Source organism: Neobacillus terrisolis, from assembly GCF_051233475.1.
Taxonomy (GTDB): Bacteria; Bacillota; Bacilli; order Bacillales; family Cytobacillaceae; genus Bacillus_BU.
In genome coordinates this window covers 1-330,830 of record NZ_JBKFGH010000002.1, presented here as the reverse complement: position 1 = coordinate 330,830, position 330,830 = coordinate 1, and the positions used below count along the sequence as shown (strand labels likewise).

The following is a 330,830-nucleotide window of genomic DNA, read 5'->3' as shown; positions in this document are numbered from 1 at the left end:
TATCAATAGAAAAGCTAAGCAAAAAGAAGGCAAACGCAGTTTGTCTTCTTTTTTTGCATGGCTGTAAAAAAGAACAATGTTAATTTTGAGCACTCTGTTGATTGAAGCGGAAGGTGCGAGACTCCTGCGGGAGAAGGTGTCACGGGAGACCCCGCAGGCGCTATGGCGCCGAGGAGGCTCCCGGACTCCCCCGCGGAAAGGGAGCACCTGTAGCGGAAATCAACAGCCAAATATAAAACAGTCTTTTGTAAAAACATAATTTTAGAATATAAAAAATCGTTGCAATATTTGTGAGACTGTTTGCGTAATGATAAAATAGGGGGTGAATTCAGCTAAAATATAGGAGGCGGTAAGATGGTACAACCATACAAACACGAGCCCTTTACAGATTTTTCAGTTGAAGATAACCGAAATGCATTCCTTCAAGGGCTGCAAACAGTTGAAAGCTATTTAGGTCAAGACTATTCCTTAAGGATTGGCGGGGAATCTATTTCAACTGAAGAAAAAATCGTATCGTATAATCCTTCTAACAAACAAGAGATCATTGGCCGTGTTTCAAAGGCAAATCGAGAGTTAGCCGAAAAAGCAATGCAAGCCGCAGTCGAAGCATTTAAATCTTGGCGTAAGGCAAAACCCGAAATGCGAGCGGATGTATTATTTAAAGCCGCAGCCATTTTACGCCGCCGCAAGCATGAATTCTCTGCACTTTTGACCAAGGAAGCAGGAAAGCCTTGGCGAGAGGCAGATGCAGACACAGCTGAAGCAATCGATTTTCTAGAATTTTATGCGCGTCAAATGCTGCGCATTAAAGATGGTGTTCCGGTGCAAAGCCGGCCGAACGAATATAACCGCTATGACTATATACCATTAGGTGTCGGAATCATTATCTCTCCGTGGAATTTCCCATTAGCAATCATGGCAGGAACCACGGTCGCAGCAATAGTCGCTGGTAATACAGTATTATTAAAACCTGCTTCGACTACACCTGTCGTAGCGGCAAAGTTTGTGGAAGTGTTAGAGCAAGCTGGACTTCCAAAGGGTGTAGTTAATTTTGTCCCGGGCAGCGGAGCGGAGGTCGGCGACTATTTAGTCGACCATAAAGACACACGGTTTATCAGCTTTACCGGCTCAAGGGATGTTGGTTTGCGGATAAATGAGCGGGCCTCCAAATTAAACGACGGACAAATTTGGCTTAAACGGGTTATTGCTGAAATGGGCGGGAAAGATACGATTGTTGTAGATCGTGAAGCGGACTTGGAACTGGCAGCTCAATCGATTGTGGCATCCTCATTTGGCTTTTCCGGTCAGAAATGTTCAGCCTGCTCTCGAGCAGTAGTTGTAGAAGATGTCTACGAGCAAGTATTGGATCGTGTTGTTGAGCTAACCAATCAACTTACGGTCGGAAATCCGGAAGAACAGGGCACGTTTATGGGACCTGTCATTGACCAGTCCGCTTTTAATAAAATAATCGAGTATATTGAAATCGGCAAACAGGAAGGTAGACTGGCTGCTGGGGGCAGTGGCGACAGTTCAAAAGGGTACTTTATTAACCCGACCGTTTTTGCTGATCTTGATCCAAAGTCCCGGTTAATGCAGGAAGAGATTTTTGGACCCGTTGTCGGCTTCTCAAAAGCAAGGGATTTTGATCATGCATTAGAAATTGCCAATAATACCGAATACGGCCTTACAGGCGCCGTGATTACTAAGAATCGCGAGCATATGGAAAAAGCGCGTGAGGAGTTCCATGTTGGAAACCTTTATTTTAATCGGGGCTGTACGGGGGCAATCGTTGGGTATCAGCCGTTTGGCGGTTTTAATATGTCAGGAACAGACTCTAAAGCCGGCGGACCCGATTATCTGCTTCTTCATATGCAGGCGAAAACCACGTCAGAAATGTATTAATAATAGAATGATAGCAAGAAGGCTCTATCTCTGTTGAGATGGGGTCTATTTTTTTGGGGAATGGACGAAAGGGACAAGTTAGAGCGCAAGAGAATGCGTAATCAGGATTCGGAAAATTTTGTCGAAAATAAATTCTGAAAAATCTAAAAAAGGTGGTTCCATTTTTAAAAAGTCTGTTATATAATACAAACAGAACGATGATTCACTGTGTTATAACATTTGAAAAGTTATTAATGAGTGCATTGATAATTCAAGGTTTTTTGCACAATGAATGATCAATCGCCTATGCTCTATGGGTGAGAATTGAGCGAGTGCTCGGAAGCAATATGTAATGGTAGAGCTTGTCGAAAACTCACTCTCGCTAAGTCTTGATTGATTTCATAGTTTTCACATATGGAATCTTAAGATTAATAGTTTACAAGGTTTTACAAAGGGGTATTTAAAAAACAAAGGAGGATTTTTTTCATGACAAATGAAAGAGCAAAACAATTACAAGAAAGCTGGGAACTAGACGCACGTTGGAAAGGTGTAACAAGACCTTACACTGCTGAGGATGTTCTTAAATTACGCGGTTCAATCGATATCGAGTACACTTTAGCTCGTCGTGGATCTGAAAAACTTTGGAAGCTAGTGAACGAAGAAGATTTCGTAAACGCTCTTGGAGCATTAACTGGTAACCAAGCTGTTCAACAAGTTAAAGCTGGTCTTAAAGCAATCTATTTGAGCGGATGGCAAGTAGCAGCGGATGCTAACCTTTCTGGTAATATGTATCCTGACCAAAGTTTATACCCTGCAAACAGTGTTCCAGCTGTAGTAAAGCGTATTAACCAAGCATTACAACGTGCTGACCAAATCACTCATGGCGAAGGCGACAACTCAATCGACTGGTTCGCTCCAATCGTTGCAGATGCTGAAGCTGGATTCGGTGGTCAATTAAACGTATTTGAATTAATGAAAGGCATGATCGAAGCTGGTGCTTCAGGCGTTCACTTCGAAGATCAACTTTCTTCTGAGAAAAAATGTGGTCACTTAGGTGGTAAAGTATTACTTCCAACTCAAACTGCTGTTAAAAATTTAATTGCTGCTCGTCTTGCTGCTGACGTAATGGGTGTTCCAACTGTATTAATCGCTCGTACTGATGCTAATGCAGCTGACCTTATCACTAGCGATGTTGACCAATATGATGGAGCTTTCATCACTGGCGAACGGACTCCAGAAGGATTCTTCCGCACTAAAGCTGGTATCGACCAAGCGATCGCTCGTGGTTTAGCTTACGCTCCATATGCTGATATGATCTGGTGCGAAACTTCTGAGCCAAATCTTGAAGAAGCTCGTCAATTTGCTGAAGCTATTCATGCTAAATTCCCTGGCAAATTACTTGCTTACAACTGCTCACCTTCATTCAACTGGAAAGCTAAGCTTGATGACGAAACAATCGCTAAATTCCAAGTTGAACTAGGCAAAATGGGCTACAAATTCCAATTCGTTACACTTGCAGGTTTCCATGCATTAAACCACAGCATGTTCAACCTTGCTTTAGGCTACAAAGATCGCGGTATGGCTGCATACTCTGAGCTTCAAGAAGCTGAGTTTGCTTCTGAGAAAGATGGCTACACAGCAACTCGTCACCAACGCGAAGTTGGAACTGGCTACTTTGACCAAGTTTCTATGATCGTTTCTGGTGGTACTTCTTCAACAACAGCTCTTAAAGGCTCAACTGAAGAAGAGCAATTCCAAGCAACTAAGTAATTTGGTAATTAGCAATCCGTTTTAAATTTAGCTTAATTTTTACCTTGTGATTTTTACTCCTATATTTCTCCTATATGTTCCCTTCTCTTCATCTTGAAGAGAAGGGTTTTTTTTTGCGTTAATACTGTGAAGTTGTGGGGGACAGTCCCCCACAACTTCACAGCGTTAAAGGGTTTATGGGTTATTTGCACGCTTTTATGGAATGCTACATACATAGTATTAGTCCTGTATGAGGGGAGGTTTCAACTTGTCAAATTCGAAAATGGATGAGTATTTGCAGCAGGGCATCCATGGGGCTAAAGAGACAAAGCCGGATGAGCGGCGAAGATTTTTAACGACGTTACGCGAGCGGGTTGTGGTAGCTTTAACGGTTGAACAAGTAATGGAAAAAGGTGTAGTGAAACAGGTCGAATTGTTGATAAAGGAAAATGCTTCAGCGCATTTGTTTCTAAATGGCCATTTAGATTATTCCAACCTCCAAAAATATATTTCGATCGCACAAAAGGTTAATTGCGAATTTACTATAGTTACAAATAAGGATTATCAATCAGACCTAGGCTTGGTTTTGGCTCAAGATCACGCTATCGATCAACAGGATATCTTTATTGGAAAGGAAGAGCCGGAACCTGTTCAGGAAGAAGGAAAGGGAAAAGAAAAGGAAAATGGCCTTCTCGCGAAGTTTCAAAATATCTTCAAAAAGTAACAAAGGCTAGCTGCCGTTCCATGAATCTAGACTGTTCCCACAATAGTGCTAACATTAGAATAAAAACTTCATTTGGCTGTAACCATTACGATCGGTAGAGCGTCATATGTAATAAAGAGGTGTTGTCTATGAGATGGCTTGTACATGTAATCTTCATTATTTTTTATTTGCTGGTAACCTTTTTCGGCCTCGGCCCTGTTTTATTTGCCGACGGAGTCGTACAGGAAAGAATATATACAGCATTAATCGTTTTTGCCATTTATGGAGTCCTCACATATTTTTACCTAAAATTTATTAGAATGAAAAAATAAACGCCAATCCATCAAGCACTGACCCGGGTTTACTTCTAAAGGGTTCCGTTTTGAGGTGCTTTTCTTAAAATACGTGCCGAAATGATAGTCGTATTGGCATCGTTATTGGTAAATAAAAAAGTAAAACTCGCCAATTGGCGAGTTTCTTTATTAAAAATACAAAACCTTATTTATATAAAACCACACTTATTTGTGATACGGTTCCTCGTGACGCATCAAAATGAGGTTCTCATCTCTATTCCTTTTGATTGATGAACCCAGCAAGGGAAAAATAAGCGGATATTTTCCGGCTAAATACAGCACGGAGCTCGTTTCGAGGTAAATAAGGGGAGATTTTCCGGTTATTCAAAGCAAAATACCACATTTTCACGTTTTTCGAGTCAATAAGCGGAATTTCTCCGTCTATTTGAGCTATTTTTTATAAAAACTACTGATTAAGCGGAATTCTTCCGTCTATTAATCAGACCGGGTCCTTAACCTGATCCCCTAATCGATAAGTGCGGATTCTCTTCGTTCCAGATGCGGGGATCAGCATCTTTTTTTCGACTAGTAGAGAAAGTACTTTTTTTACCGTCTTGTCACTTAGCTTTAAATACTTCTCGACTTCAGTTGGGGATATGTCTTCTCCTTTTCGAATCACTAGCCGAAGCACTTCCTTTTCAAGAAAGGACAGAGAAGTCTGGTCCAGCTCATCACCCAGCCATCGGCCTATCACTTGCTGAACAACCTGTTGGCATCTACGGGGATTCTCTTTCACTTGGTCAAAAGAAAAGCGGACCACGGTCCATCTATCAATCACCAGCTGGTTTTGACGTTCTAGATTGTCGGAAAATTGCCATCTGCTAATGTTCTTTAGGTGGGGGCCATATCCGTCGATCTCTAAGCAAATCCGTATGCCGGGACGAATATAAGCAAAATCCAAATACCTTTTGCCATCCTTGAAATCATCAACCTCATATTCAGGATGAAGATACTTGAATTGGTAAAATAATGGCCACCACACTTGCTTCAAAAACAACATTTCAGCCTGTTTGTGACCTTCTTGTAGGCGCCGCAACCGTTCACCGGTTCTTGCCTGTAAATGAGCATTCAAAAAGGCCTGGTATTCTTCTTCAAATCCCATACATCCCTCTCCTATCTTAAAAACATTCACAACATAGGCATTTTATAACATCCAATGAATCATCTCCATTATTGTTCATTTGGATTTTTAGACATTTTTTGGGAAACTCTGGAAATTAATGTGTGGTAGATGATAGTGAAAATAAGAGGATTAATATGACATCAACTGGAGGAGTGTAAACGGCAAATAAGTAAAGCGGAGTAGCAAAGATAAAAAGAAATTTTTAGAAAAACTCGCGGATAGAACTAATTTTAGTTTAATAGAATTCTTACAAATGTCAATCAAGTTACTTTAACATTCGGCAATAATTCCAATAATTTTCATTCTAGCCTCTCCCACCCCTAAGGAGAGGCATTTGGTTAAAACCTCATATACTTATGGTAAGGTTCACCGTATTACATCAAAAATGAGTTTCTCTTGGATTTTTGAGATAAAACTCACTCTCTTTTAAATAATATGTCTTGTCCATAATCAAGTAACTAGCAAAAGTATAATAAGCGGAGATTTTTCCGTTAGATGAAGAATGGAGCTCGTTTCGGGGTAAATAAGGGGAGATTTTCCGGTTATTCAAAGCAAAATACCACATTTTCACGTTTTTTGAGTAAATAAGCGGATTTTCTCCGTCTATTTGAGCTATTTTTTATAAAAACTACTGATTAAGCGGAATTCTTCCGTCTATTAATCAGACCGGGTCCTTAACCTGATCCACTACCGATAAGACCGGACCTTCTTGATTCTACATGCAGGAATCATTATTCAAACGTTTGATTAATAAGGAATATCCCATATATATCAAGGCTTGGGCTCTATTTAATCAAACGTTTGGTTAAAACAATTCAAAGTGTTTAATTTTTGTCTTTTTTGCCACGTTTCTCTGCTTTTTTCATGGTAAAATAGGCAAAGGATTACGATATCAAGATAGGTAAACATTGTTGCTTTAGTGCGGAAAAGTTTGTTATCATCTTAGTATTGTGTGACTGTTCGAACAAATTTGGAGGTGACAATTATGTCAAGGATTTCAGTAGACCAAGTAAAGCATGTCGCCCATTTAGCGAGACTTGCGATTACAGAAGAAGAGGCTGAAAAATTTACAAAGCAATTAGATGCGATTATTACTTTCGCTGAGCAATTAAACGAACTGGATACGGACAACGTGGAACCAACCTCTCACGTATTAGAATTGAAAAATGTCTTGCGTGAAGATATTCCACAAAAAGGTCTTCCTCGGGAAGAAGTATTGAAAAATGCACCTGAGCAACAGGACGGCCAAATTAAGGTGCCGGCTATTATTGAGTAAGGAGGGGAATACAATGAGTTTATTTGACCAAAAAATTGCTGATCTTCATGAACTACTACATAAAAAAGAAGTGTCTGTTTCTGATTTAGTGGATCAATCCTTCAAACGCATCAATGAAGTAGAAGATAAAGTTCAGGCGTTTTTAACATTAAATGAAGAAAATGCACGCGAAACTGCAAAAAAATTAGACGAAAAGCTTGGCACGGATGAAGCAAAAGGACTTTTATTCGGGATGCCAATCGGGATAAAGGATAATATCGTTACCAAAAATCTGCGCACAACATGTGCTAGTAAAATTCTCGATAATTTTGACCCGATCTATGATGCAACCGTAACCCAAAAGCTAAACCAAGCTGAAACGGTGACGATTGGGAAATTGAATATGGATGAGTTTGCGATGGGTTCCTCTACAGAAAACTCAGGCTTTCAGCAGACGAAAAATCCGTGGAACCTTGAAACAGTACCTGGGGGATCTTCAGGTGGATCTGCTGCGTCTGTCGCAGCTGGCGAAGTTCTGTTTTCATTAGGGTCTGACACTGGCGGTTCGATTCGTCAACCAGCGGCTTATTGCGGAGTGGTGGGCTTAAAACCAACATATGGCCGAGTGTCCCGGTTTGGTCTAGTAGCTTTTGCTTCATCATTAGACCAAATTGGACCAATCACAAGAACCGTTGAGGACAATGCTTATTTGCTCCAAGCTATTTCCGGTCATGATTCAATGGACTCAACTTCAGCTAATTTACCGGTTCCAAACTTTGTAGAAGCCTTAACAGGTGATATAAAAGGTTTGAAAATTGCCGTGCCAAAGGAATACTTAGGTGAAGGGGTTCAAGAAGAAGTTCGTCAATCTGTGTTGGCTTCATTAAAGGTACTAGAAAACCTTGGTGCAACTTGGGAAGAGGTTTCGCTTCCGCACTCTAAGTATGCGTTAGCAACCTATTATTTATTATCCTCATCTGAGGCGTCAGCAAACTTATCCCGTTTCGATGGAGTACGCTACGGATATCGTACGCCTAATGCTGAGAACTTAATTGATATGTATAAGAAAACTCGTGCTGAAGGATTTGGTGATGAGGTAAAACGCCGCATCATGCTTGGTACTTTTGCATTAAGCTCTGGTTATTATGATGCTTATTATAAAAAAGCACAGAAAGTCCGCACATTAATTAAACAGGATTTCGAGAATGTTTTTGAAAAATATGATGTAATTGTTGGACCAACTACACCAACACCTGCGTTTAAACTAGGTGAGAAAACAGCTGATCCATTAACGATGTATGCCAATGATATTTTAACCATCCCGGTGAATCTTGCTGGTGTACCAGGAATTTCAGTACCATGCGGATTCTCAAATGGTTTACCATTAGGATTACAAATTATCGGTAAACATTATGATGAATTGACTGTTTACCGTGTCGCACATGCGTTTGAACAGGCAACTGATTTTCATAAACAAAAACCTGAATTGTAAGGGGTGAGAAACAATGGAATTTGAAACAGTGATTGGACTAGAAGTCCATGTTGAGTTAAAAACAGATTCAAAAATATTTTCAGCCAGTCCGAACCATTTCGGGGCTGGGCCAAATATGAATACAACTGTCATTGACCTTGGTTATCCTGGCGTATTACCAGTATTGAATCGCAAAGTGGTTGATTTCGGGATGAAAGCATGCATGGCCTTAAACTGCGAAGTCGCAACCGAAACAAAATTTGACCGTAAAAACTATTTCTATCCGGATAATCCAAAAGCCTATCAAATCTCACAATTCGATAAGCCGATTGGTGAGCACGGCTATATCGACATTGAAGTAGATGGCTACAAGAAAAGAATCGGTATTACCCGCATTCATTTAGAAGAAGATGCCGGTAAGCTAAATCATGGCAAAGGCTATTCATTATGTGACTACAACCGTCAAGGAACGCCGCTAATCGAGATCGTTTCAGAGCCGGATATCCGCACTCCAAATGAGGCGTATGCCTATCTGGAAAAATTAAAATCGATTATCCAATATACCGGTGTTTCCGATTGTAAAATGGAAGAAGGTTCACTAAGATGTGATGCCAATATTTCGATTCGACCAGTTGGACAAGAAGAGTTTGGGACGAAAACGGAGTTGAAAAACCTTAACTCGTTTAACTTCGTTCGTAAAGGATTGGAATATGAAGAAAAACGTCAACGAGAAGTGGTTCTTGCCGGCGGAGTGATTGACCAGGAAACACGCCGTTTTGACGAGGCAACGGGTGCAACATTACTTATGCGTGTAAAAGAGGGCTCTGATGATTATCGCTATTTCCCTGAGCCGGATCTACCAGATATTTATATTGATGAAGAGTGGAAAGCCCGCATTCGTGCTGAAATACCTGAGCTTCCGGATGCCCGCATTAAGCGATATACTGATGAATTAGGATTGCCGGCCTATGACGCAACGGTATTAACCGTAACAAAGGAAATGTCCGATTTCTTTGATGAAACAGTTAACGCAGGTGCAGATGCCAAACAAGCGTCAAACTGGATTATGGGTGAGGTTTCTGCCTATTTAAAAGCAGAGCAAAAAGAACTTCATGCAGTGGCGTTAACACCTGAAGGACTGGCTGGGTTGATCAAGCTAATCGTGGATGGAACGATTTCTTCGAAGATTGCTAAGACGGTCTTTAAAGAGTTAATCGAGCAGGGTGGAAATGCCGAGCAAATCGTCAAGGACAAAGGTTTAGTGCAAATTTCTGATGAGGGTGCTCTGTTAAAAATCATTTCTGAGATTTTGGATGCTAATCCACAATCGATCGATGATTTTAAAAACGGAAAACAAAAGGCAGTTGGCTTCCTAGTTGGACAAATAATGAAAGCTACAAAAGGACAAGCTAATCCACAAATGGTCAACAAGCTGTTAGTTGAGGAAATCAATAAGCGCTAAAATAGACTAAGATTCTATTGCTAAACATAAAAAAAAGTTGATGGAGACATTCCATCAACTTTTTTTAAGCTAATTTATTCATTTTTTAAATTATGAACGGTATCAGCAAAGTCTTTTTCAATTTCATCGTTGTGCTTATGTGTCATTAAGCTGACAACAATAATGACGATAAAGTTTAAAACAAACCCTGGAACGATTTCATAAAGTATTTTCCCTAGACCAACGTTTTCCCAGATGATCACGGTTAGTGCTCCGCTGATCATTCCAAATAATGCTCCCCATTTGGTCATCTTTTTCCAATACAGGCTCATTAAAATAATTGGACCGAATGCTGCGCCAAATCCTGCCCATGCATAGGCGACGAGGTCTAGAATTGTATTGTTTGGATTTAATGCCAAAAGGGCTGCCACAATTGAAACCGCGAGAACGGCTACTCGTCCCCAAAAAATATAAGCTCTATCCGGGGCATTTTTGCGAATTAACGCTCTGTATAAATCTTCGACAATTGCGCTTGATGTTACGATTAGCTGAGACGAAATCGTACTCATGATCGCTGCCAATACTGCCGCTAACAAGAATCCGGAAAATAGAGGATGGAATAAAATTTGCCCTAGCTCGATAAAGATTGCTTCAGGATTAGCCAGCGTGTATTGTGGGTTTTTTTCAAAAAAGGCAATCCCAATTAAGGCCATAAGGATTGTACCGATTAAAGAAAAAATCATCCAGCTCATTCCAATGATCCGAGCACTTTTTGTTTCTTTAATCGTTTTAATAGCCATAAAGCGAACAATAATATGAGGCTGTCCAAAATAACCAAGCCCCCAAGCCATTGCCGAAATAATCCCAATCGTTGAGGTACCTTTAAACCAATCAAGTAAGTGCGGATCGACCATTTTAATCGTTTCAATCGTTTCGGCAGGTCCTCCCGTCTGGAGGATTGCGAGACCAGGGACTAAAAGAAGTGCGATCACCATCATGAGTCCTTGAATAAAATCAGTCCAGCTTACCGCTAGAAATCCACCAAATAATGTGTAGGCTACGACAACAGCTGAGACAATTAATAAGCCGACATGATAATCCACATCAAAGGAGTTTTCAAAAAATACTGCTCCTGACACCATTCCTGAGGAAACGTAAAAGGTAAAGAAGACAAGAATGACAATTCCCGAAACAATTCTCAGCATTCTGGAGTTGTCCTTAAAGCGATTTTCAAGGTAACCCGGAATTGTAATCGAGTCGTTGGCTACTTGTGTGTAAGACCGGAGTCTAGGTGCTACCAGACGCCAGTTTAAATAAGCGCCGATCGTTAGACCAACGGCAATCCAAGCATCCGCTAACCCGGAAACATAAATTCCGCCGGGTAATCCCATTAACAGCCAACCGCTCATATCTGCAGCACCAGCACTTAATGCCGTTACGGCAGGGCCTAAGGAGCGTCCGCCAAGCATATAATCGGTAAGGTTCTTTGTTTTATTGTAGGCGTACCAACCGATAAGGAGCATACCTACCATGTATATCGATATAGAAATAAGTTGAACAATTGCATTTGACAAGATTTTTCCGCCTTTCCTCCTATTAAAAAATAAACAATTTTTAAATAATATTTTATCATCTAAGAAAGCATCTGCTCAATCATTATTTTCTGGAAGCTCCATTGCCTTTTAATTTTTAGTCTTTCTTGAAAAATAGGAATGAAAAACTGTATTATGTTAAAATAGCTAAGTGGTCCATCCGCCACCAATTTCATATAGTTGTTTTGGAAAAACATTTCTGCTATTGAGTTGAAAAAAATAGGGTGGTTTAAAAGAAGCGTAAATTAGCAAGGTTCAAAAACATAAGTCTTGACGAAACTGAACGGACAGATTATGTTAAAAGATGGTAATGTTTCATCGAACGAAGAATTTGAATTATATTTAATAGGATGATGGATATGAAACGAGCAAGAGTCATTTATAATCCAACTTCTGGTCGGGAAATCTTCAAAAAGCATCTTCCAGAAGTATTACAAAAACTCGAAAACGCTGGCTATGAAACATCATGTCATGCGACATCAAGTGCTGGAGATGCTACCTATGCAGCACGCATTGCAGTGGAACGAAAATACGATTTGGTTATCGCTGCAGGAGGAGACGGAACGATTAATGAGGTAGTGAACGGGTTAGCTGAGCAAGAATACCGACCTAAACTGGGAATCATCCCTGTTGGTACGACCAATGATTTTGCTCGAGCACTTCACATTTCACGAGATATTTTGGGAGCGACTGATATCATCGTGAAGGGAGATACAATTCCAGTTGACATTGGGAGAATGAATGACCGTTATTTTATCAATATAGCTGGTGGTGGCCGCCTAACCGAGCTTACATATGAAGTACCAAGTAAGTTGAAAACAATGTTAGGGCAACTCGCGTACTATTTAAAAGGAATGGAAATGCTGCCGTCGATTCGTGCAACTGAAGTTAGCATTGAATATGATGGAAAGATTTTTGATGGAGAGGTTATGCTTTTCTTGGTCGGGTTAACCAACTCGGTTGGCGGATTTGAGAAGCTTGCTCCAGATTCCTCGATTAATGACGGCTTATTTACGTTATTAATTTTAAAGAAAGCAAACTTAGCTGATTTTATTCGGATTGCTACTTTAGCGATTCGTGGTGAACATGTAAATGATCCTAGTGTTATTTACACAAAGGCGAACCGAATTAAGGTTCATTCCAAAGAAATCGTTCAGTTGAACCTTGATGGAGAGTTTGGTGGGTTATTGCCTGCTGAGTTTGAAAATCTTTATCGCCATTTAGAGGTATTTGTTCCAATTGAAGAAATTCGTCCAGAGGACCGCCCTGATCGTTGGGAAAGTTCTGCTAGTGAGGAATAAATGAGGGTTCGCTCAAACCATTTGAGCGAGCTCTATTTTTGTTTGTACTTGTTTGTAAAAATAAGGAAGCGTTTCGCTTTTTTTATAGAGATAAACATAATGAATTAATACTAGGCAAGAAAGATTCGATAAGTTTCACGTTAATAGGTAATAATGATGAAAAAGCCGCTGAATCAGGGGGAAATGAGATGAAACGAATATACAAAGATGACAGTTTCACGTTGCATACAGACTTATATCAGATTAATATGGTTGAAACGTATTGGCGGGACGGTGTCCATAATCGAAAAGCCGTATTTGATTTGTATTTTCGAAAGCTGCCGTTTGGGAACGGGTATGCGGTATTTGCAGGACTTGAGCGGGCGATAAAATATGTGGAAGGCTTTAGGTTTACCGAAGAGGATTTGGACTATTTAAAGGAAGAGGTTGGCTATCAAGCTGATTTCGTTGAATACCTGAAAAACCTCCGCTTTACCGGAAAGATCCGAGCGATGCGAGAAGGAGAATTAGTGTTTGGAAATGAGCCGATTCTTCGGGTAGAGGCACCGCTTGCTGAGGCACAATTACTTGAAACAGCGCTCTTAAATATTATTAATTATCAAACTCTGATTGCAACAAAGGCTTCACGAATCAAGCAGGTGATTGGAGATGGCGTCGCGCTTGAGTTTGGTTCAAGACGGGCTCAAGAAATGGATGCGGCGATCTGGGGAACTAGAGCAGCCTATTTAGCAGGTTTCGATGCAACCAGCAATGTTCGAGCAGGGAAGCTGTTCGGTATTCCGGTGGCCGGAACGCATGCCCATTCAATGGTTCAAGCCTATCGGGATGAGTATACAGCCTTTCATAAATACGCAAGCTCTCATCGAGATTGTGTGTTTTTAGTTGATACATATGATACCCTTCGCTCCGGGGTTCCAAATGCAATTAAGGTAGCAAAGGAACTTGGCGACCAAATTCATTTTGCAGCGATTCGCCTCGACAGCGGTGACCTGGCATTTTTATCAAAGGAAGCTAGGAAAATGCTCGATGAAGCGGGCTATAAAGATACGAAAATCTTTGCTTCAAGTGACCTTGATGAATATACGATTTTGAATTTAAAGGCACAAGGGGCGAAAATTGATAGTTGGGGAGTTGGAACGAAACTGATTACAGCCTTCGATCAAGCCGCTCTTGGTGCCGTGTACAAAATTGTCTCCATTGAAGATGAGCACGGAAACATGACGGACACGATTAAGGTGTCCTCAAACCCTGAAAAGGTCACAACACCGGGGATAAAACGGGTATATCGAATTGTCAACAATATAAACCATCACGCTGAAGGTGATTATATCGTGATGGATGATGAAAAACATCCACAGGAGCAAAGGCGCCTGAAGATGTTCCACCCGACCCACACCTATATGAGTAAAGAGGTTACCAATTTTACGGCAAGGGAGCTCCATCACGATATTTTTGTAAAGGGCAAGCTTATCTATACGGTCCCTTGTCTTGTAGACGTTCGAGGATATGTACGGGAAAATCTATCGATGTTTTGGGAAGAGTATAAACGTCCAATGAATCCTGAGGAATACCCGGTCGATTTAAGCGAGAAATGTTGGAAAAACAAAATCCGCAATATTGAGCTTGTTCGCGAAAAGGTAAAGGCGATGAATCATCCGGAATAGTAAGCGGGTTTGGGTATGATTTTAACATGGGACGACTCGTTATAAATGCGGACATACAAAGAGGCTGACAGAACGAATAATTGTCAGCCTCTCATGTTGTTATTTTCTTTTAAAAAGGTCAAGGAAAGCATGATAAATTTCGATACCTTGAAAACATAACAAACTAGTTGCCGTTAAGGAAAATGAAGCAATCATTATATATCTCCACCACATGTTACATTCCTCCTTGAAATTAATGTAAGATGAACGTTTTCAAGGAAGGGTGATAAGGTAATTTGATTGATAGAATACAGGTGAGCCGGAGAATTTTTTATACATCTTATAGGTCAGAAGAAAGGAAACAAGAAAGATTATTACAGATGTAGTTTGAAGGATGTTGCTTGGAAGAATAACTGTTTGGCTTTTCTTCTTTTTTGGATCATCTTTGTACAGGATGGATTCATCGTTTATTTCAAGGGTAACAAGCTTGTTGCTGTTGTAAATTGGTTGTATTTTTACATCATCTTGGCTTTGAATGAGGACTAGAGTAAAGTAAGCTGAAACAATTAGGAAAAGAAGCATTCTGACTTTGTTCAAAACAACCCACTCCTATAAAAGAAAGATGCTAAGATCCAAAATAGATATTTATATATATCATCCGATCGGGTTAAAAAATGACGAAAAAATTTTGACAATCTTTTCTAAAATGGGTGGGGCTTGGCGAGCTTTTCGCAATCAGCGTGGCTTTGTGATACAATTTTGCTAGTTAATGACATGTAAAGGAAGAAATAAATGAGTAAAACATTTTCTGTACAAAAAAATGATTATATAGACGTTGAATTTGTCGATCTTACTCACGACGGTGCAGGAGTCGCAAAAATTGAAGGGTACCCGCTGTTTGTTGCAGGTGCTTTGCCCGGCGAAAAGGCAAAGGTGAAGGTAATTAAGGTAGGGAAGAGCTATGGGTTTGGGCGTTTAATCGAGCTATATGAAAAAAGTCCATACCGGATTGATGCCCCTTGTCCGATTTATAAGGAATGCGGCGGTTGTCAGCTTCAACACCTTAGCTATGACGGTCAAATGATTGCGAAGGAAAAGCAGGTTCGAGATGTATTAACACGAATTGGTAAGCTCGAAAATGTCCACGTCCATCCTGTTCTCGGGATGAAGGAGCCATGGCGGTATCGGAATAAGGCTCAAGTTCCAATCGGTGAGCATGAAGGCGGTTTAATCGGCGGCTTTTATCAGCAGCGCACTCATCAAATCATTGATATGGAAGCATGCTTGATCCAGCAGGAGAAAAACGATGAAGTCGTTCAGATTGTTAAAGAGATTTGCGGCCGTAACGGAGTTAGAGCTTATGATGAAACATCGCATAAAGGATCGTTAAGACATATTATGGTTCGTCATGGTCTTGTTACCGAAGAGGTCATGGTCGTCCTCGTGACTAGAACGAGCGAGCTGCCAAATCGGAAAAAGATTATCTCGGAAATTGTTGAGAGAATTAAGGGGTTAAAATCGTTAGTTCTAAATGTTAATTCCAAGAAGACGAATGTGATTATGGGAGATGAAACCCAGATTTTATGGGGCGAGGATGTAATCTACGATTATATTGGCGAAATTAAATTTGCAATCTCTTCTCGTTCTTTTTATCAAGTAAACCCTGAGCAAACGAAGGTCTTGTATGATAAAGCATTGGAATATGCGGATTTAAACGGGACTGAGACAGTGATTGATGCTTATTGCGGAATCGGGACGATCTCGTTATTTTTAGCAAAAAAGGCTCGTAAAGTTTATGGAGTGGAAATTGTTCCAGAAGCGATTGAAGATGCGAAACGGAATGCTGCCCTTAATGGAATCGACAATGTTGAGTTTGCGGTAGGGAAAGCAGAGATGGTGATTCCACGCTGGTATGAAAAAGGCGTAAAGGCTGATGTACTGGTGGTCGATCCACCGCGAAAAGGCTGTGATGAAGCGTTGCTGCAAACGATTGTGGCGATGAAACCGCGGAAGGTGGTTTATGTTTCGTGTAATCCGGCCACGTTAGCTCGGGACTTGCGAATTCTCGAGGATGGCGGGTATAAGGCGGTTGAGGTGCAGCCGGTGGATATGTTTCCGCAGACGATGCACGTTGAAGCTGTTGTGCAGCTTGTTTTAAAGATGTAACCAATCTATAAACCAAAAAAGGAGAAACATTTACTTGTTTTCTCCTTTTTTGTGTTTGGGACATTTTTGAGTTTTCCTTTTGCTAGTCAGCATCTAGGCTCGAGTTTCACCGTGGAAAATTCACCAACAAATATTTTTATGAAAATGTCTTTATATTGAACGGTGGTTACTAAAATTTTTAAACAAGAAAGAAAATGCTTCGGCCATTTTAATGGTTTATTCCATAATCGGGCCAGATTGTGGGTGCGAAATGTTCCTGACTCAAATGAAATGTGGTCACACAATTTCGGTAAAGGTTAGGCAGTTTTAGAAACTGAAGGGTTATACCGAGGAGTCGAATGAGGAGGTAACGCTCTGAAAGGCTTCCCCTGCGTCGAATTGCACTCTGTTTAGTAAGAGAAAGCGTGTTATAAGCTCGGCAAATAGGCGCGAGAATTTACCGTAACAGTTCCGGCTGACGAAACCCTACCCGATGGGGTGGTGTAAATCATGGTGCTTGGGTTGAACAGATATGGTGAGAATGCAATGGAATAGGCAACAAACTATATTGCTGACGAACTTCTGAATGTACGGGTCTAGACTGGCAATACATAGAAATGGCATGCTTTAGGAGCGTATTGGGATAATAAAGGGTATACAATTTCTGCGGCATTATTGAGACATTCCCTTCAAAATAATCCTGTTGATAAATATTATAAATCTGGAAGCACACCCGTAAATAAAATTAAAGCATCCTCTGACTTTAAGAATAAGATAAACAGTTTAATTAATGCCAATAAGTCAAGGGGCAGAATAAACTATAACGGAAGTATGGCTTTTAATAGCGGAGATTTATATTATGTAATTCATAATATGGAAATGAAAGTAACAGGAACATATTCTCGTGGCAAATGGAATCTTAGCATCTCTATGCATGAGTGGATGGTTCCTATTCAAATGTTCTATAGCTTGGTCAAGAGTCTTAAACACAAGATTATTATTATTGGAATGTCCTAAAACGTAGCTAACAATGGATCCATCATACAGATCAAGAATATCGCTTAAATAAGCTTTCTTTGAAGAACCAAATTTAATTTCAGTGACAACCGTTACCCATTTTTCATTGGCTTTTCTGCTGTGAACTCACGATTCAATACATTCTCCGCCACATGTTGAGGGGTAGAGCGCTTATAAGGTGTTTTCTTTCTGCGAATGACAGATTGTATTCTAGAAATTTTCATCAATCTATAAATACGCTTATGATTGAAATTCTGGCCAAATTTACGATTCATGTTCATCGTCATTCGACGGTATCCGAAGATGCCACCGACTTCCTCATAAAGTGCTTTTTATAATGGCTTTATTCTGAAGTTCTCGAGAAGAAGGTGTGCGATTAAGCCACTTATAGTACAAGTAAAGGAGACACTGTTAATATCTATCAACACCTGGAAATTTTAAATCAATATATGCCTTGGTCAAAAACGATCCAAGCTGAATGTGGATATAAAGTGAAATAACCGTACATCTGACAAAAAAAATCATGATTTACGGTTATTCGTCATGCTTGCCGAAAAGGTACGCTTATTTTAATAATTCGGGCTTACCATCTAACAAATTATACTTTTTCAACTTACGCCATAAAGTTGTTGTACTAATTCCTAATTCTTTAGCTGTCTTTTTCCGATTTCCTATATTGTGTAACAAAGATTTTCTTATCATTTCTTTTTCGTCAGTAATTGAAGCTGGTTTGCCAAAAACATAATTGATTTCAGATAACATTTCAGGAACTTGGTTATCAAATTCTTGTGCACATACATCCTTAACCGTATGGTAATAAATAGTAGAATGATTGGACATCACCACACAGCGTTCAATAAGATTAATCAATTGACGGATATTGCCAACATATTTGAAATTCTTAAAGTAATCCAAAGAATTATTATCAATATGAATATTGGGATAGTTCTGATATATATAGTTTGCGGCAATTAATGGAATATCTTCTTTTCTTTCGGAAAGAGAAGGTAATTTTAATTCTAAAATAGCTAAACGATAGAACAAATCACCTCTAAATTTTCCGCTAGTAGATAACTCTCGGAGATTTCGATTGGTTGCAGTAATAATACGTACATCCACCGGGATTACATTCTCCCCACCCACTCGAACAATTTCCTTCTCTTGTAAAACTCGCAATAATTTTGCTTGGACTTCCATGCTAATTTCGCCTATCTCGTCTAAGAAAACGGTACCATGATGGGCCAATTCAAAAATCCCCATTCTCCCCTCTGAATTGGCTCCAGTAAAGGCGCCTTTAGTATATCCAAATAATTCGCTCTCCAATACAGAAGAAGAAAGGGCCGCACAGTTGATTGCAATGAAAGGTCCATTTTTCCGAGAACTATAATTATGAATACTTTGGGCGAATAATTCCTTTCCAGTTCCTGATTCACCAGAAATTAGTACGGTGTTTTCAGAAAGGGCAATTTTTTTCGCCCATTCAATGACTTTCGTGAGTCTTTCACTAGTACCAATGATATGTCTGAATTCTTTGCGGGCTATGTGACCTTTCTTATTTAACTGTTTTCTGAGAGAGTTTTCCGAGGTGATAACTTCCGCAGCTGTTTTTAGATACACAACAGCGCCATGGACAGTTTTCTCATTTTTTAACGGCTTAATTTGCAAAATAAATTTTTCTTCACATATTTCAATTAACTTATCTCGAATATACTCACCATCTTTAAAAACTTTGCTATATGTATCATCAAAAATAAAACCATCCATATTGGTTAATGATAATCTGCTAATTATCTTTTTGGCTTTGGTATTAATATAATGAACTTTTCTATTTTGATCAAAACCAATTACTGCTTCCGATGTAGAGTCGAGTATGGTTTGAATTAACCGAAAATTTTTATCTCGTTCTGCTTGGATATCTAGGAGATGGAGGGCTTCATAAAGTGCAGATTCTATAGAAGACTTATCAATTTCTAACATAACATGGCGAACGCCCAATTCGTCACAAGCCTTTTTGGTACTAATACCTCCTATGAAAGTATCAATTCCGTTTTCTACTGCCTGATGAACTAAGTGGACAACGTTACTAACATCCTCAATTTCAATCGATAAAAAACATTCTTTAGAAATTCGTTTGAACCTTTTAATCATTTCAAAAACAGATCCATAACCTAAGATAGCTATTTTGTAAGAATTTACTCTAGCTTCTCGATATGCTAACAGTATCTCTTCATAGGTACAACGAACATTGACAATTGGGATATCATAGCGATTCTTTAGAATGTCATAGTTTTGTCCACGAGCAACAAAAACTTTGGTGCCGTTTTTATAATAAAAATCAGCGAGTTCTTCTGTTTCGTGTCCGGCTGATTCTGCAACAAAACAGGTGTCTTTCAGTTTTTTACTTTTAATCAATTTCGTTACTTCTTTGGTAAAGGCAGTTTGTCCAGAAAAAATGATAATTTCCATTATTTACTCCGTTCCATATCATTTTACTAGTTTAGTTGTTTGCAATATATTATTTCATTTTGAATTATAACACTATCAGAAAAAATTATTGTGAAAAATTTTTAATTCTTATTCTGACAGGGCTTTATTAGAAAAAAATATAATTAATTGACTATTAAACACAAACAATTCGGCAAACTTGTAAGTTTTTCATGGATTTTTTTGTTTTCAAATATTTTTATACACCAATTTAATTTTATGAGACTAAAATAACCCATCTTTTTCACAAATGACATTTCTTTTGATTTCACCATGAATTATTTCATTTCATTTTGAAACGCAAAATATAAAGCGCTATCATTGAAAACCTAGATTTTAAGCGTTTTCTTAAATTGGCACGATATTTGCATATATGTAAATGTAAGTCTTTACAATAAACGGAAGGAATGAGAAGAATGGGATTTAAAATTTTACTACCACAGGAAATTATGCCTGAAGCAAGAGAATACTTAGAGTCAAGAGGATATGAGTTAATTGATGGCTCTGGAAAAGAAGAAGAGGATTTAATTCGTGACATTCCTGGATGCGATGGTATTATTGTGCGATTGTCTAAAATGTCACGAGCAGTTTTTGAAGCTGCTGATAAGTTAAAGGTTGTTGTTCGTCATGGTGCAGGCTATGATACCGTGGATCTTGATGCTGCACGTGATCATAATGTAATGGTGTGCTATGCGCCAGTTGCAAATAGTATGTCCGTAGCAGAAACAGCTATTATGTATATGTTGAATAGCTCAAGAAACCTCAAAAAAGTTCAAAAACACTTTGTTGACGACTTCTATTATGCAAAACTAAAACTACATAAAGTAGAAATGGATAAAAAAACACTAGGCTTAGTTGGTGTAGGGAATATTGGCTCACGAGTAGCTATAAAAGCATTACATGGCTTTAACATGAAAGTTATTGCTTATGATCCATATAAAACACAAGCTGAAGTACCAGAGGGTGTTGAGTTAACAGATGATTTTGATCGAATCTTTAAAGAAAGTGATTTTGTTTCATTGCACTGTCCTGCTACTGAAGAAACAATAGGATTCGTAGGTAAGAAACAATTTGAAATGATGAAGCCATCTGCTTATTTCATTAATACCGCTCGTGGAAAATTAGTGAAGGAAGATGAGTTGTATGAAGTCATGAAAAATGAACGGATTGCCGGAGCAGCTTTAGATGTTATGCTCCAAGAACCAGTTGATCCTGCGAATCCTTTATTACATTTGGATAATGTTTTAGTAGCTCCCCATATTGGAGCAGCAACCGTTGAAGCCACAGAACGTGCCTCATTACACTGTGCAATTGGTATAGATGAAGTATTGAGTGGAAAAGAACCAACTTGGCCAATACCAGAAATGAAAAAAATAAAAATCAAGTAGGAGTGAGAAGAATGGGAGTAGGAAACAGAGTTTTTTTAGAAAGAGATTTACCTTCAAAGGAATTAATTGAAAAGTTTAGTAAATTACCTGCAGCCAATGTAGCAGATGTAATGGGTCGATCCTGTGCGATGCATAGTGAAATTAAGTTAATGTCTCAACCTTCAAAGTCAATTATGTGTGGTCCAGCTTTAACCGTAAAAGCAAGACCTGGTGATAACTTAATGATTCATGCTGCGTTAGATATGTCTCAACCTGGTGATATCATCGTTGTTTCAAACGAAGGCGATCGTTCTCAATCATTGATGGGACAAATTATGATGGAATATGCAGCAAGTTTCTTAAAATTGGGCGGAATTGTTTTAGATGGGCCAATCCGCGATATTGATAGTATTGGATTAATGGATTTCCCAGTTTATGCTACTGGAACAACACCTGGTGGTCCTTATAAAGAAGGACCTGGTGAAGTAAACGTACCCATTGCCTGCGGGAAAATTTCTGTAAATCCTGGTGACATTATTCTTGGTGATGAAGATGGTGTCATTGTTATTCCTCTAAAAGATGCTGAAGAAATATATGAAAAAGCAGCCGTATTATCTGCGAATGACCATGCGAAAGTTGAAGCTGCTAAAATTGGTAGTAACGATCGAAGTTGGGTTAATAAATTACTTGATGCAAAAAAAGTTGAGTTTATTGAAGGAAAGCATTCATAAAGAACGGATCCGCACAACCTTAAGAAATCAGGTTGTGCGGAAAAAATTGGAGGTCTATAAATGGGAATCGGAATACTTTCTCTATTGGTATTTATTGGCGTTATACTTTTATGGTTTCTTATTGTTAAACGACCTATTGGTGAAGCAATGCTGCTTGGTTTTATTGCAATTTGTGCAATGGGAGGCGGAAAAGCCTTCAATTATTTTATCGAAGGTTTAAAATATGGTGCTACATATGAAGTTTTATATGCTGCTTTAGCTTTCGTATTAATGGCATATATTTTTGACTTATCTGGTGTCCTAGGAGGACTTATCAATATTTTAAACTCTTTACTAGGACGAGTGCCTGGTGGAGCAGCATATATGGATGTAATTGCATCAGGAGCTTTAGGGTTGATTTCCGGTGCGACAACAGGGAATGTTGCCGCTCGAGGCGTGTTTACCATCCCTTGGATGAAAAAGACAGGTTTTGACAAAGATTTAGCAACAACCATTGCTTCTGGGAATGCAGGGATGGCAATTGCTTGGCCGCCTTGTGCTTCGATGTTTATCTTGCTCGGCTTGGCACCCATTGCTGCTAAAGTAACTGAAGGCCAACTTTATTTAGCAATGTTAGCAGCTGGGGCTTATCAAATTATCTGGAGGTTTATCGTTGTTGCCTTTCTTATCAAGAAACATAATATAAAAGCAGTTTCAGAAGGAGTTCGGCCAATAAGGGAAACATTTAGGGAAGGTTGGACATCTTTATTTGTTTTCCTAGGTGCAGCAATTCCAATTATTTTGACAATGAGTCCAATTGCAACTTATTTAAGTTCAGAAGGCGCTGTAGGCCCTGAAGGAATGGATACTGTCTCCTTAATTACTTGGATGCCAATCGTTATTAGTGCAATTTGTATCTTTTTAGGCCGGAAGAATTTCCCTAAAACATTTAAAGGATGGACTAAAATTGCATCTAATTCTATTTCTAAATTCTCTGAAATTGGTGCAGTTTTGCTATTTGCCTTTGCAGCTAGTTATGTTTTGGGCGTAGTTGGAATGGGTGAGGAATTGTCAGGGTTTTTAACTTCTCTTTCTATTTCTCCTTTCTTAATGGTAATAATTGTAGGTGCCATTGTTGTATTAGTTGCTTGTCCACTTTCAGCAACTGCCACTTTAACTGTTATTGGTTTAGTCGCTTTTTCAGCTTTAACTTCAGTAGGTGTTAATCCAGTTATAGCAGTTGCAACCATTTTAGCTTGGGCTTCAACTGAAGGAGAATCCATGCCTACTTCTGGAGGAATTTATGTAGCCGCCGGAATTGCCGAATCCAATCCAGCAAAATCATTTGTACCACTTTTTATTTACTATGTAATTCCAGTAATGATACTTGGTTGGATGATGGCTTGGGGTTGGCTACCAATACCCGTATAAAGAAAGTGAGGAAAAGAACATGAAAGAATTGATTAGAAAAGGTTTTACCATTTTTTTGATGCTATTTATGTTTGGGGGAACCTTGCTAGTTGTGGGCCAACTGCTTGGTATGATTATTCAAAATGGCGAGTTGATGATACAAACTAGTGAATATATAGGTAAACCAACCTTTATCTGTGCAGCAATTGCTGGTACATTAGGGTTCATTTATAGTTATTTTCCAAAAGAAGCAAAGTAATAGCAAAAGGTGGTAAGTGCAGTGGGAAATGCGACAATAGCGCTAATTGTGTACATGCTAGTAATAATTTTTTGGGCTGTGCTCATTAAACGTAATATGGCAGAAGGAATGATAGTGGGTTTTATTGTAGTCGCCTTATTCGGAGGTTCAGATGCCTTTCAGTTAATGGTGACAGGCATTCACTCTGCATTTACCAATGAAGTCCTTTTTGCTTCCTTAGCTTTTATATTGATGAGTTATCTTATAAAAGAATCAAACCTACTTAATGGGGTTCTTGAGATTTTTAATGCCTTATTGGGAAGATTGCCTGGAGGTCCAGCCTTCGTGAACATCGGATTATCAGCGACAATGGGTATGCTTTCAGGATCCAATTCTGCGAATACAGCTACATCAGGAACATTCACTGCTCAATGGATGGTCCGTACTGGTTGGCGAAAAGATTTAGCAGCAACATTAATAGCTGGCAATGGAGGTCTTGGGGCTGGCTTTCCTCCTAGTGCTTCGATGTTTATCATGTTAGGATTTGCACAAGTTAGTAATCTAATCTCAGAAGGTGAACTTTATTTAGGGTTGTTTGTCTCGGGTATATATCAAGTTATTTATCGAATTTTTTTGGTGATTTACTTAATCAAAAAACAAGGGATTCGACGGATTGAGCATTCTGAAAAAATATCATTGAAAAAAGTTATAGGATTAAATTGGAAAAGCTTATGTGTCTTTCTTGGTGCTATTATCCCTATTTTGGTTACTGTTGGACCAATTGGAGTTTTTCTAAAAAAGCTTGGGATGAGTGATGCTGTTTCCTCGATTTCATTACTTATTTGGATTCCTATCCTAATGATAACAATTATCCTGTTATTAGGATATAAAACTTTGATTAAGAATATTCATAGCAAAGAAGTATTAGTTAAAACACTTTTTCCCCAATATAAAAATATTGGAGGGGTGCTATTATTTGCTTTCGCAGCCAGTACGATTTTTTCTGAATTAGGTTTGTCTGATGAATTAATTCTGTTGTTTAGTAGTCTGAATTTTGGTAAGCCAATTATGGTGCTTTTAGTAGGGGTATTAGTTGTATTAGTCGCTGGACCGCTCTCGTCGACAGCAACACTAACATCAATTGGCTTAATCTCATTTACAGCTTTGTTAAGTGTAGGAGTGAGTCCATTACCGGCTGTGGTTTCAATCTTGGTTTTTGCTTCAACAGAGGGGGCATCTCCACCAGCCTCTGGATCAATATTTATTGCTTCAGGTTTAACAGAGACAAATCCAGAAAAAACATTTTATCCACTAATAAAATATTTTGTTGTACCAATCGCCATAATTGGTTGGTTTATTGCAATGGGGTATTTACCGCTGGCTGTCTAGGAGGAATATTATGATAAAAAAAATCGTTGAATCTTTAGCTATAATTGGATTCGTATTATTCGTTTTAGGTGGTCTAGCAATGGTAATTATCCAAATCTCTGGATTGGTATTATTTCGATCAGAATTAGTGATCTTTGCTAATAATAGTTTTAGTTGGATTTTTCCTGTTGCGGCACTAACAGGATTGTTGGCTTATTTATATTCCTATCTTGCAAACAAAGAGTGATAGGAAAAGGAGTTTTGAGTTTAAAAAGGTCGTTTGAATGAAGAGTTAGGCAAAAGCTATTCAATTTAGAAAACAAAGTAGGTATATTTGTTAAATTTATCACATAACTAGGAGATATAATTATGAAAAAGCTTCAAGGGGTTTTTGCCATTATGGCAACTCCTTTTAGTAAGGATGGGCAGCTAGATTTAGAATCTGTTAAAACATTAGTAGAATTTAATATAGATAAGGGAGTTCAGGGAATCACTATACTTGGTATTCTTGGGGAGGCACACAAGCTTACTGAGGTAGAGCGTGAACAAATTATTAAAGTAGTAATAGATCAAGTTTCTGGTCGAATTCCCGTAATAGTTGGAACAAGTGCGAGTGGAACTGATTTAGCTGTGTATTATAGCAAAAGAGCTGTTGAACTAGGTGCAGATGGTATTATGGTAGCACCACCAACAAATGTTAAAAATCTAAATGCGGTATATGAATACTACAGAAGAGTTTCCTCAGCAGTTGATGTTCCAGTGGTTGTTCAGGATGAACCTAATTTTAGCGGAGTCTTAATGCCTGCAGAGTTCCTTGCTAAAATAAGTAGTGAGCTTCCAAACTGTAAATATATCAAATTAGAAGAAGCACCAACCCCACAAAAACTGGCCCTCACTAAAAAAATAAATAGAGATGTTGGTATCTTTGGTGGTAATGGAGGAGTTTACTTTTTGGAAGAGTTGACACGTGGAGCTGAAGGAACAATGACCGGTTTTGCCTTTCCTGAAATACTCGTAGAAATTTATACTAACTATATAAGTGGTAATATAGATAGGGCGCGAGAAATTTTTTATAAAGCTGGACCGTTATTTCGCTATGAAGGCCAACTTGGCATTGGATTAGCAATCCGAAAGGAGATTTTAAGAAGACGCGGGGCAATTTCTAATGCATCACTTCGGCATCCTGGACTAATTCTTGATCAAGCTCATTTAGATGAGATAACCGACCTGTTAAAACAGTTTGATGTGTAAAGAATAATTGACTAATTCTTTTTTCGAATTATTGAGAGGAGAATAATAATGGGTCTAAATTTAAAAACAAAAGTGGCTTTGGTTAATGCTTCTAGTCAAGGACTAGGAAAAGCGATTGCTGAGAATTGGTCAAGGAAGGGGCCATGTCATGCTAACTAGTCGTGACATGGAAAAATTACAGGCTGTAAAGAAGAGCTTGAACAGCTTGGGTCAGGAAAAGTAGCTTTCTATCCAGCTGACATTACGAATTTAGAGGAAATAGGAGCCTCGTTCAAGTTACTCATGAAACGTTTGGTAAAGTTGATCTTCTGGTGAATAATGCTGGTGGACCTCCAGCAGGACTATTTGAGGAGTTCTCAGATGATGACTGGCAGAAGGCCTTTGAGCTTAATTCTATTAAGTTATATTCGTATCATCCGTGAAGTACTTCCAGACTTAAAGCAGGAAGGTGGGCGGATTATTAATCTAGCCTCTTCTTCTATTAAAGTACCAATACCCGGACTGAGACTGTCTAATACGATACGAACAGATATCGTGGGATTAACAAAATCATTAACGGAAGAATTAGCTCAGTATAATATTTTAATAAATACAGTTGCACCTGGTCGAATTGCTACTGATCGTGTAGCTTTCCTAGACGAAGTAAAAGCAAAAAAGACAGGAAAAACACGTGAAGAGGTAGAGATGCAGTCCAAACAAACAATTCCATTGGGGCGTTATGGGAAACCTGAAGAATTCGCCAAGGTTGTAACCTTCCTGCTATCAGATGCAAGTTCTTATGTCACAGGGAGTTCAATCTTGGTTGATGGTGGAATGATTAAATCAATCTAATGATTTAATGGATGACGTGGCAGGGAGCAGAATTGAATTGAGGGTGGTAAATGATGATTGAGAAAAATGTAACTGTGAAATTAAAAACAGGTTTACAATCTCGCCCAGCTGTACTTTTTGTACAAGAAGCTAGCAAATTTTCATCAAATATTTTTGTGCTTCAGGGAAACAAAAAGTTAAATGCCAAAAGTGTTATGGGTATCATGAGTTTAGGGCTAAAGTCAGGAGCACGGATTATTATAGCTGCTGAAGGCCCTGATGAACTTGAGGCAGTAGAACAATTAGACCAAATGTTAAGTTATTGATTTTCAAACAGTACTGCAGTTCTTTCATATATGGCCGAATAGGCTACCAAAGAAGCCGCCTCTATGGGGCGGCTCTTGAATTTTTTAACTTGAGGGAGCATAAATGTAACCGTTACCTTTTAAATATTAGTTTATTTTTTCTATCAACTCTTTATTTATGGTTATTAAATGCCGTTTTTCAGTTTTTATAAATAATACTAAGACAAAACCTACCAAAAGCATAATACTTAGGAAAATGACCACTTTGGAGACTCACCACAAAATATATCTAGTCTTCATAAACAAGCTTTAAAAAAAATTAGAAAATACTATGGCAAGGTAAGTGAATTGTGAAGAAAGCTTTTACGAAAGAAGAATTAATTGAGATACTAAATCATTTAGAGCCTAAAATAAAGAGTGTGTTAAGAAATACTCATTTTCAAGAAAGAGAAGATCTTGAACAAGAAATTAAACTAAAAATTATTGAATCATATAAAAAAGTCTCTGAACTAGATGCACCTAATTTTGAGGAATTCTTATTAGAGTACTTAAAAAAACAAATTTGAAAAGGAATTAGTGATTGCAAATTTTAAAAAATAAATAACTTAAACATATCGCCTGATTTAATTGGTAAGATGTTTAATCTTGAAAATGTGCTTAACGTTGTAAATCCAGTACCCTTTATGAAGTAAAAGAGAAGGATGAACTTTTTTTGCGTGAAGTAAAGAAACTATTTTTAATGAATCGGGTTCGTCTTAAGGCGGACTTTATTTCTTTAGAAATGACTGAAAAAAATTAAAGGAATTCTTTGGATGGACTGTACGGCTCACGTCTACAATCCGTAGGTTCCTGATCCATTTGCCTGCGGCCGTACCACACGAGCCGAAAACCTAAAAACAAAAGAGGAAAGCAGCCCTATGGGCTACTTCCTTTTTATTTTGCGTGCCCAGCAAGCCGTTAATTGCTAGTTGGTTGTTTCTGGCATTTAACTGATGTATGTTATGGCCGTATGTTTATTAATGTTTATGAATCATTTTTCAAAAACAAATTGTATAAACACTAATATTTATACATAAATTGTGAAGTTTGGTTATTGAACAAACGGGCCAGATTGTTGAGCAGCAAGTGTAAAGAAAAATGTAATATGTGAAGGTTTTCGCTTAAAGTAACGGGGCAGTTTAGTGGAATAAGGAAATTCTTTATTAATTGAGTTAAAATTATAATAAATATAAAGTATGTAGGGGATTTTGAAAGGGGCAATATGTTTGGATTTATTTGAAGAGATTGTTATAAATGACATTGAACAAGATCCAATAATTAAAATTAGAGAAAATAATGAACAGCCAAAGGTGGTATATGAGAAGTTAGAAATTGATGAATTTTCTGGACAGGAAATTCCATCAATTTCTCAATATTTATTAGCTCCCTTTATATTAGTTAGTTCAAATGGAATGTTGGAGATTCCGATAGATGATGATAAAACTCTCGATATAGCCACCAAAGAAATTGCTCCCCACTTTAACAAGGTTGTAAAAATTACAACCGATGAAAAACAAGTAGGTATTAGGTTGCAAAATGTTAGGGAAAGTTCAAAAATACATTTTATGAATCTAAAAGAAAATCGTAAAGTTAATGCAATTGTGAATGATATATATTCAGAAGGGACTTCAAGCTGGGGAGAAACATTCGCAGCAAAAGAATTTAGAGTTAATCTCGATCTTGTAAGAAAAACAACTAATCATGATATTTTATCAATGTGGGATTTTTTTGAACATACTTTTGTGCAGGCATATGGAGGGATGGCTATAATACCAAGTGGATGGTCATTTGATGAATCCTTTAAAGAAAGGGTAGCAGTTCAGTCTTTTGCAAGTGTTTGTAATGAAATGATCGTCACAGTTAATAGTGAAAATAATATGATTACTTCTGTTCTAATAAGTTAAAAAGTTTTCTTATTCAACTAAAGGGCGCGATTGTTGTAGAATTTTTATAGAAAATTAAAAAGGTAAACACCACTACATCAATATGTCTGCGACCAACACTCAAGCCATGTTGAGTCCGTAGCAATTTTAAAGTTGGAACAATAACGTATAATGCAAGGTATGTTGGTATTAACCACATACCTTGCTTTCTTTTCATGCTCCAAATAATTAATCCATTAGGAGAATTGCTCCACCAATCATTGGAAATAGAACCATGGAGGTTTTTAAAAAAGGTAATGGAACCCGTTTGGTAAATTTAGCTCCAATATAAGAGCCAATCATCGTACCGCTTACTACTTGAAGGAGAAGTTGAAAGTCCAGAAAGCCTATTTGATAATATCCTGCCCCTCCAGCTAGGGCAATTGGTAGAATAACGAGCATTGTAGTCCCGGCTGCCTGTTTAACGGGCATTTGTAAAAAAGCCATTAGCCCAATTTGTATGAATGGTGTTGAGCCGATACCAAACAAACCTGATAAACCCCCAGTGATAAGACCGATTCCCGTAGCGAAACAGAAAAATTTTGCCCCTTGAGTTATTTCTTTTTTTGCATTTTTATCCTGAGCGACAATAAACATGCGAAGCCATAGAATAAGTCCTGACAGGAATAATAAACCTGCGGTCATCCATTTCAGTTCATTAGAAGGTATATGTTCAGTGAATTTACTGCTAATTAATGCTCCGACCGCACCAAAGGCCCCAACGATGATGCCGGTTCGGAATGAGATATTCCCTTCACGATAATGACTGAAAGTCCCGGATAAAGATGAAAAGATCATTGCACCAAGAGCGGTCCCTAACGCCATATGGATAGGAACCCCAAAGAGAACGGTCAATAAAGAGATTATTACTCCCGATCCTCCTGCTCCTAAAAAACCTAATAACATGCCTACCCCTAACATTGTTAAAGTAATCCCCATTTTGTTCCCCACTTTTCAAAATGTAATTCTAATAGTATTAAAACACGAGAAATACATGACGTCTAATGCATTAATTATAAGAATTTGATGATATAATGTAATTAATTCGTTTCTAGAACGGGGTGAGAAGGTTGGAGTGGCAGCAGCTTGAATACTTTAAGACCGTTGCTGAGTTGGAGCATTTTCATCAAGCGGCAGAAATCCTTAATATCTCTCAATCAGCGTTAAGCAGATCGATTTCAAAATTGGAAAAAAGTCTGGGTCTACCTTTATTTGATAGAAATGGAAGAGGGGTTGTCCTTAATAGGTACGGTAAGATGTTTTATAAAAGGACCTGTAGAATATTGCAGGAAATGGCAGAGGCGAAACAGGAGATAAAAGAATTGTTTGATCCTGAAAATGGTGTAGTTTCTTTAGCTTTTCTAAAGTCTTTAGGGGTTTCTTATATCCCTAACATTTTGAACATTTTTCTAAGTGAACATCCAAACATTAATTTTCAACTTTTTCAAAGTTCTACGGCAGAGATGATTGAACAATTGGAAGAAGGAATAATAGATTTTTGTATAACGTCAGAAATACAAAACCAGAAGGGAATTAAGTGGATTGAATTGTGGAAAGAAGAATTATTTTTCTTTGTTCATAAAAATCATCGACTTGCAAATCGAAAAAACCTAACCCTTGCTGAATTGTGTAATGAAAAATTTATTGTTCTTAAAAAAGGCTATTCGATTCGAACTATATTCGATGAACTATGTCTAGATGCGAATCTAAAGCCAAATATAACATTTGAAAGTGATGAAATTGTAACGATTGTTGGGTTTGTAAGTGAAAATCTTGGAATTGCATTATTGCCAAAACTTCAAGGAGTGCATATGGACAATATCCAGGCACTGCAAATCTCTGAGTTTAATTGTGAGAGAGTAATCGGTTTTGCATTAAAAGAGGAGAGATTTCTTAGCCCGGTTGCGCATAAATTCTTAGCGTTTCTTGTTGAGCATTCTCAACAACATAATTAAAAGAAGCGATATATGATTCAATTACTTGTCTAAATCGACACAGAAATGTAAATATTTAAAATTGAATCTTGTGTTTGGCGATGATATATTTGATTTGTTAAAGTGAATGATCGAGATAGCGTGAATTGTAAAAGTGATTTTATTATTGTGATATAATATTTTTAATACTGTGACTGAGGGATAAGTAGGGCTATTAATGAGCCTTGTTTATCCTTTTTATTTTTTTAGGGTGTCAAAAAGTTGTAATAAAATTGATATTGAACCTATTTATAGTAGGTGATATATTGAACTTGTCAATGTGACTAAGAGTTGGAATTCGAGAGTGATTTACTGATTTAAAAGGAAAACATCTAAATATTGGTGATTAAGGGATAAATAAGGCGGAATAACTGCCTTTATTTATCCCTTTTTTTTTACAAAAAGAACTAATTGTTATTTATCTTATTGTTTTTTTCGTAATAGAAAGGAGGAAAAACATGAGTATTATTACATACACGCTATTTACATATGGGTTAACCGCAGTGTTATCTCTGTTAGTAATTGGTGTTGTCGTACTAACCAATAATGTTCTTAGTAGAAAAGAAAAATAAAGGAGGATTATCAACATGGAATTTTTTACACAACTATTTCCGGGGATTGGTAGTTTATTAGTTCAAGATCCGGTAATCGCATTTTCACGGATTGCATTTATTGCAATAGGTTTTGCTCTTGCATATTTAGGATTTAAGCGGACATTGGAGCCACTAATTATGGTTCCGATGGGATTAGGAATGATTGCAGTAAATGCAGGTGTTCTATTTTTAGACGGTGGTCAGATTGGGACTATTTTCCTTGATCCGATGGTAAGTGACCCAGGTGACCTAGTAAATATCATGCAAATCAACTTCTTGCAGCCGGTTTATAATTTATTGTTTAGTAACGGTCTAATTGCAGTTCTTGTTTTTATGGGGATCGGTGCAATGAGTGACATTGGGTTCATTCTTGCAAGACCTTGGGCAAGTATTATTGTGGCTATTTTTGCAGAGTTAGGTACGTTTGTTACTCTTGCATTAGGATTGTATCTTGGACTAGAGCCAGGCGAAGCGGCAGCAACAGCTACTATTGGTGGTGCTGATGGTCCAATGGTTTTATTCACATCACTGATGTTGGCGCCAGAACTATTTGTTCCAATTTCAATTATTGCCTACTTATATTTAAGCCTTACCTATGCGGGTTATCCTTATTTAATTAAATTGTTTGTTCCAAAGAAGTATAGAGGTATTGATGTTGAAATCGATATGCCAGCTGTATCGAAAAAGAGCAAGTTTATTTTTGTAATCGTTGTTTGTGGAGTGCTTTGTCTGCTACTTCCTGTTGCGGCTCCATTAATTTTAGGGTTTTTCCTCGGTGTGGCAATTCGTGAAGCTGAAATCAACCCTTATCAAGAACAACTTGAAAAAACTATTACTTATCTATCAACAATGTTTTTAGGGCTAGTACTAGGTGTTCTATGTGAAGCATCTACGTTATTAAATCCAAAAGTTGGTCTACTTGTTATTTTAGGAATTACTGCATTGGCAGTTTCTGCTTGCGGTGGTCTTATTGGTGGCTGGATCGTCTACTTATTTAACAAGAAAAAATATAGTCCTGTTATCGGGATTGCAGGTGTTTCATGTATGCCGACTACGGCAAAACTTGCTCAATATGCGGCACAGGAAGAGAATCCATACGCAATGATTATGCCACTTGCTTTAGGTGCAAATCTGAGTGGACTGATTACTTCTGCAATTGTAACAGGTGTATTTGTTGCTACGATTAATATGTTAGGTTAATAGCTAGAAAAAGTATGATCGTTTTAAACGATTCATACTTTTTCGTCTCTCAATGTGAGAGGATTACTAAATGGTAAATGAAGAGGAAATAAAAGGGAGTTTGGAATATAGCCACTTTGGATATATGACATTTTTTTGACAGAAGATTGTGAATAATTATTGTCATAAAAAATTGGGTATTGTTTTTTTGAAATAATATCACTATGATTTAAGCATACAGAATTTATATGTTGAAATGAGCGAATGTGAGTATGAGTGAAGCAGGAATTAATGAGTTGTTAAAGAACACCTTTTGGCCATCTACCGAAAGCAAAGTATCAACTGCCGCTATGTTATTATCGCTAACATCTACTTTATCAGGCGAAGAAAGAGTAAAATCTCTTTTAAGAGCTGAGGGACTAAAGTTTGCAGTTACAGAAGTTGGTGGAAAAACAGGTGGAGAGTTTCAGGACAAAGTATCAAGATCGATAATAGGTTGCTGTCTTAATAATAATATAATCCACAAAACCTCTAACGAAATCCACGCATTGCTACATGCAGTGGAAGAAGCGAAAAGGGGTATGATGGTTAATGTTGCGTCCAGTGTTAGTTTAGCAATTAAGGTGGCAGTGGTGAGGGACGATCATTGGATTGCAGTAGCTATGTATGGTCAATCTGCAATTCATCCAATTACTAACCACCATCGGTCTGGACTTGGAGTCATGCACTTATAACGGTTTGAATAACTTAATAATTCGAGAAAATGAGACAAATATGGGTTAACCAACCCTATATTTGTCTTTTTTTTATAAAAAAAAGGAAGGAGATGCGCTTAATGATTACTCAAGTAGAGCAAGAATGGGATTCGTTAAAAAAAGATTATCAAGAACGAATTCAAAGCGCAAAACAATATATCCAAACAGGTAAGATAGTAGATTCAAAAGATACGGTTTCCTTATTGGAAGCGGTGATCAAGTCGGGTGACAAAGTATCTCTTGAAGGAAATAACCAAAAGCAGGCTGATTTTTTAGCTGAAGCACTTTGTAAGGTTGATCCTGGGAAAATTCACGATTTGCACATGGTTCAGTCAGTAATAGCTTTGGATAGTCATTTGGATGTTTTTGAAAAGGGAATTGCAAAAAAATTAGATTTTTCTTTTTCCGGCCCACAAGCTGGCCGCCTTGCGAAATTTGTAAATGACGGCAAAGTTCAGATTGGTGCGATTCATACTTATTTAGAGTTGTTTGGACGCTTTTTTGTAGATTTAACACCAAGGGTAGCATTAATAGTAGCTTACCAAGCAGATAAAGATGGAAATTTATACACTGGGTTTAACACAGAAGATACACCTGCGATTGTGGAAGCAACCAAATTTAAACAAGGAATTGTTATCGCACAAGTCAATGAAGTAGTAGATAAACTACCACGTATCGATATTCCTGCCGATTGGGTTGATTTTGTAATTGAAGCACCAAAACCATTTTACATTGAACCGCTATTTACAAGGGATCCGGCTTTAATTACTGATGCGCAAGTATTAAGAGCGATGATGGCCATTAAAGGTATTTATGCTGAATATGGAGTACAGCGTGTCAATCATGGGGTAGGGTTTGATACAGCGGCAATTGAGTTGTTATTGCCAACCTATGGAGAAGAATTGGGATTAAAAGGGGAAATTTGTTCCTATTTTGTGTTAAATCCACATCCTGCATTAATTCCGGCAATTGAGTCAGGTTGGGTGAAATCGATCCATTCCTTTGGCGGAGAACTCGGTATGGAAAAATACGTTAGTGAAAGATCCGACGTTTTCTTTAACGGACCTGATGGATCAATGCGCTCTAACCGTGCTTTTGCTCAAGCTGCAGGACATTATGCATTAGATATGTTCATTGGTGGTACGTTGCAGATTGATAAGTATGGTAATAGTAGTACAGCTACAGCAAGCAGGGTTACTGGATTTGGCGGTGCTCCAAATATGGGCTGCGACGCAAAAGGAAGACGTCATGCAACGGATTCTTGGCTAAAGGCTGGGGAAGAGTATTCAACCAATGAACAGCTAATCGGTGATTTACCAAGAGGGAAAAAGCTAGTTGTTCAATTGCAAGAGACATTTAGAGAAAAATTAGCTCCTGGATTTGTAGAAAAACTTGATGCATGGAAACTGGCAGAAAATGCAGACTTGGCTATCCCTCCTGTCATGATTTATTCCGATGACGTGACCCATATTGTAACTGAAGAAGGGATCGCATACTTACACAAATGTTCGGATATGAACGAAAGAATGGCTGCAATTCGTGCCGTTGCAGGATATACGACTCTAGGTTTAGAGGAAGATAGTAATGAAACGTTAACATTACGACAAAAAGGAATCGTGAAAACGCCGGAAGATTTAGGCATTGATGTTAGCAGAGCGAACCGATCTCTTTTAGCAGCGAAAAATATGAAAGAATTGGTTGAATGGTCAAAAGGTCTCTATGAGCCACCTGCAAAATATAGAAACTGGTAATTGATAAGGAGGGAAATACAGTGGCATTACAAGAATTAACTTTTCATTTTAATGTAGAAAATCCAACCACGATACAAAAAGAATGGGTTCATTCCGGTGTAGTAGGATCAGGTGATTTGGAAATTTTAATGGAGAGACAAAACTCTAATGGGGCTGTTGATGTAAAAGTAGTCACACCAGTTAATGGTTTTAATCATGTTTGGCAAAAAGTATTAGAAAAATTTATAACTGAGAAACATTTGGGAGATGTAAAGATTGAGATAAATGATAATAACGCCACCCCAAGTGTTGTTTCGTTAAGACTAGCTCAAGCTTTCATTGAAGCAAATAAGCTTGAAAAGGAGGTAGGGTGAGGTGCAAAAATGGGGAGAATTGCAAAATAATAGTTTCCTAGAATCAACTGCACGGGAAAGAGCAATTGGCTTGGTTGACGAAGGTACATTTGTTGAATTGCTAAATCCAAAAGATAAAATGTCCAGTCCACATCTACCAGTACTTGGGGAGGCTATTTCCTTTGATGATGGAGTGGTTGTAGGGATTGGAAAAATTGGGAAACGGCCTATTTTCGTCATTTCTCAAGAGGGACGTTTCATTGGTGGTTCTGTAGGTGAAGTGTGTGGGGCTAAAATGGTTTACACCATCAAATTAGCAATTCGTACTTATGAGCAAATCAAAGAAAAATATCCGGATTCATGGGAAGAACGAAGACCGGCAGTAGTCATATCATTTGAAACTGGCGGTGTTAGATTGCATGAATCCAACGCTGGTCTTCTTGCACATGCAGAAGTAATGGATCAAATCCAAGATGCCCGTAAGAAAGTTCCGATTATAAGTGTAATTGGAAGTAAGGTTGGTTGCTTCGGAGGGATGGGATTTGTTGGAGCGGCAACAGACGTGATCATCATGAGTGAAGATGGAAGACTAGGTCTGACTGGACCTGAAGTTATCGAGCAAGAAATGGGCAAAGATGAGTTTGATTCATCCAACCGGGCTTTAGTATTCCGTACAACTGGCGGAAGACACAAATATATTATGGGTGACTGTAATTACTTAGTTCGTGAGACAATACAAGCCTTTAGAGAAAAGGTAAGTGAAGTCGTAGAATTACCAATGGAAGAAATTGAACAATTACGACGGATTGGTTCAAGTGAATTAGTTGAAAACCAGGTAAGGTTGGTTAATGAAGCTCTTTCCGTCGATCCTGCAGATTCAATGGATATGTGGAAATACTTTGGAAATGAACAACCAGAAGTACTTCTTGGGCTAACATATGATGAGTTTATGAAAACAGCTAAGCGCCGTAATGCGGTTAGTTAAGTGAGGGGGAAAATTAAGTGCTAGATATGGAAATGGAACTTTCTATGATGGGAAGAGGCAGAGACGCTATTGATATGATTATCGATGCTGATTCGATGCAAGAAAACTTAATCGAAGATTATATCTTTGCCTCAGATATGGGACCTGGTGCAGTAGTAGGAACAGCCAAAATAAGTGGTGAAAAGGTTACGATCATTGCAAGTGATGCAATGGAGATGAACATGAAGTTTAGAGTTGTTTATTCAGGGGTCATTGGTCTTGAAGAAGGATATAAAATGGCCATGGCGGTTTACCGTACGATTGCAAGTGATAAGAACAAGCCAGTCGAAGAAAAGAGACCGATTGTCCTTATCGTCGACACCCCAGGGAATGCGCCAGGAAAACTGGAAGAGATCGTTGGAATGAACAAAGCAACGGGAGCGTACCAACTTGCATTAGCTGAGGCTAGGAAAGAGGGACATCCAATTGTTGCAATGGTCATTGGAAGAGCAATTAGCGGTGCCTTTTTATGTCACGGATTGCAAGCAGATCGAATTTTATCTTTGTCTAAAAACTTTGGAACAATGATACATGTTATGCCGCTTACCAGCGTTTCACGGATTACTAAAATTGATATTGAAAGATTGGAAGAATTATCAAAAGAAAATCCAGTTTTCGCTGCTGGTCCAGAATTTTTCTATCAGCTTGGCGGAGTTGAAGAAATGGTTTATAAAGTGGAGGATATGCGCCAAACCATTAGTAAGCATATTTCAGAAATCCACAAATTAAAAGAAAATGGTCAATTTGATCAATTGGGACCATGGGGCCGAGGGGAACTTGGTTTTGAAAGAAATGGAAGAAAAGCAAGAAAACTAGCTATACAAAAAATGGAAGAAGAGTATCTGCAAGTAATCGATCGTTATATTTAAAAGGTGAAGGTGATAAGAGTGAAAGAATTCCTAGATAACTTGCATTCTATGGTAGAAGAATTCGGTACAGCTCCTAAATATGATGAAATGCCACGAAGAAGTTTAGCGGATAAAGGAATTGACGGTCCTACTGCCGCGCACTTGATTGATGAAATCCATTGTCCGTTCAATTTATCGTATTTAACCTTTACTACAGGTTCTTCTGCCTTTCAAAATATCGTAGGAGTTACTCATTCTGAAATTGCCACTCGGATTAAGGCGGCGCACCGGGCTTTTGAACTTGCAGGAGTAAAAAAAGGCAGTAAACTCTTGTTTACGTATCCTCCGCTCGTGAATGTGTTTTGCAAAAACTCCCTAGAGGAGTACGAATTAAAATGGTCTTTTCTGATCAGGTCCAACAGGGATGCATTTCTAGATGCATTATATCGTGAGCAACCAGACGTTATTATTGGTGAATCTTCATTTATTCGAGCTGCTTTGGAAGATGCTAAATTAATGGGGATTACAAAGTATTTACCAAAAAAGAGAATCTTTTTGGTTGCTGGGTCACCAATGGACTTAGATTTATTACCGGTTGTTGAAGAAATTGACGGAAGCGTTCATGATCTTTATGGCTGTCAAGAATTTGGTTGGCTTACCCTTGATGGGATCCCTTTAAGAGATGATATTTCTTTAATAAAGTCCACGCCAGTTGAAAGTTCAGTGATGGAACTGGTTGTCGGCGGTCTACCAATGGGTGATAGTTTTGTAATCTCGGAATCTGGGCATGTTCTTAACCCGGAAGGGAAAATCATTACATATCGCAGGGAACGTACGTATCCAGAATATGAAGTGTGGATTAAAGCCACTACTCTGGCATCCACAGATTCCATAAATCGAGTTGCGCGTACTATTTTAAGAATTAAATCAAGAGTAGTTAAAGTGGCACCTGAAGTAGTTACATCTGCGAAGCATACTGTATTGGAATTGAGACCAAGTATTGGTGAACTAAATGGCTCGCCAATTCTGATTGAGGGCGATGAAAAGACCATTTTATTTGATGAATTGGTTCAAGCCCAGCTCAATTATCAACAGTTAAGCAAAGTAGACCCAACTTGGATAAAGAGAAGGTAATATGATGGATATTAAACGTCATGTTTTGTTGGAGGTTTCCAACCTTGGCAGGGAACTTGCTTTTGAGTGGATGATGGATCAAACCTGCTGTAAAGGACGATTAGCGGAAATTAAGGAGTTAGTGGTAGCAGGTTTAAATGGGACAAAAATACCTGCTATTGTAAGGCGGAAGGCAGAAACCGTCCGAAAGGATGTCATAGCAGTTGGGTTTTCTTCCCCTCTCCTTAATGAAGGTAATAGATTAAGAATTCCTGGGTTTGTGCCAATAAAGGAGATTCAAAATACGGTTCATCCTTATGAAATCTTGGCAAAAGAATTCTCAGAACGGACAAATGCGTTAAAAGCATTAGCTAAAATCTATCAAAACGCTCAAGAGTATGATATAACTCTTGGAGTTTTTGGATCGGCCGCCCTTGAAGTCTATACTTCATTACCCTATACCCATAATGATTCTGATTTGGACTTAATTATTAGAGGGGCAGAAATAGAAAAGATAGAAAAATTCTATCGTTCTATATTAGAAATAGGCAAACAGTATGATTGTAAAGTTGATTTGGAATTAGAATGCCAAGATTATGAAATCAAGGTTGCAGAGTTGTTCACTGATACTGAGCACATTCTTGGAAAAGGCATGGACGGAGTAGAGCTTATTACAAGGGAAAAAGTAAATCAGTGGCTTCATTCTTAATTTTCTAAAGCAATAATTTAAGGAGGTGATATAATATCAGAGGTATTATTCGAAGATAACAATATATAAGCAAGTAAAATTTTTCCACAATTATATTTATAAAAGGAGACGTACACAATGGAAATCAAATCACGTATGCCAGGAGTATTACTAGAACTAAAGGTTGCAGTTGGTGATGCAATCAAAACTAAAGACATCGTTGCAGTAATGGAGGCAATGAAAATGAAGCAACCACTTCCATCACCGGTAGATGGAGTGGTAAAAGAGATCAAATTCCAAGGTGGAGACCGTGTTGATGCGGGCAGCATCATTATGGTAATTGAATAATTAGTAACAGTTAACCGCTCCAACCAAAAGGGTTAGAGCGGTCTCTTAAAGATAGTAAAATCGAAGTTTGAAATGGGCATTCAATAAGATTCTACTATGTTTAACTTATTATTAGGATAAAACAATATATGGGTATTTGTCAATTCATTACCCATATTAAATGCTGTACCGAATGAATACTAAATTCGAGGTGCTTTATATGGTGATTTATGGGATTACTGTATTATCATGTTGCTTTTTTGTAGGCATATTCTTAGGCGATGTTTTAGGAATGGCTCTTGGCATTGATTCTAACGTCGGTGGCGTTGGGATCGCGATGCTGTTACTTATATTGGTTGTAAACAATTTAATTAAAAAAGGTAAATTAAGTAAGCCATCTCAAGAAGGAATAGCGTTTTGGAGCTCAATGTACATTCCAATAGTAGTCGCAATGACTGCACAACAAAATGTGGTTTCGGCTTTGAGTGGCGGTACGATTGCAATTCTTGCGGGAGTACTTTCTGTAGTTGCTTGTTTTGCTCTAATTCCAGTACTAAGCAAAATTGGACAAAATAAAAAGACACAAGATTCCGGTATGAAGGGAGCAAAAAAGCATGCTTGATATTGCAAGTGCCATATTTGTAAAGAATGGTCTAGTAATGAGTTTTGCTATTGTCGGGATTACCATGTACTTTTCTTATTTTTTATCAAAAAATTTGACTAAGGGCAGAATACACGGTTCGGCTATTGCCATTATTTTTGGGCTAATCCTTGCCTATATTGGTGGAATTGTAACCGGTGGCGATAAGGGAATTTCCGATATTGCTATGTTTTCAGGGATGGGTCTTTTAGGTGGTTCGATGCTGCGTGATTTTGCGATTACGGCAACAGCATTTGGAGCTGATTTTGATGAAATTAAAAAGGCTGGTCTTCCAGGAATTTTATCTTTGTTTATTGGTGTAATTTTATCTTTTATAATCGGAGCAATTGTAGCATTAGCATTTGGTTATTCCGACGCTGCTAGTGTTGCTACAATTGGAGCAGGTGCAGTAACTTTCATTGTAGGACCTGTCACCGGGGCTGCGGTTGGAGCAAGTTCGGAAGTCATTGCATTAAGTATTGCTGCAGGGGTAGTTAAGTCTATTTTAGTAATGGTAGGAACACCGTTTGTGGCAAAATTTGTTGGATTAAATAACCCTAGATCTGCAATGGTTTTTGGCGGATTAATGGGAACAACAAGTGGCGTATCTGCAGGTCTTGCTGCAACAGATCCTAAACTAGTACCTTATGGGGCAATGACCGCAACGTTCTTTACAGGATTGGGATGTTTATTAGCACCTTCTGTCCTTTTCTTAGTTACAAAAGCTATTTTAGGATAATATATTTTTAAAGTCTATTAATCATTAAACATATGAAAGCCCTCATTTGAACATTTACTTCTTTTATCATTATCAAGTATGTATCAATGAGGGTTTTTTCTATCTAGGGAGACATCAACAATGGTATATCAGAAAATGGACATTAGTTCTGAAGCATGGAAGATTGGCGAGGCTTTTTTAAAAGCTATCCTTCTTGAAGTTAGTTCATACCCAAAACCCGGCTTAGTTACATCAAGATCAAATGGTGCCCATAACGACATGAACATTTTAACTTTTATGGTTGGCAGTGCTTCAGTCGCGCCTGCATTTTTCATGTGCGCTCAAGCTGGGATTGATCATAATGGGGAATTATCTGAACTTTTGAAGGCTATCCGTAATATTGGTGTTCAAGGTGAGGAGCAGTTACTTTTCGGAACAAAAGGGGTAAATACTCAAAGAGGAGTATTGTTTTCATCAGGTCTTTTTTGCGGTGCTGCAGGGTATTTATCAAGGACTACCCAAAAGTTAGAAGCGGAAAAAATATTTGATGTAGTCTCAGCTATGACAAGCGGAATTGTCCAGCGAGAACTTGAAAATATGGATGCGAAGAGCAGGAAATTAACCGCTGGTGAGCAATTATTTCTTAAATACAAAGCCAGAGGGATAAGGGGCGAGGTAGAAGATGGATTTCCTTCAGTCAGAAATGCCGGTTTACCCGCTTTTCGTGAAGCAATTGAGATGGGGATTGATTTAAATTTCTCCATTATCCATACGTTAATTTCCTTAATGACCTGCGTGGAAGATACAACAATTTTATGGAGAACAAACCAAGAAATGCTTAGAGAAGTTCAAAGTAAGTCAAAAGAAATACTGAATCTTGGAAGTGTATTTACAAAAGAGGGATTAGCTGCAATTAGTAGATTAGATAAAGAATTTATTCAATCTCGTATCAGTCCTGGAGGCTCTGCCGACTTAGTTTCCATTACGATAGGATCTTATTTAATCGAAGAAAATCAATTTCCTGTTTCTATACTATAGGAGTTTAAGAGTTATAAAATATACAATACAGAACAAAGAGGATTGGAGCCAGTATCCCATCCTTTTTTTACGTCTATCAGATCTTTTATATAGGTCAATTCTATTAAATGATTATAGTTAAAATGAATTAATTTTCGTGAACTTTGAAATATTTAGATGAACTTAATATTCTCTTTACCTTCCTTTGCAACAATATAACTTATAAATTTGAAAAGGTAGGTGGAGGTTTAATGAAAGAGCAATTGAAAAAACGGGGAAGAAAAATTACTCCAATTGTAATCACAAGTATGATCGCCCTCGGTATGGGCTCTGTCCCACAAATAGTGAGCACAACGGTTCATGCTAGTACGCAAGAAAGGGTTCTAATTGAAGAAAACTTTGATCAATTGAATGGACAAGCATTACCAAATGGATGGAAACTGATTGAAGGACAAGCTATGGCGAAGGAAGGGAAACTACTGTTGACCTCCCCTGCAACTTCAAAACCTAGCCGTGTCATTATTCCCTTAGAAGAAGGGGCTGGCGACTATGTTTTTGAGGCAGATATGACCTTTCTTTCTGCTGTCGAAGATACTCGTTGGGCTTCTATGATGTATCGTGTGCAATCCGAAAATTACCCCTATTATCAATTTGCAGTTAGAAGGGGGACAAATGCTTTAAATGGATTAGAATTTGCGATTCGTAATGAACGAAATCAATGGGAAGTGCCTGAAAAGACTTTTTATTTTGAGCCATTTCAGTTCAATAAAAGTTATCATTTGAAAATTATCACAAAAGAAAACCGTGTCCAGCAATTTGTTAATGGCCAACTGGTGGTAGATACGGATTTAGCTTCAAAATGGATAAAAGGAGATGTGGGATTTCAGGCTTCAGGTGCAACTGTACAATTTGATAATGTAAAAGTCACTACTAATTCGGAATTGTTGCCTCCTTTGGAGAATTCTAAAGCATTCCTTGCCAACCAACCTGAAACCAATATGGTTAATGCTCCGACTGTTATTTCTAATTTTGAAAATGTGGAAGAGATTAAGAGTAATAAAGGTATCTCTTCGATTATTTTACCAATTGAAGGAAATGTACAAGGCGAACTGTTTGTAAAGGGAACCACTCTTTCTGAAGTAATCGAAGCGGTTAGAGGAAAAATGATTCCGATTTTTCAAGTTGAAGATGAAAAACTCATCCCTGCTCTGGAATCATTAATAAAAAAACAGACTCTTCAAGATGTCCATATCCTTTCTTCAAATGCTGAGATGATCAAAATAATAAAAGAAAGTATACCAAGCGCTCGGGGGTCTGTTTTATACAAAAAGGAGTCTTTAAATAAACATGATCTAGAAGAATTGGCACTCTCCATTCATGGGAATAACGGTAAAGTTGCCGTCATCCCCCAAAAGCTTATTACACCGGAAATAGTTCATTATCTGCATAGTCGTACCATTTCTGTTTGGGGGATTGGTGGAGAAAATGAAAGTGATGCCCACGCTTTAATTCATTTAGGTGTTGATGGAATTATTGCCGGGGATGAGAATTCAACAATTAGTGCGTTTAAACAGTACCCGGAGAATACAATTGTTCAGCGTCCAATTGTTGCCGCACATCGAGGTATTCCATCATTAGCACCCGAAAATACGATGGCTGGATTCCAAAAGGCATATGATCTTGGTGCAGATTTACTTGAAACAGATGTCCAAAGAACAAAAGACGGCCATCTTGTGATTATGCATGATTACACAGTGGATCGTACCACAAACGGAACGGGTAAAGTATCAAGCCTAACCTTGGAACAAATCCGTCAGTTAGATGCTGGAATAAAATATGGTGCTGATTTTGCCGGAGAAAAGGTTCCGACATTCCGCGAGTATTTACAAGCTTTTAAAGGGAAAGATGTGGTATTGCTTGTTGAAATCAAAGAGGCCGGGATTGCCGAACAGGTTGTAAAAGAAATTGAAGAGGAAGGTATGACAAATCAAGTTCTCACTCAAAGCTTCCAAATAGGTGATGTTGTTAAATCACATGAAACAAATCCTCAAATTGGTGTTGGGTACCTGTATTCTTCAGGTGTTCCATCAACAACAGATGGAAAGCTAAAAGAAGCACAGAAATTACTTAACTACGCAACAATCGTTAATGCAACACTAAATGCAAGCTATGGGAGTTTATCGGAAGAGTTTATAACCTATATGCGTCAGCGTGGTATGATCAATCTCCATTGGACATTTAGAAATGAAGAACACTTAGGGGAGCAGCTTCAACAGGGCTTAATTGGACCCATTACAGATTATACACAATGGTTAACAGATGCACCAATCCGTCTTGAAACGCCAATTAAAAAACGGAACTTAAAAGTTGGGGAGTCAGCAACAATTCAGGCAAAGGCATTTTTACACTATCGAGAAGATAAGCAAGATAATATTGAAACGAAACTATTTGTATCAGGTGACCAAAATAGTGTTGCTGTGGAGGGAAATACTATCAAAGCACTTGAACCAGGAAAAGTAAATGTATTTGTAGCCCATACTTTCCAAATGCATGGCAAAGAGTGGAATCTAGTTTCGGAACCGGTTGAAGTAGAGATTCGATAATAGGAACATATAGTAGGAAAAATTGTTATTGGGACTATCTGATGCACCAAATGATCAGATAGTTTTTTGTTTGGATGATAGGATTAAATGATGAACTACTTTTATTTTTTCATGATTATTTATAATATAAACTTAGGTTATTTCTTTGAGTAAAACTAGTAAGGATTAGTTATAGATAGAAAGGATAGGAACCATGTACCTAACAATAAAAGAAACCGCGGAATATTTACATATGCCAGAAGCTCAGGTAAAAACCCTGATTCAGCAGAAAAAGATCCGCACGATTCACGACGGGGAGCAATTTTTAATTTATAAAGAGCAATTTAACACCCATCTTAAGCAAGTTGAAAAATATAAAAAACTGGTTGAAGAAATACTGAATGAACCGATTCCTGAGGATTTGGATATTAAGGATGAGGATTAGTAAATTCTTGTCTCGACATTTGGAATATTAGACAAAGAGCCGAATATATTCATACTGTAAGTCATAACCTTTCAGGAAGGGTGATTGCTGTATGGATTGGCTTTGGCTAATTGGTCGTGCAGTGTTTGGTCTTTATTTCACTTTTGCCGGACTAAATCATTTTCTTCAATTCAAAGGTATGAAGCAGTATGCATCTTATAAGGGGCTTCCTGCTGCTGGGCTGTCAGTTATTGTTACGGGTTTGATGCTTTTGGCTGGGGGATTAAGTATTCTTACCGCATACTGGGTTGAGTGGGGACTTTATTTATTAGTTGTATTCCTTGTTGTTTCTGCATTTACCATGCATAATTTCTGGAGCGTCGAAGATCAGACGGCAAAGGCAGGAGAGAAAAATCAATTCTTGAAAAACATTGCGTTAGCAGCCGCAGCGCTCATGTTATTATCCATCACCAATTGGACTTGGTAGAAATAAAGAGGTCCTGACATTGTTAAAATGTCAGGACCTTTTCTGCGTTAAAGCAGCGGGGGAAAGTCCCCCAGTGCGTTACTTCGTTAATGCGGTGGTGATTAGGTCGATGGTGCGTTCATTGGCGATTAGACCGTTAATGTTCCAATTGCTTGGGTCTTTCATTTCATAAACATTTCCAGCTTTTACAGCTGTAAGTCCTTGGTAGATCGTGCTTTGTTTTAATTTTTCAAGCCCTGGTTCAGTTGCCTTGCTGGCAAGGAAAAGATGGTTTGCATCAAGATCCGCTAATGATTCTAACGAAATAGGCTGCCAAGCGGCACCTTCAGCTTTTGGTAAGGCTTGAATCATTTTTGGCTGTGCTACTCCTAAATCATCATAAAGTACTTTTGCAGCAAAGCGGCCATTTTCTAAAAGGTAATATTGCTCACCGATCACCCAAATAATTGCCGCTGATTCATCTCCAATTGCTGCATTAATGTCAGATGAGGCTTGTTTTACTTTTTTATCGTATTCTGCTAATTTTGTCTTCGCGATATCTTCTTTTCCAACTAATTGTCCCATTACTTGAAGTTGTTTTCTCCAATCAGCCCCAACTTCATCTTTATAAACGTAAACAGGAGCAATCTTTTTGTATTCTTCATATTGTCCATTTTGGATTGCTGCCGCAGAGCCAAATACAATTAAGTCTGGGTTTGCTTCAATTGTTTGTTCTAATGGTAAATCCCAGCCAATCGTTGGAACATCTTTTAAATCTTCTTGTAAATAATCAAGGACAGTTGTTCCAATCGACCATTGTGCAGCAGGTTTAATACCGAGAGCGACAAGTGCATCTTCTGAATAAGGAGCAACAATGCGTTTAACGTCAGCAGGGATGGTTACTTTCCCCATAGCATCCGTTACCGTTACCTCTTTTGCTGCAGTTTTTTCTTCCTCTTTATTTGCATTATCGTTTCCACATGCCGTTAAAAATAAAGCAAACAGAATTCCAACAATAACAGTTAAATATTTATTTCGAAAAGTCATGATGAGGGTGCCTCCTAAAGGTTATAATTAATTCATCTAACGAAAATGATAATCATTATCACTATTGTAGTCAACTATTTCTATGAAAAAATATTGTCAAATTATCGACACTATATATAGTGAAAACACCTTGAAACATTCGGTTGTTACTTTTATACTCAAAATACAATGAAAATCATTCTCATTATATTGGTAAGGTTTTTTTAGAAAGGTTGATTATCGGTGGGTAAAAATCCTATCCAGCAAGAGGTTACACCATCAGGGCGTGGTGCCCGAACCGGGTTGATTTTAATAATCGGAGTCATCTTATTAATAGGTGCACTGGCTGCATCACTTATATATGGATCGACTGTTTTGAAAATAACGACTGTTTGGCAGGCCTTGTTTGAATTTAACGCAGAAGCTACCCAACATCAAATTGTTAATGAGATTCGTTTGCCGCGCGCGTTGACGGCAGCAATGGTGGGTGCCTTTCTCTCCCTTTCAGGAGCCATTATGCAGGCGGTTACTCGGAATCCGCTCGCTGAACCTTCTCTGCTTGGGGTATCCTATGGAGCAGCACTTGCGTTAGTGGTAACTTTAGTGTTTTTTCCAGGACTGACTTCGACTGGCTCGGTCATCGTTTCGATGATGGGGGCTGGATTAGCGGTTCTTTTAGTATTCTCTTTAGCGGCTATTTCTAAGGGTGGAAATGCACCAGTTAAATTAGCCTTAGCCGGTGTAGCAATTGGAATGTTTTTAAGTTCGCTGACCTCTGTTATTGCAATGCATTTTGATGTAGCCAAGGAGTTAAGCTTTTGGTATGCAGGCGGGTTAGGCGGTGCTGATTGGGCAGGAGTTAAAATGCTTGCCATTGTAGCTCTTGTTTCGATTCCGCTCGTTTTCATATTGGCTCGTCCGTTAACCTTATTAAATCTTGGTGTAGAGGTGACGAAAGGGTTAGGAATAAACATCCGCTTAATAAATGCGTTAAGTGTAATGACGGTGCTGTTATTAACAGGGAGTTCCGTTGCAATCTCCGGAACGGTTTCTTTTATTGGACTGGTTGTGCCTCACATTACAAGAATGATGGTTGGCCCGGATTATCGGTACTTGCTGCCTGTTTCCGCAGTACTGGGCAGTTTATTGCTTGTTTTGGCGGATGTTGGAGCGAGAATGATTAATCCTCCATATGAAACCCCGATTGGTGTCATTACTGCCGCTATTGGAGTTCCGTTTTTTCTATATTTGGTAAGAAGTGAAAGGAGTAGATTGGTATAGACAGCCAGCGTAGTAAATTCAAGTGGACAACCATTGTCCTGCTGTCGCTCCTTTTGCTTGCCTGTTTGGTTAGCTTGAATCTAGGGGTTGTTTCGATTTCACCGAACGAAGTGTTTCAAACCTTTATTGGGAGCGGCTCGGCAAAACTAGAATTAATTTTATTTCAAATTCGTCTCCCTGCGATCGTGTTGGCTATTTTAATAGGTGCAGGAATGGCCATTTCCGGAACGATTTTGCAGAGTATTACCCGAAATGAGTTGGCTGATCCCGGTATTCTTGGCATTAACGCCGGTTCGGGACTGGCTGTTGTCATTTATATTACTGTATTTCAGACTGCAACCGGTGGGCTAACGGCTCTTCATGCCTATATGTTGCCGTTGTTTGCGTTTTTGGGTGCTATCTTAACTGGTGGATTAATTATGGTGCTGTCCTGGAAACGGGGGATCCATTCCATTAGGTTGATTTTAGTAGGAATTGGAGTAAATGCAGGTTTGGGCGGCTTATTAATTGCATTGCAGTTAAGGCTTGATCCAATTGATTTTGTTAAGGCACTTGTCTGGTTATCGGGCGATCTTTGGGCAACCCAATGGCAATATATTTGGGCGCTTTTGCCATGGTTCCTTATCTTAATTCCGTATATTCTTTATAAAGCTCATATATTAAATGTGATGAATTTAGGAAGTCCTGTTGCAACGGCTCTCGGCATTAGTGCGAATCGTGAGCGGATTATTCTCCTGTTATTAGCCGTGGCCTTAGCGGGTCTTGGGGTGGCAGGCGGTGGAGGAATCGCCTTTCTAGGATTGATCTCCCCTCATATAGCCCGTCGTCTAGTTGGACCTAGACATCAACTGCTGGTACCAACAGCGGCCCTGGTCGGTTCCCTCATCTTGGTATTGGCCGATACGATCGGCAAGAATTTATTATCTCCAACTGAGATACCGGCAGGACTTGTCGTAGCTATTGTAAGTGTACCGTATTTTCTATATTTATTGATGAGAACGAAGTGAGGAGGGTGATGTGGAATGACAACTTTGATAGCGGAAAAATTAACGATTGGCTATGAAGAACGGACGATCGTCAAAGAGTTAAATCTAGAATTTGCAGCTGGGAAGATTACCTCCATCCTTGGTCCAAACGGTTGTGGGAAATCAACGATTTTGAAGACGGTCGCTCGGCTCCATCCAGCAACATCTGGTGTGGTTTACTTAGACGGGAAAATGATTCATGAAACGCCAACAAAGGAAATTGCCAAGAAACTGGCGATTTTACCTCAATCACCAGAAGCCCCTGGTGGGTTATCGGTATATGAATTAATTTCTTACGGACGAACTCCCTATCAATCCGGGTTTTCGCGCTTAAACAAGCATGATCGGGAAATGATTGATTGGGCGCTGGAGGTTACAGGTTTAGCAGAATTGAAGTATCAAGCAGTGGATACGCTATCTGGGGGGCAGAGACAGCGTGCTTGGATTGCGATGGCCATTGCTCAAGAAACGGATTTGCTGTTGTTGGACGAGCCAACAACTTACCTTGATTTGGCCCATCAATTAGAGGTTTTGCAGCTGCTCGAAGACTTAAATAAGCAGGACGGCAGAACCATTATTATGGTTATTCACGATTTAAACCATGCTTCAAGGTTTTCGCATCAGTTGGTGGCCCTTAAGCAAGGAAAGATTGTTAAGCAAGGTGAAGCCGATCAAGTGATGACTGCTGAAGTCATTAAACAAGTATTTAATATTGATACCACCATCGTCACTGACCCGCGGACCGGTAAACCGGCGATGATTTCGTATGACTTAATAAAGTGAGCATTAATTAAATAGTATAGGTGGCGGTTGGCTCGTGCTCGTGTTCGTGCTCGTGCGTCACCACATTAAAGCAGCGGGGGACAGTCCCCCGCTGCTTTAGTGCGTTGCAATGCGGGAGCTGTTACAAGGGGTTTGAAGTTGTTTAATCGCGTGTTCAGTGATGATCGATGCTGAGTGATCGGGGCTGATTTTAGCAGTGCCATCTCTTAGTGACGCGGATAATTCTTTACTTCGAGTTAGGTTATGGACAAGCTCAAATGTTTCTTTTGGAGAGTTTGAAACAAGTCCGGCTTCAATTTCTGTAAAATACTTGGCATTATCGACTTCATTTTCTAAAGCCGGATTAAATAGAATCAATGGTGTTTTTAAAGCAGCAGCCTCGGTTAAATGTACTCCGTTTGGTTTTGTAATGATACAGCTCGAAACAGCGAACAGTTCGTGAACGTCATCAACATGGTCAAACACTCGGAAATTATCAGGAAACCGTATAGCCAGTGGAAGGAGTCTTTCATACAGAGTTTCATTCTTTCCACAAATAGCGACAATCTGATGGGAAGGATTTTGCAATAAAAGACTGCATACATCCTTTGCTTGCTTGAGCAGACGACTTCCTCCGGCAAGCAGCGTAATAATTTTTTTATGGGGGGATATCAGGTATTTTTGAAAAATAAATGTTTTATCCACCGCTTTTTTAAATTGAGAACGAATCGGAACGCCGCTCACTGTAATGGTTGCCTTGTTAATTTTATGCTCCATTAATATTTTTTTTACGCGAAAAGAACTTACAAAATAATGGTCAAAGGTTCGATTGAGCCACTGCGAGTTAACACAATACTCGGTAATCACTGCATAGGTTGGTATTGAAAAGCTGCTGCCCCTTAGGTTCAATCCTTCTGGAATATGAGGGGTTGTTGAAATAATAAAAATGGGCCTATAAATAGCAATCAAATTCATCAGCCTTTTCCGCAGCAAATAACCGGAAAAATGATCCAGACCTTTCAAATTCAGTTTATTCGTTCCATAATAAAGCCACTTGTAAAAGGTGGGTCCTGTTAAAGGACTATTTTTCAATGAAACGTAAGATGATGTAGAAGGTGTTGAACAAATGTCCTCTACTATATTAAAAATTATTGGATTAAACCCTTTGCGCTGAAGATCATCGGCAATAACTTTAGCTGCAGGGTAGATACCATGCCCATGTTCTTCGGAAATTATTAATACGGAAGGACGTTCCAAGTGAAAGCCCCCTAAACGTTTTTTTTCAGAATAACATGAGTATTTTAATACGGTGTTAAAGGGATAATAGGATTTCGTAAAGTTAGCATAAAAAAGAAGCCTGTTTTGTTCTAACGGGTTCCGTTTCCTATCGCAAAACGTCAATTTGCACAGGAAAATGCAAACCAAATTGTCATCCTTTTTGCACTATAAAATGTCGTTTTTGTGTAGGTATGAGAATTCATAAGCGGAAAATTTCCGCCTAATGTATATAAAGTAGGCTAAAGAAGCGTATTTAAGCGGAGAATTTCCGGTTAACTGCTTTAAATAGGACAAAATTCAATGATTTGGACCATATAAGCGGAAAAACTCCGCTTATTATTCGGGAAATAGGGGTATTTCCCAATTTAAACGGAATTTTTCCGCTTATTTTTCGTTTCCAGTCAAGTCGATACTTAGTTACAACAGAGCCTGAACTTAATCTTTCTGTATACCAATTTGCAAGTAAATTGTAATGTATTTTGCTATGGTACACTGGCTATTGTACCCCCACATTTTAATATACAAATTGCCTAAAGATTCTCCCGAAATAATTTTCGAGATCCTATTATATCAACAAAATAGACCTCCAAATTATCATACAATTTGAAGGTCATTTTGTATTTCATATTTTATGTTTGCGATAGTTAATGGAACCCGTTAGTTTTGTTCAGGCTCCTTTTCTAGAGGACAAATAAATATATGGAAAGAAAGTGGGCAAGGGTACCCAGCATGATGAAAATATGGAATATTTCGTGGAATCCCATGAATTTAGATTGAAGGAATTTTGGTTTCGTTGCATAAATGACTCCGCCAATCGTATAGAATACTCCTCCAAGGATTAATAGTAGCAACCCGGCGGTAGCGATGCTTCCTGCAAGAGGAGAAATGACAAAGACAATCATCCAACCCATAATCAGATAAAGTGCAGTGGATAACCATCTTGGGCAATGGAACCATATCATTTTAAACACTACCCCGAGAACCGCCGCACTTGCAATTATTGCGAACAAAATCCAACCTGTTACCCCATTTAAGGTGATTAAGCAAAACGGAGTGTAGGTTCCAGCGATTAAGATAAAAATCATCGAGTGATCAAGACGTCTTAGGAAGGCGATAACCTTATCCTTGGCAATAACCATATGATATGTAGCTGATGCTGAATAAAGAAGGATCATACTAATACCAAAAATCGTGACTGCGGTAATTGCAAGTGGTGAACCTGTTTTCAGTGAGGCTTTAATAATTAAAGCCAACAATGCTACAAATGAAAAAATTGCCCCAGCTAAATGAGTAAGACCATTAATCGGCTCCCGAATATAAGTATTCATGAATTAAATCCTCCTTTTATCTCAACACGTAGTTTTTAATACTACATAAAATAATATACCTATTATAGGATGTAGTCAACGGTTAGTTTATGCTAAAATGAAACTATTAATGATTTTTAAAAAATAAGAAATAGAGGTACTTATATGGAGAACCTTAATGAGCTGGTTGAAAATTTGGGCCTTGAAAGAAAAATTGAATTGGAGGATATTCCTAATATTGATCTATATATGGATCAAGTCATCCAGTTCTTTGAAAATACATACAGCAGTACAAAGCGCAATAAAGATGACAAAATCTTAACGAAAACAATGATTAATAATTATGCAAAAGGAAAACTACTTTTTCCAATCAAAAATAAAAAGTATTCTAAAGAACATATCATCTTAATCGGTTTAATTTACCAATTAAAAGGTGCTTTATCTATAAATGATATTAAGCTGACGCTTGATGGAATTAACGAAAAAATTCTCAAAGAGGAAATAGAGCTAGGGGAATTTTATCAAAGCTATTTGAATCTTTTCGATCATAATGTAGGGAATATTAGAGATTCATTGCTGGTGCGGGCTGAGGAGGTAAAAGAAGAGATGAATCGTCTTGAAGATAAAGGTGACGATTATCTTGAAAAAGTTTTACTGATTTTATCATTAGTGAACATCAGCAATATGTACCGACGTGTAGCGGAAAAACTGGTAGATGAACTCGGGGAATAACCTAAGTTGATCCAAACAAGAGCCAAAAGCCAAAAGCCTTTCATTCCCCATAACAATAACGCATTACAGTGCTGGGGGACAGTCCCCCAGCACTGTAATGCGTTATTGTGGTTGAGGGCAGTGTTTTTATTGATTACCCCATTTTAGTGATACGGTCAGGGAGCAGCAGCTGTTAAAGTTATTAGGCTCTGGGGGCGTTTGCAGAGTGAACTTAATAGCAGATGGGGTATACTGTGTCGTTACGGGTACTCTTAAACCGATTGATTTAATTAACTTTTCGACTTCAGCCTGCTTACCTTGTTGGGCTGCAGTCATCATTTTTGTTTCAAACGAAGCCTCTCCTAGCTTGGCTAACAATATACTGCCTTGTTCCATCAGAATGCGAAATTTTTGAACGGAACTTGAGAACGTTTTTGTATCCACGGGTGGATAGGTTCTGGGGTAGGGATAATGATAATATCCGTGAAAGTAGCCAGGTACTGTAGGGTGGTTGTATGGGTAATTGTACATCATCATAGATCTCCTTTCAGAATAAACGAAAGCATTATAGAATATGGGGTTTGGGATAATTTGGTTCATGGAAAGGGATGAAAAGGTGCCAGTCCTTCGCTGCTTATGTTATTCAAGCAACGGGGGACTGGCACCTGTTTTATTCAAGACTAATATTTCCTATTCAAAAAATAGATAATTACTAATCTATCATATAGATAATATGAATTTATTTAAGAAAGTTATTTTACTATAATGAAAATAGAGATGTTTTTAAACATAATTTAGGGGGAAACACGTTGAGGATTATTAAAAGTAGTCTGCTGTTTTTTTTACTAAGCTGTATTTTAGTTTTGTCTGCTTGCACAAGCAATGAGAAGGCGAGTAAAAATGATGAGACGAATCAACAAAGCGAAACAAAAGTTGAAAAGATAAGTACTGATGAGCTTCAAAAGAATATCGATAAAGAGGACTGGATCCTTGTTGATACAAGAGCAAATGACGCTTTTAACGGATGGCCAATGGATGGAGTTGAAAGAGGAGGCCATATAGAAGGCGCTGTAGATTTTTCTGCAGCTTGGCTTAAAGCAGATCAAGAAAAATTGGATGAAAAACTACTGCAAATTTTGAAAAATAAAGAAATAACGAAGGACAAACACGTTGTCCTTTATGATGCCAACGGAAAAGATACTGTAGAAGTAGCAGGATTTTTAAAGGAAAACGGCTTTAAAAATATTTATCAATATGATGTGAAAGAATGGGCAGCAAATAGCGATTTAGCAATGGAAAGCTATCCAAATTATGAAATGCTTGTTCCGGTATCTTGGGTGAAAGATGTAATCGAAAAGGACAATGAAGGAAAACCATTTAAAATTTTTGAAGCAAGCTGGGGAGAAGAAGCAAAGGATTATAAAAAGGGCCATATTCCTGGAGCTGTCCATATTAATACGGACGAAGTTGAAGAAGGGCCAGTTTGGAATCGCTTAAAGGATAAAGATTTAGAACAGTTTGCTTTGAAAAATGGGATTACAACGGATACAACGGTCATTTTATATGGCAGCGACTCAATGCCTGCATTCCGGGTAGCTGTAATCTTGAAATATATGGGTGTAAAAGACGTTAGAGTCGTAAATGGCGGATATACTGCATGGTCTGGTGCAAAATATGACGTTGAAACGAAAGTGAATTCAAAACAAGCTGTTGATTCTTTTGGCGCTGTGGTACCAGTTAACCCAGATTATATTATCGATTTACCAGAAGCAAAGGAAATTCTTGCTGATAAAAATAAGACTAGTACTCTTGTAGATATTAGAAGCTGGGATGAATTTATCGGTAAAACTTCAGGCTATGATTATATTGATGCAAAAGGTCGCCCTGCTGGTGCTATTTGGGGACATGCAGGCTCTGATAATAGTAATCTTGAAGATTTTAGAAATGTAGATAACACCATGCGCAATGGGTTAGAAATTACCGAAATGTGGAAACAAGACGGGATAGATGTTGATAATAAGCTTGCTTTCTATTGTGGAACAGGCTGGAGGGCAGCTGAAGTGTTGTTCTATGCAGATGTAATTGGTTTGAAAAATGTAACCTTATATGATGGCGGATGGAATGAGTGGAGTATGGACTCTTCCAATCCTACAGAAACTGGCAAGCCTAATTAACGAAAGATCAATATAATAGAAAGAGAAAGGCAATATGAGTTTTTTGTATTGCCTTTTTCTATTTGTATGAGGGGAATGGTTAATGTGGTAAAAAATACAAAAGTATTTTTTGTTCATTTTGTACTGGCTATTGCTCAATTTTTCAGTATACTATTTGTAATCGTGTTGGAGTATCTTTCAACAGAAAAAATGGGCGTAGCAAGGTATTTGGTGTATAAAAAGCAAGTGTTTGATACGACGATCTTTGCTCCAATGTATGTAAATCTCTATTATTTCTTTTTTGTGGCTGGAGGTTTAATTTGTTTATTTTTACTATTGAACAAAGATAAAAGAGTGGGGAAAATAATATCCATTGTAGTTGCTATAATAGCTAATATAATAGGGGTTATTTTTTTACAATCTATGAATGAGCTAAATGCATACCACTTTTTCTTAATTGGGATTATGATTGTAATAGTAATTGAATATAGCAGGTTGTTATTCATTTACTTTATAAAAAGAAAATTGTCATCTAGGTTAACTAATATTTACCATGAAAAGAGGAAAGACAAATGGAAAAGGTAACAAAAAAATATTGTAAAGAATCTCTTGTTATTAAAACAAGTCGTGTATTCCCGATTGATACGAATAATCATAACACTCTATATGGCGGCAAGCTCATGTTCTATATTGACGACGTAGCTTCTATTTCTGCGGCAAGACATTCGCGTGCTGATACGGTCACTGCCTCTACAGACTCTGTTGATTTCTTAACACCAATTCGCACGCAGGATTCGGTTTGTTTAGAATCATACGTAACTTCCGTTGGCAAATCGTCTATGGAGGTATTTGTGAAAGTTGTAGCAGAGGATTTAAAAACAGGGGAACGCCGCTTGGCCGCTACTTCCTTCCTTACTTTTGTCGCACTTGATGGGAACGGAAAGCCCGTGCGTGTTCCTGAAGTTGTACCGGAGACAGAAGAAGAAAAGATGTTGTTTAATACAGCTAAGCAAAGAATCGCATTGCGGAAAGAACGTCGCAAGCATAGCGAAGAGTTTGCCAAAGATTTAAGTGTAAGACCTTTATATCAAATAAGAGATTAACGATTCGGGAGTTCGGGGGTAAAGTGAAATCCATCCCCAATGCAGAGCTTTACCACATTACAGTGCCGGGGGACAGTCCCCCGGCACTGTAATGCGTTAAAAGGGTGTTTCTTTTTTTAGGCTTTACAACGTAACAGTGTTATGTTACGCTTTGTTTCATAGAAAGGGGCCGTTCTTATGGATAATGAGCTTATTTCAAAAAAAGATTTATTAGATTTAACTGGGATTTCTTATGGGCAGTTGTATAGGTGGAAGCGGAAGGACCTTATTCCAGAGGAATGGTTCATTCGTAAATCGACCTTTACCGGCCAGGAAACATTCTTTCCAAAGGAAAAGATTTTAGAACGAATTGAAAAAATCCAAACGATGAAAGATCATCTCTCATTAGATGAACTAGCGGATATGTTGTCACCTTCTGCTATAGAATTTCATTTGACAAAAGAAGTGCTATTAAAACGTAACATTGTTTCGGATGGTGTGGTTAGTTTTTACCAGGAGCAGATGGGCGAAGTACAGGAATTTTCTTTTGAAAATATTCTTCATTTATTTATTTTAGAAAATCTTCTTCAATCCGGTGAAATAAACTTAGAAGAAGGTAAGATGTTGCTTCAACTGTTAGTAGATTACAGTGGTGAAAGGACTAAACAAAAAGAAAATGAATTGATTCTCTTTCGTAAATTTGGTATATCGTCATGTTTATTAGTAACGAGTGTTGAAGCAATTCAGTTTGAAAAGGGAACAAAAGTGGTAGTGCGATTATCACTTAATACTTGTATTGAGGAATTAAAAACGAAGCTAATGTAAGGGGGCTAAAACATGAGTTCTTTGAGTCTGGGTAACTTAATCATTAATGGTGTGGGAACTTCTAATGGCGGGATTTTTGATTCGGCCCTAATTAGTGGAAGAGGGACTGTGAACGGGGCATTGGATTGTAAATACTTAAAATGCAATGGAACTGGTACAGTTAATGGTGATGTAAAAAGTGATAAAACGAAAATTAGTGGAAGTGCAAAGATATTTGGGAACGTCGCTTGTGAGGATCTGTTTATAGAGGGGAAAGCAGTAATTAGCGGAGACACTAAGGTTAATAAGCTAATTGTAAGGGGAAAGGGCTATTTTGAAGGCCATGTAAAAGGTGAGAACTTAAAAGTAAGAGGCAGTTTCTTCGTTGGCGGGGACTGTGAAGCCGAATCCTTTCATTCAGAAGGGAATTTTAATGTTGGCGGCCTATTATCTGCAGAGAAAGTGGAAATCCATATCGGTGGTGAGTGCAGAGCAGTTGAAATTGGTGGCGAGAGAATTCGGGTCAAACAGAAACCTAATTTTTTACGTGATCTTTTTAAAATAGTTTTTCCAATAAGATTAGAAACGGACGTAATTGAAGGAGATCACATAGAACTAGAAAACACAAAGGCAAAAGTGGTCCGTGGGAATCATATAATCATAGGTGAGAACTGTGAAATTGACTTAGTGGAATTTAAGGAATCGTTTCGAGTAGAGAAGAATGGAAAGGTAAAGGAACACCATCAAATATAAATTAAGAAAGGGGGCAGTGAAGATGGGAGAAAACCACAATCTTATTATTAATGGCTCTGGGAGTTATGGCGGAGGTACTTATGAAAAAATCAAAATCAGAGGAGACGGGACGATTACATCTGATTTTGATTGTAATGTTTTTAAAGCCTATGGCTCAAGTAATATTTTAAAAAACGGAAATGCCAAACGATTTGATGTTCTAGGGGAAACAGAAATTTGCGGAGATTTAAATGCAGCTGAATTGAAAATTTTAGGGACTGCTTCTGTTGGTGGGACCGCAACGATCAAAAGGATGAAAGTATGGGGAACCCTTGATATTGGTACTAGAATATCAGGAGAGGATGCCAATATTAAAGGGAGTTTGTCGGTGAACGGAGACGCAGAGTTTGAAAATTTCTACTCAACTGGGGCGTTTGAAATTAAGGGGTTGTTAAACGCTGAAACGATCAAGATTTTTCCTCGATACGGCTCAAGCAGCGCGGAAGAAATTGGTGGAGAGAAGATTATTGTAAAAAGAAAGTCAACTTTGTTTTCTTTATTTTCTGGTGAGGGCATTTTGGAGGCTGGTGTTATTGAGGGGGATGAGGTTTACCTGGAAAATACAACGGCTAATATAGTAAGAGGAAAAAGAATTTCGATTGGTCCAGGATGTGAAATTGGGGTCGTGGAATATAATGAGGAATTATCGGTGGATCCTAACGCTTTAGTTAAGGAAAACCGTAAAATGTGTTAATTAGGGGATGGTGGAGAAATTGACAATGGAAAAACAGAAGTTAGGTTGGGTTGTTGCTGCGTTAATGCTTGGGATTCTAATGGCATCAATGGACAATACGATTGTTGTTACCGCGATGGGGACGATTGTGGGGGAGTTAGGCGGTCTGGAAAGCTTTGTTTGGGTAGTGTCCGCTTATATGGTTGCTGAAATGGCGGGTATGCCGATTTTTGGAAAGCTGTCAGATATGTATGGCAGAAAACGATTTTTTATATTTGGTTTAATTCTTTTTATGGCGGGATCTGCTCTTTGTGGCACCGCTGAAACTATTACACAGCTCAGCATATACCGAGCGATTCAAGGAATTGGCGGAGGGGCTCTTGTTCCGATTGCTTTTACGATTGTTTTTGATATTTTCCCGCTTGAGAAAAGAGGGAAAATGGGCGGACTTTTCGGAGCGGTGTTTGGATTATCAAGTATATTTGGTCCATTGCTTGGAGCTTACATAACGGATCATTTAAGCTGGCAATGGGTGTTTTATATTAATATGCCGCTTGGTGTGCTTGCCCTGTTATTCATTGTTCTATTTTATAAAGAGTCTCCAGTCCATCAAAAGCAGCGGATTGATTGGTGGGGAGCTGGTCTGTTGGTCGGAGCAGTGGTCTGCCTGATGTTTGCCCTTGAGCTAGGCGGGCAAAAGTATGATTGGGATTCGATTGTTATTTTAGGGTTATTTTCGGGGTTTGCAGTATTTTTAGTTCTTTTTCTATATGCGGAAACAAAGGCTCCAGACCCAATCATTTCGTTTAAAATGTTTTCCAATCGCTTATTTGCGGGTAGTGCACTTGTTGCTCTGTTTTATGGTGCAGCGTTTATGTCCGCTACTGTATATATTCCAATTTTTGTGCAAGGAGTTTATGGCGGAACAGCAACAAACTCTGGGTTGGTCCTACTGCCGATGATGGTGGGTTCTGTCGTGACTGCACAGTTAGGCGGGTTTTTGACTACGAAAATGAGTTACCGAAACATTATGTTTCTATCAGGTGTTATTTTAATTCTAGGATTTATTTTATTAAGTACTGTGAATCCGGACACTAGCAGAGGAATACTAACGGTTTATATGATGATAGTCGGATTTGGTGTCGGCTTTTCATTTTCTGTTTTGGGGATGTCGGCGATTCATCATTTTGACATAACCCAAAGAGGGTCGGCATCTTCCACTAGCAACTTCATTCGCTCGTTAGGGATGACCATTGGGATCACGGTGTTTGGGATGATCCAACGGAATGATTTTTCAAACCAACTTGAATCAGCTTTTGCTGGTATGGGAGCGGGGAAAATGCCCGTCGCAGGAAGCGGGAATGGAGATGCGAACGCGATATTATCCGAAGGGGTAAGAGGGCAAATTCCTCCTGAAATTTTATCTAAAATCATAAACGCACTTTCGGATTCCATTGTTCATACGTTTATGTGGGCTTTAGTTCCATCCGTTATGGCATTTCTATTTGTGTTTTTGATGGGGAACGAGCGGTTAATGATAACCAAGAGACCAAAACCAAAGACTCGTAATGTGGAAGTGAATCAGCATTAATTAACAGGGATGTAGTAAGTACGTGCGATCTTGTACTGTAAAGCTTTACCGCACTGGGGGACTGTCCCCCGGTACGGTAAAGGGGTAAAGGAAGGGTGACTTCTTGCTACTGCTTTTTGCAGTGGCTACAAGTCACCCTTTTTGTTTTTATTTTTCAGTTAGTTTCTGTTTCATACCGAACAGCCACCAGTTCCAATCGCCGAACAGCTTCATTAAGGATGGAACCAGAACCATCCTGATAATAGTAGCATCGATGAAAATCGCAAGTGCAATCCCAACACCCATTTGTTTAACCGGGGTTACTCCGGTAAACGCAAAGGCACCCGTTACAACAATCATAATGGCCGCTGCAGATGTAATGATTTTACTAGTCGATATCAATCCTACTAACGTAGCTCGATGGTTATCTTTCGTTTCTAAGTAAATCTCATGAATCCGAGAAATCAAAAATACTTCATAGTCCATGGAAAGGCCAAATACTAAGCTAAACACAAACACAGGCAGCATTAAGGTAATACTAACCGGATCGATTCCAAGATGCCCTTCTTGAAAGATCCAGACAACAATGCCAAATGTGGCGCTTAAGCTTAAGATATTCATAATGATTGCTTTGATCGGGATAAGTAAGGATCGGAACGCAATCATTAAAATAAGAAAAGTAGACACAAGAATCAAAGCCAAGCCTTTTGGGGTTTGCTTGAAGATCTCATCAAAAATCTCCTGTTCAAATTTGATGCTTCCGCCATAATAGGCTTTAACTCCAAGGTCTTTGTCCATCCATTTTCTTACCCATTCCCGTTTTTCTCCGGTGGAGAGACTATCCTTTAAGTAGACATTAACGAGCATTTTATTTCCTGAAATGAATTGAGTTGCCAGTGGCGCTAGAGGGCTATTTGGTTGAGATAAGCCCATTACAAACTGGTTCACATCTGAAATTCCGGATAAAGAGAAAACAGACTCAACTAATTCAACATCCTTGTTGTCCTTTATTTTTTCAAGAGCAACTTGGGCTTTTTTCAGGTTATTGGGTTCATCGAGCATGTTGTCATCTGTTTCAATAATTAAAGCTACTTTATTTTCGTTGCTCTTCTCTTTTTTAATAAATACATCCTCGTAGGTATCGTAAGCCAATCTAGCCTCATAAGTAGGTGGCAAAGCGTCAATTCCTGGGACGGTAACGTTCATATTTTTCACCGGAATTAGGGCGGTGATTAAAATGAAAAGCGCCAATCCTGCCATAATCACAGGTCGTTTCATCACAAGATGGGCAAATTTACTCCATATTCCCTGGTTATCACTTTTAAGCTTTAATACTTTAAGGGAATGGATTCGCCGGCCCAATAATGCAAGTAATGCTGGTAAAAACGTAATGGCTGAGAGTGCCGCGACAAATACGACTGTCATTCCTCCAAGTGCGACGTTTCGGAAGATATCAATCTCGATAAACATTAAGCCGAGCAACCCGATAAATACACAGGAAGCGGAGAAAATAATTGAACGCCCAGCAGTGGCTACCGTTGTTATGACAGCTTCTTCAACAGAGGAACGGTCAATCTCTTCTTTAAAACGGTTGATAAATAGCAAAGCGAAATCGATGCTTAAGGCAAGCCCAATCATTGGAACAATATTTAAAATAAAAATCGTCAGGTCAAACGAATAACTAAAGAAGTAGACAATTCCCATCGTGATGGTTATCGATAAGATTCCAACAATAATGGGAATACTCGCTGCAACTAAACTTCCAAACGCTAACACAAGTACGATAAGAGCGATGGGTAAGCCAATCATTTCGGCTTTAGCTAAATCTTCTTGGCTTGCTTGGTTTAGATCCTTTACAATCACCGGTTCACCTGTAATTAATACCTTCATTCCATCCTTATCTTTAAGGACCGAACGAAGCTTGTTGATGGTTTCGCCTAAGCTTCCAGATTCCTTTTCAAAGGTTAAAACTCCGTAGGCGTGGTTTTCTTTGCTCATACCTTGTTGTTCAAAAGGAGACACTACGCTTTCAACAGCTGGAATATCACCGGCCTTTTTCAATGAATCAGTGATAAATTTCTCCCAGTCTGCCTTGTTTACGTTCTTCTCTTTTTCAAATAAAACAATGATGGATGATTTTGGTTGCGCAAAATCATCGTCGAGAATTTGCCGGGTTTGTTTGTACTCGCCATTAAACTCAAATCCGTTCCCGCTTAGGACAGATGGAAGCTTAGTGGCATAAATTCCAAAAACAGCAATAATCGCAATCCAAATAATAATAACTGTCTTTTTAAAACGATACATTAATTTTCCGAACTTATTCATAGAGAAACCAACCTCCCTAAAACACTTCCACCTACCATTATGATGTTTCAAACTTCATTTGTTAAGTCATAACATAACAAACTGCAACGCATTAAAGCAATGGGGGACTGTCCCCCATTGCTTTAATGTGAGTTAGTGGTTGAGTGCTAATTATGGAAAGTTATGTCGAAAATGTGTAAAATTATACTAGATTATTAAACTATTTTTGAAAGGTGTTGCAGATGGAGAAATTAACGGCAGTTGCACTTTTAGATGTTATTGGTGAGTTATTTTCAGATGAAACCTCTATTGCCGTTTCAAACACCACAGACTATATCTACTATCGACCGAGTAAACGGATTGATTTAAAAATATGCCCCGGTGATCCCGTAAGAGAGGGAACCATCACCTACAAAGCATTAACTTCTCAACAAAAAGTTTCAGAATTTATTAATCGTGAAATATTTGGAGTTCCTTATTATGGAATGGCAGTTCCATTCTTTCATGAAGGAAAACTCGAGGGTTGTGTGACAGCCGTTTTTCCAGCCCTAAACGATGGAAAATCATTTGTGACGGTTAGAATCCATGAAGGCTGGATCCCGATTCCGTTTTCACAAGTCGTTTATTTAGAGGCTAAAGATCGCAAAACCCATGTGTTCACAGAACAACTTTCTGGTACTCATAAGTACTCATTACAAGAGTTTGAATATTTTTTACCGAAGGAATCGTTTATTCGTTGTCACCGCTCCTTCATTGTTAACGTTAATCACATTAAAGAAATATTTCCTGATACTCATTCGACCTTTGTTTTAAAAATGAGTAATGGAGATCGCATCCCAGTGAGTCAGTCTTATTCGAGCTATTTTAGAAAACTCCTAGTATTCTGATTTAGAAAATTACTAGTATTCTGAAAAATACTTCTGTTTTGTGTCGAAATTTAAGCGTTTTGTCACAAAATTGTCTAATTTCGTCCAAAAATCCCTATCTGTTGTAATACATCCAGTAAAATATCTTTAAAGATGTATAATAGGGGGATGGTATCGTGGAAAACAATTTAAGCCGTATTAAAGATGTTCGTTTACATGATAAGATCGTTACTGCTGAAGAAGCAGCTTCTTGGATTAAAGACGGTATGTCATTAGGATTAAGTGGATTTACAAAATCAGGAGATGCTACTGCAGTTCCTTTAGCATTAGTAAAGCGTGCGGAAGCAGGCGAAGAATTTAAAGTAAATGTTTATACCGGTGCTTCTTTAGCCGAGACAGATCAAATCATGGCTGAAGCTGGAATCATCAACAAACGTTTACCATTCCAAGCGGATGCTGTAATGAGAAAATCTATTAATAAAGCTGAAATGTTATACACTGATAATCATTTATCACATGTAGCTGAATTGGTAAGACAAGGTTGCATCGATGAAATCGATTACGCTATTTTGGATGCGGTTGCAATTCTTGAAGACGGGACAATTATTCCATCAACTTCTGTTGGAAACAATGTTGTTTTTGCCGAGTTTGCTAAAAAAGTGATTGTAGAATTAAACCTAGCTCACCCAGAGTCTTTAATCGGTGTTCATGATTGCTATTTACCTGCAAAGCAAGGGGAGCGCGGACCGATTCCTCTTACTAAAGTAGACGATCGCATTGGTGAAATTGGTATTAAAGTTGAGCCGGAAAAAATCGCTGGAATCGTTATTAAAAACCAAACTGAAACTCCATCAGCAATTGTTCCTCCAGATGAAGAAACAGTTGTTATGGCTAATCATCTGTTAGATTTCCTTCGTGAAGAAATCAAAGCTGGCCGCCTAACTAATAAATTAGCTCCACTTCAATCAGGTGTTGGTTCAATTGCAAACGCTGTCTTCCACGGTTTTGGAGATTCAGAATTTACTGATTTGGAAGTGTACTCTGAAGTACTTCAGGATTCAGTATTCGACTTAATGGATAAAGATAAAATTAAGTTTGCTTCTGGCTGTTCATTTACACTATCCGAAGGACGAATCTCATCACTTTACACTGATTTTGATAAATATCGCGATAAAATTATTTTACGCCCACAAGAAATTTCGAACCATCCGGAGCTTATCCGTCGTATGGGTCTAATTTCTATTAATACTGCTCTTGAAATTGATATTTACGGAAACGTAAACTCAACACATGTAATGGGTACAAACATGATGAACGGAATCGGCGGATCTGGAGATTTTGCTCGTAACGCTCGTCTTGGTATCTTCGTTACAAAATCAATCGCAAAAGGCGGAAAAATTTCTAGCATCGTACCTTTCGTGTCTCACGTTGACCACACTGAACATGATGTTGACGTTATTGTTACGGAACAAGGTTATGCTGATTTACGCGGTAAAGCTCCAAGAGAGCGCGTAGAGCTAATCATTGAAAATTGTGTACATCCAACGTACCGTGACCAATTAAGAGCATACTATAATGAAGCGCTTGAAAGAGGCGGACAAACTCCGCATGTGTTAGAGAAAGCTTTTTCATGGCATACAAACTTTAAAGAAACAGGAACAATGCTTCAACCAGTACATGAACTAGTTTAATAAACCTAAACGGTGCCTGATCCCAATGCGATAAACCCGCTTGGATTCAGACACCGTTTTTTCAATGCTTAAAAAAAGTTCCAGCCACCACTAAAGGAGGCTGGAATTATTAAATAGGGAGGTTTTTTTACCTGTTCCTATCATAACGAAGAAAAATGAATAAATAATGAACAAAACTGTAACGTTCTTTTAAAAATGTTAAAAAATCTGGGTTAGGCCCTGAGCCCATCATATTTTCCCAAGACATGACAAATACTACTCCAAAGTAGTCAAACTTGGGAGGAAACAGCATGGAAAAAGGGATGTCGGTTTTTCATCTAACAATGATGGGGCTTGGAACGGTAGTTGGGGGTTCATTTTTTTTAGGATTGACAGTCGCGCTTCACGCAGCGGGCCCATCTGTTATCCTATCCTATTTAATAGGTGGAGCCATCATATTTGTCATTCTTTTTTCGTTATCTGAAATGACGGTAGCAGACCCAACTCCCGGATCGTTCCGTACCTTTGCAGCTAGAGCCTATGGTTCGGGGTTAGGCTTTATTGTTGGCTGGGTATACTGGACTGGGCTTATTTTGGCAATGTCAAGTGAAGCGATAGCCGCCTCCATTTTAATACAAGGTTGGTATCCGGGAGTTTCGGTAGGTTTACTAGGAGCAGTAATTATTATTGGTGTAACATTACTAAATTTATTAGGGGCCGAACGACTTAGTAAGTTGGAAAGTGGACTTGCTGCAGTAAAATTACTTGCAATAGTCGGTTTTATTTTAATCGGCTTTGCTCTCATTGTTGGTTTATTTCCTGGTAATCCACAGGTTGGAGCGGGAGAACTGGCGAGAGAGCCCATCTTTACAGGGGGGATAGGCGGAATAGCAGGGAGTATGCTGATGGTCATGTTCACTTATGCGGGGTTTGAGATTATTGGCCTTGCAGCTTCAGAAACGAAAAATCCTCAAAAAATCGTTCCGCGGGCGATTATCTTAACGGTGATTGGACTGATTACCCTTTATGTTGGTGCTGTTTCTGTATTGCTACCGTTAATTCCAATTGACCAGCTCCCAGATGAGGTGAGCCCATTTGTTGCGGCATTAACCCGACAAGGCTTAGGGTGGGCCGCAAATATCATTAATTTTGTCCTAGTCTCGGCCATTCTATCGACCATGTTAGCTGCCACTTTTGGTCTGGGAAGAATGATCTCGTCCTTAGCAGATGAAGGTCATGCACCTTCATTAATTAAGGGAAAAGGTGGAATACCATATCCGGGAATCATTTTTTCTGGTGTAGCGATGCTCACGGGATTGGGACTTGGGTTGCTGCTTCCAGCGAATGTTTACACGTTTTTAGTAAGCTCAGGAGGTTTTTCACTTCTCTTTACTTATGTCGTCATTGTTTTATCCCATATTAAATTTAGAAAACAAAACGGCTGTCCCAATAATGGGAGGTGCCAATTGCCGGGCTATCCCTATTCATCTTGGTTTGCACTGATTAGTTTAATCGCAGTTATCGTCAGTATGCCGTTAGTGCGTGGACAGGGAGCAGGTTTAGCAGCGGGCTTATTATTATTAGGGGTCTATTCCGTATCGTATTTCTTTGTAAAATCAAGAAACAAACTTCATGAGCTTAAAGAAGCGAAACCAATTAGGGCTCAATGGAAAATAGACAAACTTAGGCCAATTCATGGAATGGAAGCAGCTGAAGAGTTTGAATCAACTGATCGAAAAAAAGAAGATTAACTTGAAGGAAAATCCACCTTTAAGCTGGTGGATTTTTTTGTATTGAAGTTAAAGGCGTATTAATTCTAAAAATAATGATTCTTTTTCTAGCTCATTGGGAATAATATGTTTTTATAAAATATTGTTAATGGATATTAACACATATGAACAAGTGCAATGGACTTGGCATTTTGGTTTGGTTGGTCTATAATTTTTATGAAAGTTACTTCGGAGGGGTAAAAAATGGAAGTTGACCTGGAACTGCAGGCGAAAGATTTATTTAAGGAAGTTATTTGGGACGGTAGTGTGGAGCAAATTGCCATATGGTTGGATGGGGACTGGTCAGTGACATCCTCAACACATTTTGATGAAAGAAAAAAGGCAGCAGAACCTGTCTATGTCTTGAATTTACGGGAGGTCTTCGCAAAGGTTGATTTTTCATTCGATACCATTGAAGAATTAATTAACAAAATTGAAGATATCATTAATGGTCGAGATTCGATCGATGTGTAAACTGTAATAATTCTTTATTGCAGTTTTTCTTATGTACGGTATAAGATAGATGTTGGGTTATAAATACATTAAATACAATTAGAACAGAAATGAAAGGAGTTGATATTTTTGAGTAGTCAAGGTTCTCCTGAACCCGAACCGAACAGTTCAAGGGAGGAAGTCGGATTTATCTTTTTCATAAACAGGAGTGATATTCAACGATATCAACCCTTTAAAAGGTATGTTTGCTTCCTCTAGTTAATGAGGAGGTTTTATTATGATCGAGTTTTTCGTGGCAAACGGAGAAAAAAAGATCGAAAAAATGGACGAAATTACTAAAGGCTGCTGGATTAATATGACTTCTCCAAGTGAGGATGAAATTAATTTAGTGGCTAATAAGCTCAATATCCCTGTTGATTTCTTTAAAGATGCGTTGGATGATGAGGAACGATCAAGAATTGAGCGGGAAGACAATAATGTTTTAATCATCGTTGACTTTCCATATATAACACATGATGATGCCGGTTTACCAATCTATGAAACGATTCCGATTGGGATGGTTATTAGCGAGGATTGCTTTATCACAGTTTCCCTTAAAGAGACGCCTATTTTGGGAGATTTCTATAATAATAAAATCAAGGGTTTTTTTACCAATAAAAAAACACGATTTGCCTTACAAATACTATTCTCCATATCTACGTATTATTTAAGATACTTAAAGCAAATTAATAAAAAGACCGATGAAATTGAAAGAGGGCTCCACCTCTCAATGAAAAACAAGGAGCTCTATGCATTATTAGCGTTGGAAAAAAGTTTAGTCTATTTCACTACTTCACTAAAGTCCAACAAAATTGTTTTGGAAAAATTACTGCGTTTAAATCATTTGAAAATGTATGAGGAAGATAAAGAATTATTGGAAGATGTGATTATCGAGACGCAACAGGCGATTGAAATGGCGGAAATTTATAGTACAATTTTAAGCGGCATGATGGATGCTTTTGCTTCCGTTATATCCAATAACTTAAATATGGTAATGAAATTTTTAACCTCGATCACGATTATCCTTGCATTGCCAACAATGGTTTCTAGTTTTTTTGGGATGAATGTCGATTTACCATTTCAGCATAAACCGTACGCATTCTCGTTAATCCTTTTATTAGTAGTATTTCTTTCAGGTCTTACAACCTTCATATTCTGGAAAAAGAAATTCTTTTAAATATAGGTGCCTGTCCCCCGTTACGTTACAGTGTTAACGCATCGGGGGACAGGCACCTTTTTTTCGACATTTTTTTGGTAATTTCTTAGCTGGGTGTTAGTTGGGAAATGTTGGTATTATAGGCTTTTGCAGGGGAAGTAGAGTAGGTGATGGTTGAAAATGAGGAACTTTGTCGAGAAAGAAGGGTTTACAAAGCCAAATTTAGTGACAATAATTTAAATTGTGTTAATATTCGAAAAAATAATCACCATTAAATAGAAACTTTTAAAACTTGCTCAAATGAAAGATCACTAAAATCAAAAAGATGGAGGAGAAAAAGGTGACGAATACAAATAGTAATCAAAATAAAAAATCATTAGACGATAACGAACAGCTTTCGACTTTAGAACTAATTTGGGAACATGCCAATCAAGAGATTGACTCGTGGGCTCAGCGTTCTGAATACTATGATCAGGAATTTTTGAAAGCTGCAAAAAAATATGTTGATAGTGTGAATCAAAACCGCGAAAAAATGAAACTCATAACCGACCAGTTTAACCAAGAGCTTCAGGAGTGGGAAGCGACCGCCCGTGAAGAGCTTCTTATGACGACAACGACCCTCCAACAACTTTTTCCAAAAAAATCCTATCATGAAATAAATCAAGTCATGGACAATATTCAAAATAAAATGACTACGCTTCTTATGACACCAATTAATGTATTAGCAAGCGCTAAAACGTTTGATAAATATTTAGAAGCTGTTGAGCAATATGTCTCACTTCGCAAGCAAAGCAGACAGCAGTATATCGAAAGTGTAAAGCAAACAGCGAGTGTTTTTTATAAAAATCAAAAAATGTTTATGAATCTCTTCGAAAATCAACTGAAAACAGCTGTTTTTCCATTTCAAAAATATATGAAAGAACATGTGAATTAACAAAAGTTTTTATTTTTAGTCTTTGTTAAATAACAATGTTGATTTTGAGCATGCTGTTGATTGGAGCGGAAGGCGCTTGACTCCTGCGGGAGCAGCGGGACAGGTGAGACCCCACAGGAGCTTTAGCTCCGAGGAGGCTCACCGCCCGCCCCGCGGAAAGCAAGCGCCTGGAGCGGAAATCAACAGTCAAGTTTAAACAGCCATTTTAAAAGGAGAGGAAGAGGATGACGAGCCCAAGTCTATATGATCCGTATGAACTATTAAATAAGCTTAACGAGCTCTGGGAAAAACAGATGAATATCTACTTTGCACTGTTTACTCATCAAGGGGAAGCGGACAAGCACCCTTCAGCAGTGATAGAAACCTATACCCGCAACTTGGATTTTTTTAGAAAAAATCAAGAAGTTATTGCCAATATCCTTAACATCCCAACGAAAAGGGATTTAACAGTATTGGCTAATCGCGATCAGCAAACAGAGGAAAAATTAGATTCTTTGGAAGAACAGCTATTTGGCCTTCAGGAAGGGATCAATGCTACAAATAAAGATATTGAGAGTCTAATCGGGGTATCGAAGGAAATCATAAAACTGACAAAGCAATTGAAAACAGAGTTAGTCAAAACAAAGAAAGAGCTTGCTGAAACGAAAAACTTTCAATCCGAGTTAATCGAAATGAAAAAAGAGTTAACCCAATTAAATACCTTTAAGGAAGAATTTGAAATGCTTAAAACGCTAATTGATAAAGGTGAACAAAAGGAACCAGCTGTTGCCGTTTCTACCGCTCCTTCGAAATAATGAGCATATTTATCGTGGACAAGCATTAAAATAAACAGGGAAGGAGCACATTATTCCTTCCCTTTTGTATGAATTTCTTTGTATGTTTCGACCTTGAGAAGTACGCAATGACTAGGACCGACCTTATCTACTTAGAGCTTGAAAAGTCCTTCTTAGCATGCCGGTTTTTGTTTTTGTTTGCCCAAAAACCCTCGAAGCGCATTGTTAAAAGCTTCTTTTGCCTCTATTTTTGAGGCGTGGCCGGCGTTTCTCATAATCACAAATTCTGATGTGTCAATCTGTTTATGCATCATAAATTGAATCCAAACAGGTGTAACAGCATCATATTGTCCGCCAATAATGAGTGTTGGAATTTTTATTTTTGGCAAAAGCGATAAATTATTAACCTTCATACAGGATTCAACCGATTTTATATAAGCTTCTTGGTCAGGTCTGTAAAAATCAAGAAAATGCTTATAATTTTCCTCACTCCATGAATACAAACAAACTCGGGCGGCAATTTCCTTTTGGGTTTCAATTGAGACAGACTTTGCTCGCGTTTTTCGCATTCGATAAAGCAAACGCCCAAGCTGTTTCGGAATAAAGTGAAACGTGCTAACGAGCATCAATGTGCGGCAAAATTTCGGGTTTTGGCGATATATTTCTTGGGCGACAAGCCCTCCCATTGATAGACCGCAAATGTGAGCGTTTTCAATATTAAGTTCTTTAAGTAAATGAATGATGTCACGTGCGAAATTGTGGATGGAGATCCCTTCTGTATTTTTGTGATCCCCATGTCCACGGAGATCCGGGATAATGAGATCATATTGGTCAGCTAGCTCGAACTGATTGTTCCAGCCTTCTTTCATTTCTCCTAAACCGTGAATAAGGATCAGAGGCTCACCGGCACCAAGGCGTAAAAAAGGAATTCCGGAACGACTAATCAGGAAATTTCCCACTTGTTTATCCCTCCAACTTGTTTTTAGTACACCTTATTCCCATCGCAGGTGAATCGTAATCAATTAGAAAAAATATTATTAATTTATATATATGCTTAATTGACACAAAATTACCCATAGGTGTAAAATACATATATAGACAAGTGGAGGTGGAAAGCACTTGACAAAGAATAATGAAACCCAATCCATTCAGCCTTCGAAAAACTTTGTAATGCCTTTTATTTTATTACTTCTCAGCAGGATGTCGCTTCACGGATACGAGATAAGCCAGAAGCTGCAAGCATTCGGCTTTCATACGATTGACCAAGGGAATTTATATCGACTATTGCGCCAACTTGAGAAAGAAAATTTAGTTCAATCAGAGTGGGATACAACAGGTGCGGGTCCTGCTAAAAGACGTTATACGATTACAGACGTGGGAGTTTCCTATTTAAAGGGGTATGCAAATCAATTGGAAAGCTACCAAACGATGCTAAATCAATTTTTTAACATGTATTCAAGTTTTCTCGAGCTCTATATCCCTTCTTTTATAAACGAAGGATCCAATAGAGAAAAAAAAGCGGACAAGGGGAGAAAGAATAATGAATCCGAAAAAGAGTGAACAAGTTGTATTAAAAGCAGCCCAAAAAAAGGTTGAGCCGAACGAAGATACAAATGTAGTTGATTTATTTGTTGATACAGTTTGGGATCAGTATGAACAAAGCCTAGAGCGTTCTAAACAATTTCGTGAAGAGCGTGAAGATGCCTTCTTAAATTCGCTAAAAGAGGTTATTAAATTAAATCAGGAATTCAGAAAATCACTTAACAGCTTATATCGCGAGTCTAAAAAGACGAATGATGAGATTGTAAAAGAAATTTCAAATAATTTCCCAGTTTCAAACGAAGCGGGTGGTGTCGAGTTTACCAATCAATTCAATGACGTATCTACTCGATTAGAAGAAATTGCGCTTACCCCAATTAAATCAACTTTTGATTTGTTTGACCGCTTTGAAAAGAGCATTGAAGAAAATAGTGAATCTTATGTTCATTATTCACGTGAAAGACTTAACGGATGGCAAAAGGTTACGAACGAATACTTTAAACTAGCCCGTGCAAGTCAAAAACAATTTGTGAACCGCTTTGAAGAAAGTGTTAAGGTGCTTATTAGCGCAAAATAAAAACAAGGTGTCTGACCCTCAGCACGTTAGCTTGGTAACGTGACCAGGGGCAGGCACCTATTTGTTTTAAAGGGTATTTGGTCTCCGAATCAACGGCACCTAGCTAATTATCTTTAAGCACTTAAATGCTTTTCTTTTCTAAGTTTGGATTTCTTCATCATTTCCTTCCAGATGTCTGAGCCGATGATGACGCCCGCGATGATGAGAATGAAGCCGATAATCTGTGTCGGAACGATTTCTTCTCCTAAAAAGATTACCGCACCAATCAATGCAAAAAAGGGATTTAAGTTGATAAAAATGGAAGTCTCCGCTGCCCCGATTTCTCCAACCGCAAAATTATATACCATGTGACCTACGGCTGTTGCAATAAATGCTGATGCAAAAAACACAACCCAGATGTTGAATGACCCTTGAGCCAAGCTTGTTAATCCGTCCGGTTCCACTATCAAGCTAATAATAAATAATATGACTGAGCCAAATAACAGCATGTATCCCGTCATTAATCTTGGGTCCAATGAACGGGCTATTTTACTTATAAAAATAAAGCTGATCGCCTGCGAAAGAATTGAAATAAATACATACAAATCTCCAAGTGAAACCGCACTAATATTTCCATTTTTCAACACTACAAATGCGACTCCTGAAAAACCAAGGACAATGCCCACCACTTGAGCCATCGTGACGGAACTGCCTAGAAATAGAATGGCTAGAATGGTAATTAATAAGGGTCCCATTCCAAGAATAAGGCCACCATTGGAAGCAGATGTATTTCTAAGTCCAATAGATAAAAAATAATGATGTCCTACCACATTAAAGAAGCCGCCGAGCAGAATAAACAGTAATTCTCGTTTTGTCGGGATTCGAATTTTTCTTGTAAAGAATAGGATGACGAATACACAAACTCCTGCAGTAAATATTCGAAAAGCAGTGATGGTTACTGGCATAAAGGTAGTGACAATTAGCTTCGTTGCAATAACATTCAATCCCCATGCCAACATGACGAGAGTTAAGGTGAGATAGATTAATTTTTTTTGACGAGCTGCCAATGCTTCCACTTCTTTCAATTTTATAAAAAGTAATACGTTTTATTGTAATACAAATAAAATTAATATGGTAATAAAATATCTGGAAATGATGTTCCAAATAAAATGAGAACGCTTTTTCTTGTAGTTAGATGGTAAATATTATTAGAAATACCAATGAAAGCGTTACAAAAACATTTGAAAAAAGTTCACAAGGTTAGTGTGAAAAGATGCGTTAAAATAGGTAAGGAAAAGATTTAGTTGTGACGAACTTCACATTTTACTATTTTTCTATTATTTTTGTTCGTCGAAAGGGAATGATCACCATGGCTTTTTTTAAGCCTGAACAAATTGCTAATATTACTGTTGAAACAGGAACAAAAAAAACAAAGTACTCATTACTTAAATCAATCATATTAGGTTTTCAAGCAGGGGCGTTTATTTCATTGGGCTATTTGCTGTTTATTCGTGTAACTGCACCGCTTACCGGAGACATTGCGGGAATCAGCACTATTTTAGGGGCATCACTGTTTCCAATTGGACTCGTGTTAACATTAATTGCTGGTGGCGAGCTATTAACGGGAAATATGATGGCCGTTCCACTTGCCTGGTTAGCTCGGAAAATAAGTTTTAAGCAGCTGATTGCCAATTGGTCGATTATTACGATTAGTAATTTTATTGGGGCAGTATTTGTAGCTTATGTATTCGGACATGTTGTAGGTTTAACAGAAACAGGACCTTTTCTTGAAAAAACGATTTTTATTGCTGAACATAAATTAGAAGCTACTTTCATACAAGCCTTCTTATCCGGAATTGGCTGCAACTGGTTGGTAGCACTTGCTGTGTGGTTATCTTATGGTTCAGAAGATATGACAGGGAAGATATTGGGCATTTGGTTTCCAACAATGACCTTTGTGGCAATCGGATTCCAACACGTTGTTGCGAATATGTTTGTTATTCCAGCAGCCATTTTTGCCGGCCACTTTACATGGCTTGAATACCTTCATAATTTTGTACCTGTATTCTTAGGAAATGCAGTGGGTGGCTCTGTTTTTGTCGCTCTTGCTTATTACCATGCTTATAAAAAAAATCTTGTGTTAACAGAAACTCCAGCTCATAAATCAAATGTTGCTATGATGAAAAGAGGCGGAATGTAGTGACGGAGATCTCAATTGGTGCCTTGTTAATAAGATTCCTTTTAGGTGGATCAGCTGTAGTTGCCGCCACTATTGTGGCAAGAAAGCTGGGCGAAAGAGCAGGGGGAATCTTTGCGGCATTTCCGGCAGTATACTTGGCAGCTTTACTAACATCACGGTTGGATTTTAATGGTGAAGAGTTAATAAGTCATTGGGTTATATTGTCAAAAGGCGCCATGATTGGGATGGGAGTTAATATTCTTGTGGCCATCATTGCAGGGTATTTATTACCGAAGCATGGCTGGAAATTAGGTCTAGTGCAAACGGTTATTTGTTGGTTTGCGGTATCAATCATCGTTGTTTTCGTTACATCCTATATATTTTAAAAGGTGGATAATATGAATAAGCAGGAATTATTGATTCGTTTTTTACTAGGCGGAACAGCGGTCATGTTAAGCTACTTAGTCACGGTATTATCACCTTGGGAATTACTTGCGGGGATCTTTGCTGCGTTTCCGGCTGTCATGCTAACAGCGGTGTTTATGGTCGGACTCGCATCGGGTTCAAAGAAAGCAGGTAAAATTGCAAACGGTTCGGTTTTTGGTATGATTGGTGGAGTTATTTGTGTGGCAACTGTTTTACTCGTTCTGCAAACAAGTCATGATTGGGTCATGAGCATTATTTTAGGCCTTCTGTTATGGCTTATAAGCTCGATTGCGGTTGCCTCTTTAAGGGAAAAAATAAAAACCCGGGAAATCAGAAGAGCTGTACAATAACTTCAACACAGCAAAGCGGCGGGGGACTGTCCCCCGCCGCTTTGCTGTGTTGAAGTGACATTTGTTATATTTTAATGTTGAAATATGAAGAAAATTAAGATAATATGTTTATTAGTTCTATGTGGAATGTGTAAATGTAAATAATAATTTAATATAGTAGTCAATTAAGGTGCCATGTGGCTTAATAGGGAATCAGGTGAAAAACCGGAACTGCCCCCGCAACTGTATGTGTGGACGAACCAGGAGAACCACTGTTTAACACTATCAAGAAATAGTGTTTACGGGAAGGTCCTGTAGTAGGAAGATACACGAGTCAGGAGACCAATCTTAATTGAAACTAGTTTCAGCTTCTTCGGGGATGGAGAACGTGAAACGGAAGCACCTAAAGAGTCTCTTTGATTGTTTTCGTTTATATTAATCCGTCCAGGCGTTGCTGGACGGATTTTTTTACGTTTTAACATGGTTCAACTGCGCTTTCACTTCTAATAGAACCGAAAATGACTAACAAAAACTACATATCGTTTAGGAAAAGGTGCGCAAAATTCATAGATTGCGTGAAAAGGGAAGAACGGTTAAATTCCGTCACGGTACCCGCCACTGTATTGGGGAGTTCCATTGCATTTGTCACTAAGAACAATTGGGAAGACGCATTGGAACAATGAACCATAGTCAGGAGACCTGCCTTAACCTAGACACTTCTAAAACCTACGGGCTTATGGGTGGGAAGTGCTGATAAAATGCTTTTTTGGCAACTTTGCCATGTATTTATTACGCACCCCTGCTGATCAGGGGTGTTTTTATTTGGATTTTTATTCACTTGTTGATTGGAGCGGAAATCAACTGGCAAGTCCAACACAGCGATTTGAAAACGACGTAAGCGAAAAGGGGAGGATTTTCATCGAATTATATACTTATTCACTATTAGCGATTTTGATTGGGATGCGCCATGGGATGGATGGGGATCATGTTGCAGCAATTGCTGATATGGTCGGCAGTGAAAAGAAGAAAAGAAAGCAGCTATCACTTGGGATGATGTATGCATTAGGGCATGGCACGATTGTCCTTACGATTGGATTTATTTCCATTTACCTTGGATTAGAGATGTCTGAACAAACCAGGCAAAAAATGGAACTATTGGTAGGGGTCACGCTTGTGATTCTAGGTGGATATATGATGTATTCACTCTTCCAACAAAAAGAAGGGTACGAGTATAAAAGCCGCTTGCAAATCATTTTTCTTTTTCTAGCAAAATGTGCTGAAAAAACAAACCTAAAAGGGATTGAAAAACGGTTAACCCCTTTGCACCTCGGAATCATTAGTGCTTTTATTATCGGTGTTATTCATGGAATAGGGGTTGAAAGTCCGACGCAAATTACGATCCTCACCAATGTTACCGGAGATCATACTTTTGCGGCAGCCACCGTTCAATTGATTTTGTTTGTGGTCGGGTTGTTAATTTCAACTGTTCTAATCGCCTTCCTGCTTACTTGGGGTTTTATGAAGGCTCGATTAAGAAAATCCTTATTTCTTTTACTTGGTTTAGTTACTGGAATTTACAGCTTAGTGCTTGGAATCACCATGCTCGTTGAAATATTGAAAGGTGGAATTTAGATGAAGGGGAAACTGCTCGTTATTGGATTTGGGCCGGGAAGTTTTGCGCATGTTACAGAAAGAGCTAGAGAGGCCATTCAAGAAAGTAATATGGTAATCGGTTATAAAACGTATGTTGACTTAATTGAAGGATTATTAACAGATCAAGAGATTATTAGTACCGGTATGACTGAAGAAGTGAGCCGGGCTCAAGAAGCTGTTAAGCAAGCGGAGCGAGGCAATAAGGTGGCGGTTATCTCGAGTGGTGATGCCGGTGTTTATGGGATGGCCGGTCTTATTTACGAGGTACTGATTGAGAAGGGCTGGAAAAAAGAAACCGGTGTTGAGGTAGAAATCATCCCTGGTATTTCCGCGATTAATTCTTGTGCGTCATTACTAGGGGCTCCAGTCATGCACGATGCTTGTACGATCAGCTTAAGTGACCATTTAACACCGTGGAATTTGATTGAAAGCCGAATTGACGCAGCAGCAAAAACAGATTTTGTCATTGCCCTTTATAATCCGAAAAGTGGCCGTAGAACACGGCAAATTGCTGAGGCTCAACAGATTCTGTTGAAGTATCGTTCACCTGACACCCCGGTTGGCTTAGTTAAAAGTGCCTACCGCGACCGTGAGCAGGTTGTCGTCACAAATTTAAAGGAAATGCTCAATCATGAGATCGGGATGTTAACGACCGTTATTATCGGGAACTCCTCTACGTTTCTATATGACGATTTAATGATTACCCCGCGAGGCTATCAACGGAAATATACGTTGAATCAAACTGAGCAACCGCTCAAGCTCCACCAGCGTTTGCAAAAGGAAGCCGAGCCGTGGGCACTTGAGCAAGTAAATCCAGCACCAGTATTGCAAGCGACCAATAACGAGGAGCTTTCCTTCCGGGAAATGGCCGAACTTGCTTTGAAAATGGTGAATGGCGAAAATGTGGAGCCGTTTCAACAGAACGTGTCGCCGCAAGACATGGAAACCATTTTTGAATTGGCCGTAAGCCCTGGTGTTGCCAATAAGAAATTTACTGCTAGACAAATGATAGTTTTGGCAGAGGTAGTTGGTGAGAACGGAATCATGGAGTACACGCAGGATCATCATTTAAAATTGCAAATTCCGACTTATAATCCGAACGAGGTAATTGAAAGATTGGCTGAAGCAGGATTTAGCTTAGCACCTGTCGGGGATGTCTTGACGATAAAGGCTTGTGATTTCTGTGATGGTGACAAGAAGGATAGTATTCCTTACGCGGAGGAACTTGAGAGCAGGCTTGGCGGGATGGAGCTTCCGAAGGAGCTTAAGCTTGGTTTTAACGGGTGTGGAATGGCATGTTATGGAGCGGTAAAAGAGGATATTGGCATTGTTTATCGCAAAGGTGCATTTGATTTATTTTTAGGCGGGAAAACAGTAGGCCGCAATGGTCATCCCGGGCAAATAGTAGCAGAAGGGATTGCACCGGAACAAATCGTCAGCATTGTCGAGAATATTATTCAAGATTATAAGGACTTGGGATATCCAAATGAGCGCTTCTACAAATTCTTTAAGCGTGTAAAACAAGTGCAGGGTTTCGTGTACCAGGATATTACACCAAAGCTGGAAGTCGAAGCAGCTGCATGTGGTGATTAAACGTTTACGAACAATCAGATATACATAAGGGGAGGAACTACAATGCAGTCAATTTTATTTGTTGGGCATGGAAGCAGGGATCAGGAAGGAAACGATCAGGTTCGACAGTTTATCGCGAAGATGAAGGAGCAGATGGACTCTTCATTACTAGTCGAAACATGTTTTTTAGAGTTTGAACTCCCGAATGTGAATCAGGGAATTGATAATTGTGTTGGAAAAGGGGCCAGCCACATTGTTGTGATTCCGATCATGCTTTTACCGGCAGGGCATTCAAAAATACACATCCCAGCAGCAATCGATGAGGCTCGTCAAAAATATCCTCATGTCGGATTCACGTACGGCAGACCGATTGGAATCCATGAAGAGAACATTTCCATTCTTACCACAAGGTTGGCGGAAATTGGGGAAGATGTGGACAGTCCCGGAGAGGATACGGCCATTTTATTATTGGGCCGAGGCGGGAGTGATCCGGATGCCAATAGCGATTTGTACAAAATGGCAAGGCTTTTATGGGAAAAAACAAAATATAACTTCGTAGAATCGGCTTTTATGGGTGTAACGAACCCGCTTGTCGATGAAGGGATTGATCGCTGCATCCGCCTGGGGGCAAAAAAAGTAGTGATCTTACCATATTTTTTGTTCACCGGTATCTTAATCAAGCGTCTTGAGAATATGATCTCTGACTTTGAAGGTAAATATCCTGGAATTGAATTCAAGCTGGCTGGTTATTTCGGCTTTCATCCAAAATTAGAAACGATTTTAATGGATCGAGTCGATGAGGCGCTTAAGGATGAAGTGAAAATGAACTGCGATACATGTCAATATCGTCTTGGCGTGATGGAGCACATACATCATCATCACCACGATCATGACCACGATCATGACCATGGGCATCATCATGGGCACGGGCACGAGCACGATCATGATCACGAACATCATCATGGCCAGGGGCACGATCATGGGCATCATCATGACCACGATCATCTCGATGGTCATGTCCATGCTCACCACGATCACAATCATACAGATGATCATCACGAGCATTCCCAAAAGGAAAAGGCAGGTCAGCCATCATGATTCTCGTTCTGGCTGGAACAAGTGATGCTCGGAATCTTGCATTAAAAATAAAAGAAGCGGGCTACCCGCTCATCGCCACGGTTGTAACAGAAAATGCAGCGAAGGAACTGCAACAGGTGGGAATCGATGTGCGAGTTGGTCGATTAACGGCAGTGGAAATGACTAGTTTCATAGAGGAAAAGGCAGTGCAGGCTGTCGTCGATGCCAGTCACCCGTTTGCGGAAGAAGCATCTCGAAATGCAATGAGCGCTGCGGAAAACGCTGGCGTTCCTTACATTCGTTATGAGCGTGAGTCCCAGGTCTATCAATATGAAAAACTAACAGTTGTAGAAAGCTACGAGGAAGCAGCAGAGGCTGCCGCTCGCAAAAAGGGTGTGATCATGCTGACAACCGGCAGTAAAACACTCCAAATTTTTACCGAAAAATTGTTAGGAATCCCGGATGTGAGGCTCATCGCACGGATGTTACCTAGAATTGATAATCTTGAAAAATGTGAAAGTCTGGGGCTTCCTCAAAAGAATATCATTGCCATCCAGGGGCCTTTTACGAAAGAGTTCGATAAGGCCCTATATAAGCAATATGGCGTTACTTTGATGGTTACAAAAGAGAGCGGACAAATTGGTTCGGTAGACGAGAAGATCGCAGCGGCACAGGAATTGGGGATTGAAACCATTCTGATTAGTCGGCCGGTGATAAATTATGGTCAGGTTTACCGTGATTTTTCAGGTGTGTTGATAGCTTTAAAAACTGCTTTATTATCCTGCACTTAATAGAAAAATTTTTGAACAGGGAGATGGGTATTAGTATGGATTTCCGTACAGAGTTTAAACCAGTAACAATTCAACCGCAACAAATCGAAACAGTAAGTTTTCAAATGATTGATGAAGAGGTGGGGGAACATCCGTTTACTCCTGAACAATACAAGGTTGCGCAACGGGTTATTCATGCTTCGGCCGATTTTGAATTAGGAAAAAGTTTATTATTTCATCGGGATGCAATTGAAGCAGGAATTAACGCGATTCGCAGTGGTAAACAAGTCGTTGCAGATGTGCAAATGATTCAAAGCGGCGTAAACAAAGCAAGAATCGAAAAATACGGCGGCGAAGTGAAGGTATATATATCAGACCCGGATGTTGTTGAGGAAGCGAAGCGTTTGAATACTACTCGCGCGATTATCTCGATGAGAAAAGCAATTCGTGAAGCAGACGGCGGAATTTTTGCAATCGGGAACGCGCCTACTGCTTTATTAGAATTAATTCGTCTTGTAAAAGAAGGTGAAGCAAAGCCAGGATTGGTCATTGGTCTTCCGGTTGGATTTGTTTCTGCGGCGGAATCAAAGGAAGAACTGGCCAAGCTTAATATTCCGTTCATCACCAATGTTGGACGAAAGGGTGGCAGCACGGTAACGGTTGCTGCGCTAAATGCGATAACACTGCTTGCTGAACAGGTGTAGTGGATTATTGGAGAAAGTTGGTTCTTATGCTTATGAGGGGTTGAACTGTTTGATTGTGCCCGTGGAGGCGGAAAAATGGGGAAGACGGGAACGATCAGCGCGTGAATGTGCCCGAGGAAGCGAAAAAATGAGGAAGACGGGAACGATCAGAGCGTGAATGTGCCCGTGGAGGCAGAAAAAGTGAGTAGTCGGGAACGATCAGCGCGTGAATGTGCCCGTGGAGGCGGAAAAAGTGAGTTAACGGGAACAATCAGCGCGTGAATGTGCCCGTGGAGGAAGAAAAAGTGAGTTGACCGGAACGATCAACGCGTGAATGTGCCCGAGGAAGCGAAAAAATGAGGAAGCCGGGAACGATCAGAGCGTGAATGTGCCCGTGAAGGCGAAAAAATGGGGAAGAAGGGAACAATCAGCGCGTGAATGTGCCCGTGGAGGCGGAAAAGTTGAGCTGACGGGAACGATCAGCGCGTGATCGTGCCCGAAAAGGCGCAAAAAGCAGGAAGACGGGAATGATCATCGCGTGGTCGTGCCCGAGAAGGCACAAAAATCAGGAAACTGGGAACGATCAGCACATGATCCTACCCCAGAATGCCTAAAGAAAAGTGGTAATGCTCACAGGTTTTTACATTGCACAGGCATTTAAATAAGAGTTGAAAAAAACGACATAGAACCAAGCGAGGAATCAAGGTAATCATGTCCGAAGAAGTCCATGACACTAATCAACAAAAAAAATTAAGACAAGGCTATACAACAGGAGCGTGCGCAACGGCTGCGGCAAAGGCCGCGCTCACTGCTTTGCTCACCGGAGAAAGACAAACGGAAGCAACGATTTTCCTTCCAGTGGGCCGGTTTGCTACTTTTCAAATTGAAAACTGTGAAGTATACGAAACAAAAGCACAAGCAACGGTAATCAAGGACGGTGGAGATGATCCGGACGCCACGCATGGAGCGGAAATAATCGCAACGGTGACATGGTCAGACCAACCCGGCACTACACTAGATGGCGGCGTTGGTGTCGGACGTGTCACGAAAGAAGGATTACCGGTCCCTGTGGGTGAAGCAGCAATTAATCCTGTCCCCCGAAAAATGATTACGGAGACTGCCGAGGAATTGCTAAAGGAATTCGGCACCAACAACGGTATCAGTATCGTGATTTCAGTTCCGGACGGAGAGGAAATCGCCAAAAAAACGTTAAATGGCCGCTTGGGAATTATCGGTGGTATTTCGATTTTAGGGACGCGCGGAATCGTGGTCCCATTTTCGACGTCTGCCTATAAAGCAAGTATCGTTCAAGCCTTAAACGTGGCTCGTGCCAGCGGCTGTGACCATGTCGTTATCACCACAGGCGGGCGCAGTGAAAAATATGGAATGAGACAATATCCTCAACTCCCAGAAGAGGCTTTTATTGAAATGGGGGATTTTGTTGGTTTTACCCTGAAGCAGTGCAAACGGCTTGGGGTGAAAAAAGTGTCCATGGTCGGGATGATGGGCAAGTTTTCAAAGGTGGCACAAGGGGTGATGATGGTCCACTCGAAAAGCGCGCCGGTCGATTTTTCTTTTTTGGCTAAAATTGCTGAAGAGGCTGGGGCTGCCAAGGAAGTCACCAAACAAATCCTCGAAGCGAATACGGCTTCACAGGTTGGCGATATGATGTTGGCAGCAGGATTGCAACCGTTTTTTGCAAACCTTTGTGATTATTGCTGTCTGGCTGCGCTCCGCGAGGTTGGCGGCGGCATCGAAGTAAGCACTTCTCTTTATACACTAAAGGGAGAGTTTTTAGGGGAGGCTGTCCGAAATGACGAAAGCAATTAAATTAATTGGGATGGGGGACGATGGCAGGTTAAGCCTGATCCCGCTGTATGAAAAGTGGATTGAGGAAAGTGAAGTTCTCATTGGAGGAAAGCGCCATCTCAGCTTTTTCCCGGAGTACACCGGTGAAAAAAGGATTATCGAAGGCGGGCTGACCACAATCGTTGAAAGTTTGAAAAATGAAACCAGAAATGTGGTCATCCTCGCATCTGGGGATCCGTTATTTTATGGTATCGGAAGTTACTTATCAGGAAAATTGCCGATCGAGATTTATCCGAATGTCAGCTCGATTCAGCTGGCGTTTGCGAGAATGGGCGAACGTTGGCAGGACGCCTATCTGACCAGTGTTCACGGCAGAAGCATGAAGGGGTTAGCTCAACGGATTGACGGCAAGGAAAAGGTTGCGATTTTAACCGATGCCGAAAATTCACCTAACAAACTGGCAAACTACTTACTATCGTTTGGCATGACAGAATACCAGGCATTCGTGGCTGAAAATCTTGGCGGGGAAACAGAACGATGCCGCTGGTATCAACTGGAAGAAATGATCGATGAACAGTTTTCGCCACTAAATGTTGTTGTTCTTAAAAAAGCAAAACAAGGCCCAACTTGGCCATTAGGGATAGACGATCAAGAATTTATTCAGCGCAAGCCGCTTAAGGGCTTAATTACGAAAAAAGAAATCAGAACATTAAGCTTAAGTGCACTTCGCTTAAAAGAAAACAGTGTCGTTTGGGATATTGGAACGTGTACGGGTTCAGTGGCGATTGAGGCTGGAAGAATTGCATGTGAGGGAAGCGTTTATGCGGTCGAAAAAAACGAAGCAGATCTCGAAAATTGCCGTGAAAATCTAGCTAAGTTCCGTGTCGATGCAACCGTCGTTCATGGTAAAGCGCCTGAAGGATTAGCGGAATTTCCGGATCCGGATGCTGTCTTTATTGGTGGTACTGGCGGAGGAATGGCAGCGATACTAGATGTGTGCTGCAGCCGCTTGAAGCCAAACGGACGGATTGTCTTGAACGCGGTGACAATTGAAAATTTGGCTGAAGCGATGTCGGCCTTTAAAGAACGGGGCTTTAAGACGGACATAACGTTAGTTCAAATTTCGAGAAGTCAGCCGATTTTAAATTTAACCCGATTTGACGCATTAAATCCAATCTACATTATTGCAGCAGAGCGAGAGGAAGGGGAAAAATAACATGTTAGGAACATTATATGGCTTAGGGGTTGGCCCAGGTGATCCGGAATTGATCACGGTTAAGGCATTCCGCAAATTAAAGGAGTCTCCGGTCATTGCCTATCCGAAAAAACAGCGAGGCAGTAAGAGTTATGCACAAAAAATCATCGATGCTTATTTCCGCCCGCAAGAAAAAGAACTAATCGGGCTCGTTTTTCCGATGACAAAGGACCAGGAAGTATTAGATAAAAAATGGAATGAAACGGTTGATAGTGTATGGGAAAAGCTTCAGCAGGGCAAGGATGTCGCGTTCGTAACGGAAGGTGATCCGTTATTATACAGTACGTTTATTCATATGATGCGGCTCATGCAGGAACGGTATCCGGAAGTGAACATTGAGGTGGTACCGGGCATTTCTTCGATCAATGGGGCGGCATCACGGCTTGGCTTGCCTTTGGCTGATGGAGATGAAAAGGTTGCGATTGTGCCGGCACGTGATGATTATGAAGCAATGAAAAAAGTATTGCAAGACCATGACTGCGTTATTTTTATCAAAGTAGCAAAAGTAATTGATTCGATGCTTGAAGTGCTGCGGGATTTAGATTTACTTCATAAAGCATCGGTTGTAACGAAGGTTACCTCTGATGAAGAAGTTATTTGGAGCGCAGCTGAGCTTGAAGGTGTGGAGCTTGAATATTTAACGTTAATGGTGGTGAGAAAATAACATGAAGCTTTACATAATAGGAGCGGGTCCCGGTGACCCGGATTTAATTACCGTTAAAGGCTTAAAGCTGCTCCAGGAAGCGGATGTTGTTCTGTATGCCGATTCCCTTGTCAGTGAAGAGCTTGTTCAAAAAGCAAAGCCGTCAGCAGAAGTATTAAAGACGGCGGGCATGCATTTAGAAGAGATGGTTGATGTGATGATCGACCGAATTCAGCAGGGCAAAATGGTGGTCCGCGTGCATACAGGAGATCCGGCGATGTATGGGGCGATTATGGAACAAATGGTTCTCATCAAGAAAGCCGGCATTGAAGTTGAGATTATTCCTGGTGTTAGTTCTGTGTTTGCAGCGGCGGCAGCGGCCGGGGCAGAGTTAACGATCCCTGATTTAACGCAAACCGTTATTCTTACTCGTGCAGAGGGCCGAACTCCTGTACCGGAACTGGAAAAGCTCCGCGATTTAGCGGAACATCAATGCACGATTGCCTTATTCTTAAGTGCAACACTAACTAAAAAGGTGATTAAAGAATTGCTTGATGCCGGGTGGAGCAAGGAGACTCCAGTTGTTGTTGTATATAAAGCGTCGTGGCCTGATCAAAAGATTATCAGAACAACGGTGGAAAATTTAGATGAGGCGATGCGAAGCAATGGGATTCGCAGCCAAGCGATGATTTTGGCCGGCTGGGCGTTAGATGAAAATATTCATAATAAGGATTATCGCTCCAAGCTTTATGATAAGCACTTTACCCATGGCTATCGCCGAAAGGTTGACGCATAATGATTACCCTGCAGGAGGAAGTCATTCCGAAAATCAGGCAGCAGGGAGATTATGCAGTTGTTGCGATTACGAAGCATGGGACAGATATTGCGAGAAGACTGGGAAAAGCGTTTCAAAATGCCGATGTCTATTATATGAGCAAGCATGCTAAAGGGGATGAACAAAGGCTCGGGATTCAAACCTTTACAGGAAGCGTCCGTCTTCTTTTCCCAGCTTTGTTTCAATCATATCAGGGGCTGATCATTATTATTTCGCTAGGTGCGGTGGTGCGGATGATTGCGCCTTTGTTAAAAGATAAAAAAACAGACCCTGCTGTCGTCGTGATTGACGATAAAGGGGAAAATGTCATCAGTGTTTTATCAGGACATCTCGGCGGGGCGAATGAGCTGACTCGAGAGGTAGCGGCAGTGCTCGCTGCAAGGCCGATCATCACCACTGCCTCTGACGTCCAGCAAACGATCCCAGTTGATTTGTTTGGGAAGCGGTTTGGCTGGGTTTGGGAATCAGCGGAAAAGTTAACACCGGTCAGCGCCGCGGTGGTGAATGAGGAAAGTATTGCGATTGTTCAAGAATCGGGAGAAAGGGAATGGTGGACATATGACCGGCCGCTCCCTGAACAATTTAGCCTGTATTCATCCGTTGAAGAAGCGTTGCAGAAACCGCATGGAGCTGCACTAGTAATATCCCATCGTATTTTATCAGAAACAGAAAACGAAATCTTAGCCAATGGAGTTTTATATCGTCCCAAAGTGCTGGCGCTAGGGATTGGCTGCAATCGCGGCACATCGGCAGCTGAAATTGACGCGGTCATCACCGAAACTTTAGCGGAACTGAAATTCGCAAAGAAAAGTGTGAAAGCGATTTGTACGATTGATTTGAAAAAGGATGAAATAGGCTTGCTTGAAGTGGTCGAGGCCAATGGCTGGGAGTTTGTCTATTATTCTCCTAATCAACTAAATACGATTCAGTGTCAGGAGCCGTCCGAGACGGTGTATAAATACACTGGTGCTTATGGAGTGAGTGAGCCGGCGGCCCTGTTATACAGCGGTGCCCAAAAGCTTGAACTCGTTAAGAAAAAGTCCGGAAATGTAACGATATCAGTTGCGGTTATTCCATTTGAATGACTGAAGGGAGGCGTAAAAAGCTATGTCGAATAGAAGATTGGTGATTGCCGGTACCGGCAGCGGGGTCGGGAAAACAACGATGACGATCGGTATCATGGCCGCATTAAGGAAGAAGGGCTATACGGTTCAAGGCTTTAAGTGTGGTCCCGATTATATTGATCCCACCTATCATACAGCAGTTACGGGCAGACCTTCAAGGAATGTAGACAGCTGGATGCTTTCGTCAGAGCTAGTGAAAGAGATTGTCGAGCGAGGCAGCAAAGGCGCGGATATTTCGATTATTGAGGGTGTCATGGGCCTCTATGATGGGAAGGATCCAACCAATAATGCCGGGACGACAGCTGAGATTAGTATGATTACGAAAAGTCCGGTTGTGCTAATCGTGAATTGTGCCAGCATGGCCCGAAGCGCCGCAGCGATTGTCAAAGGATTTCAACTGTTAGAGCCCGACACAAATATTGTTGCTGTGATTGCCAATCGGGTTGGCAGCGTTGGTCATTTTAACATCGTTAAAACGGCAATTGAACAGGAGTGCGGGATTCCAGTGGTCGGCTATTTAAAACGTGATGAAGAACTATCCATTCCAGAACGGCACCTCGGATTGGTTCCATCTGTCGAACGGGGTGAGCTTGATCCCTTTTTCGAAAAATTAGCCGCTGTGGTGGCAGAAACAGTGGATATTGACCGGCTTTATGAGCTGGCGGAGGCACCTCAATTGGAAATAAAAGAAAGTCAGTTTACAAGACAGAGCGAACCATCGGTAAGAATTGCTGTGGCAAGAGATGCGGCGTTTAATTTTTATTACGAAGAAAATTTGGAAATTCTCGAGGCTTATGGAGCTGAGCTCGTTCCGTTTTCCCCGTTAGCTGGAGAAACGGTTCCGCAAGATATTCATGGTCTATATATTGGCGGCGGGTTTCCGGAAGAGTTTGCCGAGGAGCTTGCGGATCAAAAGCTCGTTAAACAATCAATTAAAGCAGCAATCGAAGCAGGATTGCCAACCTTGGCTGAGTGTGGCGGCTTTATGTTTTTAACAGAAGCAATTGAAACATCGGACAACCAAACATATGAAATGGTCGGTCTGATCCCTGGTACGGTAAAAATGCAGACGAAGCTGGCTGCACTAGGCTATCGAGAAATTACCGGCTCGACAGGAAACTTTTTATTAGCGGGTAATCTTCAGGCGAAAGGGCATGAGTTCCACTATTCTACCTTCCATCCAAAAGATGAAATATCCCCTGCTTATCAAACAAAAGGAATGCGCGGGATAAAGGAAGAGGGGTACTTGAACGGTCAGTTAATTGCCGGATACACTCATTTTCATTTTGGATCCTGCCCGGCCATGGTAGAAAATTGGATTAACCAATGTAAGGAGATAAAAGCAAATGGCTAATGCTGTTCCGATTATGTTTCAAGGCACACATTCCGATGCCGGAAAGAGTGTAATTGTCACCGCCTTCTGCCGTATTTTTGCCCAAGACGGATGGAAAACGGTGCCGTTTAAATCGCAAAATATGGCGCTAAACTCCTATATAACGATTGATGGGAAAGAAATTGGTCGGGCTCAGGGTGTCCAAGCGGAAGCGGCAGGTGTGGTGGCAACTACTGATATGAATCCAATTCTGCTCAAGCCAAACCGCGGCAATCAAGCGCAAGTTGTCGTTCATGGGAAACCATTTCGAAACATGGAGGCAGGTGCTTACCGCCAGGATTTTTTTCAAACAGGTCTAAAGTTGATTGAAGAAGCGTTAGGTCGTCTTTCCGAGGCGAATGATCGAATTGTAATTGAGGGCGCCGGAAGTCCGGCGGAAGTTAATTTAAATGATCGCGAACTCGTCAACATGCGCGTAGCGCGGATGGCGAATGCACCGGTTATTTTAATAGGTGATATTGAAAAAGGAGGGGTGTTTGCGAGTTTAGTAGGCACCCTTCAGCTCATGGAACCGGAGGACCGCGACCGCGTTGTCGGAGTGATTATTAATAAATTTCGTGGTGACATTCGGTTATTAGAGTCAGGCTTGGAATGGTTTGAAAAATATACGGGAAAACCTGTGCTGGGGGTTATTCCATATTTACCAAACTTAAACATCGATGCCGAGGATTCGGTCATATTAAATCAATATACTTCCATGCAAAATAGCGACAAGGACATTGACATAGCCGTCATTCAATATCCGAAAATATCCAATTTCACCGATGTGGATCCTTTTTTTGTTGAATCGGATTGTCATGTTCGTTTTATAACGAATGGGGACCAGCTTAAGGAACCTGATTTAATTATTTTACCAGGAAGTAAAAATACGATTGAAGACTATCAGTTTTTACAAGAAAGCGGTCTGGCAAGAAAAATAATCGATTTACATACTAAGAAAAAAACGAAGATTTTTGGGATTTGCGGCGGTTATCAAATGATGGGGCGGTCGATTGCGGACCCGTTTGGGGTGGAGTCACCACTTCAATTAACCGATGGACTTGGACTGCTTCCAGTTGAAACAACAATTACAAAGGAAAAAAAGACTGTTCAATCAGAGGGCGAAATATCCTTTTGTGGTAAAATATTCAATGTTAAAGGGTACGAGATTCATATGGGTACTTCACTAGTCAGTCAAGATAGTGAAATACTTATTTCAACTAGATTAGGGCTGGATGGCTGTAAAAATAAAGACGAAACGGCTGCTGGCACGTATTTTCATGGTATTTTCCACAATGACGATTTTCGGGAGGCGCTTATTAATGGGATTCGGGTAAAAAAAGGACTAGGACCGATTAACGACCGCGTTTCCTTTAATCTATTACGAGAAGAAGCATTTGATCGATTAGCCGACCATGTAAGATCGCATGTAAAAATGGATATGATTGAGCAGAAAATGAATGAATTTAAAAAAAGGGGAATAGTAAAATGAACATTTCCGAAACCATTCAACCAGTAAATAAAGAAAATGGACAAAAGGTAGCCGAGTATATTGATACATTAACAAAACCGCTAGGGAGTCTCGGTAGATTAGAGGAAATTGCCATCCAGTTAGCTGAAATAACAGGGGAGGCATTCCCAACCGTAACGCCTCCGGGTGTAATCGTGTTTGCTGGAGACCATGGGGTTGTGCAAGAGGGCGTTTCTGCCTACCCTCAAGAAGTCACTTCGCAAATGGTGATGAACTTTGTTTATGGCGGGGCAGGAATTAATGTTTTTAGCCGTCAAATCGGAGCGAAATTTGAAATTGTCGATGTTGGTGTTGCTTCAGATTTGAACCAAGAAAGTGTAGTGAATAAAAAAGTGCGCTACGGTACGAGAAACTTCTGTGTAGAAGACGCGATGACTCGCGCTGAAGCAGAACAGGCGATAGCTGTTGGCTATGAGCGTGCAGAAGCAATGATCAAACAGCAAGGAATTAAATGCTTGATCGTTGGAGAGATGGGAATTGGCAACACAACGCCTAGCAGTGCTATTTTAGCCGTGTTAAGTGGAAAGGATATTACGGAGCTTGTTGGCGGTGGAACGGGATTAGCGAACGAACAAATCTCACACAAACAAGCTGTTATCAAGCGAGGAATCGAGGCGCGCAAGCCTGACCGGAATGATCCAATTGATGTGTTAGCGAAACTCGGTGGTCTTGAAATTGCGGCGATGACCGGGGCGATGCTTGCTGCTGCAGCATATCGAATTCCGATTCTGGTAGATGGATTTATTTGTACTGTGTCAGCTATCCTTGCTAAGGAGATTTCTAGTGATGCTGGCGATTATATGATTATGGGTCACCGTTCATTTGAAGTGGGCCATGAAACGGCTATTAATCTGTTAGGTAAAAAGCCGTTGCTTGATTTAGGATTCCGCCTTGGCGAAGGTACAGGGGCAGCAGTAGCCTTTCCAATTTTACAATCAGCGGTTTTAATGTTAAAAGAAATGGCGACATTTTCTTCCGCAGGAATTTCAGGAAAAGAATAAGAGAGGAGTGTCGCAAAAGATGACAGTTGGAAAGGTTTATTTAGTTGGAGCTGGACCGGGCGATCCAAAGCTCATTACGGTTTATGGAATGGAATGTATCCAAGAAGCGGATGTCATTCTTTATGACCGTTTAGTAAATGAAAAGCTATTATCCTATGCTAAGCCTGACGCAGAACTAATTTTTGTTGGAAAGCTTCCGGGCAAGCATGGCGTAATTCAAGATAGAATCCACGAATTATTAGTGGATCATGCTCAAAAGGGTAAGATTGTAACGCGATTGAAGGGTGGAGACCCATGCGTTTTTGGCCGGGTTGGTGAAGAGGCTGAAGTGTTGGCGGAGCACGGAATTCAATTTGAAATTATTCCAGGGATTACTTCTGGTATCGCTGCACCGGCCTATGCAGGTATTCCGATTACTCATCGTGATTTTGCATCATCTTTTGCGATGGTAACCGGTCATGGCCGTGCTGAAAAGAACGCCGATCATATTAATTGGTCTGCGCTTGCAACCGGAATTGATACGATTGCCTTTTATATGGGGATTGGCAATTTGAGTTATATTTGTCAGCAATTGATTGCCCATGGAAAAAGTGCTGAGACACCAGTGGCCGTCATTCAATGGGGAACAACAGACAGGCAAAAAACAGTAACGGGTTGTTTAGCGGATATTGAGGAAGTCGTACTGAAGGCAGAGATTACTCATCCGGCGATTGTTCTGGTTGGTGAGGTTGTTTCGTTAAGGGAGAAAATTAAGTGGTTTGAGGAGATTGAAGGGTAATTAATCTGTCTGCAAATAGAGTAAAGGGGAAGGTGGTGCTAACAATGAGCGAGAAAAAAGGATTGGTATTGGTCTACACCGGTGATGGGAAGGGTAAAACGACCGCGGCATTAGGGCTCGCGATTCGGGCAACCGGTCGAGGTCAGCGTGTGTTAATGATTCAATTTATTAAATCACCAAGCAGGACTTATGGTGAGAAAATCAGCTTTGAAAAACTTGGGATTGAAATGCATCAAGTTGGCATCGGATTTACGTGGACAAAAACACCGGAGGAGCATCGCGAAGCCTTAAGTAAGGCATGGGCATTTACGAAAGAAAAGGTGAATTCAGGGGAATATGATCTTGTCATCTTGGATGAATTAAACAATGCTTTAGCAATCCAAACCTTCCCAATCGATGACGTTCTACCCCTGCAAGAGGTCGTGCAGTTAATTGATAACCGCCCTTCTGACATGCATCTTGTTATTACTGGCCGTTCTGCCAAGGACGAGATTATCGCGGCTGCCGATTTAGTGACCGAAATGAAAGAAGTAAAGCATTATTACCAGGACGGGGTTCAAGCGGTGAAAGGAATTGAGTTTTAATGGCATGGATTGAAAAATATGGCCATGGTGGTGATCTCCTTACCGCACAAAAGCAGTTTGGATTGGTTTCACAGCCACTGTTGGATTTTAGTGCGAACATAAATCCACTGGGACCGCCGCCACGGGTGATGCAGGTGCTTCGTGATCAGCTTGAAACCATTGTTCATTATCCAGACCCGGCTCAACGCAAGTTAAAGGAGAAGCTCTCCAAAAGGTTAGGCATTGGCGAAGAACACTTAGTCATTGGCAACGGGGCTGCAGAGTGTATGGCTTTAATTATATTAGCGTTACAGCCTAAAACAGTTGGAGTTGTTTATCCTTGCTTTTCTGAGTATGAAAAATTGTCAATGGCTTTCGGGGCAGAAATAAAGGCTTGTTTTGGTAAAGTGGAGAAGCATTTTAAACCTGAGCTCGCTGATTTATTTGCTCTTTTCGATGATGTAGACCTTGCTTTTATTGGTCATCCCAATAATCCGACCGGCGTCACCTATAGCGAAGAAGAGTTGAGAGCGATTGCTGAACAGGCAGAAGCTTCAAATACATTTCTCGTTGTTGATGAAGCATTTATCGATTTTCTTCCGAAAAATAAACAAGTAACATTAATGCCTGACTTAGCAAACTATAAACATATCATTTTTGTTCGCTCGATGACTAAATTTTATGCTATTCCAGGATTACGTCTTGGCTATGCAGTGTCCGATCCGAAAATAATTGAAAGATTACAAGAAAAACAAGTAACTTGGAGTGTAAATCAGTTAGCGCTTGCCGCAGGAGAGATCTGTTTAGAGGAGCTCGATTATGAAGAAAAAACGATTACGCTAATCGAGGAACAACGAGAATATTTGAAGAATTTAATAGAAGACCGGTTAGGATGGTTTGTTTTCCCTGGACAAGCCAATTTTCTGTTGGTTCGCCTTCCTGGGTCGATTTTAGCAGAGGACTTACAATGGGAAATGGGCAAAAAGGGGGTTATGGTTCGCTCCTGTGCCATGTACCCCGGCTTAAGTTTACATGATTTTCGGATAGCTGTTCGAACAAAGCAGGAAAATGATGAACTCCTAGCCACACTACAAGAAGTTGTCGAAGAGAGGAAATGGAGAAAATGACGATAACCTATATAACAGGAGGAGTACGATCAGGAAAGAGTGAGTTTGCTGAAAAGCTTGCTGCCTCCTTTGATCAGTCTGTTCTATATGTTGCATTTGGTGTAAACACCGATGCTGAGATGCAAAGGCGGATTGAGCAGCATCAACAACGCCGCCCTAGTGATTGGGGGACTGTTGAAAAACCAAATGAGCTTGTTAGTTCATGCAACCGTTATTTAGATTATGAGGTGATCCTAGTTGATTGTTTTTCGACTTGGTTAACAAATCGAGTGATTCATATACCTGAAGAAGAGCTGTATCAGGAGAGACACAAGCAAGAAATTCGCAAAGAGGTATTGGAGTGGATTTCATGTATTAGCAAACTGCCCCAGAAAATTATTATCGTTTCCAGTGAGGTTGGTTTGGGGGGAGTAGCGATGTCTCGTTTAGGCCGTTTTTTCCATGATACCCTCGGAGAATGCAATCAATTTATTGCAAATGCAGCAGATGAAGCCTATGCAGTCTTTTCGGGTTTACCAGTGAGGTTAAAACCATGAGGGGATTCTTTGCGGCATTAATGTTTTTGACACGTATTCCACTTCCGAAATTAAATATTTCCCCAAACGACTGGCACAAAAGCGCGATGTATTTTCCGCTTGTTGGTCTGTTAATAGGCGGGGTGCTTTATCTTGCTTCTTTAGGATTAAACGACCTTTTTCCTGCAACCGTTTCTGCATTTCTGATTGTACTTATCTGGATCTGGATCACGGGTGGATTACATATTGACGGTTGGATGGATTTGGCTGATGGTTTTGGCAGCAATCGCAGCCGGGAACAAATGTTAGAAATTATGAAGGACAGTCGAGTTGGTGCAATGGGGGTCATCGCAGCCATTTGTTTAATCGGTGGGAAATGGGTCGCGGTGTATGAACTGCTGCGGCTGAAATTCGCAATTATTCTCCTTATTAGCCCCTTTGTGGCTCGTTTTTTATTAATCAGTGCGATTCGTTTTTTCCCTTACCGAAAGCAGGGCGGGATAGGTGAAGGGCTTCGTACCTATTTGACATTAATGGTTATTTTTTTGAATTTTACAACAACGGTTGTTTTGAGTTATTATTTATTAGGTGTAAATGGTCTCCTGCTTTTAAGTGGTACAACCTTAATGAGCGGGCTATTAGTCTTTAATATTTATAAAAAATTAGCAATGCTGACCGGAGATTGCTATGGAGCGCTGGTCGAGTGGAGTGAAGTGGTGTTCTTGTTTGTTTCGTTAGCCTTATGGAGGGTTATGTGATGAGGATTGTTTTCGTAAGACATGGGGAAACAAATGAAAATGCAGCCCATTGTTATCTGGGGCATTCGGATCCACCGTTAAACGACCATGGCGGGAAGCAGATCATCGACTCGTCTTTGCAATTATTACAGGACGATACCAATGAAAAGTTCACTTCTATATATTGCAGTGATCTAAGAAGAGCGCAAGAAACGGCGCAAATCATAGGTGATTTCTTAAATCTTATACCTGTACCGACCTTTTCACTTCGAGAATTAAATTTTGGAGATTGGGAAGGTTTGACTTACGAAGAGATTTTAGGACAGAATCCAGTCGAATTAAACGCTTGGATTACCGATCCATATACGGTTGCACCTCCAAAGGGTGAAACATTAGCCATTCTGGGGGCTCGATTTGATAAATGGTTTAATCAGGTTTTGGATCAAATAGACACTAATGAAAGAATCATCATTGTAAGTCATGGGGGGCCGATTCGTTGGTTTTGCAGTAAGTGGCTCCTTGGAGACGAGAAACAATTTTGGATCGTTGAAGGGGTTAAACACGGAGCAGGATTAGAGGTTCAATACGACAAGCACACTGGAGAGTTTACCAGAATTACGCCGAATAAATAGTAGTAAATGTGAGGGAATCGATCATGCAGCCTTTAAAAGATCAAAAATACTATCAATCTATGGTTTGGCCAGAGCTACAGATTGAAAAAAAGGAAGACCATTTGTTGTTCCGCCATCCAACAAAATTGGAAACGATCAGCAGTGCGGTCTATGGAGGCGGATGGAATCAAGTCAGCAAGTTTGTGAATTGGAAGGTTCCAATCGATTACTCCTCAACTGATCCGACTAAATTAATGGCGCAGAAATTAGCAGAATGGGGTTATCCTGTTGCTGATTCTCTAGGACTGCAAACGGCTGCCTTCCTTCATATTGCTTCGATTCAAGAAATGGTCGGCGATGAATTTCGGATCCTATGTTGTGTGACAGCAGGTGTGGGAAATGCTGCCAGGGCCGGAAAAAAACGAAAAACTTACTCTGCCTATCAGATTGGGACGATTAATACGTTTATCTTTATCGATAGTAGTCTCTCCCATTCTGCAATGGTAAATGGAATTATTACGGCAACCGAGGCAAAAGCGGCTGCTCTGCAGGACCTAAATATTTCCGATGAGGACGGAGATATTGCAACCGGAACGACCACGGATTCAGTCGTTTTAGCGGTCAGTCAAAATAACGTGAGGTATCCAACTCATCAATATGCAGGTGTGGCTACAACGATTGGAAATGCAATCGCAAGCCTCGTCTATGATGCGACTCATGAAGTTATCAGGAATTTATAGGATTAGGTGATTCGATGCTGGTTCATGCCATTTATATTTTTATAGCTTATATTATTGATAGAATCGTCGGCGATCCGCGAATTGTTATTCACCCAGTCGTGATCATGGGGAAAGCGATTACTATTTTAGAAAGAATGATTAGAAAGCTTGTAAAAAGCGAAAAATTTCTCAAAGCAGCTGGTTTGCTGTTCCCAATCGTCATTGTTGGCGGCACATATTTAATGGTTGCTTTTTTATTATACATAGCCGGCTTACTGCATGAATGGCTGGCGATTGGTTTGGAAATATGGTTCATTTCCACGACCATTGCCACTAAAGGTTTAGGTGATGCAGGAATGGAAGTGTACCATTATTTAAAAGAAAACAATCTTTCGCAAGCCCGTAAAAGCTTAGGGATGATTGTCGGAAGAGACACAGAGCATTTAGATGAAAGTGAAATTTCCCGAGGTGCGGTGGAAACCGTTGCGGAGAATATTGTGGATGCGATTACGTCCCCTTTGTTTTTTGCATTAATTGGAGGGGCGCCACTGGCAATGGCTTACCGAGCGGCGAATACTTTAGATTCGATGGTAGGGTACAAAAATGAAAAATATAAAAATCTAGGCTGGGCATCTGCCCGTTTGGATGATGTGTTAAATTATATACCGGCTCGACTAACGGCCTTGTTTCTTTTGGTTGCTTGTTGGGTGAAAAGGTTGGACGTACTAAATGCTTTGCGAATGATCAAGCGTGACGCTCGAAAACATCCAAGCCCAAATAGCGGAATAACGGAGGCAGGCGTAGCAGGTGCATTAGGAATCCAGCTTGGGGGAACCAATTTTTATCAAGGAATAGCTTCTCACCGTGCAAAAATGGGGGAACCAAACAGAAAAATTGAAGCAGATGATATCATTAAAACCGTACAGATTATGAGGCTGACACCACTTATTTTTTGTATTGTTTTAGTTGTTTTATCGACAGTGTTTTACTACATATAAAAAATGTAAAAAAGAGCAGGGGTATTAGTATGAAAATTGGACGAGGGACTTGCAACGGTACATTTGGAGAATTATTACAAGGCGTTCTGGATGAGCGTCCTTTTTTAGTTACGTTCCCAATAGAAGCCCTAAAAACCGAGGCAACTTTTATTCCTTCCCCTGCCAGTTTACATGTAGAAGGGCCTTCTTCAAAAGTAAAGGCAATTGAGGCTTGTAATAAATTGTTGAATTTATTTGATATAAAGTGTGGTGGAACACTTATGATTAATTCCAATATTTCACCTGGAAAAGGAATGGCGAGCAGTTCTGCAGACATCGTAGCAGCGATTAGTGCGGTAGCTGATAGTTTTGATTTAAAAATTACTGAAGAAATCATCTCGACCATAGCAAGTAGTATTGAACCAACCGATGCCGTTATGTATAAAGGCTCAGTTGCATATGACTACATAAACGGAGAACTCATTGAGAACCTAGGAAAAATCCCGTCTTTTTATTTGATCGGTATTGACCTTGGTGGGGTTGTTGATACTGTTGCATTTAATAAAATAACAAAACAGTATGATGAGACGGATCGAAACATGTTCCTCGATGCCTATGAATTAGTGAAAATGGGTATAAAAAACAAGGACTTATCCCCAATAATAAAAGCTAGTACGATAAGTGCAGCTATAAATCAAAAATTTTTACCAAAACCCTTTTTTTCGGAGCTTGAAAGGATTGCTAGTTCCTATGGCGGTGGGACTATTGTTGCGCATAGTGGGACAGTAATGGGAATTATGTTGGATCCAAAGTGCAAATATAATAGTGATTCCGAGATCTCAAGAGAAATTTCCCGAATAGTAGAAAATGATCATAATAAACTCTTTTATTATTTACACGAAGAAATTAACATATAGGCTATTAATTGGAAAGATAGCTTATTGAAATTGAACGGACACAGAGGCTCTTATTTTGTTAAAATAACCACTTTTCTTGGCTTAAGAGGACACAGGATCCCTTATTTCCATAAAAACCACTGAATAATGCCGATTTATGATCAAATAACGGATCTGTTGTCCGCTTAGCCTTTCAAAACACCCCTTTTTGTTAAAATAGCGGTTCCTATGTCCGCGACCAAATATTTTGAAAGATTGATATATCAATTAAAAAAGACTAACAAATTACCACGCAATTTGTTAGTCTTTTTTAATGTTTGCTATAGGCAACTGAATCCGTTACTCGAAGAACCTAATCCTTTTTTTTTTAACGTGCAGGGTTTAAATATTCTTAAACACATTAACCAAAAACAAAATCCCGCCTAAGACAATAGCCAAGGAAGAAACAATCACAACAACCATAAGTGATTCACTGTCCGTTAGGACCATATAAGCGAGCCCTCCCTGCATGAAAGGAACTCCGATATTATGGAGCCAAAAATGTGTTTTTGCGAGCTTTGTTTCTCCAGCTTGAGGATAAAAATGATAAATAGCGCCAAAGAGTGCCATAGACACCCAGCCAAGCAGATTTAAATGAGCGTGGACGGGGGTTAAATCAAAATTACCAATAATACCCATAACAATACCGAGAATGATAGCAATTACAAAATAAACCACCGAAATCTTGAAGTACTTAGCTCCCATACGTTTTCCTCCTTTTGGTGTGTTGAATGTACTACCAATACCATTTTATTATTGCGAACGTTGATGTATTACATATTCACTGTTTAAATGTTAAAAACAAACAGAGGGAAACATCTTGTTACGCATGTTTTCCTCATTAATTCTCATACTAAACAAAAACAGCGAAAGGAATGAATGTATGGAAAAGGAAAAGTTAAATGAAGAAGCTGCACCAAATAATAATTTATCCCCAAAAACAATCAAATCTTCAAAGCAATTTGAAGCAATCGATCATGAGTTCTCCGAGGAACTATCTGATGGAGGGGAACGAAACCAAATCATTAAGAACCAACGTCTTAACAAATAAAGCCGGAGCCCACCTATTTTTAAATTAGGTGGGCCATTTTATTAAGATTAAGGAAAGGAGCCTATGCATAAAATCATAAAAACATTTAAAATAATAATAGTTAAAGTTCCAGTGGGAGGAGAACTAGGATGGAAGTCATCGATTTACATTGTGATGCACTGCTAAAGCTTTGGGAGGGAAAGGGAACGAGACGGTTTGCGGATGCTCCCGAGCTTGATACAAATAAAGAGCGGCTAAAACAAGGACAGGTGAAGGTACAATGCTTCGCTATTTTTATTGAGCCTGAAATTAAGCAGGAACAAAAGTTCCAAGTTGTCTTGGAGCAAGTCGACTACTTTTATCAAGAAGTACTAGGAAAGAATCCTGATATGAAGCACATTAGAAAATGGACGGATTTTTATAAACTAAAACCAGGAGAAATTGGCGCGATGCTGACACTTGAGGGTGTCGATGCAATTGGTAATGATCTATCCAAACTTAGAATTCTATATCAGCTGGGAATTAAATCAGTTGGGCTGACCTGGAATACAGCAAATTTAGCTGCTGATGGGGCCGGGGAACCCCGTGGTGGGGGACTGACCTTGTTTGGAAAAGAAATCGTTCATCTGAACAATCAGCATCAAGTGTTTACAGATGTTTCTCATCTTAGCGAAAAAGGCTTTTGGGACGTAATGGAGCTAGCCCGCTATCCGATAGCCAGCCATTCTAATTCCAAGGTGCTGTGTAACCATCCTCGAAACTTGACGGATGAGCAAGCGATTGCGATGTTTAAAAATGGGGGGACAATCCACGTTGTGTATCATCCGCCTTTTATTAAAGAAGATGGTGAGGCAACGATCGCCGATCTCGTCAATCATATTGATCATTTTTGTTCCCTTGGTGGTGCAAAGCAGATTGGTTTAGGATCAGATTTTGATGGGATAAACCATTTCGTTAGGAATTTAGAAAATGCCTCCCAAACACAAAACTTAATCAATGAATTATTAAAGCACTACAAAGAGGAAGAAGTAAGAGGTTTTGCCTACCAAAATTTCCTTAACCACTTGCCTGTATGTAAATAAAAAACCAAATCTCGCCATTATTTGTACCTTAATAAATAATGGCGGGATTTTTTTAGTTTTTAACAATAAAAAACTGTAAAACACGGGCTAATCCTTTTCCCTCCTTTAATAAATTAGCTATAATTATCTTCAAGGTTATAAATTCCAAAAATTCGGTAAATTAAACAAACAGGTCCTACCCTCAAAGTAGCCTAAATTTTGGCGAATTTATTATTATCATCAAAATGTGCAGACAAAGGGTAGCAGGAAAATGAATGATGCTAATTAACCTGTGTTAGAAATATGAGGTCATTGTATTAGAAACTGTCGCATAAAAATGACTGAAATACGTAAATCGGAGGTAAAGCGATGCCCGAGGAACAGTTTTTGAAAAAGATATATTACGAAACATATATGGATTCATCAGAAAACCGCCATCCTGTTGAGGTTCTGGGGGAAATCTACATTAAAGAACAACAAAATGATTTGGCTGATTTATCGTACATTCGTTTTGCTCAGGGAGAAATATACTATCACTCCAAAGATTTTGAAACGGCCATTTTCAAATGGGAAAATATCAAAAATGAGCTTGAGCCTTGGGCGAAAAAGAATATGGCCGATGCCTATTATGAATTAGAGCTTTTTTCTAATGCCGAAAACATTTATAAATCGATTGATTCGGACTCAACGACATTAAAAACTGAGGTATTGATTCAATTGTTTTCACTTTACATACAGGAAGGAAAGCTTGGCGATGCCGTTCAAATGATTAAACAGGCTGTTGCACTTAACCCTGATTATCCAACTGTCACCCAATTAGCAAAGTTGTTTTTTGAAGAGCAGCAGGATTGGGAAAATAGTCTTGAACTGGCTGTAAATGAAGCGGTTCGTACGGAAGAATTGCAATGGTTTGATACAGTAATCGGATATGTCGATCGTGGGTATACAAAATCAGTAGAGCCTAGCTATTTTCTACAAGTAATAACAGCATTAGGGAAAATTGACGGTCGAAGATTTGAAAAGCTTATCACTGCTCTTTGGAAGGGATATAAGCAAGGAGATTATTATTTTAATTGGTTAACAGAATTTAATCGTTTGTTTGAAAGTATCGAAATAACAAAAGGTCAATCATGGTTTGACTTATCTGGGCAATTTCGTGAAACCTATCTCCATTTGTTAGATGGGAACTATTTAATCAAAGAGATTTCAGAGGTTATTCCTAGTTTAATTTCTAATTGGTTGAAAATCGCAGAAAAAGAAGACCTATTGTTTTCTGCTTCGGCAATTTTGGCTTGGAATGAGTTATTCCCTGCCAGTATACCGAACGAAATAGTTTCCGATGCGGAACAAATAATGTCCAAGTCAGGTGAAAGCAAGATTAAGATTGATGACAGCATAAAATTGTTTGAATCTATTTGTAGATGGGCAGAAGGTCAAGATATCCTTGTTAGTCCAAAGCTAAGATGGATCGTTGAAAAATTGGCAGACCTTTCTACACGATATTTGCTGGTTACTGGTGATGCTGGAAACGGAAAGAAGGCATTTTTCCATAGTTTGATCGGAGAGCCAACTATAGAATCGAGAGTTTCAAACGTATTATATACAAACGATGATTCTGCAGAAACCTTTGAAATGACGGACACAGAAATGGTGAAAGTGCCTTTTCTAAATAAAGAATTGAATTTTAGCCAAGATGTTGATCGATCTAAATGGAGCGAGGTTAGACTTCCAAGTGTTTTCTTAAGGGAAACCAAAATATCAGTAATTCATTCAACTAATGTTAATGAAGAATGTTTAAATATGGCGGATGGCTTAGTCTTTTTAGTTAATGAAAAAATGGTGTTTTCCGAAAATGAGCGAATTTTGTTTATGGAAATTCAAAAATCTAAGCCGGACCTGCCAGTCCACTTTCTTTTACTAACACATGGAGAGGTGCCTCAAGCTTCTAAAGAGTCTCTTCAATCCATGATAAGCAGCTATTTTCCGACTGCAAAAGTATTCACCTATTCGCTTCGTGAATCGAGTTGGGGCGAGTTGCAAGAACTGGGCGATTTCTTTACAGGGACGATAAAAGAACAAGGCATTGAGGAAGAGCGATCTTCCAGAGTGTTGTCCTTTATTAAATATTTAATTGGTCAGTTATTGGAAAAGCGGGTAGAATTAGAAAACAATTTGCTAGATTCTGTAAACTGGAATAAACAAATGGTCGGAAAGCTGACAGGTGCAATTAATCAACTTAATGATGTACAGTCGGACACCATTCGCTTAATCAAAAAATCATATCAAAAGGAAAAAGAAGACATTCGTTATGAAGTAATCGAGGCCATTCCTAAATTATTGAGAGAGTGTTCTTCATTAGTTAAAGAAGATAGTGATTTTCGAAAAATTCATCTTGAATTGAACGAGGAAATGAATGTAAGAATTGAAAAATATATTATGGAGACGGCACTTCCGAAGTTTCAGGCTTCTCTTCAGATGTGGGTCGATGCTTCTAGTGAGGAATTCAAGAGAATTCAAGCAAGTTTAACGGAATTAGCTACTGGATTTAATGCCATGTTTGATGAAGAGCGACTTGATCTTGAATGTGATTTTAAGGTGTTGGACGATTGGAGCAGGGATGTTTTTCGAATGACAAGCAGTGTGAATTTGGAAAAAGTAAACATTCTCCTTCGAATGACACCAGCACAGGTTTTGTTAAAAAGTGCAGGGAAGCTTTTAGGTGCCATCACGCAAAACAAGAAAATGCTTTGCAGCAAATATAAACAATTTATTGAAAGTGAGGACTACGTTGAAATAGCGCAGTCTATCGCCTCAAAGCTTCTTCAGCAGTTTGAGCTATTTGAAAAGGGGCTTGAACGTGATATTTCGATGTTTTTCACGACTCCGGATATGGTGCTTCAGCAACTAGTTACCGATACAAATGCAACCATTTTTGCTAACCAAACACAACTCAATGAAATGGGTGTAAGTCCTGAACGGTTTAACGACCCACTTACCTTATTTCAAATAAGACTAAGACAATATGAATGGATTATGCTTGTAGGTAATGAGCTGCAGTACCGTGAAATAGGATAAAATAACACGCCCTGGAATGTCCAGGGCGTGTTTATTGGTGTTCATATTTCTATTGGTTTTATTTTCCTTCTTTATTTCCTTTGTTTTCCTTTTGCTTAGCTTGAGCGCTGTTTCCTTTTTCTTGCGCTTTCACTTCAGCCTTGGCTTGTTGTTTTCCATGTTCTTTTTCTACTGCTTTTGCATTGCCTTTTCCAGTTTCTTCAGTACTTACTGTATTCGGTACAGTTACTGTTTCAGCTGAGTCAACTACAGTTTCAGAAGGTTCAGTTGTTACTGTTTCAGTATTTTCTTCAGTAGTTTCTGGGGCATTTACGGTATCTAAATCGGTAGTTTCATCAGTTGCTTGGTCATCTTCTTCTGTAGTTCCATATTTCTTTTCAAGCTTTGCGAGCTTTTTCTCAATTTTTGCATAGGTTTTATCAATATTGTTTTGTAATGATTCTCTTGCTTTATCGCTTCCTACATGCTCCATTGCCGCTTTTAAGGCGATAATATTATTTCTTAAAGTGTTTTCTACTTCTGTATAAGAGTCTTGTTCTTCAGAGCTTTCTTCATTAGAAGTAGGTTCTGTTGTATCTGCATCATCTTCTTCTGTTACTGCTTCTTCTTTAACACTATCATCATTTGTATCTTGGTCATCAGAGGCTACTTCCTCTGCATCAGTTTCTTCATCAACAATATTTTGTGAGTTTTCCATATACTCAATAGCCGCTTGGATAACTTCAAGTGCTTCCGCTTCTTTTCCTTCACCGTATAAAGCGCCTGCTTCTGCTAATCTTTCAGATGCGTATGTTGCCATCAATTCAGCTTCTTTGGCATTGTCAAACGTTACCGCTAACTTAATTTTCTCTAAAGCAATTTTAGCAAAATAAAAGAAGTCTCCAGGAATTAAAGATGGTGCTTCAGTTTGAGTGCTTTCTAGTTGTGATTGTACCTCTTGTAAGTTCACAGTCTCATAAGTTGCTTCCTCTGTAGTATCTTCATTTGCAAAAGCAATTGATGAAAATGTGAAAGTGCTTGCTAAAACAAGTGCTAATGAGCCTTTAGTAATTTTCTTTATTTGATTATTTGAAAAAATCTTCATATTTGTCCACCTCAAAATGTTTTTTTGTGCGATCGCATCGTTCACTAAAGGATTACGTTGACTAGAATTGCTTTTATGGGGGCAAAAGAATTTATTTTTTTACTAAAGATGGGAATGGTGTCGAAAGGCAGAGATATCAGTCGTTTGAGTAATATAGTAAATTTAACCTATTTTTCATCTAGATTACTTCGTTATTCCCTAGGAAATGACAAAATACCCTAAATTTCAGAATCTTTAGCTCTTTGTAAAAAAAAGCGATAAAACTCTTTATTATTAAGGTTTATTTCCTGTTTATACTAGAAGGTTTCGATGTGAAAAATGTCTAATTGTGGATTATTTCGAAAATTGAAATTAATTAACTTGTCAACTATAATGGAATCCTAGTTATTTTAGAATAATTAAACAAGAGGGGGAAATCGTTTGAAGAAAGGCTCGAAATTAAAAGTATTTTCTAGTGTTACAACTGCAGCTCTCTTAGCAAGTTCCTTGGCCTTTACAGCAGGAACAGTTTCTTCTACACCTACAGAGTCCCAAGGAAGGAATGAAACCTCTTCATACAGCCATGCCCCATTTGATTTAGGAATTGCCAATGATGAAAGATTAATAGAAATGTTGAAGAAACAGGGCGTTATTCCAAAAAACGCTACCCAGTCACAGGCCGAAAAGGGTCTCCAAAAATATTTGAATGCTAAAGCAGCAAATGCAACCAGTGCAGGAGGAGACCTCCATAAGCAGGAAAAGAAATTAAAGGATACAGTGCAAGACCAACTAGCTGCTAATGGGTTAACCAGCGGAAAGGGGAATAAGGTAGGGAAGACAAAGAGTACAACGGTTGCCCCAATCGAGAAGGAAGGCTGGAATGGTAGCGTCCGAAAAGATAATATTTTAGTCGTTTTAATAGAATATCCAGATTTTAAGGCAAGTGAAAAGATCCAATCTGGAGATACGGATATGTTCTATGAAGAGTATACAAGGGAACATTATCAGGACATGCTCTTCGGTGGAGAGGATGGGTATTATAAGGGACCAAATGGTGAAAAACTGATCTCTGTTAAAAAATATTATGAAGAGCAGTCAGGAGGAAGCTATACGATTGGTGGAAATGTCGTTGGTTGGTATGAGGCGAAGCATCCAGCAGCCTATTACGGAAAGAATGTTCCGACTCCTGATGGCAATGACGATAATCCAAGAGAGTTGGTCAAGGAAGCAGTTCGGGCTGCAGCAGCTGCTGGCGTAAACCTAAATGAGTATGATAAAGAAGATCGTTATGACTTAGATGGAGATGGAAATACTCGTGAGCCTGATGGGATTATTGATCACCTGATGGTTGTTCATTCATCTGTTGGCGAGGAAGCTGGAGGAGGAGCGTTAGCTGGTGATGCGATTTGGTCCCATCGATCCAATTTAGGTGGACTGGCTACCATTCCAGGAACGACCCCAGATATAGATTATTTTGGTGCAGGGACAATGTATGCTTATGATTACACAATTGAGCCAGCCGATGGTGCAGCGGGAGTTTTTGCCCATGAATACGGACATGACTTAGAGCTTCCGGATGAGTATGATACTTATTATAGCGGAGCAGGTGAACCAGTTGGTTACTGGTCGATTATGTCGAGTGGAAGCTGGGCAGGTAAAATTCCTGGAACCGAACCAACAGGGTTTAGTGCTTATGCAAAGGAATTTTTACAAAACTATGTTGGCGGAAACTGGTTGACTGGCAAATCGTTCAACCTTAGCGATATAAATGCAAAAGGAACAGAAGTTTTACTAGATGAAGGTGCTTCAAAAGGATCTAATCCTGATGCGATAAAAATCGGTCTTCCGGAGAAGGAAATTACCGTTAACACTCCATATAGTGGACAATATGAATATTTCAGCGGAAGTGGAGATAACCTGGATCATTCTATGGTTGCATCAGTTGATTTAACAAGTGCTACTAGTGCCCAATTGAATTTTAAAACATGGTATGACATTGAACAGGATTGGGATTATGGATCGATTCAAGTGAAAGAAGAGGGATCGGAGGATTGGGTAGCTATCCAAGGGAATATTACGACTACCGATAATCCAAATGATCAAAATCCTGGTCATGGTATAACCGGAAAATCAGCTGGATGGGTTGATGGCCAGTTTGATTTGGCAGCTTATGCTGGTAAAAAAATAGAGTTAAGATTTAATTATTGGTCGGATGTTGCTGTAGCTATGCCAGGTTTCTATGTTGATAATATTTCAATCGTTGTAAATGGCGCAGAGGTATTTTTCGATGATGCAGAAGGAGACAGTAAGTTTACTTTAGCCGGTTTTAATAAGGATCTAGGGAAGTTTAAGGCAGACCATTATTACTTGCTAGAGTGGAGATCTCATAATGGAGTGGATCAAGGTTTAGCCAATATTCGCCGTGGTGCCAGCCTAATGTCATATGATAGTGGTTTAGTAGTTTGGTATGTAGATGGTGCATACAGCGATAACTGGACTGGGATTCATCCAGGAGAAGGATTCTTGGGTGTGGTCGATGCAGATCAAATTATCAATCGTTGGAGTGATGGGGAGCTTGGCGGAAGCCGCTACCAAATGCACGATGCGGCATTTAATGTGGAAGAAGGGGCGAATATGTTCCTAGATTATGGTTCGTTTACCATGAAAGATAATGCAACTACCATCAATCCAATTTTTGATGATAGTAAGAAATATGTAACACCAGTATTACCGGATGTTGGTCGTAACGTTCCGACCTATGGTTTGAAACTTAGAGTTCTTGGGCACAGTGCTGATGGTTCTGTCGGAAAGATTTTGATCTCAAAATAATTAGGAAGCTATAAAATAAAAGGCGCCGGAGCAATTTGCTGGCGTCTTTTTTGATTCATAAGTCCTGTACATAGGATAAATTTACTATTATTACTTAAATATTCAAAATTGCTTTAATTCAAAAACCAAAATATAGGATAAAATTATTCTACGACTGCGCAAGAATATATCAAGAGAATTAAATTGTCATTTCAGGTAAATAATAACGTCTTTTTAAAAGGAGTGAGAGTGAATTACAGTTTAGGTGAATCAATCGCAGGATTAATAATCGTTTTTAGCAAGGAATTTTAAAAAATTTTTTTCTGTAAAAAAAGTTAAGAATAAGGAGGGATAATAGGTGAAAATTCCATCAAAACTGTTTGCTTTAACCACAGCAGTAGCGTTGTCTACTTCGTTGTTATATGGTGCAAGTACATCGAATTTACCAATTAAAGAAGTTCAAACAGAAGTAGCAACAAAAGAAATTATTCTCCAAGTAAAACCAGGTGTTAGTGCAAATACTATTATTAGATCTATTGGAGGCACCATTAATCAGGAAGTAGAACTTATTAATAGTTACATAGCCACGGTACCAGCAGATCGAATCGATCAAGTAAAGGGAATGAATGGTGTTGTAAAAGTAAGTGTGAGTCAACCAGTTGAATCTACTACACAAAGAATTGGTGAAGATAATAAGCTTGGAAAAGCACTTGGCCAAAGGAACACCCATAAGGAATTAATTAATGCAACGAATGTACCATTTACGGGGAAAGGTGTGACGGTTGCTGTTTTGGATAGCGGTGTAGGAAATATTTCTGACCTAAATGTTTCCCATGCTGTGGCAATCAATCCTTTAGCAACGACTGTTAATGATTTGTATGGGCATGGTACGCATGTTGCAGGGATTATTACTGGAAATAGCATCCAAACCGGAGTTGCCCCTGATACAAATATTATTAGTGTAAAGCTAGGTAATGATGCTGGAGAAGTGGATGAAGTTGATTTATTATTAGGACTTCAATGGGTGTTTGATTATAAAGATGAGTACAATATAAAAGTTGTTAACCTATCTGTTTCATCTACAATCTCTCAATCTTATCTTGAAAGTCCAATAAGTGCTGCTGTAGAACAATTATGGTTAAATGGTGTGACGGTTGTAACGGCAGCGGGAAATGATCAATACAATCAAGGGGATATAAATTATTCGCCGGCAAGCGATCCATTTGTTATTACCGTAGGTGCACTTAATGGTGAGGGTCAATCTACACCAAGTTTAATTAATTTAGCTCCATGGTCAAAACGTGGGATCACTTCAGAAGGAGTTGCTAAGCCAGAATTAAATGCACCAGGTGAAAAGCTAGTATCGTACCTGCCATCGCCTACAGTTATTTTGGCAACTGAACATCCTGAGTCGGTATATAATAGCAATTATATTGAAATGAGCGGAACCTCGATGTCATCGCCGGTTGTTACTGGTGCTATTGCATTGTTATTAGAAGCTAATCCAGATTTAACCCCTGACCAAATTAAATTTATTCTTACACAAACAGACCAAGCAACTGCAACAGAAGCGGCTAACATCATTGATGTAAAAAAAGCAATCGAGTTGGCAAACAATAAAGAATATTTAAATCAACTAGACTTAACTTCTTATAATAATTGGACAAGGTCTGATTACATTAACTCCTCGGATAACACTGTCGATTATTCAAAACTAACATGGAAAAACCTGGAGTGGCTCAAACTTACTTGGAAAAGTGCAGATTGGGCAAAGTTGACATGGAAATCCCAATGGGAAGCTATAGGTAAAGAAATTAGTAATCAATAGTGATTGCAAAGCTGTCAGGATAATAATTCTGACAGCTTTTTTAATGAAATGATAATTATTTTTATTATGTTGATTTTCTATGTGAAATTAATATAAGAAGTAGTTTATTATATTAATAGAAACATCGTTATATAGGATTTGGGTTATTGTAGATGAAATATTATTTCTGAATTCTATTTATGATAATTCAATTCCGTGAAGGGACTGGGATAATGGGGATAAAAACAAAGATATATATATATGCACATATAACATTAACAATACTTATATTTTTATTTGTATTATTTCAAAATTATTCTTTTTCTTTTGTAGACTTAATTCCCTTCTTAGTATTTGGTTGTTTCTTTGAAGTGAAAAGCTTGAACGCATTTTCAATCAATGGAGAAGCTGTAAGTATTTCGGCAGGTTCAGCTGTTTTATTAGCATCAATAATATTGTTTAATCCACTAGAAATAATTACTTTTGCATTTTTTTATGGGTTAGTAGTAGCCTTAGTTCCATTTGTAAAGGATATATATAAATTTTCTTTTAACGTATGTCAAACTGTAAATATTACATATATTAGTTATTTAGTATGGGATACCTTCCAAGTTGAGAATTCAAATCTTTTAGGCACTGGAAATATCGATCTTTTAAGCCCTGTGAATATTGGTCCTCTTTTGCTTACAATGTTTACTTTTGTCATGTTGGATATAGTTACTATTGCTGTAGTAATTTCTTTAGCATCAGGTGAGAAATTGCAAAATGTCATTAAGAGTTCTTTAGACTGGGTTATTGTTAGTTATGGGTTAATCGCATTCATCGGTCTTTTACTAGCCGTTGTTTATGACTTATTCTACATATATGGCTTAGTGGGTTTTGTGCTCCCGCTATTTTTAATGCGCTACAACATGTATTTATTTAGTAAAGAAAAAGAAAAACAGGTGGAGCAACTTCAGCAATTTAACGATATTTTAAAAGAAAACAATGAACAGCTGCTTTTTACGCTATCCCAAGTAATTGATGCGAGAGACAATAGTCTTTTTGGTCACTCTTCCAGTGTTTCAAAATATGCAGTGGAAATTGGAAAAAGGCTTGGACTACCAGAGGAAAGCCTTTATGATCTTAAACGGGGTGCGCTCATTCACGATATTGGCAAACTGGCAATAAGTGAGAGTATTCTGCAAAAACCAGGAGCCCTAACTGAAATGGAGTTTAATATTATAAAAACACATACTCTAATCGGTGAAAGAATTATTAGACAAACGAAAGGGATGGAAAAGGTTGCAACGATAATTGGTCAACATCATGAACATTTCAATGGCCAAGGATATCCTCGAAAGCTTAAAGAGGACCAAATCTTAATCGAATCAAGAATTGTTACTCTTTGTGATTCGGTCGATACGATGCTTTCGACAAGATCCTATAAAGAAGGCTGGGCTCTTGAAGATGTAATCAATGAGGTGGCCAGATGCAGAGGGGCTCATTTTGATCCTCGGGTAGCAGATGCATTTATCCAGATCGCGCGAGAAAAAGGAGCTAACTTTTTCCAAAATTCAGCTGAGATAGATCATGATCGAGTTCTTCATAATCTGTTGTTAAGACATGCCAAAGGTGTTGAATAAAAGAGGCTGACTCAAAGGGGAACCTTCCCTTTATGTCAGCCTCTAGTTTACTTTATTGTATAAAAATTCAACTGTTTTGAATCCTCCTTAACAGTTCAAAGGCTTTATCCCCTGCTAACACAGTGAGATTTTCCCAAATCTCATCCCGCTTAATGTCCATTTCTATAATTTGTTTTGCTAGTTCAATTGCCTCTCTGTTCATCCAAATCACTCCCTTTATATTTATTTAAGTTTATTTGCATTTTATTTATCTAGTATTGTTATTAAGACGTTTTTTTTCCATTTTATATTCTTTGATTAATTCCGTTAAGGTCAACTGGTTAAGAGTCTGATCAGATTTTTTATATGCACCCACTTGGATAAGCCGATTAATAAATACAACCCGTAAATTTTCAACTGCCTCCCGCAATAACGGCACAAATATCACATCCTTTTCCTAGTTGGTTATAAGAATTTTAACGAAGTTTTTTAAAAATCTCATTAAAGTTGTTAATAAACCTTACATTATTTCTTTGATATGTTATATAATCTAACATAATAGTGTAAATATTCGGTACATTTAGTTATAATTTTGAATAATGACAGTTATTCGGTGAGGTGAGGATGAAGATGACAATGGATTCTTCCTATAAAAGCAGAAAGGTCATCACCATTGGAGTTGTTAGTGAGTTAACTGGACTTTCGGAAAGACAGATTCGTTATTATGAAGAAAGGAAGTTAATTTTTCCAGAACGATCTGAACGGGGGAATCGAAAATATTCTTTTGACGATGTAGAGAGGTTAATTGATATTGCCAATAAACGAGAGGAGGGTGTACAGACAAACGAAATACGCCAGGAAATGCTAAAGGAGATTCGCAAGGAAGAAAACAGTAAAATACGGAAGCAAATGATTAAGGGTCAGATCAATGCGAGGTTTGGAATACAAAAGGAATAAATGTAAAATTAGGAATAATTATATAAGAATATTCATTGTAGTAAATATATCCATATTTTTGAGCTTGGATATTTAGCTAAGTGTCATTGTGACGCGTTTTATTTGAATTTTTTTATGTAATCAACCATGGGGATTAGTTGAGAATCTCTATGGTTTTTATTTTAGTATAGTAGTTTGGTAAAGTTTTTTTATGCGATATATTGAATAAAAAAACACGAGGCATTATAATGAGTTATGTCGAATAGAATTTAATTTTTTATGAGAAATATTGAAATAAGGAAAATTGATAATAAAAACGATTGAGGAGGTTTATTCTAATGAAAAAGAAGGCCATGCTCTCATTCCTACTGTTATTAACATTATCATTAATTTTATCTGCCTGTGGGACAAGTAATGAAAAAGCTGATGATAAAGATACTGGATCAAAAGAAACAAAGAAAACTCTCCGCGTTGTAACGGATGCAGCATATGCTCCATTTGAGTATATGGATAAAGGCAAAATCGTTGGTTTTGACATAGATTTAGTAAATGCTGTCGCAAAAGAAGCAGGGTACGAATTGAAAGTTGATCATGTTGGCTGGGATCCGATTTTCGTGGAGATTGAAGGAAAACGTGCGGATTTTGCAGTTTCATCAATTACCATTAACGATGAAAGAAAGCAATCATACGATTTCTCATCTGCTTACTTTTTATCAACAAATAAAATTCTCGTAAAAGAAGGCAGCCCTATTAAATCTGCTGCTGACCTAAAGGACAAAGTGGTGGCTGTTCAAAATGGAACAACTGGCCAAGAAGCTGTTGAAGGATTGTTAGGTAAGAACAATGAGAAAATCAAAAAGTTTGAAAATAATAACTTAGCCATTATGGAATTAAACAGTGGCGGTGCGGATGCAGTGGTCGCTGATAATACCGTTGTTGAAGAATACGCAAAGAATAATCCAAATGACAAATTAATCGTCATTGAAGATGCCGATGCATTTGACGCTGAATTTTATGGCCTTATGTTTCCAAAAGGAAGCGAGTTACGGGACAAAATCGACGCTGCTTTAAAAACAGTTCTTGATAATGGAACGTATACAAAAATTTATAAAGAATGGTTTGGTACAGAGCCAGATATTGAAAAAATCAAAGCACAACAATAGAATTTACTAAATAGAATTAACAATATTTAAATTGCGTAACTCTATAAAATATGGATGTTACGCAATTTTTCGCTCTAGGGGGTTAAAAGATGGACTTCAGGTTTGACATCATTGTAGAATATGCTCCTTTTTTTGTAAAAGGAACACTTCTTACAATTGGTTTATCATTAGCAGGTATTTTGATTGGTACGGTATTGGGATTAATCATTGGGTTAGGAAAGATGATGAGAAATAAAATCCTTGCTTTCCCATTTGAACTTTATATATCCTTTTTCCGAGGGACACCATTATTCGTTCAAATTCTATTAATTCATTTTGGGGTAGTTCCAACGTTTACAGGTGAAACGAATGCAGTTTTAGCAGCAATTCTTGCGTTATCTTTAAATTCAGCCGCCTATATTTCTGAAATCTTTAGAGCCGGTATTCAGTCGATCGATAATGGACAAATGGAAGCAGCGCGTTCGTTGGGTATGAACCATGTTCAAGCGATGCGTTATGTTATTTTGCCTCAAGCCGTTAAGCGAATGATCCCTCCATTAGGGAATGAATTTGTTACCCTCATTAAGGAATCTTCTCTTGCAGCGGTCATTGCAGCACCGGAGTTAATGTATTGGGGAAGAGCAATGGCAGGTCAATATTTTAGAGTATGGGAACCATATTTACTTGCAGCATTAATTTATTTAGTATTAACTTTATCTTTAAGTTTCCTACTTAACATCATTGAAAGAAGGTTGAAAACAGAATGATTAAGGTGGAAAAATTAAAAAAGTCTTTTGGTCATAATGAGGTTTTAAAGGATATAAACGCTTTTATTAAAGAAAGAGAAGTGGTCGTTGTCATTGGTCCATCCGGATCAGGTAAATCGACTTTCTTAAGATGTATTAATCTGCTTGAATCGATTAGCGGTGGTCATATTTATATTGAGGGAGTAGACCTAGCTGATAAAAAGACGGATATTAATAAAGTACGAACCGAAGTTGGGATGGTATTCCAACAATTCAACTTGTTTCCACATAAAAAAGTAATCGATAATATCACCCTTTCGCCAATTAAGGTAAGAAAAATCCCAGCAGAGCAAGCGCGCCAAAAAGGGATGGAATTGCTTCGGAAGGTCGGGTTAGAGGATAAAGCAGACGCATTCCCAGACTCACTTTCCGGGGGCCAAAAGCAGCGTGTTGCTATTGCTAGAGCGCTCGCGATGGAACCGAAAATTATGCTTTTCGATGAACCAACATCGGCTCTCGATCCAGAAATGGTTGGTGAGGTTCTAGAAGTTATGAAACAACTGGCGAAAGAAGGAATGACAATGGTTGTCGTTACTCACGAGATGGGCTTTGCACGTGAAGTTGGTGACCGGGTCATCTTTATGGACGGGGGATACATTGTCGAGGAAAATACTCCGGAAGAATTATTTGAAAATCCTCAGCAAGAGAGAACAAAAGCATTTTTAAGTAAAGTACTTTAATAGTTAATATAGTGCAGGTGTTTTTAAGCAGGGGCTTGTCCCCTGCTTTTTTCTTTCCTCGATAAATGTCAATTTTTCTTGTCGAATGTTTGGTTTTTAATTTTCTAAAAAATCTGTTTATTTATTGTAAAATGAAACCAAGCTCTATCGATGGAAAATTACATAATTATTGAAGGGAAGAGTATGAACATGTTATCCAATATAAGAATTTTAGATTTTTCAAATTACATACCAGGACCTTTTGCATCCCTAAGGCTTGCAGAGCTAGGAGCAGAGGTTATTAAAATTGAGTCTCTAAACGGTGACCCAGCCCGGACAACGGGGACAGAGGGCGTTCAAGAAGGTCCTGTGTTTCGGGCCATGAATCGTGGCAAAAAAAGTATCGCAATCGATTTGAAAACCCCTGAAGGTAAAGATATTGCCCAAAGGCTTATTAAAAAGGCTGATGTAGTGATTGAAAGCTTCCGGCCAGGAGTTATGGATAAGCTAGGTTTAGGTTACGAATCGGTCAAACAAATAAAACCAGATATTGTTTATTGCTCCATTTCAGGCTATGGACAAAATGGGGAGATAAGCAGATTAGGCAGTCATGATATCAATTATCTTGCATTAAGCGGGGTCCTTTCCCAATTAAAAAATAAAGAGGGAGTACCGACCCATCCTACGATTACGTTTGCTGATTACTATGGTTCATTTGCTGCGAATGAAAGAATTCTAGCTGGTCTTGTTGCTAGAAAACTGACGGGTAAAGGCAGTTACCACTCTATTTCTATAACAGATGTGATGACGTCGTTGATGGGAAATCATGCGATTGTTGCGGCAGACTCAGGATATCAACACGCGCTATCTGTCTTAAATGGAACGGTCATTTCCTATGCGATTTACGAAACAAAGGACAATCGGTATGTCAGTCTTGGTGCATTGGAACCTAAATTCTGGGGTAATTTCTGTAGCGCTGTCAATCGCGCCGATTGGATTGATTCTCATTTTTCTGCAACAAATGATACTAATCCGATCTTCCTTGAGGTAAAGGAATTATTTCAACAAAAAACATTAGCAGAGTGGACGGCCTTTAGTAAGGAAGTGGATTGCTGCCTTGCCCCGGTACTAGAAATAAACGAAATAAAAGAGTTCGGGAATGAGCTCGTATATACTGCTCCGTGGGGAGATGAACAAATCAAGATGCATAGCGACCTAGATCCGATGTTCCAAACTCCACCGCCAAGTTTGGGTGAACACAGTGTTGAAATATTAACAGAATTACTCGATGAAACAGAGGTAAAGGTGAAGGAATGGTCGGAGAAGGGAATTGTAAAGAGTGAAGCGGATGCATTATTAAAATAATGAATTTCTCAATATTCATTGGATCATATATAAACAGTAAAAGCTTAATATTAATCGTTTCATACTGCCGAGTCTCTTGGCAGTTTTTTTGTTGATTGTTGTACCTGTAAACAAATTTCGTTAAACTGTTACTATTGTAATATACATTTCTTGGAGAGATTGACATGGATAAGCATATTGATGAAACGTATCAAATTATGGATTTATGCCTGTTAGCAGGGAAAATAATGCTCCAAAGTGGAGCGGAAACGTACCGTGTTGAAGACACGATGATGCGGATTGCAAGATCATTAGGAATTCAGGAAACTCATAGTTATGTAACGCCAACAGGAATTTTTTTCTCAGCAGAAGGTACTGAACCTACCAAAACAAGATTAATTCGGATAATGGACAGGACAACGGATTTAGAGAAAGTGACGATGGTGAATGCCATCTCTAGACAAATTAGCAGTGGTGATTTGGGTCTTAAAGAAGCTTCTCGCAAATTGAGAGAAATAGAAATGTCATACCTTTCTTTTTCGTTTTTCTCCAGGGTCCTTGCTGCCGCTATTGCAAGTGGTTGTTTTTTAATTATGTTTAAAGGAAGTTGGACAGATTTTATTCCTTCGATGATCTCGGGGGGCTTAGGATATTTTTTTGCTGTTTATTTTCATAAAATGGTTCCAATAAAGTTCTTCTCAGAATTCTCAGCTTCATTTATTATTGGTTTGGTCTCATTTTTATCCGTAAAAATTGGGATCGGCACAGAGCTCGATAAAATTATTATTGGCTCGGTCATGCCCCTAGTGCCAGGACTTCTACTTACGAATGCCGTCCGTGATTTAATGGCTGGTCATTTAGTTTCGGGATTATCAAAGGGAGCGGAGGCGTTGCTAACTGCTTTTGCGATTGGGTCAGGAATTGCCGTGGTCCTGTCATTCTTATAAGAAAGAAGGGGTATTGAATGATGATTTTTGAACAGCTGATTACAAGTTTTATATCTACAGCAGCCTTTGGTATCCTTTTTAACGTTCCAAGACAATCGTTGTTTAAATGCGGTCTAGTCGGCATGGCAGGCTGGATTGTTTATATTTTGCTGGAAAATAACGGATTGAACACAGTCTTTGCCACAGTGGTTGCTTCGTTTATGATTGCGGTAATTAGTCAGTTTTTTGCGAAGCGTTATAAAAGTCCGGTGATTATTTTTAGTGTTGCCGGGATCATTCCTCTTGTTCCGGGAGGATTGGCATATGATGCGATGCGGCATTTTGTGGAAAATGACTATAATGATGCTGTGGCTTTAGCTGCTAAAGCGACAATGATTTCTGGGGCGATCGCGATTGGACTTGTGTTTTCTGAAGTGGTAAATCAAACGATTCGCAATAACAAGCTTAATCTTAAATAAATGTTGTGTCTGTTGATTTCCGCTCCAGGTGCTCAGCGACCCAGCGGGGGAGTCCGGGAGCCTCTGTGCCATAGCGCCTGTGGGGTCTCCCGTGACACCTTCTCCCGCAGGACGTGAATAATCATCCTTGAATGAACACCGCACGATAAAATGCCTAAGCATTTTAGAGGAGTCTCGCACCTTCCGCTCCAATCAACAGAAAGTTCAAAATCATCCTTGGTCTTTAATACAGCTAATTAAACCTATATAAAACCCAAAATCAAACGTTAAAATGCTGATATAAAGAGATTTAGTTACAACGAGAACTGAAACCACTGGTGTTTTTAAAAGGAAATAAGTTATTAAAGTAACTAGAATATACTTACGATATTAGGAGGGAAGCTGGAAAGGTATCATAATTCATAGGCGGAGAATTTCCGGCTAATGTATATAGAGGATGCTTAAAAAGCGGAAATAGGCGGAGATATTCCGATTAACTACTCTAAAAAAGGCAAAATCCAAAGATTTGGATAAAATAAACGGAAAAACTTCCCTTATTTTTAAGGAAATAGGGGTATTTCCCAATTTAACCGGAATTTTTCCGCTTATTTTCCAAACACAGTGAAGATACAGCAATAAAAAATAGGGAGAGAAAATCACTACGATTTCGCCCCCTATTTGGAATGCAATATACTGTTTTGTACCTTTAAAGAGAAGCCGTTTCCGAGATTAGGAGAGTGCCTTCTTAATAAAGCTGCTAATCTTAGCTAAAGTAATACCGGATTCGTTTAATGCGTTTGAGATAAGCTTTGCATAGCTTAATGCGTGTTCGCCGTCACCGTGAATACAGATTGTATCTGCCGTTATAGAAATATCTTTTCCTTCTACGGAGGTTACCTTGCCTTCTTTTACCATACGGACAACTTGATCAATCGCCGTTTGGTGATCCTTAATGAGCGAGTTAGGTTTGGTTCGTGGAGTTAGGGTGCCGTCTTTCTGATAGGTTCGATCAGAAAAAACCTCTTCCGCACAATAGAGCCCAAGCCTTTTTCCGGCTTTGACAAGTTCACTTCCGGCTAACCCGAATAGAATTAACTCCGGATCGACCTTATAGATGGCCTCAGCAATTGCCGCAGCTAACCTTTCGCTTTTGGCGGCCATATTGTATAAAGCCCCATGTGGTTTCACGTGTTGAAGTTGTCCCCCTTCAGATTGTACAAATGCATGCAAAGCACCAATTTGATAAACGACGAGATCATATGCTTCTTGTGGAGAGATGTCGATTGTTCTACGACCGAAACCAACTAAATCTTGAAAACCAGGGTGGGCGCCAATTCCGACATTTTCGGCAAGAGCCATCTGGACCGTTCTTCTCATAGTCGAAGGGTCGCCGGCATGAAAACCACAAGCGATATTAGCTGACGTAACATATTTCATAATCTCTTTATCATTTCCAATTTTATAAGGACCAAAGCTTTCACCCATATCACAATTAATATCAACAATATGCATTTCATCCCACCTTATCGATAGTTCCATTTGATTCCTAGTTTTAGCTGTTGTATTTTTTGTTCTCTTTTTATGTAAAGAAGCTGCGCCTCGGAATGAGTAATATGAACAAAACGGAGCGAATCGCCCGGCTTTGCCTGCGCAATAATTGGTAAATCAACGAGTGCGACTTGAGCAATTTTTGGATAGCCTCCGGTCGTTTGACGATCAGCTAATAAAATGATTGGATTCCCATCTGCAGGAACTTGAATGGTCCCAAAGCTAACCGCCTCTGAGAGCATTTCTTCGTCTACCTCAAGTGCTAAACTCGACCCTTTAAGGCGATATCCCATTCGGTCGGATTGTGGAGTGACGACAAATGGTTTACTATAAAGCTTAGCTTGGCTATCTTTTTCAAACCAATGAAATTGTCTTCCTTTCATTACCCGGATTAAAGGATTGCTTGTATAGTTAGGGATAAGTTCCGATTCGATCATCCATTTTGCTGTAATAAAGGGATAATCGGTAAGTTTATTTTTTAAAGAAGAAAAAATTCGGCTAGAAAGCTCATTAGGCTGGTCAAATGCAATTTGATCGCCTTTTTTTAAGGCTCGTCCATTAAATCCGCCAATTTTGCCGCGGAAATAGGTGGATGTGCTGTTCATTACTCGTTTTACTTTGAATCCCCCTGCAACGGCAAGATAAGCACGACTGCCAGTCTTACAGGAGCTAAATTCAAGGAAACTTCCCTTTTTCACCAATATCGGTCTCCAGCATTTTATGGGAGTCCCATTCATTTCGGGAGACAAATCACCACCGCAAACAGATATTAGCGAATCTTGATGAAATTCGATTTGTGATCCTATCATAGTTATTTCAAGGGCTGGGGCATTCTCATCATTACCTATTAGTAAATTGGCAATGCGATGGGCAAGCGGATCCATTGCTCCACTTACCACCACTCCAAACTTTTGAAAACCATATCTTCCTTGATCTTGGATGCTAGACAGGAGGCCGGGTTTATGAATAGTAATCATTTGTTTCTTTCCTCCCAGCAGGAAAATTCTTCATGGCTAATAGGAAAAAATTTAATCTTGTCTCCGGTCTGCAACAGGCTCGGTGGTGTACTGTTTGGTTGAAATAACGTTATAGGGGTTTGTCCGATTATCTGCCATCCCCCAGGTGTTTCAATTGGATAGACCCCTGTTTGCTTTCCGGCGATTCCAACAGAACCAGCAGGTATTCTTTGGCGAGGAGAGCTTTTTCTAGGGGTGTAGATTTTATTTGATAATCCGCCTAAATAAGGAAACCCTGGTGAAAAGCCGATCATATAGACGATATACTCACTGCCAGAGTGGATTTCAATCACTTCTTCAGTTGTTAAATGGTTATACTTTGCCACAAATTCTAAGTCGGGACCATATTGTTCTCCGTAACAAACTGGAATCGAGACAACCCGAGCTTGGTTTTCTTCTGCGAGTGTAATGCCCTTTATTGATTTATCAATTTGTTCATAAACAAAATCGTAGGGAAGCTTTCCGGTTGATGAAATGGAGAGAACTTTTATCGGGTCATAATAAATGGTAATCGTTGTGAATGCTGGGACATATTCAATCAACCATGGAAAGGGATTGGTTTCCAGAAATGAAGCAACAGCTTGGACTTTGTTTAATGTGGCTTCGCTTATCTCTTTTCCAAAAATAATCATAATCGCCTGTTCGTTTAATGGATCCAAGTGATATTCCATTTTAATACCCCTTTTTTATGCTTGAAAATTCAAACTAATCAATATTACATTATGTCACACTGAATTAAATTTTGTCTAAAGAATTTGTTACTAAAATGGAAAAAACTAAGAATTTACCAATTAAATCCAATGTTCACATCTTTTTCATAATTAGTACTATATGAATGTGAAAAAACTGTGAAATGGATTGAATTGTATTTTCTACAATAGTATATTGATATTGTAGAGGGAATAAGTAATTAAAACTTCTCAAGTTCAAGACATCTCATGAATTACATTTTGAAAACTTCTTAAGTAAGTCATCAGATTATCATCAAGATTTACTTCGAGAATGCAACTAGAATTACACCGAATTAATTGCAACAAGAACCCCAACTTGTCATCAAGATATTGCATATATTTTATTACAACATGAATGCAACGAGTAGACATCTAGGAAACAACTTGAACATTCATCATGATAACAACAAGATAGCATCATAGACGCACTAGTGAATCATCTAAGAATCAACACATGTTATTCATGGTTCCCTTCTATTCTAATAGAATATTTCATCCAAGTTAATACACCATACCAACAAGCAGAGAGCAATTAACCTCTCTGCTTGTTTTTCTTTATATTAGGGTGCGTTCATTAAAGTTGGCTGTTGATTTCCGCTCCAGGTGCTCGCTTTCCGCGGGGGAGTCCGGGAGCCTCCTCGGCGCAAGCGCCTGTGGGGTCTCCCGTGACACCTTCTCCCGCAGGAGTCTCGCACCTTCCGCTCCAATCAACAGCGTGTTCAAAATCAACATTGTTCTTTCACAGCCTTATATTAAAATAAAAGTATCAATCAAATTTAACGGATTTAATAAATATTTAAGAATATGTTTAGCTGGCATTTAGAACTATCGATTAAGCTGTTCATGTAATCGAAATCCATTATGGAGGAAAAAGACATGAACAAAAAAATGATAGGTGTTATTGGGTTAAGCGGCGCGATACTATTAGGCAGTGTTTATTCCATCTCGGCAAACACATCTGGATACGAACTCTATAAATCTGCTCTAAAACAAACACATCAAGCGAAAAGTGCGACATTGGAGATCAGCTTTAATCTTAAGGATAATGATAATACGCTATTCTCGATGGATTCTTTGTATAAAACCGACACAGAACAAAAGGTAAGTTCGATTTCAACAGAGATGGCCAATGAAGAAGAAACAAGCTCAATGAATATGTTTAAGCAAGATGGAGCTTGGTACGTAACAAAAGAGGGGACCGAAGTCATTTATAAAATGGATGCAAAAAATCCTCATAGTGATGCAAGTATGGAGCTTCAAGACGATTTAGAAAATTTAATTGATGTTCTTACGAAAAATCTCCAACAGCAAATCACGGTAGATGAAAGCAAAAACGGTCAAACCATTGAACTGGATTTAACAGGCAAGGAAATTCCACTATCAGCGAATGCGCTAAGTTCACTTATGATTAAGCATTCTGTAATGCTGCAAGACCGCCAAGATCAAGACAGCTCAGATTTCCACCTTCAGCCAACTATTCCAGCATTGGACCACGATATTACGGTTAAAAAAATTAATGTAATAGCAGACGTTAATAACCAAAATATTGTTGAGAAGCAAACAGTAAAAGCGGTTGTGACCGGAAAAGATAAACAAGGAAAAGCACATGAATTAATTTTAAATATGAATTTAGCGGTTAAAGATTACAACAAGACTTCTGTTTCACCAGTAGAGATTTCTGCAGAAAAAGTTGAAAAGCTTGATGTCAGCCACGGACATGGTCAGTAACCGTTTAGAGGGTGATTGCTTGGAGAAAATAGCAGTATTATCCGAAGTGACGAAACAATTTTCAAATGGAAGAGGAATTAAAAATATCAACCTAACGATTAACCAGGGTGATATTTTGGGAATTCTTGGACCAAACGGGGCAGGAAAGACGACGTTGCTAAAATGCTTGACTGGTCTTGCTAAACCAGACAGTGGGAAAGTTGAATTGTTCGGCTGTGACCTTGCGGAGCACTTTAAACAGGCGATCCAGCCTGTTGGTGCTTTTATTGGGCAAGGGGGAGTGTACGACAATATGTCTGCTTTCCAAAACTTAAAAATGGCGTTACGCTTTTACCCTTATGTCCCAACATCGTATGTAGATGAAGTACTCGAGTTGACCGGATTGCATCCATATAAATATGAAAAGCTCTCTGCTTTTTCAATGGGAATGAAGCAGCGATTTGGCATTGCCTCGGCACTCATTTCGCAACCAAGGTTCGTGATTTTGGACGAGCCAACTAATGGTCTCGATATTGATGGTTTGCTTTTATTTAGGAAAACGATTCAGCAGCTTTCTACCTATTACGGAATTACATTTGTGATTTCAAGCCATCACATTTCTGAAATGGAACGATTATGCAACCGTTTCGCATTTTTAATAAATGGCCAGCTATCATTTAGTGAGCTAGGTAAAGACTCCCTAGAGGATATATATGTCAAAAAGGTGGAGGAAGGCGCTTATGAATCCAGGGTTAGCTAATATCTGGAATGAATTAGAAAAGCTATTGGCGAAACGGGTAACAAAGTTGTTTCTTGTTATGACCGGATTCCTGCCATTTGCTTTAAAGCTTTTGGCTGAGAAACTTTTCATAACCGATTGGATGGCCCTACCCTCAGACAATATTAACTATATGATTCTTGATTTATTAGTTAAAGTTCTGCTCCCGTTATTTATTTTTATGGCGGCAGCAGAGCTTTTCACAGGAGAAGGAGAAAGAGGAACGCTATTGCTTATTCGACCGATCAACCGGCTCGAGCTCTTTTTGTCGAAAACGGCATCGATTGGATTGTTTATCGGGATCCAGCTATTACTTGGCTGGCTTGGGGTAACGCTCAGCAGTATTGTCTTTGATAGCAGCTACGGCTTTGCGGACGCTGGAGTGAGTTTATCGGCATTTGCTATATCTTGGGTGCCTTTATTAGCTTTAACAGCAGTTGCTGTCCTGCTCGCATTATTAGTCAAATCAAGTATGATGGCAGTCTCAGGATTAATTATTCTCTATCTGGTTATGCTCTTTCTTCCCTATGTATTTCCAGGACTGTTGTATATGCTGCCTTCCACTTACTTAGATTGGTATATGCAGTGGATAGGGGATGTTTCATTCAAATGGGCTGTACAAACGGTTATGTATTTATTGTCATCAACGGCCTTATTTTTAGCGACGGGCTATTATTTATTTACGAAAAAAGAAGCATAACAGAAAGGTGTTATTTTTATGTCGATTAAGCTCCGGCTGCTATTTTCGAATCTTGCGATGATCTTTGTGCCGATTGTTTTATTTCTGGCTGCCTCTGGAATTTTATCGATCCTCTTTTTGGGTGACATAAAGGAAGTCTCTAATTTATTGCCGGAAAGTCATAGCAGCGATAAAGACCTGCAAGAGGATACGCTTATATTTTTTGAGCTAAAAGAAAAATCAGTGTTAAATCCGAAAGAATTACTTACCGACAACTATTTATCATCGGTAGATCAACGCTTAAAGAAGATTGATGCTGGTCTTATTGTTCGAAAAAATAATGAATTTCTGTTTACTTCAGATAGTCTGCGGATAATAAAAAATAAAGACTTACCGGTTTTCGGAACAACGAATATTATGCGGAATCTTGAGGAGATTGGAGACCGGACATTTGCCATTAAGCAGCATGATTTTTATGATAAAGACGGCGGAGAAATTTCGATCTTCATTATGAAAGATGCAAGTCCGTGGAATCACTTTGTGAAGACGTTCTTCCCGATATTATTTGGACTATGTCTCCTTATTTTAATCGCAACAAATGGCTTGTTAACTTACTTTGTGTCAAAGAGTATTATTAAGCCGATTGAACGATTAAAGAAAGCGGCCCAATCGATAACCGAAGGGAACCTGGAGCATTCCATCACCGCGGTAAAGAACGATGAAATAGGCCAATTAACCAAAACGTTTGAAGAAATGCGTGTAAAATTAAATGAATCCTTTGCGATACAAAAGCAATATGAAGAAAACCGCAAAGAATTAATTGCCCATATATCTCATGATCTCAAAACACCGATCACCTCGATAAAAGGATATGTTGAGGGAATTCGTGATGGAATTGCTGATACACCGGAAAAGCAAGAACGATATATTCAAACCATCTATTCTAAAGCAGTTGATTTGGATCATTTAATCGATGAATTGTTCCTTTATTCGAAGCTTGACCTTGGCAAAATTCCATTTCACTTTGAAGAGCTTGATTTAAAGAAATACTTGGCTGATTTTATAGAAGAATTAAGCTTTGATCTTGAGAAAAAAGATGTGAAAGTGTATTTTCAGTCGGATGAATATGAAAATTATCTTATCGGGGTTGATCGGGAAAAGTTTAAACGAGTGTTGGGAAATATCGTTCAAAACAGTGTGAAGTATATGAACAAAGAAACAAAAGAAATTCATTTCTTTCTGTCCGGAACCAAGGACTATGTAGAATTGGTGATCATGGACAACGGGCCGGGTATTCCGGAAGAGTCTCTTCCATATATTTTTAACCAATTTTACCGTGCCGATCAATCCAGAAGTAAATTAACAGGCGGAAGTGGACTGGGGTTAGCGATATCCAGAATGATCGTGGAAGGACACCATGGGACGATCCGTGCTGAAAGTAAGGCGAATATCGGAACGGAAATATCGATTATATTCCCTAAAAAATATTAAAAAGCAGGTGACATCATGAAAAAGATCCTAATCATTGAAGATGAAAAAAGCATTGCCGAGTTAGAACGCGATTATTTAGAAATCAATGGATTTCAAACAGAAATCGTTTTAACAGGCGATCAAGGATTGCAGAGAGCGCTGACTCATGATTTTGATTTGATTTTACTTGATGTCATGCTGCCAAATGTAGATGGTTTTGAAATTTGTAAAAAGGTACGTAGTGTCAAAGACGTTCCAATAATTTTAGTAACGGCAAAAAAAGAAGAAATCGATAAAATCCGCGGCCTTGGCCTTGGAGCAGATGATTATTTAGTCAAACCATTCAGTCCAAATGAATTGGTAGCCAGAGTCAAAGCGCACTTGTCTAGGTATGAACGTTTAATGATGAGGCAGAAACCTGAATCAAATGAAATATATATTCGGGGTCTAATTATTGATAATTCATCGCGCCGAGTTTTTGTTAATAATCAAGAAGTCGTATTCACGACGAAGGAATTTGATGTTTTGACATTCTTAGCTTCGCACCCAAATCAAGTTTTTAGTAAGGATCATTTATTTGAACGCATCTGGGGCTATGACAGTGCCGGGGATGTATCAACAGTTACCGTCCATATCCGAAAGATCCGTGAAAAAATAGAACATGATCCGTCCAATCCGGATTATATAGAGACGGTGTGGGGAGCAGGGTACCGATTTAAAGATAACTAGGAGGAAAACAACTTTATGATTCATGCACACTTAACATCACTGGTATTATCATTACTTTTATTTATTATTGTGGTTGTATTGCAAGGCAAAGGAAAAAACAGCAAGATTTTGCAAATGGTTTTAAGAGCCTCTTACCTGTTAATAATAGTGACTGGCTTTATGCTGTTTTTCCCTGTATATAAAATTTCCTTGTTTTTATATATCCTAAAGGCTGTATTCGGCATTGCAATGATTGGGGTATTTGAAATTATTATCAGTTGGAATGAAAAGGGGAAATCAACAGGTCTTCTTTGGATCGTTTGTACTGTTGTTCTAGTCATTGTCGTCCTGTTAGGTATTACGCTGCCGCTTGGGATGAAATATATTTAATTGAAAAAACCAACAGGGCGCCTGTTGGTTTTTTGCCTATTTTGAAGAGTTTAACTCACGAATTTAACATAAATGGATTGATCCAAATCTTTAAACCTGATGCGAAGTTGCTCGTTGCGGCGGAAGCGGTGGAAAGTATCGAGATCAATGACCACACCATTTCGTTCGATTGTTAAATTTGATTTATTAAAGAGAAGCAAGGCATTTTCGGTAAGTGGAATAAACGTGATTTTTTCTGTTTCTGTAAATTCAGGTGCTAACGAAAACATTTGGTTAAGCGTAAATTCTTCTTTTAATCCCTTAAATTCCTTTAATGTTTGTTTAGAGCACTCGCCGGTAGCTTCATTTTTTATTTCAACAATGACTTGTCCGTTAAAGCCGCGATTTTTCTTGCGTTTTTTATTTGAATAGAAAAGAGCCGGGAATGCCAATAAAACAATTAAAGCTAAATATAGCGATGGAGATTTTGGAAACCCTGAAATAGATGTTTTGATCGAGTTAGATCCTTTTTGAAAGCTAATACTTTGAGGCTGGATTTCCCGGTAGAAGCTGTCGCCTTCAGCATTCACCGTAATTTCGTAATTAGTCGATTGACCAATCTGAAATTCTCCCGTAAATCCTTGCTTGCTTGGGGATAATCGCACATTCTTCGTCTCCCCTGTTGATAATTCTTTTACTGATAAAGTCGCTTGCATAGATTCATAAAGATCTTTGCTGTTGATTTGTTTACCATTATCCTCAAAAAAGGCTGTTATCTTAACTCTATCTCCTTCGCTAAGTCCTTCAGTATTCACAGGTGCAAGTTTTAATTGCAGGTCATAGTTCAGGACAACATCAATATCCACTATATCTTCCGGAGAACCTTTTACCTTTAGTGTCCATTCCCCTTGAACAGGATTTAGTAACTTTAGGATCGAATAGGCCTTAGATTTTGAAAGAAGGATGTTGTCAGAAGGAATCTGCCTTTCCTTGCCTTTAGGGTCTACTAATTTTAGTTCCACTTCTTTGTTTGAAAGCAGAGAAATATTCGCCTCCAAAACATTACTGTTTGGGATCGTAATGGCAATGTCTTGATATTCACCATTTCCGACATTTTCATTTATTGAAACCATTTTAGATTTCGTATGTTTAGCAAAAATCTCACTAAGGATCACAGGCAAATCATCAGCATTGCTTGTTTCAAAAAACTTCCCTTTCGTCTCGGTTGCTATATTTAGAAGAATATCCTTGTTAAGATCATTATTAGCATTTAAGCCAATAACATAGATCGGATATCCCTTTGCTTTTGCGTCAGCCACTGTTGCATTTAATTCATCTGTTGCCTGCTCGGGAGTCTTGCCCTTATTTTCATTAAGGTCATTATTTCCGTCTGCCAGTAACACGATTAGGGGGCGGTACCCTTTTTCATGGCTGTTATTGAGGTTGTTTACCGCTTCTTTTAATCCTACAGATAGATCGGTATTTGGGAATTTCTCCAAGGAATCAATGAAAGATTTCAGTTTGTTTTTATCCTCATCGTTTTGAAGTTTGACGAGATCCATTTTTCCTCTCAATTCATCTGAATAGGCGATGACTCCTATTTTATCTCCCTTAAGTGAGGACATATCCACAAACATCTTCATCGCTTCATTACTGATTTTGTTCGGGTCACTTTCTAGCATCGATTTACTGACATCGACAACAAGGAAACCTTCGATGCGGGAAGAGGATGCTGCAGGAGCCTTTGCTTGTGCATTGAAGGAACTAAATATCAAAAAAATAAACAGAATTACTAGTCTACTACTAGTTCGTTTTTTTACCACTAAGTATCAGCTCCTTATATTTTGTTCAATATAACTAAATTTTTATCGATAATTGTTCTGTATATAGAACTAATTCTAATATTGTTTCATGATATATTCAATTATTTCTTTAAACATGTAAGTGAAAATTAGGAAAACTCGCAAAAGTAGTGAGAAGAGTTTTGGTTGGTTATAAAGGGGAAGGGGAGTAGGGGCCTGAGCAAAGGTGGGGATTGTGTTAGTTGTTCAGGCGCTTTTTAAATTTTAGCAATTTCTTGTATTTAATATCTTACGCTAGATTTATAGTTTTTTAGTTCTAGTTTTTGAATAAAAAGTTCGACAAATCTTGTGCTCTATTTTTAATTGGCTCTATTTATAAAGAAGGGTCAAGTTGATATCCAATCTTCAGTTCAAGCTGATCGATGGTTCCTACCGGCAACTCTACAACTGAATGAGCTCCTTTTATGGGAGCGATCATCCTCCAAGGTTGAATACTCCGAACTAGGTGCACAATTCTTTCCTGTTTATCAAGAAATACAACATCTATAGGGAAATGCATAAAGCACATATGAATAGAGTTGCAAGGTATAATCCAAAGACCTTCATTGTGTAGAGGTTCCTTTCGAAACATTAATCCCCTTAATCGACTGGAAAACGAATCTGCCTTTTTGATAGGAAACGGGATTTTCTTAGTGTCGATCGCTTCATTGGTTATCATATTCTTTCTCTCCTTAACTAATTTCCTAATTCCACTTTACTCTATTATTTATCTGTTCTCAATAAAGAAATGTGTCGATATTTATCTTTAATATTCGAATTTTATATAGAACAAAACTATTTACATTTTTTAGCTAGTCACATATCATAGGGACATGAAGTTGTTCATTATAATGAACGTTCCAAAGTTGTTTATGTGTTATAGTGAACATCAAGTTACATACAAACTGTTCATGTTTTGGGTCATAGGTATGCGAAAGAAGAATAGGAGAAACTCTAACTTCTCAGCTGCTTGACATAAACTCATCTATTTATTTTAAGGAGGAAAAAACATGTTAGAAAAAATGAAGAATTTAGTTGTTGAAGAAGAAGGACAAGGTATGGTTGAGTATGGTTTGATTATTGCGTTAATTGGGATAGTTGTTGCAGCGGCTTTCCCTACTCTTACTGATGCACTAGCAGCATTATTTACTAAGGTAGCTGGTAAGCTATAATCCTCTCTGAGGGAAAATTATCCAAGAGTGTTTTGCCCTACTTTTTATAAGTAGGGCTCTTATTCTTAAAATGATAGAGGATATTAATATGTTCATAATAATTGTGCTAGGGACGATTCTAATGATTTCTTTAATAACAGATATAAAAAACAGAAGGATTTTAAATATTGTAACCCTGCCTGCAATTCTCTTTGGTTTACTTTTTTATACAATAACCCTTGGCTGGGATGGTTTTTTGTTCAGCGGAAAAGGTTTTCTTGTTGGACTAGGACTTTTGTTAATCCCTTATTTATTAGGAGGAATGGGTGCTGGTGATGTTAAACTGATGGCTGCGATTGGAGCTTTAACAGGTACAAGTTTTACCTTTCATTCCTTTATCTATACAGGAATTATCGGTGGGATTATTGCACTTTTTTTAATTATTAAATCCGATGGGTTGTGGAGTCCGATTAAAAACTTGTGGTTTTCACTAAAATCCATTTTCTTTAAGTTACTATTATTACGGGACAATACCGGAGAGATTGTAATTAATAAAAATAAGCATGTGAACTCTAGTATAACCTTTCCTTATGGTGTTGCAATTGTTTTGGGTACGGTATGTGCCTTTGTGTTAGGAGGAGGAATCAGATGATGAGGTCTGAAAAGGGGCAGTCATTAGTAGAGTTTGCTCTAGTGCTGCCAGTACTTTTATTACTCCTGTTTGGAATTGTTGATTTCGGGAGAATCTTCCATGCATATTTAACGATTGATCAAGCAGGCAGAGAAGCGGCAAGGGTAGCTAGTATTGGAAATGATGATGGAGTTATTAAGAACACTGCAATTAATTATGGCGAAAGCATCAATTTACAAGGAAGCCAAGTCACAATTAATCCCCCTAGTACCCGGGCATCAGGTGATGAAGTAGAAATTACAATCATTTATCCAATTGATTTTTTAACTCCTGTGATTGGAGACATAGTAAGTCCCCTAACATTGACGGATAAAACAACAATGAGGGTTGAGTAATGAATAAAATAATAAAATATCTGATAGATGATAGTGGACAGTCTACTATTTTGGTTGCAGTACTTTTGACAGCTTTATTGGGTTTCACTGGACTGGCAGTTGATATTGGAAATGTGTATTTGGAGAAAAGTAAAATGCAAAAGGCGCTAGATGCAGGTGTATTAGCAGGAGCAAAAGAATTTATTCTGACAAGAAGTGAGACATCTGCAGAGGAAATGGGAGATCGTATATCCGAGGAGAATGGCTACTCTTTAGATGTACATGGGAATGCTAATGTTTCAGATGAATTTTATGGTAAAGTTGTTGCTTCTGACGATGAATACTATGTTGAGGCATATAAGAGTAAAAATGTAGATACGTATTTTGCAAGAGTATTAGGCATAGATACTTTAAAGGTTACAGCGAAGGCGAAAGCAATATTCAATAATAGAGGACTTGTCCCAGTCGCAGTGGCGGAGGAACTCATACCAAGTCAACCTGATGGAGTGCATTTACCTTTGGTTTATGACAGTAATAATACACCGGGAAATGTTGGATTTGTCGATCTTGATGGCAGTCATAATGATGGAAATAATGAGTTGGTGTCAAGAATTGAAAATGGTTATAACAAGCCAATTTCAATCAGTGATACTGCTGTAAAAGGTGATGGTATCTATTCAGAAACAGGTAAACCCCAAGGAGCTTACAATGAATTCGTTGAACGTATCGAACATGATTCTGACACTAATTTAGCGCAATGTACGGCTGATCCTTTATGTAAAAGGTTGGTCTATGTTCCGATTATTAATACTTGGGATGGAGTGACAGGGCAAGGTAAGGAGATAGATGTGGTTGGCTTTGCAGTTTTCTACCTTTATAAAGAAGATCGAGATGGAGATGGAAAAATAGAAATAACAGGGGAATTTATTGAGGAAATTACTCAGAGCGAGTTTGATAACAAATACCGAGCTAAATTGATTGAATAATCAAAAAGTTGAAGGAAGGTACTGAGGATGAATACTAAGAAGATTTGGATCATGTCATTAATATTTGGGGTATTAATGGCTTTTGTTGCATATATTGCAATCTTCTCCGGCAAGGCTGAAAAAACAGCTTCCGATGGAGAGATAAAGAAATCTGAAGAAGTACAAAATGCCCAAACAGCTAAAGCAAAAGAGACTGTGACGGAAAATCCAATGGAAAAGGTAAGCGAGGGTAAAAGGGCAATCTCATTGAAAACCTTACCTGAGGCGGGGATTTCGGGCTATATTGAACGAAATGCTCATGTTGATGTAGTTGCCTATGAAACGACGGTTGATGAAAATACCAAGAAAAAGTTCAAGTCATCAGTATTGGTTCTTCAAAATATTAAGGTTTTAGCAATAGGGAAATCATCTGATACTGGCCAGGAAGCACTTGATTATCAAACTGTAACCCTTGAGGTGACTCCTGATCAGGGGTTGATGTTAAGTTTAGCGTCAAAGGATAAAGATGGCTTCTACTTTATGCTTCGAAATACAAAGGATAAAGGTGAAATTGAAGAAATGAAGCGTTCTACTAGAGAAGTGATTGAGGAAGGGAAGGATAAATAGCCATGAATTGGTATTATTACTCTGACACCAATATCCCCAACATAAAACTTGAATCATTGCTTGTGAGTAAACAATATTCATTAACAATTGTAAATACAGTTGATGAGATGCATCCGCATTTAATGCAGCATCAACAATCTGTCCTGTTTTTACAAACAAACTCAAAATACAATGTTTACGAGCTTTGCCAAGAGGTGTCAGTTCTTTACCCTCATGTCTATATCGTGCTAATAATCCCAGATAATATGGAAAACATGAAAAGAGCCATGCAGGTTGGTGCATCAGATCTGTTAAGGACTTTCAGTGACGAAGAAGAGTTGAAGGCAGTCATTCTTCAAGCTGAAAAATATTTGAAGCATCGGGAAAATAAAGACAATATATATAATATTAATCTTTCAAAAAACGATTGCAGAGTGATTTCAGTTTGTAATCCAAAAGGCGGATTGGGACGAACCGCATTTGTAGTGAATGCGGCAACTTCATTTGCCAAGCAAGGCCTAAGGGTAGCTGTAATCGATGCCAATTTACAATTTGGGGATGTTGCTCTTTACTTTGATTTGAAACCAAAGCGGACCATCTATGAATGGGTGAAGGAAGCTTATGATCAGTCAAATTATACGATTGATCAATATTTAATACAGCATTCATCAGGGGTTTCTGTATTATCAGCTCCTCTCCGCCCGGAATTTTTTGAGTTTATAAGTGCGGATCATATGGAAAAAGCCATTGAGGAATTGAAAAACTCTTTTGAAATTATTATCATCGATACCCCAGCATACCTATCAGAGATTCATCTCATTTGTTTACAGAATTCAGATGAAATTTTTGTGATGATGACAAACGATGTTCCGATTTTACGAACAACAAAGCTGTATATCGATACAATGGATTCTTTGAATTTTAAAGGGAAAGTGAAACTGATTATGAACCGAGTCAATAAAAATAAAGGATTAGATGGAAAAAGAGTGGAGGAAATATTAGGGATGCCTATATTCGCCTTATTGCCTGATCAAGAAACGGTGGTAAAAGCATCTCTGAATGAAGGAATTCCATTTATATTATCTCAACCGAAATCACCTATCTCTAAAGCTGTAATCGAATTTACTGAGAAGTTTTCTGGTAATAATGAGGAAGTAAAACAGTCTCAAAAGAGAGAAATATTTGGGTTTTTATTAAAACGATAAAAAGGGAGGAGGGAGATTAAATGTCATTATTTAAGCGATTTGCTGGAGAGCAGGTTGTAAAACCAAACGAGGAAACGCAAACAGTAAAGCAGAGTGAAGAAAAGTTAATGGTAAAGCCAATTGAAAAAAAACAAGAGGTCGTTGGTGCAAAAAAAACTAAGGAATTTTGGGATTTGGGATCATTACTTCATTCTTTTGTAGTGGAGGAGTTAAAAAGGCTTCCAAATGTAAGTGGGGTACAGGAAAAAACAAAAATTCGTGAAATAAGTCAATCCTTTTTGGAGCAAGAGGGTATGAGGCTTACATATGAAGAAAAGCAAGAGTTGCAAACCTTTGTAGAATATGAGTTATTAGCATATGGACCGATAACTCCTCTCTTGGAAAATGAGGAAATCACAGAAGTAATGGTTAATGGTCCGAATAAAGTTTATTTCGAAAAAAAGGGAAAATTGTATCAGAGTAATGTTACTTTCCGTGATGACCAGCATGTGATTCGGGTAATCGAAAAAATTGTTGCCCCTATTGGACGTCGTGTGGATGAAAGCTCACCGATGGTTGACGCTCGTTTACCTGATGGTTCACGGGTAAATGCGATTATTCCACCCTTAGCAATAAAAGGTCCTTCGTTAACAATTCGAAAGTTTTCCACAAAACCATTCGAAGTGGAAGATTTAATTAGGTTTGGTACATTGAGCAAAGAGATGGCAGATTTTCTTGATATGTGTGTAAAGTCCCAACTAAATATTTTTATTAGTGGTGGAACAGGATCCGGAAAAACATCTACCCTTAATGTTCTGTCATCGTTTATTCCATTTGAGGAACGAATCATCACGATTGAAGATGCGGCGGAACTAAAATTGTCCCAAGAACATCTCGTTTCATTGGAAAGTCGACCGTCAAATATTGAAGGGAAGGGACAAATTACAATTCGGGATTTAGTAAGGAACGCATTACGGATGCGTCCTGACCGTATCGTTGTCGGAGAGTGCCGTGGAGCAGAGGCGTTGGATATGCTTCAAGCTATGAATACTGGTCATGACGGTAGTTTAAGTACCGGACATGCCAACTCCCCAAGAGATATGATTGCAAGGCTTGAAACAATGGTGTTAATGGCAGGATTTGATTTACCTGTTAGGGCAATCCGTGAACAGATTGCCAGTGCCATTGATTTAATTGTTCAGCAAGCCCGAATGAGCGATGGAACAAGAAAGATTACGCATATTACGGAAGTTATCGGTATGGAGGGGGATACGATTGTTATGCAGGATCTTTTCCGCTTTCATGAAAAGGGGAAAAATTCTGAAGGAACTATAGAAGGTAAATTTATTTCAACAGGTATTCGTCCAACCTTTGCAGAAAAGCTTGAATTAAATGGATTTACCTTACCACCTTCGTTGTTTGCAGGTGAATGGGTATGAATACGCTAATAGGGATAATAGTTATATTTATAATTTCTTTCTCTTTATTTTTCTTAGTTGTAAAAAGATTTGAGCGAAACAAGGCTGTTAATCGAAGATTAGCAGTTTTTATTCCAGATACCGCAAATGCTGAATCAGATGCAACAGAAATAGCAAAGAAAAACATTATAAAAGATTTTATTGCTTCATCTGGAAAATTACTGAACGGTATTACGTTTAGTAAGAGTATAGAAAAGCTGCTTGCAGAATCAGGAAGTATGCTAAGACCTGAGGAATATTTTGTGCTGCGAATTTTAATAAGCATTGGAGCAGTGGTGTTTTCCTTGCTTACTGGTTTAAATATCTTGATTGGAATCGTATTATGTGTAGTTGGTTTTATGTATCCCCACTTTTATTTGAAAACTAAGCGAAAAAAAAGATTGTATGCTCTTTCATTTCAACTGATTGAAACATTAGGAATCATGGCTAATTCACTGAGGGCTGGTTTCAGCTTTATGCAGGCGATGCAATTAGCAGGAAAAGAAACTCCTGACCCGTTAGGACCGGAATTGGAACGGGTGGTCCGAGAAGTAGGGCTTGGTGTTCCAATTGAGGAAGTTTTTGAGAGCATGTTGATGCGGCTCCCAAATAAAGAGCTAGAAGTTGTTATTAGAGCAATCTTAGCTCAGCGCCGTAGCGGGGGAAATTTAGCTGAGTTATTGGAGACAATGGAAGAGACGATTCGTGGGAGAATTCGAGTCTTAGAGGAGTTGAGAACATTAACATCTCAAGGACGCATTTCATCTTGGGTTATCACCTTGCTTCCTGTAGGTTTAGGTTTGTATTTAAATTTTGCAAGTGGAGATTATTTTTCGCCAATGCTAGAACATCCGCTGGGCTGGCTGATGCTCTCATTAGCTGCAGTATCAGTTGTAATTGGCTGGCTTGTAATTCGTAAAATCAATAATATTGAGGTGTAGTTTGATGCTGAACACAGCTTTTATAATAACAGCCTCCGCATTTTTCTCCTTATTTACAGCAGGGATCCTGTCTATAGTTTTCAAACGGAAATTGACGGTTAATGATCGAATCGAAAAATACTTTAACACTTCAACTTATAGCGTTGAAAAAATTGATAAGGATGTAGCTGGAAAAATAAAGAAACAATTGGCTATTTTTCAAAAATATTGGGATGCTGGAGAACAGTATATAAACAAACGAATTTCAAAGTCTGAAAAAATGAAATTGGATGCCATGCTCAATGATGCAGGTTTTCAATATAAATGGACTGCCATCGAGTTTCGCTTAATGCAGCTAGTACTGACATTGGGAAGTGGGTTATTTCTTTTTCTATTCTTTCTTCCTACAGCGGAAAATAAAGGGATGGCCTGGCTGCTAGTGATATCGACTTCTTTGCTTTCCTATCGTCTCCCGATGTTTTATTTGAGTAAAAAAAGAACAGAACGCATCAAGTTTATTAACAGGTCTATGGCTGATTTTTTTGATATGGTTAATGTGTTGCTTGAGGCTGGGATGGGGTTGGACGGTGCACTTTCTGAGGTAAGTCATCAGACAAAAGGTCCGCTGGGTGAAGAATTTTTGCGAACTTTAGAGGATATGAAACTAGGAAAATCGAGACGTGAAGCATTTTATGATCTTCGTAAACGGGTACCATCCGAGCAGTTTCAAGGTATTATGAGTACATTAATCCAAGCTGATCAACTAGGGATAGGGATGGCAAAGGTTCTTAGAAATTTAACTGTGAGAATCCGCGAACAACGCCGTGAAGCAGCTCGTGAACTCGCAATGAAAGCACCTGTTAAAATGCTATTTCCAATGGTTTTTCTAATATTCCCATCCATTTTTATCGTTATACTCGGTCCGTTAGTTATTCAGTTTGTTACTAATGGGTTGGGGTTGTAGTCAAGGCAAAGCATTAACATGTAAAGTTGCTTCGATCGTTCTTAACGGAAATGTCTATTTACATATAAAACAGACAAGGGAAGTGTAATAGATGTGGTTTAATAGGTTAATAAGGCAAAGGGACGGCCAAGCAATGGTGTATGTTGCCATTGCCATTACAGTATTAATGGGGTTTACTGGTTTAGTGATTGATGGTGGAAGGTTATATATATCTAAATCACATTTACAAAAAGCTGTAGATGCCGGTGCTCTTGCGGGGGCGAATGTGATGTTAGAGGGTCAAGAAGCCAACGCAGGTTTCAATCATGATGCAGCTGAAATCGAAGCAAAAGAGCTAACGGCTGTTAACTACATTAGTCCAGATATTTCCTATAATACAGGATTTCCCGAAGAAAACATCATCGAGGTAACTGGACAGGAAATGGTGTCTTTATTCCTAATGCCTCTTTTAGGGATCGATGAAATCTCAGAAGTAAATGCAGTTGCTCAAGCAAAAGTGGGTAAATTAGTTAAAATTGATAAGGGTAATATTATTCCGATTGGTATAAACTTGAATCAAACTTTTGAGGTCGGTGTAACCCATGAAATAACCTCAAATCCCGGAGATGGAGCTTACGGGAACTTTGGTTTTTTAAATTTTTCATCACTTGATTCAACTCCTGCAGAGGATAGTTCAAATGGAGCAAAAGCTGTTGCTTATTATATTGAAAATGGCTCCCCCGTTCCCATTACAGAAGGTGATGTAATTGGAACAAAAACTGGGGTACCTTTTAGTGCTGATGTAGTAGATGCTATTGAGGCAAAAGTAGGGCAAAAAGTATATGTTCCCATTATATCCGATTTCGGTTCGGGAACAAGTGATCCAGTAACAGTTCTTGGATTTGCGGTTTTTATTTTAGAAGGTTTCTATAAGGACGGAAATGTCCATACCATTCAAGCCACGTTTGTTGAGGAGATTAAAACTGGTGAAATGGGCGAGGGTTCAGCGGAATACGGGTTATATTCGGTTAAACTTATAAAATAGAAACAAATATGATTAAATAGGGTTAAGAAAAGTTGACTTCACAAATATGTACATGAAGTCAACTTTTTTCATTTCTCCATGTTATTAATTCACTTCATTTTAAAAAAACACAATAAAGTTATATCATGGATAGTAGATTATTTTAGTTTACACGATATCCGATTACTAGAAAATTTGAGCTTCTGATCACATCCTCTTAAACATCTTTGGAGGTTTTTACATTGAAAAAACTTTTTTCCTTCCTAAAACCCTATAAACTTTCGATATCACTAGCCCTTTCCCTAATGCTATTCGAACTAATCGTTGAACTGATGCTGCCCCTGTTCATGGTGAAAATTATTGATCAAGGGATTGTTCAAAAGGATCTTTCCACCATTGTTAAGTGGGGTGGGGTTATGTTTGGGATCTCTTTGCTGTCGTTTGCATCAGGTATCCTTAATTCTTTTTATGCGGCCCACGTCGGACAGAGCTTTGGATATGATATTCGGAAAAGCTTGTTTGAAAAGGTACAGTCATTATCATTTGAGGATTTTCAACGATTTCCCACCTCGTCCTTGATAACAAGAATGACAAATGATGTTACTCAAATTCAAAATACTGTTTTTATGAGTCTGCGAATTATGATGCGTGCCCCTCTGTTTGTGATTGGTGGGGTCATAATGGCCTTTGTTGTGAATGTTAAGCTTGCCTTCATTCTTATTTCGGTTGTCCCCTTCCTTATTTTGTTTTTAAGATGGGCATTTACTAAGGCCGCAAAGCTTTTCCGTTCCTCTCAAGCGAAATTGGATCGGGTTAATAGTGTAATGCGGGAAAATTTAGCGGGGATGCGCCTGATTAAAGTTCTGCTAAGAGGTCCACACGAGACGAAGAGATTTGAACAGGCGAATGATGAATTAATGAAGCGGACAGTTTCTGCATTAAGATTAATTGATTTCACCATGCCGTTTTTACTAATGGTAATGAATATTAGTATTTTGGGGGTATTGTGGTTTGGAAGTGGTCAAGTTGAGTCAGGTGAAGCAGGGGTTGGTGAGTTAGTTGCCGTGGTCAATTATGGAACTCGGATTGCTGCCGCTTTATCGATGTTTTCGATGATTATCCTTGTTTTTTCAAAAGCAAAGGCTTCCGGGCAGAGGATACTTGAAGTCTTAACGACAGAGCAAAAAAGAGAAACGAATCTTTCCTTAGAATCAGTGCCTTCAATAACAGGAAAAGTGGAGTTTCAATCTGTTTCCTTTTGTTATCCAGGAACAGATCGAACCGTTCTAAGTGATATTTCATTCCAAGTGAAATCTGGCTCTACGATTGCTGTGATGGGAGCAACGGGTTCAGGGAAAACCTCGCTATTTCAGTTGATTCCCCGTCTTTATGAGGTAAACGAGGGGGCTATCTATATTGATGATTATGATATTCGCTCGTTAAATCCGGAATTCCTCCGAAGGAAAATTGGATTTGTCCCACAAGAGGCTTTGTTGTTCACAGGTACAATCAAGGAGAATGTTGCCTGGGGTAAAGAGGATGCGACGCTTGAAGAAATGATTGCAGCTGCAAAAAATGCTCAAATACATGACACAATAGAAAAACTTCCAAAGCAATATGAAGCCGTAATTGGTCAAAAGGGTGTTAATTTATCGGGAGGACAAAAGCAAAGATTGGCGATAGCAAGAGCGCTTGTCAGAAATCCAAGAATTCTTTTATTTGATGACAGTACGAGTGCTCTAGATTTAAAAACAGAAGGTAAATTGCTTGAAGCAATCAAACAATATTCGTGCACAACGTTCATTATTACACAAAAAATCAGTACAGCGATGGGGGCGGATATGATTCTGCTCTTAGACGATGGAAAGCTGTTGGCAAAGGGAAATCATGCAATGCTCTTGAAAGAATCAGAGCTTTATCGGCAAATTTTCCGATCCCAATTAGGAGAGGGGAGGGTGAAGCATGTTCAATGAACTTAAGAAACCCTTCCAATATCGAAGCGGAAAGCCAATACCGAATGGAGACAAGGGGCGAGGAAAGAAGGCGAGACCGTCTAATTTAGTGGCCACATTAAAACGATTATGGTCTTATTTAGCGAGAAAAAAGGGTTTATTTTCAGTAGTGATCCTGCTAGTCATCCTTTCTACGGGACTTAGTCTTTTAGGTCCGATCTTGGTTGGAAAGGCTATCGATGATTTTATCGTCACGAAGGAAACAGAAGGCTTGCTGCAACTGTTAATATCGTTAGTTTTTGTTTATGTTTTTTATGCGGCATCAAGCTTTCTGCAAAATTACTGGATGATTGGAATTGCTCAAAAGACGGTTTATACTTTGCGGGTAGATTTATTCAAAAAGCTGCACCTATTACCGATTCATTATTTTGATAAGCGCCAGCATGGAGAAATCATGAGCAGGGTTACAAATGATATCGAAAATATAAGCTCTACTTTAAATAGCTCGGTGATTCAAATTTCAACGAGTATTCTGATGTTGGTTGGTTCTATTTCTGTTATGGTGTGGCTTAGTCCGTTGTTAACAGCGGTAACGTTAATTATTGTTCCGCTCATGTTTGCCGGGATGAAATGGATAACCAATCGTACTGGTAAATCATTTAAAGAACAGCAGCGAAACTTGGGTGAAATAAACGGTTTTATCGAAGAAACCATTTCTGGTCAAAGGATCGTCAAAACGTTTTCGCAGGAGAATAAAGTGCTGGCTGAGTTTATGATCCGAAATGATAAGCTAAAGGGATCCGGGTTTTGGGCTCAGACTATTTCAGGATTTATTCCAAAGCTTATGCATGTTTTAAATAATTTAAGCTTTGCCATCATTGCGGGTGTTGGAGGAGTTCTTGCCTTAAAGGGACTGATTACGATTGGGGTTATAGTTGTTTTTATCGAATACTCCCGTCAGTTTACCCGACCTTTGAATGACTTGGCAAACCAATTTAACACACTGTTATCTGCTGTGGCTGGGGCGGAAAGAGTATTTGAGATATTAGATGAGCGAATAGAAGAAGATGAACTTAATGCTGTCAATTTAGCTAACACCAATGGAGATGTAAAGTTTGAAAATGTTACATTTTCTTATGAAAAAGAAAGTGATACTGTCATGGACATCAGTTTCCATGCGCGTCCAGGGGAGATCGTTGCACTGGTGGGGCCTACTGGGGCCGGGAAGACGACAGTCATTAATCTGCTGGCTCGATTTTATGATTCTGACGGTGGCCGTATATTGATTGATAACTGTGATATTAAAAGAATAAAACGAGAAAGTCTTCGAGGTCACTTAGGGTTTGTGTTACAGGACTCCGTTTTGTTTGAAGCCACGATTAGAGAGAACATACGTTATGGAAGATTACAAGCTTCAGACCAAGAAGTAGAAGAAGCTGCAAAGCTTGCTAATGCTCATTCCTTTATTATGAAGCTTCCAAATCAATATGATACGCTTCTTAAGCAGGATGGCAGTGGCATTAGCCAAGGACAAAAGCAGCTTCTGTCCATTGCGAGGGCGATCTTGGCCAATCCGGCCATATTAATTTTAGATGAAGCAACAAGCAATATTGATACGATAACCGAATTGAAAATCCAAGAGGCATTACAGAGATTAATGGCGGGAAGAACAAGCTTTGTCATCGCCCATCGTTTGAATACGGTTCAAAAAGCAGATCAGATTCTAGTCTTAGACCAGGGGAGCTTGATTGAAAAAGGAGACCATCAAACTTTACTAAAGAAAAAAGGGTTTTATTATGAGCTCCACGAAAAACAATGGCAAAAAGAGGCGCTTTAACTTTTTGGGTTAGAGGCCTCTTTTTTTTGTCCAAATTTCAACAATTAAAACTTTTATATATCAGATTAATTTAATAATTATTGTTGTATAACAGTTTCTGTTTTATAATTCGAAATATATTAATAATTTTTTGGAAAAGAGGTGAAATATTTGGAGCGATTTGTTAACAGTTTGAATGGCGTACTATGTAGCGCCCCTTAATAGGATTCCCTTTTCCTGTTTTCAGGTCAATCCTATTTTGAAGAAAAGAATTATTCTCCCTTTTTACTCATAGACTGTTGGGCCATTTTGACTAACTCGCGCACCATATTCCCACCGATTTTGCCGCCAACCTTACCGGCTTGTCTAGTGGTTAAATCGCCGTTATAGCCTGGTTTTAGCGGAACACCCGTTTCCTTGGCAACTTCAAATTTAACTTGATCGGGATTTGTTTGATGATTGAGTTCAGCCTTTAATTTATCAAGCGCTTCTCTTGCTTCGGGAACAAGGATTTTATTTCGTCTCACCATAGCAATTCCTCCTTTTTCAAATAGTTTGTCCAACCGACAGAGATCCTTTCAAAAAAACCATGTCAGATTACCTTACATAAACCTCGAAAAGTTGTTGTAATACAACGGATAGTATTTTATAATTCGAAATATATTAAAATTTCATAAAAAAGAAGGTGGATTTTTTGGAGCAAATCGTCAATAGTTTGAATGGGATACTTTGGAGTGCGCCGTTTATTTACACTTGCTTAGGGATTGGTTTATTTTTTAGTATCCTGACTCGTTTTTTACAAGTTAGGCATATTAAAGACATGGTAAGGCTAATGTTTAAAGGGGAAAGTTCTGATGCTGGGGTATCTTCATTCCAAGCATTATCTATCGCTCTTTCTGGTCGTGTCGGTACAGGGAATATTGCCGGTACAGCGACGGCTATTGCAATGGGAGGCCCTGGAGCGGTGTTTTGGATGTGGGCGATTGCTTTTATTGGAGCGGGGAGTGCTTTTGTAGAATCCACCTTGGCCCAAATTTATAAAGTAAAACAAAGTGGTCAATACCGAGGAGGGCCTGCTTATTATATTGAAAAAGGAATAGGGTGGAAATGGTATGCGGTCTTATTTTCTGTTTCATCTATTCTTGCAATGGCGGTGTTGATGCCGGGAATTCAGTCGAATTCTATTTCGATTGGATTAAAAAATGCTTTTGATATTAGTCCAATGGTTAGTGGGATCGTTATCACTGTATTGTTAGGTGCAATTATTTTTGGTGGAGTAAAACGGATTGCTACTGTAGCTCAATACGCTGTTCCGTTCATGGCGTTAGGATACATTTTAGTTTCTGCCATTATTGTTGTTATGAATATTACTGAACTTCCTAACGTCTTTGCGCTTATTTTTAAAAGTGCTTTTGCGCTGGATTCAGCGTTTGGTGGAATTGTCGGGATGGCTATTTCGTGGGGAGTGAAGCGGGGAATTTATTCTAACGAAGCTGGCCAAGGAACTGGTGCTCATGCTGCTGCGGCTGCTGAGGTGTCTCACCCGGTCAAGCAAGGACTTGTTCAAGCATTTTCTGTTTACATTGATACATTGTTAGTGTGTAGCGCTACTGCATTTATGATTTTATTTACTGGCTCCTATAATACGTTTGGAGCTGATGGAAAATCCTTTATTGTTGAAAAAATTCCGGGTGTTGCAGCCGGTCCAGGCTTTACTCAGGCTGCAGTGGAATCAGTGATTCCGGGATTTGGTTCAGGGTTTGTAGCAGTATCTTTATTTTTCTTTGCGTTTACAACAATTATGGCATACTACTACATTGCTGAAACGAATATCGCCTATTTAACAAAAGGTAGAGAAAGTAAAATTGCGATGGTTGGCCTTAAAATTGTGATTATTGCTGCTACCTTCTATGGGTCAGTCAAAACTGCCGATTTGGCTTGGGCGCTGGGGGATGTTGGATTAGGGATCATGGTTTGGCTAAATTTAGTAGCGATCTTAATTTTGACGAAGCCGGCTTTAATTGCCTTAAAGGATTATGAATCACAGAAAAAACAGGGGCTTGATCCAGTGTTTAATTCGAAAGCATTAGGGATAAAAAATGCAGAGTTTTGGGAAAAAGACTATGATGCTCCAAGAGAAGAAGAAAATGTATCTTAGACTTAAAGGTTATTGGACTAGCTGATAACGTTACGATTAAGGAAAATTGGGTTTACACACCTGATTTTCCTTATTTTTTGCAAAAAAATCTGACCCATCCATTATCAAAAATTGGGAAGGTCAGATTGAATTGGATATTATAATCTTGCTACGCGTTCATAAATTTCTTTTAATGTTTTATAGCCGGCTTCTTGAAGCTTGTTAATATAAAGACACCAGAGCTTTGCTGTTAATTTTGCATCACCTAGCGCATGATGTCTGCCTTCAATTGGGATTCTGTTAAACTCACAAAACTCCTCTAATCGAACAAGTTTCTTATCCGGCTCTGCGACCCGATATAAAAAAGAAGTATCAACAATGCGATGTTTAAAGTGGGAGCGAAATAGCTTCCAGCTGGCATGTTGTAAAAAATTTTTTTCATGACCGGCATGATGTGCGACGAGAGTGTTATCTCCTACATACTTAAAAAATTGGATGAGTACCTCTGAAAGTGGAGGAGCATCTTTAAGTTGTTGATCGGTAATTCCTGTTAGTTCGATAATTTTTTGTGGAAGAGGTTTATCATAATGAACCACGGAATAATATTCCTCATTTTCCTGAATACGATTCCCGCATACTTTTATTGCGCCCAAGGAAATAATAGCGTCACCCTGATCGGGATAAAAACCGGTTGTTTCGATATCGAAAACAACAACATTTAACTCCTCTAACGGTATCTTGAGCTTATCTTCTGAATTTAATTCTCTTTGAAGCTGGCGAAGATAAGCCATTTGTTGGGCGTTCTGCCCTTGCGCGCCACCAAAGACTTTCCCGTGAATTCCTCTCATTAAATGATAAAACGGTTCAAATGGCATTGGCTAACACCCTTTTTCGATGATCCGATTGACGTTCTGATGCAGTTTTTTTCCGTCTTTTAAAATGCGCTTAATTTCTTTTTTTTCTTCACGACTAAGCTGCTTAAGATCAAGAAAATGAATATCATCGTAAGAATCTTTTGTATCAAATAACGATAAGCGAAATTTCAGCAACTGCAGAAAATTAGCTTTATAGACAACGAAATCCTCGTTGTAACCTCTTTGGTTTATTAACTCATCAAGTCGATTAAGTGTTGAAGTTTCGGAGATTCCTTCTTTAATCGCAAGAAGGCGAATGGCATTAACGTAGGGGAGAAAGGCTGAATATTTTAAGTCGATTTCTCCTGCGTGTAATCCTTTCTCCTCAACAATAATTTGGCCAAGGGGGCCGACTGCGTTCTTAATATGCATGACATTTTCCATCAAGCGCTTGATTAAGTTTGGGTTGGTTTGTTGGTATTCAAAAATAAAGGTTTTTAATGATTGGATTAAACTGGAGTTCCCAATTAAAATTCGAGCATCGAAAAAGATTTGCAGATTGCGGATGGTTTGGAAGCTGCCTTCTTCCATCCATTGAAGAATCTGGAGCCTCCACTGTTCAAGTGATTTACACCAGAGTGGGTTTGAGCTCATTACGTTCCCTTCGCAATAAGGATAACCGACAATATTTAGACCGAAGGAAAGCTCTTTGCCTAATGCTATAAAATATTCGTCGGATTGATTGTTTGATAATTCGTACACGATGCCATGGTCTTGGTCGCTAATAAGTCCTTGTTCAAATCTTCCGCCGCTTCCGGTGATGAACCAAGAAAATGAGCACGGTGGGGCTCCTTTGTTTAAACGAGTTAACGCTAAAGCGTATACCTTTTGCATAACCTTGTCATGAAAATGATTTAAAGTTGTATTATCAGAGTGATAATGGGAAATTTGCTCGTCTTTCCATCTTCGTATTGATTCGTATGAATGAAAAACTTCGTTTGCCATTTTGACACATCCTTTGCGCCAGAAAAAGTGAAAGCCTCTTTGAAAGAGGCTTCCATAATTATGAGTTTACACTTTTTTCATTTGATAAAAATACTTCAGGATAACCGTAGCTTCCGTGTTCGCTAATGTCAAGGCCCATAATTTCTTCTTCTTCAGTAACACGAAGTCCTTTAAGAACTTTCTTCGCGATGACTAAAATGACGAATGAGACGATGAATGCATAACCAGCTGAAGTTACAATTCCTAACGCTTGAACACCAAGCTGTTCAAATCCTCCGCCGTAGAAGAGTCCGGGTTTACCAACTGTAGCGAGTTCTTTTGTAGCAAAGAATCCGTTTGATAAAGTACCCCAAACTCCTGCTGTACCATGAACGGATAAAGCAAAAATTGGATCATCAATTTTTCTCTTTTCAAAGAATCTAGCACTATAGAAAACTAAGATTCCGGCAATTAAACCAATGACAACTGCTGCCCAAGTTTCTACGAATGCGCATGATGCAGTAATGGCAACTAGTCCTGCCAAGGCTCCGTTTAACATTGTTGGGACGTCTGATTTACCAAGGACGATCCAAGAAATGATTAGTGCAGCTACAGCACCAGCACCGGCTGCAAGGTTTGTATTTAGTGCAACAAATCCGAAGAAAGCTCCATCGACTGAAACAGTGCTTCCTGCATTGAATCCAAACCAGCCTACCCATAAAATTAGAACTGATAACGCGGTGTAAACTTGATTGTGTCCGTAAATATTATTAGGGGAACCATCTTTATTGTACTTCCCGATTCTAGGTTTTAACAAGATCGTTGCAGCAAGAGCTGCCATCGCACCAGTTAAGTGAACTACAGTTGAGCCTGCAAAGTCTTGCTTTCCGTGTTCAGCTAACCAACCTCCGCCCCAAATCCAATGAGCGATAACGGGATAAACAAGTGCTGAGAATAAGAGTGCAAAGAATAAGTAAACGGATAATTTCGCTCTTTCTGCAAAGCCTCCAAATGCAATCGTTAAGGAAATACCAGCAAATGCTAATTGGAATAAAAAGAATACTGGAGTTGAAAGACTTGCTCCTTCAATTTGTGTGCCGGAATAAAAGAATTCTGATAGTCCGACGAAGAAGTTTGCGTTCTCTCCGAAGGTAAACCCGTAACCAACTGCCCAGTAAACCAATGAAGCGATCCCGAATGTAAAAATGGTTTTACCAGCAATATGACCTGCATTTTTCATGCGTGTAGAACCAGCTTCTAATAGGATAAATCCACCTAGCATAAAGATAACTAAAACTGCTGACAACATGACCCACAAGCTGTTCATTAAAAAAGTAGCATCCATTTTTCTTCCTCCCTTTTCTTTTGTTACAATTCATTACGTATTAATGTAAGAAAATATAACATTAGTTTCTTTAGGTTTATTTTAGCGTAAAAAAATAATGTGTCAATAGGTTTTCTCAAGTTTCTGAAAATTTATGTTAGAAAATCTAACATAAAATGAATTTATTTTCCATTTCTAAGGTTTTAAATAAAACAAAAAACGTTATCCAATAGTTAAGCAAAACTAGGATAACGTTTTTTGTTTTTAGTTTTTTTTATGGAGCAGGTTGTAATTTAATTTGGAAAATTGGTTAATCCACATGTTTATTCGTCGTATTTGGCTTTATGTGAGAAATAATACCGTCACAATCTGTGAGATAAAAATCCATTTCTGGATTACTATCTAAATAATGTTCCTGGATCAGTTCAAAACAGTTTACTCGGTGAAGTGGATCATAACTTAACGTTGGGTTATGTTGGTGATCCTTTACATAGAGGTCAACAGCTTTCTGAACTTTGTCCATCATTTCAGGGATGTGCCGATCACTTTCTTCGAAAACATCATATGTTTCTTTTGACATATAATATTTTTTTGATGGTATTCCACCTAAATAATGAACAAGTTGGCTAAAATCAATGCTGAAATCATCCTTTATAAGAATCGTCTTGGATGTTTCTTTTGGATGTTGGTTAAAGAAATATTGAGTTGCTCTACGCACTTCATCTAATGAAACATCTATAATTGGAACATTCAAACTTGATTCTTCTGTCGGCTTTTTTTGTAATTTTCGGCCGGAAAGTAATGGATGGGTATCCTTTTCGCTCTTTTCACTCTGCTGCATATAGTGCATGATCATAATGTAGCAAATGCTTCCTCCGATAATAAGTCCCAATAATACACCGACAATGGTAAAAAGGGGATAAAGGTCATATCTACTGTCGGCAATCGATCCAAGTTTAAATCCAGCGAAGATAGAGATTCCTAACAAAATGCAAACTACTACATTAAAGGAGAGAGTCTTGATAAGAAAAATCGTAAATAGATGAAAGTTCGTTTCAGATTTTGATTTTTTAGAAGTTAAGAACTTGTTAATTTCATTTTTAAGATCCTCGGATATAGGATTGTCTTCCAGGAAGTGACTAATATATTCTTCAATTGATTTATTGGAGTTTCTTAAAATGTAAGCTGTATGTTTGATATTCCCCCGAGAGTAATACACATAAATCCACTTTTCTTCAATGTCCAGCTCTAGTTTTTCAGTGACTCTTCCGAGTGATTTGGTGAATGTTTTCTTCATCTGGCATCCCCCATTTTTATTCATACCTTTTAAAAACTAAGTGAGCGGAAGTCTATGAAGTAAGTTTGAATGATCTAGTTTGCTAATGGTAAGGTGTATTGGAAAATATTGTTTTACCTTTCTTCATTATATTATATTGGTAAACTAAAATAAGGAGGGGGTTTGTGTCATTTTATCGAAATTTTCAGTATTTTTACATATTCATTATTGATAATGAAATAATATAAATTAAGAGGGATAAGTAGAATGATAGAAAGTAAAAAGAAGCGAACAGAGAAAGATAAACTCTGTTCGCTTCTTTTCTATTATTATAATAGTGATGTTAAATTTGGCTGTTGATTTCCGCTGCAGGTGCTCCCTTTCCGCGGGGGAGTCCGGGAGCCTCCTCGGCGCCATAGCGCCTGCGGGGTCTCCCGTGACACCTTCTCCCGCAGGAGTCTCGCACCTTCCGCTCCAATCAACAGAGTGCTCATAATCAACATTATTTTACTCTTAATATTAAACAATCTGTCGTGAGGCAGCAGGGGCTTCTTCTGCTAGTTCAAGAGGAGGGTGGAATTCATTTTCCATTTTGGAGACGACAACTGTTGCTACGCCATTCCCAATTAGATTAGTAATGGCACGTGCTTCAGACATGAAGCGATCCACCCCAAGTAATAGCGCGATTCCTTCAACAGGTATCATTGGGAAGGCTGCTAAGGTTGCGGCCAAAGTGATAAAGCCTGATCCCGTTACGCCTGCGGCTCCTTTTGATGTCAACATTAAAATCCCCAGAAGGGTTATTTCTTGCATAAGGGTTAAATCGACCCCATATGCTTGAGCGATAAAAATGGCTGCCATGGATAAGTATATGGCTGTACCGTCCAGGTTAAAGGAGTATCCGGTTGGAACAACTAATCCGACAACAGATTTCGAACAGCCATACTTTTCGAGGCGTTCCATCATCCTTGGAAGAGCTGATTCGGAAGAGGAGGTTCCAAGCACAAGTAAAATTTCCTCTTTAATATAAGCGATAAACTTAAAAATGCTAAACTTATAGAACTTCGCAATGGCACCAAGCACCAAAATAATAAATAAAAACATTGTAATATAAACGGAACCCATTAATTTACCTAGTGAAACAAGCGAACCAAGACCGAACTTTCCAATTGTATAGGCCATGGCACCTGATGCCGCAATTGGCGATACCTTCATAATCATGTTTACTACGCCAAAGAAGGCATCGGTTAATTTCTCAAATAATTCAACAACAGGCTTTGCCTTGTCTCCCATAGCGGCAAGGGATGTGCCAAAAAGAACTGCGAAAAAAAGAATAGGTAATAATTCTCCACTCGCCATTGCACCGACAATATTATCTGGAATAATACTCATGATAAAATCCATTGCCCCGTGACTTGTTTCTTTCGCTTGGTCAGTAAATTGGCTTATATCGCCACCCTCTACTGCGGTGGTATTAAAACCTTTTCCTGGCTTAATCAAGTTGACGACGATAATTCCGATTGCTAAAGCAAAAGTGGTGACAATTTCAAAATAAAGCAGGGCTTTACCTCCGATGCGGCCCACTTTTTTGAGGTCACCCATACTGCCAATGCCAATCACAACAGTAAAAAAGACTATGGGTGCAATCACCATTTTAATCATTTTTATAAAGATATCTGCTAATACCTTTAACTTCTCACCGAATTCAGGGAAGGTAAAACCAATCGCAATACCAACAAAGATCCCGATAATGACTTGAACAGTTAAATTCTTAAAATTTATTTTCATGTTAATCCCCCTTATCTATTAACATCATTGTTAGCGCTTTCAGTGTCGTGTGGTTGGGTTTTATATTAACAGACAATTTAGAAAAATATATTTTATGGTGATATTGTTCTTTTTGTTCATTTTGGTCATGGCGATGAAAGCAAAAAAAAAACAGGCGTTTGTGCGCCTGTTTATTATGTAAGGTTTACTCGCTTGCTTGTTGAATTTTATAAAGAAACTCAGCACCAATCTCTTTTTCAACAGATTTATAAAGAGGTGTAAATGCATCCTTCCAAAGCTTTTGTTGCTCTTTAGTTAGGGTATGAATTTGAATTGATGAGCTATTCTTTATTTCTTCAAGCTGGGCGTCGTTCATATTTCTCGATTCCTGTTGAATCCATTTTGAGGTTTCAGCAAGTGCGCTGTTAATTTGTTTTTGTTCGGAAGCTGATAGTGTTCTCCAGAAATCAGAATTCATAATTACTGCATACCCTAGATATCCGTGGTTACTTAACGTTAGATGGTCCTGTACCTTGTATAAGCCTTTAGAATAGATATTTGAAATCGTATTTTCCTGACCATCTAATTCTTGGATTTCTAATGAGTGATATACACTGTTGAAAGGCTGAGCTACAGGGTTTGCGTGAAGCAGCCAAAATTGTTTTTCAATCATTTCACCGGGCATTACCCGAAAGCTTTGGCCTTTGAAATCGGCCGGGGTGATCAGCGGTCCTTTGCTGCTTGACATTTGTTTAAAACCATTGCTCCAAAAGGTCATCCCTTTCATGTGTTTTTCATCCAATTTTTCTATTAATTCTTTGCCAATACTACCCGTGAAAACATTCTCAACCTGTTCATCGTTTTGGAAAAGAAAGGGCAAATCAAGAACCTTCCATTCAGGGACGAACTCTGTCATTTTAGTAAAGGTTGGAGCCACCATTTGGATGTCGCCACGAATTAAAGCATCTATTTCTTCCCCGTCAGGATAAAGAATGCCGTTTGGATAAACTTCCACCTTAATCTTTCCATTTGTCTTTTTTTGGACTAAGTCTGCGAATTTTTGTGCGGCAAGACCTTTTGGTGTATTCTCAGCAACAACATGGCTAAAGCGGATAATAATTTGATCCTTTAAGCCTTCCTGTTCGTCATCATAGACAAGGTTCTTAGAATGTTGCAAAGTAGTTGAACTTATCCATATGATTAATATAGTAATAGTTAATGTACTAATTGAAATAAATGTTTTCATATCAACCCTCGAACTGTTGTTTTTTTTATCATAACATTTATTGAAATAATAGATAAATTTTTCGTGATACAATAGTCTAAGTACGTTAAGGGGATTACATTATGCGGATATCAATTCAATGGAAGATTACTAGTTTAATCATTTTCATATTAGGCTTTTCATTACTTTTTCTTGGTATTGTGCTCATTAATGGTTTTATCCAAAAAGAGGAAAACAAAATTAAGGAGCAAGCCATGTTGACGGCTCGTACAGTTGCAGAGCTTCCAGAAGTAATTAAAAATATCCCTAATGATCAACGAGATATTATTGACCTTCAAAAAACAGTAGAAAAAATTCGAATGATAAACAAAGCCGATTACATCGTTGTGATGGATATGGAACGTACGAGACTTACGCACCCAATTTTGGAAAAAGTGGGCGAAGTATCAACGGGTTCAGATGAAGGAGCAGCCTTTGCTGAGCACTCTTATATTTCAGAGGCATACGGCGAACTTGGTACGGTTATCCGAGCATTTGTGCCGGTTCTTAATCAAAACAAGGAACAAATAGGCGTAGTCATGGCCGGGTATAAACTACCAAGCTTGTTTGAAACATTGCTTCATCTTAAACAAGAGATCCTGCTAACAGGAGGGATTGCATTTTTCTTTGGAGGATGGGGCGCTTGGGTGTTAGCAAGGCAGATTAAGAAGGAAATGTTTCTGCTTGAGCCGCATGAAATTGCCAGAATTGTTGTTGAGCGTACAGAAACGTTTAACTCGATGCATGAAGCGGTGATTGCGATTGACCGAGAAGAGCGGATAACGATCTTTAATAATCGGGCAAAAGAGATTTTGGATGTTAAAGATGAAGTAATTGGAAAGAAAATAACGGATATTTTACCGGATACATATCTTCCGGAAATTCTTCAGTTAGATAAACCTATCTATAATAAAGATTTATATATTAATAATTTAATGATAGTAAGTAATCGAATCCCAATTAAAGTGAATAATGAAACGGTTGGGGCAATTGCTATATTCCAGGATCGAACTCAGGTTAAGAATCTAGCGGAAGAATTAACAGGGGTAAAAGCTTTCGTAAATGCTTTAAGAGTTCAAAACCATGAACATATTAATAAACTGCACACCATAGCCGGATTAATCCAAATTGGGAATAGGGAAAAGGCGCTCGAATATGTGTTTCAAGTAACAGAGGAGCAGGAAGAATTAACGAGATTTCTAAGCAAAAATATACACGATGACAGTCTTTCCGGGCTATTGTTAAGTAAGGTTAGCCGCGGTAAAGAACTTGGAATTCAGGTAATTATTGATCGGAACAGCTTCTTGCGCGAATTTCCGAATTTACTTGATCATCATGATTTTGTTTTGATGATTGGCAATCTAATTGAAAATGCCTATGATTCTTTTAAAGATGTTCAGACAGAAAGTAATGAAATCTATGTGAGTATCCGGCAAACGGATCAAATTCTAAATATATTAGTAGAAGATAATGGGTGCGGGATAGAAGAAGAGGATCTTTCTAGAATTTTTAATTATGGATATTCCTCAAAGAGCGGAACGGGAAGAGGAATTGGTTTATTTTTGGTAAAACAGATTGTTGATAAAGGACAAGGAAAAATCCATGTTGATTCTAAAGTTGGAAACGGAACGTCTTTTCAGATTACATTTAAGTTTGAACCATCCGTACATGGAGGTGTGAGAGTTGTTTAAAGTCGTCCTGATTGAAGATGATCCAATGGTTCAGGAAATTAATCGTCACTTTGTCGATAGTGTCCCGGGGTTTAAAGTTATCGGTATTGCTGGAAACGGACTTGAGGGGATTGCTCTTATTGAAAAACTTAAGCCGGATTTGGTCCTTGTTGATGTGTTTATGCCAAATCAAGACGGGTTAACAACCTTGAAAATGATCCGTACAAAAGGTTATCAAGTTGATGTGATTGCTATTACAGCCGCAAGTGATATGGACACAGTCCGCTCATTCCTTCAACAAGGTGCGTTTGATTACATTATGAAGCCCTTTAAGTTTGAGCGAATGAAAAAGGCGTTAGAAAATTATCGATCTTTTAGAATGCAAATAAATAAGAAGCAAACCATCTCTCAGGAAGAACTGGATGAAGTATTATTTCAAAAAGAGCTTGAGGAACAAGGGGAGCTTCCTAAAGGTTTAAACGGGGTTACTTTAAAAAAAGTAATTTCTTTCTTATCCAGCCATTCGTTCCCGATTTCAGCAGAGGAGGTAGCGGAGGGGGTAGGAATCGCGAGAGTCACAGCCCGTCGCTATTTAGAGTACTTGGAAAAGTGTGGCAAGGTGAAAATCGATATCCAATACGGTGGAATTGGAAGGCCGGTTAATCGATATATCTATAATGGATAATTCCTTACGTGTTATTGGATACCTGCATTTTTTGATGAAAATTGTATGATTGTGTTAAAAATATAGTCATATTTTGTCGAAAAATATATTATTATGCCGATTTTTTTCACTTTTTTATAGAAAATACAGGAAATCCTGTTTAAAATAGGTATGTGTGCATGTTACTTATTATAAGCGGGGTTTGGTTATGTCGGATAATGTTCATGGGAAACAACTGTTAGTTGAGGAAGTAAAGGCAGTAAAACTGTTTTTATGGATGTTTTATGTAATATTTACTGCCTACGATTTGTTAATATATTATGTTAAACCTCTTACAATAGAAAATCCTGAAGAAGGCCCAAAGTCAGCGCTTGGTTTTTGGTTTTTTGTGTTGCTATTTCTACTGTTACCTTTAGCTGTATATTTGATCAAAAAAGAAAAGGTCTATACTGTAAAATATATCTATATTATCTGGTATACTCTTTTAGATTTACTTAACATGTTATTAATGTATTTGGGAAATAGGGGGAACCCATTTGAATACGGGAGCGTTTTAGATGTCTTTTTAGTTCTTTTTGCTCCAATCTTTGTAAACAAGCGGTATTTTTGGGTGGTTTCAATTTCAACAACTGGTAAATTTTTAGTTTCTGGTTTGATTCTTTTAGATAAAAATACTATTATACCGGTGGCTATTTTTGTCATTATATCTATTGTATCGTTTATCATGCTTACCAGATTTATTTCATATATACAAACGCTATCAACTGTTTATGAGGACTTAAATAAAAAAGAAAAATTGGCTTATGTTGGGAAGATTGCCACTGTAATTGGACATGAAATACGTAATCCCTTATCAGCATTAAAGGGATTTATTCAATTACAAAGTGAACGAGATGTAAGCGAAGATACCTATTATCCAATAATGCTACAGGAAATAGATCGTATTAATACAATTGTTGATGATTTAATGATTATAGGCAGACCAAAACCTCCTACTTTTAAGCAGAATAATCTTAATGAAATTATCCAGTATATTTCTAATGTGACCAGTCCTCTTGCTGAAAATTTTGGATCAAAGATTGTTTTTAAAGAATGCGAAGGAATGCCTTTAATTGAATGTGATGAAAAACAAATGAAACAAGTATTTATTAATCTTATAAAAAATGCAGTTGAGTCGTTGCCAAGAGGCGGGACGGTTGAAGTGGGTTGCAAGGTAATAGGAAGTGACCAAATAAAAATTTATGTTAAAGACAATGGTTGTGGAATAGATTCAGAAAAACTAAAAAAACTTGGAGAACCCTTCTATACAACAAAACCTGAAGGCACAGGATTAGGTTTAATGGTTTCAAAAAAAATCATCGAAGATCATCTTGGAGAACTTCTATTTAAGAGCCAATTAGGAAAAGGAACGGAAGTAGAAATCATTTTGCCAGTAAAACATAATTAAGTTACAGCAAAAGGGGCTATCGAATGGTTTAGCCTCTTTTGCTATATAAAATTATAAATGTTTAATGAATTCTTTATGACACCTTTCTTACAGAAGTGTATTCGTGAATTATATCACTAGATTTTTCTCTCTTTTTTCTTATGCTTATGTAAGAAGAAAGAGGAGGACTAGCATGAAGACAAAGAAATGGTATTACAGACAATTGAAGAAAAGACCAATTGAATTCGCCAGAAATGGGGTTCAAATTGCTTTTTTGCTGTTTATACTTTTTATTGGATTTCGATTTTGGCAGTTTTATAATCACTTCGCTTCATTAGGAGTGGAGCCGTTTGTTGAAAGACCTAGTGCAGTAGAAGGCTTCTTGCCAGTCAGTGCACTTGTAGCTTTTAAAGTATGGATTACGACCGGAGAGTTTGATCGAATTCATCCAGCGGGTCTCGTGTTATTCACTTTTATTGTGGGGTCGGGAATTCTTTTTCGAAGATCGTTCTGTAGCTGGATTTGCCCAATTGGTACAGTCAGTGAATGGACAGGGAAATTGGGTAAGAAGCTTTTTAAGAAGAGTTTTGATTTACCTAAATGGCTCACATGGATTTTGTTCCCGTTAAAGTATTTACTATTAGGTTTTTTTATCAAGGTTATTCTGTTCGATATGCCGGCAGTTGCTGCTCAACAATTTTTATTAAGTCCTTATAACTTAATCTCAGATGTTAAAATGTTGACATTCTTCTTAAATATAAGCGGGTTTGCATTGAAATTCATCCTAATTCTATTTGTGCTTTCACTATTTTTTAAGAATTTTTGGTGCAGGTTTTTATGTCCGTACGGGGCATTGATTGGGTTAGGCTCTTTATTTGGAATAACAAAAATTAAACGGAATGAAGAATCGTGTATTGATTGTAATGCGTGCACCCGTGTTTGCCCGCAAAGAATTCGAGTTTCAGAAAAAACATCGGTGTTAACACCGGAATGTTCCGCTTGTATGCAATGTGTTGAAGTATGTCCGGTTAAGAACACGTTGACTGTTCAAGTTGGTCCAAAAAAAGTAAACAAGTGGGTAGTGCCAATTGCTTTCTTTTCAATTTTTGCATCTGTAGTCATTATTGCTAAGCTAACTGGAAATTGGAATACAATGATTACGTATGAGGATTTTAAAGCGTTAATTCAAAATATCGACTATATTGGGCATTGATGGTATATTAAAAAGCACCGAAATACAAATTTCGGTGCTTTTTTTGACTAAATGGTAAATGAAAATCGACGTTTCTATTAACTTTTTGAAAAATTGTTTGTTTGGATATTAGTTGCTATTTTGTTCCTTTTTCTTTTAGTTTATAATGGAAACAAATGTCGATTAGTGACGAAAAAAATTTGTTTGATTGTATATCCAATTGGAATGAAAATACTCGCGAGGTAGAATCATGCAAAAAATAATTACTGGGGCTTCTTTAATAAAAGAAGAAAAACGAACAATTAAGTGGTTTTTATCATTGTTTTATATCATTTTTGTTGGATATGACCTTATTTATTATTATATATTTCCAAATTTTGTGACTAACACTTATAAAGAATTGCCAACTAAATTTGGATATTGGATTTATGTATTACTGGCTGTGCTACTTCCCATTGCATTGTATTTGATTAAAACTAGGAAACAGAGCTATGTCAAATATGTTTTATTTATAGGTTACACTCTCATCATTATCGCCAGTGATCTTTATACGTATATTGGAACTGACCTTAAGTATGCTAGTGGTAATCCTGCTGAAATATTTATCGTCTTGTTTTCTCCAATTTTTGTAAACTACCGATATTTTTGGACAGTAGTAATTGGGACCGTATTAAAATACTTGCTTATTGGTTTTGCGCTAAGTAGGACAGATGTGTTTATCCCAATACTTTTAGTCGGTGTAATTGCAATTGTTGCTTACATTTTTGTAAACAGATTTACAGGATATGTTCGTGCAATTGAAGACTCTTTCGATCGACAATTACAGGGAATAGTTAAAGGGGTAATAGCCACCCTCGAATTAAAAGACCCATATACAAGAGGGCATAGTCAACGGGTTGCTTCTTATGCTTTAGCTATGGCGAAGGAGTTTGGGAAGTTTTCTAAAGAAGAGTTAAGAGAATTTAATTATGCATGCTTGTTGCACGATGTCGGAAAAATAAATATACCGGATAGAATTTTAATGAAGCCGGAAAAATTAACTAATGAAGAATATGAAATTATTAAAATACATCCTTCTATAGGGGCGAAAACAGTTGAGGGTGTTGAAGGATTAAAGAACGGAATTGATGTTATTCGGTCTCATCATGAACGGTGGGATGGGAAAGGTTATCCGGATAATCTAATTGGTGAAGAAATTCCAATACTCGCTAGGATTACTTCAATCGCCGATGCTTTTGATGCCATGACTTCATCTAGATCTTATCGTGCCGCTTTACCTTTAACGGAAGCCTATAAGAGAATACTGGAGGGGAAAGGGACACAATTTGACCCTAATCTAGTAGAGTTATTTAAGAAAGTGTTCCCGAAATGGGAAGAATTGCATAACGGTTATAAATTTACTTCTAGAGAGGAGGTGAATTAAATGAAAATCCGCAAACTCAACAAAGTTAAAACGACATGCTGGTGGTGTTGGTGGCAAAGCTAATATGGAAAGGGGGATGCGTGATGTTTAGTAGTGCATCCCTAGTTTTTTATAAAGGGTGTTTTTCTTGAGTCTAAACTATGAAACTAGCTTAAAGCTACATCCAATAAATATTAGAGAAGATAAAAAAAATTTCATCGTTGAAGATCAGATAACGGGTGAATTCTTTGAAATGCCCGCTATTTGCATTTATGCTCTTGAAATGATAGAAAATGGTGCAAGTCTTCATGAAATTGAAAAAGAATTAAAGGCAGCATACCCCGAAGAAGAGGTCAACTTACTTGAATTTGCACAGCAGCTTTGGGAAATGGATTTAATTCAAGAAGTGGACGGACAACCTATAGAATCTGCCAAACGAAAGCAAAAAAATCATGGGTTTTTGTGGATTCCACAGCGGATGGCAAAAATCTTTTTTAATAGGTTCGCTATGTGTTTCTACTCTATACTTTTCTTAGTTAATATCGGAATCTTCATTAGTAATCCTCACTTAATTCCTCACTATAAAGATTTATTTGTATTTGATGTAATGACGATCAATATTCTTATATATTTTGCTATCTCCTTATTACTTGTTTTGGTTCACGAGTTTGGGCATGTAATGGCACTAAGGTCCGTTGGCCTTCCAACAAAGGTTGAAATTGGACATCGTCTTATTTTAGTTGTACTAGAAACCGATATGTCAGAAGTTTGGGGATTACCAGCGAAGAAAAGGAATGTGCTTTATTTAGCGGGCCTTTGCTTTGATAATGTTATCTTATTTCTGGCTTTATTAGCCGACTTGCTGTTTCCAGGTCAAACAGGTGTTGTTCTTGGAATTAGTGGGATGATTGTTTTAGATGTAGTCATTCGGATGATTTATCAATGTTTTATTTATATGAAGACCGATTTGTATTACGTTTTAGAGAATCTGACGGGATGCTATAATCTGTTAGAAAATTCACGCACTTATTTTAGGGAACTCATTTTTTCAACCAAGGGTAAGTCCACACCAGCAATTTTTGCGGGGGAAAAGCCGGTTGTGATCACGTATGGTATTTTTTATATGATCGGGATGGGGATTACTTTTACATTATTTGTTACCTATTTTATTCCGCAATTGATTTATATTGTAAAGGAATCCATTCATTGTGTGATGAGAACCTCTGAACCGGCTCATTTCTGGGATGGAGCCATTGTCTTGTTACAGTTACTATTAACGATTGGGTTGCTCCTTTATTCTTGGGGGAAAAGTTATATATTAAAAACAAAAGGACAGCTCTAGGCTGTCTTCTTTTTTTAGATAAGAAAGTATAAAATTTTCAAGTATTGAAACTAATAAGAAAAGGATTATCAGCAAAAGAGAAGAAAAAAGTTCAATCAAGATTACAAAAGGCGTTTACCAATAATGCAGAAGGCTTCTATGTGCATGCCCCAAAACAGAGAGGTAATGTAAAAGAGCAACTGGGTACATGTCCCGGTTTTCTTAGACGTGTAAAATGAAGATTTATTTGTTTTGTTATAAAAAAAATATCATTTTTTGCTGAAAATGATGTAATTTTTTTGGTTTTTTTAAAAAAAGGGGAGCTTTTTAAAAAAAATATAAGATTTTGGCTATTTTTTGGAGAATATTTGCTCGCGAAAATGCGTTTATGCCCGTCAACATGTGTATATGGACCATTTGAAAAAATATATGGACCAACTTTCAAAATATTTGGACCAACTCTCAAAATATATAGACCAACTTTCAAAATATATGGACCAACTCTCAAAAGATATAGACCAACTTTTCAAAAATATAGACCAACTTTTCAAATTCATTCCCCCTCGTCCCCACCTCACTCTTTTAATTGAGTTAGCTCTAAAAAAAAACAATACCATCCTCTTTTTTTATGATCATTCATTCATTCAAATTGTTCTGAATAACCGATTTTGCGAGAAAGCCAAGGTTATAATAAAATGAATGCAAAGGTTAAAAAAATGGAGTTATATAAAGGAGAAATTATGTACGATATAAAAGCGATTAATCATGAAATAAAACCCTTCCTTCAAACTGCTTGGGAAAAGTCGGGCTTTGAACAATTAACTTCCGTTCAAATGAAGTCCATCCCTTTTGCTCTTGAAGGAAAAGATGTCATTGCTGAATCACCTACTGGAACGGGGAAGACATTAAGTTATTTACTGCCAGTCTTACAAAAAATAGATCAAGAACGCCGTGGTGTGCAAGCGGTTATCTTAGCCTCTTCACAAGAGCTTTGTATGCAAATATTAAGCGAAATTCAAAAATGGGGTGAAGGAAGCGGGATTAGGAGTGCATCCTTTATTGGGGGGGCGAACGTAAAAAGGCAGCTCGAAAAACTAAAAAAATCCCCTCAAGTAGTCGTTGGAACACCTGGACGGATCTTGGAGTTGATTAAGCAAAAGAAGCTAAAGATGCACGAAGTAAAAACTGTCGTCTTAGACGAAGGGGACCAATTGCTTATTCCAGAACACTTAACAACCGTTCGCCATATTGTAAACTCACCATTAGCGGATCGTCAGGTCTTGGTCTTTTCAGCGACATTACCTCCACGCACTGAAGAGATAGCCAGGGGATTAACGACAAACCCTGAGTTAATTAAAATTGGCAGAGATGAGACAATCAAATCAGAAAAGGTAGATCATTTTTACTTTGTATGTGAACAGCGGGAAAAAATTGAAATCATGCAAAAAATAGCCCGGCTTTCTGGGATTAAGGCATTGGCTTTTATGAATGATATTGGGGAAGCCACCTTGATTGCATCAAAGCTTTCGTATAAAGGAATTTCGGCAGGGATCCTTCATAGTGAATTGAAGAAGCTTGAGCGTCAAACAGCCTTAAAGAAATTTCGTGATGAAGACTCTTCCTTATTAATAGCAACGGATGTTGCAGCAAGAGGGTTAGATATTAAAGGAATTACTCATGTAATCCATGTTGATTTTCCTAAGGAGATCAATCAATACGTTCACCGATCTGGCAGGACGGGCAGATTCGGCGCAAGCGGTACCGTTATCGCTATCGTTACAGAAAGAGAAGAGAGAGAATTGAAGAAATTCTATCGCGAGCTAGGCATAACTGGACAGAAGAAGAGTTTCTATAAGGGTGAAATCGTGTCGGCAAAGTAAATAAACAAGCCAGACAAATGAAAATTTTATATGTGAAAATTCACAAGTGTTTCCGCTTTCAATCTCCTATCTTTCCGATAGGAGATTGACGAAACAACTGGTTATTGTTATAGTCATTCTAGATTTTAGAAAAGTTTTTCTATTCTTAAAAGAAGGTGAACTATCTTGGCCAGGTTTGAAACGGATGTACTACATAGTGTTAAAAAAAATAAACAGCCGATAAAAAGCAAGGTGACACCAATTTATCAAACGACTGCTTTTACTTTTGCAGACCTTGATGAATTAGAGGGGTATTACCAAGGGCAAGGAAATTATTTATATTCACGCGTAGGGAATCCAAATACTGATGAATTAGCAGAAGCAATTGCAGCGCTAGAGTGCGCACCCGCTGGGGTCGCTACATCATCAGGTCTTTCCGCTATTTTAGCAGGGGTATTAGCAGTTGTGAAAAGTGGAGATCACATTGTCGCAGCTGAAGATTTATACGGAGGAAGCTTCCACCTTTTAAAAGAGGAGCTCAGTCAGTTTGGAGTTGAGATCACGTTTGTCTCTTTTGAAGAGCGTTCCAGTATCGAGTCTGTTATTCAGTCCAATACTAAATTGCTCTATACAGAATCGATCACAAATCCACTATTACGAGTTCAAGATATAGATGAGTTTGTGCAAATTGCTGCCAAGCATAATCTTATCACTTTAGTCGACAATACTTTTGCGACACCATATCATTGTCAGCCATTTACTAAAGGGGTAGACTTGGTCGTGCATAGTGCAACGAAGTACATAGGTGGTCATAGTGATGTCACTTCTGGAGTGCTCGTTGGCAGACAAGACCTGCTGGAAAAGGCAAGAGCAAAAGTGGTCAACCTTGGAACGAATGTCAGTCCGTTTGAGGCCTGGTTAACAACACGGGGATTAAAAACACTTGCAATTAGAATGGAGCGCCAGTCTCGTAATGCAAAGGAACTTGCCAAAGCGCTTTTAGAAAATAAATTAGTGGAAAAGGTTTATTATCCATTTGAGCATGGTGAAAATGGCTACGGAGCCATTGTTACGATTAAGCTTTCCAATTCAGTGGATGTTAATGAATTTTTTAAAAATCTTTCTTGGGTAAAAATTGCCCCAACACTGGCCGGAGTAGAAACATCTGTCTCACATCCGGTTATTACTTCCCACAGGGCTTTGCCGGAGGAAGCGCGGAATGCACTCGGAATTACAATGGAAGTCGTTCGAATTTCCGTCGGGATTGAACATGCCGCTGACATCATTAGCGTTTTTGATCAGGCAATTCAACAAGCTTCAAAATAATTTGTTGTTTATGGTTGACGTTCCCAGTTAAATTAATTTATAATTCAAAATATGCTTAAAAAGAATTTCAAAGATTGTACAAATAAATAATCTCTTATCATGAGTGACGGAGGGACCAGGCCCTATGAAGTCCGGCAACCATCAAGCATTGCTTGAAAAGGTGCTAAATCCTGCAGACAGAGTGCTGTCTGAAAGATAAGAGGAGGAAAAACCCTCTTCTTAGGAAGAGGGTTTTTTGTTAGGGATCTTTTGTTGATAAAAAGAAAAGTTAACCATAATATCTTGATCTACAAGGAGCGGGAGAAGTTGAATACAATTCATATTGCGCTTTTAGGCTATGGGACCGTCGGAAAAGGTGTATACCAAACGATTAAAAATCACCAAAGTCGTTTTAAAGCATTGTTAGGCAGTGAGGTGAAGATTGCCGCTGTCTTAGTAAGAAATATTGAAAGGCACCACTTGCCTGATCAAGACGTACTTTTGACCACTAATTTTGAAGACATTTTGCAGCTCCCTAAGCTTGATGTAGTAGTGGATGCGATTGTTGGCAGTGAACCAAGCTTTACTTATCTGCAAGCGGCAATCAAAAAAGGGTGTCATGTCATTACTGCGAACAAAGAGATGTTCGCTCACCATGGAGGACAATTAAAAGCGCTTGCGGACCAACATCAAGTTTCAATTGGATTTGAAGCTACTGTTGCTGGTGGTATTCCAGTCATACAAACTTTGAATACCCTTTTGAATATTAACAAAATAACCAAACTAGAAGGAATCCTTAATGGGACTTCAAATTTCATTTTAACCAAAATGAGACAAGAAGATCTTTCGTTTGCTGATGCTTTAAAACTGGCTCAAGAACTCGGATATGCAGAATTGGATCCGACCAATGACGTAGAAGGTATTGACGCATTCTATAAAGCGATGATATTAAGTCAGGTCGTTTTTGGGGAACAGCCTCAATGGAACGATGTGCAAAGAAAAGGTATTACAGAAATAACAGCAGAGAAAATTAAACTGTTTTCTGGTATTGGATTAAGATTTAAGCATGTAGCTTGTTTGGAGAAGACGGAAACTGGAATAAAATGTTCCATTAAGCCGGTTCTAGTCTCACAAACTCACCCTCTTTATCAAGTTGAGGGAGTACAAAATGCTATTTCAATTGATGCGGATATCGTTGGGAATATTGCGATTCAAGGTCCAGGGGCAGGGATGTTCCCAACCGCGAGCGCTGTTGTTGAGGATTTCATTCATTTATATAATCCTATACAATCAACCCAATATCAGGAAGCTCAAAAGAAGAAAGCTGCTGCTGCTCCAATTAACTGGATTATTACAGGAGAAGGTTTGGGGCAATTTAAAGCAAATGTTCCGTTAAACAGTGTTAAAGTGCTTCATCCAAGAGTACTTCTTGCTTCAGGAGTTGAAGAAGATTTTGCTAACTATGTGAAAGAAGACCCTAAGTTAGAATATTTTCAAGTATTCGGAGAAGTGAACCTTTTAGGGAAAAGTAAAGATAATAAAATTTTTATAAAAATTTGATATGGCTATTGGCAAGGAATAATCGTTAGAAAAATTTCTCATACTACCTTTAATTGATATGCAAAGGAGTTGTGAGATAATGGGCAGAACAAAACTAGGGAATGCAAATGCCAACCGCAATAATAATAAAAAATTAGGCAACCGTACAAGTGAGGAACTAGTTGAATTTACAACTGGGGAAAAAGGCGGCAGACAGCCCGATCTAAAAGATAAAAATATGTCATAGACTCAAAATAGGGGGCTCAGTATTATGGGGCCCTCTTTTTTAATGCTGGTAAAGATATTTGGACATACATTTGAGGACTAGCTAAAGTGAAATGAACTCAAGCTTATTAAAAATGGGGCAAATGACCAAGTGAATGTTCTGCTACTCCTCCTTGTTCGAATAATAATCCACTTTTTTTATATTTACCCCGACAAACGTTTCAAGTATTGCTTGGGCACCGGCAATGGATAGGATAAAAATAAGATAAATGGCATATTTCGGTGCAAGTAAATAAAAGCTTCCCAAAAAGATCGCGCTCCAAACCCCGGCACACCAGTAACAATTTAATAAATATCCAAACAAGGATTTGGGAACCTCTTTTATTTTCGGACCTTCCTCTGTGATAACCTCGATTTTCTTCATAAACGGCTTTCGAATAAACTCCGTAATTTTATCAAATACAATAAGATGAGTTAGCCGATAGCTTGCTAATATGAGCATCATATAAGACATCCAAGTTAAATCTTCCATAACAGGTATCCCCTTATTAACCACTTTTTTTCATAGTATCACCCTAAAAATATGGATTATCCTAATCGATATTCGTCCGAGTCCTATAACGACTAAGCCTTAAGTCTGATATAAAAATCAAGCTTAGGCTCGTTATGAGAAGTCTGTTTTCTAGATAAGATGGTATCAAGAAAGGAGGAAAACAAAATGAAAAAATTTGGTTTACTATTAGCGGGTGGTATTGCTGCTATCGTGTTACTTTCTAACCTTGGATCAGTGGTGGGTCTGGCAATCAGCTTGTTTATTTTATACTTTGCGTTTAAAAAGTTTTTGAAGGCGAATAAGCTGTTTGCGAAAATTTGCTGGGGACTGATTGGCTTGGTAGTATTAATGGCTTCTGCAGCAAATGCTCCTGGCATTTTAGCCATCGTCGCAGCTTACGTCCTTTACTTAGTATATAAAAATTGGAATAAAAGCAACTCCGATTCAGTGGTAGTGGAATCAGATGATCCATTTACCAATTTTGAAAAACAATGGTCACAGCTTAAAAACAATTATTAATAAAAGGAGAGAGTAACCATGAGTAATTTATTTTCTAGAATCAAGAATGCTGTATTAGCAGACCTTAATGATGTTTTAGATCAAAAGGAACAAAAAAATCCAATTGCGTTATTAAACCAATACTTACGCGAGAGCGAATTAGAAACAGAAAAGGTACGGAAACTGTTGGAACGTCAATATGCGTTGAAGGACCAATTTAGCCGGGAATATCAACAAGCTAAAGACCTTGCAGATAAAAGAAATCGACAAGCCGAGATTGCTTCGCAAGCAGGGGAAAATGAATTATATCAATTTGCGCTAAATGAAAAGGTGCAATTTGAGGATCGTGCGTTACGATTAAAAGAATCTCTTCAAAACGTAACCAACCAGCTTAGTGAATTGGAACAAAAATATGAAGAAATGAAACACAAATTGAAAGACATGCATATTCGCCGCATGGAATTAATGGGTCGGGAGAATGTATCCCGAGCATACAACCGAATGAACAAAGTTCTAGACGATCATTCCTATTCTAACCATTCTTTTTCACGATTCACAGAAATTGAATCCTATCTCGATCGCTTAGAACACCAAGTTAATAGTTCCTATTATCGAAATACAATTGATGCAAAAATAGCACAATTAGAAAAGCAAGCAGCTAAAAAACAAGAGGAAAACATTTCTATCTAATAACGAATTTGTTATTCTTAAAGGGCGTAGGAAATTTCTACGCCTTTTGGTCCTATTAAAATTATACCAATATAGATATTGGTTCTGTGAATTGATAGACTTCAAAAAAGTGGGCAGCCACCATGTTAAAGAAGGGAGGTATTTTCTATGTTAGACAAAATAAAAAATGACTATTTCAGCTGGCTTTTTTTGATTAGTATTTTATTACTTTTTCTTGAGGTTTTATTTTTTAACAAAGGTCTCATATTCTCTCTTCTTGTAGCTGCTGGAATGATTTATATCGGGAAAAAACGGCTCCATCGCAAGCTGGGTAAATTTATATTTTGGGTTGGAATCTTGTTTTTTTCCGCAAGTGTCCTTGGAATGATTACCTTCCGCTTTCTAGTGCTGGCTGCCTTCATCTATTTGATCATTCAATTTGCACAGACAAAGAAAACCCCTAAGCTTGAACTTCCAGTTTTAAAGGAGCCGATGCAAACTCCTGGGAACGAACAAGTCATTTCCCGAGAGCCTATGTTTAAGAACAAACTATTCGGGGATCAAAAGACTCCGGAGCATACCTATGAATGGAATGATATCAATATTCAAACCGGAATTGGTGACACCGTTGTTGATTTAAGCTATACCGTGCTTCCTAAAGGGGAGACCGTTATTTTTATTCGAAATTTTATTGGTAAAATTCAAATCTTAATCCCTTATGATATTGAAGTGAGCGCTCATCATTCCGTATTAGTGGGAAATGTTAATATTCTCCAATTCCAAGGTTCGAGATTGTTTAATCAAAATATTCACGTGCAAACACCTGAATATGATCAACATGAACAAAAGATTAAAATATTCACCTCACTTATGGTTGGAGACATTGAGGTGAGAAGAATATGAGTTTGGTGCAGCGTCAAGTAATGATGGGGATTTTCATCTCGCTTGTGTTGTTTATTCTGATCACAACCGGTTATTTGATCGCTTTTCCACTTTCGAACTGGAGTGAGCTTTGGGAAAGGCAGGTATTGGATCTTCCATTTATATTATCGGTCCCTAGTATCAGTGTCGCAGTTGGGATTGTCTATGGGATTTTTTCCGGGTGGGTCTGGCGTAAACAGATTCATTCCGTTGATCAAATACTTCATGAGCTGGAAGAAGGGCGCCCTATTGAGGCCATTGAGCCAATGGGATTGATCGAATTAGAGTCAATCCAACATAGAGTGTTGAAAATCCAGAAGCAAATGAGTGAGCAAGTGAAGCTATCACAGCGTTTGGCCACTGAGAAGGTTGTCGGGCAGGAAGAGCGAATTCAAGAGATCATCTCTCAGGAACGAAATCGCTTAGCCAGAGAACTTCATGATTCGGTGAGTCAGCAACTGTTTGCTGCTTCCATGATGATGTCCGCGATTAATGAATCAAGACCCAATACAGAAGATAGGGAAACGAAGCAATTAAAGATGGTAGAAGAGATGATCCATCAATCACAGTTGGAGATGCGCGCCCTTCTTCTTCATCTTCGTCCTGTTGCCTTAAAAGGCAAATCTCTTCAAGAGGGCATGGAGGAATTGTTAAACGAACTATCGCAAAAAGTATCGATGACAATTCTGTGGAAAATTGAGGAGTTTCCTTTAGATAAGGGAGTGGAGGATCATTTATTTCGAATTCTCCAAGAATCTGTTTCGAACACATTGAGGCATGCTAAAGCCTTAAAACTTGAAGTCCTGTTAATTGAAAGAGATGACTTTATCATATTACGTGTGGTGGATGATGGGATTGGTTTTGATGTTGAGGAAACAAAAGCGGGCTCTTATGGTTTACAAAATATATATGAAAGGGCAGTTGAAATTGGCGGCTCGATTAAAATTATTAGTGTAAAAAACAAAGGGACTCGACTTGAAGTGAAAATACCTCGAATGACAAAAGGGGTGGAAAGTAATGATTAAAGTGGTGTTTGTTGATGACCACGAAATGGTGAGAATTGGCGTTTGTTCTTATTTATCTGCTCAACCAGATATTGAAGTAATTGGTGAAGCCGACAACGGGAAAACAGGAGCGGAGCTTGCCCTCTCGTTACGCCCGGATGTTATTTTAATGGACTTGGTCATGAAGGAAATGGATGGAATAGAGGCAACTGAGAAAATTATCGAGAGCTGGCCGGAAGCCAAGATCATCATTGTCACAAGCTTCTTAGATGATGAGAAAGTCTACCCTGCCCTGGAAGCAGGAGCAACCAGTTATATGTTAAAAACGTCCAAAGCTAGTGAGATTGCCAATGCCGTTAGAGATACATATCACGGAAAATCTGTACTCGAGCCTGAAGTCACTGGAAAAATGATGCTGAAAATGAGACAAAAACAAACTTTATTGCCTCATGAAGAGCTAACCGGTAGAGAGATGGAAATACTGCTTTTGATGGCAGAAGGAAAAACGAACCAAGAAATCGCTGATGAGCTCTTTATCGCACTTAAGACTGTGAAAACTCATGTCAGTAATATATTAAGTAAGCTTGATGTACAAGATCGGACCCAAGCAGTTATATATGCTTTCAAACATTCATTAATAAAATAAAGAAGGGAAGCCTTAGGATGAGCTGAATTTCAGATGATCCTAAGGCTTCCTTTTTATTATTCATCCGAGAGCATTTCCACCTTTCTTATTTTTTTGTAAATATTCTCTAAGCTTGTCACATAGATTTTATAAAGTGAAATAGTGAAAGACAAACAGTAAGGAGAATAACATGAATTCGATTTTTCGTGGAACGTTGATGCTGATTGGAGCAGCATTTCTAAGTGAATGTGTTGAGTTCTTAGTCAATATGTCGTTAGCAAGGGAATTAGGTGAAAGAGGAATGGGTCTTTATATGACTATTCTTCCGACCATTTTCCTCATTTTTCTTCTATCGAGCTTCGAGATGCCTATTTCCATTTCAAAATTTATTGCTGAAAGAGAAACAAAATTTCACCGCAGCATGCTTACATACGCATTAAGATTAGCAATTGTCTTCACGTCTGTTCTATTAATAGGGGCTATGTTTATTCTTCCTTTCGTTCCTGTTTTTGATAGCTATGATCCGCGTATTCGCTGGCTAGTGATAATCTTAATTCCAATTGTTTCCTTTTCATCGATCGCTAAAGGGTTTTTTATGGGCATGCATCATATGGGAAAAATCGCCACCGCAAACTTCTTACGGAAGATTTTGCAATTGCTCCTGCTCGTATTTATCTTTCATCTTTTCGATTTTGAAACACAGACTGCTTTGTTAATTGCCCTTTGTGCCTTAGTTGGAAGTGAATTAGTCGTGTTTCTTTATTTAATTCACATGTTTTTTATCCAGTTTCAACAGCTCAAACAGCAGCCTCATCAAAAAATATCTGGAAGGGAAGTAAGACAAAGCTTGATGGCTGTTTCGATTCCAACGACGTCATTAAGACTATTCAATGCCCTAACCAATGCCATCGAACCCTTTCTTATTAAGGCTGCGTTGATGCAATCAGGATTGTCCGCAGCTGCGGCTACCGATCAATTTGGATTGTTGGCGGGTGTGGCTATGTCGATTGGATTCTTTCCAGCCTTTATTGCCCATTCATTATTAATTGTCTTGATTCCCACCGTGTCAAAGGCATATGCAGACTATGACTTTGCGAGGCTGAGAAAGCTGCTTCAAAATGTCATGCTAGGAACACTTTTCTATGGCACGATTGCTGTTTCAATTTTTTACTTTTTTGCTCATCCGTTAACAGATTTATTTTTTGACTCTGATTCAGCGGCATGGTATTTGCAAATGCTATGGCCCTATTTCTTGTTTCATTATTTTGTCATTCCGATGCAGGCATACTTAATCGGGCTCGGACTAGTGAAAGACGCGTTTATTCATACTGTCTGGTCAACGCTATTCTCCTTTTCGATTATGTATTTTTTAGGGTCTTCTTATCAGTTCCATATGGGCGGAATCATTATCGGCATGAATGGAGGAATAGTGCTTCTGACTTTGATGCATTATTTAACGATTTGTAAGAAAATCGGCATCTCTTTTACGTTTAAAAGGCCGTTCGAGGCAAGAGGGAGAAGATATTAGCTTGAATATACTTACGATATTAGGTGGGAAGTTGGAATAAGCAGGAGAATTCATAGGCGGAGAATTTCCGGCTAATGTATATGGTGGAGGCTTAAGAAGCCAATATAAGCGGAAATATTCCGATTAACTGCTCTAAATACGTCAAAATCCAAAGATTTGGATAATATAAACGGAAAAAATCCGCTTATTTTTAGGGAAATATGAGCATTTCCCAATTTAAGCGGAATTTTTACGCCTATTTTTCAGACACCAAACAATTGATACTGCAAAAAAAAATAGGGAGAGAAAACCACTGCGATTTCTCACCCTATTTGTATTGCGATTAACTGTTTTGTACCTTTAAAGAGAACTCGTTTTATTACGAATGTGGTGTTCTTTGAATGTCTAGCACCAGTTTCATGCAATCCCTTGCATTTTAATCGTCACTGCTTCCTAGAATTCCAAAGATACGTAAAATATTAATGAAAAGATTAATAAAGTCTAAATAAAGGTTAAGTGCCATTAATGGGACTTCCTCAGCGCTAACTCCGTAATGCTTCATCCGGTTGAAATCAAATAAAACGTAGCCACTGAATACTAACACTCCGATAAATGAGAATGCTAACATTCCAGTTGAGCTTAACGGCCAGATAAGATTAAATATACTAATTGCAATAAGAGCTAGTAAAGCGGCCATCAGCATTCCGCCCAAGAATGATAAATCTTTCTTCGTCGTGGTCGCGTATACTGCTAATCCAGTAAAAACGACCGCTGTAGTTCCAAATGCCATAAATACAGCATTAGCACCGATGAGGGAAAGATAATGAGCGACAATTGGATAGGTGGTAATTCCCGAAATAAACGTAAAGACATACAAGAATGTGTAACCGATCGCTTTTCTTTTTCTAAGGAAGAAGGCGCCTAACAGCATAGCGAACTCGAGAATTACGAGCGGTAAAAATAACGCAGGTGGAACAAAAACCCCAGCTGCCATCCCAATTACTGAAATGGCAAGCGATAGTGCAAATGTTCTAAGCACCGAAGGTAGAAATTGCGTATGTGAATATGCATACATAAAACTCACCTCTTAGTAGTTTTATTTAATCATACGATATTGAAACAGGTTTGTTTCACTTTTTTTGAAAAAACTTTGGCTAAGCCCAAGGAGCAGTTAAGCAAAATGGTATCGTATTGCAGTTTGTTACCGATCTTTTTCCATGGCACCTTGTTTCAATAAATCTCGAATTTCCTTCAAAAGTTCTTCTTTATGGTCGATGACGATTTCCGATTTGACTTCTTCCTTCTTTTTAAAACGATTAAAAAACCGGATGACCATGAAGATGGTAAAAGCGATAATTAAAAAATCAAACACACTTTGAAGGAAAACACCATATTTTAGTTCTTCTTTATCTACTACAATGGAAAGTTCACTAAAATCCATCCCGCCTAAGATAAAGCCAAAAAGCGGCATGATGATATCGCTAACTAAAGACGTTACAATTTTTCCAAAAGCTGTTCCAATAATGACCCCGATCGCCAGGTCGATGACATTTCCTTTCAAAGCAAACTTTTTAAATTCTTGCCACATGATGAGTCCCCCTAGTTTAGAATACTATTATTTTAACCTAATCCAAATGAATATTAAAATTTTCAGCGTAACATTAATTCCATAATTGTCCGTTGACAGGGTACTTATTTTTCCATATTATATGGGTTGGAAAATACCTGATTTAAAGGAGGCTTTTTTCGTGGCAGGTAGAAGAGATGAAGAACTAACCGATATTACTTTACTTGGCAACCAAGGAACGAAATATTTGTTTGAATACGCTCCGGAGATCTTAGAGGCGTTTGATAATAAGCATCCAAACCGCGATTATTTTGTTAAATTTAATTGCCCTGAGTTTACTAGTCTTTGCCCAAAGACGGGTCAGCCTGATTTTGCAACGATTTATATAAGTTATATTCCAGGTGCTAAAATGGTGGAGAGTAAATCATTAAAGCTTTACTTGTTCAGTTTTCGAAATCATGGCGACTTCCATGAAGATTGCATGAACATCATTATGAATGATTTAATCGCTTTGATGGATCCAAAATATATTGAGGTATGGGGGAAATTCACGCCAAGAGGCGGGATTTCAATTGACCCTTATGTTAATTACGGCAAGCCAGGCACAAAATATGAACAAATGGCTGAATACCGTTTAATGAATCATGATTTGTACCCGGAGAAAATTGATAATCGTTAATAAAAAAAGAGAGGCAGCCAGAGTTATGGCTGCCTTAATATTTAATCTTAAAAGAGTTGAAGCTTTCGGTTTTGTTTATCTCTTGAACGGATATATCATTTACAGTTGAAAAAGGATTTCCTCTTCGAACATCCTCGAGAAATAAAATTAAATTATCTTCTGTACCTTCAGCAATTATTTCGACAGAGCCGTCCTCACAATTTCGTACCCAGCCGCGAATTCCATACTGGACTGCCTTCATTTGTGAAAAATAACGAAATCCTACACCTTGAACATTCCCATATACAGTAAGATGGATTTGCTTCAATATAAATTCCCTCCGGTTAAGCCATGTTGATAATATACCTAGAAGCTTAGTAGTTTATAACTATAATTTACAGTGATTTGAAAAGGCTTGCAATGACAAATGTGACATTCGTTTGAACAGAATGAGCAAAATCACTCTTCTTTGTTAAACTTGGTTGTTGATTTCCGCTCCAGGTGCTCGCTTTCCGCGGGGGAGTCCGGGAGCCTCCTCGGCGCCATAGCGCCTGTGGGGTCTCCCGTGACACCTTCTCCCGCAGGAGTCTCGCACCTTCCGCTTCAATCAACAAAAAAGTTTAAAATGCCCAGTCGCCATTGCGAAATACTGGTTCTGCCTTTCCGTCAACAGTGATTCCATCAATATTCATTTCTGGAGATCCAATCATAAAATCAACATGGGTTATACTTTCGTTTAAGCCGTTTTCTATCAATTCTTCTGCGGACATTTTTTTCCCGCCTTCAATACAAAACGCATAGGCACTGCCAATGGCAAGATGATTAGAGGCGTTCTCATCGAATAAAGTATTATAAAATAAAATATTTGATTGAGAAATTGGCGAATGGTAAGGAACGAGCGCCACCTCACCTAAATAATGTGATCCTTCATCCGTCTCAACTAAGCGCTTAAGAATTTCTGCGCCAGTTTCCGCTTTGAAATCAACAATTCGTCCATTCTCAAAAGTAAGTGTGAAGTTATCAATAATATTTCCGCCAAAGCTTAAAGGTTTCGTGCTTGTAACAAACCCATTTACACCTGTTTTTAAAGGGACAGTGAAGACTTCCTCAGTTGGCATGTTAGCCATAAATTCTTGCCCTTGTTCATTTACACTACCAGCTCCAACCCAAAGATGCTTTTCATTTAGTTCGATTGTAAGGTCGGTACCAGGTGCTTTATAGTGAAGCTTTTTATAACGTTTTTTGTTTAAGTAATCCACTTTTTTGTGGAGCTCGGCATCATGGTTTTTCCAAGCCTCGACTGGGTTATCCGTATCTACTCTCGTGGATTTAAAAATGGCATCCCAAAGCATTTGGACTCTTTTTTCCTCAGGCTCATCAGGGAAAACTTTTTCGGCCCACGCATCAGAAGCTGCTGCAATCACGGTCCAGCTGACTTTATCAGATTGTATGTATTTTCGATATTGACTTAATGCAGTTCCAGCGGCTTTTTGGAAATTGGCTATCCGCTCTGGATTAACTCCTTTTAATAAATCAGGACTTGAAGAAACAATTGACATAAATGCAGCACCGTTTTCAGCCAGTTCCTCTGTTTCTTTGGCACGCCATTTTGGGTATTCATGAAAGGCTTCGTCTGGAGCTAAATCGTATTTTAATCTTGAAACGATATCATCATTCCAATTTACGATGACGTTGGCGGCACCTGTTTCATATGCCTTTTTAACTAACAACCGCACAAATTCCTTTGAGTCAATCGTAGTATTCACGACGAGGGTTTGCCCTTTTTGAATATTTACGCCAACTTTCACTGCAAGTTCCGCATATTTTTCTAAGTTTTTTTGGAATTCACTCATCTATTTCGCTCCTTTACCAAAATCTTCATAATTAATTGTATCGATTTCCGAAAGAAAAAGAAACAAAAAGCCTTTAAATTAAGATTTATAAAAGAATATAAGAATTTCTTATTGAAAAATGCCGTTATTATTATATATAATGAATACTAGAAGTAACGAATTTAAAAATATATTTTTTTTGGAGGAGTCTGTCACCAAGGGATTAGTATGTCCCGTGGTTGACAGGCTCTTTTTGTATTTTTTTAGATTCGGAGAGAAGGAGAGATAGAGTGTTAATACTTCAGTTAGCAATAATTTTAATTGCCTCAAAAATTGCGGGTGACATTAGCGTACGGCTTGGGCAGCCTTCTGTTCTAGGAAAGCTGTTAATTGGTATCGTTTTAGGCCCATCGCTTTTAGGTTTAGTGACGGATACGGACACGATAGCGGAGTTTAGTCAGATCGGTGTCATTCTGCTTATGTTCATTGCTGGATTAGAAACGGATCTGGATGAATTTAAACGGACCGGAAAAGCATCGACATTTGTTGGACTTGGTGGGATTATTGTTCCATTAGTAATCGGCTATTTTACCGGACACATGATGGGTATGACCAACTTTGAGTCTTGGTTTTTAGGATTATTACTTTCTGCTACCAGCGTAAGTATTTCCGTGCAAGCCTTAAAAGAGTTGAATAAGTTAAAGAGCCGAGAAGGGGCTACGATTCTAGGTGCAGCAGTAATTGATGATGTTGTAGTGATACTTGCCTTGGCCTTTTTAATGAGCTTTGCGGGCAGCGATGTGCACTTAGGGTTAATTGTCTTGAAAAAGTTCCTATTTTTCACAGGTGCCTTCCTTCTTAGTTGGAAGGTTGTTCCATGGTTCTTAAAGAAGTTTTCTCCATTAAAGGTAACGGAAACGGTCATCTCATCAGCTTTAATTATCTGTTTTGTATTTGCATACTTAGCAGAATATACGGGTGTGGCCGCCATTATCGGTGCTTATATTGCAGGTATTGCAATTAGTTTAACAAACTATAAGCATGAAGTATTTGAAAAGGTTGAAACGATCAGCTACTCCATCTTTGTCCCAGTCTTTTTTACATCGATCGGGATTAAGGCTCAATTTGATGGGATTACTGAAAATTTAAGTTTAATTATTATCTTAAGCTTTATTGCTATTCTAACTAAATTCGTTGGTGCAGCAATTGGCGCAAAATCATCCGGGTTTAATTGGAACAGCTCATTAGGGATTGGCTCAGCCATGGTTTCACGGGGAGAAGTGGCTTTAATTATTGCATCCATTGGTTTAGAGACAAAGCTGTTGAGTGCGGATATGTTTGCAGTACTTGTTGTGGTTATTCTCGTAACTACGATCGTTACACCACCAATGATGAAGTTTTTCTTTAACCCAAAGGTGAAAAAGCTGAAAAAACCTCAAGAACGTAGTTTTGGAGGTTAAGAGAAAGAGCATCGAGATGATTTCGATGCTCTTTTTCTAATCTATTAAGCTGAGCCTTTGGCTGGACTTTGTTTCGTTTGCTTCTCATACATAGAAAACATCAGCCAAAAAATGACTGCACTTAACACGGCTAAGAGGCTTAACAATACAATTGTCCAGTCATAGCCAATCCACACCGTCAAAGGGATGGAAATCGGAGCAATCGTTTTGCCAATCGTATAACGCAGGCTGGCTGCGGCAAAATATTGCCCACGTAAATGCTCAGGAGCCAGCTTGGAAACGAAGGTTTGCTGAAGGCCTGCAACCATTAACTCACCGAGTGTAAAAATGCCCATCGCAAAGATTAAACCCCATATCCAGCTTGTTTGCCCGATGAGAATGATGGCAATGGCATATGCCAAGGAGGAGAGGACAAATACATTTCGCTCCCGAAATTTGTCCATCCAATTCGTTACCAATACGGTAAATAAAGCAACTAATAGACCATTTTCCGATAAAAGTATCCCAAATGCTTGTTCACCCTGAATCGTAAAGGACCATTCACCTAATGTAAACCAAGTTTGTTCTTGAACATTTTCCTTTGTGTAGACTGGGATAAGCAAGTCAAGCTGCATAAACGTTTGTGCAACTAGAACCCCGCCAATAATAAACAATAAAAAGATTCTATCTGTTAAAATAATTCGATAATCCTTCATTTGATTGGTAAGAAAGGAAAACCAACGATGATTCCCTGTTGTATCTCGATTTCTAAAGAATGGAGCTGTCTCTCTAGTCCATTTAGCCAGGATAAATGCTAGCAAGACACAGGCTGTTCCGGCTACGAACATAAGCTGAACTCGATAATTTGTATAAAAAATAGCCCCTAGTAAAGGTCCGATCACCACGGCAATATTAATGGAAGTATAGAAAATAGCAAATACATGATTGCGATTTTCCTCGTCAACGACATCTGCGACCATTGCTTGACTTGCTGGCCAATAAAAGGCACCAAAGATCCCAATGAATGCATAGCAGATAAACCCAATCCATGGAGAGTCAAGCAACGGGGAATTAGCCAATCCAAAAACGATAAAACAAATCCCCTGCCCGCAGGCAGAAAGAACCATCATTCGTTTGCGCCCGTACCGGTCGGCCCAATAACCACCTATTAAATTGGCAAACACGGAAAAGGCTTGTGAAAAAATTAATAGAAGGCCTGCCTTGTCTTTACCGAACTCTTCTGCAAAATAAATAGTAAGGAAGGGAAAAAACATCCAAAATGAGATGTTCATTAATGCTTCGCCATATAATCTAATCTTTAAATTTCGATCCCAATCTCTTATTCTCATCTGGTTTCTCCGTTTCCCTTTAAGACATAGCATGATTTGTTGCTGAAAATAATTATATCATTATAATGGTTTGGAAAATATCGGGAAGAGAAGCGAAAGGGTTTAATATATACCGAGATTTTAGATTTAGATGGATAAGGTCGATTCTTAATAACCTCTTCCTCAACAGGTCTGCATTTTATGACATTGTATGATATATTAAAAATTAAATGTTATTCCGAAAGGATGTTTATCAAAAGTGAAAAAAAGTGTAGTACTTGCTGAAAAACCTTCAGTTGCCCGAGATATTGCTCGAGTACTGAATTGTAATAAAAAGGGAAACGGTTTTTTAGAAGGAGACAAATATATTGTCACTTGGGCGCTGGGACATTTGGTTACGCTTGCAGATCCGGAAAGCTATGATGAAAAGTATAAAACGTGGAAAATAGAAGATTTACCAATGATGCCAAATGAGTTAAAGCTTGTCGTTATTAAGCAGACCAGTAAGCAATTTCATGCAGTCAAGAGCCAATTACAGCGATCTGATGTAGGGGAAATTGTAATTGCAACGGATAGTGGTCGCGAAGGTGAACTGGTTGCTCGTTGGATTCTGGTAAAAGCAAAAGTAAATAAACCAATTAAACGCCTTTGGATTTCTTCCGTGACAGACAAAGCAATTAAAGAAGGCTTTCAAAAACTAAAGAATGGTAAGGAGTATGAAAATCTGTATCATTCAGCGGTAGCACGTTCGGAAGCAGATTGGTTTATCGGGCTAAATGCAACGCGAGCATTAACCACTCGATTTAATGCCCAACTGAACTGTGGTCGTGTACAAACGCCTACGGTGGCGATAATCGCAGCCCGGGAGGACGAAATTAAAAATTTCAAAGCGCAGAACTATTACGGTATAGAAGCACAAACAACAGACAACTTAAAGCTGTCTTGGCAAGATGCAAAAGGAAATAGTCGCAGCTTTGATAAAGACAAGATCGATGCGATTGTAAAAAAACTGGGCCAACAAAATGCCATTGTGACCGAGGTTGAGAAAAAGGCAAAGAAATCCTTTGCTCCTGGTCTTTATGACCTAACGGAATTACAGCGTGATGCGAATAAAATTTTTGGATACTCTGCAAAAGAAACGTTAAATATTATGCAAAAGCTCTATGAGCAACATAAAGTTTTGACGTATCCTCGTACAGACTCGCGCTTTATCTCTCAAGACATTGTTGGAACGATTCCAGAACGATTGAAGGCTTGTGGAGTAGGTGAATATCGTTCATTAGCAAATAAGATTTTAACCAAACCTATAAAGACTTCTAAAGCATTTGTGGATGATAGCAAAGTGTCCGATCACCATGCAATCATTCCAACAGAAGGCTATGTTAACTATTCGGCATTCACAGATAAAGAAAGAAAAATTTATGACTTGGTTGTTAAACGCTTCTTAGCTGTGCTTTTCCCAGCATTTGAATACGAACAATTAACACTCCATGCAAAAATCGGCGATGAGCGCTTTGTTGCTAGAGGGAAAACAATATTATCAAGTGGTTGGAAGGAAGTTTATAATAATCACTTTGAAGATGATGATTCAGTAGATGACTTGAAAGAGCAAATTTTACCTCGTTTTGAAAAAGGGGATACAGTAAATATCAAACTAATCGCACAAACATCAGGTCAAACCAAACCTCCAGCACGTTTTAATGAAGCTACATTGCTATCGGCAATGGAAAACCCAACAAAGTATTTGGAAGCACAAAATAAACAACTTGCCGAAACATTAAAGTCAACTGGAGGATTAGGTACAGTTGCAACTCGCGCAGATATTATTGAGAAGCTGTTTAATTCTTTCTTGATTGAGAAGCGGGGTAAAGAAATTTTTATCACTTCAAAAGGAAAACAATTATTAGACCTTGTGCCTGATGAATTAAAATCTCCAGCGTTAACGGCTAAGTGGGAACAAAAACTTGAAGCTATCGCAAAAGGCAAGCTGCGAAAAGATGAATTTATTAAGGAAATGAAAAGTTACACAAAAGAAATTGTAGCAGAAATTAAAGCTAGCGATAAAAAATACAAACACGATAATATCTCGACAAAAGCATGCCCAGATTGCGGTAAACCAATGCTTGAGGTAAATGGTAAAAAGGGCAAAATGCTTGTTTGTCAGGACCGGGAATGCGGCCATCGCAAAAATGTCGCTCGGGTAACAAATGCACGTTGTCCGCAATGTCACAAAAAACTAGAGCTTCGCGGAGAAGGCGACGGGCAAATTTTCACATGTAAATGCGGCTATCGCGAAAAACTATCCTCATTCCAGGAACGCCGTAATAAAGAGTCTCGCGGAAAAGTAGATAAACGAACTGTACAAAAATATTTGAAACAGCAAAATAAAGAAGATGAACCAATTAATACAGCACTAGCTGATGCACTAAAGAATTTAAAATTAAAGTAGTATTTATAAAATTTTTAAGAAATTGGCCATGTTATACGATACTGTTGATTTTTTCGAAATCATTAATTACCAAATCCTTTTCGTATTGTAAATTGGGGCACCAATTTTCACTATTAGTTACCGTAATCTCATTCGTATTGTAAATTGGGTCGTCAATTTTCATTATTAGTTACCGTAATCTCTTTCGTATTGTAAATTGGGTCGCCAATAGCCCTTATTAGTTACTTAAATCCCATACGTATTGCAAATTGGGTAACTAATAGCCCTTATTAGTTACCTAAATCCCATACGTATTGCAAATTGGGTCACCAATAGCCCTTATTAGTTACCTTAATCCCATACGTATTGTAAATTGGGTCGCCAATAGCCTTTATTAGTTACCTAAATCTCTTACGTATTGCAATTTTGGGTCACCAATAGCCCTTCAAACGAAGAGTATTTGTTTAATAAACTAAACAATAATTTTATTTATCATGGCTAAGAAATAAATGCAAGTTCACGAAAATTGATTTGATGCATATGTTTATAGTAGATAAGGGATGGATTTTTATCATCTTCATCAAAAAATTGTGCCAAACATAATCATACATCACTGATTTTAAGAGGCTGGAATCTTTCAAACCTAATTGTTTGAACAGACCAGCCTTTTCTTTATTTTTCTCTTTAAAGGAGGAAAAGAGGATGGTCATCTTAACGGGACAATCGTTAACAATAGAAAAACTTTCTAAGATACTATTTAAAAATGAAACAATTTCTGCAGTAACAGGAAGCTTAAGACGAGTTGAGAAAAGCCAACAGGTTGTTGAAAAAATTGTCTCAGAGAAAAGAATTGTTTATGGGATTAATACTGGATTTGGTAAATTCAGTGATGTACTAATTGATCAAAATCTGGTTAGAGATTTACAACTAAATTTAATTCGATCACATGCTTGTGGAGTTGGGGAGCCCTTTCCGGAAATAGTATCGAGAGCCATGCTGGTCCTACGGGCAAATGCACTGCTAAAGGGGTACTCCGGGGTAAGGCCAGTTGTGATTGAAACATTAGTAGAATTAGTAAACCGGAACATTCATCCCGTTATTCCTCAGCAAGGCTCCTTAGGTGCAAGTGGTGACCTAGCACCATTGTCCCATCTTGCTCTCCTCCTAATCGGAGAAGGAGAGGTCTATTATGATGGAAAAAAGATTCCGACAATGGAAGCTTTTAAGCGAGAAAAAATTTCTCCGATCAGGCTAGAGGCGAAGGAGGGCTTGGCCTTAATCAATGGAACGCAGGCGATGACCGCAATGGGGGCAGTTGCTTATCTTGAAGCGGAAAGACTAGCCCTTCAAAGCGAATTAATTGCTTCTATGTCTCTTGAAGGATTACGGGGAATTATCGATGCTTTTTCTGAAGAAATCCATAAAGTACGAGGTTATAAACAGCAAATCAAAACAGCTAAGCGGATTAGAGCTTATTTAAGAAATAGTAAACTAATCTCACATCAGGGGCAGCTTCGTGTTCAGGATGCCTATTCACTTCGCTGTATTCCACAAGTACTGGGAGCTACATGGCAAGCACTTGATTACGTAAAAGAAAAGCTTACAATCGAAATGAATGCGGCCACCGACAATCCACTAATATTTAACTCACAAGTAATTTCAGGCGGAAATTTCCATGGCCAACCAATCGCCCTGGCGATGGATTTTATGAAAATTGCTGTCGCAGAACTAGCCAATATTTCCGAACGAAGAATTGAACGTTTAGTAAATCCGCAATTAAATGATCTGCCACCATTTTTAAGCCCCGAACCTGGCCTGCAATCTGGAGCCATGATCCTGCAATATTCCGCAGCATCACTTGTTTCAGAAAATAAAACGTTAGCACATCCGGCAAGCGTCGATTCAATTCCATCATCTGCAAACCAAGAAGACCATGTTAGCATGGGAACGATCGCCGCCAGACATGCTTATCAAATTGTTTCGAACGCAAGATTTGTGATTGCGATTGAGTTCATCTGTGCCATGCAAGCGGTGGAGTTTTGGGGGATTGAAAAGATGGCAGATGCGACAAGGGAATGTTATCTGGAGGGGAGAAAAGTAGTGGAAACCATTAAGAAGGATCGAGTTTTTGCGAAGGATATTAAAGCAATGGCAGACTGGTTAAAGAATGTGGATCTTTGGAAATTGGCTGATATCTCAGAGTGAAAAATATTGGCCATCGTATCTTATACGACAGCCAAAGAACTATTGTTAAGTATTTTCTTCTCCATCAACCCGGTTTTTGAATGCTTCTTGAACGACAATTAGTTCTTCATCGCCAATTCTTTCCTTTGAATGTTTCTCAGTTATGCTGTTTTCCGGAAAGTTGCCGGGATGATTTTTTTTCTTGTGCTCGTAAGCTTTACCACGCCCCAACATGACCACTCCTTTCTTTCTGAGTTGTAGCATGCCCGAAGGAACATAAAATAATGTGCAAAAATTTTATATAACAATAGCCTATTGTGAATTTATTCACAATTCCTTCACACAAAAATCACCCAATTTGGTATATAATAAAATTGTTCAATAGTTCACAAACCCCCCAATATTTTTATTGAATATAACACTCAGAGAATGATGCTCACCCCCCATGAGCATCATTTTTCTTTATGCCTCTGTTAAAGTGTATTGTTAAAAATTTAAAGAAAAAAAGAGCGATTTTCGGTCTTGCCCAAAAATCATAAACTTTCCAGTTCTCGGAGATGTTTACGGATTTCAAAAGCAACATTTGTAGGGTTATCAATTTCAAAAATCACATAGTTATACTTCTCGTGACCATCCAGTTCGATTATTAGCAAAGGAACTTTATTTTCGTAAGAGAGAAAGTACCACTCATTAGCGTATTTAAAACTACCTTCGAAAATATTCAGGGCGGAGATAGAAGTTCCAGGCATCCGAAGCATCCATTGGGGGGCATCAAAACTGTCAACATATACACTCTTGATAGTGTTAAAAGGTATTTTTAAGTGGAATCTTAGGGAGAAAAGTGCTGTTGCACCACTCAGTTTTAAAATTACATTTTTATCATCAAATTGTACTTCTCTTGCCATGCTTGAACCACCTCTCCCTAAATTGTTTTGACGGTCAAACTGAAAATTTAGATAGATGTAAACTATCATAAGTATACGTCACTTCAATTACAAATGATGTTTGCAAAAGCTCTTTAATATGTTGCTTAGTGCTTTCGTTACTGCGACTATCTGTTAAAGCTCAGTGTTGATTTTTTACGCAATGTTGATTGGAGCGGAAGGCGCTTGACTCCTGCGGGAGCAGCGGGACAGGCGAGACCCCACAGGAGCTTTAGCTCCGAGGAGGCTCACCGCCCGCCCCGCGGAAAGCAAGCGCCTGGAGCGGAAATCAACAGCCCAATTTAACACCTATATAAAAAAAGAAAAACGGTCATCAACCACTATGGTCATGACCGTTTGATCAATATTTCATTACTCTTTACTTTCCTCAATAGGTACTGGTACTTCCGGCTTTGAAATATGGTCAAGGAAGAATCCGAAACCAACCATCATAATAAGTGGACCAACGATATTTACAATATGCCAAACCGTCATGGAAATACCCCCTTATATTAAATAGGTTGAATATATAATAATATTTTATCTAAATTTTCAGAAAATAGACACATAAAGTTCACAATTTAACCAAAAACTTATCGACAACATTTCACATTACCAATGGACTAGTAGCAATTTGGTGTAGTATCTCCAGTTTCAGGAAATTTAAAAAGGTAGTTCAGCTAATGTAGGTAATAATCATTATGACATTGTCAAAATTTGTATTAAAAAAATATTCTAAATTGACAAAAAAATACACACTTATTGCCTCAGACAAGTTAAAATATAAGAAAAACGATGCAGATAAGGGCAAACCTATTGAAAAATAGGGACGCAAAGTCACAGATCTAAGGTCATTTCCATAAGAAGTGTACTATGGTGGCTGGACTTCCTGGTATAGGTGGAGGAACAAATGACTACAAAATCAAAAACAAATGATGAATTGGATGTAGAATGGGTTCAGCTGATCCTCGAAGCGCTAGAACTAGGAATTGATAAAGACGAAATAAGATTATTTTTAAAAGGAAAAACAGTTTAATAATGAATTATCAGGTACATATGGGGAAGAAGGAATAGGTGGAAGAACGAACGGAAGAAAGTATAGACTTTTGCCTTGAGCCTAAATTCTAATTTAAGAGGCTGACTCTAAAATAAAAGGTTCAGAACTCACTGCCAATCATATCCCTCAAGGGTATGAAATTTGGAGTGAGTCTGAACGCTTATGAGTCAGTCTCTTTGCCTTTATTTTGGTTTATTTTCCATTTATTAAATTCAAGGTACTCTCGAAATTGCTCTTTTGTTACACCTGAAGCCATGGCCTCTTTTACTAAATTAATCCAATCAGTATCTAATTGGTCTGTATTCGGTTTATTAAGAATAAAATAATCAATTGAAACTCCAAGCACATTCGCAATTTTTTCCAGGAATTGGATTGAAGGATTGGATTGGAGATTACGTTCCAATGAACTTAAATAGGATTTTGCAACCCCAGCATGGTCTGCAAGTTCTGTTAATGACATTTTCTTTTCTTGACGAAGCCTTTTAACACGATCACCTATCATTAAGCTTCACACACCTTAATTAAAATATAATTTTATTATAACAAAGGTGAAAAGAATGTTCCATACAACGAACGAAAAATTTTGGTGAAATAATTTGAATAGTTTGTCACACATTGAATGCTAATCGTTAGTATCTACATAGATCCGTGATATACTAATAAAGTATGACAAAGCAAGTTATTTATGTATATACATTTATTATAGAAGCATCAGATGTTGAGAAAGGCGGAACGTAAATGATTATTTTAAAATCAGATCGAGAAATTGCAGGAATGAAAAAAGCGGGTGAAATTCTTGCAGCATGTCATAGAGAAATAGCTAAACTAATTAAGCCGGGCATTTCATCTTGGGAAATTGACCAGTTTGTTGAGAATTTTTTGCTTGAGCACGGTGCAACCCCTGAGCAAAAGGGATACCAAGGCTATCAGTATGCTACTTGTGCTAGTATAAATGATGAAATTTGCCATGGGTTTCCTCGTCAGGAGCCTTTAAAGGATGGAGATATTGTTACGGTTGACATGGTGGTTAATTACAATGGATATTTAGCTGATTCGGCTTGGTCCTATGGTGTAGGGGAGATTTCTGAAGAAAATAAGCAGCTTTTGCTTGTGACAAAGGAAGCGCTATACCGAGGCATCGAGCAGGCTCAAGTTGGAAATCGAATTGGAGATATTGGCTATGCCATTCAATCCTATGCTGAGTCTGAAGGGTTTTCGGTCGTTCGGAATTTTATCGGCCATGGAATTGGAGCGGTTATTCATGAAAAACCAGATATCCCTCACTTTGGAATTAAAGGTAAAGGTGGCCGGATTAAAGAGGGAATGGTATTCACAATTGAACCGATGATTAATGTTGGGAGCTGGGATTCAAAGATGGACAATAACGGCTGGACAGCTCGAACAATCGATGGCAAAAATTCAGCTCAATACGAGCATACGATCGCGATTACAAAGGACGGACCAATTATTTTAACAGAACAAGAAGAGCAATAAAATTGATTAAAAGTGTGACTTTGCAACCGAAAAAAAACAGGGGAGAAATCCCCTATTTTTTTTGATGTATGGCCGTGGATAACAATTAATCCTGCTTACGCAGGCTTCCTAATTCTTCTACAATTGCTTGCATTTCACTAATACTAAAGGTTTCTTTTTTCATGACAAGGTCGTAAATATCTTTAAGCTCTTCGTACATTTCCTCATCAAAATGGGACGGTTTAATGGCACCAAAATTTAATACCTTTAATTTTTCCTTTATTTTTTCGATCATGAATTCAACATTTTCAACAGACTTTTGGGATAAGTTCATCCAATGGGTCATCCTTTCTAAGTTCATTTCCCTCATCTTTTCATGTTCATAAATGAATGTCAACGAAAACAAACCAAGCTGATTAATGGACTTGAAAGTTCATGCAAATATCGAGAGAATAAGGAAAAGGAGGAAAATGAATGATAAAAGTATTATTCGTGTGTTTAGGGAATATATGCAGGTCTCCAATGGCTGAAGCTGTGTTTCGTGATCTTGTGAAAAAGCAAGGCCTGGAGGATACAATCCAAATTGATTCTGCTGGAACAGGCAGCTGGCATATCGGACATCCCCCGCATCAAGGAACCAAAAACATTCTCGAAAAGTTCCAGATTAACGCAGATGGACTTGTGGCCAGACAAATAAACTCAGAAGACTTATCAAAGTTTGATTATATTATTGCGATGGATAGTCAAAATCAAAAGGATATTGAAAAATTAAACAAGCTTAACTCTAAAGCGAGGGTTTTAAGACTTCTCGATTTTACTGATCAGCATCATGATAAAGATGTTCCAGACCCGTATTACACAGGAAATTTTGAACAAGTTTATCATTTAGTCAAAGATGGTTGTGACCAATTACTGCAACAGATTAAGAAGGAACTTCGAAAGGTGGAAGAATAAATGGGTGAAGCAAGAAACTTTTGGAAAGGGGTCCTTCTAGGAGCTTTGGCAGGGGGAGCTTTGAGCCTGCTCGACAAATCAACCCGTGATGCGGTAGCGGCCAATTGCAAGTCAACGACAAAAAAGGTAACCCACATAATAAAAAACCCAGAGGAAGTCGTTGAAAAGGTTAAAGCAACATCAGAGCAAGTCCGCCAAACGATTGAGCAGGTAAGTGATGATTTGTTTTTTATAAAAGAAAAAGTAGAGGAATTAACGGAGGCAACACCACAGGTGATGGACTTTGTTAAAGAAACGAAGGAAGTATTTTTAGACGATAATACATATACTGAAATGGAGCATGGTCCATTAAACAAGTAATAGAGAAATTTTTTAGAAGAAAAAGGTGATGTTATGGTGTCCATCAATTCATCCTTCATAAAGCATTTGTGGTATCGAGTTGGAAGAGATGATATCTCTGGCATGGCCGCTCAATTAGCCTACTTTTTCTTATTATCCTTATTTCCGCTGTTAATTTTTTTAGTGACACTATTTCCTTATTTTTCAATTAATCAGGAAGATTTTCTAGGTTTTATTCGTGATTATGCACCCGGCCAAACGATGGATCTGATAGAAACGAGTTTAAATGATGTGATGGATAAAAAAAGCGGCTTACTATCCTTCGGGATTATAGCCACGATATGGTCAGCATCGAACGGAATTAATGCCATTGTTAGCGCCTTTAATAAGGCCTATGATGTAAAAGAAAGTAGACCCTTTGTAGTAGCACGCGGGATTTCAATTCTTTTAACATTTGGGATGATTTTAGTAATCGTCGTCGCTCTTTTGCTTCCTGTCTTTGGAAAGCAAATTGGGGCATTTCTATTTTCTGAGCTTGGTTTGTCTGGTCAGTTTTTAATGGTGTGGAATGCATTGCGCTGGGTTTTTAGTTCTATGTTTTTATTAATCGTATTTACCGGTTTATATTGGATTGCCCCAAATAAGAAACTTACATGTCTGAGTGCTATTCCGGGAGCCATTTTTGCAACGGTTGGCTGGGTGCTGACTTCCTTTGCTTTTTCCTATTACGTTGGGAATTTTGCGAATTATACTGCTACCTACGGAAGTATTGGAGCGGTCATCGTTTTGATGGTTTGGTTTTATTTGTCCGGCTTTGTGATTATCCTTGGCGGCGAAATCAATGCCTATTTTACCGCACAAAAAGGGAACTGTTAGACTCCCTTAACTTTCCTCTAGTAAAGTTCTCTTTCCGATTCAAAATAAAGAAGGGGGAGCTTTAACTCGATAGGAAATGGAGGATAAAACATGACCAAGCATACAAAAAAAGACGGCAGTACAAAGCAAAAGGGAAAGAAAAATCATCCAAAACAAAAAACCTCAGGATCTGCCAATGGATCTAACGGGTATCATTAATTGAAAAAGAAAAACGGGAAGCCGGTGATGAGAGGCTTCCCGTTTTTCTTGGTTAAAGGATTTAGTGCCCTAAAATCTGGATGAAATAAGAAAAAGGGCACTAATTGCTGTTTTAGTGCCCTGAAATCTCGGTGATTTAAATGAAAAGGGCACTAATTGCTGTTTTAGTGCCCTAAAACCTCGGTGATAAAAATAAAAAGGGCACTAAACACTCTTTTAGTGTCCCAAACCCATGATGATATTAAAAACAGGGCACTAACCGCTGTTTTAGTTTTAGTGCCCTAAAACCATGAAAATATTAAGTAATTTTCGTCTGCCATGATTTTTGCGGTCTAAAAACGGCGATCGCTAGAAAGATCAACAGCAGCATGAAACTGATTACGAAAAAAAAGCTTCCATTTGATAAAAATTGAATCGCCAATCCGCCGATAAAAGGACCGGTAATGCTGCCGATGCTGTAAAAAATACCGCACATTATATTCCCAGCCGGCAATAGCGCTCGAGGTAAAAGGTCAGCCATATAGCTGATACCAAGTGAAAAGGTTGAACCAACGAGCATTCCGGCAATAAAAAAGCTTATCGTAAGTCCAGTAACGGAATCTCTTAACAAACCGGCAACCGAAAAGCAAACGAAGCCAAGCAACATAACTGTTGATAAAATATTTTTCCGCCCAAATTTATCACTTAACATTCCTAGCGGTAACTGGAAAACGATACTGCCAATCGCAAACGAGGGCAATATAATCGAAACGGAACTGACATCGATCCCCGTCCTTAGAGCATAAACAGGGAAATTTCCATTTAAGGATGTTTCCATAAAGCCATATCCAAATGGTGGGAGAAACGCCACCCATGCATATTTACAAACCTGGCCGAAACGTTTAAAGGTGCTAAAGAATGAGTCTGTTCCAGAAGATTGTTCAGGAAATTCATTTTTTAAGAACCAAACCGTGCTCCAAGCAACTAGACTAATGATGGAGGAAACAATAAAGGGTAACGTATCACTTATATTTACCAGCCTCGTCATCATCGGACCAACCGCAAATCCTAATCCAAAAAATAATCCATATAACGACAGGTTGCGGCCACGCTTGTGGGCAGGAGAAAAGGAAGTAATCCACGTTTGAGTACCAAAATGGAGCATATGATCGCCGATTCCTATGATTAAGCGCAAGATAAACCAAAACCAAAATGATTTCCATATTGGAAATAAAGCAATCGAAATAACAACGGCTAAACCACCAGTTAAAATAATCGGTTTATAACCGAGTCGTCTTAAAATACCCTCCATAAATGGAGAAACGAAAAGGACACCAATATATAAGCCTGTCGCATGAATACCATTTAAGGTTGAAGAAAGCCCTGCTTTTTCAAAAATAATCGCGATAACAGGGAGGAGCATTCCTTGTGAATAGCCTGAAATAGCAACAATTCCTACTAATATCCAGAACCGAAGTGATTGATTCGTTTTCATTATTATTTCTCCATAATATATTTTCCTTTTGATGGTAACGAGAAAGAACGTACTTTGCAAGAAAAATATTCCTGTTTTATTCCATGTTTTGATAAAATAGTGTAATCTCATTATGGTAAGGGAAATATTTCCTATATGGAAAAGGAGAAGTAGATATGGTAAATAAAGTATTTATGCTACTCACTTTCATTGGTGTTCCGTTGTCTGTGGCAGGGACATTGATGGAATGGCCGAGTATCATGCTATTTGTTATCTATTGCTTAACGATCATCGCATTAGCAAGTTATATGGGAAGAGCTACAGAGAGTTTAGCAATTGTAACCGGACCACGAATTGGCGGATTACTGAATGCTACGTTTGGAAATGCAGTTGAGTTAATTATCTCTATTTTTGCTCTAAAGGCAGGATTAATCGGTGTTGTTCTTGCTTCATTAACGGGTTCAGTATTAGGGAACTTACTTCTAGTAGCAGGATTGTCTTTCTTTATCGGGGGCATAAAATACAAACGTCAGAAATTTAATGTTTTTGATGCAAGGCATAATTCTGGATTACTTATGTTTGCCGTTTTTGTAGCATTCGTCATTCCTGAAGTTTTTTCAATGGAAATGAATGAAGCGAAAACTATTACATTAAGTGTAGGAATTTCTGTTGTTTTAATAACGCTTTATTTGGCGGCTTTATTTTTCAAACTCGTTACTCATCGCGGGGTTTATCAACACGGTGAAGCAGAAGCGCATCATGAAGAAGAGCCTGAATGGGGTAAAGGGAAAGCGACTGCTATTTTGGCTTTAGCAACAGTAGCTGTGGCTTATGTTTCAGAAAATCTTGTACATACGTTTGAAGCGGTAGCTCATTCCTTCGGATGGACCGAATTGTTTATCGGGGTTATCATTGTTGCGATTGTTGGGAATGCTGCAGAACATGCTTCGGCCATTCTTATGGCTTTTAAAAATAAGATGGATATCGCAGTTGAGATTGCGATTGGCTCAACATTACAGGTAGCGATGTTTGTGGCGCCGGTGCTAATGCTTGTATCACTGTTTTTTCCAACAAAGATGCCGCTTGTATTTACACTTCCAGAGCTTGTTGCTATGGTATCATCCGTTTTATTGATGGTTATTATATCAAACGACGGAGAAACGAACTGGTTTGAAGGAGCAACATTGCTTGGAGCCTATTTGATTATGGGAATTGGTTTTTATTTATTATAGTTAAGAAGGAAGAGTCCTTAGGGGCTCTTATTTTTTTCTATGAGCCCGGTCGTATTGCTTTTTAAATTATATTAGTGGAATCAATGGATAATTTTTGTGGACTCCGAAAAAACTAGTTATATCGATTGACAGGAAATGAAAGGAGTTAGACATCATGAGAAAATCATTATCCATTTTTACGCTTTGCATGTTCATTATGCTTACTTTCTTACCTTCAACATTTGCTAACCAAAAGAAAGTTCAATCAGTACAACCGAAAGTCGAAAAATATCATGTGCCGGGCTCAGTAAAAAATATTGCTAAGGAAAATACTTATCCGAATCCAACACAGGATATGCCTTTATTGCAACCTAGCGAATTGACACAAAAGCTATTAGATTCCTCAAAAGTGAAAATTGAAAACCCCGATTTAATTAAGATGTTAAATGAAACAACCATCAATAGTACACCGTTTGCCTTAGGGTACCGGGCGGTCATTTATTTAGGGCAATGGCCATTGAATTATGAATCGACCGAGACAGCACCAAATTGGGAGTATCAAAAAATAAATACAAACTATTATGATAATCGCGGCGGCAATGTTCCATATCAAATTCATTATGTACAAGAGGCGCAGAAACTAGTTCGGGGCGGATTGACAGCTAAGGTCCCTAATTCGGAAGATGTTAAGAATATGATGATGTTAAAGGCAATGGAAAAAACAAAGCTTCCACTAGCTTTTGAAACAGTGATTGGGCTTGGTACGAAAAATGACCAAATTTACAATATCCCACCGAAGCGCCTGGGTTATTTGTATAGTTATGCTCCAGCCGTAAATGAAAAAGGGAAAATAACCTATGGTGAAGTGTACTTAATGCTAAAAGGAAATAAGAAGGTTATTGTGATTAAAAATGTGACATCCCAAGGGATAGGGGCTTGGATCCCGATTCAAGATCATGTTTCATTCGGGTTTGCGGCAGCGGAAAGACCGCGGTAGTCGGTAGTCGGCTTTTATAAGAGAACGAGTTGTGTTGGTGACTTTTACCACTTGCGCCGATAAAAGTGTGAAAAGCGCCGATAAAAATCGAAAAAGCGTCGATAAAAGTGAGAAAACCGCCGATAAACCCCAAAATTCCGTCGATAAACTTTTTACAGCCCCAAAAAAAGCGCCTGGAAGGGCGTTTTTTTAAGGTGTTTTCCTATTAAATTAAAGGGATAATAACATAAACCGATAAAACTTCCCAAAAAACATTGCACGAAGACACATTTTTCGATAGGATGAAATCGAAACTGAAAGGGGCGAACGTTTTGGGTAGCAAAATCCATGATAAGAATCAACAAGTGGACTTTTTAAAGCATCGATTAAGTATGTTTTTAGATGTTTTAGATGCGATTGATCCGGAAGATGCAGATTTAGAGGATATTGACCGTCTTATTTTATTCATTGATGAAATTGAATCCAAGTGCCGCGAATTTAATAATCGAGAAGAGGAATAGTCAGATATCTTTATCTGGCTATTTTTTATTGGTAAAATAATCCCAACTACCATGACATACATTCACCTTACAAAACCCAACAAGTTCAGATACTTTTCATCTAAACGCTATCAGAGTATAATAGAAAATGGTGAGAAATAATACAAATATTCAAAACTTATCGAACAATGGGGAAGGGGAAGCCAGATGAATATCGAAAAGTTTCAAGAAAGTATGTACCAGCTGATTGTTGAAGCATCAACAAACCTGCCAAAGGACGTTCGCCGGGCAGTTGCAGCTGCGAAAGAACATGAAAGCGCTGGCACAAGATCAGCAATGAGCTTGGCAACAATTACAAAAAATATCAAAATGGCCGATGATAAAGTATCACCAATTTGCCAAGACACTGGTCTGCCAACTTTTAAAATTAAAACTCCAGTTGGTGCAAATCAAATCGAAATGAAGAAAGCAATTAGAGCGGCGATTGCTCAAGCAACGAAGGACGGAAAGCTTCGCTCTAATTCAGTTGATTCCTTAACTGGCGAAAATACTGGGGACAACCTTGGGGAAGGGACTCCTGTGATTAAGTTTGAACAATGGGAAAATGATTACATCGATGCACGCCTTATCTTAAAAGGAGGCGGCTGTGAAAATAAAAACATTCAATACAGCCTTCCAGCTGAAATTGAAGGACTTGGCCGTGCTGGCCGTGACTTAGACGGAATCCGCAAATGTATCCTCCACTCTGTATATCAAGCGCAAGGTCAAGGTTGTAGCGCTGGATTTATCGGAGTTGGAATCGGGGGAGACCGCACTTCAGGTTATGAACTTGCTAAAGAGCAGTTATTCCGTGGAGTTGAGGACGTTAATCCAAATGAAGACCTTCGCAAATTAGAAGATTACATTATGGAAAAATCCAATGAACTTGGCATTGGAACAATGGGCTTTGGTGGAGAAACAACACTACTAGGCTGTAAAATCGGTGTTGCTAATCGTCTTCCGGCAAGCTTCTTTGTATCTGTAGCGTATAACTGTTGGGCTTACCGTCGTCAAGGCGTAAAAATCAGCCCTGAAACAGGTAAAATCAACGAATGGTTATACCAAGAAGGCGAAAAAATCGACTTCGCCGATCAGGAAGCTGCAAACGAAGTAGCGGCCTCAACTGAAACAGAAAGCAATGTTGTTACGCTTCAAGCGCCAATCACTGAAGAACAAATCCGTGCGTTAAAAGTTGGCGACGTTGTAAAAATTAACGGAATGATGTACACAGGCCGTGACGCCATTCATAAATATTTATCTGAACGCGATGATGCTCCAGTAGATTTAAATGGTCAAGTCATTTACCACTGTGGACCTGTTATGCTGAAGGATGAAGAAGGAACATGGCATGTTAAAGCTGCAGGCCCAACTACTAGTATTCGTGAGGAGCCTTACCAAGGTGATGTTATGAAGCGCTTTGGCATCCGTGCTGTTATCGGTAAAGGCGGAATGGGTCCAAAAACTCTTGCTGCCCTAGAAGAGCATGGTGGCGTATACCTAAATGCAATCGGCGGAGCAGCTCAGTATTATGCTGACTGTATCAAATCTGTTGAAGGTGTGGACCTATTAGAATTTGGTCTTCCGGAAGCTATGTGGCACCTTCAAGTTGAGGGCTTCACTGCTGTAGTAACAATGGATTCACACGGAAACAGCCTTCACAAAGATGTCGAGTTATCTTCTTTAGAAAAATTAGCTCAATTTAAGGATAAAGTATTTAATTAAAAAATAAGGACCAGATTGCATCTCAAATGCATTCTGGTCCTTTTCCTTACTCAAACACCTCTACAACATTACTTAAAGGCGTTTCCTTTTTTAAAATCACTTCATTTTTTTCCGCGTCATAATAATAAATTTTTAACTGTTCATTACCTCTAGCTTGACTGTCTCCTGATAAAACCCCGAAATGTCCATTTTCTAATTGAACCATATTGGAATATTGGAATTGCGGCCAGTTTGAATCAGTATTGTCATGAACAATTTCTGTTCGGTTTCCAGAAGTAAATGCCAGAATAATTGTTAATATAACAAGAGTAATCCTAATATTTCGTAATTCGCGTAAATAAGAATCAATCATGATCATTCCTCCGCCCGTTTGTCTTAATCTCATTATTACATATTTTTCCTTTGTTGATATTGTCAAATTTTATAAAAAAGGAAAACATCCTTATTTTTAAAAAAATCAGGGGAAAAATAAATCCATCACAAAATAGATGGAGGATGGCAGATGAAATACGTTTATCGGCATCTTTTTTTCATATTGATTCTGATGTTGGGAATAGGGGAGATTGCCCATGGTCAAATTAGCAATGCCCCTATTCACTGGGGATTCAAGAAGGGGGTTAACGGGCAGCCCGCCGATGCTGGGAAAATGCTTGAAGGGTTGCTTGAACGACATGGGGCCTACTATAAAGGCGATACCGATAAAAAGGTTTTGTATTTAACCTTCGATAACGGCTATGAAAATGGCTATACCGAAAAAATTCTCGATGTCTTGAAAAAGGAAAAAGTACCGGCGACCTTCTTTGTAACCGGACATTATTTGAAAAGTGCCCCAGACCTGGTAAAGCGGATGGTTAAAGAAGGGCATATTATCGGAAATCATTCCTGGCATCATCCTGATTTTTCAAAAGTAAGTGATGAGCGGCTTGCTGAGGAACTGGAAAAGGTGAAGGTCGAAACCGAAAAACTGACCGGGCAAAAAGAAATGATGTATCTAAGGCCACCCCGCGGTGTATTTACGGAACGAACCTTAGTAAAAGCAAAAGAGCTGGGGTATATTCATGTATTTTGGTCATTGGCCTTTATTGACTGGAATACCGATAGTCAAAAGGGCTGGAAATATTCTTATGACAATATAATGCGCCAGGTTCATCCAGGCTCAATCATGCTGCTGCATTCCGTTTCTAAAGATAATGCGGATGCCCTTGAGAAAGTGATTCAAGATCTGAAAAGTGATGGATACACCTTTAAAAGCTTGGACGACTTAATCTTGAATAAAGAGATGAAAGAGAGTATGTTATATTGAGAGTAGAAAATCCCGGAGGTAATCCGGGTTTTCTTTTTGGCGGGCTTTGTTTTGCTTGGAAAGGCCGGGTTGTTCGTTTATTCTTCGGCAATTTTGTTTAATCTGAAGAGAGAGCAGCTCTTTTTTGATTTTTTATTAGGATTTATTGAATTTTTTGGGCTGAAAACTATTGTTTTTAATAAAATTACTCTTTTTTTCGAGGATTTCTCGATTTTTTGAGAAATATTTGCCCGTATGAAGGTCGTTATGCCCGTTAAAATGTGGATATGGTACATTTCAAAAAATATATGGACAAACTTTAAAAATATATCGGACAACTTTTGAAATTTATGGACCAACTTTTGAAATTTATGATCCAACTCTGAAAATATATGGGACAAGTTTTTTGATTATGTACAACTTATCCCATATATGCCCAACCACACCCCTTTATGGTACAAGCCACGCATTCTCCCCCTATTACCGCCTTTGGTAATCCAAAAATACAACAATGCAGTTTAATAAGACGATTTGATAAAATAAAAATAAAAACGAAAAGGACGGAATTATAGCGTGTGGCAGGAAAATATAACAATAAACGGTCCTTATAATTTTGATGAGGTGTTAAGACGTCAAGCCTTTGACCCGTTAAATGTCATCTCACTCGAACAACGTTCAGTGAAGGTTCCAGTATGGATTGAAAATCAACCAACCGTGGTTGAGGTTCAAGCGATTGGAACTACGGAGAATCCAAGCTTTATTGTTTGTGGTCACGAGCATACTAATAAAGATCAGGTAATTGAAAAAATCGAACAGATTTTTCAATGGAAGATACCGTTACAATCCGTGTATCGTCATTTTGAAAATACAAACCTCCGCGAACTGTTTAAGGAGCATTACGGGGCACCGCTCGTATTAGATTTTGATCCGTATGGATGTCTGTTGAAATGCATCATCCATCAGCAGCTTAATATGGCGTTTGCCCATACGCTATCAACTAGATTTGTTAATACATTTGGTTTTGAAATCGATGGGGTTTGGTTTTATCCTCGGCCGGAAGTGGTAGCGCAAATTGAAGTGGAGCAGCTGAGAGAACTGCAATTCAGCGGGCGGAAGGCTGAATATGTGATTGGAATTGGCAAGGCGATTACAGAAGGCTTACTTGATTTGGAAAAAATAAAGCAGATGACGGATGAAGAAGTATTGCATCACATGGTGAAGCTGCGTGGTGTAGGGCCATGGACGGTTCAAAACTTCCTATTGTTTGCACTGGGAAGACCGAATTTGTTCCCAATCGCCGACATCGGCATTCAAAATGCAATCAAAAAGCTATTCGGAATGGACCGAAAACCAACCATTGAAGAAATGCAAAAATATAAGCAAGACTGGGAACCGTACTTAAGCTACGCCTCATTATATCTATGGCGCAGCATCGAATAAATTGGAGTGAGAAAATCATGCAAAAACAAGAAATAGTTAAAATTACCCCGGGACAAACCTTCCCGCTAACGATCAAACGCTTAGGAATCAATGGCGAAGGCGTCGGTTATTTCAAACGTCAAGTCGTATTCGTACCAGGTGCCCTGCCAGGCGAAGAAGTCGTCGTCGAAGCAACCGCCATTAATCCGAAGTTTGCTGAGGCAAAAATCAAAAAGATTCGTAAACCATCTGAACATCGTGTCCAGCCCCTTTGTCCAGTGTACGATCAGTGCGGCGGCTGCCAACTTCAGCATCTAGCCTATGACCGACAATTGAAGGAGAAACGAGATATTATCATCCAGTCAATGGAGCGTCACACGAAGTTACCTGTTGCCGAGCTGGATATTCGCGACACTATTGGGATGGAGGATCCTTGGGGGTATCGAAACAAGAGCCAGTTTCAGGTAGGGCTCAACGACCGAGGAAAAGTGCTTGCTGGACTTTATGGGATTAATTCTCATAAGCTGATTGACATTCAGCAATGTGCCGTGCAGCATCCTCTTACGAATAAAGCGACAGAAACAGTTAAAAAGATTTTAAACGATCTTCAAATCCCGATATATAATGAAAAAACTCGCAAAGGAATCGTGAGAACCATCGTTTCCAGGGTAGGGGTGCAAAGCGGCGAGCTGCAAATCGTTCTGATTACGGCACAAGTGGAGCTGCCAAAGAAAGATTATATTATCGAAAGAATCTTAGATGCGATCCCTGAAGTAAAGTCGATTATGCAAAACATTAACGGTGCTAAAACTTCGTTGATTTTTGGAGAAGAAACAGTTTCACTTGAGGGTGAGGAATTTATCCAGGAAACACTCGGTGATTTGTCATTTGAATTATCGGCAAGAACGTTCTTTCAATTAAACCCTGTTCAAACCGTGAAACTATACGATGAAGTGAAAAAAGCTGCCGCGTTAACAGGTACCGAAAAGGTCGTTGATGCCTATTGTGGTGTTGGAACAATTGGGTTATGGCTGGCTGATAAAGCTGGAGAAGTCCGTGGTATGGACATCATTCCTGAATCAATCGAAGATGCGAAGAAAAATGCGAAACGCCACGGCTTCAATAATACAAAGTATGTACCAGGGAAAGCCGAAGAGGTTCTGCCGAAATGGACCAAAAAAGGCTGGAAGCCAGATGTTATCGTAGTTGACCCTCCAAGAACAGGGTTGGATCAGCAGCTGTTGAATACGATTTTACAGGTGGAGCCAAAGAAAGTGGTTTATGTTTCTTGTAATCCGTCGACGTTAGCGAAGGATATTCAGGTATTGGGTGCCAAGTTTAAAGTGGAATATATACAACCGGTGGATATGTTCCCACATACTGCTCAGATTGAGTCAGTTGTGAAGCTTGTCCTGAAAAAATAAAAAGAAATTTTTCAAATGCATTTGATTTGTCACGGGAGGAATGATGATATGAGATTGGGATTTATCAGTGATTCGCATGGTGGTTATGAAAATGTAGTCCATGCTCTAAAGCTTCTTGAAGGTTCTAAGCAAATTTGCCATTTGGGCGATGTCCTTTATCATGGACCGCGAAATGATCTTCCTGAAACGTATAATCCAAAGAAATTGGCTGAATTTCTAAAGGATCGAACAGATATTGTCTATGTCCGCGGGAACTGTGATGCGGATGTTGATGAGATGGTTACAGAGCAAGACCTATCCAATAAATCAAGGGTTATTACCTTCGACAACTATAAATTTTATTTGGTACATGGATATGAGGAGTCGGAAGAAGAGCGCATTCAGGAAGCGAAAAAGCTTGGCTGCCAGGTTGTTGTATCCGGCCATACGCATGTCAAAGTACTCAAAGAACAAGACGGGATCATCGTACTAAATCCCGGAAGCACGACAATTCCAAAGGATGGTACTATGTCCTTTGCGTTATATGAAAATGGGCAAATTGAACTTTGGGATCTTGATAGCCAATCTGTCATACAGACTTTAAAAATCTAAAGTATAAATGTTTGAACAACAGCAATAAAAAAAGGAAAGTATATTTCTTAAAGTAGTTCTAAATATCTTATACGAGGAGGTTTAGTATGAAAAATGAAAATAGGAAGTTGTCACCAGAACAACGTGAAGAAATACTCGGAATATTGAAAGCTCGTTTTGAGAAAAACATGAATCGTCATGAAGGAATTGAATGGGCTAATGTACATGCAAAACTAGAAACTAATCCTGAAAAACTGTGGTCGCTCAATGAAATGGAAAGAACTGGCGGTGAACCGGATGTCGTTGGTTATGATAAAATGACGGACGAATACATTTTTAATGATTGTTCAGCCGAAAGTCCAAAAGGCCGCAGAAGTGTTTGTTACGATCGTGAAGCGTTAGAGTCAAGGAAACAACATAAGCCAGAAAATAACGCTATTGATATGGCAGCTGACATGGGCATTGAGATTTTAACGGAAGAACAATACCGTGAGCTACAGGAGCTAGGGAATTTCGATATGAAAACATCGAGTTGGGTGAAAACACCTGCCAATATTAGAAAACTTGGTGGGGCCATTTTTTGTGATCGTCGCTATGATACTGTTTTTGTGTACCACAATGGAGCAGAATCCTACTATGCCGCTAGGGGCTTCCGTGGCTCGCTTAAGGTCTAATTTTTGCGTCCACCTAGAGGCCTACTGTAGGGAAATGATCATAACTGCAAAAATAAATTTAGGATGGAATTTAACATGTTAAGAATAAGTAATATCAAGCTTCGTGCTGATTTTGACCCAAATAAGGAAAATGAACTTTTAGCTCAGAAAATCCAGAAAATCCTAAGGGTCAAACAAGACAAAATAAAGTCTTTTCTTATTTCTAAGAAGTCGATTGACGCAAGGGAAAAAAATAATGTCCAGCTTGTGTATTCAGTTGATGTTGAAATTGAAAATGAGAGATCTTATTTAGGAATAAAAAATGTCGCATCCATAACACCATTAGAATATGTTATCAAGAAAACCAATAAAACCACCCGTCCTGTTGTAGTTGGCAGTGGACCTGCTGGACTTTTCAGTGCCTTGGTATTAGCAGAACATGGTTTAAACCCCGTTGTTGTAGAGCAAGGAATGGACGTCGATAAAAGAAAACTGGCTGTTGATAAATTTTGGCAAAACGGCGAGCTTGAAACGAGTAGTAATGTCCAATTTGGTGAAGGCGGAGCCGGAACATTTTCAGATGGGAAATTGACAACCGGTATCAAAAATACGAGAATTCCGAAAGTATTAAAGGAATTGATCGAAGCTGGTGCTCCTAGTAAGATTGCTTATTTATCAAAGCCCCATATTGGAACGGACATTTTGATCAATGTTGTTAGAAATATTCGTAAAAAAATCGAACGGCTCGGTGGGGAAGTGCGTTTCGAAACGAAAATGAAGGAGCTTATCATTGAAAATGGTGAAGTTCGAGGCGTGGTACTTGAAAGCCAAGGAAAGTCAGCAGTCATCGAGACCGATGCTGTAGTATTGGCGATCGGGCATAGTGCTCGGGATACTTTTTATATGTTAAAGGATATAGGTGTAGAGATGATACCGAAGCCTTTTGCTGTAGGTGTGCGGATTGAGCATCACCAAAAAGACATCGATTTACAGCAATTCGGCAGCTTTGCAAATAATCCACTACTTGGTGCATCTGAGTATAAGTTGAATGCCCATCTTCCTAATGGACGAGGTGTTTATACGTTTTGCATGTGCCCTGGAGGTCATGTGGTGGCTGCTGCATCAGAAAAAAATGCAGTCGTGACAAACGGTATGAGCTATAGTGCAAGAAGTGGTGAAAATGCTAATAGTGCCTTGCTTGTTTCTGTCACACCAAAGGATTTTGATGGAGATGTTTTGGCGGCGATCGAGTTTCAAAGAAAACTTGAGCGAAAAGCATTTGAACTTGGTGGCAGAAATTATTTTGCACCCGTACAATTGGTCGGGGATTTCTTAGCAGATAAAGGGAGTAAACAACTTGGCGATGTTATCCCAACTTATACCCCAGGTGTTACACCAACGGACTTAAGAGAATGTCTGGATGATTTTATCGTTGAAAGTTTAAAAGACGGGTTACGCGTTATGGATAAGAAACTTGCGGGCTTTATCAAACATGATGCCGTATTATCAGCTGTAGAAAGCCGAAGTTCATCACCCGTTACAATTAAGCGAAATCCACTGACATTTGAGACGAATATCAAAGGGTTATACCCTTGTGGTGAAGGTGCAGGTTATGCTGGCGGGATCACGTCCAGTGCTGTTGACGGCATAAAATGTGCAGAAGCGTTAATGGAGATTGAGGATTAGTTTTTTTACACAAATGAAATTCAAGAGCCTAATCCATGGAAAGATTAGGCTCTTTATTATTAATTACGAATATGCCGGTAACAAGCCAATGGAATAATCATTGATAAATATCTCTTTTAAAATTAGGTCTTAATAACTAGATTCTCATCTTTGATCAATCTTCCAAAAATCCTCTTCCCGAAGATTCATAGCCCCATTCATAAAATTTTGACGCAATTCAGGGTAATCAATACTTAATTTCTTTACAAGGTCTTTCATTTCTTCGCGTTTTGTATTTTTATCAGCCGGACAAGGGTTATGTATAATAGGGATGTTTTTTGCTTTAACAAAATTTATGATCGTCTTTTCTTCGATAGCAAGCATTGGACGGATTAAGGTAATGTTAGAGCGATCCAAATATGTTATGGGTTTAAAAACACCTAATTTTCCTCCATAAAAAAGGTTCATAAAAAATGTCTCAATACCATCATCTAAATGGTGACCATAAGCTAGTTTATTACAACCCAATGACGCTGCATATTCAAACAGAACCCCTCTCCTTAAGTTAGCGCATAAAGAACAAGGATTTTTTTCTCTCTTAATGTCAAAAACAATTTGACTTATGTTCGTTTCTTTTATATAGAGCTCATGGCCAAGTTTTTCAACGAACTCTTTTAAGGGTAAAATATCTAAATCCTCAAACCCTAGTGAAAGTGAAATAGGTATTAAGTCAAAATGAAAGGGAAGTTGTTCTCTTAAAATCGTTAATATATACAATAAAGTTGAACTATCTTTTCCGCCAGACAAACCTACAGCTACTCTATCACCCTCTTCTATCATTTTGTATTGTAAAATGGTTTTCTTGATGGGAGTTAATAGCCGTTTTTTATCAGAATTGGATAATGTTAAAATCAATTTCTTCTACTCCTTGAAAAAAATAAAATGTCTACGTAACTGTTTCGTAGCATAATTGATAAATTCCTGGCTTAATTCGTTGAAAGTCATTGTAGACAGTGGCATGGTGACTGGGAGAATTTATACAACATTTAGAGCTAATATGAGTACTAATTGTATTTTCTTTATAAATCGTTTTGTTCTTGTTCATCTGTTCTGTTACTTCTTTAATCGTAAATTCATTTTTGTTTTTGGCACTAATTATTAATTTTACCGTATAAAGGATTTCTTCTCTACAGGTTTTAAATCGCATTAGAAACACCTCACAAATTATTGCCCTTAGCATACCAAATAAATACAAAGTAGAATAGTAATTGGAAGTTGTGAGGAGAGTATGTGATTAGAGTTAGTGAAGAAAAATGCACTTCAAAAATCGGGCGCAATTTTCGAGAGATGATTGCGCCTATTTCATGTTTGGGCCAGATTATTTAAGATATGTATTACTTATCGTTTATAAAAATATATGATTATTACATAACGAGGTGATGTAAATGATAATTAATTCTGCAACAATTTCAGATGCAGCAGTAATTCATGATTTAATGATTAAGGCATTTATGGAATATAAGAATGAAAACCCACCATCAAGTGCTTTAGAAGAAACTGTTCAGTCAGTTTCAGACGCTTTAGAAAAAGGGGAAAAAGCATTGATTGCTTTTGAAGAAAATAATCCAGTTGGTATGGTGCGATTTCAATTAAAAGACGAGGGACTATATTTTTATCGTTTGTCCGTTATTCCTGAAAAACAAGGAAAAGGCATTGCAAAAAAGATATTAAAATCTTTAGAGGACTATGCAAATAATGTCGATGTAACTACAATCCTATGTAAAGTTCGTATGACAATACCTAAAAACATACAGCTATATAGCTCCATAGGTTTTGATGTCTATGATGAAGAGGTTGTACATAAACCAAATGGTATAAATATTAAAGTTGTTTCCATGAAGAAAGAACTTTAATTCATCAATAATCAGTGGCGTTAGTGAGAGTTCTGCCATTGCATATTAAAAGCAGCCTATCATTAGCTGCTTTTAATATGGTGAATTATGGTAATTGGGGTGTAGGGCTTATTATCATAAAGTAATATTTTAAGTTATACTTTTCTATCCACTGCTTGAGGGGGTTCTTCAAACCATTTTTCTTTTATTGCAAATAGTATACCTTGTCCATAATACATTTTCATATCGTCAGCAATTTTATTAAATTTTAAAATGATATCTGTTCTTAAACTTGAAGTCATAGCCTGACTTATCATGGAAAAACAGAATATCCCCAAACATGTATTAATAAAAAACAGCATTAATTTATCGGAGAAAGGTGATACCCCTACATCAAATATTTTATAATCACCTGATGATGAAATCGGAATATTTTCTTTTTCAAGAACATCCTGAAGAGAATCTAATACTTTTTCGATTCCATCTCTCCCTTCACTAAAATATTGTTTTAGATCTTTTGTTGTAGCTAATTTATTAAAAGTTACAAAGACCATTTTTGAAAATTGTGCCCTATGAATAACTCTGGATAAATTGGCGATTTCTGGAGCATTTACAGGTCTGGATCCCCCAAAAAAACCATTGAGATATTTAATGGAATCAGCCAATTCGATTTTCTTTTCAATCGCTATCTGTGGAGGTTTTAAATATACTCCTTTTGATAACATTAAATCTACAAGTTCATTCTGTATATTCAATGTAAATTCTATGTTCTCTTGTAAATGGTATCGAACATCTTTTCTGGAACTATCTGAGAATGCAATCGGATAAGTACTCATTGAAAGCAATGTAAAATCAAAACAAAAATATAAAATAAATGTATCGGAAAAAACCTTATCTGCCTCTGCACGTAGATCTGCGTCAGTAAAACCAAGAGGAATAGTTAAATTTTCATTAAGAAAAATATCTTTAAGCTCATTTAAATTTTTTTGAGATTGCAATAACATTTTTTTTATCACTTTTTTTATTTCATTATCTTCTGTAGTGTTATAGAAATACTCAAAAAATCTCTGTTCCATGCTATTTTTTAAATAGGAAGACCATATGTTAGATACTTCTGTGGCAGTTAATCCATCTAAAGGTTCTATGTTCTCTGTATGTTCCATTTTATCCACTCCTTTCCAAATTATTATTACTCAAAATGAACTATTTATTAAAATTGTCTAAAATAAAAATCTCTCATTTGGAACCTAAACAGAATCGGGTGGTTTTTTACCAGATTGATGGGTTTAATGTTATTATTATCCACATGTAAAACTCAATGAGGTGAAGGATAGATATACTTTCTATTCGTTTCTTTCTACGGAATGACAATCATTCCGTCAAAAATAAAAATGATTGTGCTCCTGTTCATTTTGTTTGCAGGCTTTAAATTACAAGAAGGGATCTGGAAGACCTTTATGACCCATCCATTCACAAGGAATCTAGGATTGTTGACCGTAAACGAGAGCATCATCACCAAAGCCAAAAACCGCTCGCTAACCGTCACATGGCTCATCCTACTCGCTGTACTTGCACTGTGGACATTATGGATTGGAAATTTAGTAATTGGTTAAAGGAAAACCTTAGTTTTATCCATTTTCCTTGCTTTAGTGAATTAGAATTAATGATTAAGTTCGAAATCAATTTATAGTTAATCCATTATTGGGTGTAAAAATTAAAACAAAAAATGTACTGCTGTAGCAGTACATTTTTTGTTTTTTAATTAGTTAAATGGCGGTTGAATAAAGGATTGTATATTAATCTTTAATGAGACTAACAAAAGAATAAGAACAACGAAATTAAGTAAATAAACGAAAAATTGGTAAAAAATTAGAACTTTTCAATTAGACACACGTATTAAATATCAAATACTTTTTTGATGGTTATAGTTAAACAAGAATAAAAAGCATTAAGAATAAAGGGGAAACGAGATGAAAAAGAAAAAAACATGGTGGGCAAGTATTGGAATTGGTAGTATTCTTTTATTTTCAAAACTAAAATGGATTCTAGTATTTTTAAAGTTTTTTAAATTTACTACTGTTATTACTCTCTTAGTTTCATTCATAGCATATGGACTAACATATGGATGGAAATTTGGTATTGCACTAATATATATCCTAATGCTTCACGAAATGGGCCATGTTTGGGCGATGAAGAGGTTGGAGATTCCAACTTATGCCACTCTATTCATCCCTTTTATCGGAGCGTTAGCAAGGGGAAAAGAACAAGCAAAAAATGCCTATGACGATGCATATATTTCCTATATGGGTCCTGCCTTTGGACTTTTATCTATAATTCCAGCGATTTTACTTTATGCATTAACAGAAAATGATTTTTGGATGATGGTGATATTTTTTGTGGCAGTTACCAATCTATTTAACTTAATTCCAATTCCCCCTTTTGATGGAGGGCATATTGTTAAAGCTATAAACTTTAAAATTGTGATGATAGGCTTTGCCTTTGCTTTGGTAACTATGTATTTAATAAAATCGTACTCTTTGATTTTCTTTATATTGTTAGGGATGATTTACGCTATTGTTTTTTATGTTGAGAGAAGAAATGCCCCTAAAAATATAGAGAAATTAATAGAGATAAATGAAATTAAACAAGGTATCCAAGACAATGAAGTTGAAAATGAATTTTTAATAGAAATTCTTGCACAAAAGCGTGAAACTTTCTCAGGGGTATTTCAAGAACCGTTTGATCAATCAATAAAAGTACTGAAAAAAGCAGAGAGTGAGAACCTTCAAGAAGAGGTCGTGGAGATATTCAAAAGATTCATTCAAGATAAAAGAAAGTATTTTGATTATCTCGGGAGTTTTTCTACCATTACGACGAAAGAAAAATGGAAAATCACTGTCGTTTATCTAGCCTTACTTCTTATTTTAATAGCCATTACCTATTCTGGGTTTGTTGTTATTGGCGACGAAATAAAAGATATGAAATTATAATAAATGAATTGATCTGAGCAATCGTTAAAAAGCCCATCAGATTTAGCTTTATCTGATGAGCTTTTAAATGCTAGCCCGCTTCGTTATTTTAAAAGGTACCGTTGATGAACTCGGGCTACAATCCCTACGTCATATACCTGTACCGGTGTATTGGAGTTGTTCCTTATTATCATGATTTTCTTTCTTGTTTTTTACAACACTCCGAAATGAACCCCAAGCAATATACGATGTAATCATAAATATGACGAGTGTAAATACTGCATGAATAGCACCGAGCCAACCGTATGTAGTATAGTATTGGAAGTTGATAATAAAGAATAACAAAAAGGTCAAAAATCTATACAATTTATGAATTTCACCAATATTACCAATAATAAACATAATGACTGGAATAAACTCCATTATGTATACTAAGTCTTTGTGGAATTCCCAAAGTCCACCATCAAAAAAAATAGCTAAACCTGCTAAAGAAATTTGGGTGAAGAGCCCAAGCAAAAGAATCCATGCTAACAGTATAAATAAGGTTCGTGAGTGTTTTTGTATCTTAGCCTTAGTTTTCTGACTCATTTTCATTAAAACTCCCCTCCATTTCTACTTTAACAACCTAGACGTGCAAATCTATCAACTCGTCCCATGAAACAGACTTCAAATTTCTGTACCTGTGTATTGCAGTTGCTGCTTATTATCATGATTTCCTTTCTTGTTGTTTACAACAATCTGATATGAACCCCACGCAACGTATAATGAAATCATAAATAAGACAATTGCAAATACTGCATGAATAGCACCAAGCCAACCGGTTTTAGTATAGTATTGTAATTCGATAATAAAGAATAACAATAAGCTCAATCCATTATATAATTTAGGGATCCCACCAAGATAACCAAAAATAACCATAAAGACTGGAATAAACTCAATTACATTCATAATCGTTCTGTGTTTTTGCCAAAGCCCACCATCAACAAATACAGCTAAGCATGCTAAAACAACTTGAGTGACAATCCCAAGCAAAAGAATCCATGCTAACAGGAAAAATAAGGTTCGTGAGTATTTTTGTATCTTAGTCTTAATTTTTTCACTTATTCTCATTAAAAATCCCCCCCATTTCTACTTTTAAGTCCTATACATGCACACCTATCAAGATGCTTCCCAATTACTTATGCAATATTTTTATTTTATTAATAGTCTAAATAGACTGTACAATTAAAGTGTCAAGAAATCGTGCAGAAATTATGAACTTTCTATGTCTATATGTTGCGGCTAACGCACAAGCCCTGTCGAAGCCATCCTGAAATAATAATAAGCAGAAACTGAAAATGGTTTCTGTTTATTTTTTTAACTTAGGATTTTATTAACATGTTATGGTTTTCTTAGAAAAACTTAAACTGTTTGAAACTTTTTTTGAGTATAAATTCCACTAATTAGTAAAGGGGGTCAAAACAGATGGATTTGGAAAGCCACCGACTAGTAAAAAAAGCAATTAAAGGCGATAAGAGCGCCTTTGAAAAGTTAGTTCAACAGCACTATGAAAGAATATATCGGACTGCCTATCTTTATGTACATAACGAAGAAGATGCTTTGGATGTTGTCCAGGAGGCAACTTATCAGGCCCTTACATCTATCCATTCTTTAAAAAATCCGGAGTATTTTACGACCTGGCTAACGAAGATTGTCATTCGATGTTCAGGATATGTGATAAAGAGAAAAAGCAATGTTGTTATGCTGAGTGATGAAATACTATCAAATCTGCCGGGTCAAGCAAATTCGAACATTGAAGAATCTTTGCAACTCTTAAATGCAATTCAGCAGCTGAGAGAGAATTATCGTACTGTTATTATTCTATTTTACTATTACGATTACTCGATAAAAACGATTAGTAGTGTCATGGAAATTCCAGAGAATACCGTAAAAACTTATTTAAGCAGAGGGAAAGCGGAGTTAAAAAAGTCCTATAAAAATGAGGAGGACAAATGCCATGGATAACAAGGAATTCAAAACCGCAATAGAGCAAATACCTGTGCCAAAAGATAAAGTATTTAGCGCCATTTCCAAAGGGCTAAACAAGGACGTGAATGGAAGATCAAAGAAAAAGAAGGTTCTTGCTGGTTTGGCCACGACTGCAGCTCTTCTGGGAATCACGGTTGCCTCCGGATTTGTTAATCCTACAATGAATAAAGTATTGGCTAATACCCCTTTAATAGGCGGGATTTTTCAAGAATTTAATGATGCAACAGGTGTGGAGTTAGCTAATCTGAATGCAGTCACTGAGTTAAATCAAGCAATTACCAAAAACGGGGTAACTGTAAAACTAACCAGCGCTTACTTTGATGGCAATGTGGTGTCAATTACAGGATTTGTAGATGAAAATGTTGAAAAAGGGCATAACGAAAAAGGGGAAGTAAGTTTTGATGTAAATTTTGAACACAATAAAGGGGATAATGACCCTTGGCTAAATGGAATGTCAACAGGCGTTAAGAAAGTGGAAAATGGATATAACTTTCAATGGAAAATGGAGTATCCATATAAATCATTTAAGGAGAATTATACTCTTCCTATTACTATTCATAATATCAACGGGATAAATGGCGAATGGAAATTTGATATTCCAATTAAACAAGAAAAAAATAGTACACTTGTATTTAATCAGGAGCAAGGATACCAAGAAGATGGGTTCAAAATCCGTATAAAAGAGATTCTTACCGCAAAAGCGTCCTCCTCGCTTATTTATGAGACTGTGGAGAAATACAAGGGTGATGATATTTATATACTAAAGGCAGTTGATAATGACGGAAAAGTATATAGGTTTGGGAATGGAACATCACTTGAGGAATCGAAACAAGAAGATGGATATCATAATACCGTTCGGACAGAGATGACCAAGCTGAATTCTACCATTACTTCCCTTACTTTTTATCCGCGGATACATGTTGCAGATCCAAAAGTAGAACAGCTATTGGATAAAAAATCTTTTACATTAAAAAGCAAGCGGCTCAACTTAGGCCTGCAGGTCAATGATGTTATTCAAAATGGTGGGAAATTGGTAATAGATTATCAACTTACAGGGCTCCCGAAAAAATTGAGTAAAGGTAAACTAGATATTATTAATAATAACTTGGAATACGCTTTCTGGTTGGTTGATAAAAAATATTTAACCAAGATCGACCCGGAAAATCCATGGCCTCCTAAAAACCACGGTATTCCGTTTAATAAAGTAAAAATGATTGATAAGGAAACAGCACACTTCCAATCTACTTTTTACTTAAATGGAGAAGAAACGATTGAGAATTTTAAGCTGGAAAATACAATGTTGCTATTTGACTTTTCAAGCTTTGTCCCAGCTAAGGATTTAAAACCATTTACTGTTGTGCTTCCAGTGGAGAATGAATAAACTCACAAGCAACTCTCCAGTGTCGTCATATACAATCAACACACGTCGAAGCGGTCGTGAAGCTTGTTTTATATAAATAAACAGGAACTTAACGTACTAACAAGGAATGATAATTGAAGACTCTTTTTGGTTAAAAGATTGACTCGCTTTACTATGAAGAAGTAAAAAGTGGAAAACTAAAACATCATATTGATACTTTAGGTAAAATACGATGATAGCGGTATCGTTATTGGATTATCAATTTGGTGGATCTGCACCAGGAGAGCTGTTAATAAAGCATTTTGGTTTTATGATAGAAAATGTAGTAAATCAGGCAAAGGCAGTAATATGTAACAATAAAAACATAAAAATAATAACTAGAAAGACTGATAACTTTTGAATAAAGCTTTCAGTCTTTTTCTTTACTTCAAAGTTTATATAAAACTCAAACTTTGCACTTAAAAAATTTGGTGAATTACCTGAGCCTGTAAATTGTTCCAAAACAATTTCTTAGCTATACTAGTACCCCTTTTACTTAGATGAATAATTTAAGTTAATATTACATTAGATCACTCCCTTAGCCTTTGAACGGTTTAAAATAATCAAAATTGCAAACCCAATATAGCCAAATCCAACCGAACCGACTAAAATTTCGTAAGACTCTTTTACCGACTCAGGGTCGGTGAAAAGAGTATTCATGATCACTATCATAATGAAATAAATGATGACAACAATGGCAAGACCGAGTAGACTTGCACAAACGTATGCCTTTGTCGTATGAATTTCTTTATATAAAACTTTTGGCGATAGGATAAATATTACGGCTGATAAAATGGAAACGAATAGCAAATATTCAATTAATGAAAAAGAAAAATAGTGAACACTTTCAACGATAGTCCCGGCTTCCACACCTGCTGCATACAGGACATTTGAAGTGAAGAATGTAAGGACGCTGACAAGCAAAATGTAAACAGTGCTAAATATTACAGCCGGTTTATTGGACTTAATGTTTTTACTGAGCCAAAATCCATAAATAAATAACCCAAGACCTGTGATCGCCACAATATACACCGAGATTAGTAATAATTTATTAGGGATGACGTTTGAAAATTGATAACAGGCCAAAGTGAAAAAAACGTCATAGCAAATAAAACCCAATTAACATATTGCATATTTTTCTTTAGCTTTTCACTTTGGACAGATTGTTTTGTTTTCATTTTGTATCTCACTTTCTAAAATCTTGTACTACACTGGTTAATTTTTCAGGCAAGCATTGTAGCAGGATAGTAATGTTTCAATTCCTGTGCCTGCCATTGAATATTGATATTTTCTTTATAGGTTTCCATACTTTTTTTAATATCCTGGAGAGAATCTGTATAATGATTTAACTTTCTGGCTTGTGAAACAGCTCGGCTAACATCGAATCCCATCAAATCACCTCTTTACTTTTAAAGAGCACCACAGAGAAATTATTATTCATCGTTTTTCTTACAAACTAGATAAGTAATAAATTACCAACAGGAAAATTATACCATAAAAGGTTTAATTTTAGAAAAGTGTTTAAATTTAAATAATTATATCAATTTTAAAAATGGTGTGGACTGAGTTTATCTCAGAGTTAATTTTGGGGTCATCTTAAAGGAGTTACGCGTAAAGCCCACTCCTTTATTTATTTCCTTTGCAACGAATTAGTAGATTCAGTATGTAAGTTTTCTATAAAAATTTTTTAAAGAAAATCCAGGAGAAAAAGACTAAAAGAATGAAAAAATTTAAAAAAAACAACGTTTTGTTGGAACAATTAGCCTCTTTCTATGTTAATCGTCCTATTCTAAATTTCCTGTGCTTTGACAACAAAGCATTTTTCTATTTACAAACCTTCATAATCTATTAAAAAACTCCCTTTATAATCAAATTCGTATTTAAGAAAATGAATTTGAGAGGGGAAAACCATGACAAATGAGAGAAGTTTGGACGAATTAATTAGAAAGTTTAATGAAGAGAATTTGAAAAAGAACATTGATCGCCGCGGATTTCTTCAAGGTGCGGGAAAGATCGCAGGGTTGTCTCTTGGAATGGCAATTGCTCAATCAATAGGAGGATTTAAGGTAGATGCTGCTCCGAATTTCAGTGACTATCCTTTTACCCTTGGGGTCGCTTCTGGGGATCCTCTATCAGATAGTGTCGTTTTGTGGACGAGATTGGCTCCGGATCTGTTAAATGGTGGAGGTATGCCCCCGCATGTCGTCCCAGTCAATTGGGAACTTGCAACAGATGAAAACTTCCGCAATGTGATCAAACGAGGAACAGAGCAAGCTTCACCTACCCTCGCACATTCTGTCCATGTAGAAGTAGACGGCCTAAATGCGAATAGTGTTTATTTTTACCGATTCAAAAGTGGGAATGAACTAAGTCCTGTTGGAAAAACCAAAACCTTACCGGCCGTAGGTGCCGGTGTAGCAAGTATGAAGTTTGCCTTCGCTTCCTGTCAACAATATGAGCATGGCTATTATACCGCGTACAAGCATCTGGCAAAAGAGGATCTTGATCTTGTGTTCCATCTTGGGGATTACATATATGAATATGGTGCAAATGAATATCTTTCACCAACAGGCAATGTTCGTGCACATAATAGTGACGAAATTATCACGCTTGAAGATTATCGCAATCGTTTTGCCCAATATCATTCTGATGAACATCTCAAAGCAGCACATGCAGCATTTCCTTGGGTTGTGACTTGGGATGATCATGAAGTGGAAAACAATTACGCAAATGTTATTCCTGAAAAAGGTCAGTCTGTGGAAGCCTTTATCAAGCGCCGTGCAGCTGCGTATCAGGCTTATTACGAGCATATGCCACTACGCAAATCGTCGATGCCTTATGATGGTGGTATGCAATTATACCGACAATTTAGTTATGGTAATTTGGCAAACTTCTATGTTCTTGACACACGCCAGTACCGTGATGATCAAGCAAATGGTGATGGATCAAAAGCCCAAACACCGGAATCCTTAGATCCAAAGCGAACTCTTCTTGGGGCTGACCAAGAAAAATGGTTGTTCGACCATTTAGGAAACTCGAAGTCTTATTGGAACGTCATTCCCCAGCAGATTTTCTTTGCGCAGCGCAAATTCGGAACAAGCACAGCACCAAAATTCAGTATGGATGCATGGGATGGGTATCCGGCTGCTCGCCAGCGTGTTACAGATTTCATTGCCGGCAAAAACATGAATAACGTGATCGTTCTTACCGGTGACGTGCATGCAAGCTGGGCTTCTAACCTAGTGCCGGATTTTAACAATCCCGAAGCACCGATTATTGGAGCTGAGTTTGTAGGAACCTCTATCACTTCTGGTGGAAACGGATCTGATTGGCGGGCCGATACGGAGGCTACTTTAGCTCAGAACCCCCATATCAAATTTTTTAACAACTTCCGCGGTTATGTTCGTTGTCAGATTACGCCCGAACAGTGGCGTGCTGATTATCGGGTCGTTCCATTCGTGACTGAGCCTGGAGCAGATATTTCGACGAGAGCGTCATTTGTTTATGAAAAAAATCCAAAAGGCTTGCAGGAAATAGCGACGACTACGGTACCGATGGGTGCCCAGATGTCTAATGAAGTGGAAGAAGATCGCCACCTTGCTCACAACCGCGCACACGAAAAACAAATGGAGAAAAAGCGTAAAACCGTTACCCATTAATTTATGACCAAGGTTTTGTGATCGGCCATTTTGCTGTTTTTGAGGAAATTATCTCTTTGAGGTAGTTATTGGGGTGACCTATACTTTCTGCTCAGGAAAATTTCCAGTGATAGTTATTACAAAAAAACTGACTCAAAAGAGCCGTAAATTAACGATCTTTTGAGTCAGCCTCTTTTGATTATCTCAGTTTCTTTCCCTCCGACAACAACCCAACTGCCTTTATGATACGATCCGATCTTGTTTCCTGACGTTTTGCTGAAGTAATCCAGGTGACATATTCCTTTTGAGCAGTATAGGAAAGTGATTTGAAGGTAGCTACTGCGGTTTCATTATGATTCATTGCCAATGAAAAATCCTCAGGAACCTCAACTGTGCGTTCTTCTAAATCTTTTTCTAATGTCACAAGGATTTCATCACCAAAGCTTTTGCCGATTTTGTTCCGAATTTCCTGAGTAAGACCAAGCATATAACAGCCCCCCATACTTACAACCGATCCCCGATAGTCGACACCATCAAAAGTAGCTTTTACTTTAACACGTTTTGAACCGAACACCTCATAAACGTCAAATGGTGGCTCAATATAAGCGGCATTTTTGTTTTCATGTTGTTTGATAATTGCCTTGAACTCCTGCATCATAAATTTCCTCCTTATTTATAAGTTTCAGACCTTTTAAACCTTGTCCTGTATGTTGTATAAATTATTAACAAAATTCACGATAGGCTCATTATATACAAGATAGAGGGCTATGTTAACGAAATGTTATATTGAAAGATCTTTAAGTGACAGAAAAAGTTTAAATACTTAAAAGCTCTATTCAGCGGAAAAGTGGTTAATATCAAGAGATTTAATCAAACTAAACATGAGGATTGATGGGTTTAGATTTACTTCTATAGAGGAGAGCGAAAATATGTCAAACACCGAAAGCAACATGAGAACCGAAAAGGATTTTTTAGGAACAAAGGATGTCCCATCCGAAGCCTATTATGGAATCCAGACACTCCGCGCTGTTGAGAACTTTCCTATTACTGGCTACCGAATCCATGAAGAATTAATTAAGGGCATGGCCATCGTAAAAAAAGCAGCTGCCCTTGCTAATATGGATATCAAACACCTCTACTCCGGGATAGGAGAAGCAATCGTCAAGGCAGCAGATGAAATGATCGAAGGGAAATGGCACGACCAGATTATTGTCGATCCAATCCAAGGTGGGGCAGGAACCTCCATTAATATGAATGTAAATGAAGTTCTCGCCAACCGGGCCATCGAAATACTAGGGAAAAACAAAGGGGATTATTCGTACTGCAGTCCTAATTCCCATGTGAATATGTCACAATCGACGAATGATGTATTTCCTACGGCCATGCATATTGCCGTGTTGAAGCTTTTAGATAAATTGTTAGTCACTATGGAAGACATGCTTTCAGCTTTTAAGGAAAAAGCTAAAGAATTTGATGCTGTTATAAAAATAGGACGGACCCACCTTCAGGATGCAGTGCCGATCCGTCTTGGACAAGAATTTGAAGCCTACAGCCGTGTCATTGAAAGGGATATTCGAAGAATTAAACAGTCCCGTCAATTTTTATTTGAAACGAATATGGGCGCAACTGCTGTTGGAACTGGCCTAAATGCAGACCTCCGTTATATTGAATTAGTCGTTAAATATTTAGCTGACATCAGTGGTTTGCCGCTTGTCGGAGCAGAACATCTTGTCGATGCAACACAAAATACGGATGCATATACAGAGGTATCTGGAGTATTGAAGGTTTGTATGATCAACTTATCAAAAATAGCCAATGATCTGCGATTAATGGCCTCCGGTCCAAGAGCGGGCTTAGGGGAAATAAGCCTCCCTCCCAGACAGCCAGGTTCTTCGATCATGCCCGGTAAAGTGAATCCGGTTTTGCCGGAACTGATTAATCAGGTAGCATTCCAAGTAATTGGCAATGATCAAACCATTTGTCTCGCATCTCAGGCAGGTCAGCTTGAGTTAAATGTTATGGAGCCTGTTTTGATTTTCAACCTGCTGCAATCGATCAGCATCATGAATAATGCGTTTCGAACGTTTACAGACCATTGTGTAAAAGGAATAAAAGCGAATGAAGCAAGATTAAAAGAGTATGTAGAAAAGAGTGTTGGAGTGATTACCGCGGTGAACCCGCATCTCGGTTATGATGAAGCAGCTCGAATTGCCAGGGAGGCTATTTTAAGCGGCGAGCCAATCCGAGACCTATGCCTGAAATATGATGTTTTGACAGAAGAGGAGTTAAATGTGATACTTGACCCATACGAAATGACCCATCCTGGAATCGCAGGTGCTTCCTTGCTGGAAAAAGATTAAATAAATTGTAAAGTTGTAAGCGGAGGTCTATAGATGGAAAACAATGATATATTAGTTCGATTAAGATATGCTCTCGATATTAAAAATACTGATATGGTAGAGATATTTAAATTAGGTGGTATTAACGTAACAAAAGAAGAAGTTCTAAAAATGCTTACTAAATCAAATGAGGATGATGACGAAAATGAAGACATCATTAAATTAAATAATGTGAAGCTAGAATCATTTTTAAACGGTTTTATTACGTTTAAAAGAGGAAAACAAGATCCAAAACCGGGACAACCTGATAGACCTCCACTTTCGAATGAAAGCATAAATAATGTACTTTTAAAGAAATTGAAAATTGCTCTCTCCTTAAACAGTGAAGATATGATCGATATTTTAAAAACGGCTGGAGTTACTGTAACAAAGGGCGAAATAAGCGCTATTTTAAGAAAAGAAGGACATAAGAATTATAAAGAATGTGGCGATCGATATGCCCGAAATTTCCTGAAAGGCTTAACGCTTAAATATAGGGGATAACGTGGTAAACCGATAGCATAACAAGAAGTATGACGGCGATTTTTATGTTTGCGGACATCCGTTCCGCTATTTTGATAAAATGAGTACTTTTAGATAGGTGAACGGACACCAGATTCGCTATCTGTTAAAATCTGAGCATTATTCATGTGTTTTTATCAAAATAAGCGATCCTATGTCCGATAAGAGTAGTAAAAAGGTGAATTTAATCAAAATAAGGTCTTCTGTGTCCGCAAAATAACCTAATAGTGTTGTAATAAAGAAAACTCGCCAAACTCGCTGGCGAGTTTTGCTTTTATATGCCAAAAGCTATGTCAAAATGACTGTTGGACATTCCTAATTCCCAGACCCAACAGATTGCTCTTTTTTATTACGAAAAAGCATTTTAAATGTCCCGTCCAATGTTTCGTGTTTGACTTTAGTTGCATCAAACTTAAGCAGCTTAAAGGTTACCTGAACACAAAATCCGATCACAAACGCAGATATAATCGTTCCGACCCCAACCATTCCTCCAAGTTTCCAGCCGATAAACACTGCTAAAAGCTCAATGGTTCCACGGCAAACACCTACAGGTAATCCCGTTTTTCGAGTGAGTACAACCATCAAGCTGTCTCTGGGGCCTGCTCCAAACGCTGAACCAATGTAAAAGTACGATGCTAGTGCGATGATAAATAATCCTACAATCATCATTAGGATTCCAATAATAAAATTACTTGCTATCGGTATGATAGAAAACGCGATTAGAACGTCCAAAAACACTCCGATCAGCACCATATTCAAAATAGTCCCTAATCCTAGTTTTTCACCCAACAATATGGTTATAATTCCAATTATTACACCAGCAATAATGGAGACGGTTCCGATGCTCATTCCGATCGTTTTGGCCAATCCAACATGAAAAACATCCCATGGTGCGTACCCAATGTGTGCATTCATCGTAACAACGATTCCAAGCGAATATAAGAAGAGGCCTAATATTAAACGGAGCAAACGATTAAAAAATAGTTTCATATAAAATCTACTTTCTTAATGTGACTTTAATAAGGTTCGATAAACACAATTATATAGCATTCATCGTTTTTCTTCATGCGATGACAAAAATAAACTATATTGATATAATCTAAAGGATGTCACATAGTCACTTTTTGGTTTTCACAAAAGTAAGGAAAAAATATCAGGAAATAAAATTGAATCTGAATTGTTTCGGCGGTACTCTTCCTAGGGTACCGCCCAAAATATAAAAAGAGATATTAAAGAAGATTTTTTATATAGGGTTTGGCAGTTACACCGTAGGGAGGCCAAAAATGATTCGAATTGCAATAGTTGAAGACGAAATGAAATATCAGGAACAATTAATAGAATTTCTGCGCAGGTTTGAGCGAGAAAAGGGTGAAAACATCGAAATTGAGACATATTCAGATGGTGATGAATTTGTTGAGAATTATCGGGCCCAATTTGACATCATCTTAATGGATGTTCAAATGCGCTTTATGGATGGAATGTCTGCAGCAGAGGAAATTAGAAAAATGGATTCTGAAGTGGTTATTATTTTTATCACTAATTTGGCACAGTATGCGATCAAGGGCTATGCAGTGGACGCATTAGATTATGTATTAAAACCAATTTCATATTTTCAGTTTTCAGAGCGCCTGCATCGTGCTGTAGATAGAATGAAAAAACGTGATGTCCAATTTATTACGATAAAAATAAAAGGTGGAGTACAGCGTTTTAACATTGCTGATATTTACTTTGTAGAGAGTCAGGGACATAATCTCATATTTAGTTCAAAGCAAGGGGAGTTTATCGCTTCCGGAACGATGAAGGAATTGGAAAATCAACTATCTAGTTTTCATTTTTTTCGTGGCCATAAAGGTTATTTGATTAATCTGGAACATGTAGAGGGAATGAACGATAGCTGTGCAATAGTGAGGGGAAAAGAACTTCTTGTGAGCAGAAATAAAAGAAAAGCGTTCATGGAAGCCCTATCCAACTATTGGGGAGAGGTAATAAAATGAACGATGTTCTTCCGGACATACCAAGATTATATACAGCATTGGCCGAGTGGCTTGCTTGTATTATTTACATCTCTGTTTTAAAAAAGAAACTAAAAGGGTGGCAGTTGATTTCTTTTTCAAGTGGAGCCCTAATTGTACAATCTGTTTTTTTGGTGTTGACTAAAGATTTACCCATTGTCTTTTGGATTCCATGTATGATTGCAGCTATTGGAATGATGTTTTTCTTAATCTATATGAGTTGCGACATAAACGCGCTTGAGGCAGGTTATTTTAGTGTAAGAGCTTTTGTCGCAGCAGAGTTTGTAGCATCATTGGAATGGCAAATACATTTCTTTTTTTTAAATGGTGAAAAATACAACTTGTTAATAGATTTACTTGTGCTGAGTGTCATTTATGGATTCTTATTCTTGTTAATCTGGTTCCTAGAGAAACGTCATATCCCAAATGAAGGTAAATTGAATATAAGACCGCGTGAATTATGGTCAACTATCTTTATAGGAGCAGCTGTTTTTGGGATTAGCAATTTAAGTTTTGTGACTGCAAGAACCCCTTTTAGTGGAAAATATGCTCAGGAAATATTCAATATCCGAACCTTGGTGGATTTAGGCGGATTTTCGATATTGTATGCATACCATATACAATTGAATGAATTAAGGATAAGACACGAGTTAAAAGCAGTTCAAAATATACTTCAGAATCAATATGTGCAATATCAGCAATCGAAAGAGAGTATAGAAATAATCAACTATAAGTACCACGATTTAAAGAATCAGATTATTGCTCTTAGGGCTGAAGAAGATGAAGAGAAAAGAAATGCTTACTTGACACAAATGGAAAATGAGATCAAGACCTATGAAGCCCAAAATAAAACGGGAAATCATGTGTTGGATACAGTACTCACGACCAAAAATATTTATTGTATAAAGAATGGGATTACCTTAACCTGTGTGGCGGACGGAACATTGCTTAACGGTATGGATGTAATTGATATTTGTACAATTTTTGGTAATGCTTTGGATAATGCAATTGAATATGTACAACAAATTGAAGAAGAAAAAAGATTAATACATGTTTCAGTATTTGCTCAAAAAGGATTCCTAATGATTCGATTTGAAAATTATTATGAAGGTAAGCTTAAACTTGAAGGCGGCCTACCAGCAACTACAAAGAATGATACCGTAAATCATGGTTATGGATTAAAGAGTATTCGATATGCGGTCCAGAAGTATGATGGTGTCGTAAATGTAGTTCAAAAGGATAATTGGTTCGAGCTACAGATTTTAATGCCCTTATTAACTAGATTGCCGAATAATTGAATTGAATTGAATTTTTTAGGCTTGAGTTGTGTATATAATGCACACCCAAGCCATTTTTTCTTTTTACATAATGCATTTACTACAGTTCATGCAAAATTACATACAGTTTATGCGAGTTGGCTGGAATACGAAAAAAACCATGCTATCATTTCGTTGTGAAAGCGGTGAATGCGCTTTATATAAGGCGAAGGGAGTGTTGTAAAAAGCGCCTTTAAGTAAGCTGTAATTATTGTTTTATTAGACATTTTAGGGGGAAGCCATATGGCCAAAAAGAAGATGAGCAAGAAAAAGTTTCGCATAGTATGGAGCTCTGTACTATCGGTTCTACTTGTAATTGTTGTGGCAGCTAACGTGGCGTTAGCTCAATTCTCAGATGTAATCTCATCATACTTTTCAAAAATAGATTTAGAAAGCGCAGAAGCTGTTAAAGCACGTGAAAAGTCAGAGATACTTGTTGAGAAGATTGCAGACGAAGGTATTGTCCTTTTACAAAACAATGAAAGCGCTTTGCCGATCAAAACTTCACAAGACAACAAAACAAAGGTAAACGTTTTTGGATGGAGCTTTACTGCCCCGATTTATGGTGGTACAGGTTCAGGTGCATCGGATGCATCAAAAGCAGTTTCACCAAAAGCTGGTTTGGAAGCAGCTGGTTTTGAAATCAATGAGGAATTATACAAAGCTTACGAGGACACAGGTATTAAAAGACCAATTGTAGGAATGGATGGCCAAGACTGGTCAATTCCAGAACCGAAACCATCTGATTTCTACACCGATAAATTAATGAAACAAGCGAAAGATTTTTCTGATACTGCAATTATTTTCCTAGCGCGTTCCGGTGGTGAGGGTGCCGACCTTCCACGCAGCATGGATGGCCCTGATACATTTGACCCAGAAGGTGGTCCATTTGGTCCAACAGGTCAAAAATTTGGTAATGAAGATGACTTAGATGCAAACAAACATTACCTGGAACTTAGCAATAGAGAACAAGGCATGATTGATGCCGTTACGAAAAATTTCGATAATGTCATTCTTGTTGTAAACAGTGCAAATTCATTTGAACTCGGCTGGGTTGAAAAGTATGACCAAATTAAAAGTATCTTGAATGTGGCAGGTCCAGGACAAAATGGATTTAAATCACTAGGTAAAGTTCTTTCTGGTGAGGTTAACCCATCAGGTAGAACAGTCGATCTTTATACGAAAGATCTTCTTGATTCACCTGCAATGGCAAACTTTGGTGATTTCGATTACGTTGTGAAAAATGAAGATGGTTCCTATTCACAAGCAGCAGATTCAAGTAAAGTCCTTTTAAAATATGTTGATTATACAGAAGGCATTTATGTTGGATACCGTTTCTATGAAACCGCTGCAGCGCTAGGCGCAATTAATTATGATGAAAAAGTACAGTATCCATTTGGCTATGGTTTAAGCTATACAAGCTTTGAACAAGAAGTTGTAGCAGACAGCTTAAAGTGGAATGACAAAGAAGCAACTGTCGATGTTAAAGTTACAAATAATGGTTCAGTAGAAGGAAAAGAAGTTGTTCAATTATATTACTCAGCACCTTACACTGGGAAAATTGAAAAATCTTCCGTCGATTTAGTTGCTTTTGAAAAAACAGATATTATTAAACCAGGAGAATCTGAAACTGTAACACTTAAATTTAAAGTAGAAGATATGGCATCATTCGATGCTAATAAAGAATACAGTAAAACAGGTTCATACGTTCTTGAAGCAGGCGAATATAAACTGATGCTTATGAATAACTCTCATGAAAAAATTGCTGATGTTGGATCTAAGAACCTTTCTGAAGTTGTTTATGACTCAGGACGTTCAACAGATAAGCAAGCAGCTGTTAATCAGTTTGATGACGAAGTAACTGGTGAAGGAAGTATTTCCACATATTTATCAAGAGCTAATGGATTTGAAAATTTAACAGAAATCAACAAAAATGAAGCATTTACAGTAAAGACTGCTGATGGAAAGACAAAAGAAGTAAAAGGCAAACTAGTAGATTCTAAATTTGTTAAACAAATTAGCAGCATTCGTTACGATGTACCTGCTGATACACACGATTCAGCACCTACAACAGGAGCTGATAATGGTAAAAAGCTAAAAGATTATACTGGTGTAGACTTCAACGATAAGTCTTGGAACGAATTACTTGACCAGCTTACAGTGGATGAATTAGTTAAATTATCAACACTAGGCGGTTATAGAACAGTCGAAATCAAGTCTGTAGGTAAACCTGCAACATTAGATTATGATGGACCGGCAGCAATTAATAATATGAATATGGCTGCAAACGGACAATCTGGTACTGCATTCCCTTCAGAAATTATGATCGCATCAACTTGGAACACTGAACTTGCCGAAGCAATGGGTGAACATATCGGAGCCGAAGCTAAGGCATATGGTGTAACTGGTTGGTATGCTCCTGCAATGAACGTACACCGTACGCCATTCGCAGGAAGAAACTTCGAATACTACTCAGAAGATGGAATTCTTTCTGGTAAGATCGCAGCGGCTGTAACAAAAGGGTTCCAAAGCCATGGCGGATATGTATATATCAAGCACTTTGCTTTGAATGATCAGGAAACAAACCGTACTGTCGGAGTGTTAACTTGGAGTAATGAACAAGCGATTCGTGAAGTATACTTAAAGCCATTTGAAATCGCTGTTAAAGAAGGTGGAGCACAGGCTGTTATGTCTTCCTTTAACAGTATCGGTAATAAATGGGCTGGTTCAGACGATGGTCTTCTTAAAGAAGTTCTTCGTAAAGAATGGGGCTTCACTGGTCATGTTATTACAGACTTTTATATGAATGGTGGCGGAATTAACGCATATCCTTACATGAATGTTGAACTTGCTGTCCGTAATGGAAACGACCTAATGTTAACTGGTGCGGCGCCAATGGGTGTTCCAGAAGTAAACACTAAGAGCAATGATACATTATGGGCATTAAGAGATTCAGCTCATAATATTCTATACACTACAGCTAATAGTAGCGCTATTGAGGGTAATTTAAGTACTGATACACCTCAATGGATTATTATCACAGTAATTGTGGATATTCTTTTAGTATTAGGTATTGCTACTGCGTTTGTCTTTGTTTTCCGTAAAAGCAAGAATAGAGACCAAGAAATAGAAACTTTACATTCTGCATAAAAGAATATGAACATCACAGCATGAAAAAACAAGAATAAAAATCACTGTTTAGGCGGTACTTCTACTGGGTACCGCTTAAATTTTAAAAAGAGGAATCGACCATGAAATACAAAGACTTAATTAAAAAAATGACCTTGGAAGAAAAAGCATCGTTAATGTCAGGAAAAGATTTCTGGCAAACCATGGACATTGAACGCCTTGGAATTAAAAATATGTTTCTTGCCGATGGACCTCACGGAATTAGAAAACAGGCGGAAGCGGCGGACCACTTGGGCCTTAATGCTAGTATCCCTGCAACTTGTTTTCCAACTGCTGCAACGGTAGCGAATAGCTGGAATGAAGAACTCGGTGAAATAATAGGCGACTATCTTGGGAAAGAAGCTGTTGCACAAAAAGTAAACGTACTTCTTGGACCAGGTATTAATATGAAAAGAAATCCTCTAGCCGGAAGAAACTTTGAGTATTTCAGTGAAGATCCATATCTTGCTGGTAAAATGGCCGCCGGGATGATCAGAGGCATACAATCTCATGGGATATCCGCTTGTGTTAAGCATTTTGCGGTAAACAATCAGGAAGAAAGAAGAATGTCTATTGACACAGTCGTTGATGAACGAACCCTTAGAGAAATTTATCTGACTGCATTTGAAATTGCGATTAAAGAGGGCAAAACAAAGACAGTCATGTCAGCTTATAATATGCTGAATGGTGCCTATACCAATGAAAATATTCACTTAATGAGAGAAATTCTGCGCGATGAATGGAAGTATGATGGTGTTGTTGTTACAGACTGGGGAGGAAGCAATGATCGTGTTGCAGGTTTAATCGCTGGCAATGAGCTGGAGATGCCGACAACAGCAGGAGAAACGAATCAGGAAATTATCCAAGCCATTAAGAGCGGAAGATTAAAAGAAGAAATATTGGATGAGTGTGTAGACCGATTACTTGATTTAATGTTTGTAACTGAGGAAGTTTTTGAAAATCCTCAAAAAGATTTTAATAGAAAAGAGCATCATCAAATTGCTCAAAAGACAGCCGAAGAATCTATTGTTTTATTGAAAAATGAAGACAATATCTTACCTTTGAAAAAAGGAACAAAGGTTGCTGTCATAGGCGACTTTGCTCAAAGTGCACGTTATCAGGGTGCAGGTTCATCGATCGTAAATCCAACCATCCTGGAACATACATTAGAATGTCTTGAAGAATCAGAGATTACAAGCATAGGCTTTGAACCTGGTTTTGAACGTTATGGAAAAAGAAATCAGAAAAAAATAGATCGTGCATGTGCACTTGCGAAAGATGCAGATGTCATTCTTATATATATTGGTTTGGATGAAGCGACTGAAGCTGAAGGATTAGATAGACAGAGCATGAAGATTCCTGACAACCAAATGGAGTTATTAGATGCTTTGTATAATGTGAACTCAAATATAGTCGCTGTTCTCTCTTGCGGGGCAGCTGTTGAAATGCCGTGGATTAACAAAGTGAAAGGTTTACTGCATGGATATTTAGCTGGACAAGCAGGAGCACGCGCTATTCTTAGAGTCCTATCAGGTGATGTGAATCCATCAGGTAAATTAGCAGAAACGTACCCACTTCGTTATGAAGATACACCTTCATATTACAACTTTCCTGGTAAAGAAGTTAGTGTCGAATACAGAGAAGGAATTTATATCGGTTACCGTTATTATGATTCAGCAAATGTAAATGTTCTTTTCCCATTTGGATATGGTTTAAGCTATACAAGCTTTGAATACTCGGACATTCAAGTAGCGCAGGATAGGGTAACATTCACGATAAAAAATACTGGGAAATTTGATGGTATGGAAGTTGCACAGCTATACGTAGGTTGTAAATCTCAGGAGATTTTTAGACCGAAAAAGGAACTAAAAGGCTTTACGAAGGTATTTATCCGTGCAGGTGAAGCTAAAACAGTAACGATTCCATTTGATGATAAAACGTTCCGTTATTTTAATGTGAAGACGAATAAATGGGAAATCGAAGAAGCGGATTATCAGATTATGATTGGTGCTTCTAGTACTGATATTCGATTGGCAGATGCTCTTTTTCAAGAAGGCACAGGCGCACCACTTCCATATGATAAGGCTAATCTACCAAGCTACTATTCGGGGAAAACAAACAATGTCAGCGTAGAAGAGTTTGAAAAACTACTTGGACATAAAGTACCTGTCTCCAAATGGGATCGAACAAAACCACTTGGTTATAACGATACAATCGCCCAGTGCCAGTATGCAAAGGGAGGATTTGCGCGATTTGCCTTTCATTTGATTCATTTTGCCCATTGGTTTTTAAGAAAAATAGGAAAGCGAAGCACGGCTAATCTTATCATGATGTCGATTTATCATATGCCGTTCAGGGGAATTGCCAGAATGACAGGTGGCGTTGTAAATATGCCAATGTTAGATGGGATCTTGATGGTGGTAAATGGTCATTTCTTTAAAGGGTTGAGCCATGTTTTGAAGGAAAGAAGTAAAATGCTGAGGGTCGCGAAGGCAAAACAGCAATAGATGAAGCGACAGAGGAGTTGTGAAAATGAGCAATGCAAAAATGAAAAATAATAAATTAGTTGCCGGTTCAATAGACCTTTGGACACATTACAAGGATAAGCATCCCAATATTGCTCAATTCCTAGTATTTTTTATGCTAAGTAATGGAATAACGGTTTTACAAATGGTTTTAATGCCTTTGTTTAAGGCCTTATTCGGTCTTACATCTTTAGTAGGAACAAACTTCCAGATCCTACAGTTTGGGCAAAATTTTGATGGAAGTGCTTATTATGTATTCGATTATGCAGCGGGTTCACTTTCATCAGGCGGTGGCGGTGGTCTTGCCTACTTCCTTGCTGTTCAAATTACAATTGGGATTGCCCAAATAATCAACTTTTTTGCCCAAAGAAATATAACATTTAAGTCAAATGGAAATATTTGGACAGCTGCTTTTTGGTATTTGGTAGCTTATATTATTATAACAATAGGTGCAGCTGCACTTCAGGGACTCTATAAAGCTCCAATCTATAATTTATTTATGAACACATGGGGCATGGGTTCAGTGGGTGAAACAACTGCTGACTTTATTACGATGATTATTAATAGTGCGATTTCCTTCTGGGTGTTTTTCCCGATATTTAAAATAATATTTAAAAACGGACCTGAAAAGCAGGATCAAGTAAAGGTAGTGTGAGTATGAAATTATTATCAGTAGTTATTCCTTCCTATAATTCACAAGATTATATGAGATATTGCATAGAGTCCCTTTTGCCTGGTGGGGAAAACGTAGAGTTACTGATAGTAAATGATGGTTCAGTTGACAAAACAGCAGAAATTGCAGATGAATATGCAAGAAAATATCCAACAATCGTTAGAGCAATCCATCAAGAAAATGGCGGACATGGAGAAGCTGTCAATGCCGGGATCCGCAATGCAACCGGATTGTATTTTAAGGTAGTTGATAGTGATGACTGGGTCGATACAAGAGCCTATCTTAAAATCCTAAGTGCATTGAACGATTTTGTAACAGAAGAAAAATCAATCGATATGTTGATTAGCAATTTTGTCTATGAAAAAGAAGGCGCAAAGTACAAGAAAGTAATGAAATATGAAAATGTACTTCCTGAAGGAAAGGTTTTTGGCTGGGACGACATAGGGTCTTTTCGTAAAGGACAGTACATTTTGATGCATTCTGTTATTTATAAAACACAATTGCTAAGAGACTGCGGTTTAGAGCTTCCGAAACATACCTTCTATGTTGATAATCTATTTGTCTACACACCACTTCAACATGTAAACAGAATCTATTATATGAACGTGGATTTTTACAGATACTTTATCGGCAGGGAAGATCAGTCGGTTAATGAGAGTGTTATGATAAAACGAATTGATCAACAATTAAAAGTTAATAAGCTCATGATTGAGCAAGTGGAAATTGGAAAGATAAAAAGTCCAAAGCTCCGCCAGTATATGCTTAACCATTTGGAGATTGTTACGGTCGTTTCTGCTATTTTGTTAATCCGTTCAGGAACAGAAGAAAATCTGAACAAGAAAAAGGAATTATGGAAATATATTAAGAATGAGGATTTAGAGCTATATCATCGTCTTAGATATGGGTTTATGGGAAATCTATTGAATTTGCCTGGTCGGTTTGGACGCAGTATTTCGGTAGGTGCATATAAAATATCCCAAAAAGTTGTCGGTTTTAACTAACATATTTAGAAATAGAAAAACAGCTTCAGAGTTACCTAGAAGCTGTTTTTCTATAAATTAGAGAAGAAAATGAATAGATAACTAATAGAATGAAGTGACGTAAATATGAAAAGACAAGTATATAATCCATATTTACCAAGTTATGAGTATATACCGGATGGGGAACCATATCTTTTTGGTAACCGACTTTATGTGTTTGGATCACATGACCGATTTAATGGGAAATATTTTTGTTTAAATGATTATGTGTGTTGGTCTACCCCAATCGATAATCTTAAGGATTGGAAATATGAAGGTGTTATTTATAAAAAAACACAGGATCCCATGAATCAAAAGGGCTGGTATCATCTTTATGCCCCCGACGTCGCAAAAGGATCAGATGGAAGATATTATTTATATTACGCCTTAGATTTTTTTGGAGTCATGTCTGTGGCTGTATGTGATACACCGGCTGGAGAATATGAATTTTATGGGCATGTTCGTTTCCCTGACGGAAAAATATGGGGTAAAACAAGTGGCGATGCTTTTGCGTTTGATCCTGGAGTTTTGGTGGATGATGATGGAAGAGTATATTTATATTCTGGTTTTGCTCCAAAGGCACCGCTCCCGGCTGTTGTAACCGGGTTTAGGAAACATGCCATGGAGGGAGGTTATGTTATGGAATTGGAACCCGACATGGTGACGATTAAGGAAAAACCGAAGCTTATTTTCAATAAGGCAGGCAAGGCAACCGGTACCGATTTTGAAAATCATGAATTTTTTGAAGCTAGCTCAATAAGAAAAATCAAAAATAAATATTATTTTATTTATTCTTCTATACATAACCATGAGCTTTGCTATGCAACGAGTGATAGTCCGGTTAGTGGATTTAAATATGGTGGCACCATTATAAGTAATGGTGATGTATTTTTAAATGGGAATTCAGATGAAAAACACGCTAATAATTATCTTGGCAATAATCACGGAAGTATTGTTGAAGTAAACGGACAGTGGTATGTTTTCTATCATCGGCACACAAACAGACACTCCTTTTCCCGTCAAGCTTGTGCAGAGCCAATCACGATTGAAGAAGACGGGTCGATAAGACAGGTAGAGATGACAAGCTGTGGCTTGAATGGTGGCCCCCTTATAGGTGCAGGACGCTATCAAACGTACATCGCATGCAATTTGATTTCTAAAAATGGAACAGGAAGATATGATAAAATATTTTCTCGCCTTGCTTTGTCCAAGCATCCTTATCTTACACAAGAAGGTAAAGATAGGGAAGATAATCCTAATCAGCACATTGCTAATTTCCGTTCAGGTACGATTGCAGGGTTTAAATATTTTGATATCCAAGATGTAAAGGAAATTTCGATCGAAATCCGTGGAAATGCTAGAGGAAAGGTTATTGTAACCAATTCATTAGAAAGTAAGCAGCCAGTTGCCCTGATTAATATTTCTCCATGTGATAAAGCATCTAAATTTAAGGCATCAGCCTATTTTAATAATGGAAAGCAGGCGCTTTTTTTTCATTTTTATGGAAAAGGGAGTTTTGATTTCCTTGCATTTGAATTCAATGGATAAATTAGCAATAAAGGAGCATGACATCAATGACGATTAAATACGACTTTCTAATTGTAGGGGCGGGTCTTTACGGTGCCATATTTGCGCACGAGGCTACAAAAGCCGGAAAAACCTGTCTCATTATTGATAAACGGAACCATATTGGAGGAAATATCTATACGGAAAAAATTGAAGATATTCAGGTGCATAAATACGGCGCTCATATTTTTCATACCAACAATCAAGAGGTATGGGAGTATGTTAACCAATTTGCTGAATTCAATCGATATACCAATAGTCCAGTAGCTAATTATCGAGGTGAAATTTATAATTTACCGTTTAACATGAATACCTTTAATAAAATGTGGGGCGTTGTCACACCGGATGAAGCTAGGAAAAAAATTGAAGAACAGCGCAGCGCTAACTATGTAGAACATCCACAAAACCTGGAGGAACAGGCTATTAACCTCGTCGGCATGGATATATACGAAAAACTAATCCGCGGTTATACGGAAAAGCAATGGGGTCGTCCTTGTCATGAACTTCCTGCTTTTATTATCCGCAGATTACCGGTTAGATTTACTTACGACAATAATTACTTCAACGCAGATTATCAAGGAATACCAATAGGTGGATATACGGCAATGATTGACAAAATGATCGAAGGAATTGATGTAAAACTCAATACAGATTATCTTGTCGAGAAAAGTAAATGGGACCGTATTGCAAACAAGGTTGTTTACACGGGACCAATTGATGCATATTTTGACTATATGTTCGGCGTCTTAGAGTATAGAAGCGTACGATTTGAAACAGAAATTTTGAATACGCCAAACTTCCAGGGCAATGCAGTAGTTAATTATACCGATCGTGAAACTCCTTATACACGTGTTATTGAGCATAAGCATTTTGAATTCGGGAAACAACCTAAAACGGTTGTCAGCCGTGAATATAGTGTTGAATGGAAACTCGGTGATGAGCCGTACTATCCTGTGAATGATAGGAAAAATAGCGAGCTGTATCAAAAGTATAAAGCAATGACGGAAACACAAAGCAACGTTATTTTTGGCGGACGTTTAGCCGAATACAAATATTACGACATGGACAATGTTGTAGAGTTTGCTTTGCAGAAAGCAAAAGAAGTTTTGAGGAATATGTAACGAAAGTCCAATTACGTTATTAAAGGTGGTTATTAAATTGAAAAAGCTAATTGGTATAGATTTAGGCGGCACTACCGTAAAGTTTGCGATACTGACTGAAGATGGGGAGATTCAACAAAAGTGGAGCATGGAAACAGATATTCAGAATGGTGGAAGGAATATCGTTCCTAAGATAATCGAATCAATCAAACAGCGACTAAACTTATATGGACTCACTGCTAATCATTTCTTAGGTATAGGAATGGGTTCGCCGGGAGCAGTTGACCGTGAGAAAGGGACTGTCATCGGAGCTTACAATTTAGGGTGGACTACGTTGCAACCAGTAAAAGAATTGATTGAAGCTGGAACGGGCATCCCGTTTTTTATTGATAATGATGCTAATGTTGCGGCGTTAGGTGAGCGTTGGAAAGGTGCGGGTGAGGGCGGAGCTAATGTTGTCTTTGTTACACTCGGAACAGGAGTTGGCGGAGGTGTCATTGCCGAAGGAAATTTAATTTCTGGTTCATCCGGAGCTGCAGGGGAAATTGGCCATATTATTGTAGATCCAAATGGGTATCCATGTACCTGCGGGAATCAAGGGTGCCTAGAGACAGTGGCTAGTGCGACAGGTATTGTACGGCTTGCCCGTGATTTGTCGGTACAATTTGCTGGTGAATCAAAATTGAAGTGGTTAATTGATGATGGGCAAGAAGTAACTGCTAAGACCGTGTTTGACCAAGCAAAACTTGGAGATAGACTGGCTCTTATAGTAGTAGATAAATTTTATTTTTATTTAGGATTAGCGTGCGGGAATATTGCTAATGTTTTAAACCCTGAAGCTATTGTCATTGGTGGTGGAGTGTCCGCTGCCGGAGAAATGCTTTTAAAAGGAGTAGAGGGCTACTTTCTAAAATTCGCTTTTCCGCAAGTAAGAACAAGTACGAAAATCAAACTTGCTCAGTTAGGAAACGATGCAGGAGTAATTGGAGCTGCATCATTAGTAAAAGTTAGGAAAGCGTAGATTAGTAGAAAAGTTAAGATATCGTCTTGTTTAGAACCCTTTGTATTTTCGGAGATAAGTTGGTTAATTCACTTTTGGTTATGCTATCATAAGCTTACAAGTAATGATCCTAAATTGAGACCTTTTATGTTTGGAATAAGTGAATATCAAGCTATTATAGATATTTTCTTGTAAAGGGAGCAAGGGTCTCAATAACGTTGTATGTTCATGAACAATGGAGATGACAAAATGAGCTTAACCATTTTAGATATTGCTAAAATTGCAGGAGTGGCTAAAAGTACAGTATCACGGTATTTAAATGGTGGGTCTGTGGGCGAAGCCACAAAGAAGAAAATTGAACAAGCCATTAAGGAAACCGGATATGAACCAAACCCATTTGCGCAAAGTTTAAAAGCCAAAAAAACAAATATTATTGGAACGATCGTACCAAGACTGGACTCTTATGCTTCTTCGCAAACATTAATTGGCATTGATCAAGAATTAAAAAAAATGAATTATCAGATGCTTATTTCCAATACGAGTCAAAGTTTAGACCGGGAAATAGAGAGTATTTATAGCTTTGCCAATCAAAAGATGGCGGGAATCATCCTACTTGCTACTGAAATAACCGACCAACATATTCAAGCATTTGAGGATGTAAAAATTCCGGTCTTATTGATTGGACAAGAGCATAAGGCATTTCATAGCATCATTCATGATGATTACCATGCCGGGTTTGCGATGGGACGTTATATCCTTGAAAAAGGGTATCGTAAAATTGCCTATTTAGGAGTAACAGAAAGAGATAGGGCAGTAGGGGTTCAGCGAAAGCAGGGATTTAAGGATGCTTTGCAAGAGATTAAAGATTGCAATGTTGAATTCTTTGAAACCGAATTTAAAATTCCAGCAGCTCAAACAAGTGCAAGGGAAATTATCTATGACTTTCATCCATCAATTTTTGTATGCGCAACCGATAATATTGCACTTGGTGTTCTAAAGGCAGCTTATTCCGAGGGGCTTGTAATTCCAAAGGACATCGCGGTTACGGGTTTTGGTGGTTATGAGGTTACGGAAATTATCCATCCTTCCTTAACAACAGCAAAGTTTTTTTATAAAGAAGCCGGTGAAACGGCAGCAAGACATATAGTGGACCTTGTAAATGAGCGTACTGTGGAAAAATTAACCACATCCAAATTTGAAATTATTGAACGAGAAAGCGTTGACATAAATTTTAATCATGTACTATAATATAAACAACGGAACCGGTTCCAACAAAAATGAAATCGGTTCCTCACACTATCAATTATTTTTTTTAGCACAAATTGGAACCGGTTCCACTTAACGAGGAAACGATTATTTGGGTAAAATAGAACCGATTCCCATTAGAGGAGGATCATAATGGATCACAGAAAAATCGCACAGGAATTACTTGAAGCAATCGGTGGAAAAGACAATGTTTCAGCTGCTGCTCATTGTGCTACACGACTACGCCTTGTTTTAAATAATGAATCAATTGTAGATCAAACAAGATTGGATAGTTTGGATGAGGTAAAAGGGACTTTTTCAACAGGTGGTCAGTTTCAAATCATTCTTGGATCAGGGACGGTTAATGAAGTTTATAAGCATTTTGCGGCTTTAAGTGGTCAAACAGAAATGTCTACAAATGATGTGAAAGAGGCGGCAACAAAAAAGCTTAATCCGATTCAACAATTTGTAAAAATGCTTTCAGATATTTTTGTTCCGATTATCCCGGCTATTGTGGCAGGCGGTTTATTAATGGGAATTAACAACATTCTTACTGCCCCGGATTTATTTATTGACGGGAAATCTTTAGTGGATGCTAACCCTGAAATGGCGGATTTGGCAGCGCTCATCAATACGTTTGCAAACGCGGCCTTTGTCTTCTTGCCTATTTTAATTGGTTTCTCGGCAACGAAACGATTTGGCGGGAACCCATTCTTAGGGGCTACTTTAGGTATGTTAATGGTTCATCCGGACTTATTAAATGGTTATGGCTATGGTGCAGCTTTACTTAATAACGAAGTTCCTGTGTGGAACATATTTGGCTTAGAGATTGAAAAGGTTGGGTATCAGGGATCGGTCCTTCCGGTTTTAGCAGCATCTTATATCTTAGCCAAGACAGAAACCTTCTTGCGTAAAGTGGTTCCATCTGCTTTAGATAATCTTCTTACTCCTTTATTTTCAATTTTTATTACTGGTATTTTAACGTTTACTTTAGTAGGACCGCTTACACGTTCAGCAGGAAATCTATTAACAGATGGTATCGTTTGGATGTATGATGCGACTGGTGCAATTGGTGGAATCATCTTCGGCTTATTCTATGCTCCAATTGTTATTACTGGAATGCATCATAGCTTTATTGCAGTAGAAACACAATTACTGGCAGATATGGCCAAGACTGGCGGCTCCTTCATTTTCGTTATTGCTGCGATGTCAAATGTTGCGCAGGGTGCAGCGACTCTTGCTGTGTTAAAGTCAACGAAGAACGCTAAAATTAAAGGAACGGCTTCTGCTGCAGGGATTTCTGCATTATTAGGAATTACCGAACCTGCTATGTTTGGGATTAACCTGAAATTACGTTATCCGTTTATTGGTGCCATCACCGGTGCTGCTGTAGCATCTGGTTTTGTGACTTTATTCAAGGTGAAAGCGACTGCGCTAGGTGCCGCAGGACTGCCGGGAATTATCTCGATTCGCCCGGATACGATTGTTTCATATATTATCGGAATGGCCATCTCTTTTGTAGTAGCCTTTGTCGTAACCATTGTTTTAGCGAAAAGAGAGGCAAAAAAAACGGTTAACCAACAGTCAGATCGAGCAGCAGCATAATTGAAAAAAGTAAGGGAAGGAGAATCCGTAGATTCTCCTTTCTGTATTGGGAGTGAGTCAGCATGGAATGGACACAAGAGCAAAGATACAGGAAGTTGGAAGATGTCAAAGATGAAGAAATTCAAGGATTAGCCAAACTGGTCAATCATTGTCCGTGGAGGCAGTCCTTTCATATACAACCGATAACCGGACTGTTAAATGACCCGAATGGGTTTGCTTATTATAACGGTGAATATCACTTGTTTTATCAATGGTTTCCGCTAGGACCTGTCCATGGGTTAAAGCATTGGTACCATACCAAATCTAAAGATCTTGTCCATTGGGAAAACGTTGGGATGGCGATTGAGCCAACTAACGAATATGACAGTCATGGTGCTTATTCAGGAAGTGGAATTGAGCATGATGGGCAGCTTTTTCTGTTATATACGGGAAATAGTCGAGATGAAAATTGGAATAGACACCCCTATCAATGTTTGGCGGTAATGAATCAAGATGGGGAAATTACAAAAATGGATGTTCCCGTTATTCGTGATGTTCCAAGTGGGTATACCGACCATTTTCGTGATCCAAAGGTTTGGAAACAAGGTGAGGAATTCTTTACTGTTATAGGCGCCCAAAGGGAAAATGAGACAGGCTGTGCCGTCTTATATCAATCAACTAATTTACAAGATTGGCAGTTTGCAGGCGAAATAAAAACGAATTTGGACCATTTTGGCTATATGTGGGAATGCCCTGATTATTTTGAGATGGAGGAGCAAGGAGTGTTTATTTTTTCGCCACAAGGGCTTGAAGCCGTGGGCAATCATTATCAAAATATTTATCAGTCAGGGTATGTGATTGGAAGACAATTAGATTTAGTCACAAAAGAATTTATTCACGGTCCTTTTCATGAGCTGGATCGAGGCTTTGATTTTTATGCACCTCAAACGATGCAGGACCCTAACGGAAGACGAATTTTGGTTGGTTGGATGGGGCTTCCGGAAATTGACTATCCAACGGATAAAAATGGCTGGGCCCACTGTTTAACCCTTCCAAGAAAGCTGTCGATTAAAGAGGGCAAGATTATTCAAAAGCCTGTAGAGGAACTTACATTACTCCGTGGGGAAAAGACAGAGTCTGATAAAGTTGTAAATAATGAATCAATTGCCTTCAAAGGTTTTGAGGGAGAGGTATATGAACTACTGGCAGAATTCTCAGCGAGTAATGCGGAGGAATTCGGTATTGAGCTTCGTGTGGGGGAAAATGAGAGAACAGTGATTAAATATAATACGGTTGAGAAAAAAATCATATTTGACCGCACTTACTCTGGAGTTTCCTTTGCCGAGGAGTTTGGTTCGATTCGAAAATGTGATCTAGATTCTGAAACCGTCACGTTTCAAATCTTTGTCGATGCTTCATCAGTGGAAGTGTTTGTCAATGATGGGAAAGAGGTTTTCACTGGGAGAATTTTCCCTGGCAAAGAAAGCAGGGGGATCAACTTCTTTTCCCACGGTGGCCAAACAAATGTTAAGGCAGTCAAATGGGAAGTAGCAGTTTAAACTTATTTTGAGATCAACTAGAGGTGTCATAATGGGAAAACTTTTTTCGATTGGTGAAGTATTAATAGATTTTATTCCCTTGGAAAAGGGAGTGGCATTAAAGGATGTTGTAGCTTTTGAAAGAGCTCCGGGTGGTGCACCGGCAAATGTAGCTGCGGCTGTTGCTAAATATGGTCAGAAAGCTGTGATGATTTCAAAATTGGGTAACGATGCTTTTGGAGACTTTTTAGTGGAGAAGCTTGATGAGGCTGGGGTCCAAACCGATAAAATTCTTCGGACGGATGAAGCAAATACAGCCCTCGCATTTGTATCACTTAAGAAAGACGGAGAACGCGATTTTTCATTTTACCGAAATCCATCGGCTGATTTGCTTTTACAAGCAGATGAATTAGATGAAAACGCCTTTGAACAAGGAGACTATCTCCATTTTTGTTCGGTGGATTTAGTCGAATCACCAATGAAATATGCTCATCAAAAAGCAATTGAAATGGTGAAATCCAAACAAGGTATTATCAGTTTTGATCCTAATGTTCGATTGCCATTGTGGGAGAATGAGCAAGATTGCCGTAAGACGATTTTGGAATTTTTGCCATTAGCTCATATTGTAAAGATATCTGATGAAGAGCTTGAGTTTATTACTGGAATGGCTGATGAAAAAGAAGCTTTGAAATCATTGTTTCAAGGTAATGTCCAGGTGGTTGTATATACTCAGGGAGGGAAAGGTGCTTCAGTTATTACAAGAGATACGGAGCATTTTAAACCAGGGTACAAAATAAACGTAGTGGATACTACAGGAGCTGGAGATGCTTTTATTGGCGGCTTTTTATTTGTGCTATTAAAAAATAAAGTGGACCAATCAAGACTTAAGGCTTATGTAGAAGATCATGCCTTTGAATTACTTTCATTTGCGAATGCCAGCGGAGCTTTAACAACAACCAATAAAGGTGGAATCAGTGCTTTGCCAACTCTAGAGGCAATTGAAGCATTAATGAATGAAAATAATTAAAGTAAAAGAAATAGTGGAAACCTGGAAAGCGCCTTCGGGTGCTTTTTTCGTTGGAAATCAGACCTTTAAAGTGCGTGAAGGTGTAGGAGTATTAACTAAATAAACTTAATTGGCTGAAAATGTCCGTTGATATTGACGCGAAACTTTATCCTTGTTAGTATTATCGTTATTCTAAAATAATTAAATTTACCTTGTATAAGTTCAAGAATATGGCTTGAACGTTTCTACCTGGCTGCCGTAAATAGCCTGTCTACAAGGGGCGATAATTCTGACCTTTTCAGACTTTGTATTGTCCTTTGCAGATCCTCCGGCAGCTTGCTGGGGGATTTTTTATTTTTATAGATTCGGAGGAACTAACATGAAGAATTACTTTCAATTTTTCGAACGGAATACGTCCTTTAAGCAGGAGAGTATTGCGGGAATTACCACGTTTTTATCGATGGCGTACATCCTGGTTGTGAATCCAGTCATCTTAAGCCAGACTGGCATGGATAAAGGGGCACTATTTACGGCGACTGCTCTGTCCGCCATTATTGGTTCCCTATTAATCGGACTGATTGCCAATTATCCGATCGGAATTGCACCAAGTATGGGCATCAATGCCTTCTTTACCTTTACTGTCTGTATTGGAATGAATATTCCTTGGGAAACTGCATTAGCGGGTGTGTTTATTGCTGGCGTATTATTTATGATTTTAAGCTTGCTAAAGATTCGTGAAAAGATCATCAATGTCATTCCCCAGGATTTAAAGCATGCGATTGCAGGGGGAATCGGCTTTTTCGTTGCTTTTATCGGCTTGAAAAATGCAGGGATTGTTACTGGAAATGAAGCGACATTTGTTGCGATTGGAAACCTGAAATCCGCCCCGACATTGCTCGCTGTCGCTGGCTTTATCATTACGATTATTCTGTTGAATAAGGGTGTAAAAGGCGGAATTTTTTACGGAATGGTATTATCGACCATTATTGGTATTCTATTCGGGGTTATTGACACGCCTAAGGCCATTGTTGGAAAAATTCCTAGCATCGAGCCTACATTCGGTGTGGTTTTCAGCCATCTTGATGATATTTTTTCACCTAAAGTACTTGCCGTTATTTTTACCTTTTTGTTCGTGGCATTTTTTGATACAGCCGGCGCGTTAATCGCTGTTGCAAGTCAAGCAGGTCTAATGAAGGATAATAAGATTCCAAATGCGGGGAAAGCGCTCCTTGCTGATTCGATGTCAACCATTGCCGGAGCCGTTTTAGGCACATCGACAACGGCTTCATTCGTTGAGTCTTCTGCCGGTATTGCCGTAGGAGGAAGAACAGGCTTTACATCGATCGTTATTTCTGCCTGTTTTGTCATTTCATTATTTTTCTCACCTGTCTTAAGCATTGTCACTCCTGAGGTGACAGCACCAGCGCTTATCATTGTTGGAGCTCTAATGGCGACAGAAATCGGCAGGATTAATTGGAGCAATTTTGCAATTGTCATTCCTAGCTTTGTTACGATTATTATGATGCCGTTAACCTACAGTGTAGCTACAGGGATTGCCCTAGGGTTCATTCTTTATCCAATCAGCATGATTGCTTTGAAGAAGACAAGAGAAGTTCATCCGATTATGTATGTTCTTTGTTTAACGTTTATTGGATATTTTGTTTACGTGGTATAAAAATGAAAAAAGCCAGTTAGGGTCGTGAACCTTGACTGGCTTTTTTAGTTTTTTGTCGGTGGTGGTTTTAAGCGGACACCAGTGCCGCTATTTATGGGTTTAGGAGGTGTTTTGAGAGATGAGCGGACACCAGAGCCGTTATTCGTTAGAAAACGGGCATTATTCAGTGGTTTTTATCAAAATAAGGGATCCTATGTCCGCCAAATCTTAAAAACGGGTTATTTTTTCAAAATAAGGGCTTCTATGTCCGCTTGAAGTTTAAACGGCCAAAGGTTTTCCCTGGATTCGTGGAATAATAAAGTCTCAAAAGTAGACATTATAAAAAGGGCTGTCTTATGATGAAAGGAATCGGATAATTAAGATAATTTCAATACATCTGATACAACAATAAAAATTGGACAAAAGGAGATACGATGACAAAAGAACGAATCGAGACAGGATGGAACTTTGACAATAGCTACGCCCGACTGCCGAAATCATTTTTCTCTAGCCTCAATCCAACCCCTGTACGCTCACCAAAGTTGGTTATTCTCAATGATCCTTTAGCAACATCCCTTGGTCTAAACATTAAGAATCTACAAAGTGATGACGGGGTAGCGGTTTTTGCAGGTAACCAGATTCCAGAAGGTGCTTCGCCTCTTGCCCAAGCTTATGCGGGGCATCAATTTGGGCATATTAACATGCTAGGGGACGGTCGGGCGCTGTTGCTTGGGGAACAAATTACTCCTCAAGGTGAACGATTTGATATTCAGCTTAAGGGTCCAGGCAGAACGCCATATTCCCGCGGGGGCGATGGCCGTGCGGCACTTGGGCCGATGCTTCGCGAATACATCATAAGTGAAGCCATGCATGCGCTTCGTATTCCCACTACTCGTAGTTTAGCGGTGGTAACAACCGGTGAGTCGGTAATTCGTGAAACCGAACTTCCTGGTGCAATTTTGACCCGTGTGGCTGTCAGTCATCTGCGTGTCGGTACCTTCCAGTACGCTGCAGGAAGGGGAGATGTTAAAGAACTGCGGATGTTGGCTGACTATACAATAAAAAGGCATTATCCAAACATCGAAGCAGATGAAAACCGATACCTTTCCTTGCTTCAGGAAGTGATTAAGCGACAGGCGGCACTGATTTCTAAATGGATGCTCGTTGGTTTTATTCACGGAGTAATGAACACGGACAATATGACGATTAGCGGCGAGACCATTGATTATGGTCCTTGTGCCTTCATGGATTCCTATGACCCGGCAACTGTCTTCAGTTCCATTGACAGGGAGGGTCGATATGCTTACGGGAATCAACCGTATATTGGCGGGTGGAACTTGGCACGATTTGCTGAAACTCTTTTACCGCTATTACATGAAGATGAGGAAAAGGCCGTTGAATTGGCCCAGGATGCCATTTCAACCTATAATGATTTGTATTTTTCCAATTGGCTTTCAGGAATGAGAGCAAAACTGGGGATTTTTAATAGTGAAGGACAGGATGAATCGCTTATTGAAGGTCTCCTCAGTATGATGAAGAAGCATCGTGCCGACTACACCAATACCTTCCGTGTATTAACCACTGGAAAAATTGAGGATACCGTTCTGTTCGGGACGCCGGAGTTTACTGAATGGCATGAACTCTGGAAGGCGAGATTAGAAAGACAGGAGGAATCGAAAGCGTCTTCCCAACAGTTGATGGCGAATAGCAATCCTGTAGTGATTCCTAGGAACCACCGGGTTGAAGAGGCGTTAGAGGCCGCAGTTGAACAGGGCGACTTTAGTGTGATGGAGCGACTTCTTGAAGTGCTCTCGACGCCCTATACTGATTCCCCTAAGCAGGCAGAGTATTGCACACCTCCTGCTCCATCAACCCGTCCTTATCGGACTTTTTGCGGCACATGACCTGATATGAATCTTTCTGTGTAGAGAGTAAAGGAGAGATTACATGAATTTGGATAATCATTTACTGAGGCAAACGGAACGATTCCACTATGATGATCCAACATGTGGTGTTTTGGTGGATGTGTTCCGAAGTGGGACGCATTGGCACGCAGTGGCAATCGCTGAAAACGCAGAATGGTTTTGTCATAATGGATTTGGAGATTCAAAAGAGCAAGCAATTGAAGAAGCAGTGATGGGGGTAATAAACCTAGTAAGAAATCGAGATTTGTAAAGCATCCTTCGGGGTGCTTTTTTGGGTGGAGCCACTAATTGAACATTAAATTTTCCATAATAACATAAAAAAAGTTAAAGAACTTATTGAGAGCGCTTGCGTTCATAAAAATATAATTTGTATACGTTTCCAAGTCGGTGATGGTAAAAATGTCACATTTTTTTCAAAATCATTGTGAAATATTTCACAAACAGGTGCTATACTGACACTTATTATCGAACCGACAATTACTTATCAATAATATTATCAATGAAAGAAGATGAGGTTATGGAAGCGATGAATCAAACAAGAAAAGGTTATTTAATGATGGCTGTTTTGTGGGTAGCTTATGTAACTTTTGCAATGAACTGGGTGGCAGGTTCTTCGTTAACACCACAAATTACAAAAACATTTTTCGGCGGACCGGTTGATCCATTAGTGTCACAATTGGTAAACTACTCGATTACAACAGCTCGTGTGTTTGCAAATATATTAGCTGCTATAGTACTAATGAAATTAGGCCCGAAAAAAGCGGCTGGTACTGCAATGGGACTTTTAATGATGGGGCTTGTGGCGATTTATCTCCCTAATTATTGGGCATTTACTGTAGCAAGAATGGTAATGGCGGTGGGGGGCTCCATGGTTATTGTCTATATGAACCCTGTTCTTGCTCATTACATCACAAACTCAAGAGTTAAGCTGCGTATTTGTGCAGCCAATACTGTTTCTTATAATGTAGGGGCCTTTATTGTTGCAGTATTATTTACCCTTTTTGCAAATCAACTCATTGTAAACTGGCGTTTAACTTTAACATTTTTTGCTTCCTTAACCATCTTGGTTTTTGCTGCTTGGTTATGGAAGGCTGAAAACTTTGAAACGAGACAGAATGTGGGTAAGAACACTGAAACTTATGGGTATAAGGATGCTTTAAAGGACAGCTTTCTGTGGCGTTATGGTTTAGCTTTTGCTTCCTTCTTAACCTTATATGTACTATCTTTGGTAAGCTTTAAAGCTATTTTTGATGAATATACTTTATTAAATGGTTCCGTTACAAACTTGTTAATCTCTGGATTTGGAATTTTAGGGACATTTGCTGGCATTACGATTGGCAATAAAGGAATGCCACGGAAGCCCATTCTTGTCATAACAGGAATAGTCATGGTGGGAACTTTTGCCCTTGCTTTAGTCTTTGCAAATGCCATTCCATTACTTTCATATGCGCTTATTGCTGTTTCTGGCTTTGCGATGTTCATCCAGTATCCAATCTTTTTGAATCTTCCTCATGAGCTAAAAGGAATGACACCACATAAATTGACGATATTGTTTGGTTTATTTTGGGCATTGGCTTATGCAGGTCAAACGCTTGCGACTATTGGCTGGAGTTATATTTTGGGTGCTGTAGGCTATACAGAAGCAATGATCTTTTTTATCTCTGTTTCAAGTTTATATATCATAATGGTGGCTACCTTCCCTGAAACAATGCAACAGGTGAGTGTAGAAAGAAAAATTCCGGTTAAGAAAATGGCACAGAAAATAGGCACCTCCCTATAATAAGGGGGTGCTTTACTTTTCATTATTTTATTACAGTGACTAAGGATGTATCTGGACCGGGGTTCCAATCGGGACGATTCTGGCCAATTCCTCAACATCTCGGTTATACATTCGAATACAGCCTTTCGATACAGCTTTGCCAATTGAACTTGGATCATTTGTGCCGTGGATCCCGTAATGTTCTTTTGACAAACTCATCCACATTGTTCCGAAAGGACCGCCTGGATTAGGGGCTTTATTAATGATGATAAAATTCCCGGTTGGCGTATTGTGAAGTATTCTTCCAACCGCAATAGGATACTGTTTTTGTAGGACCCCATCTTTTAGCAATCTAAGCCAACGATTATTAACAGACACTTCAATCTTATAGCGCATAGTATTAGTAGGCGGAAAACCTGGTATCACAATAGGTTGGCCTGGGTAAAGGACATTAGGATTAATCCTCGGATTTGCCCTAATAATTACGGATAGTGGCGTTCGGTAATCCTTTGATATCTGAGCAAGTGTTTCACCACGTTTTACTGTATGAATCAGGGGAAGCACCTCCATAGCTTTACGTCTCATGTTTATATCCTATTTTGATTAATAAAGAAGGTGTCAGGCATTTCTATAAATATAGAAAGTACCTGACACCTTTATCTTTTGAAATATGGCAGCTCAATAATAAATTTCGTACCATCTTCATTACTCATCATATGCATCAACCCGTTATGATTTTCAACAATTTTCTTGGATACCGATAGTCCTAAACCAGTTCCAATATCCTTGGTCGAGAAGAAAGGTTCAAAAATATGGGCTTGGATTGAATCGGGAATTCCTTTTCCATTATCACTAAAAATAAATTGGACACTAGAATTAATAAGATTGGTACAGATTTTTATTTTTAAAGGGCTATCTCCTTTTGCTTGTAAGGAATTTTGAAATAAATTAATAAATACCTGTAATAACTCTTCACGATTGCACAGGATGAAAAGACTCTCAGTTTCAGGCAGAATCTCTACATCGAACTCTACATTGTAGAGCAATGATTCACTCTTGAGAAATTTTGATAGGTACTCAATTAAAAAATCCCGGACCCGTATCGTTTCCAATTCTTTAGAGGAAGGCTTTGCAATACTAAGGAAATCAGAAATAATTTTATTAACCCGATCAATTTCTGGGATTAGTAAACTGCTAAAAAGCTGAGAAGTAGTGGCGTCTACATCTTTTTCGAGAAATTGTAAGTATCCTCTTACTGTTGTTAGTGGATTTCTAATTTCATGAGCAATTCCGGCAGCTATTCGGCCGGCGAGTGCTTGCTTCTCTGCATCTTTTATTTTTCCCTCAATTAAATAACGTTCGGTAATATCCCTGAATTGTCCAAATGCACCAATTACCTTTTCGCCTTCATAGATGGGGTGTGCATCAAATAAACAGACTACTTGATCCCCATTTTCATTACTATATTTTAATTCTACATTTTCATATCGTTCTTCAAACTCAATTACTTGTTTGAAAAAGTCCCCTGTCAAAATACAATCAAATATACTTTTTCCGGTAACTGAACTTCGACTTTGGTTGAAGATTTGCTGAGCATAATCATTAAACTCAGTTGTAATCCCTTTTTCATCAGTTATTAAAATTCCATTCCTGGTGCTGCTTAATAGAATTTGATTCAAAATATTAAGTTTCCTATTTTGTTTCCGTAACAGTAGTTCTCTTTCAATGGAATCGACTACTTGGGTTAACATTGTTAAAAATAAAGGATTATGAAGAAAGACAGGGACCATTATACATACACTGCCAAGTAAATTATCTTCATCTGCATAATGAAATGGTGCCCCATAACAAGCGACCTCATGAAGTGGTTTATGGTAATGATCATCGCCTATTAGACGAACAGGGTGTCTATGTTGTAAGGCTAAACTAACCACATTTGTACCCATATCTTCCTGGGTAAATAGACTTCCTAATTGAATACCAAAGTGTTCGACAGTAGACTTGATAGTTTCATCTCCGACAGAATCTAACAAGTATCCTTCTGAATCGGAGATCACAATCAGGATAGGGGTTCCCTTTAATGAATTCAAGAGTTTATGTGAGAAATAGCTTACAACCGATAAGATCTCACTGTATGCCTTTCTTTTTTTGGATAGTTCTTGAATTGACATCGTTTTTTTGGGACTAGCTATTTCATTTGGATCCATTCCGTTTTCTTTACATATCCTCTTTGATTCAGTTATATAATACGGTTCTTTTTCACTCATCCGTCAGGCACCTCAAAGTTGGTCAAGAATACATTTGTTAGTTCAATAATATCTATAATAACGTTCTATCGACGATAATAAAATGCTAATATAATTTTTTCCATAATTTTAAAAACCTCAGAAGACTCAATCGAAATATTATGAAGTACGATTGTATAAAAGGTCATTTCTTTATGACTTCTTATAAATTTTCTATTTGTCTTTTTCTGCATTATACTAAAGGTGTAATGGCACAATAGTTTACCTTCTGATAAATCAAGATTTACAAAAACCCTCATATATACTTCTATCGAACGTAAAGTGCGTTCCACCACATTTAAGATTGAACATTCACTTCAAAAATAGAGAATTTCTCCACTCAGTCAATTCACCTAAACTGAATCTTTTTAGTTCGACTTAATGTTTCGGCAAAAAGTTGATAAGAAAAGGAAAGGTGATCAATATGAACATTGGTATTATCGTTCACTCCCAAACAGGCAATACATTATCTGTTGCCAAAGAACTTAAAAAGGTCCTTTTAGGAGCAGGTCATTCGGTATCAATTGAAAAAATGATTGCAGTTCATGACAGGGAGCAAGACTTTCGGAAAGTAAAGTTAATCATTATTCCGCAACACAGTTCATTTGATGCGTTGATTTTCGGGGCTCCTGTAAGGGGTTTTTCACTTTCACCTGTAATGAAAGCGTATCTATCACAGATCGAAACATTGCAGGGGAAGAAGGTTGAGTGCTTTGTTACGGAATTTTTCCCTTTTCCATGGATGGGCGGGAACCAAGCGATCAGACAGATGAAGGAAATATGTGAATCCAAGGGTGCAGATGTCATTGAAACAGGGATTGTTAATTGGTCAAGCAGAAGTCGTAATGTTAAAATCGACTACCTTGCTAAGGAACAAAGTACATTGTTTTGATAACTTCTCTTCAAATATATGCTTTTTATTGAAACAAGCAGGTAATAAATATAGTATATTATAATAATAATTTTCTATATTTAATAAAATCGAATATAATAATTTTTAAAGAAAAGTCAGGTTGAAGCCACCAAGAACAGAGCAGAAAAATTTTGAAAAAAAGCAATGTCACTGGAATATGATTTCTTCCAGTGACATTTTATTTTTTCGGAATCGGTGAAAAATCAGACTTTCTGTTAATTTTGGACCAGAAATCGACTACCAAACTGTGGGCTTTATGTAATGATCCGTAGTTTTCGTAGCCCTGGCCTTAGATTGAAGGTCGCTATCCGTGGATTTATTAACATTATCCGTGGATTTGGTCTGTTTATCCGTGAATCTTAGTCCCTTATCCGTGGATCTAGCCCTTCTATCCGTGGATTCCCGACTTCTATCCGTATATTAAAATAATTCTAAAATACATCACACCACGGAACATGGTAATAATCTTCTACATAAATACGTTTTCATAGCGAGAATTAAATTAATGCAACCCTTTTCATTTTTGTGTGAAAAAGTCGGTATTAATCCAATTTTGCAAAATTACTATACTGAAAATAGAAAGTGGATAATGCCAACAAGAGCAAGATGAGGAGGAGAGGTTATGGCTGATACTTGGTTGGGCTTAGAAGGAAAAGTAGCCATTGTGACTGGTGGTGCTTCTGGCATTGGTTTGCATATTGCGCAGGAACTCATTAGAAACGGGGCAAAGGTAGTTGTTTCCGATTTGAATGTTGAAGAAGGACAACAGGCAGACGGCTCTTACACGATTCAGTGTAATGTTACCGAAAAGGCAAGTGTTGACCAAATGGTTGCAAAAACAGTTGAATTATTTGGTTCGGTGGACATCCTAGTAAATAATGCAGGTGTAAATCTGCCTCGGCTTTTAGTCGACGTTAAAGGAGAAAGACCGGAATATGAGTTAAGTGAGAAAGACTTTGATTTCATGGTGGCTGTTAACCAAAAGGGTCCATTCCTTTGTGCACAGGCTGCTACGAAAGAAATGGTCAAGCAAAATCATGGTGTTATTGTAAATGTTGCTTCAGAAGCTGGTCAAGAAGGCTCGGCCGGTCAAAGCTGTTACTCTGCTACAAAAGGTGCTGTCATCTCATTCACACGCGCTTGGGCAAAGGAACTAGGTCCATACAATATCCGAGTTGTAGCCATTGCTCCTGGAATCATGGAAACAACAGGATTAAGAACAGACGCATATAATGAAGCACTTGCATACACTCGTGGCGTAACCGTTGACGGATTATCGACTGATTATAGTAAATCGATTCCGCTCGCTCGTGAGGGGAAATTAAGTGAAGTAGGGGAACTTGTTTCTTATCTTGCTTCCGAACGTTCAAGCTACATTACTGGTACAACCATTAATATTTCAGGTGGAAAGTCCCGCGGCTAAAACTTGAAGTATGTAAAGGTTAAGCAGTCAGAACTGTCCTTGGCAAAATGTCGATTGGTTAAGGTTAATTTCCACCTATGTGACAGTCTTATTTTACAAAAAAGGTGGTGATAAAATGTCTGATTTCACAATGGATGAGCGGGTTGTCGAGATAATTGAATTAACGAGAAAGAAAACGTACTGTTCATTAGACTATCTGGCATCAACAATGGGCGTTAGTACACGAACCATCCGCAATTATATTAAACAGCTAAACAGTGACTTAGAAGGAATAGCGTCTCTTGAGAATGAAAAAGGGAAGGGCTACTGCTTACATATTGAGGATGAATCATTGTTTGAGGATTTGATAGGAAAGATAAGCTCAGAGGCAAATTTGCAGGATTCTCCCCAAAAACGCATTGCTTTTATTATCGACCGATTAATCAATAACGATAAGGCTAATACCCTAGATGAACTAGCATATGAAATGAATATCAGCAGAACAACACTCGTTAATGAAATGAAGAAGGCTTCGGTTGCGCTAGAAACCTACAATTTGTTCATTCGCGGGAAACAAAACAGTGGGATGTTTTTAAGCGGAAATGAGTTGGATACTCGTTTTTTTATCCTGGACAATGTCTATGACTATATCTATAGTGGCTATCCATTGGATGAGGATATAAAGGAAGCAATAGCAAAGATTGCACAAAAGTACGATTTGGAATCAACAACGCAAACCAGACTCATGAGTACTGTAATTGTTATGCTAGACCGTCTTTTGAAAAATCACCCACTTGAAAAAATGAATGAAAAATATAATAAGCTATTAAATTCAAAGGAATACCTTATCGCTTCAGAAATTGTGTCTTCCATTGAAAGTCATCTGCCAATTTCGATTCCGGAAACTGAAATTATTTTTATTACTATCCCGATTGCAGGCAGAAGGACACCAACAAACAATCGAACAATGGCTGATATTACGATTACTGAAGATATCCAAAATCTTTTGGACCAAATGATGGAACAGGTTGGCTTTGATAAAGAGATTGTCCTTGAGCATGAGACATTTTTCAGGGATTTACAATACCATTTAACTTTTATGTTAAATCGACTGATGTTTAATATACGAATCAAAAATCCGTTACTCGGTGACGTAAAAGAAAAATATCCAGTTGCCTTTAAGCTGGCAGAGATTGCTGGACAAGTCATTGAAAAAGAGTATGGATTAACGGTTTCTGAAGATGAACTTGGGTATTTAGCCTTTTATTTCGGAGTGTTCATTGCTCAAAATGAGGTAAATGTAAAAAGATTAAGGCAAGTAGCTGTCATTTGTGGAACAGGTAGAGGAACAGCCAAATTAATTGCTATCCAATTACAGCGAGTTCTGAATCAAAATACTGAGATTGACCTGTTTTCCGAAACAGAAGTAACGAAAGAGCAATTAGAAAACTATGATATCGTTTTCTCCACTGTAAAATTAGCTTTTGAACTGAACTCACCGCTAATCATGATCAATGAAATATTTGATGAAACTCGTGTTTCGCAGCAAATTGAAAAAGTGACGTATCTTCAAAAGTTCAAGCTAAAAGATGGAGGAAATCATAATTCAATCGTCAAGCTTTTAACGAACGAAGATAAATACTTTGTTTTGAATAGCAAGAAAAGCTACCAAGAAAATGTCAATGAAATGATCGATGATTTAGTGGAAAAAGGTTACTTTGACGGGGGTTTTAAAGAGCGTCTTTTAAAAAGGACAGAAAAAGGCTCAATGGTCTTTGACCAATATATTGCCCTGCCGCATACCGTTAACCACGCATCAAATAAAGTTGAGCTTGCCGTGGGTGTGTTTTCGGACGCGATATCTGTAGATGGAAAAGAACTAAAATTAGTCTTTCTGTTAGGGATACCGAAACAAACCGATTACGATGCAAGTCTGTTAGTGAAAATTTACGATGAAATCATAAAGATTGCTTCTGACCAGCAACTGGTGTCTCAATTAGCAAGCACATCAAGTTTTAAAGAGTTTTCGAAATATCTTGAGCAGGCTAGTAGGTCATAGATGAAATTATAGTAAGGAAGTGAAATCATGCAAATTTATATCATCATGGCCTTTATGGCAGGTGCTTTCTTAATTCAGATGGCTTTGGGCTATCTTCAACTGAAGCATTTTACGAAAGCGTATGCAGAAATGCGAAGAGTTGGAAAAGTAGCAATCGGGAAAAAACCAGGAAAAATTCGCTCTGGCACCATTGTCTTATTTGCAATTTCTAATAACGGGAATATTTTGAAGGCTAAAAAAATGCAAGGGGTTACAGTCATGGCCACGTTTAAGGATTTACCGGGATTTGAGGGGAAAAACCTGAGAAACCTGAAAGATCAAGACATGGCTCATTGTAATAAATTATTAAAATCGGCCATTCAGGATGCCGTAAGTAACTACAAGATCATCATGAGCGGTGGAACCATCCCGGAAAAGAGTAGCCTCTTTAGACGAATGATGGTAAAAGCTGAACATGTGGCTACTTTAAAAAAATAATAAATTAAGAGGTGAGCGTTAATGGATTTTATCATTGTTGTTGCCGAAGGTTTTATGAACCTATTTAAAACTGGCGCAGATGTTTTTATTTCATGGATGAAAGGGATCGTTCCAATTGTCCTGCTCTTGTTAGTGGCGATGAATACCTTGATTCAATTAATTGGAGAACAAAGAATTAACCGGTTGGCGATGGCCTCATCGAAAAACCCAATCTTGCGATATATGGTATTACCATTTGTTGGATCGTTTATGCTTGGAAATCCGATGGCACTTTCTTTAGGACGATTTTTACCAGAAAAGTACAAGCCTAGCTACTATGCATCTGGTGCTTATTTCTGTCACACAAGCAATGGATTATTCCCTCATATTAACCCAGGTGAATTGTTCATTTTCCTTGGTATCGCTGCTGGTATTGAACAGCTTGGACTTAGCACAGCTGAATTAGCAGTCCGCTACATGTTAGTCGGTTTAGTAATGAACTTCTTTGCAGGATGGATTACAGACTATACAACGAAAATGGTTGAAAAGCAGCAAGGTATCAAATTAAAAGAAGAAGTGACATTCCATCACTAGAATTTAGAGGAGGGCTAAAAGATGGCACAATATCGTTCGATTAGAATTGTAAAAGGCAGCGGTGGTTTCGGAGGTCCGCTTGTTGTAACTCCAACTGAACAAAAAAATAAAATCGTTTACATTACTGGTGGCGGTGCAAAACCAGCTATCGTTGATAAAATTGCTGAGTTAACAGGTGCTGAGCCTGTGAATGGCTTTCAAACATCTGTTCCAGATGAAACAATAGCATTAGCTATCATTGATTGTGGTGGTACTTTACGTTGTGGAATTTATCCTCAAAAGCGGATCCCAACAATCAATATTATGCCGACAGGTAAAACTGGCCCATTAGCAAAGTTTATTACCGAGGATATTTATGTATCAGCAGTTGATGTTGATCAAATCCAGCTAGCCGAAGCTGGCGCTGAAGCCCATGTTGCTGCAGCAGCAGAAAAAATTCAAACGCCACAAAAAGAATTCAAATATAGTACGGATAAAAAGATTTCTCAAACGTTGGCAGATAAGAAGAATAAAAGTATTATAACAAAATTCGGCCTTGGTGCAGGTAAAGTCATTAATACCTTCTATCAAGCAGCACGTGAAGCCGTTCAAACGATGATAAACACAATCATCCCGTTCATGGCCTTTGTATCCTTGTTAATTGGGATTATTCAAGGATCTGGTATCGGTGATGTGTTTGCAAAGGCGATGTCGCCTCTTGCAGGGAATATATGGGGCTTGCTATTAATTGGATTTATATGTTCCTTACCGTTCCTGTCACCTTTACTTGGACCAGGTGCAGTTATTGCACAGGTTATTGGTACCTTGATTGGGGTAGAAATTGGTAAGGGGAATGTTCCGCCACAATTAGCTCTTCCTGCATTGTTCGCCATTAATACTCAAAATGCTTGCGACTTTATCCCAGTTGGATTAGGTCTAGCAGATGCTGAAGCAGAAACTGTAGAGGTTGGGGTACCATCTGTTCTTTACTCCCGATTCTTGATTGGGGTTCCAAGGGTATTTGTCGCCTGGTTAGCAAGTTTTGGACTATATAGTTAATAAATTTGGTATAGGGGTCTTGCCAATATCTTATGATAGTGAAAGTAACAGAAATTAGCTAAAAGTTTAATGCATAGGAGGATGGACAGCATAGCGGTGTGTTTATGCTAAAAAATATGAAAACAATTTATGAAAATCAAGTCAAAAGTATTGGTGCATTAGCAAACTCCTTTTTGGAAGAAAAAATGTTCATTTTATTTGGTAATGAGGCACCGCAAGATTTAAAAGACTTTTGCTATAACATTGATGTTGTCGAAGCAAATGGAGAAATTCAAGCAGGACAGAAGCTTTATATCAACAATGAAGAGTTTAAAATTACATCTGTTGGAAATCTTGTAAACCGGAATCTAATAACTTTAGGACACATTACTTTACGTTTTGACGGTTCAGCAACTCCGGAATTACCTGGTACAATGTATCTAGAGAGCAAAGACATTCCTGAAATTGAGCTAGGGACCACCCTAAGGATTGTTAGCGAGTAGGGAAGTCTGGGGTAATCTCTATACCAGACAAGGATTCTGTGCAAGTAACGTTTTAAAGGCTTAATCTTAACCGATTAAGCCTCTATTTGATGAAGGAGGAAGAGTAGGTTTATGAGATTGTATATTGATTCAGCCGATGTGAAAAAAATAGAATATCTGAATACATATTACCCGATTGCTGGGGTGACAACTAATCCGTCCATCATTGTGAAAGAAAACCGACCATATTTAGAACTACTTAAGGATATAAGAGCAGCCATTGGAGATGAAAAAGAGCTTTTCGTTCAAGTAATTGGTGACACGGCAGAAGAGATGGTCGAGGAATCGAAATATATTCGAAATCAGTTAACAGGGAATATTGTAATGAAGATTCCTGTGACTGAAGAAGGAATCAGAGCTATTAAGTTGTTGACAGCAGACAACATTCCTACGCTGGCAACGACTATTTATACTTCCTTTCAAGCACTCGTTGCTGCAATGGCAGGCGCAAAATTTGTGGCTCCTTATGTAAATCGGATGGATAACTTAACGATAGATGGTGTTAAAGTAGTTTCGGAGATCGCCGCGTTATACAAAAACTACGGAATAGAAACCGAAATTTTGGCGGCAAGCTTTAAAAATGTTCAGCAAGTATACGATGTGTGTCTTGCTGGGGCACAAACTGTAACGGTTGGTCCTGATTTGATTGAAAAGTTTATTGCCTTCCCTGCAACCGAGAACGATGTTCAAGTATTTAAAACGGAGTGGCAGAAGGTATATGGACTTGATAAGAATAGTTTAGTTGGGTCTTAAGTTAAGGATAAATACATTCATCGGCCTGATCCTGGCATTTTTGTGCATGGGATCAGGCTTTCTTAGAAATTAAATTCCTCGGTTATTGCAGTACTCATCCACGATTTTTTCAATTTGATCAAGCTCAGGATATTTTCCAGAGAAAGAGAACTTCACTTCTTCAACAAATTCCCCTTTGTTATATACGTGAATCGCCCCATTTTGTTCAATTACACTATATTCCGGTTCAAATCTGAATCCATTTCGTTCGATCGCCCCCATAGAAACAACAACCCCTTAGCTAAAATGAACATCTGCTATTTATTATTTACTAAAAATCATCAAACAAACTTTAAACATTAATGGGTTGTTTTTTTGTAAAAGATTGGTAGGATTCGAACAAAAACATTGTCATATAAATCTATTTGTCTTACAATTATACAAATAAGGAGTTTACAAACAATCTTTCAGTTATTGGAGGGATTAGTTGTGAGAAGCTATCTCATCTTAGGGATGTGCACATTATTTTTACTTCAATACTTCACGCAGGGTCATTGGCTTCAATATATAGTGGTCATTATGTCGCTTATTGCTTTTTTTGGCAGTGCCGTAAAAGCAGATCGATTTCCACGCTGGCTCGGCATCGTGATGATGACTGCCGGTTTATTAATTGAATGGAACAAGGGAACAGGTGTGGATGGAATAAGTGAAGGTATTTTTTTAATACTGCCTTTACTTTGTTTGATAACATTTGCACCGCTTCTCTCCATTCCTTTAAAGCTGGGGGGATATTTCGAAGCGGTTTCGATTTTATTGCATGAGCTAATCCGCAAGCCCAAGCAGTTTTATGCAGGAATAACTGGAACTTTATTTTTATTAAGTCCCATCTTAAACTTAGGGTCGGTAAGGATTACGAATGAATTTTTAGCGGAACTTAAACTGCCCTCAGCAGTGTCTGCCAAAAGCTATTTAGTTGGATTTTCAACGGCGGTTATGTGGTCGCCTTATTTTGCCTCGGTTTCTTTAGTCCTGCATTACCTTGATGTACGGTACAAAGAATATATCATTTATGGAATGGGCTTATCGGTCCTTTCTTTATTAATAGGGAATTTGTTGTTTGCATTCTGGCATCGAAGCAATCCTATGAGAATAGACAGTCCTATTGAAGGAAGATTAGAAAAAATTCATCGAAACCAGCTTATTAAGCTGGCACTTATAGTTGTTTCGTTAATGGGTTCTTGCTTATTCATTGAAAGTGTAACGCATTGGTCCATGATGGTCATTGTTTCTTTAATATCATTATTGCTCCCATTATTTTTTGGGATTGCAACAATGGATTGGAAAAGGATCAAGCCCCTACTAACTGATTATCGGGATCGTACCGTACCAATGATGAACAATGAGATTATGCTGTTTATGAGTGCGGGGATGCTTGCATTTGCGGTGAAAGGAACAAGTGTTGCGAATGGAATCAGTTCATTGCTTACTGATCTGGCGCATCAGTCCTTTTTGTTATTTGCTCTGGGAGTAATGGTACTTGTCCTAAGTATTACCTATGTCGGGATTCACCAAATTGCAGCAGTTGGAGGATTAGCCATGCAATTGAATGCAGTTGATTTAGGAATAAGCAATATTGCATTAGCGATGTTATTACTGCTTTCTTGGTCAATCTCGACATGTTTAAGTCCATTTTCAGGTTTAAACCTCATGGTTAGCCGATTTGCAGGTATATCTGGAGTTCAAACAGGGCTTCGGGCAAATGGGGTCTTTTTAACCCTTTTTGCCTTTATTGGGATCGCGATCATTTCGCTAGTTGTATAATAGCTTCCTGTTGAATGAAAATTTTAAATAAGAAGATGTCCAAACGGTCACATGAATTATCTCATGTGACCATTTACATGTCCTTTGGCTATGAACTGGTTCTTAATTTATATTGAATATATCCGGTGAATAGCTGAAACAGATCAGTGAATTTCTTCGGGTTCTTGTTCGTTAATTGCTCAATTTTTTGAAGTCGATATGCCAAACTGTTACGGTGGATATGAAGTTCCTTAGCAATAACATTCATGTCTCCATTATTTTCAATAAAACTGATTAGTGTTTCTATCAACTCTACCCCTTTTGGATTGGTTTCAAGTTCCCGGAAACAAAGACTGATTTCCTCAAAGGCACTATCGCTACTGGTTAAAGAATCTATGAATTTAAACTCATCATAGTAACAATGGGTGCTAGATAAACCAAGCTTTTCTGCAATTTCAATCGCCCGTTTGGCTTCTTGTGTTGACTTGGCGATGTGGGTACAGCTTGTACCGATTCCAATAATAGTGTTATTTGAGGTGATGGCCGCCAATCGTTTTAAAATATCACTGTTTTCAGGGACAATATACAAAATGGTATTTTGGCTAAGTCGGAATGTGAATTCCTGCTCCTTTAAAAAGGTTTCCTTAAGTGAACTGCCCTTAACAATAATGGCTTTTCTGATTAGATTTACATCAATTCCAATCGCTTCTCCACTATTTTTAAAAGCTTTATCATATTCATCATTTCGAAAAACCCATTGATATAAAAACTCTTCTTTGATTTGTTCCTTAATCCTTCTTTCCTTAAATAAGAACTCTTGGGTGATTAATAGTTCAGCTGTAACTCGAACAAGCTCAGCAAATGGTGAGACTGTATTTGGATCCCCGCTAATACCAATTACGCCAATAATTTTATTTTTAAAACGAATCGGAATATTGACCCCAGGCTTTGCTCCGCCTTCAGAGTTAAAAACGGAAACGATTGTTCCGCATTCAATCGCCGCAATGGCACCTTGATGGTATGTGCCGATTCTGTCCGAATCACCACTGCCGATTATCAGGCCGATATCGTCCATTATATTTACATTGTAAGGAATAACCTTCATTACTTTATTAGCAATCTCTTGAGCTAGCACTTTGTTCATTTTCATAAGAATCCTCCTGTACTTAGAGAAAATTGGTTATTTGCCCAAAAAATTTTTTGATTTATTATTAATTTGAATGATGATTTATTTGTAAGACAATTATACAATAAAGATGTAAACGGTTACTAGAAAAATTAAAAACGGTGACAGAGTTCAAAATTTAGATGATTAACCGTAAAAATAAAGTCACTTGACTTACGTTTTTACTTCCTAGATCATCAGGGACCTAAACATTCTTTTGTTCAAATGACTAACAAAATGCCGATAAACTTTATTTGGATGAACGAAGATTTTTTCGTAAGAACCGTTTACGATAGTTGTGTGAAGAAAATTACTTGTAAATTTGTCTTACAATTAAATGAACCTTCGCATTTCTCTTATTTGTAATAACTTTCGCATATATAGTGAAGAAATAAAGATTATTATGAGATTACTATCGTGAAAACAGTGAAAATCAAGTAATAGTCTTTTATTGACAAAAAATATGTGAAGTTGTTCACAAATAGTGTTTTCTTAAGAAAGCCTAAAAATAGTGTCTCTGAAGTAATAGGAAGATCAAGGAGGAGTCAACAATGTTTAAACCAACAGGGGTCATCCCCGCATTAGTAACACCGTTAGATAAGAATGGGAATTTAATGGAAGATGCACTAAGACGAGTAATTGATTACACCATTGCAGGAGGAGTACATGGGCTGTTTATTTTAGGAAGCAGCGGAGAAATTTATGGATTAACAAATGAACAAAAAAGACGTGTTGTTGAAATTACAGTAGAACATACTGCTGGAAGAGTACCTGTGTATTGCGGAGCCAGCGAAATCACTACACGTGATTGTATCCAAACTGCGAAGATGGTAGAAGAAGTAGGTGGAGTATCAGCACTTTCAGTGTTAACGCCGTATTTCATGACTCCGACGCAATCAGAATTAATTGATCATTTTACAGCGATTGCAAAATCAACAGATCTTCCAATTATCCTTTACGGGAATGAAGGTCGAACACAGGTAAAAATTGATGTAAATACTTGTGCAGAATTAAGCAAGGTCGATAATATCATCGGGATTAAAGACAGCAGTGGAGATATGACGAAGCTTGCCGAATATCTTCGCGTAACAGATCGGGATTCATTTTCTGTTCTTGCTGGAAGAGATACGCTAATTTATGCAGGACTTTGTCATGGTGGTACCGGGGCGATTGCGAGTACGGCAAACATCGCACCAAAATTAGTAGCAGATATCTACAATACATTCGTAGCCGGTGATTATAAAAAATCATTAGAATTGCAATTCAAATTGGCTCCTCTACGACTTGCAGTTGATAAAGCGACTTTCCCAGTTGTATTAAAAGAAGGCTTAAGAATGGTTGGGGTTGACGTTGGCTATTCATTTGCACCTGCAGCAGAAATGAGTCCTGAAAGCCGAAAACAATTAGAAAATGTACTTAAAGATTTAGAGCTATATCAAACAAACTAACTTACTCACATTTAGAAGGAAGTGTATAACATGCCATTATTGTATGTTGCATTAGCAGTTGTCCTTTTATTAATCTTAATGATCCCTCTAAAAATGAACGGGTTCATAGCGCTAATCTTGACTTCTATATTTGTTGGTTTCCTTGTAGGTATGCCAATGGAACAAATTTGGGAAGTCATTGGTGATGGTCTTGGAGGCCAGTTGTCGGGTACTGCCCTTATCGTAGGGATCGGAGCTATGCTTGGAACAGTTCTCGCTGATGCGGGTGCTGCACAACGTATTGCTACTAGCTTGGTGAACAAAATGGGAATAAAACGTGTTCAGCTTGCAATCTTGATTACTGCCTTTGTTCTTGGCGTTACCATGTTCTTTGAAGTAGCGTTTGTGTTATTAATTCCACTTGTATTCGTTCTTGTTCGTCAAACAAAATTAAATCTTTTATGGATTGCTTTACCAATGGCAATCGGGTTATCTACTACTCATAGTTTTCTCCCGCCACATCCGGGACCAGCAGCTGTTGTTGGCGTGTTCGAAGCCGATATGGGATTAACTCTTTTATACGGATTATTTATTGCTATACCTGTAGCTACATTCATTGCCTATACTTGGACAAGAGTTCCATTCTTCAAAAAAATTAATCCAACTATTCCAGAGGGACTTGTTTCGACCAAACAGTTTAAAGAAGAAGAATTGCCATCATTTGGAGTAAGTCTTTTCGTTGCTCTTATTCCAGTAGTACTTATTGCTATTGATGCTGTTAACACAATATTCTTACCAGAAGATAATGGTTTCAGACACATTATGAGTTTCATTGGTGCATCAGAAACGGCATTATTAATTGGCCTCTTAATCTCTATGTGGCTGCTAGGACCAAGAATTGGTCGCCCTTTAAAAGATGTAATGAAGTCTTGCTCCGATGCTGTTAAGCCGATGGCAATGATCCTTTTGGTTATTGGTGCAGGGGGCGCATTTAAGTCAATTCTAGTAGAAGGTGGAATTGCAGATTATATCAAATTGATTACAGATGACTGGGCTATGTCTCCAATCATTCTTGCTTGGCTTATTGCTGCTCTATTACGTATCGCTCTTGGTTCAGCAACGGTTGCTGTTATGACAGCTGCTGGTGTTGTACTGCCAATCGCTCAAGCGTCAGGAATTCCAATGGAGTTAATGGTACTAGCTGTTTCTTGTGGAAGTGTTGCGTTCTCTCACGTAACAGACCCAGGTTTCTGGATGTTTAAGGAATTCCTTAACTTAACGGTCACAGATGCAATAAAAGTTAGAACAACCTATACTACCGCGCTAGGCATCCTTGGTTTGATCGGTGTATTAATCCTAAATATGTTTATTGGATAATACCATCTTTTGAGTCAACCGGGCAGTAAATCATTATATGTCTCAGTCAGCTGGGAGTTTGCTGCCCGCCATGGTTTCAAAATTTCTAAATAAGATAGGCACATTCATACCTATCTTTTAATAAAAAAATTTGTAGGAGTGAAGTAAATTATGAAGAAAATTGGATTTATTGGTTTAGGAATTATGGGTAAGCCTATGAGTAAAAACTTAATTAAAGCTGGCTATCAGTTGATTGTTAGTGATTTCAATAAGGGTGCTGTTCAAGAACTAGAACAATTAGGGGCAGAAGTAGAAACAACTCCAAAGGCAATCGCTCAAAAAGCGGATATTGTCATTACCATGCTTCCAAACTCTCCAAACGTAAAAGCTGTTGCGCTGGGTGAAAACGGACTAATTGAAGGTGCACGTGACGGATTGATTTATGTTGACATGAGTTCCATTGCACCTGCTGCTTCGCAAGAAGTGTCTAAAGCATTAGCAGAAAAAGGCGTGGATATGTTAGATGCTCCTGTCAGCGGTGGAGAGCCAAAGGCTATTGATGGAACGATCTCTGTCATGGTTGGCGGTAAGAAGGAAGTATTTGAAGAAGTGAAAGATGTCTTAGCAGCAATGGCTGGATCTGTCGTTCATGTTGGTGAAATTGGTGCAGGTAACGTAACGAAGCTTGCTAACCAAATTATCGTAGCGCTGAACATTGCGGCAGTATCTGAAGCATTTGTTTTAGCTCAAAAAGCTGGCGTGAATCCAGAAGCTGTATACGAAGCAATCCGCGGCGGTTTAGCAGGAAGTACCGTTCTAGATGCAAAGGCGCCAATGATGTTGGATCGCAACTTCAACCCTGGTTTCCGAATCAATTTGCACATTAAGGATTTATTAAATGCAATCGAAACTAGCCATGAATTCGGTGCTCCAGCTCCGTTAACTGCAGCGGTTTTAGAAATGATGTACGCCTTGAAGGTTGATGGTCATGAACTTGAAGACCATAGCAGTCTTTTAAAATACTATGAAAAATTAGCTAACGTGGAAGTAAAACGTTAATATCATTAGCTGATGTGGGACTTTGGATTAAATGAAGGTCCAACCCATTCAATGTTATAAAATATGATAACTAAATCTATTTTACTAGGAGAATTCCCAATGAAAACAGTACAGAACTTAACTAATCTTACTCCTGTTGTTACTGAAATGGATGTTTATCCTGTTGCTGGTTATGATAGTATGCTGCTTAATCTTAGTGGGGCTCATGGAGCGTACTTTACCAGAAATATAATTATTCTAAAGGACAGTAACGGAAATGTCGGTGTTGGGGAAGTCCCAGGCGGTGAAGGGATTCGCAAAACACTAGAAGATGCTAAGCCGCTAGTTGTCGGAGCTTCTATTGGAAATTATAATAATATCCTAAATAATGTTCGAAAAACTTTTGCTGGTCGTGATTCTGGCGGCCGTGGTTTACAAACCTTTGATTTGAGAATTACCATTCATGCGGTAACAGCCATTGAGGCAGCTCTTTTGGATTTATTAGGAAAGCATTTGAATGTTCCTGTAGCCGCATTATTAGGTGAAGGACAGCAGCGTGACAAAGTAAAAACACTTGGCTATCTATTCTTTATTGGAGATCGTAATAAAACAGATCTACCTTATTACAGCAATCCTGAGGCAAGTGAAGAGTGGTACCGAATTCGCCATGAGGAAGCATTAACTCCTGAAGCTGTAGTAAAGTTAGCTGAAGCTTCTCACAAGCTGTACGGATTTAAGGATTTCAAATTAAAAGGTGGAGTTCTTGCAGGAAAAGAAGAAGCTAAAGCTGTTCGTGCATTAAAAGAGCGCTTCCCAGATGCAAGAATCACACTTGATCCAAATGGAGCTTGGTCGTTAGCTGAAGCAGTTGAAGTCGGTAACAGTTTGAAAGATGTTCTGGCATATGCTGAAGATCCATGTGGAGCAGAAAACGGTTATTCTGGACGTGAAATAATGGCAGAGTTCAGAAGACAGACTGGACTTCCAACTGCAACGAACATGATTGCAACGGATTGGCGTCAAATGGGACATACCTTTTCTCTACAATCAGTAGATATCCCACTAGCTGACCCACACTTCTGGACCATGCAAGGTTCAGTACGTGTTGCCCAAATGTGCAATGAATGGGGCCTAACATGGGGCTCACACTCGAACAATCATTTTGATATCTCCTTAGCAATGTTCACACATGTTGCTGCAGCAGCTCCTGGTGAAATTACGGCAATCGACACACACTGGATTTGGCAGGAAGGTCTTGAGCGCCTGACGAAGGAGCCATTTAAGATTGTTGACGGTGACATCACTGTTCCCGATAAGCCAGGCTTAGGAATTGAAATTGATATGGACCAAGTATTAAAAGCTCATGAGGTTTATAACAATATGGGATTAGGATCTCGTGATGATGCTGTTGGAATGCAGTTCTTAATTCCAGGCTGGAAGTTTGATAACAAACGTCCTTGTCTTGTCCGATAAAAAAACTTATGCTGGATGATTTTTATAAAAAATAGGGTGGCTGTCAAGGTCACCCTTACCTTTTAAGAAAACGATTTCATTGATATATTAATAGAAGGAATTTATGTGTTTTTGGCTCTGTTAAATTTAGCTGTTGATTTCCGCTCCAGGTGCTCGCTTTCCGCGGGGGAGTCCGGGAGCCTCCTCGGCGCATAGCGCCTGTGGGGTCTCCCGTGACACCTTCTCCCGCAGGAGTCTCGCACCTTCCGCTCCAATCAACAGAGTGTTCAAAATTAACATTGTTCTTTAACACAGCCTATTTTTAAAACGATTTATTAAGTGTTAGAAGATTTTAATCTATGTAAAGGACCGATTGTTATGAGGTTTGTCTTGGCGCCTGATTCATTTAAAGAAAGTATTTCGGCGAAAAATGCAGCTCTTGCTATGAAAAAAGGCATTCTAGCAGTATTTCCGAATGCTGAATGTGAAATCGTTCCAATGGCTGACGGTGGAGAAGGAACAGTTGAATCGTTAGTTAGCATGGAAAATGGTGAATTAATCAAAACGGAAGTAATAGGTCCATTAGGACAAAAAGTGAACGCTGAGTTTGGCTTATTAAAGAAGGAAAAAACTGCAATTATTGAAATGGCAAGTGCCAGCGGAATTGAATTGATCAATAAGGAACAAAGAAATCCGCTCGTTACCACCACCTATGGGACAGGGCAGCTAATTAAACAAGCTCTAGACAATGGAGTAACTAGAATTCTTATCGGCATTGGCGGTAGTGCAACCAATGACGGTGGAGTAGGAATGCTGCAAGCCCTTGGTGTTTCATTTAAGGACCAAAACGGTGCAGAGCTTTCATGGGGTGGGGGGGCTCTAAATCAATTACGCACAATTGATATAAGTGGATTAGATAAAAGAATCAAAGATGTCCAAATTGATGTTGCTTGTGACGTTACTAATCCTCTAATTGGAGCCAACGGTGCATCGGCCATATTTGGACCACAAAAGGGCGCTACTCCTGATATGGTAGTACAGCTCGACCAAAACCTGGCTCATTATGCTGAAATGATCAAAAAAGAACTAGCCATTGATATCGCGGATGCAGAGGGAGCTGGAGCTGCAGGTGGTCTTGGGGCAGGTTTGATGGCTTTCTTAAATGCCCGTTTAAGAAAAGGCGTCGAGCTTGTGATTGAGTATACTGGACTTGAGCAACGGATCATTGGAGCAGATTTTGTTTTTACTGGGGAAGGGAGTATTGACGGACAAACATTATTTGGTAAAACACCATTTGGTGTAGCTTCAATTGCCAAAAAACATTCAGTCCCGGTCATCGCCTTCGCCGGCCGGATTGGAAAAGGTGTCGAACCGTTGTATGAAAATGGATTTTCTTCCATAGTAGGTATACTTAAGGGAGTCACTTCATTAGATGAGGCACTTGCTTTAGGAGAAGAAAATCTAGCGTTTGCGACCGAAAATGTTTGCAGGATATTAAGGATAAAATAAGATGACAATTTAGTGAGCTGCCGTTACATTGGCAGCTTTTTGCAATTTTTTTGTTATAATATAATTAGTCTAACAAATAAATTGTAATAATTAAGGAGCGAGAAAATGGAGGAGTCTCCTAAAAGATTTTCAGTTGAATCAGTTAATCGAAATACATTATCAAAGCAAGTTTTGGAACGCATTGTCCAGCTTTTAACGAGTGGGCAATTGAAACCAGGAGATAAATTGCCAACCGAAATGGAGCTTTTAGAAGAACTTGATGTCAGCAGACCGGTGCTTCGTGAAGCACTTAGTTCCCTTGAGACGCTAGGAGTTATTACTCGCAAAACTCGAGAAGGGACGTTTTTTAACAATAAAATTGACAGCCATCCTTTTTCCGTTATGCTTGCTTTGGCCGCTGACAATATGCCGGCTATTTTAGAAGCTCGGATGGCATTAGAATTAGGGTTAATTACCATTGCAGCAAAAAAGATTGATGATGACCAGCTATCAAGATTAAAAAAGACGATTGATTTTATCGCAAACAGTGAGGACAACAATTACGGAGAAGCAGACCGGGAATTTCACCGAATAATTGCTTTAAGTGCAGATAATCCTATTGTTGAAGGAATGATCGATTCGTTATTGATAACACATCGAAAAATTGACAGCCAAATAAAATATCGTGAACGGGATTTAACCGTACAGCACCATTCAGCTATTTACGAGGCTTTAGTAAAGCGGGATCCTCTTGAAGCTTTTCAGCAAATGTATCGTCATTTAGATTATGTCCGAAAAAAGGTATTACAGCATTACAATTTTGAATAAATGGAATTGGTCCAACCTTATCAATACGATAGGGTTTTTTTAATAATTCTAAATTTTAAAGGCTGTGTTAAAGAGTAATGTTGATTTAGAACACTCTGTTGATTGGAACGGAAGGTGCGAGACTCCTGCGGGAGAAGGTGTTACGGGAGACCCCACAGGCGCTAAAGCGCCGAGGAGGCTCCCGAACTCCCCCGCGGAAAGGGAGCACCTAGAGAGGAAATCAACAGACAAATTTAACACAGCCAATTTGAAAATTCTTTTTACTTGTGGGGGGTTATTATGGATTTACAATTACAAGGTAAAAATGTGCTCATAACTGGCGGTTCCAAGGGGATTGGCAAGGCAATTGCTGAAGCATTTATTTCCGAAGGAGCAAACGTTTCAATTGTTGCTCGAGGAATTGAATTCTTGGAAAAGGCGAAAGAAGAATTAGGCGGGAATGTATCTATTTTTAAAGCTGATATTTTAAATGAGGGTGAGCGAGAAGAGCTGATTAAGGCTTTTATCAAAGAAAAGGGCACCATCGATATCTTAATTAATAATGCTGGTGGAAGCAACGGAGCTAATGCGATGAAAACCTCAATGGACTTATTTTATGAGGCAATGGAGCTGAATTATTTTTCAGCGGTACATTTAAGCAAAATGGCTGCTGAACATATGAAGGTATCCGGAAGCGGCTCGATCATCAATATTACGTCTGTTTTTGGAAGAGAGAGTGGCGGCAAGGTAACCTATAATAACGCCAAAGCCGCCCTTATCAGTTTTACAAAATCTTTCGCAGACGAGATGATCCCTTTTGGGATTCGCGTGAACAGCATAGCTCCGGGGAGTATTCTCCATGAATCAGGGAATTGGAAAAAACGACTTGATGCCGATCCTGTTGGAATTAGGGAGTTTGTTAAGAAGGAAATTCCGGCCGGGCGATTTGGCACTGTTGAGGAGATTGCAAATGTCACAGCGTTCCTGGCTTCAGAAAAAGCTTCTTGGATTGTCGGAGCCAGCATTAATGTCGATGGTGGACAATCACGAATGAATTTTTGACATTTACATACAAATTAAAGAGGTTGACTTAATTGGTCGAACTAATTAGCTTAAAAGGGTCGTTTTCTAAATCAGAAAATTGACCCTTTTTTTATTGATAAGGATATTGTATCTTACGATATTATAGTGTTATAATGTTGTAGTATGATAATATGGTAACGTACTAAAGCGAAATTATTGAGATAAGGGTGGTATTCACAAAATGAAACGTATAGCTACTAGTATTCTAATTCTAGCCGCAGTTTTTTCACTACTTGTTGGATGTTCCAGTTCTTCATCATCTTCATCGAAAGAAACGGATAAAGAAACTACACTTGTGGTCGGTATTGATGATAAATTTGCACCAATGGGATTCCGTGACGAGAAGAATGAAATTGTTGGTTTTGACATTGACTATGCAAAAGCAGCTGCCGAAAAAATGGGTGTAAAGGTAGAGTTTCAACCAATCGATTGGAAAACGAAAGAATCCGAGCTTAGCAGTGGACGAATTGATTTTATTTGGAACGGATACACTATTACTGATGAGCGTAAAGAAAAGGTTCTATTCACAAAGCCTTATTTGAAAAACGCACAGGTTGTAGTAACATTAAATGATTCTAAACTTACTAAATTAGCTGACCTTGAAGGTAAAGTGGTAGGACTTCAATCTTTATCATCTGCAGCAGATGCATTGAATGCTAATCCAATTAAAGATAAGATTAAAACAGTTACTGAGTTTTCTGATAATGTTCTTGCTCTTAATGATTTAAAGAGCGGTCGTTTAGATGCAGTAGTTATTGATGAAATTGTCATTAATTTCTATATGACAAAAGAAAAAGAAACCTTTAAAGTACTAGATGAATCACTTGCTCCTGAAGAATATGGGGTAGGGGTTAAAAAGGGAAATGAAGAATTACTAGACAAGCTTCAAAAGGCTCTTGATGAGTTAAATGAAGATGGCACAGCAGCAGAGATTTCAACTAAATGGTTTGGTGAAGATAAGGTATTAAAGTAATAATAGAATATACAGCAAAACAGGATTTCCTTTGGGAACCCTGTTTTGTTTGTTCATAAGTTCTTACTTTAAATATAGAAAAGTTGAAGCTCAAGGCGCCATCGGCTTATCGTCTAAAGCCGATATTTGTGCGTCTTAAGCTTTTCAATTTGGAGGAATTCTTTTATGTCTTTTGATTATATTGTGTCAATATTAGGCCCGATGCTCGAGGGGGCACAGATGACTGTCCTCTTGTTTTTAGTTTGTATTATCGTGTCGATTCCGCTTGGTTTTTTATTGACACTTTCCGTAAGAAGTAGTTTTAAGCCAATATCTTGGTTTGCTCAAAGCTATGTGTACGTAATGCGTGGAACACCGCTATTGCTTCAACTGTTGTTTATATGCTTTGGGCTTCCGATGCTTCCGGTAATCGGTGAGTATTTGGTGCTCGATCGCTTTGTTGCTGCATGTCTAGGTTTTATTTTGAACTATGCAGCCTATTTTGCTGAGATTTTCCGTGGTGGTCTTTTGGCCATTGATAAAGGCCAATATGAAGCAGCACAGGTCCTTGGCTTAAATAAATGGCAGACGACAACAAGAGTAGTTCTGCCGCAAATGTTCCGAATCGCCCTTCCTGCTGTGGCAAATGAGTCCGTAACACTTGTTAAAGATACCGCGCTACTTTATGCTGTTGCGGTACCTGAATTGTTACACTTTGCCCAGACTGCTGTGAACCGTGACTTTACGATCGTTCCATTCTTTGTCGCAGGTATTATTTATTTGATCATGACGCTCATATTGACATTTGTGTTTAAACGGATCGAACAGCGGTTTAAATTTGAATAGGCAGGAGTGTTGAAAGTGGCTATTATTGAAGTATCCAACCTTAAAAAATCGTTTGGCAATCTTGAAGTACTTAAAAATATTACGTTTGATGTAAATAAAAATGATGTCGTTGCTGTAATTGGCCCATCAGGTTCAGGTAAAAGCACGATGCTCCGCAGCTTAGTTCAACTCGAGGATATCAATGCAGGCAGTATTTCATTTTCCGGGGAATATCTAGTGAAAGATGGAATCTATTCAAAACCTCAAGAGATTAAGCGAATTACAGCTAAGATGGGTATGGTGTTTCAACATTTTAACCTTTTCCCCCACCTTACTGTAAAAGAGAATCTTGAACTTGCCCCTAAATTAGTAAAGAAGGAGTCATCAGCTGCGATTGAACAGCGAAGTGCAGAGATCCTTGAAAAGATTGGTCTGACAGAACGGGCAACTGCATACCCGGCAAATTTATCAGGCGGTCAAAAACAAAGGGTAGCAATTGCCCGTGCCCTTATGATGAACCCTGAAATTTTGTTGTTCGATGAGCCTACTTCTGCATTGGATCCAGAGCTGACCGGAGAAGTGCTGCAAGTTATGAAAAAACTAGCAGAAGAACATATGACGATGATTGTAGTAACGCATGAAATGGGCTTTGCTAAGGAAGTTGCTAATCGTGTTATTTTTATGGATAACGGGGAGATTGTAGAGTCTGGTGCTCCAACTGAACTGTTTGATCATCCTCAATTTGACCGCACGAAAGCGTTCCTGAACCGGAGTTATAAATAAACCTAGAAACAAAAAACTCATTCCAAATTGGGAATGAGTTTTTTAATGAAGAGCTTCAGATGAAGCGAAACCATTTATCTAACTTTTGCAATGATTCCTTCCTCGTCATCAAGTACTAGTTCGATTCCTGAAAAAGGGTCTCTGTTTAGAAATTCATCGAGCCAGAGCCGCAATGCTTCAATTAAGTTTGCCGCAATTAACACTTGCTTTCGTCCGCCAACAAATGCCTCTGCAGAAAATCCATAATCATCATCATACATAAGCTCGACTTCGACTTCCTCAGGTTTTACTTGCTTTTTTCGAGAAATATAAACGCAAACTGCATTAATAATATCTTGTTCAGATATGATTAATTTCTCCATGAATCAGAAACCTCTTTTTTCTTTTTTTCTTTGAATAAAGCGAAAACCTTTCGAATTACGGAAATTAAAACGACAATGGCTAATACATTAATAAAGAATCCAAGAATCGATCCTAATAGTCCCATGTTTGCAAATAATCCACCAAACAGTAACCCGGCAAGTCCACCTAGCATAAGACCTTTCATAAGACCGCTTGGTTTAAATGATTTATTTGTAGTCATAGATTTATTGGTAGTAGTAGATGAATCTGACTTTTTATTTTGAAACAAAGAATTATTATTGTTTGAAGTATTGTTGTTTGTGTTAAATGATTTTTTTCCTGATCTGTAGCCTTTTGCTTCCACAGACGTTGTATGATCCTGGAAAACAAAGCTGCCCACTGGCGAAAAGACAAGCGCTGCTGTTAATAGTGCTGCTAATATTTTTTTCAACTAAAATTCCCTCCGTGTATAAAAAATGTTCAATTTGTTAAGTGCAATGATAAAAATAAACGTTTTTATAACACTTTCCAAACTGATTTAATAGTAACTACGCTGTAAAACAAAAAAAGTTTCATTTTTTTCGAAAAAAAATATTTTAAAATCTTAGGGCCAAATGTTTCGTTTTGGATAACCTTGACTAGAAAGGAGAAACATAAGGATGAAAAGGAGGTCTGATCGATGAGTTCAAATATATTTAATGAAAATAGCGGAGAAGAAAAAGAAAAACTAGAAGCAACCTTAGAAAACTCGATTCAAATAGAAGAAGATTTAATGCGGACTTATCTCATTACCGCTGAGCGGATCCATGACGATGATGAATTAAAGGACCGCCTCGAAAACTTTGCGCAAGGAAATGCGAAACGGACAAAGCAGCTTATTGATGAACTGAATCAAATAAAAGAAAAATAAACGAAGGCTGTGCGAATTTAAGTATCGCACAGCTTTTTATTTTGCAGTAGAAGGTAACATTTATAGGCAGGGTGAATATAGAGATGATAAAATAACTGTAAATTCAGAAAATAATATAGCGAGGGAAAAATGGAGAAACCGAAAATTCTAATTATAGAGGATGAAGAAAAGATTGCTCGTGTTCTTGAGTTGGAGCTGACTTATGAGGGCTATGAAATTAGAAAATCCTTTGACGGTTTAGAAGGATTCAGGTTGTACCAGGAGCAATCATGGGATGTCATTTTATTAGATGTTATGCTGCCTGGTATCAGTGGAATTGAGCTGTTACGAAGAATACGTTCCAATGATTCGCGCACACCTGTAATCCTATTAACTGCCAAGGATTCTGTTGAGGATAAAGTGTCTGGACTTGATTTTGGGGCTAACGACTATGTAACGAAGCCTTTCCAGATAGAAGAATTATTGGCCCGCATTCGTGCTTGTTTAAGGGTAAAATACCCGAGCTCTGTTGTTGAAAGTAATCAAAATTGGCTGACCGTAGCAGATTTAAAATTAAGCGAAATAACTCATGAAGTGATCAGAAAAGAAAACAAGATTGATCTGACGCCGCGTGAGTTTGATTTGCTTGCCTTTTTAATGAAGCATCCCCGTCAGGTACTTAATCGGGAGCAGCTTCTTAATGGAGTTTGGGGATATGATTATTTTGGGGATACAAATATCGTTGATGTATATATTCGCTACTTACGTAATAAAATTGATAAGCCTTATCACACGTCGCTTATTCATACCGTTCGTGGTGTAGGCTATGTGATAAAGGACGCCTAATGAAACTAAAGGATCGAATCAATCTTTATACAACCGTAGTGTTTATTTTGCTCTTGATCGTAATTAATGGAGTGATCTATTTTACCTTTAGCAATATGATGTTGGGTCGTGAATTAGAGAGGGCTGCTGCAGAAGCGAAACAAGCCATCGAGGGGATAAATGGAGCAGCGGATCGCGTCCCCACTGCCGAATTGCTTCGGGCTTATGTTCCCATCAATGGAATGCTCCAGATTGTTAAAGCAGATGGCAGTCGAGGAACGGCTGTTACGGTTTCTGGTGAACAGGGGCTCCGCGAGCAATCGGTTACGTATTACTCGAAAGAAGTAAAGACCATCACCGTATACGATCAGATTCCGCATGCCTTTATTTCGATTCCAATTGTATGGACAAATGGTGAGGTGGCAAATATTCAAGTGACAGAAAATCTTAAGGCAACTGTAAATATGCTCCGAATACTGAGAATTGTCCTAATTGCTGCTACAGTTTTCGCCATTATCCCAGTAGTGATCTCCTCAAGATTGTTAAGTAATTTTATTTCCCAACCGATAACTTCGCTGATCAAGACGATGAGGGAAATAAGAGAAAGCGGACGATTTAAAACGATTTCTTTACAACAGGGATCTAAGGACGAACTCTATCAAATGGGAGATACGTTTAATAAAATGATCGAGTTGCTCGAGGTTAACTATGAGAAGCAGGGGCAATTTATCTCCAATGCTTCTCATGAAATGAAGACACCAATTACCATTATCGAGTCCTATGCTTCACTTTTAAAAAGGAGAGGCTTTGAGCGTCCTGAATTATATCAGGAATCCATTCATGCGATACATTCTGAAGCAATACGCATGAAGGACATGATTGAACAATTATTGTTGCTTGCCAAACAGGACGAACAGTGGAATGTGCAGATGAAGGATATTTCCTTAACTAATATAGTCAAAGAATTAGTTCAAACTTTTCAAAAGGCGTATCATCGAAAAGTGGAATTACAAATTGACGAGGAGGTTTCTGTGAAGACAGATCTGCAAAAGTTTAGACAGCTCTTATATATCCTGATAGATAATGCAAGAAAATATAGTGAGGATGTTATCAAAGTTCGAATTAGAAATACAGAACAAAAGGCATTAGTTGAAATATGTGATAACGGGATTGGCATCCCGGCGGCTGAATTAGATAAAATTTTTGATCGATTTTATCGAGTGGACAAAGCAAGAACGAGAAAAGAGGGGGGATTTGGCTTAGGGCTGTCCCTTGCCAAAGAAATTGCTGAAGCCATCAAGGCTGAAATTCAAATCGAGAGTGAGGAGGGAAATGGAACAAGAGCAACGATTGTTCTTCTTCTATCAAATCCTCACTGATTTCTCATTTTAATAAATTATAATCATTGCAAACATTTTTTGGAGTGAGTTGGATGAGGAAAATGGCGCTAGGTGTAGTGGTACTAGTGATTCTTGTATTAAGTGCATGGCAGCTTTTGAAAATTGGTAATTTTAGAGAACAGCTATCTGTAGCGGAAGCAAGCAGCAAAATTCAAGAACTGTATAAAGGAGAAATAATCCAAATTACTGAGCACCCAAAAATATACGAGATGACCTTTCAAAACGATAAGGGGATTTATGAAGTAGAAATCAATCGAAAAACAGGAGAAGTAGAAGGCTTAGCAAGGATAAATAAGCAAACAACAAGCAGTAATGAACAAGATAATCCAAATGGAGATTCAGGCCAATCTTCTCCAAAACCTAGGGGAGAGCAAGAATCTAATGAGCCGGGAAAAATTATTACTGAAGAGGAAGCAGTAACGATCGCTTTATCCAGTGTAAGTGGTGATGTAGATGACATTCATTTCGAAGAATCTGGTGATGGCGCCTACTATCTAGTAAAAATTGAAAAGGAAAATGGTGAAGAGGGAACGGTTCAGATTCATGCAATAACAGGTGAAGTAATGTCCATATCTTGGGATGATTAACCAAAGGAAAACGGTTTTCGTGCTATCTCAGCAAATTCTCATTTTTCTATCCGTGTTTCCTCATTTTTGTTGGCTATAGTGAAAGTAACGACAAATAAAGGAGGAACAAAAATGAAAATAAAGCTAATGTTAGGCGTTTTGGCAGGTTTGGTCTTGTTAGGTGGGGCAGTGGGTGTTGGTGCAATTTCGGATAAAGGCACAAATCAGAATGGGAACACTTCTAATGTTAATGTGGTGAAAGATGATTATTATGATGACGATTATATGAAACGTGATGGAGATGGAAGTGATGACAAGTTAAATCAAACCAAAAATCCGCAAGGTAAAATTTCCGAGGAAGAGGCAGTCGCGATTGCTACAAAGGAAACGAAAGGAAATGTAGTCAAGGTCGAGTTAGATGATCATTACTATGAAATTGAAATAAAGGATGGAAGTTACGAGGTTGAATACAAAATTGATTTATATACCGGGAAAATTTTAGACAAAGAAGTGGATCAAGACGATTCGAGCAATGCTGATTAACATTATTAAAGCATAGCGGAGCCTTCAAAGGCAGCTATGCTTTTTGTTTAGCAAAATGATGGGAATAATAGTGGATGAAATCTAAAATAAAAACTATGATGATTGTAAAAGACAAGTTTTAGCCCAAACATTCGTAGGGGATGTCTGTGGTTTTATAAGGAGCTTTAGAATCGATAGAAAAAGAGAATGTAGTTTTAGGGAGGGTTAAGTATGTACGTTGCCGGGCAAAAGGAAATGCAACAAATGGATCAATATACAATGGAGAAAATCGGTTTACCAGGCGTAGTTTTAATGGAAAATGCAGGTGCAAAAGTAGTGGAGGAAATTATTGCTAATTCTCCTGAAGACCATCCGCGCGTGGTTGTCCTTGCTGGAGCTGGAAATAATAGCGGCGATGGGTTTGTTATTTCACGTAGGTTAATTGATTTAGGTTTCGAACCGTTATTATGTTTGTTAGTAGAGCCCGGACGAATCAAAGGCGATGCTAAAGTTCATTTCGATGTTTACATAAACAGAGAGTTGCCCATTTTTTATCTCCATGAAAACACAGTAGAGGATTTGAAAAAGGAGCTAGATCGGTCAGATATTATTATCGATGCCATTTTAGGAACTGGGGTGAATGGCCCAGTAAGAGAGCCATTTCATCAAGTAATATCGTTAGTTAATGAATATGGGCAAAAGAAATTAGTCATTTCTGTCGATATTCCTTCAGGTGTCAGCAGTGATGATGGAAAGGTTGAAGGGGTTGCTATAAAAGCTGATAAGACAATTAGTTTTGTTTTTCCCAAAAAAGGTTTCTTTTTAAATGATGGTCCAAAGTACATTGGAGAGTGGAAAGCGGTTGATATTTCCGTTCCAGTTCAGATTGTTGAGGATATCGGGCTTCCTATGCCCAAATTGATTACGAACAAGCTGGTTAAAGCTTCCCTACCGGTTCGGCCTGAACATGGCCATAAGGGAACTTTTGGTCACGCACTAGTTATCGGTGGTTCTCGGTCATATGTGGGAGCACCCATTTTTACAGCTAAATCAGTCTTAAAATCCGGAGCAGGATTGGTAACATTAGCTGTTCCGGAAAGTATTTATCCGATGGTAGCCGCTCAGAATCCGGAAGCGTTATTTTTGCCATTACCAGATTGTGATGGTCATTTGGCAGAAAAGGCTGTTGAAAAGCTAATCCCTCAGCTTCACCAATTTGATTGTATAGCCATTGGCCCCGGAATGAGTAGATTTCCTGGTGGTGAACGGTGGATGAAACTATTCATGTCCTCTTTGACAAATCAACCGATTGTGGTTGATGCTGATGCTTTATTTTTGCTTCGTAACGAGCTGGAGTTGGTGCGTATGTATGCAGGGCCTGTAATCTTTACTCCTCACCCCGGCGAAATGGCAAGTTTGCTAAATAAAACAGTAAAAGAGGTGGAAGCGAATCGGATCGAAACTGCCATCACTTTTGCCCAAGATAACAATGTTTATTTATTATTAAAAGGGCATCGTACCATTATAGCCTCACCTGAAGGAGAGGTTTTTATCAATCCTCACGGGAATGATTCGCTCGGAAAAGGTGGAAGCGGAGATGTGCTGACTGGGCTGATTACATCGTTTCTTGCTCAAGGGACCACACCAATGAATGCACTTATTTCTGCGAGTTATTTACATGCAAGAGCGGGAGAAGAAAAGGCAAGCGTCTTATCACGTTATGGAGTCATGCCTTTCGATATTATTGAAGGGATACGAGATCAGTTAAGATTACTGGATTTATAATAGTTTTAACATTTTGAAAAAAACGTGCCACGCTTGATAAATTATGGTAAAATACAATCGAAGATTGCTAGTATCCTTTGCAGAATATTTATTTAACAATATTATTCTACTTTTTTATGGGGGGAGTATAGTGAGGAAAATTTATTTTAATAAAACTATACAATCCTTGGTGATTTTTGTAACCGCTATCATTTTTGTTTTTACTCCTTCTTTCACTAAATTAACATTAGAAGATAGGGAAATGATTCCGATTCTAACCTATCCAAAAGCCTATGCGGTAGCAGATGTGGGAATTTTGCAAATACAGAACTTGGATGCAGCTTATAACGAGAGTACAGGCGAACTTAGTTTAGATATATATGGGATTCCGTTGCTTAATTTAAGCCTTGTTACCACGCAACAGTTTGTATATAAGTTGCCGGAAGAATTGAAATTTATACTGGACAATCCCCGTTTTACAGAAGTCGCTAGAATCCAGTTAACAGAACCTTTATTTGTTTATAAGGAAATTCCTGGGAGCGAATTGGCGGTCAGTAGTAGTAACGGAACGGTAAAAGCGAGTTATGTTCAAGGTCTCAACCTATCACTTGTTTCACGAATTAGTGCAAAGCTATTCATTAATTTAGGCCAATTAGGCCTAACAGCCTTACCTCCAAGTCCTGATGGGAAATTAGATTTTTACGGAATAGCGGCAGATGCTTCATTAATTACAGTAGACATATTAGTAAGCAAAGGTGCTTACGATGAAATCGCAACCGGTGTATTAGATAACATTCCTCCAGATCCACCAATCATTAATCCAGTCACAGATGTTGATTCAACCGTATCCGGAACGGGTGAAACAGGTGCAACTGTTCATATAGTTACCCCAGATGGTACATATCATGGAATAGTGGATGAAGCAGGCAATTATACAGTCGCTATACCAATTCAAGGGGCAGGGACGATTATTACCGCTTCGCAAACGGATGTAGCAGGTAATACAAGTGAAACAGTATCAACAACTGTTATTGGAACGATTCTTGAATTTACTGTTCCGAGTGAAATTCGCTTTAAACAAACAACCATTGGCTTTCATGAAATAACGATTCCTAGAGAGATTCCAAATTGGTCCATAATCGTTCGGGATACTCGGGGACAAGGAGCTCATTGGAGAATAAAGGCAAAAGCAGCGAATCCTTTAACATCCACCGACGGACATTCACTTGACCCGACGGCACTTGTATTTGTAAATGCTGACCGGCTGAGCTATTTAAAAGATGAAACCCTCATTTACGAAGGAGTTACGGGTTTAGAAAGGGAAACTGTAGTTACTTGGAATGAAAATGAAGGGGTATTGATCAATATCATTCCTAGCGATGTTCATCCTGGTGTGGACTATTCCACCACAATAAATTGGACTTTAGAAAATGCTCCCTAGATTTTTGCCTAAATATTTAAGTTTATTATTTAAATAAAAAGGAGGCATTAATGTGCGTTTATCTAAGTATGTATTTTTAGGATTAGCTTGTATTTTATCTTTGTTTCTTTCGGTTCAAGGGGTTTTTGCAGCATCTACAGGAACATCAAATGCAATCGTAAATTTTATTGAAGATACCAGTGTTCCACCTGTGTTAGACCCTGATGATCCAACAGATCCATATGTCCCAGGCGATGATGATAATGATCCAACCGGAAATTATGGACCGCTAAGTCTTGATTATGTTTCCCATATAGACTTTGGGCAGCAAGTGGTTTCTGTTAAGAATGTAACTTATGAAGCTAAAACTCTAAAACCTTTTCTCCAAGTAACCGATAAGCGGGGCACCCCAGATGGATGGAATGTTACTGTAAGTGCAACACCTTTTAAAAGTGCTGGTGGAAATGAACTGGCTGGTGCATATTTGTCATTTAAAAATGGTACAACGATTTCTGATCTTAAAGACATGTACGGTCCCCCAGTCACAGGACCATTTACTTTATTTACTAATAATGACGCGGTCAAAGTCGTTTATGCAAATCCAAATGAAGGTCGTGGTACATGGATTACAAAATGGTTTCCAAGTAATCCGACGGCTTCTACAAATGATAGTGTAACGTTAACCGTCTATGGCGGGACAATGAAAGCAGAATCCTACACCTCAACTTTAACTTGGACATTGACCACTGCCCCATAAATGGGTCTATTAGTCCCGAGTAATAGGGTAATTCTATTGTTCGGGGCTTTTCTTTTGAAATCAAATGTGGGGTGTCTAGGATGAAGAAACTGACAAATGTAATGATTTTTGCTTTTATTTTTTTATTTTTACTGAATATCGACATGACAAAGGTTGTTGCAAATGAGGAGAATGTTGGTTATTCCGTGCGGGCGATTATTCCTGACAATCAGATTAATCAAGATATAACCTATTTTGATTTGCGTGTGAAACCTAATCAAAAACAAATCATTTATGTTGAGCTTTTTAATAGTTCAAAAGAGGATATGGAAATCGAGGTTCATATTACGAATCCGATTACAAATAGGAATGGATTAATTGACTATACGAATATAAACGCAAAGTTGGATGAAAGTTTAAAAGTTCCCATGACAGAAATTGCTAAAGTTGAAGAAAAAACAGTGTATCTGCCAGCGGGGGATTCAAAAATTATACCCATTGAATTAAATATCCCTGAAGAACAATTTGATGGAATTATTCTTGGGGGGATTTATTTTGAGAAACGAATAGATGATAGTGAAAAAAATAAGAATGGGGTTCAGATTTTAAATAAGTATGCATATGTTATCGGTTTAAAATTGTCTGAATCGGATAAAGAAATAGAGCCGGCTCTTAAGTTAAAATCTATTAAACCTGATTTGGTAAATTATCATCCCGCGATCATAGCATCTATACAAAATACAGCACCAGCTATTGTTGACAATTTAGTATTAAATGCGATTGTTTATAATTCAAAAGGTAAAGAAGAAACTCGGGTGGATGCTGAAGACTTTCGGATGGCACCAAATTCGACAATGGAATTTACTGTAGATTGGCAAAATCGAGAACTAAAGCCAGGAAAATATAAATTATCATTACATGCCAATGTAGGAACACAAAATTGGGAATGGGAAGAAGAGTTTGTCATTCCTAAGGTGAAAGCAGAAGTGATAAATGAGACAGCAGTTGAAATTAAAAAAGACTATACTACCACAATTGTCATCAGTTTCTCATTAATAATATTCATTCTAATATGTATTATCGGCGGGTTAATCCGAAAAAACAAACGCTTAAAAGAAAATTGATTTTTTCCATTTCACTATTATTGTTTTATAAAAAGAGGATGTCCCAAATTAAACATTAGGGACATCTTCTTTTTGTATAAGCTAAAAAGTATACAAAATTAATAAAAGTTTATATAATAAATAAAACTTATGTGAAAGGTCGGGATTGGAGTGTCTAATATCGTTCGGTCGATTCCTCGACCACTTGTAAAAACAAATCAGTGGGTTATTGTTATTAGTGTTTTGTTGACGTGGGTAAGCGGTCAAGAATGGTTCTTGTTCGTTCCCTTTATTGCAGGATTAATGGGGCTTGTTTTTGGATATAATCCGATCATGCAATTAACCAAGCGTTTTTTGCGCAAGGATTTGAAAGAATACATTCCGGAAGATTGGGAACAGCAGCAGTTTAACCAAAAGATTGCCGTTCTTTGTCTTGGGTCTGGATTTATCGGGTTCTTTTTTGGAGTAAATTCGCTTGGATATATTTTTACCTCGTTAGTGGCTGTTGCAGCTTTTGTGGCTATAAATGGATTCTGTATTGGCTGCTTTATCCTTTTTCAATGGAAGCAATATCAATATAGAAGAGCAAATCAACAATAACATAAACGGGCTGACATGAAAGCGCCGGCCCGTAATCTTTTTTTCCTCCATTAACACCCTGCTTTTTCTATAGGGTACTAAAGCAGGTAACTAGTCCCTTGCGTTAGTACCCTCTTTTTGTTTAGGATTCAAAAAACAGGTAATTAAACCTTCCGTTAGTACCCTCTTTTTGTTAGGATTCAAAAAAAAGGGTAACTAAACCTTTAACAGGTTCCGTTTCCTATCGCAAAACGTCAATTTACACAGGAAAATGCAAACCAAATTGTAATCCTTTTTGCACTATAAAATGTCGATTTTTGTGTAGGTATGAGAATTCCTAAGCGGAAAATTTCCGCCTAATGTATATAGAGTAGGCTAAAGAAGCGGATATAAGCGGATAATTTCCGGTTAACTGCTTTAAATAGGACAAAATTCAAAGATTTGGACCATATAAGCGGAAAAACTCCGCTTATTATTCGGGAAATGGGGGTATTTCCTAATTTAAGCGGAATTTCTCCGTTTATTTTTCGTTTCCAGTCAAGTCGATACTAAGTTACAACAGAGCCTGACCTTAATCTTTCTGTATACCAATTTGCAAGTAAAATTGTAGTGTGTTTTGCTGCGGTACACTGGCTATTGTACCCCCGCATTTTAATATAAAATTGCCCTACAAATTCTCCCGAAATAATTATCAAAATCCTTTTATATCAACAAAAATAGACCTCCAAATTATCATGCAATTTGAAGGTCATTTTGTGTTTCATATTTTATGTTTGCGATAGTTAACGGAACCCGTTACTAAACCTTGAACCTCTCTTTGAGGAATTTAAACCCCTTTTACAAATGACAATTCCTTAAAACGCTCGGCAGCTTTAGCCGGGTCAACTGGGTAACCAAGCTCATTCATTGTTTCACCAATTAATACAATGGCTTTTTCCAGCATTTCCACCGTTGTGTTCCCCATATGTCCGATTCGGAATGCTTTTCCTGCTAGATGAGCGAGAGCTCCCGCTACGATGACTCCTTTTTTTGCTAGCGCAGCTCGAAATGCTGCATCATCCATTCCTTCAGGATAAAGGATGCAGCTTAGTGTTGCAGCAGCAACCTCCTCCTCGGCCAATGCCTTCATTCCATAAACGGAAAGTGCGCTCCTTACCGCTTTCCCAAATGCCTTGTGCCGTTCATATCGATTTTCCAAACCTTCTTCCAGGACTAGTTTCATTCCTTCATCATATGCATAAATGAGATTTACAGGAGGTGTAGCAAAGTATTTTTGCGGATCGTTCATGATCGGGATCCAATTGTGAATATCACAATAGTAGGCCGGTACATGATTCAGTTTTTCCCTTTCTGCTAATGCCGTTTTATTAAAGGCAACGATAGCAAGTCCAGGCGGGACACCAATTGCCTTTTGTGATCCAGTTAGAACGATATCGATTTTGGCATCCGGGGAACCATACGTTTTACTCATGTTTTCTTCCATTGCGGCGGTTGCACAAACTCCGTCGAGAATAACAAGGGCTTCGTGCTTTTTTATAACAGGAATAAGCGCATCTAAATTAGCTGCAACTCCGGTTGAGGTATCGGCATGTGTAATCGTTACCGCTTTAAAATTGCCAGTTTCAAGCTTTGAATCGACATCCTTAGCAGCAACCTGCTTTCCCCATTCTGCTTGAAGTACGTCAACCTCGATACCAAAAGCTTCACCCAATTTAATAAACCGGTCGCCAAAGTAGCCATGACTGATGACTAACAGCTTTTCACCTGCAGAGACTGTATTTACAAGTGCCATTTCCATAGCCACTGTTCCAGAGCCAGCAATAACAAATACTTCACCGTCAGTTTTGAACATTTCTTTTGTTCGAACAATTGCGTTCCGATAAATGGCCGCAAACCTTGGGTCTGTGTGACCTCTTGTTTCTTGGGCAAGTGCATCGTAAATAGAATCCATCACTGGTGTTGGTCCTGGAATAAGCAGCATCTCTCTGTTCGTCATTTCAATCCTCCTAAGTTCTTTTAGAATAATAAAATGAATAAGCTACTACCATTGGGTTAGTGCACAGTACTAACTTCTATATTTCTGTTTTGAAATCCTTTTTTTATAGTTTATTAACTCAAAAAATTCAGTAAATAACTATATAAGAATAATAAGGCGGAGTCTGCTTTAATTCATTGCGGTTTTTTGTAGGATTACTTATTGCTTAATGGGAAAACTAATGTTAGCGGAACATAAGATCACATATAAGTTTAGAAAGGTGAGAAGTGAATGGAATCAATATGGCTAGAGTATGCTTGGGCATTGTTAATTCTAATCGGATTAGAAGGATTGTTATCGGCTGACAATGCTCTTGTATTAGCGGTTATAGCCAAGCATTTACCCGAAAATAGTAAAAGAAAAGCGATAAATTATGGTATTATTATGGCCTTTGTTTTTCGATTTGTTGCTCTTTTTGCCATTTCGTTTATCGCAAACGTATGGCAGATACAGGCGATAGGAGCAGCTTATCTTCTATACTTAGGTTTAAAGCATGTTATTCAGGCTCGTTTTGGGAAAAAGAATGAGAATATTCATAAGGATGATGAACAGGGAGCTGCTGGAAAAGGGTTCTGGCCGACAGTAGGGAAAATTGCGCTAGCTGACCTCGCTTTTGCAGTTGATTCAATCCTAGCTGCTGTTGCTCTTGCACTTGGACTTCCAGATTCACCCCTCGACGATTTCGGCGGTATGGATGGAGGGCAGTTTATTGTTGTGCTTCTTGGAGGTATTGCTGGCCTGATCTTGATTAAGTATGCAGCCACCTGGTTTGTGCAACTTCTGGCACAACGTCCAGCATTGGAAACAACAGCATATGCCATTGTCGCTTGGGTCGGGGTTAAACTTGCGATCATTACCCTTGCCCATGAGGATATTGGGGTCTTAGATCATGACTTCCCCCACAGCACAGCTTGGACTCTCATCTTCTATGGGGTATTAGTCGGCATTGCCCTAATTGGTTGGTTTTCATCAGGAAAAAGCAATTCAGCTAAATAATAAATTAAAGGTAATTCATTCATAATGGATGTAAACTATATTATAGTTTAATAAGAGACTAAGATAATTAGGTGTGAGAGATGAAAGAACATTATTATGATGAATTGCTAAATATTAAAACACGAGGGGAACAGAAGGGATTTAACCAATCGTTTCATTATCATCGATATGAGCCAACACCTTATAGTGCATTAGAGACATTGTTTAATCAATACGAATTGAAAAGCACGGATCGGCTGGTGGATTTTGGATGCGGAAAAGGCAGGTTAAACTTTTTTATTCATTATTTATTTGATGCAACGGTTGTTGGTATTGAAATGAATGAGGATTTCTATCGAGAAGCTATCCAAAATCAAACCAATTATGTAAAAAAGTATAAACAGAGTAAACATAAAATTCATTTCCTTTGTTGCTTGGCTGAAGAGTATCAGATTGACTCATTAGATAACCGCTTTTATTTTTTTAATCCGTTTTCCATTCAGATTTTTAGAAAAATCATCAACAATATTTTGTGCTCGGTAGAACAATTTGAACGGGAGATTGAGTTGGTTCTTTATTATGTATCCGAAGATTATATTTATTTTTTGGAAAATCATACTTCATTTGAATTGAAAGCGGAAATTATCCTGCCTCATTTTTATGATCAAAATTCCAATGAACGATTTCTTATTTATCGATTGGCTTTTTAGATAGGGGATGAAGGGGGAAAAGCGGTTGTTTGGAGTGTGTGTCAAAAATTTCTAACTTTGTAAATAAGAGTTGTCCTCAAATTGTTATGATTGGTTCACTCTTTATCTTTTTTGTGTGTTATCGTATAGGATAGAGGGTCGGCTTTTGGTAGTAAATCAATCATACTGGGGGTTTACGACGATGACGACACAAAGAAGAGAACTCAATAATGGTCCAGTCATTCAAAAGGAAAAAGAAATTGTCACGAAAATGATCGAGTTATATTGTCGGAAGAAGCATCATTGTGATGGACTGTGTGAAGATTGTCTTGATTTAAAACAATACGCTTATAAAAGACTCTCGCTTTGCCGTTTTGGTGAAGAAAAAACAGCCTGCTCCAATTGCTCAGTGCATTGTTATAAACCAGACTATCGTCAAAAAATGAAAGCAGTTATGCGCTTTTCTGGTCCATGGATGCTCTTATACCATCCGGTGTATTCTGTGAAGCATTTGTTGAATAAGTGATGATTTTTAAAAAAATATATCGTGCAAATTAGGCACCTAGAAACTTTACCGGTTTTTAGGTGTTTTTATTTTAAGTAAAGAAAGTATATAAGTTAGATGGGTGTCTAGCTTCAGCGCCCAGCGCCTAGTGGACTTCGCCCACCTCCCTACGATAAGTCAACATCGAATCGCTATCGCTCTTCGTGTTTCCTTTATCTCAGTCGATGTGCTCCAGTCCTGTCGTGCGCTACCCGGGCGCTTGCGCTTTTCTTTTTAGGAAAAGGGATAGCCGATTCATCTTAACATTTTCTTGACATTTTCAAGATAGGTTCTGGAAAGTTATTCGCTAAGATAAAACTGTAAGAAGACAAGTACTCTTTCTAAAAGGAGATGGATAAGATGAACTGGAAAAATCTTTTAATCGGCGGAGCTTTTGTTGGAGTATTCACCTTAGGGGCAATGTTTGCTCCGGTTGGTGAGCCGACGGCTACAACGAATGACGTAAATTCTGCCGGGAAGGTTTCCGTTACCAAAGTGGCGGATGAGAAAGATACATCACAAACAGAGACTGGTGATGTTAATTGTCCAATGACAGGTGCCCCAATGGGTAAAGGAGCTGGAATGGGTCACTATTTTGCAGGAACGATGCCGGAGGTAATTGCAGATGTGCTTGGGATGACAGTGGACGAACTCCAAACCGCTCGTAATGAAGGGAAATCTGTAGCTGACCTAGCAGAAGAAAAAGGAATTAACGTCGATGATCTTGTTGCCAAGATGGTAGAAACAAGAAAAGCAGACCTTGAACAGCTTGTTAAAGACGGTAAGATTACTCAAGAACAAATGGATACGATGTTGAGCAATATGGAAACAAAAATGAAAACGGCTGTTGAACGAGACAGTGTAGGACCAATGCATGGCCGTGGCGGCGGAATGGGTATGATGGGCCAAGGTGGAAGATGGACCGGCAATGCAGACAGTCAAGAGCTTTAATAATTGAGAATGCGATAGAAACTCTGGAGCTTAGCTTCAGAGTTTCTTTTAAAATACTTGTTAATCTCAAAATTTAATAAGATTTAGCTGAATTTTGGGACATACAAGTTGTTATAATGAAGAAAGATGAAGGTAAAGGAGGGATACGAGTGGGAAAGCTAGTTGCAGTTGTAGACGATGAAAAAAAGATTCGTGAGACTATTCATTCTTATTTAAATAATGAAGGGTATAAAATTATTGAAGCGGATGATGGTCAAGGTGCAGTTCAACTGGTTGAAAATCATGACATCGATTTGGTGTTATTGGATGTAATGATGCCTAACAAGGATGGTTTTCAAGCTTTGCGAGAAATCCGGACCATTCGAAAAAAAATCCCAGTCATTATGCTGACGGCAAAATCAGAAGAAATAGACAAGCTTTTAGGGCTGGAAATGGGTGCAGATGATTATATCACCAAACCATTTAGTATGCGCGAACTAACGGCAAGAATAAAGGCAGTTTTGAGAAGAAGTAATGCAGATGATGATCAAGAAGAGCAGGATGAGGTACTCACCCGCGGGAGCATTGAAATTAATTTAACCACATATGAAGTAAAGGTAAATAATCTCGCTTTGAATTTAACTCCTACCGAATATAAAATATTGGTTACGCTTGCCCAGAAGCCTGGGCGTGTTTATAGCCGTCTACAATTGATGAATAGTGTAATGGGTGAAGCATTTGTCAATTACGAACGGTCAATTGATACTCATGTTAGTAATTTAAGGAGAAAAGTGGAGAAGGACCCCTCTCATCCGGAATATATCCATACTGTATATGGAATTGGTTATCGTTTCGGTGATAAAAAATGAAACTGCAAACAAAGTTAATCATCGCATTCATTGCCATTGTATTGTTAATGGGGATCAGTCAATCCTTTTTTCTCCAATCAAGTATAAAGTCAACCTTTCAAAGTTACTTAAATCAATATAATTTTGGATTTATGGAACGAATGGAACAAGAACTTGAGCTGTTTTATGAAGAAACGGGATCATGGGAAAATGTTCAAGGTCTATATTTTGAGAATAGTTCGATGGATGGACAGGGCCACGGCATGATGATGCGTGGGATGATGATGAATATGGCAATGGCCAATGCAGATCTGCTTCTCATCGATATGAGGGGAAGAGTGATTGCTGATACAGCAGGTACAAGGATTGGCATGAGTGGAATTGATTTTACTGGCAACCAAAAAGATGTAATCGTAAATGGTGAAAAGAAAGGAACGCTTGTCCTCTATCAACATGAACTTCAAAATTTGGAAAAGGAGTTCTTGCGATCATCTAATACTGCCATTTTGATCAGTGGCTTGATTGTATCGGTTATGGCTGTGCTGTTCAGCATCCTGATTGCACGAAAAATATCTAATCCGCTGCGTATTCTAATGAACGGCATCAAACGGATTGCATGTGGAGAAAAAGTGAGTGAAGTAAACATCTCAACAAAAGATGAATTTTTCGAGTTAGGAACAGCCTTTAATGAGATGTCTAATAAATTGCTAAGAAATGAAGAAATTAGACAAGCGCTCGTAGCGGATGTGGCCCATGAATTGAGGACACCTCTTTCGATTTTACAAGGGAAATTGGAATCGATTCAGGAAGGGGCAATCCAACCTAGTGAAGAAATTGTCCTAGAGCTTACAGATGAAGTATATCGCTTGAACCGATTGGTTAGTGATCTACAACAATTGAGCTTAGCAGAAGCCGGCAAGCTCCCCCTTCATAAACAGTCGGTTAATGTAAGACAGCTTGTTGGGCGGATTTGCAGCCATTTACAATGGCTGGCGGATGAAAAGGAGATCACGCTTCGGTATGATAGAATTCCCAACGATTTCGTTCTCCAAATCGATGCTGATCGGATGACTCAGGTACTTGTAAATCTGATTGGGAATGCACTTCGTCATACGCCAAATAAAGGACAAGTGGAAGTATCCGGACAAGAAAATCGAGACTCATTTTTACTTGAGATTTCTGATTTCGGGCAAGGAATTCCGGGAGATGCACTGCCATTTATCTTTGAACGGTTTTATAAAAGAGATCCATCAAGGACTCGTAATGAAGGAGAGGGAGGCACAGGTCTCGGACTTTCCATTGCCAAAGGATTTGTTGAAGCGCATGGCGGAACAATTAACGTTGAAAGTGAAGTGAATAAGGGGACTGTCTTTACCATCATCCTTCCAAAGGAGGAGTTTAAAGAACAATAAAACACTCGGCAAATGGCAGGCCGAGTGTTTTTTAAACCTCTTTTTAAGTGACAATTTTGGGGAATAACAGTGTCCTGTTACAAATTATGTCAAAGAGGGGTTTGGTTTAATTGGACTTGGTTTAGATTTAAACCAGTACTTGTTTGCTAATTTTGCATAATAAGCGATGCTTTGTTGTTGAACGATAAATGCGATCGTTACGATTAAGGCTGCCTCTGCACCAAAGGAAGTGGCGGCTAACCCAACAGCAATCGATAAATTGCGTAATACGGTTCCGTTCACTAATGCAATCCCATCCTCACGATTTAAAAACTGTTTTGCTGTAAAAGTGCTTATTAAATAATTAATCAAGTAAAAGGCGATTAGCACAACCAATGCAAGCGAGATTAATTCCAAATTATCGATAATCATATTGGCTTTCATACTAATACTGACGAAAACAACGTAAAGCATGCCCCATATACTTAACGGTCCAAAATTAGGCTTAATCTTCTTTTGGAATTGCTCCTGCGTATATTTTTTCATTAATACTTTAAAAGTTAAATGACCTAATAACATTGGTAAGAATACTACTAAGAATATTGTTTTGAAGGTTTCTAAAATGTCTACATCCACATATTTTCCAACCATTAATAATAGATACCATGGTGTTAAGACTGAGCCGAGAATTAAGCCGAATACTGTTAATTTAATCGCTGATGGAACATTTCCTTTTTGTATGGATGTCCAGGAAATGGTCATTCCGCTTGTTGGTAACAAAGCAGATAAGGCTAGACCGGCAAACATGATGGGATGATTATTTAAAAAAAGCTTCCCCAGAGAAAAAGCTACTAAAGGAACGACTGCAAAGTTGATCAGCAGAGAATATCCAAGGACTTTTGAGCCTTTGAAATTTGTTAGTTCTTTAAATTTAAATCCAACCATTGTTGCATAGATCATGACAATCGTTCCGATTAAAATAGTCGATTTTAAATAGCTCGTATCTACTAAACTGCCAATAATAAAACCAAGAAGTAATGTTATTGGAACACTGATCAGCAAATATTTTTGTGGAAAGGTATAAAGTTTTTGCATCAAAAAATACTCCCTTCAAGATTAATAAGAATTCAACTCAGTGTGCAAAAAGAATTCTGTATACCGAGTGGGGTATGTTATTGATTTAACTTTATATCTGTTTCAATGTTAAGTCAATCGTATTAAACGTAAATAGGGTTTATCCCCTACCATGGTGTTCTATAAAACAATTGGTTTATGATTTATTAATTAGGCTGTGTTAAAGCTTAGTGTTGATCTTTCGCAAGTTGATTGGAGCGGAAGGCACGAAGACTCCTGCGGGAGTAGCTGGTATGGGAGACCCCACAGGCGCGAATGCGCCGAGGAGGCTCCCAACTAGCCCCGCGGAAAGCGAAGTGCCTGGAGTGGAAATCAACATTCATGTTTAACACAGCTATTAATCAAAAGCCCTTGATTAGGAGATCAAGGGCTTTAAGTTTTTTTTAATAACTTCAGTTAATTTCTCATTATTCTCAGTATTGATCCATGCCTGGGGAATGATCCAATGGTTACTAGAACTCCCTTTTAAATAGCTGTAAATAATCTGAGCCTCATCAATTTCGTCCCGGCTAATCTTCGTGCTATCTAGGATTGGAGTCGATTTGAAATAGTGATAAATAGTTGATTTTATTGTTTCAAGAAGATGATCATTTTCGTTATTCTTTAACTCAAACTTTTCACTATAAAGAATTTTGTTTCTTTTAATAAGGAAAAGTTTAAAAGTGGTGTCAGTTAAATATTCGATGACAGTGATGTTTTTATTGTCTTCTGTGAATTGAGTGACTTTTTCCCGGTTGATAAGGAATTTAATTAACTCAATACTGTCCCGATATTTCATGGCTGTTTCAAAGTCGAATTTCTCAGACGCTGTTACCATCTTTTGTTGGAGTTCTTCAATAATGCTCATGTCTGAGCCGTTTAGTAAAGCAATGATCTTGTTGATGATGTTATCATAATGTTTGTTTGCAGAGTCATTTATGCACATACCAATACACAAGCCTAAAGAATAATTTAAGCAGGCCGATATCTTTTTTGAAGGACTAGTGCAGTCTATTTTATAAAATTCCTTAATAACTTTTATAGCTCTTTCCACTGTGCTTTTGTTCGGATAGGGACCGAAATAAATATTCTCAGTTCTTTGATCCAGCTGGTTGGTAATATGGATTTTATCGAAACTCTCTCTTTCAATCACTATATAGGTATAAGCTAAAGGATTTTTCATTTTCTTATTATAGTAGGGCTTGAATTCTCTTATTAAGCTGCATTCCAACATAAAGGCTTCAAACTCTGTATCTGTTAACCGAATGTCGAAATCCTTTACATGATATACGAGCTTTTTTGTCTTCGGGGAATGGCTTTTGATATTATGAAAATAGCTTTTTACTCGCCTCTTTAAATTTTTAGCTTTCCCTACATAAATGATCTTGTCCTCGGAATCTTTCATAAGATAAACTCCTGGGGATGATGGAAGGTTTTTAACCTTTTCCTGCAGGTTCATAATGATTCTCCCGTCATGATAAACTTCTACTAGTTTAACATGACATGGATAAAAACTGCAGTCATTTTACTTATTTTTCGACAAAATTCGATTGTTTTTGCAAGAGATGAGTTTATTTCATCCCCATGCGTCCTCCGCCAGTACTGCCTCCACTTGATGTTCCTTCCATTTGGGCAACCTTATTTTCAAAAGCGCTTTGATGGTTTTGTGATGCATACATTAATTTTAGAAACACACTTCTAACATCGTCAGGTTGATTCTGTTTAAGAAATGAATCATACATCGCGATATTATTGATTTCCGCTTGCACACCTGCTTTATAGGCTTCAAGTAGAGTGTTCGGAATGATAACATGTTCAGCTGCTGTATCCTCCGGGAGCGGCACCTTATATTTATCAAATAAAGGCTTTAACATGGAAATATGCATTTCCTCAGACATTTCTATGTTTGAAAAAGGCTTTTGGGCACCGAACTTAGCCATAATTTCATTGTACTCTGCACGGGCCAGGTATTCATCCTGAATTGCATACGTAAGCATTTCTGCTAGGGAATAACTGTTTTTTACGAGTGCACCCGATGCACCATAGTTGGTTGTTTCTTCGGCATTGATGGAACTAATCCCCAATAAGCTGATCAAAACGGCTACAAGCATTGTTGCTACTAATTTCTTCATTTTTCAACTCTCCTCCATATAGATGATTTCTACTCTATTAATCTAAACTGCATATGTGAGAGAAGATTGAGCATTCGATGAAAAAATAATGAAGGTTTTCAAGGAAAAATCGACAAAATCGAGCTCATATTTGGTCAAGACAGGTCAATAGTGAAAAGTTTTGTAATTTTTCAATCTTTTTTAACAATTTGAGTTTACAATATTTGTAGAGAATAATTTTTAGAAAATGCAGAATTAATATAGATTATTTTTAAAAAGCAGGTGATAGGATGGAAAAGGACAAAATCCTCATTGTTGATGATGAAGAACGAATTAGGGAAATGATTCGGGAGTATACGAGTCTTGAAGGGTTCGACATTGATGAGGCTGCGGATGGGGCGGAAGCATTGAAAATGTTTAATAAAAAGCATTATGCACTGATAATTCTCGATGTCATGATGCCAAAGGTTGATGGGTGGAGTGTTTGTCGAGAGATTCGAAAAACGTCTCAAGTACCGATTATCATGTTGACGGCTAGAGGCGAGGAATATGATAAGCTGTTCGGATTTGAATTAGGGGTGGATGACTATATCGTTAAACCATTCAGTCCGAAAGAACTATTGGCACGTATGAAAGCGATTATACGTAGAAGTAATAAAGCAGCAGAGGAGAAGTCCTCGGAGTTTGAAAGGGTTAAAATTGACGGCCTAATGATTGAATACGAATCTAGGGATGTTTATGTTGATGGAGAGGTAGTCAATCTAACTCCAAAAGAATTTGAGTTACTCAGCCTGTTTGTGCAGAATCCGAAAAGGGTGTTTTCTCGAGAACAACTTTTGAATGCAGTTTGGGGCTATGATTATAAAGGTGATGATCGAACCGTTGATACACATATCAAGACGTTGCGAGAAAGTCTCAAGGAATATCGCCGATTTATTGTGACTGTATGGGGGACAGGCTATAAATTTGAAACGACCGATTTACAAAAATAAGGAGATAAACAGCTGTTGCAATCCTATTAGGAGGAAAAAATGAAGAGCATCCGTTTTAAGCTTTGGGCAGGGATGATGGCTCTGGTCGGTATTGTGTTACTACTTCTTTGGCTATTCCAGATTGTCTTCTTAGAAACCTTTTACAATCAAATGTGGATTTCTTATATAAAAACAGAAGTTTTAGCCATCAATCAATTACTTGTGAATGGAGAAAATGAGCAGTTTGAAAGCAAGCTTGAGCAGTTTGCATTTAATAATAACATCTATACTGAGTTAGTTAATGAAGAAGGAAAGTCTCTTTATATTACCGGCTCGTCTAGCTCTGCGGGTAAGATGCCGATGATTGACAGCAGCGAGAGGGAGAAGGTTATTCAGGAGATTTTAGCTGGAAAAGAGGTAGAAATCCCTGTAACGCATCCTCGGTTTGGTAATAAATTTATGCTGATTGGGTTGCCGATTAGATTATCGATGGAGAGATCTCAGGCGATGCTGATCATTACACCTCTGGCTCCAATGGAGGATATGGCACTTATTTTAAAGGGACAGCTTGTGTATATTACAATTATCCTTTTATTTGCATCCTTATTAATCTCTTATCTGTTATCACGCAGTTTTTCTAGTCCAATTTTAGAAATAAAACGAGCATCGGAAGCAATGGCATCTGGTAATTTTTCAGCAAGAATAAAATCGAATAAACAAGATGAGATAGGGGAATTAGCCGTATCGATCAACTATATGGGAGAACAATTATCAAAAATTGAGCAACTTAGAAAGGACCTCATTGCCAATGTATCTCATGATCTTCGTACACCATTAAGCCTTATTCGAGGATATGCTGAAACAATTAGGGATGTTACTGGAAAGGATCCTGTTAAACGGGATAAGCAGCTTGGAGTGATTATTGAGGAAACAGAGCGGTTAAGCAAAATAGTCGATGACATTTTAAATCTGTCACAGCTTCAGTCTGGGAATGTAAGGCTAAGTAAAAGCAGGTTTAAAATTAACGATTTAATTGAAACAGCGGTAAAGAGCTATGATATTTTAAGCGAAAAAACGGGAGTGAACATTGTTCGCACCGGAGTTGTTGACAGATTCGTAGGAGCCGATGAAGTGAGGATAAGCCAAGTAGTCCATAATTTAATTAATAATGCGTTCACCCATACTCCAAAAGGGGGAACGATTACCGTCAATATGATAAACGGAACGAAAACAGTCAAAATTGAGGTTTCAGATACCGGTAATGGCATTTCTGAAGATGAATTACCTTATATTTGGGAGCGGTATTATAAGGCAGAAAAAACGAGCCAGAAAAAAACAACTGGAACGGGATTAGGGTTGGCCATTGTCAAAGGCATCTTGGATGCTCACGATGTAGACTACGGTGTCGAAAGTCAAAAATACATTGGAACAACATTCTGGTTCGAGCTCCCTTTCGTGGAATAAATGCGCTTTATTTACAGAACCATTGAATTATTGTTTTAGGCCGTTATAGAACCGAGCTTGTATATCGTTGATAAATGCTCTTCTTTATGTTAACTTATTTTTAAAAACGGTTAACATAAATTACGGAGGGTATGAGATGAGCAGTTATTTTATTACCGGAACAGACACAGATGTCGGAAAGACGGTAATTACAGCGTTATTGGCAGCGTATTTTCGGAAGCAGCAAAAACAGGTCTTGCCTTACAAACCTGTTCAAAGCGGGGGAATCGATGTTGCAGGAAACCTTGTTGCTCCTGATGTTGAGCTTTATCAGTTGGCAATTCCAACATTGAATGAAGGGGAGGCAAATACGTATTTATTCAAAATGCCTAGTTCCCCACATTTAGCGGCAAAAGAAGAAAAGGTAGAAATATTACCGATGAAGATCATCGATCATTTCAAGATGCTAGAACAAAAATATGACACTGTCTTAGTTGAAGGTGCGGGAGGCTTGATCGTACCGCTTCAAGAAACTGGTTACTGTATGCTTCAGTTGATTCAGGAATTATCAATACCCGTCATTCTTGTAGCACGGGCTGGTGTTGGAACGATCAATCACACGGTTCTTTCTGTTATGGCGCTGAGGGCAGCTGGAATAGAGGTCGCTGGGATTATTCTAAATCGATTAGGGTTAGAGGATCTTAAGGTTGAACAAGATAATAAAAAAATGATTGAGTTGCTAACCGAGATTCCTGTAATTGGTACAGTTCCGTATTTGGACAAAATAGAAGACGTTTTTCGAAATAGTAAATTACTAGACAAAGTATTAGCATCTTTCCAATTCGAAAGATTAAGAATATGAAACCTTCTATTACGGATGTAATCAATTCCCCGGCAAACCACCAGCTAGAGTATCTATTAAAACCAGATATTTTTACGTATTAATTAAATGAAAATCAATTATCAGATAAGGGAAAATCGCATGAAGTAGCGGTTTTCTCTTTTTTTATTGCTAACTTCAGATCGGGGTAGGACAGTAAAAATACACCTTGACGAAAGTAAGCCTAAAATATACAATGATTACAAATGTAACACATAAGAACAAATGTAAAACAAGGAGGAGTAATCATGTTAAAAACAGTTAAACTTCCACCAAATGTGGCAGAAGCAAAATTAATTGATTTATATAAGCAAATGTGGGTAATTCGTTTTTTTGAAGAAAAGGTTGATGAATTCTTTGCAAAAGGGATGATCCACGGAACAACGCACTTGGCAGTCGGACAGGAAGCTTCTGCTTCCGGTGCATGTGCTGTGATCGAAGAAATAGATAAAATTACGAGCACCCACCGAGGGCATGGACATTGTATTGCTAAAGGTGCTGATGTTAATAGAATGATGGCGGAGTTGTTTGGAAGAACTACAGGTTATTGCAAAGGTAAAGGCGGTTCCATGCATATTGCGGATGTAGATAAAGGGAACTTGGGAGCGAATGGGATTGTAGGCGGAGGACTTCCACTTGCAGTAGGCTCTGCTCTAACATCCAAAATGAAAAATCAAGGCTATGTAACGCTTTGCTTCTTCGGTGATGGTTCAACAAATGAAGGCAGCTTTCATGAAGCAGTTAACCTAGCCTCTATTTGGAAACTTCCTGTTGTTTTCATCTGTGAAAATAATCAATACGGTATGTCCGGTCCAGTAAAGGAAATGGTGAACATCGAGCACATTGCTGAACGGGCTGGTTCATATGGTATTCCAGGCAAAGTGGTAGACGGTAATAATATTATCGAGGTTATGAATGAAGTATATGATGCAGTTGCATACGCCCGTTCCGGAAATGGTCCTACATTAATAGAAGCAAAGACATATCGCTGGAAAGGTCACTCTAAGAGTGATGCCAAAAAATATCGTACCCGTGAGGAAGAGCAGGAGTGGAGAGCGAAGGATCCAATTGCCCGTCTTGCCAATCTATTGATTTCAGAAGGGATCTTTACTAATGAAGATGCTGACAGATTAAGACAAGAAGCAAAAAAGGAAATTGAGGAATCTGTTGTGTTTGCCCAAAATAGTCCCGAGCCAGGGTTAGAGACTTTAATGGAAGATATTTTCGCATAAGAAACGGGAGGAGTAATAGATAATGAGGGAGATTACTTATTTAGAAGCCGTTAGAGAAGCAATGAGCCAAGAAATGAGAAAAAATGAGGATGTTTTTATTTTAGGTGAAGACATTGGTGTATATGGGGGAGCTTTTGGTGTTACCAGGGGAATGATCGAGGAATTTGGTCCTGAACGGATTCGTAATACTCCGATTTCAGAGGCAGCTATTGCTGGTGCTGCTGTTGGTTCTGCTTTAACGGGAATGAGACCGATTTTGGAACTTCAATTCTCTGATTTTATTACCATCGCAATGGATCAAATGGTGAATCAGGCAGCCAAACTCCGTTATATGTATGGTGGAAAAGGAAAGGTACCAATGGTTTTAAGAACTCCTTCCGGTTCTGGAACCGGAGCTGCTGCTCAGCATTCTCAAAGCTTAGAAGCTTGGATGACTCACATTCCAGGTTTGAAGGTAGTCCAGCCTTCAACGGCTTATGATGCAAAAGGTTTATTAAAGGCAGCTATGGACGACGATAACCCGGTAATATTCTATGAACATAAATTATTGTATCGAACGAAATGTGATGTTCCGGAAGAACAATATTCGATTCCGTTAGGTAAAGCAGATGTAAAACGGGAGGGCACTGATGTTACTATCGTCGCAACTGCGATTATGGTTCATAAGGCACTTGAAGCAGCAGTAGAACTAGAAAAAGAGGGAATCAGCGTTGAAGTCATTGATCCACGGACACTTGTACCCCTTGATGAGGAAACGATTGTAAACTCTGTTAAGAAGACTTCAAGAGTGATTGTTGTCCACGAGGCAGTCAAACGTGGTGGCTTTGGTGGAGAAATTGCCAGTATGATCGCAGAAAGTGAAGCGTTTGACTATTTGGATGCACCGATTAAGCGATTGGGAGGAAAAGCAGTTCCAATTCCTTATAATCCTGTTCTTGAAAAGGCAGCAATACCACAGGTACCGGATATTATTCAAGCTGTCAAAGAAACGTTAAACCGCGCTTAATGAGGAGGACATTTTAATGGCTAAAGAAATATTTATGCCCAAGCTAAGCAGTACGATGTCGGTCGGAACGCTCCTTCAATGGTTTAAAGAAGAAGGTGACAGTGTTTCCGTTGGTGACCCATTGTTTGAGATTATGACAGATAAAATTAATATTGAAGTGGAGGCCTATGAAGAAGGCACACTTATCAAACGGTACTATAAGGAAGACGATGAAGTTCCGGTTAACCATGTTATTGGTTATATCGGTGATTCAAACGAATCTGTACCGGATCATCCTCCGGGTTCAGCAGAAGGTAATTCAGAGGCAACTTCAAATTCAGATGATAATGGATCCGCACCGTCTGTAATGGAGGAAGAAAGACAGTCTGTAAACGCTTTTACAGAAAAACCAAGAGTAACTCCTGCAGCCAGAAGAGTGGCGAAACAAAAAGGAATTGGCTTGCAAGAAGTCCCTGGTTCAGGACCAAAAGGGCGGATTCATGTTGCGGATGTAGTCTCATATTCTATTAATCATGCTTCACCAAAAGCAACGCCGCTTGCTAAAAAGCTTGCCCATGCGCAAGGTGTAAATTTATCAGGCATGCAAGGATCAGGTACTAATGGAAAAATCCTTAAGCAGGATGTAGAAGGTTCGTTGGCAAGCCCTGTCACAACTACACAGCCGGTTCAACAGGTTAAGCGTACCGTCAAGCTTGATGGGATGCGCAAAGTGATAGCCAAACGAATGGCAGAAAGTGCTTATACCGCTCCACATGTTACATTGAATAGTGAGATTGACATGTCCAAAGCGATTGAAATTCGAAAGCAATTGCTTGGAAAAATCGAAAAGCAAACAGGTTTCCGACTATCTTATACGGAAATCATTCTTAAGGCTGTAGCTCAAACATTGAAAAATCATCCGATCATCAATGCATCTCTCCAAGGTGATGAGATTGTATTTCATGATGAAGTCAATATAGGTCTTGCTGTGGCAGTCGATAATGGTCTTGTTGTTCCAGTCATAAAACATGCAGATCTTAAAGGTTTGGCAGCATTAACAGAAGAATGCAAAACACTTGGAAATGCAGCAAGAGAAAATAAACTAACGCCAGCCCAATTTTCCGGTGGAACGTTTACGATTAGTAATTTAGGAATGTACGCAGTTGATACGTTTACTCCGATCATTAATCAACCTGAATTAGCGATTCTTGGAGTAGGTAGAATTGTCGAAAAACCAGTTGGAATAAACGGTGCCATTGTATTGCGTCCGATGATGGGGCTCAGTCTATCCTTTGATCATCGTGTCATAGATGGTGCACCTGCTGCCGCATTTTTGACCGACTTGAAAACAGTCTTAGAAAATCCATTTGAATTACTAATTTAAAGGAGCTTGTATCATGAATCAATTTGATATTGCGGTAATTGGCGGTGGCCCGGGTGGCTATGTGGCAGCGCTCAAAGCAGCACATCTTGGCAAAAAGGTTGCATTGGTAGAAGCCGACTTTTTGGGTGGAACTTGCCTTAACAGGGGCTGTATTCCTTCGAAAACCCTGCTTAAGCATGCCGAAATTATTGAGTCTATTAAGGTTGCGAAAGACTGGGGAATTGAGACAGGCGAAGTTGTTTTTTCCTTTGATAAAATGAAAAAACGTAAGGATGAAGTAATTGTTCGCCTCCGCAAGGGAATTCAATATCTGTTAAACCAGGGAAAAATTGCAGTATATCAAGGTTTTGGAACAATTGAAGAAAATCAAATGATCAAAATTGATAGAGATGGGATGGAGGAGCAAATCCAGGCAAAGCAAATTATTGTCGCGACAGGTTCTTCACCTTTTGTTCCTCCTATTGTGGGGTTATCTTCGGTCGATTACCATACGAGCGATACCATCTTTGATATCAGCGATATTCCCGAGTCTATTGTCATTATTGGCGGCGGTGTAATTGGATTAGAATTCGCCTGCATTTTTGCAAGCTTAAATACAAGCGTTACGGTTATTGAAATGGCGGATCGAATTGTTCCACTTGAGGATGCAGAGGCCTCAAAACTGTTAACAAAGGATTTAAAGAAAAAAGGGATTTGTATATATACTGGTACTAAAGTGGTCGAAGTCAAGAAAGATGGACAAACTGTTGTTCGTTGTATAGATTCTAAGGGCAAGGAATTTGTCGTTGAATCGGAGGCACTTTTAGTAAGCGTTGGTCGTAAACCGAATTTAGCAGCTGTACAAAATCTTCAGCTCGTCAAAGAGGGTCCATTCATTAAGGTCAATGAAAAAATGGAGACAAGTATCCCGAATATTTATGCAGTTGGTGATATTGTTGGGGGCTACCAATTAGCCCATGTGGCAAGTGCCGAGGGAAATATAGCTGCTGCCAATGCAGCAGGGGAAGTGGAAAGAATCGACTATAAAGTGATTCCTCGCTGCATTTATACTTTTCCTGAAATAGCTAGCGTTGGTCTATCAGAGGATGATGCGAAAAAGCAAGGTTTGACAGTTCGGTCAGAACGATTTGATCTTGTCGGGAATGGTAAGGCTTTGGCACTAGGAGAGACGAGTGGATTTGTAAAAATCGTATATGATGAGCAATTTGGTGAAATTATTGGTGTCACAATGGTGGGTCCGCATGTTACGGAGATGATTTCTGAAGCCTCTGCGTTTATGTATTTAGAAGGAACAGTAGTGGAAGCGGCAAAAATGATTCATCCACATCCGTCTGTAACAGAGGCTTTCTATGAGTGTGCCGAAAAGATTGTTCATAAATTAAAGAACAAAGTTGCATTAGTATAAAATATAACTAGGGCTGCTTCCAGCAAGTTGGATGCAGCCCTTCTTGGAATTGAAATTTGATTGTGAGTATTCAAGTGGTTTAGTAGGTTCTTTTTTGGTTAAAAAATAGTAGAATAAAGATTAGACTTTAACTCTACATAGAAGGTATTAGTATGGGAGGTGAACGTATGTTAAGTTGGGAAGAAAGAAGGCAATTAGTTAAAATTGCAAATCTTTATTATAATGATGGCTGGACACAAGAACAAATCGCCAAAAAAATTGGTGTATCCAGACCAGTAATTTCGAAATATTTACAAAAGGCAAAAGACGCTGGAATTGTCGAGGTTTATATTAAAGATGAAACGGTCCATACAGTCGAACTGGAAAATGACTTAGAGAAGAAGTTCGGTTTGAAGGATGCTGTTGTTGTACCAACTTTCGGCCTAACCCCGGATATGATCAAACGGGCAGTGGGGCAATCAGGTGCATACTATGTATCAAAAAACATTAAAAATTGTAATCGGTTAGGTATTTCATGGGGAACTACGCTTGCTGAGCTTGTTAGAGAGTACCCGTATGAACGTCGTTTAAATATGAAAATCATCCCGCTAGAGGGCGGTATGGGCAGTCAGCATGTGGAAATACATGCGAACCAATTAGCCTATGAACTGGCGAAAAAAATGCATTGCAAATGTTCTTATCTATATGCGCCGGCCATTGTCGAAACAGAGGAGCTAAAAGAGCGTTTAATGGCAATGGAAGATATTAAAGCTGTTCTAGAAGAAGGAAAAAATGTAGATGTAGCCTTAATAGGAATTGGAAATCCGCATAAATCTTCTACTCTTGAAGAAATAGGCTACTTACAAGAAAGTGATGTTAAACATTTACGTGAGGTCGGAGCCGTCGGCGATATTGGTTTCCGTTTCTTTGATAAGACTGGAACTGCCGTCAATGATGAGTTAAATAATAAGGTTATCGGAATCTCATTGGAACAGCTGAAAGAAGTAAAAGAGGTTATCGCTGTTACCGAAGGAGCTCATAAGCTTGAAAGCTTGCTCGGTGCCCTGAACGGGAAACTTATCAATGTTTTGATTACCGATGAACATACAGCAACAGCTTTAATCAAAAATGTGTAAAGCCATTCGAGGGGATGGCTTTTTTTTATTTTTCGAAAAATCGGCACGATTCAAAAACATGCCTTAAAATTAATAATGGAATCTTCAATTCTTTTTATTAGTATTGTAATATGATAATATAATTTACAGTTTTTTGGAACATATGTTACAATTAGTATCAATGGTGAAGAAAAAACAGATGAAATTTTTATTTTATTTAATAAATTAAGCGCTTTCAGGTAATTGGTGTTAAACTCTATTACTATTTCGAAAAAATTATATTGAGAAAGAAGATGAAGTTATAGTGTCTTTATTAGAAGATCGTCGACTGCTGGTTAGAATTGCTCAATTATATTACGAACAAGGGGCTAACCAATCCGATATCGCCAAAGAAATTGGAGTGAGCCGATCCCTTATTTCAAAATATCTTTCCAAGGCAAGGGAAATGGGGATTGTCGAAATCATCATTCATGATGAAGTTATCCATCCATTTAGTCAGTTAGAACGAGAAATTGAACGATTATACGGTCTTAAAGAGGTAATATGTGTTCCAACAGTAGGAAATGAATCTTCAAAGGCTAGAATTGGTGCAGCAGCCGGTCAATATTTACTTAGGGTAATAAAAGATGGTCAAACCATTGGTGTGTCATCGGGAACGACTTTGGATGAAATGGTGAAATCAATCGCGACTAATTTCTATTATCGATCAGTCACATTTGTTCCATTAGTTGGTGGTCTTGGGGATGAAAAGGTGGATTTTCATTCAAATTATATCGTTTCAAAGCTTGCTGAAAGTCTTCAAGCTAACTACAAGCTCCTTCATGCGCCAGTTATGGTCGATTCAAAAGAAGCAAAAGAGATTGTCATTCAGCAATCATCCATTCAAAATATATTCGAATTAGCATCCCGATCGGATATTGCGATAGTAGGGATCGGTGGAATTCCTCAGCATTCCACAATGGTCAAATCATATTTTGGGCGTAAAATAAGGGAGAACAACGATTTTAATGACTCTATCGGTGATATTTGCTATAACTTTATTGATGAAAACGGAAATGTATCCTCATATTCATGGAATGAGAAGGTGATTTCACTGCCAATTGAAAAACTGAAGGAAATACCGATGGTAATTGGAGTGGCAGCAGGATTAGAAAAAGTAAAGGCAATTAAGGCCTCACTAAAAGGGAAGTTAATTGACGTTTTAATTACCGATGAACTTACAGCGATGTCCCTTCTGCAATAGTAAAATTCTCATTAAAAATGAATAACTTGGAAATCATAAGTGGAGCGCTGACTCCGCTTTTTTTTATTTAAAAAGTTTTTTTAATATTATTTATTGACAATAAACTGAAAGCGCTTTTATAATAATAACATAGGTTACGGTATGGAACATTTGTTACACAATTCATGGTAAAGGAGGAATAGCTCTTGTGGGGGTGGTTCATCGGTTTATTCGTTGGGATATGGTTGCTGCAAATTGCACTAACTTGGAACCAGAATAGACATTACAAGAATACGATCAGACAAATGAGCAAACGTTCTTCAGGCTATCTTGGTGTTGGGGTAAAAAAGGAAAGACTTGGCACTGGAGTTGTCGTCATTATCGTAACTGATATTAATGGAATTATTTTAGAATTTAAAAAATTAGAAGGTGTCACAGTGTTTGCAAGATTTAAGGAGGTAACCAATTTTAATGGATTATCCTTGAACGAATGCAAACAAAAAATCAAAGACAATAAATTGGGGTTCGCTGTTAGCATGGCTATTGAGAAAATCCATTTACAGATGGAAAAAACACAACCAATTGGTTAGGGGGAAAAAAGATGGACGTTTTGGTACATGTTGCTGAAGGCTTTATCGGAATGTTTCAAAAGGGTGGCGAAACATTTATGGGTTTGTTCACGGGAATCATCCCAACCCTCATTTGTTTAATCACTGCCATAAATGCAATTATTAAAATGGTAGGGGAAGAACGAATTCATCGTTTCGCTCAAAAGTGTACAAAAAATATTGTGTTACGCTACACGATCTTTCCAGTATTAGCAGTATTCTTCCTTACAAATCCAATGGCATATACCTTTGGTAAATTCCTTCCAGAAAAACAAAAACCAGCTTTCTATGATGCAGCCGTTTCATTTGTTCATCCTGTTACAGGATTATTTCCACATGCTAATCCAGCCGAACTTTTCGTATATATGGGGATCGCTCAAGGGATTACGACTCTAGGGTTATCATTAGGACCTTTGGCTATCCGTTTCTTCATAGTAGGGGTTATTGTAATCCTAATCAGAGGTATTGTAACTGAAAAAATCACAGAAGCAATGATGAAGAACAAACAGGTTAAATCTGATTCTGACTCCGCTCAAACAATGAGTGCGTAAAAGGGGGAAACTACGATGACGAAATATCATGCTGTTAAAATTTCTAAAGGACCTGGTGGATGGGGTGGACCATTAACGATTCTACCAACTGAAAAGAAAAAATACGTTGTTTCCGTAACGGGTGGCGGAATTCACCCAATCGCCCAAAAAATCGCCGATTTGACCAATGCAGAAGCAGTTGATGGTTTTAAAACATCAATCGATAAAGAAGAAATGGCTTGTGTGATTATTGACTGTGGTGGAACAGCACGCTGTGGCGTTTATCCAAAAATGGGTGTTCTCACTGTAAACTTAACACCGACATCACCATCTGGACCATTAATGAACTTCATAAAAGAGGACAATTTTGTATCAGGAGTTAAAGAAGCCCAAATTCAACATACTACTGATAAAGTTGAGGCAAAGGCAGTTGAATCTGTTCTCGACAAAGATCATGCCCTAAGGATTAAGAATGAAGCGAAAGAAAAAGCTGCTGGATATTCAGCACAGTCTAAAAGGTTCGATATTGTTAATAAAGTTGGCCGCGGTGCAGGTAAAGTAGTTGGTATCTTCTACCAGGCCGGCCGTGAAACTGTTGAACAAGTAATCAAAAACATTCTCCCGTTTATGGCATTTGTATCTACGCTAATCGGTATTATTCTTTATACAGGTATTGGTGATGTAATCGCCAAAGTAGTGTCACCATTAGCAGGGAACTTGGTTGGACTATTAATTATCTCGGTCGTTTGTGCACTGCCGATTCTATCTCCATTACTTGGACCCGGTGCAGTAATTGCTCAGGTGGTAGGTGTGTTAATTGGGGTTGAAATTGGTAGAGGGAACATTCCGCCTGCTCTTGCTTTACCAGCATTGTTTGCAATTAACCCACAAGTTGGCTGCGACTTCGTTCCTGTTGGATTAACGCTTGGAGAAGCTGAACCAGATACAATTGAAGTAGGGGTTCCGGCCGTTCTAATGTCTCGATTAATTACCGGTCCGGTGGCAGTAGTCATTGCATATCTATTTAGCTTTGGTTTATACGATTAATGCTTGGAGGTTACCTAATGGAAAATACTTTAACAACCGTATACAAATCAAGAGTAACCGAAATCGGTTCTGAGGTTCAGTTGTTTTTAACAGAAAAAATGTTAATTATTTTCAATGAAACCGCACCAGCTGATTTAAAAAGTATTGGTGTCATCCATGAGGAAACAGAGCTTCTGCAAGATATAGAAGCAGGGGATACCCTTATTCTTGGTGGGAATAGTTTTAAGATTTCCTTTGTTGGTGGAAAAGCCAATCAGACAATTCGTGAATTGGGTCATTGCACGCTTGCTTTTAATGGAGAGACTTCAGCCGATCTGCCAGGGACAATTTGTGTTGAAGATAAGCCAATTCCAGAATTACTAGAAGGAATAGAGCTAGTTTTTATAAAAGAATAGGCTCAGTTAAAGATCATTATTGATTTAGCTAGATGTAATCGGCGTAGAATTCAAATAGCTAGTTAAAAGAGTAAAAGAAAAAATGGGAGAGGAGCATGGAGATGCTTGGAATAAACAGAAAGCTGGAACAACTTGAAAAAGAGGGAAAAATCATAAAGGTTGGTCTTGTTGGCGCGGGTCAAATGGGCCGAGGAATGGTTTCTCAAATTGAAAACATGAACGGAATGCGAGTTGTTATTACAGCTGATATTAAGGTTGAAAATGTTACAAACGCATATCTTAAAGCAGGGGTTCGCGAAGAAGATATCGTAGTGACAAATTCCCCTGTCGAAGCTTCTCAAGCGATCCAGGCTAACAAAGTAGTGGCAACTTCTGATTCACGTCTCGTTACTTCTATTGAAGAAGTAGAAGTTGTCGTTGACGCGACTGGGGTTCCGAATATCGGTGCGAAAATTGCTTGGGATTCGATTTTAAACAAGAAACACATCGTTATGCTCAATGTTGAAGCGGACGTAACCATTGGACCGCTGCTTTACAAAATGGCAAACGCTGCAGGAGTTGTTTATACAGGTACTGCTGGTGATGAGCCAGGGTGTATTATGGAACTTTATGATTTCGCAGAAGCACTTGGCTTTGAAGTAGTGGCTTTAGGTAAAGGAAAGAACAATCCGCTAAATCTTGAAGCAAATCCTGATTCTGCTGCTGAGGAAGCAGCAAGAAAAGGCTCAAGTCCAAAAATGCTTGCTTCTTTCCAAGATGGAACTAAAACGATGGTAGAGATGACAGCAGTAGCAAATGCAACAGGTTTCTTACCTGATAAAGTGGGGATGCATGGTATAACAGGTACTGTTCAATCCCTTCCTGCCGAATTCCGACTTAAAGAGGACGGCGGAATCCTTGAAAATAAACGGGTTGTTGAGTTTGTAAACGGTGTTGCTCCAGGAGTGTTTGCAATAATTGCATCCGACAAACCTGAAGTGAATCATGAAATGCAATATTTGAAAATGGGTGATGGACCGAACTATATTCTTTATCGTCCATATCATTTATGCAGCCTTGAAACTCCGCTATCCGTTGCAAGAGCATCTATCTACAATGAGCCAACTATTGCACCTTGGGCAGGTCTTCAAGCCGAAACCGTAACGGTCGCGAAAAAAGACTTACAAGCTGGCGACTTCCTTGATAGTATAGGTGGATTCACAGTTTATGGAACGATTATGAAGGCTACTGAAGCAAAAGAAAAGAAAGCATTCCCGCTTGGGTTAGTTGACACGAATGTGCAATTACTTCGCTCAGTGAAAAAAGGCGAAATTATCTCTTATGATGATGTGGTACAAACAAAGCCATCAACGATTTGGAATTTACGTAAAATGCAGGATGAACTACTTGAAACCCAAGCAAGCATCGCAAAAGTTGAAAAAGCTTTAGTATAGTAAAAAAATCAATATAGCATATAACCGATCTAGAGTGGTGGATAGTAGGGGAAGGCCCCTTTTGTCCACCACTCTGTTTCCTATTCAAAATTTATTTGTTATATTTATAAAGAATATATAATAATAAGATAAGAGTGATGAGACTTTTAAAAGGGGGGCTAACACTTGAAGAGAATCGAGATGGAAGCCGATTTGTTTTGTATTCATTGTAAGGATGAAGTTCCACACAAAATTATCTATATCAATGATAAAATCTCACATCTTGAATGTGAGGTGTGTTCCCGAGTTATTGATATGTCTCTTGATATACAAAAAGAGTTCTATAAAGAGGTTTATAGAAGAATCGCATCTAAACCTCACCGGATCACTCAAGAATATAAAGATGATTTGAGCCATTTTTTGTTATCAATTCCTAAACGTGCAATCACAAAGCCTTACCGCTTATTAAAAGATATAAAAGAAATCAGAGAAATAAAAAAAGAAAAGGAATTGCAATTGCATGTATATGACAAAAAAGAACAATAAATTACGAAAAAACCTGTGAATAAATAAATCTCACAGGTTTTTGTGTTTAATTATAAAATTGGTCTGTTGATTTCCGCTCCAATCAACAGAGTGTTCAAAATCCAAATTCTTCTATAACACAGTTTTATTTTGTAATTGCAAATTGTGGGATTTCTTGTAGTGCTTGCTGCAAGTCTGATTTTGTTTTTAATTCATTGTCGATTTCAATTCCCAGTTCAATCATCGTGTCAGCGATTTCGGCACTGATACCTGTGAGAATGGTTGAGCAGCCAAGTAATTTAATCCCTTTTACGATTTTAAATAAGTGATTGACTACAGCTGTGTCGACAAACGGAACACCAGAAATATCAATAATTAATTGCTGGGCCTTTAACTCTTTTACACGAATTAATGTTTTTTCACGAATTTTTTTAGCTCGATACGTATCAACATTTCCGACAACAGGCAGAATACAAACCTTTTCAGCAATCGGAATGATTGGAACCGATAATTCGTCCACAGTCTCGCGATGGCTTTTTAACAATTCTTCCTTATAATTAACGTAATAAGCAGTATAGGAGTCAATATATAAATCGATGATATCATTTACACTGCGTTCTAGAGTGAAAAATTCTTCAGTAGATAGACTATTTTGGGATTCGTTATAGAATGATTTAATGGCATTCCAGATAATTCCGCGTGATGATTGGAAAAGCTCCCACGCTAGGTGCATTGGAAACTCAGTTTTTGCACTTTTTACGCCTCTTTCTTTTGCCACATCCATAATTAATTCTGTTTTTAACTCAAGAATATTTTGGGCAACAAGCTTCATAATCGGATTTCCGTATTTGCCGTATGCTTCCATTTCGCCATTTTCAATAAGTAAAGAGGTAATATAGCTTTTATTTTTCTCTAAATATTGAACCCATTCTCTTGTGTAGAAATCCAGGTTTTTATGCAAAAAGTCCGTTAATTCCGTTTTTGAATCAATTACTTGTAACATTGAATTACCTCCTATAAATTGGGTTGAAAATTGGTTTGATTTAGGGAACGACAGGAAAAAGGTTGTTCCCAGTCCTTCTTCACTTTGTACGCGGATCTTGCCATGATTACTCTGAATGGCGTTAAAAACCTGAGCTAATCCCATTCCTTTACCGTCCTGCTTTAATGTAAAGAATGGTGTTCCAAGCAATCGGAGCTTGTCCTTTGGAATACCAACCCCGGAATCTGAGATGCTTATATGGACATCATGACCATCTTCATATTGTTCGATAATCAGAGTCCCGCCATCTGACATGGCCTCAATAGCATTTTTGATTAGATTAAACAACGCCTTTTTTATTTGATCTCTTCGACCAACTATGACTGCGTTTTCATTTTCAAAGCTCTTAATTAGATTGATTTGGTAAAGCTGGTTTTGAAATAAAAGCAGTATAGATTCTATTTCAGAACAAACATTGAAGGTTGTTTGGTTTTCTTGAAAGAACTCAGGCTTTGAAACACTCATTAAATCGTTCAAAATATGAATTGCGCGGTCTAATTCACTTTGTGCAATTTGGGTATATTCTTCTTTATAGGTTTGTTCCATTAACTGAAGAAAACCTTTTACTGCAGTTAGAGGATTACGTACTTCGTGGGCGATCCCGGCAGCCATTTCACCAATAGAAGACAATAAGTGATTATTCCAGTTATTATGGTCATGATTACTTAACAAATTGTAGATATTCAGCATATAAACATGAATTTTATCTAGCTTTTGCTCGATTAATGAGCGATGGAATAAAAATAAATAAGGCTGACCTTCAATAGTTACAAAGAACTCGCTTGTTTTTCCCATAAAGCATTCATGCAATTTTGTCTTAATTTCATTGTTTTTGACACGATGAAATAGATAGTTTGTATCTCTATCATCTGAGAGCAACAGTCTTTTTGCCTCGCTGTTTGCTTTTTTTATTGTTCCATCGGGATTGAGCTCAATTAGACCATATGAGATCTCATGAGCGATAGGGGATTTAATCAATTTGACTAACCTGCCCTTCACTAAACCATTTTACGGCTCGGACTTTTGTACCTTGGTGAACAGTGCTTGTGATTTCAAATTCATCCATTAAACGTTTCACTCCTGTTATCCCCAGACCTAAGCCAGTTTTAGAATGGACTTTTTTATTATTTAAAATTTGATCAAGGTTAGGAATGCCAGGACCTTGGTCAACAGCGACAATTTCTATTCCATAGGAAGGAACTGGCTTGATAAAAAGCTCGCCCTTGCCAGCGTAAAAGACAATGTTACGGGTTAATTCCATTATGGATACAACTAATTTCGTTTGTTGGCTTTTATTTAAGCCAAAATCTTCAGCCACTCGTTTACCGATTGTACTTGCCATGTACACATCATCTTCGCGTTCAATAACAATCCTGTACAAATTCTTCTCCTATCCTTTTCATAAATTAAAGTGAATATATTTCCACAGAGTATTTTAGCATATTTAAACAGAAATTTGATAATGTTTTTTTAAAATAAAGAAAATTCGAACATAAAAGACATTAGCTGCTATGAACTGCCAAGTTTCGGCGGGGATTTGTCGAAAAACAAAAAGCAACTTCTGGAAAAACCAGGAGCTGCTTTAAATTTGGGATTAATTATTATTTAATACCCTCCAGCTTGTTTTTTCTGGGGTTTTTTGTGGGTAATTAGACCGTTGTATTCAGTAATATATAATTCAATGTCAGGCTTTTCGGTTAAATAATGATCCTGAAGCAATTGATAATAATTCACTCTATGAAGTGTATCATATGGCATCATTGGATATTTTTCAGTGGCTTTATAAAATAAATAAACTGCTTTTTGAACCTTGTCTAGGATTGGAGGTATATGTTTGTCCTTTTCCTCGAAAATTTCGTATGTTTCTTTTGACATATAAAATGGTTTGTTCGGTATTCCCTTTAGGTAGGGAGCAAGTTTTTCAAAGTCAATGCTGTTGTCAGCTTTGACAAGAATGGTTCTGCTTATTCCTTTAGGTAAATCAGCTGAAAAATTGCGTACTGCTCTTTGAACATCATGTAAGGTTGGCTCAATAATCGGCCATTCAATAACAGCATCATTTGTTTTACTTACCTTTATTGGTTTTCTCCGGGCTATACCCTGTTTGGAAAGGATTCCAATATATTTATACATCATAACATAACCAATCAAAATGCCTACGACAAGTCCGAACATTAAACCAATAACAGTAAATGATGGGTAATTATTTAGTTGCTCATCCATCTTTGCACCAAGCTGATAACCTGCGAAGATGGATAGACCAAGAGCTACTCCTCCCATAATGTGTACAGAGGATGTTTTGATTAAAAAGTTAATAAATTCCTGAAGGTTTGTTTCTACGCTCTTTTTCCCCTTTTTTAAAGGATTTTTTATGTCATCGATAATTTCCTCACTAGCATTGCAGTCTTTTAGGAAATTTTCAATTGCATCCTTTGCGACATCAGGATCATTTTTAATAATATAGGCTGTCTTGTGAAAATTCCCTCTAGCATATTTGATATTCACCCATTTAGGAGCTTCTTCAAGTTCTATTTTCTCAACTACCCTGCCTAGTTCTTTAATATAAATATTTTTCATGAAGCACCACGCACCCCATGAACCTTCTTAGGACGCCCATCATCATATGCTTGGGTCCGAATCATTAAGGCTTCTTTTCGAGCTTCTTTAATAATATTCTCTGCTTCCTGACGACCATTTAAAATCATTTTTCTGGCCTCCTGTGCAGCTTGTTCGGTGATTTCACGCTGTTTCATCATATTTTCTTCCGCATCACGTTTATATGTCTCCGCAAGCCTAAGTTCATTTTCAATAGTTTCTCGGCGATTTTCCAGTGCCCCCACAATTTTTGCGAGAAACTTGTTTTTTAAAATAAAAATCAATACAGTAAACAAAATAGCTTGGTAAATCATCGTCCCCAGTGATACAGGCATACCGAAGATTTCAAAATCCCCCATTTTTAACACTCCTTAAGCGGCCTCATTCACTCTTTGGCCAATATAAACCATGAACAATGTAACGAAAATGTAGGCTTGGATTCCTCCTATGAATAAACAGAAGGCTTGCCAAATCATCATAGGTGCTGCAGTAAGTAAACCAGCACCAAGGCCTGTAAACCATCCAGCATTGAAGCCCTTCGTCACAGCTCCGGCAAGGATTGCAAGCATCACTTCTCCGGCATAAATGTTTCCGAATAGTCTTAGCCCGAGTGTAAGTGTGGTTGCAACTTGCTCCAGAATATTAATCACAAAGAGCGCTTTGAATGGTTTAAAGAAACTAAGAAGGTAGTTTTTAAAGCCATGCAGACGTATGGCTATAAAATGAGTATAAACTATCATCATAATAGCCAGCGTCAAGGTAACGTGAGCATCTGCAGTTGGTGACTTCCACCAGGTTGCATGTTCTTCCCCGGCAATAATCGAAAATGGAATCCCTAAAGTATTAGCGACAAACAGATATAGAATAAGCCCTACGCCAGCAGATAAAATAAAGAAATTTTCCTTGCTGCCAATGGAATTGACCATGATATTCTCAACAAAATCGATAATCCATTCCATTAAGTTTTGAAGTTTTCCGGGCTTTTTTTCGGTAATGTATCTTGTACAAATGTACACGAAAATAAGCACGATCAACGCTGAGATTGTGCTAGTAAGTATGATGGATAAATCAAATGTCATTCCAAATATTTGCACAAGTGGGCGAGTGGAGTGCATAAGATAACCTCCTTTCTGTTAGTAAGTAGTGACAGAAAGTGGTGGGGAGTTGAGTAGAAGAGTATGTTTATGTATACTATATTTCTATTATACAAAAAGAACTAGGAAAAAGGTACTAGTAAGAGGTGAATAAATTAAAAATTCTGAATAGTATTCTTATAACTGTTAAAATAGGTAAAATATAATAATCTTAAAAGGGGATGGTATCTGAAGCTAGGTAATAGATCGGATACCATCATTTCAATATTTAAATAGTATCTACTCGTTAATCGGACTAAATTCATGAACCCAAACCCTCATTTTTGGAAGCCAGGGCATACCAGGGTGGTAGGAAAGGATTGTTTGCTTATACTCTTCGACAGAATCAAAACCTTCCTGCCGAGCATGATCATCGGTTAGCTCTCCCAGTGACTGAGAATAAACCCGATTAACGATAAATTTCTTTTCCCTCAATACCATGATCTCCCCAACATCTGCATACCTTCCATTTCGGCGGGTTGCTGTTTTCTTGCCTTCAATGACTTTGTTAACATCCTCTGCTTTTGTTATCAGTCTTTCAATCGTACATGTTTTGGGTGGTAGTTCACTGTTCTTACTGTGATTATCCATTTTTAAACCTCCTCATAAATAATAAGGATAGACTTGATTCTTTCCTTATATACTTTCTTTTACAGGATTGATCAAAACATTGCTACAACGGGTAGCTTTACCTTTATTTGCCTGTATCTCCTAAAGTGCCCTCATATTAAAATTTAACTAGGATAGTAGATTTTAATATTAATATGAGGGGAAGGCATGAAGGGATGGAGCAGCTAACACGAAAATTTCTTGCAAACAAATTCACGATTCTTTCCGTGGTTTTACTTTTCTTTATTAGTTGTTTTACTAGCTATGGGACAGTTGAGGCCGCAAAGCCGGATCGGACACCACCGACAGTACCATCAAATCTTCAAGCAACAGAAATAACGGAAACAACCATTTCTTTAGCTTGGAATACTTCAACCGATAATATTGCTGTAACCGGGTATGATGTATATCAGGATAATAGAATCATTGCTAGTGTTACATCGCCCCAATATGAAGCTAAAAACTTAAACCCGAATACATCCTATAGTTTTTTTGTAAAAGCAAAGGATGCAAAAGGAAATTATTCGGCTCCAAGTGGAACAATCAAAGTTGTAACCGCCAGTAAGATTCTAATAGACCAGCCCCCGCAGGTTAGCGAGATCTCCGTTTCTCCAATTGCTAGTGATGGAAAAACAGTTAGTGGAACAGTGTCGCTTTCTATTAATGCTCTTGATGACAAAGGCATTAGCAAGGTTGAATTTTACAGTAATAACGGTGGTTATTTAATTCGTACTTTAACTGCAGCGCCTTTTACTGTCAATTGGGCAACTGACCCTTGGGTCCCTGATGGGGAGCAAATGCTTAAGGTTGTAGTTTATGACACCGCCAATCAAACAGCCCAGACTTCTAGAACGATTTATGTAAAAAATGCGATAACTCCAGCTCCAAATAATTATAAAATGGTAGGTTATTACACAAGCTGGTCGACCTATTCTAATTTTCAAGTGACGAATATTGAGGCAAGTAAACTCACTCATTTGAATTATGCATTTGCTAATATTTCAGCAGATGGAAAAATTGCATTAGGAGATTCTTGGGCTGATGTGGAAAAGCCATTTCCAGGTGATACTGCAGAACAGCCATATAAAGGAAACTTCTATCAACTTACTAAACTTAAGCAGCAATATCCTCATTTGAAAACATTAATTTCAGTTGGCGGATGGACATGGTCAGATAAGTTTTCTAATATAGCACTTACTGAAGAATCTAGGACGATTTTTGCTGAAAGTTGCCTCCAATTCATCCTCAAATATGGTTTTGATGGAATCGATTTAGACTGGGAATATCCAGTTGCAGGAGGAAAAACAGGCAATATTACGCGTCCTGAGGATAAACAGAATTTTACATTGTTATTAAAGAAAATAAGAGAAACGTTAGATGCTCAAACGGCTAAAGATGCGAAGCAATACTTTTTAACAATAGCAGGTGGTGCTGGAAAAAGTTATGCGGCTAATACAGAATTGAATTTGCTTCATCCATATCTTGATTATGTGCAACTCATGACATATGATATGCACGGGTCTTGGGATTCTATCACTGGAATGAATGCACCACTTTTCCGTGACCCTCAAACAGCGTTTTTCTCCGAGTGGACTGTTCAAGATGCTGTTCAGACCTATTTGAGTCATGGGGTACCTACTAATAAGCTGGTTATGGGAATGCCTTTCTACGGTAGAGCTTATAACCAAGTAAATAGTATTAATAATGGTTTGTATCAATCATTCCTTGGAGGGGGTTCAGCAATAAGTTATGCTGAACTCGAAGCAAATTATATAAATAAAAATGGGTATATTCGTTATTGGGAGCAGGATTCCAAAGTACCTTGGTTATACAACGGCAGTCAATTTATTAGTTATGATGATTCAGAATCTTTGGGTTATAAAACTACCTATATAAAATCAACTGGTTTAGGTGGAGCAATGATTTGGGAATTAAGCCAAGACCCGAATAAAGTTTTATTAAGCAAACTGTACAATGACTTGAAATGATTTGTAAACTTGGATCACCCATCTTGATTTTTTTTAGTTTAAATAAACAAAAAGGCTGACATTCTTTTAAGTGTCAGTCTCTTTTTTTGTGCTTATCACAATATTATTAGTGGTTGAGCACTCTATTGTGTTTTTTCTCTCTTTTTTAATCGAAAATGCATATTTTCTGACCAGAATGGGAAAATTTTATCAGTATACACAAATAAGCACTTACTGCTAAAAGCTATTTTGGGGGATAAATATATGATTTTGAATCAAGAACAGCTCAGAGAAGAGGCTCACAAAACGGCTTTGAACCATGATCCTTTTATTAGTCGTAAGCCATCACTACAATTTTGGCGTGAAAATGAATCCAATATTGAGAATTTACGCAGTTTCGTGCATGATCTCCACGAAAATCGTTCATCTTGTGCTCAGCCAGCAGAGGAATGGTTATTGGATAATGCTGAATTTTTGGAAGAACAAGTATTGGTCGTAAAACAACAATTAACAAAAAAATTTGTGAGCTTTTTACCTCATTTAAGCAAAACTGGAGAGTCGAGAGTTTTTTCTATCTGTACCGATTATTTAAAGCATAACGATGGAAATTTGCATATTGATTCCTTCATTTCTTATCTTCGTTCCTACCAGGAAGTCTCGATTTTAACGATTGCTGAGGTTTGGTCCATCTCGGTGATTATGAGAGTGGCCCTTATCCGGCAGCTAACGGAGATTATGAATACGATTAAGGAGCGCAGGGATGTCTGTACTATGGTTGATCAGTTGCTTTCCGGAATTGAAACGAACGAGATTACTCCTGAAAAGCTGAAGCAAGTTTTAGATGATGCTGGTCAAGAAATTCCTCTTTCCGGTCCAATGATTGTTCATTTGGTGAAACATCTTCGGGAACGTGCTGACTATTCAGCAACCGTAGGAGAATGGCTGATTTGCAAATTAGAAAATGGTCCTGAGAGCTTAGATCATATTTTATCGTATGAGTATCAGATGCAGGCAGCTTATCAAGTAACCACCGGGCATTTAATTACGAGTATCAGAAGGCTGTCACGATGGGATTGGAATGTCACCTTTGAACAAATAAGTATGGTAGAAAGGTCGTTACGGAATGAAAGTTCAGGCGATTATGCAAAATTAGATTTTTCTAGTCGAAACTCTTTACGAAGAAAAGTTGAACAATTGGCCCACCGTTTCAATTTGCCAGAAAACCTTGTAGCCACTCAGGCGGTGGAGCTTGCTGACCAATATTTGCAACAACACGAACCTGAAGTTTTAGAACAACGAGCCCGAAAAGCTTTTGTAGCCTATTATTTGCTTGATCCTAATGGCGTTAAGCAGTTAAGACAAGCACTTAAGATGTGTGGGAAACCAAGAGCTCTTCCCGAAACCGGGATACTGCGTCGGGCAACCGGAACGTATTTTAATATGATCGCTTTTTTCAGTGCACTAGCCCTAATTGGGTTTTTAATTTGGATTGGGTGGGATTCAGTTCTTGGACCGGTTGATGTGGCGATTGCTCTCATCGTTCTGTTACTGCCTGCCTTAGAATGGGCTGTTACAGCTGCTCACTGGACCATTGAGCGTGTTAGGAATCCTGTGCCGCTATTAAGGCTTGATTTTTCAAAAGGGGTTCCAAAAGATGCGGCAACGATGGTCGTAATTCCAATTATTTGGTCAACACTTGAGGAAGTTGATGACCTAATTGATCGTCTTGAATTGCATTACTTAGCTAACCGGGACCCTAATATTCACTTTGCATTTTTGGGTGATTTTGTCGATGCACAATCAGAAATGCTCGAGGAGGATCAGCAAATAATTAAGGCGGCTCAAAGGGGGATTTCCCGATTACGTGGTACATATCCAGAAACTACATTCCATCTTTTTCAACGAAGAAGACAATGGAATCCATCTGAAGGGGTATGGATGGGCTGGGAGAGAAAACGTGGGAAATTAGTAGAATTTGCAGAGCTTCTAAAGGGGAGTAAGACGACAAGCTTTACATATCTTGATGGCGATTTAGCATTGTTAAACCAAATTCGCTATATTATTACTCTTGATTCAGATACTCAGCTTCCACACGAAAGCGCACATCGAATGATCGGTACGCTTCATCTACCTTACAATCGTCCCATTTTAAATGATGCCAAGACAAGGGTCATCGAAGGCTATGGTGTGCTCCAGCCAAGGATTGGGATGAGCCACGAGTCTGTGATGCAATCTCGCTTTGCCAATCTTTGGTCACAAGACCCAGGGATTGACCCCTATTCGTTTGCTGTTTCTGATCCATATCAAGATGGGCTTGGACAAGGTATTTTTACCGGAAAAGGGATTTTTGATGTTGATGCGTTTTTTCAAATACTGTGTGAGAGAATACCAGAAAATAGAGTGTTAAGTCATGATTTACTTGAAGGTGGATTTCTTCGTGCTGCATTGCTTCAGGATATCGAATTAATTGATAGCCATCCAGCCAAATTTAGTACCTATCAAAAGCGCCAACATCGCTGGATCAGAGGGGATTGGCAACTATTACTTTGGCTGTTACCAAAATCGTATAATCGAAAGGGTGAGTTAGTTCCTGTTGACTTATCGATTTTAACAAGATGGCAGATTCTTGATAATTTAAGGAGAAGCCTAGTACAGCCAATCTTATTTGCGATCCTATTATTAGCTGTCACGGTTTTACCGGGATCTCCACTCCGCTGGTTTGCTTTAGTGGCTGCGACATTATGTTTGCCAGTCATACGGCATTTATTTACGTTTCAGACTTGGGTTCGATATCCACGCAGTTTAGTCAATACAATCGGCCAAATATTGGTTTCTATTGTGACCCTACCTTTTCAAATCATCCTTGTACTGGATGGAATTGGCCGGGCTTTATATCGCCTATTCTTTTCTAAAAAACGTTTATTAGAATGGGTTTCTTCAAGTGAAGAAGACCGCAATAGCAAGCAGAATGGTTCTCCTGTTTTACTTGGATTGGCAGGAGGATATGTATTAACCGGTTTATTTTTATTCACAACATTTTTTAATGAAAATGTGTTTGTCCAGGTCATTGGCTTCATTTTTAGTGCACTTTGGTTTTCTGCACCGCTGGTCATTCGCTGGCTTGATCAGCCATCGGAGCAAAAACGTCTGTCTTTTTCAGAACAAGAAACTGAAGAATTGCGAAAGCTTTCTCATGAAATTTGGTCCTTTTATGAAGATTATGTTACCGAAGAAGAGAACTGGCTACCACCTGATAATGTGCAAATAGAGCCACCGAATGGGGTAGCGCATCGAACATCTCCAACGAACATTGGCTTGTACCTTACTTGTACATTAGCTGCCCGTGATTTTGAGTTTATCGACACACCTGGGTTAATATCACGGCTTTCGCGAACCTTAGATACGCTAGAGCGGATGGAAAAGTGGGAAGGCCATTTATACAATTGGTACGATACAACCTCGTTACATCCATTATCACCTAGATATGTATCAACTGTGGATTCGGGAAATTTAGTGGGTTGTCTTATTGCGGTAAAAGAGGGCTTGGCCGAGTGGCTAGCGGTTTATGATGAAATCAACAAGTCATCCGGTGATCAGGTGGAGGATTCAAGTTCTTTAAAAATTGCCTTTTCAGAAGAAATTACTCCACTTGCATCAGGCAAAAAACTTGGAAAAAACACCCGGGTCAATTGGGCTGAACGGGGAAATGAACTCCTTGAACGATTAGATAAATTAATTCAAGAAACGGATTTCCGCCCGTTGTATGATCATACTTCTAAATTATTTTCTTTAGGGTATCATGCAGATCGAAATGAACGCGATGAAATCCTGTATGATCTTATGGCTTCGGAAGCAAGGATTGCCAGCTTTGTTGCGATTGCTCTTGGTCAAATTTCCGTTTCACATTGGAATGCGCTTGGAAGAACAATGACGAAGGTCGGGAAACGACCTGTCTTATTGTCTTGGTCTGGGACAATGTTTGAATTCTTAATGCCATGGTTGTTCATGCGGACCTATCGAAATACTTTGTGGGACGATACGTATGCCGCTGTTGTAAGTCGGCAAATGGAATATGCCAAGCAAAGAGAGGTACCATTTGGGATATCCGAATCCGGCTACTATGCATTTGACTTTCAAATGAATTACCAATACCGCGCATTCGGTGTTCCAGGGCTCGGATTTAAACGAGGACTGGAGAAAGATTTAGTAGTTGCTCCGTATGCTACTATTCTTGCGCTCCCATTTGCGAAGGATGAGGCACTTTCCGCTTTAAAACAAATTGAACAGATGAAAGGTCGCGGAAAATACGGATATTATGAAGCTTTGGACTTTACACAGGAGCGGCTGCCAAAAGATAAACAGCATGTTGTCATTCGCAGTTTCATGGCCCATCATCAGGGAATGAGTTTATTAACTCTTGCAAATGTCCTGCTTCCTAAAACGATGGTTGGAAGATTTCACCGTAATAAACAAATTCGTTCCGCCGAACTTCTTTTGCAAGAACGGGTGCCGAAAAATCCAAAGTTCATTATGCATCCAGCCTTACATCGAATCCACGAGCCATTCTCGAAAATTGTTCAGGATACTGCAACTGTCAGGGAGTATGATTCTCCCCATACAGCTGTCCCAGAGGTTTGTGTGCTTTCCAATAGTACATTTACAACCGTGGTCACAACCACAGGCAGCGGGTTTAGTCAGTTTAAAGGGTTATCCGTATCAAGATGGAGAGAGGATCCTGTGTTGGATCCGTGGGGGAGCTACGTATATATTCGTGATATCGCAACGGATAAGCTGTGGTCACCATCTTATCAGCCCTGCCAAGTAGAAGCTGAAGAACAAAGGGTTCTATTTGGACTTGATCACGCAACTTTTATGCGTGAAGATGGCGATGTAAAAACGAGCATGGAAATTTGTGTTTCTTCAGAGTGGAATGCTGAGGTTCGAAGAATATCCTTAACCAATACTAGCAGCGAGGTAAAGGTACTAGAGGTAACAACTTTTATCGAATTAGCATTGGCAAATCCGATTGCCGATGTGGCACATACTGCTTTTAGCAAGCTGTTTATCCGAACGGCTTTTGATGCAGAGTCAGGTTGCTTAGTTGCGGGCAGAAGACCACGCGAAGCAAAGGATCAGACATTATGGTCTGCTCATACTCTCATGGTTGAAGGTGAGGGGCTTGGGACAATCGAGTATGAAACCGATCGATCAAGCTTTATTGGACGAGGTTATCAGCTCTCTGAACCTAAGGGGATTCGATCACGTCTTCGTGGCAGGGTAGGTTCAGTAGCCGATCCAGCATTCGTAATGAGACGCAGAATTAGGGTGAAACCGGGTAGTCAAGTTCAATTAATCTCTGTTACCTCTGTTAGTAATACACGAGAAGAGGCCATTGAAATCGTTCGCAGGTTTGCGCCTTATCAAGAAGTGGAAAGAACGTTTCAAATGGCTTGGAATCGGGGCCAAATTGAGCTTCGAAATTTGCATTTGACGAATCGTGAAGCAACCCTTTTTCAGACTTTAGCAGGACGGGTTCTATATACTCCGCCACTTCGTGACGAACGCAAAAATAGTATTATTGCAAATGAAAAGGGTCAATCCGGATTATGGAGTTTTGGAGTATCTGGTGATCGACCGATTGTGCTTATCCGCATCGATAATCGCAGTCAACTACCATTTGTCGTTAAAATGCTTACAGGTCATGAATATTTGCGAAGACTGGGGCTTTTGTTTGACCTTGTTCTTCTTAATGAATCAGAAGAAGGATATCACCAACATTTACAAGAAGCCCTCAAACAGGCTGCAGAACATGGAGTAGACCGTTTTGGGGCAGGTGTGTCAGGGGTTTATGTAATTCCAGCTAATCAATTAACTGAGGAAAATAAGACCTTATTGAAGGCAGTCGCCCGTGTTGATTTACGAGCCGGCGGACCAAGTCTGTTCGCCCAAATTCGTTTATCAAAGGAAGAAGCTCAAATTGCTGTTCCTGAACAATTAAACCCAACTGGTACTTCTCAAAGCAACTATCATTCTGCCAGTAGTGGTTTTGGTCAAACGTTATTAGAGGAAACAAAAGAATGGTTGTTTTTCAATGGTTGGGGGGGATTTTCTCCAGATGGAAAGGAGTATCGTATTCTGATCAAAAACGGGAATCATTTGCCTGCTCCTTGGATTAATGTTTTGGCCAATAAAAACTTTGGATGTCTCATTTCAGAAATGGGAACAGGTTACACGTGGTGGAGGAACAGCCGCGAATGCAAGCTGACACCTTGGTCGAATGATCCTGTACTTGATCCCCCAACCGAAACAGGTTTTATTAGGGATGAAGAAAGCGGGGAAAATTGGTCTGTTGCACCATCTATTGCCCATACCCATGAACCGTACAAAATAACTCATGGGAAAGGCTTTACGAGGTTTGATCATGAAAGATATGGAATTAAACACGAGATGAACATTTATGTCCCACTTGAGGATCCTGTAAAAATCATAAAAATGAAACTGCAAAATAAAACCACGGAGCCAAGAACTATTTCGCTTACGTATTATGCAGAATGGGTATTAGGTGTTCAAAGGCAAGCCAATGCTCCTTATATTGTGACGGATTGGATTGAGTCAGAACAAGTTTTAACTGCTCGGAACACCTATCAAGAAATCTTTAAAGAGGCTACTGCTTTCTTGGGGATTTACCCTGAATCAGGGATGGATAGGAAGATAAATGTTGCTGGTGCAAAGAGTGAGAATGAACAAACAGCTGAATCTCCAGATTCTTTCCAACATGTATCTTGGACTGCAGACCGCAATGAGTTTATTGGACGAAACCGTTCAATGGACCGACCTGCAGCAATGGAAAGAGTTCAATTATCTGGGCGGACAGGCTCGCATTTCGATTCGTGCGGTGCGGTTCAGGCAAAGTTAAACCTACTGCCAAACGAGGAACAGGTTGTCTATATCTTGCTTGGCTGTGCGGACTCCCAGGAGGAAGTCATTTACCTAGTTCGAAAGTATCGTCAGCCTTCTGTTTGCGAGCAAACCATGCAGGAGGTAACCTGTTTTTGGGATCAGCATTTGGGCCAAATTCAAGTGTCAACTCCTTCACAAGAAACCAATTTTCTGTTGAATGGTTGGCTTTTGTATCAATCGCTGGCTTGTCGGATGTGGGCTAGAACTGCTTTTTACCAGGCAGGAGGGGCCTTTGGCTTCCGCGACCAATTACAGGATTCACTCGCACTTCTCCATACCATGCCGGAGAAAACACGGGAACAAATTATTCTTCATGCCTCCCATCAATATTTAGAGGGAGATGTGCAACACTGGTGGCATGAAGAAACCGAACGAGGAATTCGGACTACTTTTTCTGATGACCTGCTTTGGATGCCATATGTAGTGTCACGATATATTGAACATACAGGTGACCGAACTATTTTAGATGAACTAGCACCATTTTTAGTTAGTGACCTGCTTGGTGAGGATGAACATGAACGGTATGAACCGACCGTACGCTCCTCTGAAACGGGTACAGTGTATGAACATTGCTTAAGAGCAATCGATCTTGCTTTAAACCGGATCGGGGAGCATGGGTTGCCGCTTATCGGGGTAGGAGATTGGAACGATGGAATGAACCTTGTTGGTGTTAAGGGCCGTGGTGAAAGTGTGTGGCTTGGCTGGTTCATTTGTGATGTGTTGAATCGATTTGCTGAGCTTTGTCGTCAACAGGGTGATTTAAGCAGGGTTGAAACTTATCAGAAACGGCGCCAGCAATTAATTGATGCTCTTAATGAGCATGCTTGGGATGGCCAGTGGTACCGTCGTGCCTTTACAGATTCAGGAGATTGGCTAGGTTCTATTCAAAATGAAGAATGCCGGATTGATGCTATCGCCCAATCATGGTCTGTTATTTCTGGAGGTGCCCCAAAAGATCGTGCGATTCAAGCAATGAAATCGTTCGATCGTGAATTGGTCGAGCGGGAACTTTCGGTCATTCGACTGTTAACTCCGCCATTTGATGAAACGGACCCAAGTCCTGGGTATATTCAGGGGTATCCGCCGGGAATTAGAGAAAACGGTGCCCAGTATACTCATGGTGTCATTTGGGGAATTGTTGCCAGTTGTCAGCTTGGGGAAAACGATAAAGCATTTGAGATGTTCTCGATGCTAAATCCGATGACTCATACACGCACCGATCGAGAAGTAATGACCTATACAGGTGAGCCGTATGCTCTTGCGGCCGATGTATATACTGCGGAACCAAATGAGGGGCATGCGGGGTGGACATGGTATACAGGGGCTTCAGGCTGGTTGTACCAAGCTGGAATTGAATGGATTCTAGGTATTCGCCGCAGAGAAAATCACCTGTATATTGATCCTAAAATTCCAGCAGAATGGCCAGGTTTCTCAGTCACCTATAGTTTTGGAAAATCACGGTATATGATTACGGTTAAAAGGGGCTCAGATGGTGAAAAGAGTTTAACTGTTAATGGAAAGCCTGTTCCCATTACTGCTGACAATCCGCCGTTTGTAGAGCTGCACGATGACGGAAAAGATCATCAGGTGGAACTGAATCTTTAAATTGAAACGTAAAACACTAATAAATTCGACAAAAAAACAAGCAGTGATGATAAAACTGCTTGTTTTTTTGTCGAATATAATTAATTTTTAGAAAATATAGTGAATAAAGAACGGAATATAATATAATATTTTACGAGAAAATTTTTACTATCATTTCTCTCCTATATTTTTACGGAGGATTTTTTATGTTTATTGATGCAGAGATTGTTTTATATCAAGTACTTATCGTGCTTTTTCCAATTTTGGTATATCATTTATTTTTTAATGATGAAAATAATGAACGAAAGAAGCTGAATTGGAAGCTTACTCTAATAATGTTGCTCACCTTAGGTCTATCGATGTCCTTCCCGATTACATTTTCTGAAGGATATATATATGATTTTAGAATGATCCCGTTTATTATTTCTTTCATTTATGGTGGGACAATACCGGGTATTATTATGGCTGTCGCCCTATTAACCTACCGGTTTATTATTGGTGGAGACGGATTTTATGTAGTACTTATCAATTATTCTTTAACAAGTTTTTTTCTTATTTTTATTAGGCGAAAAATTGCAGTGTTGCAAAAGAATCAAAAGCTCATTTTTGCAAGCATTGTATTTTGGGTGAACACCCTTATCGTCTTGATAACCTTATTTACTCGAAATGAAATTGAACAAATCCTTTTCATGTGCATTTTTTATACGATCACCTGGGTTTGCTTAATTGTGGTTATGATTATCATTGAAAATGTAAATCAGCAATTAGTACTCCGAGAAGAATTACAGCAAGCTGAAAAATTAAATGTTATTAGCCAATTGGCGGCATCTGTTGCACATGAGGTTCGGAATCCGATGACATCAGTCCGCGGGTTCCTGCAGTTGATGGTCGATGACCATAACTTACATAGTTCACAGAGAAATTATATTGCTATTGCGATGAACGAGTTAGACCATGCCCAATCGATTATTAATGACTACTTATCGTTAGCAAAGCCACATACGGGAGAATTGTCCTCGATCAATATTTCGGATGAGGTTAAGAAAACGATTGAATTAATGACATCGTATTCGAATATACAGAATATATCGATTCAAACGGCCATCGAAAATGACCTGTTTATAAGAGGAAACAGGAACGAAATTAAACAGGTTTTAGTAAATATTATCAAGAACGGTATTGAAGCGATGGAAATGAGTGGAACTTTAACAATTAATATGTATGAAAAAAGTGGAGAGGTCGTCATTGAAATCATTGATAATGGGAAGGGGATGACGAAATCCCAGTTAAAAAAATTGGGCACGCCATTTTATACGACAAAGGAAAAAGGTACTGGAGTCGGTTTAACGATATCATTTCAAATCGTCCAATCAATGAAAGGGAAAATAAAGATAGACACCGAACTCGGTAAAGGAACCACCTTCACCCTCCAATTCCCAAGCGTTTCACCGCAGTAAAGCACTGGGGGACTGTCCCCCAGTGCTTTACTGCGTTAGTGAGGTGGGGGGACAGTCCTCGGTTAGGATACAAGTTTTAGGCCGATTACGGAGATGATGATAATGGCGATAAAGAGGATTCGACGCCAGTCTTTTGACTCTTTATAAAGAAGCATGCCGATGATTGCTCCACCAGAGGCACCGATTCCGGTCCAGATCGCATACGCTGTTCCCATAGCGATGGATTTCATGGCATAGGTGAGTAGGAGAAAGCTACTGCCAAAACCAAGTATTATTAGAACAAGGGAATTCCACTTGCGATCTAGATGATATTTATTGATCATCGCTACCCCAAATATCTCCCCCAACCCCGCTGCAATTAACGAGACCCAAGCCATCAGGAATCAACTCCTTCCTCTGTTTGATCATGTGTTACAAATTTAAGCCCGATAACCCCGACTAATAACAGTAGAATGAAAAACAGCTTTTCAGCCTTGAAGGGTTCAGAAAATAATAGGATTTCTGCTACGACCGTTCCGGCGGTTCCTAGACCGACAAAAACGGCATATACAGTGCCCAAAGGCAATTTTCTTCCTGCCATGATAAACATGTAAAAACTAATAATTATCGATACGATTGTACTTATCCAAGTCAACAGATCATCTGCATGTTTTAAACCAGATACCCAGATCACCTCAAAGAAGGCACCAATGTATACTTTTGCCCATTCCTTATTCATTTTTGTGTAAACTCCCTTCAGTTAGCCTGAAAACAAAAAAGCCTGGGATATACCATATTAATAGTATCTCCCAGGCTTTTATCCTTCCGTGTCACAGCAAAAGCTGCGAGTTTTCTCTCGGACCAGACCAACTAAGATAAAGCTGCGGAACCCTAGAAAACATTCAACTTATGCAATTAGTCCATATTATATAAAAAAATAAAAACAGCTGCAAGTGTTAAATTGTTCATCGACATGAGAAAAAAAGAGAAAATTTCTTAGTTGTGGTGTTTAAAAAAAAATCAATAAAAAACTAAAAAAAATTTGGATAAATTTCCAAAATGTCACAAAAAATAAATGAATTTTTCACAAATAGATACAACATATTGTGATAAGATTATTTTCGTGATACTAAATATAGGGTTTTTACCGAAAGGGGAAAACTATGAAATCGAAATTGTTTGAAGAATTTAAAGAAATTGTTAACAGTAGTAACAAGGATTTAGTACAAGAAAATGCCAACGTAGATGGTTTATCACCAATGGGAATGATGATGTTGTTTGCATCCTCTTCAGCGAAATCATTTGTGATCGACCACATACTTGCTGAAGATGTCCAACAAGCTTATATGGACGGATACATTCACATTCATGATTTAGATTTTTATGCCAGCGGAACAACGACATGCTGCCAGATTCCATTAGCAAAAGTTTTGCAAGGTGGTTTTAACACAGGCCACGGGCATATGAGAGAGCCGAAAAGCATTACCAGTGCCTTGGCGCTAACCAGTATCATCTTCCAGGCAAATCAAAACAATCAGCACGGGGGCCAATCGATCCCGACTTTTGATTACGATTTAGCACCGTATGTTCGAATGACGTTTGAAAAAAAGAAGAAGATGATTAAAGAGTTAATGGTTGGTGAAATGGAAGAGGAAATCATCGAAGAAAAAGCTTGGGAATTGACGGACCAAGAGGTTTTCCAATCATGTGAGGCATTTATACATAATAGTAATTCGATGCATAGTAGGGGCGGGGGGCAAGTCCCATTCATCTCAGTAAACCTAGGTACGGACACTTCAAGAGAAGGCAGAATGGTTACGAAGAATCTGCTTCTTGCTACACAAGGCGGATTAGGCGGAGGCGAAACCCCGATTTTCCCGATTATTGTGTTCAAGGTTAAAAATGGAGTGAACTTTAACGAAGGTGATCCAAACTATGACCTTTACAGACTATCATTAGAAACAACATCGAAGCGGTTGTTCCCGAACTATGTGTTCCTTGACGCGCCGTTTAATTTGAAATATTACGATGGAACCCCACAGTCCGAAATTGCGACAATGGGCTGTAGAACGCGCACCATTTCAAACGTAAACGGTAAAGAAACACCATTAGGTCGAGGAAATCTTTCGTTTTCAACGATCAACCTGCCACTCCTGGCAATTGAATCGGATGGTGTAATGGATTTCTTTGGCAAGCTTGATCATTATATTGATTTAACAGTAAAGCAGCTATATGACCGCTACCTTTATCAGGCTCAAAAGACCGCTTCCCATTTCAAATTCCTTTATGGACAAGGTGTTTGGTGGAACGGGGAAATGCTGCATCCGCACCAAAAGCTTGATGAAATCCTAAAGCAAGGAACGCTTTCTATTGGTTTTGTAGGATTAGCTGAAGCGCTAGTTCAGCTGACAGGAAAACATCATGGAGAATGCGAAGAAGCAGCACAATTAGGATTCGACATCATTAAATATATGCGTGGAAAAATGGATTCTGCCACAGAAGAATACGGGATGAACTACACATTGCTTGCAACTCCTGCAGAATCTTTTGCCGGGAAGGCATTGAAAAAAGCGAGAGCTAAGCATGGAATCATACCTAGGGTGACCGACCGGGAGTATTTCACAAACAGCTTCCATGTTCCGGTATATTTCAAAATTAAGGCAGTTGACAAAATTAAAATTGAAGCGCCATACCACGAACTGACCAATGCTGGGCATATCACTTATATTGAGCTCGACGGTGATGCAAGCAAAAATATTGATGCATTAGATACGATCGTTCGGGCTATGCAAAAATATGGTGTCGGTTATGGAAGTATCAATCATCCGGTTGATCGTTGCTTAGACTGTAACCATAAAGGAATTATTGAAAACGAATGTCCGAAATGCGGAAACCATGAGGAATCTAAAATTGAGCGAATCCGTAGAATCACAGGATACTTAGTTGGAAGTCTAGATAAATGGAATAGCAGTAAACGAAGTGAGGAACGCGAAAGAATTCATCACCATTAATAGAAAAGTGTTGGTCGTTTTGACCAACACTTTTTCCAACTGAATTTTACAAAGACTTGTTTGAAAAGGGGTGGGTGTTGGCTGATGAAAGTAATAAATATTATTCATGACAGTATTGTTGATGGGGAAGGGTTCCGCAGTGTCGTCTTTTTTGCCGGATGTTCTCATCACTGCCTTGGATGTCACAATCCGCAAAGTTGGAAAATGGAAAATGGAACAGACATGACAAAGGAGCAAATCTATACAGAAATCATGAATAACGAACTGACCAATGTAACCTTTAGTGGAGGAGATCCTTTTCTGCAAAGTCATGATGTGAGTGAATTAGCAAAAGCTTTAAAGCAGGCCGGAAAAAATATCTGGTGCTACACCGGGTACACGTTTGAAGAATTGCTTGTTAATCGAAGTCATATAAGCCTGCTAGGAACCATTGATGTATTGGTGGATGGTCGATTTGAGTTAGAGAAGCGGGATTTAAGTCTTCTTTACAAAGGGAGCAGTAATCAGCGGATTATTGACGTGGCTAAAAGTCTACAATTAGGAGAAACGGTTATATATAAAAACTAAGATAACGCTTATCCCATATTTCGGGGTAAGCTTTTTTATTTATAGGAAAATTAGTATAGCGATCATTTTGTTACATAAAATAAATATTGACCGATTAGGTCAACGGGAATATACTGAAATTGACCACATGAGTCAAAACTGAAAAATGCTGCAAAAGAAAGTTTCCTATGGAGGTGAACCCGATGTTTTCAAAGTTTCTTAATCTAAACCAAGAAAAGCAAGATCGGATTTTAAACGCAGCATTAAAGGAGTTTGCACAAAAAGGTTATCAAAATGCTTCAACCAATGAAATTGTTAAAGAGGCTGGAATTTCAAAAGGGTTATTGTTCCATTATTTTAATAATAAGAAGGATCTGTACTTATTTTTATACGACCATTTCATGGAAATAACGATGGAAGAGATCCTTGCAAAAGTAGATTGGGATGAAAAAGATATTTTCAAAAGGTACAGACTGGTTGCCTTCCTTAAATTCGAGTTATTTAACCAATACCCTGAAATGTTTAATTTTTTAAAAAGCGTCTACACTGAGGACTCCCCTGAAGTGAAGACAGAATTAGACATTAAGATGAAAAAATTATTGGAGAGCGGCTATAAAGATTTATTTGGCGATATCGACCTTACTAAGTTTAAGGAAGGTCTTGATCTCGAAAAAACATTGAATATTATTTTTTGGACGATGGAAGGATTTGCATACAGGCAGCAGGACAAAGCACTTAAAGTAGATTTGGATCAGGCTTTTTTAGACGAAGTGATGACAGAAATGGAAGCTTATTGTGAGATTTTAAAGAATGCTTTCTATAAATAAGTTGATTTTACTGCTTTTATATATTTCCGAATGAAAAAGGGAGGTTCTATCATGAATGTAATTGAGATCAATAATCTTACTAAAACCTACGGAAAGGCCAGAGGGATTACCGACATTAGCTTTAATGTTGAAGAGGGTGAGATTTTTGGCTTCATTGGACCAAATGGTGCTGGGAAATCGACTACGATTAGAACATTGTTGTCATTAATTTATCCAACAAGCGGAAGTGCAAAGATTTTCGGAAAAGACTGTGTTCAATTTGGTCCTGAAATAAAGAAGCAGATTGGCTACCTGCCATCGGAAGTATTTTATTATGACAATATGAAAGTGATGGACCTATTAAAATATTCAGCTAGCTTTTATAAAAAGGATTGTACAAAAAGAATTAAAGAATTAGCAGAAATAATGGATCTTGATTTAACAAAGAAAATAGATGATCTGTCTTTAGGGAACAAAAAGAAAGTCGGAATTGTGCAAGGGCTCCTTCATGAACCGAAGTTGATTATTCTTGATGAACCTACGAGCGGTCTTGACCCGTTAATGCAGCAGAAATTCTTTGATTTGCTTGAAAAAGAGAATAAAAAAGGCGCGACTATTTTATTTTCTTCCCATATTTTAAGCGAGGTCCAAAGATTATGTAATCGTGTTGCGATTATTAAAGAAGGTAAAATCGTTACGGTCGAAAAGATTAGTACGTTAAAGGAAAATAATTATAAAAAAATCAAAGTTGTAACGAAAACCCCAGTAGATAAAGATTATTTTAATTTAGAAGGCGTGACAAAACTAGAGGTCAAGGGCGTGACAGTCAGTTTCTTGTTTAGAGGCAACATTAACATTGTATTGAAAAAGATTTCTGACATTGAAATCGCCAACCTATGGATTGAAGAACCAGACCTTGAGGAGATCTTTTTGCATTACTACGAGAAGGAGGCTTAAAAACGATGAATATATTTATGCATGAATTGAAGGCGTATCGGAAATCTACGATCATCTGGTCCATTTCCTTAATGGCTATCGTTATGTTATATATGTCGTTTTATCCTTCATTTGTAAAGGACTCGGAGCAGTTTATGAAGATTATGGAGGGGTATCCGGAGGCGATAAGAAATGCAATCGGTGTTAACCTGGGAAACTTCTTTACTATTTTGGGATTTTATTGCTTCCCATTAACCTTTGTTACTCTTTGTGGAGCAATACAAGCAATGAATCTAGGTACCTCCATAGTCAGCAAAGAGGTTCGGGAAAAAACGGCTGATTTTTTATTAACCAAGCCGGTTACGCGTACAACTGTTTTAACATCTAAACTATTGGCATCATTAATTTCAATTTTCATAACGAATATTTTCTTTTGGGCCGCCGCAAGTTTTATTATGCAGCAGGTGAAGACAGATGACTTTAGTTTCAAGCTCTTTATGTTGCTTTCACTCACCGTGTTGTTTGTCCAATTGATGTTTTTAGCACTAGGGATCATGCTTTCTGTACTGATGAAAAATATTAAATCTGTGCTGACGGTGTCCCTAGCGACCGTTTTTGCTTTTTATTTTTTAGGGATGTTTTTTGATACATCTGGTGAGGAAGCGAAACGTTATATTTCACCGTTTAAGTATTTTGATACGACTTATATTATGAACCATTCTAGTTATGAAACATCATTTTTAATTGCAGGAGCAGTCATTATTATTCTTGCCACTGCGGCTAGCTATTTTGTATATGCCAAAAAGGATATCCACTCTGTTTAAGTTTTGGCCGAAAAATTGGGCTACAAGGAGGGTTACTGGATGAATGTATTTTGGAGAGAATTAAAAGCGAACCGTAAATCGCTGATTATTTGGAGCATTGGTGTATTTTTTATGGTTGTATCCGGTATGGCTAAATACGAAGCATACTCCTCATCTGGCCAATCAATTAATGACCTGATGGCAGATATGCCAAAATCGTTAAAGGCCGTAATGGGTTTTGGTGAAGTTGATTTATCGACGATTGGCGGTTATTATACAATCTTATATATTTATCTGTTATTAATGGCGACCATCCATGCAGTGATGCTGGGGGCGTCGATAATTGCAAAAGAAGAGCGGGATAAAACATCTGAGTTTTTATTCGTGAAGCCAGTTTCAAGGAATACCGTCATTACCGCAAAATTGCTAGCGGCATTTACTAATGTGGTCGTCTTTAATCTTGTTACTCTTGGTTCGTTGATCTTTTATATTGGGAGATTGAATACTTCTGGTGAAGATGTAAATGGGGATATTGCTCTTACAATGGCGGGAATGTTCTTTTTGCAGGTCTTGTTTATGGTGATCGGAACGGCACTGGCTTCTATTAAAAGTAAACCCAAAAAAGCAGCTTCGGTTGCTACCGGTATTCTTTTACTCACCTATATGTTATCAATCATCATTGATTTGAACGAGAATCTTGAAGGCTTAAAATATTTGACTCCGTTTAAATATTTTGAAGCTAAAGACGTCATGTTTGGCGGAGGTCTAGATAATGTATTTGTGATACTGTCAGTAGCTGTAAGCGTACTTCTCATTATCGTCACCTACACATTTTTCAAAAAAAGGGATTTAAACGTGTAAAAACAAGCACCAGGAATTAGTCCCTCAATACATTACCACATTAAAGCACCGGGGGACAGTCCCCCGGTGCTGTGACGCTTTAATGGAGTGGTTCGGATTAGAGCGGGTTTTTTATTTATCCAACATGAGTTTTATCTGCTGGGCGCTTGTAATGCTTTCTATATTTTCAATCATGATTAGGGGACTTCCAGGAATAACAATATCCTTTATTTTGATTTCTTGATTGTTTTTTAGGATCTGAACCAATGCAAATAAATTTTTGGGATCTTTTGGGCCATCCAATTTGACTTCATAGCCCCCAGTGCATTCTCCGTTTGTTATATTTTTCCCGTAACAATAGATTGATTCTTTCACCATTCCAATTGTTAATCCGTTTGTAAACCTATAGCCGATTTTCTCAAGCTCTTTTTCCATTAATTGAAACGCTGTAAAATCTCTTTTGAACAAGGAGTCATTCACAAAATCCGGATCGTTATTAAGCTCCTTTAATAGGGCATCTTTATTGGTAATCGTGTTTATTTCATTTAAAGCGAACGTTAGCTTGGTTGTTTTATTGAATATTTTTATGGATTCAATGCTGCTTGTGGATGGCAAATGCTCATTTTTAAAGGTATTTGCGATAAGAACAAATTCAAGTAAATGATCAATCGAGCCCGGTTGATTAAAGGATATTTCTTTACTTGAGACGGCATTTACTACAAGTCCACCAGTTGAAGCTGTAAAATAAACATCCTCAAAATTCAGCATTTCTAGTTTTGGTTGATTGAATTTGAAAAATTTCTGACTTAACTCATATGCTTTTTTTTGATCATGATAATTATCGCCTTCGATTTTAGATTTCAGCATGCCTGTTAGGTGGACTTGGAATTTAATTTGAGGTTTACTGCTTTTTTGAACGGTGTAAGTTCTGTCCCCCATATTTCCTTCGTTCTTACCTTCACGATTGGTAATATCAGCAGTAAATCCGTATTTTTCTTTAACATAGTTTTGAATAAGTTTATCGATATCCTGTTCAGATTCACAGGCGGATAAAATAGTGAAGCTAAAAATCATGAAGAAAATCGAAATCATTCTTTTTGTCATGTTGCACCTCTCTCTGATGATCCTGTTAATATCCATATAAAGTGAATTTTATACCAATAACGATATCAAAAAAAGAGGCGCCAAAAGTAAACCACTTCAGCGCTTTTTCTTCTTTATACATTAACGCACTAACGCACCGGGGGACTGTCCCCCGGTGCGTTAGTGCGTTAAAGGTGGTGTTTATTTCTCTTATGAAATTAGTACCTCATCTGGTTCTGGATCTGGGTTTGGGACACGGGACAGGATAATTAATCCTAAGATAAATAGGATGATTAAACTGAACACGCCGCTGCTTGAGCTTCCAGTAAGCTGCGCGGTAGCTCCAACTAGTAGTGGTCCTAAAATGGCCGCAAATCTACCAAAAATCGTGTAGAATCCAAAAAATTCATTGGCGTTCTGTTTTGGAACAAGCTTGGCAAAATAGGCTCTGCTTAGTGCTTGAATCCCGCCTTGTGACGAGGCGACGAGCATCGCTAAAATCCAGAAGTCCGTCGTTGTTTTTAAGAAATAGGCATAAATACAAACAAAAATATAAACAACAATCCCAACATACAACATTCTTTTTCCGGTGAATTTTTTCGCCATACGACCGTAAAGAATCGCAAATGGCGCGGCTACGACCTGGGTTACAAATAAAATAATCAAAAGATTGGTAGAATCGATACCTAAATCCGTTCCGTACGCAGTGGACATTGTAATAATCGTATCAACCCCGTCAATGTATAAGAAATAAGCAAGCAGGAATAAAAACAGAGCTCGATATTTACGAATTTCTTTTAAGGTTTTTCCAATTCGTTTGAAGCTGTTCACAATTGGGTTTGGCTCGCGTTCAATAAAATACCGCTGCCGAACATTTTTAAACATGGGGATAGCGAAGGCACCCCACCAAATCGCGGTAATCAAAAAGGCAATTTGACTCGCGGCAGTAACTGACAACGGCAATGTTTTATTTTGCGCCAAAATAATGATTGCAATGCTGATGATAAATGGAATGGTGCTTCCGATATACCCCAACCCAAAGCCACGGGCGGAGACCCGGTCCATCCTATCTTTTGTTGTTACATCGACGAGAAAGGCATCATAGAAAATGTTCGCCCCCGATGAGCCAATCACCGCTACTGTATAAATAATTAATAAGAGCAGCCAATTTTCACTTGGCACCACGGCTAATAACGCAGTAAACAGCACTCCTAATCCAAAAAAGAAGCTGAAAAAACGTTTTTTAAAGCCTTGATAATCGGCAATAGTTCCCAAAATGGGCGACAGTGCCGCTAATAGAAATGTCGCAAAAGAAATGGTGTAGCCAAGGTATGCAGTAGAATCTGCAGAGCTTACCCCTGCATTCGTGGCAGATGCTTTATAAAATAACGGAAACACTGCCGTCGAAATAATAATCGAATAAGCAGAGGTTGCCCAATCATAAAACATCCAACTATTCTCTTCTTTTGTAAAGCCCTTCATAGGTTTTCCTCCTATATCTATTTTTTTAGGCTCTGCTGAACTTGAATGTTGATTTCCGCTCCAATCAACATTGTGTAAAAAAATCAACACTGAGCTTTAACACAGCCATCTTTTAAAAAGTAAAGAAGGTTACAAAATGAGAACTAAGTATAAAACGCATCTTTATCCGGTTAACAATTCTTCTATCAATCTACCATCCGTATCACCAAGATTAAGATCAAGCAATCGTGCGAATGTCGGACCTTCATCCACAAGATGCATGGATGGAATCTGAACGTTTTCGCGAATCCCCTGCCCTGATGCAATTAGAATCGTTGAATAATTTTCTTTTTCTGGAGAATAGCCATGGGATGCAACCGTATAACGCTTCGCTTTAACATCCTCCTCTGTAATCACGTCAATATATTCTCCGTGGTGGTCTTCTTTAAAATAATACCCTTGTAGTGCTTCAAGCATCAGAAACGAATTTCGATCAGCTCCTTTAGCACCAGCTTCAGCTCCTGTTAGTACGGCCTCAATTCCATTTCGCTTGTCAGGTAAAAGCTTGTTAACTAGCTCTTTAATCGCTTCCTTTGTTTCAAAATCAGCTTGGTTCTTAATGTAAATATATGCTGAGCCATCACAGCTTTTACAATATGCTTTCCAGTTTGTTATATTCCCGCGAGGATCAACCTCAATAAGTCCATGCTCACGCAATAATACGTTTAGCTTGACGGCTTTAGATTCATCAAGTGCACTATGATCGCCAAGGGCAATAATGGTTGATTTTTCATAAATGTCACTTTCTTTTAAGGCTTCGATTATTTTTCCGAGCCGGTCATTATGACGCTGGATGGCTGCCATCGCCTCTTTTGAAGAAAAGCCATGATAGTGTCTTTGCGTATCTAGATCAGTAAAATGAACGAGCAATAGGTTAGGCTTTTTTGTCTTGATCGTTTGAACAGTAGCTTCAAGCACAAAATCATCTAGTTCCGGTTGATTAAGTCCTTTACGAAGATGACCAAAGCGTCGGTTCATATCCAGCTGAAAGAGTGGACTTCCGTTCCTTAGTGAAACAGCGATTTGGTGCTGCCAAGGCCGATTTGCAAAAATCTCCGGCATATTATAGTCAATCTTTGCCCCCGCAGTTACCGGCCATAACAATGCGGCTGTGGTCAAACCAGCTTTTTTTGCTTCATCATAAAGGGTAGTACCCTTTACGTGCCGACGATGCCAATACCAGTCTGGCGAGTGCTTGCCGGGTTGAAGAAAGGTGTTGTTGATTACCCCGTGCCGGTTTGGAAAATTTCCTGTCACAATCGTCGCGTGGCAAGGGTAGGTTACGGAAGGATATATCGTTTCAACATTCCTGCAATACGATCCATTTTTGAACAGCTCTTGGAAGTGGGGAAGATCTTGAAGCATTGGAAAATCTAAAGCGGAAAGACAGTCAAATGAGATCACGATCAGGTGGTCGGTTAGACGAGTCATAACACCCTCCATGTTTTTGAAATGATAAAAAAATGAACCTATATACTAAATATAACAGAAAATTCGGAACCACACTTAAACTTGTTTTTTCACATTCCCTGTTTACCTTATTCATCATCAAATTTTATCGAAATATCAAAAACTAAAAACCATACAACTCTTTTGCACACTAAAGCGGTGGGGGACTGTCCCCCGCCGCTTTAGTGCGGTAAACTACTTTTTCTACGTTTGCGACATAATTTACGAAAAAATTGTAATTTTACAAAAATATTAGATGGAATGTAACACAAATTTATAATTTTCTGTTATATTGTGCTTGTCGGCAATTTTACTATGGATGCATTGAAAAATTTAATGTTACTAGGAAGGTGAAAAAGGATGAATAAAAGAAAGTTTCGTAAAGCCAAGAAATTTTTATCAACTACATTGGCAGTAACTCTTCTCGCAGTCCCATTCCTTTCAACAACGCATGCGACCGCAGAAAAAAATGTAACACCAGTAAATGTCCTAGCAACAAAAGAAGAAAAGTCTCCAACAGTATCCCTCAGACTTATGGAAACGACAGATATCCATACTAATCTATTAAACTACGACTATTACAAAGCCGCAGCTTACGAAAAAGTTGGACTGGCTAAAACCGCATCCCTTGTGAAAGAGGCACGTAAAGAGGCTGAGAATAGTGTCCTAGTCGATAATGGGGACCTAATTCAAGGAACTCCGCTCGGAACGTATAAGGCAAAAATCGAACCGCTCAAAGACGGTGAGGTTCATCCGGTATTCAAAGCGATGAATCAAATGGATTATGATATGGCCACACTAGGAAACCACGAATTTAATTATGGTCTCGATTTTCTTGAAGAAGCATATGACGATGCAAATTTCCCTTATGTTAATGCAAATGTGTATATCGACGACCATGATAATGACCCGAACAATGATCAAAATAAATTTACCCCTTACAAAATTCTCAACAAAAAAGTAGTCGACGCGCAAGGCAAAAAGCACGTCATAAAAATTGGTTATATCGGCTTCGTGCCTCCACAAATTAGCGAGTGGGATAATGCTCATCTAAATGGGAAAGTTGTCACAAAATCAATCGTCGATACAGCTAAGAAGTTTATTCCGCAAATGAGAGAAGAAGGAGCAGACATCATTGTTGCGATGACGCACTCCGGCTTCAGTGCAAACAAACTCAACACAGAAGATGTCATTTACGCTCTAACAGAGGTTCCTGGTATTGACGCAGTTACATTCTCCCATACACACAAAGTATTCCCTGCCAAAACCGAAGCTGCCCTAGACGGTTTATTTTTAGGAGCAGATAAGAAGCCTTTGCCGGGTGTTGATAACACGAAAGGCACAATCAATGGTGTTCCAGCCGTTCAAGCAGGATACGGGGGCGGTTCATTAGGAATTATTGACCTTACGCTAAAAAAAGACAATGGCAAGTGGTCAGTAGTAAACTCGCAATCTTCGACCCGTGAAATTTATCAAGATGTAAAGGATCCTGTTACCGGGAAAACGGTAACCCAATCAACCGTAAGTCCGGTCCAATCAATCGTAGATGCCGTTCAGCCGGATCACGAAGCCACTATTAATTATGTAAATACCCCTATTGGAGAAACAACTGATGATATTCATAGCTACTTTGCGCTTGTACAAGATGACCCATCGATTCAAGTCGTTACAAATGCCCAGAAATGGTATGTAGAAAAATATATTGCCCAAAGCAAACCTGAATATAAAAATCTACCAATCCTTTCAGTTGGTGCACCGTTCAAAGCTGGAAGAAACGGGGTTGAAGAATACACAGAAATAAAAAAAGGTGCTTTAACGATCCGTAGTGCCGGCGATTTGTATTTGTATGACAATACATTAAAAGCCATTAAGATAAAGGGGTCCGTTGTTAAGGAATGGCTCGAAATGACTGCAGGCAAGTTCAATCAAATTGATCCTAATAAAACGGAAGAACAGCCGTTATTAAACCCAGCGTTTCCGGTTTACAATTTTGATATTATCGATGGTGTGCAATTCCAAATTGATGTAACGAAACCGGCAAAATATTCTCCTAGTGGAACTTTAGTAAACGCCTCATCAAGCCGTGTTGTCAACTTAACCTATAATGGACAACCGCTTGACCTGAATCAAGACTTTATTGTGGTAACAAATAATTATCGTGCCGGGGGAGGCGGCAATTTTCCTGGCGTGAAGGGCAGCGAATTAGTGGTTGATTCTGCAGATGAGAACCGCCAAATCTTAATGGATTATATTTCAGAGTTAAAAGTGATTACGCCGACCGCTGATCAAAACTGGTCGATTGCCCCAATATCCGGTGATGTCAATGTGACGTTTACGACTTCACCAAAAGCAGAAGCTTATCTTAAAGAAGGAAGCAATATTTCTTTTACGGGAAAAACCGATGCAACGGGTTTTGGCATTTTTAAACTAAATATTGGAACACCAGCTCCTCAAGAAAATGTGAAAGTACAATTGCTAGGTTTGAACGACCTACACGGTCAGCTTGATACGGATACAAAACTTGGAACCCAACTAGCTGGAAGCATGGAATACACTGCGGCAGCCGTTAAGCAGCGTGAAGCCACAAATGAAAATACGCTCCTCGTTCACTCTGGTGATATGATCGGTGGAAGTCCATTAGTATCTGCATTATTCCAGGATGAGCCGACGGTCGAAGTTATGGAAGCAATGGGTTTTGATGTTGGTACTCTAGGCAATCATGAGTTTGATGAGGGGATTGTTGAGTTACAGCGAATGATTAAAGGCGGCGATCATCCTAAGGGCACAGCGGGCTACGATGGAATGAACTTCCCGGTTGTGGCTGCCAATGCTTATGATTCTGCATCGGGTCAATTGATCACTGAACCTTATGCGGTTAAAGAAGTAGGTGGGGTGAAAATCGGCTTTATTGGAGTTGTCACCCAAGAAACCCCTAATATAATTGTGCGTAAAGGAAATGAAACGCTCCAAATCACTGATGAAACGGAAGCCATCAATAAATATACGGTGGAATTAAAGGCTCAGGGGATTGAAGCAATCGTTGTTCTCGCCCACAATCCTGCAATACAAACAGGTTATGCAGATTTGTTTGATGCAACGTCGATTGCTGAAAAAGTGGACGATGAAGTAGATATGATTTTCTCGGCACATAACCATGTTAATGTGGATAAAGAGGTTGATGGAAAATTAATTGTACAGGCTTATTCTTACGGGACAGCATTCGCTGATGTCGATCTTGAGCTTGATCCGATTACGGGTGAGATCGTGAAAAAAGAAGCGGAAGTTGTAACGGTTTATCAAGCCAATTACACTCCTGATCCAACGGTTTCCTTTATCATGCAAAAATATGAAAGTTTAGTTGCTCCAATAAAAGCGGAGGTTGTCGGAAGCTCAGCTAATACACTATTAAAAGGTTATCCGTCCACCACAGGGGAATTTGCTGATTTGCCATTAGGAAACTTGATCGCTGATGGTATGAAGGCAGCAATGAACTCCGATTTTGCGCTGATGAATGGTGGAGGAGTTCGTGCAAACCTTGATGCAGGTGAAGTAACATTTGGTGATTTATTCGCCATTCAGCCGTTTGGGAATGTATTGAACAAGGTGAAATTAAGCGGTGCTGATTTAGAGACGGTATTAAATAATCAGATTACGGCAAGCGGCCTTGATTTCCATATCTCCGGGTTTAAGTACACTTACACTTATGATAGTGTTGCGAAATCAGGCAAGGTGGTAGATATTTTCTTGCCAGACGGAAGCAAAATTGACCCAACCCATGAGTATACAGTGGTGGTTAATAACTATATGTATGGAAATCTGAAATACGGAATTGGTGCAGTCTCTACCGATTTAGAGGTAGGTCCGGAAGACCTCCAAGCAACGGTAGATTATGTGAGAACATTGAAGCCATCATTTGAATACATGTCGGAAGGCCGGATTCATAAAGTAACCGTTCAATAAATTTTAGCAATGTAAAGCGCTGGGGGACTGTCCCCCAGCGCCTTA

The 330,830-nt window shown here is 38.5% G+C and carries 304 protein-coding genes, 5 pseudogenes and 6 riboswitches; of the genes and pseudogenes, 235 read left to right on the top strand and 74 right to left on the bottom strand.

The genetic code is table 11. The features are described 5' to 3' along the window. Nucleotides 1–354 precede the first annotated feature (354 nt). The 4 genes from pruA to ACI48O_RS01965 all read left to right on the top strand — a co-directional run bounded on the left by pruA (nucleotide 355) and on the right by ACI48O_RS01965 (nucleotide 4,665). Nucleotides 355–1,902 (top strand): L-glutamate gamma-semialdehyde dehydrogenase, encoded by a 1,548-nt coding sequence (gene pruA, locus ACI48O_RS01980; RefSeq protein ID WP_435560016.1) that lies wholly within the window; start codon nucleotides 355–357, stop codon nucleotides 1,900–1,902. A gap of 465 nt (nucleotides 1,903–2,367) precedes the next feature. Beyond that, nucleotides 2,368–3,651 carry an isocitrate lyase gene (gene aceA / locus ACI48O_RS01975; protein ID WP_435560015.1) on the top strand — a complete coding sequence of 428 codons (1,284 nt, stop codon included), beginning with the start codon at nucleotides 2,368–2,370 and terminating at the stop codon, nucleotides 3,649–3,651. Nucleotides 3,652–3,898: 247 nt separating this feature from the next. After that, the gene (locus ACI48O_RS01970) at nucleotides 3,899–4,354 is read left to right on the top strand and encodes a YueI family protein (RefSeq protein WP_435560014.1); all 456 of its coding nucleotides are present in this window, start codon (nucleotides 3,899–3,901) and stop codon (nucleotides 4,352–4,354) included. A 128-nt stretch (nucleotides 4,355–4,482) separates the two neighbouring features. Beyond that, nucleotides 4,483–4,665 carry a DUF6954 family protein gene (locus tag ACI48O_RS01965; protein WP_435560013.1) on the top strand — a complete coding sequence of 61 codons (183 nt, stop codon included), beginning with the start codon at nucleotides 4,483–4,485 and terminating at the stop codon, nucleotides 4,663–4,665. A gap of 460 nt (nucleotides 4,666–5,125) precedes the next feature. Here the strand turns inward: ACI48O_RS01965 and ACI48O_RS01960 are convergent, their stop codons facing one another. Then, a complete protein-coding gene (locus ACI48O_RS01960; RefSeq protein WP_435560012.1) occupies nucleotides 5,126–5,788 on the bottom strand; it encodes a DNA-binding response regulator in 663 nt (220 codons plus the stop codon). Nucleotides 5,789–6,794: 1,006 nt separating this feature from the next. Between ACI48O_RS01960 and gatC the strand changes: the two genes are divergently transcribed. Genes gatC through gatB form a run of 3 tightly spaced genes read left to right on the top strand, consistent with a single transcriptional unit; the run spans nucleotide 6,795 to nucleotide 9,997 of the window. Next, nucleotides 6,795–7,085, top strand: coding sequence for an Asp-tRNA(Asn)/Glu-tRNA(Gln) amidotransferase subunit GatC (gene gatC / locus ACI48O_RS01955; protein ID WP_435560011.1), 291 nt, complete (start codon nucleotides 6,795–6,797; stop codon nucleotides 7,083–7,085). A 13-nt stretch (nucleotides 7,086–7,098) separates the two neighbouring features. Then, nucleotides 7,099–8,556, top strand: coding sequence for an Asp-tRNA(Asn)/Glu-tRNA(Gln) amidotransferase subunit GatA (gene gatA, locus ACI48O_RS01950; RefSeq protein ID WP_435560010.1), 1,458 nt, complete (start codon nucleotides 7,099–7,101; stop codon nucleotides 8,554–8,556). Nucleotides 8,557–8,569: 13 nt separating this feature from the next. Next, nucleotides 8,570–9,997, top strand: coding sequence for an Asp-tRNA(Asn)/Glu-tRNA(Gln) amidotransferase subunit GatB (gatB, locus tag ACI48O_RS01945; RefSeq protein WP_435560009.1), 1,428 nt, complete (start codon nucleotides 8,570–8,572; stop codon nucleotides 9,995–9,997). Between the two features lie 74 nt (nucleotides 9,998–10,071). On the opposite strand, the gene putP is transcribed toward gatB, so the two are convergent. Beyond that, nucleotides 10,072–11,550, bottom strand: a complete 1,479-nt coding sequence (putP, locus tag ACI48O_RS01940; RefSeq protein WP_435560008.1) for a sodium/proline symporter PutP — start codon at nucleotides 11,548–11,550, stop codon at nucleotides 10,072–10,074. A gap of 377 nt (nucleotides 11,551–11,927) precedes the next feature. Here putP and ACI48O_RS01935 point away from each other — a divergent pair, with 377 nt between their 5' ends. Together ACI48O_RS01935 and ACI48O_RS01930 are read left to right on the top strand one after the other, a co-directional pair. Next, complete coding sequence (locus ACI48O_RS01935; RefSeq protein ID WP_435560007.1) at nucleotides 11,928–12,869, top strand: diacylglycerol kinase; 942 nt, start codon at nucleotides 11,928–11,930, stop codon at nucleotides 12,867–12,869. Nucleotides 12,870–13,057: 188 nt separating this feature from the next. Then, entirely contained in the window at nucleotides 13,058–14,533 is a 1,476-nt protein-coding gene (locus tag ACI48O_RS01930) for a nicotinate phosphoribosyltransferase (protein WP_435560006.1), read from the top strand. Nucleotides 14,534–14,785: 252 nt separating this feature from the next. Here ACI48O_RS01930 and ACI48O_RS01925 read toward each other — a convergent pair whose 3' ends face one another. Further along, entirely contained in the window at nucleotides 14,786–15,109 is a 324-nt protein-coding gene (locus ACI48O_RS01925) for a hypothetical protein (protein WP_435560005.1), read from the bottom strand. 195 nt (nucleotides 15,110–15,304) lie between these two features. Between ACI48O_RS01925 and rlmD (ACI48O_RS01920) the strand changes: the two genes are divergently transcribed. After that, nucleotides 15,305–16,678 carry a 23S rRNA (uracil(1939)-C(5))-methyltransferase RlmD gene (gene rlmD / locus ACI48O_RS01920; RefSeq protein ID WP_435560004.1) on the top strand — a complete coding sequence of 458 codons (1,374 nt, stop codon included), beginning with the start codon at nucleotides 15,305–15,307 and terminating at the stop codon, nucleotides 16,676–16,678. A gap of 831 nt (nucleotides 16,679–17,509) precedes the next feature. Here rlmD (ACI48O_RS01920) and ACI48O_RS01915 read toward each other — a convergent pair. The 3 genes and pseudogenes from ACI48O_RS01915 to ACI48O_RS01905 form a co-directional block, all read right to left on the bottom strand. Continuing rightward, nucleotides 17,510–17,752 carry a hypothetical protein gene (locus tag ACI48O_RS01915; RefSeq protein ID WP_435560026.1) on the bottom strand — a complete coding sequence of 81 codons (243 nt, stop codon included), beginning with the start codon at nucleotides 17,750–17,752 and terminating at the stop codon, nucleotides 17,510–17,512. A 14-nt stretch (nucleotides 17,753–17,766) separates the two neighbouring features. After that, nucleotides 17,767–17,994 (bottom strand): annotated as a pseudogene (locus ACI48O_RS01910) (IS3 family transposase); the annotation flags it as partial. Between the two features lie 244 nt (nucleotides 17,995–18,238). After that, nucleotides 18,239–20,140, bottom strand: coding sequence for a sigma 54-interacting transcriptional regulator (locus tag ACI48O_RS01905; RefSeq protein ID WP_435560003.1), 1,902 nt, complete (start codon nucleotides 20,138–20,140; stop codon nucleotides 18,239–18,241). Between the two features lie 434 nt (nucleotides 20,141–20,574). On the opposite strand from ACI48O_RS01905, the gene ACI48O_RS01900 reads away from it, so the two are divergent. The 11 genes and pseudogenes from ACI48O_RS01900 to ACI48O_RS01850 all read left to right on the top strand — a co-directional run bounded on the left by ACI48O_RS01900 (nucleotide 20,575) and on the right by ACI48O_RS01850 (nucleotide 29,560). Further along, nucleotides 20,575–21,546 carry a hydroxyacid dehydrogenase gene (locus tag ACI48O_RS01900; RefSeq protein WP_435560002.1) on the top strand — a complete coding sequence of 324 codons (972 nt, stop codon included), beginning with the start codon at nucleotides 20,575–20,577 and terminating at the stop codon, nucleotides 21,544–21,546. An 11-nt stretch (nucleotides 21,547–21,557) separates the two neighbouring features. Beyond that, nucleotides 21,558–22,256 (top strand): RraA family protein, encoded by a 699-nt coding sequence (locus ACI48O_RS01895; RefSeq protein ID WP_435560001.1) that lies wholly within the window; start codon nucleotides 21,558–21,560, stop codon nucleotides 22,254–22,256. A 60-nt stretch (nucleotides 22,257–22,316) separates the two neighbouring features. Continuing rightward, complete coding sequence (locus ACI48O_RS01890; RefSeq protein WP_435560000.1) at nucleotides 22,317–23,666, top strand: TRAP transporter large permease subunit; 1,350 nt, start codon at nucleotides 22,317–22,319, stop codon at nucleotides 23,664–23,666. 19 nt (nucleotides 23,667–23,685) lie between these two features. Then, nucleotides 23,686–23,904 carry a hypothetical protein gene (locus ACI48O_RS01885; RefSeq protein WP_435559999.1) on the top strand — a complete coding sequence of 73 codons (219 nt, stop codon included), beginning with the start codon at nucleotides 23,686–23,688 and terminating at the stop codon, nucleotides 23,902–23,904. Between the two features lie 21 nt (nucleotides 23,905–23,925). Further along, nucleotides 23,926–25,272 (top strand): TRAP transporter large permease subunit, encoded by a 1,347-nt coding sequence (locus tag ACI48O_RS01880; RefSeq protein ID WP_435559998.1) that lies wholly within the window; start codon nucleotides 23,926–23,928, stop codon nucleotides 25,270–25,272. Nucleotides 25,273–25,282: 10 nt separating this feature from the next. After that, nucleotides 25,283–25,498 carry a hypothetical protein gene (locus ACI48O_RS01875; protein WP_435559997.1) on the top strand — a complete coding sequence of 72 codons (216 nt, stop codon included), beginning with the start codon at nucleotides 25,283–25,285 and terminating at the stop codon, nucleotides 25,496–25,498. Nucleotides 25,499–25,620: 122 nt separating this feature from the next. Beyond that, nucleotides 25,621–26,502 carry a dihydrodipicolinate synthase family protein gene (locus ACI48O_RS01870; protein WP_435559996.1) on the top strand — a complete coding sequence of 294 codons (882 nt, stop codon included), beginning with the start codon at nucleotides 25,621–25,623 and terminating at the stop codon, nucleotides 26,500–26,502. Nucleotides 26,503–26,550: 48 nt separating this feature from the next. After that, nucleotides 26,551–27,333, top strand: a pseudogene (locus tag ACI48O_RS01865) (SDR family oxidoreductase). Between the two features lie 53 nt (nucleotides 27,334–27,386). After that, nucleotides 27,387–27,638 (top strand): HPr family phosphocarrier protein, encoded by a 252-nt coding sequence (locus tag ACI48O_RS01860; protein ID WP_435560025.1) that lies wholly within the window; start codon nucleotides 27,387–27,389, stop codon nucleotides 27,636–27,638. Nucleotides 27,639–27,967: 329 nt separating this feature from the next. Beyond that, the gene (locus ACI48O_RS01855) at nucleotides 27,968–28,183 is read left to right on the top strand and encodes a helix-turn-helix domain-containing protein (RefSeq protein ID WP_435559995.1); all 216 of its coding nucleotides are present in this window, start codon (nucleotides 27,968–27,970) and stop codon (nucleotides 28,181–28,183) included. Nucleotides 28,184–28,882: 699 nt separating this feature from the next. Next, nucleotides 28,883–29,560 (top strand): hypothetical protein, encoded by a 678-nt coding sequence (locus ACI48O_RS01850; RefSeq protein ID WP_435559994.1) that lies wholly within the window; start codon nucleotides 28,883–28,885, stop codon nucleotides 29,558–29,560. 207 nt (nucleotides 29,561–29,767) lie between these two features. On the opposite strand, the gene ACI48O_RS01845 is transcribed toward ACI48O_RS01850, so the two are convergent. Beyond that, nucleotides 29,768–30,517: a sulfite exporter TauE/SafE family protein gene (locus ACI48O_RS01845; protein ID WP_435559993.1), complete on the bottom strand. Its 750-nt coding sequence runs from the start codon at nucleotides 30,515–30,517 to the stop codon at nucleotides 29,768–29,770. Between the two features lie 122 nt (nucleotides 30,518–30,639). Here ACI48O_RS01845 and ACI48O_RS01840 point away from each other — a divergent pair, with 122 nt between their 5' ends. The 16 genes from ACI48O_RS01840 (at nucleotide 30,640) to ACI48O_RS01765 (ending at nucleotide 46,029) form a co-directional block, all read left to right on the top strand. Beyond that, complete coding sequence (locus ACI48O_RS01840; RefSeq protein WP_435559992.1) at nucleotides 30,640–31,533, top strand: LysR family transcriptional regulator; 894 nt, start codon at nucleotides 30,640–30,642, stop codon at nucleotides 31,531–31,533. Between the two features lie 605 nt (nucleotides 31,534–32,138). Beyond that, complete coding sequence (madB, locus tag ACI48O_RS01835) at nucleotides 32,139–33,344, top strand: Na+-transporting malonate decarboxylase, carboxybiotin decarboxylase subunit (protein WP_435559991.1); 1,206 nt, start codon at nucleotides 32,139–32,141, stop codon at nucleotides 33,342–33,344. Nucleotides 33,345–33,595: 251 nt separating this feature from the next. After that, on the top strand, nucleotides 33,596–34,057 hold the full coding sequence (locus ACI48O_RS01830) for a HutP family protein (protein ID WP_435559990.1): 462 nt from the start codon (nucleotides 33,596–33,598) through the stop codon (nucleotides 34,055–34,057). Nucleotides 34,058–34,158: 101 nt separating this feature from the next. Then, on the top strand, nucleotides 34,159–35,829 hold the full coding sequence (gene mdcA, locus ACI48O_RS01825; RefSeq protein WP_435559989.1) for a malonate decarboxylase subunit alpha: 1,671 nt from the start codon (nucleotides 34,159–34,161) through the stop codon (nucleotides 35,827–35,829). A gap of 20 nt (nucleotides 35,830–35,849) precedes the next feature. Continuing rightward, complete coding sequence (gene mdcC / locus ACI48O_RS01820) at nucleotides 35,850–36,182, top strand: malonate decarboxylase acyl carrier protein (protein ID WP_435559988.1); 333 nt, start codon at nucleotides 35,850–35,852, stop codon at nucleotides 36,180–36,182. Between the two features lies 1 nt (nucleotide 36,183). After that, a complete protein-coding gene (locus tag ACI48O_RS01815) occupies nucleotides 36,184–37,146 on the top strand; it encodes a biotin-independent malonate decarboxylase subunit beta (protein WP_435559987.1) in 963 nt (320 codons plus the stop codon). A 26-nt stretch (nucleotides 37,147–37,172) separates the two neighbouring features. After that, on the top strand, nucleotides 37,173–38,054 hold the full coding sequence (gene mdcE / locus ACI48O_RS01810) for a biotin-independent malonate decarboxylase subunit gamma (protein WP_435560024.1): 882 nt from the start codon (nucleotides 37,173–37,175) through the stop codon (nucleotides 38,052–38,054). An 18-nt stretch (nucleotides 38,055–38,072) separates the two neighbouring features. After that, on the top strand, nucleotides 38,073–39,167 hold the full coding sequence (locus ACI48O_RS01805; protein ID WP_435559986.1) for a hypothetical protein: 1,095 nt from the start codon (nucleotides 38,073–38,075) through the stop codon (nucleotides 39,165–39,167). Between the two features lies 1 nt (nucleotide 39,168). Beyond that, nucleotides 39,169–39,855 (top strand): malonate decarboxylase holo-[acyl-carrier-protein] synthase, encoded by a 687-nt coding sequence (mdcG, locus tag ACI48O_RS01800; RefSeq protein WP_435559985.1) that lies wholly within the window; start codon nucleotides 39,169–39,171, stop codon nucleotides 39,853–39,855. Nucleotides 39,856–39,972: 117 nt separating this feature from the next. Then, the gene (locus ACI48O_RS01795) at nucleotides 39,973–40,182 is read left to right on the top strand and encodes an acyl-CoA carboxylase biotin carboxyl carrier protein subunit (protein ID WP_435559984.1); all 210 of its coding nucleotides are present in this window, start codon (nucleotides 39,973–39,975) and stop codon (nucleotides 40,180–40,182) included. 199 nt (nucleotides 40,183–40,381) lie between these two features. After that, nucleotides 40,382–40,783, top strand: a complete 402-nt coding sequence (madL, locus tag ACI48O_RS01790; protein ID WP_435559983.1) for a malonate transporter subunit MadL — start codon at nucleotides 40,382–40,384, stop codon at nucleotides 40,781–40,783. Then, entirely contained in the window at nucleotides 40,776–41,540 is a 765-nt protein-coding gene (gene madM / locus ACI48O_RS01785; protein WP_435559982.1) for a malonate transporter subunit MadM, read from the top strand. Before madL ends, madM begins: the two co-directional genes overlap by 8 nt. Nucleotides 41,541–41,660: 120 nt before the next feature. After that, nucleotides 41,661–42,557 carry a triphosphoribosyl-dephospho-CoA synthase MdcB gene (locus ACI48O_RS01780; protein ID WP_435559981.1) on the top strand — a complete coding sequence of 299 codons (897 nt, stop codon included), beginning with the start codon at nucleotides 41,661–41,663 and terminating at the stop codon, nucleotides 42,555–42,557. Nucleotides 42,558–42,787: 230 nt separating this feature from the next. Beyond that, nucleotides 42,788–45,139 carry a glycerophosphodiester phosphodiesterase family protein gene (locus ACI48O_RS01775; RefSeq protein WP_435559980.1) on the top strand — a complete coding sequence of 784 codons (2,352 nt, stop codon included), beginning with the start codon at nucleotides 42,788–42,790 and terminating at the stop codon, nucleotides 45,137–45,139. 193 nt (nucleotides 45,140–45,332) lie between these two features. Further along, entirely contained in the window at nucleotides 45,333–45,563 is a 231-nt protein-coding gene (locus ACI48O_RS01770; RefSeq protein WP_435559979.1) for an excisionase family DNA-binding protein, read from the top strand. 91 nt (nucleotides 45,564–45,654) lie between these two features. Further along, nucleotides 45,655–46,029 (top strand): DoxX family protein, encoded by a 375-nt coding sequence (locus ACI48O_RS01765; protein WP_435559978.1) that lies wholly within the window; start codon nucleotides 45,655–45,657, stop codon nucleotides 46,027–46,029. A gap of 78 nt (nucleotides 46,030–46,107) precedes the next feature. Here the strand turns inward: ACI48O_RS01765 and ACI48O_RS01760 are convergent, their stop codons facing one another. Further along, nucleotides 46,108–47,055, bottom strand: coding sequence for an ABC transporter substrate-binding protein (locus ACI48O_RS01760; RefSeq protein ID WP_435559977.1), 948 nt, complete (start codon nucleotides 47,053–47,055; stop codon nucleotides 46,108–46,110). A gap of 222 nt (nucleotides 47,056–47,277) precedes the next feature. Here ACI48O_RS01760 and ACI48O_RS01755 point away from each other — a divergent pair, with 222 nt between their 5' ends. From ACI48O_RS01755 to ACI48O_RS01745, 3 genes are read left to right on the top strand one after another with little or no spacing between them, the layout of a single operon-like run. Beyond that, nucleotides 47,278–48,315, top strand: coding sequence for a FecCD family ABC transporter permease (locus ACI48O_RS01755; protein ID WP_435559976.1), 1,038 nt, complete (start codon nucleotides 47,278–47,280; stop codon nucleotides 48,313–48,315). Next, nucleotides 48,312–49,322: a FecCD family ABC transporter permease gene (locus tag ACI48O_RS01750; RefSeq protein WP_435560023.1), complete on the top strand. Its 1,011-nt coding sequence runs from the start codon at nucleotides 48,312–48,314 to the stop codon at nucleotides 49,320–49,322. The genes ACI48O_RS01755 and ACI48O_RS01750 overlap by 4 nt, the downstream gene beginning before the upstream one ends. Nucleotides 49,323–49,337: 15 nt before the next feature. Continuing rightward, a complete protein-coding gene (locus tag ACI48O_RS01745; protein ID WP_435559975.1) occupies nucleotides 49,338–50,123 on the top strand; it encodes an ABC transporter ATP-binding protein in 786 nt (261 codons plus the stop codon). A gap of 96 nt (nucleotides 50,124–50,219) precedes the next feature. Here ACI48O_RS01745 and ACI48O_RS01740 read toward each other — a convergent pair whose 3' ends face one another. Together ACI48O_RS01740 and trhA are read right to left on the bottom strand one after the other, a co-directional pair. Then, nucleotides 50,220–51,359: an MGDG synthase family glycosyltransferase gene (locus ACI48O_RS01740; protein ID WP_435559974.1), complete on the bottom strand. Its 1,140-nt coding sequence runs from the start codon at nucleotides 51,357–51,359 to the stop codon at nucleotides 50,220–50,222. A gap of 701 nt (nucleotides 51,360–52,060) precedes the next feature. Continuing rightward, nucleotides 52,061–52,708 (bottom strand): PAQR family membrane homeostasis protein TrhA, encoded by a 648-nt coding sequence (gene trhA / locus ACI48O_RS01735; RefSeq protein ID WP_435559973.1) that lies wholly within the window; start codon nucleotides 52,706–52,708, stop codon nucleotides 52,061–52,063. A 144-nt stretch (nucleotides 52,709–52,852) separates the two neighbouring features. Here trhA and ACI48O_RS01730 point away from each other — a divergent pair, with 144 nt between their 5' ends. Further along, entirely contained in the window at nucleotides 52,853–53,419 is a 567-nt protein-coding gene (locus ACI48O_RS01730; RefSeq protein ID WP_435559972.1) for a DUF1836 domain-containing protein, read from the top strand. A gap of 126 nt (nucleotides 53,420–53,545) precedes the next feature. Here the strand turns inward: ACI48O_RS01730 and ACI48O_RS01725 are convergent, their stop codons facing one another. Beyond that, nucleotides 53,546–53,932 carry a YuzC family spore coat inner layer protein gene (locus ACI48O_RS01725; RefSeq protein ID WP_435559971.1) on the bottom strand — a complete coding sequence of 129 codons (387 nt, stop codon included), beginning with the start codon at nucleotides 53,930–53,932 and terminating at the stop codon, nucleotides 53,546–53,548. A 275-nt stretch (nucleotides 53,933–54,207) separates the two neighbouring features. Here ACI48O_RS01725 and ACI48O_RS01720 point away from each other — a divergent pair, with 275 nt between their 5' ends. From ACI48O_RS01720 to ACI48O_RS01690, 7 genes are all read left to right on the top strand, one after another. Further along, entirely contained in the window at nucleotides 54,208–55,572 is a 1,365-nt protein-coding gene (locus ACI48O_RS01720) for a rhodanese-like domain-containing protein (RefSeq protein WP_435559970.1), read from the top strand. A gap of 84 nt (nucleotides 55,573–55,656) precedes the next feature. Beyond that, nucleotides 55,657–56,136: a hypothetical protein gene (locus ACI48O_RS01715; protein WP_435559969.1), complete on the top strand. Its 480-nt coding sequence runs from the start codon at nucleotides 55,657–55,659 to the stop codon at nucleotides 56,134–56,136. Continuing rightward, nucleotides 56,124–56,654, top strand: coding sequence for an acyl-CoA thioesterase (locus ACI48O_RS01710; RefSeq protein ID WP_435559968.1), 531 nt, complete (start codon nucleotides 56,124–56,126; stop codon nucleotides 56,652–56,654). Before ACI48O_RS01715 ends, ACI48O_RS01710 begins: the two co-directional genes overlap by 13 nt. A 177-nt stretch (nucleotides 56,655–56,831) precedes the next feature. Beyond that, nucleotides 56,832–57,458, top strand: a complete 627-nt coding sequence (locus ACI48O_RS01705) for a YhbD family protein (protein WP_435559967.1) — start codon at nucleotides 56,832–56,834, stop codon at nucleotides 57,456–57,458. A 12-nt stretch (nucleotides 57,459–57,470) separates the two neighbouring features. Beyond that, nucleotides 57,471–58,190, top strand: coding sequence for a polymer-forming cytoskeletal protein (locus ACI48O_RS01700; protein WP_435559966.1), 720 nt, complete (start codon nucleotides 57,471–57,473; stop codon nucleotides 58,188–58,190). Between the two features lie 22 nt (nucleotides 58,191–58,212). Beyond that, nucleotides 58,213–58,923, top strand: coding sequence for a cytoplasmic protein (locus ACI48O_RS01695; RefSeq protein WP_435559965.1), 711 nt, complete (start codon nucleotides 58,213–58,215; stop codon nucleotides 58,921–58,923). A gap of 7 nt (nucleotides 58,924–58,930) precedes the next feature. Next, nucleotides 58,931–60,493 carry an MDR family MFS transporter gene (locus ACI48O_RS01690; protein WP_435559964.1) on the top strand — a complete coding sequence of 521 codons (1,563 nt, stop codon included), beginning with the start codon at nucleotides 58,931–58,933 and terminating at the stop codon, nucleotides 60,491–60,493. Nucleotides 60,494–60,640: 147 nt separating this feature from the next. Here the strand turns inward: ACI48O_RS01690 and ACI48O_RS01685 are convergent, their stop codons facing one another. Further along, entirely contained in the window at nucleotides 60,641–62,797 is a 2,157-nt protein-coding gene (locus ACI48O_RS01685; protein ID WP_435559963.1) for an MMPL family transporter, read from the bottom strand. 221 nt (nucleotides 62,798–63,018) lie between these two features. Here ACI48O_RS01685 and ACI48O_RS01680 point away from each other — a divergent pair, with 221 nt between their 5' ends. The 7 genes from ACI48O_RS01680 to ACI48O_RS01650 all read left to right on the top strand — a co-directional run bounded on the left by ACI48O_RS01680 (nucleotide 63,019) and on the right by ACI48O_RS01650 (nucleotide 70,457). Then, nucleotides 63,019–63,663: a LytTR family DNA-binding domain-containing protein gene (locus ACI48O_RS01680; protein WP_435559962.1), complete on the top strand. Its 645-nt coding sequence runs from the start codon at nucleotides 63,019–63,021 to the stop codon at nucleotides 63,661–63,663. A gap of 155 nt (nucleotides 63,664–63,818) precedes the next feature. After that, entirely contained in the window at nucleotides 63,819–65,333 is a 1,515-nt protein-coding gene (locus ACI48O_RS01675) for an acetyl-CoA hydrolase/transferase family protein (protein ID WP_435559961.1), read from the top strand. Between the two features lie 290 nt (nucleotides 65,334–65,623). Beyond that, on the top strand, nucleotides 65,624–67,063 hold the full coding sequence (locus ACI48O_RS01670) for an amino acid permease (protein ID WP_435559960.1): 1,440 nt from the start codon (nucleotides 65,624–65,626) through the stop codon (nucleotides 67,061–67,063). A gap of 222 nt (nucleotides 67,064–67,285) precedes the next feature. Then, nucleotides 67,286–67,555, top strand: a complete 270-nt coding sequence (locus ACI48O_RS01665) for a hypothetical protein (RefSeq protein WP_435559959.1) — start codon at nucleotides 67,286–67,288, stop codon at nucleotides 67,553–67,555. A 256-nt stretch (nucleotides 67,556–67,811) separates the two neighbouring features. Then, on the top strand, nucleotides 67,812–68,750 hold the full coding sequence (locus tag ACI48O_RS01660) for a magnesium transporter CorA family protein (RefSeq protein ID WP_435559958.1): 939 nt from the start codon (nucleotides 67,812–67,814) through the stop codon (nucleotides 68,748–68,750). 319 nt (nucleotides 68,751–69,069) lie between these two features. Beyond that, entirely contained in the window at nucleotides 69,070–69,663 is a 594-nt protein-coding gene (locus tag ACI48O_RS01655; protein ID WP_435559957.1) for a hypothetical protein, read from the top strand. Between the two features lie 224 nt (nucleotides 69,664–69,887). Beyond that, entirely contained in the window at nucleotides 69,888–70,457 is a 570-nt protein-coding gene (locus ACI48O_RS01650) for a polyhydroxyalkanoate biosynthesis repressor PhaR (RefSeq protein ID WP_435559956.1), read from the top strand. 152 nt (nucleotides 70,458–70,609) lie between these two features. Here the strand turns inward: ACI48O_RS01650 and ACI48O_RS01645 are convergent, their stop codons facing one another. Next, the gene (locus ACI48O_RS01645) at nucleotides 70,610–71,395 is read right to left on the bottom strand and encodes an alpha/beta fold hydrolase (RefSeq protein ID WP_435559955.1); all 786 of its coding nucleotides are present in this window, start codon (nucleotides 71,393–71,395) and stop codon (nucleotides 70,610–70,612) included. Between the two features lie 160 nt (nucleotides 71,396–71,555). Here ACI48O_RS01645 and phaQ point away from each other — a divergent pair, with 160 nt between their 5' ends. Together phaQ and ACI48O_RS01635 are read left to right on the top strand one after the other, a co-directional pair. Continuing rightward, nucleotides 71,556–71,996 (top strand): poly-beta-hydroxybutyrate-responsive repressor, encoded by a 441-nt coding sequence (gene phaQ, locus ACI48O_RS01640; protein WP_435559954.1) that lies wholly within the window; start codon nucleotides 71,556–71,558, stop codon nucleotides 71,994–71,996. Further along, complete coding sequence (locus ACI48O_RS01635) at nucleotides 71,977–72,552, top strand: hypothetical protein (RefSeq protein ID WP_435559953.1); 576 nt, start codon at nucleotides 71,977–71,979, stop codon at nucleotides 72,550–72,552. Before phaQ ends, ACI48O_RS01635 begins: the two co-directional genes overlap by 20 nt. 113 nt (nucleotides 72,553–72,665) lie before the next feature. Here the strand turns inward: ACI48O_RS01635 and ACI48O_RS01630 are convergent, their stop codons facing one another. Next, complete coding sequence (locus ACI48O_RS01630) at nucleotides 72,666–73,607, bottom strand: DMT family transporter (protein WP_435559952.1); 942 nt, start codon at nucleotides 73,605–73,607, stop codon at nucleotides 72,666–72,668. A gap of 293 nt (nucleotides 73,608–73,900) precedes the next feature. Here ACI48O_RS01630 and ACI48O_RS01625 point away from each other — a divergent pair, with 293 nt between their 5' ends. The 25 genes from ACI48O_RS01625 to ACI48O_RS01505 all read left to right on the top strand — a co-directional run bounded on the left by ACI48O_RS01625 (nucleotide 73,901) and on the right by ACI48O_RS01505 (nucleotide 97,734). After that, a complete protein-coding gene (locus tag ACI48O_RS01625) occupies nucleotides 73,901–74,731 on the top strand; it encodes a formate/nitrite transporter family protein (RefSeq protein WP_435559951.1) in 831 nt (276 codons plus the stop codon). Further along, nucleotides 74,731–75,096 (top strand): DUF3147 family protein, encoded by a 366-nt coding sequence (locus ACI48O_RS01620; RefSeq protein ID WP_435559950.1) that lies wholly within the window; start codon nucleotides 74,731–74,733, stop codon nucleotides 75,094–75,096. Before ACI48O_RS01625 ends, ACI48O_RS01620 begins: the two co-directional genes overlap by 1 nt. 12 nt (nucleotides 75,097–75,108) lie before the next feature. After that, nucleotides 75,109–75,486 carry a DUF3147 family protein gene (locus ACI48O_RS01615; protein WP_435559949.1) on the top strand — a complete coding sequence of 126 codons (378 nt, stop codon included), beginning with the start codon at nucleotides 75,109–75,111 and terminating at the stop codon, nucleotides 75,484–75,486. A gap of 150 nt (nucleotides 75,487–75,636) precedes the next feature. Further along, nucleotides 75,637–75,830: riboswitch (cobalamin riboswitch) on the top strand. A gap of 169 nt (nucleotides 75,831–75,999) precedes the next feature. After that, nucleotides 76,000–76,186: riboswitch (cobalamin riboswitch) on the top strand. Between the two features lie 101 nt (nucleotides 76,187–76,287). Next, nucleotides 76,288–77,097 (top strand): HoxN/HupN/NixA family nickel/cobalt transporter, encoded by an 810-nt coding sequence (locus tag ACI48O_RS01610; RefSeq protein ID WP_435559948.1) that lies wholly within the window; start codon nucleotides 76,288–76,290, stop codon nucleotides 77,095–77,097. Beyond that, the gene (cobJ, locus tag ACI48O_RS01605) at nucleotides 77,098–78,711 is read left to right on the top strand and encodes a precorrin-3B C(17)-methyltransferase (protein ID WP_435559947.1); all 1,614 of its coding nucleotides are present in this window, start codon (nucleotides 77,098–77,100) and stop codon (nucleotides 78,709–78,711) included. It begins immediately after the preceding gene. Nucleotides 78,712–78,753: 42 nt separating this feature from the next. Next, complete coding sequence (locus ACI48O_RS01600; RefSeq protein ID WP_435559946.1) at nucleotides 78,754–79,788, top strand: sirohydrochlorin chelatase; 1,035 nt, start codon at nucleotides 78,754–78,756, stop codon at nucleotides 79,786–79,788. Next, complete coding sequence (gene cobK / locus ACI48O_RS01595; RefSeq protein WP_435559945.1) at nucleotides 79,785–80,558, top strand: precorrin-6A reductase; 774 nt, start codon at nucleotides 79,785–79,787, stop codon at nucleotides 80,556–80,558. The genes ACI48O_RS01600 and cobK overlap by 4 nt, the downstream gene beginning before the upstream one ends. A gap of 35 nt (nucleotides 80,559–80,593) precedes the next feature. After that, the gene (locus tag ACI48O_RS01590; protein WP_435559944.1) at nucleotides 80,594–81,241 is read left to right on the top strand and encodes a precorrin-8X methylmutase; all 648 of its coding nucleotides are present in this window, start codon (nucleotides 80,594–80,596) and stop codon (nucleotides 81,239–81,241) included. Between the two features lie 690 nt (nucleotides 81,242–81,931). Beyond that, nucleotides 81,932–83,050: a cobalt-precorrin-5B (C(1))-methyltransferase gene (locus ACI48O_RS01585; protein ID WP_435559943.1), complete on the top strand. Its 1,119-nt coding sequence runs from the start codon at nucleotides 81,932–81,934 to the stop codon at nucleotides 83,048–83,050. Continuing rightward, nucleotides 83,034–84,245 carry a precorrin-6y C5,15-methyltransferase (decarboxylating) subunit CbiE gene (cbiE, locus tag ACI48O_RS01580; RefSeq protein ID WP_435559942.1) on the top strand — a complete coding sequence of 404 codons (1,212 nt, stop codon included), beginning with the start codon at nucleotides 83,034–83,036 and terminating at the stop codon, nucleotides 84,243–84,245. The genes ACI48O_RS01585 and cbiE overlap by 17 nt, the downstream gene beginning before the upstream one ends. Nucleotide 84,246: 1 nt before the next feature. Then, nucleotides 84,247–84,948 (top strand): precorrin-2 C(20)-methyltransferase, encoded by a 702-nt coding sequence (gene cobI, locus ACI48O_RS01575; RefSeq protein WP_435559941.1) that lies wholly within the window; start codon nucleotides 84,247–84,249, stop codon nucleotides 84,946–84,948. Between the two features lies 1 nt (nucleotide 84,949). Continuing rightward, nucleotides 84,950–85,723 carry a precorrin-4 C(11)-methyltransferase gene (gene cobM / locus ACI48O_RS01570; protein ID WP_435559940.1) on the top strand — a complete coding sequence of 258 codons (774 nt, stop codon included), beginning with the start codon at nucleotides 84,950–84,952 and terminating at the stop codon, nucleotides 85,721–85,723. After that, complete coding sequence (locus tag ACI48O_RS01565) at nucleotides 85,723–86,847, top strand: cobalt-precorrin 5A hydrolase (protein ID WP_435559939.1); 1,125 nt, start codon at nucleotides 85,723–85,725, stop codon at nucleotides 86,845–86,847. The genes cobM and ACI48O_RS01565 overlap by 1 nt, the downstream gene beginning before the upstream one ends. A 22-nt stretch (nucleotides 86,848–86,869) precedes the next feature. Then, nucleotides 86,870–88,240: a cobyrinate a,c-diamide synthase gene (locus tag ACI48O_RS01560; RefSeq protein ID WP_435559938.1), complete on the top strand. Its 1,371-nt coding sequence runs from the start codon at nucleotides 86,870–86,872 to the stop codon at nucleotides 88,238–88,240. Next, entirely contained in the window at nucleotides 88,233–89,750 is a 1,518-nt protein-coding gene (locus tag ACI48O_RS01555) for a cobyric acid synthase (protein ID WP_435559937.1), read from the top strand. The genes ACI48O_RS01560 and ACI48O_RS01555 overlap by 8 nt, the downstream gene beginning before the upstream one ends. Then, nucleotides 89,747–90,790, top strand: a complete 1,044-nt coding sequence (cobT, locus tag ACI48O_RS01550) for a nicotinate-nucleotide--dimethylbenzimidazole phosphoribosyltransferase (protein WP_435559936.1) — start codon at nucleotides 89,747–89,749, stop codon at nucleotides 90,788–90,790. The genes ACI48O_RS01555 and cobT overlap by 4 nt, the downstream gene beginning before the upstream one ends. Nucleotides 90,791–90,809: 19 nt before the next feature. Beyond that, nucleotides 90,810–91,568: a uroporphyrinogen-III C-methyltransferase gene (gene cobA / locus ACI48O_RS01545; RefSeq protein WP_435559935.1), complete on the top strand. Its 759-nt coding sequence runs from the start codon at nucleotides 90,810–90,812 to the stop codon at nucleotides 91,566–91,568. Between the two features lie 32 nt (nucleotides 91,569–91,600). Then, nucleotides 91,601–92,152 carry a cob(I)yrinic acid a,c-diamide adenosyltransferase gene (cobO, locus tag ACI48O_RS01540; RefSeq protein WP_435559934.1) on the top strand — a complete coding sequence of 184 codons (552 nt, stop codon included), beginning with the start codon at nucleotides 91,601–91,603 and terminating at the stop codon, nucleotides 92,150–92,152. Further along, nucleotides 92,152–93,258 (top strand): threonine-phosphate decarboxylase CobD, encoded by a 1,107-nt coding sequence (gene cobD / locus ACI48O_RS01535; RefSeq protein WP_435559933.1) that lies wholly within the window; start codon nucleotides 92,152–92,154, stop codon nucleotides 93,256–93,258. The genes cobO and cobD overlap by 1 nt, the downstream gene beginning before the upstream one ends. Next, complete coding sequence (cobU, locus tag ACI48O_RS01530) at nucleotides 93,255–93,794, top strand: bifunctional adenosylcobinamide kinase/adenosylcobinamide-phosphate guanylyltransferase (protein ID WP_435559932.1); 540 nt, start codon at nucleotides 93,255–93,257, stop codon at nucleotides 93,792–93,794. Before cobD ends, cobU begins: the two co-directional genes overlap by 4 nt. Continuing rightward, nucleotides 93,791–94,531 carry an adenosylcobinamide-GDP ribazoletransferase gene (gene cobS / locus ACI48O_RS01525; protein ID WP_435559931.1) on the top strand — a complete coding sequence of 247 codons (741 nt, stop codon included), beginning with the start codon at nucleotides 93,791–93,793 and terminating at the stop codon, nucleotides 94,529–94,531. The genes cobU and cobS overlap by 4 nt, the downstream gene beginning before the upstream one ends. Further along, nucleotides 94,531–95,142 (top strand): histidine phosphatase family protein, encoded by a 612-nt coding sequence (locus ACI48O_RS01520; protein WP_435559930.1) that lies wholly within the window; start codon nucleotides 94,531–94,533, stop codon nucleotides 95,140–95,142. Before cobS ends, ACI48O_RS01520 begins: the two co-directional genes overlap by 1 nt. A gap of 23 nt (nucleotides 95,143–95,165) precedes the next feature. After that, nucleotides 95,166–95,861: an adenosylcobinamide amidohydrolase gene (locus tag ACI48O_RS01515; RefSeq protein ID WP_435559929.1), complete on the top strand. Its 696-nt coding sequence runs from the start codon at nucleotides 95,166–95,168 to the stop codon at nucleotides 95,859–95,861. Nucleotides 95,862–95,875: 14 nt separating this feature from the next. After that, complete coding sequence (cbiB, locus tag ACI48O_RS01510) at nucleotides 95,876–96,838, top strand: adenosylcobinamide-phosphate synthase CbiB (RefSeq protein WP_435559928.1); 963 nt, start codon at nucleotides 95,876–95,878, stop codon at nucleotides 96,836–96,838. A gap of 29 nt (nucleotides 96,839–96,867) precedes the next feature. After that, nucleotides 96,868–97,734, top strand: coding sequence for a GHMP family kinase ATP-binding protein (locus tag ACI48O_RS01505; protein ID WP_435559927.1), 867 nt, complete (start codon nucleotides 96,868–96,870; stop codon nucleotides 97,732–97,734). Between the two features lie 360 nt (nucleotides 97,735–98,094). Here the strand turns inward: ACI48O_RS01505 and ACI48O_RS01500 are convergent, their stop codons facing one another. Further along, nucleotides 98,095–98,457 carry a cytochrome-c oxidase gene (locus ACI48O_RS01500; protein WP_435559926.1) on the bottom strand — a complete coding sequence of 121 codons (363 nt, stop codon included), beginning with the start codon at nucleotides 98,455–98,457 and terminating at the stop codon, nucleotides 98,095–98,097. Nucleotides 98,458–98,635: 178 nt separating this feature from the next. Here ACI48O_RS01500 and ACI48O_RS01495 point away from each other — a divergent pair, with 178 nt between their 5' ends. The 3 genes from ACI48O_RS01495 (at nucleotide 98,636) to ACI48O_RS01485 (ending at nucleotide 102,918) form a co-directional block, all read left to right on the top strand. Further along, a complete protein-coding gene (locus ACI48O_RS01495; RefSeq protein WP_435559925.1) occupies nucleotides 98,636–98,803 on the top strand; it encodes a hypothetical protein in 168 nt (55 codons plus the stop codon). A gap of 128 nt (nucleotides 98,804–98,931) precedes the next feature. Next, nucleotides 98,932–99,864 (top strand): dipeptidase, encoded by a 933-nt coding sequence (locus ACI48O_RS01490; protein WP_435559924.1) that lies wholly within the window; start codon nucleotides 98,932–98,934, stop codon nucleotides 99,862–99,864. A gap of 348 nt (nucleotides 99,865–100,212) precedes the next feature. Then, nucleotides 100,213–102,918 (top strand): GTP-binding protein, encoded by a 2,706-nt coding sequence (locus ACI48O_RS01485; RefSeq protein WP_435559923.1) that lies wholly within the window; start codon nucleotides 100,213–100,215, stop codon nucleotides 102,916–102,918. Nucleotides 102,919–102,976: 58 nt separating this feature from the next. Here ACI48O_RS01485 and ACI48O_RS01480 read toward each other — a convergent pair whose 3' ends face one another. Further along, complete coding sequence (locus ACI48O_RS01480; protein WP_435559922.1) at nucleotides 102,977–104,002, bottom strand: DUF5667 domain-containing protein; 1,026 nt, start codon at nucleotides 104,000–104,002, stop codon at nucleotides 102,977–102,979. 420 nt (nucleotides 104,003–104,422) lie between these two features. Between ACI48O_RS01480 and ACI48O_RS01475 the strand changes: the two genes are divergently transcribed. The 3 genes from ACI48O_RS01475 to ACI48O_RS01465 all read left to right on the top strand — a co-directional run bounded on the left by ACI48O_RS01475 (nucleotide 104,423) and on the right by ACI48O_RS01465 (nucleotide 110,221). Next, a complete protein-coding gene (locus ACI48O_RS01475; protein WP_435559921.1) occupies nucleotides 104,423–106,810 on the top strand; it encodes an immune inhibitor A domain-containing protein in 2,388 nt (795 codons plus the stop codon). 337 nt (nucleotides 106,811–107,147) lie between these two features. Beyond that, on the top strand, nucleotides 107,148–108,617 hold the full coding sequence (locus tag ACI48O_RS01470; protein WP_435559920.1) for a S8 family peptidase: 1,470 nt from the start codon (nucleotides 107,148–107,150) through the stop codon (nucleotides 108,615–108,617). Between the two features lie 350 nt (nucleotides 108,618–108,967). Beyond that, the gene (locus ACI48O_RS01465) at nucleotides 108,968–110,221 is read left to right on the top strand and encodes an HD-GYP domain-containing protein (RefSeq protein ID WP_435559919.1); all 1,254 of its coding nucleotides are present in this window, start codon (nucleotides 108,968–108,970) and stop codon (nucleotides 110,219–110,221) included. A 67-nt stretch (nucleotides 110,222–110,288) separates the two neighbouring features. Here the strand turns inward: ACI48O_RS01465 and ACI48O_RS01460 are convergent, their stop codons facing one another. Beyond that, on the bottom strand, nucleotides 110,289–110,423 hold the full coding sequence (locus tag ACI48O_RS01460) for a hypothetical protein (RefSeq protein WP_435559918.1): 135 nt from the start codon (nucleotides 110,421–110,423) through the stop codon (nucleotides 110,289–110,291). A gap of 45 nt (nucleotides 110,424–110,468) precedes the next feature. Further along, complete coding sequence (locus ACI48O_RS01455; RefSeq protein WP_435559917.1) at nucleotides 110,469–110,639, bottom strand: Fur-regulated basic protein FbpA; 171 nt, start codon at nucleotides 110,637–110,639, stop codon at nucleotides 110,469–110,471. A 191-nt stretch (nucleotides 110,640–110,830) separates the two neighbouring features. Between ACI48O_RS01455 and ACI48O_RS01450 the strand changes: the two genes are divergently transcribed. The 7 genes from ACI48O_RS01450 to ACI48O_RS01420 all read left to right on the top strand — a co-directional run bounded on the left by ACI48O_RS01450 (nucleotide 110,831) and on the right by ACI48O_RS01420 (nucleotide 116,492). Further along, nucleotides 110,831–111,157, top strand: a complete 327-nt coding sequence (locus ACI48O_RS01450; RefSeq protein WP_435559916.1) for a MerR family transcriptional regulator — start codon at nucleotides 110,831–110,833, stop codon at nucleotides 111,155–111,157. A gap of 317 nt (nucleotides 111,158–111,474) precedes the next feature. Beyond that, on the top strand, nucleotides 111,475–112,299 hold the full coding sequence (locus ACI48O_RS01445) for a basic amino acid ABC transporter substrate-binding protein (protein WP_435559915.1): 825 nt from the start codon (nucleotides 111,475–111,477) through the stop codon (nucleotides 112,297–112,299). A gap of 89 nt (nucleotides 112,300–112,388) precedes the next feature. Then, complete coding sequence (locus ACI48O_RS01440) at nucleotides 112,389–113,045, top strand: amino acid ABC transporter permease (RefSeq protein ID WP_435559914.1); 657 nt, start codon at nucleotides 112,389–112,391, stop codon at nucleotides 113,043–113,045. Next, on the top strand, nucleotides 113,042–113,764 hold the full coding sequence (locus ACI48O_RS01435; RefSeq protein WP_435559913.1) for an amino acid ABC transporter ATP-binding protein: 723 nt from the start codon (nucleotides 113,042–113,044) through the stop codon (nucleotides 113,762–113,764). Before ACI48O_RS01440 ends, ACI48O_RS01435 begins: the two co-directional genes overlap by 4 nt. A 189-nt stretch (nucleotides 113,765–113,953) precedes the next feature. Further along, nucleotides 113,954–115,108 (top strand): CaiB/BaiF CoA transferase family protein, encoded by a 1,155-nt coding sequence (locus ACI48O_RS01430; protein ID WP_435560022.1) that lies wholly within the window; start codon nucleotides 113,954–113,956, stop codon nucleotides 115,106–115,108. Between the two features lie 164 nt (nucleotides 115,109–115,272). Then, nucleotides 115,273–116,034, top strand: coding sequence for a threonine/serine exporter family protein (locus tag ACI48O_RS01425; RefSeq protein ID WP_435559912.1), 762 nt, complete (start codon nucleotides 115,273–115,275; stop codon nucleotides 116,032–116,034). Between the two features lie 17 nt (nucleotides 116,035–116,051). Then, on the top strand, nucleotides 116,052–116,492 hold the full coding sequence (locus tag ACI48O_RS01420) for a threonine/serine exporter family protein (protein ID WP_435559911.1): 441 nt from the start codon (nucleotides 116,052–116,054) through the stop codon (nucleotides 116,490–116,492). A gap of 708 nt (nucleotides 116,493–117,200) precedes the next feature. Here the strand turns inward: ACI48O_RS01420 and ACI48O_RS01415 are convergent. The 3 genes from ACI48O_RS01415 to pxpB are packed head-to-tail and all read right to left on the bottom strand — an operon-like array spanning nucleotide 117,201 to nucleotide 119,706. Continuing rightward, entirely contained in the window at nucleotides 117,201–117,983 is a 783-nt protein-coding gene (locus tag ACI48O_RS01415; RefSeq protein WP_435559910.1) for a LamB/YcsF family protein, read from the bottom strand. A gap of 11 nt (nucleotides 117,984–117,994) precedes the next feature. Beyond that, nucleotides 117,995–118,996 (bottom strand): 5-oxoprolinase subunit C family protein, encoded by a 1,002-nt coding sequence (locus ACI48O_RS01410; protein WP_435559909.1) that lies wholly within the window; start codon nucleotides 118,994–118,996, stop codon nucleotides 117,995–117,997. Further along, nucleotides 118,993–119,706 carry a 5-oxoprolinase subunit PxpB gene (gene pxpB / locus ACI48O_RS01405; protein ID WP_435559908.1) on the bottom strand — a complete coding sequence of 238 codons (714 nt, stop codon included), beginning with the start codon at nucleotides 119,704–119,706 and terminating at the stop codon, nucleotides 118,993–118,995. The genes ACI48O_RS01410 and pxpB overlap by 4 nt, the downstream gene beginning before the upstream one ends. A gap of 936 nt (nucleotides 119,707–120,642) precedes the next feature. Between pxpB and ACI48O_RS01400 the strand changes: the two genes are divergently transcribed. From ACI48O_RS01400 to ACI48O_RS01375, 6 genes are read left to right on the top strand one after another with little or no spacing between them, the layout of a single operon-like run. Further along, nucleotides 120,643–121,494 carry a hypothetical protein gene (locus tag ACI48O_RS01400; protein WP_435559907.1) on the top strand — a complete coding sequence of 284 codons (852 nt, stop codon included), beginning with the start codon at nucleotides 120,643–120,645 and terminating at the stop codon, nucleotides 121,492–121,494. 19 nt (nucleotides 121,495–121,513) lie between these two features. Further along, on the top strand, nucleotides 121,514–122,233 hold the full coding sequence (locus ACI48O_RS01395; RefSeq protein WP_435559906.1) for an ABC transporter ATP-binding protein: 720 nt from the start codon (nucleotides 121,514–121,516) through the stop codon (nucleotides 122,231–122,233). Next, on the top strand, nucleotides 122,214–122,951 hold the full coding sequence (locus tag ACI48O_RS01390) for an ABC transporter permease subunit (protein ID WP_435559905.1): 738 nt from the start codon (nucleotides 122,214–122,216) through the stop codon (nucleotides 122,949–122,951). Before ACI48O_RS01395 ends, ACI48O_RS01390 begins: the two co-directional genes overlap by 20 nt. Before the next feature lie 18 nt (nucleotides 122,952–122,969). Continuing rightward, nucleotides 122,970–124,421, top strand: a complete 1,452-nt coding sequence (locus ACI48O_RS01385; protein ID WP_435559904.1) for a sensor histidine kinase — start codon at nucleotides 122,970–122,972, stop codon at nucleotides 124,419–124,421. A gap of 15 nt (nucleotides 124,422–124,436) precedes the next feature. Next, entirely contained in the window at nucleotides 124,437–125,129 is a 693-nt protein-coding gene (locus tag ACI48O_RS01380; RefSeq protein WP_435559903.1) for a response regulator transcription factor, read from the top strand. A gap of 15 nt (nucleotides 125,130–125,144) precedes the next feature. Beyond that, nucleotides 125,145–125,498 (top strand): YisL family protein, encoded by a 354-nt coding sequence (locus tag ACI48O_RS01375; RefSeq protein ID WP_435559902.1) that lies wholly within the window; start codon nucleotides 125,145–125,147, stop codon nucleotides 125,496–125,498. A gap of 50 nt (nucleotides 125,499–125,548) precedes the next feature. Here ACI48O_RS01375 and ACI48O_RS01370 read toward each other — a convergent pair whose 3' ends face one another. Both ACI48O_RS01370 and ACI48O_RS01365 read right to left on the bottom strand, forming a co-directional pair. Then, nucleotides 125,549–127,300 (bottom strand): vWA domain-containing protein, encoded by a 1,752-nt coding sequence (locus ACI48O_RS01370; protein ID WP_435559901.1) that lies wholly within the window; start codon nucleotides 127,298–127,300, stop codon nucleotides 125,549–125,551. 352 nt (nucleotides 127,301–127,652) lie between these two features. Beyond that, the gene (locus tag ACI48O_RS01365; RefSeq protein WP_435559900.1) at nucleotides 127,653–127,997 is read right to left on the bottom strand and encodes a DUF192 domain-containing protein; all 345 of its coding nucleotides are present in this window, start codon (nucleotides 127,995–127,997) and stop codon (nucleotides 127,653–127,655) included. A gap of 331 nt (nucleotides 127,998–128,328) precedes the next feature. Between ACI48O_RS01365 and ACI48O_RS01360 the strand changes: the two genes are divergently transcribed. The 12 genes from ACI48O_RS01360 to ACI48O_RS01305 all read left to right on the top strand — a co-directional run bounded on the left by ACI48O_RS01360 (nucleotide 128,329) and on the right by ACI48O_RS01305 (nucleotide 140,362). Next, entirely contained in the window at nucleotides 128,329–128,490 is a 162-nt protein-coding gene (locus ACI48O_RS01360; RefSeq protein ID WP_435559899.1) for a Flp family type IVb pilin, read from the top strand. 88 nt (nucleotides 128,491–128,578) lie between these two features. Then, nucleotides 128,579–129,121, top strand: coding sequence for an A24 family peptidase (locus ACI48O_RS01355; protein ID WP_435559898.1), 543 nt, complete (start codon nucleotides 128,579–128,581; stop codon nucleotides 129,119–129,121). Next, entirely contained in the window at nucleotides 129,118–129,495 is a 378-nt protein-coding gene (locus ACI48O_RS01350) for a TadE/TadG family type IV pilus assembly protein (RefSeq protein WP_435559897.1), read from the top strand. The genes ACI48O_RS01355 and ACI48O_RS01350 overlap by 4 nt, the downstream gene beginning before the upstream one ends. After that, nucleotides 129,495–130,460 carry a pilus assembly protein TadG-related protein gene (locus tag ACI48O_RS01345; protein WP_435559896.1) on the top strand — a complete coding sequence of 322 codons (966 nt, stop codon included), beginning with the start codon at nucleotides 129,495–129,497 and terminating at the stop codon, nucleotides 130,458–130,460. The genes ACI48O_RS01350 and ACI48O_RS01345 overlap by 1 nt, the downstream gene beginning before the upstream one ends. Before the next feature lie 27 nt (nucleotides 130,461–130,487). Next, nucleotides 130,488–131,066: a Flp pilus assembly protein CpaB gene (cpaB, locus tag ACI48O_RS01340; RefSeq protein WP_435559895.1), complete on the top strand. Its 579-nt coding sequence runs from the start codon at nucleotides 130,488–130,490 to the stop codon at nucleotides 131,064–131,066. 2 nt (nucleotides 131,067–131,068) lie between these two features. Continuing rightward, the gene (locus ACI48O_RS01335; RefSeq protein WP_435559894.1) at nucleotides 131,069–132,250 is read left to right on the top strand and encodes a CpaE/TadZ family protein; all 1,182 of its coding nucleotides are present in this window, start codon (nucleotides 131,069–131,071) and stop codon (nucleotides 132,248–132,250) included. A 20-nt stretch (nucleotides 132,251–132,270) separates the two neighbouring features. Then, nucleotides 132,271–133,668 carry a CpaF family protein gene (locus tag ACI48O_RS01330; protein WP_435559893.1) on the top strand — a complete coding sequence of 466 codons (1,398 nt, stop codon included), beginning with the start codon at nucleotides 132,271–132,273 and terminating at the stop codon, nucleotides 133,666–133,668. Next, nucleotides 133,665–134,627, top strand: a complete 963-nt coding sequence (locus ACI48O_RS01325; protein ID WP_435559892.1) for a type II secretion system F family protein — start codon at nucleotides 133,665–133,667, stop codon at nucleotides 134,625–134,627. The genes ACI48O_RS01330 and ACI48O_RS01325 overlap by 4 nt, the downstream gene beginning before the upstream one ends. Before the next feature lie 4 nt (nucleotides 134,628–134,631). After that, nucleotides 134,632–135,570, top strand: a complete 939-nt coding sequence (locus ACI48O_RS01320) for a type II secretion system F family protein (protein ID WP_435559891.1) — start codon at nucleotides 134,632–134,634, stop codon at nucleotides 135,568–135,570. Nucleotides 135,571–135,661: 91 nt separating this feature from the next. Continuing rightward, nucleotides 135,662–136,594, top strand: coding sequence for a TadE/TadG family type IV pilus assembly protein (locus ACI48O_RS01315; protein ID WP_435559890.1), 933 nt, complete (start codon nucleotides 135,662–135,664; stop codon nucleotides 136,592–136,594). 221 nt (nucleotides 136,595–136,815) lie between these two features. Further along, nucleotides 136,816–138,546 carry an ABC transporter ATP-binding protein gene (locus ACI48O_RS01310; RefSeq protein WP_435559889.1) on the top strand — a complete coding sequence of 577 codons (1,731 nt, stop codon included), beginning with the start codon at nucleotides 136,816–136,818 and terminating at the stop codon, nucleotides 138,544–138,546. Continuing rightward, on the top strand, nucleotides 138,536–140,362 hold the full coding sequence (locus ACI48O_RS01305) for an ABC transporter ATP-binding protein (protein ID WP_435559888.1): 1,827 nt from the start codon (nucleotides 138,536–138,538) through the stop codon (nucleotides 140,360–140,362). The genes ACI48O_RS01310 and ACI48O_RS01305 overlap by 11 nt, the downstream gene beginning before the upstream one ends. Nucleotides 140,363–140,613: 251 nt before the next feature. On the opposite strand, the gene ACI48O_RS01300 is transcribed toward ACI48O_RS01305, so the two are convergent. Continuing rightward, entirely contained in the window at nucleotides 140,614–140,871 is a 258-nt protein-coding gene (locus ACI48O_RS01300) for a small, acid-soluble spore protein, alpha/beta type (RefSeq protein WP_435559887.1), read from the bottom strand. 164 nt (nucleotides 140,872–141,035) lie between these two features. Here ACI48O_RS01300 and ACI48O_RS01295 point away from each other — a divergent pair, with 164 nt between their 5' ends. After that, nucleotides 141,036–142,499 (top strand): alanine/glycine:cation symporter family protein, encoded by a 1,464-nt coding sequence (locus ACI48O_RS01295; protein WP_435559886.1) that lies wholly within the window; start codon nucleotides 141,036–141,038, stop codon nucleotides 142,497–142,499. 137 nt (nucleotides 142,500–142,636) lie between these two features. Here ACI48O_RS01295 and ACI48O_RS01290 read toward each other — a convergent pair whose 3' ends face one another. From ACI48O_RS01290 to ACI48O_RS01265, 6 genes are all read right to left on the bottom strand, one after another. Beyond that, nucleotides 142,637–143,353, bottom strand: a complete 717-nt coding sequence (locus ACI48O_RS01290; protein WP_435559885.1) for an exonuclease domain-containing protein — start codon at nucleotides 143,351–143,353, stop codon at nucleotides 142,637–142,639. Nucleotides 143,354–143,356: 3 nt separating this feature from the next. Further along, entirely contained in the window at nucleotides 143,357–144,337 is a 981-nt protein-coding gene (locus ACI48O_RS01285; RefSeq protein WP_435559884.1) for a DUF294 nucleotidyltransferase-like domain-containing protein, read from the bottom strand. Between the two features lie 58 nt (nucleotides 144,338–144,395). After that, nucleotides 144,396–145,661 (bottom strand): ammonium transporter, encoded by a 1,266-nt coding sequence (locus ACI48O_RS01280; RefSeq protein ID WP_435559883.1) that lies wholly within the window; start codon nucleotides 145,659–145,661, stop codon nucleotides 144,396–144,398. Between the two features lie 289 nt (nucleotides 145,662–145,950). Beyond that, a complete protein-coding gene (locus tag ACI48O_RS01275; protein ID WP_435559882.1) occupies nucleotides 145,951–146,937 on the bottom strand; it encodes a DUF3939 domain-containing protein in 987 nt (328 codons plus the stop codon). Nucleotides 146,938–147,435: 498 nt separating this feature from the next. Continuing rightward, on the bottom strand, nucleotides 147,436–148,704 hold the full coding sequence (locus ACI48O_RS01270; protein ID WP_435559881.1) for a dicarboxylate/amino acid:cation symporter: 1,269 nt from the start codon (nucleotides 148,702–148,704) through the stop codon (nucleotides 147,436–147,438). Between the two features lie 184 nt (nucleotides 148,705–148,888). Next, a complete protein-coding gene (locus ACI48O_RS01265) occupies nucleotides 148,889–149,929 on the bottom strand; it encodes a DctP family TRAP transporter solute-binding subunit (RefSeq protein ID WP_435559880.1) in 1,041 nt (346 codons plus the stop codon). Nucleotides 149,930–150,030: 101 nt separating this feature from the next. Between ACI48O_RS01265 and ACI48O_RS01260 the strand changes: the two genes are divergently transcribed. The 11 genes and pseudogenes from ACI48O_RS01260 to ACI48O_RS01210 all read left to right on the top strand — a co-directional run bounded on the left by ACI48O_RS01260 (nucleotide 150,031) and on the right by ACI48O_RS01210 (nucleotide 162,572). After that, a complete protein-coding gene (locus ACI48O_RS01260) occupies nucleotides 150,031–151,638 on the top strand; it encodes an ATP-binding protein (RefSeq protein WP_435559879.1) in 1,608 nt (535 codons plus the stop codon). Beyond that, entirely contained in the window at nucleotides 151,631–152,302 is a 672-nt protein-coding gene (locus tag ACI48O_RS01255) for a response regulator (protein WP_435559878.1), read from the top strand. The genes ACI48O_RS01260 and ACI48O_RS01255 overlap by 8 nt, the downstream gene beginning before the upstream one ends. 187 nt (nucleotides 152,303–152,489) lie before the next feature. Further along, on the top strand, nucleotides 152,490–153,728 hold the full coding sequence (locus ACI48O_RS01250) for an ATP-binding protein (protein WP_435559877.1): 1,239 nt from the start codon (nucleotides 152,490–152,492) through the stop codon (nucleotides 153,726–153,728). 172 nt (nucleotides 153,729–153,900) lie between these two features. Beyond that, the gene (locus ACI48O_RS01245) at nucleotides 153,901–154,920 is read left to right on the top strand and encodes a 4Fe-4S binding protein (RefSeq protein ID WP_435559876.1); all 1,020 of its coding nucleotides are present in this window, start codon (nucleotides 153,901–153,903) and stop codon (nucleotides 154,918–154,920) included. A 229-nt stretch (nucleotides 154,921–155,149) separates the two neighbouring features. After that, a complete protein-coding gene (locus ACI48O_RS01240; protein WP_435559875.1) occupies nucleotides 155,150–156,322 on the top strand; it encodes an HD-GYP domain-containing protein in 1,173 nt (390 codons plus the stop codon). A 127-nt stretch (nucleotides 156,323–156,449) separates the two neighbouring features. Continuing rightward, nucleotides 156,450–157,643 (top strand): hypothetical protein, encoded by a 1,194-nt coding sequence (locus ACI48O_RS01235; protein ID WP_435559874.1) that lies wholly within the window; start codon nucleotides 156,450–156,452, stop codon nucleotides 157,641–157,643. A 41-nt stretch (nucleotides 157,644–157,684) separates the two neighbouring features. Beyond that, a pseudogene (locus tag ACI48O_RS01230) lies at nucleotides 157,685–157,852 on the top strand (IS91 family transposase); the annotation flags it as partial. 510 nt (nucleotides 157,853–158,362) lie between these two features. Next, nucleotides 158,363–159,502: a DEAD/DEAH box helicase gene (locus ACI48O_RS01225; RefSeq protein ID WP_435560021.1), complete on the top strand. Its 1,140-nt coding sequence runs from the start codon at nucleotides 158,363–158,365 to the stop codon at nucleotides 159,500–159,502. A 162-nt stretch (nucleotides 159,503–159,664) separates the two neighbouring features. Then, on the top strand, nucleotides 159,665–160,807 hold the full coding sequence (locus ACI48O_RS01220) for a trans-sulfuration enzyme family protein (protein ID WP_435560020.1): 1,143 nt from the start codon (nucleotides 159,665–159,667) through the stop codon (nucleotides 160,805–160,807). Between the two features lie 91 nt (nucleotides 160,808–160,898). Continuing rightward, nucleotides 160,899–161,009: riboswitch (SAM riboswitch) on the top strand. A gap of 104 nt (nucleotides 161,010–161,113) precedes the next feature. Then, nucleotides 161,114–162,346, top strand: coding sequence for a homoserine dehydrogenase (locus tag ACI48O_RS01215; protein ID WP_435559873.1), 1,233 nt, complete (start codon nucleotides 161,114–161,116; stop codon nucleotides 162,344–162,346). 79 nt (nucleotides 162,347–162,425) lie between these two features. After that, the gene (locus ACI48O_RS01210) at nucleotides 162,426–162,572 is read left to right on the top strand and encodes a hypothetical protein (RefSeq protein WP_435559872.1); all 147 of its coding nucleotides are present in this window, start codon (nucleotides 162,426–162,428) and stop codon (nucleotides 162,570–162,572) included. Nucleotides 162,573–162,713: 141 nt separating this feature from the next. Here ACI48O_RS01210 and ACI48O_RS01205 read toward each other — a convergent pair whose 3' ends face one another. Then, a complete protein-coding gene (locus ACI48O_RS01205; protein WP_435559871.1) occupies nucleotides 162,714–163,082 on the bottom strand; it encodes a DUF1360 domain-containing protein in 369 nt (122 codons plus the stop codon). Between the two features lie 186 nt (nucleotides 163,083–163,268). On the opposite strand from ACI48O_RS01205, the gene ACI48O_RS01200 reads away from it, so the two are divergent. The 6 genes from ACI48O_RS01200 (at nucleotide 163,269) to ACI48O_RS01175 (ending at nucleotide 168,348) form a co-directional block, all read left to right on the top strand. Then, on the top strand, nucleotides 163,269–163,622 hold the full coding sequence (locus tag ACI48O_RS01200) for a lmo0954 family membrane protein (RefSeq protein WP_435559870.1): 354 nt from the start codon (nucleotides 163,269–163,271) through the stop codon (nucleotides 163,620–163,622). 18 nt (nucleotides 163,623–163,640) lie between these two features. Further along, nucleotides 163,641–164,291, top strand: coding sequence for a PspA/IM30 family protein (locus tag ACI48O_RS01195; protein ID WP_435559869.1), 651 nt, complete (start codon nucleotides 163,641–163,643; stop codon nucleotides 164,289–164,291). 147 nt (nucleotides 164,292–164,438) lie between these two features. Then, entirely contained in the window at nucleotides 164,439–165,173 is a 735-nt protein-coding gene (liaF, locus tag ACI48O_RS01190) for a cell wall-active antibiotics response protein LiaF (protein WP_435559868.1), read from the top strand. After that, nucleotides 165,170–166,216: a sensor histidine kinase gene (locus ACI48O_RS01185; RefSeq protein ID WP_435559867.1), complete on the top strand. Its 1,047-nt coding sequence runs from the start codon at nucleotides 165,170–165,172 to the stop codon at nucleotides 166,214–166,216. Before liaF ends, ACI48O_RS01185 begins: the two co-directional genes overlap by 4 nt. Next, nucleotides 166,209–166,841, top strand: coding sequence for a response regulator transcription factor (locus tag ACI48O_RS01180; protein WP_435559866.1), 633 nt, complete (start codon nucleotides 166,209–166,211; stop codon nucleotides 166,839–166,841). Before ACI48O_RS01185 ends, ACI48O_RS01180 begins: the two co-directional genes overlap by 8 nt. A gap of 169 nt (nucleotides 166,842–167,010) precedes the next feature. After that, a complete protein-coding gene (locus tag ACI48O_RS01175) occupies nucleotides 167,011–168,348 on the top strand; it encodes an oligosaccharide flippase family protein (RefSeq protein ID WP_435559865.1) in 1,338 nt (445 codons plus the stop codon). 415 nt (nucleotides 168,349–168,763) lie between these two features. Here ACI48O_RS01175 and ACI48O_RS01170 read toward each other — a convergent pair whose 3' ends face one another. Further along, nucleotides 168,764–169,402: a Bax inhibitor-1/YccA family protein gene (locus tag ACI48O_RS01170; protein WP_435559864.1), complete on the bottom strand. Its 639-nt coding sequence runs from the start codon at nucleotides 169,400–169,402 to the stop codon at nucleotides 168,764–168,766. A 126-nt stretch (nucleotides 169,403–169,528) separates the two neighbouring features. Next, on the bottom strand, nucleotides 169,529–169,915 hold the full coding sequence (gene mscL / locus ACI48O_RS01165; RefSeq protein WP_435559863.1) for a large conductance mechanosensitive channel protein MscL: 387 nt from the start codon (nucleotides 169,913–169,915) through the stop codon (nucleotides 169,529–169,531). 160 nt (nucleotides 169,916–170,075) lie between these two features. Between mscL and queF the strand changes: the two genes are divergently transcribed. Continuing rightward, nucleotides 170,076–170,573 carry a preQ(1) synthase gene (gene queF / locus ACI48O_RS01160; protein WP_435559862.1) on the top strand — a complete coding sequence of 166 codons (498 nt, stop codon included), beginning with the start codon at nucleotides 170,076–170,078 and terminating at the stop codon, nucleotides 170,571–170,573. A gap of 34 nt (nucleotides 170,574–170,607) precedes the next feature. Here queF and ACI48O_RS01155 read toward each other — a convergent pair whose 3' ends face one another. Together ACI48O_RS01155 and ACI48O_RS01150 are read right to left on the bottom strand one after the other, a co-directional pair. Beyond that, complete coding sequence (locus ACI48O_RS01155) at nucleotides 170,608–170,880, bottom strand: acylphosphatase (RefSeq protein WP_435559861.1); 273 nt, start codon at nucleotides 170,878–170,880, stop codon at nucleotides 170,608–170,610. Nucleotides 170,881–171,172: 292 nt separating this feature from the next. Beyond that, on the bottom strand, nucleotides 171,173–172,405 hold the full coding sequence (locus ACI48O_RS01150) for an aminopeptidase (protein WP_435559860.1): 1,233 nt from the start codon (nucleotides 172,403–172,405) through the stop codon (nucleotides 171,173–171,175). Between the two features lie 269 nt (nucleotides 172,406–172,674). On the opposite strand from ACI48O_RS01150, the gene ACI48O_RS01145 reads away from it, so the two are divergent. Then, a complete protein-coding gene (locus tag ACI48O_RS01145; RefSeq protein WP_435559859.1) occupies nucleotides 172,675–173,844 on the top strand; it encodes a cation:proton antiporter in 1,170 nt (389 codons plus the stop codon). Nucleotides 173,845–173,888: 44 nt separating this feature from the next. Here ACI48O_RS01145 and ACI48O_RS01140 read toward each other — a convergent pair whose 3' ends face one another. After that, a complete protein-coding gene (locus tag ACI48O_RS01140; protein ID WP_435559858.1) occupies nucleotides 173,889–175,172 on the bottom strand; it encodes an MDR family MFS transporter in 1,284 nt (427 codons plus the stop codon). A gap of 238 nt (nucleotides 175,173–175,410) precedes the next feature. On the opposite strand from ACI48O_RS01140, the gene ACI48O_RS01135 reads away from it, so the two are divergent. Together ACI48O_RS01135 and hutH are read left to right on the top strand one after the other, a co-directional pair. Next, nucleotides 175,411–177,600: a DNA topoisomerase III gene (locus tag ACI48O_RS01135; RefSeq protein ID WP_435559857.1), complete on the top strand. Its 2,190-nt coding sequence runs from the start codon at nucleotides 175,411–175,413 to the stop codon at nucleotides 177,598–177,600. Between the two features lie 681 nt (nucleotides 177,601–178,281). Continuing rightward, complete coding sequence (gene hutH, locus ACI48O_RS01130; RefSeq protein WP_435559856.1) at nucleotides 178,282–179,784, top strand: histidine ammonia-lyase; 1,503 nt, start codon at nucleotides 178,282–178,284, stop codon at nucleotides 179,782–179,784. A gap of 45 nt (nucleotides 179,785–179,829) precedes the next feature. Here hutH and ACI48O_RS01125 read toward each other — a convergent pair whose 3' ends face one another. From ACI48O_RS01125 to ACI48O_RS01110, 4 genes and pseudogenes are all read right to left on the bottom strand, one after another. After that, nucleotides 179,830–179,994 (bottom strand): hypothetical protein, encoded by a 165-nt coding sequence (locus tag ACI48O_RS01125; protein WP_435560027.1) that lies wholly within the window; start codon nucleotides 179,992–179,994, stop codon nucleotides 179,830–179,832. A 302-nt stretch (nucleotides 179,995–180,296) separates the two neighbouring features. Further along, on the bottom strand, nucleotides 180,297–180,668 hold the full coding sequence (locus ACI48O_RS01120) for a hypothetical protein (protein WP_435559855.1): 372 nt from the start codon (nucleotides 180,666–180,668) through the stop codon (nucleotides 180,297–180,299). A 34-nt stretch (nucleotides 180,669–180,702) separates the two neighbouring features. Next, nucleotides 180,703–180,819: pseudogene (locus ACI48O_RS01115) on the bottom strand (IS1595 family transposase); the annotation flags it as partial. A 239-nt stretch (nucleotides 180,820–181,058) separates the two neighbouring features. Beyond that, complete coding sequence (locus ACI48O_RS01110; RefSeq protein WP_435559854.1) at nucleotides 181,059–181,181, bottom strand: hypothetical protein; 123 nt, start codon at nucleotides 181,179–181,181, stop codon at nucleotides 181,059–181,061. A 301-nt stretch (nucleotides 181,182–181,482) separates the two neighbouring features. Beyond that, nucleotides 181,483–181,579: riboswitch (cyclic di-GMP riboswitch) on the top strand. A 17-nt stretch (nucleotides 181,580–181,596) separates the two neighbouring features. Here ACI48O_RS01110 and ACI48O_RS01105 point away from each other — a divergent pair. Then, nucleotides 181,597–181,722 carry an anti-repressor SinI family protein gene (locus ACI48O_RS01105; RefSeq protein WP_435559853.1) on the top strand — a complete coding sequence of 42 codons (126 nt, stop codon included), beginning with the start codon at nucleotides 181,597–181,599 and terminating at the stop codon, nucleotides 181,720–181,722. A 181-nt stretch (nucleotides 181,723–181,903) separates the two neighbouring features. Here ACI48O_RS01105 and ACI48O_RS01100 read toward each other — a convergent pair whose 3' ends face one another. Continuing rightward, entirely contained in the window at nucleotides 181,904–182,245 is a 342-nt protein-coding gene (locus tag ACI48O_RS01100) for a helix-turn-helix domain-containing protein (protein WP_435559852.1), read from the bottom strand. Between the two features lie 236 nt (nucleotides 182,246–182,481). Between ACI48O_RS01100 and map the strand changes: the two genes are divergently transcribed. Further along, nucleotides 182,482–183,237, top strand: coding sequence for a type I methionyl aminopeptidase (gene map / locus ACI48O_RS01095; protein ID WP_435559851.1), 756 nt, complete (start codon nucleotides 182,482–182,484; stop codon nucleotides 183,235–183,237). A gap of 85 nt (nucleotides 183,238–183,322) precedes the next feature. On the opposite strand, the gene ACI48O_RS01090 is transcribed toward map, so the two are convergent. Continuing rightward, on the bottom strand, nucleotides 183,323–183,550 hold the full coding sequence (locus tag ACI48O_RS01090) for a DUF1128 domain-containing protein (RefSeq protein WP_435559850.1): 228 nt from the start codon (nucleotides 183,548–183,550) through the stop codon (nucleotides 183,323–183,325). A 140-nt stretch (nucleotides 183,551–183,690) separates the two neighbouring features. Here ACI48O_RS01090 and ACI48O_RS01085 point away from each other — a divergent pair, with 140 nt between their 5' ends. Genes ACI48O_RS01085 through ACI48O_RS01075 form a run of 3 tightly spaced genes read left to right on the top strand, consistent with a single transcriptional unit; the run spans nucleotide 183,691 to nucleotide 185,385 of the window. Further along, nucleotides 183,691–184,170 carry a low molecular weight protein-tyrosine-phosphatase gene (locus ACI48O_RS01085; protein ID WP_435559849.1) on the top strand — a complete coding sequence of 160 codons (480 nt, stop codon included), beginning with the start codon at nucleotides 183,691–183,693 and terminating at the stop codon, nucleotides 184,168–184,170. Beyond that, nucleotides 184,171–184,530: a YtxH domain-containing protein gene (locus tag ACI48O_RS01080; RefSeq protein WP_435559848.1), complete on the top strand. Its 360-nt coding sequence runs from the start codon at nucleotides 184,171–184,173 to the stop codon at nucleotides 184,528–184,530. It begins immediately after the preceding gene. Nucleotides 184,531–184,563: 33 nt separating this feature from the next. Further along, entirely contained in the window at nucleotides 184,564–185,385 is an 822-nt protein-coding gene (locus ACI48O_RS01075; protein ID WP_435559847.1) for a YihY/virulence factor BrkB family protein, read from the top strand. A gap of 496 nt (nucleotides 185,386–185,881) precedes the next feature. Here ACI48O_RS01075 and ACI48O_RS01070 read toward each other — a convergent pair whose 3' ends face one another. Continuing rightward, complete coding sequence (locus tag ACI48O_RS01070) at nucleotides 185,882–187,057, bottom strand: MFS transporter (RefSeq protein ID WP_435559846.1); 1,176 nt, start codon at nucleotides 187,055–187,057, stop codon at nucleotides 185,882–185,884. Nucleotides 187,058–187,209: 152 nt separating this feature from the next. Here ACI48O_RS01070 and cax point away from each other — a divergent pair. The 4 genes and pseudogenes from cax to ACI48O_RS01050 all read left to right on the top strand — a co-directional run. Beyond that, nucleotides 187,210–188,268: pseudogene (cax, locus tag ACI48O_RS01065) on the top strand (calcium/proton exchanger); the annotation flags it as partial. 154 nt (nucleotides 188,269–188,422) lie between these two features. After that, nucleotides 188,423–189,244, top strand: a complete 822-nt coding sequence (locus tag ACI48O_RS01060) for a YfkD famly protein (protein WP_435559845.1) — start codon at nucleotides 188,423–188,425, stop codon at nucleotides 189,242–189,244. Nucleotides 189,245–189,555: 311 nt separating this feature from the next. Beyond that, on the top strand, nucleotides 189,556–189,744 hold the full coding sequence (locus tag ACI48O_RS01055; RefSeq protein WP_435559844.1) for an SE1561 family protein: 189 nt from the start codon (nucleotides 189,556–189,558) through the stop codon (nucleotides 189,742–189,744). Nucleotides 189,745–189,930: 186 nt separating this feature from the next. After that, entirely contained in the window at nucleotides 189,931–191,484 is a 1,554-nt protein-coding gene (locus ACI48O_RS01050; RefSeq protein ID WP_435559843.1) for a fumarate hydratase, read from the top strand. 46 nt (nucleotides 191,485–191,530) lie between these two features. Here the strand turns inward: ACI48O_RS01050 and ACI48O_RS01045 are convergent, their stop codons facing one another. Further along, the gene (locus ACI48O_RS01045) at nucleotides 191,531–191,836 is read right to left on the bottom strand and encodes a YmzC family protein (RefSeq protein ID WP_435559842.1); all 306 of its coding nucleotides are present in this window, start codon (nucleotides 191,834–191,836) and stop codon (nucleotides 191,531–191,533) included. A gap of 150 nt (nucleotides 191,837–191,986) precedes the next feature. On the opposite strand from ACI48O_RS01045, the gene pdaA reads away from it, so the two are divergent. The 6 genes from pdaA to ACI48O_RS01015 all read left to right on the top strand — a co-directional run bounded on the left by pdaA (nucleotide 191,987) and on the right by ACI48O_RS01015 (nucleotide 198,518). After that, entirely contained in the window at nucleotides 191,987–192,787 is an 801-nt protein-coding gene (gene pdaA / locus ACI48O_RS01040) for a delta-lactam-biosynthetic de-N-acetylase (RefSeq protein WP_435559841.1), read from the top strand. Between the two features lie 552 nt (nucleotides 192,788–193,339). Continuing rightward, nucleotides 193,340–194,206, top strand: a complete 867-nt coding sequence (locus tag ACI48O_RS01035; RefSeq protein WP_435559840.1) for a DNA-3-methyladenine glycosylase family protein — start codon at nucleotides 193,340–193,342, stop codon at nucleotides 194,204–194,206. A 17-nt stretch (nucleotides 194,207–194,223) separates the two neighbouring features. Continuing rightward, the gene (gene rlmD, locus ACI48O_RS01030; protein ID WP_435559839.1) at nucleotides 194,224–195,609 is read left to right on the top strand and encodes a 23S rRNA (uracil(1939)-C(5))-methyltransferase RlmD; all 1,386 of its coding nucleotides are present in this window, start codon (nucleotides 194,224–194,226) and stop codon (nucleotides 195,607–195,609) included. A gap of 48 nt (nucleotides 195,610–195,657) precedes the next feature. After that, nucleotides 195,658–196,200, top strand: coding sequence for a phosphodiesterase (yfcE, locus tag ACI48O_RS01025; RefSeq protein WP_435559838.1), 543 nt, complete (start codon nucleotides 195,658–195,660; stop codon nucleotides 196,198–196,200). A gap of 86 nt (nucleotides 196,201–196,286) precedes the next feature. After that, a complete protein-coding gene (locus tag ACI48O_RS01020) occupies nucleotides 196,287–196,853 on the top strand; it encodes a DUF4256 domain-containing protein (protein ID WP_435559837.1) in 567 nt (188 codons plus the stop codon). 75 nt (nucleotides 196,854–196,928) lie between these two features. Then, entirely contained in the window at nucleotides 196,929–198,518 is a 1,590-nt protein-coding gene (locus tag ACI48O_RS01015; protein WP_435559836.1) for an NAD(P)/FAD-dependent oxidoreductase, read from the top strand. 144 nt (nucleotides 198,519–198,662) lie between these two features. On the opposite strand, the gene ACI48O_RS01010 is transcribed toward ACI48O_RS01015, so the two are convergent. Then, the gene (locus ACI48O_RS01010; RefSeq protein ID WP_435559835.1) at nucleotides 198,663–199,412 is read right to left on the bottom strand and encodes a tRNA lysidine(34) synthetase; all 750 of its coding nucleotides are present in this window, start codon (nucleotides 199,410–199,412) and stop codon (nucleotides 198,663–198,665) included. 31 nt (nucleotides 199,413–199,443) lie between these two features. Next, nucleotides 199,444–199,704 (bottom strand): DUF7669 domain-containing protein, encoded by a 261-nt coding sequence (locus ACI48O_RS01005; RefSeq protein ID WP_435559834.1) that lies wholly within the window; start codon nucleotides 199,702–199,704, stop codon nucleotides 199,444–199,446. A 238-nt stretch (nucleotides 199,705–199,942) separates the two neighbouring features. On the opposite strand from ACI48O_RS01005, the gene ACI48O_RS01000 reads away from it, so the two are divergent. Beyond that, on the top strand, nucleotides 199,943–200,410 hold the full coding sequence (locus ACI48O_RS01000; RefSeq protein ID WP_435559833.1) for a GNAT family N-acetyltransferase: 468 nt from the start codon (nucleotides 199,943–199,945) through the stop codon (nucleotides 200,408–200,410). 134 nt (nucleotides 200,411–200,544) lie between these two features. Here the strand turns inward: ACI48O_RS01000 and ACI48O_RS00995 are convergent, their stop codons facing one another. Continuing rightward, nucleotides 200,545–201,552 carry a DUF3231 family protein gene (locus ACI48O_RS00995; RefSeq protein WP_435559832.1) on the bottom strand — a complete coding sequence of 336 codons (1,008 nt, stop codon included), beginning with the start codon at nucleotides 201,550–201,552 and terminating at the stop codon, nucleotides 200,545–200,547. A 294-nt stretch (nucleotides 201,553–201,846) separates the two neighbouring features. On the opposite strand from ACI48O_RS00995, the gene ACI48O_RS00990 reads away from it, so the two are divergent. Both ACI48O_RS00990 and ACI48O_RS00985 read left to right on the top strand, forming a co-directional pair. After that, nucleotides 201,847–202,002: a hypothetical protein gene (locus ACI48O_RS00990; RefSeq protein WP_435559831.1), complete on the top strand. Its 156-nt coding sequence runs from the start codon at nucleotides 201,847–201,849 to the stop codon at nucleotides 202,000–202,002. A gap of 357 nt (nucleotides 202,003–202,359) precedes the next feature. Further along, nucleotides 202,360–203,379, top strand: a complete 1,020-nt coding sequence (locus tag ACI48O_RS00985; RefSeq protein ID WP_435559830.1) for a site-2 protease family protein — start codon at nucleotides 202,360–202,362, stop codon at nucleotides 203,377–203,379. Between the two features lie 129 nt (nucleotides 203,380–203,508). On the opposite strand, the gene ACI48O_RS00980 is transcribed toward ACI48O_RS00985, so the two are convergent. Together ACI48O_RS00980 and ACI48O_RS00975 are read right to left on the bottom strand one after the other, a co-directional pair. Beyond that, entirely contained in the window at nucleotides 203,509–203,946 is a 438-nt protein-coding gene (locus tag ACI48O_RS00980) for a DUF6220 domain-containing protein (protein WP_435559829.1), read from the bottom strand. 78 nt (nucleotides 203,947–204,024) lie between these two features. Further along, nucleotides 204,025–204,468: a DUF6220 domain-containing protein gene (locus ACI48O_RS00975; RefSeq protein WP_435559828.1), complete on the bottom strand. Its 444-nt coding sequence runs from the start codon at nucleotides 204,466–204,468 to the stop codon at nucleotides 204,025–204,027. Between the two features lie 354 nt (nucleotides 204,469–204,822). On the opposite strand from ACI48O_RS00975, the gene ACI48O_RS00970 reads away from it, so the two are divergent. After that, entirely contained in the window at nucleotides 204,823–205,362 is a 540-nt protein-coding gene (locus tag ACI48O_RS00970; RefSeq protein ID WP_435559827.1) for a sigma-70 family RNA polymerase sigma factor, read from the top strand. Continuing rightward, a complete protein-coding gene (locus ACI48O_RS00965; RefSeq protein ID WP_435559826.1) occupies nucleotides 205,355–206,767 on the top strand; it encodes a DUF4179 domain-containing protein in 1,413 nt (470 codons plus the stop codon). The genes ACI48O_RS00970 and ACI48O_RS00965 overlap by 8 nt, the downstream gene beginning before the upstream one ends. A gap of 543 nt (nucleotides 206,768–207,310) precedes the next feature. Here ACI48O_RS00965 and ACI48O_RS00960 read toward each other — a convergent pair. Continuing rightward, the gene (locus ACI48O_RS00960) at nucleotides 207,311–207,808 is read right to left on the bottom strand and encodes a hypothetical protein (RefSeq protein WP_435559825.1); all 498 of its coding nucleotides are present in this window, start codon (nucleotides 207,806–207,808) and stop codon (nucleotides 207,311–207,313) included. Nucleotides 207,809–208,008: 200 nt separating this feature from the next. Continuing rightward, complete coding sequence (locus ACI48O_RS00955; RefSeq protein ID WP_435559824.1) at nucleotides 208,009–208,176, bottom strand: hypothetical protein; 168 nt, start codon at nucleotides 208,174–208,176, stop codon at nucleotides 208,009–208,011. A 519-nt stretch (nucleotides 208,177–208,695) separates the two neighbouring features. Here ACI48O_RS00955 and ACI48O_RS00950 point away from each other — a divergent pair. Continuing rightward, complete coding sequence (locus tag ACI48O_RS00950) at nucleotides 208,696–210,444, top strand: alkaline phosphatase D family protein (protein WP_435559823.1); 1,749 nt, start codon at nucleotides 208,696–208,698, stop codon at nucleotides 210,442–210,444. 178 nt (nucleotides 210,445–210,622) lie between these two features. Here ACI48O_RS00950 and ACI48O_RS00945 read toward each other — a convergent pair whose 3' ends face one another. Next, on the bottom strand, nucleotides 210,623–211,081 hold the full coding sequence (locus ACI48O_RS00945; RefSeq protein ID WP_435559822.1) for a YdeI/OmpD-associated family protein: 459 nt from the start codon (nucleotides 211,079–211,081) through the stop codon (nucleotides 210,623–210,625). 271 nt (nucleotides 211,082–211,352) lie between these two features. On the opposite strand from ACI48O_RS00945, the gene aspA reads away from it, so the two are divergent. Both aspA and ACI48O_RS00935 read left to right on the top strand, forming a co-directional pair. After that, on the top strand, nucleotides 211,353–212,783 hold the full coding sequence (gene aspA, locus ACI48O_RS00940; protein WP_435559821.1) for an aspartate ammonia-lyase: 1,431 nt from the start codon (nucleotides 211,353–211,355) through the stop codon (nucleotides 212,781–212,783). Nucleotides 212,784–212,816: 33 nt separating this feature from the next. Continuing rightward, a complete protein-coding gene (locus ACI48O_RS00935) occupies nucleotides 212,817–213,305 on the top strand; it encodes a YehS family protein (RefSeq protein ID WP_435559820.1) in 489 nt (162 codons plus the stop codon). A 333-nt stretch (nucleotides 213,306–213,638) separates the two neighbouring features. On the opposite strand, the gene ACI48O_RS00930 is transcribed toward ACI48O_RS00935, so the two are convergent. After that, on the bottom strand, nucleotides 213,639–214,313 hold the full coding sequence (locus ACI48O_RS00930; protein ID WP_435559819.1) for a YczE/YyaS/YitT family protein: 675 nt from the start codon (nucleotides 214,311–214,313) through the stop codon (nucleotides 213,639–213,641). 293 nt (nucleotides 214,314–214,606) lie between these two features. On the opposite strand from ACI48O_RS00930, the gene ACI48O_RS00925 reads away from it, so the two are divergent. The 17 genes from ACI48O_RS00925 to ACI48O_RS00845 all read left to right on the top strand — a co-directional run bounded on the left by ACI48O_RS00925 (nucleotide 214,607) and on the right by ACI48O_RS00845 (nucleotide 238,434). Continuing rightward, complete coding sequence (locus ACI48O_RS00925) at nucleotides 214,607–215,317, top strand: LytR/AlgR family response regulator transcription factor (RefSeq protein WP_435559818.1); 711 nt, start codon at nucleotides 214,607–214,609, stop codon at nucleotides 215,315–215,317. Then, nucleotides 215,314–216,633, top strand: a complete 1,320-nt coding sequence (locus tag ACI48O_RS00920; RefSeq protein ID WP_435559817.1) for an ATP-binding protein — start codon at nucleotides 215,314–215,316, stop codon at nucleotides 216,631–216,633. The genes ACI48O_RS00925 and ACI48O_RS00920 overlap by 4 nt, the downstream gene beginning before the upstream one ends. Nucleotides 216,634–216,894: 261 nt before the next feature. Next, nucleotides 216,895–219,801, top strand: a complete 2,907-nt coding sequence (locus ACI48O_RS00915; RefSeq protein ID WP_435559816.1) for a glycoside hydrolase family 3 N-terminal domain-containing protein — start codon at nucleotides 216,895–216,897, stop codon at nucleotides 219,799–219,801. 101 nt (nucleotides 219,802–219,902) lie between these two features. After that, complete coding sequence (locus tag ACI48O_RS00910) at nucleotides 219,903–222,326, top strand: beta-glucosidase family protein (protein ID WP_435559815.1); 2,424 nt, start codon at nucleotides 219,903–219,905, stop codon at nucleotides 222,324–222,326. A gap of 25 nt (nucleotides 222,327–222,351) precedes the next feature. Then, nucleotides 222,352–222,999: a hypothetical protein gene (locus ACI48O_RS00905; RefSeq protein WP_435559814.1), complete on the top strand. Its 648-nt coding sequence runs from the start codon at nucleotides 222,352–222,354 to the stop codon at nucleotides 222,997–222,999. Nucleotides 223,000–223,001: 2 nt separating this feature from the next. Continuing rightward, nucleotides 223,002–224,018: a glycosyltransferase family 2 protein gene (locus tag ACI48O_RS00900; RefSeq protein ID WP_435559813.1), complete on the top strand. Its 1,017-nt coding sequence runs from the start codon at nucleotides 223,002–223,004 to the stop codon at nucleotides 224,016–224,018. Nucleotides 224,019–224,123: 105 nt separating this feature from the next. Continuing rightward, entirely contained in the window at nucleotides 224,124–225,584 is a 1,461-nt protein-coding gene (locus tag ACI48O_RS00895; protein WP_435559812.1) for a family 43 glycosylhydrolase, read from the top strand. Between the two features lie 26 nt (nucleotides 225,585–225,610). After that, entirely contained in the window at nucleotides 225,611–226,723 is a 1,113-nt protein-coding gene (glf, locus tag ACI48O_RS00890; RefSeq protein WP_435559811.1) for a UDP-galactopyranose mutase, read from the top strand. Between the two features lie 37 nt (nucleotides 226,724–226,760). Then, complete coding sequence (locus tag ACI48O_RS00885; protein WP_435559810.1) at nucleotides 226,761–227,723, top strand: ROK family glucokinase; 963 nt, start codon at nucleotides 226,761–226,763, stop codon at nucleotides 227,721–227,723. Nucleotides 227,724–227,951: 228 nt separating this feature from the next. Next, nucleotides 227,952–228,950 carry a LacI family DNA-binding transcriptional regulator gene (locus tag ACI48O_RS00880; RefSeq protein ID WP_435559809.1) on the top strand — a complete coding sequence of 333 codons (999 nt, stop codon included), beginning with the start codon at nucleotides 227,952–227,954 and terminating at the stop codon, nucleotides 228,948–228,950. Between the two features lie 150 nt (nucleotides 228,951–229,100). After that, nucleotides 229,101–230,552 carry a sucrose-specific PTS transporter subunit IIBC gene (locus ACI48O_RS00875; protein WP_435559808.1) on the top strand — a complete coding sequence of 484 codons (1,452 nt, stop codon included), beginning with the start codon at nucleotides 229,101–229,103 and terminating at the stop codon, nucleotides 230,550–230,552. A gap of 62 nt (nucleotides 230,553–230,614) precedes the next feature. Continuing rightward, nucleotides 230,615–232,090: a glycoside hydrolase family 32 protein gene (locus tag ACI48O_RS00870; RefSeq protein WP_435559807.1), complete on the top strand. Its 1,476-nt coding sequence runs from the start codon at nucleotides 230,615–230,617 to the stop codon at nucleotides 232,088–232,090. Nucleotides 232,091–232,121: 31 nt separating this feature from the next. Further along, entirely contained in the window at nucleotides 232,122–233,096 is a 975-nt protein-coding gene (locus ACI48O_RS00865; RefSeq protein ID WP_435559806.1) for a carbohydrate kinase family protein, read from the top strand. 171 nt (nucleotides 233,097–233,267) lie between these two features. Next, nucleotides 233,268–233,369, top strand: a riboswitch (purine riboswitch). A gap of 85 nt (nucleotides 233,370–233,454) precedes the next feature. Then, nucleotides 233,455–234,750, top strand: coding sequence for an NCS2 family permease (locus tag ACI48O_RS00860; RefSeq protein WP_435559805.1), 1,296 nt, complete (start codon nucleotides 233,455–233,457; stop codon nucleotides 234,748–234,750). Nucleotides 234,751–235,163: 413 nt separating this feature from the next. Then, entirely contained in the window at nucleotides 235,164–236,633 is a 1,470-nt protein-coding gene (locus ACI48O_RS00855) for a protein adenylyltransferase SelO (protein ID WP_435559804.1), read from the top strand. A gap of 43 nt (nucleotides 236,634–236,676) precedes the next feature. After that, nucleotides 236,677–236,904, top strand: coding sequence for a hypothetical protein (locus tag ACI48O_RS00850; protein ID WP_435559803.1), 228 nt, complete (start codon nucleotides 236,677–236,679; stop codon nucleotides 236,902–236,904). A gap of 267 nt (nucleotides 236,905–237,171) precedes the next feature. Further along, nucleotides 237,172–238,434: an MFS transporter gene (locus ACI48O_RS00845; RefSeq protein ID WP_435559802.1), complete on the top strand. Its 1,263-nt coding sequence runs from the start codon at nucleotides 237,172–237,174 to the stop codon at nucleotides 238,432–238,434. A gap of 39 nt (nucleotides 238,435–238,473) precedes the next feature. Here the strand turns inward: ACI48O_RS00845 and ACI48O_RS00840 are convergent, their stop codons facing one another. Together ACI48O_RS00840 and ACI48O_RS00835 are read right to left on the bottom strand one after the other, a co-directional pair. Then, entirely contained in the window at nucleotides 238,474–238,968 is a 495-nt protein-coding gene (locus tag ACI48O_RS00840; RefSeq protein WP_435560019.1) for a L,D-transpeptidase family protein, read from the bottom strand. 101 nt (nucleotides 238,969–239,069) lie between these two features. Next, complete coding sequence (locus ACI48O_RS00835) at nucleotides 239,070–240,680, bottom strand: ATP-binding protein (protein ID WP_435559801.1); 1,611 nt, start codon at nucleotides 240,678–240,680, stop codon at nucleotides 239,070–239,072. A 442-nt stretch (nucleotides 240,681–241,122) separates the two neighbouring features. Between ACI48O_RS00835 and ACI48O_RS00830 the strand changes: the two genes are divergently transcribed. The 8 genes from ACI48O_RS00830 (at nucleotide 241,123) to ACI48O_RS00795 (ending at nucleotide 248,434) form a co-directional block, all read left to right on the top strand. Next, nucleotides 241,123–241,590 (top strand): flavodoxin family protein, encoded by a 468-nt coding sequence (locus ACI48O_RS00830; RefSeq protein WP_435559800.1) that lies wholly within the window; start codon nucleotides 241,123–241,125, stop codon nucleotides 241,588–241,590. Between the two features lie 643 nt (nucleotides 241,591–242,233). Next, nucleotides 242,234–243,034 carry an SDR family oxidoreductase gene (locus ACI48O_RS00825; protein WP_435559799.1) on the top strand — a complete coding sequence of 267 codons (801 nt, stop codon included), beginning with the start codon at nucleotides 242,234–242,236 and terminating at the stop codon, nucleotides 243,032–243,034. Nucleotides 243,035–243,149: 115 nt separating this feature from the next. Next, nucleotides 243,150–245,072, top strand: coding sequence for a BglG family transcription antiterminator (locus ACI48O_RS00820; protein WP_435559798.1), 1,923 nt, complete (start codon nucleotides 243,150–243,152; stop codon nucleotides 245,070–245,072). Nucleotides 245,073–245,099: 27 nt separating this feature from the next. Next, nucleotides 245,100–245,549: a transcriptional regulator GutM gene (locus ACI48O_RS00815; protein WP_435559797.1), complete on the top strand. Its 450-nt coding sequence runs from the start codon at nucleotides 245,100–245,102 to the stop codon at nucleotides 245,547–245,549. A gap of 21 nt (nucleotides 245,550–245,570) precedes the next feature. After that, nucleotides 245,571–246,122 (top strand): PTS glucitol/sorbitol transporter subunit IIC, encoded by a 552-nt coding sequence (gene srlA / locus ACI48O_RS00810; protein WP_435559796.1) that lies wholly within the window; start codon nucleotides 245,571–245,573, stop codon nucleotides 246,120–246,122. Nucleotides 246,123–246,143: 21 nt separating this feature from the next. Further along, on the top strand, nucleotides 246,144–247,160 hold the full coding sequence (gene srlE / locus ACI48O_RS00805) for a PTS glucitol/sorbitol transporter subunit IIB (protein ID WP_435559795.1): 1,017 nt from the start codon (nucleotides 246,144–246,146) through the stop codon (nucleotides 247,158–247,160). A 104-nt stretch (nucleotides 247,161–247,264) separates the two neighbouring features. After that, a complete protein-coding gene (locus ACI48O_RS00800; protein WP_435559794.1) occupies nucleotides 247,265–247,642 on the top strand; it encodes a PTS glucitol/sorbitol transporter subunit IIA in 378 nt (125 codons plus the stop codon). 111 nt (nucleotides 247,643–247,753) lie between these two features. Continuing rightward, entirely contained in the window at nucleotides 247,754–248,434 is a 681-nt protein-coding gene (locus ACI48O_RS00795; RefSeq protein ID WP_435559793.1) for a transaldolase family protein, read from the top strand. 69 nt (nucleotides 248,435–248,503) lie between these two features. Here the strand turns inward: ACI48O_RS00795 and ACI48O_RS00790 are convergent, their stop codons facing one another. Beyond that, a complete protein-coding gene (locus tag ACI48O_RS00790; protein ID WP_435559792.1) occupies nucleotides 248,504–248,695 on the bottom strand; it encodes a YbxH family protein in 192 nt (63 codons plus the stop codon). A 207-nt stretch (nucleotides 248,696–248,902) separates the two neighbouring features. On the opposite strand from ACI48O_RS00790, the gene ACI48O_RS00785 reads away from it, so the two are divergent. Next, nucleotides 248,903–250,234 carry a hypothetical protein gene (locus ACI48O_RS00785; RefSeq protein WP_435559791.1) on the top strand — a complete coding sequence of 444 codons (1,332 nt, stop codon included), beginning with the start codon at nucleotides 248,903–248,905 and terminating at the stop codon, nucleotides 250,232–250,234. 88 nt (nucleotides 250,235–250,322) lie between these two features. Here ACI48O_RS00785 and ACI48O_RS00780 read toward each other — a convergent pair whose 3' ends face one another. Beyond that, nucleotides 250,323–251,363: a CdaR family transcriptional regulator gene (locus ACI48O_RS00780; RefSeq protein ID WP_435559790.1), complete on the bottom strand. Its 1,041-nt coding sequence runs from the start codon at nucleotides 251,361–251,363 to the stop codon at nucleotides 250,323–250,325. 566 nt (nucleotides 251,364–251,929) lie between these two features. Here ACI48O_RS00780 and dapA point away from each other — a divergent pair. The 10 genes from dapA (at nucleotide 251,930) to ACI48O_RS00730 (ending at nucleotide 262,589) form a co-directional block, all read left to right on the top strand. Beyond that, nucleotides 251,930–252,826 carry a 4-hydroxy-tetrahydrodipicolinate synthase gene (gene dapA, locus ACI48O_RS00775; protein WP_435559789.1) on the top strand — a complete coding sequence of 299 codons (897 nt, stop codon included), beginning with the start codon at nucleotides 251,930–251,932 and terminating at the stop codon, nucleotides 252,824–252,826. 30 nt (nucleotides 252,827–252,856) lie between these two features. Beyond that, a complete protein-coding gene (locus tag ACI48O_RS00770) occupies nucleotides 252,857–254,182 on the top strand; it encodes a gluconate:H+ symporter (RefSeq protein ID WP_435559788.1) in 1,326 nt (441 codons plus the stop codon). Nucleotides 254,183–254,332: 150 nt separating this feature from the next. Next, on the top strand, nucleotides 254,333–255,220 hold the full coding sequence (gene garR / locus ACI48O_RS00765; protein ID WP_435559787.1) for a 2-hydroxy-3-oxopropionate reductase: 888 nt from the start codon (nucleotides 254,333–254,335) through the stop codon (nucleotides 255,218–255,220). A 99-nt stretch (nucleotides 255,221–255,319) separates the two neighbouring features. Beyond that, the gene (gene gudD, locus ACI48O_RS00760; RefSeq protein WP_435559786.1) at nucleotides 255,320–256,672 is read left to right on the top strand and encodes a glucarate dehydratase; all 1,353 of its coding nucleotides are present in this window, start codon (nucleotides 255,320–255,322) and stop codon (nucleotides 256,670–256,672) included. A 357-nt stretch (nucleotides 256,673–257,029) separates the two neighbouring features. Continuing rightward, on the top strand, nucleotides 257,030–258,160 hold the full coding sequence (locus tag ACI48O_RS00755; protein ID WP_435559785.1) for a glycerate kinase family protein: 1,131 nt from the start codon (nucleotides 257,030–257,032) through the stop codon (nucleotides 258,158–258,160). Between the two features lie 105 nt (nucleotides 258,161–258,265). After that, nucleotides 258,266–258,967 (top strand): FadR/GntR family transcriptional regulator, encoded by a 702-nt coding sequence (locus tag ACI48O_RS00750; protein WP_435559784.1) that lies wholly within the window; start codon nucleotides 258,266–258,268, stop codon nucleotides 258,965–258,967. Between the two features lie 279 nt (nucleotides 258,968–259,246). Then, the gene (locus ACI48O_RS00745) at nucleotides 259,247–260,008 is read left to right on the top strand and encodes an SDR family NAD(P)-dependent oxidoreductase (protein ID WP_435559783.1); all 762 of its coding nucleotides are present in this window, start codon (nucleotides 259,247–259,249) and stop codon (nucleotides 260,006–260,008) included. A 202-nt stretch (nucleotides 260,009–260,210) separates the two neighbouring features. Beyond that, nucleotides 260,211–261,002, top strand: coding sequence for an amino acid ABC transporter substrate-binding protein (locus ACI48O_RS00740; RefSeq protein WP_435559782.1), 792 nt, complete (start codon nucleotides 260,211–260,213; stop codon nucleotides 261,000–261,002). 165 nt (nucleotides 261,003–261,167) lie between these two features. Further along, nucleotides 261,168–261,827, top strand: coding sequence for an amino acid ABC transporter permease (locus tag ACI48O_RS00735; protein ID WP_435559781.1), 660 nt, complete (start codon nucleotides 261,168–261,170; stop codon nucleotides 261,825–261,827). Between the two features lie 15 nt (nucleotides 261,828–261,842). Continuing rightward, nucleotides 261,843–262,589, top strand: a complete 747-nt coding sequence (locus ACI48O_RS00730; protein WP_435559780.1) for an amino acid ABC transporter ATP-binding protein — start codon at nucleotides 261,843–261,845, stop codon at nucleotides 262,587–262,589. Between the two features lie 74 nt (nucleotides 262,590–262,663). Here the strand turns inward: ACI48O_RS00730 and ACI48O_RS00725 are convergent, their stop codons facing one another. Both ACI48O_RS00725 and ACI48O_RS00720 read right to left on the bottom strand, forming a co-directional pair. Continuing rightward, nucleotides 262,664–262,951 carry a YxcD family protein gene (locus ACI48O_RS00725; protein WP_435559779.1) on the bottom strand — a complete coding sequence of 96 codons (288 nt, stop codon included), beginning with the start codon at nucleotides 262,949–262,951 and terminating at the stop codon, nucleotides 262,664–262,666. Then, complete coding sequence (locus tag ACI48O_RS00720; protein ID WP_435559778.1) at nucleotides 262,939–263,382, bottom strand: hypothetical protein; 444 nt, start codon at nucleotides 263,380–263,382, stop codon at nucleotides 262,939–262,941. The genes ACI48O_RS00725 and ACI48O_RS00720 overlap by 13 nt, the downstream gene beginning before the upstream one ends. 228 nt (nucleotides 263,383–263,610) lie before the next feature. Here ACI48O_RS00720 and ACI48O_RS00715 point away from each other — a divergent pair, with 228 nt between their 5' ends. The 10 genes from ACI48O_RS00715 to ACI48O_RS00670 all read left to right on the top strand — a co-directional run bounded on the left by ACI48O_RS00715 (nucleotide 263,611) and on the right by ACI48O_RS00670 (nucleotide 272,756). Then, a complete protein-coding gene (locus ACI48O_RS00715; protein WP_435559777.1) occupies nucleotides 263,611–263,841 on the top strand; it encodes a hypothetical protein in 231 nt (76 codons plus the stop codon). A gap of 129 nt (nucleotides 263,842–263,970) precedes the next feature. Beyond that, nucleotides 263,971–264,666, top strand: coding sequence for a response regulator transcription factor (locus tag ACI48O_RS00710; protein ID WP_435559776.1), 696 nt, complete (start codon nucleotides 263,971–263,973; stop codon nucleotides 264,664–264,666). Then, nucleotides 264,666–266,024, top strand: coding sequence for a sensor histidine kinase (locus ACI48O_RS00705; RefSeq protein WP_435559775.1), 1,359 nt, complete (start codon nucleotides 264,666–264,668; stop codon nucleotides 266,022–266,024). The genes ACI48O_RS00710 and ACI48O_RS00705 overlap by 1 nt, the downstream gene beginning before the upstream one ends. 53 nt (nucleotides 266,025–266,077) lie before the next feature. Continuing rightward, nucleotides 266,078–266,632 carry a PepSY domain-containing protein gene (locus tag ACI48O_RS00700; RefSeq protein WP_435559774.1) on the top strand — a complete coding sequence of 185 codons (555 nt, stop codon included), beginning with the start codon at nucleotides 266,078–266,080 and terminating at the stop codon, nucleotides 266,630–266,632. Between the two features lie 111 nt (nucleotides 266,633–266,743). Beyond that, nucleotides 266,744–267,154 (top strand): PepSY domain-containing protein, encoded by a 411-nt coding sequence (locus ACI48O_RS00695; RefSeq protein ID WP_435559773.1) that lies wholly within the window; start codon nucleotides 266,744–266,746, stop codon nucleotides 267,152–267,154. Nucleotides 267,155–267,364: 210 nt separating this feature from the next. Continuing rightward, nucleotides 267,365–268,918, top strand: a complete 1,554-nt coding sequence (locus ACI48O_RS00690) for an NAD(P)H-hydrate dehydratase (RefSeq protein ID WP_435559772.1) — start codon at nucleotides 267,365–267,367, stop codon at nucleotides 268,916–268,918. Between the two features lie 130 nt (nucleotides 268,919–269,048). Beyond that, the gene (locus ACI48O_RS00685) at nucleotides 269,049–270,338 is read left to right on the top strand and encodes an Ig-like domain-containing protein (protein ID WP_435559771.1); all 1,290 of its coding nucleotides are present in this window, start codon (nucleotides 269,049–269,051) and stop codon (nucleotides 270,336–270,338) included. Nucleotides 270,339–270,390: 52 nt separating this feature from the next. Next, entirely contained in the window at nucleotides 270,391–271,074 is a 684-nt protein-coding gene (locus ACI48O_RS00680) for a WxL domain-containing protein (protein WP_435559770.1), read from the top strand. 80 nt (nucleotides 271,075–271,154) lie between these two features. Next, on the top strand, nucleotides 271,155–272,177 hold the full coding sequence (locus ACI48O_RS00675) for a WxLIP family cell surface protein (protein ID WP_435559769.1): 1,023 nt from the start codon (nucleotides 271,155–271,157) through the stop codon (nucleotides 272,175–272,177). Between the two features lie 150 nt (nucleotides 272,178–272,327). After that, entirely contained in the window at nucleotides 272,328–272,756 is a 429-nt protein-coding gene (locus ACI48O_RS00670; RefSeq protein ID WP_435559768.1) for a DUF4395 domain-containing protein, read from the top strand. Between the two features lie 805 nt (nucleotides 272,757–273,561). Here ACI48O_RS00670 and ACI48O_RS00665 read toward each other — a convergent pair. Next, nucleotides 273,562–274,731, bottom strand: coding sequence for a pyridoxal-phosphate-dependent aminotransferase family protein (locus ACI48O_RS00665; RefSeq protein ID WP_435559767.1), 1,170 nt, complete (start codon nucleotides 274,729–274,731; stop codon nucleotides 273,562–273,564). A gap of 270 nt (nucleotides 274,732–275,001) precedes the next feature. On the opposite strand from ACI48O_RS00665, the gene ACI48O_RS00660 reads away from it, so the two are divergent. From ACI48O_RS00660 to ACI48O_RS00635, 6 genes are all read left to right on the top strand, one after another. Continuing rightward, complete coding sequence (locus ACI48O_RS00660) at nucleotides 275,002–275,766, top strand: TerC family protein (protein WP_435559766.1); 765 nt, start codon at nucleotides 275,002–275,004, stop codon at nucleotides 275,764–275,766. Between the two features lie 80 nt (nucleotides 275,767–275,846). Then, nucleotides 275,847–276,455 (top strand): class I SAM-dependent methyltransferase, encoded by a 609-nt coding sequence (locus ACI48O_RS00655; protein WP_435559765.1) that lies wholly within the window; start codon nucleotides 275,847–275,849, stop codon nucleotides 276,453–276,455. 181 nt (nucleotides 276,456–276,636) lie between these two features. After that, nucleotides 276,637–276,960 carry a nitrous oxide-stimulated promoter family protein gene (locus ACI48O_RS00650; protein WP_435559764.1) on the top strand — a complete coding sequence of 108 codons (324 nt, stop codon included), beginning with the start codon at nucleotides 276,637–276,639 and terminating at the stop codon, nucleotides 276,958–276,960. Nucleotides 276,961–277,338: 378 nt separating this feature from the next. After that, nucleotides 277,339–277,929, top strand: coding sequence for a DUF2680 domain-containing protein (locus ACI48O_RS00645; protein WP_435559763.1), 591 nt, complete (start codon nucleotides 277,339–277,341; stop codon nucleotides 277,927–277,929). 149 nt (nucleotides 277,930–278,078) lie between these two features. Continuing rightward, the gene (locus tag ACI48O_RS00640; protein WP_435559762.1) at nucleotides 278,079–278,777 is read left to right on the top strand and encodes a response regulator transcription factor; all 699 of its coding nucleotides are present in this window, start codon (nucleotides 278,079–278,081) and stop codon (nucleotides 278,775–278,777) included. Further along, nucleotides 278,774–280,168: a sensor histidine kinase gene (locus tag ACI48O_RS00635; RefSeq protein ID WP_435559761.1), complete on the top strand. Its 1,395-nt coding sequence runs from the start codon at nucleotides 278,774–278,776 to the stop codon at nucleotides 280,166–280,168. The genes ACI48O_RS00640 and ACI48O_RS00635 overlap by 4 nt, the downstream gene beginning before the upstream one ends. A gap of 84 nt (nucleotides 280,169–280,252) precedes the next feature. On the opposite strand, the gene ACI48O_RS00630 is transcribed toward ACI48O_RS00635, so the two are convergent. From ACI48O_RS00630 to ACI48O_RS00620, 3 genes are all read right to left on the bottom strand, one after another. Then, nucleotides 280,253–281,242: an arsenic resistance protein gene (locus ACI48O_RS00630; RefSeq protein WP_435559760.1), complete on the bottom strand. Its 990-nt coding sequence runs from the start codon at nucleotides 281,240–281,242 to the stop codon at nucleotides 280,253–280,255. Between the two features lie 394 nt (nucleotides 281,243–281,636). Next, nucleotides 281,637–282,719, bottom strand: a complete 1,083-nt coding sequence (locus tag ACI48O_RS00625; protein WP_435559759.1) for a GIY-YIG nuclease family protein — start codon at nucleotides 282,717–282,719, stop codon at nucleotides 281,637–281,639. A gap of 112 nt (nucleotides 282,720–282,831) precedes the next feature. Then, a complete protein-coding gene (locus tag ACI48O_RS00620) occupies nucleotides 282,832–283,392 on the bottom strand; it encodes a DUF2202 domain-containing protein (protein ID WP_435559758.1) in 561 nt (186 codons plus the stop codon). Between the two features lie 269 nt (nucleotides 283,393–283,661). Here ACI48O_RS00620 and ACI48O_RS00615 point away from each other — a divergent pair, with 269 nt between their 5' ends. From ACI48O_RS00615 to ACI48O_RS00545, 15 genes are all read left to right on the top strand, one after another. Beyond that, nucleotides 283,662–284,363: a response regulator transcription factor gene (locus ACI48O_RS00615; protein ID WP_435559757.1), complete on the top strand. Its 702-nt coding sequence runs from the start codon at nucleotides 283,662–283,664 to the stop codon at nucleotides 284,361–284,363. Nucleotides 284,364–284,402: 39 nt separating this feature from the next. Continuing rightward, on the top strand, nucleotides 284,403–285,806 hold the full coding sequence (locus ACI48O_RS00610) for a sensor histidine kinase (protein ID WP_435559756.1): 1,404 nt from the start codon (nucleotides 284,403–284,405) through the stop codon (nucleotides 285,804–285,806). A gap of 136 nt (nucleotides 285,807–285,942) precedes the next feature. Next, complete coding sequence (gene bioD / locus ACI48O_RS00605) at nucleotides 285,943–286,647, top strand: dethiobiotin synthase (RefSeq protein WP_435559755.1); 705 nt, start codon at nucleotides 285,943–285,945, stop codon at nucleotides 286,645–286,647. A 266-nt stretch (nucleotides 286,648–286,913) separates the two neighbouring features. Next, complete coding sequence (locus ACI48O_RS00600; protein WP_435559754.1) at nucleotides 286,914–287,897, top strand: thiamine pyrophosphate-dependent dehydrogenase E1 component subunit alpha; 984 nt, start codon at nucleotides 286,914–286,916, stop codon at nucleotides 287,895–287,897. Between the two features lie 22 nt (nucleotides 287,898–287,919). After that, nucleotides 287,920–288,903: an alpha-ketoacid dehydrogenase subunit beta gene (locus ACI48O_RS00595; RefSeq protein ID WP_435559753.1), complete on the top strand. Its 984-nt coding sequence runs from the start codon at nucleotides 287,920–287,922 to the stop codon at nucleotides 288,901–288,903. A 16-nt stretch (nucleotides 288,904–288,919) separates the two neighbouring features. Further along, complete coding sequence (locus tag ACI48O_RS00590) at nucleotides 288,920–290,266, top strand: dihydrolipoamide acetyltransferase family protein (protein ID WP_435559752.1); 1,347 nt, start codon at nucleotides 288,920–288,922, stop codon at nucleotides 290,264–290,266. Nucleotides 290,267–290,276: 10 nt separating this feature from the next. After that, the gene (gene lpdA / locus ACI48O_RS00585; protein ID WP_435560018.1) at nucleotides 290,277–291,671 is read left to right on the top strand and encodes a dihydrolipoyl dehydrogenase; all 1,395 of its coding nucleotides are present in this window, start codon (nucleotides 290,277–290,279) and stop codon (nucleotides 291,669–291,671) included. Between the two features lie 167 nt (nucleotides 291,672–291,838). Continuing rightward, nucleotides 291,839–292,786 carry a sugar-binding transcriptional regulator gene (locus tag ACI48O_RS00580; protein ID WP_435559751.1) on the top strand — a complete coding sequence of 316 codons (948 nt, stop codon included), beginning with the start codon at nucleotides 291,839–291,841 and terminating at the stop codon, nucleotides 292,784–292,786. Between the two features lie 283 nt (nucleotides 292,787–293,069). Then, nucleotides 293,070–294,008 (top strand): sugar-binding transcriptional regulator, encoded by a 939-nt coding sequence (locus tag ACI48O_RS00575; RefSeq protein WP_435559750.1) that lies wholly within the window; start codon nucleotides 293,070–293,072, stop codon nucleotides 294,006–294,008. A gap of 185 nt (nucleotides 294,009–294,193) precedes the next feature. Continuing rightward, a complete protein-coding gene (locus ACI48O_RS00570) occupies nucleotides 294,194–294,577 on the top strand; it encodes a transcriptional regulator GutM (RefSeq protein WP_435559749.1) in 384 nt (127 codons plus the stop codon). An 11-nt stretch (nucleotides 294,578–294,588) separates the two neighbouring features. Continuing rightward, nucleotides 294,589–295,146, top strand: coding sequence for a PTS glucitol/sorbitol transporter subunit IIC (gene srlA / locus ACI48O_RS00565; protein ID WP_435559748.1), 558 nt, complete (start codon nucleotides 294,589–294,591; stop codon nucleotides 295,144–295,146). A gap of 15 nt (nucleotides 295,147–295,161) precedes the next feature. Beyond that, complete coding sequence (srlE, locus tag ACI48O_RS00560; protein WP_435559747.1) at nucleotides 295,162–296,172, top strand: PTS glucitol/sorbitol transporter subunit IIB; 1,011 nt, start codon at nucleotides 295,162–295,164, stop codon at nucleotides 296,170–296,172. A 17-nt stretch (nucleotides 296,173–296,189) separates the two neighbouring features. Then, nucleotides 296,190–296,567: a PTS glucitol/sorbitol transporter subunit IIA gene (locus tag ACI48O_RS00555; protein WP_435559746.1), complete on the top strand. Its 378-nt coding sequence runs from the start codon at nucleotides 296,190–296,192 to the stop codon at nucleotides 296,565–296,567. Between the two features lie 101 nt (nucleotides 296,568–296,668). Next, a complete protein-coding gene (locus ACI48O_RS00550; protein WP_435560017.1) occupies nucleotides 296,669–298,000 on the top strand; it encodes an NAD(P)H-dependent oxidoreductase in 1,332 nt (443 codons plus the stop codon). 165 nt (nucleotides 298,001–298,165) lie between these two features. Then, nucleotides 298,166–298,525 carry a bh protein gene (locus ACI48O_RS00545; RefSeq protein ID WP_435559745.1) on the top strand — a complete coding sequence of 120 codons (360 nt, stop codon included), beginning with the start codon at nucleotides 298,166–298,168 and terminating at the stop codon, nucleotides 298,523–298,525. 124 nt (nucleotides 298,526–298,649) lie between these two features. On the opposite strand, the gene ACI48O_RS00540 is transcribed toward ACI48O_RS00545, so the two are convergent. The 6 genes from ACI48O_RS00540 to ACI48O_RS00515 all read right to left on the bottom strand — a co-directional run bounded on the left by ACI48O_RS00540 (nucleotide 298,650) and on the right by ACI48O_RS00515 (nucleotide 303,865). After that, the gene (locus tag ACI48O_RS00540; protein ID WP_435559744.1) at nucleotides 298,650–300,524 is read right to left on the bottom strand and encodes an ATP-binding protein; all 1,875 of its coding nucleotides are present in this window, start codon (nucleotides 300,522–300,524) and stop codon (nucleotides 298,650–298,652) included. Continuing rightward, complete coding sequence (locus ACI48O_RS00535; protein ID WP_435559743.1) at nucleotides 300,517–300,927, bottom strand: ATP-binding protein; 411 nt, start codon at nucleotides 300,925–300,927, stop codon at nucleotides 300,517–300,519. Before ACI48O_RS00535 ends, ACI48O_RS00540 begins: the two co-directional genes overlap by 8 nt. 224 nt (nucleotides 300,928–301,151) lie before the next feature. After that, nucleotides 301,152–302,123 (bottom strand): AtpZ/AtpI family protein, encoded by a 972-nt coding sequence (locus tag ACI48O_RS00530; protein WP_435559742.1) that lies wholly within the window; start codon nucleotides 302,121–302,123, stop codon nucleotides 301,152–301,154. Continuing rightward, the gene (locus ACI48O_RS00525) at nucleotides 302,120–302,500 is read right to left on the bottom strand and encodes an ATP synthase F0 subunit B (RefSeq protein WP_435559741.1); all 381 of its coding nucleotides are present in this window, start codon (nucleotides 302,498–302,500) and stop codon (nucleotides 302,120–302,122) included. Before ACI48O_RS00525 ends, ACI48O_RS00530 begins: the two co-directional genes overlap by 4 nt. A gap of 12 nt (nucleotides 302,501–302,512) precedes the next feature. Beyond that, entirely contained in the window at nucleotides 302,513–303,256 is a 744-nt protein-coding gene (gene atpB, locus ACI48O_RS00520; protein WP_435559740.1) for a F0F1 ATP synthase subunit A, read from the bottom strand. Nucleotides 303,257–303,514: 258 nt separating this feature from the next. Further along, nucleotides 303,515–303,865, bottom strand: coding sequence for an ASCH domain-containing protein (locus tag ACI48O_RS00515; RefSeq protein WP_435559739.1), 351 nt, complete (start codon nucleotides 303,863–303,865; stop codon nucleotides 303,515–303,517). A gap of 194 nt (nucleotides 303,866–304,059) precedes the next feature. Between ACI48O_RS00515 and ACI48O_RS00510 the strand changes: the two genes are divergently transcribed. From ACI48O_RS00510 to ACI48O_RS00500, 3 genes are all read left to right on the top strand, one after another. Then, on the top strand, nucleotides 304,060–305,871 hold the full coding sequence (locus ACI48O_RS00510) for a glycosyl hydrolase family 18 protein (RefSeq protein ID WP_435559738.1): 1,812 nt from the start codon (nucleotides 304,060–304,062) through the stop codon (nucleotides 305,869–305,871). 243 nt (nucleotides 305,872–306,114) lie between these two features. After that, nucleotides 306,115–314,415 carry a glycoside hydrolase family 94 protein gene (locus tag ACI48O_RS00505; protein WP_435559737.1) on the top strand — a complete coding sequence of 2,767 codons (8,301 nt, stop codon included), beginning with the start codon at nucleotides 306,115–306,117 and terminating at the stop codon, nucleotides 314,413–314,415. A gap of 185 nt (nucleotides 314,416–314,600) precedes the next feature. Continuing rightward, nucleotides 314,601–315,851, top strand: coding sequence for an ATP-binding protein (locus ACI48O_RS00500; protein WP_435559736.1), 1,251 nt, complete (start codon nucleotides 314,601–314,603; stop codon nucleotides 315,849–315,851). Between the two features lie 62 nt (nucleotides 315,852–315,913). Here the strand turns inward: ACI48O_RS00500 and ACI48O_RS00495 are convergent, their stop codons facing one another. Both ACI48O_RS00495 and ACI48O_RS00490 read right to left on the bottom strand, forming a co-directional pair. Next, the gene (locus ACI48O_RS00495) at nucleotides 315,914–316,228 is read right to left on the bottom strand and encodes a DMT family transporter (RefSeq protein ID WP_435559735.1); all 315 of its coding nucleotides are present in this window, start codon (nucleotides 316,226–316,228) and stop codon (nucleotides 315,914–315,916) included. Further along, nucleotides 316,228–316,569, bottom strand: a complete 342-nt coding sequence (locus ACI48O_RS00490; RefSeq protein ID WP_435559734.1) for a DMT family transporter — start codon at nucleotides 316,567–316,569, stop codon at nucleotides 316,228–316,230. Before ACI48O_RS00490 ends, ACI48O_RS00495 begins: the two co-directional genes overlap by 1 nt. A gap of 65 nt (nucleotides 316,570–316,634) precedes the next feature. Beyond that, nucleotides 316,635–316,736: riboswitch (guanidine-I (ykkC/yxkD leader) on the bottom strand. A 257-nt stretch (nucleotides 316,737–316,993) separates the two neighbouring features. Between ACI48O_RS00490 and ACI48O_RS00485 the strand changes: the two genes are divergently transcribed. From ACI48O_RS00485 to ACI48O_RS00460, 6 genes are all read left to right on the top strand, one after another. Continuing rightward, nucleotides 316,994–318,841: an anaerobic ribonucleoside triphosphate reductase gene (locus ACI48O_RS00485; RefSeq protein ID WP_435559733.1), complete on the top strand. Its 1,848-nt coding sequence runs from the start codon at nucleotides 316,994–316,996 to the stop codon at nucleotides 318,839–318,841. A gap of 84 nt (nucleotides 318,842–318,925) precedes the next feature. Continuing rightward, entirely contained in the window at nucleotides 318,926–319,408 is a 483-nt protein-coding gene (gene nrdG, locus ACI48O_RS00480) for an anaerobic ribonucleoside-triphosphate reductase activating protein (RefSeq protein WP_435559732.1), read from the top strand. A gap of 182 nt (nucleotides 319,409–319,590) precedes the next feature. Continuing rightward, the gene (locus tag ACI48O_RS00475; RefSeq protein WP_435559731.1) at nucleotides 319,591–320,214 is read left to right on the top strand and encodes a TetR/AcrR family transcriptional regulator; all 624 of its coding nucleotides are present in this window, start codon (nucleotides 319,591–319,593) and stop codon (nucleotides 320,212–320,214) included. A 51-nt stretch (nucleotides 320,215–320,265) separates the two neighbouring features. Next, nucleotides 320,266–321,150, top strand: coding sequence for an ABC transporter ATP-binding protein (locus tag ACI48O_RS00470; protein WP_435559730.1), 885 nt, complete (start codon nucleotides 320,266–320,268; stop codon nucleotides 321,148–321,150). Nucleotides 321,151–321,155: 5 nt separating this feature from the next. Further along, the gene (locus tag ACI48O_RS00465; protein ID WP_435559729.1) at nucleotides 321,156–321,953 is read left to right on the top strand and encodes an ABC transporter permease subunit; all 798 of its coding nucleotides are present in this window, start codon (nucleotides 321,156–321,158) and stop codon (nucleotides 321,951–321,953) included. A 39-nt stretch (nucleotides 321,954–321,992) separates the two neighbouring features. Next, the gene (locus ACI48O_RS00460; RefSeq protein WP_435559728.1) at nucleotides 321,993–322,793 is read left to right on the top strand and encodes an ABC transporter permease subunit; all 801 of its coding nucleotides are present in this window, start codon (nucleotides 321,993–321,995) and stop codon (nucleotides 322,791–322,793) included. A 111-nt stretch (nucleotides 322,794–322,904) separates the two neighbouring features. Here the strand turns inward: ACI48O_RS00460 and ACI48O_RS00455 are convergent, their stop codons facing one another. The 3 genes from ACI48O_RS00455 to ACI48O_RS00445 form a co-directional block, all read right to left on the bottom strand. Beyond that, nucleotides 322,905–323,876, bottom strand: coding sequence for a hypothetical protein (locus tag ACI48O_RS00455; protein ID WP_435559727.1), 972 nt, complete (start codon nucleotides 323,874–323,876; stop codon nucleotides 322,905–322,907). Between the two features lie 189 nt (nucleotides 323,877–324,065). Beyond that, nucleotides 324,066–325,337 carry an MFS transporter gene (locus ACI48O_RS00450; protein WP_435559726.1) on the bottom strand — a complete coding sequence of 424 codons (1,272 nt, stop codon included), beginning with the start codon at nucleotides 325,335–325,337 and terminating at the stop codon, nucleotides 324,066–324,068. Nucleotides 325,338–325,499: 162 nt separating this feature from the next. Continuing rightward, entirely contained in the window at nucleotides 325,500–326,807 is a 1,308-nt protein-coding gene (locus tag ACI48O_RS00445) for an alkaline phosphatase family protein (RefSeq protein WP_435559725.1), read from the bottom strand. A 378-nt stretch (nucleotides 326,808–327,185) separates the two neighbouring features. On the opposite strand from ACI48O_RS00445, the gene ACI48O_RS00440 reads away from it, so the two are divergent. Beyond that, the gene (locus ACI48O_RS00440; RefSeq protein ID WP_435559724.1) at nucleotides 327,186–330,785 is read left to right on the top strand and encodes a bifunctional 2',3'-cyclic-nucleotide 2'-phosphodiesterase/3'-nucleotidase; all 3,600 of its coding nucleotides are present in this window, start codon (nucleotides 327,186–327,188) and stop codon (nucleotides 330,783–330,785) included. Nucleotides 330,786–330,830 lie beyond the last annotated feature (45 nt).

Coding starts and splice junctions, on each gene's coding strand:
- map (WP_435559851.1), top strand. CDS start 182,482: ATGATTATTTTAAAATCAGATCGAGAAATTGCAGGAATGAAAAAAGCG.
- ACI48O_RS01615 (WP_435559949.1), top strand. CDS start 75,109: ATGAATAAGCAGGAATTATTGATTCGTTTTTTACTAGGCGGAACAGCG.
- ACI48O_RS00935 (WP_435559820.1), top strand. CDS start 212,817: ATGGAAAACAATGATATATTAGTTCGATTAAGATATGCTCTCGATATT.
- cobU (WP_435559932.1), top strand. CDS start 93,255: ATGACGATAACCTATATAACAGGAGGAGTACGATCAGGAAAGAGTGAG.
- ACI48O_RS01245 (WP_435559876.1), top strand. CDS start 153,901: ATGAAGACAAAGAAATGGTATTACAGACAATTGAAGAAAAGACCAATT.
- ACI48O_RS00475 (WP_435559731.1), top strand. CDS start 319,591: ATGTTTTCAAAGTTTCTTAATCTAAACCAAGAAAAGCAAGATCGGATT.
- ACI48O_RS01725 (WP_435559971.1), bottom strand. CDS start 53,932: ATGATGTACAATTACCCATACAACCACCCTACAGTACCTGGCTACTTT.
- ACI48O_RS01830 (WP_435559990.1), top strand. CDS start 33,596: ATGAGTGAAGCAGGAATTAATGAGTTGTTAAAGAACACCTTTTGGCCA.
- ACI48O_RS01195 (WP_435559869.1), top strand. CDS start 163,641: ATGAGTAATTTATTTTCTAGAATCAAGAATGCTGTATTAGCAGACCTT.
- ACI48O_RS01700 (WP_435559966.1), top strand. CDS start 57,471: ATGAGTTCTTTGAGTCTGGGTAACTTAATCATTAATGGTGTGGGAACT.
- ACI48O_RS01460 (WP_435559918.1), bottom strand. CDS start 110,423: ATGAACAGAGAGGCAATTGAACTAGCAAAACAAATTATAGAAATGGAC.
- ACI48O_RS00955 (WP_435559824.1), bottom strand. CDS start 208,176: ATGGGATTCGATGTTAGCCGAGCTGTTTCACAAGCCAGAAAGTTAAAT.
- ACI48O_RS01120 (WP_435559855.1), bottom strand. CDS start 180,668: ATGGCAAGAGAAGTACAATTTGATGATAAAAATGTAATTTTAAAACTG.
- ACI48O_RS01480 (WP_435559922.1), bottom strand. CDS start 104,002: ATGAAGATTTTTTCAAATAATCAAATAAAGAAAATTACTAAAGGCTCA.
- ACI48O_RS00505 (WP_435559737.1), top strand. CDS start 306,115: ATGATTTTGAATCAAGAACAGCTCAGAGAAGAGGCTCACAAAACGGCT.
- ACI48O_RS01960 (WP_435560012.1), bottom strand. CDS start 5,788: ATGGGATTTGAAGAAGAATACCAGGCCTTTTTGAATGCTCATTTACAG.
- ACI48O_RS00750 (WP_435559784.1), top strand. CDS start 258,266: ATGGAGGAGTCTCCTAAAAGATTTTCAGTTGAATCAGTTAATCGAAAT.
- ACI48O_RS00700 (WP_435559774.1), top strand. CDS start 266,078: ATGAGGAAAATGGCGCTAGGTGTAGTGGTACTAGTGATTCTTGTATTA.
- ACI48O_RS00525 (WP_435559741.1), bottom strand. CDS start 302,500: ATGGGGGATTTTGAAATCTTCGGTATGCCTGTATCACTGGGGACGATG.
- ACI48O_RS00815 (WP_435559797.1), top strand. CDS start 245,100: ATGCAAATTTATATCATCATGGCCTTTATGGCAGGTGCTTTCTTAATT.
- cobK (WP_435559945.1), top strand. CDS start 79,785: ATGATTCTCGTTCTGGCTGGAACAAGTGATGCTCGGAATCTTGCATTA.
- ACI48O_RS01080 (WP_435559848.1), top strand. CDS start 184,171: ATGGGTGAAGCAAGAAACTTTTGGAAAGGGGTCCTTCTAGGAGCTTTG.
- ACI48O_RS00925 (WP_435559818.1), top strand. CDS start 214,607: ATGATTCGAATTGCAATAGTTGAAGACGAAATGAAATATCAGGAACAA.
- ACI48O_RS01590 (WP_435559944.1), top strand. CDS start 80,594: ATGGATTTCCGTACAGAGTTTAAACCAGTAACAATTCAACCGCAACAA.
- ACI48O_RS01710 (WP_435559968.1), top strand. CDS start 56,124: ATGGAAAAGGTAACAAAAAAATATTGTAAAGAATCTCTTGTTATTAAA.
- ACI48O_RS01070 (WP_435559846.1), bottom strand. CDS start 187,057: ATGAAAACGAATCAATCACTTCGGTTCTGGATATTAGTAGGAATTGTT.
- srlE (WP_435559795.1), top strand. CDS start 246,144: ATGGCACAATATCGTTCGATTAGAATTGTAAAAGGCAGCGGTGGTTTC.
- ACI48O_RS00835 (WP_435559801.1), bottom strand. CDS start 240,680: ATGAGTGAAAAAGAACCGTATTATATAACTGAATCAAAGAGGATATGT.
- atpB (WP_435559740.1), bottom strand. CDS start 303,256: ATGCACTCCACTCGCCCACTTGTGCAAATATTTGGAATGACATTTGAT.
- ACI48O_RS00550 (WP_435560017.1), top strand. CDS start 296,669: ATGCTTGGAATAAACAGAAAGCTGGAACAACTTGAAAAAGAGGGAAAA.
- ACI48O_RS01330 (WP_435559893.1), top strand. CDS start 132,271: ATGTCATTATTTAAGCGATTTGCTGGAGAGCAGGTTGTAAAACCAAAC.
- ACI48O_RS01185 (WP_435559867.1), top strand. CDS start 165,170: ATGAGTTTGGTGCAGCGTCAAGTAATGATGGGGATTTTCATCTCGCTT.
- ACI48O_RS01345 (WP_435559896.1), top strand. CDS start 129,495: ATGAATAAAATAATAAAATATCTGATAGATGATAGTGGACAGTCTACT.
- ACI48O_RS00660 (WP_435559766.1), top strand. CDS start 275,002: ATGGAATCAATATGGCTAGAGTATGCTTGGGCATTGTTAATTCTAATC.
- ACI48O_RS00645 (WP_435559763.1), top strand. CDS start 277,339: ATGAACTGGAAAAATCTTTTAATCGGCGGAGCTTTTGTTGGAGTATTC.
- ACI48O_RS01445 (WP_435559915.1), top strand. CDS start 111,475: ATGAAAAAGAAGGCCATGCTCTCATTCCTACTGTTATTAACATTATCA.
- madB (WP_435559991.1), top strand. CDS start 32,139: ATGGAATTTTTTACACAACTATTTCCGGGGATTGGTAGTTTATTAGTT.
- ACI48O_RS00875 (WP_435559808.1), top strand. CDS start 229,101: ATGGATCACAGAAAAATCGCACAGGAATTACTTGAAGCAATCGGTGGA.
- ACI48O_RS00920 (WP_435559817.1), top strand. CDS start 215,314: ATGAACGATGTTCTTCCGGACATACCAAGATTATATACAGCATTGGCC.
- nrdG (WP_435559732.1), top strand. CDS start 318,926: ATGAAAGTAATAAATATTATTCATGACAGTATTGTTGATGGGGAAGGG.
- ACI48O_RS01885 (WP_435559999.1), top strand. CDS start 23,686: ATGAAAGAATTGATTAGAAAAGGTTTTACCATTTTTTTGATGCTATTT.
- ACI48O_RS01690 (WP_435559964.1), top strand. CDS start 58,931: ATGGTGGAGAAATTGACAATGGAAAAACAGAAGTTAGGTTGGGTTGTT.
- ACI48O_RS01795 (WP_435559984.1), top strand. CDS start 39,973: ATGGAAATCAAATCACGTATGCCAGGAGTATTACTAGAACTAAAGGTT.
- liaF (WP_435559868.1), top strand. CDS start 164,439: ATGTTAGACAAAATAAAAAATGACTATTTCAGCTGGCTTTTTTTGATT.
- ACI48O_RS01225 (WP_435560021.1), top strand. CDS start 158,363: ATGTACGATATAAAAGCGATTAATCATGAAATAAAACCCTTCCTTCAA.
- hutH (WP_435559856.1), top strand. CDS start 178,282: ATGGTCATCTTAACGGGACAATCGTTAACAATAGAAAAACTTTCTAAG.
- ACI48O_RS00985 (WP_435559830.1), top strand. CDS start 202,360: ATGAAAAAGAAAAAAACATGGTGGGCAAGTATTGGAATTGGTAGTATT.
- ACI48O_RS00650 (WP_435559764.1), top strand. CDS start 276,637: ATGACGACACAAAGAAGAGAACTCAATAATGGTCCAGTCATTCAAAAG.
- ACI48O_RS00500 (WP_435559736.1), top strand. CDS start 314,601: ATGTTTATTGATGCAGAGATTGTTTTATATCAAGTACTTATCGTGCTT.
- ACI48O_RS00665 (WP_435559767.1), bottom strand. CDS start 274,731: ATGACGAACAGAGAGATGCTGCTTATTCCAGGACCAACACCAGTGATG.
- ACI48O_RS01450 (WP_435559916.1), top strand. CDS start 110,831: ATGACAATGGATTCTTCCTATAAAAGCAGAAAGGTCATCACCATTGGA.
- ACI48O_RS01015 (WP_435559836.1), top strand. CDS start 196,929: ATGTTAAGAATAAGTAATATCAAGCTTCGTGCTGATTTTGACCCAAAT.
- ACI48O_RS01410 (WP_435559909.1), bottom strand. CDS start 118,996: ATGATTACTATTCATAAACCCGGCCTCCTGTCTAGCATCCAAGATCAA.
- ACI48O_RS01730 (WP_435559972.1), top strand. CDS start 52,853: ATGGAGAACCTTAATGAGCTGGTTGAAAATTTGGGCCTTGAAAGAAAA.
- ACI48O_RS00845 (WP_435559802.1), top strand. CDS start 237,172: ATGGAAGCGATGAATCAAACAAGAAAAGGTTATTTAATGATGGCTGTT.
- ACI48O_RS00725 (WP_435559779.1), bottom strand. CDS start 262,951: ATGGAGAAATTAATCATATCTGAACAAGATATTATTAATGCAGTTTGC.
- ACI48O_RS01435 (WP_435559913.1), top strand. CDS start 113,042: ATGATTAAGGTGGAAAAATTAAAAAAGTCTTTTGGTCATAATGAGGTT.
- ACI48O_RS01420 (WP_435559911.1), top strand. CDS start 116,052: ATGATGATTTTTGAACAGCTGATTACAAGTTTTATATCTACAGCAGCC.
- ACI48O_RS01205 (WP_435559871.1), bottom strand. CDS start 163,082: ATGGAAGATTTAACTTGGATGTCTTATATGATGCTCATATTAGCAAGC.
- ACI48O_RS00930 (WP_435559819.1), bottom strand. CDS start 214,313: ATGAAACTATTTTTTAATCGTTTGCTCCGTTTAATATTAGGCCTCTTC.
- ACI48O_RS01650 (WP_435559956.1), top strand. CDS start 69,888: ATGACGAGCCCAAGTCTATATGATCCGTATGAACTATTAAATAAGCTT.
- ACI48O_RS01765 (WP_435559978.1), top strand. CDS start 45,655: ATGGATTGGCTTTGGCTAATTGGTCGTGCAGTGTTTGGTCTTTATTTC.
- ACI48O_RS00830 (WP_435559800.1), top strand. CDS start 241,123: ATGAACATTGGTATTATCGTTCACTCCCAAACAGGCAATACATTATCT.
- cbiE (WP_435559942.1), top strand. CDS start 83,034: ATGACGAAAGCAATTAAATTAATTGGGATGGGGGACGATGGCAGGTTA.
- ACI48O_RS00690 (WP_435559772.1), top strand. CDS start 267,365: ATGTACGTTGCCGGGCAAAAGGAAATGCAACAAATGGATCAATATACA.
- yfcE (WP_435559838.1), top strand. CDS start 195,658: ATGAGATTGGGATTTATCAGTGATTCGCATGGTGGTTATGAAAATGTA.
- ACI48O_RS00755 (WP_435559785.1), top strand. CDS start 257,030: ATGAGGTTTGTCTTGGCGCCTGATTCATTTAAAGAAAGTATTTCGGCG.
- ACI48O_RS00710 (WP_435559776.1), top strand. CDS start 263,971: ATGGAGAAACCGAAAATTCTAATTATAGAGGATGAAGAAAAGATTGCT.
- ACI48O_RS00530 (WP_435559742.1), bottom strand. CDS start 302,123: ATGAAAAATATTTATATTAAAGAACTAGGCAGGGTAGTTGAGAAAATA.
- ACI48O_RS00850 (WP_435559803.1), top strand. CDS start 236,677: ATGAATTTGGATAATCATTTACTGAGGCAAACGGAACGATTCCACTAT.
- mdcA (WP_435559989.1), top strand. CDS start 34,159: ATGATTACTCAAGTAGAGCAAGAATGGGATTCGTTAAAAAAAGATTAT.
- ACI48O_RS00870 (WP_435559807.1), top strand. CDS start 230,615: ATGGAATGGACACAAGAGCAAAGATACAGGAAGTTGGAAGATGTCAAA.
- ACI48O_RS01300 (WP_435559887.1), bottom strand. CDS start 140,871: ATGGTGAGACGAAATAAAATCCTTGTTCCCGAAGCAAGAGAAGCGCTT.
- ACI48O_RS00555 (WP_435559746.1), top strand. CDS start 296,190: ATGGAAAATACTTTAACAACCGTATACAAATCAAGAGTAACCGAAATC.
- ACI48O_RS01965 (WP_435560013.1), top strand. CDS start 4,483: ATGAGATGGCTTGTACATGTAATCTTCATTATTTTTTATTTGCTGGTA.
- ACI48O_RS00675 (WP_435559769.1), top strand. CDS start 271,155: ATGAAGAAACTGACAAATGTAATGATTTTTGCTTTTATTTTTTTATTT.
- ACI48O_RS00910 (WP_435559815.1), top strand. CDS start 219,903: ATGAAATACAAAGACTTAATTAAAAAAATGACCTTGGAAGAAAAAGCA.
- ACI48O_RS00455 (WP_435559727.1), bottom strand. CDS start 323,876: ATGACAAAAAGAATGATTTCGATTTTCTTCATGATTTTTAGCTTCACT.
- ACI48O_RS00965 (WP_435559826.1), top strand. CDS start 205,355: ATGGATAACAAGGAATTCAAAACCGCAATAGAGCAAATACCTGTGCCA.
- ACI48O_RS01100 (WP_435559852.1), bottom strand. CDS start 182,245: ATGATAGGTGATCGTGTTAAAAGGCTTCGTCAAGAAAAGAAAATGTCA.
- ACI48O_RS01585 (WP_435559943.1), top strand. CDS start 81,932: ATGTCCGAAGAAGTCCATGACACTAATCAACAAAAAAAATTAAGACAA.
- ACI48O_RS01635 (WP_435559953.1), top strand. CDS start 71,977: ATGAATCCGAAAAAGAGTGAACAAGTTGTATTAAAAGCAGCCCAAAAA.
- ACI48O_RS01845 (WP_435559993.1), bottom strand. CDS start 30,517: ATGGGGATTACTTTAACAATGTTAGGGGTAGGCATGTTATTAGGTTTT.
- ACI48O_RS01325 (WP_435559892.1), top strand. CDS start 133,665: ATGAATACGCTAATAGGGATAATAGTTATATTTATAATTTCTTTCTCT.
- ACI48O_RS00860 (WP_435559805.1), top strand. CDS start 233,455: ATGAAGAATTACTTTCAATTTTTCGAACGGAATACGTCCTTTAAGCAG.
- cobM (WP_435559940.1), top strand. CDS start 84,950: ATGAAGCTTTACATAATAGGAGCGGGTCCCGGTGACCCGGATTTAATT.
- glf (WP_435559811.1), top strand. CDS start 225,611: ATGACGATTAAATACGACTTTCTAATTGTAGGGGCGGGTCTTTACGGT.
- ACI48O_RS01890 (WP_435560000.1), top strand. CDS start 22,317: ATGGGAATCGGAATACTTTCTCTATTGGTATTTATTGGCGTTATACTT.
- ACI48O_RS01895 (WP_435560001.1), top strand. CDS start 21,558: ATGGGAGTAGGAAACAGAGTTTTTTTAGAAAGAGATTTACCTTCAAAG.
- ACI48O_RS00620 (WP_435559758.1), bottom strand. CDS start 283,392: ATGAAGAAATTAGTAGCAACAATGCTTGTAGCCGTTTTGATCAGCTTA.
- gatA (WP_435560010.1), top strand. CDS start 7,099: ATGAGTTTATTTGACCAAAAAATTGCTGATCTTCATGAACTACTACAT.
- ACI48O_RS00970 (WP_435559827.1), top strand. CDS start 204,823: ATGGATTTGGAAAGCCACCGACTAGTAAAAAAAGCAATTAAAGGCGAT.
- ACI48O_RS01375 (WP_435559902.1), top strand. CDS start 125,145: ATGATTCATGCACACTTAACATCACTGGTATTATCATTACTTTTATTT.
- ACI48O_RS00780 (WP_435559790.1), bottom strand. CDS start 251,363: ATGAAAATGAACAAAGTGCTAGCTCAAGAGATTGCTAATAAAGTAATG.
- ACI48O_RS01275 (WP_435559882.1), bottom strand. CDS start 146,937: ATGAAGAAAACATTCACCAAATCACTCGGAAGAGTCACTGAAAAACTA.
- ACI48O_RS00610 (WP_435559756.1), top strand. CDS start 284,403: ATGAAGAGCATCCGTTTTAAGCTTTGGGCAGGGATGATGGCTCTGGTC.
- ACI48O_RS01180 (WP_435559866.1), top strand. CDS start 166,209: ATGATTAAAGTGGTGTTTGTTGATGACCACGAAATGGTGAGAATTGGC.
- ACI48O_RS00580 (WP_435559751.1), top strand. CDS start 291,839: ATGTTAAGTTGGGAAGAAAGAAGGCAATTAGTTAAAATTGCAAATCTT.
- ACI48O_RS00715 (WP_435559777.1), top strand. CDS start 263,611: ATGAGTTCAAATATATTTAATGAAAATAGCGGAGAAGAAAAAGAAAAA.
- ACI48O_RS01365 (WP_435559900.1), bottom strand. CDS start 127,997: ATGATAACCAATGAAGCGATCGACACTAAGAAAATCCCGTTTCCTATC.
- ACI48O_RS00450 (WP_435559726.1), bottom strand. CDS start 325,337: ATGAAGGGCTTTACAAAAGAAGAGAATAGTTGGATGTTTTATGATTGG.
- ACI48O_RS01560 (WP_435559938.1), top strand. CDS start 86,870: ATGTCGAATAGAAGATTGGTGATTGCCGGTACCGGCAGCGGGGTCGGG.
- cbiB (WP_435559928.1), top strand. CDS start 95,876: ATGCTGGTTCATGCCATTTATATTTTTATAGCTTATATTATTGATAGA.
- ACI48O_RS00735 (WP_435559781.1), top strand. CDS start 261,168: ATGTCTTTTGATTATATTGTGTCAATATTAGGCCCGATGCTCGAGGGG.
- cobS (WP_435559931.1), top strand. CDS start 93,791: ATGAGGGGATTCTTTGCGGCATTAATGTTTTTGACACGTATTCCACTT.
- ACI48O_RS01260 (WP_435559879.1), top strand. CDS start 150,031: ATGCGGATATCAATTCAATGGAAGATTACTAGTTTAATCATTTTCATA.
- cobA (WP_435559935.1), top strand. CDS start 90,810: ATGACAGTTGGAAAGGTTTATTTAGTTGGAGCTGGACCGGGCGATCCA.
- ACI48O_RS01600 (WP_435559946.1), top strand. CDS start 78,754: ATGCAGTCAATTTTATTTGTTGGGCATGGAAGCAGGGATCAGGAAGGA.
- ACI48O_RS01505 (WP_435559927.1), top strand. CDS start 96,868: ATGAAAATTGGACGAGGGACTTGCAACGGTACATTTGGAGAATTATTA.
- ACI48O_RS01355 (WP_435559898.1), top strand. CDS start 128,579: ATGTTCATAATAATTGTGCTAGGGACGATTCTAATGATTTCTTTAATA.
- ACI48O_RS01870 (WP_435559996.1), top strand. CDS start 25,621: ATGAAAAAGCTTCAAGGGGTTTTTGCCATTATGGCAACTCCTTTTAGT.
- ACI48O_RS01760 (WP_435559977.1), bottom strand. CDS start 47,055: ATGACTTTTCGAAATAAATATTTAACTGTTATTGTTGGAATTCTGTTT.
- ACI48O_RS01270 (WP_435559881.1), bottom strand. CDS start 148,704: ATGAAAATAAATTTTAAGAATTTAACTGTTCAAGTCATTATCGGGATC.
- cobD (WP_435559933.1), top strand. CDS start 92,152: ATGGCATGGATTGAAAAATATGGCCATGGTGGTGATCTCCTTACCGCA.
- ACI48O_RS00990 (WP_435559831.1), top strand. CDS start 201,847: ATGACCCATCCATTCACAAGGAATCTAGGATTGTTGACCGTAAACGAG.
- ACI48O_RS01250 (WP_435559877.1), top strand. CDS start 152,490: ATGTCGGATAATGTTCATGGGAAACAACTGTTAGTTGAGGAAGTAAAG.
- ACI48O_RS01265 (WP_435559880.1), bottom strand. CDS start 149,929: ATGAAAACATTTATTTCAATTAGTACATTAACTATTACTATATTAATC.
- ACI48O_RS00595 (WP_435559753.1), top strand. CDS start 287,920: ATGAGGGAGATTACTTATTTAGAAGCCGTTAGAGAAGCAATGAGCCAA.
- ACI48O_RS01695 (WP_435559965.1), top strand. CDS start 58,213: ATGGGAGAAAACCACAATCTTATTATTAATGGCTCTGGGAGTTATGGC.
- ACI48O_RS01360 (WP_435559899.1), top strand. CDS start 128,329: ATGTTAGAAAAAATGAAGAATTTAGTTGTTGAAGAAGAAGGACAAGGT.
- ACI48O_RS00905 (WP_435559814.1), top strand. CDS start 222,352: ATGAGCAATGCAAAAATGAAAAATAATAAATTAGTTGCCGGTTCAATA.
- ACI48O_RS00980 (WP_435559829.1), bottom strand. CDS start 203,946: ATGAGTCAGAAAACTAAGGCTAAGATACAAAAACACTCACGAACCTTA.
- ACI48O_RS01430 (WP_435560022.1), top strand. CDS start 113,954: ATGTTATCCAATATAAGAATTTTAGATTTTTCAAATTACATACCAGGA.
- ACI48O_RS01110 (WP_435559854.1), bottom strand. CDS start 181,181: ATGACGGTTTGGCATATTGTAAATATCGTTGGTCCACTTATTATGATG.
- ACI48O_RS01905 (WP_435560003.1), bottom strand. CDS start 20,140: ATGGAAATTATCATTTTTTCTGGACAAACTGCCTTTACCAAAGAAGTA.
- pxpB (WP_435559908.1), bottom strand. CDS start 119,706: ATGGAATATCACTTGGATCCATTAAACGAACAGGCGATTATGATTATT.
- ACI48O_RS01685 (WP_435559963.1), bottom strand. CDS start 62,797: ATGAATAAGTTCGGAAAATTAATGTATCGTTTTAAAAAGACAGTTATT.
- ACI48O_RS01285 (WP_435559884.1), bottom strand. CDS start 144,337: ATGGCAAACGAAGTTTTTCATTCATACGAATCAATACGAAGATGGAAA.
- ACI48O_RS00915 (WP_435559816.1), top strand. CDS start 216,895: ATGGCCAAAAAGAAGATGAGCAAGAAAAAGTTTCGCATAGTATGGAGC.
- ACI48O_RS01050 (WP_435559843.1), top strand. CDS start 189,931: ATGAATATCGAAAAGTTTCAAGAAAGTATGTACCAGCTGATTGTTGAA.
- ACI48O_RS01745 (WP_435559975.1), top strand. CDS start 49,338: ATGACAACTTTGATAGCGGAAAAATTAACGATTGGCTATGAAGAACGG.
- ACI48O_RS00490 (WP_435559734.1), bottom strand. CDS start 316,569: ATGAATAAGGAATGGGCAAAAGTATACATTGGTGCCTTCTTTGAGGTG.
- ACI48O_RS01200 (WP_435559870.1), top strand. CDS start 163,269: ATGAAAAAATTTGGTTTACTATTAGCGGGTGGTATTGCTGCTATCGTG.
- ACI48O_RS00945 (WP_435559822.1), bottom strand. CDS start 211,081: ATGATGCAGGAGTTCAAGGCAATTATCAAACAACATGAAAACAAAAAT.
- ACI48O_RS00655 (WP_435559765.1), top strand. CDS start 275,847: ATGAAAGAACATTATTATGATGAATTGCTAAATATTAAAACACGAGGG.
- ACI48O_RS01515 (WP_435559929.1), top strand. CDS start 95,166: ATGCAGCCTTTAAAAGATCAAAAATACTATCAATCTATGGTTTGGCCA.
- ACI48O_RS01105 (WP_435559853.1), top strand. CDS start 181,597: ATGACTACAAAATCAAAAACAAATGATGAATTGGATGTAGAATGGGTT.
- ACI48O_RS01520 (WP_435559930.1), top strand. CDS start 94,531: ATGAGGATTGTTTTCGTAAGACATGGGGAAACAAATGAAAATGCAGCC.
- ACI48O_RS01900 (WP_435560002.1), top strand. CDS start 20,575: ATGGGATTTAAAATTTTACTACCACAGGAAATTATGCCTGAAGCAAGA.
- ACI48O_RS01240 (WP_435559875.1), top strand. CDS start 155,150: ATGCAAAAAATAATTACTGGGGCTTCTTTAATAAAAGAAGAAAAACGA.
- ACI48O_RS01425 (WP_435559912.1), top strand. CDS start 115,273: ATGGATAAGCATATTGATGAAACGTATCAAATTATGGATTTATGCCTG.
- ACI48O_RS01060 (WP_435559845.1), top strand. CDS start 188,423: ATGAGAAAATCATTATCCATTTTTACGCTTTGCATGTTCATTATGCTT.
- mdcG (WP_435559985.1), top strand. CDS start 39,169: ATGATGGATATTAAACGTCATGTTTTGTTGGAGGTTTCCAACCTTGGC.
- ACI48O_RS01485 (WP_435559923.1), top strand. CDS start 100,213: ATGCCCGAGGAACAGTTTTTGAAAAAGATATATTACGAAACATATATG.
- ACI48O_RS00820 (WP_435559798.1), top strand. CDS start 243,150: ATGTCTGATTTCACAATGGATGAGCGGGTTGTCGAGATAATTGAATTA.
- ACI48O_RS00590 (WP_435559752.1), top strand. CDS start 288,920: ATGGCTAAAGAAATATTTATGCCCAAGCTAAGCAGTACGATGTCGGTC.
- ACI48O_RS01780 (WP_435559981.1), top strand. CDS start 41,661: ATGGTATATCAGAAAATGGACATTAGTTCTGAAGCATGGAAGATTGGC.
- ACI48O_RS00460 (WP_435559728.1), top strand. CDS start 321,993: ATGAATGTATTTTGGAGAGAATTAAAAGCGAACCGTAAATCGCTGATT.
- ACI48O_RS00705 (WP_435559775.1), top strand. CDS start 264,666: ATGAAACTAAAGGATCGAATCAATCTTTATACAACCGTAGTGTTTATT.
- gatB (WP_435560009.1), top strand. CDS start 8,570: ATGGAATTTGAAACAGTGATTGGACTAGAAGTCCATGTTGAGTTAAAA.
- ACI48O_RS01140 (WP_435559858.1), bottom strand. CDS start 175,172: ATGAGAATAAGAGATTGGGATCGAAATTTAAAGATTAGATTATATGGC.
- ACI48O_RS00950 (WP_435559823.1), top strand. CDS start 208,696: ATGACAAATGAGAGAAGTTTGGACGAATTAATTAGAAAGTTTAATGAA.
- bioD (WP_435559755.1), top strand. CDS start 285,943: ATGAGCAGTTATTTTATTACCGGAACAGACACAGATGTCGGAAAGACG.
- ACI48O_RS01775 (WP_435559980.1), top strand. CDS start 42,788: ATGAAAGAGCAATTGAAAAAACGGGGAAGAAAAATTACTCCAATTGTA.
- cpaB (WP_435559895.1), top strand. CDS start 130,488: ATGAATACTAAGAAGATTTGGATCATGTCATTAATATTTGGGGTATTA.
- madL (WP_435559983.1), top strand. CDS start 40,382: ATGGTGATTTATGGGATTACTGTATTATCATGTTGCTTTTTTGTAGGC.
- ACI48O_RS01680 (WP_435559962.1), top strand. CDS start 63,019: ATGGAGAAATTAACGGCAGTTGCACTTTTAGATGTTATTGGTGAGTTA.
- ACI48O_RS01670 (WP_435559960.1), top strand. CDS start 65,624: ATGGAAAAAGGGATGTCGGTTTTTCATCTAACAATGATGGGGCTTGGA.
- ACI48O_RS01085 (WP_435559849.1), top strand. CDS start 183,691: ATGATAAAAGTATTATTCGTGTGTTTAGGGAATATATGCAGGTCTCCA.
- aspA (WP_435559821.1), top strand. CDS start 211,353: ATGTCAAACACCGAAAGCAACATGAGAACCGAAAAGGATTTTTTAGGA.
- ACI48O_RS00695 (WP_435559773.1), top strand. CDS start 266,744: ATGAAAATAAAGCTAATGTTAGGCGTTTTGGCAGGTTTGGTCTTGTTA.
- ACI48O_RS01500 (WP_435559926.1), bottom strand. CDS start 98,457: ATGGGAGCTAAGTACTTCAAGATTTCGGTGGTTTATTTTGTAATTGCT.
- ACI48O_RS00825 (WP_435559799.1), top strand. CDS start 242,234: ATGGCTGATACTTGGTTGGGCTTAGAAGGAAAAGTAGCCATTGTGACT.
- srlA (WP_435559748.1), top strand. CDS start 294,589: ATGGACGTTTTGGTACATGTTGCTGAAGGCTTTATCGGAATGTTTCAA.
- aceA (WP_435560015.1), top strand. CDS start 2,368: ATGACAAATGAAAGAGCAAAACAATTACAAGAAAGCTGGGAACTAGAC.
- ACI48O_RS01175 (WP_435559865.1), top strand. CDS start 167,011: ATGAATTCGATTTTTCGTGGAACGTTGATGCTGATTGGAGCAGCATTT.
- ACI48O_RS01335 (WP_435559894.1), top strand. CDS start 131,069: ATGAATTGGTATTATTACTCTGACACCAATATCCCCAACATAAAACTT.
- ACI48O_RS00630 (WP_435559760.1), bottom strand. CDS start 281,242: ATGCAAAAACTTTATACCTTTCCACAAAAATATTTGCTGATCAGTGTT.
- ACI48O_RS00625 (WP_435559759.1), bottom strand. CDS start 282,719: ATGAACCTGCAGGAAAAGGTTAAAAACCTTCCATCATCCCCAGGAGTT.
- ACI48O_RS01045 (WP_435559842.1), bottom strand. CDS start 191,836: ATGATTGATTCTTATTTACGCGAATTACGAAATATTAGGATTACTCTT.
- ACI48O_RS00975 (WP_435559828.1), bottom strand. CDS start 204,468: ATGAGAATAAGTGAAAAAATTAAGACTAAGATACAAAAATACTCACGA.
- ACI48O_RS01320 (WP_435559891.1), top strand. CDS start 134,632: ATGCTGAACACAGCTTTTATAATAACAGCCTCCGCATTTTTCTCCTTA.
- pdaA (WP_435559841.1), top strand. CDS start 191,987: ATGAAATACGTTTATCGGCATCTTTTTTTCATATTGATTCTGATGTTG.
- ACI48O_RS00865 (WP_435559806.1), top strand. CDS start 232,122: ATGGGAAAACTTTTTTCGATTGGTGAAGTATTAATAGATTTTATTCCC.
- ACI48O_RS00795 (WP_435559793.1), top strand. CDS start 247,754: ATGAGATTGTATATTGATTCAGCCGATGTGAAAAAAATAGAATATCTG.
- ACI48O_RS01280 (WP_435559883.1), bottom strand. CDS start 145,661: ATGGATGCTACTTTTTTAATGAACAGCTTGTGGGTCATGTTGTCAGCA.
- madM (WP_435559982.1), top strand. CDS start 40,776: ATGCTTGATATTGCAAGTGCCATATTTGTAAAGAATGGTCTAGTAATG.
- ACI48O_RS00770 (WP_435559788.1), top strand. CDS start 252,857: ATGCCATTATTGTATGTTGCATTAGCAGTTGTCCTTTTATTAATCTTA.
- ACI48O_RS01090 (WP_435559850.1), bottom strand. CDS start 183,550: ATGAACTTATCCCAAAAGTCTGTTGAAAATGTTGAATTCATGATCGAA.
- ACI48O_RS01170 (WP_435559864.1), bottom strand. CDS start 169,402: ATGTATGCATATTCACATACGCAATTTCTACCTTCGGTGCTTAGAACA.
- ACI48O_RS00600 (WP_435559754.1), top strand. CDS start 286,914: ATGTTAAAAACAGTTAAACTTCCACCAAATGTGGCAGAAGCAAAATTA.
- ACI48O_RS01020 (WP_435559837.1), top strand. CDS start 196,287: ATGAAAAATGAAAATAGGAAGTTGTCACCAGAACAACGTGAAGAAATA.
- ACI48O_RS00740 (WP_435559782.1), top strand. CDS start 260,211: ATGAAACGTATAGCTACTAGTATTCTAATTCTAGCCGCAGTTTTTTCA.
- ACI48O_RS01075 (WP_435559847.1), top strand. CDS start 184,564: ATGGTGTCCATCAATTCATCCTTCATAAAGCATTTGTGGTATCGAGTT.
- ACI48O_RS00790 (WP_435559792.1), bottom strand. CDS start 248,695: ATGGGGGCGATCGAACGAAATGGATTCAGATTTGAACCGGAATATAGT.
- ACI48O_RS00900 (WP_435559813.1), top strand. CDS start 223,002: ATGAAATTATTATCAGTAGTTATTCCTTCCTATAATTCACAAGATTAT.
- ACI48O_RS00465 (WP_435559729.1), top strand. CDS start 321,156: ATGAATATATTTATGCATGAATTGAAGGCGTATCGGAAATCTACGATC.
- ACI48O_RS00745 (WP_435559783.1), top strand. CDS start 259,247: ATGGATTTACAATTACAAGGTAAAAATGTGCTCATAACTGGCGGTTCC.
- mdcE (WP_435560024.1), top strand. CDS start 37,173: ATGGAAATGGAACTTTCTATGATGGGAAGAGGCAGAGACGCTATTGAT.
- ACI48O_RS01150 (WP_435559860.1), bottom strand. CDS start 172,405: ATGAGTGAATTCCAAAAAAACTTAGAAAAATATGCGGAACTTGCAGTG.
- ACI48O_RS00615 (WP_435559757.1), top strand. CDS start 283,662: ATGGAAAAGGACAAAATCCTCATTGTTGATGATGAAGAACGAATTAGG.
- ACI48O_RS00445 (WP_435559725.1), bottom strand. CDS start 326,807: ATGACTCGTCTAACCGACCACCTGATCGTGATCTCATTTGACTGTCTT.
- ACI48O_RS01860 (WP_435560025.1), top strand. CDS start 27,387: ATGATTGAGAAAAATGTAACTGTGAAATTAAAAACAGGTTTACAATCT.
- srlE (WP_435559747.1), top strand. CDS start 295,162: ATGACGAAATATCATGCTGTTAAAATTTCTAAAGGACCTGGTGGATGG.
- ACI48O_RS01385 (WP_435559904.1), top strand. CDS start 122,970: ATGTCGATTAAGCTCCGGCTGCTATTTTCGAATCTTGCGATGATCTTT.
- cobT (WP_435559936.1), top strand. CDS start 89,747: ATGAACATTTCCGAAACCATTCAACCAGTAAATAAAGAAAATGGACAA.
- ACI48O_RS01415 (WP_435559910.1), bottom strand. CDS start 117,983: ATGCATATTGTTGATATTAATTGTGATATGGGTGAAAGCTTTGGTCCT.
- pruA (WP_435560016.1), top strand. CDS start 355: ATGGTACAACCATACAAACACGAGCCCTTTACAGATTTTTCAGTTGAA.
- ACI48O_RS01930 (WP_435560006.1), top strand. CDS start 13,058: ATGAAACGAATATACAAAGATGACAGTTTCACGTTGCATACAGACTTA.
- mscL (WP_435559863.1), bottom strand. CDS start 169,915: ATGTGGCAAGAATTTAAAAAGTTTGCTTTGAAAGGAAATGTCATCGAC.
- gudD (WP_435559786.1), top strand. CDS start 255,320: ATGAAAACAGTACAGAACTTAACTAATCTTACTCCTGTTGTTACTGAA.
- ACI48O_RS01380 (WP_435559903.1), top strand. CDS start 124,437: ATGAAAAAGATCCTAATCATTGAAGATGAAAAAAGCATTGCCGAGTTA.
- cobI (WP_435559941.1), top strand. CDS start 84,247: ATGTTAGGAACATTATATGGCTTAGGGGTTGGCCCAGGTGATCCGGAA.
- garR (WP_435559787.1), top strand. CDS start 254,333: ATGAAGAAAATTGGATTTATTGGTTTAGGAATTATGGGTAAGCCTATG.
- ACI48O_RS01400 (WP_435559907.1), top strand. CDS start 120,643: ATGAACAAAAAAATGATAGGTGTTATTGGGTTAAGCGGCGCGATACTA.
- ACI48O_RS01005 (WP_435559834.1), bottom strand. CDS start 199,704: ATGCGATTTAAAACCTGTAGAGAAGAAATCCTTTATACGGTAAAATTA.
- ACI48O_RS01350 (WP_435559897.1), top strand. CDS start 129,118: ATGATGAGGTCTGAAAAGGGGCAGTCATTAGTAGAGTTTGCTCTAGTG.
- ACI48O_RS00635 (WP_435559761.1), top strand. CDS start 278,774: ATGAAACTGCAAACAAAGTTAATCATCGCATTCATTGCCATTGTATTG.
- srlA (WP_435559796.1), top strand. CDS start 245,571: ATGGATTTTATCATTGTTGTTGCCGAAGGTTTTATGAACCTATTTAAA.
- ACI48O_RS01440 (WP_435559914.1), top strand. CDS start 112,389: ATGGACTTCAGGTTTGACATCATTGTAGAATATGCTCCTTTTTTTGTA.
- ACI48O_RS01000 (WP_435559833.1), top strand. CDS start 199,943: ATGATAATTAATTCTGCAACAATTTCAGATGCAGCAGTAATTCATGAT.
- ACI48O_RS00470 (WP_435559730.1), top strand. CDS start 320,266: ATGAATGTAATTGAGATCAATAATCTTACTAAAACCTACGGAAAGGCC.
- ACI48O_RS01210 (WP_435559872.1), top strand. CDS start 162,426: ATGGGCAGAACAAAACTAGGGAATGCAAATGCCAACCGCAATAATAAT.
- dapA (WP_435559789.1), top strand. CDS start 251,930: ATGTTTAAACCAACAGGGGTCATCCCCGCATTAGTAACACCGTTAGAT.
- ACI48O_RS00510 (WP_435559738.1), top strand. CDS start 304,060: ATGGAGCAGCTAACACGAAAATTTCTTGCAAACAAATTCACGATTCTT.
- trhA (WP_435559973.1), bottom strand. CDS start 52,708: ATGAATACTTATATTCGGGAGCCGATTAATGGTCTTACTCATTTAGCT.
- ACI48O_RS01705 (WP_435559967.1), top strand. CDS start 56,832: ATGGATAATGAGCTTATTTCAAAAAAAGATTTATTAGATTTAACTGGG.
- cobJ (WP_435559947.1), top strand. CDS start 77,098: ATGAAGGGGAAACTGCTCGTTATTGGATTTGGGCCGGGAAGTTTTGCG.
- ACI48O_RS00880 (WP_435559809.1), top strand. CDS start 227,952: ATGAGCTTAACCATTTTAGATATTGCTAAAATTGCAGGAGTGGCTAAA.
- ACI48O_RS01565 (WP_435559939.1), top strand. CDS start 85,723: ATGATTACCCTGCAGGAGGAAGTCATTCCGAAAATCAGGCAGCAGGGA.
- ACI48O_RS01555 (WP_435559937.1), top strand. CDS start 88,233: ATGGCTAATGCTGTTCCGATTATGTTTCAAGGCACACATTCCGATGCC.
- ACI48O_RS00495 (WP_435559735.1), bottom strand. CDS start 316,228: ATGGCTTGGGTCTCGTTAATTGCAGCGGGGTTGGGGGAGATATTTGGG.
- ACI48O_RS00440 (WP_435559724.1), top strand. CDS start 327,186: ATGAATAAAAGAAAGTTTCGTAAAGCCAAGAAATTTTTATCAACTACA.
- ACI48O_RS01770 (WP_435559979.1), top strand. CDS start 45,333: ATGTACCTAACAATAAAAGAAACCGCGGAATATTTACATATGCCAGAA.
- ACI48O_RS01625 (WP_435559951.1), top strand. CDS start 73,901: ATGGCTTTTTTTAAGCCTGAACAAATTGCTAATATTACTGTTGAAACA.
- ACI48O_RS01665 (WP_435559959.1), top strand. CDS start 67,286: ATGGAAGTTGACCTGGAACTGCAGGCGAAAGATTTATTTAAGGAAGTT.
- ACI48O_RS01390 (WP_435559905.1), top strand. CDS start 122,214: ATGAATCCAGGGTTAGCTAATATCTGGAATGAATTAGAAAAGCTATTG.
- ACI48O_RS01305 (WP_435559888.1), top strand. CDS start 138,536: ATGTTCAATGAACTTAAGAAACCCTTCCAATATCGAAGCGGAAAGCCA.
- ACI48O_RS00855 (WP_435559804.1), top strand. CDS start 235,164: ATGACAAAAGAACGAATCGAGACAGGATGGAACTTTGACAATAGCTAC.
- ACI48O_RS01290 (WP_435559885.1), bottom strand. CDS start 143,353: ATGCCATTTGAACCGTTTTATCATTTAATGAGAGGAATTCACGGGAAA.
- rlmD (WP_435560004.1), top strand. CDS start 15,305: ATGAGTAAAACATTTTCTGTACAAAAAAATGATTATATAGACGTTGAA.
- ACI48O_RS01495 (WP_435559925.1), top strand. CDS start 98,636: ATGGAAAAGGAAAAGTTAAATGAAGAAGCTGCACCAAATAATAATTTA.
- ACI48O_RS00895 (WP_435559812.1), top strand. CDS start 224,124: ATGAAAAGACAAGTATATAATCCATATTTACCAAGTTATGAGTATATA.
- ACI48O_RS01875 (WP_435559997.1), top strand. CDS start 25,283: ATGATAAAAAAAATCGTTGAATCTTTAGCTATAATTGGATTCGTATTA.
- gatC (WP_435560011.1), top strand. CDS start 6,795: ATGTCAAGGATTTCAGTAGACCAAGTAAAGCATGTCGCCCATTTAGCG.
- ACI48O_RS01660 (WP_435559958.1), top strand. CDS start 67,812: ATGATCGAGTTTTTCGTGGCAAACGGAGAAAAAAAGATCGAAAAAATG.
- ACI48O_RS00485 (WP_435559733.1), top strand. CDS start 316,994: ATGAAATCGAAATTGTTTGAAGAATTTAAAGAAATTGTTAACAGTAGT.
- ACI48O_RS00995 (WP_435559832.1), bottom strand. CDS start 201,552: ATGGAACATACAGAGAACATAGAACCTTTAGATGGATTAACTGCCACA.
- ACI48O_RS00800 (WP_435559794.1), top strand. CDS start 247,265: ATGCTAAAAAATATGAAAACAATTTATGAAAATCAAGTCAAAAGTATT.
- ACI48O_RS01490 (WP_435559924.1), top strand. CDS start 98,932: ATGGAAGTCATCGATTTACATTGTGATGCACTGCTAAAGCTTTGGGAG.
- rlmD (WP_435559839.1), top strand. CDS start 194,224: ATGCAAAAACAAGAAATAGTTAAAATTACCCCGGGACAAACCTTCCCG.
- ACI48O_RS01315 (WP_435559890.1), top strand. CDS start 135,662: ATGTGGTTTAATAGGTTAATAAGGCAAAGGGACGGCCAAGCAATGGTG.
- ACI48O_RS01935 (WP_435560007.1), top strand. CDS start 11,928: ATGAAACGAGCAAGAGTCATTTATAATCCAACTTCTGGTCGGGAAATC.
- ACI48O_RS00515 (WP_435559739.1), bottom strand. CDS start 303,865: ATGGATAATCACAGTAAGAACAGTGAACTACCACCCAAAACATGTACG.